398 protein-coding genes, 12 tRNA genes, 3 rRNA genes, 1 other RNA gene and 7 pseudogenes (2 of these 421 cut by a window edge) are annotated in these 454,766 nt (G+C 60.2%); 234 read left to right on the forward strand and 187 right to left on the reverse strand.

Features of this window, described 5'->3' with window-relative positions:
- The 5 genes from ACSQ17_RS18430 to ACSQ17_RS18450 all read left to right on the forward strand — a co-directional run.
- Positions 1–236, forward strand: the 3' end of a protein-coding gene (locus ACSQ17_RS18430) for a PLP-dependent aminotransferase family protein (RefSeq protein ID WP_436070020.1). It extends 1,204 nt beyond the left edge of the window; the window shows 236 of its 1,440 coding nt (coding positions 1,205–1,440); the start codon falls outside the window, past its left edge; its stop codon occupies positions 234–236.
- Positions 237–314: 78 nt separating this feature from the next.
- Positions 315–2,063 carry a vWA domain-containing protein gene (locus tag ACSQ17_RS18435; protein ID WP_436070021.1) on the forward strand — a complete coding sequence of 583 codons (1,749 nt, stop codon included), beginning with the start codon at positions 315–317 and terminating at the stop codon, positions 2,061–2,063.
- A complete protein-coding gene (locus ACSQ17_RS18440) occupies positions 2,060–2,641 on the forward strand; it encodes an RNA polymerase sigma factor (protein ID WP_436070022.1) in 582 nt (193 codons plus the stop codon). Before ACSQ17_RS18435 ends, ACSQ17_RS18440 begins: the two co-directional genes overlap by 4 nt.
- The gene (locus tag ACSQ17_RS18445) at positions 2,638–3,393 is read left to right on the forward strand and encodes a hypothetical protein (protein ID WP_436070023.1); all 756 of its coding nucleotides are present in this window, start codon (positions 2,638–2,640) and stop codon (positions 3,391–3,393) included. The genes ACSQ17_RS18440 and ACSQ17_RS18445 overlap by 4 nt, the downstream gene beginning before the upstream one ends.
- 149 nt (positions 3,394–3,542) lie before the next feature.
- Positions 3,543–4,037, forward strand: a complete 495-nt coding sequence (locus ACSQ17_RS18450) for a hypothetical protein (RefSeq protein WP_436070024.1) — start codon at positions 3,543–3,545, stop codon at positions 4,035–4,037.
- 34 nt (positions 4,038–4,071) lie between these two features.
- Here the strand turns inward: ACSQ17_RS18450 and ACSQ17_RS18455 are convergent, their stop codons facing one another.
- A complete protein-coding gene (locus ACSQ17_RS18455; protein ID WP_436070025.1) occupies positions 4,072–5,898 on the reverse strand; it encodes a long-chain-acyl-CoA synthetase in 1,827 nt (608 codons plus the stop codon).
- 180 nt (positions 5,899–6,078) lie between these two features.
- Between ACSQ17_RS18455 and ACSQ17_RS18460 the strand changes: the two genes are divergently transcribed.
- Both ACSQ17_RS18460 and ACSQ17_RS18465 read left to right on the forward strand, forming a co-directional pair.
- The gene (locus tag ACSQ17_RS18460) at positions 6,079–6,453 is read left to right on the forward strand and encodes a VOC family protein (RefSeq protein ID WP_436070026.1); all 375 of its coding nucleotides are present in this window, start codon (positions 6,079–6,081) and stop codon (positions 6,451–6,453) included.
- Between the two features lie 159 nt (positions 6,454–6,612).
- On the forward strand, positions 6,613–7,344 hold the full coding sequence (locus tag ACSQ17_RS18465; RefSeq protein WP_436070027.1) for a substrate-binding periplasmic protein: 732 nt from the start codon (positions 6,613–6,615) through the stop codon (positions 7,342–7,344).
- A gap of 5 nt (positions 7,345–7,349) precedes the next feature.
- Here the strand turns inward: ACSQ17_RS18465 and ACSQ17_RS18470 are convergent, their stop codons facing one another.
- The 7 genes from ACSQ17_RS18470 to ACSQ17_RS18500 all read right to left on the reverse strand — a co-directional run bounded on the left by ACSQ17_RS18470 (position 7,350) and on the right by ACSQ17_RS18500 (position 16,893).
- Positions 7,350–8,168, reverse strand: coding sequence for an SDR family oxidoreductase (locus ACSQ17_RS18470; protein ID WP_436070028.1), 819 nt, complete (start codon positions 8,166–8,168; stop codon positions 7,350–7,352).
- Positions 8,169–8,275: 107 nt separating this feature from the next.
- The gene (locus tag ACSQ17_RS18475; RefSeq protein ID WP_436070029.1) at positions 8,276–10,264 is read right to left on the reverse strand and encodes an acetyl/propionyl/methylcrotonyl-CoA carboxylase subunit alpha; all 1,989 of its coding nucleotides are present in this window, start codon (positions 10,262–10,264) and stop codon (positions 8,276–8,278) included.
- A 134-nt stretch (positions 10,265–10,398) separates the two neighbouring features.
- Positions 10,399–11,196 (reverse strand): enoyl-CoA hydratase/isomerase family protein, encoded by a 798-nt coding sequence (locus ACSQ17_RS18480; RefSeq protein ID WP_436070030.1) that lies wholly within the window; start codon positions 11,194–11,196, stop codon positions 10,399–10,401.
- A 111-nt stretch (positions 11,197–11,307) separates the two neighbouring features.
- Complete coding sequence (gene atuD, locus ACSQ17_RS18485) at positions 11,308–12,468, reverse strand: citronellyl-CoA dehydrogenase (protein ID WP_436070031.1); 1,161 nt, start codon at positions 12,466–12,468, stop codon at positions 11,308–11,310.
- Between the two features lie 71 nt (positions 12,469–12,539).
- Positions 12,540–14,156: a geranyl-CoA carboxylase subunit beta gene (gene atuC / locus ACSQ17_RS18490; RefSeq protein ID WP_436070032.1), complete on the reverse strand. Its 1,617-nt coding sequence runs from the start codon at positions 14,154–14,156 to the stop codon at positions 12,540–12,542.
- Between the two features lie 4 nt (positions 14,157–14,160).
- Positions 14,161–15,030 (reverse strand): SDR family oxidoreductase, encoded by an 870-nt coding sequence (locus ACSQ17_RS18495; RefSeq protein WP_436070033.1) that lies wholly within the window; start codon positions 15,028–15,030, stop codon positions 14,161–14,163.
- 42 nt (positions 15,031–15,072) lie between these two features.
- On the reverse strand, positions 15,073–16,893 hold the full coding sequence (locus tag ACSQ17_RS18500; RefSeq protein WP_436070034.1) for an acyclic terpene utilization AtuA family protein: 1,821 nt from the start codon (positions 16,891–16,893) through the stop codon (positions 15,073–15,075).
- Positions 16,894–17,108: 215 nt separating this feature from the next.
- Between ACSQ17_RS18500 and ACSQ17_RS18505 the strand changes: the two genes are divergently transcribed.
- The 3 genes from ACSQ17_RS18505 to ACSQ17_RS18515 all read left to right on the forward strand — a co-directional run bounded on the left by ACSQ17_RS18505 (position 17,109) and on the right by ACSQ17_RS18515 (position 19,516).
- Positions 17,109–17,732 (forward strand): TetR/AcrR family transcriptional regulator, encoded by a 624-nt coding sequence (locus ACSQ17_RS18505; RefSeq protein ID WP_233684381.1) that lies wholly within the window; start codon positions 17,109–17,111, stop codon positions 17,730–17,732.
- A 110-nt stretch (positions 17,733–17,842) separates the two neighbouring features.
- Positions 17,843–18,619, forward strand: a complete 777-nt coding sequence (locus ACSQ17_RS18510; protein WP_233684382.1) for a substrate-binding periplasmic protein — start codon at positions 17,843–17,845, stop codon at positions 18,617–18,619.
- Positions 18,620–18,697: 78 nt separating this feature from the next.
- Positions 18,698–19,516, forward strand: a complete 819-nt coding sequence (locus ACSQ17_RS18515; RefSeq protein WP_436070035.1) for an amino acid ABC transporter substrate-binding protein — start codon at positions 18,698–18,700, stop codon at positions 19,514–19,516.
- Here the strand turns inward: ACSQ17_RS18515 and ACSQ17_RS18520 are convergent.
- The 8 genes from ACSQ17_RS18520 to ACSQ17_RS18555 all read right to left on the reverse strand — a co-directional run bounded on the left by ACSQ17_RS18520 (position 19,467) and on the right by ACSQ17_RS18555 (position 27,568).
- Entirely contained in the window at positions 19,467–20,225 is a 759-nt protein-coding gene (locus ACSQ17_RS18520) for a CPBP family intramembrane glutamic endopeptidase (RefSeq protein WP_436070036.1), read from the reverse strand. The two genes, ACSQ17_RS18515 and ACSQ17_RS18520, sit on opposite strands and share 50 nt — an antisense overlap.
- 24 nt (positions 20,226–20,249) lie before the next feature.
- The gene (locus ACSQ17_RS18525; protein WP_233684385.1) at positions 20,250–20,417 is read right to left on the reverse strand and encodes a DUF2897 family protein; all 168 of its coding nucleotides are present in this window, start codon (positions 20,415–20,417) and stop codon (positions 20,250–20,252) included.
- 75 nt (positions 20,418–20,492) lie between these two features.
- Positions 20,493–21,839, reverse strand: coding sequence for a class II 3-deoxy-7-phosphoheptulonate synthase (locus ACSQ17_RS18530; RefSeq protein WP_233684386.1), 1,347 nt, complete (start codon positions 21,837–21,839; stop codon positions 20,493–20,495).
- Positions 21,840–22,038: 199 nt separating this feature from the next.
- The gene (locus ACSQ17_RS18535) at positions 22,039–23,793 is read right to left on the reverse strand and encodes an N-acyl-D-amino-acid deacylase family protein (RefSeq protein WP_436070037.1); all 1,755 of its coding nucleotides are present in this window, start codon (positions 23,791–23,793) and stop codon (positions 22,039–22,041) included.
- Positions 23,790–24,530: a sulfite exporter TauE/SafE family protein gene (locus ACSQ17_RS18540; protein WP_436070038.1), complete on the reverse strand. Its 741-nt coding sequence runs from the start codon at positions 24,528–24,530 to the stop codon at positions 23,790–23,792. The genes ACSQ17_RS18535 and ACSQ17_RS18540 overlap by 4 nt, the downstream gene beginning before the upstream one ends.
- Complete coding sequence (locus ACSQ17_RS18545; protein WP_436070039.1) at positions 24,530–25,312, reverse strand: SDR family NAD(P)-dependent oxidoreductase; 783 nt, start codon at positions 25,310–25,312, stop codon at positions 24,530–24,532. Before ACSQ17_RS18545 ends, ACSQ17_RS18540 begins: the two co-directional genes overlap by 1 nt.
- Positions 25,312–26,238 carry a bile acid:sodium symporter family protein gene (locus ACSQ17_RS18550; RefSeq protein ID WP_436070040.1) on the reverse strand — a complete coding sequence of 309 codons (927 nt, stop codon included), beginning with the start codon at positions 26,236–26,238 and terminating at the stop codon, positions 25,312–25,314. The genes ACSQ17_RS18545 and ACSQ17_RS18550 overlap by 1 nt, the downstream gene beginning before the upstream one ends.
- On the reverse strand, positions 26,219–27,568 hold the full coding sequence (locus tag ACSQ17_RS18555) for a flavin-containing monooxygenase (RefSeq protein ID WP_436070041.1): 1,350 nt from the start codon (positions 27,566–27,568) through the stop codon (positions 26,219–26,221). The genes ACSQ17_RS18550 and ACSQ17_RS18555 overlap by 20 nt, the downstream gene beginning before the upstream one ends.
- 162 nt (positions 27,569–27,730) lie before the next feature.
- Between ACSQ17_RS18555 and ACSQ17_RS18560 the strand changes: the two genes are divergently transcribed.
- A complete protein-coding gene (locus ACSQ17_RS18560; RefSeq protein ID WP_233684392.1) occupies positions 27,731–28,504 on the forward strand; it encodes a spermidine synthase in 774 nt (257 codons plus the stop codon).
- Between the two features lie 101 nt (positions 28,505–28,605).
- Here the strand turns inward: ACSQ17_RS18560 and ACSQ17_RS18565 are convergent, their stop codons facing one another.
- Positions 28,606–29,397 carry a crotonase/enoyl-CoA hydratase family protein gene (locus ACSQ17_RS18565; RefSeq protein WP_436070042.1) on the reverse strand — a complete coding sequence of 264 codons (792 nt, stop codon included), beginning with the start codon at positions 29,395–29,397 and terminating at the stop codon, positions 28,606–28,608.
- Between the two features lie 329 nt (positions 29,398–29,726).
- Between ACSQ17_RS18565 and ACSQ17_RS18570 the strand changes: the two genes are divergently transcribed.
- Entirely contained in the window at positions 29,727–31,445 is a 1,719-nt protein-coding gene (locus ACSQ17_RS18570) for a DEAD/DEAH box helicase (protein WP_436070043.1), read from the forward strand.
- 69 nt (positions 31,446–31,514) lie between these two features.
- On the opposite strand, the gene ACSQ17_RS18575 is transcribed toward ACSQ17_RS18570, so the two are convergent.
- Entirely contained in the window at positions 31,515–32,285 is a 771-nt protein-coding gene (locus tag ACSQ17_RS18575) for a DODA-type extradiol aromatic ring-opening family dioxygenase (protein ID WP_436070044.1), read from the reverse strand.
- Between the two features lie 169 nt (positions 32,286–32,454).
- On the opposite strand from ACSQ17_RS18575, the gene ACSQ17_RS18580 reads away from it, so the two are divergent.
- The gene (locus ACSQ17_RS18580) at positions 32,455–33,111 is read left to right on the forward strand and encodes a thiopurine S-methyltransferase (protein WP_436070045.1); all 657 of its coding nucleotides are present in this window, start codon (positions 32,455–32,457) and stop codon (positions 33,109–33,111) included.
- Positions 33,112–33,165: 54 nt separating this feature from the next.
- Here the strand turns inward: ACSQ17_RS18580 and htpX are convergent, their stop codons facing one another.
- The 3 genes from htpX to ACSQ17_RS18595 form a co-directional block, all read right to left on the reverse strand.
- Entirely contained in the window at positions 33,166–34,038 is an 873-nt protein-coding gene (htpX, locus tag ACSQ17_RS18585; RefSeq protein ID WP_233684397.1) for a protease HtpX, read from the reverse strand.
- Positions 34,039–34,172: 134 nt separating this feature from the next.
- A complete protein-coding gene (locus ACSQ17_RS18590; RefSeq protein WP_436070046.1) occupies positions 34,173–34,625 on the reverse strand; it encodes a hypothetical protein in 453 nt (150 codons plus the stop codon).
- 85 nt (positions 34,626–34,710) lie between these two features.
- Positions 34,711–35,922, reverse strand: a complete 1,212-nt coding sequence (locus tag ACSQ17_RS18595; RefSeq protein WP_233684399.1) for a pyridoxal phosphate-dependent aminotransferase — start codon at positions 35,920–35,922, stop codon at positions 34,711–34,713.
- A 246-nt stretch (positions 35,923–36,168) separates the two neighbouring features.
- On the opposite strand from ACSQ17_RS18595, the gene msrB reads away from it, so the two are divergent.
- The 3 genes from msrB (at position 36,169) to ACSQ17_RS18610 (ending at position 37,636) form a co-directional block, all read left to right on the forward strand.
- On the forward strand, positions 36,169–36,567 hold the full coding sequence (gene msrB, locus ACSQ17_RS18600) for a peptide-methionine (R)-S-oxide reductase MsrB (RefSeq protein WP_233684400.1): 399 nt from the start codon (positions 36,169–36,171) through the stop codon (positions 36,565–36,567).
- Positions 36,568–36,677: 110 nt separating this feature from the next.
- Positions 36,678–37,163: a glutathione peroxidase gene (locus tag ACSQ17_RS18605; protein ID WP_233684401.1), complete on the forward strand. Its 486-nt coding sequence runs from the start codon at positions 36,678–36,680 to the stop codon at positions 37,161–37,163.
- Positions 37,160–37,636: a MarR family winged helix-turn-helix transcriptional regulator gene (locus tag ACSQ17_RS18610; RefSeq protein ID WP_233684402.1), complete on the forward strand. Its 477-nt coding sequence runs from the start codon at positions 37,160–37,162 to the stop codon at positions 37,634–37,636. The genes ACSQ17_RS18605 and ACSQ17_RS18610 overlap by 4 nt, the downstream gene beginning before the upstream one ends.
- On the opposite strand, the gene ACSQ17_RS18615 is transcribed toward ACSQ17_RS18610, so the two are convergent.
- Positions 37,612–39,924: a response regulator gene (locus ACSQ17_RS18615; RefSeq protein WP_436070047.1), complete on the reverse strand. Its 2,313-nt coding sequence runs from the start codon at positions 39,922–39,924 to the stop codon at positions 37,612–37,614. The genes ACSQ17_RS18610 and ACSQ17_RS18615 overlap by 25 nt on opposite strands.
- A gap of 99 nt (positions 39,925–40,023) precedes the next feature.
- On the opposite strand from ACSQ17_RS18615, the gene ACSQ17_RS18620 reads away from it, so the two are divergent.
- A complete protein-coding gene (locus tag ACSQ17_RS18620; protein WP_436070048.1) occupies positions 40,024–40,917 on the forward strand; it encodes an ATP-binding protein in 894 nt (297 codons plus the stop codon).
- Positions 40,910–41,392: a GAF domain-containing protein gene (locus tag ACSQ17_RS18625; RefSeq protein ID WP_233684405.1), complete on the forward strand. Its 483-nt coding sequence runs from the start codon at positions 40,910–40,912 to the stop codon at positions 41,390–41,392. The genes ACSQ17_RS18620 and ACSQ17_RS18625 overlap by 8 nt, the downstream gene beginning before the upstream one ends.
- A gap of 72 nt (positions 41,393–41,464) precedes the next feature.
- Here ACSQ17_RS18625 and ACSQ17_RS18630 read toward each other — a convergent pair whose 3' ends face one another.
- Complete coding sequence (locus ACSQ17_RS18630; protein ID WP_436070049.1) at positions 41,465–42,235, reverse strand: hypothetical protein; 771 nt, start codon at positions 42,233–42,235, stop codon at positions 41,465–41,467.
- A 223-nt stretch (positions 42,236–42,458) separates the two neighbouring features.
- Between ACSQ17_RS18630 and ACSQ17_RS18635 the strand changes: the two genes are divergently transcribed.
- The 4 genes from ACSQ17_RS18635 to ACSQ17_RS18650 all read left to right on the forward strand — a co-directional run bounded on the left by ACSQ17_RS18635 (position 42,459) and on the right by ACSQ17_RS18650 (position 42,863).
- Positions 42,459–42,534, forward strand: a tRNA-Glu gene (locus ACSQ17_RS18635).
- A 36-nt stretch (positions 42,535–42,570) separates the two neighbouring features.
- A tRNA-Gly gene (locus ACSQ17_RS18640) sits at positions 42,571–42,646 on the forward strand.
- A 43-nt stretch (positions 42,647–42,689) separates the two neighbouring features.
- Positions 42,690–42,765, forward strand: a tRNA-Glu gene (locus tag ACSQ17_RS18645).
- 22 nt (positions 42,766–42,787) lie between these two features.
- Positions 42,788–42,863: transfer RNA gene (locus tag ACSQ17_RS18650), tRNA-Gly, on the forward strand.
- 126 nt (positions 42,864–42,989) lie between these two features.
- Here the strand turns inward: ACSQ17_RS18650 and ACSQ17_RS18655 are convergent.
- Entirely contained in the window at positions 42,990–43,400 is a 411-nt protein-coding gene (locus ACSQ17_RS18655) for a PA2817 family protein (protein ID WP_233684407.1), read from the reverse strand.
- A 64-nt stretch (positions 43,401–43,464) separates the two neighbouring features.
- Positions 43,465–45,912, reverse strand: a complete 2,448-nt coding sequence (locus ACSQ17_RS18660; RefSeq protein ID WP_436070050.1) for an acyl-CoA dehydrogenase — start codon at positions 45,910–45,912, stop codon at positions 43,465–43,467.
- Between the two features lie 152 nt (positions 45,913–46,064).
- On the opposite strand from ACSQ17_RS18660, the gene ACSQ17_RS18665 reads away from it, so the two are divergent.
- The 5 genes from ACSQ17_RS18665 to ACSQ17_RS18685 all read left to right on the forward strand — a co-directional run bounded on the left by ACSQ17_RS18665 (position 46,065) and on the right by ACSQ17_RS18685 (position 52,840).
- Entirely contained in the window at positions 46,065–46,724 is a 660-nt protein-coding gene (locus ACSQ17_RS18665) for a transglutaminase-like domain-containing protein (RefSeq protein WP_436070051.1), read from the forward strand.
- A gap of 204 nt (positions 46,725–46,928) precedes the next feature.
- A complete protein-coding gene (locus ACSQ17_RS18670; protein ID WP_436070052.1) occupies positions 46,929–47,861 on the forward strand; it encodes an ABC transporter ATP-binding protein in 933 nt (310 codons plus the stop codon).
- Between the two features lie 11 nt (positions 47,862–47,872).
- Positions 47,873–48,652, forward strand: coding sequence for an ABC transporter permease (locus tag ACSQ17_RS18675; protein ID WP_436070516.1), 780 nt, complete (start codon positions 47,873–47,875; stop codon positions 48,650–48,652).
- A 91-nt stretch (positions 48,653–48,743) separates the two neighbouring features.
- Positions 48,744–49,775 carry an efflux RND transporter periplasmic adaptor subunit gene (locus ACSQ17_RS18680; protein ID WP_436070053.1) on the forward strand — a complete coding sequence of 344 codons (1,032 nt, stop codon included), beginning with the start codon at positions 48,744–48,746 and terminating at the stop codon, positions 49,773–49,775.
- Positions 49,772–52,840, forward strand: coding sequence for an efflux RND transporter permease subunit (locus tag ACSQ17_RS18685; protein ID WP_436070054.1), 3,069 nt, complete (start codon positions 49,772–49,774; stop codon positions 52,838–52,840). The genes ACSQ17_RS18680 and ACSQ17_RS18685 overlap by 4 nt, the downstream gene beginning before the upstream one ends.
- Positions 52,841–52,936: 96 nt before the next feature.
- Here ACSQ17_RS18685 and ACSQ17_RS18690 read toward each other — a convergent pair whose 3' ends face one another.
- Positions 52,937–53,944 carry an NADP-dependent oxidoreductase gene (locus tag ACSQ17_RS18690; protein ID WP_436070055.1) on the reverse strand — a complete coding sequence of 336 codons (1,008 nt, stop codon included), beginning with the start codon at positions 53,942–53,944 and terminating at the stop codon, positions 52,937–52,939.
- Between the two features lie 224 nt (positions 53,945–54,168).
- On the opposite strand from ACSQ17_RS18690, the gene ACSQ17_RS18695 reads away from it, so the two are divergent.
- Both ACSQ17_RS18695 and ACSQ17_RS18700 read left to right on the forward strand, forming a co-directional pair.
- Entirely contained in the window at positions 54,169–54,930 is a 762-nt protein-coding gene (locus tag ACSQ17_RS18695; protein WP_436070056.1) for an SDR family oxidoreductase, read from the forward strand.
- Positions 54,931–55,083: 153 nt separating this feature from the next.
- The gene (locus ACSQ17_RS18700) at positions 55,084–55,968 is read left to right on the forward strand and encodes a bile acid:sodium symporter family protein (RefSeq protein WP_436070057.1); all 885 of its coding nucleotides are present in this window, start codon (positions 55,084–55,086) and stop codon (positions 55,966–55,968) included.
- Between the two features lie 60 nt (positions 55,969–56,028).
- On the opposite strand, the gene cysB is transcribed toward ACSQ17_RS18700, so the two are convergent.
- The 5 genes from cysB to ACSQ17_RS18725 form a co-directional block, all read right to left on the reverse strand.
- Complete coding sequence (gene cysB, locus ACSQ17_RS18705) at positions 56,029–57,003, reverse strand: HTH-type transcriptional regulator CysB (RefSeq protein ID WP_436070058.1); 975 nt, start codon at positions 57,001–57,003, stop codon at positions 56,029–56,031.
- A gap of 112 nt (positions 57,004–57,115) precedes the next feature.
- Positions 57,116–57,616, reverse strand: coding sequence for a universal stress protein (locus tag ACSQ17_RS18710; RefSeq protein WP_436070059.1), 501 nt, complete (start codon positions 57,614–57,616; stop codon positions 57,116–57,118).
- A gap of 143 nt (positions 57,617–57,759) precedes the next feature.
- Entirely contained in the window at positions 57,760–58,665 is a 906-nt protein-coding gene (locus tag ACSQ17_RS18715; RefSeq protein WP_436070060.1) for a 5'-nucleotidase, read from the reverse strand.
- 12 nt (positions 58,666–58,677) lie between these two features.
- Positions 58,678–59,622, reverse strand: coding sequence for a putative 2-dehydropantoate 2-reductase (locus tag ACSQ17_RS18720; protein ID WP_436070061.1), 945 nt, complete (start codon positions 59,620–59,622; stop codon positions 58,678–58,680).
- Positions 59,622–59,957: a thioredoxin gene (locus tag ACSQ17_RS18725; protein WP_436070062.1), complete on the reverse strand. Its 336-nt coding sequence runs from the start codon at positions 59,955–59,957 to the stop codon at positions 59,622–59,624. The genes ACSQ17_RS18720 and ACSQ17_RS18725 overlap by 1 nt, the downstream gene beginning before the upstream one ends.
- A 49-nt stretch (positions 59,958–60,006) precedes the next feature.
- Between ACSQ17_RS18725 and ACSQ17_RS18730 the strand changes: the two genes are divergently transcribed.
- Together ACSQ17_RS18730 and ACSQ17_RS18735 are read left to right on the forward strand one after the other, a co-directional pair.
- Entirely contained in the window at positions 60,007–60,426 is a 420-nt protein-coding gene (locus tag ACSQ17_RS18730; RefSeq protein WP_436070063.1) for a PilZ domain-containing protein, read from the forward strand.
- A gap of 179 nt (positions 60,427–60,605) precedes the next feature.
- Positions 60,606–61,682 (forward strand): 3-deoxy-7-phosphoheptulonate synthase, encoded by a 1,077-nt coding sequence (locus ACSQ17_RS18735; RefSeq protein ID WP_436070064.1) that lies wholly within the window; start codon positions 60,606–60,608, stop codon positions 61,680–61,682.
- Between the two features lie 168 nt (positions 61,683–61,850).
- Here the strand turns inward: ACSQ17_RS18735 and ACSQ17_RS18740 are convergent, their stop codons facing one another.
- The 3 genes from ACSQ17_RS18740 to ACSQ17_RS18750 all read right to left on the reverse strand — a co-directional run bounded on the left by ACSQ17_RS18740 (position 61,851) and on the right by ACSQ17_RS18750 (position 64,238).
- Positions 61,851–63,047, reverse strand: a complete 1,197-nt coding sequence (locus ACSQ17_RS18740) for a benzoate/H(+) symporter BenE family transporter (RefSeq protein WP_436070065.1) — start codon at positions 63,045–63,047, stop codon at positions 61,851–61,853.
- On the reverse strand, positions 63,047–63,658 hold the full coding sequence (locus ACSQ17_RS18745; RefSeq protein ID WP_436070066.1) for a LysE family translocator: 612 nt from the start codon (positions 63,656–63,658) through the stop codon (positions 63,047–63,049). Before ACSQ17_RS18745 ends, ACSQ17_RS18740 begins: the two co-directional genes overlap by 1 nt.
- A gap of 124 nt (positions 63,659–63,782) precedes the next feature.
- The gene (locus tag ACSQ17_RS18750) at positions 63,783–64,238 is read right to left on the reverse strand and encodes a MarR family winged helix-turn-helix transcriptional regulator (RefSeq protein ID WP_436070067.1); all 456 of its coding nucleotides are present in this window, start codon (positions 64,236–64,238) and stop codon (positions 63,783–63,785) included.
- A gap of 111 nt (positions 64,239–64,349) precedes the next feature.
- On the opposite strand from ACSQ17_RS18750, the gene ACSQ17_RS18755 reads away from it, so the two are divergent.
- The 5 genes from ACSQ17_RS18755 to tatA all read left to right on the forward strand — a co-directional run bounded on the left by ACSQ17_RS18755 (position 64,350) and on the right by tatA (position 70,085).
- Positions 64,350–65,507 (forward strand): PLP-dependent aminotransferase family protein, encoded by a 1,158-nt coding sequence (locus ACSQ17_RS18755; protein WP_436070068.1) that lies wholly within the window; start codon positions 64,350–64,352, stop codon positions 65,505–65,507.
- Between the two features lie 69 nt (positions 65,508–65,576).
- A complete protein-coding gene (locus ACSQ17_RS18760) occupies positions 65,577–66,179 on the forward strand; it encodes a glutathione S-transferase family protein (RefSeq protein ID WP_436070069.1) in 603 nt (200 codons plus the stop codon).
- A gap of 114 nt (positions 66,180–66,293) precedes the next feature.
- Complete coding sequence (locus ACSQ17_RS18765; protein ID WP_436070070.1) at positions 66,294–68,228, forward strand: UvrD-helicase domain-containing protein; 1,935 nt, start codon at positions 66,294–66,296, stop codon at positions 68,226–68,228.
- 138 nt (positions 68,229–68,366) lie between these two features.
- A complete protein-coding gene (locus ACSQ17_RS18770; protein ID WP_436070071.1) occupies positions 68,367–69,842 on the forward strand; it encodes an inorganic phosphate transporter in 1,476 nt (491 codons plus the stop codon).
- A gap of 30 nt (positions 69,843–69,872) precedes the next feature.
- On the forward strand, positions 69,873–70,085 hold the full coding sequence (tatA, locus tag ACSQ17_RS18775) for a twin-arginine translocase TatA/TatE family subunit (RefSeq protein ID WP_436070072.1): 213 nt from the start codon (positions 69,873–69,875) through the stop codon (positions 70,083–70,085).
- A gap of 64 nt (positions 70,086–70,149) precedes the next feature.
- On the opposite strand, the gene ACSQ17_RS18780 is transcribed toward tatA, so the two are convergent.
- Complete coding sequence (locus ACSQ17_RS18780) at positions 70,150–70,551, reverse strand: hypothetical protein (RefSeq protein ID WP_436070073.1); 402 nt, start codon at positions 70,549–70,551, stop codon at positions 70,150–70,152.
- 111 nt (positions 70,552–70,662) lie between these two features.
- Between ACSQ17_RS18780 and ACSQ17_RS18785 the strand changes: the two genes are divergently transcribed.
- The 6 genes from ACSQ17_RS18785 (at position 70,663) to ACSQ17_RS18810 (ending at position 75,287) form a co-directional block, all read left to right on the forward strand.
- Positions 70,663–71,079 (forward strand): hypothetical protein, encoded by a 417-nt coding sequence (locus ACSQ17_RS18785; protein WP_436070074.1) that lies wholly within the window; start codon positions 70,663–70,665, stop codon positions 71,077–71,079.
- Positions 71,080–71,200: 121 nt separating this feature from the next.
- A complete protein-coding gene (locus ACSQ17_RS18790) occupies positions 71,201–71,512 on the forward strand; it encodes a hypothetical protein (RefSeq protein ID WP_436070075.1) in 312 nt (103 codons plus the stop codon).
- Positions 71,499–72,911 carry a TolC family protein gene (locus tag ACSQ17_RS18795; protein ID WP_436070076.1) on the forward strand — a complete coding sequence of 471 codons (1,413 nt, stop codon included), beginning with the start codon at positions 71,499–71,501 and terminating at the stop codon, positions 72,909–72,911. The genes ACSQ17_RS18790 and ACSQ17_RS18795 overlap by 14 nt, the downstream gene beginning before the upstream one ends.
- Positions 72,912–72,926: 15 nt before the next feature.
- Positions 72,927–74,339 (forward strand): multicopper oxidase family protein, encoded by a 1,413-nt coding sequence (locus tag ACSQ17_RS18800; protein WP_436070077.1) that lies wholly within the window; start codon positions 72,927–72,929, stop codon positions 74,337–74,339.
- A gap of 101 nt (positions 74,340–74,440) precedes the next feature.
- On the forward strand, positions 74,441–74,941 hold the full coding sequence (locus tag ACSQ17_RS18805) for a cupredoxin domain-containing protein (RefSeq protein ID WP_436070078.1): 501 nt from the start codon (positions 74,441–74,443) through the stop codon (positions 74,939–74,941).
- Positions 74,942–74,966: 25 nt separating this feature from the next.
- Positions 74,967–75,287, forward strand: a complete 321-nt coding sequence (locus tag ACSQ17_RS18810; RefSeq protein ID WP_436070079.1) for a copper-binding protein — start codon at positions 74,967–74,969, stop codon at positions 75,285–75,287.
- Positions 75,288–75,323: 36 nt separating this feature from the next.
- Here the strand turns inward: ACSQ17_RS18810 and ACSQ17_RS18815 are convergent, their stop codons facing one another.
- Positions 75,324–75,695, reverse strand: a complete 372-nt coding sequence (locus ACSQ17_RS18815; RefSeq protein ID WP_436070080.1) for a glutaredoxin family protein — start codon at positions 75,693–75,695, stop codon at positions 75,324–75,326.
- 133 nt (positions 75,696–75,828) lie between these two features.
- Here ACSQ17_RS18815 and ACSQ17_RS18820 point away from each other — a divergent pair, with 133 nt between their 5' ends.
- The gene (locus ACSQ17_RS18820; RefSeq protein ID WP_436070081.1) at positions 75,829–76,065 is read left to right on the forward strand and encodes a DUF3820 family protein; all 237 of its coding nucleotides are present in this window, start codon (positions 75,829–75,831) and stop codon (positions 76,063–76,065) included.
- Between the two features lie 131 nt (positions 76,066–76,196).
- Here the strand turns inward: ACSQ17_RS18820 and ACSQ17_RS18825 are convergent, their stop codons facing one another.
- The 5 genes from ACSQ17_RS18825 to ACSQ17_RS18845 form a co-directional block, all read right to left on the reverse strand.
- Positions 76,197–77,792 (reverse strand): malate:quinone oxidoreductase, encoded by a 1,596-nt coding sequence (locus ACSQ17_RS18825; RefSeq protein ID WP_436070082.1) that lies wholly within the window; start codon positions 77,790–77,792, stop codon positions 76,197–76,199.
- Between the two features lie 285 nt (positions 77,793–78,077).
- A complete protein-coding gene (gene folE, locus ACSQ17_RS18830) occupies positions 78,078–78,626 on the reverse strand; it encodes a GTP cyclohydrolase I FolE (protein WP_436070083.1) in 549 nt (182 codons plus the stop codon).
- An 86-nt stretch (positions 78,627–78,712) separates the two neighbouring features.
- Positions 78,713–79,270 (reverse strand): Smr/MutS family protein, encoded by a 558-nt coding sequence (locus tag ACSQ17_RS18835; RefSeq protein ID WP_436070084.1) that lies wholly within the window; start codon positions 79,268–79,270, stop codon positions 78,713–78,715.
- A 379-nt stretch (positions 79,271–79,649) separates the two neighbouring features.
- On the reverse strand, positions 79,650–79,970 hold the full coding sequence (locus ACSQ17_RS18840; protein ID WP_436070085.1) for a hypothetical protein: 321 nt from the start codon (positions 79,968–79,970) through the stop codon (positions 79,650–79,652).
- Between the two features lie 118 nt (positions 79,971–80,088).
- A complete protein-coding gene (locus ACSQ17_RS18845) occupies positions 80,089–80,685 on the reverse strand; it encodes a cysteine hydrolase family protein (RefSeq protein ID WP_436070086.1) in 597 nt (198 codons plus the stop codon).
- 165 nt (positions 80,686–80,850) lie between these two features.
- Here ACSQ17_RS18845 and ACSQ17_RS18850 point away from each other — a divergent pair, with 165 nt between their 5' ends.
- Together ACSQ17_RS18850 and prmB are read left to right on the forward strand one after the other, a co-directional pair.
- Positions 80,851–80,982: a hypothetical protein gene (locus ACSQ17_RS18850; RefSeq protein ID WP_436070087.1), complete on the forward strand. Its 132-nt coding sequence runs from the start codon at positions 80,851–80,853 to the stop codon at positions 80,980–80,982.
- Positions 80,983–81,057: 75 nt separating this feature from the next.
- Positions 81,058–81,990 carry a 50S ribosomal protein L3 N(5)-glutamine methyltransferase gene (gene prmB, locus ACSQ17_RS18855; RefSeq protein ID WP_436070088.1) on the forward strand — a complete coding sequence of 311 codons (933 nt, stop codon included), beginning with the start codon at positions 81,058–81,060 and terminating at the stop codon, positions 81,988–81,990.
- On the opposite strand, the gene ACSQ17_RS18860 is transcribed toward prmB, so the two are convergent.
- Positions 81,991–85,467: a hybrid sensor histidine kinase/response regulator gene (locus ACSQ17_RS18860; protein WP_436070089.1), complete on the reverse strand. Its 3,477-nt coding sequence runs from the start codon at positions 85,465–85,467 to the stop codon at positions 81,991–81,993.
- 242 nt (positions 85,468–85,709) lie between these two features.
- Here ACSQ17_RS18860 and ACSQ17_RS18865 point away from each other — a divergent pair, with 242 nt between their 5' ends.
- Together ACSQ17_RS18865 and ACSQ17_RS18870 are read left to right on the forward strand one after the other, a co-directional pair.
- Entirely contained in the window at positions 85,710–86,279 is a 570-nt protein-coding gene (locus ACSQ17_RS18865; protein WP_436070090.1) for a GNAT family N-acetyltransferase, read from the forward strand.
- A gap of 3 nt (positions 86,280–86,282) precedes the next feature.
- On the forward strand, positions 86,283–87,188 hold the full coding sequence (locus ACSQ17_RS18870; protein WP_436070091.1) for an AraC family transcriptional regulator: 906 nt from the start codon (positions 86,283–86,285) through the stop codon (positions 87,186–87,188).
- Here the strand turns inward: ACSQ17_RS18870 and ACSQ17_RS18875 are convergent.
- Positions 87,124–87,915, reverse strand: a complete 792-nt coding sequence (locus ACSQ17_RS18875; RefSeq protein ID WP_436070092.1) for a hypothetical protein — start codon at positions 87,913–87,915, stop codon at positions 87,124–87,126. The genes ACSQ17_RS18870 and ACSQ17_RS18875 overlap by 65 nt on opposite strands.
- A 70-nt stretch (positions 87,916–87,985) precedes the next feature.
- Complete coding sequence (locus tag ACSQ17_RS18880) at positions 87,986–88,981, reverse strand: alpha/beta hydrolase (RefSeq protein ID WP_436070093.1); 996 nt, start codon at positions 88,979–88,981, stop codon at positions 87,986–87,988.
- A gap of 161 nt (positions 88,982–89,142) precedes the next feature.
- On the opposite strand from ACSQ17_RS18880, the gene aroC reads away from it, so the two are divergent.
- From aroC to ACSQ17_RS18900, 4 genes are all read left to right on the forward strand, one after another.
- Entirely contained in the window at positions 89,143–90,234 is a 1,092-nt protein-coding gene (gene aroC / locus ACSQ17_RS18885; RefSeq protein ID WP_160014554.1) for a chorismate synthase, read from the forward strand.
- Between the two features lie 58 nt (positions 90,235–90,292).
- Positions 90,293–91,444: an MFS transporter gene (locus ACSQ17_RS18890; RefSeq protein ID WP_436070094.1), complete on the forward strand. Its 1,152-nt coding sequence runs from the start codon at positions 90,293–90,295 to the stop codon at positions 91,442–91,444.
- A gap of 58 nt (positions 91,445–91,502) precedes the next feature.
- Positions 91,503–92,051, forward strand: a complete 549-nt coding sequence (locus ACSQ17_RS18895) for an acireductone dioxygenase (protein WP_436070095.1) — start codon at positions 91,503–91,505, stop codon at positions 92,049–92,051.
- A gap of 75 nt (positions 92,052–92,126) precedes the next feature.
- Positions 92,127–92,318 carry a PLDc N-terminal domain-containing protein gene (locus tag ACSQ17_RS18900; RefSeq protein WP_090247827.1) on the forward strand — a complete coding sequence of 64 codons (192 nt, stop codon included), beginning with the start codon at positions 92,127–92,129 and terminating at the stop codon, positions 92,316–92,318.
- A gap of 94 nt (positions 92,319–92,412) precedes the next feature.
- Here the strand turns inward: ACSQ17_RS18900 and ACSQ17_RS18905 are convergent, their stop codons facing one another.
- The 4 genes from ACSQ17_RS18905 to ACSQ17_RS18920 all read right to left on the reverse strand — a co-directional run bounded on the left by ACSQ17_RS18905 (position 92,413) and on the right by ACSQ17_RS18920 (position 96,458).
- Positions 92,413–92,910, reverse strand: a complete 498-nt coding sequence (locus ACSQ17_RS18905; RefSeq protein WP_436070096.1) for a methylated-DNA--[protein]-cysteine S-methyltransferase — start codon at positions 92,908–92,910, stop codon at positions 92,413–92,415.
- 6 nt (positions 92,911–92,916) lie between these two features.
- A complete protein-coding gene (locus ACSQ17_RS18910) occupies positions 92,917–93,804 on the reverse strand; it encodes a DNA-3-methyladenine glycosylase family protein (RefSeq protein ID WP_436070097.1) in 888 nt (295 codons plus the stop codon).
- 98 nt (positions 93,805–93,902) lie between these two features.
- A complete protein-coding gene (locus ACSQ17_RS18915) occupies positions 93,903–95,345 on the reverse strand; it encodes a methyl-accepting chemotaxis protein (protein WP_436070098.1) in 1,443 nt (480 codons plus the stop codon).
- 141 nt (positions 95,346–95,486) lie between these two features.
- A complete protein-coding gene (locus ACSQ17_RS18920; protein ID WP_436070517.1) occupies positions 95,487–96,458 on the reverse strand; it encodes an AraC family transcriptional regulator in 972 nt (323 codons plus the stop codon).
- A 170-nt stretch (positions 96,459–96,628) separates the two neighbouring features.
- Between ACSQ17_RS18920 and ACSQ17_RS18925 the strand changes: the two genes are divergently transcribed.
- The 8 genes from ACSQ17_RS18925 (at position 96,629) to ACSQ17_RS18960 (ending at position 104,925) form a co-directional block, all read left to right on the forward strand.
- Positions 96,629–98,104 (forward strand): flavin-containing monooxygenase, encoded by a 1,476-nt coding sequence (locus ACSQ17_RS18925; RefSeq protein WP_436070099.1) that lies wholly within the window; start codon positions 96,629–96,631, stop codon positions 98,102–98,104.
- Positions 98,088–99,017, forward strand: coding sequence for an alpha/beta hydrolase (locus ACSQ17_RS18930; protein ID WP_436070100.1), 930 nt, complete (start codon positions 98,088–98,090; stop codon positions 99,015–99,017). Before ACSQ17_RS18925 ends, ACSQ17_RS18930 begins: the two co-directional genes overlap by 17 nt.
- Positions 99,017–99,778, forward strand: coding sequence for an SDR family oxidoreductase (locus tag ACSQ17_RS18935; protein WP_436070101.1), 762 nt, complete (start codon positions 99,017–99,019; stop codon positions 99,776–99,778). Before ACSQ17_RS18930 ends, ACSQ17_RS18935 begins: the two co-directional genes overlap by 1 nt.
- A 430-nt stretch (positions 99,779–100,208) precedes the next feature.
- Positions 100,209–100,544 carry a ribonuclease E inhibitor RraB gene (locus tag ACSQ17_RS18940; protein ID WP_436070102.1) on the forward strand — a complete coding sequence of 112 codons (336 nt, stop codon included), beginning with the start codon at positions 100,209–100,211 and terminating at the stop codon, positions 100,542–100,544.
- A 254-nt stretch (positions 100,545–100,798) separates the two neighbouring features.
- The gene (locus ACSQ17_RS18945; protein WP_436070103.1) at positions 100,799–101,506 is read left to right on the forward strand and encodes a type 1 glutamine amidotransferase; all 708 of its coding nucleotides are present in this window, start codon (positions 100,799–100,801) and stop codon (positions 101,504–101,506) included.
- Positions 101,507–101,768: 262 nt separating this feature from the next.
- On the forward strand, positions 101,769–103,178 hold the full coding sequence (locus ACSQ17_RS18950) for a circularly permuted type 2 ATP-grasp protein (protein ID WP_282875581.1): 1,410 nt from the start codon (positions 101,769–101,771) through the stop codon (positions 103,176–103,178).
- Between the two features lie 2 nt (positions 103,179–103,180).
- Complete coding sequence (locus ACSQ17_RS18955) at positions 103,181–104,131, forward strand: alpha-E domain-containing protein (RefSeq protein ID WP_160084806.1); 951 nt, start codon at positions 103,181–103,183, stop codon at positions 104,129–104,131.
- Positions 104,128–104,925, forward strand: a complete 798-nt coding sequence (locus tag ACSQ17_RS18960; protein WP_436070104.1) for a transglutaminase family protein — start codon at positions 104,128–104,130, stop codon at positions 104,923–104,925. Before ACSQ17_RS18955 ends, ACSQ17_RS18960 begins: the two co-directional genes overlap by 4 nt.
- Before the next feature lie 985 nt (positions 104,926–105,910).
- Here the strand turns inward: ACSQ17_RS18960 and ACSQ17_RS18965 are convergent.
- Together ACSQ17_RS18965 and ACSQ17_RS18970 are read right to left on the reverse strand one after the other, a co-directional pair.
- The gene (locus ACSQ17_RS18965; protein ID WP_436070105.1) at positions 105,911–106,720 is read right to left on the reverse strand and encodes a c-type cytochrome; all 810 of its coding nucleotides are present in this window, start codon (positions 106,718–106,720) and stop codon (positions 105,911–105,913) included.
- On the reverse strand, positions 106,717–107,076 hold the full coding sequence (locus ACSQ17_RS18970) for a rhodanese-like domain-containing protein (protein WP_436070106.1): 360 nt from the start codon (positions 107,074–107,076) through the stop codon (positions 106,717–106,719). The genes ACSQ17_RS18965 and ACSQ17_RS18970 overlap by 4 nt, the downstream gene beginning before the upstream one ends.
- 674 nt (positions 107,077–107,750) lie before the next feature.
- Here ACSQ17_RS18970 and ACSQ17_RS18975 point away from each other — a divergent pair.
- From ACSQ17_RS18975 to ACSQ17_RS18990, 4 genes and pseudogenes are all read left to right on the forward strand, one after another.
- The gene (locus tag ACSQ17_RS18975; protein ID WP_170048917.1) at positions 107,751–108,956 is read left to right on the forward strand and encodes an acetyl-CoA C-acetyltransferase; all 1,206 of its coding nucleotides are present in this window, start codon (positions 107,751–107,753) and stop codon (positions 108,954–108,956) included.
- A 93-nt stretch (positions 108,957–109,049) separates the two neighbouring features.
- Positions 109,050–111,194, forward strand: a complete 2,145-nt coding sequence (locus tag ACSQ17_RS18980; protein WP_436070107.1) for a 3-hydroxyacyl-CoA dehydrogenase NAD-binding domain-containing protein — start codon at positions 109,050–109,052, stop codon at positions 111,192–111,194.
- A 295-nt stretch (positions 111,195–111,489) separates the two neighbouring features.
- Complete coding sequence (locus tag ACSQ17_RS18985) at positions 111,490–111,642, forward strand: hypothetical protein (protein WP_436070108.1); 153 nt, start codon at positions 111,490–111,492, stop codon at positions 111,640–111,642.
- Positions 111,643–111,657: 15 nt separating this feature from the next.
- A pseudogene (locus ACSQ17_RS18990) lies at positions 111,658–111,891 on the forward strand (lysozyme inhibitor LprI family protein); the annotation flags it as partial.
- Between the two features lie 16 nt (positions 111,892–111,907).
- Here ACSQ17_RS18990 and ptrC read toward each other — a convergent pair.
- Complete coding sequence (ptrC, locus tag ACSQ17_RS18995; protein ID WP_233684469.1) at positions 111,908–112,105, reverse strand: type III secretion system co-regulatory protein PtrC; 198 nt, start codon at positions 112,103–112,105, stop codon at positions 111,908–111,910.
- 28 nt (positions 112,106–112,133) lie between these two features.
- Positions 112,134–112,268, reverse strand: coding sequence for a hypothetical protein (locus tag ACSQ17_RS19000; protein ID WP_436070109.1), 135 nt, complete (start codon positions 112,266–112,268; stop codon positions 112,134–112,136).
- Between the two features lie 255 nt (positions 112,269–112,523).
- On the opposite strand from ACSQ17_RS19000, the gene ACSQ17_RS19005 reads away from it, so the two are divergent.
- Complete coding sequence (locus tag ACSQ17_RS19005; protein WP_436070110.1) at positions 112,524–113,252, forward strand: amidotransferase; 729 nt, start codon at positions 112,524–112,526, stop codon at positions 113,250–113,252.
- A gap of 117 nt (positions 113,253–113,369) precedes the next feature.
- Here ACSQ17_RS19005 and ACSQ17_RS19010 read toward each other — a convergent pair whose 3' ends face one another.
- From ACSQ17_RS19010 to ACSQ17_RS19035, 6 genes and pseudogenes are all read right to left on the reverse strand, one after another.
- Positions 113,370–114,341: a magnesium and cobalt transport protein CorA gene (locus ACSQ17_RS19010; RefSeq protein WP_436070111.1), complete on the reverse strand. Its 972-nt coding sequence runs from the start codon at positions 114,339–114,341 to the stop codon at positions 113,370–113,372.
- A gap of 115 nt (positions 114,342–114,456) precedes the next feature.
- The gene (locus tag ACSQ17_RS19015; protein ID WP_436070112.1) at positions 114,457–115,182 is read right to left on the reverse strand and encodes a 1-acylglycerol-3-phosphate O-acyltransferase; all 726 of its coding nucleotides are present in this window, start codon (positions 115,180–115,182) and stop codon (positions 114,457–114,459) included.
- A gap of 70 nt (positions 115,183–115,252) precedes the next feature.
- On the reverse strand, positions 115,253–116,101 hold the full coding sequence (locus ACSQ17_RS19020) for a substrate-binding periplasmic protein (protein ID WP_436070113.1): 849 nt from the start codon (positions 116,099–116,101) through the stop codon (positions 115,253–115,255).
- 62 nt (positions 116,102–116,163) lie between these two features.
- Positions 116,164–116,991 carry a methyl-accepting chemotaxis protein gene (locus tag ACSQ17_RS19025; protein WP_436070518.1) on the reverse strand — a complete coding sequence of 276 codons (828 nt, stop codon included), beginning with the start codon at positions 116,989–116,991 and terminating at the stop codon, positions 116,164–116,166.
- 30 nt (positions 116,992–117,021) lie between these two features.
- A pseudogene (locus ACSQ17_RS19030) lies at positions 117,022–118,164 on the reverse strand (cache domain-containing sensor histidine kinase); the annotation flags it as partial.
- A 52-nt stretch (positions 118,165–118,216) separates the two neighbouring features.
- The gene (locus ACSQ17_RS19035) at positions 118,217–118,906 is read right to left on the reverse strand and encodes a crotonase/enoyl-CoA hydratase family protein (RefSeq protein ID WP_436070114.1); all 690 of its coding nucleotides are present in this window, start codon (positions 118,904–118,906) and stop codon (positions 118,217–118,219) included.
- Positions 118,907–119,211: 305 nt separating this feature from the next.
- Here ACSQ17_RS19035 and ACSQ17_RS19040 point away from each other — a divergent pair.
- The 3 genes from ACSQ17_RS19040 to efp all read left to right on the forward strand — a co-directional run bounded on the left by ACSQ17_RS19040 (position 119,212) and on the right by efp (position 121,160).
- Positions 119,212–119,301: transfer RNA gene (locus ACSQ17_RS19040), tRNA-Ser, on the forward strand.
- Between the two features lie 106 nt (positions 119,302–119,407).
- Complete coding sequence (earP, locus tag ACSQ17_RS19045) at positions 119,408–120,541, forward strand: elongation factor P maturation arginine rhamnosyltransferase EarP (protein WP_436070115.1); 1,134 nt, start codon at positions 119,408–119,410, stop codon at positions 120,539–120,541.
- Positions 120,542–120,587: 46 nt separating this feature from the next.
- Positions 120,588–121,160, forward strand: a complete 573-nt coding sequence (gene efp, locus ACSQ17_RS19050) for an elongation factor P (RefSeq protein ID WP_233685777.1) — start codon at positions 120,588–120,590, stop codon at positions 121,158–121,160.
- Positions 121,161–121,230: 70 nt separating this feature from the next.
- Here efp and ACSQ17_RS19055 read toward each other — a convergent pair whose 3' ends face one another.
- Positions 121,231–122,187: a LysR family transcriptional regulator gene (locus ACSQ17_RS19055; RefSeq protein ID WP_436070116.1), complete on the reverse strand. Its 957-nt coding sequence runs from the start codon at positions 122,185–122,187 to the stop codon at positions 121,231–121,233.
- Between the two features lie 106 nt (positions 122,188–122,293).
- Between ACSQ17_RS19055 and ACSQ17_RS19060 the strand changes: the two genes are divergently transcribed.
- Positions 122,294–123,049 carry a sulfite exporter TauE/SafE family protein gene (locus ACSQ17_RS19060; RefSeq protein WP_436070117.1) on the forward strand — a complete coding sequence of 252 codons (756 nt, stop codon included), beginning with the start codon at positions 122,294–122,296 and terminating at the stop codon, positions 123,047–123,049.
- On the opposite strand, the gene ACSQ17_RS19065 is transcribed toward ACSQ17_RS19060, so the two are convergent.
- On the reverse strand, positions 123,039–123,893 hold the full coding sequence (locus ACSQ17_RS19065; protein ID WP_436070118.1) for a LysR substrate-binding domain-containing protein: 855 nt from the start codon (positions 123,891–123,893) through the stop codon (positions 123,039–123,041). The two genes, ACSQ17_RS19060 and ACSQ17_RS19065, sit on opposite strands and share 11 nt — an antisense overlap.
- A gap of 97 nt (positions 123,894–123,990) precedes the next feature.
- Between ACSQ17_RS19065 and ACSQ17_RS19070 the strand changes: the two genes are divergently transcribed.
- From ACSQ17_RS19070 to queF, 4 genes are all read left to right on the forward strand, one after another.
- Positions 123,991–124,224 carry a DUF1127 domain-containing protein gene (locus ACSQ17_RS19070; protein ID WP_436070119.1) on the forward strand — a complete coding sequence of 78 codons (234 nt, stop codon included), beginning with the start codon at positions 123,991–123,993 and terminating at the stop codon, positions 124,222–124,224.
- A 46-nt stretch (positions 124,225–124,270) separates the two neighbouring features.
- A complete protein-coding gene (locus tag ACSQ17_RS19075; protein WP_436070120.1) occupies positions 124,271–124,729 on the forward strand; it encodes a DUF3291 domain-containing protein in 459 nt (152 codons plus the stop codon).
- A 128-nt stretch (positions 124,730–124,857) separates the two neighbouring features.
- Complete coding sequence (gene pyrF / locus ACSQ17_RS19080) at positions 124,858–125,556, forward strand: orotidine-5'-phosphate decarboxylase (RefSeq protein WP_436070121.1); 699 nt, start codon at positions 124,858–124,860, stop codon at positions 125,554–125,556.
- Between the two features lie 92 nt (positions 125,557–125,648).
- Positions 125,649–126,479 (forward strand): NADPH-dependent 7-cyano-7-deazaguanine reductase QueF, encoded by an 831-nt coding sequence (queF, locus tag ACSQ17_RS19085; protein WP_436070122.1) that lies wholly within the window; start codon positions 125,649–125,651, stop codon positions 126,477–126,479.
- Positions 126,480–126,526: 47 nt separating this feature from the next.
- Here queF and ACSQ17_RS19090 read toward each other — a convergent pair whose 3' ends face one another.
- Positions 126,527–126,793 (reverse strand): DUF4404 family protein, encoded by a 267-nt coding sequence (locus tag ACSQ17_RS19090; protein WP_436070123.1) that lies wholly within the window; start codon positions 126,791–126,793, stop codon positions 126,527–126,529.
- Positions 126,794–126,935: 142 nt separating this feature from the next.
- Positions 126,936–127,646, reverse strand: a complete 711-nt coding sequence (locus tag ACSQ17_RS19095) for an HAD family phosphatase (protein ID WP_436070124.1) — start codon at positions 127,644–127,646, stop codon at positions 126,936–126,938.
- A 208-nt stretch (positions 127,647–127,854) separates the two neighbouring features.
- On the opposite strand from ACSQ17_RS19095, the gene ACSQ17_RS19100 reads away from it, so the two are divergent.
- Positions 127,855–128,556 carry an MlaA family lipoprotein gene (locus ACSQ17_RS19100; protein WP_436070125.1) on the forward strand — a complete coding sequence of 234 codons (702 nt, stop codon included), beginning with the start codon at positions 127,855–127,857 and terminating at the stop codon, positions 128,554–128,556.
- A 65-nt stretch (positions 128,557–128,621) separates the two neighbouring features.
- On the opposite strand, the gene ACSQ17_RS19105 is transcribed toward ACSQ17_RS19100, so the two are convergent.
- The gene (locus tag ACSQ17_RS19105; protein ID WP_436070126.1) at positions 128,622–128,921 is read right to left on the reverse strand and encodes a PilZ domain-containing protein; all 300 of its coding nucleotides are present in this window, start codon (positions 128,919–128,921) and stop codon (positions 128,622–128,624) included.
- Between the two features lie 216 nt (positions 128,922–129,137).
- Between ACSQ17_RS19105 and rssB the strand changes: the two genes are divergently transcribed.
- Together rssB and rssC are read left to right on the forward strand one after the other, a co-directional pair.
- A complete protein-coding gene (gene rssB / locus ACSQ17_RS19110) occupies positions 129,138–130,322 on the forward strand; it encodes a two-component system response regulator RssB (RefSeq protein ID WP_436070127.1) in 1,185 nt (394 codons plus the stop codon).
- 8 nt (positions 130,323–130,330) lie between these two features.
- Positions 130,331–130,813: an anti-sigma factor antagonist RssC gene (gene rssC / locus ACSQ17_RS19115; protein ID WP_436070519.1), complete on the forward strand. Its 483-nt coding sequence runs from the start codon at positions 130,331–130,333 to the stop codon at positions 130,811–130,813.
- Positions 130,814–130,861: 48 nt separating this feature from the next.
- On the opposite strand, the gene tal is transcribed toward rssC, so the two are convergent.
- Together tal and dusA are read right to left on the reverse strand one after the other, a co-directional pair.
- Complete coding sequence (tal, locus tag ACSQ17_RS19120; protein ID WP_436070128.1) at positions 130,862–131,788, reverse strand: transaldolase; 927 nt, start codon at positions 131,786–131,788, stop codon at positions 130,862–130,864.
- Positions 131,789–131,829: 41 nt separating this feature from the next.
- Positions 131,830–132,825 carry a tRNA dihydrouridine(20/20a) synthase DusA gene (gene dusA, locus ACSQ17_RS19125; RefSeq protein WP_436070129.1) on the reverse strand — a complete coding sequence of 332 codons (996 nt, stop codon included), beginning with the start codon at positions 132,823–132,825 and terminating at the stop codon, positions 131,830–131,832.
- 208 nt (positions 132,826–133,033) lie between these two features.
- Between dusA and ACSQ17_RS19130 the strand changes: the two genes are divergently transcribed.
- On the forward strand, positions 133,034–133,723 hold the full coding sequence (locus ACSQ17_RS19130) for a PA2778 family cysteine peptidase (RefSeq protein ID WP_436070130.1): 690 nt from the start codon (positions 133,034–133,036) through the stop codon (positions 133,721–133,723).
- A 66-nt stretch (positions 133,724–133,789) separates the two neighbouring features.
- Here the strand turns inward: ACSQ17_RS19130 and ACSQ17_RS19135 are convergent, their stop codons facing one another.
- Positions 133,790–135,073 carry an NAD(P)/FAD-dependent oxidoreductase gene (locus tag ACSQ17_RS19135; protein ID WP_436070131.1) on the reverse strand — a complete coding sequence of 428 codons (1,284 nt, stop codon included), beginning with the start codon at positions 135,071–135,073 and terminating at the stop codon, positions 133,790–133,792.
- Between the two features lie 185 nt (positions 135,074–135,258).
- On the opposite strand from ACSQ17_RS19135, the gene ACSQ17_RS19140 reads away from it, so the two are divergent.
- The 10 genes from ACSQ17_RS19140 to ACSQ17_RS19185 all read left to right on the forward strand — a co-directional run bounded on the left by ACSQ17_RS19140 (position 135,259) and on the right by ACSQ17_RS19185 (position 143,025).
- Positions 135,259–135,335 (forward strand) — tRNA-Val (locus tag ACSQ17_RS19140).
- A 241-nt stretch (positions 135,336–135,576) separates the two neighbouring features.
- Positions 135,577–137,499, forward strand: coding sequence for a threonine--tRNA ligase (gene thrS, locus ACSQ17_RS19145; RefSeq protein WP_436070132.1), 1,923 nt, complete (start codon positions 135,577–135,579; stop codon positions 137,497–137,499).
- On the forward strand, positions 137,499–138,050 hold the full coding sequence (infC, locus tag ACSQ17_RS19150; protein ID WP_436070520.1) for a translation initiation factor IF-3: 552 nt from the start codon (positions 137,499–137,501) through the stop codon (positions 138,048–138,050). Before thrS ends, infC begins: the two co-directional genes overlap by 1 nt.
- A 60-nt stretch (positions 138,051–138,110) precedes the next feature.
- On the forward strand, positions 138,111–138,305 hold the full coding sequence (gene rpmI / locus ACSQ17_RS19155) for a 50S ribosomal protein L35 (protein WP_079202156.1): 195 nt from the start codon (positions 138,111–138,113) through the stop codon (positions 138,303–138,305).
- Positions 138,306–138,330: 25 nt separating this feature from the next.
- Complete coding sequence (gene rplT, locus ACSQ17_RS19160) at positions 138,331–138,687, forward strand: 50S ribosomal protein L20 (RefSeq protein WP_090505586.1); 357 nt, start codon at positions 138,331–138,333, stop codon at positions 138,685–138,687.
- 95 nt (positions 138,688–138,782) lie between these two features.
- Entirely contained in the window at positions 138,783–139,799 is a 1,017-nt protein-coding gene (gene pheS / locus ACSQ17_RS19165) for a phenylalanine--tRNA ligase subunit alpha (RefSeq protein WP_436070133.1), read from the forward strand.
- Positions 139,800–139,844: 45 nt separating this feature from the next.
- Complete coding sequence (gene pheT / locus ACSQ17_RS19170) at positions 139,845–142,223, forward strand: phenylalanine--tRNA ligase subunit beta (RefSeq protein WP_436070134.1); 2,379 nt, start codon at positions 139,845–139,847, stop codon at positions 142,221–142,223.
- Between the two features lie 3 nt (positions 142,224–142,226).
- Complete coding sequence (gene ihfA / locus ACSQ17_RS19175) at positions 142,227–142,529, forward strand: integration host factor subunit alpha (RefSeq protein ID WP_003243414.1); 303 nt, start codon at positions 142,227–142,229, stop codon at positions 142,527–142,529.
- Positions 142,510–142,866: a MerR family transcriptional regulator gene (locus tag ACSQ17_RS19180; RefSeq protein WP_108489042.1), complete on the forward strand. Its 357-nt coding sequence runs from the start codon at positions 142,510–142,512 to the stop codon at positions 142,864–142,866. Before ihfA ends, ACSQ17_RS19180 begins: the two co-directional genes overlap by 20 nt.
- Before the next feature lie 82 nt (positions 142,867–142,948).
- Positions 142,949–143,025: transfer RNA gene (locus tag ACSQ17_RS19185), tRNA-Pro, on the forward strand.
- Between the two features lie 73 nt (positions 143,026–143,098).
- Here ACSQ17_RS19185 and ACSQ17_RS19190 read toward each other — a convergent pair.
- Positions 143,099–143,380: pseudogene (locus ACSQ17_RS19190) on the reverse strand (tyrosine-type recombinase/integrase); the annotation flags it as partial.
- Between the two features lie 554 nt (positions 143,381–143,934).
- On the opposite strand from ACSQ17_RS19190, the gene ACSQ17_RS19195 reads away from it, so the two are divergent.
- The 5 genes from ACSQ17_RS19195 (at position 143,935) to rrf (ending at position 149,103) form a co-directional block, all read left to right on the forward strand.
- A 16S ribosomal RNA gene (locus ACSQ17_RS19195) occupies positions 143,935–145,471 on the forward strand.
- Between the two features lie 65 nt (positions 145,472–145,536).
- A tRNA-Ile gene (locus ACSQ17_RS19200) sits at positions 145,537–145,613 on the forward strand.
- Between the two features lie 31 nt (positions 145,614–145,644).
- A tRNA-Ala gene (locus ACSQ17_RS19205) sits at positions 145,645–145,720 on the forward strand.
- Between the two features lie 244 nt (positions 145,721–145,964).
- Positions 145,965–148,854 (forward strand): 23S ribosomal RNA (locus tag ACSQ17_RS19210).
- 133 nt (positions 148,855–148,987) lie between these two features.
- Positions 148,988–149,103: ribosomal RNA gene (rrf, locus tag ACSQ17_RS19215) — 5S ribosomal RNA — on the forward strand.
- Together the 16S, 23S and 5S rRNA genes with 2 tRNA genes alongside form the textbook arrangement of a ribosomal RNA operon.
- Before the next feature lie 154 nt (positions 149,104–149,257).
- Here the strand turns inward: rrf and ACSQ17_RS19220 are convergent.
- On the reverse strand, positions 149,258–149,536 hold the full coding sequence (locus ACSQ17_RS19220) for an HU family DNA-binding protein (RefSeq protein WP_436070135.1): 279 nt from the start codon (positions 149,534–149,536) through the stop codon (positions 149,258–149,260).
- 159 nt (positions 149,537–149,695) lie between these two features.
- Between ACSQ17_RS19220 and ACSQ17_RS19225 the strand changes: the two are divergent.
- The 3 genes and pseudogenes from ACSQ17_RS19225 to ffs form a co-directional block, all read left to right on the forward strand.
- Positions 149,696–150,424: pseudogene (locus ACSQ17_RS19225) on the forward strand (MCP four helix bundle domain-containing protein); the annotation flags it as partial.
- Between the two features lie 201 nt (positions 150,425–150,625).
- Positions 150,626–151,330 (forward strand): methyl-accepting chemotaxis protein, encoded by a 705-nt coding sequence (locus ACSQ17_RS19230; RefSeq protein WP_436070521.1) that lies wholly within the window; start codon positions 150,626–150,628, stop codon positions 151,328–151,330.
- Between the two features lie 100 nt (positions 151,331–151,430).
- Positions 151,431–151,527: signal recognition particle sRNA small type (gene ffs, locus ACSQ17_RS19235), an RNA gene on the forward strand.
- Between the two features lie 235 nt (positions 151,528–151,762).
- On the opposite strand, the gene ACSQ17_RS19240 is transcribed toward ffs, so the two are convergent.
- Complete coding sequence (locus ACSQ17_RS19240) at positions 151,763–152,050, reverse strand: DUF3509 domain-containing protein (protein ID WP_436070136.1); 288 nt, start codon at positions 152,048–152,050, stop codon at positions 151,763–151,765.
- A gap of 69 nt (positions 152,051–152,119) precedes the next feature.
- Positions 152,120–152,341: a hypothetical protein gene (locus ACSQ17_RS19245; RefSeq protein WP_436070137.1), complete on the reverse strand. Its 222-nt coding sequence runs from the start codon at positions 152,339–152,341 to the stop codon at positions 152,120–152,122.
- A 462-nt stretch (positions 152,342–152,803) separates the two neighbouring features.
- Here ACSQ17_RS19245 and dnaX point away from each other — a divergent pair, with 462 nt between their 5' ends.
- The 4 genes from dnaX (at position 152,804) to ACSQ17_RS19265 (ending at position 157,159) form a co-directional block, all read left to right on the forward strand.
- Complete coding sequence (gene dnaX, locus ACSQ17_RS19250; RefSeq protein ID WP_436070138.1) at positions 152,804–154,873, forward strand: DNA polymerase III subunit gamma/tau; 2,070 nt, start codon at positions 152,804–152,806, stop codon at positions 154,871–154,873.
- An 18-nt stretch (positions 154,874–154,891) separates the two neighbouring features.
- Complete coding sequence (locus ACSQ17_RS19255; RefSeq protein ID WP_233685197.1) at positions 154,892–155,218, forward strand: YbaB/EbfC family nucleoid-associated protein; 327 nt, start codon at positions 154,892–154,894, stop codon at positions 155,216–155,218.
- Between the two features lie 87 nt (positions 155,219–155,305).
- The gene (recR, locus tag ACSQ17_RS19260) at positions 155,306–155,905 is read left to right on the forward strand and encodes a recombination mediator RecR (RefSeq protein ID WP_436070139.1); all 600 of its coding nucleotides are present in this window, start codon (positions 155,306–155,308) and stop codon (positions 155,903–155,905) included.
- A 105-nt stretch (positions 155,906–156,010) separates the two neighbouring features.
- Positions 156,011–157,159 (forward strand): acyl-CoA dehydrogenase family protein, encoded by a 1,149-nt coding sequence (locus tag ACSQ17_RS19265; RefSeq protein ID WP_436070140.1) that lies wholly within the window; start codon positions 156,011–156,013, stop codon positions 157,157–157,159.
- 67 nt (positions 157,160–157,226) lie between these two features.
- Here the strand turns inward: ACSQ17_RS19265 and ACSQ17_RS19270 are convergent, their stop codons facing one another.
- Together ACSQ17_RS19270 and ACSQ17_RS19275 are read right to left on the reverse strand one after the other, a co-directional pair.
- Complete coding sequence (locus ACSQ17_RS19270) at positions 157,227–157,439, reverse strand: cold-shock protein (RefSeq protein WP_069516724.1); 213 nt, start codon at positions 157,437–157,439, stop codon at positions 157,227–157,229.
- A 228-nt stretch (positions 157,440–157,667) separates the two neighbouring features.
- Complete coding sequence (locus ACSQ17_RS19275; RefSeq protein ID WP_436070141.1) at positions 157,668–158,579, reverse strand: AraC family transcriptional regulator; 912 nt, start codon at positions 158,577–158,579, stop codon at positions 157,668–157,670.
- Between the two features lie 288 nt (positions 158,580–158,867).
- Between ACSQ17_RS19275 and ACSQ17_RS19280 the strand changes: the two genes are divergently transcribed.
- Entirely contained in the window at positions 158,868–159,605 is a 738-nt protein-coding gene (locus ACSQ17_RS19280; protein ID WP_436070142.1) for an SDR family oxidoreductase, read from the forward strand.
- A gap of 25 nt (positions 159,606–159,630) precedes the next feature.
- A complete protein-coding gene (locus ACSQ17_RS19285) occupies positions 159,631–159,909 on the forward strand; it encodes a putative quinol monooxygenase (protein WP_436070143.1) in 279 nt (92 codons plus the stop codon).
- Between the two features lie 55 nt (positions 159,910–159,964).
- Here ACSQ17_RS19285 and ACSQ17_RS19290 read toward each other — a convergent pair whose 3' ends face one another.
- From ACSQ17_RS19290 to ACSQ17_RS19315, 6 genes are all read right to left on the reverse strand, one after another.
- Positions 159,965–160,981 carry an alpha/beta hydrolase gene (locus ACSQ17_RS19290; RefSeq protein ID WP_436070144.1) on the reverse strand — a complete coding sequence of 339 codons (1,017 nt, stop codon included), beginning with the start codon at positions 160,979–160,981 and terminating at the stop codon, positions 159,965–159,967.
- A gap of 60 nt (positions 160,982–161,041) precedes the next feature.
- Entirely contained in the window at positions 161,042–161,470 is a 429-nt protein-coding gene (locus ACSQ17_RS19295) for an organic hydroperoxide resistance protein (RefSeq protein ID WP_090256124.1), read from the reverse strand.
- Between the two features lie 66 nt (positions 161,471–161,536).
- A complete protein-coding gene (locus ACSQ17_RS19300) occupies positions 161,537–161,665 on the reverse strand; it encodes a hypothetical protein (RefSeq protein WP_436070145.1) in 129 nt (42 codons plus the stop codon).
- Positions 161,666–161,983: 318 nt separating this feature from the next.
- Positions 161,984–162,433: a MarR family winged helix-turn-helix transcriptional regulator gene (locus tag ACSQ17_RS19305; RefSeq protein ID WP_436070146.1), complete on the reverse strand. Its 450-nt coding sequence runs from the start codon at positions 162,431–162,433 to the stop codon at positions 161,984–161,986.
- A gap of 227 nt (positions 162,434–162,660) precedes the next feature.
- Entirely contained in the window at positions 162,661–163,545 is an 885-nt protein-coding gene (locus tag ACSQ17_RS19310; RefSeq protein WP_436070147.1) for an SDR family NAD(P)-dependent oxidoreductase, read from the reverse strand.
- Positions 163,542–165,095 carry a flavin-containing monooxygenase gene (locus ACSQ17_RS19315; RefSeq protein ID WP_436070148.1) on the reverse strand — a complete coding sequence of 518 codons (1,554 nt, stop codon included), beginning with the start codon at positions 165,093–165,095 and terminating at the stop codon, positions 163,542–163,544. Before ACSQ17_RS19315 ends, ACSQ17_RS19310 begins: the two co-directional genes overlap by 4 nt.
- A 117-nt stretch (positions 165,096–165,212) precedes the next feature.
- On the opposite strand from ACSQ17_RS19315, the gene ACSQ17_RS19320 reads away from it, so the two are divergent.
- On the forward strand, positions 165,213–165,935 hold the full coding sequence (locus ACSQ17_RS19320) for a TetR family transcriptional regulator (protein ID WP_436070149.1): 723 nt from the start codon (positions 165,213–165,215) through the stop codon (positions 165,933–165,935).
- A gap of 61 nt (positions 165,936–165,996) precedes the next feature.
- Here ACSQ17_RS19320 and ACSQ17_RS19325 read toward each other — a convergent pair whose 3' ends face one another.
- The 3 genes from ACSQ17_RS19325 to fnr form a co-directional block, all read right to left on the reverse strand.
- Entirely contained in the window at positions 165,997–166,827 is an 831-nt protein-coding gene (locus ACSQ17_RS19325; RefSeq protein WP_436070150.1) for a metal-dependent hydrolase, read from the reverse strand.
- Positions 166,828–167,083: 256 nt separating this feature from the next.
- Positions 167,084–167,632: an adenine phosphoribosyltransferase gene (locus ACSQ17_RS19330; RefSeq protein ID WP_436070151.1), complete on the reverse strand. Its 549-nt coding sequence runs from the start codon at positions 167,630–167,632 to the stop codon at positions 167,084–167,086.
- Between the two features lie 30 nt (positions 167,633–167,662).
- On the reverse strand, positions 167,663–168,397 hold the full coding sequence (fnr, locus tag ACSQ17_RS19335) for a fumarate/nitrate reduction transcriptional regulator Fnr (protein ID WP_436070152.1): 735 nt from the start codon (positions 168,395–168,397) through the stop codon (positions 167,663–167,665).
- Between the two features lie 153 nt (positions 168,398–168,550).
- On the opposite strand from fnr, the gene ACSQ17_RS19340 reads away from it, so the two are divergent.
- Positions 168,551–169,003, forward strand: a complete 453-nt coding sequence (locus tag ACSQ17_RS19340) for a hypothetical protein (RefSeq protein WP_436070153.1) — start codon at positions 168,551–168,553, stop codon at positions 169,001–169,003.
- A 41-nt stretch (positions 169,004–169,044) separates the two neighbouring features.
- Here the strand turns inward: ACSQ17_RS19340 and hemN are convergent, their stop codons facing one another.
- From hemN to ccoN (ACSQ17_RS19410), 14 genes are all read right to left on the reverse strand, one after another.
- Complete coding sequence (hemN, locus tag ACSQ17_RS19345) at positions 169,045–170,427, reverse strand: oxygen-independent coproporphyrinogen III oxidase (protein WP_436070154.1); 1,383 nt, start codon at positions 170,425–170,427, stop codon at positions 169,045–169,047.
- Between the two features lie 93 nt (positions 170,428–170,520).
- On the reverse strand, positions 170,521–171,204 hold the full coding sequence (locus ACSQ17_RS19350; protein WP_436070155.1) for a sulfite exporter TauE/SafE family protein: 684 nt from the start codon (positions 171,202–171,204) through the stop codon (positions 170,521–170,523).
- Positions 171,197–171,415, reverse strand: a complete 219-nt coding sequence (gene ccoS, locus ACSQ17_RS19355) for a cbb3-type cytochrome oxidase assembly protein CcoS (RefSeq protein WP_257779448.1) — start codon at positions 171,413–171,415, stop codon at positions 171,197–171,199. The genes ACSQ17_RS19350 and ccoS overlap by 8 nt, the downstream gene beginning before the upstream one ends.
- A gap of 91 nt (positions 171,416–171,506) precedes the next feature.
- On the reverse strand, positions 171,507–173,906 hold the full coding sequence (locus tag ACSQ17_RS19360; RefSeq protein ID WP_436070156.1) for a heavy metal translocating P-type ATPase: 2,400 nt from the start codon (positions 173,904–173,906) through the stop codon (positions 171,507–171,509).
- Between the two features lie 8 nt (positions 173,907–173,914).
- A complete protein-coding gene (locus ACSQ17_RS19365; protein WP_233685225.1) occupies positions 173,915–174,427 on the reverse strand; it encodes a FixH family protein in 513 nt (170 codons plus the stop codon).
- Positions 174,428–174,451: 24 nt separating this feature from the next.
- Complete coding sequence (gene ccoG, locus ACSQ17_RS19370) at positions 174,452–175,864, reverse strand: cytochrome c oxidase accessory protein CcoG (RefSeq protein WP_436070157.1); 1,413 nt, start codon at positions 175,862–175,864, stop codon at positions 174,452–174,454.
- Between the two features lie 137 nt (positions 175,865–176,001).
- Entirely contained in the window at positions 176,002–176,991 is a 990-nt protein-coding gene (ccoP, locus tag ACSQ17_RS19375) for a cytochrome-c oxidase, cbb3-type subunit III (RefSeq protein ID WP_436070158.1), read from the reverse strand.
- The gene (locus ACSQ17_RS19380) at positions 176,988–177,173 is read right to left on the reverse strand and encodes a cbb3-type cytochrome oxidase subunit 3 (protein ID WP_257779454.1); all 186 of its coding nucleotides are present in this window, start codon (positions 177,171–177,173) and stop codon (positions 176,988–176,990) included. The genes ccoP (ACSQ17_RS19375) and ACSQ17_RS19380 overlap by 4 nt, the downstream gene beginning before the upstream one ends.
- 6 nt (positions 177,174–177,179) lie before the next feature.
- Positions 177,180–177,788: a cytochrome-c oxidase, cbb3-type subunit II gene (gene ccoO / locus ACSQ17_RS19385; protein WP_090256144.1), complete on the reverse strand. Its 609-nt coding sequence runs from the start codon at positions 177,786–177,788 to the stop codon at positions 177,180–177,182.
- Entirely contained in the window at positions 177,788–179,230 is a 1,443-nt protein-coding gene (gene ccoN / locus ACSQ17_RS19390) for a cytochrome-c oxidase, cbb3-type subunit I (RefSeq protein ID WP_436070159.1), read from the reverse strand. The genes ccoO (ACSQ17_RS19385) and ccoN (ACSQ17_RS19390) overlap by 1 nt, the downstream gene beginning before the upstream one ends.
- A 376-nt stretch (positions 179,231–179,606) precedes the next feature.
- On the reverse strand, positions 179,607–180,545 hold the full coding sequence (gene ccoP / locus ACSQ17_RS19395) for a cytochrome-c oxidase, cbb3-type subunit III (RefSeq protein WP_436070160.1): 939 nt from the start codon (positions 180,543–180,545) through the stop codon (positions 179,607–179,609).
- Positions 180,542–180,742 (reverse strand): cbb3-type cytochrome oxidase subunit 3, encoded by a 201-nt coding sequence (locus ACSQ17_RS19400; protein WP_436070161.1) that lies wholly within the window; start codon positions 180,740–180,742, stop codon positions 180,542–180,544. Before ACSQ17_RS19400 ends, ccoP (ACSQ17_RS19395) begins: the two co-directional genes overlap by 4 nt.
- Before the next feature lie 3 nt (positions 180,743–180,745).
- Positions 180,746–181,354: a cytochrome-c oxidase, cbb3-type subunit II gene (gene ccoO, locus ACSQ17_RS19405; protein ID WP_436070162.1), complete on the reverse strand. Its 609-nt coding sequence runs from the start codon at positions 181,352–181,354 to the stop codon at positions 180,746–180,748.
- The gene (ccoN, locus tag ACSQ17_RS19410) at positions 181,354–182,793 is read right to left on the reverse strand and encodes a cytochrome-c oxidase, cbb3-type subunit I (protein ID WP_436070163.1); all 1,440 of its coding nucleotides are present in this window, start codon (positions 182,791–182,793) and stop codon (positions 181,354–181,356) included. The genes ccoO (ACSQ17_RS19405) and ccoN (ACSQ17_RS19410) overlap by 1 nt, the downstream gene beginning before the upstream one ends.
- 247 nt (positions 182,794–183,040) lie before the next feature.
- Here ccoN (ACSQ17_RS19410) and ACSQ17_RS19415 point away from each other — a divergent pair, with 247 nt between their 5' ends.
- Both ACSQ17_RS19415 and nfuA read left to right on the forward strand, forming a co-directional pair.
- Entirely contained in the window at positions 183,041–183,718 is a 678-nt protein-coding gene (locus tag ACSQ17_RS19415; protein WP_436070164.1) for an alpha/beta family hydrolase, read from the forward strand.
- A gap of 90 nt (positions 183,719–183,808) precedes the next feature.
- Positions 183,809–184,393, forward strand: coding sequence for a Fe-S biogenesis protein NfuA (gene nfuA / locus ACSQ17_RS19420; protein WP_436070165.1), 585 nt, complete (start codon positions 183,809–183,811; stop codon positions 184,391–184,393).
- A gap of 160 nt (positions 184,394–184,553) precedes the next feature.
- Here nfuA and ACSQ17_RS19425 read toward each other — a convergent pair whose 3' ends face one another.
- Positions 184,554–185,591 carry an RNA methyltransferase gene (locus ACSQ17_RS19425; protein ID WP_436070166.1) on the reverse strand — a complete coding sequence of 346 codons (1,038 nt, stop codon included), beginning with the start codon at positions 185,589–185,591 and terminating at the stop codon, positions 184,554–184,556.
- Between the two features lie 84 nt (positions 185,592–185,675).
- Positions 185,676–187,322 carry an alkaline phosphatase D family protein gene (locus ACSQ17_RS19430; protein ID WP_436070167.1) on the reverse strand — a complete coding sequence of 549 codons (1,647 nt, stop codon included), beginning with the start codon at positions 187,320–187,322 and terminating at the stop codon, positions 185,676–185,678.
- 238 nt (positions 187,323–187,560) lie between these two features.
- Between ACSQ17_RS19430 and ACSQ17_RS19435 the strand changes: the two genes are divergently transcribed.
- Positions 187,561–187,863, forward strand: a complete 303-nt coding sequence (locus ACSQ17_RS19435) for a DUF1883 domain-containing protein (RefSeq protein WP_257779465.1) — start codon at positions 187,561–187,563, stop codon at positions 187,861–187,863.
- 69 nt (positions 187,864–187,932) lie between these two features.
- Here ACSQ17_RS19435 and ACSQ17_RS19440 read toward each other — a convergent pair whose 3' ends face one another.
- Positions 187,933–188,826 (reverse strand): DMT family transporter, encoded by an 894-nt coding sequence (locus tag ACSQ17_RS19440; protein WP_436070168.1) that lies wholly within the window; start codon positions 188,824–188,826, stop codon positions 187,933–187,935.
- Between the two features lie 202 nt (positions 188,827–189,028).
- Between ACSQ17_RS19440 and aceK the strand changes: the two genes are divergently transcribed.
- The 6 genes and pseudogenes from aceK (at position 189,029) to ACSQ17_RS19470 (ending at position 195,473) form a co-directional block, all read left to right on the forward strand.
- The gene (gene aceK, locus ACSQ17_RS19445) at positions 189,029–190,759 is read left to right on the forward strand and encodes a bifunctional isocitrate dehydrogenase kinase/phosphatase (protein WP_436070169.1); all 1,731 of its coding nucleotides are present in this window, start codon (positions 189,029–189,031) and stop codon (positions 190,757–190,759) included.
- A gap of 5 nt (positions 190,760–190,764) precedes the next feature.
- Positions 190,765–192,810: a TonB-dependent receptor family protein gene (locus ACSQ17_RS19450; RefSeq protein ID WP_436070170.1), complete on the forward strand. Its 2,046-nt coding sequence runs from the start codon at positions 190,765–190,767 to the stop codon at positions 192,808–192,810.
- Between the two features lie 89 nt (positions 192,811–192,899).
- Positions 192,900–193,031 carry a PA1414 family protein gene (locus ACSQ17_RS19455; RefSeq protein ID WP_436070171.1) on the forward strand — a complete coding sequence of 44 codons (132 nt, stop codon included), beginning with the start codon at positions 192,900–192,902 and terminating at the stop codon, positions 193,029–193,031.
- A 184-nt stretch (positions 193,032–193,215) separates the two neighbouring features.
- Positions 193,216–193,497 (forward strand): annotated as a pseudogene (locus ACSQ17_RS19460) (PAS domain-containing protein); the annotation flags it as partial.
- Positions 193,498–193,812: 315 nt separating this feature from the next.
- Positions 193,813–194,781 (forward strand): annotated as a pseudogene (locus tag ACSQ17_RS19465) (methyl-accepting chemotaxis protein); the annotation flags it as partial.
- Between the two features lie 77 nt (positions 194,782–194,858).
- A complete protein-coding gene (locus ACSQ17_RS19470; protein WP_436070172.1) occupies positions 194,859–195,473 on the forward strand; it encodes a tRNA-uridine aminocarboxypropyltransferase in 615 nt (204 codons plus the stop codon).
- Between the two features lie 16 nt (positions 195,474–195,489).
- Here the strand turns inward: ACSQ17_RS19470 and ACSQ17_RS19475 are convergent, their stop codons facing one another.
- Genes ACSQ17_RS19475 through ACSQ17_RS19485 form a run of 3 tightly spaced genes read right to left on the reverse strand, consistent with a single transcriptional unit; the run spans position 195,490 to position 200,396 of the window.
- On the reverse strand, positions 195,490–196,848 hold the full coding sequence (locus ACSQ17_RS19475; protein ID WP_392539715.1) for an HlyD family type I secretion periplasmic adaptor subunit: 1,359 nt from the start codon (positions 196,846–196,848) through the stop codon (positions 195,490–195,492).
- An 8-nt stretch (positions 196,849–196,856) separates the two neighbouring features.
- Positions 196,857–199,007, reverse strand: a complete 2,151-nt coding sequence (locus tag ACSQ17_RS19480) for a type I secretion system permease/ATPase (RefSeq protein WP_392540030.1) — start codon at positions 199,005–199,007, stop codon at positions 196,857–196,859.
- Between the two features lie 33 nt (positions 199,008–199,040).
- The gene (locus ACSQ17_RS19485; RefSeq protein ID WP_233685161.1) at positions 199,041–200,396 is read right to left on the reverse strand and encodes a TolC family outer membrane protein; all 1,356 of its coding nucleotides are present in this window, start codon (positions 200,394–200,396) and stop codon (positions 199,041–199,043) included.
- 438 nt (positions 200,397–200,834) lie between these two features.
- Here ACSQ17_RS19485 and ACSQ17_RS19490 point away from each other — a divergent pair, with 438 nt between their 5' ends.
- The gene (locus ACSQ17_RS19490) at positions 200,835–212,477 is read left to right on the forward strand and encodes a retention module-containing protein (protein ID WP_436070173.1); all 11,643 of its coding nucleotides are present in this window, start codon (positions 200,835–200,837) and stop codon (positions 212,475–212,477) included.
- Positions 212,478–212,574: 97 nt separating this feature from the next.
- Here the strand turns inward: ACSQ17_RS19490 and ACSQ17_RS19495 are convergent, their stop codons facing one another.
- Positions 212,575–213,459 carry a DUF6685 family protein gene (locus tag ACSQ17_RS19495; RefSeq protein WP_436070174.1) on the reverse strand — a complete coding sequence of 295 codons (885 nt, stop codon included), beginning with the start codon at positions 213,457–213,459 and terminating at the stop codon, positions 212,575–212,577.
- A gap of 300 nt (positions 213,460–213,759) precedes the next feature.
- Between ACSQ17_RS19495 and ACSQ17_RS19500 the strand changes: the two genes are divergently transcribed.
- Both ACSQ17_RS19500 and ACSQ17_RS19505 read left to right on the forward strand, forming a co-directional pair.
- Positions 213,760–213,981 carry a DUF2835 domain-containing protein gene (locus tag ACSQ17_RS19500; protein ID WP_436070175.1) on the forward strand — a complete coding sequence of 74 codons (222 nt, stop codon included), beginning with the start codon at positions 213,760–213,762 and terminating at the stop codon, positions 213,979–213,981.
- 80 nt (positions 213,982–214,061) lie between these two features.
- Positions 214,062–215,090 carry a quinone-dependent dihydroorotate dehydrogenase gene (locus ACSQ17_RS19505; protein ID WP_436070176.1) on the forward strand — a complete coding sequence of 343 codons (1,029 nt, stop codon included), beginning with the start codon at positions 214,062–214,064 and terminating at the stop codon, positions 215,088–215,090.
- Positions 215,091–215,176: 86 nt separating this feature from the next.
- Here the strand turns inward: ACSQ17_RS19505 and rmf are convergent, their stop codons facing one another.
- Complete coding sequence (gene rmf / locus ACSQ17_RS19510; RefSeq protein WP_233685155.1) at positions 215,177–215,392, reverse strand: ribosome modulation factor; 216 nt, start codon at positions 215,390–215,392, stop codon at positions 215,177–215,179.
- A gap of 426 nt (positions 215,393–215,818) precedes the next feature.
- Here rmf and rlmKL point away from each other — a divergent pair, with 426 nt between their 5' ends.
- The gene (gene rlmKL / locus ACSQ17_RS19515) at positions 215,819–218,086 is read left to right on the forward strand and encodes a bifunctional 23S rRNA (guanine(2069)-N(7))-methyltransferase RlmK/23S rRNA (guanine(2445)-N(2))-methyltransferase RlmL (RefSeq protein ID WP_436070177.1); all 2,268 of its coding nucleotides are present in this window, start codon (positions 215,819–215,821) and stop codon (positions 218,084–218,086) included.
- A gap of 299 nt (positions 218,087–218,385) precedes the next feature.
- On the opposite strand, the gene mnmC is transcribed toward rlmKL, so the two are convergent.
- The 4 genes from mnmC to ACSQ17_RS19535 form a co-directional block, all read right to left on the reverse strand.
- Positions 218,386–220,362 carry a bifunctional tRNA (5-methylaminomethyl-2-thiouridine)(34)-methyltransferase MnmD/FAD-dependent 5-carboxymethylaminomethyl-2-thiouridine(34) oxidoreductase MnmC gene (gene mnmC / locus ACSQ17_RS19520; RefSeq protein WP_436070178.1) on the reverse strand — a complete coding sequence of 659 codons (1,977 nt, stop codon included), beginning with the start codon at positions 220,360–220,362 and terminating at the stop codon, positions 218,386–218,388.
- 11 nt (positions 220,363–220,373) lie between these two features.
- Positions 220,374–220,871 (reverse strand): transcription elongation factor GreB, encoded by a 498-nt coding sequence (gene greB, locus ACSQ17_RS19525; RefSeq protein ID WP_436070179.1) that lies wholly within the window; start codon positions 220,869–220,871, stop codon positions 220,374–220,376.
- Positions 220,872–220,951: 80 nt separating this feature from the next.
- On the reverse strand, positions 220,952–223,456 hold the full coding sequence (locus tag ACSQ17_RS19530; protein WP_436070180.1) for an ABC transporter permease: 2,505 nt from the start codon (positions 223,454–223,456) through the stop codon (positions 220,952–220,954).
- A complete protein-coding gene (locus tag ACSQ17_RS19535) occupies positions 223,456–224,139 on the reverse strand; it encodes an ABC transporter ATP-binding protein (protein WP_436070181.1) in 684 nt (227 codons plus the stop codon). The genes ACSQ17_RS19530 and ACSQ17_RS19535 overlap by 1 nt, the downstream gene beginning before the upstream one ends.
- Before the next feature lie 10 nt (positions 224,140–224,149).
- On the opposite strand from ACSQ17_RS19535, the gene ACSQ17_RS19540 reads away from it, so the two are divergent.
- The 3 genes from ACSQ17_RS19540 (at position 224,150) to ACSQ17_RS19550 (ending at position 226,127) form a co-directional block, all read left to right on the forward strand.
- A complete protein-coding gene (locus tag ACSQ17_RS19540) occupies positions 224,150–224,755 on the forward strand; it encodes an arylesterase (RefSeq protein WP_257779481.1) in 606 nt (201 codons plus the stop codon).
- A 58-nt stretch (positions 224,756–224,813) separates the two neighbouring features.
- Positions 224,814–225,095, forward strand: coding sequence for a hypothetical protein (locus tag ACSQ17_RS19545; RefSeq protein WP_436070182.1), 282 nt, complete (start codon positions 224,814–224,816; stop codon positions 225,093–225,095).
- A 75-nt stretch (positions 225,096–225,170) separates the two neighbouring features.
- Positions 225,171–226,127, forward strand: coding sequence for a L,D-transpeptidase family protein (locus ACSQ17_RS19550; protein ID WP_436070183.1), 957 nt, complete (start codon positions 225,171–225,173; stop codon positions 226,125–226,127).
- A 127-nt stretch (positions 226,128–226,254) separates the two neighbouring features.
- On the opposite strand, the gene oprI is transcribed toward ACSQ17_RS19550, so the two are convergent.
- The gene (oprI, locus tag ACSQ17_RS19555) at positions 226,255–226,506 is read right to left on the reverse strand and encodes an outer membrane lipoprotei OprI (protein WP_108488222.1); all 252 of its coding nucleotides are present in this window, start codon (positions 226,504–226,506) and stop codon (positions 226,255–226,257) included.
- Between the two features lie 507 nt (positions 226,507–227,013).
- Between oprI and ACSQ17_RS19560 the strand changes: the two genes are divergently transcribed.
- Positions 227,014–227,295 (forward strand): GNAT family N-acetyltransferase, encoded by a 282-nt coding sequence (locus ACSQ17_RS19560; protein WP_436070184.1) that lies wholly within the window; start codon positions 227,014–227,016, stop codon positions 227,293–227,295.
- Positions 227,296–227,367: 72 nt separating this feature from the next.
- Here the strand turns inward: ACSQ17_RS19560 and ACSQ17_RS19565 are convergent, their stop codons facing one another.
- On the reverse strand, positions 227,368–228,102 hold the full coding sequence (locus ACSQ17_RS19565; RefSeq protein WP_436070185.1) for a phosphoadenylyl-sulfate reductase: 735 nt from the start codon (positions 228,100–228,102) through the stop codon (positions 227,368–227,370).
- A gap of 189 nt (positions 228,103–228,291) precedes the next feature.
- Between ACSQ17_RS19565 and thrH the strand changes: the two genes are divergently transcribed.
- A complete protein-coding gene (gene thrH, locus ACSQ17_RS19570) occupies positions 228,292–228,909 on the forward strand; it encodes a bifunctional phosphoserine phosphatase/homoserine phosphotransferase ThrH (RefSeq protein WP_436070186.1) in 618 nt (205 codons plus the stop codon).
- A 227-nt stretch (positions 228,910–229,136) separates the two neighbouring features.
- Here thrH and pabB read toward each other — a convergent pair whose 3' ends face one another.
- Positions 229,137–230,486, reverse strand: coding sequence for an aminodeoxychorismate synthase component I (pabB, locus tag ACSQ17_RS19575; RefSeq protein ID WP_436070187.1), 1,350 nt, complete (start codon positions 230,484–230,486; stop codon positions 229,137–229,139).
- A 163-nt stretch (positions 230,487–230,649) separates the two neighbouring features.
- On the opposite strand from pabB, the gene ACSQ17_RS19580 reads away from it, so the two are divergent.
- The 7 genes from ACSQ17_RS19580 to ACSQ17_RS19610 all read left to right on the forward strand — a co-directional run bounded on the left by ACSQ17_RS19580 (position 230,650) and on the right by ACSQ17_RS19610 (position 241,426).
- Positions 230,650–233,364 (forward strand): LuxR C-terminal-related transcriptional regulator, encoded by a 2,715-nt coding sequence (locus ACSQ17_RS19580; protein WP_436070188.1) that lies wholly within the window; start codon positions 230,650–230,652, stop codon positions 233,362–233,364.
- A complete protein-coding gene (locus tag ACSQ17_RS19585) occupies positions 233,361–236,084 on the forward strand; it encodes a LuxR C-terminal-related transcriptional regulator (protein ID WP_436070189.1) in 2,724 nt (907 codons plus the stop codon). Before ACSQ17_RS19580 ends, ACSQ17_RS19585 begins: the two co-directional genes overlap by 4 nt.
- Before the next feature lie 243 nt (positions 236,085–236,327).
- Positions 236,328–236,762, forward strand: coding sequence for a DUF6160 family protein (locus ACSQ17_RS19590; RefSeq protein WP_436070190.1), 435 nt, complete (start codon positions 236,328–236,330; stop codon positions 236,760–236,762).
- 88 nt (positions 236,763–236,850) lie between these two features.
- Complete coding sequence (locus tag ACSQ17_RS19595) at positions 236,851–237,612, forward strand: C39 family peptidase (RefSeq protein ID WP_436070191.1); 762 nt, start codon at positions 236,851–236,853, stop codon at positions 237,610–237,612.
- A 38-nt stretch (positions 237,613–237,650) separates the two neighbouring features.
- Positions 237,651–238,655 carry a transporter gene (locus tag ACSQ17_RS19600; protein WP_436070192.1) on the forward strand — a complete coding sequence of 335 codons (1,005 nt, stop codon included), beginning with the start codon at positions 237,651–237,653 and terminating at the stop codon, positions 238,653–238,655.
- Positions 238,656–238,672: 17 nt separating this feature from the next.
- Positions 238,673–240,265 (forward strand): outer membrane protein transport protein, encoded by a 1,593-nt coding sequence (locus tag ACSQ17_RS19605; RefSeq protein WP_436070193.1) that lies wholly within the window; start codon positions 238,673–238,675, stop codon positions 240,263–240,265.
- 9 nt (positions 240,266–240,274) lie between these two features.
- Positions 240,275–241,426, forward strand: a complete 1,152-nt coding sequence (locus tag ACSQ17_RS19610; RefSeq protein WP_436070194.1) for a MalM family protein — start codon at positions 240,275–240,277, stop codon at positions 241,424–241,426.
- A 65-nt stretch (positions 241,427–241,491) separates the two neighbouring features.
- On the opposite strand, the gene ACSQ17_RS19615 is transcribed toward ACSQ17_RS19610, so the two are convergent.
- Genes ACSQ17_RS19615 through ACSQ17_RS19625 form a run of 3 tightly spaced genes read right to left on the reverse strand, consistent with a single transcriptional unit; the run spans position 241,492 to position 244,551 of the window.
- Positions 241,492–242,478, reverse strand: coding sequence for an alpha-L-glutamate ligase-like protein (locus ACSQ17_RS19615; protein WP_436070195.1), 987 nt, complete (start codon positions 242,476–242,478; stop codon positions 241,492–241,494).
- 4 nt (positions 242,479–242,482) lie between these two features.
- Entirely contained in the window at positions 242,483–244,009 is a 1,527-nt protein-coding gene (locus tag ACSQ17_RS19620) for an inactive transglutaminase family protein (protein WP_436070196.1), read from the reverse strand.
- Between the two features lie 5 nt (positions 244,010–244,014).
- On the reverse strand, positions 244,015–244,551 hold the full coding sequence (locus ACSQ17_RS19625; RefSeq protein WP_233685224.1) for an ATP-dependent zinc protease family protein: 537 nt from the start codon (positions 244,549–244,551) through the stop codon (positions 244,015–244,017).
- A gap of 301 nt (positions 244,552–244,852) precedes the next feature.
- Between ACSQ17_RS19625 and ACSQ17_RS19630 the strand changes: the two genes are divergently transcribed.
- The 5 genes from ACSQ17_RS19630 (at position 244,853) to prpF (ending at position 251,573) form a co-directional block, all read left to right on the forward strand.
- Positions 244,853–245,584, forward strand: coding sequence for a GntR family transcriptional regulator (locus tag ACSQ17_RS19630; RefSeq protein ID WP_436070197.1), 732 nt, complete (start codon positions 244,853–244,855; stop codon positions 245,582–245,584).
- On the forward strand, positions 245,581–246,465 hold the full coding sequence (gene prpB, locus ACSQ17_RS19635; protein WP_436070198.1) for a methylisocitrate lyase: 885 nt from the start codon (positions 245,581–245,583) through the stop codon (positions 246,463–246,465). Before ACSQ17_RS19630 ends, prpB begins: the two co-directional genes overlap by 4 nt.
- Before the next feature lie 31 nt (positions 246,466–246,496).
- Positions 246,497–247,657: a bifunctional 2-methylcitrate synthase/citrate synthase gene (prpC, locus tag ACSQ17_RS19640; protein WP_436070199.1), complete on the forward strand. Its 1,161-nt coding sequence runs from the start codon at positions 246,497–246,499 to the stop codon at positions 247,655–247,657.
- Positions 247,657–250,281 (forward strand): Fe/S-dependent 2-methylisocitrate dehydratase AcnD, encoded by a 2,625-nt coding sequence (gene acnD, locus ACSQ17_RS19645; protein ID WP_436070200.1) that lies wholly within the window; start codon positions 247,657–247,659, stop codon positions 250,279–250,281. Before prpC ends, acnD begins: the two co-directional genes overlap by 1 nt.
- Before the next feature lie 104 nt (positions 250,282–250,385).
- Positions 250,386–251,573: a 2-methylaconitate cis-trans isomerase PrpF gene (gene prpF / locus ACSQ17_RS19650; RefSeq protein ID WP_170049520.1), complete on the forward strand. Its 1,188-nt coding sequence runs from the start codon at positions 250,386–250,388 to the stop codon at positions 251,571–251,573.
- 66 nt (positions 251,574–251,639) lie between these two features.
- Here the strand turns inward: prpF and ppsR are convergent, their stop codons facing one another.
- The gene (gene ppsR, locus ACSQ17_RS19655; RefSeq protein WP_436070201.1) at positions 251,640–252,458 is read right to left on the reverse strand and encodes a posphoenolpyruvate synthetase regulatory kinase/phosphorylase PpsR; all 819 of its coding nucleotides are present in this window, start codon (positions 252,456–252,458) and stop codon (positions 251,640–251,642) included.
- 180 nt (positions 252,459–252,638) lie between these two features.
- Between ppsR and ppsA the strand changes: the two genes are divergently transcribed.
- The 8 genes from ppsA (at position 252,639) to ACSQ17_RS19695 (ending at position 260,598) form a co-directional block, all read left to right on the forward strand.
- On the forward strand, positions 252,639–255,014 hold the full coding sequence (ppsA, locus tag ACSQ17_RS19660) for a phosphoenolpyruvate synthase (protein ID WP_436070202.1): 2,376 nt from the start codon (positions 252,639–252,641) through the stop codon (positions 255,012–255,014).
- A gap of 63 nt (positions 255,015–255,077) precedes the next feature.
- Complete coding sequence (locus tag ACSQ17_RS19665) at positions 255,078–256,085, forward strand: alpha/beta fold hydrolase (RefSeq protein WP_436070203.1); 1,008 nt, start codon at positions 255,078–255,080, stop codon at positions 256,083–256,085.
- 135 nt (positions 256,086–256,220) lie between these two features.
- Entirely contained in the window at positions 256,221–256,709 is a 489-nt protein-coding gene (gene rraA, locus ACSQ17_RS19670; RefSeq protein WP_233685127.1) for a ribonuclease E activity regulator RraA, read from the forward strand.
- A 21-nt stretch (positions 256,710–256,730) separates the two neighbouring features.
- The gene (locus tag ACSQ17_RS19675) at positions 256,731–257,726 is read left to right on the forward strand and encodes a zinc transporter ZntB (protein ID WP_436070204.1); all 996 of its coding nucleotides are present in this window, start codon (positions 256,731–256,733) and stop codon (positions 257,724–257,726) included.
- Between the two features lie 54 nt (positions 257,727–257,780).
- Complete coding sequence (locus ACSQ17_RS19680; protein ID WP_233685125.1) at positions 257,781–258,026, forward strand: CrfX protein; 246 nt, start codon at positions 257,781–257,783, stop codon at positions 258,024–258,026.
- Between the two features lie 2 nt (positions 258,027–258,028).
- The gene (locus tag ACSQ17_RS19685) at positions 258,029–258,844 is read left to right on the forward strand and encodes a mechanosensitive ion channel family protein (RefSeq protein WP_233685124.1); all 816 of its coding nucleotides are present in this window, start codon (positions 258,029–258,031) and stop codon (positions 258,842–258,844) included.
- 87 nt (positions 258,845–258,931) lie between these two features.
- Positions 258,932–259,522 carry an RNA polymerase sigma factor SigX gene (gene sigX, locus ACSQ17_RS19690; protein WP_436070205.1) on the forward strand — a complete coding sequence of 197 codons (591 nt, stop codon included), beginning with the start codon at positions 258,932–258,934 and terminating at the stop codon, positions 259,520–259,522.
- A 107-nt stretch (positions 259,523–259,629) separates the two neighbouring features.
- Positions 259,630–260,598, forward strand: coding sequence for an OmpA family protein (locus tag ACSQ17_RS19695; RefSeq protein ID WP_436070206.1), 969 nt, complete (start codon positions 259,630–259,632; stop codon positions 260,596–260,598).
- Between the two features lie 129 nt (positions 260,599–260,727).
- Here the strand turns inward: ACSQ17_RS19695 and cobA are convergent, their stop codons facing one another.
- The 7 genes from cobA to ACSQ17_RS19730 form a co-directional block, all read right to left on the reverse strand.
- The gene (cobA, locus tag ACSQ17_RS19700) at positions 260,728–261,465 is read right to left on the reverse strand and encodes a uroporphyrinogen-III C-methyltransferase (RefSeq protein ID WP_436070207.1); all 738 of its coding nucleotides are present in this window, start codon (positions 261,463–261,465) and stop codon (positions 260,728–260,730) included.
- Positions 261,466–261,476: 11 nt separating this feature from the next.
- Positions 261,477–264,188, reverse strand: a complete 2,712-nt coding sequence (locus ACSQ17_RS19705) for a nitrate reductase (protein ID WP_436070208.1) — start codon at positions 264,186–264,188, stop codon at positions 261,477–261,479.
- 46 nt (positions 264,189–264,234) lie between these two features.
- A complete protein-coding gene (gene nirD, locus ACSQ17_RS19710; protein WP_436070209.1) occupies positions 264,235–264,564 on the reverse strand; it encodes a nitrite reductase small subunit NirD in 330 nt (109 codons plus the stop codon).
- Entirely contained in the window at positions 264,561–267,017 is a 2,457-nt protein-coding gene (gene nirB / locus ACSQ17_RS19715) for a nitrite reductase large subunit NirB (RefSeq protein WP_436070210.1), read from the reverse strand. The genes nirD and nirB overlap by 4 nt, the downstream gene beginning before the upstream one ends.
- 275 nt (positions 267,018–267,292) lie before the next feature.
- The gene (locus ACSQ17_RS19720) at positions 267,293–268,990 is read right to left on the reverse strand and encodes a protein kinase domain-containing protein (RefSeq protein ID WP_436070211.1); all 1,698 of its coding nucleotides are present in this window, start codon (positions 268,988–268,990) and stop codon (positions 267,293–267,295) included.
- A gap of 5 nt (positions 268,991–268,995) precedes the next feature.
- Positions 268,996–270,207: a nitrate/nitrite transporter gene (locus ACSQ17_RS19725; RefSeq protein ID WP_436070212.1), complete on the reverse strand. Its 1,212-nt coding sequence runs from the start codon at positions 270,205–270,207 to the stop codon at positions 268,996–268,998.
- Positions 270,208–270,928: 721 nt separating this feature from the next.
- Positions 270,929–271,378, reverse strand: a complete 450-nt coding sequence (locus ACSQ17_RS19730; protein ID WP_233685115.1) for a thioesterase family protein — start codon at positions 271,376–271,378, stop codon at positions 270,929–270,931.
- A gap of 133 nt (positions 271,379–271,511) precedes the next feature.
- Here ACSQ17_RS19730 and ACSQ17_RS19735 point away from each other — a divergent pair, with 133 nt between their 5' ends.
- Positions 271,512–272,405, forward strand: coding sequence for an alpha/beta hydrolase (locus ACSQ17_RS19735; RefSeq protein ID WP_436070213.1), 894 nt, complete (start codon positions 271,512–271,514; stop codon positions 272,403–272,405).
- 5 nt (positions 272,406–272,410) lie between these two features.
- On the opposite strand, the gene ACSQ17_RS19740 is transcribed toward ACSQ17_RS19735, so the two are convergent.
- The 4 genes from ACSQ17_RS19740 to ACSQ17_RS19755 all read right to left on the reverse strand — a co-directional run bounded on the left by ACSQ17_RS19740 (position 272,411) and on the right by ACSQ17_RS19755 (position 276,129).
- Positions 272,411–273,202 carry an ABC transporter ATP-binding protein gene (locus ACSQ17_RS19740; RefSeq protein ID WP_436070214.1) on the reverse strand — a complete coding sequence of 264 codons (792 nt, stop codon included), beginning with the start codon at positions 273,200–273,202 and terminating at the stop codon, positions 272,411–272,413.
- A 10-nt stretch (positions 273,203–273,212) separates the two neighbouring features.
- A complete protein-coding gene (gene ntrB, locus ACSQ17_RS19745; protein WP_436070215.1) occupies positions 273,213–274,064 on the reverse strand; it encodes a nitrate ABC transporter permease in 852 nt (283 codons plus the stop codon).
- A gap of 14 nt (positions 274,065–274,078) precedes the next feature.
- A complete protein-coding gene (locus ACSQ17_RS19750) occupies positions 274,079–275,362 on the reverse strand; it encodes a CmpA/NrtA family ABC transporter substrate-binding protein (protein WP_436070216.1) in 1,284 nt (427 codons plus the stop codon).
- A 449-nt stretch (positions 275,363–275,811) separates the two neighbouring features.
- Positions 275,812–276,129, reverse strand: a complete 318-nt coding sequence (locus ACSQ17_RS19755; protein WP_436070217.1) for a transcriptional regulator — start codon at positions 276,127–276,129, stop codon at positions 275,812–275,814.
- Between the two features lie 198 nt (positions 276,130–276,327).
- Between ACSQ17_RS19755 and ACSQ17_RS19760 the strand changes: the two genes are divergently transcribed.
- Positions 276,328–276,723: a hypothetical protein gene (locus ACSQ17_RS19760; RefSeq protein ID WP_436070218.1), complete on the forward strand. Its 396-nt coding sequence runs from the start codon at positions 276,328–276,330 to the stop codon at positions 276,721–276,723.
- Positions 276,724–276,784: 61 nt separating this feature from the next.
- Here the strand turns inward: ACSQ17_RS19760 and alaC are convergent, their stop codons facing one another.
- The 4 genes from alaC to acnB all read right to left on the reverse strand — a co-directional run bounded on the left by alaC (position 276,785) and on the right by acnB (position 282,796).
- Positions 276,785–278,023 carry an alanine transaminase gene (gene alaC, locus ACSQ17_RS19765; RefSeq protein WP_436070219.1) on the reverse strand — a complete coding sequence of 413 codons (1,239 nt, stop codon included), beginning with the start codon at positions 278,021–278,023 and terminating at the stop codon, positions 276,785–276,787.
- A 137-nt stretch (positions 278,024–278,160) separates the two neighbouring features.
- Positions 278,161–278,739, reverse strand: a complete 579-nt coding sequence (locus ACSQ17_RS19770; protein WP_397493223.1) for an ANTAR domain-containing response regulator — start codon at positions 278,737–278,739, stop codon at positions 278,161–278,163.
- Between the two features lies 1 nt (position 278,740).
- The gene (locus ACSQ17_RS19775) at positions 278,741–279,937 is read right to left on the reverse strand and encodes a CmpA/NrtA family ABC transporter substrate-binding protein (protein WP_436070220.1); all 1,197 of its coding nucleotides are present in this window, start codon (positions 279,935–279,937) and stop codon (positions 278,741–278,743) included.
- A gap of 249 nt (positions 279,938–280,186) precedes the next feature.
- Complete coding sequence (gene acnB, locus ACSQ17_RS19780) at positions 280,187–282,796, reverse strand: bifunctional aconitate hydratase 2/2-methylisocitrate dehydratase (protein ID WP_436070522.1); 2,610 nt, start codon at positions 282,794–282,796, stop codon at positions 280,187–280,189.
- Between the two features lie 406 nt (positions 282,797–283,202).
- Here acnB and ACSQ17_RS19785 point away from each other — a divergent pair, with 406 nt between their 5' ends.
- Positions 283,203–283,679, forward strand: coding sequence for a DUF1289 domain-containing protein (locus tag ACSQ17_RS19785; protein ID WP_436070221.1), 477 nt, complete (start codon positions 283,203–283,205; stop codon positions 283,677–283,679).
- A 57-nt stretch (positions 283,680–283,736) separates the two neighbouring features.
- On the opposite strand, the gene ACSQ17_RS19790 is transcribed toward ACSQ17_RS19785, so the two are convergent.
- Entirely contained in the window at positions 283,737–284,600 is an 864-nt protein-coding gene (locus tag ACSQ17_RS19790) for a universal stress protein (protein WP_436070222.1), read from the reverse strand.
- A 243-nt stretch (positions 284,601–284,843) separates the two neighbouring features.
- On the opposite strand from ACSQ17_RS19790, the gene ACSQ17_RS19795 reads away from it, so the two are divergent.
- Complete coding sequence (locus tag ACSQ17_RS19795) at positions 284,844–285,449, forward strand: tRNA-(ms[2]io[6]A)-hydroxylase (protein WP_436070223.1); 606 nt, start codon at positions 284,844–284,846, stop codon at positions 285,447–285,449.
- Between the two features lie 48 nt (positions 285,450–285,497).
- On the opposite strand, the gene ACSQ17_RS19800 is transcribed toward ACSQ17_RS19795, so the two are convergent.
- The 3 genes from ACSQ17_RS19800 to ACSQ17_RS19810 form a co-directional block, all read right to left on the reverse strand.
- Positions 285,498–286,832 carry an SPFH domain-containing protein gene (locus tag ACSQ17_RS19800; RefSeq protein ID WP_436070224.1) on the reverse strand — a complete coding sequence of 445 codons (1,335 nt, stop codon included), beginning with the start codon at positions 286,830–286,832 and terminating at the stop codon, positions 285,498–285,500.
- Between the two features lie 99 nt (positions 286,833–286,931).
- Positions 286,932–287,660, reverse strand: a complete 729-nt coding sequence (gene lpxH, locus ACSQ17_RS19805) for a UDP-2,3-diacylglucosamine diphosphatase (RefSeq protein WP_436070225.1) — start codon at positions 287,658–287,660, stop codon at positions 286,932–286,934.
- Positions 287,657–288,151, reverse strand: a complete 495-nt coding sequence (locus ACSQ17_RS19810) for a peptidylprolyl isomerase (protein WP_233685099.1) — start codon at positions 288,149–288,151, stop codon at positions 287,657–287,659. Before ACSQ17_RS19810 ends, lpxH begins: the two co-directional genes overlap by 4 nt.
- Before the next feature lie 163 nt (positions 288,152–288,314).
- On the opposite strand from ACSQ17_RS19810, the gene ACSQ17_RS19815 reads away from it, so the two are divergent.
- Positions 288,315–289,979 (forward strand): glutamine--tRNA ligase/YqeY domain fusion protein, encoded by a 1,665-nt coding sequence (locus ACSQ17_RS19815; protein ID WP_436070226.1) that lies wholly within the window; start codon positions 288,315–288,317, stop codon positions 289,977–289,979.
- 262 nt (positions 289,980–290,241) lie between these two features.
- Positions 290,242–291,624, forward strand: a complete 1,383-nt coding sequence (gene cysS, locus ACSQ17_RS19820) for a cysteine--tRNA ligase (RefSeq protein ID WP_436070227.1) — start codon at positions 290,242–290,244, stop codon at positions 291,622–291,624.
- 59 nt (positions 291,625–291,683) lie between these two features.
- Here the strand turns inward: cysS and ACSQ17_RS19825 are convergent, their stop codons facing one another.
- Both ACSQ17_RS19825 and folD read right to left on the reverse strand, forming a co-directional pair.
- Complete coding sequence (locus tag ACSQ17_RS19825; RefSeq protein WP_436070228.1) at positions 291,684–292,583, reverse strand: polysaccharide deacetylase family protein; 900 nt, start codon at positions 292,581–292,583, stop codon at positions 291,684–291,686.
- A gap of 182 nt (positions 292,584–292,765) precedes the next feature.
- Positions 292,766–293,620: a bifunctional methylenetetrahydrofolate dehydrogenase/methenyltetrahydrofolate cyclohydrolase FolD gene (folD, locus tag ACSQ17_RS19830; RefSeq protein WP_436070229.1), complete on the reverse strand. Its 855-nt coding sequence runs from the start codon at positions 293,618–293,620 to the stop codon at positions 292,766–292,768.
- 270 nt (positions 293,621–293,890) lie between these two features.
- On the opposite strand from folD, the gene ACSQ17_RS19835 reads away from it, so the two are divergent.
- From ACSQ17_RS19835 to ACSQ17_RS19875, 9 genes are all read left to right on the forward strand, one after another.
- Positions 293,891–293,967, forward strand: a tRNA-Arg gene (locus ACSQ17_RS19835).
- Between the two features lie 34 nt (positions 293,968–294,001).
- Positions 294,002–294,077 (forward strand) — tRNA-His (locus ACSQ17_RS19840).
- Between the two features lie 52 nt (positions 294,078–294,129).
- Positions 294,130–294,214 (forward strand) — tRNA-Leu (locus ACSQ17_RS19845).
- Between the two features lie 129 nt (positions 294,215–294,343).
- Positions 294,344–295,654, forward strand: a complete 1,311-nt coding sequence (gene tig / locus ACSQ17_RS19850) for a trigger factor (RefSeq protein WP_436070230.1) — start codon at positions 294,344–294,346, stop codon at positions 295,652–295,654.
- Positions 295,655–295,744: 90 nt separating this feature from the next.
- The gene (gene clpP / locus ACSQ17_RS19855) at positions 295,745–296,380 is read left to right on the forward strand and encodes an ATP-dependent Clp endopeptidase proteolytic subunit ClpP (RefSeq protein WP_436070231.1); all 636 of its coding nucleotides are present in this window, start codon (positions 295,745–295,747) and stop codon (positions 296,378–296,380) included.
- 113 nt (positions 296,381–296,493) lie between these two features.
- On the forward strand, positions 296,494–297,774 hold the full coding sequence (gene clpX, locus ACSQ17_RS19860) for an ATP-dependent Clp protease ATP-binding subunit ClpX (protein WP_436070232.1): 1,281 nt from the start codon (positions 296,494–296,496) through the stop codon (positions 297,772–297,774).
- A 149-nt stretch (positions 297,775–297,923) separates the two neighbouring features.
- The gene (lon, locus tag ACSQ17_RS19865; RefSeq protein WP_436070233.1) at positions 297,924–300,317 is read left to right on the forward strand and encodes an endopeptidase La; all 2,394 of its coding nucleotides are present in this window, start codon (positions 297,924–297,926) and stop codon (positions 300,315–300,317) included.
- Positions 300,318–300,454: 137 nt separating this feature from the next.
- Positions 300,455–300,727 carry a nucleoid-associated protein HU-beta gene (gene hupB / locus ACSQ17_RS19870; RefSeq protein WP_010490206.1) on the forward strand — a complete coding sequence of 91 codons (273 nt, stop codon included), beginning with the start codon at positions 300,455–300,457 and terminating at the stop codon, positions 300,725–300,727.
- Between the two features lie 222 nt (positions 300,728–300,949).
- A complete protein-coding gene (locus ACSQ17_RS19875; protein ID WP_436070234.1) occupies positions 300,950–302,827 on the forward strand; it encodes a SurA N-terminal domain-containing protein in 1,878 nt (625 codons plus the stop codon).
- A 117-nt stretch (positions 302,828–302,944) separates the two neighbouring features.
- Here ACSQ17_RS19875 and fabI read toward each other — a convergent pair whose 3' ends face one another.
- The 6 genes from fabI to ACSQ17_RS19905 are packed head-to-tail and all read right to left on the reverse strand — an operon-like array spanning position 302,945 to position 311,154.
- Positions 302,945–303,739 (reverse strand): enoyl-ACP reductase FabI, encoded by a 795-nt coding sequence (gene fabI, locus ACSQ17_RS19880; protein WP_436070235.1) that lies wholly within the window; start codon positions 303,737–303,739, stop codon positions 302,945–302,947.
- A gap of 30 nt (positions 303,740–303,769) precedes the next feature.
- A complete protein-coding gene (locus ACSQ17_RS19885) occupies positions 303,770–305,377 on the reverse strand; it encodes an ABC transporter ATP-binding protein (RefSeq protein WP_436070236.1) in 1,608 nt (535 codons plus the stop codon).
- A 1-nt stretch (position 305,378) separates the two neighbouring features.
- Entirely contained in the window at positions 305,379–306,398 is a 1,020-nt protein-coding gene (locus tag ACSQ17_RS19890; protein WP_436070237.1) for an ABC transporter permease, read from the reverse strand.
- Between the two features lies 1 nt (position 306,399).
- Positions 306,400–307,473: a microcin C ABC transporter permease YejB gene (locus ACSQ17_RS19895; protein ID WP_233685086.1), complete on the reverse strand. Its 1,074-nt coding sequence runs from the start codon at positions 307,471–307,473 to the stop codon at positions 306,400–306,402.
- 1 nt (position 307,474) lies between these two features.
- The gene (locus ACSQ17_RS19900) at positions 307,475–309,328 is read right to left on the reverse strand and encodes an extracellular solute-binding protein (protein ID WP_436070238.1); all 1,854 of its coding nucleotides are present in this window, start codon (positions 309,326–309,328) and stop codon (positions 307,475–307,477) included.
- A complete protein-coding gene (locus tag ACSQ17_RS19905; RefSeq protein WP_436070523.1) occupies positions 309,325–311,154 on the reverse strand; it encodes an extracellular solute-binding protein in 1,830 nt (609 codons plus the stop codon). Before ACSQ17_RS19905 ends, ACSQ17_RS19900 begins: the two co-directional genes overlap by 4 nt.
- Before the next feature lie 167 nt (positions 311,155–311,321).
- Between ACSQ17_RS19905 and ACSQ17_RS19910 the strand changes: the two genes are divergently transcribed.
- Positions 311,322–312,746 (forward strand): HDOD domain-containing protein, encoded by a 1,425-nt coding sequence (locus tag ACSQ17_RS19910; RefSeq protein ID WP_436070239.1) that lies wholly within the window; start codon positions 311,322–311,324, stop codon positions 312,744–312,746.
- Here ACSQ17_RS19910 and ACSQ17_RS19915 read toward each other — a convergent pair whose 3' ends face one another.
- Both ACSQ17_RS19915 and gloB read right to left on the reverse strand, forming a co-directional pair.
- Positions 312,747–314,315: a LysM peptidoglycan-binding domain-containing protein gene (locus tag ACSQ17_RS19915; protein ID WP_436070240.1), complete on the reverse strand. Its 1,569-nt coding sequence runs from the start codon at positions 314,313–314,315 to the stop codon at positions 312,747–312,749.
- 98 nt (positions 314,316–314,413) lie between these two features.
- Entirely contained in the window at positions 314,414–315,187 is a 774-nt protein-coding gene (gene gloB, locus ACSQ17_RS19920) for a hydroxyacylglutathione hydrolase (protein WP_436070241.1), read from the reverse strand.
- Positions 315,188–315,261: 74 nt separating this feature from the next.
- On the opposite strand from gloB, the gene ACSQ17_RS19925 reads away from it, so the two are divergent.
- From ACSQ17_RS19925 to nudC, 7 genes are all read left to right on the forward strand, one after another.
- Positions 315,262–316,023, forward strand: coding sequence for a class I SAM-dependent methyltransferase (locus ACSQ17_RS19925; protein ID WP_436070242.1), 762 nt, complete (start codon positions 315,262–315,264; stop codon positions 316,021–316,023).
- A gap of 35 nt (positions 316,024–316,058) precedes the next feature.
- Positions 316,059–316,511 (forward strand): ribonuclease HI, encoded by a 453-nt coding sequence (rnhA, locus tag ACSQ17_RS19930; RefSeq protein WP_436070243.1) that lies wholly within the window; start codon positions 316,059–316,061, stop codon positions 316,509–316,511.
- Positions 316,504–317,247, forward strand: a complete 744-nt coding sequence (dnaQ, locus tag ACSQ17_RS19935) for a DNA polymerase III subunit epsilon (RefSeq protein ID WP_436070244.1) — start codon at positions 316,504–316,506, stop codon at positions 317,245–317,247. Before rnhA ends, dnaQ begins: the two co-directional genes overlap by 8 nt.
- Positions 317,248–317,421: 174 nt before the next feature.
- Positions 317,422–319,680 (forward strand): Orn/Lys/Arg decarboxylase N-terminal domain-containing protein, encoded by a 2,259-nt coding sequence (locus tag ACSQ17_RS19940; protein WP_436070245.1) that lies wholly within the window; start codon positions 317,422–317,424, stop codon positions 319,678–319,680.
- 227 nt (positions 319,681–319,907) lie between these two features.
- Positions 319,908–320,720, forward strand: coding sequence for a crotonase/enoyl-CoA hydratase family protein (locus ACSQ17_RS19945; RefSeq protein WP_436070246.1), 813 nt, complete (start codon positions 319,908–319,910; stop codon positions 320,718–320,720).
- A gap of 50 nt (positions 320,721–320,770) precedes the next feature.
- Positions 320,771–322,456 (forward strand): ferrous iron transporter B, encoded by a 1,686-nt coding sequence (locus tag ACSQ17_RS19950; protein WP_436070247.1) that lies wholly within the window; start codon positions 320,771–320,773, stop codon positions 322,454–322,456.
- 2 nt (positions 322,457–322,458) lie between these two features.
- A complete protein-coding gene (nudC, locus tag ACSQ17_RS19955) occupies positions 322,459–323,289 on the forward strand; it encodes an NAD(+) diphosphatase (protein WP_436070248.1) in 831 nt (276 codons plus the stop codon).
- On the opposite strand, the gene ACSQ17_RS19960 is transcribed toward nudC, so the two are convergent.
- Positions 323,257–324,018, reverse strand: a complete 762-nt coding sequence (locus ACSQ17_RS19960) for a TSUP family transporter (RefSeq protein WP_436070524.1) — start codon at positions 324,016–324,018, stop codon at positions 323,257–323,259. The genes nudC and ACSQ17_RS19960 overlap by 33 nt on opposite strands.
- 195 nt (positions 324,019–324,213) lie before the next feature.
- Here ACSQ17_RS19960 and ACSQ17_RS19965 point away from each other — a divergent pair, with 195 nt between their 5' ends.
- Entirely contained in the window at positions 324,214–324,861 is a 648-nt protein-coding gene (locus ACSQ17_RS19965) for a hypothetical protein (protein ID WP_436070249.1), read from the forward strand.
- Between the two features lie 64 nt (positions 324,862–324,925).
- Here the strand turns inward: ACSQ17_RS19965 and fabB are convergent, their stop codons facing one another.
- The 3 genes from fabB to ACSQ17_RS19980 all read right to left on the reverse strand — a co-directional run bounded on the left by fabB (position 324,926) and on the right by ACSQ17_RS19980 (position 328,770).
- Positions 324,926–326,146 (reverse strand): beta-ketoacyl-ACP synthase I, encoded by a 1,221-nt coding sequence (gene fabB, locus ACSQ17_RS19970; RefSeq protein ID WP_436070250.1) that lies wholly within the window; start codon positions 326,144–326,146, stop codon positions 324,926–324,928.
- A gap of 12 nt (positions 326,147–326,158) precedes the next feature.
- Positions 326,159–326,674, reverse strand: a complete 516-nt coding sequence (gene fabA / locus ACSQ17_RS19975) for a 3-hydroxyacyl-[acyl-carrier-protein] dehydratase FabA (RefSeq protein ID WP_233685071.1) — start codon at positions 326,672–326,674, stop codon at positions 326,159–326,161.
- Between the two features lie 173 nt (positions 326,675–326,847).
- Positions 326,848–328,770 carry a response regulator gene (locus ACSQ17_RS19980; RefSeq protein WP_436070251.1) on the reverse strand — a complete coding sequence of 641 codons (1,923 nt, stop codon included), beginning with the start codon at positions 328,768–328,770 and terminating at the stop codon, positions 326,848–326,850.
- 274 nt (positions 328,771–329,044) lie between these two features.
- On the opposite strand from ACSQ17_RS19980, the gene ACSQ17_RS19985 reads away from it, so the two are divergent.
- From ACSQ17_RS19985 to ACSQ17_RS20065, 17 genes are all read left to right on the forward strand, one after another.
- Positions 329,045–330,067, forward strand: coding sequence for an NAD(P)H-dependent glycerol-3-phosphate dehydrogenase (locus ACSQ17_RS19985; protein WP_436070252.1), 1,023 nt, complete (start codon positions 329,045–329,047; stop codon positions 330,065–330,067).
- Between the two features lie 33 nt (positions 330,068–330,100).
- Positions 330,101–330,448, forward strand: coding sequence for a DUF4389 domain-containing protein (locus tag ACSQ17_RS19990; protein WP_436070253.1), 348 nt, complete (start codon positions 330,101–330,103; stop codon positions 330,446–330,448).
- Between the two features lie 25 nt (positions 330,449–330,473).
- Positions 330,474–330,938 (forward strand): phosphohistidine phosphatase SixA, encoded by a 465-nt coding sequence (gene sixA / locus ACSQ17_RS19995; RefSeq protein WP_436070254.1) that lies wholly within the window; start codon positions 330,474–330,476, stop codon positions 330,936–330,938.
- A 114-nt stretch (positions 330,939–331,052) separates the two neighbouring features.
- The gene (locus ACSQ17_RS20000) at positions 331,053–332,717 is read left to right on the forward strand and encodes an AMP-binding protein (protein ID WP_436070255.1); all 1,665 of its coding nucleotides are present in this window, start codon (positions 331,053–331,055) and stop codon (positions 332,715–332,717) included.
- Between the two features lie 67 nt (positions 332,718–332,784).
- Positions 332,785–333,231 carry a hotdog fold thioesterase gene (locus ACSQ17_RS20005; RefSeq protein WP_257778289.1) on the forward strand — a complete coding sequence of 149 codons (447 nt, stop codon included), beginning with the start codon at positions 332,785–332,787 and terminating at the stop codon, positions 333,229–333,231.
- 146 nt (positions 333,232–333,377) lie between these two features.
- Positions 333,378–334,187, forward strand: a complete 810-nt coding sequence (locus tag ACSQ17_RS20010) for an alpha/beta fold hydrolase (protein ID WP_436070256.1) — start codon at positions 333,378–333,380, stop codon at positions 334,185–334,187.
- Positions 334,184–335,047: an alpha/beta fold hydrolase gene (locus ACSQ17_RS20015; RefSeq protein ID WP_436070257.1), complete on the forward strand. Its 864-nt coding sequence runs from the start codon at positions 334,184–334,186 to the stop codon at positions 335,045–335,047. Before ACSQ17_RS20010 ends, ACSQ17_RS20015 begins: the two co-directional genes overlap by 4 nt.
- Before the next feature lie 52 nt (positions 335,048–335,099).
- Complete coding sequence (locus tag ACSQ17_RS20020) at positions 335,100–335,762, forward strand: glutathione S-transferase family protein (RefSeq protein ID WP_436070258.1); 663 nt, start codon at positions 335,100–335,102, stop codon at positions 335,760–335,762.
- Positions 335,759–336,571: a DUF4892 domain-containing protein gene (locus ACSQ17_RS20025; protein ID WP_436070259.1), complete on the forward strand. Its 813-nt coding sequence runs from the start codon at positions 335,759–335,761 to the stop codon at positions 336,569–336,571. The genes ACSQ17_RS20020 and ACSQ17_RS20025 overlap by 4 nt, the downstream gene beginning before the upstream one ends.
- A gap of 92 nt (positions 336,572–336,663) precedes the next feature.
- Positions 336,664–337,743 carry an AI-2E family transporter gene (locus ACSQ17_RS20030; RefSeq protein WP_436070260.1) on the forward strand — a complete coding sequence of 360 codons (1,080 nt, stop codon included), beginning with the start codon at positions 336,664–336,666 and terminating at the stop codon, positions 337,741–337,743.
- A gap of 213 nt (positions 337,744–337,956) precedes the next feature.
- Entirely contained in the window at positions 337,957–339,501 is a 1,545-nt protein-coding gene (locus ACSQ17_RS20035; protein WP_436070261.1) for a YdgA family protein, read from the forward strand.
- A gap of 208 nt (positions 339,502–339,709) precedes the next feature.
- Positions 339,710–339,799 (forward strand): K(+)-transporting ATPase subunit F, encoded by a 90-nt coding sequence (kdpF, locus tag ACSQ17_RS20040; protein WP_233685058.1) that lies wholly within the window; start codon positions 339,710–339,712, stop codon positions 339,797–339,799.
- An 8-nt stretch (positions 339,800–339,807) separates the two neighbouring features.
- The gene (gene kdpA, locus ACSQ17_RS20045) at positions 339,808–341,508 is read left to right on the forward strand and encodes a potassium-transporting ATPase subunit KdpA (RefSeq protein WP_436070262.1); all 1,701 of its coding nucleotides are present in this window, start codon (positions 339,808–339,810) and stop codon (positions 341,506–341,508) included.
- A 12-nt stretch (positions 341,509–341,520) separates the two neighbouring features.
- Positions 341,521–343,581 (forward strand): potassium-transporting ATPase subunit KdpB, encoded by a 2,061-nt coding sequence (kdpB, locus tag ACSQ17_RS20050; protein WP_436070263.1) that lies wholly within the window; start codon positions 341,521–341,523, stop codon positions 343,579–343,581.
- Positions 343,582–343,625: 44 nt separating this feature from the next.
- The gene (gene kdpC / locus ACSQ17_RS20055; RefSeq protein ID WP_436070264.1) at positions 343,626–344,192 is read left to right on the forward strand and encodes a potassium-transporting ATPase subunit KdpC; all 567 of its coding nucleotides are present in this window, start codon (positions 343,626–343,628) and stop codon (positions 344,190–344,192) included.
- A gap of 5 nt (positions 344,193–344,197) precedes the next feature.
- Entirely contained in the window at positions 344,198–346,852 is a 2,655-nt protein-coding gene (locus ACSQ17_RS20060; protein ID WP_436070265.1) for a DUF4118 domain-containing protein, read from the forward strand.
- A 10-nt stretch (positions 346,853–346,862) separates the two neighbouring features.
- A complete protein-coding gene (locus tag ACSQ17_RS20065) occupies positions 346,863–347,558 on the forward strand; it encodes a response regulator (RefSeq protein ID WP_436070266.1) in 696 nt (231 codons plus the stop codon).
- A 56-nt stretch (positions 347,559–347,614) separates the two neighbouring features.
- On the opposite strand, the gene ACSQ17_RS20070 is transcribed toward ACSQ17_RS20065, so the two are convergent.
- Complete coding sequence (locus tag ACSQ17_RS20070) at positions 347,615–348,640, reverse strand: patatin-like phospholipase family protein (RefSeq protein ID WP_436070267.1); 1,026 nt, start codon at positions 348,638–348,640, stop codon at positions 347,615–347,617.
- Positions 348,641–348,884: 244 nt separating this feature from the next.
- Here ACSQ17_RS20070 and ACSQ17_RS20075 point away from each other — a divergent pair, with 244 nt between their 5' ends.
- The 8 genes from ACSQ17_RS20075 (at position 348,885) to ACSQ17_RS20110 (ending at position 357,690) form a co-directional block, all read left to right on the forward strand.
- Positions 348,885–349,163 (forward strand): hypothetical protein, encoded by a 279-nt coding sequence (locus ACSQ17_RS20075; protein ID WP_233685051.1) that lies wholly within the window; start codon positions 348,885–348,887, stop codon positions 349,161–349,163.
- Entirely contained in the window at positions 349,163–349,771 is a 609-nt protein-coding gene (locus ACSQ17_RS20080; protein ID WP_436070268.1) for a flavin reductase family protein, read from the forward strand. Before ACSQ17_RS20075 ends, ACSQ17_RS20080 begins: the two co-directional genes overlap by 1 nt.
- A gap of 185 nt (positions 349,772–349,956) precedes the next feature.
- Positions 349,957–351,921: a HAMP domain-containing methyl-accepting chemotaxis protein gene (locus ACSQ17_RS20085; RefSeq protein ID WP_436070269.1), complete on the forward strand. Its 1,965-nt coding sequence runs from the start codon at positions 349,957–349,959 to the stop codon at positions 351,919–351,921.
- 115 nt (positions 351,922–352,036) lie between these two features.
- Positions 352,037–352,954: an AAA family ATPase gene (locus ACSQ17_RS20090; protein WP_436070270.1), complete on the forward strand. Its 918-nt coding sequence runs from the start codon at positions 352,037–352,039 to the stop codon at positions 352,952–352,954.
- Positions 352,951–353,907, forward strand: a complete 957-nt coding sequence (locus ACSQ17_RS20095) for a DUF58 domain-containing protein (RefSeq protein WP_436070271.1) — start codon at positions 352,951–352,953, stop codon at positions 353,905–353,907. Before ACSQ17_RS20090 ends, ACSQ17_RS20095 begins: the two co-directional genes overlap by 4 nt.
- On the forward strand, positions 353,904–355,898 hold the full coding sequence (locus ACSQ17_RS20100) for a transglutaminase TgpA family protein (RefSeq protein WP_436070272.1): 1,995 nt from the start codon (positions 353,904–353,906) through the stop codon (positions 355,896–355,898). The genes ACSQ17_RS20095 and ACSQ17_RS20100 overlap by 4 nt, the downstream gene beginning before the upstream one ends.
- 125 nt (positions 355,899–356,023) lie before the next feature.
- Positions 356,024–356,797 carry a CHAD domain-containing protein gene (locus ACSQ17_RS20105; protein WP_436070273.1) on the forward strand — a complete coding sequence of 258 codons (774 nt, stop codon included), beginning with the start codon at positions 356,024–356,026 and terminating at the stop codon, positions 356,795–356,797.
- A 95-nt stretch (positions 356,798–356,892) separates the two neighbouring features.
- Positions 356,893–357,690: an acyl-CoA thioesterase gene (locus ACSQ17_RS20110; protein WP_436070274.1), complete on the forward strand. Its 798-nt coding sequence runs from the start codon at positions 356,893–356,895 to the stop codon at positions 357,688–357,690.
- Positions 357,691–357,740: 50 nt separating this feature from the next.
- Here the strand turns inward: ACSQ17_RS20110 and ACSQ17_RS20115 are convergent, their stop codons facing one another.
- Together ACSQ17_RS20115 and ACSQ17_RS20120 are read right to left on the reverse strand one after the other, a co-directional pair.
- On the reverse strand, positions 357,741–359,207 hold the full coding sequence (locus tag ACSQ17_RS20115; protein ID WP_436070275.1) for a methyl-accepting chemotaxis protein: 1,467 nt from the start codon (positions 359,205–359,207) through the stop codon (positions 357,741–357,743).
- A gap of 191 nt (positions 359,208–359,398) precedes the next feature.
- Positions 359,399–360,223 (reverse strand): TatD family hydrolase, encoded by an 825-nt coding sequence (locus ACSQ17_RS20120; RefSeq protein ID WP_436070276.1) that lies wholly within the window; start codon positions 360,221–360,223, stop codon positions 359,399–359,401.
- Positions 360,224–360,460: 237 nt separating this feature from the next.
- Between ACSQ17_RS20120 and ACSQ17_RS20125 the strand changes: the two genes are divergently transcribed.
- Entirely contained in the window at positions 360,461–361,846 is a 1,386-nt protein-coding gene (locus ACSQ17_RS20125; protein WP_436070277.1) for a transglycosylase SLT domain-containing protein, read from the forward strand.
- A gap of 126 nt (positions 361,847–361,972) precedes the next feature.
- Complete coding sequence (locus ACSQ17_RS20130) at positions 361,973–362,407, forward strand: DoxX family protein (RefSeq protein WP_436070278.1); 435 nt, start codon at positions 361,973–361,975, stop codon at positions 362,405–362,407.
- A gap of 50 nt (positions 362,408–362,457) precedes the next feature.
- Here the strand turns inward: ACSQ17_RS20130 and ACSQ17_RS20135 are convergent, their stop codons facing one another.
- Complete coding sequence (locus ACSQ17_RS20135) at positions 362,458–363,477, reverse strand: lipase secretion chaperone (protein WP_436070279.1); 1,020 nt, start codon at positions 363,475–363,477, stop codon at positions 362,458–362,460.
- A gap of 75 nt (positions 363,478–363,552) precedes the next feature.
- Positions 363,553–364,497 carry a triacylglycerol lipase gene (locus ACSQ17_RS20140; protein ID WP_436070280.1) on the reverse strand — a complete coding sequence of 315 codons (945 nt, stop codon included), beginning with the start codon at positions 364,495–364,497 and terminating at the stop codon, positions 363,553–363,555.
- Between the two features lie 538 nt (positions 364,498–365,035).
- On the opposite strand from ACSQ17_RS20140, the gene ACSQ17_RS20145 reads away from it, so the two are divergent.
- The 3 genes from ACSQ17_RS20145 to ACSQ17_RS20155 all read left to right on the forward strand — a co-directional run bounded on the left by ACSQ17_RS20145 (position 365,036) and on the right by ACSQ17_RS20155 (position 368,201).
- On the forward strand, positions 365,036–365,344 hold the full coding sequence (locus tag ACSQ17_RS20145; protein WP_436070281.1) for a class I SAM-dependent methyltransferase: 309 nt from the start codon (positions 365,036–365,038) through the stop codon (positions 365,342–365,344).
- Positions 365,345–365,417: 73 nt separating this feature from the next.
- A complete protein-coding gene (pap, locus tag ACSQ17_RS20150; RefSeq protein ID WP_436070282.1) occupies positions 365,418–366,905 on the forward strand; it encodes a polyphosphate:AMP phosphotransferase in 1,488 nt (495 codons plus the stop codon).
- A gap of 111 nt (positions 366,906–367,016) precedes the next feature.
- Positions 367,017–368,201 carry a thiolase family protein gene (locus ACSQ17_RS20155; protein WP_436070283.1) on the forward strand — a complete coding sequence of 395 codons (1,185 nt, stop codon included), beginning with the start codon at positions 367,017–367,019 and terminating at the stop codon, positions 368,199–368,201.
- Positions 368,202–368,272: 71 nt separating this feature from the next.
- Here the strand turns inward: ACSQ17_RS20155 and ACSQ17_RS20160 are convergent, their stop codons facing one another.
- Complete coding sequence (locus ACSQ17_RS20160; protein WP_233685034.1) at positions 368,273–368,482, reverse strand: DUF6316 family protein; 210 nt, start codon at positions 368,480–368,482, stop codon at positions 368,273–368,275.
- Positions 368,483–368,770: 288 nt separating this feature from the next.
- Between ACSQ17_RS20160 and ACSQ17_RS20165 the strand changes: the two genes are divergently transcribed.
- Complete coding sequence (locus ACSQ17_RS20165; protein ID WP_436070284.1) at positions 368,771–369,733, forward strand: DMT family transporter; 963 nt, start codon at positions 368,771–368,773, stop codon at positions 369,731–369,733.
- A 21-nt stretch (positions 369,734–369,754) separates the two neighbouring features.
- Here the strand turns inward: ACSQ17_RS20165 and ACSQ17_RS20170 are convergent, their stop codons facing one another.
- The 3 genes from ACSQ17_RS20170 to ACSQ17_RS20180 form a co-directional block, all read right to left on the reverse strand.
- Positions 369,755–370,375: an NAD(P)H-dependent oxidoreductase gene (locus ACSQ17_RS20170; RefSeq protein WP_436070285.1), complete on the reverse strand. Its 621-nt coding sequence runs from the start codon at positions 370,373–370,375 to the stop codon at positions 369,755–369,757.
- Entirely contained in the window at positions 370,368–371,762 is a 1,395-nt protein-coding gene (locus ACSQ17_RS20175) for a class II fumarate hydratase (protein ID WP_436070286.1), read from the reverse strand. Before ACSQ17_RS20175 ends, ACSQ17_RS20170 begins: the two co-directional genes overlap by 8 nt.
- Before the next feature lie 118 nt (positions 371,763–371,880).
- Positions 371,881–372,891 carry a DUF2804 domain-containing protein gene (locus ACSQ17_RS20180; RefSeq protein WP_436070287.1) on the reverse strand — a complete coding sequence of 337 codons (1,011 nt, stop codon included), beginning with the start codon at positions 372,889–372,891 and terminating at the stop codon, positions 371,881–371,883.
- A 262-nt stretch (positions 372,892–373,153) separates the two neighbouring features.
- On the opposite strand from ACSQ17_RS20180, the gene ACSQ17_RS20185 reads away from it, so the two are divergent.
- The 11 genes and pseudogenes from ACSQ17_RS20185 (at position 373,154) to ACSQ17_RS20235 (ending at position 384,794) form a co-directional block, all read left to right on the forward strand.
- Positions 373,154–373,654: a DUF2059 domain-containing protein gene (locus tag ACSQ17_RS20185; RefSeq protein WP_436070288.1), complete on the forward strand. Its 501-nt coding sequence runs from the start codon at positions 373,154–373,156 to the stop codon at positions 373,652–373,654.
- A gap of 12 nt (positions 373,655–373,666) precedes the next feature.
- Positions 373,667–373,960, forward strand: coding sequence for a BolA family protein (locus tag ACSQ17_RS20190; protein ID WP_436070289.1), 294 nt, complete (start codon positions 373,667–373,669; stop codon positions 373,958–373,960).
- Between the two features lie 173 nt (positions 373,961–374,133).
- The gene (gene trhO, locus ACSQ17_RS20195; protein WP_436070290.1) at positions 374,134–375,072 is read left to right on the forward strand and encodes an oxygen-dependent tRNA uridine(34) hydroxylase TrhO; all 939 of its coding nucleotides are present in this window, start codon (positions 374,134–374,136) and stop codon (positions 375,070–375,072) included.
- Positions 375,073–375,074: 2 nt separating this feature from the next.
- Positions 375,075–375,707 carry a DsbA family protein gene (locus tag ACSQ17_RS20200; RefSeq protein WP_436070291.1) on the forward strand — a complete coding sequence of 211 codons (633 nt, stop codon included), beginning with the start codon at positions 375,075–375,077 and terminating at the stop codon, positions 375,705–375,707.
- Positions 375,700–377,478 carry an ABC transporter ATP-binding protein gene (locus tag ACSQ17_RS20205; RefSeq protein WP_436070292.1) on the forward strand — a complete coding sequence of 593 codons (1,779 nt, stop codon included), beginning with the start codon at positions 375,700–375,702 and terminating at the stop codon, positions 377,476–377,478. The genes ACSQ17_RS20200 and ACSQ17_RS20205 overlap by 8 nt, the downstream gene beginning before the upstream one ends.
- A gap of 296 nt (positions 377,479–377,774) precedes the next feature.
- On the forward strand, positions 377,775–378,857 hold the full coding sequence (gene hppD, locus ACSQ17_RS20210) for a 4-hydroxyphenylpyruvate dioxygenase (protein WP_436070293.1): 1,083 nt from the start codon (positions 377,775–377,777) through the stop codon (positions 378,855–378,857).
- 4 nt (positions 378,858–378,861) lie between these two features.
- Positions 378,862–380,001, forward strand: a complete 1,140-nt coding sequence (locus ACSQ17_RS20215) for a homogentisate 1,2-dioxygenase (protein WP_436070294.1) — start codon at positions 378,862–378,864, stop codon at positions 379,999–380,001.
- Positions 380,001–380,984: a fumarylacetoacetate hydrolase family protein gene (locus ACSQ17_RS20220; RefSeq protein ID WP_436070295.1), complete on the forward strand. Its 984-nt coding sequence runs from the start codon at positions 380,001–380,003 to the stop codon at positions 380,982–380,984. The genes ACSQ17_RS20215 and ACSQ17_RS20220 overlap by 1 nt, the downstream gene beginning before the upstream one ends.
- A complete protein-coding gene (maiA, locus tag ACSQ17_RS20225) occupies positions 380,974–381,633 on the forward strand; it encodes a maleylacetoacetate isomerase (protein WP_436070296.1) in 660 nt (219 codons plus the stop codon). The genes ACSQ17_RS20220 and maiA overlap by 11 nt, the downstream gene beginning before the upstream one ends.
- A 128-nt stretch (positions 381,634–381,761) precedes the next feature.
- Positions 381,762–383,175 (forward strand): annotated as a pseudogene (locus tag ACSQ17_RS20230) (amino acid permease); the annotation flags it as partial.
- A gap of 230 nt (positions 383,176–383,405) precedes the next feature.
- A complete protein-coding gene (locus ACSQ17_RS20235) occupies positions 383,406–384,794 on the forward strand; it encodes an amino acid permease (protein ID WP_436070297.1) in 1,389 nt (462 codons plus the stop codon).
- A 57-nt stretch (positions 384,795–384,851) separates the two neighbouring features.
- On the opposite strand, the gene ACSQ17_RS20240 is transcribed toward ACSQ17_RS20235, so the two are convergent.
- The 4 genes from ACSQ17_RS20240 to ccoG (ACSQ17_RS20255) all read right to left on the reverse strand — a co-directional run bounded on the left by ACSQ17_RS20240 (position 384,852) and on the right by ccoG (ACSQ17_RS20255) (position 390,612).
- Positions 384,852–386,459 (reverse strand): methyl-accepting chemotaxis protein, encoded by a 1,608-nt coding sequence (locus ACSQ17_RS20240; protein WP_436070298.1) that lies wholly within the window; start codon positions 386,457–386,459, stop codon positions 384,852–384,854.
- Between the two features lie 79 nt (positions 386,460–386,538).
- Complete coding sequence (locus ACSQ17_RS20245) at positions 386,539–387,618, reverse strand: metal-dependent hydrolase (protein WP_436070299.1); 1,080 nt, start codon at positions 387,616–387,618, stop codon at positions 386,539–386,541.
- A gap of 104 nt (positions 387,619–387,722) precedes the next feature.
- Positions 387,723–389,132 (reverse strand): GntR family transcriptional regulator MpaR, encoded by a 1,410-nt coding sequence (gene mapR / locus ACSQ17_RS20250; RefSeq protein WP_436070300.1) that lies wholly within the window; start codon positions 389,130–389,132, stop codon positions 387,723–387,725.
- Positions 389,133–389,196: 64 nt separating this feature from the next.
- A complete protein-coding gene (ccoG, locus tag ACSQ17_RS20255) occupies positions 389,197–390,612 on the reverse strand; it encodes a cytochrome c oxidase accessory protein CcoG (RefSeq protein ID WP_436070301.1) in 1,416 nt (471 codons plus the stop codon).
- Between the two features lie 381 nt (positions 390,613–390,993).
- Here ccoG (ACSQ17_RS20255) and ACSQ17_RS20260 point away from each other — a divergent pair, with 381 nt between their 5' ends.
- Complete coding sequence (locus ACSQ17_RS20260) at positions 390,994–392,163, forward strand: GGDEF domain-containing protein (protein WP_436070302.1); 1,170 nt, start codon at positions 390,994–390,996, stop codon at positions 392,161–392,163.
- A 30-nt stretch (positions 392,164–392,193) separates the two neighbouring features.
- Here ACSQ17_RS20260 and ACSQ17_RS20265 read toward each other — a convergent pair whose 3' ends face one another.
- Entirely contained in the window at positions 392,194–393,870 is a 1,677-nt protein-coding gene (locus ACSQ17_RS20265; protein WP_436070303.1) for a diguanylate cyclase domain-containing protein, read from the reverse strand.
- On the reverse strand, positions 393,867–394,853 hold the full coding sequence (locus ACSQ17_RS20270; protein WP_436070304.1) for an extracellular solute-binding protein: 987 nt from the start codon (positions 394,851–394,853) through the stop codon (positions 393,867–393,869). Before ACSQ17_RS20270 ends, ACSQ17_RS20265 begins: the two co-directional genes overlap by 4 nt.
- 443 nt (positions 394,854–395,296) lie before the next feature.
- Here ACSQ17_RS20270 and ACSQ17_RS20275 point away from each other — a divergent pair, with 443 nt between their 5' ends.
- The 7 genes from ACSQ17_RS20275 (at position 395,297) to ACSQ17_RS20305 (ending at position 400,664) form a co-directional block, all read left to right on the forward strand.
- Positions 395,297–396,967: a nitrite/sulfite reductase gene (locus ACSQ17_RS20275; protein ID WP_436070305.1), complete on the forward strand. Its 1,671-nt coding sequence runs from the start codon at positions 395,297–395,299 to the stop codon at positions 396,965–396,967.
- Complete coding sequence (locus ACSQ17_RS20280; protein WP_436070306.1) at positions 396,964–397,488, forward strand: DUF934 domain-containing protein; 525 nt, start codon at positions 396,964–396,966, stop codon at positions 397,486–397,488. Before ACSQ17_RS20275 ends, ACSQ17_RS20280 begins: the two co-directional genes overlap by 4 nt.
- A 99-nt stretch (positions 397,489–397,587) precedes the next feature.
- Positions 397,588–398,217: a LysE family translocator gene (locus tag ACSQ17_RS20285; RefSeq protein WP_436070307.1), complete on the forward strand. Its 630-nt coding sequence runs from the start codon at positions 397,588–397,590 to the stop codon at positions 398,215–398,217.
- A 16-nt stretch (positions 398,218–398,233) separates the two neighbouring features.
- The gene (gene arfB, locus ACSQ17_RS20290; RefSeq protein WP_436070308.1) at positions 398,234–398,647 is read left to right on the forward strand and encodes an alternative ribosome rescue aminoacyl-tRNA hydrolase ArfB; all 414 of its coding nucleotides are present in this window, start codon (positions 398,234–398,236) and stop codon (positions 398,645–398,647) included.
- Positions 398,648–398,734: 87 nt separating this feature from the next.
- Positions 398,735–399,619: a LysR substrate-binding domain-containing protein gene (locus ACSQ17_RS20295; protein ID WP_436070309.1), complete on the forward strand. Its 885-nt coding sequence runs from the start codon at positions 398,735–398,737 to the stop codon at positions 399,617–399,619.
- A gap of 172 nt (positions 399,620–399,791) precedes the next feature.
- On the forward strand, positions 399,792–400,211 hold the full coding sequence (locus ACSQ17_RS20300; protein WP_436070310.1) for a YciI family protein: 420 nt from the start codon (positions 399,792–399,794) through the stop codon (positions 400,209–400,211).
- Between the two features lie 33 nt (positions 400,212–400,244).
- Positions 400,245–400,664: a VOC family protein gene (locus ACSQ17_RS20305; protein ID WP_436070311.1), complete on the forward strand. Its 420-nt coding sequence runs from the start codon at positions 400,245–400,247 to the stop codon at positions 400,662–400,664.
- 97 nt (positions 400,665–400,761) lie between these two features.
- On the opposite strand, the gene ACSQ17_RS20310 is transcribed toward ACSQ17_RS20305, so the two are convergent.
- From ACSQ17_RS20310 to phhA, 3 genes are all read right to left on the reverse strand, one after another.
- Positions 400,762–401,955 (reverse strand): amino acid aminotransferase, encoded by a 1,194-nt coding sequence (locus ACSQ17_RS20310; protein WP_436070312.1) that lies wholly within the window; start codon positions 401,953–401,955, stop codon positions 400,762–400,764.
- Positions 401,952–402,308 (reverse strand): 4a-hydroxytetrahydrobiopterin dehydratase, encoded by a 357-nt coding sequence (locus tag ACSQ17_RS20315; protein WP_436070313.1) that lies wholly within the window; start codon positions 402,306–402,308, stop codon positions 401,952–401,954. Before ACSQ17_RS20315 ends, ACSQ17_RS20310 begins: the two co-directional genes overlap by 4 nt.
- 159 nt (positions 402,309–402,467) lie before the next feature.
- Positions 402,468–403,253: a phenylalanine 4-monooxygenase gene (gene phhA, locus ACSQ17_RS20320; RefSeq protein ID WP_436070314.1), complete on the reverse strand. Its 786-nt coding sequence runs from the start codon at positions 403,251–403,253 to the stop codon at positions 402,468–402,470.
- A 258-nt stretch (positions 403,254–403,511) separates the two neighbouring features.
- On the opposite strand from phhA, the gene ACSQ17_RS20325 reads away from it, so the two are divergent.
- The 11 genes from ACSQ17_RS20325 (at position 403,512) to argR (ending at position 416,339) form a co-directional block, all read left to right on the forward strand.
- Positions 403,512–405,065, forward strand: coding sequence for a sigma-54-dependent transcriptional regulator (locus ACSQ17_RS20325; protein ID WP_436070315.1), 1,554 nt, complete (start codon positions 403,512–403,514; stop codon positions 405,063–405,065).
- Positions 405,066–405,146: 81 nt separating this feature from the next.
- Positions 405,147–406,220 carry a DUF2157 domain-containing protein gene (locus ACSQ17_RS20330; RefSeq protein WP_436070316.1) on the forward strand — a complete coding sequence of 358 codons (1,074 nt, stop codon included), beginning with the start codon at positions 405,147–405,149 and terminating at the stop codon, positions 406,218–406,220.
- On the forward strand, positions 406,217–407,110 hold the full coding sequence (locus ACSQ17_RS20335; protein ID WP_436070317.1) for a DUF4824 family protein: 894 nt from the start codon (positions 406,217–406,219) through the stop codon (positions 407,108–407,110). The genes ACSQ17_RS20330 and ACSQ17_RS20335 overlap by 4 nt, the downstream gene beginning before the upstream one ends.
- A 244-nt stretch (positions 407,111–407,354) precedes the next feature.
- Positions 407,355–409,310: an acetate--CoA ligase gene (gene acs / locus ACSQ17_RS20340; RefSeq protein WP_436070318.1), complete on the forward strand. Its 1,956-nt coding sequence runs from the start codon at positions 407,355–407,357 to the stop codon at positions 409,308–409,310.
- A gap of 537 nt (positions 409,311–409,847) precedes the next feature.
- Entirely contained in the window at positions 409,848–410,627 is a 780-nt protein-coding gene (locus tag ACSQ17_RS20345) for an ABC transporter substrate-binding protein (RefSeq protein ID WP_436070319.1), read from the forward strand.
- A gap of 119 nt (positions 410,628–410,746) precedes the next feature.
- Positions 410,747–411,436 (forward strand): ABC transporter permease, encoded by a 690-nt coding sequence (locus ACSQ17_RS20350; RefSeq protein WP_436070320.1) that lies wholly within the window; start codon positions 410,747–410,749, stop codon positions 411,434–411,436.
- A gap of 16 nt (positions 411,437–411,452) precedes the next feature.
- Entirely contained in the window at positions 411,453–412,151 is a 699-nt protein-coding gene (locus ACSQ17_RS20355; RefSeq protein ID WP_436070321.1) for an ABC transporter permease, read from the forward strand.
- A gap of 10 nt (positions 412,152–412,161) precedes the next feature.
- A complete protein-coding gene (locus tag ACSQ17_RS20360) occupies positions 412,162–413,274 on the forward strand; it encodes a succinylglutamate desuccinylase/aspartoacylase family protein (protein WP_436070322.1) in 1,113 nt (370 codons plus the stop codon).
- 18 nt (positions 413,275–413,292) lie between these two features.
- Positions 413,293–414,039, forward strand: a complete 747-nt coding sequence (locus tag ACSQ17_RS20365) for an ABC transporter ATP-binding protein (RefSeq protein WP_436070323.1) — start codon at positions 413,293–413,295, stop codon at positions 414,037–414,039.
- A gap of 40 nt (positions 414,040–414,079) precedes the next feature.
- Positions 414,080–415,230 (forward strand): IS3 family transposase gene (locus tag ACSQ17_RS20370; RefSeq protein WP_436067717.1). Its coding sequence is split into 2 segments (ribosomal slippage): positions 414,080–414,323 and positions 414,323–415,230, totalling 1,152 coding nucleotides; the frame shifts between segments, so codons are not numbered across the junction.
- A gap of 128 nt (positions 415,231–415,358) precedes the next feature.
- A complete protein-coding gene (gene argR / locus ACSQ17_RS20375) occupies positions 415,359–416,339 on the forward strand; it encodes a transcriptional regulator ArgR (protein ID WP_436070324.1) in 981 nt (326 codons plus the stop codon).
- 8 nt (positions 416,340–416,347) lie between these two features.
- Here argR and ACSQ17_RS20380 read toward each other — a convergent pair whose 3' ends face one another.
- From ACSQ17_RS20380 to gcl, 6 genes are all read right to left on the reverse strand, one after another.
- Positions 416,348–417,298, reverse strand: a complete 951-nt coding sequence (locus ACSQ17_RS20380; protein WP_436070325.1) for an urea transporter — start codon at positions 417,296–417,298, stop codon at positions 416,348–416,350.
- Between the two features lie 144 nt (positions 417,299–417,442).
- Positions 417,443–418,858 carry a pyruvate kinase gene (gene pyk, locus ACSQ17_RS20385; protein ID WP_436070326.1) on the reverse strand — a complete coding sequence of 472 codons (1,416 nt, stop codon included), beginning with the start codon at positions 418,856–418,858 and terminating at the stop codon, positions 417,443–417,445.
- Positions 418,855–420,141 carry a glycerate kinase type-2 family protein gene (locus tag ACSQ17_RS20390; protein WP_436070327.1) on the reverse strand — a complete coding sequence of 429 codons (1,287 nt, stop codon included), beginning with the start codon at positions 420,139–420,141 and terminating at the stop codon, positions 418,855–418,857. Before ACSQ17_RS20390 ends, pyk begins: the two co-directional genes overlap by 4 nt.
- Positions 420,142–420,308: 167 nt before the next feature.
- Positions 420,309–421,199, reverse strand: coding sequence for a 2-hydroxy-3-oxopropionate reductase (locus ACSQ17_RS20395; protein ID WP_436070328.1), 891 nt, complete (start codon positions 421,197–421,199; stop codon positions 420,309–420,311).
- Between the two features lie 17 nt (positions 421,200–421,216).
- Positions 421,217–421,999: a hydroxypyruvate isomerase gene (gene hyi, locus ACSQ17_RS20400; protein WP_436070329.1), complete on the reverse strand. Its 783-nt coding sequence runs from the start codon at positions 421,997–421,999 to the stop codon at positions 421,217–421,219.
- Between the two features lie 147 nt (positions 422,000–422,146).
- Positions 422,147–423,922, reverse strand: coding sequence for a glyoxylate carboligase (gcl, locus tag ACSQ17_RS20405; protein ID WP_436070330.1), 1,776 nt, complete (start codon positions 423,920–423,922; stop codon positions 422,147–422,149).
- A 337-nt stretch (positions 423,923–424,259) separates the two neighbouring features.
- Between gcl and ACSQ17_RS20410 the strand changes: the two genes are divergently transcribed.
- Positions 424,260–424,700 carry a GlcG/HbpS family heme-binding protein gene (locus ACSQ17_RS20410; protein ID WP_436070331.1) on the forward strand — a complete coding sequence of 147 codons (441 nt, stop codon included), beginning with the start codon at positions 424,260–424,262 and terminating at the stop codon, positions 424,698–424,700.
- Between the two features lie 216 nt (positions 424,701–424,916).
- On the opposite strand, the gene ACSQ17_RS20415 is transcribed toward ACSQ17_RS20410, so the two are convergent.
- A complete protein-coding gene (locus tag ACSQ17_RS20415; RefSeq protein WP_436070332.1) occupies positions 424,917–425,561 on the reverse strand; it encodes a TetR/AcrR family transcriptional regulator in 645 nt (214 codons plus the stop codon).
- 216 nt (positions 425,562–425,777) lie between these two features.
- Here ACSQ17_RS20415 and moaA point away from each other — a divergent pair, with 216 nt between their 5' ends.
- Together moaA and ACSQ17_RS20425 are read left to right on the forward strand one after the other, a co-directional pair.
- Positions 425,778–426,770, forward strand: a complete 993-nt coding sequence (moaA, locus tag ACSQ17_RS20420) for a GTP 3',8-cyclase MoaA (RefSeq protein WP_436070333.1) — start codon at positions 425,778–425,780, stop codon at positions 426,768–426,770.
- 51 nt (positions 426,771–426,821) lie between these two features.
- Positions 426,822–427,643, forward strand: a complete 822-nt coding sequence (locus tag ACSQ17_RS20425; RefSeq protein ID WP_436070334.1) for a transporter substrate-binding domain-containing protein — start codon at positions 426,822–426,824, stop codon at positions 427,641–427,643.
- A gap of 215 nt (positions 427,644–427,858) precedes the next feature.
- On the opposite strand, the gene ACSQ17_RS20430 is transcribed toward ACSQ17_RS20425, so the two are convergent.
- The 6 genes from ACSQ17_RS20430 to puuE form a co-directional block, all read right to left on the reverse strand.
- Entirely contained in the window at positions 427,859–428,731 is an 873-nt protein-coding gene (locus ACSQ17_RS20430) for an outer membrane protein OmpK (protein WP_233684978.1), read from the reverse strand.
- 617 nt (positions 428,732–429,348) lie between these two features.
- Positions 429,349–430,656: a urate hydroxylase PuuD gene (locus tag ACSQ17_RS20435; protein ID WP_436070335.1), complete on the reverse strand. Its 1,308-nt coding sequence runs from the start codon at positions 430,654–430,656 to the stop codon at positions 429,349–429,351.
- Between the two features lie 49 nt (positions 430,657–430,705).
- Positions 430,706–431,209 (reverse strand): ureidoglycolate lyase, encoded by a 504-nt coding sequence (locus ACSQ17_RS20440; RefSeq protein ID WP_257778366.1) that lies wholly within the window; start codon positions 431,207–431,209, stop codon positions 430,706–430,708.
- 60 nt (positions 431,210–431,269) lie between these two features.
- Positions 431,270–432,265 (reverse strand): allantoicase, encoded by a 996-nt coding sequence (gene alc / locus ACSQ17_RS20445; protein WP_436070336.1) that lies wholly within the window; start codon positions 432,263–432,265, stop codon positions 431,270–431,272.
- A 187-nt stretch (positions 432,266–432,452) separates the two neighbouring features.
- Positions 432,453–432,968 carry a 2-oxo-4-hydroxy-4-carboxy-5-ureidoimidazoline decarboxylase gene (uraD, locus tag ACSQ17_RS20450; protein WP_160087050.1) on the reverse strand — a complete coding sequence of 172 codons (516 nt, stop codon included), beginning with the start codon at positions 432,966–432,968 and terminating at the stop codon, positions 432,453–432,455.
- Positions 432,965–433,906, reverse strand: coding sequence for an allantoinase PuuE (gene puuE, locus ACSQ17_RS20455; protein WP_436070337.1), 942 nt, complete (start codon positions 433,904–433,906; stop codon positions 432,965–432,967). Before puuE ends, uraD begins: the two co-directional genes overlap by 4 nt.
- 410 nt (positions 433,907–434,316) lie before the next feature.
- Between puuE and uraH the strand changes: the two genes are divergently transcribed.
- On the forward strand, positions 434,317–434,670 hold the full coding sequence (uraH, locus tag ACSQ17_RS20460) for a hydroxyisourate hydrolase (protein WP_436070338.1): 354 nt from the start codon (positions 434,317–434,319) through the stop codon (positions 434,668–434,670).
- Positions 434,671–434,815: 145 nt separating this feature from the next.
- Here the strand turns inward: uraH and ACSQ17_RS20465 are convergent, their stop codons facing one another.
- Together ACSQ17_RS20465 and ACSQ17_RS20470 are read right to left on the reverse strand one after the other, a co-directional pair.
- Positions 434,816–435,442 carry a LysE family translocator gene (locus ACSQ17_RS20465; protein ID WP_436070339.1) on the reverse strand — a complete coding sequence of 209 codons (627 nt, stop codon included), beginning with the start codon at positions 435,440–435,442 and terminating at the stop codon, positions 434,816–434,818.
- A gap of 68 nt (positions 435,443–435,510) precedes the next feature.
- Positions 435,511–436,860 (reverse strand): NCS2 family permease, encoded by a 1,350-nt coding sequence (locus ACSQ17_RS20470; protein WP_436070340.1) that lies wholly within the window; start codon positions 436,858–436,860, stop codon positions 435,511–435,513.
- 601 nt (positions 436,861–437,461) lie between these two features.
- Between ACSQ17_RS20470 and ACSQ17_RS20475 the strand changes: the two genes are divergently transcribed.
- On the forward strand, positions 437,462–438,220 hold the full coding sequence (locus ACSQ17_RS20475) for a GntR family transcriptional regulator (RefSeq protein WP_090253579.1): 759 nt from the start codon (positions 437,462–437,464) through the stop codon (positions 438,218–438,220).
- A 70-nt stretch (positions 438,221–438,290) separates the two neighbouring features.
- Here the strand turns inward: ACSQ17_RS20475 and guaD are convergent, their stop codons facing one another.
- From guaD to ACSQ17_RS20500, 5 genes are all read right to left on the reverse strand, one after another.
- Complete coding sequence (gene guaD, locus ACSQ17_RS20480; protein WP_436070341.1) at positions 438,291–439,595, reverse strand: guanine deaminase; 1,305 nt, start codon at positions 439,593–439,595, stop codon at positions 438,291–438,293.
- A gap of 88 nt (positions 439,596–439,683) precedes the next feature.
- On the reverse strand, positions 439,684–440,514 hold the full coding sequence (xdhC, locus tag ACSQ17_RS20485; protein ID WP_436070342.1) for a xanthine dehydrogenase accessory protein XdhC: 831 nt from the start codon (positions 440,512–440,514) through the stop codon (positions 439,684–439,686).
- A 222-nt stretch (positions 440,515–440,736) separates the two neighbouring features.
- On the reverse strand, positions 440,737–443,133 hold the full coding sequence (xdhB, locus tag ACSQ17_RS20490; RefSeq protein WP_436070343.1) for a xanthine dehydrogenase molybdopterin binding subunit: 2,397 nt from the start codon (positions 443,131–443,133) through the stop codon (positions 440,737–440,739).
- Positions 443,126–444,565 (reverse strand): xanthine dehydrogenase small subunit, encoded by a 1,440-nt coding sequence (xdhA, locus tag ACSQ17_RS20495; protein WP_436070344.1) that lies wholly within the window; start codon positions 444,563–444,565, stop codon positions 443,126–443,128. The genes xdhB and xdhA overlap by 8 nt, the downstream gene beginning before the upstream one ends.
- A 304-nt stretch (positions 444,566–444,869) precedes the next feature.
- Positions 444,870–446,009, reverse strand: a complete 1,140-nt coding sequence (locus tag ACSQ17_RS20500; RefSeq protein WP_436070345.1) for an alkane 1-monooxygenase — start codon at positions 446,007–446,009, stop codon at positions 444,870–444,872.
- Positions 446,010–446,247: 238 nt separating this feature from the next.
- Between ACSQ17_RS20500 and ACSQ17_RS20505 the strand changes: the two genes are divergently transcribed.
- The 4 genes from ACSQ17_RS20505 to ligA all read left to right on the forward strand — a co-directional run bounded on the left by ACSQ17_RS20505 (position 446,248) and on the right by ligA (position 453,840).
- Complete coding sequence (locus ACSQ17_RS20505; RefSeq protein ID WP_436070346.1) at positions 446,248–446,907, forward strand: GntR family transcriptional regulator; 660 nt, start codon at positions 446,248–446,250, stop codon at positions 446,905–446,907.
- 12 nt (positions 446,908–446,919) lie between these two features.
- On the forward strand, positions 446,920–450,408 hold the full coding sequence (smc, locus tag ACSQ17_RS20510; protein WP_436070347.1) for a chromosome segregation protein SMC: 3,489 nt from the start codon (positions 446,920–446,922) through the stop codon (positions 450,406–450,408).
- A 182-nt stretch (positions 450,409–450,590) separates the two neighbouring features.
- The gene (gene zipA, locus ACSQ17_RS20515; RefSeq protein WP_436070348.1) at positions 450,591–451,418 is read left to right on the forward strand and encodes a cell division protein ZipA; all 828 of its coding nucleotides are present in this window, start codon (positions 450,591–450,593) and stop codon (positions 451,416–451,418) included.
- Positions 451,419–451,479: 61 nt separating this feature from the next.
- Positions 451,480–453,840 (forward strand): NAD-dependent DNA ligase LigA, encoded by a 2,361-nt coding sequence (gene ligA, locus ACSQ17_RS20520; protein WP_436070349.1) that lies wholly within the window; start codon positions 451,480–451,482, stop codon positions 453,838–453,840.
- A gap of 43 nt (positions 453,841–453,883) precedes the next feature.
- Here ligA and ACSQ17_RS20525 read toward each other — a convergent pair whose 3' ends face one another.
- The gene (locus tag ACSQ17_RS20525) at positions 453,884–454,192 is read right to left on the reverse strand and encodes a TRL-like family protein (RefSeq protein ID WP_090253600.1); all 309 of its coding nucleotides are present in this window, start codon (positions 454,190–454,192) and stop codon (positions 453,884–453,886) included.
- A 230-nt stretch (positions 454,193–454,422) separates the two neighbouring features.
- A protein-coding gene (gene queD, locus ACSQ17_RS20530) for a 6-carboxytetrahydropterin synthase QueD (RefSeq protein ID WP_436070350.1) crosses the window boundary here: on the reverse strand, positions 454,423–454,766 show its 3' portion. The gene runs 13 nt beyond the window's last position; 344 of the gene's 357 nt are visible here — the last part of the coding sequence; the start codon falls outside the window, past its right edge — the gene reads right to left on this strand; the stop codon is at positions 454,423–454,425.

Consider the following 454,766-nt stretch of genomic DNA (forward strand, 5'->3'; position numbering starts at 1 on the left):
GCTTTATTCTCTGGGTCAGTTTGCCGGCACGGGTCAATACCAAGGACCTGCATATGCGCGCGTTGCAGCAGGGCATCAGCATCGCGCCGGGGTTGATCTTCAGTAATACCGAACAGTTCAACCACTGCATCCGCCTGAACTGCGGCATCCCGTGGAACCGCGAAGCTGAGCGTGCGCTGATGACCCTGGGCATGCTGGCCGGGCAACTGTGTCAGGAAGGCGCTGCAAGTTTCTAATCCGGGTTAACCCGTCTCACCCCAGGGCTGCGTCTACCTGAGCGAATGGTTTGTTCCGCTCGCTCAGGAGATACCCCTATGTCCGCTTATCCCGTATTGCTTGCCCGCCCGCTGTTTGCCGGTTTTGCCGCTGGTGTGTTGATCAGCCTCGGCGCATGCAGCGCTGCAAACCCCGAAGCGCCAACGAATGAGGCGGGTAGCCAGCCGCTTAGTGATCAGTCCCTTACGCGTGAGCGTGCCGAGCTGCATGAGCAGTTGTCCGCTGCCCCGGCTGAACTGCAACGCAAAAGCGCGCAGGCGGGCAGGGCGATGTTGCCCAGCGTGGCGTATGCGCCTATGCCGATGTCTGTGCAGGCCGATGCCTTGCCGCAGGGCTACCGTGACCAGAACCGCGAGCAGTATCAGAAACTGACAGGCAACCCCGTGCATGCCGTCGCCGAGACGCCGGTGTCGACCTTCAGCATCGATGTGGACACCGGTAGCTACGCCAATGTGCGGCGTTTCCTCAATGGTGGGCAGTTGCCGCCGCAGGATGCGGTGCGTCTGGAAGAGCTGGTCAACTACTTCCCCTATGCCTATCCACTGCCCAAGGGCGATGTGCCGTTCGGCGTGCACACCGAGCTGGCAGCCACGCCGTGGAATCCGCAAAGTCGCCTGCTGCGTATCGCCATCAAGGCTTCGGATATGCAGATAGAGCAGCTGCCGCCCGCCAACCTGGTGTTTCTGGTGGATGTCTCCGGCTCGATGGACCGCCGCGAAGGCCTGCCGATGGTGCAGGGTACGCTGAAGCTGCTGATCGAGCAGCTGCGTGCTCAGGACAAGGTATCGCTGGTGGTGTATGCCGGCTCCTCCAGCGTGGTGCTGGAACCGACTGCCGGCAGCGAGAAAGCCAAGATCCGTGCGGCCATTGATCAGCTGACTGCGGGCGGATCCACCGCTGGCGAGTCGGGCATTCAGTTGGCCTATCAGCAGGCGCAGCAGGGCTTTATCGACGGTGGCATCAACCGCATCCTGCTGGCCACCGATGGTGACTTCAATGTCGGTATCAGTGACTTCGAGACGCTCAAGCAACTGGCCGCCGACAAACGCAAGACCGGCGTATCGCTGACCACCCTGGGCTTTGGCACCGACAATTACAACGAGCAGTTGATGGAGCAGCTGGCCGATGCCGGCGATGGCAACTACGCCTATATCGACAACCTGCGCGAGGCGCGCAAGGTGCTGGTCGATCAGCTCAGCTCGACCCTGGCGACGGTGGCCAGCGATGTGAAGATTCAGGTCGAGTTCAACCCGGCCGAGGTCAGCGAGTACCGCCTGCTGGGCTATGAGAACCGCGCACTGAAACGTGAGGATTTCAGCAACGACAAGGTTGATGCCGGTGAAATCGGCGCAGGCCATACGGTAACCGCGCTGTATGAGGTGGTGCCGGCGGGCGGCAAGGGCTGGCTGGAACCGCTGCGCTATCAGGCCGCGCCGAAAACCCAGGGCAATACGGGCGAACTGGCCTGGCTGCGCATTCGCTACAAGGCCCCAGGGCAGGACGTCAGCAAGCTGCTGGAGCAGCCGATTCAAGCCGCCGATACACGTACCATCAGCCAGGCCAGTGAAGACCTGCGCTTTGCCGCAGCGGTGGCGGCCTTCGCTCAGCAGCTTAAAGGCGATACCTATACCGGGCGCTTCAGTCTGGCCGACAGCGCCGAGCTGGCACGTGCCGCCAAGGGCGATGACCGCTTCGGCCTGCGTGGCGAGTTTGTACAGCTGGTGGAACTGGCGCAGAGCCTGCAAACTGCGTCGAATCCTTCAACGACCGCACGAGTACAGCAGTGAATCGACCCCTCACGGATGACGACGCCGCCTTGTTACGGCGTTACCGCCGCGGTGATGCGGCGGCTTTTGCCGAGTTGTATGAGCGCCACCGGCTTGGCCTGTTTCGCTTTCTGCTCGGCCTGTGCGGCGATCATGCCCTGGCCGAAGAGGTGTTTCAGGACACCTGGATGAGCCTGATCCGCAGCCAGAGCGAACAGCGCGAGGCGGTGTTGTTCAAGACCTGGCTGTACCAGATCGCGCGCAACCGACTGATCGATGCCTGGCGCAAGCACGGTCGGCACCAGGTGGGGCATGCTGAGTACGATGAACAGCAGCATGCCCCGCACGACCCGCAGCTGGGACCTGAGCAACAGCTCAGCCTGAGCCGCGATCAGCAGCGTTTAGCAGCCGCCCTGGCGGATTTACCGGCCGAGCAGCGCGAAGTCTTTCTGCTGCGTGCCCATGGTGACATGGACCTGGCCGAGATCGCCGAACTGACCCAGATTCCTGCCGAAACAGTGAAAAGCCGTTTGCGCTATGCCCTGCAGAAGTTACGTCGGCTGCTGGCTGACCCGGCCGCCGAGGAGTTGTCCGTATGAACCACGATCAACATAGGCTCGATGAGCAGGAACAGCAGATGCTTGCGCATTTCCGCCAGCACAGCGGCGGCGAGCCCAGCGCGCAGCTGGATGCGCAGATTCTTGCGGCGGCCACTGCCGCCGTGCGCAGCGCTGCCGCAGAGGCGGCTCGGCCGGGTTGGGCTGCGCGCCTGTACGGCTGGCTGTTCGGTGCGGGCGGCCGGCAACGCTGGTCGGTGGCATTGGCTGGAGTCGCTTGCCTGGGCATTGGCGTAAGCCTGACCTGGCGCACGTTCGAGCAGGCGCCGGATGCCTTCGATGCTGTGCCGAGCGGCGCCCCCATGGCGCCGGCTGCGGCGAAGATGGCGCCGCAATCTGCGCCGATGCCCGCGCCGCTGGCAGAATCTGCTGTGCTGGCGGATGAGGTCGCACGCCCACGTGCGGTGCAACCCGCTCCAGTGACCCAGGGTTACAGCGCTGATGCCGCCAAGGCCGAGAAAAAACTCTCGGCGGCAGCACCTGATCAGCTGTTGCGTGAGGAGTTGGCGGCTGATGCATTGCCGCCACATGCTGCCCGTGCGCCTACTAGATCAGCGTCCGCAAATGGCGGCAGTCAAGCCGAGCAGCAGTTGCGCGGCGAGTTACAGCGGCTGTTGAAACTGCGCCGTGACGGCTGGACGGACGAGGCCGATGCCTTGTTGCTGCAACTGATGCGCGAGCACCCCGAGATGGATATCGACGCGCAGTTGCAACACTTGCAGGCGCCCGACTGAGCCGTGCCACAAATCGCCCGGTGGCCAGTGCATACGCTGCTGCCGGGGGCTTTGGTCGTGTGCGGTTACCTGCTGTACAGATTGCAGGGTTGCCAGCGGCCTGGTCAGGGGCGAGCATAGCGGTCTGTGACGCTGCCTTTGTATCTGCCATGACCATTATTCAACGTTGCGTGCTGCTGCTGACTCTGTTGTCACTGGCAGCCTGCGAGCAACCCGCCAATCCACCTACGTCCACCAAAGCACCGGCTGTGCAAGCGCAGCCCGATACTGCCACGAGCGCCAAAACGCCACCTGCACCTGTCAGCCCAGCAACCCAGGCAGAGCCGCCTGCCGCGCCCAAACCGGCGAAAAGCCCGCCGCCAGCCAAGCCAGTTGCCGCACCCGTCAAAGCCAAGCCCGCCGCGCCAGCGCCGGAGAAAAAGGTCCCGCTGGAGTTGAGCCTGCACCCTGATGTGTTCGATCCACTGCAACCGCTGGAGCCACTCAACGACCTGTCGACGCCGTTGTTACCACCGTTGTTTGTTGAGAAGACTGAGCCGGAAAGTCCCTTTCAGCTCAATGGCAAGCTGATCACCAACGAGCGTGGTGACGACTATTGGCAGTCGGTTGAAGGCGCGCAGTTGCAGTTCGAGTTCAAGCAGTAGCCGGCGACGGCCAACCGTCGCCGGGTACGGCTGGTTAGAAGCGGTAGGCCTGTTGACTGATGGCGTTGAACAGATCGTGATCCAGCGGCGTAAAGCACGGCTCGCCGGGGAGACGCACCCACAACGGCTCCTGCACACACGTCGGGTCGTAGGCGGCCTGCTTGAGGTCGGCCTTCTTGTATTTGAAGGTGCCGGTGGTTTCCACCTCGCCGAGCAGGCGGATAAACAGCGGTGCGGCGTACACCGGCAGTTCGGCATCCAGGTGCGCCGCAAGGGCGGCACCGTCCAGTTGCTGACCTTCACTCAGGCGCAGCGCGGCCATGCCACAGCGGCCATTGGTGCCAGGGATTTCCACGCCATAGACCACTGCATCTTCCACCCCCGGGAAGGCACCGAGGACGTTCTCCACCTCGGTGGTGGAGACGTTTTCACCTTTCCAGCGGAAGGTGTCACCCAGGCGGTCGACGAATTGCGCGTGCTTGCAGCCGATGTCGCGCATCAGGTCGCCGGTGTTGAACCAGGCATCGCCCTTCTTGAACACGTTACGCAGAATCGCCGCCTCGCTCTTGGCCGGGTCGGTGTAACCGTCGAACGGCCACTTGGCGTTGATTTCGCTGATCAGCAGGCCCGCTTCGCCTTTCTTGGCTTTTTCCAGAAAGCCTTTTTTGTCACGTACCGCCTGGTCGTTTTCCAGGTCGTAACGCACGATGGCATAGGTGGCGGGGGAGAAGCCCACGGTATTGTCGAAGTTGAACACGTTGGTAAAACCGATATTGCCTTCGCTGGAGGCATAGAACTCGGTGATCTGCTCGACCCCAAAGCGCGCCTTGAATTCGGCCCAGATCGACGGGCGTAGGCCGTTGCCGATCATGCAGCGCAGGCTGTTGTTCTTCTCGGCGGCTGTCTCGGGCTGGTTAAGCAGGTAGCGGCACAGCTCGCCGATGTAGCCGAAGCAGGTGGCCTGATAACGCTGCACATCCGGCCAGAAGGCGCTGGCGGAAAACTTGCGACGCAGGGCAATGGCCGCACCACCAGCCAGAGCGGCGCTCCAGCACACGGTCACGGCGTTGTTGTGGTAGCAGGGCAGGGTCAGGTAGAGCACATCTTGGTTGTTCAGGGTCAGCCCGGAATGGCCGAAGCCGCCATAGGCCTTGATCCATTTGCCGTGGCTCATGATCGAGGCCTTGGGCAGGCCGGTGGTTCCAGAGGTGTAGATCAGAAAACAGGGGTCTTTCATCTGCACCTGAGCGCTGTCCGGCGGGTTATCACTGGCTTGATTGCGTGCCAGCTGCATCAGATTGGTCCAGCCTGCTGGTGCCTGGCCAGCATCGCTGAGGCAATCCTGGTCGGCTACCCAATAGCGCGGCGTCTGCGGGTTATCGAGTTGCTCGGCCACCTCATTGAAGGCAGTGAGCAGTTCTTCACCGATCAGCATAAAACCCGGTTTGACCAGATTCAGGCTGTGCGCCAGCACCTTGCCGCGCTGAGTGGTATTGACCAGTGCACCGACTGCGCCGAGCTTGCTCAGCGCGGCGAGAGTCGCCAGCAACTCCAGGCGGTTTTCCAGCATCACCGCCACCACACTGCCATGACGCACGCCTTCGGCCTTGAAGGCCCAGGCCAGGCGGTTGGCCCAGGCGTTGAACTGGGCATAACTGAGACTGCGCGACTCATCCATCAGCGCCGGGCGCTGCGGGTGCTGCTGCGCGGCCTGTTCCAGCGCCCAGGCCAGCGACAGCTTCTTTTCACGGTTGCGGATGCCGGCGTAATACAGGCCGCGCAGCATGCGCGGTACACGCGGCAGATGCTGCGGCAAGCGAGTGAGAAAACGCAGCGGGGAAATCAGATCGGTCTGGCTCATGGCTCTCGCGCTTATGGTTGTTATGCGGGGGCGAGGCACAACTCTAGCCGCCGCCCGATCGTGCAGCCATGGCTGTGGCGCATGCCGTATAAGGCAGCTCGGCAAATAACCGCACAGGCCGTTGCCGAGCCACTCGGGCTGTGGCATTACAGGAAAGGCTGAATGCTGAAGGAGCCAGCAATGAACCTGAATCAAGTCACTGTCGCGGTCACCGATGTACCGCGCGCGATCCGCTTTTACCAGCAACTGGGGCTGCAACTGATTGTCGAGAGCCTGCCGGACTATGCGCGGTTTTGCTGCCCCGATGGCCAGGCGAGCTTTTCCCTGAGTCGAGTCGAAAAAGTGCCGGCCAGCCAGACGCTGATTTACTTCGAATGCGCTGCACTGGATCAGACCGTCGCGCGCTTGCAGGCTCAGGGCATCGCCTTCAGCATGTTACCGACTGACCAACCCTGGCTATGGCGCGAGGCCTACCTGCAGGACCCCGATGGCAATCCCCTGTGCCTCTACCATGCCGGCGTAAACCGCCTGAATCCGCCCTGGCGGCTGAGCTGAAGTGTTCGGTACGGCGATTTTATTCCCGACCGGCAAGCCACTTATGATGGCCTGCGGCTAGACTCCCCACAGCGCTCGACTCAACGGATTCTGCCCTAAGGTTTGTGCATGAGAATAACCCGCCGTTTTTCAACTGCGTCGCCTGTATTTACCCTCCTTGTGCTGCTCGTATTGGCCCCGTTGGCGAGTGCCGACAGCCTGCGCGTTGGCTACTTCGACCTGCCGCCGCATACGCCGTTGCCAGGGCAGCCCGATAGTGCAGGGACGGCGATTGCCTACTTCGGGAAAATTGCCGAGCGCATGCAACTGGATGCGGTGAGTTACCAACGCTATCCGTTGTCGCGGCTGTTGCAGATGCTGCAACGTGATCAGCTGGATATGGCGCTGATCCTGGCCAAAACCCAAGAGCGTGAGGCGGCACTGGTCTACCCGGCACAGCCCTTTGTGGTGGTGCAGCCGTTGCTGCTGGTGGCCCGCGAGCACCCTCTGCAGCGGGTGGATTCGGTCGAGCAACTGCTGCCCTTGCGCTTAGGTGCCTGGCAGGACGGCTATCGCTCGCCCATGCTGCGTGATCCGCGTTTGCAGCTGCAAACCCTGAGCAGCAGCCATGTATTGACCCAGAGTATGGAGATGATCAAGGCCGGTCGACTGGAAGCGTTCTACCACCCCGATGACCTCGCCGTGCGCTATCAGGTGCAACACCTGGGCATGCAAGACAGCATTCGCCTGCTGCCGTTACCCAAGGAGCAGATGCAGTTGTATTCGGCATTCTCTCGCGCCGCAGCCGGGCGCTACTTGCAACGCTATGAACGGGCGCAGGCCGAGGTGGCTGCGCAGCAGGGCTATGCGGCGTTCTTTAGTGAACACCTGTTACCGGCTGCTGCGCACTAGGACGGCTAGTCGATAAACAGATCGGTCATCAATTTGCCGGCTGGATCATAGCGGTACTGCTCGAAGTCTTCCTGACCTTGCTCGCGGAGGATTTCTTCGTCGATCAGCAGGCGTCCGCTGATGCTGCGTTCGCTGCTGGACAGGATGGCGTGAGCGGCATCAGCCATGATCGCCGGCAGGCGTGCGGCCTTCATCACCGCCGGGCCGCCGGCTTCGAATTCGATGGCGGCGGTGGCGATCACCGTCTTCGGCCACAGCGAGTTGACGCTGATGCCGTACTTCTTGAATTCCTCATGCATGCCCAATGTCAGCATGCTCATGCCGTATTTGGTAGTGGTGTAGGGGCCGTAGTTGGCGAACCACTTGGGGTCTAGGTTAAGCGGCGGCGACAGGCTTAGAATATGGCCGCGGCTGTCCTTGAGGTAGGGCAACGCCGCCTGGCTGCAGACCATCACCGCGCGGGTGTTGATCTGGAACATCAGGTCGAAGCGCTTGGGCTCGAGCTTTTCCACCCCCACCAGCTTGATCGCGCCGGCGTTGTTGATCAGCACATCAATGCCGCCAAAATGGTCAGCGGCCTGGGCCATGGCGGCTTTGACCGCGTTCTCGTCACGTACATCCAGTTGCAGGGCCAGGGCCTTGCCGCCTGCTTCTTCAACCTCGGCAGCCACCGAGTGGATGGTGCCCGGCAGTTTGGCGTGGGGTTCGGCGCTCTTGGCGGCTATAACGATATTGGCACCCTGAGCAGCGGCCTTGAGGGCGATTTCGCGGCCGATACCACGGCTGGCACCGGTGATAAACAGGGTTTTGCCTTGCAGTGACATAGGCGTGCTCCGTGACTTGTTATGGTTTTTTATGGAGTGGTGGGAGGGGCTTTAGCCGCGACATGCGTTCAAACCGTCGCGGCTAAAGCCCCTCCCACGAGATGCAATCAGCTTTCGCTGGCTTCGATCTCTACCAATAGCTGGCGGTTCTTCACCTGGTCGCCACGGCTGATACCCACGCGGCGCACCACGCCGTCGATGCTGGCCTTGAGTGGGTGTTCCATTTTCATCGCTTCCAGCACCACCAGCAGTTGGCCTTTACTGACTGTGGCGCCTTCCTCAACCAGTACCTCGACAATCGCGCCATCCATCGGTGCTTTCACGCTGCCTGAGCCCGCGCCGGCAGCGCTGCTGACCGGCAGATGAGTGATGTCGCTAAGTTGCAGGTTGCCGTTGTGACCGTATAGCCAGAGGTTTTCCCCGGCCAGGTGATAGGCCATGCGCTGGCGAATACCGTCCAGTTCCAGAGTGGCCCAACGGCCATCGCTGACCAGCAGTGTGAGACGGACCTGCTGCTCGCCAATCTTGGCCAACAGGCTGGGTTGCGGGCCGTCGATCAGTACTTCAAGTTCCACGGCAAATTGCTGTTCGCCCTGCTTGAGCAGAAAGCGCCAAGGCGCGCTGCCGGCGTTGCGCCAGCCGGCGAGGCCACCCTGGTGGGCGCGGGCATTGGCCGATTGCTGGAACAGCAGGGCGGCAGCGGCAGCCAGCTCGCGGGCGGCAGGCGGCTGCGGGCTCAGGCTTGGGTCGCTGGCGAAATGCTCGGCGATAAAGGCCGTAGTGGCGTTGCCGGCGGCAAACTCAGGGTGGCTAAGCAGGTTGGCGAGAAAGCGCTGGTTGCCGTTAACGCCGAGCAGTACGCAATCCTCCACCGCGCGCACCAGCTTGCGCCGCGCTTCTTCACGGGTCGCGCCATAGGCGATGACCTTGGCCAGCATCGGGTCATAGAATGGCGTGATGGCCTGGCCTTCGACCAGGCCGTGGTCGATGCGCACGCCATCGCGCAGCGCCGGTTCCCAGCGCAGGGCCGTGCCGGTTTGCGGCAGGAAGTTGTGCGCCGCGTCTTCGGCGTACAGGCGCACTTCCATGGCATGGCCGGTCAGACGGATTTCTGCCTGCTTGAGCGGCAGCGGCTGGCCGGCGGCTGCGCGGATTTGCCAGGCGACCAGGTCCTGGCCGGTGATCAATTCGGTCACCGGGTGTTCGACTTGCAGGCGGGTGTTCATTTCCAGAAAGAAGAACTCGCCGCTCTGGTCCAGCAGAAACTCCACGGTGCCGGCGCCGACATAGTTGACCGACGCCGCCGCTTTCACTGCCGCCTCGCCCATGGCCTGGCGCAGTTCAGGCGTCATCACCGGGCAGGGCGCTTCCTCGACCACTTTCTGGTGGCGGCGCTGCACCGAGCAGTCGCGCTCACCGAGATAAACGATGCTGCCGTGCTGGTCGCCAAACACCTGGATTTCCACATGGCGTGGTTGAATTACCGCACGTTCGAGAATCAGCTCGCCGCTGCCGAAGGCATTCTGCGCTTCGGACCGCGCGGTGCGGATCTGCGCCAGCAGTTCACTGGATTCGTGCACCAGGCGCATGCCACGGCCGCCGCCACCGGCGCTGGCCTTGATCATCAGCGGGTAGCCAATACGCTCGGCCTCGCGGCTCAGGGTCTCGTCATCCTGCGCGGCACCTTCGTAGCCGGGAATGCACGGTACGCCGGCTTCGAGCATGGCGATCTTCGACAGGCGCTTGCTGCCCATCAGGTGGATGGCTTCCACGGTCGGGCCGATAAACACGATGCCGGCCGCTTCACAGGCGCGGGCGAACTCGGCGTTCTCGGAGAGAAAGCCATAGCCGGGGTGGATCGCGTCGGCACCGGTTTTCTGCGCAGCCTGGATGATGTTGTCGATCACCAGATACGACTGATTGACCTGCGCCGGACCGATGCACACGGCTTCATCGGCCAGCTGCACATGGCGTGCGCCGGCATCGGCCTCGGAGTACACGGCCACGGTGCGGTAGCCGAGGTCCTGGGCGGTGCGCATCACCCGGCAGGCGATTTCCCCGCGGTTGGCGATCAGAATCTTGTTAAAGGCGGGCATCTGTGTGCTCCTGCTGGTGATGGGTATCGCTGCGCTCAACCCATCCTACGGTCATGTTGTAGGAGCCAGCTTGCTGGCGATCCCGGTGGTTGCTGATCGCGAGCAAGCTCGCTCCTACAGCCTGTGTTATCTGCTTATTGCGCCCACTTGGGCGCGCGTTTCTGTACAAAAGCCATGGTGCCTTCGATGCCTTCGCTGCCGGTTACCGCTGCGGCGAATTGCTCGGCGGCGCGGTCGAGCAGCGGGCCGAGGGCTTCGTGTTCACTGGCCAGCAGCAGGGCCTTGGTCTGCGCATTGGCTTGCGGCGCGCATTGGCGTACCTGGCTGAGCACCTGTTGCAAGCGGACATCGAGGTGCTCGCTGTCGACTTCACTAAAGTGCACCAGGCCCAGGCGCTCGGCTTCGCTGCCGTTAAAGCGGGCGGCGGTCAGGACCAGGCGGCGGGTCTGGGTCAGGCCGATGCGCTTGACCACAAAAGGCGCGATCTGCGCGGGCAGTATCCCCAAGGTGGTTTCCGGCAGGCCGAACTTGGCGTCCTGCTGGCAGATGGCAATGTCCGACACGCAGGCCAAGCCAAAACCGCCGCCCAGCACGGCGCCTTCCAGCACGGCAATCAGCACCTGCGGTGTGTTCTGCGCCTCTTCCAGCAAGCTGCCGAAGGCGCGGTTAAGGCTGCGGTAGGCGTCGCCACCGGCCGCTCTGGCACCGGCCATATCCTTGATATCGCCGCCGGCGCAGAAATGCCCGCCTGCACCACGCAGCACAATGGCGCGTACGCTCAGATCATTGCGCAGGCTTTCCAGTACGGCGCGCAGCTCCGTGACCATGGCCAGGCTCATGGCATTGCGGCTGTCCGGGCGATTGAGGGTGATGTGCAGCACGCCGGCGTCGAGGTTTAGCAGCAGGGTTTCGCAGTTCGGTAGGTCGGCCATGGCAGGCTCCTTGATGTAGGTGCAAGGGGAAGGTGGCCGTAGGGTGGGTCACGTTTTATCGACCCACCGAGCGGTGCCACGGTGGACGTAAAAGCGACGTCCACCCTACGTTCAGCCCTTCTTTTTCCCCGGCAGAATGCCCATCAGCTTGCAGATAATGCCCAGCATGATTTCGTCGGCACCACCGCCGATGCTCACCAGGCGCACATCACGGTAGGCGCGGGCCACCGGGTTTTCCCACATGTAGCCCATACCGCCCCAGTACTGCAGGCAGCTGTCGGTGACTTCACGGCCGAGGCGGCCGGCCTTGAGTTTGGCCATGGAGGCCAGGTTGGTGACGTCACGGCCACGCACGTACTGCTCGGTGGCCTGGTAGACCAGGGCGCGCAGGCACTCGATTTCTGTTTGCAACTCGGCCATGCGGAAGTGAATGACCTGGTTGTCGATCAGCGCATTACCGAAGGTTTTGCGCTCCTTGCAGTAGTCGATGGTGGCGTTGATGCAGTGCTCCAGTCCCTTGATCATGTTGGCCGCGCCGAACAGGCGCTCTTCCTGGAACTGCAGCATTTGCATCATAAAACCGGCACCTTCATGGCCGATGCGGTAGCGCTGCGGCACGCGCACGTTGTCGAAGAACACCTGGGCGGTCTCCGAGCTGCGCATGCCGAGTTTGTCCAGGTGCGGGCTGACGGTGATACCCGGGGTGTTCATCGGCACCATGATCAACGATTTGTTGACGTGCGGCTTGTCATCGCTGGTGTTGGCCAGCAGGCAGATAAAGTCAGCGGACGGCGAGTTGGTGATCCACATCTTGCTGCCGTTGATCACATAGTCGCTGCCGTCTTTCTTGGCAGTGGTTTTCAGCCCGGCCACATCCGAGCCGGCACCGACTTCGGAGACGCCGATACAGCCGACCATCTCGCCGGCAATTGCTGGTTTGAGGAATTCCTCGCGCAGCTCATCCGAGCCGAAGCGTGCCAGAGCCGGGGTGCACATATCGGTCTGCACGCCGATGGACATCGGGATACCGCCACAGATGATGGTGCCGAACTCTTCGGCAGCGACGATCGAGTAGCTGTAGTCCAGGCCCATGCCGCCGAATTTTTCCGGCTTGGAGATGCCCAGCAGGCCGAGGTCGCCGGCTTTCTTGAAAATATCGTGGATCGGGAAGCGGCCGTCCTTTTCCCATTGCTCGACGTGCGGGTTGATTTCCTTGTCGACAAAGTTACGGACCGTGCGGCGCAGCTCTTCGTGTTCTTGGGTAAAGATCATTGTTGTTCTCCTGTAGGGTGCGCCGTGCGCACCGTCAATCATGGTCGTGGTGCGCGCGGCGCACCCTACGGTTAAAAGCGTGCAACACCGAAAGCGTTGGATTTAAGTGGCCGCAGACGCGCTTCCTCGCAGATATCGAGTAGGTAGCCGAGCAGCTTGCGCGTATCGCGCGGGTCGATCAGGCCGTCGTCCCACAGGCTGGCGGTGCCGTAGAGTGCGGTGGACTGGCTGTCGAGTTTCTGCGCAGTGACTTGCTCGAGCATGTCGAGCATTTTCGGATCGGCTTCCTTGCCTTCCTTGAGGTGCTTGTCCTCGGTAACGATGCGCAGCACCTTGCCGGCCTGGGCACCGCCCATCACGGCGGTTTTGCTGTTGGGCCAGGCGAAGATAAAGCGTGGGTCGAGGCCGCGGCCGCACATGGCGTAGTTGCCGGCGCCGTAGGAGCCGCCGACGACGATGGTCAGCTTCGGCACTGTGGCGTTGGCCACGGCCTGGATCATCTTCGAGCCGTGTTTGATCACGCCCAGCTGTTCCGACTCGGTGCCGACCATAAAGCCGGTGGTGTTATGGAAGAACAGGATCGGCGTATTGCTCTGCTCGCACAGCTGGATAAATTGCGCCGCCTTAGCCGCGCCTTGTGGGGTGATCGGGCCGTTGTTGCCGATAAAGCCGCAGGGCTGGCCCTCGATCTGCAAGTGGCCGCAGACGGTCTGGTTGTCGAACTCGTTCTTGAAGTCGAGGAAGGCTGAGCCGTCGGCGATGCGGGCGATGATCTCGCGCACGTCGTAGGGCTTCTTGGCGTCGGCCGGCACCAGGCCGAGCAGTTCTTCAGCCGGGTACAGCGGCTCGCTGTAGACCTTGGCCGGACGCGCCGGCAATTGGGCATTCCACGGCAGCATGGCGAGAATTTCACGCGCCAGGCGCACGCCGTCGGCGTCATTCTCGGCCAGGTATTCGGCAGTGCCGGCGACCTGGGCGTGCATCTCCGCGCCGCCGAGTTGCTCATCAGTGGCGATTTCGCCGGTGGCAGCTTTCAGCAGCGGCGGGCCGGCGAGGAACATCTTGGCCTTGCCACGCACCACCACCACATAGTCCGACAGCCCCGGCTGGTAGGCTCCGCCGGCGGTGGAGGAACCGTGCACCACGGTGACCTGCGGCAAGCCCATGGCGGACATGCGCGCCTGGTTGGCAAAGCCGCGTGCGCCTTCGACAAAGATGTCGGCGGCATAGTTGAGGTTGGCACCGCCACTTTCGGTCAGGGCCACCACCGGCAGCTTGTTCTCGAAGGCGATCTGTTGCAGGCGCAGGGTTTTCTTTAGGCCGGTAGGGGAGATGGTGCCGCCCTTGATCGCACTGTTGCTGGCGGTGACCAGGCAGCGCACCCCAGCGATATAGCCGATGCCGGAAATGATCCCGCCGCCGGCCTGGGTACCATCCTTGTCATCGTGCAGCTTGTAGCCGGCCAGCGACGACAGTTCGAGAAACGGCGCACCGGGGTCGAGCAGCAGGTTTAGGCGTTCGCGCGGCAGCAGCTGGCCGCGCTTTTCGAATTTAGGTTTGGCCTCGGCGGCCTTGTTCAGGCAGTTCTGTTCGATCTCGCGAAAGCTGGCCACGGCTTTGAGCATGGCCTCGCGGTTGGTGGCGAACTCTTCGCCGTGTACATCAATATCGGATTGAATAATGGGCATGGCGTTACTCCTGATCCTTCAGCACATCGGGCACATATGCCCGGTGAAAGCCGTTATAGGACTCGCTGTTTTTCGCCTTGCCCAGGGTCCAGGCACGGGTGCCCTGGCTAGCGGCGCCGTCGATGCGGATGGTGTTGCCGCTGATGAAGTTGGCACCCGGCGTGAGCAGGAAGACGATGGCGGCGGCCACTTCCGATTCGCTGCCGATGCGTTGCAGCGGCACGTGATCCTTGAGGTTGCGGATCATGTTTTTCATCGATTCGGGGTAGGTGTCCATGCCGCTGGAGGCGATCCAGCCCGGTGCTACGGCGTTGACCCGCACCCCGGCGTGACCCCATTCATAGGCGGCGGTCTTGGTGAAGTTCTCCATACCGGCGCGCGCCGCACCGGAATGGCCCATGCCGGGCATGCCGCCCCACATGTCGGCGAGCATGTTGACGATGCTGCCGCCGTGTTTGCTCATGCTCTGCAGGAAGACTTCCTTGGCGATCAGAAAGCCGCCGACCAGGTTGGTGCGCACCACGGTCTCGAAGCCTTTCTGGTTGATGCCGATCAACGGCGCGGGAAACTGGCCGCCGGCATTGTTGACCAGGTGATGAATCTGCCCGCGCTCGGCAACCACGGTTTTGACCATGGCCTTGACCGCGTCTTCATCACGGATATCGCAGACCTGAAAGCTGGCGCTACCGCCGTCTTCGATGATTTCGCCACAGGTGGCTTCGAGTTTTTCCAGCTTGCGCCCGACCAGCACCACATGGGCACCCAGGTTGGCCAGCTCGTGGGCGGTGCAACGGCCGATGCCGCTGCCGCCACCAGTGACCATGATGGTCTGGCCGCTGAACAGGCCGGGTTTGAAGACTGAGTTGTAGGTCATTTTTATTGTTGTCCTGAGTGGTTCCGGTGCGCGCAGCGCACCCTACGGGGCGATGTAGGGTGCGCTGTGCGCACCGCTCAAAGTCTCGGCCAGTGCGCGGGGCACTGGTATCGGGAATTCCAGCAGCTGTTGGGCGAAGGCCTTGCCTTGTGGGTCGATACGCAAGGAGGCGACGCCGCCGCCTCCCAGGGCGTTTTCCAGCAAGAAGTTCAGACTATGGCTGCCGGGTAGATACCAACGGCTGACCTTGCCGGTTTGCCCATCTAGCGTGTGCTGCATCCATTCGGCCACGGCACCCTCGGTGAGCGCAGCGGCGATCCAGGCCAAGTACTCGGGCTTTCTGGCCATCACACCGATATTGCTGTGGTTGCCCTTGTCACCGGAGCGCGCCACCGCCAGCTTGATCAGCGGCACTGCAGTGTCGGCTTGGCCGCTCGGCAGTGGAGCAGCGATGTCGGCTGCAATCTGTGTGCGGTCCAGTAGCGCGATCTGCGGCAGTGCAACAGGTGTACGTTCGCCGTTCAGTTCCACTTCCATGGCGCAGGCGTTTTTGTTTGCCAGGAAGCTGAACAGGCGAATCACCGGGTAAACCGTAGGGCGGCCGCCGACGATGCCGGTCAGGCCCGGTGCCATGCCGGTCGCCGCCTGGGCGATCTCGCGGGAGAACAGCACCAGCGCCTCCTTCTTGGCATGGCGCACGGCGATCTTGATCACGATCTCGCGGGAGTCATTGCGCTGGCCACGTGGGCCGTAGGTGGCTTCGGAGCCGAGCAATTCGATGCTGACTTCCTTGTAAGGCCCCCAACCGCGCTCGGCGAACATTTCCTCGGTCTTGCGGATGATCGCCTGGCTGACGCGCTGGGCTTTCTTCACCGCATCAAGGCCGGCCATCAGGCAGCTGGCTGTGCAGCGGAAACCGTCCGGGTAGGTGGCGCTGACTTTGTACTGATCAGTCGGCGGCAGGCCGCGCGCGCCTTTCAGCTCCACGCGGTTGTCGCCGACCTGGCTCAGTTGCACCTGGGTGAAGTCGCAAAGCACATCGGGCAGGTAATAGGCCCGTGGATCGCCGATTTCATAAAGCATCTGTTCGCCCACGGTAAAAGGCGTGACCAAGCCGCCGGAACCTTCCGGCTTGGTCACGACAAAACTGCCGTCGGCCGCCACTTCCACCACCGGGAAGCCGATATGTTCGTAGTCCGGCACGCTTTCCCAGTCGGTGAAGTTGCCGCCGGTGCACTGCGCGCCGCATTCGATGATATGCCCGGCCAATGCGGCCTGAGCCAGCTGGTCGTAGTCGCTCCAGCTCCAGCCGAACTCATGCACCAGGGCGGCGCTGACCACGGCGCTGTCGACCACGCGACCGGTGATGACGATATCCGCATCGAGCTTCAGAGCTTCGACGATGCCCGGCGCGCCAAGGTAGGCGTTGACCGAGACGCAGAAGGGCGGCAGTGGTGCGCCGCTAAACATTTCTACGGTGCCAGCCTTGGCCAGTTCGCCGAGTTTGGGTTGCAGGTTGTCGCCATGCAGCACGGCAATTTTCAGACTGACCCCGGCCTGCTCGCAGGCGGCGGCCAGGGCGGCGGCGCAGGCGCTCGGGTTGACCCCGCCGGCGTTGCTGATCACGTGGATTTTCTTGGCGGCGATCTCACCCAGCAGCGGCGTCAGCACTTCGACAAAATCACGGGCGTAGCCGTCATCTGGCTTCTTCATCCGCGCGCCAGCCATGATCGACATGGTGACTTCGGCCAGGTAGTCGAACACCAGGTAATCCAGTTCGGTGCCCTTTACGAGCTGGGCGGCGGCGGTGCTGGTATCGCCCCAGAAGGCGGAAGCACAGCCGATGCGTACGGTTTTAGTCATTGGAAGAGTCCGCAACACAGGATTAAGGTGAACTGAAGGCTACCAAGCAAGCGCTTGGTTGAAAAGCCCTGCGGCGAATCTTTCTAACCGAAAGTGTGGCCAAGCGCTTGCTTGGGTGGCTGGCGCAGCATAAATTTCACTAATAACGACAAGCACTTGGGCAATAACGCTTAGGGCGTCAGGCGCAAGGCAAGAAAAGCTGGAGAGCATTTAGCGTGGATGATCAACAAGCGCAGGCGGTGATGCGGGACCTGGTGGCCAGTGGGCAGATCACCGATCCGGACAGCGCGCGCGGCAAATTGCTGCAAACCGCCGCACACCTGTTCCGCAGCAAGGGCTACGAGCGCACCACGGTGCGTGATCTGGCCAGTGCTGTGGGCATTCAGTCCGGCAGCATCTTTCATCACTTCAAGAGCAAGGACGAAATCCTACGTTCGGTGATGGAGGAGACGATTCGCTACAACACCGCGCTGATGCAGGCCTCCCTGGCTGATGCGACGGATTTGCGCGGTCGTGTGCTGGCGCTGATTCGCTGCGAGCTGCAATCGATCATGGGTGGCACCGGTGAGGCCATGGCCGTGTTGGTGTATGAATGGCGCTCGCTGTCGGAGCAGGGCCAGGCATTTATCCTTGAACTGCGTGACAACTATGAGCAGCTTTGGCTGCAAGTGTTGGGTGAAGCCAAGGCAGCTGGCTACATCAAGGCGGATCCGTTTATTTTGCGTCGCCTGCTGACTGGCGCGCTGAGTTGGACCACCACCTGGTTCCGTCCGGAAGGGCCGATGACCCTCGATCAGTTGGCTGAAGAGGCCCTGTCTCTGGTGATCAAAGACGCTTGAGCAAATTGAGCTACGCTTAATATGGCGTTTTGATAGTATTTTGGCGTCAAATAATTATTGATGCTGTCAGAGCGTCCTATTGCTGTATCCAGTCTGCTGAGGTCTGTCGTTTGCCCAAGCTGTTCAAGGGGCTGCTCTTCCTGTTTGCGTTGACGCTGGCCTGTACGACCCAGGCGGCCGTTGACGTGCGGGTGGGGGCCTACCATTTCCCGCCTTATGTGGTGAAACCGGAAGGTGACCGCGTGGGTGGCCTGCTGCCGGAGTTGCTGCAGGCGCTTAACCAGTCGCAGAGAGACTATCGCTTTACGCTGGTCGCAACTTCGACCATGCGCCGTTACCGTGATCTGCAGAACGGCCGCTTTGATCTGATCCTCTTCGAATCTCCCGGCTGGGGCTGGCAGGGTATTGCTCATGCAGCTCTGGATCTGCATATCAACGACGCCGAAGTCTATGTCGCCCGCCTGCAACCGGGCCGTGACGAGCACTATTTCGATAATCTGAATGGCAAGCGCATGGCCCTGTACAGCGGTTATCACTATGGCTTTGCTGATTTCAATTCGGACAAACAGGTGCTCACCCAGCAATACAATGCTGTGTTGACCTATTCCCATGACAGTAACCTGATCATGTTGCTGCGTGGCCGTGCCGATGTGGCGGTGGTAACGCGTTCTTACTTGCGCGCTTATCAGCAGCGTTACCCCGAACAAAGCAGCGCGCTGCTGGTGTCCAGGCGGGTTGATCAGGTCTATCAGCATCAGGCGCTGTTTCGGCCGCTGTCGGCCATTTCGCCGCAGGCCTTTGCGGACCTGCTTAAACAACTCAATCGCGATAAACATTTGGAACAGTTGCTGGGCAGATACCACTTGCGGGAAGTTTCCGTACCCTAAATGACTGAAAATGCTCTGTTCGGTCAGGTTCGCCTGGAGTAGGCTGCAAACAACAAAAAATAAGGACGTTGGCGTCGTATGGGGCTTTTCGGGCGAGGATTCAGGATCTGTGGCGCGGCGCTGGCGTTAGTGCTGGCGCAGTCGGCAATTGCCGCGCAGGAAGTGCGTGTGGCGGCGGTGTATTTTCCTCCTTATGTATTCAAGGCTGAACAGCATCAGGCTCGCGGGCTGTTGGCCGATTTGCTGACGGCCCTGAATCAGGCGCAGAGCCAATTCAGCTTTGTCATGGTGCCCACGTCGATCAAGCGGCGTTTTCGCGACTTTAGGCAGCAGCGCATTGATCTGGCCATTTTCGAAAATCCCGGTTGGGGCTGGCAGGATGTGCCGCACGCAGCCGTGGACATGGGCCTGGAGGACTCCGAAGTGTTTGTCGCGCGGGCTGAGCCGGGGCGCGACCAGCGCTATTTCGACACCCTCACCGGCAAACGCCTGGCGCTTTACCACGGCTATCACTATGCCTTTGCCCAGTTCAATGCCGAGCCGGGTTACCTGAGCAAAACCTTCAACGCCTCGCTGAGCCATTCCCATGAGAGCAATCTGCTGATGGTGCTGCATCAGCGTGCGGAAATTGCTTTGGTAACGCGCTCCTATATTGGCGATTTTCTCGAGCGCAATCGCCAGTTTGCCGGGCAGTTGCTGATTTCCGAGCGGGCCGATCAGCGTTATCGCCACCATGTGATCATTCGCCCAGGGGCGCCTATCAGCCCTGAGCAGTTTTCGGCGATTCTCGAAATGTTGCGGAAAAACGGCCAGTTGACGCAGATTTTTGCGCGCTACCAGGTTGCCGTCAGCCCAGGCGTAACGGGTAGCTCAATAGCAGAAGGTGCAACAGATTGACCGCACCATGCAAGGCAACGGCCAGGCTGATGCGTCCGCTGAAGTGGAAAATAAGCCCGTAACCCAGCCCCGCGACTCCGGCAACCACGGCAAACAATGGGCTGAAGGGGATGTGTACGGCAGCGAACAGTAGCGTTGTCAGGCCAATCCCAAGCCAGGCACCCAGCCAACTGACCAGGAAGCGCTGCAGTAACCCGCGAAACAGCAACTCTTCGGCCAGCACGGCCACGCCCAGATTGACCGCCAACCACAGCCACAGCTCGCTGGGCCATTTTGGCTGCCAGCCTACCAACCCCACACCGATTGCCAGTACCGGCACGGCCAGCAGGGTTAGTGCGGCTGTCAGCCAGACACGGTAGGTCAGTGGCTTGTTTGCAGGCGGCTGCCCCAGCCACCAGGCAAGCAGCGTAAGGCCTACCAGCAGCTTGTCCCAGGACAGACGCAGGGTGTAAGGCACGGCGTCGCTGCTGAGCTGCTGGGCCGGCCACAGTGGTGTGGCGCTGAAGCCGGGAACGGCGTGGGCGGCCAGGGCAATGCAGGCGCACAGCGCAAGAACCACCCACAGTGACGTGGGCAGCAGCTTGTCGGCATATAGCAGTAACGCGCTCAGAACCACACCCGCCGCCAGACCTACAAGCTGGATATAGCCCAGCGCAAAGCCCATGCCCAGGCACAGGGTTGGCAGCAGCAAACGCAGATGCAACGGCATGGCACGTCCTTGTTGTACGAGGCGTTAGCGTTCGCGGGCGTCCTTGGCTTCCTGTTCCAGCTGGCGCTGGCGGATTTTGGCCAGTTGTTCTTCGCTCAGCGGCAGCGGTTTTGCGGTGCGCAGCAGCACCATCAGGCCGCCAACGATGGAGCCCAGCACGAGCAGTATGAATAACCAGATATACCAGGTCATGGGTGCTTCCTCGGAGGGAGAGTGGTCACCATAACGCGTTGGCGGCTGATCTGTCTGATCAGCCGCCAACCGGGCTTAACGCCTTACCTGCTTGAGGGTTTCGGCGATCAGGAAGGCCAGTTCCAGCGACTGATCGGCGTTCATCCGTGGGTCGCAGTGGGTGTGGTAGCGATCCGACAGGCCGTCTTCGGTGATCGGGCGCGCGCCGCCGATGCATTCGGTGACGTTCTGCCCGGTCATCTCGATATGGATACCGCCGGCGTAGCTGCCCTCGGCCTGGTGCACCGCGAAGAACTGCTTCACCTCGGCGAGGATCTGCGCAAAGTCGCGGGTCTTGTAGCCGCTGGAGGCCTTGATGGTGTTGCCGTGCATCGGGTCGGAACTCCACAGCACCTGGCGGCCTTCACGTTGCACGGTCTGGATCAGGCGCGGCAGGCCGGCTTCAACTTTGTCCGCGCCCATGCGCACGATCAGGTTGAGGCGACCGGGATCGTTGTCCGGGTTGAGGATGTCAATCAGGCGGATAAGGTCTTCGCTGCCCATGCTCGGGCCGACTTTTACCCCGATCGGGTTACCGACACCGCGCAGGAACTCGACATGTGCGCCGTCCAGCTGACGGGTGCGGTCGCCGATCCACAGCATGTGCGCCGAGCAGTCATAGAAGTCGCCGGTAAGGCTGTCCTTGCGCACGAAGGCCTGTTCGTAATTCAGCAGCAGCGCCTCGTGGGCGGTGAAGAAGCTGGTTTCACGTACTTGCGCTGCGCCGTCCATGCCGCAGGCGCGCATGAATGCGAGGGTTTCGTCGATACGGTCGGCCAGCGCGCTGTACTTCTCGCCCAACGCCGAGTTGGCGATAAAGTCGAGGTTCCACTGGTGCACCTGGTGCAGGTCGGCGAAACCGCCCTGAGCAAAGGCGCGCAGCAGGTTCAGCGAGGCGGTGGACTGGTGGTAGGCCTGCAACAGGCGCTCCGGGTCGGGCACGCGGCTGGCGGCGTCGAAGCCGATGCCGTTGACGATATCGCCGCGGTAGGCGGGCAGGGTCACGCCGTCGATGGTTTCATCGTTGGCCGAGCGCGGCTTGGCGAACTGGCCGGCCATGCGCCCGACCTTGACCACCGGGCAGCCGGCGGCGAAGGTCATGACGATGGCCATCTGCAGCAGCACCTTGAAGGTGTCGCGGATTTTCGCCGCGCTGAACTCGGCAAAACTCTCGGCGCAATCGCCACCCTGCAGGAGAAACGCGCGACCCTGGGTGACCTCGGCAAACTGGCGGCGCAGTTCGCGGGCCTCACCGGCAAACACCAGCGGCGGATAACCGGCCAGGGTCTGCTCGACCTGGGCCAGCTGCGCGGCGTTCGGGTACTGCGGTTGTTGCTGGATCGGCTTGGCTCTCCAGCTTTCAGGGCTCCAGGGTTGCGACATTGCGGCTCTCGGCTTAAGTCAATTTAGGCGGACGGGCATGGTAACCGATAAGCCATGGCCGGCAAGCCGATAGGCGCGATAGAGCTGCTGCATGATGCCGCATGGCTCGGGTTTGCCGCTTCTCTGTCGGGGCAGCCCATGGCTGCGATGCGTTTCGTATACACGGCCCGCTCCTACAGATGGTGATCCGGCTACATTTTCAGCCTGGCGTTACATCGCGGCTCGCGAGGAAGCGACCGAAACCTTGCTGCTGGCCCAGCTCGCTGGGGAACTCGCTGCCACGGCGGTAGGCGATACGGCCGTTGATCAGGGTGGCGTCCACCGCCGCATCGTTGCGTTTGACAACGCGCTCCAGGCCGAGCACTTCCATCGACGCTTCATGCATCTCGTCCAGCTCATCGGTCAGCCCGGTCGGGTTGACGATCACCAGATCGGCGCGGTCGCCGACGCGGATATAGCCGGCATCCACGCCGATAAAGTCCGCCAGCTCGCCGCTTAGACGATGGATCGCCCGGCCGGTGTGCATAAAGGGCGTGCCGGCCAGTTCGGCATCACGCACGTATTTGAGGAAGCGCAGCGGGAAGTTGTACTGGGCGATGGAGCGCAGGTGCGCGCCGGAGTCGGCGAAGCCCGGCTGGGTCCAAGGGCTGGACAGCAGCTTGTGCATCACGGGCTCGCGCTGGTTGCCGTAGCAGGTGGTCCACTTCAGCGCTTCGCGGTACTGGCAGGCCAGCTCGAAATAGGCGTCCACCGCATCCAGGCCACGACTCTCACCGAGCTGTTTGAAGTTCTTGCCGACCAGCGAAGCGTCCGGGCATTCGGTCACCCAGCAGTCGGAGAAGTCGCGGTGCCACAGGCCCTTGGTCAGCACGGCCTTGACCTGCTTCTTGAACAGGGCGCGGAACGCCGGCTCCAGCACCTTGCTGTACAGCTCGTCGGGATCCTTGATATTGCGCAGGATCTCGCCAGCGCCGAACTCCTCGAAGGCGTTTACGTTGAGGCCTTCGAGGCGCAGGGTGAACGGTGCCGGCAGGGTCTGCCAGCGGAAGTGGCCGCGCAGCACCTTATTCGCCAACCAGCCGGAGAGGCGGGTGAAGCGGTGCAACAGCGGCTGGGATTTCAGATCCAGAGCGGTGAGCATCGAGCACTTCAGTGGCTTGCGGAACCAGCCGTGGGCCTGCCAGAGGAAGGCGAACACGTTGACCTTGGTCACTGCATTCGGCGCGCCCTGCATCACCGCGCCACGGCGACGGAGGATGGCGAACAGCCGCGAGAACTCCTTCCAGCTGGCAAAGGTCGAGGGCAGCGGGCTGGACCAGGCGCGGTCGCCGTCCATCTTGTCGAGGCGCGTGGTCATCACCGACAGGCCAATGCAGCCGGCGTCCAGTGCCTCTTCCAGTAGCTGCTCCATGCGTTGCAGCTCGGCTTCGGTCGGCGTCACCTGGCTGGTAGCTCGCTCTAGGCCCATGACTGCCACGCGCAGTTCGGAGTGGCCGAGGAAAGAGCTGACGTTCGGCCCCAGTGGCTGCTGGTCGTAGAAGGCGCGGTAGCCGGCGGCGTCGCGCCAAGTCTTCTTCTCCTGCAGGATCGGCAGCACGTACTCGCGCGGCACCGCCTCGACGCGGGTGAACAGGTCGGAGCAGTCCTCGGCATCGGCCAGCACCATGCTGATCGAGCAGGAGCCGATGGTCACGCTGGTCACACCGTGGCGCACCGACTCCTTCAGCGCAGGGGCGGCGATCACTTCGGCGTCGTAGTGCGAGTGGATTTCCAGAAAACCAGGGGTGACCCACTTACCGGCGGCGTTGAGCACCTCGGGGCAGCCGCTCTCATCCAGCGGACTGAGGCTGACCGCATCGATGCGCCCATTCTTGATGCCGATATGCCGTAGCTGGCCCGGCTGGTTGCTGCCATCGAAATACAGGCCGTTCTTGATGATCACGTCGTAATTCATAACAAGCTCCAGGGCGCTAGCAGCAGGCCGCCGGTGACCAGCAGCAACAGGTAGATGGCAATGCGGAAATGCTGTTCGTTAAAGCGCTGGTGCAGGCGCTCACCCAGCCACACGCCGATCAGCAGCAAGGGGGCATAACTGAGCACCTGTGGCAGCGCGGGCAGCAGACGGCCGTCGAGCAGGAAGGCCAGCGTCAGCAGGCTGTTGAGGCTGAACCACACCGTGACCAGGGTGGCGCGCAGACGCGCCTTGTCCAGTTGTGTGCCGGCCAGGGCAAACACCAGCAGCGGCCCGCCGGAGGCGAACAGGCCATGGCTGATGCCGGCGCACAGGCTCAGCAGGCGGCTGAACCACAGCGGCCGAACCGCCTGCGCAGAGGCGTGGCGAATGCGCCACAGCTCGCGGGCGGCAAACCACAGCACCAGTGCGCCGAACAGGCGCTTGGCCAGGGCGGCGTCAAGGAAAGGCAGCAAGGCGTAGCCGATCAGCGTGCCGACGACCATGCCGGGCAGGATCATGCCCAGCAACAGGCTGCGGTCGATCATCTGCCGGTGCCGCCAGACCAGGTAGCCGGTCATGCAGATATTCAGCGGCACCAGGATTGGCAGCAATTGCTCAATCGGCAGCAGCAGCGCGCCGAGCGACAGGGCGATCACGATGCTGCCGAAGCCGGTGATGGCTTCCAGGGTGTAGGCCAGCAGGATAAAGCCGGCCAGGGCCAGCCAGGCGATTTCCATCAGTCCATCTCCGCAGCGAAACGCGCGCTCATCTTGCGGTAGTACAACCCTGGCGCAATGCGCCACAGCAGGCTGGCCAGCCAACTGCCACGGTCGGGGAACAGGCGTTCGCGGCCCTGGCTCTGCGCCTGGAGAATCTGCCCGGCCATCCAGTCGGCGCCGCGTATCTTGCCAATGGTCGAGCGCGCATGACCGGCCGGTTTGCCGTCAGCCCCGAGGGCGTTGAGGTCGATGGGAGTGTCCAGAAAGCTTGGGTACACCAGCAGCATGCCAATGCCGTCGCGGCGGGCCTCGGCGCGCAGCACTTCGAAAAACTGACCCAGGGCGCTTTTCGCCGCGCAATAGCCGGCGCGACCGAGCACCGGCATCCAGCCGGCCATGGAACCGATGGCGATGATCTGCCCACGGCTTTGACGCAGCAGCGGCAGGGCGCTCAGGGTCAGTTCGACCGGTGCGTGATAGTCCACGGCCATGACCTGGCGAAATACCGCCGGATTGGTCTGGCAGGTGGGTGAGCGGTGGGTGATGCCGGCGTTATTGATCAGCACATCGAGGCGGCCGAAACGCTCGCGGCAGGCGTGCAGCAATTGCTGGTGCAGGGCTGGATCGGTGATATCACCGGCCAGGCCGATCACCCGGTCTGCGCCCAGCTCAGTTACCCGCGCGGCCAGGCCGCTGGCATTGATATCGGTGAGCAGCAGGCCGTAGCCCTGGGCGTGATAAAGGCGTGCAAGCGCCCAGCCGAGGCCGCTGGCGGCCCCGGTGATCAGTGCAATATGCATCAGTGGGTGCCTTCGCCGAGCGCGTCGATCTGAACGGTGGCTGGCGGGTTGCGGGACCAGTACAGGGCCAGGATCAGCCCGGACAGCAGCTGCCAGCAGCCCCAGAACGCGGCAATCAGCAGCATGCCGCCGGCCTGGGGGAAGAAGGTGAAGATCAGCGCCATGCCCAGCGCTGAGTTATGGATGCCGGTTTCCAGGGTGACCGCCCGCACATCGGCTTCCGGCAAACGCCACAGCCGAGCGCAAAAGTAGCCCAGCAGCAGGGCCATAAAGTTGAGGGTGACCACCAGCCAGAAGAACAGATGGAAATGTTCGATGAACTGCTCGAAGTTCTTGAAGAATGCACCGCCAACGAAAGCCAGCATCACCAGCAGGGAGAAGTTGCGTAGCGGTTTTTCCAGCTTGTGCGCCAGTTGCGGTTGGCGCTTGCCCAGCAACATGCCGAGCACCATAGGAAGTACCAGTACCAGCAGCACCATCAGCAGCAGCTCGACCGGATCGACGCTGATTTCCGTGAGCAATGCACGGGTGTTGGGGTTGAGGCCGGCATACAGGGCGAAGTTGAGCGGGGTGAAGATCCCCGCCGTCACGCTCGATACCGCCGTAACGCTGGCCGACACCGCAACATTGCCACGGCCCAGCCAGGTCATGATGTTGGAGAAAGTGCCGCTCGGGCAGGTGGCGACCAAGATCATGCCCAAGGCCAGGCTTGGGTCGATCGGCAGGACGATGGTCAACAGGCAGGTCGAGGCCGGCAACAGGACAAACTGCACCAGCATGCCGATCAGCGGGGCCTTGGGCGCGCGCAGGATGCGTTTGAAGTCGTCGGCGCGCAGTTCCAGCGACACGCCGAACATCATCAGCGCGATGATCGCGTTCAGGGCAATCATTGCACTTGGGGAAAACTCAAGATTGACGGCAGGCATCGTGGCTTTCCTGGGCAGTGGTTGAGGTCAGAGACGGCAGGTTTTGCCGCAGTTCAGCGATGTGCTGCTTCACACTCGCGCGGTAGCTGTTCTTGTGTACGTAATAAGCCATACGTTCCAGCTTCAGGTAGCTATAGCCACCATCCAGGCGTTGGGTGCTGCGCGCCTGTACCAGCGTGCGAAAATTCTTCGCGGCGGCGCTACCGGCCTGCTGCTGGCGAATCACCAGGGCCACCAACTCGGCCTGCTCGTCGCGGCCCTGCCAGCCCAGCCCCGAGGCCTCGACCATGCCCATCATGAACAGGTTGTCGTACTCGGGGTGGAACACGTTGAGGTACAGCTGCGGCGCGCCGACATGGCTTGGCCAGTTGAGGTGCGTGCGGTCGATAAAGGGGTAATTGAGCGTGTAGCCGGTGCCCTGCAGAATCAGGTCGTACTCGGCCTGCTCGCCATCCGTGAAGGTCACCCGTTGCCCCTCGACCTTGGCCACATCTCGACGTGCCTTGATATCGCCATGGCCGAGGTAGTGCAGAACCAGAGAGTTCATCACCGGGTGTGATTCGTAGAGTTTGTAATCCGGGTCGGGCAGGCCGTATTGCGAGGGCTTGCCGACCAGGGCGCGCACCAGCAGACCATCGAGCAGCTGCTTGAGTGGACGCGGCAGCTTGATTGCGCCGCCCAGGGTGTCGGTAGGGCGACCGAGGGTGAACTTGGGCAGGAAGTAGTAACCACGGCGTACCGAGATATCCACCGAGGTGGCGCGGTGCACGGCGTCCACGGCAATGTCGCAAGCCGAGTTGCCGCAGCCGATCACTAGTACGCGCTTGCCATCGAACACGGCTGCCGAGCGGTAGGCTCTGGAGTGCATCAGCTCGCCGGTAAATGTGCCGGGCAACGTCGGCTGATTGGGTGTGTGCAGGGTGCCGTTGGCGATCAGCACACCCTCGAAGTGCCATTCACGCTGCACGCCCTGTTGTTCACTGATCAGCTTCCAGCCGTTGTCCAGGCGCTGGATATCGACCACCCGGGTGTTGAACTGGTAATGCGCATACAGGCCAAAGTGCTCGGCGTAGTCACGAAAATAACGGCGCATTTCACTGTGGTGCGGGTAAGGGGCCACTTCGCTGCGCATCGGGAATTCAGTGAACTGGGTGGTGCCCTTGGAGGAAATCAGGTGCGCCGAGTCATACATGGTGCTGTGCGGATTATCGATATCCCACAAACCGCCGACATCGCTGTGCTGTTCGAAACCGACAAAGTCGATGCCGTGCTTGTGCAGTTGACGTGCCGTGCACAGCCCCATGGGGCCGGAACCGATAATCGCGTACATGGCAAACCTCGATAAGCGCTTTTATTGTTGTAGTCGCAGACGATGAACTCGGCGCCCCCGACTGCGGCAAATTATCGCGTGACCAGGGGAGGGTGCCTCAATGACAATTAGCGCCTTTCCCCTGGCCGAAATGGTCGGGGATGTCACGGTGGAGTGTGCGGGATGCCAGGTTTACCTCCGGTTGGGCAGATGCCGGACCCGCTGCTGATCGCCGAAGTGCATGATGCCTTCGGGGTGATTCAGGTGGTCGAGATGGGTGCCTACCGCTTTCTCGAGTTTGGCGAGGCGATCGAGCAGAGCTGCGTGTATATGCCGGATCCCAGCTGGCTGGAATACGACTACACCCGCGCCATGCTGCTCGGAGCGCTGTGCCACGAGCACCCGGAAAGCGCGCTGTTTCTCGGCCTCGGTGCTGGCAACCTGACCCAGGCCTGCCTGAAGTTTCTGCCGCTGGACGATGTCGAGGTGATCGAATTGCGCGCCGATGTGCCGCGCCTGGCCATGGAGCATATGGGCCTGACCGATGACCCGCGCCTCACCATCCGCATCGGCGATGCCCTGGAGCTGCTGGAAAGCGCCGAGAAGACCGACCTGCTGTTTGTCGACCTGTACACCGACCATGGCCCGGCGACCGGGCACCTGGCCTGGCGCTTTCTGGAAAACTGCCAGAAGCAGCTCAATCCGGGCGGTTGGCTGATCATCAACCAGTGGGCCGGCAACGACGGCAAGCCGCTTGGGGCACCACTGCTGCGCGGCCTCTACCATCGGCATTACTGGGAGTGCCCGGTGAAGGAAGGCAATGTGGTGCTGCTGGTGCCGGCGGATCTGGAGCAGGAAATCGATTTTGATGAACTGCGCCGCCGCGATGCACTGCTGGCACCGCAGTTCGGTTATTCGCTGGAGTCGTTGATTAAAGCGGTGCGTCCAGCGACCTGAGTATCAGCGGATACATCGCGGTAGGGCGCGCGCGCCGCAGCCTTAGTTAATGGGTGCGCATGGCGCACCCTACGATGCTGGGCTTGTGAGATTGGCTGGACTCAGCGCCCTTTAAAGTCACCCGGCCGACGCTCCAGCATGGCCCGCACACCTTCTTGAGCATCTTCGCTGGCCATCAAGCGGGTCACCGTTGGGTGCAGGCTGGCCGCTGCCGCAGCTGGACCTTCAACCACGGCCTGACGCGCCGACGCCAGGGTAGCCTGCACGCCCAGCGGGGCTTGCGCGGCAATACGCTCAGCCAGCCATAGGGCCTTGGGCAGCAGCTCCTCACTGGCCACTACCTGCTGGATCAGCCCCAGGCGATAGGCTTCGTGGGCGTCGAACTCATCGCCGGTGAGCAGCCAGCGCATGGCGTTGCCCCAGCCGGCGCTCTGGTGCATGCGCAGGGTCGCGCCGCCGAACGGGAAGATGCCGCGCTGCACCTCCATCTGCGCGAAGCGGGTGTTGCTGGCGCACAGGTTGATGTCCGACGCCAGCATCAGCTCGATACCGATGGTGTAGCAGTAGCCTTGGGCCGCGACTATTACCGGTTTGCTCACGCGCGGCCCGCCGAATACCCCCCAAGGGTCGCAACCCGCCTCCGGGATCTTCCACCCTGCAGCAAACTGGGCGGCCACATTGGCCAGGTCCAGGCCGGCGGTAAAGTGTTCGCCATGAGCAAATACCAGCGCCACCCGCGCCTCGCTGTCGCGTTCGAACTCACCATAGGCCAGGCACAGGTCATCGAGCATAGGCATGTCGAAAGCATTGCGTTTGCTCGCTCGGTCCAGGCCGATCAACATGATTTGGCCGCGTTTTTCACGGCTGACGCGGCCGCTGGTGCTTTGGGTCATGGCAGTGAGTCCTTGTAGGCAGGTTATGAAGGTAGACGCTGTGCTACTACAGCGTGCCATTTGCAGGCTACCAGAGGATGACGATTTGGCCTTGTCCAAGCTCTATTTGTGCAAAAACCAGCACATTGGCCAGGTTTTCCGGTATAGTGCGCGCCGGTCAATTTTTGGCCACGTTCAGGTAGTGCAAATCGCCCGAAGCTCGACTTCGGCAGCCAGTCCGCAAAGCGGGCTATCCTTGACGATTCATTTATCACCGTTTTCGCAAATCCCCGCCGACAGAGCTGCCAGGGTGACCTTTGGGTCTTACACGGCATGCGCAGCTTTGGAACATGGGTCTTTGCGGATGCACTAGAGGCAGACCCATGACCCAGGAAACCGGCGGCTTCGCCGCACTCGGACTCAACTCCAATATTCTCGCTGCACTGACCGCTGTCGGTTATGAAGAGCCGTCGCCGATTCAGGCGCAGGCCATTCCCGTGATTCTGTCCGGTCAGGACATGATCGGTCAGGCCCAGACTGGTACCGGCAAGACCGCCGCTTTCGCCCTGCCGATCCTGTCGAAGATCGACCCAGCCAAGAAAGAGCCACAGGCGCTGATTCTCGCGCCGACCCGTGAGCTGGCCCTGCAAGTGGCCACCGCCTTTGAAACCTATTCCAAGCAGATGCCTGGCCTCAACGTGGTTGCCGTTTACGGCGGCGCACCGATGGGCCCGCAGCTGAAAGCCATCCGTCAGGGTGCACAAGTCATCGTCGCTACCCCTGGTCGTCTGGTTGACCACCTGCGTCGTGACGAGAAAGTGCTGTCGACCATCCAGTACCTGGTGCTCGACGAAGCCGACGAAATGCTCAAGCTGGGCTTTATGGATGACCTCGAAGTGATCTTCGAAGCCATGCCGGCTAGCCGTCAGAGCGTGCTGTTCTCCGCGACCCTGCCGCACTCGATCCGCGCCATTGCCGAGAAGCACCTGCGCGAGCCGCAACACATCAAGATCGCTTCCAAGACTCAGACTGTGACGGCCATTGAGCAGGCGCACCTGATGGTCCACGCCGACCAGAAGCACGCCGCCGTGCTGCGTCTGCTGGAAGTCGAAGAGTTCGACGCGCTGATCGGTTTCGTGCGCACCAAGCAAGCCACCCTGGACCTGGCCGCCGCGCTGGAAGCCAAGGGCTACAAGGCTGCCGCACTGAACGGTGATATCGCGCAGAACCAGCGTGAGCGCGTTATCGACTCGCTAAAAGATGGCCGTCTGGACATCGTGATCGCCACCGACGTGGCCGCCCGTGGCCTCGACGTACCGCGCATCACCCACGTGATGAACGTGGACATGCCATATGACCCGGAATCCTATGTACACCGTATTGGCCGTACCGGCCGTGCCGGCCGTACCGGTCGTGCGCTGCTGCTGGTGACTCCGCGTGAGCGCCGCATGTTGCAGGTGATCGAGCGTGTTACCGGTCAGAAAGTTGGCGAAGTCAAACTGCCGGACGCCCAGCAAGTGCTGGATGCGCGGATCAAGAAATTGACCAACAGCCTGGCTCCGCTGGTGGCTGATGCCGAAGCCAGCCACGGTGATCTGCTTGATCGCCTGACTGCCGATATCGGTTGCAGCCCGCGCGCCCTGGCCGCGGCCCTGCTGCGCAAGGCCACCAATGGTCAGGCACTGACCCTGGCTGAAGTTCAGCGCGACCAGCCGTTGGTGCCGGGTAGCGGCAGTGGCCCGCGTGAGCGTAGCGAGCGTGGTGATCGTCCTGATCGTCCTGATCGCGAAGGCAGCCGTGAGCGTCGCGCTCCGGTGCCGCTGGCCGAAGGCCGTGCGCGTTGCCGCACCGCATTGGGCGCGCGTGACGGTATTGCTGCGAAGAACCTGCTCGGTGCCATCCTTAATGAAGGCGGCCTGGTCCGTGAAGCCATCGGTCGCATCCAAGTGCGCGAGAGCTTCAGCCTGGTCGAGCTGCCGGAAGAAGGTCTGGAGCGTCTGCTGGCCAAGCTGAAAGACACCCGTGTTGGTGGCAAGTCGCTTAAGCTGCGTCGCTATCGCGAGGATTGATCTTCGGTTGAATAAAAAGCCCCGCCAAGTGCGGGGCTTTTTTATTGCTGTTACGTGTTGGGCGTATGGCTACGTGAAGCTATAGATGTCCATGCCCAGCGCGCCAAGCGTGAAACCGCTGTGCTCGACCCTGAACTGTCCGCCAGCACCGGCGGCAAAGAACAATGGCAGCAGGTGTTCATCGCTGGGGTGGTTGCGTACGGCGTGAGGAGCCTGCCGACGGTAATCGTCGAGGGCCGCGTTATCCTGCTTGCTCAGTTTATCCACCACCCAGTCGCGAAAGGCCTGTGCCCAGGGTTCGACCTGCTCCGGCCCGGCTTGCCAGTCCAGCTCGCCGAGGTTGTGGGTGATGCTGCCGGAACCGATCAGCAGTACACCGCTCTTGCGCAAGCTTGCCAGTGCCTGGCCAACTCGGCGTTGCAGGGCAGGTCCCTGCTGGCTTGGCAGCGAGATTTGTACGACAGAAATGTCGGCCTGCGGGTACATCAGCGTCAGGGGTACCCAGGCACCGTGATCCAGCGGCCGTTCGGCGTCGAGTTGTGCTGGCAGGCCGGCTTGCGTCAATCGCTCGACAACTTCTGCTGCCAGTTGTGGCGCGCCCGGCGCAGGGTATTGCACCTGGTAGAGTTCGGCTGGAAAACCACGGAAGTCATGCAAGGTTTGTGGGGTTACCGCGCTGCCCACCCGCAAGTCGCGGCTTTCCCAGTGCGCAGACACCACCAGGATGGCGTGTGGGCGTTGTAGCTGCTGAGCCAGGCGAGCAAGGGCAGGGCCGCTGGCACCGGGCTGCAAGGCCAGCATGGGTGAGCCGTGAGAGATAAACAGGCTGGGAAGGGACATGGCAGACTCCTGAGCGATTGCCTGCATCTTCCATCAGATAAACTGCATGTAAAAGGGTAAATATCCGGGCATATTTATCGTATCTATAGATGGTTTAGGGTGGCATAAGTCCTTGGTCTTCCAGTCCCTTTGCGGCAGGATCAGCGGCTGAGTTTCTACAGGAGGTGGTATGCACGCAGAGTTCTGGCAGGCGCGATGGGCACGCAGTGAAATTGGCTTTCATCTGCCCGAGGTCAATCCTTATCTGCAGCGTTACTGGCCGGCACTGGGATTGCCTGAAGGGGCGCGGGTGCTGGTGCCGTTGTGCGGCAAAAGTCTGGATCTGGTCTGGTTGGCGGGGCAGGGTTATCAGGTGGTGGGGGTAGAGCTGGCACCGCGTGCTGTTGAGGATTTCTTCACGGAGCATGGGCTGCAACCGCAGGTCAGTGATGTCGGGGCATTTCGGCATTACCAGGTGGGCAGCCTGGAGATCTATTGCGGGGACTTCTTTGCCCTCAGCGCGCAGCAACTGGACGGTTGCACCGCTCTGTACGACCGTGCCGCGCTGATTGCACTGCCTGTCGAGATGCGTGCCTGTTATGTGACGCACCTGTCGCAGGTACTGCCGAGTGGCTGTCAGGGGCTGCTGGTGACCCTGGATTATGATCAGGACAAGATGGATGGCCCGCCTTTCGCGGTAAGCGATGCTGAGGTACAGCATCTGCTGGCGGCGAACTGGCAGTTGCAGGAACTGGAGTGCATTGATGTGTTGGGCGAGAACTGGAAGTTTCTCAAGCGCGGCCTGGAGCGCCTGGATGAGCGGGTCTACCGCTTGGGTAAGCGCTGAAATCTGCAAACAAAAAAGGCGGCCCAAGGGCCGCCTTTTGCGTGACTGCTGAACTTAGCCGCGCTGACGCAGGGCTTCGATACGCACTTCCAGCGGTGGGTGGGTCATCAGCAGGCCTGCCAGGCCATTCTTCAGGCCACCGTTGATGCCGAAAGCGGTCAGACTGCTGGGCATGTTTACCGGTACTTCCTGCTCGGCGCGCAGACGCTGCAAGGCGGCGATCATGGCACCGGTACCGGCCAGGCGGGCACCGGCTTCGTCGGCCTTGAATTCGCGCTTACGCGAGAACCACATGACGATGATGCTGGCCAGAATGCCCAGAACCAGCTCGGCAAAGATGGTTGCCACGAAATAACCGATGCCTGGGCCGTCTTCATTCTTCAGGATCACCTTGTCGACGAAGTTGCCGAAGATCCGCGCGAAGAACATCACGAAGGTGTTCACTACGCCCTGGATCAGCGCCAGGGTGACCATATCACCGTTGGCCACGTGACCAATTTCGTGGGCCAGTACGGCACGCACTTCATCAGGCGAGAAACGCTCCAGCAGGCCTTGGCTGACAGCCACCAGGGCGTCGTTCTTGTTCCAGCCAGTGGCGAAGGCGTTGGACTCGTAAGCCGGGAAAATACCCACTTCCGGCATTTTGATGCCGGCTTCGCGGGACAGTTCTTCAACTGTCTGCAGCAGCCATTGTTCGTGGCGGGTGCGCGGTTGGGTGATGATTTCGGTTTTGGTGCTCATCTTCGCCATCCACTTGGAGAGGAACAGCGAAACCAGCGAACCGGCGAAACCGAACACGGCGCAGAAAACCAGCAGGCTGCCATAGTTCTGGCCGGTAAAGCGGTCAACCCCGAGCAGTTTCAGGGTGATGCTGGCGATGATCAACACCGCAATGTTGGTGGCCAGGAACAGCATAATGCGCATCATGGTGTATTGAGACTCCTCACGGGGAACGTTCTATCAGGCTGTTGAGCCCGCTTTTGCTTGGGTTTCAACAGTTTGCTTTGATGATGACGGCTATATAAGGGCGGCACCCCAGGCACTTCAACCTGGGTACTATTTCAAACTATGTCGCTTGTGCTGTTCAGGGTGCTTTCGAAGAGCAGGCGGGTGAGGCGGGCGACGCGTTCGCCATGCTGTTGCCCCAGGGCTTCGCGTAACTGAAACGCCAGGGTGGCATGCACGCGGCGTACGCTGGGCGGCAGTGCATCGCCCTCTCGCAGGGCGTGGGGCACGCCGCGGGTCAGGCGCAGAAAGCCTTTCTCGCTGAGTACGGCTTGATCCAGGGCGTCGTAGCCGATGGTTGATTCGAAGCGGATATAGCCTTCCTCGGCCAGCCACAGCAGGGCACCCAGGCAGCTCTGGTGGCGGGGCGTGGGCAGACCGAATTCGTCGGGCTCTTCACGGCCGATCAGGTCTTCCACATACAGCGCGGTTTTGCTGGGGAACGTCTGATACAGGGCCAGCAGGCCGGCGGCTGCATCCTTGTAGAAGTCGTCGATCTGCAGGTCCATCAGAAATTACCCATCACTGAAGTAGGGAGATAAAGCTGCGTAGGGCCAACAACTAGCATTGGCCCTGGCGCATGGCGATCTCCGCTTACTGTTGGTAGGTCTTGAGGAAGTTGCCGATGCGTCCGATGGCCATTTCCAGCTCATCCACACGCGGCAGGGTGACCACGCGGAAGTGATCCGGCCACGGCCAGTTGAAGGCGGTGCCCTGAACGATCAGCAGTTTTTCCGAGAGCAGCAGATCGAGGACGAATTTCTCGTCGTTATGGATCGGGCAGACCTTCGGATCGATCTTCGGGAAGGCGTACAGCGCGCCCATCGGCTTGACGCAGCTGACGCCTGGGATGTCGTTGAGCAGCTCCCAGGTGCGGTTGCGTTGCTCCAGCAGGCGGCCGTTAGGCAGTACCAAGTCATTGATGCTCTGGTAGCCGCCGAGCGCGGTTTGGATCGCGTGCTGGCTCGGCACGTTGGCGCACAGGCGCATGTTGGCGAGGATATCCAGGCCTTCGATATAGCTCTGTGCACGATGTTTCGGCCCGGAGATCGCCACCCAGCCGGAGCGGAAGCCGGCCACACGGTAAGACTTGGACAGGCCGTTGAAGGTCAGGCACAGCACGTCCGGCGCCAGCGAGGCGGTGCAGATATGCACGGCATCATCGTAGAGAATCTTGTCGTAGATCTCGTCGGAGAACAGTACCAGGTTGTGCTGGCGCGCCAGCTCAACGATGTCCATCAGCACTTCTTTGGAGTACACCGCGCCGGTGGGGTTGTTCGGGTTGATCAGCACCAGGGCTTTGGTGTTCGGGGTGATCTTGGCCTTCATGTCGGCGATATCGGGGAACCAGCCCGCCTGCTCGTCGCACAGGTAATGCACCGGTTTACCGCCTGCCAAGGCTACGGCGGCAGTCCACAGCGGGTAATCCGGTGCCGGGATCAGCACTTCATCGCCGTTGTTAAGCAGCGCCTGCATGGCCATCACGATCAGCTCGGAGACGCCGTTGCCCAGGTAGATGTCCTCGATGCCAACGCCTTCCACCTGCTTCTGCTGGTAGTACTGCATCACTGCCTTGCGTGCGCTGAACAGGCCCTTGGAGTCGCTGTAGCCCTGCGCAGTCGGCAGGTTGCGGATCACGTCCTGGAGGATTTCCTCAGGCGCTTCGAAACCGAACGGGGCCGGGTTGCCGATGTTCAGCTTGAGGATGCGCTGGCCTTCTTCTTCCAGGCGCTTGGCGTGCTTGAGCACCGGCCCACGGATGTCGTAGCAGACGTTGGCGAGCTTGTTCGATTTGCTGAACTGCATGTAAATGATCCCGAATGGTGGAACGCCGCTGAATTACCCTGCAAAAAGCCGCGATCTGACGCGCCTTGGCAGGTTGTAACGCCGGTGACAGACTGGGGTCGAATGATACGTGGCAGCCCGACCTTGGCAAAGGTACTGGTCGGGCTTTTTTATGGCGTGCCATCCATGGCCGCCACCCTTTGGGCCGTCGCTGCGCGACGTTAAAAATCGCTCCCGGCGATTTTTTCATGTAGAGGAGACTTGCCTGTGAACAAGCTGGAAAAACCCCTGGAAGCCTGGCGTGAAGAGCTTTCCGAGGAGCAGTTTCATGTGTGTCGACTGGGCGGCACCGAGCGCGCTTTTACTGGCCAGTACCACGACAGCAAGGTGCCGGGCATTTATCACTGCGCCTGCTGTCAGGCCGAACTGTTTGATTCGGATGCCAAATTCGATTCCGGTAGCGGCTGGCCCAGCTACTTTCAGCCGGTCAGCAGTGAAGCCATCGCCAGCCTGGATGACTTCAGCCACGGCATGCACCGTATCGAAGTGAAATGCGCCAAGTGTGATGCCCATCTGGGGCACGTGTTTCCCGATGGGCCGGTGCCGACGGGGTTACGCTATTGCATCAACTCTGCGGCGCTCAAGCTGGTGCCGCGCGCCGAGTAGTCATGCCACAGGCCTGCCATCAGCAGGCCTTATTTATGAGCAATTAAATTGCATGCAATTTAATTGCTCGCTATTGTGTGCCGACTTTAACTCTTCTAGGGATGACGCACATGAGCAATGCACTCTTCGATATTCCGGTCACCACCATCAAGGGCGAGCAGAAAACCCTCGCGGATTTCGGCGGCAAGGCCGTGCTGGTGGTCAACACGGCCAGTAAGTGCGGCTTTACCCCGCAGTACAAGGGTTTGGAGAACGTCTGGCAGCAGTACAAGGACAAAGGTCTGGTGGTGCTGGGCTTCCCCTGCAATCAGTTTGGCAAGCAGGAGCCAGGTGACGAGGGGGCGATTTCCGAGTTTTGTGAGCTGAACTTCGGCGTCAGCTTCCCGCTGTTCAAGAAGGTTGATGTGAATGGCAGCGATGCCCACCCGCTGTTCGTCAACCTGAAGAAAAGTGCGCCAGGCCTGCTCGGCAGTCAGGGCATCAAGTGGAACTTCACCAAATTCCTGGTCAGTGCCGATGGCAAGGTGATCAAGCGTTTCGCCCCAACCACCAAACCTGAAGACCTGACAGCCGAGATCGAAGCGCTGCTGAAATGACCCAGGCCAGTCTGTATGCGGATGAGGAGGGGCTGCAGCTGGACAACCAGCTGTGCTTCAAGCTGTACGCCGCTTCACGGGCGGTGATCCGCGCCTACAAGCCGATGCTTGATCAGCTAGGCCTGACGTACCCGCAGTACCTGGCGATGCTGGTGTTGTGGGAATGGCAGCAACAACCGCCGGCACTGCCGACGGTCAAAGCGTTGGGCGAGAGGCTGTTGCTGGACTCCGGCACGCTGACGCCGCTGCTCAAGCGCCTGGAGTTGCAGGGGCTGTTGCAACGCAGGCGTTCGCTCAGCGACGAGCGTGAGGTGCATCTAGCGCTGACGGACGCCGGCTGTGCTCTGCGTGAACAGGTGTTGCCGTTGAAAAGCCAGCTGCTGTGTGAGCACGGTGTTGATCTGGATGCGCTTGCGGCGTTGCGCAGCCAGGTTGGCGGGCTGCTGGATCAGTTTATGGCGCTTAACCACTGATCGAGCAGTGCCGCCAGCTCATCTTTGCGGAACGGCTTGGCCAGGTAGTCGTCCATCCCGGCCGCGCGGCAACGGTCGCGCTCGTCGGCCAGGGCATTGGCTGTCAGCGCGATGATTGGCAATTTAGCGATTGCCTCTTTCTGGCGAATCCGGCGAGTGGTTTCGTAGCCGTCCATAACCGGCATGTTACAGTCCATCAGGACCAGATCGACATGCTGTGTTTCCAGCAGGCTCAGGGCCTCAGCTCCATGGTTGGCCAGCAGCACTTCGCAGCCGAGTTTGCCCAACATGCCCTTAGCCACCAGTTGATTGACCGGGTTGTCCTCAACCAGCAATACGCGCGCCTGACGGCTGCGTGGCGGTTCGCTGTGGGCCTGGCGTGGCGGGTTGTCGTCCTGGTTCAGGCTGTGGCGCAAGGCCTGCAACAGCGCCTGGCGTGACAGCGGTCGGGCCAGTTGTTCGATGGGCGCGAGGTTGTCCACCTGCTCGCTGCTGAGGAAATTGCCGTAGGCGCTGACCAGCAGGATGGGCAGGCTGGAGGTCTGCCGCCATTCCTGTAGGCGCTGCGGACAGTCACTGATCAGCAGGTCAGCGTGCAGGTCATTCAGTGGGCTGTCGGTATCCAGTTGCTGATAGTCCAGACCCCAGTTCGGCAGCAGGCTGGCCAGTTGTGCGTTGAGCCCTGAGCTGGCTGGCGTCAGACCGATGATGCGGCCGCGCAGTTGCAAAGGTTGTGGTGTGCCACCCATGCTGGGCAGGGGCAGGTCGATGCAGAAAGTACTGCCAAAGCCTTCGCGGGTTTCCAGGCTGAGCTGGCCGCGCATGGCTTCACACAGCCGGCGGGTCAGTGCCAGGCCCAGCCCAGTGCCGCCAAACTGACGGGTAATGCCGACTTCGGCCTGGGCAAAGGGGTGGAAGATACGGCTCTGCGCGTCCTCGGCGATGCCAATGCCGGTGTCGCGCACGATAATCCTGACGCCATTGGCCTGCGCGTTGACGCTGATATCGACGCGACCAAAACGGGTGAATTTCAGGGCATTGGACAGCAGGTTGCTGACAATCTGCCTGACACGGGTCGGGTCGCCCAGCAATTGGTTCGGCAGTTGTGGGTCGATCAGGCAGGTCAGTTCTACCCCAGGTACGGCATTCTGCGAGAGCAGGCTGGCGGTTTCCTCGACCATGCTGCCGAGATCGAAGGGGATGTGTTCCAGTTCGAGCTGGCCGGCTTCGAATTTCGACAGGTCGAGAATGTCGTTGAGCAACTCGACCAGCACTTTGCCGGAGTCGTGGGCAATCGACAGCTGCTGACGTTGTTCATTGTTTAGCGGCCCGTCCAGCGACAGTGCCAGCATGCCCAGCAGGCCATTGAGCGGGGTGCGGATCTCGTGGCTCATGTTGGCGAGAAACGCCGAACGTGCCTGGGCCATGTCCAGTGCGGTGCGTTTGGCCTGTTCCAGTTCACGGTTGGAGTCGAGCAGGCGGCTGTTGGCCGCTTCCAGTTGCTCGGTACGGGCTGACACCATGTCTTCCAGTTCGGCCAGGTAGCGGGTCAGGCGATCTTCGGCCTGCTGGCGCTGCTCGATTTCGTTGGCAATGCTGCTCAACTGGCGGTTGGTTACGTCGACCAGCACGCCGATCTCATCGCGTTCATGGTTGGCCGGGTAGGGCAGCTTGGCATTGTTGGGGCTGCGCAGATCACGCTCGCTGAGCGCACGGATAAAGCCGGTCAGCGGTTTGGTCAGCATGAAGTAGAACAGCACCAGCAGGATCAGCGACAGCAGCAGACTGCGGGCGAAACCGGTCAGCAGGGTCAGCAGCGAGCGTTTGAGAAAGTGACTGCCAAAGGCGTAGGTGTCCACTTCAAGGCTGAGGCGGCCCAGCGCTTCATCGGGGGAGTGGCTGACAAACAGGGCGGTTTCAAAGTGCCGGCGCTGGCCGAACATGAAGTCGCTGAGCACCCGGTAGCGACTTTCCATGGCCGGGCGGCTGACGCTGGCCAGGGTCATCTGATTGTTGTCGATGATCTGCGCGCTGATCACCGCCGGTGAGCGCAGCAGGCCCAGTACCAGTTCCTGCGCCAGTTCGGCGTCGATGTTGTAGGCGATACGCGCAGCCGGGTTGTGGCTGATTTCCATCAACGCATTGATCTCGCGGTTGATGGAGGCATCTTCGCTGGCATAATCGATGCCCACTTGAATCAAGCTGAGCGCCGTGCCGAGGATAAAGGCCACCAACACGGTCAAGCCTGCCTGTTTGAACGACAGGCGTTGGGTTAGCGCTATATCCATATGGGCTGGTAATTCTCGTGTTGAATCGCCTGCCAAGCATAGCCCAAGTGATTTACCACACGGCAGTGTCTGGGCTGCCGGAAAACTCTGGAGTGTGTCGTGGATTCGCGTTTAGGTGATTTTTTAGTGCGTGCCGATGCGTTACTGGCGCGTTTGGAGCCTTTGCTGCCGGTTTTGCGCCCGCAGATCGACTGGCAGCAGAGCCTGGCGGCACGTTGGCAGCGTGAGGGGCGCAGTGGTTTTCTGAGCCCGCTCAGGGTCAGCCTGGATATGCAGCTGAGCGATCTGATCGGGGTAGACCGCCAGCGTGCACAACTGGCGCGTAACACCCATCAGTTCATTCAGGGGTTGCCGGCCAACCATGCCTTGCTCTGGGGCGCGCGTGGTACCGGCAAATCATCGCTGGTGCGTGCGCTGCTGGCCGAGCATGCGTCAGCCGGGTTTCGCCTGATTGAAATCGAGCGCGATCACCTGGCCGATCTGCCGCGTATCGTCGAGCAATTGAGCGGCTTGCCGCAGCGTTTTGTGCTGTTCTGCGACGATTTGTCGTTCGAGGACGGCGAGGGTGATTACCGCATGTTGAAAACCGTGCTCGATGGTTCTCTGGAGCGTGCGCCTGACAATGTGCTGCTGTATGCCACCTCCAACCGCCGTCATCTGCTGCCGGAAAAACAGAGCGACAACGAGAACTGGCAGCGGGTAGATGGCGAATTGCATCCCAATGAGGCGGTGGAGGACAAGATCGCGCTGTCCGATCGTTTTGGTTTGTGGTTGTCGTTCTATCCCTTTACCCAGGAGCATTTTCTCGATGTGGTCAGGCATTGGGTGGGGGTACACGCTGCCCAGGCCGGGTTGGTCTGGCAGTGGCATGAGGAACTGGAAAAGGCTGCGATACGTTGGGCCTTGGGGCGCGGCAATCGTAATGGACGCTGCGCCTATCAATTCGCCCGTGACTGGGTGGGGCTGCAATTACTGAGTAAGGCTGATGATTGATCTACAACAACGCGGGCAAGGGCTCGATGGCTATCCATTGCTGGTGGCGCAGTTGCAGGCGCTGCTGGCCGATGAGCGGGATTTTATTGCCAACGCGGCGCAGTTTTCGGCGTTTCTGTTTCAGGAACTGAGTGACCTGAATTGGGCGGGGTTCTACCTGGCTCGTGGCGAAGAACTGGTATTGGGGCCGTTCCAGGGCAAGGTGGCGTGTGTGCGCATTCCTTTTGGTCGGGGCGTCTGCGGTGCGGCAGCGGCCAGTGGTGAAACCCAGCGGGTTGAGGATGTGCACGCCTTTGCCGGGCATATTGCCTGCGACAGTGCCTCCAATAGTGAGCTGGTGGTTCCGTTGTTCAAGCATGGACGTCTGCTCGGCGTGCTGGACCTCGACAGCCCACGGCTGGCGCGTTTCAGCGCCGAAGACCAGGCCGGCATCGAGCAGCTGGCCCAGGTATTTATCGAGCTGACGGATTGCTGAGTGCCTGAGTTGATAAGAAAAGCCCGGCGTTGCCGGGCTTTTCTTATGCAACGGGTTTGTACGTGCCTGGGTTCAGTCGTAGATGTTCTTCTTCTTCCACTCGTCATCGCCGCCGAGCGAGTCCAGGCCTGCGTCCAGCTCGCTGGTCTGGCTGCTGCTGGGTTTGCTGGTCTCCAGCACCAGGGCGTTGGCGCGGGCCAACTGCTCCTCGAACTTCTTCAGGGCGTTCTGATAGGGCGCAGGATCAGGCTGTTTGCGCAGGTATTGCACGCCGCGCTCGAACGCCAGCCGCGCCTGCCCGGGTTGGTTCTGCAGCAGGGCTTGATGGCCGAGGTTGCCAAAGAATTCGATATGTACCTGGGTCAGCATGTGGCGGACTTCTTTTACCCAGTGTTTGGCTTCGTTGGCGTTAATGGTGCCTTCCTTGGCGCAGCGGGTCAGTTGGCCGTGGAGGTTTTCCAGCTGGAAGCGTACATCCTTGGCTTTGGCTTCATTGATGATGGGCTGTGGCGGGTTGTTTACAGTGATGGCTTCGCCCTGGGCAATCAGTTTGCGCAACTCCTCAATGCGCGCCTTGAGCGCGTTATTGCCTTTGTCCAGTGGCAGCATGCGTTCGCTGAAGTGCAGTTGCAGGCGGCTCAGAAACAGCTTGAGGGCGGGTGTCATCAATTGGCCGGGCAGTGCTTCGGCGAGATCCGTGCAGCGGCGCAGGCGATCATTGAGGTCGGCCTTGATGCGCGCCTTCTCCAGTTTGTTGTTCTCGACCATATGATTGATGTAGGCAATGGCGATCAAGACGACGATGCCAGAAACAATCAATATGGTAATCACGAGTGGGGACATGGTGGAGCCTCTCGTTCACCGGTTTTTCGTCCGAGTGTAGTGCCTTAGCCTGGAGGCTGATAGAGCTGCATCACATTCGTAGCTGAAGTCGTTGATTTATAAAATTTTTTACACGGAGGTTGACGAGCCTTTAAAGGCTCCATAGAATGCGCGCCACTTCGTAGCGCAATGCCTCAGGGCAAAACGTGTAGAAGCCGGATAGAAGTTGTAGTTTCCGGGCTGCGTCCCCTTCGTCTAGTGGCCTAGGACACCGCCCTTTCACGGCGGTAACAGGGGTTCGAGTCCCCTAGGGGACGCCACTTCTTAATGAAGTGTGCTGAAAAACCAAGTTGCATGCGGGAATAGCTCAGTTGGTAGAGCACGACCTTGCCAAGGTCGGGGTCGCGAGTTCGAGTCTCGTTTCCCGCTCCAAATTCAGGTGATCTGCCTAGGCAGGTAACCGACAAGTTCCAAGGTCCCCTTCGTCTAGTGGCCTAGGACACCGCCCTTTCACGGCGGTAACAGGGGTTCGAGTCCCCTAGGGGACGCCATTTTTGTTGCACCAAGTTGTATGCGGGAATAGCTCAGTTGGTAGAGCACGACCTTGCCAAGGTCGGGGTCGCGAGTTCGAGTCTCGTTTCCCGCTCCATTTTCTTTCGATAGAAAGCAACAGAAACGCCGCTCGTTGAGCGGCGTTTTTGTATCTGCTGTTTTTACAGCATGTAAAAAAGCCCGCCGGTGATGCCGTGCGGGCTTTTTTATTTCTGGCTACGGCTTAGTGTGTGCCGCCCTGAGCTGGCATGGCCAGCAGTTGCTTTTCCTGATTCCAGTCGAAGGGCTCGTCGTTTTCTTCGGCGTAGAAGCGGCGTTCCTCGAGGGTCTGGTACATCTCGATTTCTTCGTCCGGCATAAAGTGCAGGCAGTCACCGCCGAAGAACCACAGCAGATCGCGCGGTACCAGGTGGGCGATTTGCGGGTAGCGCTGAAATATCTGGCTGATCAGATCCTGGCCCAGGTAGAGGCTGGCTTCCGGGTCGCTCGGCAGGTCGCTGAGCAGTTCGTCGTAGCGCTCCAGGTACATGGCGTGGCTGTCATCGAGAATCTGCTCGGCTTCGCCCAGGGCGACCAGGATGGTGCGCAGGTGCTGCAGCAGAGTGAGGTGATGGTCGATGTGGGTGTTGGCCATGGGGTAATCCTGTAGGGGTAAAACGGGCGCGCAAGTATAAGGCTCACGTCGCCCGCTGTCCTCGTTAGCGCACCTTGCCGGTTTCCAGCGTCAGTTCTTCCTTGGCAAAGTCGTCGACATCGATCACTACCCGGCGCGCTGCTTCGGCCTGTTGCAGGCTGTGCGCTTCTTCCGGGTTGAGAACCCCGGCAGCCAGTGCGGTATCGATCAGGCTTTGTCCTGGCAGTTCCTGTACCTGGCCAGCTTTGACGGCCTTGTGCAGTTTTTTCTGCAGGTCCTGAACGTTCCGCCGCAGGTTCATCGCATATTGCAGCGCCCCAACGGGATCCTGTTCAGCCTGTGGGCGATAGCAGCCTTCGAGCAACTCCTCCAGCGCCGGGTCACCACTGTTGCGGCCGATAATGGCGGCCACTTCGGCGTCCAGTTCATCGCTTGGACCTTTGTGACGGCGGCCCAGCGGCAATACCAGCAGACGCAGGGCGCAGCCGAGCAGTTTGCTGGGGAAGTTGCTGAGCAGCTCTTCCAACGCCTGTTCGGCCTTGCCCAGGCTTTCTTCCACGGCCCAGCGCAGCAGGGGTTGCGAATGTTCTGGGTAGCCCAGGTCGTGGTAGCGCTTGAGCGCTGCCGAAGCCAGGTACAGGTGACTCAGCACATCCCCCAGGCGCGCCGACAGGCGTTCACGGCGTTTCAGTTCGCCGCCGAGCAGCATCATGCTGGTGTCGGCAAGCAGGGCGAAAGACGCGGCCAGGCGGTTGAGCGCGCGGAAATACGGACGGCTGATACGGTCGCCCGGCACCTGACTGAAAACGCCAAAGCCGAGGCTGAGCAGCAGGCTGCTGGCGGCGTTGCTGACGGCAAAACCGATATGCTGCAGCAGCAGTTCATCGAATTCCTGCAGCGCCTGATCCTGGTCTTCGCGGCTGGCCAGGGCCATTTCCTTGAGGACATAGGGGTGGCAGCGAATCGCGCCCTGACCAAAGATCATCAGGTTGCGCGAAAGAATGTTGGCCCCCTCCACGGTGATAAAGATCGGCGCCCCTTGCCACGAGCGGGCGAGATAGTTGTTCGGCCCCATGACGATGCCTTTACCGCCGTGCACGTCCATGGCGTGGCTGATGCATTCGCGGCCACGTTCGGTCAGGTGGTATTTGAGGATGGCTGAGAGTACCGACGGCTTCTCGCCCAGGTCCACGGCGTTGGCGGTGAGGATGCGTGCGCTGTCCATCAGCCAGGCATTGCCGGCGATCCTTGCGAGGGCTTCCTGAATGCCTTCAAAAGCGGACAGCGGCACGTTGAACTGTTCGCGCACCTGGCTGTACTGGCCGGTGGTCAGGCTGGTGAATTTGGCCGCGCCGGTGCCGACGGCCGGCAGGGAGATGGAGCGGCCCACGGACAGGCAGTTCATCAGCATCATCCAGCCCTTGCCGAGCATGTCTTCGCCGCCGATCAGGTAGTCCAGCGGGATAAACACATCTTTGCCTGAATTCGGACCGTTCATAAAAGCCGCGCCGAGTGGCAGGTGGCGACGGCCGATTTCGACGCCAGGCGTGTCGGTGGGCACCAGAGCCAGGCTGATGCCGAGGTCTTCTTCTTCACCCAGCAGATGTTCAGGGTCGTAGGCCTTGAAGGCCAGGCCCAGCAGGGTGGCGACCGGGCCGAGGGTGATATAGCGTTTTTCCCAATTCAGGCGCAGGCCGATGACTTCCTCGCCTTGCCACTGGCCTTTGCAGATGATTCCGGTGTCCGGCATGGCGCCGGCGTCGGAGCCGGCCAGGGGGCCGGTGAGGGCGAAGCAGGGTATGTCTTCACCGCGGGCCAGACGTGGCAGGTAGTGGTCACGTTGCGCCTCGGTGCCGTAGTGCAGCAGCAGTTCGGCCGGGCCCAGGGAGTTGGGCACCATCACGGTGGAGGCCAGGTCGCCGGAGCGAGTGGCCAGTTTCATCGCCACCTGGGAGTGGGCATAGGCGGAAAAACCCTTGCCGCCGTATTGCTTGGGGATGATCAGGGCGAAGAAACCGTGGCGCTTGATATGCGCCCAGGCCTCTGCGGGCAGGTCCATCTGCTGGCCGATCTGCCAGTCACTGACCATGGCGCAGAGTGCTTCGGTGGGGCCGTCGATAAACGCCTGCTCTTCCTCTGTGAGCTGAGCCTTGGGGTAGGCGAGCAGGGTGTCCCAGTCCGGCCGGCCGCTGAACAGTTCGCCATCCCACCACACCGTGCCGGCTTCAATGGCGTCGCGCTCGGTAGCTGACATCGGCGGCAATACCCGTTTGAACCATGCAAACAGCGGTGTGGTAAACAGGTTGCGGCGCTGCTGCGGCAGCACCAGAGGCAGGGCCACGGCCAGCAGCAACAGCCAGAAAATGCCCATCAACCAGGCGGGGGCGTGGCTGAAGGTGCCCATCAGCATCAGAAAGCCGGCCACCAGACCAAGTGCGGGTAGGGGAGCGGTACGCCGATGTGCGAGAAAAGCCGTGCCGAGCAGTAGGGCGAGTAACCAGAGAGCGAGCATGCAGAATCCTCCATGATGACAATGCGTGTGTACGCACCATCACGAGCGTAGTCGTCATTGATGGCGACAAGAGCGGTGAGCTTGGCCGAATCGTCGTGACATTGGCCGGACTCGCGTCGTTAGACTGGTTTCTCAGTCATGGAGAAAACCCGATGCGTGAATACCTCGAGCCCGGCCGCTTCATCGATAGTGACCACCCCGCGCTGGTGGAGTTCGCAGAAAAGTTTCGCGGCGCCAGTCGAGACCCACGCGAACAGGCTGTCAGCCTGTACTACGCGGTGCGTGATGAAATTCGCTACAACCCCTACGTATTCAGCCGTGATGCCGAAACGTTGAAGGCCAGCCACGCATTGCAGGCGGGAGAGAGTTACTGCGTGCCTAAGGCCACCTTACTCGCCGCCTGCGCCCGCCATTGCGGTATCCCGGCGCGTATCGGCCTGGCCGATGTGCGCAACCATCTGGCCACCCCGCGGCTGCTGGAGATGCTGCGCAGCGAAGTGTTCGCCATGCACGGCTACACCGAGTTGTACCTTGAGGGCCGCTGGGTCAAGGCCACGCCGGCGTTCAACCTGGCGCTGTGTCGGGTATTTAAGGTCGCGCCGCTGGAATTCGATGGCCTGAGTGACAGCGTATTCCACCCGTTCAACCAGCAGGGTGAGCGGTATATGGAATACCTGCATGACCACGGTCAGTTTGCCGATGTGCCGGAGCCGCTGTTCTTCGGTCATCTGGCTACGTGTTACCCACATCTGTTTGCCGATGACGCGTTGTCGATCAGTGGCGACTTCGCCGCCGAGGCCGTACCTGGCTGATCTATCGACCGGGCTGATAAGCACCATCGGCAACTGCCGCGTTTAATCTGCGCCCGGCGCTGGTAGGCTGCTGCCCTGCTCGGGGCCGGCAGATTTCCCTAAAAGGGCTGCGGTGCAGGTGTGCCAGGCGCTAGACTTGAGCCACTTCGCGCTGTTGCTGCGTCCTTCTCGATTCCTCTTATTCAATCAGGTGTGCGCATTTTTATGAGTACCGCTCTGTCCATTCGCCAGTTGACCAAGACCTATGGCAACGGCTTCCAGGCGCTGCATGGCATCGATCTGGACGTGGCTGAAGGTGATTTCTTCGCCTTGCTCGGCTCCAACGGTGCCGGCAAATCCACCACCATCGGCATTCTTTCGACCCTGGTGACCAAGAGCAGCGGCACGGTCAATGTGTTCGGTCACGACCTGGACAAACAACCTTCGGCCCTTAAGCGCTGTCTGGGTGTGGTGCCGCAGGAGTTCAACTTCAACCAGTTCGAAAAGGCCTTCGATATCGTCGTGACCCAGGCTGGCTATTACGGTATCCCGGCAAAAATCGCCAAGGAGCGCGCCGAGCAGTACCTCAATCAGCTTGGCTTGTGGGGCAAGCACAACGTGCCGTCGCGTGAGTTGTCCGGCGGGATGAAGCGCCGCCTTATGATCGCCCGTGCGCTGGTGCATCAGCCGCGTCTGTTGATTCTCGATGAGCCGACGGCCGGGGTGGATATCGAACTGCGCCGTTCGATGTGGAGCTTTCTCACCGAACTGAATGAGCAGGGCATCACCATCATCCTCACCACCCATTACCTGGAAGAGGCTGAACAGCTGTGCCGTAACATCGGCATCATCGACCACGGGCGGATTGTCGAGAACACCAGCATGAAGGACCTGCTGAAGAAACTGCATGTGGAAACCTTCCTGCTTGACCTCAAGGACGCCCAGCTGGTCGCCCCGCAGCTGATGGGTTACCCCGCGCAACTGCTCGACGCGCACACCCTGGAAGTGCAGGTGGACAAGGCCCAAGGCATTACCGAGCTGTTCCGTCAGCTGGCCTTGCAGAAGATTGAGGTGCTCAGCTTGCGCAACAAAACCAACCGCCTGGAGGAACTGTTCGTCTCCCTGGTCGAGAAAAACCTGGCGAAGGTGGCGTTATGAGCACGGCTTATCTGAATTCCGAATTCACCGCCAACATGGTCGCGTTGCGCACCATCGTTTACCGCGAAATCCGCCGCTTTACCCGCATCTGGCCACAGACTCTGCTGCCGCCAGCGATCACCATGGTTCTGTACTTTGTGATCTTCGGCAACCTGATCGGCAGCCAAATCGGCGACATGGGTGGCTTCACTTATATGGAGTACATCGTGCCGGGGCTGATCATGATGTCGGTGATCACCAACTCTTACGGCAACGTAGTGTCGAGCTTCTTTGGCAGCAAGTTCCAGCGCTCCATCGAGGAGTTGATGGTTTCGCCGGTATCGCCGCACATCATCCTCACCGGCTATGTGATCGGTGGTGTGCTGCGCGGCCTGGCAGTGGGGCTGATCGTCACCGTGCTGTCGCTGTTCTTCACTCACCTGCAGGTGCACCACCTCGGCGTGACCGTGCTGGTGGTGCTGCTGACCGCGACCATCTTCTCCCTCGGCGGTTTTATTAACGCCGTGTATGCGCGCAACTTCGATGATATTTCGATCATCCCGACCTTTGTGCTGACGCCGTTGACCTACCTGGGCGGGGTGTTCTATTCGATCAGCCTGTTGCCGCAGTTCTGGCAAACGGTGTCGCTGGCCAACCCGGTGCTGCATATGGTCAACGCTTTCCGCTATGGCATTCTTGGCGTTTCCGACATCCGCATCGGCGTGGCCATCGCCTTTATGCTGGTCGCCACCGCTGTGCTGTATGGCGTGTGCATCCGCTTGCTGGTCAGCGGTCGGGGCATGCGCCAGTAACCGGGCAGCCAACATCGGGAAACATTTTTAACGGCTGATCTGTGCGGCTCGGCCGTTAGACTCAGCCTCTACAAAGAATTAGGGGTTGTATATGTTTGCCCGCACACCTGCTCTGCTCGGTACAGCTGTTCTGTTGTGTTCGCTCATCAGTGGACAGGTGCAGGCCAATGAAGGACCACTGGTCGAGGTGGTCAAACCCGAGCGCAGCCTGGTGCGTGATGAACTGGTGACCTTCGGTTCGCTGCGCCCCGACGAGTCGGTGATGATCCGTCCGGAAATCGCCGGGCGCGTGGCGCAACTGCATTTTCGCGAAGGCCAGCGGGTTGCCGTCGGTGAGTTGCTGGTCAGCCTGGATGATTCAATTGCCCGCGCCGAACTGGCCCAGGCACGGGCCAATCTGAACCTCGCGGAAAAGAATTTCGAACGTGCGCAGATGCTGTTCAAACGCGGTGCCAGCAACGCTCAGGCGCTGGATGAAGCCAGCGCCCAGCAACAGGCCTCGCGCGCCAGCCTGGCGTTGTCCCAGGCGCGCCTGGACAAGACGCGCATTGTCGCCCCTTATGATGGTGTGCTGGGTTTACGCGCCGTCAGCCCCGGCGATTACCTCAGCGAAGGCCAGGACATCGTCAACCTGGAGGTGCTCGATCCGCTCAAGGTGGATTTCCGCATTCCGCAGAAGGCCGTCAGCCAGATCCGCCTCAAGCAGGTCATCGAGATCAGCCTGGATGCCTACCCGGGTGAGCGCTTCAAGGGCGAGATCTTCGCCATCAACCCACGTCTGGACGAAGCCGGGCGCAGCCAGGCGATCCGCGCCAACCTCAACAACAGTGAAGGCCGCTTGAGCCCCGGGCAGTTCGTGCGCGTCTCGGTGATCCTCGCCGAGCGGCCGAATGCCCTGGTAATCCCGGAAGAAGCCATCATGCCGGTGGGTGAGCGCCTGTTGGTCAACCTAGTGGTGGCGGGCAAGGTCGAGCTGCGTGAGGTCAAGTTGGGCAAGCGTCTGGCCGGTAAGGTCGAGGTGCTGGAAGGTCTGCAGGGCGATGAAACCCTGATCAGCGCCGGTTGGCAGAAGGTTCGTGCTGACATGCCGGTGCGCACCAAGGTGGCGGAGCAGCGTTCATGACCCTGTCGGATATCTGCATCCGCCGGCCGGTATTTGCCACGGTCCTCTCGCTGATTGTGGTGCTGCTCGGTTTGATGGCTTACGACCGCCTGGCCGTACGCGAGTACCCGAATATCGATGTGCCGATTGTCACGGTCAACGTCACCTATCCCGGCGCCAGCCCGGAGATCATGGAGTCCCAGGTCGCCCAGCCGATCGAGGATGTGCTGTCGGGTATCGATGGGCTGGATTTCGTCAGCTCCATCAGCCGCTCGGAAAACACCCAGATCACCGCGCAGTTCCGCTTGGGCAGCAACTCCGATGAGGCTGCCAACGATGTGCGCGACCGTCTGGGCCGTGTGCGTGGCCTGCTGCCGGATGAAATTGCCGAGCCCATCGTGCAGAAGGTTGAGGCCGACGCCCAGCCGGTGATCTGGATTGCCTTCTACAGCGAACGCTACAGCGCCATGGAGATCACCGATGTGCTGGAGCGGGTGATCAAGGATCGCCTGCAGACCATCCCCGGTGTTTCCGAAGTGCAGATTCGCGGCGCGCGCACCTTCGCCATGCGCATCTGGCTGGACCCGGAAAAGCTCGCCGCGCATAACCTCACCGTGCAGGATGTAGAAGACGCCCTGCGCCGGCAGAACGTCGAAATTCCGGCCGGGCGTATTGAATCGCAGCAGCGCGAATTCACCGTGCTCTCGGAAACCGACATGAACACCCCGGAGCAGTTCAACCAACTGATCCTTGATGATTCACGCGGTTACCTGCTGCGCCTGGCGGATGTGGGCTATGCCGAAATCGGTGCGCAGGATGAGCGCAGCATCGTGCGTTACAAAGGCAAGCCGGCGGTGTCGATGGGTATGATCAAACAGGCCACTGCCAACCCGCTGGACATCTCCGATGGCCTGGCGGCGGCCATGCCCGACGTGCGTGCGCTGCTGCCCGATGGCATGGAAATGGCGGTGGCCAACGACAACTCGCAGTTTATTCGCGAGTCGATCGACAACGTGTTTATCACCATCTGGGAAGCGGTGGGGCTGGTCATCCTGATCATCTTCATCTTCCTGCGTTCGTTGCGCGCCACCATCATCCCGCTGGTGACCATCCCGGTGTCGCTGATCGGCGCGTTTGCCCTGATGAGCCTGATGGGTTTCACCATCAACACCCTGACCCTGCTGGCCATGGTACTGGCCATCGGTCTGGTGGTGGACGATGCCATCGTCATGTTGGAGAACATCCACCGGCATATCGAAGAAGGCATGGCCCCGGTGCAGGCGGCGCTCAAGGGCAGCCGCGAGATTGCCTTTGCGGTGATCGCCATGACCCTGACCCTGGCCGCCGTGTTTGCCCCCATCGGCTTTATGCAGGGCACCACAGGCAAGCTGTTTACCGAGTTTGCCTGGACCCTGGCCGGCGCGGTGCTGGTGTCCGGTTTTGTCGCCCTGACCCTGACGCCGATGATGTGCGCACTGCTGCTCAAGCCGCATCAAGCCGGCGAGCGGCACAACCGCGTGTACAACCTGATCGAAAACTTCCTCAACGGCCTGACCTACAGCTACAAACACCTGCTGACCAAGGCGCTGAACCTCTGGGTGCTGGTGGTCGGTCTGCTGGTACTGACCATCGTGGCCTGCGTGCTGCTGTTTGCCGGGCTCAAATCGGAGCTGGCACCCACCGAAGACACCGGTACCATCATCGGCGTGTTCAATGGCCCGGATGGCGCCACCATCAACTACACCGGGCGCTATGCCCGTGAAGTCGAGGCGGCCTACGCGAGTATCCCCGAGACCAATCGCTATATGGTGATTGCCGGCTTCCCGACGGTGGCTCAGGGCATTTCCTTTATGAAGCTGGAAGACTGGGCCGACCGTTCGCGCAGCCAGTTCGAAATTCGCAATGAGCTGCTGCCCAAGTTGCAGGACATCGCCGGCATTCGCGCCTTCCCGGTCAACCGGCCGCCCCTGGGGCAGAGCGCGCGTAACCAGCCGGTGAACTTCGTGATCCGCTCCTCCATGGAGTACAGCGAGTTGCAGAGTTATGTCGATGAGCTGCTTAACGCGCTGCGCGATTACCCGGGCCTGGAAAGCCTGGACAGTGACCTCAAGCTCAATGCGCCACAGCTCAAAGTCGCGGTCAATCGTGAGCAGGCAGTGGCGGTGGGGTCAGACGTATCGACCATCGGCCGCAGCCTGGAGAGCCTGTTCGGCAGCCGTCAGGTGACGCGCTTCAAGCAGAATGGCGAGCAATACGATGTGCTGGTGCAGTTGCAAGGCGTCGACCGCAGTAACCCGCAGGATCTCGACCGCGTGTATGTGCGTGGACGTGACGACAGCATGGTGCAGCTGTCCAACCTGATCGAGGTGCGCGAGACCGTGGCGCCGCGCGAGCTTAACCACTTCAACCAGCTGCGTGCGGTCACGGTGAGCGCCAACGTCGGCTCTGGCTACACCTTGGGTGAGGCCTTGGCGCATCTGGAGGCGACGGCGCGCACGGTGTTCCCGCCGGAGACCCAGTACGACTACACCGGCACCTCGCGGGACTTCAAGGAGTCCAGCGCCGGCATTGCGTTGATCTTTGCCCTGGCCCTGGCGTTTATCTTCCTGGTGCTGGCAGCACAGTTCGAAAGCTTTACCGACCCGCTGATCATCCTGTTCAGCGTGCCGCTGTCGATGGCCGGTGCCTTGCTGGCGCTGACGTTATTCGGCGGCACGTTGAACATCTACTCGCAGATCGGTCTGGTGACGCTGATCGGCCTGATTACCAAGCACGGCATCCTGATCGTCGAGTTTGCCAACGTGCTGCTGCGTCAGGGCCATGAACTGCGCGGTGCGGTAATTGAGGCGTCGGTGCAGCGTCTGCGGCCGATTCTGATGACCACCGGGGCGATGGTGTTGGGTTCGGTGCCGTTGGCAATTGCCACCGGAGCCGGTGCGGAGAGCCGGCAGCAGATTGGTATGGTGATTGTCGGCGGCCTGTTGGTAGGCACCTTCTTCACCCTGTTTGTGATCCCGACCCTGTACATGCTGCTGCGCCGCTGGCGGCCGATTAAACAGGACAGTGAGGAAATGGCGGTTGCGTAGGTGGCCGTAGGCTTAGCTTGGTAAGCCACCATAAGCTGTGGAAGGGTTTTAGCCGCGATATTGCAATCGTCGCGGCTAAACCCCCTCCCACAACAGTCAGTCGACCTTAAGCACCAGCTTGCCGAAGTTCTCGCCGCTGAACAGCTTGAGCAAGGTTTCCGGGAAGGTCGTCAGGCCGCTGACGATATCTTCCTTGGACTTCAGCTTGCCGCTGGCCAGCCAGCCGCCCATCTCCGCCGCCGCTTCGGCAAAGCGCGGGGCGTAGGTCATCACCACCATGCCTTCCATGCGTGCGCTGTTAACCAGCAGATTGAGGTAATTCGCTGGGCCTTTGACCGCCTGTTTGTTGTTGTACTGGCTGATCGCGCCACAGATGACCACCCGCGCCTTGAAGGCCAGGCGGGTGAGCACCGCATCGAGAATGTCGCCGCCGACGTTATCGAAATACACGTCCACCCCTTTGGGGCACTCGCGCTTGAGGCCGGCGATCACGTCTTCGTTCTTGTAGTCGATGGCGCCATCGAAGCCCAGTTCATCGATCAGGAACTTGCACTTGTCCGCACCGCCGGCAATGCCGACCACACGGCAACCCTTGAGCTTGGCGATCTGCCCGGCCACGCTGCCGACCGCGCCGGCTGCGCCGGAAATCACTACGGTTTCACCGGCTTGCGGCGCGCCGACATCAAGCAGGGCGAAGTAGGCGGTCATCCCGGTCATGCCCAGCGCCGACAGATACAGCGGCAGCGGCGCGCGCTTGGGGTCGACCTTGTAGAAACCCTTGGGCTCACCGAGGAAGTAATCCTGCACGCCCAGTGCACCATTTACATGATCACCGACGGCAAAGTCCGGGTGCTGCGAGGCGATTACTTCACCGACGCCGAGGGCGCGCATCACTTCACCGATACCGACCGGTGGGATGTAGGACTTGGCATCGTTCATCCAGCCACGCATGGCCGGGTCCAGCGACAGGTAGGCGTTTTTCACCAGAATCTGGCCAGGGCCGGGTTCACCGACGTTGGTTTCCACATAGCTGAAGGTTTCGCGGCTGGGCAGGCCGACCGGGCGTTGGGCAAGCAGGAACTGGCGGTTGAGTGGGGCGGTCATGGCAGGTACTCACTGAACGGAAAGACTGTTGATAGCCCGTGCTGGTCAGTGGGGCAAGGTTTGCCCGTGGGCCGAATGCTTATTGATCGATGTGAGTGATGTGCTGATGGGGGTGTTAATCACTCATCTGGATGGAGCTTTCACTGCCAACCTGATAGTGCTGCCGTGGTACGCAGGAGCTGATTAGACTCCGCTGAGTTTCTAATCCTTGCGAGGACATGCAGATGAGCTTTAGCTTTTCCGGCCGGGTTGCCCTGGTCACCGGTGGTGCTGCTGGTATTGGTCGTGCCACGGCACTGGCATTCGCCAACGAAGGCCTGCAGGTGGTGGTGTCCGACGTCGATGTTGCAGGTGGCGAAGCGACCGTGGCGCTGATCCGTGAAGCCGGTGGTGACGCGCTGTTCGTACGCTGCGACGTGACCCGCGATGCCGAGGTCAAGGTGCTGATGGAGCGTACGCTGGGCGCGTATGGCCGTCTGGACTATGCCTTCAACAACGCCGGCATCGAGATCGAGAAGGGCAAGCTGGCCGAAGGCAGCGAAAGCGAGTTCGATGCCATCATGGGCGTCAACGTCAAAGGTGTGTGGCTGTGCATGAAGCACCAGATCCCGCTGTTGCTGGCGCAGGGCGGCGGCGCGATCGTCAATACCGCTTCGGTTGCCGGCCTGGGCGCTGCGCCGAAGATGAGCATCTATGCCGCGTCCAAGCACGCAGTGATCGGTCTGACCAAATCGGCAGCGGTCGAGTACGCGAAGAAGAAAGTACGGGTCAACGCCGTATGCCCGGCGGTGATCGACACCGACATGTTCCGCCGCGCCTATGAAGCCGATCCGAAGAAGGGCGAGTTCGCCGCCGCCATGCACCCGGTCGGGCGCATCGGCAAGGTTGAGGAAATCGCCGCTGCCGTGCTGTACCTGTGCTGCGATAACGCAGCGTTCACCACTGGCCAGGCATTGGCGGTGGATGGCGGGGCGACTGCGATCTGACGTTCAGCAGGTTGCGATAAAAAAGGTGCCCATGTGGCACCTTTTTACATATGGGGCCTCCCAGCCTGGACGATTGGCCGCTAAAGTCACTGCGAACGCCATCACGCTCTCGCCAGAATCGTCGCGCTGTCCCGATCCCGGAGTAGAACAATAATGACTGCTGATCCGTTACTGACCCTGTTTCTCCCCATCGCCCTGGGCATCATCATGCTCGGCTTGGGTCTGTCGCTGACCCTGGCCGATTTTGCCCGGGTGGTGAAGTTCCCTAAACCGGTGCTGATCGGCCTGGCTTGCCAGCTGTTGCTGCTGCCACTGGTGTGCTTCTTTCTGGCCAAGGCGTTTGGTCTGGCCCCGGCACTGGCGGTTGGCCTGATGCTGCTGGCCGCTTCGCCAGGCGGCACCACGGCCAACCTCTACAGTCACCTGGCGCATGGTGATGTGGCGCTGAATATCACCCTGACGGCGGTCAATTCGGTGATTGCCGTGCTGACCATGCCGCTGATCGTCAATTTGTCGCTGGCCTACTTTATGGAAGGCGATCAGGCTCTGCCGCTGCAGTTCACCAAGGTGGTGCAGGTGTTTGTCATCGTCCTTGGCCCGGTGGCCATCGGCATTTGGCTGCGCAGCCGCTTCCCGGGTTTTGCCGCGCGCATGGAAAAGCCGGTGAAGATCATCTCCGCGCTATTTCTGTTGATCATCATCCTGCTGGCGGTGGTCAAGGACTGGCAGACCTTCGTCGATTACGCGCCTCTGGTGGGCGGTGCGGCGCTGGCCTTCAACCTGATCAGCCTGGCGGTGGGCTACTGGGTGCCGCGTCTGTGCAAGCTCAGCCTGCGTCAGTCGGTTGCCATCGGCATGGAAATCGGCATTCACAACGGCACCCTGGCGATTGCCTTGGCACTGAGCCCGATGCTGTTGAACAACGCGACCATGTCCATCCCGGCGGCGATCTACAGCATCATCATGTTCTTTACTGCGGCGGCCTTCGGCTGGTGGGTGAACTTCGCCCATGGCAAAGAATTGAAAGCCACTGAATAGGTATGGCCGAGCATGAAAAGCCCGTCACTTGGACGGGCTTTTTCATATCTGCTGGTTGGCTCAGTGCAGTGGCAGCTCAACGCCTTCGAACAGCTCTTCCAGCTCGACTTTGCTGTGGCACTGTACGGCCTTGGCCATGACGTCGCGGGTCAGGTGCGGGGCGAATTTCTCGATAAAGTCGCACATGAAACCGCGCAGGAAGGTGCCGCGACGGAAGCCGATCTTGGTTACGCTGGACTCGAACAGGTCGCTGGCATCCAGTACCACCAGATCCGGGTCGAGTTTAGCGTCGACCGCCATTTTGGCCACGATGCCTACGCCTAGGCCCAGGCGTACGTAAGTCTTGATCACGTCGGCGTCGGCGGCGGTGAACACCACTTTTGGCGTCAGGCCGCGATGGCTGAAGGCCTCGTCGAGTTTCGATCGGCCGGTAAAACCGAAGGTGTAGGTGACGATTTCATGCTCGGCCAGGGCTTCCAGGGTCAGCTTCGGCAGCTTGGTCAGCGGGTGGCCCTGGGGCACGATCACGCAGCGGTTCCAGCGGTAGCAGGGCATCATGATCAGGTCGTTGAACAGCTCCAGGCCTTCAGTGGCGATGGCGAAATCCACGGTGCCATCGGCGGCCATTTCGGAAATCTGTGTCGGTGTGCCCTGGTGCATGTGCAGGGCGACGTCAGGGTACTGTTTGATAAAGGCGCTGATCACCGGCGGCAGGGCGTAGCGCGCCTGGGTGTGGGTGGTGGCAATCGACAGGGTGCCTTTCTTCTCGTTGGAGAACTCCTGGGCGATCTGCTTAATGCTTTCGACTTTGCGCAGAATCTCGCCAGCGGTGTTGATGATGCGCTCGCCGGCCGGGGTGATGCGGGTCAGGTGCTTGCCGCTGCGGGCGAAAACTTCCACGCCCAATTCGTCTTCCAGCAGGCGGATCTGTTTGCTGATGCCGGGCTGCGAGGTGTAGAGGCTTTGCGCGGTGGCAGATACGTTGAGGTCGTGATGCGCGACTTCCCAGATGTAGCGCAGTTGTTGGAGCTTCATAAAAATCCCTCAAAGCAAAAAGACAGCCGTTCAGGTTGCCGGCGTTTTATATAACCATAATGATGATTAAAGCATTAAATCTAGACCAAATATCTAAAAAGACCGCCTTTATTCAAAGTTCTCCACGACTACGGTGTTGCAGCATCGGTACCAGGTACACCGGCACTTCGGAAAGCTGCACCAGGCGCGAGGCTGTCCGTCCCAGGGGAATGTCCATGTCGGTGCCGTGGCTGTGGCTACCTAGGACCAGCAGATCCACGCCGAGTTGCTGCGCTTCATCGAGTATCACCAACGGTGGATCGCCCTGAACCACGCGTACCGCCTTGATCAGATCCAGGTCGTGCACTGCTTCGCCGATCTCATCGCGAAAGCCCTCCAGCACCCGCTGTTCGATGCTGGCCATCACGGTACTCAGGCCGTTGGTGCGCAGTTCCTTGAGCCGCTCTTCATCCAGATAGGTTTGCAGCACCGACTCGGCAAACAGGCCCATGGGCTCCACCGCGTGCACCACATACAGGCTGGCATTGAAGGAGCGGGTCAACGCCAGAGCGTGTTGCAGGATGTAGGGGGCATATAGACCCAAATCAGTGGCATAGAGAATCGAGCGAATCATTCGGCCTCCTTGACTGCCTGACTGGCGGGCCTGATCTGAGCTTAGCAGCGCCATCGGCAAGTCAAAGAAACCACAGGTTTTGAGGACGAATGGTTATATAGATGTTGGGAGAAGAGGGCGCTGATGGCCCTCATGCGTAGGAATTAGAGTTGTGGCTCGTTGCTGATGCCGTGCGGTACGTGGCCGGTGGCGACGACTTCGCGGGCTTTTTCGCAGTGCCCGGCCTGGTCGTCGAAGAACACGTCGGCGCCGAAGGTTTCCAGAATCGCGGCTTTTTCCAGGCCGCCGAGGAAGAACGATTCATCCAGACGAATGTTCCATTCGCGCAGGGTGCGGATCACCCGCTCGTGGGCCGGTGCCGAGCGCGCGGTGACCAGCGCCGTGCGAATCGGGCATTGCTCTTCCGGAAACTCTTGTTGCAGGCGGTGTAGGGCGCCGAGGAACGGCTTGAATGGGCCGCCGCCCAGCAGCTCACGGGCTGACTGCCGTTCATGGCTCTGGAAGGCTTCCAAGCCGGCTTGTTGATAGACCCGCTCGGATTCATCGGAAAACAGCACGGCATCGCCGTCGAAGGCGATACGCAGCTCGTTGCTCGCTGCCCGGCGTGCGCCACCGGAAAGAATGGTCGCCGCGCCAAAACCGGCGCGCAGTGCACTGCGCACATCCTCGGCATGGGTGGAGAGAAACAGGTGGCAACCAAAGGCGGCCAGGTAAGGGTCGGGGCTGCGACCACCGACAAAGGCGGCGCGGGATATGCCCAGACCGTAGTGCTGAATCGAATTGAACGCGCGCAGGCCGGTGTCGGCGCTGTTGCGCGAGACCAGAATCACCTCGACGCGTTGCTGCTTGAGGGTGCTGTTCAGCGTCAGGAGTTTTTCCACCAGGGGAAAGGCATCACCGGGGGCGAGTATCTCGTCCTCATGCTCGATCTGGTATTGGCGATAGGCCTCGACGCCCTGGCTTTCATAAATCTGGTGGCTGTCGCGCAGATCGAACAGCGCCCGCGAGGAAATCGCCAGCACCAGTTTGTCGCCTAATCCTTTGCTCATGGTTGTGTCCTATTACGCGCGTTGTTCGAGAAAACGCAGGGTCTGATAGAGCACCTCGGTGCGCGGCATGGCGCAGCCAGCCTGGGCCGCAGCAGCTAATGGTGCGGCGTAGATGGCGTGCAGTTCCAGCGGGCGTTGCAGGGCGAAGTCGTGGTACATGCTGGGCAGGTAATCTGGCATGCGGTCGGTGGCCGTCAGCAGTTTGCCGGCAAAGCCTGCAGGCAGTTGATAGCCGCAGGCACCGGCGGCATCCACTACTTCCTGCATGATCGCTTCAATCAGTGCGCGGCTTTCGGCATTGCCCATCAGCGCTGTGGTGGCGCTGCCCAGCAGCACAGCCAGGCCGTTGTAGGGCACGTTCCACACCAGCTTCTGCCAGCGCGCCTGGTTCAGTTCGGCCATGCCGATGGAGTCCAGCCCGGCAGCCTGGAACAGTGCGCAGCCTTGTTCGAGGATCTGCTGACGGCTCTCGGCATCGCTCGCCGGGCCTGAGTGATAGCCCAGGTTGACGTTGCCCAGCGCCTGGTGTTCGACCACCCCGGGTGCGCTGCGATGCGCGCAGATGTAGCAAAGGCCGCCCAGCAGGTGCAGTGAGTCGGGCAGCAGCGGGCGCAGTTCGTCTTCCACGGCCAGACCGTTCTGCATCAGTACCACCTTGGCACCGGGGGCCGCAGCCTGACTGATCAGCGGCGCCAGTTCGGTGTTGCTGGTGGTTTTTGCACCCACCAGCAGCCAGTCGCATGGCGGCATCTCGCTGGCCGACTGATACGCCGGCACGTTATCCAGGTGCAGGCTGCCATGCACGGCACTGTTGACCTGCAGGCCCTGACTGGCGACGGCGGCGAACTCGCTGCGCAGCAGGAAGTGCACATCGAAGCCGGCACGGGCCAGCATCAGGCCATAAAAACCGCCAATCGCGCCGGAGCCGAGAATGCCAATACGGGGTGTTGCAGTCATCAGGGAAGTTCCTCTGCGGGGCGCGACAGAGCAGTGTCCAACGCCTGGGTGAGTTCGGCACTGTGCAGAAGGCTGTGCAGTGCGCCATAAAATTGGCCATCGCGTACGGCAAACAGGGCCGGCAGATGGAATACCTCATAACGTGCCACTAAACCGCCATTGTTGGCTGCATCAATCCAAGCCAGACGCTGCACAGGCAGCTGCAGTTTGCCCAGTTCACGGCGGGCCCAACGGCAACTGGCACAACCTATGCTGGTAAATATCAGCAGTGAAATACCGGGCAGGTCGAGCAGAGTGCGGTCTGCATCTAAATCAGTCAGTTCCAGCTCAATCACTATACTGCTCAATGTGGTATCAAATTGATGGCATCCGAGGTAGTCATAGATGCGTCACTTTCTGCGTCATCCCAGTGATATGCCGGTTGAATTGGTGCTGCGCAAACAGGCGTTCGTGCCCAAGCAGCGGCTCAACAATATCAGCCTCGGCGGCGTGGCTTGCAACTCCAGCCGCGCTTTTCGCCGCGGCACGGCCATCGAGTTGCGTATTCCGTTGTTTGGCGAGCATGCGCGTTATCCCGGCCTGGTGGCTTGGTGTCGCAAGCAGGAGGACAAGTACCTGGTAGGTATTGCCTTTGTTGATGAAGACACCCTGTTTCGCGCGCGTATGGTCGAGCAGGTTTGCCAGATTGAGCATTACCGTCATCAGCGTGAGCAGGAGTTGGGCTGTAGCCTGCCCGTCGAACAGGTCGCGCAGGAGTGGATCAGCCAGCACGCTACTGAGTTTTCCCGTGCCAGCCTGAATTAGCTTTTATTAGCTGGCAGCCTTCCGCCGGCGTGGCTTAAGCCGCTATGCCCATTGTCGAGCCGGGCCTTACGCGCTAAGGTTCGGCTTCCCCGCTGTGCTCATAATGCTGTGCTCCGCCACACGGGGATCGCTGGCGGCCGGCACCCGTGACCTGATGACTCTGACTGATGAATAGCACGATGGCTGATTTACCGATTGATGACCTGAACGTTGCCTCCAACGACACCCTGATCACCCCCGCACAGCTCAAGCGTGAAATCCCGCTGACCGAAGCTGCCCTGCGCACGGTTGCCAGTGGTCGTGAGGTGATCCGCAATATTCTCGATGGCAAGGATCACCGCCTGTTTGTGGTGGTAGGGCCGTGCTCGATCCACGACATCAAAGCCGCCCACGAGTATGCCGGGCGCCTCAAGGCACTGGCTGCCGAGCTGTCGGATAGTCTGTATCTGGTCATGCGGGTGTATTTCGAAAAGCCACGTACCACCGTTGGCTGGAAAGGCCTGATCAACGACCCGTTCATGGACGACTCGTTCAAGATCCAGGACGGCCTGCACATCGGTCGTCAACTGCTGCGCGACCTGGCGGAAATGGGCCTGCCGACTGCTACCGAAGCCCTGGACCCGATTTCCCCGCAATACCTGCAGGACCTGATCAGCTGGTCGGCCATCGGCGCGCGTACCACTGAATCGCAAACCCACCGCGAAATGGCTTCCGGCTTGTCCTCGGCTGTGGGCTTCAAGAACGGCACCGACGGCGGCCTGACGGTGGCGATCAACGCCCTGCAGTCGGTCTCCAGCCCGCACCGTTTCCTGGGTATCAACCAGGAAGGTGGCGTGTCCATCGTCACCACCAAGGGCAACGCCTACGGCCACGTGGTGCTGCGCGGTGGCAACGGCAAGCCGAACTACGATTCGGTGAGTGTTGCCGTTTGTGAGCAGGAACTGACAAAAGCCGGCATCCGCCCGAACATCATGGTCGATTGCAGCCACGCCAACTCCAACAAGGACCCGGCCCTGCAACCGCTGGTGATGGACAACGTGGCCAACCAGATCCTTGAAGGTAACCAGTCGATCGTCGGCCTGATGGTGGAAAGTCATCTGGGCTGGGGCAACCAGTCGATTCCCAAGGACCTCAGCCAGCTCAAGTACGGTGTGTCCATTACCGATGCTTGCATCGATTGGGAAAGCACCGAGAAAACCCTGCGCGGCATGCATGCCAAGCTCAAGGACGTGCTGCCAAAGCGTCAGCGCGGCTGATTTCTCCGGCTGTAATAAAAACGGGCTTATGCGTTGTGCATAAGCCCGTTTTTTATGAGTCTTGCATAGCGGGAGCTTTGTGGGAGGCGCTTTAGCGGCGAGCGTTGATCGCTGCTGTCGCGGCGAAAGCCCCTCCCACATGATTTCGAGCCCAGCAATACCCGTCACTCAAACGTCCTGCTTGCCCCAATTCAGAATCGCTAGCGTCAAAAGTCCTGCGACTATGCCCCAGAACGCCGAGCCCACCGTAAACAGGGTCATGCCCGAAGCCGTTACCAGGAAGGTAATCAGCGCCGCTTCGCGTTCTTTCGGCTCGCTCATGGCTTGGGTCAGACCGCCGATGATTGAGGCGAACAGCGCCAGTGCGGCGATGGACAGAATCAAGGCTTTTGGCAGCGCAGCAAACAGCGCGGCCAGGGTGGCGCCGAAGATGCCGGCAATGGCGTAGAACAAGCCGCACCAGATCGCAGCGGTGTAGCGTTTTTTCGGGTCTTCATGGGCTTCCGGGCCGGCGCAGATCGCTGCGCTGATGGCTGCCATATGGATGCCGTGGCTGCCGAACGGCGCCAGCAGGATTGACGTCAGCCCGGTGATACTCAGCAGCGGGCTGGCTGGCACGTCATAACCATTGGCGCGCAGCACGGCCATGCCGGGCAGGTTCTGCGAAGCCATGGCGACGATAAACAGCGGGATGCCGATGCTGATCGCGGCGGCTAGGGAGAAGCTCGGCGTGGTCCATTCCGGCACCGCCAGTTGCAGCTCGAAGTGCTCGAAATTGAGCAGGCCAAACACGCCGGCCAGCACGCTGCCGACGATCAAGGCAGCGAGCACGGCGTAGCGCGGTAGCAGGCGTTTGCCCAGCAGATAAGCGACCAGCATGGCCACCACCAACAGTGGCTGCTGCTCGGCGGCCACGCAGATTTCCAGGCCGATCTTGAACAGCACACCGGCTAGCAACGCGGCGGCGATGGAGGCGGGGATACGGCGCATCAGGCGATCGAAGGTGCCGGTCAGGCCGATCAGCACAATCAGCCCCGAGGCCAGGATATAAGCGCCAATTGCCTCGCTGTAAGGCACGCCGGGCAGGCTGGTGATCAGCAGGGCCGCGCCGGGGGTGGACCAGGCGATCATGATCGGCGCGCGGTAGCGCAGCGAAAGGCCGATGCAGCAGATTGCCATGCCAATCGACAGTGCCCAGATCCATGAGGAAATCTGCCCATTGGTCAGGCCGGCGGCCTGGCCGGCCTGGAACATCAGCACCAGTGAGCTGGTATAGCCGGTAAGCATGGCGATAAAACCGGCGACCACCGCTGAGGTTGAGGTGTCGGCCAGCGGCCGTAGACGGGTATTCGACAAATCGTGCATCAGAGCAGTCCAGTGTCGGCGAATATTGGGTACAGCGAGGCTACCAGCAGTACGGCCATGCTGATATTGAAGATGCGCAGGGCGCGGGCATTGCTCAGCCAGTTGCGCAGCAGGCTGCCCGCGACCGTCCACAGGCCGACGCTGGGGCAGTTGACCAGGGCGAATAAGGCTGCGATCAGCAGCACATTGACCACGAAATTTTCCTGTGGCGTGTAGGTGGTGATGGCGCCAATGGCCATGATCCAGGCTTTCGGGTTGACCCACTGAAAGGCCGCGGCCTGGAGAAAACTGAATGGTTTACCGGCGGCGTTGCTCTGGCTGTCCGGTGCGCCGGAGTTGGCAATCTTCCAGGCCAGGTAAAGCAGGTAGGCGGCGCCCAGATAGCGCAGCACGTTATAGAGCAGTGGCACTTGTTCGAACAGTTGGCCAAGGCCGAGGCCCACCGAGGCCACCAGCAGCATAAAGCCCAGGCTGATGCCGAACATATGCGGCAGGCTGCGGCGCAGGCCGAAGTTCACCCCGCTGGCGAGCAGCATCATGTTGTTCGGGCCCGGCGTTACCGAGGTGACAAAGGCGAAAGCGATAAAGGCGAGCAGCAGTTCGGTAGTCATGGCGCAGCACTCAGAGACAGTGCTGATCAGCCTAGGGGCAGATGCTCAGAGCGTCGCGGTACAGCGGTGCGGGCAATCGACGGTACAGTTCAATTGCATTAAGGAGCGGTCAGTACAGTTGTCCCTAGCCTTCGCCATGACCACTTTGGCGGCTATTGCCCAGGGTCTGGTTGACTTGCAGCCAGCCACTGACGGCAGCTTCTCCGGCTTCACTGAAAGCGCGTTGCAGCAGCTTGGCCTGTTCGCGGCGCAGCGCCTGTTCCAGTTTGGCGCCTTCGGCAGTAAAACCGAGCAGGCGTTTACGTTTGTCATCTTCGGCGGTCAGGCTGTGTACCAGGTGCATTTCCTGCAACTGGCGCAGCGGAATGTTCAGCGCCTGTTTGCTCACACCCAGGTAGCCGAGCAGTTCTTTCATGCTCAGGCCCGGGTACTTGGCGATAAAGAACAGAATGCGGTGGTGCACTCGCGACAGACCCCGGCGCGCCAGGATTTCATCAGCTTTGGCGGTAAACGCCTGGTAGCCAAAGAAGAAGGCTTCCATGGCAGCCTGCTGGGTGGTTGTGCTCTTGAGATCAAGCATTAAGGTCAAGCCTATTGACGTATCTGGGGTTGTCGTCGTAGTTTCAGGCAACCCGTTTTCGGTCAAACAGTTTGACCTATTTTTATTTGCCTTTGCTACCGGTGATATTCCATGGCCTTCTCCGAACGTGTTGCCCGCCTGAAAAGCTCCCTGATTCGCGAAATTCTTGCTGCGGCGCAGCGTCCGGAAGTGATGTCCTTTGCTGGCGGCTTGCCTGCCGAGCCGATGTTGCCGAAGGTCGAGTGGGCCGAAATGCCAGCGAGCATGGGCCAGTACGGCATGAGCGAAGGCGAGCCAGCCTTGCGTGAGGCGATTGCCGCCGAAGCCCGTGCCTTGGGGGTGCCGTGCGATGCCAGTCAGGTATTAATTGTCAGCGGTTCGCAGCAAACCCTGGATCTGGCCAGCAAGCTGTTTATCGATCCAGGTACCGAGGTGCTGCTCGAAGCGCCGACCTACCTGGCGGCGCTGCAGGCCTTTCAGCTGTTTGGTGCGGATTGCATCGCCGTGCCACAGGAAGCCGACGGCCCGCAGATCGATGCGCTGCGCCAGCGTCTGGAGAATCACAAGCCGGCTTTCGCCTACCTGATCCCGACCTTCCAGAACCCTTCGGCAGTGCGTTACAGCGAAGCCAAGCGCGACGCCGTGGCAGCGCTGCTGGATGAGTTCGGCGTGACTCTGATCGAAGACGAGCCTTATCGCGAGCTGGTGTTCGATGCTGGCAGTGCCACGCCGATTGTCAGCCGGCTGCAAAAGGCCAGCTGGATCTACACCGGCACCGTGTCGAAAACCCTGCTGCCGGGCCTGCGCGTTGGCTATCTGATTGCCACACCGGATCTGTTCCCCTACCTGTTGCGCCTTAAGCAGTCGGCGGACTTGCACACCAACCGTATTGGTCAGTGGCAGGCGTTGCAGTGGCTGGGCAGCGAGAAATACCGTGGCCATCTGGCTGAGCTACGTGATTTCTACCGCATCCGCCGCGATGCCATGCAGGCGGTGCTGGAAGAACACTTCAGCGACCTGGCCGACTGGCAGATTCCCCAGGGTGGGCTGTTCTTCTGGCTGACCCTCAAGCAGCCGCTGGATACCCGCACGCTGCTGGCTCCGGCGCTGGCGCAGAACGTGGCGTTTATGCCGGGCGAGCCGTTCTTTATCGACCCGGATGCCAACCCTGGGCATTTGCGCCTTAACTTCAGCCATGTCGCCCCGGAGCGTCTGAGCGAAGGGCTCAAGCGTCTGGCCGAGGTGATTCGTCAGGCGCAGGCACTCTAGGGCGTTGATAAACCTTTAGGCGCCAGCGTGCTGGCTCCTACCAAGAGAAAATCGGTTGAGGAGGGTGATATGTACAAGGTTTATGGCGATTACCGCTCGGGCAACTGCTACAAGGTCAAACTGATGCTGCACCTGCTGGATCAGCCCTATGAGTGGATCCCGATCGATATCCTCAAGGGCGAGACCCAGAGCGACGCCTTTCTGGCCAAGAACCCCAACGGCAAGATCCCGGTGCTGGAGCTGGAAGACGGCACCTGCCTGTGGGAATCCAATGCCATCCTCAACTTCCTCGCCGATGGCAGTGCGTTTCTGCCCACCGAGCCGCGCCTGCGCACTCAGGTGCTGCAGTGGCAGTTTTTTGAGCAGTACAGCCACGAGCCCTATGTTGCGGTGGCACGCTTTATCCAGCTTTACCAGGGCCTGCCCGAAGCGCGTCGCAGCGAGTACGAGGAGTGCCATGTGCGTGGTCACAAGGCGCTCAAGGTGATGGAGAAGCAGTTGCAGCGCACGCCCTATCTGGTTGGCGAGAATTTCTCGATTGCCGATATCGCTCTGTACGCCTACACCCATGTGGCGGATGAAGGCGGCTTCGACCTGGCCCCATATCCGGCCATCCGCACCTGGCTGGCGCGGGTTGCCAGTCACCCGCGTTATATCGGCATGCTCGACTAACAGCTGTCGGATGAGCAGAGCGGTGAGAGGCGCTGCGCGTTCTCACTGCTCAGTCGCCAGCTCTCTGTAAAAAGCACTTATCATTCAACGATCTATCGTCTAACCGGATCGCGAATGCCAACTGCTGTTCAGCGCTACAAGCGGCTGTTGTCCGCTGCACTGGCGCGTTACTTCCCCCATACAACCGCCTACCTGCGGGCCGAGCGTGACGCGGCTGCGCAGCTAAACACGCCTGTACAGCGGGCGAAAAAAGTGCCTGCCAAGAGTCAATCTGCCCGCACGAAGCCGCCGGCTAAAACGCGCCGCACAGCCAGTAAACCGCGCATTCAAGGCATTTACGGACCGGCCATGCTGACGGTCGAGGCCGCGCAAGCCCAGGCCATGCGCGAGCAGGTGGCGCGGGCGGTGACGGCGGGGTTGCTCAGTGCGCCCTCGGATGAACAGTGGGCGATGATCCTCAGCCATCACCCGCTGACGCGCATCTTTGCCGGTGCCGGTTCGGGCAAGTCCACCACGCTGGTGCTGCGGGTGGCATTTATGTTCTGTCAGCTGGGTATCAAGCCCGAGCAGCTGACGGTGATTTCCTTTACCAATGCTTCCTGCGCCGAGCTGCGCGAACAGCTGCTCAAGGTACTGGGGTTCTTTAATTACCCCTTCGATGCCACCCAGGCGCGCCAGTGTGTGCGTACATTTCACTCGGCCATGGGCAGCGTGGCCAAGAGTGCGCTGGGTAACCCGCGTTGGTTCGAACAGCTGGATGACCCGCAGGCGGTGAGTCGTGAACTGGATAACCCGCTCAGCGCCGGACGCCTGCGCCCAGCCCAGCAGCGCCTGCTCAAACAGGCTTACCAGCAATGCTATGCCGAGCAGCCGGTATTTCGTCAGCAGGTGCACAGCCTGTTGCAACTGCCGATGCCGCCGCTTGAGAGCAAGCGTCAGGCCAAGGCCTCGCTGGATCCGTACCGGCTGGCGGGCGAGTTCAGCGCTGCGCCGCTGTATGAGGCTTTTTATGCCCAGGCCGCGTTTGCCGAGAGTATCGGCATTGAGCTGTCGGCTTTGCAGCCGCAGAACGTCGATGCTGCGGCGCCAGTGCGTGGGTTTCTTGAGGCATTGCGGTTGTTCTGGCCGTACTTCGAACGCGCTTTACAGGCGCAGGGTTTGATGACGTTCAACGCGGCCTTTGCTGAGCTGACGGCGCGGCTAAATGCCGGCGGGCAAAGCGTGGCGCAAGAGCTGCTGGCACCATTTACTTACCTGTTGATCGACGAATTTCAGGACATTTCGCCGCAGATCGTCCAGTGGTTGCAGGCCGTGCAGCGCACCCTGGCCGGTCTGGGTGAAAGCGTTAGCCTGATGGCCATCGGCGATGACTGGCAGTCGATCTACGGCTGGCGCGGCAGCTCGCCGGAGCTGTTTATCGACTTCGACCGGCACTTTCCCGGCAAAGGCAAGGCCAAGCGCAGCGCCGTGCTGACCCTGGCCAACAACTACCGCTCGATTGAGCCAATTATCCGTGATGCCGAAACGCTGCTCGGCGGCGTGCAGCACAAGCAGGCCAAAGTCAGTCAGGCGATCAAAGCCACGCAGCCGGGCGGACATGGCGTGCGCTTGATTCAGCGTTTTGATAGCAAGACGCGTTTGCCGGAGCTGCTCAAACAGATCGGCGAGCAGTGCGCTTATGCCGCCGAGCGCAACAGCCGGGAGCGAAACGCGGTATTGCTGCTCAGCCGGCTTAATGAACCGCTGCAAGCCATCACTGCACAGATGGATAAGAAACTGCCGGTGAAGGCCTACACCATCCACCGCGCCAAGGGTCTGCAGGCCGAAGTGGCGATTATCCTGGATGATTGCCAACCGCCTGAGTCGCACCCGCTGCGCAATGCGCTGTACGCCTGTTCGGGCTTTTTCAGCAACAGCTATGACCAGGCCATGCAGGATGAAAGCCTGCGCCTGGCCTATGTGGCGATCACCCGTGGTGTCAGCCGGGTGTTCTGGTATTGCCAGAAAACCCAGGGCGCAACGCGCATTCTGGCCGCGCGCGGGCGTTAGCGCGCAGGTCCGGGCCGGGGCAGGGCTCTAGCCGGCAGGCCGGCGCCGATGAGTGGCATGCAAGTATCTGCTGGCGGGCTACTGCTTTTCTATGGCGCATTTGTGACAATGCGCGCCCCTAATCCAGAGTGCTCTTGCATGCTCTCGCTCTTCTCAGGCCTGGACACGTGGCTGCTTGTCAGCCTGGTACTCGCACTTACCTTTGTGCTGGCTTTTGAATTTATCAACGGTTTCCATGACACCGCTAACGCCGTGGCCACCGTGATCTACACCAAGGCGATGACGCCTAACCTGGCGGTGTTCTCCTCCGGGGTGTTCAACTTTCTGGGTGTGCTGTTGGGTGGTGTGGGCGTGGCCTATGCCATCGTCCACCTGCTGCCGGTTGAGCTGCTGATCAATGTGGATACCGGGCAGGGCCTGGCCATGGTGTTCTCACTGCTGGCCGCCGCCATTTTGTGGAACCTCGGCACCTGGTACCTGGGCATTCCGGCGTCCAGCTCGCACACCCTGATCGGTTCGATCCTGGGCGTGGGGCTGGCCAATGCGCTGCTCACTGAAATCACTGTCGCTGAAGGGGTGAACTGGCAGAAAGCGACTGATATCGGCCTGTCCCTGCTGCTTTCGCCAATCGCCGGCTTTGCCGTAGCCGGGTTGTTGCTGATTGGCCTGAAACTGTGGAAACCGCAGTCGACCATGCACACCTCGCCCGAGCAGCGTGCCGAGGAAAAAGGCAAGAAGCACCCGCCGTTCTGGAACCGTCTGGTGCTGGTGTCCTCTGCCATGGGCGTGAGCTTTGTGCACGGCTCCAACGATGGTCAGAAAGGGATTGGCCTGATCATGCTGGTGCTGATCGGCATCGTGCCCGCGCAGTTTGCCCTTGACCTCAACAGCACCACCTACGAAATCGCCCGCACCCGTGATGCGGCTGTCCACCTGGGTGAGTTCTATCAGCGCAATGCCGATTCGCTGTCGGAGTACCTGGCACTGGGCAAGAACACGCGCACCGAGCTGCCGAAGGTCTACCGCTGTGATCCGAAGCAGACTGAAGTGACCCTGGCTGCGCTGCTGAAAGCGCTGGAAGGCGTGCGTAACTACGCTGAAGTACCGGATGCGACGCGCATTGATATGCGTCGTTACCTGCTGTGTCTGGATGATGCCGCCCGCAAGGTTGGCAAACTCGACCTGTTGGACAGCCGGGAAAAGAGCGACCTGGAAAAACTGCGTAAAGACCTGACCGCCACCACGGAATACGTGCCCTTCTGGGTGGTGATTGCCGTGGCCCTGGCGCTTGGTTTGGGCACCATGGTGGGTTGGAAGCGTGTGGTGCTGACCGTCGGCGAGAAAATCGGCCGTGGCGGCATGACCTATGCTCAGGGCATGAGTGCCCAGGTGACGGCTGCCGTGGCGATCGGCTTGGCGAACATCTTCAGCCTGCCGGTGTCGACCACCCACGTGCTGTCTTCAGGGGTTGCCGGTACCATGGTTGCCAACCGCAGCGGCTTGCAGGCCGGCACGGTGCGTAACATTCTGCTGGCCTGGGCGCTGACGCTGCCCATCTCGATGACGCTGGCAGCTGGCTTGTACCTGTTGGTTAACTTCATCTTCATCAACTGAGTCGCTCGCGGAGCGCAACGGAGCAGAAAGATGGGCGTGTTTGATATCAAACATTGGTTGGTCCTGCTGGTCGTCGTAGTGCTGGTGTTCGGCACCAAACGTCTGAAAAATGCCGGGTCCGATATCGGCGAGGCGATCCGGTCGTTCCGCAAGGCCGTACGCACCGAGGACGAGGCAGTCGAGGCTACTGCACCGAAAGCTGAGCCAGCTGCCACGGCCAGTGTGGGTCAGCAACAACGCTGAGCAATACCGCGCACTTGCCTGAAACGACAACGGCCATGATCCCGCGATCATGGCCGTTGTCGTTTCAGGTGTCGCGCAATAGGTCGTTGGCGTTGAGCAGGCTGTAGGCAATTTCCGGGCGTCTCTCCAGTGCGCGACGAATGGCCGTGGGGATCGACTGGCGAGTCTTGCGGCACAGCCCTGGCAGTTCGTCGATCTGAATGGCAATACCGCGCATGCTGCGCACTTCGTTAAAACCCGGCGCGACCGCGACGCGCACGCCGAGCTGCTCGTAGATACGCCGCTGCATCTTCTCCAGATCCGCCAGGCTCTCCAGGTTTTCCAGGCGCTCAAGCAGGCGCTTTTCCTCGGCCCGAGTGAGCAGCAGAATGCGCACATCGCTGCTGCCATGCTCAAGCAGCTGTTCGCGCCCGCAGTCGCAGGCACCGGGTGGGCAGGGTTGACGCAAGGGTGGCGGGGTGATCATGGGTTCCGATCATAGCCAGCTGTGTGTGCTTTTGCCCATGCTTGGGTGTGGACAAATAGCCTGTTGGGAGGATAATCCGTTTCAACAACCGTGCTGAAGACACCCCGCACCATGCGTAAAACCCTGCGTAGCGCTCTGATCTGGATGCTGATGCTCGCCCTCCCGGCGCAGAGCATGGCGGCCATCAGCATGCAGTTATGCGCGGTTACCCAGCAGAGCGCGGCGATGGTTCAGGTTGACTCGCAGATGGCGGCCCGTCATCCGGGTGCGATGATCATGGCTGAGCCTGTTAAGGCCTCGGCCCATGGTGCGCATCACGCCAGCGACATCTCCAGCACGTCCTTATCTGCCGCCGATAACAGCCTATGCAGCCTCTGCGCCTTTTGTGTCGGCGCGGTGGCCTTGAGCACGGTGGTTGCCAGCCATTCCCCACTGCAAGCGGTCGAGCCGTCCCTGGTGCGACTGGATCAGTTTGTCGGCTTTATCGCCGAAACTCCCGAAAGACCTCCCCGCCTGTTTCTCGCCTAAGCCAAACCGTGCGTTGACGCGCTTGTGACAGTTGCTGTCCAGGCCAGCGTGACGCGTATTTAGCTATGAGTCGGTGTTCGCCTGCGCTACGCAGGCGCGCCGCTGCACGCGAGATTATTCGATGATGGGTTTTCCCTTTATCCGCAGGCAGGCGTTTACCTGCCTGGCATTGCTGGTGCTGCCTCTCGGTAGCTGGGCCGAGTCGCCCGACCCGCTGGACGTCCAGGCCGCCACGCCGGCCTTGCACTATCAATCGCCGCTCAAGGCCTATCAGGGCTTTAGCGAGCAACCGCTGCACAACTGGCGCGAGGCCAACGAACTGGTCGGCCGTATCGGCGGCTGGCGCACCTATGCCCAGGAGCCCTGGGAGTCGCCGTCCGCCGAACCGGCTGCCGAGTCTTCGGCCAAGGAACAGCACCATGGCCATCACTAAATCCCTTGGTATGACGGGCCGCGCCGGGCTGTTCACCGTCGTTGTGCTACTCGGTGGCTGCGCCAGCTTTACCCCGGATGGCGGTTTCAGTCAGGTTGAACAGGCCGGCCAGCAACTGGACAAGCAGGTGACCTGGGTGAAAAACCCGGAGCAGCGCAGCCAGGTGGCCGAGCGGGTCGCCGAGCTATTGGCCGAACCGTTGACGGTGGACGCTGCGGTGCAGGTTGCGTTGCTGAATAACCGCGACCTGCAGGCGAACTTTGACGCGCTGGGTATCAGCGAAGCCGAACGGGTGCAGGCCGGGCGTATCCCCAATCCGGGCTTTTCCTTCGGCCGTTTGGAGAAGGGCAGTGAGGTGGAGTACGAGCGCGGCCTGCATATCAATCTGGCGCGCTTGATTGCCATGCCGTTGACCTCGGGCATGGAAGCCAAGCGCTTCGAGCAGGTGCAGCGGCAGACCCGCCTGGCCCTGTTCGAGCTGGCCAGCCAGACGCGCAAGGCCTGGTACCGCGCGGTGGCGGCGCAGGAAAGCTTGGCGTATATGCAGCAGGTGATGCAGGCGGCCGAAGTATCGGCCGAGCTGGCCCGGCGGCTGGCCGCGGTGGGCAACTACAGCGCGCTGCAACGGGCTCAGGAGCAGAGCTTCTATGCCGATGCCGGGCTCAACCTGATCCGCGCCGAACAGGCCCGGGTGCAGAGCCGCGAGCAGCTGACCCGCCTGCTCGGTCTGTGGGGCGCACAGCTCGGCTTCCAGCTGCCCGATCGCCTGCCCGAATTGCCAGCTACGTCTGAGCAGTTGCCGGATATCGAGCGCCTGGCCATGACCCAGCGTCTGGATATCCAGGCCGTACGCCTGGACGCCGAGCGCCTCGCCAGCAACCTGGGGCTGAGCAAGACCACGCGCTTTATCAACGTGCTGGAGCTGGGCGTGGTGAATAACCGCTCCAACGAGGAACCGACCCAGCGCGGCTACGAGATCAGCGTCGAGTTACCGCTGTTCGACTGGAGCGGGGCCAAGGTGGCCAAAGCCGAGGCGCAGTACCGGCAGATGCTCAATCGCGCCGCCGCCACGGCAATCAACGCGCGCTCGCAGGTGCGCGAGGCCTATCTGGGTTATCAGGCGGCCCATGACCTGGCCCGGCATTACCGCGACGAGGTGCTGCCGCTGCGCGCGCGCATCGCCGAGGAAAACCTGCTGCAGTACAACGGCATGTTTATCAGCACCTTCGAGCTGCTGGCCGATGCGCGCAAGCAGATCCTCGCGGTCGAGGGCTATCTGCAGGCGCAGCGCGATTTCTGGATCGCCAAGGCCGATCTGGATATGGCCCAGCTGGGCGCGCCCAGCCTCTCGCCAATGACTACGGCCACGGCCGCCTCCGACGAGCCCGCCGGGCACTGATCAAGGATTATTCCCATGGTTTCACGACGTGATTTCTTTCTCGGCGCCAGCGCCATCGGTGCTGCCGTAGTGGCTTCGACAGTCAGCCGAGCATCTCTGGCCGGCATACCGGAGGCGGTGTCCCAGGGCAGCGCTAATACTCAGCCGCCGCTGCAACCGCAGAATGGTCGGCCCTATAACCCGGTGGTGACGCTTAACGGTTGGACCCTGCCGTGGCGTATGAACAACGGCGTCAAGGAGTTTCACCTGGTCGCCGAACCGGTGGTGCGCGAGCTTGCGCCGGGCTACAAGGCCCATCTGTGGGGCTATAACGGCCAGTCGCCGGGTCCGACCATCGAAGTGGTGGAAGGCGACCGGGTGCGCATCTTCGTCACCAACAAGTTGCCGGAACACACCAGCGTGCATTGGCACGGTCAGCGCCTGCCCAACGGCATGGACGGCGTCTCAGGGCTGACCCAGCCCTCGATTCCGGTGGGCAAGACCGTCGTCTACGAATTCGAGGCACGGCGCCCCGGCACCTTTATGTATCACCCGCACGCCGACGAGATGACCCAGATGGCCATGGGCATGATGGGCTTCTGGGTCACCCATCCCAAGGCGCACCACCCGCTGATCAGCGAAGTGGATCGGGATTTCTGCTTTCTGCTCAACGCCTACGACATCGAGCCGGGTGCCCATACGCCGAAGATCATGACCATGCTCGACTTCAACCTGTGGACCTTCAACAGCCGCATTTTCCCCGGCATTGACCCGCTGGTGGTACGGCATAACGACAGGGTGCGCCTGCGCGTGGGCAACCTGACCATGACCAACCACCCGATCCATCTGCACGGCCACGAGTTCGAGGTGACCGGCGGCGATGGTGGGCCGCGACCGTTGGCGGCGCGCTGGCCAGAGGTGACCGCTGATGTGGCGGTGGGGCAGATGCGCCAGCTGGAGTTTCTCGCCGACGAGGAGGGTGATTGGGCGCTGCACTGTCACAAGAGTCACCACACCATGAACGCCATGGGCCATGACGTGCCGACCCTGATCGGCGTCGATCACCGCGAGATGACCCGCAAGATAAGCAAGCTGATCCCCGATTATATGGTGATGGGCGAGCGCGGTATGGCTGATATGGCGGAGATGCAGATGCCGCTGCCGGACAACACCGCACCGATGATGACCGGCGACGGCCCCTTCGGCTCGGTGGAGATGGGCGGCATGTTTACCGTGCTCAAGGTGCGTAAGGAGCAAGCTCCGGGCGACTACCGCGACCCTGGCTGGTTCAAGCATCCGGCCGGCACCGTGGCCCATGAATGGACGGGTGAACTGGCCAGGCCTGAGCGCTCGAATGAGGTGGGCGGGCAGTCGATGCCGCTTAAGCAGCCCAGCAGCGAAGCGGTTGAAGTGCAGGTGCGTAAACCTGGCGGCCATGCCAGCCATTGATACGAAATGACTTGGTGGAAGGGGCTTTAGCCGCGAGCGTTGCGTGTTTCGTCGCGGCTAAAGCCCCTCCCGCGAAAAATGACGAGTGAGGAGATAAATCCATGAATCAGACAAATCGTTTGCCCTTGGTGCTGATCTTGGTTGGTTTATTGGTCAGCGGCCCCGTGCTGGCCCATAGCGAGCAGCATGTCGCGCAGCATTCGGCAGCGGTGATCAAGGAACAGAAGCCTTGGGGTATCGCCGGTGACCTTGAACAGGTCAGCCGCACCATTGAAATAGGCATGAGCGATGCGATGCGCTTTAGCCCTGACCAACTGAAGATCAGGCAGGGCGAGACCATCCGTTTTGTGCACCGCAACCAGGGCCAACTGCTGCATGAGTTCGTCCTTGGCACCAAGGCCGAGCTGGATGCGCACGCGGCGATGATGGCCAAGTTTCCTGCTATGCAGCATGACGAACCCTACATGACCCATGTCGGACCGGGGCAGAGCGGGGAAATCATCTGGACTTTCAACCGTGCCGGCGATTTCGATTTTGCCTGCCTGATCGCCGGTCACTATCAGGCCGGCATGGTTGGCCGTATTCGCGTGTTGGCCGAATAACCCCTAACCCAAAAGAGGATCGACGATGAACCATTTACTGAGCGTTATTGCCCTGAGCAGCCTGCTGGCAGGCCCCGTATTGGCTGGCCAGCACGGCGCAGCGCCGGCTGCCAGCAGCACTGTGGCCACCAGCCATGGGGAGGTGCGCAAGATCGATGCGACCAACCAGAAAATCACTCTGCGTCACGGGCCACTGGCCAATCTCGGCATGCCGCCGATGACCATGGTGTTCAAGGTGCAGGACGCCGCCCAGCTGGAGGGGCTCAAGGTGGGCGACAAGGTGAGCTTTGTCGCCGAGCAGCAGGGCGGTCAGTTTGTCGCCAGTGAGTTGCAGCCCGCGCAATAGCACGGAAGGGGCCGTATTGCGGCCCCGCTTGCCGGATCAGGCCGCAGCAAAGCGCTCGTCGAGATAGGCGATGATCGCCTTGGACTCGTACAGCCAGGTGCTCTGGCCGTTTTCTTCGATACGCAGGCACGGCACCTTGATCTTGCCGCCTTGCTGTTCCAGCTCGCTGCGCGCCTGGGCGTCGTTTTTCGCGTCGCGCAGGGCCACCGGCACGTTGAGTCTGTGCAGGGTACGGCGGGTTTTTACGCAGAATGGGCAGGCGTGGAACTGATACAGCGCCAGGTTGCTGGCGTTTTGCTCTACAGCAGCCTGAGCTTCGGGGGTGCGTTTGCGCTTGGCCGGGCGGCTGATCCAGTCGAGGAAAATGATCAACTGGCCGAGACCGATGCGCAGTGCCTTGATAATCATGCGGGGCAAACCTTGGGTCGATAAACAGGGGCGCGCAGCTTACCCGAGTTTGCTGCGATTGGCCCGGCGCTGGCCGGGGTCCCGGCCGAACGGCATAATCCGCACTCGATTGCCCAACCCTGCCGAGCCTGCAATGAAACCCGAAGACCTGTTATTGCTGGTGACCCGCGAAATGCCGTTCGGCAAATACAAAGGCCGTTTGCTTGCCGATCTGCCGGGTAACTACCTCAATTGGTTTACCCGCGAAGGTTTCCCCCAAGGTGAAATCGGCCGGCTGCTGGCACTGATGCAGGAGATCGACCACAACGGCCTGTCGGGTTTGCTCGACCCGCTACGAACCAAGCCGCGGGTGCCGTTCAAGGGGCAGTAGGTTGTTTGCGAGGCAATAAAAAACCGGCTTGTGGCCGGTTTTTTATTGCGCGCCATCCATGGCCGCAGCGTGTGTCGCGCGAGGCGACGGTAAACAGTGCTTCTGGCAATTTGCATTGCCCAACAGGCGCTTTACTGCGCCTGGCTGACCTCTGGTGTGAGGGCCAGCGGCGGCACTTCAACGAACTCCAGTTGCAGGCGTTCGCTGCTCCAGGCGCGGGTCTGGTTGGTCAGCGCCAGGTCGTCGTTCAGCTTTTGGCCGTAGGACGGGATGATTTCTTTCAGCTTGGTTTGCCACTCAGGGCTCTGCATCTTGTCCTTGAAGGTCTTCTCCAGCACCGAGAGCATGATCGGCGCGGCTGTCGAGGCCCCTGGCGAGGCACCGAGCAGGGCGGCGATGCTGCCATCGGCGGCGCTGACCACTTCGGTGCCGAACTGCAGAATGCCGCCGTGTTCGGCGTCTTTCTTGATGATCTGCACGCGCTGGCCGGCCTGGATCAGTTCCCAATCTTCTGACTTGGCATTGGGGAAGTACTCGCGCAGTGAAGCCATGCGGTCTTCCTGGCTGAGCATCAGTTGGCCCATCAGGTAGGTGCTGAGCGAGAAGTTATCGATACCGGCATGGGTCATCGGCAGGATGTTGTCGGTGGTCAGGGCGCTGAAGGTGTCGAGCAGCGAGCCGTTTTTCAGGAACTTGGTGGAGAAGGTGGCGAACGGCCCGAACAGCAGCACTTTCTTGCCATCGATCACCCGAGTGTCCAGGTGTGGTACGGACATCGGCGGCGAACCGACCGACGCCTTGCCATACACCTTGGCCTGGTGCTGGGCGACGATCTCCGGGTTGCTGGTGGCGAGGAACGAGCCGCCGACCGGGAAGCCGGCATAGCCTTCGGCTTCGCTGATGCCGGACATCTGAAGCAGTTTCAGTGCCGCACCGCCGGCACCGATAAACACGAACCTGGCGTTGATGGTTTTCTCGGCGCCGCCGTTGGCCAGATCAGCCACCCGTATGTTCCAGGTGTTGTCGGCATTGCGCTCGATACCGCGTACTTCATGCTGCAGGTTGAGGCTGACGTTGGCCTGCTGGCTCAGCGAGCCGAACAGCTGGCGGGTGATCTCACCAAAGTTGACATCGGTGCCGATCGATACACGGGTGGCGGCGAGCGTCTGCCCGGGCTCGCGGCCTTGCATCACCAGCGGTGCCCATTGCTCGATCTGCTGCGGATCTTCGGAATACTGCATGCCGCGGAACAGCGAACTGGCCTGCAGGGCGGCGTGGCGCTTCTTGAGGAACGCGACGTTGTCATCACCCCAGACGAAGCTCATGTGCGGCACGTTGTTGATAAACGAAGGCGGGTTGTTCAGCACCTTGCGTTCAACCTGGTAGGCCCAGAACTGCTTGGAAATCTCGAAGGCTTCGTTGATCGCCACCGCCTTGCTGATGTCGATGCTGCCGTCGGCCAGCTCCGGGGTGTAGTTCAGTTCGCAGAAGGCCGAGTGGCCGGTGCCGGCGTTGTTCCAGGCGTTGGAGCTTTCACTGGCCACCTGGTCGAGGCGTTCGTAGATATCAATACTCCAGCCCGGCTCCAGCTCGTTCAGGTAGGTGCCCAGGCTGGCACTCATGATGCCGCCGCCAATCAGCAGGACATCCACGGTTTTTTCCGGCTCGGGGTGCTTGGCGCAACCAAGCAGGCCCAGGCACAGCAGGGGCAAGAGGAGTTTTTTCATAAGAACGGACCATTTCAAATTGCAGTGACAGGGCTGTCCTGCGTCACATCGGGACTTGGCCGTTCGCAAGAAGCATGCCGCGCCCAGCGAGCTCGGCGCTGCGACGATCTGGCACAGGGTCGGCGGCTTATGCGCCAGTCAGTGGTGGCGTGATCTCGCCAGATTGGCGGCCATTGCTCTGGGTATATGGCGGGTTTTCGCCATGCTTCGCCGGGCGTCTGCTGCCAGGGGCTTGCGCGCATAAAAAAACCGGCCTGGGCCGGTTTCTGCTGTCGCAGGGCTTGATCAGTTATTGACCAGGCTGAGGAACTCGCTGCGGGTGGCAGCGTTTTCGCGGAACTCGCCGAGCATCACCGAGGTGACCATGGAGGAATTTTGCTTCTCCACGCCGCGCATCATCATGCACATGTGCTGGGCTTCGATCACCACAGCCACACCTAGGGCGCCGGTTACTTGCTGAATAGCCTCGGCGATTTGTCGGCTGAGGTTTTCCTGAATCTGCAGGCGCCGTGCGTACATGTCGACGATACGCGCAACCTTCGACAGGCCGAGTACCTTGCCGTTGGGGATATAAGCGACGTGGGCCTTGCCGATAAAGGGCAGCAGGTGGTGCTCGCACAACGAATACAGTTCGATGTTCTTCACCAGCACCATTTCGCTGTTATCGGAGCTGAACAGCGCGCCATTGGTGACTTCTTCCAGGTTTTGCTGGTAACCCTTGCACAGGTACTGCATGGCTTTGGCGGCGCGCTTGGGGGTGTCGAGCAGGCCTTCGCGGGACACATCCTCGCCAAGCTGGCCAAGGATCGCGGTGTAGTTTTGTTCCAGGGGCATGGACAGTCTCGTAGGTCTTTCTAAAGCGCGCAGGTTAGGCCGCGAGGATCGGGCTGGCAAGTGCACAGGCCGCCAACGGCAGGAGCTTATTCGTCGCGTCCATCCATCATGGTGCGCTTGAGCATCACGTACACCGCGCCGGTACCGCCGTGCTTGGCCAGGCAGGAGGTGAAACCGAGTACTTGCGGGTGCTGGCGCAGCCAGGTGTTGACGTGGCTTTTGATCATCGGTTTGCGACCATCCATGCGCACAGCTTTGCCATGGGTGACGCGCACGCAGCGCACTTCCAGCTTGTTGGCTTCGGCGATGAACTCCCAGAGGGTGTCGCGGGCTTTTTCCACGCTCATGCCATGCAGGTCGAGGCTGCCCTCGAAGCTGATCTGGCCCAGCTTGAGCTTGCGCATCTGGCCTTCCTGCACGCCGTTGGCCGCCCAGTACAGCGGGTCTTCGGCCCCCACGTCGATGACGAACTGATCGGACAGGCCATCGACCTTGATACTGTCCACGCGCGCCGTAGCTGCCTGGCGCAGGGTCGCCAACTGAGCTCGGTTGGCTTTTGGTTTGCCGGTGTCGGCGCGGTCATGCTTGATGGGCTTGACGCCGCGCAACTCGGCTTTAAATAGGGAAAAATCGTCGTCTTGCATTAGGGGCTGTTCCCGTTTCGTTCGCGGTCGCGCCGGAGCCTGTTTTAGCGCGAGGCAAGGCACGAGACACGAAGTTTGGTTGTTCCAAATGAGTGTCGAGAAACGCAGCATCGCGCTAAAACAGGCCCGTCCCTTCGGGTTGCGCGAAAAATCTCGCCATGCGGTGTTGGAGGACTTGGCAAGGGAACAACCATTACCTGCGTCCTCCGCAATCCCCATGGATGGGGTGAATGCCGCAAGCCCGCCGGGAGCGGGCGCGGCCTAGCCTGGCGAGATTTTGCGCAGCAACGCGATTCGCGACGAAGCGGGAACAGACCCTAGGGCCTCCGCGAAGGCCGCTAGTGTAACCAAGCTGTCGGTGTTCGTGCTGGGTTGGGCTTCAGTCGCGTTTTTTCAGCAGATGCGGGGCCATGTTCAGGTCGTTGGCGCGGCGTGCACGGCGGCGGCAGCGGCGCCAGAGCATGATGCCGACATACAGCAAAGTCAGGCCGATCACGGCGAACAGGCTGGCGGCCACCGCTGATTCGTTGAGCGGGCCGAGCACCGAGTGCTGGCCGAGCAGGGCGGCAATGCCGGCCATGCTCAGCAGAATGCCAAACGTCGCCAGCAAGGCGGCCAATGCAGCTCCCAGGCGCGTGCGCCAACTGCCAGCACTGCGCGGGCGCAGGCGGCGAGCGTCAAAACCATCGGATAGCTTCATGATGCCGATTTCCTCATGCCGATTGACTCAGTGGCTATCGGCGCTATGACCGGCCACTGCCGGTGTGGTTCAACAGTCACTGCCCAGGGTGTGATCGCGCACGCGTTTGTCCGCGGTCTCAGAGCAGCGCGCTGGCGCGTGGCACCACGGCGGCAAAGTTGTCGGCCAGGGCGATCATCTCAGCCCGGTGCATGTCTGCCGCGCTGATCACCTGGCCGTCGAGCGTCGGCAGGTCGCGGGTGGCGCACGCTGCATCGACCACGGTGCAGCGGTAACCATAGTCCTTGGTGGCGCGTACCGTGGTGCTGATGCTGGAGTGGGTCATAAAGCCGCAGACAATCAGGTCCAGCCGGCCCAGGGCCTGCAGGCGTTCATGCAGGTCGGTGCCGGTGAAGGCATTGGGCATGCGCTTCTCGACGATGATCTCGCCTGGCAGCGGTGCGGCTTGCGGCAGGTGCGCACCGCGTGGTCCGCGCGGGTCGAGCAGGCCATCGGGGATGCCCAGGTGTTTGACGTGAACGATGGCGCTGCCCAGGTCACGGGCCGCTGCGAGCAGTTTGGCGATTTCCTCCAGCGCAGCGTCCAGCCCCGGCAGTTGCAACACGCCGCTGCGGTACTCCTCTTGCGCATCGATAACCAGCAAGGTCGCATTGCTCAGGCTGGCGGGGGCATGGCCGCGGCCTGTGAGGGCGAAGAGCGTTTGTGGGGTGGACATGGCAGCAACTCCAGGCAGACAGACTCCGGCCATTGTCCGCCTGTGCGACGCTGCTGTGAACCGTTGCGCTGCTCGTTGTGTCGATGATCTTGCCTGCGCTCGTTGCAGCGCGCAGAATCGACTGCAAGCCGAGGACTGGCACGTGTAAGCAGAAGGAGTTGCGTGATGAGCCTGATCGCCTTGTTTTCCGAATATTTCTGGTTGCTCTTCGCCCTGGCGATTTCCATCGCCGTACTGCGCGAGCTGTGCATCAAGCGTGATCCACCGTCCTCCCACGAGTCACGCAGCAATCAGTAGTCGTGCACGCGCAGGGCCGCGCTGGTAGCCATGAATGGGCTAGAATGCGCGACTTTTTTCCTGCGGAGAGCTGCCGTGAGCGACGCTACAAACGCCTATCCAACCCGTCTGCGCACCATCCGTGACTACATTCGCTGGGCCGTCAGCCGCTTTCATGGCGAAGAGCTGTTTTTCGGCCACGGCACCGACAATGCCTGGGATGAAGCCCGCCAACTGGTGTTAGGAGCGCTGCACCTGCCGTATGAAATCGCCGACAGCTACCTCGACTGTCGCCTGGATGACGCCGAACACCAGTACCTGCACAACCTGCTGCAACAGCGTATCGAGGCGCGTGTGCCCACCGCCTACCTGCTCGGTGAGGCCTGGTTCTGTGGTTTACCTTTTATCGTGGATCAGCGCGTGCTGATTCCCCGCTCACCGATTGCCGAGCTGATCGAGCAGCATTTCGAGCCCTGGCTGGCGCTGGAGCCGGCGCGGATTCTCGACCTGTGCACCGGCTCGGGCTGTATCGGCATCGCCTGCGCCTATGAGTTCCCCGAGGCTGAAGTGGTGCTCGGTGATTTGTCGTTTGAGGCCCTGGAAGTGGCCAACCAGAATATCGAGCGCCATGGCCTGGAAGAGCGTGTGTACACCGTGCAGGGCGATGGCTTTGCCGGGCTGCCGGGTCAGCGTTTCGACCTGATCGTGTCCAACCCACCCTATGTGGATGCCGAAGATTTCGCCGACATGCCGGCTGAGTACCAGCATGAGCCGGAGCTGGGCCTGGCTTGCGGCGAGGATGGCCTGGACCTGGTGCGGCGCATGCTGGCCGAAGCGGCGGACCACCTGACTGAAAAGGGTGTGCTGATTGTTGAGGTGGGCAACAGCCAGGTGCACGTCGAGGCGTTGTACCCGGAAGTCGACTTCACCTGGCTGGAATTCGAGCGCGGCGGTCACGGCGTGTTCCTGCTCGCAGCTGCGCAGTGCCGCGAGCATCAGGCGCTGTTCCAGCAGCGCCTGCTGGGCTGATCAACGTAACGTCAGGTGCCGGCTGAGCAAGGCGCGTAAGGCCGCCGGTTTGACTGGCTTGCTCAGGTAATCCAGGCCGGCGGCATGTACCTGGGCGATCAGCTCGGGGCGGCCGTCGGCGCTGATCACCACGCCCGGCAGTGGCTCGGCCAGACGCGTGCGCAGCCAGGCCATCAGTTCGGTGCCGGTTTCGCCGTCATCCAGGTGAAAATCCACCAGCGCCAGGTGCGGGCGCACGTTCTCACTCAGCAGATGCTCACATTCCAGCCGGTTACGCGCCGTCCACACCTGGCATCCCCAGCGTGACAGCAGGCTGTACATGCCGGTGAGGATGCTGTCTTCATTGTCCACACAGAGCACCTGAGTGCCGGCCAGTGCCTGACCGGGCTGTTCCAGCGTGGCCACGGGTTTAGCGGCTTCAGCCTGCTGCGCCAGGGGTACGGTGACGCTGAACACGCTGCCTTTGCCCGGCCAGGAGCGCACTTCCAGCTTGTGTTCCAGTACCCGGCACAGGCCGTCGGCAATCGCCAGGCCCAGGCCCAGGCCTTTTTCGGCGCGGGTCTGGTGGCTATCCAGACGTTTGAATTCCTCGAAAATCACCTTGCGTTTGTCATCCGGGATGCCGGGGCCACGGTCCCAGACTTCCAGGCGCAACTGTTGGCCCTGGTGGCGTACCCCCAGCACCACACGGCCCTTGGCATAGCGGAAGGCGTTGGTCAGGAAGTTCTGCAGAATGCGCCGTAGCAGTTTGATATCGCTGTCGACCCGTAGCCTGCTGCCGTACAGGCGGAAATCCACGCCATGCTCGGCGGCCAGCACCCGGAACTCCGCGCCCAGGGTGTCGAACAGGCTGTTCAGCACAAATGCCTGGCGATCCGGGGTAATACGGCCGTTTTCCAGGCGCGAGATGTCTAGCAAGTCGCTGATCAGGTCTTCGGCCGAACGCAGCGAACTGTCCAGGTGACGCACCAGTTCACGGGCGTCGCTGGGCAAGGCGTCATCCTGGTGGGCGAGGGCGGCGGAGAACAGTCGCGCGGCATTCAGTGGTTGCATCAGGTCGTGGCTGACCGCCGCGAGGAAGCGGGTTTTCGACTGGTTAGCCGCTTCCGCCACGCGCTTGGCTTCGATCAGCGCCTGGTTCAACTGCGACAGCTCCTGAGTACGGGCGCTGACCCGTTGTTCCAGGCCTTCATTGGCGTCCTTCAAGGCGCGCTCGGCTTCGCGGAACTCGGTGATGTCGGTAAAACTCATGACGAAGCCGCCGCCGGGCATGGGGTTGCCGATCAGCTCGATGACCCGGCCGTTGGGGAACAGCCGCTCGGAGGTGTGCGCAGTGCCCTGGCGCATCCAGTACAGGCGTTTGCTGACATGCTCCTCGATATCGCCGCCGCCAAGCAGGCCGCGTTCGGCATTGAAACGGATCAGCTCGGCCACCGGCCGGCCGACATACACCTGGCCCTCGGGGTAGTTGAATAGCTCGATATAACGACGGTTCCAGGCCACCAGTCGCAGCGACTGGTCAACCACACTGATGCCCTGGGTGATGTTCTCGATGGCACCCTGCAACAGGGCGCGGTTGAATTGCAGCACCTCCGAGGCTTCGTCGACGATGCGCACCACGTCCTCGACATGCATCTCGCGGCCTTCGATGGCGGCCTTGACCACAGCGCGGGTCGAGGATGCCCCCAATACGCCGGCCAGCAGCCGTTCGGTGTGGGCGATCCAGTCGCTGGTGGCGGTCTGGTTGGGGTCAAAACCCTTGCCCTGACGGTAGGCAAAGCGCATGAAGCTTTGCCGCGCGCGGTCTTCACCGACAAAGCGGTTGGCCAGCAGCAACAGGTCGCCGACCTGCACTGCGAGCATGCTGCGGTTGCTCGGTTTGGTGCCCAGGTCGTGGCCGATAAAACGTCCGGCTTGCCAGTGTTCGGCCACGCGTGTGCGCGAGAACCAGGAAACCCAGGCAAACAGCAGGAAATTACCGGCCAGCGAGAGCACCACGCCGCGGGTCAGAGGGTCGACCTGGAAGCCAATCGGGCCATACAGCAGGCTGTGCAGGCCGGGGAAGATTTCCAGCGGCCAGCCCAGCCCGCGTGCCACCAGCGGTATGACCAGGGTGTAGAGCCAGATCAGCGCGCCCAAAAACAGGCCGGCAAACACGCCCTGGCGATTGGCCTGCTTCCACACCAGTGCACCGAACATCGCCGGAGCCAGCTGGCCAATAGCGGCAAAGGACACCTGGCCGATGGTGGCCAGGCTGGCGTTGGAACCGAGCAGGCGATAGCACACGTAAGCCAGCAGCAGAATCAGTACGATGCTCACTCGGCGCGCAGTGAGCATCCAGTAGCGGAATGCCTCGAACGGTCGCTCGGCGTTTTTGCGCCGCAGCAGGGCAGGCAGCAGCATGTCATTGGAGATCATGGTGGAGAGCGCCACCGACGCGACAATCACCATGCCGGTGGCTGCCGATGCGCCGCCGATAAAGGCCAGCAGTGCCAACGCCGGATGCGCCTCGGCCAGTGGCAGGCTGATGACGAAGGAATCCGGGCTGACGCCGTCGGGCAGCAGCATCTGCCCAGCCAGGGCGATGGGCACCACAAACAGCGCCGCGAGAGTCAGGTAGGCGGGGAATACCCAGCGCGCCAGACGCAGGTCCTTGGGCTCGATGTTTTCCACCACGGTGACATGAAACTGCCGGGGCAGGCAGATGATGGCGATCATCGCCAGGCCGGTCTGCATCATCATGGCTGGCCAGTTCACGGTCTCGGCCCAGAACGTATCCAGCTCGGGATTGGCCTGCGCCTTGCTGAACAGGTCGCCGAAACCGTTGTACAGGCCATAGGTGACAAAGGCACCGACGGCGAGGAAAGCCAGCAGTTTGACCAGCGACTCGAAGGCAATCGCCAGGACCATGCCACGGTGGTGCTCGGTGACATCCAGATTGCGTGTGCCGAACAATATTGTGAACAGTGCCAGGACCAGCGAAACGATCAGCGCCGTGTCCTGGGCGCTGGTGCCACTGGCGCTGGCGCCTTCGCCAATCAGCAGGTTGACCCCCAGCACGATGCCTTTGAGCTGCAGCGCGATATAGGGCAGCACGCCAACCAGGCAGACCAGCGCCACCACCACCGCCAGCGCCTGGGACTTGCCATAGCGCGCGGCAATAAAGTCGGCAATCGAGGTGATGTTCTCCTGTTTGCTGATCATCACCATCTTCTGTAGCACCCAGGGTGCGAACACCAGAATGATGATCGGCCCGAGGTAGATCGGCAGAAATGACCACAGCTGTTCCGCGGCCTGACCGACTGCGCCGAAGAATGTCCAGCTGGTGCAGTACACCGCCAGCGACAGTGAGTACACCCAGGCCCGTACGCGTGGCGGCATGGGCGTGGCGCGGCGGTCGCCATAGAAGGCAATGGCGAACAGGGTGGCCATGTAAATCAGCGCTACTGCGGCGATCAGCCCACTGGACAGGGTCATGCAAGCTCCGAAAGCAAACTATAGGGGGCGGCCGGGGTCATATCTGGCAGCGCAGCGGCTGCCCAGAGCCTAGCGCATCAGCGGCCGCGGCAGATGATGTGCGTCAGTCTCGCAGCAAAGTGGCGGTGCGTCAGGTACGACCAAGGTCGCACGGACATAGCGTCTCTTACTGTTGTGGATTGTGCACACTGATTGGCCCTGTTAGCGTGTCGCGCTTGCGACTCTGTCCGAGGAGGGACCCTATGTTCAAGCCGCAACTGATTACCCTGCAACGTGGCGGATTACGCATCGAGCCGATGGTCGATGCCGATATTCCCGCGCTGATCAGCCTGGCCGACGCCAATCGCCAGGAGCTGATCTACATGAATGGCAGCCAGCGTCTGGACTGGTATCGCCAGGGCTTGCTTGAGCAGCGTGAAGGACGAGCCTTGCCTTTTGTTATCCGCCTGGGCGACCAGTTGGTGGGCACTACTCGTTTCGGCGACTTTATGAACACCTTGCCGGCGACGGAGATCGGCTGGACTTGGCTGGATCGTAGCCAGCACGGCACGGGCCTGAATACTACGATCAAGTACCTGATGCTCCGACATGCCTTCGAGAACTGGAGCATGGTGCGGGTGCAGCTAAAGACCGCTGCCAGCAATCTGCGTGCACAGCGCGCCATCGAAAAACTCGGTGCGCAACGTGAAGGGTTGCTGCGCAATCACCGTCGCCTGGCCGATGGCCGTCTGGATGATACGGTGCTGTACAGCATCACCGATCACGATTGGCCGGCGCTCAAGCAGCAACTGGAGGCGCGTTTCGGCGGTTGAGGTATGGCCCAGGCAAGCAGCGAACAGACACATTTCTGGCAATCACCCGAGTTGGGCGGGATTGAGCTGCTGCACGCGCATTACGTCGAGCAGCGGTTTTCTCCGCATGTGCACGAAGGTTTTGTATTCACCGTAATCGAGCACGGCGCGCAGCGCTTTCGTCATCGCGGCAGTGATCATCTGGCGCCTGCGGGCAGCATGGTGCTGATCAATCCAGATGAGCTGCACACCGGCTCCAAGGCCCATGAGCAAGGCTGGCGTTACCGTGCGTTTTACCCGGATAACGCCCAGGTCTGTGGGGTGCTGGACGAGCTTGAGTTGGGGCGTCAGGGCATGCCGTCTTTTGCGTTCAGCGTGCTGCAGGACGTCCAGCTGCATCGTCAGTTTCAGGCGCTGCATCAGTTGCTTGATCAGCAGGCCTCGGCGTTGCAGCTGCAAACCGCCTGGCGTGAGGCGATCCTGCTGCTGTTTCAGCGTCATGCACGTCTGCCAGAGGGACTGGCACCGGGGCATGAGCCACTTGCCGTAAGTCGCGCCAAGGAATTGCTCAGCAGCCAGTTGGCAGCGCCGCCGTCGCTGGAGGAGTTGGCACGGGCGGTGGGCTTGTCGGCCTTTCATTTCGCCCGGGTGTTTCGCCGTGCCACCGGCTTGCCGCCGCACAGCTGGCTGATGCAGCGCCGCCTGGAGCAGGCGCGGGCGCTATTACGCAATGGTTGTGCGCCGCTGACGGTGGCCATGCAGCTGGGCTTTGCCGACCAGAGTCACCTGAGCCGGCAGTTCAAGCAGGCCTATGGCGTGGCACCAGGGCAGTACCGCCAGGCCAGTACCGCCAGGCCAGTAGCCGTTAGCGGGTGGCAATCCAGATCAGCAACCCCGCCTGAAATACACAGAATGCCACCAGGCAGGTGATGGTGAAGCGCAGGCCGCCATCTTCGCGTTTGAAAACCGCGATGCGTTCTTCCAGTTTGCGAATTTTCACGTCCTGTTCGCGCAGGCTCTGATCGGCCTGTTGCAGCATGCTGGCCGCATCCAGCAGCTCGACTATCTGCACTTTTTCCGTGTGCCAGTCGCTGTGCAGCGCGCTGACTCTCGGCGCGCCGCATTGCGCCTTGATCTGTAGCGGGTCGAGGTATTCGACGACGAAACCCTGAGCCTGCAAGCAGTGATCGCGGCGGGCACGGGCTTCCTCGGTAAAGGCATCCTTGCTGGGCAGGGGGCTGTGCTGCACTTGGTAATGAGCGAAATGCTGACGCGCCCAGGCAATCCCCTGGGCCAGCAGAAAACGTCCCAGGCCACGGTTTTCCGGCTCTACGTGCAGGCCTTTGTCCGGGCCGAAACGCACCAGGCGTTGCTCGTGATCGGCCCACACTTCGAGGATGTTCTGTTCCTTGCGTACCCGTTGTCCGGGCAGCTGCAACGTCAGGCGCAGCAGGCTGTGCTGTTTGCCCAGGCGTTCAACCCGGCCCAGCTGGATAAAGCGCAGCGGCCGTGCGCCGGTATGGCGATCGGTCGGCAAGGCGGTCAGGCGCAGCAGGCGAAAGTATTCGGGCGGCAGCTCGGCCCATGGATGGGCTTGTTCGACCACTTCCTGGGCGGTGGTGTCGATGTCGGTGTGCGGCTCTGGGCTGTCAGTCATAAGCGAAAATCCTGGGCGCGACGCCAATGGAAGCGACGCCTGGTCACTGCGCTTATCGGCCGCCGCCCGGCTAACTGGAGGCTGGCATTGTGCCGCTGCGCTGGATGAATTGGGCGATCTGCTCGCCAAGGCCTTGTGCCAACGGTAGTCGAGGATTGTCGTAGCTGGCCAGTTGCGCGGCTAAATCCACTGCGCTGATGCGCAGCATATGGTTCATGCCGGGGATGATCAGCAGCTCGGCATCGGGTTTGGCAGCCTTGAGGGCGCGGGCATCGGCGACGCTGACCTGAATGTCATGGCTGCCTTGCACAATCAGCGTCGGGATTTGCAGGCGGGCAAAGGCCTGGCCGGGGTCTTGCTGCAGCAGCGTGATCAGGTAGGGCTGCACGCTGGGGCGAAACAATACCTGCAAGGGCTTGGGCACCTGCGGCGTGAGTTGCCCGGCCAGCAGGCGGTCGAGCAGGTGATTGCTCTGGGCCAGCTGATCCGGCGGCAGGCGCGCGGCCAGTTGTTCACGCAGCAGTTGGTCGACCGGTCGGGAGCTGCCGGCAATCGCTACCAGTGCATCGGCCTGAGCCTGCTCGGCTGCCAGGCTGGCAATCAGCGCGCCTTCGCTGTGGCCGATCAGGATCAGCCGATCAAATGCCGGGTTGGCCTTGAGCTGTTGCGCCCAGCCGACGGCATCGCTGACATAGCCCGTGACGCTCAGGTCGCGTTCATCCGGCGTGGCTGCGCGGCTGGCGGCTACACCGCGCTTGTCGTAGCGCAGGCTGGCGATGCCCTGCTTGGCCAGGCTCTGGGCCAGGCGTTTGAGGCTGTCGTTATGCCCGCCTTCAGGGTTGTTGCCGTTACGGTCGGTGGGGCCGGAGCCGGCAATCAGCAGGGCAACCGCTACCGGCGAAGTGCCGCTGGGTTTGAGTAAGGTGCCATGCAGGGTGCCTTGCGCGGTCGGCAGGCGTACCGACTGTTCCACGCTGCCGTGTGTGACGACCTGTGGAGCCGCATGCAGCGGGGTTTGCAGCAGGGTGGTGCTCACCAGAAGAGGCAACAGAAGGTCTCGCAACATGGGGGACAACTGCCAGGGAGGAAACCGTTGGACGTTTATTAGCCCTGAAGGTTCGAGGATGATCTGGGCGAACGCCACGGGTATACTCGCCGCCTTCACTCAAATAGGGTCTTGCGCGCATTGGCGCGGCCCTGCGCTGATTTTCGCGGAGCGTTTTGCACATGTCCGGCAATACCTACGGCAAGCTGTTCACTGTCACCACTGCTGGCGAAAGCCATGGCCCGGCATTGGTCGCCATTGTCGATGGCTGCCCGCCAGGTCTGGAAATCAGCCTGGAAGACCTGCAGCGTGACCTCGACCGGCGCAAGCCCGGCACCAGTCGCCACACCACGCAGCGCCAGGAAGCCGACGAGGTGGAAATCCTGGCCGGGGTGTTCGAGGGCAAGACCACCGGCTGCTCGATTGGTCTGCTGATCCGCAATACCGACCAGAAGTCCAAGGACTACTCGGCGATCAAGGATTCCTTCCGCCCGGCCCACGCCGATTACACCTATCACCACAAATACGGCATCCGTGACTACCGCGGCGGTGGCCGCAGTTCGGCACGCGAGACGGCGATGCGCGTTGCCGCTGGCGCCATCGCCAAGAAGTACCTGGCCACTCAGGGTATCGTGATCCGTGGCTACATGAGCCAGCTGGGGCCGATTGAAATCCCGTTCAAAACCTGGGACAGCGTTGAGCAGAACGCCTTTTTCAGTCCCGACCCGGACAAGGTGCCGGAGCTGGAAGCCTATATGGACCAGCTGCGCCGTGATCAGGATTCGGTCGGTGCGAAAATCACTGTGGTCGCCGAAGGCGTAATGCCTGGCCTGGGTGAGCCGATCTTTGATCGCCTGGACGCTGAGCTGGCCCATGCGCTGATGAGCATCAACGCGGTCAAGGGGGTGGAAATCGGCGCAGGTTTCGCCAGTGTGGCGCAGCGCGGCACCGAACACCGTGACGAGATGACCCCTGAAGGTTTCCTCTCCAACAATGCTGGCGGCATTCTCGGTGGGCTTTCCAGTGGTCAGCCGATTGTGGCCCACCTGGCGCTCAAGCCGACGTCGAGCATCACCACGCCGGGGCGTTCGATCGATATTCACGGCAACCCGGTGGATATCATCACCAAGGGCCGTCATGACCCGTGCGTGGGCATCCGCGCCACACCGATTGCCGAGGCGATGATGGCCATCGTGCTGATGGACCATCTGCTGCGCCACCGTGCGCAGAATGCCGATGTACGGGTCAGCACGCCGGTGCTGCCACAGCTGTGATCAACACTGCTGTGCGGCCACATGCGCTCCGCAGCACGCTGCCGGGTTTGTGTTCAGCATGAGCCCGGTTTTGCCGTACTGGCGTCTGTCCGGCTTCTACTTCTTCTATTTCTCGCTGCTCGGCGCCACCGCGCCGTTCCTTGCGTTGTATTTCGATCACCTGGGATTTTCCGCTGCGCGGATTGGCGAGCTGATCGCCATTCCCATGCTGATGCGCTGCATTGCGCCAAATATCTGGGGCTGGCTGGGCGACCACACCGGTCGGCGGCTGGCCATCGTGCGCTTTGGCGCGCTGTGCACGCTGCTGTGTTTTGCCGGCATCTTTATCAGCCAGAGCTACGCCTGGCTGGCGTTGATCATGGCGCTGCATGCGTTCTTCTGGCATGCGGTATTGCCGCAGTTTGAGGTGATCACCTTCGCCCATCTGAAGGAGCAGGCGGCGCGCTACAGCCAAATCCGCCTGTGGGGCAGCATCGGCTTTATCGTTGCGGTGGTGGGGCTGGGCCAGCTGTTCGAGCTGCTCAGCCTGGATGCCTACCCCTGGGCGCTGATTTTGATCATGGGCGGCATCGTGCTGAGCAGCTGGTGGGTGCCCAATGCCCAGCCGCAGATGCGCCCCAATACTCAGGAGCAGGGCGGTTTTCTTCAGCAGCTGCGGCGGCCGGGGATTCTCGCCTTCTACCTCAGCGCCGGGCTGATGCAACTGAGCAATGGCCCGTACTACACCTTTCTCAGTTTGCACCTGGAAGCGCTGGGTTATTCGCGCGGGGTGATCGGCCAGCTGTGGGCGCTGGGGGTGCTGGCCGAGATTGTGCTGTTTATGTTTATGGCCAGGTTGCTGGCGCGCTATTCCCTGCGTACCGTGCTGCTGGCGAGTTTTCTGATTACCGCCGTGCGTTGGCTGTTGTTGGGCAATCTGGCTGGGCATCTGCCGGTGCTGCTGTTTGCGCAACTGATGCATGCCGCGACCTTTGGCAGCTTTCACGCGGCAGCCATGCATTTTGTCCAGCGCAGCTTTGCTGATCGCCAGCAGGGCCAGGGCCAGGCGTTGTACGCCGCGCTGGCGGGTGTGGGTGGTGCATTGGGGGCGCTGTACTCCGGCTACAGCTGGCACAGCTTGGGCGCCGCCTGGACCTTTGCCATCGCCAGCCTGATTGCCCTGGCTGCGGCGGCGATCACCGCAGGCTATCTGCGTAATGAGCGGCCCTGAACCCTTATCTGTTGAATTGAACCGCTGAATTGAAGCCGACTGTACGAGAGCCCTGAGCATGAGCAGCCTGACCGTCTACCACCAGTCTTCGCCCGAGCACCCGAACAAGCTGTTGACTCACGCCGAAGACATCACCAGCACCCTGGCGGCTGTTGGCGTGCAGTTCAGTCAGCTGCCGGTTCAGCAGGCGGTCACGGCCGGCACACCCGGCGATGAGTTGATGGCTGCCAGCCGCGTACAGATCGACCAGCTTATGAACGCACATGGTTATGCCAGCGCCGAGATCCTGAGCCTGTGTGATGAGCGCGGCGAGGGCAGTGAGCTGGCCCGCAGCCTACGTGCGGAGCAATGTTGTCAGCCGGCTCACCTGCATTACTACCTGGCCGGGCGTGGCCTGTTGGCGCTGCATATCGGCGAGTACGTCTACAGCCTGTTGTGCGAGAAGGGTGATCTGCTGCTGTTGCCCGCCGCTACGGCGCACTGGTTCGATGGCGGCGAGCATCCACGCTTTGCCGTACTGCGCCTGTTTGATAGCCCGCAGGTGCCCGATTTTGTGCCTGTCGCGGGTCATTTTGCTGCTGCCTTTAGCGGGCTGGACGACTGCTGATAGGTAAAGCGGCTGAACTCTTCTGCCCAGCGTCTATCCTACTTAAGCGATCCCTTCGCATAGGAGCGACACCTTATGGGTTCAATGTTCAACGGTTTACTGGGTCTGGTCATTCTGGCGCTGGATATCTGGGCGATTCTCAGCGTCATCAAAAGCAATGCTGAAACGGGCATCAAGGTGTTGTGGATCTTGCTGATCGTCTTGCTGCCGGTGATCGGTCTGATCATCTGGGCACTGCTTGGCCCGCGCGGGACGGTCAAGTTCTAGGATCTGGTACACAGGCGTCGGGTGGATGGCGTTTTATCCATCCACCAGCCACGCTGCCCGTCCCATAGCTCATGGGCGGCTGTAAGGGGCGGGTCTACAACCCCAGCAGCGCCTGTTCCGGCAATTGCGCCCCTTCCAGTTTGAGCAGCAATGCTTTGCGTGGCAGGCCGCCAGCATAACCGGTAAGGCTGCCGTCACGGCCAATCACCCGATGACAGGGAATGATGATGGCAATCGGGTTGGCGCCATTGGCGGCACCGACGGCGCGCACTGCCTTGGGTCGTGCGATCTCGGCGGCGAGGGCGCTGTAGCAGCTGGTTTGGCCAAACGGGATGGTTTGCAGCGCTTGCCAAACAGCTTGCTGAAACGCGGTGCCTTGCGGCGCCAGGCGCACTTCGAAGCGCTGCCGACGCCCGGCGAAATACTCATCCAGTTGCCGGCATACCTCATCCAGTTCATTGGCGGCGCTGCGCCAGTGCTCGCCGATCTGCCAGGGCTTGTCGTCGATATCCATCAGCAGTTGTTGCAGGCCCGTTTCGTCAGCGGCCAACAGCAGGCGACCAATTGGGCTGTCATGGTAGCGGTAGAACATCCGGCGTCATCCTTCTGAGTAGTTGTGCCACAGGTGCGCGGCGGCATAGGCACGCCACGGCCGCCATGCCTCGGCACGGGCCTTGAGTCGTTTGGCATCGATGCCTTCTGGCCCCCACACCGGCGCCTTGAGCAAGCCCAGGTCGCTGGCGGGAAATGCATCGACCTCGCCAAAGGCGCGCAGGGCAATATATTCCGCCGTCCACGGGCCGATACCGGGCAGGGCGCACAGGTGTTCGACAAAAGCCGTGTAGCCGTCCCGCAAATCCAGATGCAGATCGCCACTAGCTACCTGGGCGGCGAAGTGCTGCAAGGTCTGTACGCGCTTGCTGGGCATGCCGATGCCATCCAAATTGGCTTCGGCGATGGCTGCTGGACTGGGGAACAGCCGTTGAAGCTCTGGTGCATCGACACACTGCAGCGGCTCGCCTGCGCGAGTCACCAGACGGCCGGTGATGGTCACCGCTGCCTTGACCGTGACTTGCTGACCCACAATGGCGCGCACGGCCTGCTCGAAGGGTTCAAAAGCGGTGGGCAAACGCAAACCAGGGTTACGCGCAACCAGCGGTCCGAGCTGCGCATCGTTGGCAAAGTGCGCGCTGACCTGCTGCGGCTGGCAGTCCAGATCAAACATCTTGCGCACCCGCGCGGTAAGTGTTGCCAGGCAGGGTTGCAGGGATGGGCTGTAGTCCAGTTGCAGGGCGTGCTGATCCGCCAGCGGCTGCACGCGGAGCCAGCCGTATTGGCCATCCAGTTGCACGCTGCGTGCATAACTGTGCGGTTGCAGGTTTTCCACCCCCGCCAAAGCACGCAAAGCAAAGTGTGCATGGAACTGTTGCCACTGCCAGGGCGGCTGGTAGCTCAGTAGTAGGGTGTGGGGTGGTGATTGGCTCATGGCCGAACAATAACCGCCGTTCGGCTGGCTGTCAGTGCAGAACTGACTTTCAAACTGATGTTTACCCTCTCCCAGGTTTGGGAGAGGGTAAGTGCTAGTTAAGCGCTGGCCACGTGCTTATGCAGCTGATGCGACAGCTGTTCCAGTTGCTGGCCGAGCTGCACCAGTGACTCCTGAGCCTGCAGCAGCTCGGCGCTGGCGGCACGCTGGCGCTGGCTGGCGTCGCGTTGTGCGGCACTGTTGTCGCGTACGTGCATCAGTTGCTGGTGGGCATGGGTGAGTGCCTGGCTGTGCTGCAGGATCGACTGCGACAGGTTGTCGGTCAGCCCGGCATTGCTGCTCAGTGCACTGCTCACATCACTGACCTGGGTGGCCCCGGTGTCGATGATCTGCTGCGACTGGCCCAGCACGTTCTGTACGGTGTCGGCCGTTTCGTTGCTGCGCTGCGAAAGGTTACGCACCTCGTCGGCGACCACCGCAAAGCCGCGGCCATGATCACCCGCGCGGGCGGCTTCGATGGCCGCGTTAAGCGCCAGCAGGTTGGTTTGTTGGGCGATGGCGCTGATCATCTGCATGGATTCGGCAATGCGCTGGTTACTCTGCTGGATGGCCTGCATGCTGGCCTGGGCATCTTCCATACGTTGTGCGCAGGCATTCACCTGGCTGCTGCTGTGCTGGGTGTCCTGGCTGAGCTGCTGCATATGGCCGGTGCTGGAGGCGAGGCTGTCGAGCACTTCATGCAGGGCCAGATCCAGCTGGTGCATGGCGTCGGCCTGCTGTTGCACATCGGTGTCGATGCTCTGGCAGCGTTGGCGAATACCGCTGAGGGTCTGCTGCAACTGGCCAGCCATCTGCAACAGGTCGCTGGCGGTGTTGCGCACTTCATCGACGATGCCGCCGAGCTGATCCTGATTACGTGCGGCGCGTTGACCGAACTCGCGGGATTCATTGAGTGCCTGTTCGGCATCGGCCAGCGCCTGGTTACGCAGTTTCGCGCTGTACCACTGTGCCAGCCACACGGTCAGCACTGGCAGGATGTAGCCCGAGTAGGTGTTGACGGCGGCATCCCGTGGGCTCAGTTCGAACACCGGCAGACTGGCGCCGCTGCGTTCCAGGCGAATCAGCCAGAACACGAACAGCGCCTGCACCAGGCTCCAGACCATGGCGCTGCGGGTGCCGGCCAACAGGTAGGCGAAGACGATAATCACTGCCGGCCAGTAGATATGTGCCGAATGCAGGCCGCCCAATTGGTAGATCAGCAGCATCGAGTAACTGGCCATGCTGGCCAGCGCCATATTGGCTGCCACAGCCAGCGGCAGCATGGCACTGCGCAGTACCAGCAGCATCAGCGGCATGCCCAGCACCAGCAGCAGCGAGCCATACATCAGTGCGTCGTTGCCCAGGCGGCCCCACTTGATGCAGCTGTACAGGCCAATGACCACGCTGCACAAGCCGCTGAAGGCGAGGGTACGGGCCAACAGAATGCTGGCCTGGTCGGTCAAATCATGTGGCAGGAACTGCCCAAGGAAACCCTGTCGCATGAAAACTCCAGTCAGTAGGTTGTACAGCAGTATCGGCGCATATGGCCGCTGGCTTGAGGGTGGAAAGCGCCAATTTGGCGGATGAAATGGCAAAGTGCCAGTTATCTGCTGCGTCGCCCGACGACTTGTCAGTCGCGTTATTCAGCCCAGTGTCTGGCGGTATTGCCCAGGCGTCTGGCCTTTCCAGCGTTTGAAGGCATGCAGGAAATTCGACACCTCGCTGTAGCCCAGGCGCTCGGCAATCTCCTCCTGGCTCAGGCTGGCGATAGCCAGCAGTTCCTCGGCCAGGGCCTGACGCACTTCTTCCTGTAACTGGCGAAAGCTGCTGCCTTGCTCTTCCAGGCGACGGCGCAGGGTACGGCTGCTGATATTCAGCTCGCTGGCGATGACTTCCATATCGGCCAGCCGACCCGGTGTACTCAACAGGCGATCACGAATCTGCCCGGCCAGACCGCTGCGCACCTGACGTTTGGCCAGCAGGGCCTGGCATTGCTGTTCGCAGAGCTGAGCGCTGTGCGGATTGGCGCGGGGCAGGGGCAGATCAAGCAGGTGACGGGAAAAGCTGATGCGGTTTTCTGCGCAGGCAAACTCCGGCAGCAGGCCGAATTGCTCGATAAAGCGTGCAGTGTCAGCCGGCGCCGGCATGCTCAGTTGCACGCGATCCAGGGGCATGCGGTTGCCGGTCAGTTCGCGTTGAATCACCATCACCGCCACGGTGTCGCGCAGCAGGAGAAAGTCGCGCACCTGATCCGGCAAATGGCTACCGTCTAGCTGCAGATGCGCCTGATCGGCGTCTTCACGCAAGCTGATGCGATTAAAGGCAAAAGTCAGGTCCAGGTAGCGCAGGCCCAGGTCGGCAGCCTGGCGGAAGCTCTGACTGCTGAGCAGGGCGTAACCCCAGATGCCATAGGTGGTCAGTTGGTAACGCAGGCCGGCTTGCAGGCCGAGGTCGTCCTGTGTGGGCAGGGCTTCGATCAAGTTGCAGATCAGTTGCAGTTCCTGCGCACCTTCGATTTCACTGTGCAACTCGGCCAGTTGCAGGGGGCTGAGGCCGGTGTGGCGCAGGCACTGCTCGACACTCAAACCGTGATCGAGGCCTAACTGGGTCAGCAGTTGCGCACTGGTAATGCTGCGTCGTGGCAGTGAGTAGGGGATGGCTGGCATACCGTTATCCGCTGATTTGTCCGAAAGTCACAATCGATTGGCCGACTATGCCATAACGTGCCAGGTGGCAGGCAAGTAGCATCCTGGCATCCGCACTGTTTGCGGTTGGGGATATAACAATGCACAACACTTCCCAGAATCAGGCCGCTCCGCGCGTGCTGATTATCGGCAGCGGCTTTGGCGGCCTGGGCATGGCCATTCAGTTACAGAAGGCCGGTATCGAAGATTTCCTGCTGCTGGAAAAAGCGGCAGAAGTCGGCGGTACCTGGCGTGACAACAGCTACCCGGGGGCGGCCTGCGATGTGCCGTCGCACCTGTATTCATTCTCCTTTGAACCGAAAACCGACTGGAGCCGCACGTACGCGCCTCAGGCGGAAATCCACGGCTACATGTTGCATTGCGTGGCCAAGTACCAGCTGCGCTCGCGCATTCGTTGCAATGCCGAAGTGGCCTCGGCGGTTTTCGATGCGGCGGCAGCGTTGTGGCGGGTGACCCTGAGCACGGGTGAGGAACTCTGCGCCGAGGTGCTGATCAGCGCCTGCGGCCAGCTCAATCAGCCGGCTTATCCGACGTTACCGGGCGTCGAGCAGTTTGCCGGTGAGGTATTCCACTCGGCACGCTGGCGGCATGATCTGAACCTGACCGATAAGCGTGTGGCGGTCATCGGCACCGGCGCTTCGGCGATTCAGTTTGTCCCGCAGATTCAGCCGCAGGTGGCCGAGCTCAAGTTGTTTCAACGCTCGGCGGCCTATGTGTTGCCCAAGCCGGATCGTGCCTATCGGCCCTGGGAGCTGGCGTTGGTGCGGCGTTTGCCTTGGTTGCAGCGACTCGACCGTGGCTTCAAGTATGTGCAGCACGAGGTGCGCGGCCTGGCGTTTATCAGCATGCCGTGGCTGATGAAGCTGTTTCGCTTCAGCTTCGAGCGCCACCTCAAGCAGCATATCCGCGACCCGCAACTGCGCGCGAAGCTGCAGCCGAACTACCCTATGGGCTGCAAGCGCATCCTGATCAGCAATGACTACCTGCCAGCTCTGGCGCAGCCCAACGTGACGGTGGTCAGCGAGGCGATCAGCCGCGTCAGCGAGACGGCAATCATCACCGCCGATGGCCGCGAGCACCCGTGCGATGTGCTGATCTACGGCACCGGCTTTGCTGCCACGGATTTTCTTGCGCCGATGCAGATTCGCGGGCTCAACGGGTTGGAGCTGAACCAGGCCTGGCGCGACGGGGCCGAGGCGTACAAGGGCATTAGCGTCAGTGGTTTTCCCAACCTGTTTATCCTTTACGGTCCCAATACCAACCTGGGGCATAACTCGATCATTTACATGCTGGAAAGCCAGTTCCGCTATGTGCTGGGCTGCCTCGCGCTGCTGCGTCAGCAGGGTGGCCGTTATCTGGATGTGAAGGCCAGCGTGCAGCAGCGCTTCAACCAGCAGATTCAGGATCGCTCACATCGAACGATATGGGAGCAGGGCTGCTCAAGCTGGTACAAAACCGCCTCCGGCAAAAGCACCAATAACTGGCCGGGCTACACCTTTACCTATCGCCAGCAGACTCGCGCACCGGAGCCCGATGACTATGAATGCACCCGCTGAATTTACTGCCCCTGCCGCTGATCAGGCGCTGCTGCGCAGCGTTTTGCGTACCAGCCTGCGCCTGCTGTTTCGTGGCTTGGTGCGTCCGCCGATGCCAATTGCCGGCCAGCGTGCGGTGCTACGTCTGCTGACGGCAGTGAGCCCGACGCCACGCGGTATCACCCGCAGTGTTGGCACCCTGGGTGGGCGACCCTGTGAATGGCATAAACCGCAGGGTGGTCGCGGCACGGTGCTGTTGTACCTGCATGGCGGGGCTTATCTGATCGGCGGGCCGAATACCCACCGGGCGATCTGCTCCAACCTGGCTAAACGCGGGCAGATGGATGTGTGTGCGCTGGATTACCGGTTGTCCCCAGAGCATCAATACCCGGCGGCCCGCGAGGATGCCCTGGCTGCGTTTCAGGAGTTGATAAAACTAGGCTACAAGCCCGAGCAGATTGTGATCGGCGGCGATTCGGCCGGCGGCAATCTGAGCCTGATCACCAGCCTGCGCCTGCGTGACCAAGGGCTGCCGCAACCGGCGGCGCTGGTGTGTTTCTCCCCAGTCACCGACTTTACCGGCACCCAGCTACACGAGCCGCCCGCCGGTGACCCGCTGATCCATCGTAAGTGGGTGGAGCAGGCGCTGGCGCTGTATTGCCCGGCCGAATTGGCCCATGACGATCCCGGTTTATCGCCGCAGTTTGCTGACCTGCACGGTTTGGCTCCGCTGCTGATTCAGGTGGGTGAAGATGAAATCCTGCGTAACGACAGCCTGCGTTTTGCCGACAAGGCCAAGGCAGCCGGTGTGGATGTGCGTCTGCAGCGTTACCCGGACTTATGGCACGTGTTCCAGGCCCACGCCGGCATGCTCAAGGCGGCGGATTTTGCCCTGGCCGAAGTGGTGAGCTTTCTGCGTGAGCGAGGTTGTTGATGAACAACATTCTGATCACCGGTGCCGCTTCTGGCATCGGCGCGGCCACCGCCAGGTTGTTTCATCAGCACGGCTGGCAGGTCGGCTTGCTTGATATCAACCATCAGGCGTTGGCCAAGCTGGCAGGCGAGTTGGGTAACGTCTGGCATGCCGAACTGGATGTCACCGACCCGGCAGCGGTCAAGGTCGCCCTGGCAGACTTCTGCGCCCTGCATGGTGGTCAGTTGCGCCTGCTGTTCAACAGCGCCGGGATTTTGCAGTGTGGGAATTTCGAAGATATCGAGCTAAGCGAGCATGCGCGCATCCAGCAGATCAACGTGCTGGGCCTGCTGAACATGACTCACGCGACGTTTCCCTATCTAAAAGCCACGCCCGACGCCCAGGTGATCAATATGGGCTCGGCATCCGGGCTGTATGGCGTGCCGCATATGGCCAGTTACTCGGCCTCCAAGTTCGCTGTGCGCGGGCTGACTGAGGCGCTGGAGCTGGAATGGGCCAAGCACGGCATTCGTGTCGGTGATCTGATGCCGCCGTTTGTCAGCACGCCGATGCTCAATAATCAGCGTTTCCAGGCACCGGTGCTGGGGCGGCTGGGTGTCAATCTGGGGCCTGAGCGTGTGGCCGAGGCCGCCTGGGCGCAGGCGAGGCAGCACAAGGTTCACCGGCCGATCAGCCTGCAGTTCAAACTGCTGTACTGGTTCGGGCAAATAACCCCGGCCTGGTTGACCCGGCGCATCATGGCCTGGCTAAGCCGCGAATAAGTGCCTACTCGTAGCTCATGGCTGTCCATGAATCCTGCTGGCCTCGAAGCTCGCCGCTAAAGCGCCTCCCACAACATGGGCCTGATGCTAAACCGTGGGAGGGGCTTTAGCCGCGACACTTGAGATTCGCTGAGTTGGTTATTTCGCTGGGCAAACCGCGCGCGATAGGACTAGTCTGCAACTAACGCTTCCGGCTTGTGCGTTCTGCACAAGCCTGCGTTGACCAGCCCTGGTTTCAGGTCTGGCTTATGACACATCAAGCAGCACACCGCTTGATTCTCGGGCGGCACTGCAACCGGTGCCGCGACACCGCTGAAGCTCTGGCGGTAGCAATGGGAAAGCGTTTAACAGGTCGTAGCACTGCAGCATCGACACCCAGTTGGTTCTTTAGCGTCCTGTAAATTTGTCCATCGCCTGAGGAGGTCACTTCATGAGCACAGCCTTGCACGATGATGTCAGTAACGGGGTTTTACGGCGGATGAAGGAAGGTGGCTTCGACTTTGCCAGCTTCCACCCCATCGAGTTCTACGCCATTTTCCCGGACGAGGAGCGGGCCCGCATGGCCACCCGCAAATTTCGAGGTGAATCCTTACACGCCCTGGTGACAGAGCGTGATGACGGTGCCTGGCACCTGCAAGTCAGTAAAGTAATGTTTGCGACATACCACGGTATTGGTGACTTCGAGCATGACCTGGAGTCGGTCGTGGCGCCGCTGGGCGGCAAACTGGATGGGTGGGGTGTAACCCAGGAGGTGAGACAGCCCTGAGAACCTGTCTACGGTCTGCTGCGCGTCGGCCCTGCTGCGTTAAAAACAGGTTCGGAATGCTCATTTACAGCCGTAAACTCCGCTTCCTCGCCTGCTTTTGTCTTGCATGGCTCTAGCTCGCGAGATCGTAAACAGGTTCTGCAATCCAAACGCGGGCCGGCCATAAGCTGGCCCGTTTCATTTCTATTTGGCTACAACGTTCCCTAAGCAATCGCCCCTCGACCCCAACCTGCGCTTTGCTTCAGACTTGGCGCATGACCGACATCCTGATTTTTACCCACATTGATTACTGCCCGTCGGCCCACCTGGGCAAGGTGCTGGAGCAGGCCGGCCACGCATTTACCGTGCTGCGCGCGGATCTGGGTGAGCTGGATGGCATCGACCTCGACCGCCCCAAGGCCGTGGCAATCATGGGGGGGCCGATGAGCGTCAACGATCCGCTGCCCTGGCTGGCCACCGAAGTGACGGCGCTGCAGCATTTTATCCGCCGCGATATTCCGCTGATCGGCCACTGCCTGGGTGGCCAGCTGCTGGCCAAGGCGCTGGGCGCGGAAATCAGCCGCATGCCCTACACCGAAAGCGGCTGGCAGCCGCTGACTCGCCTCGATCAGGCGGCGCCCAGCCCCTGGTTGCAGCACTTGCCTGAACAGTTCCCGGTCTTCCAATGGCATGGCGACAGCTTTGCCATCCCCGAGGGCGCCCAGCCCTTGCTTAGCAGCCCCTGGTGCCGCAACCAGGCGTTTGCCTGGGGCGATAAAGTCCTGGCCCTGCAAGGCCACCCGGAAATGGACGAAGCCCTGGTGCGCCAGTGGCTCGGCGACTGGCATTACCTGCTGGATGACAGCCAACCCAGCCAGCAGAGCAGGGCGCAGATGCTCGACCAGTTGCCCGCCAAAGTCGCCGAACTGAACCGCGTGGCCGAAGGCTTCTATCGTCACTGGCTGCAACTGGCCGAGCTCTGATGCTCGTGTAGGGCGGATGACGCTTTACCCATCCACCAGTGGTTGCCGTGCGGTGGGTAAAAAAGCGTTATCCACCCTACGGTGCTTTGGCCAGGATGCCCGCCTTAAAATGGCGCGCCCTGCGACCTGGCGGTCATCAAGGCGCCCCGGCTTGGTGCGTTGCTCGCCTCACCAATACTCAAGTTGCTGATTTAAAACATTTTTATTGTATGGCGCGGGCCTTGCAGAGCTGTCTCCATGTCCGGGTGACAAGGAGTACGGCATGGTCCGCACCTTTTATGACGAGATGTACGACGCGAGTGGCGCTGTCCGCCCGCACTACCAAGCGTTTGCCCGCTGGTTAGCGGATACGCCGGATGAACTGCTGGCCCAGCGCCGCCGGGAAGCCGACCTGCTGTTTCACCGCGCCGGTATCACCTTCACCCTGTATGGCGACGACCAGGGCACCGAGCGGCTGATCCCGTTCGACATCATCCCGCGCAGCATCCCTGCCAGCGAATGGCGCATCGTCGAACGCGGCTGCATCCAGCGCGTGCAGGCGCTGAACATGTTCCTTGCCGACCTCTACCACGATCAGCGCATCATCAAGGCCGGCATCGTGCCCGCTGAGCAGGTGCTGGCCAACGAGGGTTACCAGATCGCCATGCAGGGCCTTAACCTGCACCGCGACCTCTACGCCCATATCGCCGGGGTCGACCTGGTGCGCGATGGCGACGGCAGCTACTACGTGCTGGAAGACAACCTGCGCACCCCGAGCGGCGTCAGCTACATGCTCGAAGACCGCAAGATGATGATGCGTCTGTTCCCCGAGCTGTTCGCCGCCCAGCGTGTGGCACCGATTGATCACTACCCGAATCTGCTGCTCGATACTCTGAAGTCCTCCAGTCCGCTGGATAACCCCAACGTTGTGGTGCTGACGCCGGGGCGCTTCAACAGCGCCTATTTCGAGCACGCCTTTCTCTCCCGCGAAATGGGTGTGGAGCTGGTCGAAGGCGCGGATCTTTTTGTGCGCGACGACAAGCTGTTTATGCGCACCACCGCCGGGGCCAAGCAGGTGGATGTGGTCTACCGCCGCCTCGACGACGCCTTCCTTGATCCATTGGCTTTCAACCCCGACTCCATGCTCGGCGTGCCCGGCCTGCTGGCCTGCTACCGCAGCGGCAACGTGGTGCTGGCCAATGCCATCGGCACCGGGGTGGCGGACGACAAATCGATCTACCCCTATGTCGACGACATGATCCGCTTCTACCTCAGCGAAGAGCCGATCCTGAAAAACGTGCCGACCTTCCAGTGCCGCAAACCGGCCGAGTTGTCCCACGTGCTGGCCAACTTGGAACAGCTGGTGGTCAAGGAAACCCAGGGCTCCGGCGGTTACGGCATGCTGGTCGGACCGGCAGCCACCAAGGCTGAGATCGAAGACTTCCGCGCCCGCCTGATTGCCCGCCCCGAGGCCTATATCGCCCAACCGACCCTGTGTCTGTCGACCTGCCCGACCTTTGTTGAGCGCGGCATCGCGCCTCGGCATATCGATCTGCGGCCGTTCGTGCTGTCCGGCAAGGAAACCCGCATCGTCCCCGGCGGCCTGACCCGCGTCGCGCTGCGCGAAGGCTCGCTGGTGGTCAACTCGTCCCAAGGTGGCGGCACCAAAGACACCTGGGTGGTGGAGGACTAACCATGCTTTCAAGAACTGCCTCTGATCTGTACTGGATGTCGCGCTACCTGGAGCGCGCGGAAAACCTCGCGCGCATGCTTGAAGTCAGCTACTCGCTGTCGCTGATGCCGCAGGACGGCCGTGGCGATGGCCTGGAAGAACTGGCTCTGCCGCTGCTGATTACCGGCACCCTGGATGATTACCTGGAGCGCCACGGCCCGCTGCACGCCGAGCGCATGCTGCACTTCTTCGCCCTTGATGCAACGAACCCCGCGAGCATCTACTGCTGCCTGCAGGCCGCGCGCAGCAACGCCCATGCCGTGCGCGGGCGGATCACTGCTGACATGTGGGAAAACATCAACGCCACCTGGCTGGAAATCCACGGCATCGCGCAGCAAGGCCTGAGTCGCTACGGCATCAGCCGTTTCTGCGAATGGGTCAAGGAGCGCTCGCACCTGTTCCGTGGCGCTACCTTCGGCACCATCATGCGCGGCGACCCGTATCGCTTTATCCGTCTGGGCACCTTTATCGAGCGCGCCGACAACACCTTGCGCCTGCTCGATGCGCGCTATGAAATGCTTGGCGAGGACATTGACGAAGTCGACGGCCGACCGGCACGTAGCTACTACCAATGGACTGCGCTGCTGCGTGCGCTGTCCTCGTTCGAGGCGTTTGCCGAGATATACCGTGGCTCGCCCGGTACGCGCAAAGTCTCCGAACTGCTGCTGCTACGTGCCGATGTACCGCGCTCGCTGCGCGCCTGCATGGACGAATTGAGCCTGATGCTCGCCAGCCTGCCTGGCGACAACGGCCGCCCGGCCCAGCGCCTGGCCGCCGAACTGGAAGCGCGGCTGCGCTATACCAGCATCGAAGAAGTACTCGACGAGGGCCTGCACGCCTGGCTCACCGATTTCATCCTGCTGGTTCGCCAGCTGGGCCAAGCCATCCAAAGCTCCTACCTGGAGGTCGCATGAGACTGTCAATCAGCCACGACACTACCTATCACTATGAAGACCAGGTGCGCACCAGCATCCAGTACCTGCGCATGACCCCGCACGACAGCGAGCGCCAGCAGGTACTCAGTTGGGAATTGACCCTGCCGCGCCCGGTGCGCGCGCAGCTCGACCCCTACGGCAATATCCTGCATGTGCTGACCATGGATGAACCGCACGAATCCATCGTTATCGGCGCCCGTGGTCAGGTGGAAATCGACGAAGCGCGCGAAGCCGAGCACGAAAGCCAGTCGGCGCTGCCGTTTCTGCGCTTTACCCGCCTGACCGAGGCCGACGAAGCCCTGCGCGAGTTTGCCAAACTGCAAAGCCGCAGCCGCCCGGACCGCAGCGGCCTGATCGACCTGATGCATGCGTTGAATGCGCATATCCGTTACCAGCCGGGCAGCACCGCCGTGGAAACCAGCGCCAGTGAAGCCTTCGCCGGCGGCAAGGGCGTCTGTCAGGATCACGCTCACGCCTTCCTGGCCTGCGCGCGCAGCCTGGGCGTTCCAGCGCGTTATGTGTCGGGTTATCTGTTTACCGACAGCGAAGACCATCTGGCCAGCCACGCCTGGGCCGAAGCCTGGTTGGATGACGCTTGGTACAGCTTTGACGTGACCAATTGCCTGGCCAAACCGGAGCGGCATTTGAAGTTGGCCGTGGGCCTGGATTATCTCGACGCCTGTCCGGTGCGTGGTATGCGACGGGGTGGTGGCATTGAGCAGATGCATGCGCAGGTGGAGGTTGCACCGCTGGTGCGGGTGCAACACCAGTAGGCGCTTAAAGTCCCTCTGCCCGCTTGCGGGAGAGGGTTGGGGAGAGGGCTTTTCAATGGCGTAGGACGCCGGTATTGAATGAAGCCTGCTTCGTAGGGTGGGTTAGTGGCGCTGATCCGAGATTGATGGTTCAGCTCGGAGATTGAGCGCCACGTAACCCACCAAGCGGTGGTCGCCGTTGCACTGTTGTGCCTGCTGGTGCTTTTAGGGATCGCTGTGCGGTTCATTTTTGGCGGCCGGCTTTAGTTCGGGTTTCGCCCCTTACGGGCGAGTCACTTTTTCCAGTCGCGGAAAAAGTAACCAAAAACGCTTGCCCCGACATCCGGCCCTGCCTGCGGCAGGGTTCGTTCACTCCATCGTTGTTCCAGGGGCCCGCCGCGAAGGGCCATCCCTGGCCCATCGCGGCTCTCGCGACATCCATGTCGCTCAACCCCCTCCACAACGATTCTGTTCACCCTCCTGAAGGGGCATTTGGCGTCGTCTGCGAGTTTTGTGGGTATTAACCAAAAGGAACAGCACATCGTTCACCACGATAATTTAATGGGTATCGCGTTGCTCAACCCATCCTACGGACAAGGGTTTTAAGCATTTCGGTTTCTAAACACATATCTCGGATGCGTGCGCAAAATCCCCGTCAGGAGGCCGAGTGGAGGTGTTGCGTAGGGGGACGAGCCGCATGGATGCGGCGAGAGGCGTAATGGGCCAGGGACGGCCCATGTACGCCGGCCCCCGGAGCAATACCGGAGCGAGGGAAACGAAGCGAAGCGCAGTAACAGCCGCAGGCTGGCCCGAAGGGTGAGCGAAGCGAATCAGTGAAGCGCAGCGAAACCCGGATGCAGGGGCGCATTCTCTTTGGTTACTTTCTCTTGTGCGAAGCAAGAGAAAGTGACTCGCCGTAAAGGCGAAAAGCGTTAGTCCAGTCGATCAAGATGTTTTGTGAAACGGCGCTAGAGGAAAAGACCTGTTGCCACCCTCCGTGAAGCCCTCAAGGCTGCACCTTCCTCCCCACCATATGCCCGAAGTACTCAACCAACTCCCCCAATTCCTTATCACTCAACACCTCAACCGCAAACCCCGGCATCTTGCCTTGTGGCCAGCGCCGCAAGCTTTGCGGGTCGCGGATATAGCGGGTTAAAAAGTCGCCACTGAAATACTCGGTCGGGTTATGCGGGATATTCAGGTCCGGGCCGAATTGCGAGTCGCCTGCGCCATTCAGGCGGTGGCAGGCCATGCAGTTCTTCTGGTATTGGGCAAAACCGGCCTGCACCGCCGGACTGGCGTCGGCCGCTGGCAGCAGTTGTGGGAAGCGCTGCGCTACCGGGGCGAGTTTGCGGATGCTGGCCAGTTGAAACGGCCATTGTTCGGGGCCGATCTGGCTGGCGGCTGGGTTTTGCCAGACCAGGTAGAACGGCCCGGCGCTGGGTTTGCCGTTGCCCAGTGCGGGCCAGGGTTGTGCTGGGTCTTCGATGGCCAGCCAGGCTTGGCTGGCGGTTTGGCTGAGTGCAGGAGCCGCAGACAGTTCGGCGGCAAAGCCGTCGCTGGCCACCAGTTGCAGGTGATCGCCTGGTTGTACACCTTCCAGCAGCACAGCCAACGGCACGGCGCGGTAGTGCATGTTGCGTTTGTAGCTGACGTCGTCGCGAATTTCGATGGTTTGCGCCTGTGGGTGGGCGAGCAGTTGGGCGCTGCTCAGGCGCTGGCTGCCGTTGCCCAGTTCCAGGGTCAGTTCGGCGGCGTGCAGGTGAGTGAAGGGTAAGAGGGCGAGCAGGGCGATAGCGAGGGTGCGTGTGTTCAATCCTGCGACTCCAGGGCCAGTTTCAGTTCGTCATAGCCGCCCGCGTTGATCAGGTTGCTGTAGCCCATGGCGCGCAGGCTTTCTTCGGCGATGCTGGAGCGGCGGCCGCTGCGGCAATACAGCACGATGGGGGTGTCCTTGTCCGGGGCAAGAGCGCTGATGCGGCTGGCGATCTGTTCATGGTCGATCTGCTCTGCACCTGGCAGTGCGCCGGCGGCGAATTCATCGGCGGTACGCACATCGATCAGCACGCTTTCCGGTGATTGCAGGGCGACAACGGCGGCGCTGAGTTCGGCTTCGCCGGCCAGCAGAGGCAGGCTGACCAGCAGGCCGAGGGTGGCAAATAGTGTGCGCATGGTGTGCTCCTTGGGGTGATTGAAATCACCCTAGCACAGGCGCTGCTTTGCACGCATTTGTAGAGGTTGCGCTGCCGCTGCCGGCTCACTCCACGGTGGCAGGCAGGGCAGGAAGTCAGGGGGTTAACTGACCAAACGGGTCAGGTTGGGAAGAATCAGAATGACGGTGGTGGCAAACACGATCATGCCTGCCTGACGCATTTTCACTGGATTGAACATGGCGGTTGGCCTTGTTGTTTTTTGCGGGTGGTCGTCGCTGTCCTGCGTAATGTGCGGATGCGACGCCACGCCTCGTGTTGATCATTCAAGCCGTCCCGGCAAAACCCGGCGACGACGCCTACAACAGCCGACCTGCGCTCTATTTGCCGGTGGCTTGATTCAACTGTAGGGGCGTGCAGCACCTGGCTATAGACGCCTTGATTACTAAGGTGCGTGGGCTAGTTGCCAGCGGTTATGACGCGGGGCCTGCAACAGGCAAGCGCCCCTTGAGCTAGACGCGCTTGTGGGCCTTCGTCCAGTGATTGACCGTTTGTCTGAGCTGAGCGGTCAATAGGCCTGAGCACTTCGGTCATTGAGACTACTTCGGCTCGGCGTATGGTAGCCCCACTCAACAAAAACAGGCGCGGGCCTCACCTGCGCCATCAGCCACCCTCCATTGGAGGTCTGAGGACGCCATGACCGAAGCATATATTTTCGATGCCGTGCGCACGCCCCGCGGCAAGGGCAAGAAGGACGGCGCGCTTTACAGCGTCAAGCCTGTCGACCTGATCGCCGGCCTGCTCAAGGCGCTGCAAGCGCGCAATAACCTGGACACCAGCCAGGTCGATGACATCGTGCTCGGCTGTGTAACGCCGGTGGGTGATCAAGGCGCGGACATTGCCAAAACGGCCGCAATGGTCGCCGATTGGGATGTCAGCGTGTCGGGCGTGCAACTCAACCGTTTCTGCGCCTCGGGCCTGGAAGCGGTGAACCTCGGTGCGATGAAGGTGCGTTCCGGTTTTGAGGACCTGGTGGTGGTTGGCGGCGTCGAGTCGATGTCGCGCATTCCCATGGGCTCCGATGGCGGCGCTTGGGTGATGGACCCGGCGACCAATATGCACACCCACTTCACTCCGCAGGGTATTGGCGCCGATCTGATCGCCACCCTTGAAGGTTTTAGCCGCACCGACGTCGACAGCTTTGCCCTGCGCTCGCAGCAAAAAGCCGCCCGCGCCAGCAAAGATGGCTCATTCAGCAAATCGCTGATTCCGGTGGCCGATCAGAACGGCATCGTGCTGCTCGACCACGACGAATTTATCCGTGGCGAATCCACCCTCGAAGGCCTGGGCAAGCTCAAGCCAAGCTTCGAGATGATGGGCCAGATGGGCTTCGACAGCACCGCGCTGCGCGTCTACAGCCATGTTGAGCAGATCAACCACGTGCACACGCCGGGCAACAGTTCCGGCATCGTCGATGGCTCTGCCCTGATGTTGATCGGCTCCGAGGCCAAAGGCAAAGAACTGGGCTTGAAGCCGCGCGCGCGCATCGTCGCCACTGCCGTGACCAGCACCGACCCGACCATCATGCTCACCGGCCCGGCGCCGGCCACCCGCAAGGCGCTGGCCAAGGCGGGGCTGAACGTCAATGACATCGACCTGTTCGAGGTCAACGAAGCATTCGCTTCGGTAGTGATGAAGTTTATGAAGGACATGGGCGTCAGCGAGGACAAGGTCAATGTCAACGGCGGTTCCATTGCCATGGGTCACCCGCTGGGTGCAACCGGTTGCGCCATTCTTGGCACCCTGATTGACGAGCTGGAGAAGCGCAAGCTGCGCTATGGCTTGGCCACCCTGTGCGTGGGTGGCGGTATGGGTATTGCCACGATTATTGAGCGTGTGTAGGAGCCAGCTTGCTGGCGATTCGTCACGACCCTGATCGCGAGCAAGCTCGCTCCTACAGGTCGGACGGCACAAGAATTTACGGGAACAAGAAAAATGACTGACGCCATCCGTTACGAAAAAGGCCAGGACAATATCGTCGTTCTGACCATGGACATGCCCGGCCAGAGCGCCAACACCATGAACGCGGTGTACCGCGAAGCCATGGGCAAGATTGTTGACCGCCTGGAGGCCGAGAAGGATTCCATTGCCGGGGTCATCCTCACCTCAGCGAAGAAAACCTTCTTCGCCGGCGGCGACCTCAATGAACTGATTAAGGTCACCAAAGCCGACGCGCCAGGCTTCTACCAGATGATCCTCAACATCAAGGGCCAACTGCGTCGCCTGGAATGCCTCGGTAAACCGGTGGTTGCTGCGATCAATGGCGCGGCCCTGGGCGGCGGCTGGGAAATTGCCCTGGCCTGCCATCACCGTATCGCCCTGAACAACTCCAGCATCCAGCTCGGTTTGCCGGAAGTGACCCTCGGCCTGCTGCCGGGCGGCGGCGGGGTGGTGCGCATGGTGCGCATCCTCGGCCTGGAAAAAGCCCTGCCGTACCTGGCCGAAGGCAAGAAGGTGCGTCCTGATGCGGCGCTCAAAGCCGGCCTGATCCATGAACTGGCCAGTGACAGCGATGACCTGCTGGCCAAGGCGCGCGCCTTTATCGCCGCCAACCCGACGGCTGTGCAGCCGTGGGATGTGAAAGGCTACAAGATTCCCGGCGGTACACCGTCCAGCCCGAATGTGGCGCAGATGCTGGCTATCGCGCCAAGCGTGCTGCGTGACAAGACCAAGGGCTGCTTCCCGGCGCCGGAGAAGATCATGTGCGCCGCCGTTGAGGGCGCGCAGGTCGACTTCGACACCGCGCAGATCATCGAAGCGCGTTACTTCACCGAGCTGACCACCGGCCAGGTGGCGAAGAACATGATTGGCACCTTCTGGTTCCAGCTCAATGAAATCAACGCCGGCGGCTCGCGCCCGCAAGGCTTCGAACCCTATGTGACCAAGAAGGTCGGCGTACTCGGTGCTGGCATGATGGGCGCCGGTATTGCCTATGTGTCGGCCGTCGCCGGTATCGAGGTGGTGCTCAAGGACATCTCCATCGAAGCGGCTGAGAAGGGCAAGAGCTACTCGGCCAAACTGCTGGAGAAAAAGGTCGGCCGTGGCCAGATGAGCGCCGAGAAACGCGATGGCATTCTGGCGCGGATCAAACCCACGGCCAGTGATGCTGATTTTGAAGGCTGCGACCTGATTATCGAAGCGGTATTCGAGGATCGTGACCTCAAGGCCAATGTCACCGCAGCGGCCGAGCGTGCAGCGCTGAGCGACGCGGTGATTGCATCCAACACCTCGACCCTGCCAATCACCGGCCTGGCCACTGCCGTGCAGAAGCAGGATAAATTTATCGGCCTGCATTTCTTCAGCCCGGTGGACAAGATGCCGTTGGTGGAAATCATCAAGGGCGAGCACACCAGCGACGAGACCCTGGCGCGTGGCTTCGACTACGTGATGCAGATCAAGAAGACCCCGATCGTGGTCAACGACAGCCGCGGCTTCTTCACCTCTCGCGTGTTCGGCACCTTCACCAATGAAGGCCTGGCCATGTTGGGTGAGGGCGTGAGCGCGGCGATGATCGAGAACGAAGCGCGCAAGGCCGGCATGCCGGTTGGCCCGCTGGCGATCAGCGATGAAGTGTCGATGAGCCTGATGAACCATATCCGTCAGCAGACCATCAAGGACCTCGCTGCCGAAGGCAAGCAGATTCCCGAGCACCCGGCCTTTGCGGTGATCGACATGATGCTCAACGAGTACAAGCGGCCGGGCAAGGCGGCAGGTGCGGGCTTCTACGATTACCCGGCGGGCGGCAAGAAGCACCTGTGGCCGGAACTCAAGGCGCGTTTCGAGAAGGGCGATGCGCAGATATCGCAGCTCGACGTGCGTGATCGCATCCTGTTTATCCAGGCCATCGAAACCGTGCGCTGCGTGGAAGAGGGCGTGCTCAAGTCGGTAGCCGATGCCAACATCGGCTCGATCATGGGCATCGGCTTTGCAGCCTGGACCGGCGGTGCGCTGCAGTTTATCAACCAGTACGGGGTGCAGGACTTCGTTGCCCGCGCCCAGTACCTGGCTGAGCAGTACGGCGAGCGCTTCCTGCCGCCGGCGCTGTTGCTGGAAAAAGCGGCGAAAAACGAAAGTTTCTAACGCCACCGCGTTAAAGCTGAGGTACTGAAAACCGGCTCACTGTGAGCCGGTTTTTTTATGGCGATACACCCGTAGCGTGCTGCCTTTGTAGCCATCGACGCCTGGCACGGTATGGCCTGGATCCGTAGGGTGCGCTGTGCGCACACGCGATTTTTCATCTGCATGGGGCATATAAATACCGGTGCGCATGGCGCACCCTACAGACGGTCCTTGGATGATTGAGTACAGAGCCTGTTTATGGCTACAGCGCTAGACTGCTGCAACGGCCACGACGGTGTGGCGTAAGGGAGGCGTTATGAGGTTCGTATCAAGCAGTGTGCTGACAATCAGTCTGGGTTTGCTGGCCACGCCGCTGTGGGCCGATGACTGCGCCAATGCCATGGATCAGTTCAGCCTCAATCAGTGCGCGGCGGCGGACTATGCCATTCAGGACAAACGCCTGAATTAGCTCTACAGCGATTACCGCAAGCGTCTGGATGATGGGCAGAAGCAGCAGCTCAAGGAGGTGCAGCTGGCCTGGATCAAGTTCCGTGATCTGGCTTGCGCGTTCGAGTCAGCGTCAGTCGAGGGCGGTTCGGCTTATCCGATGGTGCTTAACGGTTGCCTCGCGCAAAAAACCGCTGCGCGGGTCAAGGAACTGGAACAGCTGGCCATCTGTGAAGAAGGCGATCTCAGCTGGCCGGCGCCCGCGCAATAATCAGCTTGAGCGGTTTTCAGCACGCCTGGCGGCCGCAAACCAGTTGCTGGATGGCCTGACGCTCGCTCAGTTGGGTGGGCATGCGCAGGGTGGCCAGGCTGCCGTCGCCCAACGCAATGGCCAGTTCGGACTCGAAGTGGATGCCACTGCTGTCGACCGTGGCGTAGGTCACGCCGTAGACGTTCTGGTTGCTCAGTGTTTGGGCGATGCTCATGGCGATTCTCCTGAGGCTGATGGCGCTGTTATTGGCCGGTGCGCTGGGTGGCGCGCTGTTGAGTGGTCTGCACCTGTTGCGCCTGCCGAATGCTGCTGGCGCTGTGGTTGCTGTTGAAGGCTGAGGCGGCCAGCAGGCTGGCGATGGCGGAGAAACTGGTCATGGGAGTGTCCTCTTCTGGAGTGGGGCGCAGTGCCCGATGGCCAGATCATCGGCCTGTGCCGTTATCGACAGACGTGAATGGTGCTTATGGTGACTATCGAGGGCGCTGATGGTCCGCATGCCGGGTTGTTAAAACGGGCGCAGAAGCCGCGGGTAATTGGTCGGGTTGGGCCCAGAACTATTGCCATGCAAGCTGTCAGCAGGCACGCTTGCGCGCTGGAAAAACAACCCTCCTGCGCCCTAGGTAACCGCCCATATGCCGCTGCAGATCTGCATCCTGGAAACCGATGTTCTTCGCCCTGAATTGGTCGATCAATACGACAGTTATGGCCGTATGTTCGAGCAATTGTTCGCCCGTCAGCCGATTGCTGCCGAGTTCAAGGTGTACAACGTGATGGAGGGGCATTACCCGCCGGACAGCGAGCGCTACGATGCGTATCTGGTGACGGGCAGCAAGGCAGATTCCTTTGGCAGCGACGCCTGGATCCAGACGCTGAAAACCTACCTGCTGGAGCGTTATGCCCGTGGCGACAAGTTGCTGGGGGTGTGCTTCGGGCATCAGCTGTTGGCGCTGTTGCTGGGCGGCAAGGCCGAACGCGCCGTGCAAGGCTGGGGCGTGGGTATCCATCAGTACCGTATGGAGAACAAGACGGCCTGGATGAGCCCGGATCTGGAAGACCTGACGCTGCTGATCAGCCACCAGGACCAGGTGACTCAACTGCCGGAAAACGCGACCTTGCTGGCCAGCAGTGAGTTCTGCCCGATTGCCTCCTACTGCATCGGCGACCAGGTGCTGTGCTTCCAGGGCCATCCCGAGTTTGTGCATGACTACTCGCGTGCGTTGCTTGACCTGCGTCAGCAACATATCGGCGAGCCGGCCTACACCCGCGGCGTTGACAGCCTGCAGCATGATCACCAGGGCCACATGGTCGCCGAGTGGATGATGCGCTTTGTCGCCCACGGTCGCGCCGGCCTTTCCGAGTAAGCGTTGGTGGATGCAGAAAGCCCGGTCAGTGACCGGGCTTTTTTATGGCGTGCTATCCATGGCCGCCAGTCTCTGGACTACCAATTTGCGCTGTTAAAAATCGTTCCAGGCGATTTTTTATAACCAGCCGTAATGCTTGAAGCTGGCATACAGGCTGATGCAGCCGGTGGTGATGACACCGAGTACGGCGAAATAGCCGTACTGCCATGTCAGCTCGGGCATGTTCTGAAAGTTCATCCCGTAGATGCCGGCCACTGCCGTGGGGAAGGCGAGGATCGCTGCCCAGGCGGCGAACTTGCGCTGGGTAACGCTTTGCCGGGACGACTCCAGCAGCAGGCCGATCTCGATGGCGTGGTCGGCCATTTCGCGCAGGGCGGTAAGGTCTTCCAGCAGACGGTTGACGTGAATCGCCACGTCGCGGAAGTAGGGGCGCATGTTCTTGTCGATAAACGGGAAGTCCAGGCGTTGCAGTTCCTGGCAGATTTCCGCCAGCGGCCCGATATAGCGGCGCAGACGCAGCAGGTCGCGGCGCAGGCCCTGGATGCGCTCGACATCGGCCTGACTGAGCGGGTGCTTGAGCACCTGCTGCTCAACCTCCTCAAGTTCGCTGTGGTAGCTGTCCATCAGCGGGCGGTAGTTCTCGATGACGAAGCTGAGCAAGGCGTAGAGCACGAAATCTTCGCCGTGCTCAAGCAGCAGCGGGCGTGCCTCGCAGCGCTGGCGTACCTGCGAGTAGGGCGCCGACTCACCGTAGCGCGCGCTGATGATGTAGCCACTGCCGGCAAACAGCTGGGTTTCGACAAAGGTCAGCTCGCCATTGGCGCGAATGGGCGAATAGAGCACCAGAAACAGGGCATCGCCAAAGGTCTCCAACTTGGGCCGGGTGTGCCGCTGCAGGGCGTCTTCCAGCGCCAGCTCATGCAGGTCGAATTGCCGCTGCAGGTTGCTCAGCTCCTCGCTGCCGGGGTCGTGCAGGCCGATCCAGACAAAGTGGCCGGGCTTTTTCGCCCACTGCTTGCCCTCATCAAGGCTGATATTGCTGATTTTCAGCCCCTTGCTGTAAACAGCGGCGGCAACCACTCGACCCATGATGCGTCCCTTATTGGCTGGTTTCAGCACGCAGCTTAGCGGCTTCGCCGTGCTCGGTGTGAATGCCAATAAAAAGCCCAGCACGAGGGCTGGGCTTATGGGCAGCGGGTAATGCTCAGGCGCGCTGCGTCAACTGCTGATCCATGGCCTCGATGCATTGCTGCATTTGCGCGCGGCAGGTTTCGATCAGCTGAGGCAGATCCTCCTGGCTCAGGCCGGCGGTAGGGATGGCTGGCAGCGAGCGGATCATGATATCGCCGCTGTTCCAGCGGTTGAGCTGGATATGGTTGACGTAGGTGCTGACACACACCGGGATAATCGGCACACCAGCAGCAATCGCCATCTGAAAGGCGCCTTTTTTGAACGGCAACAGGCCTTTGCCCAGGTTGCGCGTGCCTTCAGGGAACACCCAAATCGAGGTGTCCTTGTGCTTAAGGGTGTCGGTGGTGGTGAGCATGGCCTGCTTGGCGCGAATCGCGTTGCCGCGGTCGAGCAGCACGTTGCCGGCCAGCCAATAGAGCTGGCCGAAGAAGGGCACCCATTTCAGGCTTTTCTTGCCGATGCTCACAGTGCGCTCGGGCACTACGCGGCCGAGCACATAGAGGTCGTAGTTGGATTGGTGGTTGGCCACGATCACGCAGGCGCGTTGATGATCACGCAGCGGTTGTACGTCGGTCTTGAGCTTCCAGCGCAGCAGCCATTGTGCCGGTACGCTGTAGAGGCGGGCGCACAGACGGCTGTTGTCGGGGTTGAACGGGCGGCAGATGCCGAGCAACAGGCCCAGGATGCCAGCGAGGATAAAGTGCACGCCCATCGCCAGCATGCGCAGAAGAAAAAGCATTTGGTACGCCCGTCATAGGAAAAAGGCGCGCAGTGTACGGGCGTGCACTGCTTTCAGCAATTGATGCCGATCAGAGGTTGTTGCCGTTTGTGTGGCCCATGCCGATGCCCGGGCGCAGGTCGAGGGCACTGTAGTGAGCGGCCAGGCGAGCGATGCTGCCATCCGCTTCAAGGTCCAGCAGTACCTGATCCAGACGCTGCATAAAATCCTGCTTATAGGGATAGGCCTGTGGGTTGAGCCGGGTATAGCCCAGGTGACCATGCTCGCTGGACAGCCTTGGTCCTTCGACCAGCCAGTCCAGCCCGGTATTGCCCAGCAGGTGTTGATCGCGCATCTGTTGCAGTTCCCAGAGGATCGACAGGCGATCGTTGATGTACACGTCGATGCGCTGACGTTTGAGTTGCAACAGATTGGTGCGGTTGTCGCTGGCGTAGCTCTGCTGCACCTGGCCTGCGGCCAGCATGCGTTTGTAATCGGGTGCGGCGATGATGTTGAAGCCCCGATTGAGGCCAATGCGCAGCCCCGCATATGCCGCCGGGAAGTCTTCGATGGCCCGTTGCTGGGCCAGTTCGCTGCGCACGAAGGCCACCACGCTTTCCTCCAGAATTGGCCGCGAGTAATCCATCCACGGCCGTTCAACGGGGCGGTAATAGGGTGGGAACAGGGCGAAAGCCGTGCCTTTCTCCAGGGCCGCCAGGCCGCGTGGCCAGGGCACTGGACGGATGCTGACGCGATAACCCGGCATGCGGGCAAAGGCTGCACGAAGAATGTCGCTGTACAGGCCCTTGGCTTCACCGTTTTCGGCATAGCTGTAGGGTGGATAACTGGCGTCACACAGTACCGTAACACTGATGGGCGTCTGTGCCAGGGCCGTACCCTGTACGGCCAGATACAGTAGCCACGCTACGAGTATGCGCATGCCCAATCTCCTTATCGGTTGGCGCTGGCTGCGCGGCGAGGCGCAGCCTGATGTATGGAAAGTCAGACCTTGAAGCGACCGAGCAAGTGATCCTGTTGGCCCACCTGATCAACCATCACCGCGCATTGGCGCACCTGTTCTTCGGCCCCTGCGGCAACCTCATGGCTGATGTCGCGAATGTTGGTGGTGTTGCGGTTGATTTCCTCGGTAGTGGCGCTTTGCTGCTCGGCGGCGGTGGCGATCTGCAGGTTCATGTCGTTGATCCGGGTGATCGCGTCACGAATGCGTCCGAGCATGTCGTTGGCGGCCCCTGCATCTTCGGCGGTCTTGCTGGCGGTGTCACGGCTTTGCTGCATGCGCGACTCGGCCTGTTTCACCCCGGATTGCAACTGGTCGATCATCTGGCGGATTTCCTGAGTCGACTGCTGGGTGCGCGAGGCCAGTGAGCGCACTTCATCGGCGACCACGGCAAAACCACGACCGGACTCCCCGGCGCGGGCGGCTTCGATGGCGGCGTTGAGGGCGAGCAGGTTGGTCTGGTCGGCAATGCTGGTGATCACCGAGAGAATCGACTCGATGTTGTGACTGAGTTTGGCCAGCTCGTTGATGGCATGGCTGGTCTCGTCCATTTCCTCGGCCAGGTTCTTGATCGCCTCGGTCGAGCGCGAGACTACACGTACGCCGTTTTCCGTTTCTTCATTGGCGGCAATGGCGGCTTGCGCGGCGGCCTGGGCATTGCGCGCGACTTCTTCGGCGGTGGAGGCCATTTCCTGCATGGCGGTGGCCAGTTGATCCAGCTCCTGCAATTGTTGTTGCAGGCGATTGGCGGCCTGGTTGGCCTCGCTGGAGGTCAGAGTGGTGCTTTCGCGTACCTGTCTGGAGCTGCCCATTACCTCGCTGATCAGGCTCTGCAGGCTTTGCAGGAAGCTATTGAACTCCTTGGAAACCAGGGCGATTTCATCGTTGCTGGTGGCGGGTAGGCGGCGGGTCAGGTCGCCTTCCCCGCTGTTCACCTCATGCAGGGAGTTGTGCAGGTGGTCGAGGGGTTTGAGCAGGCTGTTCATCAACACGCCCAGTACGATCAGGCTGATGATTACCCCCAGTACGGTGCCAATCACTGCGCGCCAGCTCAGGGCATTGGCTTCGGCCATGACAATGCTCTTGTCCAGCACCACACCGATATACCAATCCATGCCTTTGAGGTTGGGCAATGGGGTAAAGGACACCAGCAGGTCCTTGTCGGCGCCGCTGATATCCTGCAAATCCTTGCTTAGCGTTGGGCTCTGGCCGGCGAACAGCTCGCTGTAGTTCTTGCCGTTGAGGTCGGTGTTGGGGTGGGAAATGATGTTGCCGTTGCGGGTCAGTAGGAAGGCATAGCCGGCGCCGTTGAAATCCATGGTGTTGACTGCATCGGCCACGGTTTTCAGGCGGATGTCACCGCCCAGTACACCGAGGAATTCGCCAGCATTGGTGATGCGGGTAACGGCAGAAATCAGGATTTCCCCGGTGGTGGAGTCCACATAGGGTTCGGTCAGTAGCGCCTGGCTGCCGGCCTTGCCGGTGGCATACCAGGGCCGCTGACGACCGTCCCATTCCGGCGCGGGTTTCCACTCGTCAGTGTTCTTGATCGGTTTGCCATCGCTTTGCAGGGCGCCGAAGACCAGGATGAATTCATTCTTCAGCATGGGCGTGTTGACGATGCGCTGGGTTTCTTCGGGGCTGTAGTTGCTGTCAATGCTTTGTGCCATCAGATCCATCAACTTGAGTTTGGCGTTTAGCCAGTTCTCGATCTGCCGCGCCAATGCGTTACTGGACTCCTCGATGCTGGCGGCTACCTGGCTGTGCAGGGTTTCGCGAACCTGGCTGACCTGCGCCAGTGACAGCAGGCTGGTAGTAAGGAACAGGACAATGGCCGCAGCCAGGCCAACCTTGTGGGCAATCTTCATAGCACGCTCCCCGCGGCAATTTCGAATAGATCGGTGGGTGCCTCGCTCCTTGGCCTTACCTTCTAAAAGTAATACAGACTGGGGAGATTGCCCGGTTGATTGCCAGTGTTTTGCCATTAAACGCAAAAGCCCGGCACAGGGGCCGGGCTTTTGCGCTACTGGGGTTTACTTACCCCAGGTGTTGCTTGTCCAGTTCGACTGCCTGATCAAGGGCTTCGAGCAGCGCCTTACGCACTTTCAGCTTGGTGTTCTTGTGCGCGGTCATGTTGATCTTCTTCATCTGCTGGGCCACTGCCAGGGCAGTGGCATGCAGTTGTTCGGCCGGCACCACCTTGTCGAGGAAGCCTGCATCCACGGCGCTTTGCGGGTCGAACATCTCGCCATTGATCACCGAACGATGGAAGGCCGAGCGGCGCAGGCGGTCACGGGCCAGTTCGATGCCGGCGTGGTGCATGGTCATGCCGATCTGCACTTCGTTGAGGCCGATGCTGAATGCACCTTCGACGCCGATGCGGTAGTCGGACGACAGCAGAATAAAGGCACCCTTGGCTACCGCGTGGCCTGGGCAGGCAACGATGATCGGAAAGGGGTGGGCGAGCATACGGCGCGCCAAGGTCGAGCCAGCGGCAACCAGGTTGATGGCGTTCTGCGGGCCGGAAGTCATCACCTTGAGGTCATAGCCGCCGGACAGAATGCCTGGCTGGCCGGTGATGATCACGATTGCCTTGTCCTGCTCGGCGCGATCCAGGGCCGCATTGAACGCCGCAATTACGTCCGGGGAGATGGCGTTTACCTTGCCATTGTTCAGAGTCAGGGTGGCAATGCCATCGTCGAGTTGGTAGCTGATCAGGTCGCTCATGGTCGGGTTCCTTGTGCTGAAGTGCAGCAGACGTTACTCATCCGCATCGACCAGGTAAAGCACGATGGCTGACTGGCTGGTCAGCAAGGCCGGGCTGTGCGGTTATCATGGCAATCAGTCTCGGTAAATGATCGGCACTGCCGGTGCGCCATTGTCGTGGTATGCATGGCTTAATGCATACGAGCCTATTAAGGCGCGCCGCATTTGGCATAAGCACATGAATCTTTTGAAAAAAGATTTTGCCTTTGGCGGTCCGTTCGGCTAGATTAGCGCGCCTCGACAGACAGCAATGACCGTCGAGACCCGGTGAAGTGTCCGAGCGGTTGAAGGAGCACGCCTGGAAAGTGTGTATACGAGAAATCGTATCGTGGGTTCGAATCCCACCTTCACCGCCAGATTGATTGACGAAAAGCCCGACCCCGTGTCGGGCTTTTTCGTTTCTGCTGTTTGCGGCTGGCTTGGCGGCCTTTATGGTGTGTGTGGGATTTGATGGAGCGGCGCATGCGCGCAACCTGGGACATCTTCTGCAGCGTGGTTGATAACTACGGCGATATTGGCGTGACCTGGCGTCTGGCGCGGCAGTTGGTGGCCGAGCATGATCTGGCTGTGCGCTTGTGGGTGGATGATCTGGGGGCTTTTGTACGCTTGTGCCCACAGGCCGATGTGCAGGCGCTGCGGCAGGTTCAGCACGGGGTCGAGATACGCTTGTGGCGTGCTGACTGGCAGGCTGTTGAGCCGGCGGATGTGGTGATTGAGGCATTTGCCTGTGAATTGCCCGCCACTTATATCGAGGCAATGGCCAGGCGTGAGCGCAAGGTGTTGTGGCTCAACCTGGAGTACCTCAGCGCCGAAGATTGGGTGGAAGGGTGCCATGGCCTGCCTTCGTTGCAGTCTAATGGGTTGTCGAAGTTTTTCTTTTTCCCGGGGTTTACCGCTGGCAGCGGCGGCTTGCTGCGTGAGCGTGAGTTGCTGACGCAGCGGCGGGCTTTTCAGGCTGATGAGGGCGCGCGCCGGGCATTTTTGCGTGGTTTGGGTGTAGAGCCTGTGGCGGGCGCCCGGTTGGTCTCGCTGTTTGCCTATGAAAACCAGGCCTTGTCCGGTTTGCTTGAGGTGTTGGCGAGCGGGGCGCAGCAGACTCAGTTGCTGGTGCCTGAGGGGCGCATCCTGAGCAGTCTGCAGGCATGGCTGGGAGGCGCGGCATTGCAGGTCGGCGATACCGTTCAGCGCGGTCAGTTGCATGTTCAGGTGCTGCCGTTTGTGCAGCAGGATCAGTACGACCGTTTGTTGTGGAGTTGTGATTTCAATGCGGTGCGCGGTGAAGATTCCTTCGTCCGTGCGCAGTGGGCGGGTCGGCCGCTGCTCTGGCACATCTATCAGCAGGCTGATGATGTGCATCTGGAGAAGCTCGATGCATTTCTAGAGCTGTATAAGGAGGGCTTGTCGGCGGACGCGCAGGCGGCCCTGACCCGTTTTTGGCATGCCTGGAATACTGGCGGTGCGGTGGCGCAAAACTGGAATCAGCTGCTGCAGAGCTGGCCGGAGCAGCAGGAGCATGCCGAGAACTGGTGTCTAAAACAGGGCTCTCGGGCCGATCTTGCGGCGGCGCTGGTGCAGTTTTACCTAAATTGGCTATGATACGCGGCCAAGAATTCTGTCACTCCATCCAAACCCGGATATTCGTATGAAAACCGCACAAGAAATGAAGCCTAACAGCGTGGCGCTGATCGATGGGCACCCATGGCTGATCCAAAAGGCCGAATTCACCAAGTCCGGCCGTAACAGCGCCATCGTAAAGATGAAGCTGAAGAACCTGATCAACGGCTCCAAGACTGAAACCGTCTACAAAGCTGATGACAAGATGGAACCGGTTATCCTTGAGCGCAAGGAAGTGAACCTGTCCTATATCAGTGGCGACGACTACGTGTTCATGGACCCGGAGTACAACTCCTACGAACTGCGTGCCGAAGACCTGGAAAGCGTTCTGCCGTTCATCGAAGAAGGCATGAACGACGTTTGCGAAGCGGTGTTCTTCGAAGGCAAAGTGATCTCCGTTGACCTGCCGACCACCATCGTGCGTCAGCTGGCCTACACCGAAGGTTCCGCCCGTGGCGACACTTCCGGCAAGGTCATGAAGCCAGCCAAGCTGAACAACGGCACCGAAGTGAAAGTTGCTGATTTCTGCGAAATCGGTGACTGGATCGAAATCGATACCCGTACCGGCGAGTACAAATCCCGCGCTAAAGCACCGGTCTAAGACTGGCGTTACTCGCGAGAAGCAAAAGCCCGACCACGCGTCGGGCTTTTTTATGGTCGCTCGTCTGGCCTTAGCTGCGCTGCAAGCCGCTTTGCAGGGCCAGATCCCAGGGCGCTACTGGGCCGAAACGGGCTTTGAGGAACTCCAGCAGCAGGCGGCTGCGCGAGTCGGTTTCACGCTCCAGGCGCAGGGCGTAGATGCCGCTGGGTTCGGGAGCGGGCAAGCCGTTTTCGCAGAACAGTGGTAGCAGCTCGCCGCGCAGCAGGTAATCACTGATCAGCCAGGTGGGCAGGTGAGCAATGCCCAGGCCGGCGAGGGCGCTGAACAGCAGGGCTTCGGCATTATTGGCAGTCATGCGCAGGCGCTTGGGGCGGCACAGCTGCAGTTTGCCGTCCTGCTCGAAACGCCAGGCGTAGGGCGGGGCCAGGCTGTCCCAGTCAAGGCCATCATGCTCCAGCAGCTCGCTCGGGCTGCGCGGTACGCCACGGCGTGCCAGGTAGTCAGGGCTGGCACAGACGACGCGGACCATGGGCGATAGCGCGGTGGCAACCAGGCGCGTATCGGCCAGCGGGCCTATACGCAGTACCAGATCGACTTCGCCGAGGTGTGTGCCATGCAGGTCGACGAAGCTATCGATAAGACGCAGTTGTACATCCAGGCCGGGGTAGGCCACCAGAAACTCGGCGATGGCCGGTGCCAGATGACGGCGGCCGAAGGGGGCGGGTGCATCGATGCGGATCAGCCCTTCCGGCGCGCTGCTCAGTGATACCGCTTCGGCGCGGGCCAGGTGCAGTTCGGCAAGAATGCGCCGGGCCCGTTCGGCAAAGGCCAAACCGGCGGACGTGGCGCGTACGGCGTGGGTGCTGCGGCTGAACAGGTGGCTGCCCAGTGAGCGCTCCAGGGCATCGATGCGCCGGGCCACTGCTGAGGGCGTCAGCGGGTGGCGGCGAGCGGCTGCGGAGAAACTGCCGGTTTCCAGCACATCGAGAAACAAGCTGAGCTGATCGGTCAGGGTATCGGGGTTCATGGTGGGGCTCGGCTGTGCGTTAAAAGCACAGCCATTGTGCGTTGCTGTGCGTTTCGTTGCCAGTGACGAATGATTAGGCTGTGCCGCATCTTTCTGGAGGCCCCTGATGACACTGCTCAACTTTGCCTTGAACCTGCTGCTCGGACTGGCCCTCGGTACCCTGGGTGGCCTGTTTGGAATTGGCGGTGGGCTGATCGCGATTCCGGCGTTGGGTGTGTTGTTTGGCCTGGATCAACAATTGGCCCAGGGCACGGCACTGGTGATGGTGGTGCCCAATGTGTTGTTGGCGTTGTGGCGCTATCACCAGCGTAACCGCATCGATTGGCGCCACGCCCTGGCACTGGCGCTGACCAGCCTGCTGTTTGCCGTACTGGGGGCGGGCTGGGCCGTTACCCTGGATGCGGATCGCATGCGCCTGGGATTTGTGGTTTTTCTGGTGCTGTTGGCGGCCTACAACCTGTCGCGGTTGTTCAGCAAGCCGGTCATGGCCGCTGTAGGGATGCGCTATCCCTGGCCCTGGTTGACGCTGCTGGGCAGTGGCGCGGGGTTGTTGGGTGGGCTGTTTGGTGTGGGCGGTGCGGTGCTGGCAACACCGGTGCTGACCACGGTTTTCGGCACCAGTCAGGTGGTGGCGCAGGGCTTGTCCCTGGCGCTGGCGGCGCCGAGCACGGCGGTTACCTTGGCGACCTATGCCCTGCATGATCACGTTGACTGGATGCTGGGTGCTCCCCTGGCGCTGGGCGGTTTGCTCAGCATCAGTTGGGGGGTGAAGTTCGCCCACGCACTGCCTGAGCGGGTCTTGCGCGGGTTGTTTGCCGGCTTTTTGCTGCTCTGTGCTGCGCTGCTCGCACTTAAAGTCTGAAGCCTTCGACAATCTGCTCGGCCAGTGTCTCGGTAACTTGCGACTGGGTCTGGCTGTTGCGCAGCAATACGATACTGGCAGACGGCATCACCGGCAGCCCTTCGGCGGTGCCGATGATGCGCATATCCGGGGTGATCAGGCTTTGCAGCTGTGCGGTAACCGCCAGGCCGGCACTGACTACCGCCATGATCGCCGACAGGCTCGGGCTGGTGTAGGCGATGCGGTATTCACGCTCCATGGCATCCAGCGCGTTGCAGGCCCAGGAGCGGCAGAAACACTGGGCATTGAACATCGCCAGCGGCAGTGGCTCCTGCTCATGTGGGCTGAAGCCCTGCGCTACAGCCCAGACGATGCGCTCCTGGCGCAGCAGTTGGCCAATTTCGGTGCCTGGCTCGCGGGTGACGATGGTCAGGTCGAGGTCCTGGCGCTGCAACAGCTGGAACGACGGCTCGCAGTGCAGTTCCACCTGCACCAGCGGGTAGGTCTGGGCGAAGCGTGAGAGAATCCCCGGCATAAAACGCATCACATAATCGTCCGGCGTGCCGATGCGCACGGTGCCGACCATGTGTGGGGCACGCATGCTGGTCATCACTTCACTGTGTAGTTTGAGGATGCGCCGGGCATAGCCGAGCAGTAACTGGCCTTCGGCAGTCAGGCTGACCTGACGGCCGTCGCGACGGAACAGCGGCCGTTGCAGCACGTCCTCTTCCAGGCGCTTCATCTGCATGCTCACCGCCGATTGTGTACGGTTGACCATCTCGGCAGCGCGGGTAAAACCGCCATGATCAGCAATCGCGACAAAGGTGCGCAGCAGTTCGCTGTCGATGCTTGGGTAACTGGCCATTCATCAATCTCTGAGATGCACTGCATAAGAAACATTCGTTGGATTGATCATAAGCCCCGCGTGAGACTGTCGCCAACCCCACAAGGAGGGCGACGAGATGAAAGGTCAGAAAGGTTATGCGGTAGTTGCTGTCGGGCGTGCACGAGGCCTGCGGCCAGTGGCTGTGATGCGCTCAATTGGCTTGCAGCTCTACCGCTGGTGGCAGTTGGCTGAGCAGCGCCGGCGTTTGGCGATACTCGATGATGCGGCATTGAAGGATCTCGGTTTGAGCCGGGCTGATGTGATCCAGGAAAGTGAACGTCCCTTCTGGGATGATCCACTGGCGCGTTGAGTGATCCATGGTTCGTGATACCCCAGTCAGAAACAGGAGAAAAGGGATGTCCGCTTATCAGCTTGCACAGTTGAATATCGCCACGATGAAGGCGCCATTGGAGTCACCGAGCATGGCCGACTTTGTTGCCAATCTGCAGCGCATCAATGCACTGGCAGAGGCTTCGCCTGGTTATGTCTGGCGGTTGCAGGACGAAGCAGGCGATGCCACGGCATTTCGTCCGTTTGGTGAGGATGTGCTGGTGAATCTCTCGGTGTGGCGTGACGTGCAGGCGCTCAGTGATTACGTGTACACGTCCGCACATACCGAGATGCTCAAGCGCCGCCAGGAGTGGTTTAGCAAGGTCGATGCTGCGCATATGGTGCTGTGGTGGGTGCCGGCAGGGCATCTGCCATCGGTGCAGGAAGCCTTCGAGCGTCTGGAGTTGCTGCGCAAGCAGGGGGCCAGTGCGCAGGCGTTCAGTTTTCGGCAGGCGTTTGCGCCGCCGGTTGCGTGCGAGGCCTGACCCGTCGCGTCGCGCTAGTGCATGTAGTCTGCTGAGATGCAGGCTGTATAGGCAGATCACCGGAGCGGCGCATGGGCGGCGCATCCGCTACAATGCGCGCCGAATTTGTCATGCCCGAGAGCCCGCCCATGTCCGCCTGCCAGACCCCGATCATCGTTGCCCTGGATTTCCCGACCCGTGATGCCGCGCTGGCATTGGCTGATCAGCTCAATCCCGCGCTGTGCCGGGTAAAAGTGGGCAAGGAACTGTTCACCCGTTGCGGGCCGGATATCGTCAACGTGCTGGCGGGCAAAGGCTTTGAGGTGTTTCTCGACCTGAAATTCCACGATATTCCCAACACCACCGCCATGGCAGTCAAGGCTGCGGCGGAAATGGGCGTGTGGATGGTCAATGTGCACTGCTCGGGTGGCCTGCGCATGATGGCGGCCTGCCGAGAGAACCTGGACAAGCTCGCAGGTGCCAAGCCGTTGCTGATCGGTGTGACCGTGCTGACCAGCATGGAGCGTGAAGACCTGGCGGGCATCGGTCTGGATATCGAGCCTCAGGCCCAGGTGTTGCGCCTGGCTGGGTTGGCGGCGCAAGCGGGTCTAGATGGCCTGGTGTGTTCGGCGCAGGAAGCGCAGGCACTGAAATCGGCTTATCCGGCGCTGCAACTGGTGACGCCGGGGATTCGTCCGGCCGGCAGTGCTCAGGATGATCAGCGACGCATTCTGACGCCGCGCCAGGCGTTGGATGTGGGCTCGGATTATCTGGTGATCGGTCGACCAATCAGCCAGGCGGCCGATCCTGCCCAGGCCCTGGCTGCTGTGGTGGCGGAACTGGCCTGAGGCTTTGCGGCAGGCTGGTTGCGCGCTTGCCGCCTGAATCTGTTTGAGAAGTTGTATACAATCGCTGCACTTTGACTAGCCAGGTTTTCTCCATGCATCCCGCCGCCGAAGATTCGCCACTGGGCAAATCCAGCGAGTACATCGCGACCTACACCCCGTCTCTGTTATTTCCGATTCCGCGTGCGGCCAAGTGGGCTGAGCTGGGCCTGAGTGCCGAGACGCTGCCTTATCAGGGCGTGGATTTCTGGAACTGCTTTGAGCTGTCCTGGCTGTTGCCGTCGGGCAAGCCGGTGGTAGCCATGGGCGAGTTCGCCATTCCCGCTGACTCGCCGAATATCATCGAGTCGAAATCCTTCAAGCTCTACCTCAACTCGCTGAATCAGTCAGTGTTCAAAAGCGCTGATGAGCTGGTTGCGGTGTTGGTACAAGATCTTTCGGCAGCCGCGGGCAAGCCGGTTGGGGTGCGCGTGCGTAGCCTGGCTGAGGTGACGGCCGAAGGTGTGCAAGCCGCGCCAGGTACCTGCATTGATGAACTGGATGTGGCCATCAGTAACTATGAGCAGCCGCAGCCTGAGCTGCTGCGCTGTGATGCTGAGCGGGTGATCGAGGAAAGCCTGCACAGTCATCTGCTCAAATCCAACTGCCCGGTTACCGGTCAGCCGGACTGGGGCACGCTGGTGGTGCAGTATAGCGGCCTGGCGCTGGATCACGCCAGCCTGTTGGCCTATCTGGTGAGCTTCCGTCAGCATGCGGATTTTCATGAGCAGTGTGTGGAGCGGATCTTTCTCGACTTGCAGCGCTTGCTCAAACCCGAGCATCTGACGGTATACGCGCGTTACGTGCGCCGTGGTGGTCTGGATATCAACCCCTATCGCAGCACTGCAGCACTTGCGCCGGATAACCGCCGCTTGGTGCGCCAGTAATGCAAAACCCCAGCTAGCGCTGGGGTTTTCGTGAGTGGTACGTGTGTTTAGATGCCCATATTGGCAAGGCTCTGCACGATATTGCGCAGGGTACCGGCAAGGGTCGGGTGGCTGGCCTCGAAGCGTTCGACTGCCAGGTTGACCCCGTCAATCAGGGTGGCGTCGGGGGCAGCGGCGGCCTGGCGAGCCAGTTGCACTTCAATTTCCTGGGTCAGTACATACAGATCGGCCCGTTCATCTTCGCTCAGAGGCGGTTGCTCGGCCAGTTGCTCGCGCAGGTCTTGCAGTTGTTGCTGCAGGCGGCTTGCAGGCATGGAATTCTCCCTTTGGTGATCAACTGATTGACTGACCTTGCGCGAAGGCGAAAGGTTCGGCATGTCTTCAGGTTAATCCAAGCCAAGAGGCTTTGCTTGCTTTGGATCAAGCGCCAGGCGATGTGTTGCCCGGCAAGCTGCTTCAAGGTTTTTCACCTTTGTGGCGACGCAAGCTGAGATCGGCCAAGCAGGTTGGCAGGTCGCTGAGCTGATCGATCACTGAGTGCACACCCAGGCGATACAGGCTCAGCGTGGCCTGGCTGCGTAGGCGGTCACGTTCGCTTATCGACAGGCTCTGCCAGTCTGCCGGGGCCTGTCCGCAGAGTGGGCCGCTGATAGCCAGGCCGATGGTCCAGATCCCCGCATTCAGCGCTGCCTGCAGCAACTGTGGCTCGCCGCTGACCAGCACGCAGCCAGCGAACTGGTCAACTTGCAATTCCATAAGGCTGAGCCAGATGGCGTCCGGTGCCGGCCAGGGGCGATGGCTGCGATTGGGCGTGCCTGGCAGCCAATCTGGAAGTGCGCTGGCCAGGCAGATGCTGGCGTCACGTGGCAGGTCATCCAGCCAGGCGCAAGGCACGCCTTGTTGGCGGAGTTGCGCTAGCAGTGGCAAGGCGGCTTGCGTGGCTTCGGTATGCTCCTGTGCGGTTTGGCAGAGTGCCTGTTGGTAGGCTCGCCATTCATCGGGTTGCGGTTCCCGACCCAGGCAGTGGATCAGACTGAGCGGTTCCGTTATCGACGGGTAGAGTCGTTGCAGCGTGACCGGTACGCTACGGGCACCGAAATCCACCAGGCAACCGGACAGGCTGAACAAGATGGCGCTGAATGCGGGCGAGGGCGTGAGGCTGGGCATGGGCCGTCCTTGAAGATGGTCTAGTCCACGTTAGCAGCTCGGCGTTACAGGATGGTGACGGATGCGTGCAGCGTTGGCAGGGCAGGCAATTTTTCAGCTATTTGTTCATCCGCTATGCTGCCTATTTTGGCCGCCGCCGCCTTATACTGCGCCACCTGATGTGGCTGCTGAATCAAGCGGCTTGAGCGTTTTCAAGGAGCGACTGTAAATGCGTGTGACCGGTGCGAGTTGGATTGAACGATTGGGCCTGCTGGTTGCCTGTACCGGCATGCTATTGCTGCCTGTATCGGCCCAAGCCAATGAAGGCGACCCATGGCAGGGTTACAACCGCTTTATGTTCAAGGTCAACGATAACGTCGATGCCTACACCCTCAAGCCGTTGGCCAAGGGTTATCAGGCAGTGACGCCGCAATTCTTCGAGGATGGTGTGCGCAACGTGTTCCGCAACATCGGCGATGTCAGCAATCTGGCGAACAACCTGTTGCAGGGCAAACTGCATGATGCGGGTGTCGACAGCGGCCGCCTGATCTTCAACACCACCTTCGGCCTGCTGGGCTTCTTCGATGTTGGCAGCGCCATGGGCCTGCAACGCAGCGATGAAGACTTCGGGCAGACCCTGGGCGTCTGGGGCCTCAATAGCGGGCCGTACGTAGTGCTGCCGTTGATGGGCCCAAGCAGCGTGCGTGATGCATTCGGCAAAGTGCCGGATGCCATGCTGACTGCGCCCATGCACATTGATCATGTGCCCACGCGCAACGTCGTGAGTGGCGTGCAGGCGGTGGATGTGCGGGCCAGGTTGTTGTCGGCCGAGCGCCTGGTCAGTGGCGACAAGTACATCTTTGTACGCAATGCTTATCTGCAGAATCGTGAGTTCAAAGTGCGCGACGGTGAAGTCGAAGACGACTTCTGATTGCTGCATGCGAGTAATGCAAAAGGCGGCCTTGATGGCCGCCTTTTTGTTTGCCTTGAGCCAGCTCAGCTCATGGAAATGATCGCCAACCCCAATGCCTGGCGGCCATCGTCCAGGGTGGTGACGCGCACCACTTCGGCCTGAGCGTCCAGACCACGCAGTTCGTTATGCTCAGAGGAAATGTGGATGCGTACCTTGTCGCCCATCTGCACGGCGCTACCAGCTTCAAGCTGCATGCCGGTGCTGGACAGATCGAGGCACAGTGCAGGAATTTCCTGGCCGTTATGGTGCAGGGTAACCGGTGCCTCTAGCCGCATGCGGATGTAATCGCGTTTCTCACTGTAAGCACGATCATTCTGGCTCATGGGCACTTTCCTCTTGTTATGGGGGGTTGTCCTGCAGCTCTTATAACCTTGGCCGATTTGAGGTGTAAAGTCGTGTTACGACGACTGGTGCACGCTTGAATCACGTAGCGGATGGGAGTACCGTCTGCGCCGTGATGCAAGCCGAGTTCGCGCGTGCAGGCCGGCGGCCTGACGCATAAGCCAACCCACACCCGGCGCAGTTTGCCTGGATACCCCATGCACAAAACCAGTGCCACGCTGCTGATAATCGATGACGACGACGTAGTGCGTGCGAGCCTCGCCGCCTACCTGGAAGACAGTGGTTTTCAGGTGCTGCAAGCCAACAACGGTTTGCAGGGACTGGACGTCTTCCGTGCCGAGTCACCGGATCTGGTGATCTGCGATCTGCGCATGCCGCAAGTCGATGGTCTGGAGCTGATCCGTCGTATCAATGCCCTGCAGGTCGAAACCCCGGTGATTGTGGTTTCCGGCGCAGGCGTGATGAGTGATGCCGTCGAAGCCTTGCGTCTGGGCGCTGCCGACTACCTGATCAAGCCCCTGGCCGACCTTGCCGTGCTGGAGCATTCGGTGCGCCGTGCACTGGATCGTGCCAGTCTGCGTCTGGAGAACCAGCGCTACCGCGAAGAGCTGGAAACCGCCAACCGCGAACTGCAAGCCAGCCTTCATCTGTTGCAGGAGGATCAGAACGCCGGGCGCCAGGTGCAGATGAACATGCTGCCCGTGACTCCCTGGCAGGCTGATGGCCTGAACTTCGCCCACCAGATCATTCCGTCGTTGTACCTGTCCGGTGATTTTGTCGACTACTTCCGGGTCGATGACAGCCGTATTGCCTTCTATCTGGCCGATGTTTCCGGTCATGGCGCGTCTTCGGCATTTATTACGGTATTGCTGAAGTTCATGACCACGCGTTTGTTGTATGAGTCGCGCCGCGCAGGCAGCTTGCCGGATTTCAAACCTTCGGAAGTGCTCGGGCACATCAACCGCGGCCTAATCAACTGCAAGTTGGGCAAGCACGTGACTATGCTCGGCGGCGTCATCGACCAGGCCAATAACCATCTGACCTACAGCATTGGCGGTCATCTGCCATTACCGGTGCTCTACAGCGAAGGTCAGGCCCGCTATCTGGAAGGCCGTGGTTTACCGGTTGGGCTGTTTGCCGAAGCCGAATACAACGACCTGGAACTTGAGTTGCCGCAGGCGTTCAGCCTGACGCTGCTCTCCGATGGCATTCTGGATTTGCTGCCCGGTGATACCTTGAAAGACAAGGAAACCCTGTTGCCGCAGCTGGTGAGTTCCGCAGGTGGCACCCTGGATGGCTTGCGCAAGGCTTTTGGGCTGGCCAATCTGGGGGATATGCCGGATGATATTGCCTTGCTGGTGTTAAGCAGGAACCTTGCATGAACCCTGGGATAAGCCCCGGTAGAATCCAGTTTGCCGAACAAGACGGCACCTTCATCCTGAAGTTTGTTGGTGAAGTACGCCTGACGCTGTGTTCGGCACTGGATGCGACCATTGAGAAGATCTTCACCGCGCTGAATTTCTCAGCCATCGTGATTGATCTGACCGAAACCCGCAGCATCGACAGCACGACTCTTGGGCTGTTGGCCAAGCTGTCGATCCTGTCGCGGCAGAAAATCGGTCTGTTGCCGACCGTAGTGACCACCCATGCCGATATCACTCGTCTGCTGCAGTCGATGGGATTCGATCAAGTGTTCAATATCGTCGACACCCCGGTGCCGTGCCCGGATTGTCTGGATGATCTGCCGTCGCAGGATCAATCTGAAGAGCTGGTACGGGCCAAGGTGCTTGAAGCGCACCGGATTCTGATGGGCTTGAATGAGTCCAATCGTGAAGCCTTCCACGATCTGGTCAATGCCCTCGAACATCACTGATGGCGATGGCTAAACAAACGGGGCGCTCAATGAGCGCCCCGTTTGTATTCAGGCCTGGGCTGTCAGTAGCTTTTCCAGCTTTTCCTGATCGCGGGCAAACAGACGAATGCCCTCTGTGAGTTTTTCCGTGGCCATGGCATCTTCATTCATGGCCCAGCGGAACTGGCTTTCGCCGAGGTTCTGCTTGGCTTCGGCAGCTTTGCCAGGGCTGAGCAGGCGCGCCAGTGGCTGTTGATCATCGGCCAGTTGTTGCAGCAGTTCCGGGCTGATGGTCAGGCGATCGCAGCCGGCCAGTTGTTCGATCTGACCGATATTGCGGAAGCTCGCCCCCATCACCACGGTCTGATAGGCGTTGGCCTTGTAGTAGTTATAGATACGGGCGACTGACTGCACACCAGGGTCTTCGGCACCGACAAAATCACGGCCTTCGGCCTTTTTGTACCAGTCGTAGATGCGCCCGACGAAGGGCGAAATCAGAAATACCCCGGCGTCGGCGCAAGCCTGTGCTTGAGCAAAGGCGAACAGCAGGGTCAGGTTGCATTGAATGCCGGCTTTCTCCAGTTGTTCGGCAGCGCGAATACCTTCCCAGGTCGAGGCTATTTTGATCAGCACACGTTCGCGGCCGATACCGGCTTCTTCATACAGGCCGATCAGGCGTTCGGCACGGCGCAGCGTCGCCTGGGTGTCGAAAGACAAGCGTGCGTCCACTTCGGTAGAGATTCGCCCTGGAATGATCTTGAGGATTTCCCCACCAACTGCGACGGCAAAATGATCACAGGCCAGGCCGAGGTCGCTCTGGCTGGTCTTGACGGCATGCTTCAACTGCTCGCTATAGCCAGGCATGGCGGCGGCTTTCAGTAGCAGGGATGGGTTGGTAGTGGCATCAACCGGCTTTAGGCGGGCGATGGCGTCGTGGTCGCCGGTATCGGCGACCACGGTGGTGAACTGCTTGAGTTGATCCAGCTTGGAGGTCATGACACAGCCTTGTCGTTGCAGATGCAGCGACATTACCCGAGTCAGCGACCTTGCAGCAATTGCGCCGCCTGATCGAACAGCGCAAGCGGCGCGTCGGTCTTGTGAATGTCCACCGAGAGCAACTGGCGAAAGCGTCGCGCGCCCTTGAAACCCTGGCCCAGGCCGAGCATATGGCGGGTGATATGGTGCATGCTGCCGCCTTCGGCGAGGTGTGCGGCAATGTACTCGCGCATGCTTTGCATCGCCTCGAAACGGCTCAGTACGGCGCGCGAAGAGCCAAACAGCTGCTGGTCAACCTGCGCCAGCAGATAAGGGTTGTGGTAGGCCTCGCGGCCCAGCATCACGCCATCGAAGGTTTGCAGGTGCTGCTGGCAATCCTCCAGGGTCTTGATGCCGCCATTAAGAATGATTTCCAGCTCGGGGAAGTCCTGCTTGAGCTGCGCTGCGACCTCATAGCGCAGTGGCGGCACTTCGCGGTTCTCCTTGGGCGAGAGCCCTTCGAGAATGGCGATGCGCGCATGCACGGTGAAGCTGCGACAGCCAGCATCGCGCACCGTGCCCACGAAGTCGCACAGCTCGGCATAGCTGTCACGGCCGTTGATGCCAATCCGATGTTTCACCGTGACTGGGATATCCACCGCGTCCTGCATGGCTTTCACACAGTCGGCGACCAACTGCGGATGGCCCATCAAGCAGGCGCCGATCATATTGTTCTGCACCCGATCGCTGGGGCAGCCCACGTTGAGGTTGACTTCGTTATAACCCGCCGCTTGTGCCAGCTTGGCGCAGGCCGCCAGGTCAGCCGGCACGCTACCACCGAGTTGCAGAGCCAGGGGGTATTCCGCCGCGCTGTGACGGAGAAAACGTGTCGCATCGCCATGCAGGATGGCTCCGGTAGTGACCATCTCGGTGTAAAGCAGCGCGTGTTGAGACAACTGACGCAGAAAGAAGCGGCAGTGCCGATCGGTCCAATCCATCATCGGTGCAACGGAGAAGCGGCGGGACAAGCTGATGGGCGGAGCAGGGGAGTCGGGCATCGGTGTCGTTCTATTTTTCAGGGCTGTGGTGGGCCGCGTTTGGGTGTGCGGTCTGCGCTGCGAGGTGCGGCAGTTTATCAGCCTGCACGGGGTTTCGGTTTTTCTGCGCCGCTCGCTCAGTGAGCAGAGGGCGAATTTGTATGGATGGCTTGGGGCAGCGGCGCTTCATCGCTATGCTCTGCGCCACGAGTCTGCCAGTGAGTGAGCCATGTTCCAGCCTGTACGCGCCGTAAAGCTTCTCTCGATTGCCATGTTTTGTCTGCTTGGTGCCTGTGCTGGTGGGCCGCAATTGCTGCCTGAGACCAAACGTTTGCCTGAGCGCGTGGAATTGGCGGATGTGCCGTTTTTCCAGCTCAGTGATGCGCAAGGCGGGCCTTCGGCATTGGCCGCTCTGTTGAATCACTATGGTGTGATCAGCAGTCCGGGGTTGGTCGATGAGCGCATTCAGCAACTGGCCAAAGGGCAGAGTCCGCAAGCTGGGCTGGAGAAAGCCGCACGTTCATACGATCTGCTGGTTTACCCCTTGCCAGGTAATCTGGATTCCCTGTTGCAACAGGTGTCTGCTGGACATCCGGTGCTGTTGATGCAGGACCGCATGTTTGGTGGTCCCGGTTCGCAGTTCGCGATATTGGTCGGGTATGACCAGCGTGAGCGGACGCTGGTGTTGCGTTCCGGTAACAGTCGGCGCTGGTACACCAGCTTCACTCGTTTTGATGATGCCTGGAGCGAGGCGGGACGTTGGGCTGTGTTGGTTCAGCCTGCCAGCCAATTGCCTGCACAACCTGTCGAGCAGGTCTGGCTACAGGCTGCGCGCGAGTTACAACAACAAGGCCGCAACGAGGCTGCGCAGCGGGCATTGCGTGCGGCGCGTCAGGTCTGGCCGGATGCGGCGCTGTAGTGCTTATGGCTGGAGGTAAAATGTAAAACGGCACCCCAGGGTGCCGTTTTTTGTTGCGTAGGAGGATCAGATCCCCAGCTTGTCGCGCAGGGTGTAGTACCAGGCGCCCAAGGCGCTGAATGGCACTTGGAACAGCCGGCCGCCAGGGAAGGGGTAATGTGGCAGATCGGCGAACGCATCGAAACGTTCGGCCTGACCGCGCAGGGCCTCGGCCAGCACCCGGCCAGCCAGGTGGGTGTATGTCACGCCGTGGCCGCTGCAGCCTTGCGAGTAATAGATGTTGTCGCCCAGGCGACCGACTTGCGGCAGGCGCGACAGGGTCAGCAGGAAGTTGCCGGTCCAGGCGTAGTCGATCTTCACATCTTTCAACTGCGGGAAGGCTTTGAGCATCTTCGGTCGAATGATGGCCTCGATATTGGCCGGATCGCGCGCGCCGTAGACTACGCCGCCACCGAAGATCAGGCGTTTGTCGCTGGTCAGGCGGTAGTAGTCGAGCAGGTAATTGCAGTCTTCCACACAGTAGTCCTGCGGCAGCAGGCTTTTCGCCAGTTCGGCGGACAGTGGCTCGGTGGTGATCACCTGGGTGCCGCATGGCATCGACTTGGCCGACAGCTCGGGGATCAAGTTGCCCAGGTAGGCGTTGCCGGCGACGACCACGAACTTGGCTTTGATCCGGCCGTTGGGGGTGTGCACGACAGGGTTAGCGCCGCGATCAATACGGATTGCCGGGGATTGCTCATAGATCACGCCGCCCAGCGATTCGACGGCTGCCGCCTCACCCAGGGCCAGGTTGAGCGGGTGGATATGGCCGCCGCTCATGTCCAGCATGCCACCTACGTAAACGTCGCTGTCCACCACTTCGCGGATGCGCTTGGCGTCCATCAGTTCCAGCTGAGTGTGGCCGTAGCGCTCCCAGAGTTTTTTTTGTGACTCAAGATGCTTCATATGCTTGGGGGTGTTGGCCGCGAAAACGCCACCATCCTTCAAATCGCACTGGATGTTGTACTTGGCGATGCGCTCGCGAATGATCCGACCACCTTCAAAGGCCATGTCGCCCAACAGTTTGGCCTGTTTGGCGCCGACACTGCGCTCGATCACGTCGATATCGCGGCTGTAACTGTTGACGATTTGGCCGCCGTTGCGGCCAGACGCACCAAAGCCGACTTTCGCGGCTTCTACAATGCTCACTTTGAAGCCGTTTTCCAGCAGGGAGATGGCTGTCGATAGACCGGTGTAGCCAGCGCCGACGATGCACACGTCAGTCTCGACTTCACCATTCAATTCTGGGCGCGGCGGAACCGGATTGGCGGAGGCCGCGTAATAGGATTGTGGATAAGCTGTGTGCGCCATTTTGCAACCTCTGTTCTTTATTTTTTACGAATAGGCGGATGCTACCTGAGTTGAAAATGCTCTGCTAGTAGCCTGTGCGAAATATAAAACGCTACGTAGAACAGTAAAAAATTCAGTTATTCAGTCAGTTAGCGAAAAAATAGGTTGACACTTTTGTCCGCGGCCGTAGAATGCGCACCCATCGTAGGCACGTAGCTCAGTTGGTTAGAGCACCACCTTGACATGGTGGGGGTCGTTGGTTCGAGTCCAATCGTGCCTACCAGGTTTGGTAGAAAAAGGGTCGCTTAGGCGGCCCTTTTTTATTGGGTTCTTGCCAGCAGGCCTGGCTTTCTGCAAGCATCCTCGCGGTTAATCGTTGTTTCAAACCTCCAGTGACTCCGGTTCGGTTTTGGTTGGCTGAAAAGCTCCCGCCACTGTATGGCAGGTATACCGCCGAATCGCTTACTGGCTCATCCCAACCCATGTGGCCTTTGGTAGAGGTCACCACTAGGAGAGGAGGCGCCATGCCCATCATTACTCTTCCCGACGGCAGTCAGCGTTCGTTCGATCACCCGGTATCCGTACTTGAGGTGGCGCAATCCATTGGTGCTGGTCTGGCCAAAGCCACAGTAGCTGGCAAGGTTAACGGCAAGCTGGTGGATGCCTGTGACCTGATTGAAGGCGACGCCACTCTGCAGATCATTACGCCAAAAGATCAGGAAGGGCTCGAAATCATTCGCCACTCCTGTGCGCATTTGATCGGGCATGCCGTCAAGCAGCTGTTCCCGGCAGCCAAGATGGTGATCGGTCCGGTCATTGATGAAGGTTTCTACTACGACATTGCTTCTGAGCGTCCCTTCACTCTAGATGATGTGGCGGCAATCGAGCAGCGCATGCAGCAGCTGATCGAGAAGGATTACGACGTCATCAAGAAAGTGACGCCGCGCGCTGAGGTTATTGATGTATTCACCGCTCGCGGTGAGGACTACAAGCTGCGTCTGGTTGAAGACATGCCGGACGAGCAGGCCATGGGCCTGTACTACCACGAAGAATATGTCGACATGTGCCGTGGTCCGCATGTGCCGAACACGCGTTTCCTTAAAGCGTTCAAGCTGACCAAGCTGTCCGGAGCCTATTGGCGTGGCGATGCCAAGAACGAGCAATTGCAGCGCGTTTATGGCACGGCCTGGGCCGACAAGAAGCAGTTGGCGGCTTATATCCAGCGCATTGAAGAGGCCGAGAAGCGCGATCACCGCAAGATCGGTAAGCGTCTCGACCTGTTCCATACTCAGGAAGAAGCGCCGGGTATGGTGTTCTGGCACCCGAATGGCTGGACTATCTATCAAGTGCTCGAGCAGTACATGCGTGGCGTGCAGCGCGAGAATGGCTACCAGGAAGTCCGCACGCCGCAGGTAGTTGACCGCGTGCTGTGGGAGAAATCCGGGCACTGGGGTAACTACGCCGACAACATGTTCACCACTGAGTCGGAAAGCCGCGATTACGCGATCAAGCCGATGAACTGCCCGTGTCACGTGCAAATCTTTAATCAGGGGCTGAAAAGCTACCGCGAGCTGCCGCTGCGCCTTGCCGAGTTTGGCTCCTGCCATCGTAATGAGGCGTCCGGTGCGCTGCACGGCATCATGCGGGTGCGTGGTTTCACACAGGACGATGCGCACATTTTCTGCACCGAAGAGCAGGTTAAGAAAGAGGCGGCGGACTTTATCAGGCTGACCCTGCAGGTTTATTCGGACTTCGGTTTCAGCGACGTCAAGATGAAGCTGTCCACTCGCCCGGCCAAGCGCGTGGGTGATGATGCGTTCTGGGATCGTGCCGAGACGGCGCTGGCTGATGCGCTTAATGATGCGGGCTTGCCTTGGGAGTATCTGCCGGGTGAGGGTGCGTTCTACGGCCCGAAAATCGAGTTCACTCTGCTTGATTGCCTCGGTCGTGCCTGGCAGTGCGGTACCCTGCAGTACGACCCGAATATGCCGCAGCGTCTGGAGGCGAGCTACGTTTCCGAGGACAACAGCCGCAAGGTGCCGGTCATGTTGCACCGGGCGATTCTCGGTTCGTTCGAGCGTTTCATCGGTATTCTGATCGAGCACTACGAAGGTGCATTCCCGGCCTGGCTGGCACCGACTCAGGCGGTGGTGATGAATATCACCGATAAACAAGCCGATTTTGCCTTGGAAGTGGAAAAAACGCTCAACCAAAGCGGTTTTCGTGCCAAGTCTGACTTGAGGAACGAGAAAATAGGCTTTAAAATCCGCGAGCATACTTTGCTCAAGGTTCCCTATCTCTTGGTTATCGGAGATCGGGAGGTTGAGACGCAAACTGTCGCCGTGCGTACCCGTGAAGGTGCTGATCTGGGCTCGATGCCCGTCACTCAATTCGCTGAATTCCTCGCGCAGGCGGTTTCCCGGCGTGGTCGCCAAGATTTGGAGTAATCATTATTAAGCGTGAAATGAGACAAGATAAACGAGCTGCACCGAAGGCCCCGATCAACGAGAATATCTCGGCACGCGAGGTTCGGTTAATTGGCGCTGACGGCGAGCAAATTGGCATCGTCTCGATTGATGAAGCGCTTAGAATCGCCGAAGAATCCAAGCTGGATTTGGTGGAAATTTCTGCCGATGCGGTTCCACCGGTTTGCCGAGTCATGGACTACGGCAAATCAATCTTCGAAAAGAAGAAACAGATTGCTGCTGCAAAGAAAAACCAGAAGCAGATTCAGGTTAAAGAAATCAAGTTTCGTCCAGGGACGGAGGAAGGGGATTACCAGGTAAAACTACGCAACCTGGTACGTTTCCTTAGTGATGGGGACAGGGCCAAGGTATCGCTTCGATTCCGCGGCCGTGAGATGGCGCATCAGGAGCTGGGCATGGAGTTGTTGAAGCGGGTCGAAAACGACCTTGCCGAATACGGCACCGTTGAACAGCATCCAAAGATGGAAGGACGCCAGCTGATCATGGTCATCGCCCCCAAAAAGAAGAAGTAACCACCAGGGCACGGCAGGCCTTGCGGTTATGTTTATCAACTGAATGCGGAGTATCCGAACATGCCAAAGATGAAAACTAAGAGTGGTGCAGCCAAGCGTTTTCTCAAAACCGCTAATGGCTTTAAGCACAAGCACGCTTTCAAGAGCCACATCCTGACCAAGATGTCCACCAAGCGTAAGCGTCAACTGCGCGGTAGCACCATGGTGCACCCGTCTGACGTAGCAAAAGTGGCGCGCATGCTGCGCGTTCGTTAATCGGTCAAGATAGAGGAAATTACTCATGGCTCGTGTTAAGCGCGGCGTTATCGCTCGTAAGCGTCACAAAAAAATTCTGAAACTCGCTAAAGGCTACTACGGTGCGCGTTCGCGCGTGTTCCGCGTTGCCAAGCAGGCTGTGATCAAGGCAGGCCAGTACGCCTACCGCGACCGCCGTCAGCGGAAGCGCCAGTTCCGCGCTCTGTGGATCGCTCGTATCAACGCTGGTGCTCGTGTTAACGGTCTGTCCTACAGCCGTTTCATTGCCGGCCTGAAAAAAGCGTCCATCGAGATCGACCGCAAGGTTCTGGCTGATCTGGCAGTGAACGAAAAAGCGGCGTTTGCTGCGATTGTCGAGAAAGCGAAAGCCGTACTGGCTTAAGTCCCCGACAATCACCGGGCTCGCCCGGTGCTAAACGTCACCAATAGGGGAAGAGCCTTCAAGCTCTTCCCCTATTTCGTATCTGGAGTCTGTAAATGGAAAATCTGGATGTGCTGGTCTCGCAAGCGCTTGAGGCCGTTAGCCACACCGACGATGTGAATGCCCTCGAACAGCTGCGGGTTCACTATCTGGGCAAGAAAGGCGAGTTGACTCAGGTGATGAAGACCCTGGGCAACCTGTCGGCAGAAGAGCGCCCGCAAGCCGGTGCGCTGATCAATGCTGCCAAGGACAAGGTTCAGGATGCTCTGAACAGCCATAAAGACATGCTGGAACAGGCTGCGCTGAGCGCCAAGCTCGCCGCCGAAAAGATTGACGTAACTCTGCCTGGGCGTGGTCAGGCATCTGGTGGCCTGCATCCCGTCACGCGCACTTTGGAGCGTGTGGAGCAGTTCTTCACACGCATCGGCTACGGCATTGCCGAGGGGCCTGAGGTCGAAAACGACTATCACAACTTCGAAGCCCTCAATATTCCCGGCCACCACCCGGCGCGGGCGATGCATGACACCTTCTATTTCAATGCGAACATGTTGCTGCGTACTCACACCTCGCCGGTGCAGGTGCGCACCATGGAGTCGCAGCAGCCGCCGATCCGTATCGTCTGCCCCGGCCGTGTTTACCGCTGCGACTCCGATATCACCCACTCGCCAATGTTCCACCAGGTCGAAGGCCTGCTGGTCGACGAGGGTGTGAGCTTTGCTGACCTAAAAGGCACCATCGAGGAGTTCCTTCGGGTGTTCTTCGAGAAGCCGCTGGGTGTGCGTTTCCGCCCGTCCTTCTTCCCCTTCACCGAACCATCGGCTGAAGTCGATATGCAGTGTGTGATGTGCAGCGGAAAAGGCTGTCGCGTGTGCAAGCAGACCGGCTGGCTGGAAGTCATGGGCTGCGGCATGGTGCATCCGAACGTCCTGCGTATGTCTGGTATTGATCCGGAAAAATACTCCGGTTTTGCCTTCGGCATGGGCGTTGAACGCCTGGCCATGCTGCGTTATGGCGTCAACGATTTACGGCTGTTCTTCGATAACGACCTGCGGTTCCTGGCGCAATTTCGATAGCGCCTTCGCATTCCGTAATCGAATTGGTTCAGGAGAACAGACAGTATGAAATTCAGTGAACAATGGCTGCGCAGCTGGGTAAACCCTGCTGTTTCGCGTGATGAACTAGTGGCCCGCCTGTCCATGGTTGGCCTGGAAGTGGACGCAGTTACACCGGTCGCTGGCCTGTTCAGCGGTGTTGTCGTGGGTGAAATCCTTAGTGCCGAGCAGCATCCGGATGCCGACAAGTTGCGTGTGTGCCAGGTCAGTAATGGCAGCGTCAGCTTCCAGGTGGTCTGCGGCGCACCTAATGCCCGCGCCGGTATCAAGATTCCCTTCGCCATGATCGGCGCTGAGTTACCGGGTGACTTCAAGATCAAGCAGGCCAAGCTGCGTGGCGTGGAGTCCCAGGGGATGCTCTGCTCTGCCTCCGAACTGCAGATCAGTGAAGACAACAGCGGTCTTATGGAGCTGGCGACCGATGCTCCGGTCGGGCAGGACATTCGTGTATATCTGGGCTTGGACGATGCCAGTATCGAAATCGGCCTGACTCCTAATCGGGGGGATTGCCTGTCTTTGGCTGGTCTGGCTCGCGAAGTGGGTGCCATCTACGGTGCATCGGTGGCGCCAGTCTCGGTTGCTCCGGTTGCCGTAGCTCATGATGAAGTGCGTCCGGTCGAAGTGCTTGCCTCCAAGGCGTGCCCGCGTTATCTGGGTCGCGTCGTTCGTAACGTCGATCTATCCAAGCCAACGCCGCTGTGGATGGTCGAGCGCCTACGGCGTTCCGATATCCGTAGCATTGACGCCGCCGTAGATATCACCAACTACGTGATGCTTGAGCTCGGCCAGCCGATGCACGCCTTCGATCTCGCTGAGATCAATGGTGGTATCTGCGTGCGCATGGCGGAAGAGGGCGAGAAGCTGGTTCTGCTGGATGGTCAGGAGGTCAGCCTGCGTGCCGATACTCTGGTGATCGCTGACCACGATCGCGCTCTGGCCATCGCTGGCGTGATGGGCGGCGAACACAGTGGTGTGAGCGGTAAGACCGCAGACCTGTTCTTGGAAAGCGCATTCTTCGACACTATTGCAGTGGCTGGTAAGGCGCGTTCTTATGGCTTGCACACCGACTCTTCGCATCGTTTCGAGCGCGGTGTGGACTCGCAGCTGGCGCGTAATGCCATGGAGCGTGCGACTGCGCTGTTGCTGGATATTGTTGGCGGTGAAGCCGGTCCGATCATTGACGTAACCAGCGCTGCTGATCTGCCGAACGTCGCGCCAATCACCCTGCGTGCCGAGCGCATCACTCAGATGCTGGGTATGGATATGGATGGCGCAGAGGTCGAGCGTCTGCTTACCGCGCTGGGGCTGGGTGTAACTGCTCAAGGCGCAGGTCAGTGGCAGGTCAGTGTGCCGAGCCATCGCTTTGACATCAGCCTGGAAGTCGATCTGATCGAAGAGCTGGCGCGTCTGTATGGCTACAACCGCTTACCGGTTCGCTATCCGCAAGCGCGCTTGGCTCCGCAAGCCAAAGCTGAAGCTGCGGTTGAGTTGCCCGCCTTGCGTCGTCTATTGGTTGCGCGTGGTTACCAGGAAGCCATCACTTACAGCTTTATTGATCCCAAGTTGTTTGAGTTGTTCAGCCCCGGCGTTCAGCCATTGTTGCTGGCCAACCCGATTTCTGCCGACATGGCAGCCATGCGTTCTTCGCTATGGCCGGGCTTGGTTAAAGCGCTTCAGCACAACCTCAATCGCCAGCAGGCACGTGTCCGTCTGTTTGAAAGTGGCCTGCGCTTTGTTGGCCAGCTTGAAGGGTTGAAGCAAGAGCCAATGCTGGCAGGTGTTGTGTGCGGTACGCGCTTGCCGGAAGGTTGGGCGCATGTGCGTGATAGTGTCGATTTCTATGATGTAAAGGCGGATGTTGAAGCGTTGTTGGGCAGTGCCGGTGCGGGTGGCAGTTTTGCATTCGTGCCAGGCGAACATGCCGCATTGCATCCGGGGCAGACGGCTCGAATTGAGCGGGAAGGGCGCGTTATGGGCTTCTTCGGCGCCATTCATCCTGAGCTTGCCAAGGCACTGGGGTTGGATCAGCCCGTATTCATGTTTGAGCTGGTATTGAGTGAAATCACTCAAGGGTTGATGCCGAAATTCCAGGAGCTGTCCAGGTTCCCTGAAGTGCGGCGCGATCTTGCATTGCTGATTGATCGTGACGTACCTGCGCAGGATCTGCTCAGAGCCATTCGCAGCGCAGCTGGCGAGTGGTTGACTGACCTCAAGCTATTTGACGTGTATCACGGTAAAGGCATTGATCCTCATAGAAAAAGCCTTGCCGTTGGCTTGACCTGGCAGCATCCATCGCGCACTCTTAATGACGATGAGGTGAGTACCACAACGCAAAATATTCTCACCTCCCTGGAACAAAGGTTCAACGCCACGTTAAGGAAGTAGCGTATGGGGGCTCTGACGAAAGCTGAGATGGCGGAACGTCTGTATGAAGAGCTGGGCCTGAATAAACGGGAAGCCAAGGAGTTGGTGGAGTTGTTCTTTGAGGAAATCCGCCAAGCGCTGGAGCTCAACGAACAGGTCAAGCTCTCGGGGTTCGGTAATTTTGATCTGCGCGATAAGCGTCAGCGCCCCGGTCGCAATCCAAAAACAGGAGAGGAAATCCCGATCACGGCTCGCCGTGTCGTGACTTTCCGTCCAGGCCAGAAACTTAAAGCCAGGGTCGAGGCGTATGCTGGAACCAAGTCATAACGACGAACTGCCCGCGATACCCGGCAAGCGTTACTTCACCATTGGTGAAGTCAGCGAGCTGTGTGCAGTCAAACCGCATGTTTTGCGCTACTGGGAGCAAGAATTCCCACAGCTCAACCCAGTCAAGCGGCGTGGTAATAGGCGCTACTATCAGCGTCAGGATGTTCTGATGATTCGGCAGATTCGCGCGCTATTGTACGATCAGGGGTTTACCATTGGCGGGGCGCGTCAGCGCCTCTCAGGTGATGAAGCCAAAGACGACAATACGCAGTACAAGCAGCTCATCAAACAGATGATTGCCGAGCTTGAGGATGTACTGTTGGTGCTTCGCAAGTGACATCACGGAAGCAAAAAAAACTTCCACAATTCAGCAGCTTATTGTAGAGTCCTCACCGCTTCCGGTAACACGGAAGCATCGTCGGGGCGTAGCGCAGCCCGGTAGCGCACTTGCATGGGGTGCAAGGGGTCGAGTGTTCGAATCACTCCGTCCCGACCATATACCTCAATGACTTAGCCACCTCTGGGTGGCTTTGTTATTTATGGGGCCAGTGACTTTCCAAGTGACTGCCCTAAATTTGCCTCCTTTTCAGAATCGTCAGTGCCGGGGCGCGACTGTCGGTTACTGACACCTTGTTGGTCGCATCAATCAGCTGGTCTAGCTCCGCCGCAGGGTAGTGGCTGGTGATGCTTCCGTTCTTGTGGCTCAATAGGATCTTGCGATCCTCTTCGGTTACTCCCGCCGCCCTGAGCCGTCTGCCAAACGTGTGCTTGAGGTCGTGAATCCGCAGTGATCGATAACCAGGGCGGGCTGGTGTGCCGTGGCCTTTCTCCCACTTCGCAGCAGCTCTTATAGTCATTGACCTAGGGATTTCTGTCCCTATAATGCGCAGCTCTTCAGGCGTAAGCGGGTCCTTAAGCTTCTTATAAAACAAGAAGTTATATTTAAATAAGGGCTTGCAAAGCAGCGAAAGTTGCGTAGGATGCGCCACCTCTTCAGGTGGTGGTGTTTGAGTCTGAAGAGGTTCGGTCAGGTAGATCGAAAGCGGTAAAAGAGGCGGTTGACAGTGGTTTGAAACGCTGTAGAATTCGCCTCCCGCTGACGAGAAGCTAGATGTTGATCGAAGGCGCAAGTGGTTGAGATTGAAAAGAAATTTTCAAAATCACTTGACGAGGAATGAGGCTGCTGTAGAATGCGCGCCTCGGTTGAGACGAAAGACTTAACCAACCGCTCTTTAACAACTGAATCAAGCAATTCGTGTGGGTGCTTGTGAGGTAAGACTGTTAGTCGCAAGATTATCAGCATCACAAAGCAACACTCGTTAATTCGAGAGTTACCTCTCATTAAATTGAGAGTTTTGCGATTGCTGAGCCAAGTTTAGGGTTTTCTCAAAACCCAAGCAGTATTGAACTGAAGAGTTTGATCATGGCTCAGATTGAACGCTGGCGGCAGGCCTAACACATGCAAGTCGAGCGGTAGAGAGAAGCTTGCTTCTCTTGAGAGCGGCGGACGGGTGAGTAATGCCTAGGAATCTGCCTAGTGGTGGGGGATAACGTTCGGAAACGGACGCTAATACCGCATACGTCCTACGGGAGAAAGCGGGGGATCTTCGGACCTCGCGCCATTAGATGAGCCTAGGTCGGATTAGCTAGTTGGTGAGGTAATGGCTCACCAAGGCGACGATCCGTAACTGGTCTGAGAGGATGATCAGTCACACTGGAACTGAGACACGGTCCAGACTCCTACGGGAGGCAGCAGTGGGGAATATTGGACAATGGGCGAAAGCCTGATCCAGCCATGCCGCGTGTGTGAAGAAGGTCTTCGGATTGTAAAGCACTTTAAGTTGGGAGGAAGGGTAGTAACCTAATACGTTGCTACTTTGACGTTACCGACAGAATAAGCACCGGCTAACTTCGTGCCAGCAGCCGCGGTAATACGAAGGGTGCAAGCGTTAATCGGAATTACTGGGCGTAAAGCGCGCGTAGGTGGTTCAGTAAGTTGGAAGTGAAATCCCCGGGCTCAACCTGGGAACTGCTTTCAAAACTGCTGAGCTAGAGTACGGTAGAGGGTGGTGGAATTTCCTGTGTAGCGGTGAAATGCGTAGATATAGGAAGGAACACCAGTGGCGAAGGCGACCACCTGGACTGATACTGACACTGAGGTGCGAAAGCGTGGGGAGCAAACAGGATTAGATACCCTGGTAGTCCACGCCGTAAACGATGTCAACTAGCCGTTGGAATCCTTGAGATTTTAGTGGCGCAGCTAACGCATTAAGTTGACCGCCTGGGGAGTACGGCCGCAAGGTTAAAACTCAAATGAATTGACGGGGGCCCGCACAAGCGGTGGAGCATGTGGTTTAATTCGAAGCAACGCGAAGAACCTTACCTGGCCTTGACATGCTGAGAACTTTCCAGAGATGGATTGGTGCCTTCGGGAACTCAGACACAGGTGCTGCATGGCTGTCGTCAGCTCGTGTCGTGAGATGTTGGGTTAAGTCCCGTAACGAGCGCAACCCTTGTCCTTAGTTACCAGCACGTTATGGTGGGAACTCTAAGGAGACTGCCGGTGACAAACCGGAGGAAGGTGGGGATGACGTCAAGTCATCATGGCCCTTACGGCCAGGGCTACACACGTGCTACAATGGTCGGTACAAAGGGTTGCCAAGCCGCGAGGTGGAGCTAATCCCATAAAACCGATCGTAGTCCGGATCGCAGTCTGCAACTCGACTGCGTGAAGTCGGAATCGCTAGTAATCGTGAATCAGAATGTCACGGTGAATACGTTCCCGGGCCTTGTACACACCGCCCGTCACACCATGGGAGTGGGTTGCACCAGAAGTAGCTAGTCTAACCTTCGGGAGGACGGTTACCACGGTGTGATTCATGACTGGGGTGAAGTCGTAACAAGGTAGCCGTAGGGGAACCTGCGGCTGGATCACCTCCTTAATCGAAGACTTCAGCTTCTTCATAAGTCCCCACACGAATTGCTTGATTCATTGCGAAAGACGATTGGGTCTGTAGCTCAGTTGGTTAGAGCGCACCCCTGATAAGGGTGAGGTCGGCAGTTCGAATCTGCCCAGACCCACCAATTGTTGTGGGGTGAGGCCTTAGATGTAATTGGGGCCATAGCTCAGCTGGGAGAGCGCCTGCCTTGCACGCAGGAGGTCAGCGGTTCGATCCCGCTTGGCTCCACCACTTACACCCTCGTTTAGAGTTCAGAAATGAACGTTCCTGCATAGGCAGATGAATGTTGATTTCTGGTCTTTGGCCAGTAAGAAAATCGTTCTTTAAAAATTTGGGTATGTGATAGAAGTGACTGATTAATTACTTTCACTGGTAATTAATCTGGTCAAGGTAAAATTTGTAGTTCTCAATTGCAAATTTTCGGCGAATGTCGTCTTCACGTTAGAGACAGTAACCAGATTGCTTGGGGTTATATGGTCAAGTGAAGAAGCGCATACGGTGGATGCCTTGGCAGTCAGAGGCGATGAAAGACGTTGTAGCCTGCGATAAGCTCCGGGGAGTCGGCAAACAGACTTTGATCCGGAGATCTCTGAATGGGGGAACCCAGCCAGCATAAGCTGGTTATTACACACTGAATACATAGGTGTGTAAGGCGAACCAGGGGAACTGAAACATCTAAGTACCCTGAGGAATAGAAATCAACCGAGATTCCCTTAGTAGTGGCGAGCGAACGGGGACTAGCCCTTAAGTTGATTTGAGAATAGTGGAAGGCTCTGGAAAGTGCCGCCGTAGTGGGTGATAGCCCCGTACACGAAATTCTCTTATTAATGAAATCGAGTAGGACGGAGCACGAGAAACTTTGTCTGAATATGGGGGGACCATCCTCCAAGGCTAAATACTACTGACTGACCGATAGTGAACTAGTACCGTGAGGGAAAGGCGAAAAGAACCCCGGAGAGGGGAGTGAAATAGATCCTGAAACCGTATGCGTACAAGCAGTGGGAGCCCACTTGTTGGGTGACTGCGTACCTTTTGTATAATGGGTCAGCGACTTATATTCAGTGGCAAGCTTAACCGAATAGGGGAGGCGTAGCGAAAGCGAGTCTTAATAGGGCGTTTAGTCGCTGGGTATAGACCCGAAACCGGGCGATCTATCCATGGGCAGGTTGAAGGTTAGGTAACACTGACTGGAGGACCGAACCGACTACCGTTGAAAAGTTAGCGGATGACCTGTGGATCGGAGTGAAAGGCTAATCAAGCTCGGAGATAGCTGGTTCTCCTCGAAAGCTATTTAGGTAGCGCCTCGTGTATCACTGCTGGGGGTAGAGCACTGTTTCGGCTAGGGGGTCATCCCGACTTACCAAACCGATGCAAACTCCGAATACCAGCAAGTGTCAGCACGGGAGACACACGGCGGGTGCTAACGTCCGTCGTGAAAAGGGAAACAACCCAGACCGTCAGCTAAGGTCCCAAAGTTATGGTTAAGTGGGAAACGATGTGGGAAGGCTTAGACAGCTAGGAGGTTGGCTTAGAAGCAGCCACCCTTTAAAGAAAGCGTAATAGCTCACTAGTCGAGTCGGCCTGCGCGGAAGATGTAACGGGGCTCAAACCATACACCGAAGCTACGGGTTCAACGTAAGTTGAGCGGTAGAGGAGCGTTCTGTAAGCCTGTGAAGGTGAGTTGAGAAGCTTGCTGGAGGTATCAGAAGTGCGAATGCTGACATGAGTAACGACAATGGGAGTGAAAAACTCCCACGCCGAAAGACCAAGGTTTCCTGCGCAACGTTAATCGACGCAGGGTGAGTCGGCCCCTAAGGCGAGGCAGAAATGCGTAGTCGATGGGAAACGGGTTAATATTCCCGTACTTCTAATTACTGCGATGGAGGGACGGAGAAGGCTAGGCCAGCACGGCGTTGGTTGTCCGTGTTTAAGGTGGTAGGCTGATTTCTTAGGTAAATCCGGGAAATCAAGGCCGAGAACTGATGACGAGTTATCTTTTAGATGACGAAGTGGTTGATGCCATGCTTCCAGGAAAAGCTTCTAAGCTTCAGGTAATTAGGAACCGTACCCCAAACCGACACAGGTGGTTAGGTAGAGAATACCAAGGCGCTTGAGAGAACTCGGGTGAAGGAACTAGGCAAAATGGCACCGTAACTTCGGGAGAAGGTGCGCCGGTGAGGGTGAAGTATTTACTACGTAAGCCCATGCCGGTCGAAGATACCAGGCCGCTGCGACTGTTTATTAAAAACACAGCACTCTGCAAACACGAAAGTGGACGTATAGGGTGTGACGCCTGCCCGGTGCCGGAAGGTTAATTGATGGGGTTAGCTAACGCGAAGCTCTTGATCGAAGCCCCGGTAAACGGCGGCCGTAACTATAACGGTCCTAAGGTAGCGAAATTCCTTGTCGGGTAAGTTCCGACCTGCACGAATGGCGTAACGATGGCGGCGCTGTCTCCACCCGAGACTCAGTGAAATTGAAATCGCTGTGAAGATGCAGTGTATCCGCGGCTAGACGGAAAGACCCCGTGAACCTTTACTATAGCTTTGCACTGGACTTTGAGTTTGCTTGTGTAGGATAGGTGGGAGGCTTTGAAGCGTGGACGCCAGTTCGCGTGGAGCCATCCTTGAAATACCACCCTGGCAACCTTGAGGTTCTAACTCTGGTCCGTTATCCGGATCGAGGACAGTGTATGGTGGGTAGTTTGACTGGGGCGGTCTCCTCCTAAAGAGTAACGGAGGAGTACGAAGGTGCGCTCAGACCGGTCGGAAATCGGTCGTAGAGTATAAAGGCAAAAGCGCGCTTGACTGCGAGACAGACACGTCGAGCAGGTACGAAAGTAGGTCTTAGTGATCCGGTGGTTCTGTATGGAAGGGCCATCGCTCAACGGATAAAAGGTACTCCGGGGATAACAGGCTGATACCGCCCAAGAGTTCATATCGACGGCGGTGTTTGGCACCTCGATGTCGGCTCATCACATCCTGGGGCTGAAGCCGGTCCCAAGGGTATGGCTGTTCGCCATTTAAAGTGGTACGCGAGCTGGGTTTAGAACGTCGTGAGACAGTTCGGTCCCTATCTGCCGTGGACGTTTGAGATTTGAGAGGGGCTGCTCCTAGTACGAGAGGACCGGAGTGGACGAACCTCTGGTGTTCCGGTTGTCACGCCAGTGGCATTGCCGGGTAGCTATGTTCGGAAAAGATAACCGCTGAAAGCATCTAAGCGGGAAACTTGCCTCAAGATGAGATCTCACTGGAACCTTGAGTTCCCTAAAGGGCCGTCGAAGACTACGACGTTGATAGGTTGGGTGTGTAAGCGCTGTGAGGCGTTGAGCTAACCAATACTAATTGCCCGTGAGGCTTGACCATATAACACCCAAACAATTTGATGTTTGCGTGTCTCTATGAAGACTGCAACAGCCGAAAATCTGCAAGACTACAAACCAAGACATCACATACCCAATTCGGGATAGCGTCTCACGACGACATCCCAGCTGAATCGCTTGACGACCATAGAGCATTGGAACCACCTGATCCCATCCCGAACTCAGTAGTGAAACGATGCATCGCCGATGGTAGTGTGGGGTTTCCCCATGTGAGAGTAGGTCATCGTCAAGCACCTACACCAAAACCCCCGATCAGGTAACTGATCGGGGGTTTTACTTTGTGCCGCGAAAACAACGCGCGCACACGTGAACCGTTGATAGGCAATGATACGGCGTGTGGCATTGTTGGCGTTAGCGCACCCGTCGGGCACGCCAATACCCAATACTTAGTTGATTGCGTCGCTAAGTGCTTTTGCCGGAACGTATTTGACAACTTTCTTTGCAACAATCTGCAGCGTCTTACCCGTCTGTGGGTTACGGCCTGTGCGCGCTGGTCGTTCAGTGACCTTGAGTTTGCCTATGCCGGGCAGGGTGATTTCATCACCATTTTCCAGGGCGTCTGAGACTATTTCGCTGAGCTGCTCAAGGGCTGCGCGTACTGTGCTTTTCGGTGTGTCGATAGCCTCGGCAATATCGCTGATCAGTTGGTCTTTAGTGATGGCCACGGGGTGACTCCTTTGTGTGAAAGATTGGCGCCTTCGGTACTGTCAAGCGCTCTTAATCATGGGGTGTGGATTTTAACGGAAAAGGCTGAGTAACTTTTATCAGGCTTTCTTGGCGTGGTCTAAGCTCATGCTACTTGGCAATTACCTAGGAGAGCCAGCATGCTTCGCGCCTTCGCTGATTTGGGGTTCCGTTGGAAAATTGCGTTACCTATTTTTCTGTTGGCGGTATTGCTGGTGACCATGGGTTTTCTGGGGATGCGCGGTATTACCCAGGTTGCAGATTCCAGCACGAAATTAACCAATCGATTCTTGCCGGGCATCAGTCTGTTGCTGAATGCTGATCGTGATCTTTACCAGGCTTTTGTAGCAGAGCGTAGTTTGCTTGATGAGGCAGTTGGTGAGCGTGTAGCTGCGCTGACTGATGCGCATACGGAGAATCTACAGCAGGCTTATGATCGGGTGCACAAGTTTGCCGCGATGCAGCCTGGTAGCGAGGCGATGCAGTTGGTTGGTCAATTTGATGCCGGCTTTGAGCGTTGGAAAGCTACGTCTCAACAGGTGCTGAAGCTGGCGGCTAGCGACCCGCAGGCGGCCAGTGTTTTGAGTTTCACAACCAGCGAAGAGCAATTCGAGGCCATGCGCACGGCCATCGACAAACTGGGCGAAATGGATGATCAGGCCGCCAATGCTGAAGGATTGGCAGCGATCAAGTTGGGCGAAACCCTGAGTTGGCAGCAAGGTTTGATCGTTGCGATTGGGCTGGTTGTCTGCCTTGTACTGGTCGTTGGTTTTCCTATTCTGGTCACCGGGCCGTTACACAGCTTGCTCAATCGCATTGAGCAAATTGCCGATGGTGATGGAGATTTGCGGGTTCGTCTGGATGTGCTGTCTAACGATGAGCTGGGCAAGCTGAGTCATGCCTTCAATCGGTTCCTGGATAAGTTGCAGCCTTTGATAAAAGAGGTTGGCCGCGTGACCGGGGAGGTTGAAAGTTCTGCGCAGAGCCTGGCAGGCATGGCGGCAGCTAATGATCGGCTGATCAGCAGTGAGCATGCTGCCGTGGATCAGGTGAGTACAGCGGCTACAGAAATGAGCTCGGCTGTTCACGAGGTGGCGCGTAATGCGCAAAATGCAGCGGATGCTGCGCGTAGCGCGGAGGCTCAATCGCGGGAAGGTGCACAGGTGGTTGGTGCGACAATCAACTCGATTCGCCAACTGGCCCAAGAAGTAGAGAGTGCTTCGGCCACCATTCAAACGCTGGAGCAGGAAGCCGCGAATATTGGCGCGGTACTGGCGGTTATCAGGGGGATTGCTGAGCAGACCAATCTGCTGGCTCTGAACGCAGCGATCGAAGCTGCGCGTGCTGGTGAACAGGGGCGTGGATTCGCTGTCGTGGCGGATGAGGTACGGGCCCTGGCTGCTCGTACGCAGGACTCGACCAAGGACATCCAGGTCATGATCGAGCGGCTGCAGATTGGTGTGCAAAACGCAGTCAAGGCAACACACTCTGGGAGTAGCAAGGCGCGGCAGAGTGTCGAGCAGGCGGCAGGCGTGGATCAGGCGCTTACAGACACCAGTGATTCAGTGCAGCGAATCAATGATATGACGGCACAGATCGCCACTGCCTGTGAAGAGCAGAGCAGCGTGACAGAGGAAATTGCCCGCAACATCAGTGATATTCGCGACCTTTCCAATGAGGCCGCGCAGACTTCTGAGCAGAGCGCACAAGCGAGTCAGCGTCTTTCAGAGTTGTCACAGGGGTTAACCAAGTTGGTTGGTCGGTTCCGCGTCTGATAGCCGATTCAATGGGCTAAGTGGTTGAAACGGTTGTAACTTCAATTCAAGCCGGTACAATGGCGCGGCTCACTTCTAGTGAGCTGCGTTATGGTGGCCCTGCCGGTCCCCTCGCAACGATCAGCCGTGAACCCGGTCAGGCCTGGAAGGGAGCAGCCGCAGCGGTGACATTGTGTGCCGAGGTGTGGCTGGTGGGGTTGCCTCCATCTACTGGCTCGTGAATGTGCAGATTTACCTAGCACCATGCGCTAGCATCAATTTCTTCTCTCTTATCCTCTATATTCCTGAATGGCTGCGGCCAGTTTTAGCTGCTGCGCGCATATATTCTGCCGTCTACCTGAGTGCCTCTCTTGCGTGTGCGGCTCTGCTAAGCAGTATCTGATGGATAGGCAAGACCCGGCCCAGGGCGGGGTCTCTGCCTTATGCCTTATCTCAGTCGGCGTGATAGCTGAGCACACTGTCCTGCTCTTTGAGTGCTTTGCGCATATCGGCGGGGATGCTGCCGGAGCGCATGGCGAGTTCCAGTCGGATGTCTTCTAGGCTTTGTGCAAAGGCTTGCGGATCTGCACGCTGGGCGGCGCTGAGTACGCGGCTGTAGGCGGTTGTGTCACTGGCATCCAGCAGCGAGAGGATAACGCCACCATCTGGGCGCGGTGGGCTGAAGGTAGCGCGTAGCGGCGCAAACAGCTGTTCAACAAGTTCGCGGTTAAGGCTATCCATGACGATGCTCCATCCTGAGGGTGATTGATTCAGACCTCAGGATGGCGTGATGGTTCGTCTGTCTGCGCTTTAGGCGGTCAAGGATTGGCGTGCGCGCTCAATCACTTGTTGCAGATGTGCACCGCTGTACTGGCCAGGGTAAAGGCGCTGGCTATGCTGGGCGATGCCAGCATGGTTAACGATAGTGAAGCTGAAACTGCCTTTGCGAGCAGCCAGGATTCGGCAATCAAAGGGTGCAAATGCACTGGATAGGGTGCGAATGGCATCCTGAATTTGGTGTTGTGTATTCATTTTTTTGGTACTTCCTAAAACAACGTGCGCGTCATTGCGCTGAATAAAGCTCCAGGCTGTCGACTTGTTGGGTCGATTGCATGTTTGGTTTGGAGCTGGACTGCGCGCACAAGTTCCCGTTGGGGGGAATGTGTGCGGGTCGGTACTTCGGAGGCGGGCTTGAATCAGCGCTTGCGCGTGATGGCCAGATCAGTCAGCAGGTTGGGGTCATGGGCGAGAGCTGTACGGCATTGATGGGGCAATGCGCTCTTCGCCTGGAAACCAGCAAGGTGGGCCAGAAGGCCTAATTGACTTACAGCGTGGTACGAACGGCGTGCATGGTAATCGAATGATCAAATTTTCGCCAGGATAATCTGTGGTCTGGTTTACCTCCTGCCGCATGCAGGCTGAGCATCGGATGCAATTTGCCCCATGCTCCGTTAGGATTAGCCCACTTTTGCTTTCCTCTCGTGACGGGTTTCGATGAGTTATCAGGTTCTTGCACGCAAGTGGCGTCCGCGCTCGTTCAACGAAATGGTTGGTCAAACCCATGTGCTCAAGGCGCTGATCAATGCGCTTGATAGCCAACGTTTGCACCACGCCTATTTGTTCACGGGCACACGTGGCGTGGGCAAGACCACCATTGCGCGGATTATCGCCAAGTGTCTGAACTGTGAAACGGGAATCAGCTCGACCCCCTGTGGTGTGTGTTCGATCTGCCGGGAAATCGACGAAGGGCGCTTTGTCGACCTGATTGAGGTCGACGCTGCCAGTCGCACCAAGGTTGAAGACACGCGTGAGCTGCTGGACAACGTGCAGTACTCACCCAGCCGTGGACGTTTCAAGGTCTACCTGATCGACGAAGTGCACATGCTCTCCACCAGCTCGTTCAACGCGTTGCTGAAGACCCTGGAGGAGCCGCCGCCTCACGTTAAATTCCTTCTGGCCACCACAGACCCGCAGAAATTACCGGTTACTGTGCTGTCGCGCTGCTTGCAATTCTCGCTGAAGAACATGCCACCAGAGCGTGTGGTTGATCACCTGACCCATGTGCTGACGGCAGAGCAGATTCCGTTCGAGAACGATGCACTGTGGTTGCTGGGCCGTGCGGCAGACGGCTCCATGCGTGATGCCATGAGCCTCACTGACCAGGCAATTGCCTTTGGCGAAGGCAAGGTGCTTGCAGCTGATGTGCGGGCCATGCTGGGTACGTTGGACCATGGCCAGGTCTATGGTGTGCTGCACGCTTTGCTGGAGGGCGATGCTCGCAGCCTGATCGAGGCGGTGCGACACTTGGCCGAGCAGGGCCCTGACTGGAGTGGTGTGCTAGCTGAACTACTCAATGTGTTGCACCGTGTGGCTATTGCTCAGGCTTTGCCCGAGGCAGTGGACAACGGCCAGGGTGACCGTGAAAGGGTGCTGGAACTGGCGCGAGTTCTGCCCAGCGAAGATGTGCAGTTCTATTATCAGATGGGCTTGATCGGTCGCCGAGACCTGCCTCTGTCACCTGATCCACGCAGCGGCTTCGAGATGGTGCTGCTGCGCATGTTGGCGTTCCGCCCGGCGGATACCCACGATGCGCCCAGGGTGGCACTAAAGCCGCTGGGGATTAGCCAGGCCACTGCTGATCCCGCGACCAACCCAGTGGCCGGTGCGGCTATGCCAGCACCGGTCAATGTTGTTCCTACGCCAGTAGCCCCTGTTACTGTTGTTGCTACGCCGCTGCCGCCTGCCGCGGCGGCACCCGTGCAGGTGATGGATTCTCCCGAACCCGAACCCGAACCCGAACCCGACCCCGTTGCTGTTGAACCAGCGCCTGAACTATGCGTCGAGGCAGCTGCTGCGCCGGTCGTTGAGCCGGAGGTGACCGTCAGCGATCTGCCCTGGGAAGAGCCGCAAGCGACCCCGGCAATGGTTGTTGAGCCTGTTGCGGAACTTGTAGCGCCGGCGCCAGTTGTGCTGGCGGAGCCTGAGCCGGAGCGTGCTGCTGCAGTATCTGCTGCGTCTGCAGCCGAAGCTGATGATGACGAGCCGCCCCTGGGCGACTATGACTATGTCGAAATGGATGCCGAGTCATTCGAATATGACTTCGATGCCGTCGAGCCTGAGCCAATGGTCGAGCCGCAAGTGCTGCCAGCCGCACAGCCGGCCACCGGTCTGGCTGCCGATTGGCTGGAGTTATTCCCCAAGCTTGGTCTGTCGGGGATGACCGGGAGCATTGGCGCCAACTGCACGCTGATTTCTGTCGAAGGCGATAGCTGGCTGCTGCATCTGGATCCTGCCCATTCGGCGTTGTTCAACCCAACCCAGCAGCGCCGCCTGAACGATGCGCTCAACCAGTTTCATGGCCGCGAACTCAAGGTGCAGATCGAGTTACGCAAGCCTGAACAGGAAACCCCGGCGCAGGCTGCCGCACGCAAAAGGGCCAATCGCCAGCGTGAGGCCGAAGCATCGATTCACCAGGATCCAGTGATCCAACAAATGATTCAGCAGTTCGCCGCGGTTATTCGGGCGGACAGCATTGAACCCCTGGATATTTCCGTTAACCCCTGATTACCGAGGATTCGCAGCATGATGAAAGGTGGCATGGCCGGCCTGATGAAGCAGGCGCAGCAGATGCAGGAAAAGATGCAAAAGATGCAGGAAGAGTTGGCCAATGCTGAAGTCACCGGGCAATCCGGTGCCGGTCTGGTCAGCGTGGTGATGACTGGTCGGCATGACGTCAAGCGCATCAATCTGGACGACAGCCTGATGCAAGAAGACAAAGAAGTGCTGGAAGACCTGATCGCCGCTGCCGTGAACGATGCAGTGCGCAAAGTCGAGCAGAACAGCCAGGACAAGATGGCTGGCATGACCGCCGGTATGCAGCTACCGCCTGGCTTCAAAATGCCGTTCTAAAGCCTCTGTGGCCGGCCTGTTCTGTACTGTCCAGGCTGGCCGCTATGCTTCCATCCCCAATCGCCGTTGCCCTTGAGTTGCCCTGCCATGAGCTTTAGCCCGCTGATTCGTCATCTGATTGACTCGTTGCGCACCCTTCCCGGGGTTGGGCAAAAGACGGCTCAGCGGATGGCTTTGCAGCTGCTTGAGCGTGATCGACATGGCGCACTACGCCTGGCACAAGCGCTGACCCAGGCGATGGAGGGTGTCGGTCACTGCAAGCAGTGCCGTAGCCTGAGCGAAGACGAGGTGTGCCAGCTATGCCTCGATCCGCGGCGTGATGACAGCCTGCTGTGTGTGGTTGAGGGGCCCATGGATGTCTACGCAGTCGAGCACACGGGCTTTCGCGGGCGTTACTTCGTGCTCAAGGGGCATCTGTCTCCGCTTGATGGCCTGGGGCCGGAAGCCATTGGTATTCCCGAGTTGCTGGCGCGTATCGCGGCTGGTTCCTTCAGCGAAGTGATTCTGGCGACCAACCCGACTGTGGAGGGTGAGGCAACGGCTCACTATATTGCCCAGCTACTGGCCGGCAAGGGGCTGATCGCCTCGCGCATTGCCCACGGCATGCCGCTGGGCGGCGAGCTTGAGTTGGTGGATGGCGGAACCCTGGCACATTCGATTGCCGGAAGGCGGCCGATTCTGCTCTGACGCAACTTCCGGCGGCTTGATTGCCCTTACACATGGCATGATCCTCTTCTTGTAAACCAAGCAAGCGCTTGGTAATTTCCCTGAAACCTCAGTGGAAATACCCTCATGTCTGCTTTTCAGGAATATTTTGATGAGTCCCACCAGTTGGTGCGTGATTCCGTCAGGCGTTTTGTTGACCGGGAAATCCTGCCGCATATCAGTGATTGGGAAGAGGCCGAGGAGTTTCCTCGCGAGCTTTATCTCAAGGCCGGTGCCGCCGGGATTCTCGGCATCGGTTACCCGGAAGCTTTCGGCGGCAGCCATGAGGGTGATGTATTTGCCAAAGTGGCAGCCAGTGAGGAACTGATGCGTTCAGGTTCTGGTGGCCTTGTGGCTGGTCTGGGCTCTCTGGATATCGGCTTGCCGCCGGTGGTCAAGTGGGCCAAACCTGCGCTGCGTGATCGCATCGTGCCGCAGGTGCTGGCGGGCGAGAAGATCATGGCCCTGGCAGTGACCGAACCTTCTGGCGGCTCTGATGTGGCCAATCTGAAAACCCGCGCCGTGCGTGACGGCGATTATTACCGCGTGAGCGGCAGCAAGACCTTTATCACCAGCGGGGTGCGGGCGGATTACTACACCGTGGCCGTACGCACTGGTGGCGATGGCTTTGCAGGTGTCAGCCTGTTGTTGGTCGAGAAGGGCACGCCAGGTTTCACTGTCGGCCGCAAGCTGAAGAAAATGGGCTGGTGGGCGTCCGACACAGCCGAGCTGTTCTTCGATGATTGCAAGGTGCCGGTGGACAACCTGATCGGTGCGGAAAACATGGGCTTTGCCTGCATCATGGCCAACTTCCAGAGCGAGCGCCTGTCGCTGGCGATCATGGCCAACATGACGGCGCAATTGGCGCTGGAAGAATCGATGCGCTGGGCCAAGGAGCGAGAGGCGTTCGGTAAGCCCATCGGCAAGTTTCAAGTGCTCAAGCATCGCTTGGCCGAGATGGCGACCCAACTGGAGGTTTCTCGAGATTTCACCTACCGGCAGGCGGCAAAAATGGCGGCCGGCAAAAGTGTGATCAAGGAGATTTCCATGGCTAAGAACTTTGCCACGGACATTGCCGACCGACTGACCTACGATGCTGTGCAGATCATGGGGGGCATGGGTTATATGCGCGAAAGCCTGGTGGAGCGCTTGTACCGCGACAATCGTATTCTCTCGATTGGCGGTGGTTCGCGGGAGATCATGAACGAGATCATCAGCAAGCAGATGGGGCTGTAGCCCGCTTACAAATTGCAGATAAAACAAACCCCGCGAGCGCGGGGTTTGTTTTCAAGCGGACAGGGGCTTAGGCCACCTGTACCTCTTCAGCTTGCATACCTTTCTGACCGCGGGCGGCCACGTAGGTAACAGTCTGGCCTTCTTTCAGGCTTTTGAAACCGTCGCTTTGGATAGCTTTGAAGTGCACGAACAGGTCATCGCCACCGTTAGTCGGGGTAATGAAGCCGAAGCCTTTTTCATCGTTGAACCATTTGACGGTGCCAGTTTCGCGATTTGCCATGGTGTGTCTCTTAAATCGATACGAATTGCGGTGCCAGAGTGCTCATAGCACCTATGCGGTTTTGCTGATAACTACAGTTCAGCTCGACCATCATAGGCCGTTTTCACCCTGAGTGTTGGGCTTAACGTTAATTATTCATGTTTTTCTCAGGGTTAAACCCGGCGGGCCGCTATTTACCTGGGCTGTCGGGCAGTTTTTCTCTGCTCGCCGTAGCCATTGTTACGCTTTTTAGGCCGAGCTGCGCAGGCGCGCCAGGTCGCGTAGTGGTGGTGCGCCGAATAAACGGCTGTATTCGCGGCTGAACTGTGAGGGGCTTTCATAGCCCACCCGGTAGCTGGCTGAAGCGGCCTCCAGGCCCTCGCAGAGCATCAGACGCCGCGCCTCTTGCAGGCGTAGCTGCTTCTGGTATTGCAGGGGGCTGAGGGCGGTGACGGCCTTGAAACGGTGATGCAAGGTCGAGGTGCTGAGATTGACCTCGCGGGCCAGGTCTTCGATGCGCAGTGGTTTGTCGAAGTGCAGGTTCAGCCATTCAATGGCGCGGTTGATGCGCTGGCCCTGGCTGTCCGCAATGGCAATCTCGTGCAGGCGGTGGCCCTGCGGGCTGTGCAGCAGGCGGTAGAAGATCTCGCGCAGGGCCAGCGGTGCAAGCATGGCGATATCGCGTGGAGTTTCCAGCAGGCGCAGTAAGCGCAGTACGGCATCGAGCAGCGAGTTATCCAGGCGATCAAGGTAGAGCGCTCGGTGCGAACCTGGGTTGGGTACGCCGATGGGGCCGCTGTCGGCAATCAGGCTGGTAATCAGCGCTGGATCAATCTCCAGGCGCAGGCTCAGGTAGGGATGTTCGGGCGTGGCATCGGTCACCTGGCCGGTGACCGGCAGGGTAACGGAGGCCACTAGATAATTCAGTGGGTCGTAGGTGTACTGCTCGCCAGCCAGACGCACATCCTTGCGGCCCTGGGCAATGATGCACAGGCAGGGGCGATAGAGTGTTGGGATTGGCAGGCTGGGCTGGGTTGCGCAGGCCAGGTCGAGGCCCGCTATCGCGGTGCCATGCAAACCATCGCCTGGGCACTGCCGTTGGATCAAAGCCGCCAGTTCGGCCTGACGCTGGACCAGGCTGTCGTCGAGAAGAGAGGGCATTGGGCAAGGCTCCTGTGATTGTCAGCAGCGTATCCCGGTTTTTCAGGCAAGTCTGCTGTGCGCGTATCGCCTTGCAGGATCAGGCAATTATTCGCCATCAATAGGCAATCAGGCTGCTTTTGTCTTTTTTAGAACGCGCTATGCAGGTGTTGGTGATTAGTCCTTGCATAGCGGGTTTGCAGTTTTAGGCAATAATTTGCCAGGAATCGTCTAACCCTGAGTGCGCCATCTCGCTGAATCTGTTGTTGTCGCGGCAGCCTTTGCCGCTTACCCGCAGAGGATTCGGCCATGTTGAATATTCAAGACAAAGTCATTCTGATCACCGGTGCCAGCAGTGGTATTGGCGAAGCGTGTGCACGCTTATTGGCTGAGAAGGGTGCGCAGTTATTGTTGGGTGCACGACGCACCGAACGCCTGGAGCAACTGGTTGGCGAGATCCGCGCAGCGGGCGGCCATGCCGATTATCGTCGTCTGGACGTGACCAGCCAGGCGGACACCCAGGCGTTTGTCGATGCCGCCCTGGCGCAGTATGGGCGTGTCGATGTGCTGATCAACAATGCCGGGGTCATGCCGCTGTCGCGCCTGGATGTGCTGAAGGTCGATGAGTGGAACCGCATGATCGACGTGAATATTCGTGGTGTTCTGCATGGCATCGCCGCTGCACTACCGGTGATGCAGCGTCAGCACAGCGGTCAGTTCATCAACATCGCCTCCATCGGGGCTTACAGCGTGGTGCCGACCGGTGCGGTGTACTGCGCTACCAAGTACGCGGTGCGCGCCATCTCCGAGGGGCTGCGCCAGGAGGTGGGCGGCGATATTCGCGTGACACTGGTATCGCCGGGCGTGGTTGAGTCAGAGCTGGCGGAGAGTATTTCCGATGCGCCGAGCCGTGAGGCGATGAAGGCGTTCCGTCAGGTTGCCATTACCCCGGACGCGATTGCCCGCGCCATTGCCTATGCCGTCGAGCAGCCGGCGGATGTTGATGTCAGCGAGCTGATCGTGCGGCCGACTGCCAGCCCTTATTGAGGCTGTATCTCTGGAGAGCAAGCCGATGCTAAGCCATACCGCAGTTCTACATGCCAGGGCAGGACGCACCGAGCAGTTGGGGTTGTGTCTGCATGGCTTGCGTGAATCCATGCAGCCCCTTCCTGGATGCCTAGGTGTTGAGGTGCAGCAACTGCCGGATGATGCGACGCAGTGGCTGTTGCAAAGCCGCTGGCAATCGACAGCGACGTTGCAGGCATTCTTCGCCGCGCCGCTGTTGCAGCAGGTGCTCGACCAGGCTTTGCAGCAAGGCCTGCTGCAGCGCTTGCAGTGTGAGGCCACTTGAACAGCAGAACGCCCCGGCACGCTAAGCATGTCGGGGCGTTTTGTTGTAACGCAGGTTACTTGAGGTTGGCTTTCAGCGCTGCTGCGGCTTGCTGCATGGCGCTTTGCGTGCCGGGGATCTGACTGATCACGTTGAGCAAACCGAAGTCGTGGATCATGCCGTTGTAGCGCACGGCGGTGACGTTGACCCCAGCCGCATCCAGCTTGCGCGCATAGGCTTCGCCTTCATCACGCAGCACGTCGAACTCGGCGGTTTGCACCAGGGCCGGCGGCAAGCCTTTCAATTGCTCCACCGATGCCTGCAGCGGCGAGGCATAGATCTCGGCGCGCTGTTTCGGGTCGGTGGTGTAGTTATCCCAGAACCACTGCATAAGGCTCTTGCTGAGGAAGTGACCGTCGGCGAACTGGTTATAGGAGGCGTTGTTGAAGTTGGCATCGGTCACTGGCCACAGCAGCAGCTGGAACGTGATCTCCGGGGTGCCTTTGTCCTTGGCCATCAGGCTGACCACTGCGGCCATGTTGCCGCCCACACTGTTGCCGGCCACTGCCAGGCGCTTGCCGTCGACCCCGATCTGCGCGCCGTTCTGCGCCACCCACTGGGTCGCGGCGTATGCCTGGTTGATCGCGGTTGGGTACTTGGCTTCGGGTGATGGGGTGTAATCGACATACACCGCCGCCGCGCCGGAGCCCACCACCAGGTCACGGATCAGGCGTTCGTGGGTCGGGTAATCGCCCAGCACCCAGCCGCCACCGTGGAAGAACATAAAGACCGGCAGCGTACCCTCGGCATCGGCCGGGCGCACGACTTTGAGCTGGATCGACTGGCTATCAACCTGGATGGTCTTGTCGACCACCTTGATGCCCGATACATCGACCTTGACCCCGGCCTGCGCACCGACCAATACGGCGCGGGCCTCTTTCGGGCTCAGCTGTTCTAGGGGCTTGCCACCGCCTGCGGCGAGGGCATTGAGGAAACCTTGAGTATTGCGCTCCACCCCGGGGCTGCCAGCGGCAAACGCGCTGTTGACGGCAAGGGCGAGTACGGCGATCGACAAACCTTGTTTGATGTTCATGTGCGGCCTCCTGGGGCGGGCCGCTGACTGGCAGCGGCCGGGGTAGTGGGTAGTTTGGATTTAGTCGAGCAGCGTCAGGGTGACGTCGATATTGCCGCGGGTGGCGTTGGAGTACGGACAGACGATATGTGCACGCTCGATCAGGGTCTGCGCTTGCTCACGGTCCATGCCTGGCAGGCTGATGCGCAGTTCGACTTCGATGCCGAAACCGTTGGGGATTGCACCGATACCCACTACACCTTCAATCGAGGCGTCTGCTGGCATCGCCAGCTTGTCGCGGCCAGCGACGAATTTCATCGCGCCAATAAAGCAAGCCGAGTAGCCCGCAGCGAACAACTGCTCAGGGTTAGTACCCGCACCGCCTGCACCGCCGAGTTCTTTCGGGGTAGTCAGGGCGACGTCGAGTACGCCGTCGGAAGAGATGGCACGGCCGTCACGGCCGCCGGTGGCTTCTGCATAGGCACGGTAAGCAATGGTTTGAATCGACATGGTGGTGGTCCTCTAAAGTCAGTTTGGGTTGGTACGCGTTACAGGTGCTGCGGTATCTGTGGTTGATCAGCCGGCGTGGTTGATCAGCCATTCTGGGTACAGGCCTTTGCCATCTTGTTGCTGCTTCTGGCTGTGATCCGCCAGGACGGCTGCGGAGAGCGTGATGGCGACGGTGAAGGTGAGCAGGGTTTGCATAACGGTTCTCCTCAAGCTGCTGGGTTGTTTGGTTGGTCAGTAATTCGCTAATTAGCGCTAAAATTTTGTGCGCCAATCAATTCGATGGGGAGAACTCTAGCGAGCATTAATTTAGCGCGCAATATATATTTTTGGAAATTTTGCGATAAGCACTGCTGTGTTCAGGCATAAGCGAGGAGTGGCGGGCGATTGCGCGATGTTTTCGAGGGCGACGGCAGGGCGAAATTGTTGTACGGCGCGGGGGAATGATGGAGGAACGTGACGCGATTTGTGCGATGAGCTTCGCTGGAGCGGGCGACAGGTCTGTCGCCCGGGTGCTTACACGGCCTGTTGCAGGCTGCTGCGCAGGGCGACCAGCTCAGCCTTGAGGGCGCCAAGTTCAGCGGTGGATTGCTGGGTGGCGGTGAGGATGCAGCTGGGGATGCTTTTGGCCTGTTCGCGCAGGGCGCGGCCTTTCTCGGTGAGGAACAACTCAACCACGCGCTCATCGACACTGCTGCGGGTGCGTTTGAGCAGGCCTTCGGCTTCCAGGCGCTTGAGCAGCGGGGTAACCGAACCTGGATCGGTCAGCAGGCGGCTGCTGATATCACCCACGGTGATGCCATCACCTTCCCAGAGCACCATCATTGCCAGGTACTGCGGGTAGGTCAGGCCCAGCTCCTGCAGCAGCGGCTTGTAGACCTTGGTCAACAGCAGCGAGGTCGAATACAGGGCAAAGCACAACTGGTTATCGAGTAGCAGTTCGGCGCAAGGGTCTTGCGTAGTCATGGCGTTCTCCAGCGGCACAGACAAGTGCCGACAATTTATCGCGCCAACTACTGTTATGCCAATTGAATGCGCGCGGTGTTCATCCTGCCAGGCAAACGTTAGACGTTAAAAATGGCCGGGAGCCATTTTTAACGTCGCATAGTGACGGCCCGCAGGGTGGCTGCCAGGGATGGCAGGCATAAAAAAGCCCCAGACACCTGCAGTGCTGGGGCTTGTGGGCTGGCCGATTACTCCACGGCAGCCTGGGCTTTCTTGCTTGAGCCTTTCGGCGCAAATCGGGCAGCCAGGCGCATGGATGCGGTCACCAGGCGTTGATAGAACGCCGGCCATAGGCGTTGCATGCTATCCAGGGCATAGGCGTCCGGGCCTATGAGGATGCGCCGCTTGTTCGCCAGCGCCCCGTTGATGATCACCTGAGCGGCCTTCTCCGGTGTGGTGCGCAGCAACTGATCGTTGAACTGCTCGCGCGCCTTGTCGGCGTCCTGACCTGTCACGCTGCTCAGGCTGGCGTTCATCCGCGCGGTCTTGGCGATATTGGTCTTGATCCCGCCGGGGTGTACGCAGCTGGCCGATACGCCGCAGTCGGCCATATCCAGTTCCTGGCGCAGCGACTCGGTAAAACCGCGCACGGCAAACTTGCTGGCGTTATAGGCGCTCATACCCGGCTGGGAAAACAGTCCGAAAACGCTGGAGACGTTGACGATATGGCCTTGCCCGCTGGCTTTGATATGCGGCAGGAAGGCCTTGCTGCCGTGCACCACGCCCCAGAAGTTGATGTTCATGATCCACTCGTAGTCGGCATAGTCGTTGCCTTCCACGGTGCCGCCCTGGGCCACGCCGGCGTTGTTGAAGATCGCGTTGACCCGGCCGAACTCGGCCACCACCTGGTCTGCCCAGGCATGCACCGCCTCTCGATCGGCGACGTTGACCAGGGTTTCACTGACCTTGACCCCAAGCTTGCGTGCCTGGGCCGCGGTTTCCGCCAGGCCCTCGGCATTCACATCGGAGAGCGCCAGCTGGCAACCCTGGCGAGCCAAGCCGAAGGCCAGGGCGCGGCCAATACCGGAACCTGCGCCAGTGATGGCGGCTACCTTGTTTTCAAACGACTTCATGCGTTGGCCTCCTGGACAGTCAACTGGATTGCGCTGTTCTGCGCCGGGTGTGCCGCGTGCTTACGGCTGAAATGATAGGCCGCTGGGTCAAAGTTGCGCGTCAACAGGCGGAAACGCCAGGTAAAACCGGGCCATACCGTGCAGTTGCGCCCGCTGACCGGGTGCAGGTACCAGCTCTTGCAGCCGCCGGCATTCCATACGGTATTGCCCAGGCTGCCCTGCAGCTTGCCGTTGAACTGATCCTGCACCTGTTGTTTGACCTCCAGGCTCTGCAGCTGCTGCTCGCCGACCAGCTTGAGCGCGCCGAGCACGTAATGGATCTGCGACTCGATCATGTAAACCATCGAGTTATGCCCCAGGCCGGTGTTCGGGCCCATCAGGAAGAACAGGTTGGGGAAGCCGGCGGTCAGCGTACCCTTGTAGGCCTGCGGGCCTTCCGGCCAGGTGTCGAGCAGATCGACGCCATCGCGGCCGAACACCACGCCGCGTGGCAGCGGGTCGCTCGGGGTAAAACCGGTGCCGAAGATGATCGCGTCAATTTCGCGCTCCTGGCCATCCACAGTGCGGATGCTGCCGCTGCGGATTTCCGCGATGCCGTCGGTGATCAGGTCGACGTTGGGCTGGGTCAGCGCCGGGAAGTAGTCGTTGGAGATCAACACGCGCTTGCAGCCCATCAGGTAATCCGGGGTGACCTTAGCGCGCAGGACCGGATCCTTGATCTGCTTGTTGATGTACCACTTGCCGACTTTCTGCGCCACGGTCATCACCTTGGGCAGCATGGCAAAGCCGATTACCCGGCTTTCCAGCAGGGCATAGATGGCCCCGCGCCAGAGTTTCTGCAGCAGCGGGAAGCGCTTGAAGCGGTTGCGCTCGCGCTCGCTGATGGCGCGGTCCGGCTTGGGCATGATCCACGGCGCGGTGCGCTGATAGAGGTCGAGCTGGCTGACCTGCTTCTGGATCTGCGGCACGAACTGGATGGAAGACGCGCCGGTGCCGATCACAGCGATACGCTTTCCGGTAAGGTCGTAGTCATGATCCCACTGCTGTGAGTGGAAGATCTTGCCGGTGAAGTTTTCCAGGCCATTGAGCGCAGGGATCGACGGTGTCGACAGCGCGCCCATGCCGGAGACGACAAATTGCGCGGTGTAGTGGTTGCCGGCGTTGTCGCTGATGTGCCAGAACTCCTCTTGCTCGTCCCAGGCCAGGCGGGCGATTTCGGTATTCAGTAGGGTGTGGTTCTGCAGGCGGTATTTTTCCCAGCAACCCTGTAGGTAACCCTGGATTTCCGGCTGCTTGGCAAACATGCGCGTCCAGTTGGGGTTCTGCTCGAAGGAGAACGAATACAGGTGTGATTGCACATCGCAGCCGCAACCCGGGTAATTATTCACTCGCCAGGTGCCACCTACGCCGGCTTCTTTCTCGAACAGCAGGAAATCGTGCTCGCCTTCCTGCTTGAGGCGAATGGCCATGCCCAGGCCGGAGAAACCGCTGCCGATAATGGCAACCTTGCAATGGCGGGCAGAACCAGGGGGTGATACGGGCGCATTCATGGCCAAGCTCCTGTTATGTTTATATGCTTGCGTATACAGCTGTATACCAAGGTAGACAAATGTATACTCGCCAGCAAGCGTCATTCTCACGCGCCAACTTTTAGGTAGGGTTCGTTTATGCAAGCAGACTCCGCTGAGTCGATTCAGGCCGCCGAAAAGACCGCCGAGGCCCCAGGCAAGACCTTGCTGCTGGAGGCGGCGTTACGTCTTACCTCAACCAGCCGCAGCCTGAGCAACCTGGGCCTGCGTGAGCTGGCGCGCGAGGCCGGGCTGAACCCCAACACCTTTTACCGGCACTTCAAGGATGTCGATGACCTGGGCCTGACGGTGATCCGGCAGATCTCCACCCAGCTGCGCCAACCGCTGCGTGATCTGCGCCGTGAGGCCGCCGAACGAGCGGTGCAGACCAGCCGCAAGAGCCTGCCGATGTTGTTTGGTATCGACCTGCAGCGTGGGCGGCGGGTGTGCCACGAAACCGTGCAGCTGTTCTTCGATTTCGTCGCGCAAAACCCTGAAGCCTTCATCATTGGCGTGCGCGAGCTGCATGGTGCCTCTGCGGTGTTGCGCGCGGCGTTGCAGGAGGTGATGGACGACTTCGGCGCAGACATGGCCGAGGACATCATTGCCTTCAAACTGCTGCCAGACATGGTCAACCCAGCAGTGGTTTTGCAGGTGTCCAACCTGATCAGTCGTAACTTGTTTCAACTGTCGCTGGACTATATCGGCCAGCCCGAGCGGCAAGCGGCAATCTGCGCGCTGGCCGAAGAACAGATCGTCATGCTGTTTACCGGTGCCAGCGTGCTGCAGGGTCTGGGTCAGTTAAAACTGCCGGTCGACTAGGCGCTCAATTCACCAATAAAAAACCCGGCCGATGCCGGGTTTTTTATAAATAGGCTGACACTCAGTTGTTAAAGCCCAAACGCTGACGCCAGCGTTGTTCCAGTGCTTTGCTGTCGTGGTCAAAGGGGTGGAAGCCGGGGCGGTAGTAGTCGAGGTACGACGGGATCAGCTTGGTCAGAAAACCGTTGCGCGGGCCGAACAGGGTTTTCAGGCCTCTGCCCCAGCTGCGCCAGTTGAACAGTTGGCCATCCTTGCGCAGCAGGTGCAGCTGGAACCAGCCGATCACGCCGAAGAAGATCACGGTGGAGATCGCCATCATGCCGACGCGGGTGAAGTAGCCGCCATAGACCTTCTGGTACACGTCGTAGCACACGGCCTTGTGTTCGTTCTCTTCAATCGCATGCCACATCCACAGCTGATACAGCTTGGGATCGTTCATCTGGGTGGTCAGGTCTTCACGTTGCAGCAGCTGCTCGGCCATGGTCGCGGTGAAGTGTTCCAGGGCACAGGTGGCGGCCAGGCGCTGTTTCTTGGTGGTGATCTTGGTCACCCATTCCAGCAACACCTTGATGCGCAGTTCCAGCAGCTCCAGGTCGATATTGTGCTCGGCGGCGTAGTCGTTGTAGGCCGCGTGTTCCTTGGAGTGCATGGCCTCCTGGCCGATAAAGGCGCTGATGTCCTTTTTCAGTTGCGGCTCGGTGACCTGATCGCGGACGGCCCGCACGCTGTCGACGAAGAACTTCTCGCCATAAGGAAACAGCGACGAAAGGTTGTTCATGAAGTGGCTCATGAAGGGGTCGCCGGCAAACCAGAACTTCTGGCTGTCATCGAAGCTGAAGTCCATGCGGCGCACCGGAAAGCTGGCGGGTGGGGTGCTGATCTTGGCTGTCATAAAGGCGACTCCTGGGCGTATTGATCGCGGTCCGCGACCGCTCTTGTTATAGGGCTCGGGGTGACAGATGAAGCTGTCTTGGGCCGTGATTTATCTTTAGCCGAGGCGAATTTTGGCGCGAGGTCATTCCTGGCCAGGGCAGCCGGAAATGGGCCAACTTATGGATAGTTGTCGGACAGTTTGCGTGGCGCGCGCCGCTCTGGCTGGCGCATCAGCAAACGCCCGCAGAGTGCGGGCGTTGGGAGGTAAGGCAGGTTTATTGCTCGTTAAGCCCGAAGCAGGTCAAGGCGAAGGTGGGGATGCCGCTGTCCTGCAGTTTCTGCGAGCCGCCCAGTTCGGGCAAGTCGATGATCGCCGCGGCTTCGATGATGCTTGCGCCCATGCGTCGCACCAGTTGGGCGGCCGCCAGCAGGGTGCCGCCAGTGGCGATCAGGTCATCGAAAATCAGTACCTTGTCGCCATCGCAGAGGCTGTCTGCGTGCACTTCCAGTTTGGCTTCGCCGTACTCGGTCTGGTAGCCCTCGCTGAGCACGTCGGCAGGCAGTTTGCCCTGCTTGCGAAACAGGATCAGCGGTTTGTTCAGCTCGTAGGCGATGATCGAGCCGATCAGAAAACCGCGTGCGTCCATGGCGCCGATATGGCTGAAGTCGGCCTCGACGTAACGCTGGATAAAGCTGTCGGCAACCATGCGCAGGGCGCGTGGCGACTGAAACAGCGGGGTGATGTCACGAAAGATCACCCCAGGTTTGGGGAAATCCACAACCGGGCGGATCAGGGTCTTGATGCTGAATTCATCGAAGATCATAACGTGTCTGTCCTGCGCTGGGGCGTGTCATCAGTTGTCGAGGTTGCCGCCGGCCAGGGCGCACAATTCGATCGGGTCGAGGATGTGCACTTCTTTGCCTTCGGCTTCCAGCAGGCTGTTCTGCTGAAAACGCGTGAATACACGCGATACGGTTTCCACTGCAAGGCCCAAATAGTTACCGATTTCGTTGCGCGACATTGACAGGCGGAACTGGTTGGCCGAAAAGCCCCGGGCGCGGAAGCGTGCTGAGAGGTTGACCAGGAAGGTGGCGATACGTTCGTCGGCGGTCTTCTTCGAGAGCAGCAGCATCATCTGCTGATCGTCGCGGATCTCGCGGCTCATGATGCGCATCAGCTGGCGGCGCAGTTGCGGCAGTTGCACAGACAACTCGTCCAGGCGCTCGAAGGGGATTTCGCAGACCGAGGTGGTTTCCAGGGCCATGGCTGACACGGGGTAACTTTCGCTGTCCATGCCGGACAAGCCAACTAGCTCGCTGGGCAGGTGGAAACCGGTGATCTGTTCATCACCGCTGTCGCTCAGGCTGAAGGTTTTCAGTGCGCCGGAGCGTACGGCAAACACTGAATTGAAGGCATCGCCCTGGCGGAACAGGAATTCACCCTTTTTCAGTGGGCGGCCGCGTTTGACGATTTCGTCGAGCGCATCCATGTCTTCCAGGTTCAGGGACAGCGGCAGGCACAAACTCGCCAGGCTGCAATCCTTGCAGTGGGCTTGATGTGGGGTATGCAACTTGATGCTTTCGGACATCGTCGGTTCCTGGGTTAAGCACACAATATTCGTAAGGTTACAGCAGGCGGCAGGGTACAGCCAGCCAAACGCTGTTCTGACCAGGTGTTCAAGTATGTTGCTGAGCGGCCGATAACTCTGGCGATTTTAAAGAGTCTGCAAGGGAGTACGGCTATGCGCGTGGAATCGACCTCGATGATTGGTCGCTTGGGGCTGGCGCTGGAGCGAAAAAGCGCTGCCGCCGAAGGTGCCGAGCCAGATGATCAGGCGCTGCGCGATAGCCTGCGCGTCAGCTTGTCGGAACTCTGCAAGGCCCGCTCCGCGGCGGCGCAGAAGAACCAGGATATCGATGACAGCAGCTTGCCAGATGTGGTCAAGGACCTGCTCAAGCGAATCCGCGAACTCAAGGAGCAGATTGAGGCCAAGAAAGAGGAATTAAAGGCGGTCATGAGTGACCAGAGCCTTGACCCCGAAGCCAAACGCCTGAAGATCGAAACCCTGCAAGCTGAGCTGGCGTCATTGCAGGGCGCCTTGAGCAGTACCAATGCCACGCTGCTCAAGGTCATGCGTGATCAGAATCTGAGCGATCAGCAGATGCAGGAAGTGGCCGGCCTGATCCTGAAATAACCTCGGCCCACAAAGTCAGCAGGTCGTTTTTCAACAACCTGCTAGATCACTCGGGAAAAGCGCTGTCTGCTCAGCTCATTCAGGTAGCGATCAAACAGCATGCACAGTGAGCGCACCAGCAGCCGGCCGGCTGGCAGCACATCAATCCCCTGGGCGGTCAACTCAATCAGCCCGTCAGTGGCCATCTGCTGCAGTTGCGGCCAGATATCGGCAAAGTAACTGCGAAAATCGATGGCATAAGCCTGTTCGATATCGGCAAAGCGCAGCTGGAAATGACAGATCAGCTGCTGGATCACCGCGCGCCGCAGGCGGTCGTCGGGGTCGCAGTGCAGGCCGCGCAGAGTAGCCAGTTCGCTATGGTCGAGGCTGTCCTGGTATTTGCTCAGGTCGCTGTTGTTCTGGCAGTAGAGGTCACCGATCTGGCTGATCGACGACACCCCCAGACCGATCAGGTCGCAATGGCCGTGGGTGGTGTAGCCCTGGAAGTTGCGTTGCAGGCTGCCGTCTTCCTGGGCGCTGGCCAGTTCGTCGTCGGGCAGGGCGAAGTGATCCATGCCGATATAGCGGTATTCGGCGGCACTCAGTTGCTCGATGCTGGCTTGCAGCATGGCCAGCTTGTCGCCTGGGCTGGGCAGGTCGCTGGTGTTGATCCGCCGCTGCGGCATAAAACGCTCGGGCAGGTGGGCGTAGTTGAACAGCGACAGGCGATCCGGTTGCAGGGCAATCACTTCGGCGACGGTGCGGGCGAAACGTTCTGGGGTTTGCAGCGGCAGGCCGTAGATCAGGTCGATGTTCACCGAACGGAACTGCAAGGTACGCGCGGCTTCGACAATGGCGCGGGTTTCTTCCAAGGTCTGTAGGCGATTCACCGCCCGCTGCACGGCCGGGTCGAGGTCCTGCACGCCCAGGCTGACACGGTTGAAACCCAGTTCGCGGAGCAGGCCCATGGTCGACCAGTCGGCTTCGCGCGGGTCGATCTCGATGCTGTAGTCACCGCTGTCGTCATCCGGCAGATTGAAGTGCTGGCGCAGGTGTCCCATCAGGTGGCGCAGTTCATCGTGACTGAGAAAGGTCGGCGTGCCGCCGCCGAAGTGCAGTTGCTCGACCTTCTGTTTAGGGTCCAGATGACGGCTGATGATCTCCACTTCGTGTTGGAGTTTTTCCAGGTACGGCTGAGCACGTCCACGGTCTTTGGTGATCACCTTGTTGCAGGCGCAGTAGTAGCAGATGTGCGCGCAGAACGGGATGTGCACATACAGCGACAGCGGCCGCATGGCCTTGCGGCTGTCGCGCAGGGCATGCAGCAGGTCGAACTGGCTGACGCGCTCGTGGAACTGTACGGCGGTCGGGTAGGAGGTGTAGCGCGGACCGGCCTGGTCGTAGCGGCGGATCAGGCTGGTATCCCACTGGATGGCGTTGAGCATGCGGGTATTCCCGGTTTGGCTTGCAATACCGGGGAGTCTAAGAGCGCTGCGTTTGGTGTGTTTTGACCTGTATCAAGGGCACGACTGAGTCGTTTAATGCCCCATCAACCAGTGCTGGTGCGGGCCAGGCATTGTCCACAGGCCGAAGAGGATCACCAGAATACCGCCGACCATGCGTACGCCTTGTTTACGCAGCAGCGCGGTCAGGCGTTCGGCGGCCAGGCCGGTGGCCAGCAGCACTGGCAAGGTGCCGAGGCCAAAGGCCAACATCAGGGCTGCGCTGTCGACTGCATTGCCTTGGCTGGCGGCCCACAACAAGGTGCTGTAGACCAAGCCGCAGGGCAGCCAGCCCCAGAGGCTGCCGAGCACCAAGGCGCGGGGCAGGCTGGTAACCGGCATAAAGCGGCGGGTTAGCGGTTGGATATGTCGCCAAAGGCCGCGACCGAGGGCTTCGATGCGGGTCAGGCCGCTCCACCAGCCGGCCAGGTACAGTCCCATGGCAATCAGCAGTAGTGCCGCAACCACCCGTAAGCCCATCACCAGCGGGCTATTGGCCACTGCCCAGCCTGCCAGACCCAGCAGCAGGCCGGCCAGGCTGTAGCTGAGGATGCGTCCCAGGTTATAGGCCAGCAGCAACTGAAAGCGCTGCGCGCGCTGCTCGGCTGGGATGGCCAGAGTTAGCGCACCCATGAGACCGCCGCACATGCCCAGGCAGTGTCCACCGCCGAGCAGGCCGAGAATCAGCGCCGAGACCAGCAGCGGCAGCAGTTCAAGCACCGGGCTTGTCCTGGTCGGGCTGCGATTCGTCGAGTTGTTGGACCTGGCTTACGGCTGCAGTGTGCTTGGGGTCTTCGTCATCAAACAGAATACTGTGCGCCGGGCCGTCTAGGTCGTCGTACTGCCCGCTGTCCACAGCCCAGAAGAACAGCCAGATGGCAAAAGCTACCAGGGCGATGGCAACCGGGATCAGGATGTAGAGGGCGGGCATAAGGTCTCCGGGTACGGCTTGGGGTAGGGCGGATGTCGCGTTTACATCCACCGGCGCAACGTTGTGGTGGATCGGTGAAGCGTGATCCACCCTACGTGCGAGTCAGACGCAGAGCGTTGATCACCACCAGCAATGAACTCACCGACATGCCCAGCGCGGCCCATATGGGGGTAATCCAGCCGATGGCAGCGAAGGGCAGCACCAGGCCATTGTACAGGCTGGCCCAGGTGAGGTTCTCGATGATGATGCGGCGGGTTCGTTGCGCCATGTGTAGCGCCTGCACCAGGCTGCTCAGGCGGTTGGACAGCAGCACGGCGTCGGCGCTGGTTTTTGCCAGGTCGGTGGCGCTGCCCATGGCCACGCTGATGTCGGCGGCGGCCAATACCGGCACATCGTTAACCCCGTCGCCCAGCATCAGCACCCGACGGCCCTGGCTGTGCAGCTGTTTCAGCACGTCCAGCTTGGCATCCGGCGTCAGGCCGCCACGGGCGTCAGTAATGCCCAGCTGGCGCGCCACTTCACCGACCATGGGCGAGCTGTCGCCGGACAGCAGCATGATCTGCCAGCCTTTGGCCTTGGCCATGTCGATCAGTTGCGGCGCGTCGTCGCGCAGGCGGTCATTCAACACGAACCAGGCCAGTGGCCCTTGTTCATCGCCCAACAGCAGCCATTGGCCGTGCTCGCCGGCAATTGTTGGCGCGGGTTGCGCGCTCAGCGCGCAGACAAATCCGGCTTCACCGATGCGCAGCAGTCGGCTGCCAACACGTCCTTGCAGGCCGAGGCCCGGATGGCTGTCGACCGCTTCGGCGGCCTCGGGGGCCTGGCCGAAGGCGCGGGCAATCGGGTGTTCGGAGCGGTTTTCCAGCGCCGCCGCCAAAGCCAGGCAGGTGTCGGCATCCAGCTCGCGCAGAGGGTGTATGGCGCTGAGGGTCAGGCGGCCTTCGGTGAGGGTGCCGGTCTTGTCCAGCACCAGGGTGTCGATCTGATTCAGGCCTTCCAGCACGTGGCCACGGGTCAGCAACATGCCCAGTTTGTGCAGTGAGCCGGTCGCGGCCGTGAGTGCCGTGGGCGTGGCCAGGGCCAGCGCGCAGGGGCAGGTGGCGACCAGCAGGGCCAGAACAATCCAGAACGCGCGGGACGGATCGAGTTGCCACCAGACCAGGCCGACGATGACGGCCACCACCAGCACGATCAGCAGGAACCATTGCGCAACCCGGTCGGCCAGGACCGCCAGGCGCGGTTTGTCGCTCTGCGCGCGCTCCAGCAGACGAACGATGGCCGACAGCCGCGTGGCATCGCCAAGGGCCTGCACTTCAATCTGCAACGGGCCTTCGACGTTGAGGGTGCCGGCGGTCACGCTGTCGCCGATGTTGCGTGGTTGTGGCAGGTACTCGCCGGTCAGAACGGACTCATCCACGCTCGACTGACCCTGGATGATGCAACCATCGGCGGGCAGCAGGGCGCCGGGCGGCACCAGTACCTGATCGCCGACGTGCAGCTCGCTAAGCAAAATGCGTTGGCTCTGACCTGCTGCGTCCAGGCGTAGGCAGGAGGCGGGGAGCAGATTGACCAGCTGCGCCGTGGCGGCCGCCGTGCGCTCACGGGCGCGACGTTCCAGGTAACGGCCGGCGAGGAGGAACAGGGCAAACATGCCCACTGCATCGAAATACAGTTCGCCCTGGCCGGTTACCGTCGACCAGATACCGGCGATATAAGCCCCGCCGATGGCCAGGGACACTGACACATCCATGGTCAGATGGCGGGTGCGCAGGTCACGCAGTGCGCCACGGAAGAACTGGCCGCAGCAGTAGAAAACAATCGGTGTAGTGAGGAATAGGCTGACCCAGCGCAGGATCTTGTCCAGCTCGGGGCTGAGGTCGATGTTGAATTCCGGCCAGGTGGCCATGGTCGCCATCATTACCTGCATCCACAGCATGCCGGCCACGCCCAGCTCGCGCATGGCCCGACGGTTCTCACGCTGCAACTGTTCGGCGGCGGCATCGGCCTGCCAGGGGTGGGCGGCGTAGCCGATCTTGCGCAGCGCCTTGAGCAGGCTGCTGAGCGGTAACTGACTGTCCGCCCAGCGTACGTGCAGGCGATGGTTGGACAGGTTGAGGCGTGCTTCGCTGATGCCGGGCATGCCACGCAGGTGTTTCTCGATCAGCCAGCCGCAGGCGGCGCAGCTGATGCCTTCGATCAGCAGGCAGGTTTCGCTGAGTTCGCCGTCATGTTCGACAAAGGGCTGCTGTACATCGCTGCGGTCATACAGCGCCAATTCTTCAGGAAGCGCCTGGGGCAGGCTTTGCGGGTTGGCGGCGCTTTCGCTGCGGTGCTTGTAGTAGTGCTCCAGGCCACCGCTGACGATGGCTTCGGCCACTGCCTGGCAACCCGGGCAGCACATCTCGCGAGGTGCGCCCAGTACCTGGGTCTGGAATCGGCTGCCGGCCGGAACCGGCAGGCCACAGTGATAGCAGGGAGTCGGGCTGGCCATCGGTGCGCTTATTGGGCATCCCCGAGGTTAATCGTCTGTCCGCTCTGCACGTTTTCCTCTTCGAACAGACGCCAGTCCTTGCCGCCTTCCTGGCCGATCAGCTCGACAAACCGGCGGCCTTCAACCGCATCAATCATCTGCCCGCTGTAACTGCCATCGGCCTGCGGTTGCAGGATTACCCGGCGGTCGCGTTCCGGCTGGGTCGGCGAAATCAGGTTGAGCACCAGCTGCTGCGGACGGCTGTTGCCATTCAGCTGCAGGGTGGCAGTGCCGTTGTCATCGTTGAGCAGCAGGGTGGCGTGCAGCTTGAGGCGAATGGCGTGGTTTTCCCGCTCCAGCGACTGGTTGATGCCCTTGCCGACGTCGTAATAGTCATCGGAGATCAGCCCTGGCGGGTTCTTCGTGGCGATGGTCAGCAGAGTCAGCCCCTGGACTACTGAATAAGCCAGCAGGCCTATCAGGAACCAGGGCCAGAATTGCTTGTACCAGGGCTTGATGATCTCGGGGTTCTTTTCAGGCATGGGTTCAGACATGGGCTTCTCTAATCAGCGCACGCTCGGGCCGATAAAGCGGCTGGCGGCGTCGGTTTTGATACTGGGGTCATCCACTGCACGCAGGTGGAAACTGATTTCATTGGTACTGGACGGTAGTTTTTCCGGGTCGATGGACAACTCGACTGGCAGCGACAAGACCTCACCGGCGACGGCCTTGATCTCGCGCTTGCCTTCGTACACCAGGTCGTCGAGGCCATCGGCTTCGATCAGGTAGGTCACGTCGTGCTGTGCCTTGTTCATGATCTTCAGGGTGTAGACGTTCTCGATCCGGCCTTCTTCGTTTTCGCGGTAGAGCACGCGGTCCTTGAGCACATCCAGTTCCACCAGCGAACGGTCGGCGATGGCCCAGGCGAAGACGCAGAACATGGCGGTCAGCGCTACCGCGTAACCGATCAGGCGCGGGCGTACCAGATTGGTTTTCTGCCCGGACAGGTTGTGTTCGGTGGTGTAGCTGATCAGCCCTTTCGGGTAGTTCATCTTCTCCATGATGCTGTCGCAGGCGTCGATACAGGCCGCGCAGCCGATGCATTCGATCTGCAAACCGTCGCGGATATCGATGCCGGTAGGGCAGACGTGCACACACATCTTGCAGTCGATGCAGTCACCCAGACCCTGGGCTTTGTAGTCGGCGTCCTTCTTGCGCGGGCCACGGGATTCACCACGGCGCGGGTCATAGGAGACGATCAGGGTGTCCTGGTCGAACATCACGCTCTGGAAGCGCGCATAGGGGCACATGTAGATGCATACCTGCTCGCGCAGGTAGCCGGCGTTGCCATAGGTGGCGAGGGTAAAGAAACCGACCCAGAACAGCGCCCAGCCACTGGCCTCAAGGGTGAACAGCTCCGGGATCAGCTCACGGATCGGCGTGAAGTAGCCGACGAAGGTGATCGCGGTGACCAGCGACACGCCGACCCAAATGCCATGTTTGGCCAGTTTGCGCAGGAATTTCTTCGTGCTCATGGGCGTCTTGTCGAGCTTCATGCGCTGATTGCGGTCACCTTCGGTGACTTTCTCCGCCCACATGAAGACCCAGGTGAACACGCTCTGCGGACAGGTGTAGCCGCACCAGACGCGGCCAGCGAACACGGTGATAAAGAACAGGCCGAAGGCGCAGATGATCAACAAGGCCGAGAGCAGGACGAAATCCTGCGGCCAGTAGGTTGCACCGAAGATGTAGAACTTGCGCTCCGGCAGGTTCCACCAGACGGCCTGACGGCCATTCCAGTTCAACCATACGGTGCCGAAGTACAACAGAAAGAGGGCTGCACCACCGAGCATGCGCAGGTTGCGGAAGAGGCCGGTGAAGGAGCGGGTGTAGATTTTTTCGCGGTTGGCGTACAGGTCAACAACTTCGACCTTGGCCGGGGCAGGGGTGACGTCTTTAACTGGAATCTGTGCGCTCATCAGTTCGTACCACAGCGGTTGATTGGCTGCTTCAACCGATACGTGCCGGCCGAAGTCATACGGGCTCTTGCGCTATGGTACGCCTGACGATTGCTCGGCAGGTGCGACCCGCGGTCGCGCCTGCCAGAGCCGGAGAATCACTTCTCGGTTTTACCTTGCGACAGGCTGTACACGTAAGCCGCCAGCAGATGCACTTTATCGTTGCCCAGGAAATCAGCCTGGGCTGGCATCTTGCCGTTACGGCCGTAGCGCAGAGTTTGTTGCACCTGGGCAAAGCTGGAGCCGTAGAGCCAGACTTTGTCGGTCAGGTTGGGGGCGCCCATGGTCTGTTGGCCCTTACCTTCAGCGCCATGACAGACTGCACAATTGGTGGCAAAGATGTTTTGACCTGCGGCAAGGTCAACTTCGATACCTTCCGGATTCTTCAAGCCAGACAGGCTGCGCACGTAGCCGGCAACATTGCGGATGCCTTCTTCGCCGATGCTGTCTTTCCACGCTGGCATGGCTGCCTGACGGCCGCCCATGATGGTGGTCTTGATCGTTTCCGGTTCGCCACCGTACAGCCAGTCGTTGTCGGTCAGGTTGGGGAAACCGTAGGCGCCCTTGGCGTCAGAACCGTGGCAGACCGAGCAGTTGGATGCAAACAGGCGACCGCCCATTTTCAGCGCTTGCTCGTCCTGGGCCACTTGTTCAATCGGCATGGCGGCGTACTTGGCGAAGATCGGGCCGTACTGGGCATCAGCCTTGGCCATCTCTTTTTCCCACTGGTGCACGCCAGTCCAGCCGGCATTGCGCTCGGCGTCGCCGGCGATCTGCACGTTGGTGGCAAACGGCGTCTTGGCCTCGGTGTCGAGGTAGTCGTAGCCCGGCAGCAGACCTTTCCAGTTACCCAGGCCCGGGTAGAGCACCAGGTAGCCGAGGGCAAAGATGATGGTGCCGACAAACAGCATGAACCACCACTTGGGCAGCGGGTTGTCGAACTCTTCGATACCGTCGAAGGAGTGGCCGACAGTTTCTTCGGTGGTTTCTTCGCGCTGGCCCTTGCGGGTGCCGAAGATCAGCCAAGTCAGGGCGAAAATGGTGCCCAGAGACAGAATGGTTACGTACCAACTCCAGAACGTGGTCATTGGTTATTGCTCCTGGAAGATTGCTCGTCACGCTCGTTGGGTTTGGGATCGTCGGCGAAGGGCAGGTTGGCGGCCTCGTCGAAGCTGTCTTTGCGCTTGCTGCTGTAGGCCCAGAGCACCACGCCAATAAAGGCGATGAACACCACTGCTGTGCCTATGCCGCGAATAGTCCCGATATCCATCGTGCGTTACCGTTTGTTCTTGATGGAAGTGCCGAGAACCTGCAGGTACGCAACGAGAGCGTCCATTTCGGTTTTGCCTTTTACCGCGTCCTTGGCCCCAGCGATGTCTTCATCGGTGTAGGGGATACCAAAGCCACGCATGACTTCCATCTTCTTGGCAGTGTCCTTGCCGTCGAGCTTGTGCTCAACCAACCAGGGGTAGGCCGGCATCTTCGACTCAGGCACGACGTTGCGCGGGTTGTACAGGTGCGCACGTTGCCACTCATCCGAGTAACGACCACCGACGCGAGCCAGGTCCGGGCCGGTACGCTTGGAACCCCACAGGAACGGGTGATCCCAGACGCTTTCACCGGCTACCGAGTAGTGGCCGTAACGTTCGGTTTCAGCACGGAACGGACGGATCATCTGCGAGTGGCAGCCGACACAACCGTTGGCGATGTACACATCGCGGCCTTCCAGTTGCAGCGCGGTGTAAGGCTTGAGACCTTCCACCGGCTCGTTGGTGACGTCCTGGAAAAACAGCGGAACGATTTGAGTCAGGCCGCCGATGCTGACGGCCAGAACCATCAGCAACGCCATCAGGCCAATATTCTTCTCAATGATTTCGTGTTTCATCAGTGCGCTACTCCGACTGGAATCTGTGCAGCCGCTTCGTATTCAGAAGCCTTGGCGGCACGCACGGTGCGGTAGGTGTTGTACGCCATCAGCAGCATGCCGGCGACGAAGAACGCACCACCGATCATGCGCACTACGTAGCCTGGGTGGCTGGCTTCCAGCGCTTCAACGAAGGAATAGGTGAGGGTGCCGTCTTCGTTGACTGCACGCCACATCAGGCCCTGGGTGATGCCGTTGACCCACATCGAGGCGATGTACAGCACGGTGCCGATAGTGGCCAGCCAGAAGTGTGCGTTGATCAGGCCAACGCTGTGCATCTGCGGACGACCGAAGACCTTCGGCAGCAGGTGATACAGCGCGCCGATAGAAATCATCGCTACCCAGCCGAGGGCGCCGGCATGTACGTGGCCGATGGTCCAGTCGGTGTAGTGCGACAGGGCGTTGACGGTCTTGATGGCCATCATCGGGCCTTCGAAGGTCGACATGCCGTAGAACGCCAGGGAAACCACCAGGAAGCGCAGGATTGGGTCGGTGCGCAGCTTATGCCAGGCACCCGACAGGCTCATCATGCCGTTGATCATGCCGCCCCAGCTTGGCGCCAGCAGGATGATCGACATCGCCATGCCCAGGGACTGAGCCCAATCCGGCAGTGCGGTGTAGTGCAGGTGGTGCGGACCGGCCCAGATGTACAGAGTAATCAGCGCCCAGAAGTGCACGATGGACAGGCGGTAGGAGTAGATCGGACGCTCGGCCTGCTTGGGTACGAAGTAGTACATCATCCCCAGGAAGCCGGTGGTCAGGAAGAAGCCCACGGCGTTGTGGCCGTACCACCACTGGATCATCGCGTCAGTCGCACCGGCGTAGGCCGAGTAGGACTTGAACAGGCTGACCGGAACGGCCGCGCTGTTGACGATGTGCAGCATCGCGGTAACCAGGATGAAGGCACCGAAGAACCAGTTGCCGACATAGATGTGCTTGGTCTGGCGTTTGATGATGGTGCCGAAGAACACCACGGCATAAGCGATCCAGACGATGCCCAGGAGGATATCGATTGGCCACTCAAGCTCGGCGTATTCCTTGGTACCGGTGAAACCCATCGGCAGAGTGATCACTGCTGCGACGATCACGGCTTGCCAGCCCCAGAATACGAACGCGGCAAGGCCATCAGAGATCAGGCGTGCCTGGCTGGTGCGTTGCACCACGTAGAACGAGGTGGCCATCAGCGCGCAACCACCGAAGGCGAAAATCACCGCGTTGGTGTGCAGCGGACGCAGACGGCCAAAGCTCGTCCATTCCATACCCAGGTTAAGTTCAGGCCACACCAGCTGTGCGGCGATGAAAACACCCAGGCTCATGCCAATGACTCCCCAAATCACCGTCATGACGGCGAATTGGCGAACCACCTTGTAGTTATAAGCAGTCGGACTGATTGCTGTGCTCATTATGGGTTCCACGGTTAATGGATTTTTTAGGGGCAAAAATCGGCGGCAAGTATGGAGAAAGCAGGTGCTCATTGCAACGACACAAGCCGGCGCGATAAGGCTTTCAGGGCGTTTTGCAAGCATGCATGGCCACTTGTGCAGGGCATTGCCGCAAGCCATAAACGCCTAACAGGCGTAGCGCGAAAGATGGGAATCGCCTTGGAGTTATGACAGGTGGCGACTGTCGACAAGATTAGCTCAAGTCAAACATCGCGCGTGCACTTGGTCGGAAGGGTGCGACCTTGGGTCGCATGGCTGGAGCGACTGTCCAGCGCGGGGAGCGGGGTTTTGCAGTGACTGGCGAGACAGGCTCGCCAGTCAGTGTGCTGTTGCTGCCTTATTGGGCGGCGGCGTCCTGTTGTGGCTTGCTCAGGCTCAGGACATAAGCGGCGAGCAAATGCACTTTGTCGTTGCCCAGGTATTGCTCCTGCGCCGGCATCTGGCCGTTGCGGCCGTGGCGGATGGTCTGCTGCAGCTGCACCAGGCTGCTGCCGTAGATCCAGCCCGCTGGTTTGGTCAGGTCCGGTGCGCCGAGCATGGCCATGCCGGTGCCTTGCGCGCCGTGGCAGGCCTGGCAGTTGGCGGCAAAGATGGCGGCACCTTTTTCCAGGTCAACCGGCTTGTCGGCAGGCAGTGGCAAGCCGGCCAGGTCTTTGCGCACATAGGCGGCGACCTGTTGCACGCCTTCTTCACCAATCACCGCTGCCCAGGCCGGCATGGCGCCGATGCGACCATTGAGGATGCTGGTCTTGATCACATTAGGCTCGCCGCCCCAGCGCCAGTGGCTGTCGGTCAGGTTGGGGAAGCCCACCGCGCCCTTGGCGTCAGAGCCGTGGCAGACCGAGCAGTAGGTGGCGAACATGCGTCCACCCATTTTCAGCGCCTGCTCGTCTTTGGCCACCTCTTCCAGGGGCATGGCTGCATATTTGGCGAAGATCGGCCCGTAAAGCTCATCAGCCTTGTCCACCTCACGTTGCCATTGCTTGACCTGGGTCCAGCCGCCTTCGTAACCCGGCAGTACGCCTTTCCAGCTGCCCAGGCCGGGATACAGCACCAGGTAGCCAATCGAGAAAATCAGCGTGCCGAGAAACAGCATGAACCACCACTTGGGCAGCGGGTTGTCATATTCCTCGATGCCGTCGAAGGCATGGCCCATGGTCTGTTCGGTGGGGCTCTTGTGAACTTCGCCTTTGCGGGTGGCGAAAATCAGCCAGAACAGCGCGATCAGGGTGCCGACTGTCAGCAGGGTGATGTACCAGCTCCAGAACGTGCTCATGGGGTCTTGCTCCTTGGTGCAGCCAGCTTGGGTTCATCGGCAAAGGGCAGCAGGGCGGCCTGGTCAAAGGCGGCGCGGCGTTTGCCGCTGTAAGCCCAGAGGGTCACGCAGACAAACGACAGCAGAACCAGTGCCGTGCCGATGCCGCGTACTGTTCCAATATCCAGAGCGCCGAGATCAATAAGTTCGAATGACATGGCTTACCTCTTGTTCTTCACGGCAGTGCCAAGCACTTGCAGGTAGGCGACCATGGCGTCCATCTCGCTTTTGCCTTTCACGGCTGCGGTGGCACCGGCAATGTCTTCCTCGCTGTAGGGCACGCCGAGCAGGCGCAGGGCCTTCATCTTGGCTGGCGTGTCTTGGCCATTCAGGGTGCCTTCCACCAGCCAGGGGTAGGCGGGCATCTTCGACTCGGGCACCACGTTGCGCGGGTTGTAGAGGTGCGCGCGGTGCCATTCATCCGAGTAGCGGCCGCCCACGCGGGCCAGGTCCGGCCCGGTGCGTTTGGAGCCCCACAGGAAGGGGTGGTCATAGACGCTTTCTCCAGCCACCGAATAGTGGCCATAACGCTCGGTTTCCGCGCGGAAAGGACGGATCATCTGCGAGTGGCAGCCGACGCAGCCTTCACGGATATAGATGTCGCGACCTTCCAGTTGCAGCGCTGTGTAGGGCTTGAGGCCGGCCACCGGTTCATTGGTGACGTCCTGGAAGAACAGCGGAACGATCTGCGTCAGGCCGCCGATGCTCACGGCCAGCACCATCATCAGCGCCATCAGGCCGATGTTCTTTTCGAGTATTTCGTGTCTCATCAGTGGGCTCCCTCAAGCGAAAACTGCGCGGCGGCTTCCATTTCAGCGGCTTTGGTGTGACGCACGGTCTGCCAGACGTTCCAGGCCATCACCAGCATGCCGGCGAAGAAGATCGCTCCGCCGATCACCCGCACCACAAAGCCGGGGTGGCTGGCTTCCAGCGCTTCGACGAAGGAGTAGGTGAGGGTGCCGTCTTCGTTGACTGCGCGCCACATCAGGCCCTGGGCGATACCGTTGACCCACATCGAGGCGATGTAGAGCACGGTGCCGATGGTGGCGAGCCAGAAGTGCACGTTGATCAGGCTGGTGCTGTGCATCTCATCGCGGCCGAAGACTTTCGGCAGCATGTGATACAGCGAGCCGATGGACACCATGGCCACCCAGCCGAGCGCACCGGCGTGCACGTGGCCGATGGTCCAGTCGGTGTAGTGGGAGAGTGCGTTGACGGTCTTGATCGCCATCATCGGACCTTCGAAGGTCGACATGCCGTAGAACGCCAGAGATACCACCAGAAAGCGCAGGATCGGGTCGGTTCGCAGCTTATGCCAGGCACCGGAGAGGGTCATCATGCCGTTGATCATGCCGCCCCAGCTCGGTGCCAGGAGGATCAGCGACATCACCATGCCCAGGCTCTGCGCCCAGTCCGGCAGTGCGGTGTAGTGCAGGTGGTGCGGACCGGCCCAGATGTACACGGCAATCAGTGCCCAAAAGTGCACGATGGACAAGCGATAGGAATAGACCGGGCGACCGGCCTGCTTGGGCACGAAGTAATACATCATCCCCAGAAAGCCTGCCGTGAGGAAAAAGCCCACGGCGTTGTGGCCATACCACCACTGGATCATCGCGTCCGTCGCCCCGGCATAGGCCGAGTAGGACTTGGTCAGGGTGACCGGCACTTCCAGGTTGTTGACCAGGTGCAGCAGCGCCACGGTGAGAATAAAACCACCGAAGAACCAGTTGCCCACATAGATGTGGCTGACGTTACGCTTCATCACTGTGCCGAAGAACACGATGGCGTAGCTGACCCAGACAATGGTGATCAGGATGTCGATCGGCCATTCCAGTTCGGCGTATTCCTTGGAGCTGGTCCAGCCCAGCGGCAGGCTGATGGCCGCCAGAACAATCACCAGTTGCCAGCCCCAGAAGGTGAAGGCCGCCAGTTTGGGGGCGAACAGGGTGGCCTGCGAGGTGCGTTGCACCGCGTAATAGCTGGTGGCGAACAGTGCGCAACCGCCAAAGGCGAAGATCACTGCGTTGGTATGCAGCGGGCGCAGACGGCCGAAGCTGATCCACGGCAGGTTGAAGTTGAGTTCGGGCCAGGCCAGTTGCGCGGCGATAAATACGCCGAGCCCCATCCCGACAATGCCCCACACCACCGTCATGATGGCGAATTGGCGAACCACCCTGTAGTTGTAGGCGGAACTGCTGGTTGTGTTCATGTCTGGGCTTCCATCCACGGTTATAGGCAGATCATTGAAAATCAGCGGCTGAGGGCCTGTACGATCAGCACCGCAGTCCAACGGATTCTTCAAGAACCTACTTACGATCTGCTGCGCGTCGGCCCTGCTGCGTTAAAAACAGGCTCGGAATGCTCATGTACAACTCGTACACTCCGCTTCCTCGCCTGTTTTTGTCTTGCATGGCTCTAGCTCGCGAAATCGTAAGTAGGTTCTAAGCGAGGCAAGCATGAGCAAAGGGCAGGTTGCGGGTATTGACGGGGATCAATACGTGCAGGGGCAGGGTGAGGGCGCGTGGCTGTGGGATCGCCCGCTTGGTGAGACGCGCGCTACCTTGATTCTTGCCCATGGCGCCGGTGCGCCGATGGACAGCGAGTTCATGCAAACCATGGCGCAAAGCCTTGCCGTGCGCGGGATTGCTGTAGTGCGCTTCGAGTTCGCCTATATGGCGGCGCGGCGTCTGGACGGCAAGAAACGCCCGCCCAATCCACAGGCCAAACTGCTTGAGCAGTGGCGTGAGGTGTACCGTCAGGTGCGCCAACAGGTCGCAGGGCCGTTGGCGATTGGCGGCAAGTCCATGGGCGGGCGCATGGCCAGCCTGTTGGCCGATGAATTAGAGGCGGATGCGCTGGTGTGCCTGGGTTATCCCTTTTACGCCGTCGGCAAGCCGGAAAAGCAACGGGTGGCGCACCTGGCCGAGCTGCGTACACCGACCCTAATCATTCAAGGTGAGCGCGATGCCTTGGGCGATCGGCAGGCCGTGGCGGGCTACACGTTGTCTGAGGCGATCACACTGCACTGGCTGACAGCCGGCGACCATGACCTAAAGCCGTTGAAAAGCTCTGGGTTTAGCCACCCGCAGCACCTGCAGGCTGCGGCCGAGGCGATTGCGGCTTTTCTGGGCTAATAGACTCGGCTACTTGTCCTACTAAATTACTAGGACTTTGCCGGCGCGGGTGAGTGGCGTACACTGCGCCCATGTTTGCGAGGAGTTGCCATGAGCACCATTACCATTACCGACGCTGCCCACGATTATCTGGCTGATCTGCTGAGCAAGCAGAGTACCCCGGGCATCGGCATTCGCGTGTTTATCACTCAGCCGGGTACCCAGTACGCGGAAACCTGCATTGCCTACTGCAAGCCGGGCGAGCAGAAGGCCGAAGACACTGCACTGGGCCTGGCCAGCTTCACCGCCTGGATCGATGCTGTCAGCGAGCCGTTTCTGGAAGACGCCGTGGTTGACTACGCCACCGACCGCATGGGTGGTCAGCTGACCATCAAGGCTCCGAACGCCAAGGTGCCGATGGTCAACGAAGACAGTCCGATCAACGAGCGCATCAGCTACTACCTGCAAACCGAGATCAATCCGGGGCTGGCCAGCCACGGTGGTGAGGTCAGCCTGATCGATGTGGTTGACGATGGTATTGCCGTGCTGAAATTCGGCGGCGGTTGCCAGGGTTGCGGTCAGGTTGACCTGACGCTCAAGGAAGGTATCGAGAAAACCCTGCTTGAGCGCATTCCCGAGCTCAAAGGTGTACGTGACGTGACCGATCACAGCATCAAGGAAAATGCCTACTACTGATCAGTAGGCGCTCCAATAAAAATGCCCGCGCTCTGCGGGCATTTTTTATGCTGCTGGCTATTTGATAAAAAAGCCCCCCACAACAGTCGCAGTCAACGGAAGATTGGCTGTCCAACTCAGCCTGGTGGGAGGGGCTTTAGTCGCGATAAGGCCAACGAGGTCACGGCTTAGCACGGCCTTTGCGCCGCTCAAGCACCTCGGTAGCCCGTGCGCGCAGCTGCCCGCAGCCGCCATCGATATCCTGGCCGGCGCTGTTGCGCACCTTGGTCAGCACGCCACGGCTGTGCAGGTAGCGCACGATCTGCACGATGCGGTCACCATCAGGGCGCTGGAATTCATCGGCTTCCAGGCTGTTGTAGGGGATCAGGTTCATGATCGCGTACTTGCCCTTGAGCAGACGCAGGATGCCGTCCATTTCCTCCTGGCTGTCGTTGATGCCCTTGAGCAGCGTCCATTGGTACTGGATCGGGTAATCGATCTGCCGCGCGTAGGTTTCGCCCAGCGCGACCAGCTCTTCAGGATCAATACGCGGCGCGCGCGGCAGCAGGGTCTGGCGCAGCTCGGCATCGGTGGTATGCAGCGACAGCGCCAGGGCCGGCTTGATCTGCTGCTGCGGCAAACGCTCGAACACCCGTGGGTCGCCGACGGTGGAGAACACCAGGTTGCGCTGGCCGATACCGCCTTCGGTGCCGAGCAGGTTGATCGCTTCGAGCACGTTGTCGAGGTTATGCGCCGGTTCGCCCATGCCCATAAACACCACTTTCTTCACGGGGCGAAAGCGCCGCGCCAGAGCCACCTGGGCGACGATCTCGGCAGTGCTCAGCTGGCGCAGCAGGCCGCTCTTGCCGGTCATGCAGAACACGCAGCCCACCGCGCAACCGACCTGGCTGGAGACGCACAGGCCATCGCGTGGTAGCAGTACGCTTTCCACCATCTGCTTGTCGGCCAGCTCTACCAGCAGCCGCGCTGAACCATCGCCGCCGGGGTGTTCAGAACTGAGGCGCGCCAGGCCATCGAGTTCGTTGCTGATTTCGGGCAGGGCATTGCGCACCGCCAGTGGCAGAAAATTCTCGGTTTTCTGGTTGCGCGTGCCGGTGTCCAGTGGCACGCCGCGCAGCCAGGCACGGGTAATGCGCCCGATATGCATGGGTTTGGCACCGAGGTCGGTCAGGCGTTGCTGAAAGTCGTGAATATGCATGGGGCGCGCATGCTACCACCGGCGTCGGCGAAACGGCAGCCAGTGCACAACAGCCTGGCTGCCGGGCCGACCGGCGTAGTTCGGCTAGTCGAGAATCAAACGCTTGCGGATGGTCGAGCCTGCCTCTTCACCGGGCCAGCACAGGTCCACGGCCACTTCGTATTGGCCACCGGCTTGCCGGCGCACGCGCAACAGCGAGAAGTTCTTGTTGCCGGTCAGGGCAAACAGGCGTTCGCCAAACACGCCTTTGCTGCCCTTGAGCTCACCGCCCGCGCTGATGCCGAGCATGCTGGCAGCCGGTGCAGGTTTGCGCGAGATGGCGCTGGAGGTGAGCTGGTACACGCGGGCTTTGCGGTAACGCTCGTGGGTCAGGCGATAGGCGGAGGCGCAGTGCACGTCACCGCTGAGAAACACCAGCAGCTTGCCCTGGCTGTCCAGGCGGTCGAAAACGTTGCGCAGCAGCACCGCGCGTTCACTCCAGTTGCTCTTGTGGTCCCACTCATCCATGAAGTCGTCCTTGACGCTGCCCAGGTCGGCATAGTTGACCAGCGTATCGACCCAGTGCAGCAGCGGCACCGGGGTTATCACGAACAGCACGGCGCAGGCCGGGTTGTCTGCAGCGGCCTGCAGCCAGTTCTGAAAGCGGCTCATCTGCGCCTTGCCGAGCAGCAGGTAGGGATCGCCCTGTTTTTCCACATCATGGTGACCGCGCACATCCAGGGCGTAGAAGGCGGCAGGGCCATGGGCGAAGGAATAATCCCACTGGCAGTTATCCGGCTCGTCAGCGTCGTAGGCTGTCTGGGGATTGTGGCTGTGCTCGTATTCGTAATAGGCGCGGCAGGCGGCCTTCCACATCAGGTTCACCAGCATCTTGTCGACACTTGGCTGGTTTTCATTGAACAGCCGCGCGATGCGCTTGAGGCGTTCTTTTTCGGTAAACGAGCCCCAACCATCCATGATCTCGTGGTCGTCCCAGATCATGTACTGGGGGAAGCGTTCATACACCTGTTGCAGCGCCCCGACATTCCAGTACACCCGGTAGTACCAGCGGTAGATGTCCAGCAGGTACTCGTAGAGGCCAGCCTGGTCGTAGCCACGGCCCTTGCGGTAACGCTCCAGCAGAGCCGGTTTGTTGTCCTTGAGCCATTTCCAGATGTCCGGGAAGCCCAGCTTGGCATTGGTATCGACATAGATCTGGTCACCACCGCCAATCACGAAGTCGGCCTTGAGGTCGTTCAGCTGTTCGAGAAAGTTCGGCCAGGCTCCAACATCACCGCCCGCGTTGATATGGTCGTGGCAGCTGTAGAAACCAAAAACGATTTCCTCCGGATTGGCCGCCAGGGTGCGGAATTGACGAGGTGTGCCATAGCCCAGCTCGGTGCGCCGGCTGACCTCCTTGCGCTCGGTCATCACCGCATAGAAATAGCGTGTCGCTGGCTCCAGATCGGCCACGTCGAAGCAGTGGGTCAGGTTGCTGGCGTAGCTGAAGTCATGGCTCAGCACCGCGCAGGGCTGGATGGCCTGTTTTTGCAGAAAGGCGGCAATGTCGTGTTCACCCAGGCGCTTGAGGTCGCCACTGAACGGTTGTTTGGACACCACCAGGGTCCATTGGCCGGGTTCGTAGAGGCGTATCCAGATACGCGCACTGTGCGCGGTGGTGTGGCCGATGATGCTGGCGCTGTAGAGCTTGCTGGCGTAGAGCTCGTTGGCGCGTGGGTCAAGCAAGGTCATGGTGGGGCTCCTGAAGTCGAGGGAGAAGGTCAAACGCTCGACAACTGGATTCCAATAACCGTACCGGACACTGAGCGATTACTTACCTGGGCTGTATAGAGTGAAAGCCCGGCGCTGACCAGCCTGGGTGGCGCAGATTGTGTAACGGCTCGCGTCTCGACCCGGCCCCGTTGGCCGTGGATGCCCAGGCGGCATGCTATAGTCGCGGCTTTGTCGCCTACGCAGCCTGAGACAGCAGATGAAATTCATACACCAGCGCGAGCACCTCAACGAAGACGATATCGTCGTGATCGAGTGCTCGCAGACCTGCAACATTCGCCTGATGAGTGATGCCAACTTCCGCAGCTTTAAAAATGGCGGCCGGCATACCTATCACGGTGGCGCGTTCGACAGCTTCCCGGCGAAGATCACCGTGCCCAGCAGCGGCTTCTGGAATATCACCATCGACACCGTGACCCGCCGCGCCATCAGCGTGACGCGCAAGCCGACGCTCAAGCATTCGATCAAGATCATCCGCAAGTCGACCTCGCGCCTGAGTTGAGCACTGCTTGACCGGTGTTGCACAAAAAAGCCCGCCTCACTGCGGGCTTTTTTGTGCAGTTTTCCTGGTCTAGGCCGGTTTGTCGGCTGTCGGGCGAACCACCAGCCACAGGGCGACGGCGATCAGCACACCGCCATACAGGTACGCCCAGGACAGCGGCTCATCGAGCAACAAGGCGCCCCAGAGTACGCCGAAGGGCGGGATCAGGAAGGTGGTGGTGCTGGCCTTGATCGGCCCAATATCACTGAGCAGGCGGAAATACAGCACGTAGGCGAATGCCGTGCAGATAAAACCCAGACAGGCCAGCGACAGCCAGACCTCCAGCCCGCCCCAGCTGGGTGGCGCCTGCACTACCAGTGAGCCGACAAACCAGGGCAGCAGAAACAGGCTGGCACCACACAGGCTGGCAAAAGCCGTCAGGCGATTGTCCAGGCCGCCTTGCTGACCAATCCAGCGGCGGGTGAGAAAACCGGCAACGCCATAGCAGGCCGTCGCCACCAGGCAGGCGGCCGCCCCCAGCAGCAGGTTAAGGTCGAATTCCACCGGGCCGGTGCGGGTCAGCACCGCCACCCCAAACAGGCCGATGGCCACCCCGGCCGCCTTGCTCAGGGTCAGCGCCTCGGCGAAGAACAGCATGCCGATCAGCACGCCCATCATGGGCGTGGTGGCATTGAAAATCGCCGAATAGCCGGCCGGCAGTACCAGCGCGGCCATGCAATACATGGCCGAGGGTAGACCGGCGTTGATCACCCCAAGCATCAGGCAATGCTTGAGCTTGCCGCTGAAATCCCAGCGCACGCGCATCAGCAGGAGAATCACCAGCAGGCCGAGCATGCCCAGGCTGGCGCGGAAAAACGCGGTCGGCATGCTGCCCAGTACCGGCGCGACGATGCGCATGAAGAGAAAGCTGGCGCCCCAGATGGCAGCAAGCAACAGCAGACGGCTCAGGTCAGCAAGGCGCACAACAGACTCCACAACAGCGAAACAGGCCCAGCAGTGTTGCCGGGCGCGCCTGCCAAGGCAATCCGAAATACGCTTTCAAAGTACTGAATTGGCAATATTTCGTCGTAGATAAGCGCCTATCCATGCATTGCCGGCTTTTACTTGGCGCGGCCACTGGATAAGCTCGGCGGATTATCCGCATTTCTTCTGTAGGGGTTCGTTTATGCCACAGCAATGGCCGGCCAGCGCGATTGCCGCACTTATCCTCGAAGGCTTCGACGATTACCGCGAGCAGTTCCGGCAGATTACCAACGGGGCGCGGGTGCGTTTCGAACAGGCTCAGTGGCAGGAGATCCAGCAGGCATCTGCGGCCCGGATTGCCCTCTATGAAGAGTATGTTACGGCGGTCAGCGAGCGCCTGTGCAAGGCTTATGAGGCCGATGTGCTGCTGGATGTGGAGCAGTGGCCGCTGGTCAAATCGGCCTATATCGCCCAGATCGACCTGCGCTATGACGACGAACTGGCGGAAACCTGGTTCAACTCGATCTTCTGCGGCCTGTTCAGCCATGATCAGATCAACGATGGCTGCATGTTTATCCACACCACTCGTCCGTCGCTGCGGGTCAATGAGCGTGCCCCGCAAACCCGCGTGTACGAGCCCAAGGGCGATGTAGAACCGGCGCTGCGGCAGATTTTCGAAGATTTCAGTTTCGAAGTCGGCTACGAAAACCTTGAGCGTGACCTCGCGCGCCTGCTCAAGCAACTGCGCGACAGCCTGCCGGACTGGGTGTGTAAAGACCCTGATCTGCGCATTGAGCTATTCGCCTCGCGCCTGTACCGCAACAAGGGCGCCTACCTGGTGGGGCGTATCTACACCCGTGACGAGCAATGGCCGCTGGTGATCCCGTTGCTGCACCGCGAGGGGCAGGGCATTCAGATCGATGCGCTGATTACCGATGAAGCCGAGGTGTCGATCATCTTCTCCTTTACCCGCTCCTACTTCATGGTGCGGGTCGGCTATCCGGCGGAATTCGTCGGCTTCCTCAAACGCATCCTGCCGGGCAAGCACATTGCCGAGTTGTACACCTCGATCGGTTTCTACAAGCACGGCAAATCGGAGTTCTACCGCTCGCTGATCAACCACCTGGCCACCACCGACGACAAGTTCGTCATGGCCCCAGGAGTGCGCGGCATGGTGATGAGCGTATTTACCCTGCCGGGCTTCAACACCGTGTTCAAGATCATCAAGGACCGCTTCTCGCCCTCGAAGAACGTCGACCGCGCCACGGTGATCGAGAAGTACCGCCTGGTGAAAACCGTCGACCGGGTAGGGCGCATGGCCGACACCCAGGAATTTGCCGATTTCCGCTTCCCGCTGAGCAAGTTCGATCCCGAATGCCTGGCGGAATTGCTGGAAGTGGCGCCGTCCACCGTCGAGGTCAATGGTGACACAGTGCTGGTACGCCACTGCTGGACCGAACGGCGCATGACTCCGCTCAATCTGTATGTGGAAAGTGCCAGCGAAGCTCAGGTGCGCGAGGCGCTGGATGACTATGGCCTGGCGATCAAGCAGCTGGCGGCAGCCAACATCTTCCCCGGCGACATGCTGCTAAAGAACTTCGGCGTGACCCGCCACGGCCGTGTGGTGTTCTACGACTACGATGAGATCTGCTTCCTCACCGAAGCCAACTTCCGGCGTATTCCGCCACCGCGTTACCCCGAGGATGAAATGTCCTCCGAGCCCTGGTACTCGGTGGCCCCACTGGATGTGTTCCCCGAGGAGTTCCCGCCGTTTCTGTTTGCCGATATCAAGCAGCGCAAGCTGTTCAGCGAACTGCATGGCGACCTGTATGACGCCGATTACTGGAAAAGCCTGCAGGAGGCTATTCGTGCCGGCAAGGTGATCGACGTGTTCCCCTATCGGCGCAAGGACCAGGCCGACAAGGAGTATTGAGGCGCGTGCGTGTTACCTGGGCCGCCCTGACTGCCAGCTTGTGCCTGCTGGTGGAGCGCCCTGTGCTGCTGGCGGCCGAGGCTGAGGCTAATACGGTCGAACTCTCGCCGCTGCTGATTACCAGCCCGCGCAGCCATGTGCGCTGGCTGAGTACGCCAGCGGCGGTAACCGTGGTTGACGCATCGACTACTCAGGGCGAGCATTCCCTCGCCCTGGATTCGTGGCTGGCCCGCGTGCCCGGCGTGTTCAGCCTCAACCGCTACAACCTGGCCCAGGGCCTGCGTCCGGCCATTCGCGGTTTTGGCGCGCGCGGCAATTTCGGTGTGCGTGGGATTCGCGTGCTGGTCGATGGTGTGCCCCTGACCATGCCGGATGGCCAGACCGAGCTTGACGGCCTCGACCTCGGGCTGGTCGAACGCATGGAGGTGCTGCGCGGTCCCGCCTCGGTGCTGTATGGCAATGCCGCCGGCGGCGTACTGGCCATTGATACCCGCGAGCCGCCAAGCCTGCCGTTGATGCAACTGGACCTGAGTGCGGCGGGGCTGGGTTATCAGCGCCTGCGCGGCGAGTTGGGTGGCAGCGATGGCAATCTGGGTGGCCTGCTGGCTTTCAACAGCAGCCAACTGGACGGTTACCGTGAGCACAGCCGTGCGCAGACCAACAGTCTGACCGGCAAGCTGCGTTGGTATGCGCCTAACGGCCAACTGCGTTTGAACCTCAACGCCATCGACAACCGTGCCGAAGACCCTGGCGGCCTGACGGCGGCTGAGGTCAAGGCAGATCGCCGCCAGGCAGCAGCCGGCAACCTGCGCTTTGATGCCGATGAATATATCCGCCAGCAGCGCCTGGGACTGGTCTGGGATGGTTATGGCGCAGGGGCCGATCAGTACCAGTTGCGCAGCTACTTGGGGCATCGCGAGTTTGGCAACCGCCTGGGTTTTGAGCGAAATGGGCAGACCACCTTCGAACGTTATTTCACTGGCATAGGCGGGCAGTACAGCCATTACCGTGACGTGGCCGGTCTGGCGCATAAACTCAGCGCCGGTTTCGACCTGGAGGCGCAGCGCGATGAGCGGCAGCGCTACGACAACCTGTTCAGAGAGCGCGGCACGCTGCGCCAGCAGCAGGAGGAATCGGCGCTGAGCCAGGGGCTGTTTGTCGAGGATCAGATCGACCTCAGCGAGCAATGGCAGGCGACATTCGGGCTGCGCTATGACCGCGTGCGCCTGGCAGTGGATGATGCTTACCTGATCGACAACCGTGATGACTCCGGTTCACGGCGCCTGGCTGATTGGAATTACAGCAGCGGTTTGAGTTATCGCTTCAGCGCGCAGCAATCACTCTATGCACGCCTGGCCAGCTCGTTCGAAACGCCGACCATCAACGAGCTGGGTAACCCGCAAGGCGCAGGCTTCAACAGTGTCCTGCAACCGGCTCAGGCATTCAGCCGTGAACTGGGGATCAAGGGGGAGTGGCCCGCGCTGCGCTATGCCCTGGCGGTATACCGCATCGATCTGGAGGATGAGCTGGTCGCGTTCAGCTTTCAGTCTGGTCGCAATTTTTACCGTAACGCCGGGCAGTCAAGGCGCGATGGCGTGGAGTTGAGCCTCGACTGGCAGCTTGCCGATGCCTGGCGCTGGTCCCTGGCCTATGCCTACAACCGCTACCGCTTTATCGACTACCAGACCCAGACCCAGACACAGACCGAGGATTTTTCTGGCAAGCGTGTGCCGGGTATTCCGGCGCAGAGCCTGTTCAGTGAAGTGGCCTATGAGCATCAGGGTTTCTACCTGCGCCTGGGTGTCATGGCGCAGGCGCAGGTCTACGCCAATGATGGCAATACTCAGTCTGCCCCTGGGCATGCCTTGCTTAGCCTGCGGCTTGGCAAACGTCTGCAGGTTGCCGAGCAAAGCCTGGAGCCTTACCTGGGCATCGACAACCTGCTGGGGCGCGAGTACTTCGACAACCTGCGCATCAATGACGGCAACGCCCGTTACTTCGAGCCTGGCCCCGGACGCACCCTGTATGCCGGCGTGCGGGTGATGTTTTAACGGCTGTGCCAGCAGACTGCTCAGGCCTGAACTAGGCTGGAAACAGATGTGCATGCACCTGTCCGATGTTCTTGGCTGGAGGCAATGTTATGAGCGCCAAGTTGCAGACTGTCCTGCTGAACCTGTTGGTTGCCCTGGGCCTGCGCGAGCGGCCGCAGCTGCAACCAATCTCTGTGCGTAGCGACGTGCCCACGGCCCGCTCGACTGCACGTCGACACTGAGTCTTCCCTCTGAATGCAGCGGTCTGTCGCCAGGTCATACCTGACAGCAGCACGCTGTTACCTGCGAAAACTGCTCTGGATCAGTACTGTGTTTTTTAAAACAAGCATTTGCTAGCGCCTTTACCTGGCTGTGCTAGACCTACATCAGCAGTTATGTAAAAAGCTCAGACAGGGATAGCTTCAGATGCGCCAGAACCTCCCAGTAACCCAGCGGGAAAGAACGTTCCCTGAAAGCGAACGGCTGATTTCTACCACCGATCTCAACAGCATCATCACCTATTGCAACGACGCCTTTGTCGAGATCAGCGGCTTCACCCGTGAAGAGCTGATCGGCCAGCCACACAACCTGGTCCGGCATCCCGACATGCCGCCCGGTGTCTTCGCCCACATGTGGGACACCATCAAACAGGGCAAGCCCTGGATGGGCATCGTCAAGAATCGCTCAAAGAATGGCGACTTCTACTGGGTCAGCGCCTACGTTACACCTATCTATGAAAACGGCCGTATTGCCGGTTACGAGTCGGTGCGTTCACTGCCCGATGAAGCGCAGAAGCGGCGCGCTGAGAAACTCTATGCACGCCTGCGCGAAGGCAAATCACCCGTGCCCAAGCTGGAGTACTGGTTGCTGGATATCGTGCAGTCATGGCCACTGATTCTCACCGGGCTGATTATTCTTGCGTCGCACTTCGTGCTCAGTGGCCCCTGGCTCTGGGCTTTCATCTTTGCCGCGATGTTTGGCCTGGGTGCTTACCAGTCCTACGCCAAGCGCAACCTGATCCGGCAAACCCTGGCCGAGCATCCCAAGGCCTTTACTAGTTCACTGGTGGCCCTGACCTATACCGACAGCCGCGGTGCCCAGGCCTTGCTCGATATGGCCATGATCAGCGAGGACGCGCGTTTGCAGACCGCGCTGACGCGCATCGAAGATGCCGGCAACAATGTCAAGAAACATGCAACGCGCTCGGCGGATCTGTCGCGCTCCGGCGCCAAGATGCTGGATCAGCAGCGCAGTGAAACCGATCAGTCGGCGACGGCGATCAACCAGATGGCGGCCACTATCCAGGAAGTGACGCACAACGTGCAGAACACATCGCATGCCGCAGAAGAGGCCGACCGCCTGGCCAAGCAGGGCCTGCAACTGGCCAGCGGCAGCCTGGATTCGATGCAGCACATGGCGCAGGCCGTAGTCGACATCGGCCAGGCGGTGAATGACCTGGCCAACTCCACACAATCCATTGGCAGCGTGGCGGATGTGATCACCTCGATTGCCGAGCAGACCAACCTGCTGGCGCTCAACGCAGCGATTGAAGCAGCACGTGCCGGTGAACAAGGCCGTGGTTTTGCCGTGGTGGCGGATGAAGTGCGCTCGCTGGCATCGCGAACCCGTGAGTCAACCGAGCAGATTCACCAGATCATCTCGTCGCTGCGGGCCGGTGCCGAGCGGGCGGTGGTGACGGCAGGCAAGGGTGAGTCGATTTCCAGGCAGAGTGTCGAGAGCGTCGAGTCGGTGCGCACCGCCCTGGATGGCATCAGTGAGGCGGTGAGTCGTATCACCGGTATGAGCCAGCAGATGGCCTCGGCTTCCGAAGAACAGAGCCATGTCGCGGAAGATATCAGCCGGCAGATTACCCAGATCGCGCAGTTGTCCGACCGCAGCGCCGAGCAGGCGCATCAGGGCGCGCAGATTGGCCAGGAACTGGAGGACATGGCTGACTATCTGCACAGCCTGGCCGAACGCTTCAACCGTTGAATCAGGGCAACCGACCCGCGTGAAGGCGGGCCGGTTGCCCTGCGCTTGTGGCACACTGCGCGGCCGAGGAGAGCCCCATGCCACGCCCGCAATGCCCACGCTGCACCCGTCCAGTCGAACGCTGTTTGTGCGCGCTAATCCCCCATCTATCGAGCCGTACTCGGGTGCTGATCCTGCAGCACCCGAGTGAGGTGCGTCATGCGCTGAATACTGCACGGCTGGCCGCGCTGGGCCTGAGTAATGCCGAGTTGCTGGTGGGCGAAGTGTTTGACAGGTTGCCCGCGTTGTTGCAGCAGCCGGGGTACCGTGCCTGCTTGTTGTTCCCCGGCGAGCAGGCCCACGCGCTAGTGCCGTTTGCCGAGCAGAGCGGCGAACTCCCCCTGTTGCTGGTGGTGCCCGACGGCACTTGGCGCAAGGCGCGCAAACTGCTGCACCTGAACCCGCTTTTAGCTGCGTTGCCACGGGTGATGCTGGTGCCGGGGCTACAGTCGCGCTATCGCCTGCGCAAGGCGCCGATGCCGGGAGCGCTGTCGACCATTGAAGCGATTGTTGAGGCCCTCAACAGTGTTGAAGCCCCTAACCGTTTCGATGCCTTGCTTGCACCATTCGAAGCGTTGATTGATGGACAGATCGAGGCGATGGGCGAGCACACCTACCAGCGCAATCATGTTGATGCTGGGCTGTCGTCGTAGTCTGCTAGCGGCTGCCTCAGCGTTCGCGCATGGCTTCCGAACGGGCCTTGAGCACCGGTTTGAGCAGGTAGTCGAGCACGCTCTTTTCACCGGTGATGATGTCCACGGTGGCGACCATGCCGGGGATGATCAGCAGTGGATGTTCCTCACTGCCCAAATGGCTTTTGTCGGTACGTACCTGGATCAGGTAGAAGCTGTTGCCTTCTTCGTCAGTGATGGTGTCGGCACTGATCAGCTCAAGGTTGGCCTTGAGTCCGCCGTAGATGGTGTAGTCGTAGGCGGTGAATTTGACCATGGCCTTCTGCCCAGGGTGCAGGAAGGCGACATCCTGCGGCCGCACCTTGGCCTCGATCAGCAGGCTGTCATCCAGCGGAACGATTTCCAGCATGTCACTGCCAGGCTGAACCACGCCGCCAATGGTGTTGACCTTGAGTTGCTTGATGATGCCACGCACTGGTGAAACCACTGTCGTGCGACTAACTCGGTCATCAATGGCCACGCTGGTGGCGGTGATCTTCTGCAGTTCCGTGCGCACTTCATTGAGTGTTTTGAAGGCCTCTGAGCGGAAGCTAAGTTCTGATTCTTCAATCTTGCTCTTGATTTCATCCATCGCCGCTTCTGCTCTGGGGATGGCCAGGTTGGTGGCGTCCAATGAACCGCGCACTTCCACCAGGCTGCGGCGCAGGCGCAGGATTTCCACCTGGGAAATGGCGCCGGTAGCCACCAGCGGTTGTGACATGTTCAGCTCCTGCTGCAGCAGACCCATGCTGGAACGGTACTGTTGGGCTTTGGCGCGAAACTCGGCCAGTTCCTGAGTCTTCTGCCGTAGCTGTTCGCCGAGGGTGCGTTGTTCGCTTTGCAGGCGATTTTGTCGGGACTGATAGAGCGCCAGTTCATCTTCGGCCAACTGCGGTGCCTGGCGCAGAATATCCTCCGGCATATTGATCGGCCGGCCTTCGGCCTCGGCTGTCAGGCGTTCGACCCGAGCAACCAGGGCCAAACGGTCGGCTTCGGTTTCACCCCGGTTGGAGAGAAAGCGTGTGTCGTCCAGGCGCAGCAGCACGGCACCTTTCTCCACCACCTGGCCTTCGCGCACGAAAATTTCGCTGACAATGCCGCCTTCCAGGTTCTGGATAACCTGAATCTTGCTGGAGGGAATGGCCTTGCCTTCACCCGTGGTGACTTCTTCCAGTACGGCGAAGTTGGCCCAGACCAGTGCCACCAGCAGGCAACTGCTGACCACCCAGACAGTGATGCGGGTGAACCAGGGCGAGTCTTCGAGAATGGCCCCGTCGACTTCCGGCATGAACTCGGTGTCCTGTTTGCGCTGGCGCATGCTGGCGAAATAATCGCGAATCGAATGGCGTGTGGGCATGATCGTTCCTATACCGCTGCAGGGCCGACTCGACCTTTGCGTAGCGCCTCAATAACCGCTTCTTTTGGACCGTCCGCGACAATGTGGCCGTTATCCAGCACCACCAGCCGATCAACCAGGCTGAGCATGGAGGCGCGGTGAGTGATCAGCAGCATGGTTTTGCCCTGGGCCCATGTTTGCAGGCGGTTGCGCAGGATTTCCTCGCTGGTGTTGTCCATGGCGCTGGTGGGTTCATCCAGTAGCAGGATGGGCGGGTCCAGAAGCAGCGCGCGGGCCAGCAGTACGGCTTGCCGTTGCCCCCCCGAGAGCAGCTGGCCGCGCTCGCCTACCGGGCGGTCAAAGCCTTGCGGGTGTTGCCGTGCCAGGTCGACCACTCCGGTCAGTTCAGCCACTTCGAGCATGCGTGCATCGCTAACGTAACGGGCGCCGAGGGTCAGATTGTCACGCAGGCTGCCCGCGAGCAGCGGCAGGTCGTGGGCGACATAGCCGATCTGATGGCGCAGGTCGGCTACATCGAGCTGACGCAGATCGAGGTTGTCGAGCAGGATCTGCCCTTTGTCGGGGCTGTAGAAGGCCATCACCAAACGAGCCAGGGTGCTTTTGCCCGAGCCGCTGCGGCCGATGATGCCGATGCGCTCGCCAGCTGCCATGCGCAGGCTGACGCCGGCCAGGGCGGGCGTGCTTTGTCCTGGGTAACTGAAGGTGACATCGCGCACATCCAGTGCGCCATGCAGGTGGGTGCGATCCAGTGGCCGCTGTTTCGACTGGCGTTCCTGTGGCAGGGCCATCAGCGCGTCCGTGCTGGTCATGGTCAGGCGGGCTTGCTGGTAGCGGGTGATCAGCCCGGCGATCTGGCCCAGTGGCGCAAGAATACGGCTACCCAGCATGTAGCAGGCCACCAGTGCGCCGACGCTGAGCTTGCCGGCAATGATGATGTATACCCCGCAGACAATGGTGGCCATGCCGGCAAACTGTTGCAAAAACAGTGTGCCGTTGGTGGCGATAGCTGCCAGCGAGCGGGCGTGGATGTCCAGGCGGGTGAGGGCACCATGGGTTTTCTCCCACTGGTGCTGGCGCTCGCTTTCAGCGCTGCAGGCTTTCAGGGTTTCCAGGCCACCGAGTGTTTCAATCAGCAGGGCCTGACGTTGCGAGGCCAGTTGCAGGCTTTTTTCCACGGTATCGCGCAGGCGTGCCTGGATGATGAACGCGAACAGAGCGGTGATGGGGAACGCTAGCAGGGGTATGACGACCAGCCAGCCGCCGATCAACCAGATCACAGCAATCATCAGGAACGAGAAGGGCAGGTCAATCAGGCTGGTCAGGGTGACTGCGGTAAGGAACTCGCGCAGGCCCTGGAAGTCGTGAATGCTTTGGGCAAAGCCACCGATGGTGGCTGGGCGGGCTGTCATCGACATGCCGGTGATGCGCTCGAACAGGGTGGCTGAGAGCACTACATCGGTTTTCTTGCCGGCGGTGTCGAGCAGATGTGAGCGCAGGATCTTCAGCAGTAATTCAAAGCCCATACCGATCAACAGGCCGATGCTCAGCACCCACAGCGTCGAAGTCGCCTGGTTGGGCACCACGCGGTCGTAGGTCTGCATGACAAACAACGGCACCATCAGGCCGAGCAGGTTGATTAGCAGGCTGGCCAGCACGGCATCAGTGTATAGCCAGCGCGAGAGTTTCAGGGTGTCGCGAAACCATGCCTCGATGCGCGGCACCAGCGGGTTGCGAGCTTCTTCCAGCTCATGGCGCGGGCGGGCGAAAAAAGCCTGGCCGCTGTATTCCGCAGCCAGTTGTTCGCGGTTGACCCATTGCTCGCCACCGTCAGCTTCACACGGCAGGATCTGCGCCTGATTTTTCGGCCCCCATTGGCGCAGAACTGCACTGCGGCCGTTTTTCAGCAGCAGCAACACCGGCAGGTTGAGTGCGGAAATACTGGCCAGCTCGCGCTGCAGCAGGCGCCCCTGTAAACCGGCGCGGGCGGCAGCGCGTGGTAGCAACTCGGTGGTCAGGCGCTGCTCAGGTAATGGCAGGCCTGCACTCAAGCTGCCACGGCTGGCGGAACAGCCGTGGAGTTTGCAGAGAATCAACAAGCCATCCAGCAGCGGATCGTCGTGATTCAGACGCGGGTCGCTGGATGACCCCGGCCGTTCCATGGTGGTCAAGGTCTACTACTCCTTATGCCGGTTTTACTTCATTTCCGGCAGACGCGCCTCGCTCTTCACTTCAGTGAGGGCTACCGCCTCTGCCGGTACTACCACTTGCTGCTGACGCAACAAGTCACCCATCGCTGCGGTTACGCGGTACATCGAGAATTCTTCGAGAAAGCGCACCTCGCTGTAGCGGCGGTTTGCGGTGAACAGTTCGTTTTCACTGTCGAGCAGGTCGAGCAGGGTGCGTTGGCCAAGGCTGAACTGTTGTTGATAGGCCTCACGAACGCGCTGGGTGTAATCGGCATATTCGCGAGCCTTGGGGGTTTGCAGTTGCGCGTTCTCCATGGCGTTCCAGGCCAGAGAGAGGTTCTCGTTGAGTACGCGAAGGGCGTTGTTGCGGATGTCCATCGATTCGTTGATCTGGTGTGCAGTCGATTGCAGGCGTGCCTTGTCGCGCATGCCGTTGAACAGGTTGTAATTCATCACCACGGCGGCGCGCCAACCCTTGGTGTGGCCTTCGTCACCCTGGGTGTCGTTGTCAGCGTTGGTGGCCAGTTCGAGGTCTACGCGTGGGTAGAATGTCGATTTGGCGACTTCATACTGTTTCTCGGCCGCATGCACGTCTGCCTGGGCGGACTTAAGGAAGGGGTTGTTGTCGATTACCGTCTGCCGTGCTTCGCCAAGGGTGGCGGGGAGTGAGCCTTTCAGCGAGGCTGGTGAGTCCAGCTCATCGGGCATGCGGCCAACAGCGCTGAAGAAGTTGGCTTCGGCATCGGCCAGGTTGACCTGCTCGGTATAGAGGTTGTTTTCCGCCAGGGCCAGACGCGCTTCGGACTGATCAAGGTCTGCCGTGCTGCCTACGCCTTGCTGGCTGCGCAGGCTGATCTGGTCATTGATGCGTTGGTGGGCTTGCAGGTTGTTGCGGGCCAGCTCGACCATCTCGCGGCGCATCAGCAGATCCAGGTACACCTCGACCGTGCGCAGGGCCAGGCTTTCCGAGGTACCGAGCAGGCGATAGGCGCGTGAGTTGACCACGGCTTTGGTGCGCTCCACTTCATTGGGCGTGTTGAAGCCATCAAACAGCATCTGCCGCAGGCGCAGCTCGGAGGTGCCGTAGTTCAGTGTTTCAGTATTGTGGTTGCCGATGGCTCGGGTGCTTGGGCTGTCGGTATGTTCACGGCCATAGCCCACCAGCAGGTCGACGGTTGGCAGGTAGCCACCTTTAGCAATCTTGACCTCTTCATCCGATGAAAGGCGACTGTTTACCCCGGCATGAATCTCAGGGTGGTTATCCAGGGTGCTCTGGATAGCCTCCGACAAGGTGATGCCTTGTGCCTGGGTACAGAACGCGGCCAGCACGATACTGCTCCATAAAGGGTTGAGTGCGCGCATCTGGTAACTCTCCTTTTAAGATTTTCTAAATCCGTCGCCAAAAAAATGGCTTATTTGCCTGCTGGATTACTCTCAGTCTGTAACATCACAGCTAAGAACACTTTTCAGCGTAGCTAAGAAAAAATTGTTACAAGCCCTATAAGAAAAAAATCTTATGCAGACTGCGAAAACCAGCACATTGTTTTCAACCAGAAGCCGTGCATTTCGTGCTCTTCAGTGGCGTGCGCGGCTATATGAGACGGTCGGATGCAAATAGGGGCGGGATCTTTCTGGTGCGGTAGGGCGACGTAGGTCAGGGTGACAGTTTTTTGTCGTTATGGTTTTGAGTGTTACGTCGTTTCAATTTAGCCAGCTGTTCTGTTCTCTCCCTCAGGTGTGTCTTGGCCTTTTTTGACATACGTGTCGACGGTGGTCGACAGCTGTAGTGAGGATGGAATCATGGCTACTTTGATTGGTGTCGTCAGCCAAGTTATCGGCGAAGTCTATGCAGTAGCTGGCGACGGAACGCGTCGGCCACTAAGTGAAGGTGATCGGGTTTTCGCGGGCGAGCAGATCGTCACGGGGGCGTCTGGGTCGATTGCAGTGGCCATGAGCAATGGCCAGCAACTCACCCTTGGGCGCGACAGCAGCCTGAATCTCAATGAGCAAATGCTCGCAGGCAGTTCCGAGCAACAAACCCCAACCGCAGAAACGCCTCCGGCAGCGCCCAGTGATGGCGAGCTGACCGATGTTGAAAAACTGCAGGCCGCGATCGAAGCGGGCGTCGACCCAACCCTAGAAGGTGAAGCAACCGCTGCAGGTCCAGGTGCTGGTGGCGGCGGTGGTGGTGCCGGTGGTGCCGGTGGCGGTCACTCGTTCGTGTTGCTGGGTGAAACGGGCGGTGCGCTCGATCCGGTGATTGGTTTCCCAACCGAAGGTTTCAACACCGGGCCGGAGTTTCCCAATCCTGAGCCTGAGGTTGCTGACCCTATAGTCGATGAGCCTGATTTCAGCCCTGTAATAGATATCGAATATAGAGATGCTGAGGGCTCATTGGTCGCTGGTCCTGGGGTTGTGGACGAAGAGGCTTTGATTGACGGTAGTAATCCAGGTAGCACTGCCGAGCAAACCAGCGGCACGATCATTATCAACTCCCCGGATGGTATTTCCTCGCTGCAGGTTCAGGGGTTCAACGGCATTTGGGTCGATGTGACCGCTGGCGGTGTAGTGCAGGGGCAATATGGCACTTTGGCTGTTGATGCTGCTGGTAATTGGATCTACACCCTGACCAGTAACACATTGAATCACGGTAATCCGAATGCCACTGGTGCGGCCGACCAAGTAGGCGAAAGCTTCCCTGTGCGGATGTTTGACCTGGATGGCGATGTATCGCCGACCGTACAGTTGAATGTGTTGGTCAATGACGATGGTCCGACAGCTGCGCTTGAGCTAGTGAGTGAGGCTGCACCGGTTGTACATGACGAAACGGCAGGGGTGCAAGACGACACTGATTCGGCCGGCCCGTTACCTGCAGCATTTGCTGGCGTGATAGGCACCTTGATGGGCTGGTCACAAAGTGCCGGCGCAGTGGTGAGCACTGCTGGTAGCAGCTATGGCGCGGATGATGAAGGTGCGTTCAGTACTGTTATCAGTCTAAGCATCACAGGTGGCGATGGCACTGACTCGGGCCTGGAAACCACAGATGGGCAAAGTATTTTCTTGTTCAAGGAAGGTGGCCTGATTGTCGGCCGTGTAGGTGCATCGGATGGTCCGGCCGCTTTTGCCGTGAGCATTGATGCGGGAACAGGTGTGCTGAACGTTGCGCAATACCTGTCACTGCATCATCCAGATAGCCCAAATGAACACGATGAAGCAGTGAGCTTGCTGTTTGGCGGTGGCGAGCAAGAAGAGCCGATTAACCTGATCAATGCTGTGGTGACGGTAACCGACGGTGATGGTGATGTAGCGGTAAGTGATACGGTTGGAATTGGTCAGTTGATCCAGTTTGATGACGATGGCCCCACTCAGAGTGTGACAGCGCTGAGTTCCGAAGGCGTTCGTCTGCAACTGCTGATGCAAGTAGATGAAACGCAGGGTACTGACCGTGAGCTGCCTCCGGAAAGTGCGGATGGTAATACCGATGACGGTGTTGGCTACCTCGGTCGTGTGACCACCAGCGTTCCTAACGGCGGGCTGGTCAGCCTGTTCAATGCAGCGGGTGACTACGGCAGTGATGGTGCTGGCAGCGTCAATGGCGCGTTCAGCTTTGTGGGTATTCCGCTGGGCGGCTCACTGGCGACCAACCTGTCGGCGACGGTTGGTGGCGCGATCGTGCTGAAGATGGAAGGCAACAATGTGGTGGGTGTGGATGGCGGCGGTGCCGGTGATGTGGTGTTCCGCATCGAGATTGTGGGTGCGCCAGGTAATCCGCAGCTGCAGACCACCTTGTACGAAGCGATTCATCACACGGGCACGAATGCGACGTTCGATGAACAGCTGAACTTGCTGCTGAGCGAGAACGGCAGTTTGAGCCTGCAATACGAGGTCACCCGTATCGATGGTGACGGCGACACGATCAAAGATGCTGCGCAGATCACCCTGGCCAATGCCAATGGTTCGGTGTTTGGCTTCGATGACGATGGCCCCACTCAGAGTGTGACAGCGCTGAGTTCCGAAGGCGTTCGTCTGCAACTGCTGATGCAAGTAGATGAAACGCAGGGTACTGACCGTGAGCTGCCTCCGGAAAGTGCGGATGGTAATACCGATGACGGTGTTGGCTACCTCGGTCGTGTGACCACCAGCGTTCCTAACGGCGGGCTGGTCAGCCTGTTCAATGCAGCGGGTGACTACGGCAGTGATGGTGCTGGCAGCGTCAATGGCGCGTTCAGCTTTGTGGGTATTCCGCTGGGCGGCTCACTGGCGACCAACCTGTCGGCGACGGTTGGTGGCGCGATCGTGCTGAAGATGGAAGGCAACAATGTGGTGGGTGTGGATGGCGGCGGTGCCGGTGATGTGGTGTTCCGCATCGAGATTGTGGGTGCGCCAGGTAATCCGCAGCTGCAGACCACCTTGTACGAAGCGATTCATCACACGGGCACGAATGCGACGTTCGATGAACAGCTGAACTTGCTGCTGAGCGAGAACGGCAGTTTGAGCCTGCAATACGAGGTCACCCGTATCGATGGTGACGGCGACACGATCAAAGATGCTGCGCAGATCACCCTGGCCAATGCCAATGGTTCGGTGTTTGGCTTCGATGACGATGGCCCCACTCAGAGTGTGACAGCGCTGAGTTCCGAAGGCGTTCGTCTGCAACTGCTGATGCAAGTAGATGAAACGCAGGGTACTGACCGTGAGCTGCCTCCGGAAAGTGCGGATGGTAATACCGATGACGGTGTTGGCTACCTCGGTCGTGTGACCACCAGCGTTCCTAACGGCGGGCTGGTCAGCCTGTTCAATGCAGCGGGTGACTACGGCAGTGATGGTGCTGGCAGCGTCAATGGCGCGTTCAGCTTTGTGGGTATTCCGCTGGGCGGCTCACTGGCGACCAACCTGTCGGCGACGGTTGGTGGCGCGATCGTGCTGAAGATGGAAGGCAACAATGTGGTGGGTGTGGATGGCGGCGGTGCCGGTGATGTGGTGTTCCGCATCGAGATTGTGGGTGCGCCAGGTAATCCGCAGCTGCAGACCACCTTGTACGAAGCGATTCATCACACGGGCACGAATGCGACGTTCGATGAACAGCTGAACTTGCTGCTGAGCGAGAACGGCAGTTTGAGCCTGCAATACGAGGTCACCCGTATCGATGGTGACGGCGACACGATCAAAGATGCTGCGCAGATCACCCTGGCCAATGCCAATGGTTCGGTGTTTGGCTTCGATGACGATGGCCCCACTCAGAGTGTGACAGCGCTGAGTTCCGAAGGCGTTCGTCTGCAACTGCTGATGCAAGTAGATGAAACGCAGGGTACTGACCGTGAGCTGCCTCCGGAAAGTGCGGATGGTAATACCGATGACGGTGTTGGCTACCTCGGTCGTGTGACCACCAGCGTTCCTAACGGCGGGCTGGTCAGCCTGTTCAATGCAGCGGGTGACTACGGCAGTGATGGTGCTGGCAGCGTCAATGGCGCGTTCAGCTTTGTGGGTATTCCGCTGGGCGGCTCACTGGCGACCAACCTGTCGGCGACGGTTGGTGGCGCGATCGTGCTGAAGATGGAAGGCAACAATGTGGTGGGTGTGGATGGCGGCGGTGCCGGTGATGTGGTGTTCCGCATCGAGATTGTGGGTGCGCCAGGTAATCCGCAGCTGCAGACCACCTTGTACGAAGCGATTCATCACACGGGCACGAATGCGACGTTCGATGAACAGCTGAACTTGCTGCTGAGCGAGAACGGCAGTTTGAGCCTGCAATACGAGGTCACCCGTATCGATGGTGACGGCGACACGATCAAAGATGCTGCGCAGATCACCCTGGCCAATGCCAATGGTTCGGTGTTTGGCTTCGATGACGATGGCCCCACTCAGAGTGTGACAGCGCTGAGTTCCGAAGGCGTTCGTCTGCAACTGCTGATGCAAGTAGATGAAACGCAGGGTACTGACCGTGAGCTGCCTCCGGAAAGTGCGGATGGTAATACCGATGACGGTGTTGGCTACCTCGGTCGTGTGACCACCAGCGTTCCTAACGGCGGGCTGGTCAGCCTGTTCAATGCAGCGGGTGACTACGGCAGTGATGGTGCTGGCAGCGTCAATGGCGCGTTCAGCTTTGTGGGTATTCCGCTGGGCGGCTCACTGGCGACCAACCTGTCGGCGACGGTTGGTGGCGCGATCGTGCTGAAGATGGAAGGCAACAATGTGGTGGGTGTGGATGGCGGCGGTGCCGGTGATGTGGTGTTCCGCATCGAGATTGTGGGTGCGCCAGGTAATCCGCAGCTGCAGACCACCTTGTACGAAGCGATTCATCACACGGGCACGAATGCGACGTTCGATGAACAGCTGAACTTGCTGCTGAGCGAGAACGGCAGTTTGAGCCTGCAATACGAGGTCACCCGTATCGATGGTGACGGCGACACGATCAAAGATGCTGCGCAGATCACCCTGGCCAATGCCAATGGTTCGGTGTTTGGCTTCGATGACGATGGCCCCACTCAGAGTGTGACAGCGCTGAGTTCCGAAGGCGTTCGTCTGCAACTGCTGATGCAAGTAGATGAAACGCAGGGTACTGACCGTGAGCTGCCTCCGGAAAGTGCGGATGGTAATACCGATGACGGTGTTGGCTACCTCGGTCGTGTGACCACCAGCGTTCCTAACGGCGGGCTGGTCAGCCTGTTCAATGCAGCGGGTGACTACGGCAGTGATGGTGCTGGCAGCGTCAATGGCGCGTTCAGCTTTGTGGGTATTCCGCTGGGCGGCTCACTGGCGACCAACCTGTCGGCGACGGTTGGTGGCGCGATCGTGCTGAAGATGGAAGGCAACAATGTGGTGGGTGTGGATGGCGGCGGTGCCGGTGATGTGGTGTTCCGCATCGAGATTGTGGGTGCGCCAGGTAATCCGCAGCTGCAGACCACCTTGTACGAAGCGATTCATCACACGGGCACGAATGCGACGTTCGATGAACAGCTGAACTTGCTGCTGAGCGAGAACGGCAGTTTGAGCCTGCAATACGAGGTCACCCGTATCGATGGTGACGGCGACACGATCAAAGATGCTGCGCAGATCACCCTGGCCAATGCCAATGGTTCGGTGTTTGGCTTCGATGACGATGGCCCCACTCAGAGTGTGACAGCGCTGAGTTCCGAAGGCGTTCGTCTGCAACTGCTGATGCAAGTAGATGAAACGCAGGGTACTGACCGTGAGCTGCCTCCGGAAAGTGCGGATGGTAATACCGATGACGGTGTTGGCTACCTCGGTCGTGTGACCACCAGCGTTCCTAACGGCGGGCTGGTCAGCCTGTTCAATGCAGCGGGTGACTACGGCAGTGATGGTGCTGGCAGCGTCAATGGCGCGTTCAGCTTTGTGGGTATTCCGCTGGGCGGCTCACTGGCGACCAACCTGTCGGCGACGGTTGGTGGCGCGATCGTGCTGAAGATGGAAGGCAACAATGTGGTGGGTGTGGATGGCGGCGGTGCCGGTGATGTGGTGTTCCGCATCGAGATTGTGGGTGCGCCAGGTAATCCGCAGCTGCAGACCACCTTGTACGAAGCGATTCATCACACGGGCACGAATGCGACGTTCGATGAACAGCTGAACTTGCTGCTGAGCGAGAACGGCAGTTTGAGCCTGCAATACGAGGTCACCCGTATCGATGGTGACGGCGACACGATCAAAGATGCTGCGCAGATCACCCTGGCCAATGCCAATGGTTCGGTGTTTGGCTTCGATGACGATGGCCCCACTCAGAGTGTGACAGCGCTGAGTTCCGAAGGCGTTCGTCTGCAACTGCTGATGCAAGTAGATGAAACGCAGGGTACTGACCGTGAGCTGCCTCCGGAAAGTGCGGATGGTAATACCGATGACGGTGTTGGCTACCTCGGTCGTGTGACCACCAGCGTTCCTAACGGCGGGCTGGTCAGCCTGTTCAATGCAGCGGGTGACTACGGCAGTGATGGTGCTGGCAGCGTCAATGGCGCGTTCAGCTTTGTGGGTATTCCGCTGGGCGGCTCACTGGCGACCAACCTGTCGGCGACGGTTGGTGGCGCGATCGTGCTGAAGATGGAAGGCAACAATGTGGTGGGTGTGGATGGCGGCGGTGCCGGTGATGTGGTGTTCCGCATCGAGATTGTGGGTGCGCCAGGTAATCCGCAGCTGCAGACCACCTTGTACGAAGCGATTCATCACACGGGCACGAATGCGACGTTCGATGAACAGCTGAACTTGCTGCTGAGCGAGAACGGCAGTTTGAGCCTGCAATACGAGGTCACCCGTATCGATGGTGACGGCGACACGATCAAAGATGCTGCGCAGATCACCCTGGCCAATGCCAATGGTTCGGTGTTTGGCTTCGATGACGATGGCCCCACTCAGAGTGTGACAGCGCTGAGTTCCGAAGGCGTTCGTCTGCAACTGCTGATGCAAGTAGATGAAACGCAGGGTACTGACCGTGAGCTGCCTCCGGAAAGTGCGGATGGTAATACCGATGACGGTGTTGGCTACCTCGGTCGTGTGACCACCAGCGTTCCTAACGGCGGGCTGGTCAGCCTGTTCAATGCAGCGGGTGACTACGGCAGTGATGGTGCTGGCAGCGTCAATGGCGCGTTCAGCTTTGTGGGTATTCCGCTGGGCGGCTCACTGGCGACCAACCTGTCGGCGACGGTTGGTGGCGCGATCGTGCTGAAGATGGAAGGCAACAATGTGGTGGGTGTGGATGGCGGCGGTGCCGGTGATGTGGTGTTCCGCATCGAGATTGTGGGTGCGCCAGGTAATCCGCAGCTGCAGACCACCTTGTACGAAGCGATTCATCACACGGGCACGAATGCGACGTTCGATGAACAGCTGAACTTGCTGCTGAGCGAGAACGGCAGTTTGAGCCTGCAATACGAGGTCACCCGTATCGATGGTGACGGCGACACGATCAAAGATGCTGCGCAGATCACCCTGGCCAATGCCAATGGTTCGGTGTTTGGCTTCGATGACGATGGTCCGGACATCACCAACGAGATGGCAACGCTGATCCTCGACGACGAGGGCCAGAGTACGGCAGTCAATCCTGGGCCGGATGCCGCTGGTATTGTTGGTGGCCCTGGCGATGATGCTGGCGTGCTTTACGAACTTCAGGGTGATTTTGACTTCGCCGCTGGGAGCGACGGCCTCAAAACGTTCGAGATCACTGGCCTCAGCGCTAACGGCAGCCCACTGCAGGCGATCAACGTCAATACAACGACCGGCAAGGGCACGGTCGAGGCGGTTAACGTCACTTGGGCGCAAAACGGGGCGGATGCTGGTGGCACCTATACCGGTGTCGGTGCCGTCTCGGGCCATACCATCTTCACTCTGGTGATGACGGCCAGCGGTCACTACACCTTCACTCTGCTTGAGCCGCTGGCGCATCCGGCGACCCATGATGGCGACGCGCAGAATGGTGTCGAGACCGAATGGGAAGACAACCTCTCGCTGGTCTTCGGCGTCAAGATCACCGACCAGGACAATGACAGCGATACAGCGACTCTCACTATCAATGTCGACGATGACACCTTGGACGTAGCACCGGCGGCGCTTGCCGACCTTACCGGCATCAACCAGACCGTGTCGGCCGCTTTGGGTCTAGCCCCCGGGGCCGATGGTTGGCAAGGAGTCACCTTCGACTTGGCGGCACAGCCTCAGGGGCTCAAATCGGGCGGCCAAGTTATCCAGTACGAGGTTCAGGGCAACGTTCTGGTCGGATATACCGACAACATCAACGATCCTGTGTTCAAAGTGACTGTCGATCTGGCGGTCAACAGCTATAGCGTTCAGCTGCTTAAGCCGCTGGACGGTGTTGAAGGCCAACTTGTCCCGATCGGTGGTGCCACGGCATTTGGCGCTGGTCCCACTGGAAGCCAAGTGCTGACCAGTGGCTCAGGCGGTACGGGTCAGCAATTGGCGATCGTCACTGGCTGGAACGCATCCGGCATTGATACCGCCGCTTGGCAGAGCAGCACCAGCCCGCTCACCTTCTCGCAACTTGAGGTCAACGGCTCGACCTCCGGCTGGGGTGTCGGCGGCAATACCTTCAACGGTACCGAGTTCATGCGCTTCGATTTCGGCGACCAAGACTTCACCTCGCAACCTGGTGTCTCCATGCCAGAGGTGAGCTATGTCAATTTCGCTCTGACCAATTTCGGCGGCGGCGAGCACACGGTGAAATACGTCGTCCATTATTCGGACGGCTCGGCCAATGCCTTTGGCGACATCAATTTCAGCGGTGGTGTCACCACTTGGTCGTTCACGGCTCCACTCGGCAAGACCATCGACTATGTTGAGCTCTACGCCAATGGTGAAGGCGGTGGCGGTAAGGTTGACCTCAACGAGGTCAGGGTGCTGACGGATGGTACTGACCTCAACCTCGTATTCAAAGCCAACATCGCCGATGGTGATGGCGACGTCGAACAGGCCAGCCTCTCGGTTACGGTTACGACCCCTAGCGCGCCTAGCTTCGACGGTGTGGCGGTGGTGGTGGATGAGGACGGCCTCAGCGGCGGTGCCAACCCGCACCTCACTGAGGCGCAGGCGGGCGGCGACCTTGTTGGCGGCTCCGGCATCAGCGAGGCTGTCTCTAGCGGCACCGTTGCTGTCAATTGGAATGGAGACCCGGGTGATCTGACGCTCCATATCACTCAAGCCCAGCTTGACAATATCACGTTGCATTCGGGAGGCAGCCCGCTCCTTGCCAATGTGACGGGCAATGGCACGCAAAGCCTGGTGATCAAGGACAACAGCGGCAGCCCGGTGCTCGAGGTCACGATCAACAACGCAGGCCAGTACCAAGTCACGTTGAAGCAGTCGATTGAGCACATCAATGGTCAAAACGAGAACGCGACCGACCCAGTCCTGCCTGTCACAGTCAAGGCCACGAACGATGCTGGTTCGACCGGCAAGCTCTTCAGCATCACCATTGATGACGATATGCCTCTAACGCCTGCCAATGTGAATCACACAATCGTCGAGGCTTCGCTGAGAACCAATTTGCTGATCACCCTCGACATGTCCGGCAGTATGGATACTGCGGTGACTGGGTATGCCTCACGTTTGGCCGCTGCCAAGGACGCGCTGCAACAGTTGATCGCCAAGTACGATAGTTTGGGTGACGTAGCTGTCAGGTTGGTCACCTTCAGCGACAATGCCACGATCCGAGGTGAGGCTTGGATGACGGCCGATGAGGCCCTCAATCTGATTTCGGGTTTCGCCAATGACGCAGGTGATGGGGCTACCAACTACGACGCTGCTATCGCCGCAGCCCAGACGGCGTTCGCAACAACCACCGGGAAGCTGACGACGGGTACGGGTATTCAGAATGTCTCCTACTTTCTGTCTGACGGCCAACCGACGGTTTCCAACCTGTCGGGTAGTACTGGGAGTGGAGGCACGTATGACCCGGCGAATGGCGATGGCATTGATTCGATCGAGGAGGGGCTCTGGAAAGACTTCCTTAACACATACGACATCAAGTCCTATGCCTTGGGTATTGGTTCAGGGCTGAGTGCCGGCGACCAAGTTTTGCTGAATCCGATTGCTTATGATGGCACCGGAACTGGCTCCGGGCAGGAAATGGATGCCAACATGGTCAGCAACATTGCTAATCTGCCAGCAGTGCTTGTTAGCACGGTGACGCAGTCCGTCCAGGGGGATTTGGTTGGGCAGTATGGTGCTGATGGCCCGGCAGCGCTGAAGATCGTCGCCATTGAGTTCGATGATGATGGTAGTCCCGGCACGCCTAACCTGGTGTACACCAGCGCAAGTGCTGTGGGTAACGTATTGACGATCAACGTACCTGGTGCTGGCGGTACCTTGGTGGTCAACTTGGCGACAGGCCATTACGACTATACCGCTCCGGCTATTATCACGGCGGACAAGACTCTGTCCTTCAAGTACGTCATCGAGGATAGCGATGGTGATCGGGCAGCGGGGAACCTGACGATCAATCTGGACGACGTCACACCGGTCAACGATGCACCGACCGCGACCATCACCAATGACAGCTACAACGCCACTGAGGACGTTAGCCTAGTGTTGAAAGGGACTGGCCTGTCTGTTGCGGACTCTGACGCGGGCAGCGGTGTGATCAGCGTGACGCTGAGTGTTGGTCAGGGACGCTTGGTCGGTACGGCAGGCGGCAGTGGCGTTACTGTTGGTGGTACTAACACATCGGCATTGACTCTTAGCGGTACGCTCGCTCAGATCAACGCCTTCCTTGGGGCCGGTGGTACCAGTACCTTGGTCTATAACGCTATCAATGCGCCGGCGGCAACCACCATGCTGGCGCTGCTGATCAACGATAACGGCAATACCGGTGGTGGTTCGCTCACTGCAATTGACACTGCGGTGATCAATATCACCCCTGCGTCTGATCCGACCGATGCCAATGGTGATGATGTTCGCACCAATGTCGGCAATGTGTCAGTCGCGATTCCTGAGTGGGCGCTGACATGGGACGATACCGATGCAGATGGTCGGCTAGATGTTAGTGCGATTGTGGCTGGTTCGATCTCGGGTGGCACTGCAACTCACACAACGGGCACCAGCTTCTATGGCTCGGTGAACTTCAACGATAACAATGGCAACACGGGTGGAGGTAATAGCAACTCATCGTTCAGCTACACAGCAACGGACGGCTCGTCTAGCGACTCTGCGACCGTTAGCATCTTGTTGGATACCTCTGGCGCGCTGGATGGAAACAACAGCAGCAATATCCTGGTTGATGGCATCGCTGCCGCCAACTCCACCCTGAATGGTTCAGATGGCAATGACATCCTGATCGGCAATGATGGCAACGACACCCTCAACGGTGGCGATGACAATGACCTGCTGGTGGGTGGGAGTGGTAACGATGCTCTTAATGGTAATGCCGATAACGATACTGCTGGTTACTTCGATGCTGGCAGTGGTGTAACGGTCAGCCTGGCTCTGGCTGCGCAACAGGATACGATTGGGGCAGGGCTGGATACGCTCAACTCGATCGAAAACCTGATTGGCTCACGCTTTGGCGATACTTTGACTGGCAGCAGCGGCAATAACTCGCTGATCGGCCTGGAAGGTGATGACATCCTGATCGGCAATGGTGGAGCTGATTCGCTGACTGGCAGTGCGGGTGAGGATACCTTCAAGTGGTTGTCGGGTAATTCAGGAGTCACCACCATCACGGACTTCGTCCAGGGCGTTGATTCGCTGGATCTGTCCCAACTGCTGACGGGTGAGGACGATACGGCTTCCAGCCTCAGTCAATACCTCACCTTCACGTTCAGCACCGATACCACCATTACGGTGGATAGCAATGGCGCAGCAGGTGGTGGCTCTGGTCAAAGCATTGTGCTGCAGGGCATCAATCTACAAGCGGCCTACGGCGCCGCGGATGCGGCGGGTGTCATAACTTCGATGCTGGGAGACGACAGTCTCAAAGTTGATACTGTCTAACCCTTGTGGGAACGAAAAGCCCGCTGCCCTTATGGGTAGCGGGCTTTTTTATGCCTGCTTTTTTGTGCCTACGGCGCTGAGTCGAAGTCGAACGGGTTTAGCGCTGTTTTTGCAACTGCTGCAGGTGGCCCACCACATCCGGTGCACCCGCCAGGCGTAGGCCTTCGCCGAGGGCCGTGGCTTCGCTGGAGTGTTTGGGCAGCAGGAGAAATTCTGGAAAGCCGGGGCCGCGTTGCAGGGATAGGCGGGCGTAGGGCAGGCCACTATCTAGCAGCAATGCCATAAAGGGTGGGTCGCTCCAGGCTGCGTTCGGCATGGCTAGCACATGGTAGTGCCGTTGCAGTTCGCTGAGCCCTTGCTCGTTCAGGTGATAGTGACTGAGCTCGGCAGGCAGAGTGATTTCCAGTTCGCGCCGGCGGGCGTAGGCAATGGCGCAGGCAAAGGCTTCATTGTGATGTTCGGCCGCCCAGAAAATTCGCTCACCATGCCAGCTGGCTTGTCGCAGGCTGATGCATTCACCTGCGAGGAAACGCGGTAGCGCCAGGCTGATGGTTTTGACGAAATCCTTGTAGCTGATAATGCGTACGTGGCGGCAGGCCTCGCTCGCGGAGAAATCTTCAAAATTGTTGTAGTGCGCTTGTTCCGCGTTGCCACCGGATAGGCCGCCGATCATGCGCAGGTCAAATGAATCGAGTTGCTGCTCTTGCTTCTCGATGATGCGAATCAGCATGGCATGGGCTTGCGCCTTGTCTTCCTGCACAGGCCCTGACAGGGCGCTACGGGGCAGGTCTAACAAACGGTGCAGTTGTGGGCCATCTTGCCAGCTGATGCTTTCGCGAGGATTGGGTAGCGGGCTGAAGGGCAGGCGCAGTTGACTGGCACGCTCGAGTATTTGGCGTGGGCCACGACCGATAAGACCCAGCCGTTGCGCCAGGGCACCAAGGCGTGAGCTGAGGGTGGAAGGCTGCTCAGACAGACTCATGGCCAGGTACGAACTCCAAAGTCACCATTGCCAGTTTGGCAGAGCCTGCAGGGCACTGCACAGGCTTTATCAGCCGAGCCGACAGGTTTTTTATGGCCTGACATCCCTGGTGGCCACCCTTCGGGTCGTCGCTGTGCGAGGTTAGAAATACCTTCCGGTGATTTTTCATGGTCTGCCATCCAAGGGCGGACACCCCGCGGTGCGGTGCCGGCGACACGAAAAATGGCGCCTGGCCGTTTTTTACCGGGCTTGCGCGCGGTGTATGGCAAAATTGCCGCAGTCATTTGAGAAGGTGCCTCCATGCCCAATCTGGTCTTGGATATTGCGTTGTCGGCCGAGCGTATGCGCGCGGTGTATCAGGGGCGTGCCAACCGGATACTAGTGCATAGTCGTGACGGGCGACGAGTTAGCCTGCCTGCCCATCATTTCCGCCAGTTTCTGACCCATGAAGGGGTTTACGGTTCCTTTGAGCTCGAGTTCAGCGCCAGCGGCGAGTTGCTCAGCCTGCGCCGTTTAGACTGACGCCGCCGTGCGCCTCGCCTATCAGGCTAGCAGGCAGCTATAATCGCGGCCTTTGTAACTTTATCGAGCTAAGCCTGCCCATGTATACCCTGGCCCGCGAGCTGCTGTTCAAACTCTCCCCTGAAACCTCCCATGAACTGTCCATCGATCTGATCGGTGCGGGCGGTCGTCTTGGCTTGAACGGTTTGCTGACCAAGAGCCCAGCCGCTCTGCCGGTCAAGGTGATGGGGTTGGAGTTCCCCAACCCAATCGGCCTGGCAGCGGGTTTGGACAAGAACGGCGATGCCATCGATGGTTTTGCCCAACTGGGCTTTGGCTTTGTTGAAATCGGTACCGTGACGCCGCGCCCGCAGCCGGGTAATCCCAAGCCGCGCCTGTTCCGCTTGCCGGAAGCCGAGGCGATCATCAATCGTATGGGCTTCAACAACCACGGCGTTGACCACTTGCTGGCCCGTGTCCAGGCGGCCAAATACAAGGGTGTGCTGGGCATCAATATCGGCAAGAACTTCGATACTCCGGTCGAAAACGCCGTGGATGATTACCTGCTGTGCCTGGACAAGGTCTATCAGCACGCCAGTTACGTCACTGTTAACGTCAGCTCGCCCAACACCCCTGGGCTGCGCAGCCTGCAGTTTGGTGATTCGCTCAAGCAATTGCTTGAGGCCCTGCGCAAGCGTCAGGAAGACCTGGCCGCACAACATGGCAAGCGTGTGCCGCTGGCGATCAAGATCGCCCCGGACATGAGCGATGAGGAAACCGTGCAGGTTGCCAATGCGCTGGTTGAAGCGGGCATGGACGCGGTGATTGCCACCAACACCACGCTGGGCCGTGAAGGCGTGCATGGCCTGGAGTGCGCTGATGAGGCCGGTGGTCTCTCGGGTGCACCAGTGCGCGAGAAGAGTACGCATATTGTTGAGGTGCTGGCGGGTGAGCTGAAAGGTCGTCTGCCGATCATCGCCGTGGGGGGGATTACCGAGGGTAAGCACGCGGCTGAGAAAATCGCCGCCGGCGCGAGCCTGGTGCAGATCTACTCAGGCTTTATCTACAAAGGTCCGGCGCTGATCCGTGAAGCGGTGGATGCAGTCGCGGCGCTGCCACATAAGGCCTGAAACTAAAAAGGGCTCCCTAAAGGAGCCCCTGGGCTCGCGCCCGCCGCTCGGATGGAGCGCGCATGGTGAGTCGGTAGGTTCCTGAATCAGCCGACAGCGTGGAGTTCGTTGAGTCGATGAATACCGGCGGTGCCGGTCATGCCGTCCCAGTTGTCACCGCGGCCTTCGCGCCAGCCGTTCAACCAGGCTTGGCGGACAGAGGGAAGGGTGAAGGGGCAGAGTTCGCGGGATTTACCATTGATGCCGTATTGATAGCCGCGCAAAAAAGCTCTTTCTAACGGATCACGCTTAAGTCTTCTCATAGGGTGTAGCCCTCAATGTTGACTGTTATGTCCCTTAGACCTTGTAGCAAGGTCAGGCAGAAATGATCTGCCTTGCGGAGTCCGCTGCCGGCGTCGCGAGCCTCCTTGCCAGCACCGTTGCAGTGCTGGCCTAGGTAGATTTCTAACGAATGCGTGGGGGCCTGTGAATGACCGTTTCGTCATAAGGCCGTAACCTTTTTGCTGGTCAGGCCATAAGCCGCCATGACCAACGCCCGGATTTTTCGCTGTAGCGCCTATGCTGTGGGCGTATGCGTCGGGTGTGCTGGTGTTTTGCTATCGCGAATGTATTGCGATTGAGACTGTTGTTTATTCCGACGAAGGGTCGCACAGCGACACTTTGTCACTTATTTTGGCCGTGCTGATTTGTCTGCGCGCCGTTGATTGCCTTAGGCACTGGAAACTCCCATGTCGGATCGTTACGAACTCTTTCTCACCTGCCCCAAGGGCCTTGAAGGCCTGCTGCTCGAAGAAGCCAGCGCGCTTGGGCTTGAAGAGGCGCGTGAGCACACCTCGGCCATTCGTGGCATGGCTGACATGGAAACCGCCTACCGCCTGTGCCTGTGGTCGCGCCTGGCCAACCGCGTGCTGTTGGTGCTCAAGCGCTACAGCGTGCAGGATGCCCAGAGCCTTTACGAGGGTGTGTTGGAAGTCGACTGGTTTGAGCACCTGGAGTCCAGCGGCAGTCTGGCGGTTGAGTTCAGCGGCAATGGCTCGGGCATCGATAACACCCATTTCGGCGCGCTGAAGGTCAAGGATGCCATCGTCGACAAGTTGCGCCTGAAAGACGGCACGCGGCCATCGGTGGACAAACTCAACCCGGATCTGCGCGTGCACCTGCGTCTGGATCGCGGCGAGGCGATTCTGTCTATCGACCTCTCCGGCCATAGCCTGCACCAGCGCGGTTACCGCTTGCAGCAGGGTGCCGCACCACTGAAGGAAAACCTCGCAGCCGCCGTATTGATCCGCGCCGGCTGGCCACGCATCGCTGCCGAGGGCGGTGCATTGGCCGACCCGATGTGCGGTGTAGGAACCTTCCTGGTCGAGGCGGCGATGATCGCCGCCGATATCGCGCCGAATATGACCCGTGAGCAATGGGGCTTCAGCAAATGGCTGGGCCACGTGCCGGCCTTGTGGAAGAAGGTGCACGCCGAGGCCGAAGAGCGCGCCGCAGCCGGCATGGCCAAGCCACCGCTGTGGATTCGCGGCTATGAAGCCGATCCACGGCTGATCCAGCCGGCGCGTAACAACATCGAGCGCGCTGGCATGGGCGACTGGGTCAAGGTCTACCAGGGTGAAGTGGCGACCTTCGAGCCGCGTCCGGACCAGAACCAGAAAGGCCTGGTTATCTGCAACCCACCCTACGGCGAGCGCCTGGGCGATGAAGCCAGCCTGCTGTATCTCTACCAGAACCTCGGCGAGCGTCTGCGTCAGGCTTGCATGGGTTGGGAGGCGGCGGTGTTTACCGGCGCGCCAGACCTGGGCAAACGCATGGGCATCCGCAGCCATAAGCAGTACGCCTTCTGGAACGGCGCGTTGCCGTGCAAGTTGCTGCTGATCAAGGTGCAACCCGAGCAGTTCGTTACCGGTGAGCGGCGCACGCCCGAGCAGCGTGAACGCGAGCGGGAACAGGCTGAGGCCGATAAGGCGCCGCTTGTGCCGCAAGAGCGTCAGTACAACAAGAACGGCAATCCGATCAAACCCGCGCCTGCGCCGGTGGTCGAGCAGGCGCGCCTGAGTGAAGGCGGGCAGATGTTTGCCAACCGCCTGCAGAAGAACCTCAAGCAGCTGGGCAAGTGGGCGCGCAAGGAAGGCGTCGAGTGCTACCGCCTGTATGACGCCGATATGCCGGAATACTCCATGGCGGTGGATTTATACGGCGACTGGGTGCATGTGCAGGAATATGCCGCGCCCAAGTCGATTGACCCGGAGAAGGCCAAGGCACGTATGTTTGACGCTATTGCCGCGATTCCGCAGGCGCTGGGCGTCGACAAGAACAAGGTGGTGATCAAGCGCCGCGAACGCCAGAGCGGCACCAAGCAGTACCAGCGCCAGGCGACCCAGGGGCAGTTCCTCGAAGTCAGCGAGGGCGGGGTAAAGCTGCTGGTCAACCTCACCGATTACCTGGACACCGGGCTGTTCCTCGATCACCGTCCGCTGCGCCTGCGTATTCAGAAAGAGGCCGCCGGTAAACGCTTCCTCAACCTGTTCTGCTATACCGCCACGGCCACTGTGCATGCGGCCAAGGGCGGCGCGCGTAGCACCACCAGTGTCGATCTGTCGAAGACCTATTTGGACTGGGCGCGGCGTAATCTGTCGCTCAATGGCTTCTCTGACAAGAACCGCCTGGAGCAGGGTGATGTGATGGCCTGGCTGGCCGAAGACCGTGGCGAATACGAGCTGATCTTTATCGATCCGCCGACCTTCTCCAACTCCAAGCGCATGGAAGGCATCTTCGACGTGCAGCGCGACCATGTGCAGCTGCTCGACTTGGCCATGGCGCGCCTAGCCAAGGGTGGTGTGCTGTATTTCTCCAACAACTTCCGCAAGTTTGAGCTCGATGAGAGCCTGGCCGCGCGTTATCAGGTTGAAGAAATCAGCGCCTCGACCCTCGATCCGGACTTCGCCCGCAATGCAAAAATTCACCGCGCCTGGCGTTTTAGCCTGCGCGGTTGATCCTGGCGCGCACCTGTTGGCAGGCGCGCTGCACTAGGGTCTGTTGACGTTTCATCGTGAGCCGCGTTGCTGCGAAAAATCTCGCCAGGCTAGGCGGAGGACGCCGGTAATGGTGTTCCCTTGCCCTGTCCTCCAACACCGCATGGCGAGATTTTGCGCGCAACCCGAAGGGACGGGCCGGTTTTTAAGCGATGCGGCGTTACTCGATGGCTCATTTAGCTCACTAAACTTCGCATCTCGTGCCTTGCCTCGCGTAAAAACCGGCTCCGGCGCGGCCACGCATGAAACGTCAACAGACCCTAACCCTTGTTGCGGATCAGCGCACGCAAGGCAAAGCGGTTGGGATGGCAGGCCTGCGCCACATCGGCAGGCACCGGCAGCGGTTCGTCGTTGAGCCAGGCGGCGATCAGTTCGCCGGACAGTGGGGCGGTGATCAGCCCGCGTGAACCGTGCCCACTGTTGATATACAGGCCATTCAGCCAAGGGCAGGGCGTATCCGGCGCCTGGCGGGCATCCTTGCTCAGTACCGCATAGGCCTCGGCAAAGGCGGCTGCGTCGGCCAGCGGGCCGACAATCGGCAGATAGTCCGGACTGGTGCAGCGAAAGGCGGCGCGGCCTTGCAGCTGTTCGGGGTCGAGTGTCGCAGCATTCAGTGCGCCGGCAAGTTCAGGCGAAATTTCTTCCAGTAACTGCAGGTTGCTCGCGTGATCGGCGCTGTTTAGCGTCAGATCGTCACTGTTGAAGTCAAAGCTCGCACCCAGGGTGTGTTCATCCTGGCGCGGCGGGGCGACATAGCCTTCGGCGCACACCACTGTGCTGAGTGCGCGGCTGGCCGCTGTGGCCGGCAGACGGCTGATCTGCCCGCGGATGCGTTTTAGCGGCAAGCCGGCACTCTGGCTAAATCTCTTGATTTCGGCGGCGCTGGCCAGCACCACCACACTGGCGCTGGCCAGCAGCTGCTCGCCATTCCAGGCATGCCAGCTATCACCGTCGCGGCGCAGCTGCAGTGCTTCCTGATGCAGTTGCAGCTGGATATTCGGCTGCTGGCTAAGCAGTGCACACAGCGCCGGCGGATGCACCCAGCCCGCCTCGGGATAGAACAGGCCGCCGGCGGGCAGGCTTATACCTGCTTTGTCTTCGGCGGCTGATTTATCCAGCGCGCAGAGCAAGTCACTGGGAAATGCACCAGCAAGCTGCGCCTGGCGTTGCGCTTCCTTGGCGCCGAAGGCCAGTTGCAGCACGCCGCAGTTATCCCAGTCCGTGCCCTTGGGCAGCTGTTCCAGCAGCCGGCGGCTATGCCCGAAACCGCTGACAATCAGCCGCGATAGCGTGGTGCCGTGGGCCGAAAGCTTGAGGTAGAGCACGCCTTGCGGGTTGCCCGAGGCTTCCTGGGCGATGGCGGCGTGCCGCTCCAGCAGGGTGACCTGCCAGCCGCGTTGAGCCAGGCTGGCAGCTGTGGCACAACCGGCCAGGCCTGCACCGATCACCAGCGCGCTGCGGGCATCCGTAGGTTGAGGCGGGCGGGCAAACCAGGGTTTTTCTCCCGCTGTCGGCTCGCCAATAAAACTGCCCTTGAGCACTTCCCATTTCTTGCCCAAGCCCGGCACGCGCTTCATTTTGAAGCCGGCATCATTCAGCCGGCGGCGCACATAACCGGTGCTGGTAAAGGTGCCCATTGTGGTGCTGGCATGGGACAGCCTGGCCAGCTCGGCAAACAGCTCCGGCGTCCACATATCCGGGTTCTTTGCCGGGGCAAAGCCGTCGAGAAACCAGGCGTCGACGTGCGCATCCAGTTGCCCGAACAGCTCCAGCGCATCACCAATCAACAGGGTCAGAACGACGCGGCCGCCAGCCAATACCAGGCGCTGAAAGCCCGGGTGCAGCGCTACGTACTGCGCCAGCAACTGTTCGGCGTAGGGTGCCAGCTCCGGCCATAAGCCCAGCGCACGCTGCAGGTCGGCCTTGTTCAGCGGGTATTTTTCCACACTGACAAAGTGCAGGCGCGCAGTCGCCGTGGCGTGCTGGTCGAACAGCTGCCAGGCGCAAAGGAAATTCAGCCCGGTGCCGAAGCCGGTTTCTCCGATCACCAGTTGCTGATCGGCCGTCAGCGCGGCAAAGCGCTCCGGCAGCTGGTTGTTGGCGAGAAACACATAGCGGGTTTCCGCCAGGCCGTTCTCGTTGGAGAAATACACATCGGCGAACTGACTGGACAGCGGTTGGCCCTGCTCATCCCAGTCAAGGCTGGCGTGCTGGGTAGGGGCTTCTGGAGTGGGCATGTGGGGCTCGGTCAGGGGTAATCGATGGCGACGATGTACCAGGTCTTTTCGCCGGTTGGCGTCTGCACCCGCACTTCGGCGTCCAGGCTCTTGCCCACCAAGGCGCGTGCCAGGGGCGAGTCGATGCTGATCAGGTTGTTTTTCAGATCCAGCTCATCCGGGCCTACGATGCGGTAGCGCGCTTCAACCCCGTTTTCGTCTTCCAGGGTGACCCAGGCGCTGAAATAGACCTTGTCCGGGTCACTGGGGCGGCTGCTGACGACCTTGAGGTTCTCCAGGCGCTTGGTCAGAAAACGCACGCGGCTGTCGATCTCGCGCAGCATCTTCTTGCCATAGGTGTATTCGGCGTTTTCCGAGCGATCGCCCTGGGCGGCCGCCTCGCTGACGGACTGGGTAACCTGGGGGCGGCGTACGTGCCACAACTCGTGCAGCTCGGCACGCATGCGCGCCTCGCCTTCGGGGGTGATCAGGGGGGTGCCGGCGGAGCGGGGTGGGCGATAGCGACTCATAGGAACCTGTTCACGTCTGCTGCGTCTCGGCCCTGCTGCCTGGGAAGCAGGCTGCACATGGCCGAGAGGTGGCGAGTTTATCAGCCCTCGCGCAGCACCGTCAGCGGACTGATATTCAGGGCGCGGCGGGTGCCGAGAACGCCGGCTGTGCCCACCAGCAGGGCGCCAGTCAGCGGCAGCAGAAGCAGCCAGGGATGCGGCTGCCAGGCGAGGTCAAAGGCAAAGCGATAGAGCAGAAAGCTGATCAGCTCGCAGCCCAGCGCGGCCAATAGACCACTGGCTGCGCCAAGCAGACCGAATTCGGCGCGACGCGCTTTGATCAGCAGCTTGCGTTCAGCCCCCAAGGCACGCAGCAGTGCACCCTGGCGGATGCGTTCATCGAGGGTGGCTTGCAGCCCGGCGAACAGCACGGCAAGGCCTGCAGCCAGCACAAACAACAGCACGAACTCGATGGCCAGGGTGACCTGGGCGAGGATGCTGCGCAGTTGCGCCAGCAAGGCTTCAACCTGCAGCAGGGTCACGGCCGGGAAGGCGCGCGACAGCTCGACCAGTTGCTGCTCCTGCTTCGGCGGCAGGTAGAAGCTGGTCAAGTAGGTAACCGGCAGATCCTGCAGGGTGCCGGGCTGGAAGATCATGTAGAAGTTCGGCTGGAAGTTATTCCAGTCCACCTCGCGCAGGCTGCTGACCACCGCATCGCGGTTAAGGCCGCCGACGCTGAAGCTCAGGCGGTCACCGAGTTTCAGCTTCAGGCTTTCGGCCAGTTCGGACTCCACCGACACGCCTGGCAAGTCACTGCTACTGGCTTCGCTCCACCACTCTCCTGAAACGAGTGTGTTGTCTGCGGGTAGATCGGCGGCCCAGGTCAGGCTCAGGTCGCGGCGAATGGCACGCTCGCCCTGGGATTCCTTGCTGACGATTTGCCGTACAGGCTCACCGTTGATCATCACCAGACGCCCCGGCACTACCGGGAATAAGGGCGCAGGATGCGGCGACAGCTGGTTCAGGCGAGTGGCGAAGGCAACCTTGTCGGCGGGCAGGATATTCAGGGCGAAATGATTGGGTGCATTTTCCGGCAGCTGATCCTGCCAGGTGTCGAGCAGCTCGCCACGCAGCAGAGCGATCAGCGCCATGGCCAGAATGATCAGGCCAAAGGCCAGTGACTGCCCGGCAGCGGCCAGTGGATGACGGAGCAATTGGCCGAGGCCAAGCCGCCAGGGCAGTGATGCGCCGGCCAGCAAGCGACGCAGGCTTTGCAGGCCGAGCAGCAGCAGGCCTCCGAGCAACAGTGCAGTGACCAGGCCACCGCCGAGCAGGGCAAAGGTCAGCTGTAGATCGAGGCTCAAGCGCCACATGATCAGGCCCAACGCCAACAGTGCTGCGCCATACACCAGCCAGGAACTGGCCGGCACCGGCAGTAGATCACGACGCAATACTCGCAGCGGCGGCACGCGGCCCAATGCGGCCAGCGGCGGCAAGGCAAAGCCGGCGAGAGCGACCAGTCCTGTAGCCATGCCGGCCAGCGCTGGCCACAGGCTGCCAGGTGGAATCTGTGCCGGCAGCAGGTCTTGTAGCAGATTGAACAATGCCAGTTGCGCCAGCCAGCCGAGCAGTGCGCCGATCAGGCTGGCGGTGATGCCTAGCAGCGCCAGTTGCAGGCTGAACAGGCCGAGCGCCTGATTGCGTGATAATCCCAGGCAGCGCAGCAGTGCGCTGGCATCAAAACGGCGAGCGGCAAAGCGCGCCGCCGACAAGGCCACGGCAACGCCAGCAAGCAGTACGGCGGCCAGGCTAGCCAGGTTCAGATAACGTTCGGCACGGCCCAGGGCGCTGCCGACCTGACGGTTGCCGTCTTTGGCATCTTCCAGGCGCTGGTTGGGCGCGAGCGTCGGAGTGATGCTCTGGCGATACTGAGCCAAGGCATCCGCTTCGCCGCGCCACAGCTCCTGATAGCGCACGCGGCTGCCCGGTTGCACCACACCGGCGGCAGCCAGGTCATCCAGGTGCATCAGCAGGTGCGGGGTCAGGCTGTAAAAGTCACCGGCTTCATCTGGGAGAAAGGTCAGTACGCGGGTCAGGCGCAGGGTTTTGGCGCCGACCTCTACGCTGTCGCCTGGCTTGAGGTTGAGGGCGACAAACAGTCGGGCTTCGGCCCAGGCTTCCCCCGGTTGTGGACCGCCACCGGGTTGTTCAGCGTCATACAGCTCGGCGGTGCTCTTCAGTTCGCCCCGCAACGGGTAGGCGCTGTCCGCTGCCTTGACGCTGGCCAGCTGGATACCGGTATCACTGGCGACCACGCTGGAGAACTCGACCAACTTGGAATGTTGCAGCCCCAGCTGTTTACCTGTGCTGATCTGCTCAGATGCGCTGGGCGAACTACCGGTCAGGCGCAAGTCGGCGGCGAGAAATTCAGTGGCGCGCAGCAGCATGCCGTCGTTCAGGCGTGCACTGAAATAACCGATGGCTGTGCTGGCGGCGACCGCGATCAGCAGCGCAAAAAACAGCACGCGTAATTCGCCCGCGCGGGCATCGCGCAGCAACTGACGGCTGGCCAGAGAGAGCAGACGGGTAAATGGCAGTTGTTTCATCAGGGTTCCACGTGGTCGACCAGATGGCCGCCTTCCAGGCGGATCAGGCGCTGGCAGCGATGGGCCAGGCGCTCGTCATGGGTAACCAGTACCAGGGTCGCGCCGCGCTCCTGGTTCAGCTCAAACAGCAGATCGCTGATGCGTTCGCCCGTGTGACTGTCGAGGTTGCCGGTGGGCTCGTCGGCAAACAGCACAGCGGGTTCGGCGGCGAAGGCTCGGGCGATCGCCACACGTTGTTGTTCGCCACCGGAGAGCTGACGTGGGTAGTGGGTCAGACGCTGCCCTAGGCCTACGCGCTCAAGCAGGGTACGGGCGCGTTGGCGGGCATCGGCATGGCCTTCAAGCTCCAGCGGCAGCATGACGTTTTCCAGGGCGTTCAGGCTGTCGAGCAATTGGAAAGATTGAAAGACGAAACCGACGTGCTCGGCGCGCACGCGCGCACGTTGATCTTCATCGAGGCTGGCCAGGTCGTTGCCGGCCAGCACCACACTGCCGCTACTGGGCAGGTCGAGCCCGGCCAGCAAGCCGAGCAGGGTGGATTTGCCCGAGCCGGAGCTGCCAACAATCGCCAGGCTGGCACCGGAAACCAGCTCCAGCGACAGATCATGGAGTATGGTGAGTTCGCCTTCCGTGCTGGGGACCACTTTGCTAAGGTTTCGCGCGGTGAGAATACTTGAGCTCATGGAGAATCCAATGCGTACGTGGTTGATCGGTACTGCCCTGAGCCTACTGCTGTGGGGGCCGGCAGCGTTCGCGGGTACCGTACTGGTCGTCGGCGATAGTATCAGCGCGGCTTTTGGCCTGGATACCCGCCAGGGCTGGGTCGCCTTGTTGGAAAAACGCCTGGCCGAGGAGGGTTTTGACCATCAGGTGGTCAATGCTTCGATCAGTGGCGACACCAGTGCAGGCGGCGCCGCACGGCTGCCTGCGCTGCTTGCAGAGCATCAGCCAGAGCTGGTGATTATCGAGCTGGGTGGTAACGATGGCCTGCGTGGTCAGCCCCCTGCGCAATTGCAACAAAACCTTGCGGCCATGGTGCAGGCATCGCAGCAGAAAGGTGCCAAGGTGCTGCTCCTTGGCATGCAGCTACCGCCTAATTATGGGGTGCGCTATACCACGGCGTTCGCTGAGGTGTTCCCCAAAGTGGCGCAGGCGCATGATGCCGCCCTGGTGCCTTTCGTGCTGGAGGGCGTCGGTGGCGTGCCTTCGCTGATGCAGAACGATGGCATTCACCCCACGGCCGAGGCGCAGCCCAAACTCTTGGAAAACGTCTGGCCGACCCTGAAGCCTTTGCTCTGACAGGCTTTTCTGTAACGTGCCTTTCGGCTAATGTGGCGGCCCCGCACTGGAGCCCTCAATGCCGCGTCCTGCCTGGTCTTTGCACGCCTATCAACTGATCGAGCCTGACGAGCAGCTTGACCTGTTCGCTTGCCGCGAAGTGCGTGTGCACCTGCTGGCGCGACAGCTTGAATTGGGCGAGTTCGCAGACCGCACGCTTTGTGGTGGATTGTTGCCTGCACAGCCGGTGTGGCGTGATCTAGATAAGGTCATGTTGCGTGATAAACGCCTGTGTCCGGCATGCAAGACCATATTCGAGGCGCAGAAGCGCGGTGAGCGTCCGGCATTGCCGGGGCGCTGAGCTTTCCAAGCGACTGATCAATCGGTGTACAATCGCCACTCACTTTTACCAACCATTTTCGTCAGGAATTACCGGATGTTGTCGCGTGCCTTTGCCGTCACCCGCTGCCTGCCACTCGCTGCTGTCTTCGCGGTAGCGTCTGCCAATGCCCTAGAGCTGCCATTGCCACCGCCGGGTGACGATGTGGTTGGCGAGATTCGGGTAGTCAAGGCCAAGTATGAAGACACCTTCGCTGACTTGGGCGTGGCCAATGATCTGGGTTATCTGGAAATGGTTGTGGCCAATCCGGGTGTTGATCCATGGCTGCCGGGCGAAGGCACCGAGATTATCTTGCCTACCCGTTACATCCTGCCGCCGGGCCCGCGCGAGGGCATCGTGATCAACCTCGCCGAATACCGCATGTATTACTACCCGAAAGGCCGCAATGTGGTTTACACCTACCCGCTGGGTATTGGTCGTGAGGGCTGGAGTTCGCCGGTGGCCAACGCGCGTATTACCGCCAAGACGCCGAATCCGGGCTGGTCCCCGCCCAAGTCGATTCGTGAAGAACATGCTGCTGATGGTGATCCATTGCCAGCCTACGTGCCGCCAGGCCCTGACAACCCGCTGGGTCCGTACAAGATGGGCCTATCGGTACCGGGTTACCTGATTCACGGCTCGAACAAGAAGTTTGGTATTGGTATGCGCGTCAGCCATGGCTGCTTCCGTATGCTCAACCACAACGTCTTGAAGCTGGCGTCGATGGTGTCTGTGGGCACATCGGTGCGCATCATCAACGAGCCTTACAAGTTTGGTCGCAGTGGCGGCAAGGTTTATCTGGAAGCGCATGCTCCGCTGGATGATTCTGATGCAGGTGCTTCGGTTGTCGACAAGCACACTGCGGTGATCAATGCGCTGCTGAAAAACGATGCATTCGCCGATCTGCGCCTGGATTGGGAAATGCTGCGTGAGGTAGTTGCAGCCGAAGATGGCCTGCCGGTCGAGATTGCTCAGCCTGATCAGGCGGTGGTCGCCAGCGAGCCTGCTATCTAAGTATCTGCTGCATTTAACAAGACCCGCTATGCGTTATCGCTGGCGGGTTTTTTATTGCCCGCCGAATCGCAGGCAATAAAAAAGCCGACCCAGAAACTGGGTCGGCTTGTCATAGCCTTGTGAGCTATTACTTGCGGCTGGCTTTTTCCAGCATACGCAGAGCGCGCTCGTTGGCTTCGTCAGCAGTTTGCTGAGCCTTCTGAGCAGCAGCCAGAGCGTCATCAGCCTTACGGTAGGCTTCGTCGGCACGGGCTTGAGCGCGAGCAGCTGCATCTTCAGTTGCAGTCAGACGAGCTTCAGTTTCTTTGGAGATGCTGCTGCAACCGGTAGCCAGAACTGCGGCCAATGCCAGAGCAGAGAATTTCAGAACGTTGTTCATCGTGTTCCCCTTGAGGTGGAGTTTTTCCATAAAAGCAATTTCCTGATGGTAGGAAATTAGCCGGCGTACATACTACCTGTAACTTGTAGTAAGTAAACGGAGGCAAGGCAAGGCGCAAAGGTTTTTTTCTGTTTACTGCGAAATCGCCCTGTTGTTGGGCATATTTTGGTTAAAAAACAATCAGTTCTATGGTGTGTGGCAGTTCTTTGCGCAGCCTTTTCGGCTGTAATTGTTGAGTTGATTGTTGAACGCTCAAGGCAAGCAGGCGTCTCTATGTCTCCATGTACGATCAGAGGCTGTTGCAGGAGTGGTTTGGTCAATCCTCTGTGGGGGATGTTTGTGCAAGGTCGCACTTATGCCGTCTAAGTCATTGATTCACGTGACCTCAGCGGTTTTGGCCTGATAAGCTCCTGATTATTGCCTACAACTTAATAGAGGCAGGGTGTGTTGGCCCCTAGTACGGCACGAGCCAATAGCGGGTTGCGCAAGTTAGACAGAGGAGTTGCGATGAGCGAGGCGTTGTCCATTCACCATGACCTGACGGGTCATCAATTCGAAACCACAGTGGGTGGTGATCGGGCGTACCTGGCTTATATGGATCTGGGCAAGCAGACCCTGGATATCTACCGTACCTTTGTACCCAACTCGCTGCGTGGGCGCGGCATTGCCGCAGCCTTGACCGAGCATGCGCTGCAATATGCCGAGCGTCTGGGCTACACGGTCATTCCTTCGTGCTCCTATGTTGAGCGTTATATGGTGCGTCGCCAGCGGCAGTCAGGTAAGAACTGAAGAAACTTCACGCATAAAAAAGGCCAGTCAGTGACTGGCCTTTTTTATGCGTCTGAAATACCCGGGTTGTTTTCAGGTCTTGGCGATCAGGTTGCCGGCATGCAGGCCACATTCTTTTTGTGTGGCTTCCTCCCACCACCAACGGCCTTCGCGTTCGTGCTGGTTTGGCAGAACCGGACGAGTGCAGGGTTCGCAACCGATGCTGATAAAACCGCTCTCATGCAGGCTGTTGTAAGGCAGCTCAAGCATGCGGATATAGGCCCAGATTTCTTCACTGCTCATTTGTGCGAGCGGGTTAAATTTGTACAGAGTGTTCTGTGCTGTAGAAAAGGCGTTGTCGATTTCCACCACAGCCACCTGGCTGCGTGTGCCGGGGCTCTGGTCACGACGTTGGCCGGTGGCCCAGGCTTTAACCGTGGCGAGTTTGCGGCGTAGCGGGGCGGTCTTGCGAATGCCGCAGCATTCGCCGTGGCCATCCTTGTAGAAGCTGAACAGGCCCTTTTCCTTGACCATGGCCTCCAATGCAGCCGCCTCTGGTGACAGTACGTCGATACTGATGCCGTAGTGCTCGCGTACCTGATCGATAAATCGGTAGGTCTGCGGATGCAGGCGGCCGGTGTCGAGGCTGAAAACCTTGACGTTCTTGTTGAGCTTCCAGGCCATGTCGACCAGCACCACATCTTCTGCGCCGCTGAAGGACAGCCACAGCTCATCGCCAAAGTGTTCGAAGGCGAGTTTGAGAATGTCCTGGGGCGACTTGTTGGCGTAGCTCGCCGCCAGCTCGGCTGCGTCGAAGGGGTGGCTCATCGGGCTGAATTCCTAGTTATGGTGACGTCGGGCGTCTTGTGCGGCGATGGTAGCAAAAGCCGGTTATGCGGCTAAATAACCAAGTGCCGTAGTGGGGCTGTGATTTGGGTATAAGGCTCTGCGTTGCAGAGCTCTGGGGGAGTCGCTAGAGTGCCGCCTTCTCAAATAAATCCAAGCTAGGAGTGTCCTGTGGAAATCGCGTGTCTCGACCTGGAAGGCGTCTTGGTCCCGGAAATCTGGATCGCCTTCGCGGAAAAAACTGGCATCGAATCGCTGAAAGCGACCACCCGGGATATTCCGGATTATGACGTGCTGATGAAGCAGCGCTTGCGCATCCTGGATGAGCACGGCCTGAAGCTGTCCGATATTCAGGAAGTCATTGCCACGCTCAAGCCACTGAACGGGGCGGTGGAGTTTGTTGACTGGCTGCGCGAGCGTTTTCAGGTGGTGATTCTTTCCGACACCTTCTATGAGTTCTCCCAGCCGCTGATGCGTCAGCTGGGTTTCCCCACGTTGCTGTGCCACAAGCTGATCACCGATGAAACCGATCGTGTAGTGGATTACCAACTGCGCCAGAAGGACCCCAAGCGTCAGTCTGTGATTGCCTTCAAGAGCCTTTACTACCGTGTGATTGCGGCGGGCGACTCGTACAACGACACCACCATGCTCAGCGAAGCCCACGCCGGTATCCTGTTCCATGCGCCGGACAACGTGATTCGCGAGTTCCCGCAGTTTCCAGCGGTGCACACCTATGACGACCTCAAGCGCGAGTTCCTCAAGGCGTCCAACCGCCCATTGAGCCTGTAATAGGCCCGGTATTGAAAAAGCCCGCATTCGCGCTAGCCGTTGGGGAAATCTGTTGAAGGTTTCACCGAGGGCCAGGTTGCATCAGGGCTAGAAGCAAAAATCCCCAGAGAAAACATTTTCTGCTGGGGATTTCTGTTTTTTGGCTTTCAGATCAAGGTGTTGGAGATCTGCATCAACAGATTAAGCCAACGCCTTGGCATTCGCGGGCTTTTTTTTTGTCGGTGTTTTCAGGTGCAGAACTGTTCCAGTGTTTCCAGTAGCACCCTGACCTTGGTGATGGATTCCTGGTATTCAGCCGGGCCATTGGAGTCGGCGACGATGCCGCCTCCACCCCAGCAACTGATCTGTCCATCCTTGGCCAGCAGACTGCGGATGGCGATTGAACTGTCCATTTCTCCGCGCACATCCAGGTACAGCAGCGAGCCGCAGTACAGTGCGCGGCGGGTCGGCTCCAGTTCGTCGATGATCTGCATGGCACGAATCTTTGGTGCGCCAGTGATCGAGCCGCCAGGGAAGCTGCCAGCGATCAGGTCCAACGCATCCTTGTCGGCCGCCAGCTCGCCGGTTACGGCGCTGACCAGGTGATGCACGTTGGGGTAGGTCTCTAAGGCGAAGAGTTCCGGCACCCGTACCGAACCCAGGCGGCAACTGCGCCCCAGATCATTGCGCAGCAGGTCAACAATCATCAGGTTCTCTGCGCGATCCTTGCGGCTTTCCAGCAGGGCGTCGGCCTGGGCCTGATCCTGCTGCGGGTCGGTATGTCGTGGGCGGGTGCCCTTGATCGGCCGGGTTTCCACCTGGCCTGCGCTGATGCGCAGAAAGCGCTCGGGTGACAGGCTGATGATGGCGCCGCCTTGCGGCAGTGCCTGATAGCCGGAAAAAGGCGTTGGGCAGGCCTGGCGCAAGGCCTGGTAAGCCGTCCAGGGTGAGCCTTGATAGGGCGCCCGAAAACGTTGGGCGAAATTCACCTGATAGCAGTCGCCGGCCTGAATATAAGCCTGGATGCGCGCGAAGCACTGCTGGTACTCGGCTTCACTGATGTCTGACCGGAACGGTTCAAGCAACCGGAAGGCCTGGGGTGAGGGGGCTGTCGGTGTGTTGAACAGCTCGCTCAGGCGTTGCCGCTCGTTTGCAGCCAGCCTGGGGTGGAACATCAGTTGGCTGCGCTGCTGCTGGTGGTCTGTGATCAGGGCCCAGGCGTACAGGCCAAAGCGTGCATCCGCCAGGCCAAGGTCATCGACGGCCTGGGCTGGAAGCTGTTCCAGACGCCGCCCGAAGTCGTAACTCAGGTAGCCAATCAAGCCGCCGACGAACGGAAGCGGATTATCTGCCGGGGGTTGGCATGCTCCGAGGCTGGCAAGGCTCTGGCGCAGGCGTTGCAGGAAAGCGTTGGCCGTTTCGTCAGGCATCGGTGCCAGCTCTGCCAATGGCCAGGCGCTGATAAGGTCATAGCGTCCACGCTGCGCGGTCGGGCGCCCGGCATCCAGCAGCACCGCGCCGGGTGCTTGCATGACGCTGTTGAAGTAATGCGAAGGGTCTGCGTGGTAAGGCAGAGCCTGTACAAGGCAAGTAGGCATATGACAGGTTCAAGGTGCGCGGACGCCGATTGTAGAACGTCGCCAACATTCATCCTAGAGCTTGCGCGTGGGTTTACTCGGGATGCTTGGGCTCATTAGTATGGGTAGGTCCCCGGATGTTCGATGTGACTCATAAAACAATAATTACTACGGGATCAAGGCCATGGATGAAGTAATGGATCCTGCCGCTGGGAGCCTCTTGCGTGCCAAGCTGATGCCACCCCAGGCGTCAGCTGATTATCTGGTCAGACCACAGCTGGAGTCGGCCCTGTGTGTCAACCCCCATGCGCGGGTATTGCTGCTGGCCGCTCCGGCAGGCTTTGGCAAAACCAGCGCACTGGTTGCGCTGGCCCAGGCGCGGGCGCAGAGCGGTCAGGCCGTGGCCTGGCTTTCGCTTGGCCCTGGCGACGATGAACCGTCGCGTTTTCTGCTGCAACTGATCGAAGCACTGGCGGGCCTGCTGCCGGGTTTTGGCAGTGAAGCCCTGGCCTATCTGCAGAACACCATGCGGGTGCCGGTTTCCGCGGTCATGGAAAGCCTGCTGGTGGACCTGGCGCAGCTGGACACTCCACTGTTGCTGGTGCTCGATGACCTGCATCTGATTCAGGATGCCGAGCTGCTTGGCGCCCTCAACCGCCTGATCAAATTCGCCCCCGAAGGCTTTACCCTGGCCATCGGCACCCGCTCGCAACCGGCGCTTAACCTGGCCACCTTGCGCGCCAAGGACCTGCTGGTGGAGATTGGCGAGCAGGAGTTGCGCCTGAGCAAGGCGGAAACCCGCGATTACCTGCAGCGCTGTGGCCTGCAACTGGATGCGGTGGCGTTTTCTGCGCTGTACAGCCAGACCGAAGGCTGGATGGTGGGCGTGCACCTGGCCAGCCTCTGGTTGCGTCATCAGCCTCAGGCCGCGGCACAGATTGCCGATATGGGCACCGACCAGGCAGCGGTGGGCGCGTACCTGCTGCGCAGTGTGTTCGAACAGTTGCCCGCCGATAAGCAGGAGCTGTTGCTGGCCCTCGGGGTGGCGCAGCAACTCAGTGGCGACCTGGCCAATGCGCTGACTGGGCGGCATGACGGCCAGCATCTGCTGGAAGAGCTGGAGACCATGCAGCTGTTCCTCCTACCGCTGGATCGTGAGCGCCAGTGGTACCGCTTCCACAACCTGTTTGCCGAGTTTCTGCGCGGTCGCCTGAAAGAGCGTGACCCGGAACGTTTCAAACAACTGCATTTCAACGCCAGCCTGTGGTTCACCAATCACCATATGCAGAACCTGGCCATCGAACATGCCTGCCTGGCGGAAGACCCGGAAATGCTCGCGGCACTGGTCGATGGTTGCGGCCTGGAGCTTATCAACCGTGGGCAGCTCAACCTGATTTACAAATGGCGTCAGCATGTGCCGGATGAGATTGCCGAGCGCTTTCCGGTGCTGGTGCTGGCGGATGTCTGGACCCGTGCGGCTGAACTGGGTCTGGTCGAAGCCAACCGTATGCTTGATGAGCTGCTTGAGCGCTGGGGGGAGGCCAAGGTCAGCGGGCCGCTGAGCGACAAGCTGCTGGCGACCCTGGCGATCAAGTCGGTTATCGCCTTGCAGAAAGATGACTTGCAGACCTGCATTGCCCTGGCACGGCGGGTTGAAGTGCAGCTGGGCCAGCACACGGCCTTTCTTGAGGTGGCGATGCTGATTGTCGGTGCATTGGCCAATGTGATGATTGGTCAACCGGATCAGGCCAAGCGCTTGCTGGCCCTGGCGCAACAGCGCAACCACTTTCTCGAAGGGCGTTATCTGGATATGCAGTTGGCCAACGTCGAGGTGCTGCTGAGTCTGGAGCAGGGGCAAATCCGTCAGGCCGAACTGCTCTTCGCGCAATTGCGCGCGCGGGTTATCCCCTGGTTCGCCGACCGCTCCCGTGCGCTGGCGCTGCCGACCATTACCGAGGCCCTGATTGCCTACAACCAGGGTCGCCTTGATGGCATTGAAGAGCGCCTGCGCTGGGCGCTGGCCACGGTCGATGTGATCAACCCGATCGATCTCTATGCTCAGGGCATGTTGTGCATGGCCCACGTACAACGCATGCAGGACAACTCCAAGGATGCCTACGCCAGTCTGGTGCTGATGCAGAACCTCGCCGCGCGTAATCAGTCATGGCGCTTCTACGCCCAGGCGGTGGCCGATGAGGTGGTGCAGATTCTTCAGGAGCCAGCGGCTGACCGTCTCAAACGCGCCGAACAACGCCTCAAGACGGTGGACTGGCACAAGCTGGCCGAGCATTACCAGCACATGCGTTTCAACCCGGTGCTGTGGGTGCGTGGCCTGACCCGTATTCGGTTGCAGCAGGCGCGCGGGCATTACAGCGAAGCGCTGCATGAAATCACTCAGCTGCGCGGCATGCTGCTGGATAACTGGCATGGTTTGCAGCGTTTGCGTCTCGATTTGTTGGCTGCGCTGAGTTACCAGCGCCTGGGTTATCAGGAGCGTGCGCAAAGCCTGTTGGTGCAATGCCTGATCGGTGCCGAGCGCGAAGGTGTGCGCAGCCTGTTTGTCGAGGAGGGCGAAGCCATTCGCCTGTTGCTGCAGCAACTGGAGGCCGCCGAACGCCAGCCGGCGCTGCAAGGGTTTATCCGCAGCCTGCTGGCCATCTGGCCAGGTAACAGCGCACGACAATCGCTGGAAGTGCTTGAGGAAGGGCTGACCGAACGCGAGCGCGAAGTGGTCTGCCTGGCGGCTCAGGGTATGTCCAATGATGAGATCGGCCGGCAGCTGTCACTGGCGCTGGGGACGGTCAAATGGCACCTGCACAACATCTACGAAAAGCTCAAGGTGCGTAACCGCACACAAGCCATCCGCCGCGCCCGTGAACTGAGTCTTCTGGACCTATGAACAGCCAATCATCGCCCCGTCAGGGTACGTTGCCGTTACTGCGCACCAAACTGTTTCCCGCCGATTCGGCTGGGCGCCCCATGCTGGCTCGATCCGCCTTGCTTGATCGGTTGTTCGATGCCCGCCAGCAGCGGCTGATTCTGCTCAGCGCGCCAGCGGGTTTTGGCAAAAGCACGGTGCTCAGCCAGTTCCGTCTGCGCTTGCTGGAGAGCGGTGCGCGGGTGGCCTGGCTGTCCTGTGATGAGGCTGACAGTGAGCCACAACGCCTGCTGCATTATCTGATCGCGGCCATCGAGGCACAGCTGCCAGGTTTTGGGGCCAGTACTGCGCGGCTGTTGCGCGATGACTTGAGCGTGCCCAACGAGGTGCTGCTGGATTCCTTTATTGCTGATCTGAAGAAGGTGCAGGGCGATCTGTACCTGATCTTCGATGACTTCCACCGCGTGCGGCATGTCGACCTGGGGCCGTTGGTCAATTACTTCGTCAAACAGGTGCCGGCCAATGTGCGGATGATCGGCAGCACTCGCCATCAACCGCGCTTTCTGGGCGACGTGCCGGCCAATGTGCCTTGGGCGCTGTGGGTCAAGGCGGATGAGTTGCGCCTGACCCGGACGGAGACCGAGGCGTATTTTCGTGAGTTGAAGCAGATACAGCTGAGCAGTGCCGAACTGGACCTGTTACATCGGCGCACCGAAGGCTGGGTCACGGCACTGCATCTGGTGGCGTTGGCGCTGGCCCGGCAGCCTGAACGCAGTGCTTTTCTCACGAAACTGTCTGGCACCGAGCGCAATATTGCCGATTACCTGGCCGAGGACGTGCTGGATCATCTGCCTCAGGAGCAGCAGCTGTTTCTTGATCAGACTTCGGTGTTGGATGAATTCAATGCCGAGCTGTGCAATGCCCTGACGGGGCGTAGCGATGGTGCGCAGATGTTGCGTCGGTTGCAGGCCGCACAGCTGTTCATCATTGCCCTGGATGAGCAGGGTGAGTGGTTTCGTTACCACCACCTGTTCGCCGAGTTTCTTCAGGGCCGGCTTAGCCGTAATGGCGACCCCACGCATTTGCTGCATGCCGCTGCGCGCTGGTGCGAAAGCCATGAGCTGGCAGACAAGTCGGTCAAATACGCCTTGCGCGCGCGCGATTACAGTTTTGCCGCCGAATTGCTGGAGCGGCAGGGCGCCAGCCTGATTGCCAGCAATCAGGTGTACGGCATTTTGGCGGTGCTCAAGGATGTGCCAGCAGAGGTGATTTGTGAGCACCCGGTGTTCCAGATTTTCTATGCCTGGCAGCTGGCCTTCGAGCAGAAATATGCCGAGGCTGAGGCGCTGATCGAGGAGGTCAGTACACGCTTGATGCAAGGGCGTGGCAAACCGATGCACTTCGGGCTGGCAGTGTTGCTGGCGGTGGCTCAGGTGCTCAAGGCGCTGGTGTTGCTGTATCAGGACAAGCTGGAGGCTGCGCTGAAGGTTGCCCGTCATTGGCTGGCCTTGGTGCCAGATAATCAGCCAATCTTTCGCGCCAGCCTGTCGTGCATCCAGGCAGCTGCGTACGCTTTGCTTGGAGAGTTCGGTGATGCGGCCAAATCGATTGCCGTGGCGCGTGACAATCTGCAGCAGGCCGACAGTGAATACCTGCATGCGGTGGTCAGTCTGATCGAGTCATTGATCTGCAAGGAAATGGGCCAGCCAGAGCGCGGCAGGGGGCTTGCCGAGAGTGCACGCGCGCGGGTCGAGCAGGTATTTGGTAGGCGCAGTCGGGTGGGTGGGCCGTTGGCGCTGGCCTATGCCGACCTGCTTTACGAGCAGGATCGGCATGCGGCGATTCTCGCCGAGCTGCCACTGGCCACGACCTGGCGTGATGTGGCGACACCGGTTGAGTTGATCAGCCGCGGCAAACTGGTCATGGCCAAGGCGCGTTTCTTTGCCGGGGAGGGTGAGTCGGCGCTGGCGGAGCTGGATGAGTGGCTGGCCGGTTTGCACGGCCCTGGCTACGAGCGCGTCTACGCCCTGGGTATGAGCTGCAAGGTGCAGTTCCTGCTCTGGTTACGTCGGCCGAATGAGGCTGAGCGCACCTGTCTTCAGCAGCAGCGCCATCTGGCTGTACTGCCCGCGGGGCGCTATGCCGATGCGGAAACCGTACAGGCACTCTCCGAAGCGCGCCTGGCGCTGACCGAGCGGCGCGCCGACAAGGCGCAAACGGTGCTTGAGGCCAGCCTGGCCAAACAGACGGCTGAGCATCAGCGCGATCGGCGCCTACGTCTGGCCCTGTTACTTTCTGTGGCGTATTGGCGCAAAGGTAACAGCGACAAAGCCTTCGCCCTGTTTAAACAGACCCTGGAGGATGCCTGGAGCAGTGGTTACCGACGCATCTTCCTGGATGACGCGTTGTGGTTGCTACCGCTCTGGGACGCCTGGCACGCGGCTGAGCCCAAGCGCGCGGGAGCCTGGCAGGGGCTGGCTGAGCAGTTGCGTGAACAATGCCGTCGGTTGTCCATTGATCTTGAAACTTTCGATGAAAATCAAGATGTTAGCCATAGGGAGCGGGAAATCCTACGGTTTGTCGCCGCCGGGTTGTCGAATCGCGATATTGCCCAGGCGGTGCACCTGTCCGAGGCAACCATCAAATGGCACCTGCATAACCTGTTCGCCAAGCTGGGGGTGCGTAGCCGTACTCAAGCCGTATTGAAGGGCAAAAGTATGGGGTTGTTGAGCGAGGCCTGAGAAATGTTGGGGTTGGTGGCGGTAATCGGCGCTCCATCCCTTGGATGGGCTGGCAGCCAGGGCGGGCACCAGTAGCTTTAGCGTCAGGACGAGAAGCATGTTGCTTCACGATTCCAAGCCTGGCGCGATTAAGGAAGCAGTGTCAGACCTGGTAAGTGGCGTGAGCCGCTGGAGCTGAGAAGGACAGGAGTCCAGAGCAGCCTGCCGGGGACAACCCATACGTGAACTGTGGAGACAATAACAATGAAAACCCTCAAACAACTGGCTCTGGCTACCGCTGTTCTGGCTGTTCCTTTTATGGCTCAGGCTGAACTCAAAGCCATGGATGACACCGCTCTGGCAACCGTAACCGGTCAAGACGGCATCAGCATCTCCGGTAGCTTCAACGGCACCATCGGCAGCCTGGTGTACACCGATGGCGACACCGGCGGTGGTTCGCTGCGTCTGGAGACTGTTTCCTTCACAGGCTTCAACATCTCTGACTCTGCGCCGGTAAAAGTTGACGTGGTCGAGAATGGCAGCGGCACTCAGCAGCTGCAAATCAGCCTGCCGACCATTACTGGTCAATTGAGCGTTGGTGCCATCAAAGTCGGTGGCGCAAGCGCTGCCAGCATCGGCTCTCTGGCTGTGAACGACATGAACATGGCCGGCACCACCGTTAAAGTCTGGGGCCACTAAGTTCGCTTAGTTGCTGCGTGTGATGAAAAGTCTTACCGGCTTCGGCCGGTAGGGCTTTTCTCTTGATGGGCAGGAGTGCAGTGGGCGAATGATCGAGATTTTGCTGGGCAGCCTGATTGGGGTGTGGGGGTTCACCGAAGCAGTGGACACCAAACCACCTGCACCGGGTACGGTTTATATCAATCAGCACTTGTTGCCGGATGGCCCTCTGCGCGAGACCGTAACGCTTGAACCCATGAGTCAGCTGCAGTTTCGCAATGTGATTCGCCAGGCCTATGACTACAGCTGCGGTTCGGCAGCCCTGACTTCGCTGCTGGATTATTTCCTCGGGCGCAACCTGCAGGAGCGTCAGGTGATGGAGGGTTTGCTGCAGTTTGGTGAGGCCGACAAAATTGTTGAGCGGCGTGGTTTCTCCCTGCTTGATATGAAGCGCTTTGTCACGGCGCTGGGTTACAAAAGTGGTGGTTTTCGCGCGGCCTTTGCCGATCTCGATGAGCTTGAGCATCCAGCCATCGTGCCTATCGAATATGCCGGCTTTAAGCACTTTGTGGTGGTGCGCGATGTGTACAACGACCATGTGTTTGTTGCTGATCCTGCGCTGGGAAATATCAGTTTTACCCGGACACGGTTTGAGGAAATCTGGGATCAGAACGTAGTGTTCGTGATTTTTCCCAATGGTAATGAACCACCTAATGCCCTTGCCTTAACCGAGCAGGACTTGCGCATCATTGATGATCGCACCGTCAGCTTGTTGGCATTTCGTGAGTTCCCGCAAATGACCAAGTTCATCGACAACCAAGCCACAGAGCTGGGGTCGGGGGGCGACATTCGGTACATCCGACGTAAGTAATAACGCCCGGCATAACAATAATATTTGGGGGCTGTGCCATGAGAGTGTTGCGTTGTGTATGGCTGGCCATACTGGCAGGTGCTGCCAGTTCAGCGGTGTATGCCGATCCGGCGTCTGTTGATCAGGCGCGTGAGGCACTGAGTAAGCAGGAAGACGATGCGGACAGCGCCAAAGCGCTGGAGCAGGTGTTCCAGGCAGCAGAAAAAAGCTACACCCTGCTGAAAAAGGGTGAGCGAACCCTGACCTATGGTTTTGACTACTCCCTGGTGCGCGACACAGTGATCGAGACCGTGCGCACCGGTAACAATGTCTTCAGCGTGATCGGGCAGAGTGAGGCGCAACACACCTTTACCAACTCATTCACCTTTGACTACGGCGTCTGGGACAACCTGACGTTCAGTGTGCGCCTACCCATGGTGGCCAAGTACGACACTGAGCGCGATCTGAATGCATACAGCCTTGGCGATATTTCCGCCAGCCTGCGCTGGCAACCCTGGACTTCTCTGCGCGGTAAGCCGGTTACCACCCTATACGCCACCCTCGGACTGCCGACTGGTAACAGCCCTTATGACATCAACTCACAGAGCGATCTGTCTACTGGCAGTGGCACCTACAGCCTGGGTGTCGGTGCGAACCTTTCTTATGTGATCGACCCCGTGGTGCTGTTCGGTTCGCTTGGTTACACCTACAACATGCCCATTACGGGCATCGGTCAGGTGCGCGGTGGTCGCTTGCTTGAAGAGGTCGACCCCGGCTCGTCCTTCTCCTTGAGCATGGGCTTTGCCTATGCCTTGTCCTATGACGTGTCATTGGCGACCTCCTATCAGATGTCACACTCGCTGAGACCGACCTTCACCTTCGCTGACGGTGAGGCTGAAGGCAAAGGCCAGACCAGCGCCGTGATGAACTTCTCGTTGGGGTTGCGTACTTCGCCGGAGCATATCGTCAACGTCAATGCTGGCTTCGGGATGACCGAGGACTCGCCGGATGTACTGTTGGGCATCTCCATGCCTTTGGATATCAAAGGCCTGAAGGCCCAATAGACGCGAGCGAGCACTCCATGAACATGCGAATTTCGCTGCTTGCGCAGGCGATATTTTGGGCCTCTACGCTTTGTGCAGGCCTGGCCCAGGCACAACTGGCTCAGAACCTGACCATTGGCAGCCCCAAAGCCATGGCACTTGGCAATGCGGTAACGGCCGACTTTACCGGCATTGACTCCGTGCACTACAACCCGGCCGCTTTGAGCAAGCTCAAAGGGCGGCAGACAACGGTCAAGTTCATCACCGGGATGATGGATATTCGTGCTGAGTTCGATGCTCCTCCCGGTTATGGCAGCAGCTTTCTCGGTTTGAAAAATGACCCTGTAGCCAACTCATCTAGTCGGGCTGGTGCTGCCATGATGTACCTGCCAGGTGTTGGCGGTGCTACCGAGTTGCCGATGCTATTTGCTCCGCTGGCAGGGTTATCGATCAACCCTCCGGGCTCAAAACTCACTTTTGCAACCAATATGTACACGCCGCAGGCGTTGGGTTTTGCCCGTGATGATGATGATCCGGGGCGCTATCAGGGCAAGGAGTTGGTGCTCCAGCGACTGACCTATTTCTCGCCCTCGCTGGCTTATCAGGTCAACGATGAGCTGTCAGTTGGTTTGTCCATCGGCTTTTCCCATCAGGCCATGGCGCTTAACCAGGACTTTCGCGCGCCAGGTATTCTCACTGGGTTTGTTGGGGTGGCCCAGGATGCGCTATGTCTGGTGGACAACAACCCGTTTGAGATATTTCTGAATATCTGCGGCGGTGAGCTGGGACCGTTTACTGATATCGCCAATATCGATATCGATATGCAGCAGACACTTTCACCAACCTGGAACGTTGGCTTTCTCTGGGAGCCGAACGACTGGTTTGCCCTCGGCGCGGTGTATCAGAGCGAAGCCCGAATGCGCCTGAAAGGGCAGTATGTGGTTGACTATTCCGAAGGCTGGCAGGGCTTTTGGCAAGGGCTGGACGACTCGTTTATCGGTGCTGTATTCAACACCCTTACACCTGACGGGTTATTCGACAAGGAGCGCGGTAATGTGTCATTGAACATGACCTATCCCGCGCACTTTGCGACCGGCATCAAATTCAAACCGCATGACCGCTGGCAGATCAACCTGGACGTGAAGTGGACAGACTACGACGCTTGGGATCAGTTTGAGCTGGAGTTTGATCGGCAGCTGGATATCTTGACCATCGCCAGTTTGTTCTCGCCGAAAAACGCAACCTCGACCACTATCATTCTCGATCGCGGCTATGAGTCTGTATGGAGTTGGGCGATTGGTGTGGAGTATCAGGTCAATGATCGCCTGAGCCTGCGCATGGGGTATGAGCCCCGGCCATCAGCTATTCCTGCGAACAAGGCCGATATATTGGCGCCGCTGGGCGATGCCAAACTCTATGGCCTGGGCCTAGGCTACCAGTGGGACAAAGACACGGTGATTGATCTGGGTTTCAATTACCTGGTCAGCAAACAGGACATCCCCGCGCGCTCCAGCTGCAACATCAACTGTTCGACCATCGACAGTATGGTGTACAACCCCTATGCCGATCTTGATGTGAAAACCAGTGTTAAGGCCTATGTGCTGGCCTTGACCTATCGCACCACTTTCTAGGTTTCTGTTATGCGCGTGCTGTTGGTTCTGTTCGGGTTGTTGGTTTGTCTGCAAGCAAGTGCCAACGGCCGTTACCTGACCTGGGTTGATGATCAGGGTAGGGTGCATAACACCTTTGTGGGCGACCGTTATGCGGCCCATCAGCATGCGGCTGCCACTACGATCCAGCGCAGTGATCAGGCCCGTTTGCGTGACGAGGCGGGGGCTGGAAGTTGGCCGGGCAGTAAGAGTACGGGCGAAAGCAAGCGGCGTTATTTCACCTGGGTAGATGCCAGTGGCAATCTGCAGAACAGTTTTTACGCCGGCCAGCAGATTCAGGCTGGAGGCAATGAGGTGCTGCTGGGAACGGGTGAACGCTCCGGCGCCTATATCAGTTCGGATGTGCTGGAAGGGCGTGATTTTGCTCGGGATGAGCAGGATGGCCGCTACTTCACCTGGGTTGACGAGCAGGGTCGCATGCGCAACTCCAAAGTGCCGCCCAAAGGCGCCAAAGCGCCAACGCCGACCTTGCACAATGTACCGCTGACCCAGGGGCGAGAAGTGACCTTCGACGCCAAACCTCAGAGCCTTCCGGGGTTAGACGGGCAACCGACGGCGGCCATGCAGGCCCTGCTGGCAGGCACAGAGGCCAAAAGCGAAGGACGTTATCAGGCATTGCTCGAACGGTGTTGTGGGCAGTTGAACGAGGATGATTTCACCCTACTCAGCGCTGATGAACCACGCTATGAAGAGCTAAATCGTTTTTCCCCCAGCCTGGAATTCCCCATGGGCAAGAGCTACTACGCTGCCCTGAAATTGCCACGCTCGCAGTATGACTTCGGTTTGCGCATTCGCAGCTTTGCCAACAAGAAGGTGGCCTATCCCTCTTTGCTGTTCCTTGATCAGGCCAAGCAACCGACTCGCTTGGTCAGTGACGCGGTGTACCAGCTGCATGCCGAAACCTGGTACCGCTATGCCTTTATCGAGGGCACGGTGCCGGTGAGGGCGGCAGCGGGTGAGCACTATGTATTGTTATTGACCACGGATGAGGATCGCAGCCTGCAAACCCTGGATAACAAACCGTTCAAGCGTCCCTTGCAGGCCTTGGCGTTGGATGAAGCCGGCATGCAGAGCCATGCCCACAGTGATGAAGGCGCGTTTGAGCTGGCCATCGTGCGCTGAGTGAACCGAACAGCAGCCAATAAAAAGCCCGGATGATTCCGGGCTTTTTATTGCGGGTCAGGTATTCATATCTGGGCGATTGATACGTGACCGAACAGCTCTTGCGAGAAGCGCACGCGTTCCTCGGCAGTTTCCACGATGCCTTTTTGGGCGAGTTCGGCCAGACGCGCTTCGACGGCATGGGCACGATGCGTCAGGCCGCAGTCGTTGGCGATCTGGATGTTCAGGCCGGGGCGGGCGTTGAGTTCGAGAATCAACGGGCCTTTGTCCTGGTCCAGCACCATGTCGACACCGATATAGCCCAGGCCGCACAGCTCGTAGCAGCCAGCGGCGAGCTTCATAAAGCCGTCCCAGTTCGGCAGTTGCACGCCGTCCACCGCGTTGGTGGTGTCCGGGTGTTTGCTGATCTTGTTGTTCAGCCAGGTGCCGCGCAGGGTCACGCCGGTGGCCAGGTCCACACCCACGCCGATGGCACCCTGGTGCAGGTTGGCCTTGCCGCCGGATTGACGGGTCGGCAAACGCAGCATGGCCATGACCGGATAACCCATCAGCACGATGATGCGAATATCCGGCACGCCTTCATAGCTGATGCTTTTGAAGATCTGATCCGGGGTGACGCGGTATTCGATCAGTGCACGATCCCGGTGGCCGCCCAGAGAGTAGAGGCCGGTGAGGATGCTGGAGATCTGATGCTCGATCTCCTCATGACTGATGATCTTGCCCGAGACGGTTTTGTACTTGTCTTCAAAACGGTCGGCAATCACCAGAATGCCGTCACCGCCAGCGCCCTGCGCCGGCTTGACCACGAAGTCCGGGCGATCGCCAATGATCGTGCGCAGGTTGTCGATGCCTTTTTCGGTGTCGATGATGCCGTACATCTCTGGCACATCGATGCCCGCTTCGATGGCGCGCATCTTGGTGATGATCTTGTCATCCACAATCGGATACAGGTGCCGTTTGTTGTACTTCAGCACATAGTCCGCGTTACGCCGATTGATGCCCATGATGCCTTTGGCTTCAAGGGCTTTCCACGTCTTGATCAGACCGAACATGGCATTAGTCCTTGAGGAAGGCTTTGAAGCGGAACAGTTCGGTCAGGCGGTAGCCACGGTAGCGACCCATCGCCAACATAAAGCCCACCAGAATCATCAGTACGGCCGGGAAGGTGAACACGAAGTAGTTCAACTCCGGCACGCTCATCAGCAGGTGCGCCAAGGTAGCGGCGAACAAAGTACCGATGGCAACCTTGAAGGCATGGCCACCGCCGCGCTCTTCCCAGGTGATCGACAGGCGTTCGATGGTCATGGTCAGAATCACCATCGGGAACAGGGCTACCGACAGACCGCGCTCCAGGCCGAGTTTATGGCTGAAGAGGCTGATCACAGCAATCAGCACCACCACGAACGTCAGTACCACCGACAATCGCGGCAGCATCTGTAGTTTCAGGTGTTCGAGGTAGGAGCGCAGTGACAGGCCCAGTGCGGTAATCACAGTAAACAGCACGATACCGAAGCCCAGTTGGGTTTCGCGGAAGGCCAGGGCAATCAGTACTGGGGTGAAGGTACCCAGGGTTTGCAGGCCGCCGAGGTTGCGCAGGATCAGGATCACCAGCACGCCAATCGGGATCATCACCATGATCATGAAGGTTTGTTGGGTCTGCAGTGGCAGGCCGTAAAGGCTGTACTCGAGGAAGTCGGCGTCGGTGTTTTCATCCGTCAGCTTGGCCAGGCGAATGGCGTTCATCTCGCTGTTGTTCAGGCTGAAACTGACCTGTGCCTGCTTGCCACCTTCCAGGCTGACCAGGTTGTCATCACCTATCCACCAAACAAGACGATCAACTGGCAGACCCTGCTCGCCGCTTTCCGGGTTGAAGTACAGCCATTTTTCGCCGTTGAAGCTGCGCAGCCACAATTCTGGGCTCTGTTGAATTTCGGAAGCCAGGCGAATGGTGTGCACGCGCTCCATCGGCACGTGGGCGATGGACAGCAACAGTTCGATGACCTTGGCTTTGTTCGGGGTCGACGCATCGCCGCTCAGCAGCAGTTTGACGTTGTCGTCATTGCTGTTGTTGACGCGTTTGATGGTTTCGCTGATGAAGGTTTCGACGTCGGCAGAATGCTGGCGGATCGGTGCCAGAAGCGCTTCGGCCGCAATTTTCTCAACCCCCTCAACCGGGATGCTGTCACGGAAGATCGGGCCCTTGGCCTTGGCCTGCTCACCGCTGTAGCGCTTGGTCAGTACCAGGCGGTAGTACAGGGTTTGCTTGCCGCTGGCACGGCGGGCGGACCAGGTGACTTTGCGGTTGCCATCGGCGCGGTTGATGCTCACGCCGTAGTTGTTCGAGATAAAGCTCTCGTTGAGGCTAACGTAATCCTGGGCCAGCGGCGGTACAAACATCTGCAGTTTGACCGGCTCACGTGGATTGGCCTGGAATTCGACCTTGGCGTCGATGTTCCACAGGTCGTCAGTCTCATCTTCAGTCATCGGGATGCCGAGGATAAAGATCTGATAAGCCGTAATCATAACGCCCAGGCTCACGAGGAGTATGACCAGGACTTTCAGATGGAGGGTAAGAGAGCGCATGGGAATTACTCGCCAGGGTTTGCGTCAGGGGTGCAAGCAGGCTTGCCTGCTGCGTATTTAAGACTCGGGTCGACCAGGGCCGAAAAGCGCTTGAGTGCTTCTGAGCCTATCAACAACGGGTATTGGAATGCACTGCGGTCGGTCAAGTTCACTTCAATTGTGCGCAGGCTGTGACCCATGCAGACATCCATCTCGATCACCGGGCGCGCCGTGTAGGTTTTTTCTTCCTCTGGATCATAGTCGCCTGCACGCCGTTTGATCTTGCTGATCCGCGCCAGGGGGCGCTCGATCGGGCTGGTGTGGGCTTCGTCGATGGCCAGGTAGAAACGCACCCAGGTTTCCCCGTCGCGTTTGAAGCGTTTGATGTCACGGGCGCTGAGCGAGGCGGTCTTGGCGCCGGTGTCGAGTTTGGCGGCCAGCTTCAGGTCGAGGTCGAACAGGCGGACGTATTCATTAAGCCCATAGACTGTCTTCTCCGCGGCAAGGCTCAGGCCGGGGGCAAGTAGCAGGCATAGCAGCAGGAGGGCGGGCTTTAGTGTCATAAGTCCTGGCGGCATGGTGTTTATAAAGAAGAAAGCGTCCATGTGCCTGCCTGGTGGCCGGCAGGTCTGCTTCTGGAGTCTAGCAGGCACTCTGCAATTCCTCCGCGAGCGCCAAACGGGCGGCATTCTAACATGGGGTTTTTCAGTCCGGACAGGCGCTTATGGGCGTTTGTGCAAGTAAGGTCGCGTTGTTACTCGACTAAAGTCATTGCGAATATTGTCGACAGTTGTGTTGGTTTGTTTGACATGATTGCGCTTGAGGCGTAATTTTTCGGCATTGAATCAGTCTAGTGTCGACAATATGTTGGATGTCTCTGAGTCACTTGAAACGCTTCAGGAAGATTCTGAAACGCTTTCCGAGCAGGTTTTTCGGCGCATCCAGGCGGCCATCGTCAAGGGCGAGATTGCTCCGGGCAGCAAGATTTCCGAGCCGGAGTTGGCGCGAACCTATGGCATCAGCCGTGGTCCGCTGCGTGAGGCGATCCATCGCCTGGAAGGGCAGAAGTTACTGGTGCGGGTGCCGCATATCGGCGCGCGGGTGGTGTCGCTCAGCCATGCCGAGTTGATCGAGCTCTATGAAATTCGCGAATCCCTGGAAGGCATGGCCTGCCGCTTGGCTGCCGAGCGCATGACCCAGGCGGAGATTGACGAGTTACGCCAGGTGCTGAACCTGCATGAGCAGGACGCGGCCTTCAAGGCAGGCGTCGGCTACTACCAACAGGAAGGCGATTTCGATTTCCATTACCGCATCATCCAGGGCAGCGGTAACAAGACCCTGACTCAGATGCTCTGTGGCGAGCTCTATCAGTTGGTGCGCATGTACCGCCTGCAGTTCTCTGCGACGCCCAATCGGCCGCGACAGGCCTTTGCCGAACACCACCGTATTCTTGATGCCATCGCCGACCGAGACGGCGAGCTGGCCGAGTTATTGATGCGCCGCCATATCGGTGCGTCCAAACGCAATATCGAGCGCCATTTCTCCAGCAGCACGGGCGCACACACCAAGACAGCCAAACCACGAGGTGAGTCATGAGTCAGCTTTCCCCAGGCCAGCGTTTCCGTCAGGCGCTTGCCATCGAGTCGCCCTTGCAGGTAATCGGTGCGATCAATGCCAACCACGCCTTGCTGGCCAAACGCGCAGGTTTCAAGGCCATTTACCTGTCTGGTGGCGGGGTCGCGGCTGGTTCCCTCGGTTTGCCCGATCTGGGTATCAACACCCTGGATGACGTGCTCACCGACGTGCGCCGTATCACCGACGTCTGCGACCTGCCGCTGTTGGTGGATATCGATACGGGCTTTGGTCCCAGTGCCTTCAATATCGAACGCACCATCAAGAACCTGATCAAGGCCGGCGCGGCTGCCGCGCACATCGAGGATCAGGTCGGTGCCAAGCGCTGTGGCCACCGTCCGGGCAAGGAGATCGTTTCCTGCGAGGAAATGGTCGACCGCGTGCGCGCTGCCGCCGGTGCCAAGACCGATCCTGACTTCTTTCTGATTGCCCGCACCGACGCGATTCAAGCTGAGGGTGTAGACGCCGCCATCGAGCGCTGCCAGCGCTACGTGGAAGCCGGTGCCGACGGTATTTTCGCCGAGGCCGCCTATGACCTGCCGACCTACAAACGCTTCGTCGATGCGCTGAATGTGCCGGTACTGGCCAATATCACCGAATTCGGTGCCACGCCGTTGTTCAGCCGTGACGAGCTGGCTTCGGTCGGCGTGGCCATTCAGCTCTACCCGCTGTCGGCCTTCCGCGCCGCCAACAAGGCGGCAGAAAGTGTCTACACCTCGATTCGCCAGAACGGCCACCAGAAAGACGTGATCGAGCTGATGCAGACCCGTGCCGAGTTGTACGACCGCATCGGCTACCACGCCTTCGAGCAGAAACTCGACGCCCTGTTTGCCGCAAAAAAATAACAATGCATCAACCGGATTTGAGGAGATAAGCATGAGCGCAACCCCGGAAACCACACCAGGCTTCAAGCCGAAGAAATCCGTGGCCCTCTCTGGCACCGCCGCTGGCAACACCGCCCTGTGCACCGTCGGCCGTACTGGCAACGACCTGCACTACCGCGGCTATGACGTGCTGGATTTCGCCAACCGCTGCGAGTTCGAGGAAATCGCTCACCTGCTGGTCCATGGCAAGCTGCCCAACGTCGCTGAGCTGAACGCTTACAAGAGCAAACTCAAGGCCCTGCGCGGCATTCCGGCCGCCCTCAAGGCGTCACTGGAGCAACTGCCGCCATCGGCCCATCCGATGGATGTGATGCGCACCGCCGTGTCCGTGCTTGGCTGCGTGTCGCCGGAGAAGGACGACCACAATCATCCGGGCGCTCGTGACATCGCCGACAAGCTGATGGCCTCGCTGGGTTCCGCGCTGCTGTACTGGTACCACTTCAGCCACAATGGCAAGCGCATCGACGTGGAAACCGACGACGACTCAATCGGCGGCCACTTCCTGCATCTGTTGCATGGCGAGAAGCCGCGCGAGTCCTGGGTGCGCGCCATGCACACCTCGCTCAACCTGTATGCCGAGCACGAATTCAACGCCTCGACCTTCACCTCGCGGGTGATCGCCGGCACCGGTTCCGACATGTATTCCTGCATCGCCGGCGCCATCGGCGCGCTGCGCGGGCCGAAACACGGTGGCGCCAACGAAGTGGCCTTCGAGATCCAGAAGCGCTACGACAACCCGGACGAGGCCGAGGCCGATATCCGCGCCCGTGTGGAGAAGAAGGAAGTGGTGATCGGCTTCGGTCACCCGGTCTACACCGTGTCGGACCCGCGCAACAAGGTGATCAAGGAAGTGGCGCATGAGCTGTCGCTTGAACAGTCCAACACCAAGATGTACGACATCGCCGAGCGCCTGGAAACCATCATGTGGGACATCAAGAAGATGTTCCCCAACCTCGATTGGTTCAGCGCGGTCAGCTACCACATGATGGGTGTGCCCACCGCCATGTTCACTCCGCTGTTCGTCATTGCCCGCACTTCGGGTTGGTCTTCTCACGTCATCGAGCAGCGCATCGACGGCAAGATCATTCGTCCGAGCGCCAACTACACCGGCCCCGAAGACCTCAAGTTCGTGCCGCTCAAGGACCGCAAATAATGAGCAGCTCAGTCAACACTCAATACCGCAAGCCGCTCGTCGGCACCACGTTGGATTACTTCGACACCCGCGAGGCGGTCGATGCCATCGCCCCAGGCGCCTATGCCAAGCTGCCGTACACCAGCCGCGTACTGGCTGAGCAACTGGTGCGTCGTTGTGAGCCGGAAGCCCTGACCGATGCACTCAAGCAGCTGATTGAGCGCAAGCAGGAACTGGATTTCCCCTGGTATCCGGCGCGCGTGGTCTGCCACGACATCCTCGGCCAGACGGCCCTGGTCGATCTGGCCGGTTTGCGCGATGCCATCGCTGAGCAGGGCGGTGATCCGGCCAAGGTAAACCCGGTAGTGCCGACTCAGCTGATCGTCGACCACTCACTGGCTGTGGAATTCGGCGGTTTCGATCCGGATGCGTTCGAGAAGAACCGCGCGGTGGAAGAGCGCCGCAACGAAGACCGCTTCCACTTTATCGAATGGACCAAAACCGCGTTCAAAAACGTCGACGTGATCCCGGCCGGCAACGGCATCATGCACCAGATCAACCTGGAGAAAATGAGCCCGGTGATCCAGGCGCGCGGCGGCATTGCCTTCCCGGACACCTGCGTCGGCACCGACTCGCACACCCCGCATGTGGATGCCCTGGGCGTAATCGCCATCGGCGTTGGCGGCCTGGAAGCGGAAACCGTGATGCTCGGTTTGCCGTCGATGATGCGCCTGCCCGATATCGTCGGCGTCAAACTGACCGGTAAGCGCCAGCCTGGGATTACCGCCACCGATATCGTTCTGGCGCTGACCGAGTTTCTGCGCAAGGAGCGGGTGGTCGGGGCCTGGGTCGAGTTCTTCGGCGAGGGTGCGGACAGCCTGTCCATCGGCGATCGCGCGACCATCTCCAATATGTGCCCGGAATATGGCGCCACGGCGGCGATGTTCTATATCGACCAGCAGACCATCGACTACCTCAAACTCACCGGGCGTGAGCCGGAGCAGGTGGCCCTGGTTGAGCAGTACGCCAAGACCACCGGTCTGTGGGGCGATACCTTGGCCACTGCTGAATACGAGCGCGTGCTGAGCTTCGACCTGTCGACCGTGGTGCGCAACATGGCTGGCCCGAGCAACCCGCACAAGCGTCTACCGACTTCGGCACTTCACGAGCGTGGTATTGCTGACGAGGCCAAGTTGGCCGCCGGAAAGGTGGAAGAGGGCGAGGGCTTGATGCCGGATGGTGCGGTGATCATTGCTGCCATCACCAGCTGCACCAATACCTCCAACCCGCGTAACGTGGTGGCCGCCGGTTTGCTGGCGAAAAAAGCCAACGCACTGGGCCTGGTGCGCAAGCCGTGGGTCAAAACGTCGTTCGCGCCGGGTTCGAAAGTCGCCAAGCTGTATCTGGAAGAGGCTGGCCTGCTGAGCGAGCTGGAAAAACTTGGCTTCGGCATCGTCGCCTACGCCTGCACCACCTGTAACGGCATGTCCGGTGCGCTGGACCCGGTGATCCAGCAGGAAATCATCGACCGCGACCTGTACGCCACGGCGGTACTCTCCGGTAACCGCAACTTCGACGGGCGCATTCACCCGTATGCCAAGCAGGCCTTCCTCGCCTCGCCGCCGCTGGTGGTGGCCTACGCCATCGCCGGCACTGTGCGCTTCGATATCGAGCAGGATGTGCTGGGTTTTGATGCGAACGGCAAGCCGATCACCCTGAAAGATCTGTGGCCGAGCGACGAGGAGATCGACGCCATTGTCGCGGCCTCGGTGAAGCCTGAGCAGTTCAAGCAGATCTACATCCCGATGTTCGATCTGGGCGCCTTTGAAGAAGCCGAGAGCCCGCTGTACGACTGGCGTCCGCAGTCCACCTACATCCGTCGTCCGCCGTACTGGGAAGGCGCGTTGGCTGGCGAGCGCACGCTCAAGGGCATGCTCCCGCTGGCGATCCTGCCGGACAACATCACCACGGATCACCTGTCGCCCTCCAACGCCATCCTGCTGGACAGCGCTGCGGGCGAATACCTGCACAAAATGGGTTTGCCGGAAGAGGACTTCAACTCCTACGCGACTCATAGGGGGGACCATTTGACCGCGCAACGCGCTACGTTCGCCAACCCGCAACTGGTCAACGAAATGGCCGTGGTCGACGGCGCGGTGAAGAAAGGTTCGCTGGCTCGCGTCGAACCGGAAGGCAAGGTGATGCGCATGTGGGAAGCGATCGAAACCTACATGAACCGCAAGCAGAACCTGATCATCGTCGCTGGCGCCGATTACGGTCAGGGCTCGTCGCGCGATTGGGCGGCCAAGGGCGTGCGCCTGGCCGGTGTGGAAGTGATTGCCGCCGAAGGCTTCGAGCGTATCCACCGTACCAATCTGGTGGGCATGGGCGTGCTGCCGGTCGAGTTCAAGCCGGGTACCACCCGTCTGACCCTTGGCCTCGATGGCACTGAGACTTACGACATCCAGGGCGATGTATCGCCACGCTGCGACCTGACCCTGGTGGTCAATCGCCGTAATGGTGAAGTGGTCAAAGTGCCGGTGACCTGCCGTCTGGATACTGCCGCTGAAGTCCATGTGTACAAGGCGGGCGGTGTGCTGCAGCGCTTTGCTCAGGACTTCCTCGAGTCGACAGTAGCCGTTTAAACGCGATCCCGTAGGGTGCGCTGTGCGCGCCACAGGCAACGATGTTTGGGCCGGTGCGCACGGTGCACCCTACGGGTATCTCCGAATTGTTCAGGAGCGATTTCATGGCTTACGCCCCGCAAATCAAAATCCCCGCCACCTATATGCGCGGTGGCACGAGTAAGGGCGTGTTCTTCCGCCTGCAGGATCTGCCACCAAGCTGTCAGGTGCCAGGTGAGGCCCGTGACAAGCTGTTTATGCGAGTGATCGGCAGTCCCGATCCGTACAGCGCGCATATCGATGGCATGGGCGGCGCGACGTCTTCGACCTCCAAGTGCGTGATCCTGTCGAAAAGCAGTCAGCCCGATCACGATGTCGACTACCTCTACGGCCAGGTCTCCATCGACAAGGCCTTCGTCGACTGGAGCGGCAACTGCGGCAACCTGTCTACCGGTGCCGGTGCGTTTGCCATTCATGCCGGTCTGCTTGACCCTGCGCGTATCCCGGAAAACGGCGTGTGTGTGGTGCGTATCTGGCAGGCCAATATTCAGAAAACCATCATCGCCCATGTGCCGGTCAGCAATGGTCAGGTGCAGGAAACCGGCGACTTCGAGTTGGACGGGGTGACCTTCCCAGCGGCGGAAATCGTGCTGGAATTCCTTGATCCATCCGACGATGGCGAGGAAGGCGGCTCGATGTTCCCCACCGGCAATCTGGTCGACGACCTGGAAGTGCCGGGCGTCGGCACCTTCAAGGCGACCATGATCAGCGCCGGTATTCCCACCGTGTTCGTCAATGCCGAGGACATCGGCTATCAGGGCACCGAGCTGCGCGAGGCGATCAATGGCGATCCGGCACAGCTGGCGCGCTTCGAAAAGATTCGCGTGGCCGGCGCGTTGCGCATGGGCCTGATCAAGACGGCCGAAGAGGCATTGACTCGTCAGCACACGCCGAAGATCGCCTTCGTCAGTTCGCCCAAGTCCTACAAGGCTTCCAGTGGCAAAGAGATCGAGGCAGGTGAGGTGGACCTGCTGGTGCGTGCGCTGTCCATGGGCAAGCTGCACCACGCCATGATGGGTACCTGCGCGGTGGCCATCGGCACGGCGGCGGCTGTTCCGGGCACGCTGGTCAATCTTGCAGCGGGCGGTAGTGAACGTGAAGCGGTGCGCTTCGGTCATCCGTCCGGAACACTGCGGGTCGGCGCGCAGGCCAGGCAGGTTGACGGTCAGTGGACGGTGACCAAGGCCATCATGTCGCGTTCGGCGCGCATTCTGATGGAAGGCTGGGTGCGAGTGCCGGGGGATTCGTTCTGATCGGGTGATCTGGAAAAGGCTCGAAGTTGTCGGGCCTTTTCTTTATAGGTCAATGGGTTGTGCGGGTTACTTGAGGCGGCGTTCGACGCCTTTTTCCACCAGGATCTTGGCGGAGATTTCTTCCACCGAGAAATGCGTGGAATTGATGAAGTTGATGTTCTCGCGGCGGAACAGGTTTTCCACCTCGCGCACTTCAAACTCGCACTGGGCGTAGCTGGCGTAACGGCTGTTGGGCTTGCGTTCGTTGCGAATGGCGGTGAGCCGATCCGGGTCGATGGTCAGGCCGAACAGCTTGTCCTTGTAGGTCTTCAGCGCGGCTGGTAATTGCAGGCGCTCCATGTCGTCTTCGGTCAGCGGGTAATTGGCCGCGCGAATACCGTACTGCATGGCCATGTACAGGCAGGTGGGGGTTTTGCCGCAGCGCGATACGCCGACCAGGATCAGATCGGCCTTGTCGTAGTAATGGGTGCGCGCGCCATCGTCGTTGTCCAGGGCGAAGTTGACTGCCTCAATGCGCTCCATGTAGTTGGAGTTGTGGCCGATGGAGTGCGACTTGCCGACTGAGTAGGAGGAGTGCGAGGTCAGCTCTTGTTCGAGCGGGGCGAGAAAGGTCGAGAAAATATCGATCATGAAGCCTTCAGATTCAGCCAGGATGTCGCGGATGTCCTGGTTGACGATGGTGTCGAAGATGATCGGGCGAGAGCCGTCTTTCTCGGCGGCGCTGTTGATTTGTTGTACCATTGCGCGCGCTTTTTCCACACTGTCGATGTACGGCCGTGTGAGTTTGGTGAAGTCGATGGTTTCAAACTGTGCCAGCAAACTCTGGCCCAGGGTTTCGGCAGTAATGCCGGTGCCATCGGAGATGAAGAAAGCGGTTCGTTTCATTTGCGCCGTGGGCCTTAAGCTGAGGACGAATCTTGGCTATCATAGGCCCGCCTTTGCAGGGCCGATCTGGCCGGCATTGTTACTTATTTTCCAGGGCCAGGCCACAATCGAGCGGGCATGTATGCCGCCGAGCTTTCCCAGCCCCTTGAGCTTTTCCAACACCTTAGTGGAGAGATCACCTTGGTAGAGTACGTAGTTTCCCTCGATAAGCTCGGCAATCACGATGTTGAGCACGTAGGGGGCAAGAACGCCTCCCTGGGCGAGATGATCAGCAACCTGGCTGGTGCTGGTGTATCGGTGCCCGGTGGTTTCGCCACTACGGCTCAGGCCTACCGCGACTTTCTCGAGCAAAGCGGCCTTAACGCACAGATTCACGCTGCCCTCGACGCCCTTGATGTAGACGACGTCAATGCTCTGGCCAAGACCGGCGCGCAGATTCGCCAGTGGGTGATGGATGCGCCATTCCCGGCCGAGCTGGACAAGCAGATCCGTATCGCCTTTGCCGAAATGGCCGGCAGTAACGACAACATGGCCGTGGCCGTGCGTTCCTCCGCTACCGCCGAAGACCTGCCAGATGCCTCGTTTGCAGGTCAGCAGGAAACCTTCCTGAACATCCGTGGCGTGGACAACGTGATCCGCGCCGCCAAAGAGGTATTTGCCTCGCTGTTCAACGACCGCGCCATTGCCTACCGCGTGCACCAGGGCTTTGACCACAAACTGGTCGCCCTATCTGCAGGTGTGCAGCGCATGGTGCGTTCGGAAACCGGCACCGCCGGTGTGATGTTCACTCTGGATACCGAATCGGGCTTCCGCGACGTGGTGTTTATCACCGGCGCTTACGGCCTCGGCGAAACCGTGGTGCAGGGCGCGGTCAACCCTGACGAGTTCTATGTGCACAAGCAGACGCTGGAAGCCGGTCGCCCGGCCATCCTGCGCCGCAACCTGGGCAGCAAAGCCATTAAGATGATCTACGGCGACGAAGCCAAGGCCGGTAAATCGGTCAAGGTGGTGGATGTGGAGCGTGCCGAGCGTGCGCGTTTCTGCCTCAGCGATGCCGAAGTCAGCGAGCTGGCCAAGCAGGCCATGATCATCGAGAAACACTACGGTCGGCCGATGGACATCGAGTGGGCCAAAGACGGCGATGACAACAAGCTCTACATCGTCCAGGCCCGCCCGGAAACCGTGAAAAGCCGCGCCAGCGTCAATGTCATGGAGCGCTACCTGCTCAAGGAAACCGGCACCGTGCTGGTAGAAGGCCGCGCCATCGGGCAGAAGATCGGCGCCGGTAAGGTGCGGGTGATTCACGATGTATCGGAAATGGACAAGGTCCAGCCAGGTGACGTACTGGTTTCCGACATGACCGACCCGGATTGGGAGCCGGTGATGAAGCGCGCCAGCGCTATCGTCACCAACCGTGGCGGTCGTACCTGTCACGCCGCGATCATCGCTCGCGAACTGGGCATTCCTGCCGTCGTCGGTTGCGGCAACGCCACCCAGGTGCTTAAAGACGGCATGGGTGTGACGGTTTCCTGCGCCGAAGGCGACACCGGCTTTATCTTCGAAGGCGAGCTAGGTTTCGATATTCGCAAGAACTCGGTCGACGCCATGCCCGACCTGCCGTTCAAGATCATGATGAACGTCGGCAACCCGGATCGCGCCTTCGACTTCGCGCAACTGCCGAACGAAGGCGTGGGCCTGGCGCGTCTGGAATTCATCATCAACCGCATGATCGGTGTGCATCCCAAGGCGTTGCTGAACTTTGCCGGCCTGCCGCCAGAGATCAAGGACAGCGTTGAGAAGCGCATTGCCGGTTACGACGATCCGGTCAATTTCTACGTCGAGAAGCTGGTTGAGGGCATCAGCACCCTGGCCGCCGCGTTCTGGCCGAAGAAGGTCATCGTGCGTCTGTCGGACTTCAAGTCCAACGAATATGCCAACCTGATCGGCGGCAAGCTCTACGAGCCGGAAGAAGAGAACCCGATGCTCGGCTTCCGTGGCGCTTCGCGTTACATCAGCGAATCGTTCCGTGATTGCTTTGAACTGGAGTGCCGCGCACTGAAGAAAGTGCGCAACGAGATGGGCCTGACCAACGTCGAGATCATGGTGCCGTTCGTACGTACCCTCGGCGAAGCCTCGCAAGTGGTTGAGCTGCTGGCGAAGAATGGCCTGGCGCGCGGTCAGGATGGCCTCAAGGTCATCATGATGTGCGAACTACCGTCCAACGCCATTCTGGCCGAAGAGTTCCTTGAATTCTTCGATGGCTTCTCCATCGGCTCCAACGACCTGACTCAGCTGACCCTGGGGCTGGATCGTGACTCAGGCATCGTCGCCCATCTGTTCGATGAGCGTAACCCGGCGGTGAAGAAGCTGTTGAGCAATGCTATTCAGGCTTGTAACAAGGCTGGCAAGTACATCGGCATCTGCGGTCAGGGCCCATCGGACCACCCGGATCTGGCGCGCTGGCTGATGGAGCAGGGCATCGAAAGCGTGTCGTTGAACCCGGATTCGGTCCTCGATACCTGGTTCTTCCTGGCCGAAGGTCAAACATCGGTCTGATAGCGCTTTAAAATCTCTATTCAAGGGCGGGTTGATCCTGCCCTTTTTTACGCCAGAGAAAAAATGCAAAGCAGCAGTGAGCTTTTCCCCGTCGCCTTGATCAGCGCGGAGTTCCGCGGTGACCTGAGCGAGGATGTCTATCGCCTCAAACCCGGCAACAGCCCGGATAGCAGTGTCGAGTTGGCACTCACGCGTCTCGGACGGGCTGGGCATGAGCAGGAGCGCGGTGCTCCGGTGATCCTGATTCCAGGTAGTTTTTCCAATCGCCGCTTCTGGTATTCGCCCAAGTGCATTGGCCTGGGACCGTATCTGGCGCGCGCCGGTTTTGATGTGTGGATTGCCGAGATGCGCGGCCATGGCTTGTCGCCGCGCAACCGTGACTATCAGCGCAACACTGTTAGTGACTACGTACGCTATGACCTGCCGGCGATTGCCGATTTCGTCTATGAGCAGAACCCGCAAAAGGCCCATTGGCTGGGCCATTCCCTGGGTGGCATCACGCTTGCGGGCGGTTTGGGTGGGCACTATCTGGATCAGGCGAAAATTGCGTCCAGCGTGTTATTTGGCAGCCAGATCAGCCGTATCTACTGGCCGCTAAAGATTCCGCCAGTGGAGTGGGGCGGGCGTTTTCTGCTCAAGCGGTTTTCGGCCATTTCCGGCTCCCGTCTCAAGCGAGGCCCCGAGGATGAGCCGATTGGCCTGGCTGTCGAGAGCCTGCGTTGGCATGGTTTGTTTGGCCGTTTCGGTGATGCTGAGCGTGACTGGTGGGCGGGGCTGGCCGATGTGCGGGTACCGGTCATGGCAGTGGCTGCGCTGGGGGATAACCAGGACCCAGCCTGGGCCTGCGAGAAACTGCTGAAGCAGTTCGGTTCACCGCTGAGCGAATTTCTCTGTCTGGGCAAGAAGCATGGTTTCAGTGGCGATTTTGGCCATGTTGAAATGCTCGTCAGCAAAGAGGCGCAACGCGAGGTTTGGCCCCTGATCGAACAGTGGCTGCGCAAGAGCCCGCAGGTGGCTGCCGAGCTTGAACGTGCGGCGCTGGAGGGCGATAAAGGCGTTTGCGCAGAGTGAGCTTGCGGCTAGTATCGCGGCATTGTGCCGGTTGCGGCGTAAACATGAATCTGAACGGGCTGACGGCGGCATGTGTCAGTTCTGTATCGCTGTCAGTGATCGGCAGCAGCGCTTTTCCATCCAAGGAGTTTTGCCATGCACTACATCACCCCGGATCTGTGTGACGCCTACCCTGAGCTGGTTCAGGTAGTTGAGCCGATGTTCAGCAATTTTGGTGGTCGCGATTCCTTTGGTGGCGAGATTGTCACCATCAAGTGTTTCGAGGACAACTCGCTGGTTAAGGAGCAGGTCGATCAGCCGGGCAAGGGCAAGGTGCTGGTAGTAGATGGTGGTGCCTCCATGCGCCGTGCACTGCTGGGCGACATGCTTGCCGAAAAGGCCGCGAAGAACGGCTGGGAAGGCATTGTGGTGTACGGCTGTGTGCGAGACGTTGATGTGTTGGCGCAGACTGATCTGGGCATTCAGGCCCTGGCCAGTCATCCGATGAAAACCGACAAGCGTGGCATCGGTGATCTGAATGTTGCGGTGACGTTTGGTGGTGTGACCTTCCGTCCGGGTGAATTCATCTACGCCGACAACAATGGCGTGATCATTTCGCCATCTGCTCTGCAAATGCCGGAGTAAGGGGTTTTGCAGGAAACCGTCATGCGTGAGGAAGACAACGCGCAGTGGGGGCTGGTGCATGCCTTCGTCCTCAATGGTCAGGGCGGGGCACGCAGCATCACCCGCCAGGAGCTGCAGGGGCTTGAGCTGCGTGAGCAGGAAAGCCTGTGGCTGCACTGGGACCGGGGGCATCCGCATACGCACAGCTGGCTGCGCGCTGAAAGCGGGCTGAACGAGTTCGCCTGCAATCTGCTACTGGAGGAAAACACCCGGCCACGGCTGCTGGCGCTGCCCGAGCAGCAGTTGCTGCTTTTTCTGCGGGGTTTGAACCTCAATCCTGGCGCCGAACCGGAAGACATGGTGTCGGTGCGTATCTTTGCCGATGCGCAGCGTGCAATTTCTCTGCGTCTGCGGCCATTGATGGCCACCGAAGCCCTGATCGAAGACCTGCTGGCCGGGCGCGGGCCGAAAACCTCGGCAGAGCTGGTTCTGCGCCTGGCGCATTACCTGACGGACAAGATCGAACTGTTGATTGGTGAGCTCTCCGAGCAGATCGATGAGCAGGAAGAACTCGCCGATGCTGAGCAGACCAGCACGCTGGATCACACCGAGTTGCTGCAGATGCGCCGACGTGCAGCCAGCCTGCGGCGTTTTCTGGCGCCGCAGCGTGACATCTACGGACAACTGACGGCCAGTGCCCAGGCCTGGTTTGTCGGCGGCGACAGCAGCTACTGGAATGAGCTGAATAACCGCCTGACCCGTTATCTGGAAGAGCTGGAGCTCAGCCGCGAGCGCGTCAGCCTGCTGCTGGAAGCCGAAAACCGGCGCATGGATGAGCGGATGAACCGCACCATGTACCGCTTCGGCATCATCACCGGGATATTCCTGCCGATGAGCTTTCTCACCGGGCTGCTGGGGATCAACGTCGGTGGTATTCCCGGCTCGGAAAGCCCTCACGGTTTTCTGCTGGCCTGCTCGCTGATGGCCGTTGTAGCACTGGGACAGTGGCTGTTGTTTCGCCGCTTGCGCTGGATCTGATGTGACTTGCTCTGTTTATGCCTCGTCTAGCCGTCACATCCTGTGAGGTGCGCCATGCACGATCCGTTTGAAGAATCACTGCGCGATTTGCTCAAGTCACCCACCTCGAGCCACGATGATGATGCCTGCCTGCATCGCGTGCTGAAGACCGCCAATCGCCAGGTCGGCGCGGGTGACCTGTTCGCCCTGATGGGCCACTGGCTGAGTGCGCTGATGATTGCCCTGAATAACGGCTCGGCACATGTTGCCCCTGTTTCACGCCGCAAACCCTCAATTCGTTCGACTGATAAGGCTGACTGAGCATGGAATTTACTCAAGTTCTGGTTGATGCGATGGCCAGCGTGTGGACCCCGATTGCCGCCTTTATCCCGCGCCTGTTCGGTGCCATGGTGGTGGTACTGTTGGGTTTCGTGGTGGCCAAGTTCCTCGACACCCTGTTGTCGAAATTGCTCGGCAAGATCGGCCTGGATCGCCTGATGGCGGGCACTGGCCTGACCAAGTTGCTGAGCCGCGCTGGCATTCAGGTGCCGGTATCGACCCTGATCGGCAAGATCGTCTACTGGTTCGTGCTGTTGATCTTCCTGGTTACCGCTGCCGAGTCCCTGGGTCTTGAGCGGGTTTCCGCAACCCTCGATGTGCTGGCCTTGTACCTGCCGAAAGTGTTCGGTGCTGCTCTGGTGCTGCTGGCGGGTGTATTACTGGCGCAACTGGTCAGTGGCCTGGTACGCGGTGCGGCGGAAGGTGTCGGCCTGGATTACGCCAACGGTTTGGGGCGTATTGCCCAAGGCCTGGTGATCATCATCAGCATCTCGGTGGCCATCGGCCAGTTGGAGGTCAAGACTGACCTGCTCAACAACGTGATCGCCATCGTGCTGATTTCCGTGGGCCTCGCAGTGGCGCTGGCCCTGGGGCTGGGGAGCCGCGATATCGCCAGCCAGATTCTGGCGGGTATTTATGTGCGCGAGTTGTATGAAGTTGGGCAACAAGTGCAGATCGGTGCGGTCGAAGGGCAGATCGAGGAGATCGGAACGGTCAAGACCACCCTGCTGACGGAAGCGGGCGAGCTGGTTTCAGTGGCCAACCGTACTTTGCTCGAGCAGCAGGTAAGCAGCCGCTAAGGCCAATCCCTGTTATTGTATGCGGCCAATCCGCAGCCTGATTCAGGGCTGCGCTGGCTTTTGTCCTGACTGTCGGCCCGACTCGTTTTGAATAAAGCCCACTCTGCGTCTCTACGCTACGACCCCCGCGAGCTCTCGGATGAAGAGTTGGTGGCGCGTGCGCATGACGAGTTATTCCACATAACCCGTGCCTATGAAGAATTGATGCGCCGTTATCAGCGCACCTTGTTCAATGTGTGCGCGCGTTATTTGGGTAACGAGCGTGACGCTGATGATGTCTGCCAGGAAGTAATGCTCAAGGTCTTATATGGCCTGAAGAACTTTGAGGGTAAGTCGAAGTTCAAAACCTGGCTGTACAGCATTACCTATAACGAATGTATTACCCAATATCGCAAAGAGCGGCGTAAACGTCGCCTTATTGACGCCTTAAGTTTGGACCCGCTTGAAGAAGCCTCCGAAGAAAAGACGCCAAAGACCGAGGATAAGGGCGGTCTCGATCGTTGGCTGGTGCACGTCAATCCGATTGATCGGGAAATTCTGGTGCTACGTTTTGTCGCAGAGCTGGAGTTTCAGGAGATTGCCGACATCATGCACATGGGCTTGAGCGCTACGAAAATGCGCTATAAGCGAGCACTCGATCGGCTACGCGATAAATTTTCTGACAATCCCGAAACTTAGTTGGAATAAAGACGTCATAGTTAGCGGTTAATTCTGGTAGAATTGCCGGCTGAGTTGTCTTGTGTCTGTCAGACAACTTACTGACCACCAAGATAGGGATTCTCGTAATGAAATTGAAAAACACTCTAGGCGCTGTAATTGGCTCGCTGCTGGCCACCTCTTCCCTGAGCGCTCTCGCTCAAGGCCAAGGCGCTGTAGAAGTGGAGGGTTTCGCCAAGAAGGAAATCTTCGACAGCGCCCGTGACTTCAAAAACAACGGCAACCTGTTCGGCGGTAGCATTGGTTACTACCTGACTGACGACGTTGAACTGCGCCTGAGCTACGACGAAGTGCACAACGCACGTGGTGAAGATGGCCGCAACATCAAGGGTTCGAACACCGCTCTGGATGCGCTGTACCACTTCAATAACGCTGGCGACGCACTGCGTCCTTACGTTTCCGCTGGCTTCTCCGATCAGAGCATCGGTCAGTCCGGTCGTAACGGTCGCAACGGTTCCACCTTCGCCAACGTTGGTGGCGGTGCCAAGTACTACTTCACTGACAACTTCTACGCCCGTGCTGGCGTTGAAGCTCAGTACAACATCGACCAGGGCGACACCGAGTGGGCTCCAAGCGTCGGTATCGGCATGAACTTCGGTGGCGGCAGCAAGCCGGCTCCAGTCGTTGCGCCTGCTCCTGAGCCGATCCCAGAGCCAGTTGCTGCTGCTGAAGAGCCGCTGGAACTGGTGCGTGTTGAGCTGGACGTGAAGTTCGACTTCGACAAGGCTCAGGTCAAGCCAGAAAGCTATGGCGACATCAAGAACCTGGCTGACTTCATGAAGCAGTATCCGCAGACCACCACCGTGGTTGAAGGTCACACTGACTCCAAAGGCAGCGACGCCTACAACCAGAAACTGTCCGAGCGTCGCGCCAGCGCTGTTCGTGACGTCCTGGTCAACCAGTACGGCGTAGAAGCTTCCCGTGTTAACGCTGCTGGCTACGGTGAGTCCCGTCCGGTTGCTGACAACGCTACCGACGCAGGCCGTGCTGTTAACCGCCGCGTAGAAGCTGAAGTAGAAGCTCAGATCAAGCAGTAATCGATCTGGCTGCAGAGAAACCCGGCTTCGGCCGGGTTTTTTTATGCCTGTGATAGTGGTGCCAGATGCGAGGAATAAAAAAAGCCCGCGGGTAGCGGGCGAGGGGAACTTCGCAGGAGCGCGAAGCGGTTAGGCACTGATCGCAGCGAGCTGCGTATGAGGTTGTGCGGCCACGTCGCCAATCACAAGGATGGCCGGGCTTTTCAGGCGGAAGTCGTGTGCGGCTTGTTGCATGTTTGCCAGGCTGCTGCGGCATTCGCGCTGTTCAGGCAGTGAGGCGTTCTCGATCATGGCCACCGGCATGTCATTGCGCATACCTGCGGTCAGCAGGCTTTCGCGGATTTCCGGCAGCTTGGCCACGCCCATATACACCACCAGGGTGGTGCCACTCTGCGCCAAGGCACTCCAGTTCAGGCTGCTGTCGTCCTGGGTGTGGGCGGTGACCAGGGTTACGCCACGGGCGACGCCGCGCAGGGTTAGAGGAATGCCGCAATTGGTCGCACCGGCTAAACCTGCGGTAATGCCGTTGACCATTTCCACTTCTATACCATGCTGGCTCAACCAGTCAGCTTCCTCGCTGCCACGGCCGAAGATGCACGGGTCGCCACCTTTCAGGCGTACCACGCACTTGTCCTGGCGTGCATAGCGCAGCATCAGGCGATGGATAAAGGCTTGTGGCGTGGAGCGGCAACCGCCGCGTTTGCCCACCGGCATGATGCGCGCGGTTGGGCAGTGCTCCAGCACGGCCGGGTTGACCAGATCGTCGATCATCACGATGTCGGCCTGATTCAGGGCCTTGACCGCCTTGAGGGTCAGCAATTCCGGATCACCGGGGCCTGCGCCTACCAGCCAGACTTTTGCGTTCATATCGGATACCTCTAGGCGTTGACGGCGACCGGCTGGGTGGCCAGCAGGCGCTTGATTTCGGGGATGCAGGAACCGCAGCTGGTGCCGCATTTCAGCTCCCGCTTGAGGCCATTCAGGTCGAGACCGCGTTTGATGCCGGCGCACACCGCCGCTTCACTGACGTTGAGGCAGTTGCACAGGGTCTTGCTGGCAGTTTTGGTACTGGCACTGCCCGGTGGGGTCGACACCGGGGCGAGCAGCCAGCGGCGCAGATCGGCATCTGCCTGACCATCGCTCCACAGGGTTTTCAACCAGTCACGGGCGGCGGTTTCACCGGCCAGGCGGATCGCGGTAATGCGCCCATCTTCAATGCGTACGCGCTTGCCGACGGCTTTGCGTGGGTCGTCATAGGCCAGCACCGGGCCTTTATTCAGGCCCAACAAACGGTCGATCTGTGCCAGCAGTTCTGCCTCGGGTGCCACCGCGCAAGCGGCGCGGATCAGCAGAGCGGGGCGCTCGCGCCCGGTGAGGGCCAGGTTGGCGTAGGCAAACTCTTCGAACAACGGGCGCAATGCCTCGAAGCGGGCCTGCACATCGCCTTCGACCAGGGCAAAGAAACTCCAGGGCAAGTCGACCTTTTCCACTTCGATGCCGGCATGTTTCAGTTCCGGCTGTTTGGACAGCGGATCGAACGCCGGCTGGGTCAGCACGTTGGTGCCCAGGCCCTTGAGAAAACGGTTGCCCCAGTGCATGGGCATATACGCCTGGCCGCTGCGGATCGACTCGTCGGCCACTACCGGGACGATCAGGCTGCCACGGCGGCTGCGCACCTTGATCAGGTCGCCACTTTGCAGGCGACGCCGGCGCAGTTCGTCCGGATGCAGGCTGAGTAGCGCTTCCGGGGCGTGGCCGAACAGTTGCGCGGCCGAGCCAGTGCGGCTCATGCCATGCCACTGGTCACGCAGGCGGCCGGTGTTGAGGGTCAGGGAATAACGCGTCTCGCGTTTTTCCTTGGCGGCACGGAACGGCTCGGCATGAAACTGCGCGCGGCCGTTTGCCGTCGGGAACTGGCCATCGCCATACAGGCGCGCAGTACCCTGGGTAGCGCCGGCCGGAAACGGCCATTGCTGGGGGCCTTGGTTATCCAGAATCGCGTAGCTCAGCCCGGAAAGGTCGAGATCGCGTTTGGCAGTCAGGTGTTTGTACTCCTCGAACAGCGCGCTAGCGCTGTCGAAGGCGAACAGGCTGGGCAGGCCGGGGCGGAGCAGTTGTTCTAAACGGCGGGCGAAATCCGTGGTGATCGCCCAGTCCGGCCGCGCCTCGGCGGGCGCTGGCACGGCGCGGCGCACATGGGTAATGCGCCGCTCGGAGTTGGTCACGCTGCCTTCTTTTTCGCCCCAGCTGGCAGCCGGCAGCAGCAGGTCGGCGTAGTGGCAGGTCTCGGTGGTGAAGAAGGCTTCCTGCACGACGACAAAGGGGCAGGTGGCCAGGGCTTCATGCACCTTGGTCTGGTCTGGCAAGGACTGCGCCGGGTTGGTGCAGGCGATCCACAGCGCCTTGATCTGCCCGACACGCACGGCTTCGAACAGCTCGACAGCGCTCAACCCGGTGCTGTCTGGCAACGCATCGACGCCCCAATAACGGGCCACTTCGTCGCGGTGCTGGGCATTGGCGGCTTCACGGTGGCCCGGCAGCAGGTTGCTCAGGCTGCCGGTTTCGCGGCCGCCCATGGCATTCGGCTGGCCGGTGAGGGAGAACGGGCCGCTGCCGGGTTTGCCGATCTGCCCGGTGGCCAGGTGAAGGTTGATCAGCGCGCTGTTCTTGGCGCTGCCAGCGGTGGACTGGTTAAGGCCCATGCACCACAGCGAGAGAAAACTCGGTGCCTGGCCGATCAGATGGGCGCACTGTTGCAGACTTTCCACGCTGATGCCGCACAGCTCGCTGACCATCTGCGGGTTATAGGCGTGCACCAGGGTTTTCAGGGCGTCGAAGCCTTCGGTATGGGCGTCGATATAGCGGCGGTCGATCCAGCCTTCCCACATCAGGATATGCAGGATGCCGTGAAACAGGGCCACGTCGCTGCCGGGCAGGATCGCCAGGTGCAGATCGGCCAGGTCGCAGGTGTCGGTGCGCCGTGGGTCGATGACGATGACCTTCATCTGCGGGCGCTTGGCCTTGGCTTCTTCCAGGCGGCGGAACAGCACCGGATGGGCGTAGGCCATGTTGGAGCCGGCGATCAGCACGCAATCGCTCTGCTCGATGTCCTCGTAGTTGCACGGAGGCGCGTCGGCACCCAGGCTGCGCTTATAGCCCACTACTGCCGAACTCATGCACAGGCGCGAATTGCTGTCGATATTGTTGGTTCCCACCAACGCTCTCGCCAGCTTGTTAAAGGCGTAGTAATCCTCGGTCAGCAGTTGCCCGGAGATATAGAAGGCCACGCTGTCGGGGCCGTGTTCGCGGATGGTCTCGGCGAATACGTTGGCGGCGTGATCCAGGGCGCTGTCCCAGTCCGTACGCGAACGCGCCAGGGTCTTGCCCAGACGCAGTTCGGGATAGAGGGCACGGGCGTCGAGGTCGCCGGTCAGGTGCAGGCTTGCGCCCTTGCTGCAGAGTTTACCGAGGTTGGCCGGGTGGCTGGGATCGCCTGCGACGCCAAGAATCTTCTCGCCGTCGTGTTCGATCAGCACGCCGCAGCCGACACCGCAGTAGCAGCAGGTCGAAGCGGTGATTTGATTGGCCATGGCCGTTTCTCCGTGTGTAGGCGCGGATCGCTCCGCGCCTACAGGGTTATGCGCACTCGGCGGTGGCGACTTTCAGGGCCAGCATCACGCGGCCGTTTTCCACCTTGGTCTCATGCTTGTGCGCGCAGCCGACGTCCGGCGCGACTGCCACACCGCTTTCCAGCTCGATCTGCCAGTTGTGCAGCGGGCAGGCCACGCGCTTGCCGTAGATCAGCCCCTGGGACAGCGGGCCGCCCTTGTGTGGGCAGCGGTCATCGAGGGCGAATACTTCGTCGTCACTGGTGCGGAAGATCGCGATATCGCCTTTCGGGCCGCTGATGATGCGCGAACCGAGCACGTTGATTTCTTCCAGGGCGCAGATATCCAGCCAGTTCATACGGTGGCCTCCTCGACTTGCACGACGCTGATGCGGTCGAACTCTTTCTTTAGTTGCGGGGTTTCGATGCGTTCTTTCCACGGGTCCTGCTCGAACGACAGGGCGAACTGCAGGCGCGCGTTGAGTGCCTTGCGGTTGTCCTCGTTCTCCAGCACGGCCTTCTTGATGTGCTCCATGCCGACGCGCTGCATGTAGTGCACGGTGCGCTCCAGATAGAAGGCTTCCTCGCGGTACAGCTGGAGGAAGGCACCGTTGTATTCGCGCACTTCCTCGGCGGTTTTCACCTTGACGAAGAACTCGGCGACCTCGGTCTTGATCCCGCCGTTACCGCCGATGTACATCTCGAAGCCGGAGTCCACGCCGATGATGCCGACGTCCTTGATGCCGGCCTCGGCGCAGTTGCGCGGGCAGCCGGAGACCGCCAGCTTGACCTTGTGCGGCGACCACATATTGAACAGGTCGTGTTCCAGATCGATGCCCAGCTGGGTCGAGTTCTGCGTGCCGAAGCGGCAGAACTCGCTGCCGACGCAGGTCTTCACGGTGCGGATGGATTTGCCGTAGGCGTGGCCCGAGGCCATGTCCAGCTCTTTCCACACGGCCGGCAGGTCTTCCTTCTTGATGCCCAACAGGTCGATACGCTGACCGCCGGTGACCTTGACCATCGGCACGTTGTACTTGTCGGCGACGTCGGCGATGCGCCGTAGCTCGGACGGGTTGGTCACGCCGCCCCACATACGCGGAACAACGGAATACGTCCCGTCTTTCTGGATATTGGCGTGGGCGCGTTCGTTGATCAGGCGCGACTGTGGGTCGTCCTTGGCTTCGCCCGGCCAGGTGGAAATCAGGTAGTAGTTCAGCGCCGGACGGCAGGTGGCGCAGCCGTTTGGCGTGCTCCAGTGCAGCGCGGTCATGGTGTCGGCCATGCTGGTCAGGTGCTGCTCGCGGATCGCCTGGCGGATCTGCCCGTGGTTCAGCTCGCTGCAACCGCAGATGGCTTTCTCGCTTTTCGGCTTCACATCGGCGGCACCGCCGACGGTGCTGATCAGAATCTGCTCGACCAGGCCGGCGCACGAACCGCAGGAACTGGCAGCCTTGGTGTGCTTCTTCACCTCATCCACCGAGAACAGGCCGTTCTCCTGGATCGCCTTGACGATGGTGCCCTTGCACACGCCGTTACAGCCGCACACTTCCATGCTGTCGGGCATGTTGGCGGTGCTGCTCTGGCCCTGGTGGCCGACATCGCCCAGGGCGTTCTCGCCGAACATCAGGTGATCGCGGATCTCGCTGATATTGGCGTTCTCCTTGACCTGGCGGAAGTACCAGCCACCGTCGGCGGTATCGCCATACAGGCAGGCACCGACGAGGATGTCGTTCTTCACCACCAGCTTCTTGTACACGCCGCCAATGGGGTCGGAGAGGGTGATGGTCTCGGTGCCTTCGCTGCCCATAAAGTCGCCGGCGGAGAACAGGTCGATACCGGTGACCTTCAGCTTGGTCGAGGTCACCGAGCCCTGATAGCGGGCGAAGCCGAGCTGAGCCAGGTGGTTGGCGCAGACCTTGGCCTGTTCGAACAGCGGGGCGACCAGGCCGTAGGCGATGCCGCGGTGGTTGGCGCATTCGCCAATCGAATACACGCGCGGATCGTAGGTCTGCATGGTGTCGTTGACCAGGATGCCGCGGTTGCACGGAATACCGGCCTTCTCGGCCAGTTCGGTGTTGGGGCGGATACCGGCGGCCATAACCACCAGGTCGGCGGGAATCACGTCGCCACTCTTGAACTGCACGGCGCAGACACGGCCTTCGCCGTTGTCCATCAGCTCTTCGGTTTGCTCATTCAGGCGGAAGTGAATGCCGCGGGCTTCCAGCGCGCTTTGCAGCAGCTTGCCGGCGGTCTTGTCCAACTGACGCTCAAGCAACCAGTCGGACAGGTGCACCACGGTCACGTCCATGCCGCGCATCTTCAGGCCGTTGGCCGCTTCCAGACCGAGCAGGCCGCCACCGATGACCACGGCGTGGCTGTGGGTTTTGGCGGTGTCGATCATGGTCTGGGTGTCGGCCACGTCACGGTAGCCGATCACCCCGGTCAGCTTGTTGCCTGGAATCGGCAGCACGAACGGGTTGGAACCGGTAGCGATCAGCAGGCGGTCGTATTCGGCGCTGCTGCCATCATCGGCGGTAACCAGGCGCTTCTTGCGGTCGATGCTGACCACCTTGCGGTTGAGCATCAGCTGGATGTTGTTTTCCGCATACCAGTTGAGGTCGTTGAGGATGATTTCCTCAAAGGTCTGTTCACCGGCCAGCACAGGGGAAAGCAGAATACGGTTGTAGTTCGGGTGGGGTTCGGCCCCGAACACCGTAATCTCATAAAGGTCGGGGGCGAGCTTGAGCAGCTCTTCAAGGGTGCGCACACCCGCCATGCCGTTACCGATCATCACCAGCTTGAGCTTCTGCATGCCGGCCATCTCCTGAATAAAAACGCGCAAAAACAAAAAAGGCGTCCCGCTAGTCACCTAGCGAGGACGCCTTTGTCCAAGTCCCGTTCTCTCGGGAAGAGCGGCCCTCTTCGTTGAAGGCCGCGCTTTATAAATTGTGCAAGCAACAATGCAGGGCTTGTGCCAACTTGCGAAGGTGCCGGTTTTACGGGCTTTGCCAAGCCTGTGTGTTGGGCATCAGGTGTATTTACGCCCTTTTTAAAGGCGGCTTGCGCTGGTTTGGTGCGCGCTCTACCTCAGTGCATCAGGCCTATTAACAACAGCAGATTCAGCGCCAGGGAAAACAGTGCCAGGCCACGCCAGACAAGCAATGGCTCGCGCTCAAGCAATGGCCGAGGGCGGCTGCTGATGGCCTGACGTTCGCCCTGTTCAAGGTTGTGCAGCCACTCTTCGGCTGTTTCATAGCGTTGCTGCGGATCGGCATTCAGCGCTCGCGCCAGGTTGTCGTCGAGCCAACTGGGTAGATCCGGGCGGTAGCGGCTGGCCGCTGTTGGCTGGCCGAAGCGTGGGTGCTGGAAGGCTTCGATTTCGCCATAGGGGTAATGCCCGGTAAGCAACTGGTACAGCGTTACACCGGCGCTGTAGAGGTCCTGTTGTGTACTGGGTGCGGTGCCGCTGAACGCCTCCGGGGCGATATAGCTGGGTGTGCCGGGCAGCTCGCATGCTTCATCACGACTCAGACCGGGGCAGTAGGCCAGGCCGAAATCCACGACACGCAATTCGCCGTCATCACCCCACAGCAGGTTTTCCGGCTTGATGTCGCGGTGCAGGATATTGCGTCGATGCAGGATGCCCAGTGCCTTGAGCAGGCGTGGGGCGATATCCAGCCACTGCGCCAGACCAAGCGGGCCGTTCAGACGCAGATGCTCGGCAAGGCTTTGCCCGCTGTATTCGCGTTGTACGTAATACAGGTGCTGGCGCTGCGGCAGAGCATGGGCTTCGGCAAAGAAGCGCCCGGCCACGCGGCGCAGAAACCATTCTTCGAGCAGTAGCGCGGGGCCTGCTTGCGCTTCATCGCTGCGGCTGGCCGGCAGGGTTTTCAGCAGCCAGCGCCGTGCCTGGGCATCACGCACCCGGTAGACCAGCGACTGACGTGATTCGCTTAGCAGTCGCTCGACTTGCCAGCCTTCGAAAAACTGGCCTTCACGCAGCCTGGGTGGCAGTGGCCAATGCCGCAGTTGCGCGAGCGTGTCGGCCAGATCGCTTTGTGGCAGCGCATCGACGCGCAGCAGCAGGGCACTGGCATTGTCCTGGCTGCCGGCCAGGTGGGCGGCGCGAACCAGTGCGTGGCTGGCGGCCGTCAGGTCGGGTTCATCGCGCAGAATCGCCTGAATGCCGGTATCACCCAGCGTGGCCCAGACCCCGTCGCTGACCAGGGCAAAGCACTCGCCCTGGCGCAGTTCGCCGTCCAGATAGTCCATCACCAGGTGCTGATCCAGACCCATGGCGCGTTTGAGCACATGCTGCATACCCGGCTGCTCCCACACATGGTCTTCACTGAGCCGTTCAAGCCGCCCTGCAAACCAGCGGTAGGCGCGGCAATCGCCAATGTGCGCGAGGGTAAAGCGCCGACCACGCAGGATCAGCGCGCTGAGGGTGGTGAGCAGTGGTTGCCCGCCGCCATTGGCCTGCAACCAGCGGTTATGCGCCACCAGGATGCGTTCGAGCGACTGGGCAACGGCCCAGGTTTCCGGCGTCGAGTAGTAGTCCAGGGCCAGTGCCTGCAAGGTTGCGCGGGCCGCCAGGCCTCCATCGGCACACTGGCTGACGCCATCGGCTAGGGCAAACAGATAACCCTTGCTGGCCGCCAGCGCCGGTGCCGGGGTAACCACACGCAGGGCATCCTGGTTTTCACTGCGTGGGCCGGTGGCGCTGGCTTCACCGAAGCTCAGTTGCAGGGTTGCCGGTAGTGGCGCTGGCAGGGGCTGCGTCATCGGGCTTACACCCGCGCGGCGGTAACGGCGGCGCTGCCCCAGGTGGTGCGCCAGCGGCTTTTCACGCTGAGCAGGCCGAACCAGGCCAGAACGCCGAGGCTGGCGAACAGCCACAGGCCCAACTGGTAATCACCGGTCTGCTGCTTGATGGTGCCCAGGCCTGCGGCCAGGAGAAAGCCGCCAATCCCGCCAGCCATGCCGATCAGCCCGGTCATCACACCGATTTCCTTGCGAAAACGCTGCGGTACCAGTTGGAACAGCGCGCCATTACCAGCACCGAGGCCAAGCATGGCGGTGACGAACAAGGTTAGTGCGGCAGTGGAACTGCCGAGGTTGAAACCCACAGCGGCGATGCTCAGCGAGGCCAGGGTGTACATCATCAGCAGTGAGCGAATACCACCGATACGGTCGGCCAGTGCACCGCCCAGTGGGCGCATCAGGCTGCCGGCGCAGACGCAGGCGGCGGTGTAGTAGCCGGCCGTGACCGGGTTGAGGCCGTACTGGTCGTTGAAGTAACCGGGTAGGGCGCTGGCCAGGCCGATAAAGCCACCGAAGGTCACGCTGTAGAAGAACATAAACCACCAGCTGTCGCGGTCACCCAAGGCTTTCAGGTAGTCGGCCAGGGCTTTGGGTTTGGGCCGCTCGGGCGCATTTTTTGCCAGCAGGGCGAAGACCAGCAGAGCGCCCAGCAGCGGGATCAGCGCCCAGCCGAAGACGTTTTGCCAGCCGAACAGCGCGGCCAGGCCGGGGGCGAACAAGGCGGCCAGCACGGTACCGGAGTTGCCCGCACCGGCAATGCCCATAGCCTTGCCCTGGTGCTGCGGCGGGTACCACTGCGAGGCCAGCGGCAGGGCCACGGCAAAAGCTGCGCCGGCAAAGCCGAGGAACAGGCCTAGCAGCAGGGCTTGCTCATAACTGCTGATGCCGATTTGCCAGGCGCAGAACAACGCCACGATCACGATCACCTGGCCAATCAGGCCGGCGGTTTTCGGCGACAGGCGATCAGCCAGCAGGCCCATGACGAAGCGCAGTACGGCACCAGCGAGAATCGGTGTGGCGACCATCAGGCCGCGTTGTTGTGCCGTCAGGTCCAGGTCGCTGGCAATCTGCACAGCCAGTGGGCCGAGCACATACCAGACCATGAAACTCAGGTCGAAGTAGAGGAAGGCGGCAAACAGCGTCGGGGTATGGCCGGATTTCCAGAAACTCGTATTCATCGCAAACCTCGTTCAGCAGATAAGGGTCCCGGCCGGGTGCAGCTCGCCATGATCGTGGGCATGGCGGCTGCAACCCGCCGGGGAGGTGGTGCACTTGTGGTGCGCCACCCTGGGGCCGAAGCCTCAGTCGGGTTGAGAGAGTTACCAGCGCAAACCCTGGATCGCAGGGCAGGTGCCCGCCCCAAACGCTGGGGTGTAAAACGCAAAACGCCGCATACACCGAATGCCCTTGGGCGTGGTGGATGCGACGTCTTTGTCGTTTGTTAAGCAGCCGCCATTGGCTACCTGTAACAGGAGCTAAGCAAGAACTGCGCCAAGGCTGCAGGCCGCGTTACATGCGGGTTACTGCTGATGTGTGTGCTGCAAAAGGAGGCGTTGCGCAAGGTTGTCGCCCTCGGATGGGGCGCAGAGTCTATGCCCGGTGCGGCAACCAGGTGTCGAAGAGGCAGGCCGAGTGGCCTTGATGAGTTGCAGTCGCAGCGTGTCAGTGGCTGCTGCGGGCTGCCTTGGCTGTGGCATCTAGTGCCGCAACACTTAATGCCTGGGTGGGTAATGGAAGTGTCAGTAGGGCCAGAGCGAGTAGGTTGCTCAACAGCCCGGCGTGGCGGACATGGCTGCGCGTGGTTGGCATAGCGATTCCCCTGCTTTTGTTGTTCTGCCTAAGGCGTAGCAGAGGATGTGCCAGCTGTCACGTTGAGGACTGGTTAATTGTTGATCAGCCTTACGGCTGATCCAACCAGTTGACCTTGCTGAAGGTGGCGCTGAAAGCCGCCGGCATCGGCACCACCTTGCCCAGTTTGTAGTTGAAGAAGACAAAACCCGACTTGGCCATGGCCACCAGGCTGCCATCAGCCGGGCGTGTGATACGGAAGGTGATGTCGCCGCCGTATTTGTTGAAATCCATCACGCCGACCTCGAACAGCAACTGGTCACGGGCATGGGCTTCGGCACGGTAGGTGGTGGCCAGGTCGGTGACGATGATGCCAGTGCCGTCTTCCTGGGTTTCGACAATGCCGAACTCGAACAGAAAGCGCGCCCGCGCTTCGGAGATCATCGAAATCATCGAATCATTGCCCAGATGATTGGCGGCATTGATGTCGGTCACCCGCACTGTCAGGTGGGTGCTGTAGCAGAATTGGTCTTCGGGGAATTCAAGGGTCAGGCGGGCCATGCCAGCATCCGGTCGTCAGCGAAAGGTGGCGAATGTTAACCCTGTTCGCATCTGTCGGGCAGACGCTGATGCAGGTCACGGGCAAAACGGCGATGATCTGCCAATCATCCAGATGGCATGGGGCAGGTCAGGCATGAGACTCGGACGATTGAGCAGCGGCGTGCTGCTGATGCTGTTGTGGGGGGTGGATGTGCATGCGCAGGGGCTGCGCGATGTCCTGAGTGATCGGCGTAGTGCCAGGAGCGCCACGCAACTCGGCGCAGAGCTGCTGGCCGATCTGCCGTATGGCACGCACGCGCGTCAGCGTCTGGATGTTTACCGTCCACTGCAGGCCAGGTCGGCACCGATTCTGCTGATGGTGCACGGCGGCGCCTGGAGCAAGGGCGACAAACGCATGGGCCGGGTGGTGGACAACAAGCTGGCGCGCTGGCTACCCCAGGGGTATCTGTTTGTCTCGGTGAACTACCGCTTGTTGCCCGACGCCAAGCCTTTGCAGCAGGTTGAGGACATTGCCCAGGCGCTGAGTTATGTGCAGCAGCACGCGCCGCAGTGGGGAGGGGACCCGCAGCGGGTGGTATTGCTGGGGCATTCGGCCGGTGCGCATCTGGTCAGTTTGCTGAGTGCCGATGGCGCCATTGCCAAGCGGCATGCCGTGCAGCCCTGGCTCGGCACGGTGGCGCTGGACAGCGCGGCCTTTGATGTCGACAGCATCATGCGCGGCAAACATTACCGCTTTTACGACCAGGCATTTGGCGCGGAGCCCAAGTACTGGCGTGCTGCCTCGCCGTATTGGCGTTTACAGCCGGTCGGTGTGCCGCTGCTGGCGGTGTGCTCCAGCAAACGCGAGGAAGCCTGTCGTCAGGCCGCAGCCTTCGCTGAGCATGGCAAGCAGATGGGGCGAGTGGTGCAGGTGTTGCCGCAAGCGCTGTCGCACGGCGCAATCAATCAGCAGCTCGGTGAGCCCGGGCCTTACACCGACGCGGTTGAAACCTTTTTCAAACACGTCGGTGTTACCCCGAAACCCTGAGTGCTTTAAGCCGCCGGGCGCTGCTGGCGCTGGTAGAGGAACTCCAGCACTGCACTGCGGTAGGCGTGGTAGTGCGGGTCATTGGCCAGGGCCAGGCGATCGCGCGGGCGCGCCAGCTCGACCTTGACGATATCGCCGATGGTTGCCGCCGGGCCGTTGGTCATCATCACGATGCGATCCGACAACAGCACAGCCTCGTCGACATCATGGGTGACCATCACCACGGTGCTCTGGGTTTCGCCGACGATGCGCAGCAGCTCGTCCTGCAGGTGCGCACGGGTCAGGGCGTCCAGCGCGCCGAAGGGCTCGTCCATTAGCAGCACCTTGGGTTGCATGGCCAGGGCGCGGGCGATGCCGACGCGCTGTTTCATGCCGCCGGAGATTTCATTGGGGTGCTTGTAGGTGGCGTGACTCAGGCCGACCATGGCCAGCGCCGCTTCGGTGCGTTCCTTGAGCTGGGCCTTGCTCTCCTTGCCGGCGAAGACCTTTTCCACCGCCAGGTAGACGTTGCCGAAGCAGGTCATCCAGGGCAGCAGGCTGTGGTTCTGAAATACCACACCGCGTTCCGGGCCGGGGCCGTCGATCTCACGGCCGTTGCAGATCAGCCCGCCCTCGCTGGCGTCCAACAGGCCGGCGATCAGGTTGAGTACGGTGGATTTGCCGCAGCCGGAGTGGCCGATCAGCGAGACGAACTCGCCCTTGGCGATGCTCAGGTTGACGTTTTCCAGGGCCTGGAAGCGGCCTTTCTTGGTATCGAAGTGTTTGCTGACGTTAGTCAGTTCGACGAACTTGTCCATGGCAGTCTCCTTAGCTCGCATAGTCGAAGCGCTTGGCCAGCAGCAACAGCAGTTGCTCCAGGACTAGGCCGACCAGGCCGACGATGATGATGGCGATGAGGATGTGTTCGACGTTGAGGTTGTTCCACTCGTCCCACACCCAGAAACCCAGGCCAGTACCGCCGGTGAGCATTTCCGCGGCGACAATCACCAGCCAGGCCACGCCGATGGCCAGGCGGATGCCCGTCATCAGGTGCGGCAGCACGGCGGGGAACAGGATGCGCGTGAGCACCTTGAACTCCGACAGCTTGAGCACCCGCGCCACGTTCAAATAGTCCTGTGGCACGCTGGCCACCCCGGCGGCGGTGTTGAGGATGATCGGCCAGATCGAGCTGATAAAAATTACCCAGATCGACGCCGGGCCTGCGGCCTCGAATACCAGCAGACCAATCGGCAACCAGGCCAGCGGCGATACCGGGCGCAGCAGGCTGATGATCGGCGAGAGCATGCCGGCGAGAAAGGTAAAGCGGCCGATGGCAAAGCCCAGTGGAATGCCGATCAGCGCCGCCAAACCAAAGCCGATACCGACCCGGCCCAGCGAATGCAGGATGTTCCAGCCGATGCCCATGTCGTTCGGGCCGTTGTCATAGAAGGGGTCAGCGAACAGCTCCAGAGCCGACAGCCAGGTGCTCAGCGGACCAGGCAGGCCCTCGCTCTTGGTCGCAATCAGTGCCCACACGCCGATAAACAGCACGATGCCTAACACGGGTGGGACAAGTGCCCTGAGCAGGTTATGCAGCACCTCCTTGCCAGCTAGGCTCAGGCGTGTGGCTGCTGTGCTGGGAAGCGCCTGGGGAAGTGGGGTTTTCAACGGTGCATTCATCATGGCGCTCCCTATCAGGCTTTGATCGCGAACGAATTGGCATAGGCCGCTGGGTCCGCGCCATTCCAGACGCTGCCGTCGATCAGCGTACTGCTGCGCAGCGAGCTGGCCGGCACAGGAATGTTCAGCGCACTGGCGGCTTCCTTGAATAACCCAACCTGGTTGACCCCGGCGGCGATGGCAGCGTAGTTCGGGTCTTCCTTGATCAGCCCCCAGCGTTTGAACTGGGTCATAAACCACATGCCATCGGAGTGATAGGGGAAGTTGACTGCGCCGTCCTTGTGGAAGGCCATCGCGTGGTCGTCCTTCCAGCTGTTGCCCAAGCCGTCTTCGTAGTGGCTGAGGAAGCGTGGTTCGATGACTTTCACCGGTGCGTTGACGTAGGCCTTGCCGGCAATCAGCTTGGCCGTGCTCTTGCGGTTTTCTTCGCTGGTTTCGATAAACCGGCTGGCATCCAGCACCGCCATGATCAGCGCACGGGCGGTGTTGGGGTATTGCTCGATAAAGGCGCGGCTGGTGCCGAGGACCTTTTCCGGGTGGTCCGGCCAGATCTGCTGAGTGGTCACGGCGGTAAAACCGATCTTGTCGGCAATCGCCCGTGCGCCCCAGGGTTCGCCGACGCAGAAACCGTCCATATTGCCGACCCGCATATTGGCCACCATCTGTGGCGGCGGCACGACGATGGTTTTCACATCGCTCATGGGGTTGATGCCCTGGCTGGCCAGCCAGTAATACAGCCACATGGCGTGGGTGCCGGTGGGGAAGGTCTGGGCGAAGGTCAGCGGGTTGCCGCCTTTTTTCACGTGTTCGGCCAACTGCGCGCCGTTGGTCACGCCGGCTTCTTTAAGTTGCTTGGAGAGGGTGATGGCCTGGCCGTTGTGGTTAAGCCCCATCAGCACCGCCATGTCCTTCTGCGGCCCGGCGATACCCAACTGGGCGCCGTACATCATGCCGTACAACACGTGGGCGGCATCCAGCTCGCCGGTATTGAGTTTGTCGCGCACCCCGGCCCAGGAAGCCTCCTTGCTCGGGGTGATTGTCAGGCCGTATTTCTCGGCAAAGCCCTGGGTGGCGGCGACCACCACCGACGCGCAATCGGTGAGTGGGATAAAACCGACTTTCAGCGCGGCCTTCTCCGGTGCATCAGAACCGGCTGCCCAGGCCACGCTGCGCAGCGAAGCGGGTGCGCTCAGGCCCAGCGCGGTCACACCGCCGACTGTGCCGGCGACGGCGATTGAGGTTTTCAGAAAGTCACGGCGGCTATGCAGGCTTGGGTTCTTCGAATCACGATCAGTCATGTTTGTTTGTCCTTCTCTGGCCGAAAAAACGGCTGAAACAAAAACGGCGTACGCCAGGCCACCTCGATTGAAGTGACCTGACGGACGCCGTTGTCCGTGATCCGCGGCTCACCGCCGTTGGTGGGCTGCGCAGGAATCTTGTGGGGATATTTGCAAGTGGCTTGCCAGATTTACCGAAGGGAGCGGGTGAATAAGCGCCTGGCTGCCCTGAGGCAGGCTCGAATGAGTCTCAGGTTGGGCGGCCTAAGTTTTATAAATCATGGAGTTATGCATGAAATTGAATGCGGGATAGCACAGTAAATAGTCGCCGTGGCAGCGTCTTGTACCGCGACCGAATAACACGCTGCCCAGGTTTACTGGGCCAATGCTGTGCATGGCTGAGCGGCTGCCGGGCGCTTTTGCTTCGACTTGGTGCCGGGCGCACCCAGACGCGATAACAGCTCAGCGCTTCAACGTGACAGGGATTTGCCCTGGGTTTCCTCGACAAATTCCCTGAGCCAGCGCAGCACTTCAACTGCCTCCCAGCGTGATGGGTCGAACATGGCGTAGGCCAAGCCCTGATAGCCGACCACATCCAGTTGGCGGTGATAGCCGGCGCGCTGCAACAAGGCCTCGATCTCGGCAAAGCAGGTGTTGAAGTGCACCCGGGAAAACGGCGTTTTGCCCTCGGTGACGATACCTTCGAGCTGCAATTCATTGACGGTGGCCCGGACTTTTTCCAGGGGCATACGGTTCACACTGTGTTTCAGCTGCATTACGTCGAGCATCGAGGTACTCCTGTTAATGCCGTGCGCGGACCCGTTTGTCGGGCTGCACGCGTGGCTGGATGGCCTAACCAAGGGTAATCGAAAAATACTGTACAAATAAACAGTATTCGATAATAGTAAGCCCAAGCCTTCACCAATCAATCGCGCCATCTGCCCATAAAGCCAATGGCCACAGGCACTGCAGAGGAGTCACTGACAATGCAACAGATGCTGATGACAATTGTGCTGTTGAGTCTTTTAACCGGTTGCGCACAACCGCAGCTGGAGCAACCCAGAGCCAATGGCACGTACCTGGTGATCGAAAATAGCCAGGCCTGGGCCGTGTTGGTGTCTGACGGCAAGCGCGTGGAAGAGCAGGGCACGGTGGTGGATGTGATCAAACTGCCCAGCAAAGAGTCGAGCGTGGCGGCCAGCTATGTGATCGAAACGGCCAACTGTGGTCGCGTGCAATGGTTGAGCGAACGCTCGGATGCCGCCGACGGCATGACCACGCTGATGTCGTTGCACAGCAACAATCAGCAGTTGGGGCAAAGCGGCTGTGTAATCGCCGAAGGACTTAGTCGTGTATGGACGGTGCTGGACTATTCGAGCTGATACAGCTCGAGCATCAACAGCGATGGGCTAGCCAGCGCGGCTAACCCACCTTTGGCCTCGCTTAGGGCGTGGGCTTGGCAGGTTTACTGGCTGCAGGCGCATCAAGCAAACCGTCGGCGCGGAACATCGCCTTGATCCCGCGAATGGCCTGACGCGTACGATCCTGATTCTCGATCAGAGCAAAGCGCACATGGTCATCGCCGTAATCACCAAAACCGATGCCAGGGGAGACGCAGACCTTGGCCTCCAGTAGCAGCTTCTTAGCAAACTCCAGCGAGCCTAAGTGGGCGTAAAGCTCTGGAATCTTTGCCCAGATGTACATCGAGGCCTTGGGGTTCTCTACCATCCAGCCAATTTCATGCAGGCCTTTGACGATGACATTGCGGCGCTGGCGGTATTGCTCCGCGATATCGCGCACGCATTGCTGATCACCTTCCAGCGCGGCAATCGCGGCGACCTGCAGCGGGGTGAAGGTGCCGTAGTCGTGGTAACTCTTGATCCGCGCCAGGGCGCTGACCAGCTCCGGGTTGCCGACCATAAAGCCGATGCGCCAGCCGGCCATGTTGTAGCTCTTGGACAGGGTGAAAAACTCCACGGCAATGTCCTTGGCGCCAGGCACCTGCATGATCGACGGGGCTTTCCAGCCGTCGTAGACGATGTCGGCGTAGGCCAGATCGTGGATCACCAGTACGTCGTACTGCTTGGCCAGGGCCACCACACGTTCGAAAAAGTCCAGCTCCACGCACTGCGCGGTGGGGTTGGAGGGGAAGCCGAGGATCATCATTTTCGGCTTGGGGATCGACTCGCGAATCGCCCGCTCCAGCTCGGCGAAGAAGTCCACGCCAGGCACCAGTGGCACGGAGCGCACCTGGGCGCCGGCGATCACCGCGCCGTAGATATGAATCGGGTAGCTGGGGTTGGGCACTAGCACGGTGTCGCCGTGGTCCAGGGTGGCCAGCATCAGGTGCGCCAGGCCTTCCTTGGAGCCGATGGTGACAATGGCTTCGCTTTCCGGATCGATCTCGACCTCGTAGCGGTCCTTGTACCAGCGCGAGATGGCGCGGCGCAGGCGTGGAATACCGCGTGAGGTGGAGTAGCCATGGGTGTCTTCACGCTGGGCAACCTGCACCAGTTTTTCGACGATATGCGGCGGCGTGGCACCGTCCGGGTTGCCCATGCTGAAGTCGATGATGTCTTCGCCACGGCGACGCGCGGCCATCTTCAGTTCAGCGGTGATGTTGAAAACGTAGGGGGGGAGTCGATCAATGCGCGCAAAGCGGCGCGAAGCTTGGTCAGCCATGCTTTCCTCGGAGACGTAAGCGCCCGGAACCGTCCGAGCGACGTTGGCCAGTGTGCTGGCCAGGCGCGAAGATAAGCGCCGCGCGGCCTGTCTGTCCAGCACAGTCAGGCTTCAGCACGGCATAACAGTGGCCGGATTCAGCTGCCGAGCATGTCGTGCATGGCGATGATCTGTTCGGCTACCTGTGCCAGCTTCTGTTGCCTGCTCATGGCCTGGCGGCGCATCAGGGTGTAGGCCTGTTCCTCATCGCAGCTTTTCATCTTCATCAGCAGACCCTTGGCCAGTTCGATGCGTTTGCGTTCGGCCAGTTGGGCGTCGCGTGCCTGCAATTGTGCGCGCAGGGCCTGGTCGCTCTCGAAGCGGGCCATGGCCACATCCAGAATCGGCTGCAGGCGCTGGGCGTGAATGCCTTCGACGATGTAGGCGCTGACGCCACTTTGAATCGCCTGGCGCATCACGCCGGGGTCATGCTCGTCGGTGAACATGACGATGGGTCGCGGCTGGTCGCGGCTGACCAGCACTACTTGCTCCATCACATCGCGGCTGGGCGATTCGGTGTCGATCAGGATTACGTCGGGGCGCACGGCTTCGACGCGCTCAGGCAGGTCGATGGTCAGGCCGGATTCGTCGATGACCTCGAAGCCGGCTTCGGTCAATGCCGTTTTCAGGCGGCCGACTTTCTTCGCCGTGTCGTTGATCAGCAGAATACGCAGCATCTCAGCAGCTCTCCTGCAGTTCGCCAGCCGGTGCGTCAACCCGGGCGTGCAGGGCAAAACTGCGGGCATAGCCGGCCGGGTCGCTGCCGTCCCAGGTCGGGCCGTCGAGCAACTGGCTGCTGCGCATGGGCGCTGGTACGGCAATGCCGAGTGCGCTGGCGGCCTGCTGGTAGAGCTCAAGCTGCTGCACCTGACGGGCGATGGCTAGATAGTCCGGGTCGTCACGCAGCAGGCCCCAGCGGCGGAATTGGGTCATAAACCACATGGCGTCTGACAGGTAGGGCATGTTCACCGCGCCCTGGCCATGGAAGCGCAGTGGATGAGCATCCAGCCAGGCATGGCCGAGACCGTCCTGATAGTGGCCGAGAAAGCGCGGTTGAATGGCCGACAGCGGGGCGTCCACATAGTCCTGACCGCTGAGCAACTGGGCGGTGCTGCGGCGGTTTTCCTCGCTTTCATCAATAAAACGGCTGGCCTCCAGCACCGCCATCACCAGGGCACGGGCGCTGTTGGGGTGCTGACGGACAAAGGCACGGGTACAGCCCAGTACCTTTTCCGGGTGGTCGGGCCAGATCGCCTGGATAGTGGTCAGGGTGCAGCCGAGGTTTTCTTCCACGGCCTTGGCGGTCCAGGGTTCGCCGACACAGAAACCGTCGATGCGCTGGGCCTTGAGGTGTTCAATCATCTGTGGCGGCGGCACCACCACGCTGTCGACGTCACGCAGCGGATGAATACCCTGGCTGGCGAGCCAGTAATACAGCCACATGGCATGGGTGCCGGTGGGAAAGGTCTGGGCGAAGGTCAGGCGTGCTGCATGTTGGTGCACATGCTGGCTGAGTGCCTCGCCGCTGGTCACGCCGACGGCTTGTAGCGGCTGCGACAGGTTGATGCTCTGGCCGTTCTGGTTCAGCCCCATGAGCACGGCCATGTCGGTGGCGGGTGCGCCACCCAGGCCCAGCTGTACGCCATAGATCAGGCCGTAGAGGCTGTGTGCCGCGTCCAGCTCACCACTCAACAGCTTGTCGCGCAGTCCAGCCCAGGAGCTCTGCCGCTGCAGGTTGAGGGTCAGGCCATGCTTCTCGGCAAAGCCCTGGGTGGCGGCGACAATCACTGATGCCGAATCACTCAGGGCCATGAAACCGATATTCAGTACCAGCTTTTCCGGTGCGTCACTGCGGCTGATCTCGTGCTCATTCATGGTGCTTTTCCTGTACCCACACAAAAAGGTGCCGTGCCACTCGCTGCGACCGACTGCACGAGGGCTACGACACCAGTGTCTTGATTGAGCCCGTCCGCCGTTGGAAAGGCTTGGGGTATGTAAAGCAATGCATGTGCCAGGCAGCGGTTATGTATTTATGTTCGCTGTGCGGGCTATTGGTTTTAGCGGGTAGGGCGGTAGAAAGAAAAAAACCCGCACAAGACGGGTTTTTTTCATTTCAGCTAACGCTTAGACCTGAACAGCAGGGATCTGGGCGTTTGCTGCTGCTTCGCGGAACTCAGCAATCTGATCGAAGCTCAGGTAGCGGTAAACGTCGGCAGCCATGCTGTCGATGTTCTTCGCGTAGGCCATGTACTCTTCGACCGTCGGCAGCTTGCCGAGAATCGAGGCGACTGCTGCCAGTTCGGCAGAAGCCAGGTACACGTTGGCGCCGTCACCCAGGCGGTTCGGGAAGTTACGGGTCGAGGTCGAAACGACAGTCGAGTTCGGCTCAACACGTGCCTGGTTACCCATGCACAGCGAGCAGCCCGGCATTTCCATGCGAGCGCCAGCCTTGCCGTAGATGCCGTAGTAGCCTTCTTCGGTCAGTTGGTGAGCGTCCATCTTGGTCGGCGGCGACAGCCACAGACGTGTTGGCAGCTGACCTTTGACCTGATCCAGCAGCTTGCCGGCAGCGCGGAAGTGACCAATGTTGGTCATGCACGAACCGATAAACACTTCGTCGATCTTCTCGCCCTGAACGGTCGACAGCAGACGCGCGTCGTCCGGGTCGTTCGGTGCGCAGAGCACCGGCTCGTTGATGTCGGCCAGGTCGATTTCGATGATTTCGGCGTACTCGGCGTCCTTGTCGGCTTCCATCAGCTTCGGATTGGCCAGCCAGGCTTCCATCGCTTGAGCGCGACGTTCCATGGTACGGGCATCGCCGTAGCCTTCGCTGATCATCCAGCGCAGCAGGGTGATGTTGGAACGCAGGTACTCGGCAATCGCCTTTTCCGGCAGCTTGATGGTGCAACCGGCAGCGGAACGCTCGGCAGAGGCGTCGGACAGCTCGAACGCTTGCTCAACGGTCAGCTCGTCCAGGCCTTCGATCTCGAGGATGCGGCCGGAGAAGATGTTCTTCTTGCCTTTCTTCTCGACGGTCAGCAGGCCTTTCTGGATGGCCACGTAAGGGATGGCATGCACCAGGTCACGCAGGGTGATGCCCGGTTGCAGTTTGCCCTTGAAGCGCACCAGTACCGACTCCGGCATGTCCAGCGGCATAACGCCGGTGGCGGCGGCGAAGGCCACTAGGCCAGAACCGGCCGGGAAGCTGATGCCGATCGGGAAGCGGGTGTGCGAGTCGCCACCGGTGCCGACGGTGTCAGGCAGCAGCATGCGGTTCAGCCAGCTGTGGATGATGCCGTCGCCAGGACGCAGGGACACGCCGCCACGGGTGCGGATGAAATCCGGCAGGGTGTGGTGGGTGGTCACGTCGATCGGCTTCGGATAAGCCGCGGTGTGGCAGAAGGACTGCATCACCAGGTCAGCGGAGAAGCCCAGGCACGCCAGGTCTTTCAGCTCGTCGCGGGTCATCGGGCCAGTGGTGTCCTGGGAACCGACGGTGGTCATCTTCGGTTCGCAGTAGGTGCCTGGACGCACGCCTTTGCCTTCCGGCAGGCCGCACGCCTTGCCAACCATCTTCTGCGCCAGGGTGAAACCCTTGGTGCTGGCAGCGGGTGGCTCTGGCAGTTTGAACAGATCGGTTGGGCCCAGGCCCAGCTCGGCACGGGCTTTCTCGGTCAGACCGCGACCAATGATCAGTGGGATACGGCCGCCAGCGCGAACTTCGTCGAGCAGTACCGGGGTCTTCATTTCGAAGGTGGCCAGGACTTCATCGGTGCCGTGCTTGGTGACTTTGCCCGCGTGCGGGTAGAGGTCGATGACGTCGCCCATGTTCAGCTTGGATACGTCGAACTCGATTGGCAGAGCGCCGGCGTCTTCCATGGTGTTGTAGAAGATCGGAGCGATCTTGCTGCCGAAGCAGAAACCACCTGCGCGCTTGTTCGGCACGTAAGGGATGTCGTCGCCGAAGAACCACAGCACCGAGTTGGTGGCCGATTTACGCGAGGAGCCGGTACCGACCACGTCACCGACATAGGCGATTGGGAAGCCTTGGCCGCGCATTTCTTCGATCTGCTTCATCGGGCCGATGGAGCCTTGTACGTCCGGCACGATGCCGTCACGGGCCATTTTCAGCATGGCCAGGGCGTGCAGCGGGATGTCCGGGCGCGACCAGGCGTCTGGAGCCGGCGACAGGTCGTCGGTGTTGGTTTCGCCAGTGACCTTGAAGACGCGCAGGCTGATCTTGTCGGCCAGGGTCGGACGGTTCTTGAACCACTCGCCGTCAGCCCAGGATTGCAGAACGCCTTTGGCGTGAACGTTGCCGTTCTTGGCTTTTTCAGCGACGTCGTGGAAGGCGTCGAACATCAGCAGGGTGTGCTTCAGTTGCTCGGCAGTCACGGCAGCCAGTTCGCTGTCATCCAGCAGGCTGACCAATGTGGCGATGTTGTAACCGCCTTGCATGGTGCCCAGCAGCTCAACAGCGTGTTGCTTGCTGATCAGTGGGGAAGTGGCTTCGCCTTTGGCAATGGCAGAGAGGAAACCGGCCTTGACGTAGGCGGCTTCGTCGACGCCTGGCGGCACGCGGTTGGTGATCAGGTCGAGCAGAAAGGCTTCTTCGCCAGTCGGCGGGTTTTTCAGCAGCTCGATCAGGCCTGCGGTTTGTTCGGCGTTCAGCGGCTGGGGCACGATACCCTGAGCGGCACGCTCTGCTACATGTTTGCGATAGGCTTCAAGCACAGTTATTACCCTCATCAGTGGTCCCAAAGGGTTGTCCGGGACGCGATCCAGAAAACACCGAACCAGGCGCTTCATGGCTTTATGGGCCGCTCAGCCGAGGTTTCGCTGCTTTCTTGCAGAAGCTGTTTTCAAAGTTTTACGCCGGCAGGACGGGCTGGATGAGGGCTGGTGCGGACGCTTGAAGGGTGGCTCAAGGGTCGGCACCAACATCGAACCTGCAGGATTGACTGTGCTCGTGACGCTTTGAAAACAGCTTCCAACGGATGTTGCTGCCTCTAAAAGGCCGGCCGATTCTACTGGAAAGCTTTCATAAAGTTAAGCCAAAGGCCCCGCTTATCTGGGGGTGATCTGCCTTAGACAAAGGGCTAAGATGCCAGCCTGTTCTGCCAGCCCCGTACCCGCCGTTATGTCCAATCAGCGTATCAAAACCCCTTGTGTCGGCCTGTGCTCCACTGTTTACGGTGATTTGGTCTGCCGTGGCTGCAAGCGCTTTCACCATGAGGTCACGCACTGGAACGGCTATAACGACGACGAAAAGCATGCGGTCTGGATGCGTTTGGAAGTGTTGCTGGTGCAGGTCATGGCCGCCAAGGTCGAGGTTTTCGATGCGCAACGTTTGCGCGCGCAGCTGGAGCAGCGGCAGATTCGCTTTGTAGCGCAGCAGTCGCCGTATTGCTGGGCCTATCAGCTGATTGCTCGCGGCGCACGGGTGATCAGCCAGTTGGAAGCCTACGGCATGGTGCTGTTGCCGGAGTTTCGTGACTGGGCATTGCCGGAGTTGCGCGATGCCATTGACCGTGAATTTTTTCTGCTTTCCGAAGCACATTACGAGCGCTATATCGCCCCGCACTTTCTCCGTGAAGGCCTGCAAGCGCGGACATGAGCCGCTGATTAAGACGAAAAAGCCGCCAATGGGCGGCTTTTTCGTGGCTAGGCGACCTTAGCGCTGGGCGACCAGGTCCTCCAGGTGGGCAATGATGTCATCTGGCTTGAGCACCAGGATGTCGCTTTCCAGTGAGTCGAGAATCACCTCGGCCGTGTTGCCGATCAGTGCGCCGGACAGCCCGGTGCGTGCCACGGTACCAATCACGGTCACGCCCGCGTTGAGTTCGTGGGCGGTGTGTGGGATCAGTACGTCGGCAGGGCCTTCGGCGACATGCAGACGCTCATCGCTGATCTCGTACTCGGCCTGGAAGGCTTTGCACTGCTCGCGGTAGCGCGCTTCGATGGTTTCGCGCAGCTGGAAGGTCGGGTCGGCAGCCGAAAGCATGGGCGCCGGGTGCGCGCTGATCACATGCAGTTCGGCTTTGGCCAGTGCAGCGATGTCGAAACCATGGCTGACGATGCTGGTGTGCAAAGTGCGGTGTTCGCCATCGGCATTGCCAACATCGACTGCCGCCAGAATCACGCTGCCAGCCCAGGATTTGTCGGTTTTCACCATCAATACCGGGGCCGGGCAGTAACGCAGCAGTTTCCAGTCATCCGGCGTCAGCAGGGCTTTTTTCAGCGGGTTGTCGGGGAAGTGCTGCTTGATCACCAGGCCACAGCCCTCGGCCTGCTGCACGTTGATGATGGTCTGGTGCGGGTTGTCGTGCCAGGCCTGTTGACCGGAGGTACTGAACCCTTCGCTATTGAGCAGGCCGGTGAGGTCGCGCAGATAACTGCTGTGGTCACTCTTCTTGTCGCACACCAGCAGGTGCAGATGCGACTGGGTTACCCCGGCAATCAGCTTGGCACGTTTCAGCGCCAAGTCTTCAGCATGATTGGGCTCCATTACCACCAGGATGCTGCGTATAGCTTGCATGATCATCTCCATGTGCAATCAGTTGAACTGTTTATCACTATAGATCGCAGCCAGTTGCTCTGTGCTTGATCAGTGTCAATCGAGTGGCTGTTGGCGCGCTCATTCGTATAATGACCGCCTGTTAGCCGCACCACTCAAGCCCGCTCATTTTTGTGAATTTATGTATCTGCTAGCCGAAATCAACGAATTGCTGCGCTGTTTTGCCCTTCAGGTCCGGCTGTGTCCGGTAATGGGTGTGCCGTCATGAACCTGCCGGAGATTCACGAATTTCTTGGTTGCCGTACGCCGGATGCCTGGATCAGCGCGGCACTGGCTGACCAGCAAACGCTGCTGATCGATCACAAGAACTGCGAGTTCAAAGCCGCCAGCACTGCACTGAGCCTGATGGCCAAGTACAGCACCTATGTCGACTTGCTCAACGTCATGTCGCGCCTGGCCCGTGAAGAGCTGGTGCACCATGAACAGGTGCTGCGCATCATGAAACGCCGCAAGATTGGCCTGCGCCCGGTGTCGGCGGCGCGCTACGCCTCGGGCTTACGCAAGGTGGTGCGTACCCATGAGCCGCACAAGCTGGTGGATACCCTGGTGGTCGGTGCGTTTATCGAGGCGCGCAGCTGTGAGCGCTTCGAGGCCCTGGTGCCGCATCTGGATGAAGAACTGGGCAAGTTCTACTTCGGCTTGCTGAAAAGCGAAGCACGGCATTTTCAGAATTATCTGAAGCTGGCTTATCAGTACGGCGATGCCCGTGATGTTGATCAGGCCATCGAGCGGGTGAGGGCGGCGGAGCGCGAGTTGATCGAGTCGCCGGATACCGAATTTCGCTTTCATAGCGGCGTGCCGCCGCGCTAAAGCAAAAAGCGCCCCGCGGGGCGCTTTTTTGTGACGGCAGTTAGGGTGTTACTGCTGCACTTTCAGGTCCAGTGACAGGTCGCGCGCGGCCTTGGTCGCCAGAACGCCCATCAGTTGGCTGATTTCATCCTGGCGACTGCTGGCTGCCGTGCCGGTACCGCCCATCATCACGCTCGGTACGGGCGCCTGAGCGGCGGCTTCAGCCCAGACCTTGTTGATTGCGATCAATGCATCGAGCTTGGGTTGCAGCGCGCCGTCCGCCTTGATCACCGCTTCGCGGGCGTGGGCTTCCGCGTCAGCGGTGATCTTGGTGGCGTCGGCGGTGATAGCTGCCTTGTCGCGCAGCAATTCGGCGGTTTGTTTCTCGATTTCGGCGCGGCCTTTTTCCCGCTCTGCGTTGATGATCGCCAGTTGTTTCTCGGTTTCCGCCTGGGTGGTGCGTTCGATCTGGTCGCGCAGGGTTTCCTGGCGGCGCGCTTCGACTTCCTTTTCACCGCGTGCGGTGACCAGCAGCTTCTCTTCCTCTTCCTTCAGGCGGTTTTGCCGGGCTACGGCCAGTTCAGCCAGAGCCTGTTGGACCTTGACCATGCGCTGCTTGTACTGCGGGTTAGGGTCGACGTTGGTGATGCGGGCTTCAACCACTTCCACGCCGTATTTGCGGAACTGCTGCTGTTTACGCACCGGAATGCCTTTGCTGTCCATAACCTTCTCGGTGACGAACTGGCTGACGTTGTTGTCGCCGAACACACCCTGCTCAGTACCGGCCTGCAGGATTGCGGTTTGAGTGGGCTGGTGGCCGCGCGGGCCGCGCACTTCCTTGCGTTTGATCAGGTACAGGCCGTCATTGAGCTGGTTTTCAAACTCGGCAGCGAATTCGCTGCGTGCGCCGGCATAGAAGTCGTCGGCGCTCATCAGCGAAGCCGTGGCCTGTAAGGTTTCTTTAATGGCCGGCACCAGGGCCGTTTTGATGAAATTTTCCGGGTTGCGGTATTCCTGGGCGATTTTCAGGAATTGCTCGCCAGCAGGCAGGCGGAAGCGCGCCGAGGACTCGACCTTGGCGTCAACGTTGCCGAGAAACACGATGGGGAAGGCTTCAATGGTCGCGCCGAGCGAGTCATTGTCACTGCTGTCGTCGATGGCCAGGGCCTCGGTGAGTACAGATTGCACGCTGAGGGCCTTTTTCCAGGCGGTGGCGCGGCCGAACCATTTGGTGGCGTAACCGACATCATCGACGACCTTTTCCTCGCCGAAGATGGTGCGCACGTGAGTGGCGAAGCCGGCTTCGTTATAGAAGAACACGCTATTGAAGGTGACAAAGCCCACGGCGAGCAGCGCGGCGGGGGCAATGGCGTATTTGAAGATGTGTTCCTTGCTGATCAGCATGATCGGTCCCTGATGGCGTTTTGAGGCCGCCGATGCTGATGATCGGCGAATCGTCCGTCAAGGGGGCGCGCTCAGCACTTTGTGCGCGCCGTCAAGGTTTCACACAGGCGGCAGATCGAAGGGACTCTGTTGCAGGCCGAGATGGTCAGCCTGCAAGGCCCAGCCGTGTTTGTCCCAGTCGCCGAGGACGATGCGTTGCGCCGCCTGGCCGTTGACCTGCAGGTTGTGGGTGGCCGGTCGATGGGTATGGCCATGGATTAGCGTTTGCACGCCGTAAGTGGCCATGATCCGTGGCACTTCGTCCGGGGTGACGTCGACAATCTCGCTGGCTTTCATCCGCGTCTGCGTGCGGCTTTCATTGCGCAGTTTGCGCGCTAGTTTTTGCCGGGTGCGCAGCGGCAGATTACGCAAAATAAACAGTGAAATCGGGTTGCGCAGCCAGCGCCGCAGCTTCATGTAGCCCACATCCTGGGTGCACAGGCTGTCGCCGTGCATCAACAGCACGCGTTGGCCATTCAGTTCTATCACGCTGGGGTCGGGGAGCAGGGTGCAGCCTGCTTCTCGGCAGAAGGCTTTGCCGAGTAGAAAGTCGCGATTGCCGTGCATCAGGTAGATGCGTGTGCCTTGCTCGCTGAGGCGACGCAGGGCCTGGGCAATCGAACGTTGAAAGGGGGTAATGGCGTCATCGCCGATCCATACTTCGAAGAAGTCACCCAGGATGTACAGCGCCTGGGCCTGAACCGCGCGGGTTTCCAGAAAATGCAGAAACGCCCGGCTGATATCCGGGCGCTCCTGTTCAAGATGCAGATCGGAGATCAGCAGTATCACTCAACGATCTCGGCGCGCTCGATGATCACGTCATCAACCGGTACATCCTGGTGGCCGGATTTGCTGGTGGTGGCGACGCCTTTGATGGCGTTGACCACGTCCATGCCTTCAACCACTTCACCGAACACCGCATAACCCCAGCCCTGCACGGTAGGTGCGCTGTGGTTAAGGAAGCTGTTGTCGGAAACGTTGATAAAGAACTGCGCGGAGGCCGAATGCGGCTCCATGGTGCGGGCCATGGCCACGGTGCCGATCTTGTTGGCGACGCCGTTGTTGGCTTCGTTCTTGATCGGAGCGCGGGTGGTTTTCTGCTTCATGCCCGGCTCGAAACCGCCGCCCTGGATCATGAAGTTGCTGATCACGCGGTGGAAAACGGTGTTGTCGTAGTGACCTTCTTTAACGTACTGCTTGAAGTTGGCCACGGTTTCCGGGGCTTTGTCTTCAAACAGGTTGAGGGTGATAACGCCGTGGTTGGTGTGCAGCTTGATCATGAAGGTAATCGCTCTGTCGATAAAACCGTGAGCCGCTGAATTTCCAGCAAAGGGCATTGCAGCGGTTCTTGGGCCTGTCAGGGGGTTGACAGCTTCGGCTATGATAAGCGCTTTGTTTTAGTCGGCCTACCCTGTGCCGCGCACCTGCACGATCAAGGACCCCATGAGCAAGCCAGAAACCGTCGCCGCCGCTAACTTCCTCCGCCCCATCGTCCAGGCTGATCTGGATGCCGGCAAGCACGCGAAGATCATTACCCGTTTTCCGCCGGAGCCCAATGGCTACCTGCACATCGGTCACGCCAAGTCGATTTGCCTGAACTTCGGCCTGGCCAAGGAGTTTGGTGGCGAGTGCAACCTGCGCTTTGATGACACCAACCCGGCCAAGGAAGACCAGGAATACATCGACGCGATCAAGAGCGACGTGCAGTGGCTGGGTTTTCAGTGGGCGGGCGAGGAGCGTTATGCCTCCAACTATTTTGACCAGCTGCATGCCTGGGCCATCGAGCTGATCAAGGCGGGAAAGGCCTTCGTCTGCGACTTGAACGCGGAAGAAATGCGTGCCTACCGTGGCAACCTGACCGAGCCGGGCAAGAACAGCCCGTTCCGTGAGCGCAGCGTCGAGGAGAACCTTGATCTGTTCTCCCGTATGAAGGCCGGTGAGTTCCCGGATGGTGCCCGTTCGCTGCGTGCGAAAATCGACATGGCATCGCCGAACATCAACCTGCGCGACCCGATCCTCTATCGCATTCGCCACGCCCATCACCACCAGACCGGTGACAAGTGGTGCATCTACCCGAGCTATGACTTCACCCACGGCCAGTCGGATGCCATCGAAGGCATCACTCACTCGATCTGCACCCTGGAGTTCGAAGACCACCGTCCGCTGTACGAGTGGTTCCTGGCACAACTGCCAGTGCCGGCGCAGCCGCGTCAGTACGAATTCGCCCGGCTGAACCTGAATTACACCATCACCAGCAAGCGCAAGCTCAAGCAACTGGTTGACGAGAAGCACGTCAATGGCTGGGATGACCCGCGCATGTCGACCCTGTCGGGCTTCCGCCGTCGCGGCTACACCCCGGCGTCTATCCGCGTCTTCTGCGACATGATTGGCGTCAACCGTGCTGGCGGCGTGGTGGACATTGGCATGCTGGAATTCGCCATTCGTGATGACTTGGATGCCAATGCCGCGCGTGCCATGTGCGTGCTCAAGCCGCTGAAAGTGGTGATCACCAACTACCCGGAAGGGCAGAAAGAGAACCTGGAGCTGGCGCGCCATCCCAAGCAGGACATGGGCGTGCGCGTACTGCCGTTCAGCCGTGAAATCTATATCGATGCCAGCGACTTCGAAGAAATCCCGCCAGCCGGTTTCAAACGCCTGATTCCAGGCGGCGAAGTGCGTCTGCGTGGCAGCTACGTGATTCGCGCCGATGAGGCGATCAAGGATACCGACGGCAATATCGTCGAGCTGCGCTGCTCCTACGACGAAAACACCCTGGGCAAGAACCCCGAAGGCCGCAAGGTCAAGGGCGTGATTCACTGGGTGCCGGCGGCCGAGAGCGTTGAGTGCGAAGTGCGTCTGTATGACCGTCTGTTCCGCTCCGCCAATCCTGAGAAGGACGAAGAGGGCGGCAGCTTCCTCGACAACATCAACCCGGAGTCGCTGGTGGTGCTCAAGGGCTGTCGTGCCGAGCCATCGCTGTCCGACGCTGCGCCGGAAGAACGTTTCCAGTTCGAGCGTGAAGGCTATTTCTGTGCCGATATCAAGGACAGCAAGCCGGGCGCTCCCGTCTTCAACCGGACTGTGACGCTGCGCGATTCCTGGGCCTAAGAGCCAGCCTCGGATCTGCTGCGCGTCAGCGATACGGCGTTAAAAATGGCCTCGGCAAGCCGCTTGCGGCTAACGCGCTTCAGCGCGACCCGAAGGGCGAGGAAAACGAGTAATGCTCATTTACAGCTAGTAAACTCCGCTTCCTCGGCCATTTTTGCCTTGTCTCGCTCTAGCTCGCGAGATCCGAAACAGGCTCTATTGCTCAGATGCTCTGATTAGAACCGGGCTGGTACGCCGGCCCGTGGTTTTTCAAGGAACCCCAATGCTCTCGATCTACAACACGCTGACCAAAAGCAAAGATGTCTTTAAACCGCTGGTGAGTAACCAGGTGCGCATGTACGTGTGCGGCATGACGGTTTACGACTTCTGTCATATCGGTCATGCGCGGGTGATGGTGGCGTTCGATGTGGTGACGCGCTGGCTGCGCCATCGTGGCTATGACGTGACCTACGTACGCAATATCACCGACATCGACGACAAGATCATCAAGCGCGCCAATGAGAACGGCGAGCCGTTTGAAGTGTTGGTCGAGCGCATGATTGCGGCCATGCACGAAGACGAGGCGCGTCTGAGTGTGCTGCGTCCGGATCAGGAGCCGCGTGCCACCGGGTATATCGCCGGCATGCATCGGATGATCCAGACCCTGATCGACAAGGGTTATGCCTATGCACCGGGCAATGGTGACGTGTACTACCGCGTTACCAAATTCGAAACCTACGGCAAGTTGTCACGCCGCAAGATCGATGAACTGAAGATCGGCGCGCGCATTGAAGTGGATGAGATCAAAGAAGATCCGCTGGATTTCGTCCTGTGGAAGGGCGTCAAGCCAGGTGAGCCGAGCTGGGCGTCGCCGTGGGGCGCTGGTCGTCCGGGCTGGCATATCGAGTGCTCGGTGATGTCCACCTGCTGCCTGGGCGAAACCTTCGATATCCACGGCGGCGGCCCGGATCTGGTGTTCCCGCACCATGAGAACGAGATCGCGCAGAGCGAGGCGGCCACTGGCAAGCTCTACGCCAATGCCTGGATGCACGCCGGCGCGGTGCGGGTGGACGGCGAGAAGATGTCCAAGAGTCTGGGCAACTTCTTCACCATTCGCGAGGTGCTGGAGAAGTACCATCCGGAAGTGGTGCGCTACCTGCTGGTATCCAGCCATTACCGCAGCCCGATCAACTATTCCGAAGACAGCCTGCGCGAAGCCAAGGGTGCGCTGGAGCGTTTCTACAATGCGCTCAAGGGCCTGCCTGATGCTGCACCCGCTGGTGGTGAGGCCTTTGTGGAGCGCTTTGCGGCGGCTATGGATGATGACTTCAACTCACCAGAAGCCTGCGCCGTGTTGTTTGAGCTGGCGCGTGAGATCAACCGTCTGCGCGAAAGCGATGTACAGGCTGCTGCCGCTCTGGCTGCGCGCTTGAAGGAATTGGCTGGTGTGCTTGGCGTGTTGCAGCTGGAGCCGGAAGCCTTTCTGCAGGCTGGCGCTGCTGGCAAGGTTGATGCGGCCGAGGTTGAGGCGTTGATCGCTGCGCGTCTGCAGGCTCGTGCCGAGAAGAACTGGGGCGAGTCTGACCGTATTCGCGATCAGCTCACCGCCATGGGCGTTGTGTTGGAAGATGGCAAAGGTGCGACCACCTGGCGCCTGGCTGACTAGTTTCGTTGTTGCACAAAAAAGGCCGCTTTCGAGCGGCCTTTTTTATTGCATGCGGCTGGCTAGTTCCAAAGCCAGTTCCATAGGCCCGGCAGGCGGGCGTACTGCTGTGGATCGCCGAGGGCGCGCCTTAATGCAGCACGTTGCAGGGTGTCGCGCTGACCGTAGAACGGTTGTATATCGGTGGCCAGGCCGACATCTTCGGCCACATCCATCAGTATTTGCAGGTACTCCTGCATATGCCGCGCGGTGTAGGGATTGGGGTCGTGGAAGGTCACCACCACCGGGATCACCCCGTCGACTGCCGGTAGGGCGCCGACGTTGATCTGTTGCGCGGCTTGCGCCAGCTGATCACGCAGATTACTGCGCCGACGCAGGCTGCCATTGATGCCCCAGATCTTGCCGTCATTGGCGCTCAAATCGGTTAGCAGAATGTGCAGGTCGTGTGTCTGATAGGCGGCAAAGGTGCGCTCGTCATAGTTCCAGAAGGGTGGCCGCACCAGACGTGGTGCGGTGTTGCTGACGGCCTGAAGGTCAGCTACTCCATCGCTCAATGATTGTTCCAGCGCCTCTGGGCTGAGGAAGCGGTGGTTGGCGTGGCCGGGTGTTGCGGTGTGCAGACCCAGTAGATGTCCCTCGCGTTGCTGGCGGCGCAGCAAGGCCTGACCCTGAGTGCTGCCGCCTGCCGTGGGTGCGCGTGTCTGGACAAAGAACAGTGCCTTGATACCGGGTTGGATCGGGTTGTCGGCCAGGGTGTCGAGTATCTGGGCGGTTGGATTGTGGGTGCTGCTGGCGCTGGGGCCATCATCGAAACTCAGCAGAAAGCGTATGGGTTCAATATCTGCTCGCGGTGCTGGTGCGGGTGCGCTGCTGCAACCGCTCAGCAGCACTATCGACAGCAATAGGCCGCTAAGGCGCGATGCCTGGGCGGCGGCAGCTGCGGAGTGCGTTGGCTTGCGCATCAGATAATGGCCTGTGACAGAAATGGCGGATCGCGCCGAGTCGCGCGCATATGGTCAGGTGGTAGGGCTTCGACACCGCACAGGGTGCATAAGTCCATAGGCTGGGAGTTATCGAGGTGTCCAGCGGGGTTAAAAACGGCACCTATATAAGAAGTGCCGTTGTTCTGGTGTGCTCTGTTAAATCAGGTGTGCAGGTGTTCGGCGGCGTGCAGGGTGTTTTCCAGCAGGCAGGCACGGGTCATCGGGCCAACGCCGCCTGGTACCGGGGTAATCCAGCCTGCACGGGGCAGGGCGGTTTCATACACCACATCACCGATCAGTTTGCCGTCGGCCTGACGGTTGATGCCAACGTCGATGACGGTAGCGCCGGGTTTGATCCACTCGCCCTGAACCAGGCCAGGCTTGCCCGCGGCCACCACAACGATGTCGGCTTGGCCAACATGCATAGGCAGGTCTTTGGTGAAACGGTGGGTCACGGTAACGGTGCAGCCAGCCAGCAGCAGTTCCATGGCCATCGGGCGGCCGACAATGTTCGAGGCGCCAACCACCACCGCGTGCATGCCATAAAGGTCTGCGCCGGTGCTTTGCAGCAGGGTCATGATGCCTTTCGGGGTGCAGGGGCGCAGCAATGGCATGCGCTGGGCCAGGCGGCCGATGTTGTAGGGGTGGAAACCGTCGACATCTTTATCCGGGCGGATGCGCTCCAGTAATAAGGAAGCATCAAGATGTTCCGGCAGCGGTAGCTGTACCAGAATGCCGTCAATGCTGGCGTCGTCATTCAGGCGATCAATCAACGCCATCAGCTCGGCCTGGCTGGTAGTGGCAGGCAGATCATAAGCTTGCGAGAGGAAACCGACTTCTTCGCAGTCTTTGCGTTTGTGCGAAACGTAGACTTGGGACGCAGGGTCGCTACCGACGAGAATTACAGCCAGTCCGGGTGCGCGCAGGCCTTGCTGGCGTCGTTCGGCGACACGTTGGGCGATCTGCTGGCGCAGGCTGGCGGCAATTGCTTTGCCATCGATCAGTTGTGCGGTCATTGCGCTTGGTTAACCATAAAGAAAGGATGGAAAAAGGACGCGCATTCTCGCATGACCGTGCTGTCGGGCAAAGGCAGATGCCAGGGTTTTCGCGTAACTCCTTTAAATGGCTGAATTTTTTTAACTTTTCTTGTTGACGACCTGAAACCACCTCTATAACATTCGCCCCGCTTGTCGAGCACAGCAAGTCGCTGGGTAAGACGGCTAAGGTTTAAGTTAAACGCTTTTTCCAGAGCCGAAAGCTTTAAGTCTGCACTAGCAGATGGATAAGCGCCCGTAGCTCAGCTGGATAGAGCATCCGCCTTCTAAGCGGATGGTCGCAGGTTCGAGTCCTGCCGGGTGCGCCATTTGGCGGTCTTGGCTCAAGCAAAATGCAATATGGTGGGCGTAGCTCAGTTGGTAGAGCACAGGATTGTGACTCCTGTTGTCGTGGGTTCGATCCCCATCGTCCACCCCATATTCCAAAACGCCAGGTTAATTCCTGGCGTTTTTGTATAAAGGCTTTACCCGCGGACGTGGTGGAATTGGTAGACACACTGGATTTAGGTTCCAGCGCCGCAAGGCGTGAGAGTTCGAGTCTCTCCGTCCGCACCATCTTTTAGAACTCCCTCCCGTTTGCCGCCTGCATCTAGGGTGACTTCTGCAAATTGACCCTCTAGAATGCATGCCCTTGATTCGGGGCCGGTAAACGGCCGGCTTATGTCTGTGCAACGAGGATTATCCATGCAAGTTTCTGTTGAAAGTACTTCTGCGCTCGAGCGCCGTATGACCGTAGGCGTCTCTGTTGAGCGCATCGAGACTGAAGTCAACAAGCGTCTGCAGCAGACTGCCCGTCGTGCCAAGGTTCCTGGTTTCCGTCCTGGCAAAGTGCCAATGAGCGTGATTCGTCAGCGTTACGAAGATTCCGCGCGCCAGGAAGCGTTGGGCGATCTGATCCAATCCACCTTCTACGAAGCCGTTGTTGAGCAGAAACTCAATCCAGCTGGCGCTCCGGCCGTTGAGCCGAAGTCCTTCGAGAAGGGCAAGGATCTGGAATACGTTGCGACCTTCGAAGTATTCCCGGAGTTCACCGTTGCCGGCTTCGACTCCATCGCTGTTGAGCGTCTGCAGGCTGATGTGGTTGATGCTGATGTCGACAACATGCTGGACATTCTGCGCAAGCAGAACACCCGTTTCGAGTCCGTTGAGCGTGCTGCCGAGAATGGCGATCAACTGAACATCGATTTCGTTGGCAAGATCGACGGCGAAGCCTTTGCTGGTGGTTCGGCTAAAGGTACTCAGCTGGTTCTCGGTTCCGGCCGCATGATCCCAGGCTTTGAAGACGCCCTGGTGGGTGCCAAAGCGGGCGAAGAGCGCGTGATCAACCCGACTTTCCCGGCTGACTACCAGAACCTCGACCTGGCAGGCAAAACTGCCGAGTTCACCGTTACCGTCAACAGCATCTCGGCACCTCAGCTGCCAGAGCTGAACGACGACTTCTTCGCCCTGTTCGGCGTAAAAGAAGGCGGCCTGGAAGGCTTCCGCGCCGAAGTGCGCAAGAACATGGAGCGCGAGCTGCGCCAGGCCATCAAGTCCAAGATCAAGAATCAGGTAATGGACGGCCTGCTGGCTGCCAACCCGATTGAAGTGCCGAAGGCGCTGATCAGCAACGAAGTGAACCGTCTGCGCGTCCAGGCCGTTCAGCAGTTCGGTGGCAACCTCAAGCCTGAGCAGCTGCCAGCTGAGCTGTTCGAAGAGCAAGCCAAGCGCCGTGTTGTGCTGGGTCTGGTTGTAGCTGAAGTGGTCAAACAGTGCGAACTGAAGCCGGATGACGCCCGCGTTCGCGAAATGATTCAGGAAATGGCTTCGGCTTACCAAGAGCCTGAGCAGGTTGTGGCCTGGTACTACAAAAACGACCAGCAAATGAACGAAGTGCGTTCGGTTGTACTGGAAGAGCAAGTTGTAGATACTGTTTTGCAGAAGGCCAACGTGACCGATAAAGCGGTCTCGTACGAAGAAGCTGTCAAGCCGGTAGAAGCACCACAAGCCGCCTGATTTCTTTACCTCGTTCGAACACGCCATAAGCCAGCCTCCGCGCTGGCTTATGCGTATTTGTGACATGACTATTTAGGGAGCGAGTGCAGCATGTCCCGCAATCCTTTTATGCAACAAATGCCTGAAATCTATGCCGCTGGCGGCTTAGTACCTATGGTTGTCGAGCAATCGGCTCGCGGTGAGCGTGCCTACGACATCTATTCGCGTCTGCTCAAAGAGCGCGTGATCTTTCTGGTTGGTCCTGTAGAGGACTACATGGCCAATCTGATCTGTGCGCAACTGCTGTTCCTTGAAGCGGAAAATCCGGACAAGGACATCCATCTTTACATCAACTCCCCGGGCGGTTCGGTGACGGCGGGTATGTCGATCTACGACACCATGCAATTCATCAAGCCTAATGTGTCCACCACCTGTATTGGCCAGGCATGCAGCATGGGCGCATTCCTGCTGACCGCCGGTGCTGAGGGCAAGCGCTACTGCCTGCCGAACTCGCGTGTGATGATTCACCAGCCGCTGGGTGGTTTCCAGGGGCAAGCGTCGGACATCGAAATCCACGCCAAGGAAATCCTCTTTATCCGCGCGCGTCTCAACACGCTGATGGCCAAGCACAGTGGGCGTACCCTGGAAGAAATCGAGCGTGATACCAACCGCGATAACTTCATGAGCGCCGAAGCGGCTCGTGAATACGGGTTGATCGACGAAGTGATTGAAAAACGCCCCGCTTAATATAAGCAGCTCAAAAACAGGGCAGGTCGGCTTAGCCGGTCTCCGGCGGGCTTGAAAAAGTCCGCATAAGCCTTCATCTTGTGTTGCAAGCATATCGGATTTGGATCGAACGAATGACTGACACCCGCAACGGCGAGGACAACGGCAAGTTGCTTTATTGCTCCTTCTGCGGCAAAAGCCAGCATGAAGTACGCAAATTAATTGCCGGCCCCTCGGTCTTTATCTGCGACGAGTGCGTCGACCTGTGCAACGACATCATCCGTGAGGAGGTGCAGGAAGCCCAGGCCGAGAGCAGTGCGCATAAATTGCCTGCTCCCAAGGAAATCAGCACCATCCTCGATCAATACGTGATCGGCCAGGAGCGTGCGAAGAAGGTGCTGGCGGTAGCGGTGTACAACCACTACAAGCGCCTCAATCAACGCGACAAGAAAGATGATGTCGAGCTGGGTAAGAGCAATATCCTGCTGATCGGTCCAACTGGCTCGGGTAAAACCCTGCTGGCAGAAACCCTGGCGCGCTTGCTCAACGTACCTTTCACCATCGCCGACGCTACCACGCTGACCGAAGCCGGTTATGTGGGCGAGGACGTCGAGAACATCATTCAGAAGCTGCTGCAGAAGTGTGATTACGATGTGGAAAAAGCCCAGATGGGCATCGTCTACATCGACGAAATCGACAAGATTTCGCGCAAGTCGGATAACCCGTCGATTACCCGCGACGTATCGGGTGAGGGCGTGCAGCAGGCATTGCTCAAGCTGATCGAAGGCACCGTTGCCTCGGTGCCGCCGCAGGGTGGTCGCAAGCATCCGCAGCAGGAATTCCTGCAGGTTGATACGCGCAATATCCTGTTTATTTGCGGTGGTGCGTTCTCCGGTCTGGAAAAAGTCATCCAGGGTCGTTCGACTAAGGGTGGTATCGGTTTCAGTGCCGAAGTACGTAGCAAGGAAGAGGGCAAGAAGGTTGGCGAGTCACTTCGCGCCGTCGAGCCGGATGATCTGGTCAAGTTTGGTCTGATCCCTGAGTTCGTTGGCCGTTTGCCGGTTATCGCCACGCTGGATGAACTCGACGAAGCGGCACTGGTGCAGATCCTGACCGAGCCGAAAAACGCCCTGACCAAGCAATATGGCAAGCTGTTCGAGATGGAAGGCGTTGAGCTGGAGTTCCGTCCAGATGCACTGAAGTCGGTTGCCCGCAAAGCGCTCGAGCGTAAAACCGGTGCTCGTGGTTTGCGTTCGATTCTCGAGGGTATCCTGCTTGATACCATGTACGAGATTCCGTCGCAGACTGATGTCAGCAAGGTGGTCATCGATGAAAGTGTGATCGATGGTGCGTCCAAGCCGTTGCTTATTTATGAGAACAACGAGCTGCCTGCCAAGGCTGCGCCAGACGCTTGATCGCGTTGTAACATGTTGAAAGCAAGGGGCCTGCGGGCCCCTTTTCTTTTCCTGTTGCAGCGCTTGTTTTTTGTTGGGGCTGCCCCCATCTTAGGGCTAAGGGTCATCCCATCTGTTTACGGCCGTAAGGCCGCCGTAGAGCCGAAATCATGAAGACAACCATCGAATTGCCTCTCCTGCCGTTGCGCGATGTTGTGGTCTATCCGCATATGGTCATCCCGCTGTTCGTCGGGCGTGAAAAATCTATTGAGGCCCTTGAGGCTGCAATGACAGGCGAGAAGCAGATTCTGTTGCTGGCCCAGAAGAACCCCGCTGACGATGATCCGAGCGAGGATGGTCTCTACCGCGTGGGTACCGTCGCCACGGTGTTACAACTGCTGAAACTGCCCGATGGCACGGTCAAGGTGCTGGTTGAGGGCGAGCAGCGCGGAGAGATTGAGCGCTTTATCGAAGTCGACGGCCATTGCCGTGCGGAAGTGCAGCTGATTGATGAGGTGGACGCTGCCGAGCGTGAGGCCGAAGTGTTCATCCGCAGCCTGCTGAGTCAGTTCGAGCAGTATGTGCAGCTGGGTAAGAAGGTTCCGGCCGAGGTGCTGGCTTCGCTCAATGGCATCGATGAGCCAGGTCGCCTGGTCGATACCATGGCAGCGCACATGGTGCTGAAAATCGAGCAGAAGCAGGAAATTCTGGAAATTACCGACCTGGCTGCCCGGGTTGAGCATGTGCTGGCACTGCTGGACGCCGAGATTGATCTGTTGCAGGTCGAGAAGCGCATCCGTGGGCGGGTCAAGAAGCAGATGGAGCGCAGTCAGCGCGAGTACTACCTGAATGAGCAGATGAAGGCCATTCAGAAAGAGCTTGGCGATAGCGAGGAAGGCCATAACGAACTCGATGAACTGAAAAAGCGTATCGAGAGCGCTGGGTTGACCGCCGAAGCGCACACCAAGGCCAATGCTGAGTTGAATAAGCTCAAGCAGATGTCGCCGATGTCGGCTGAGGCCACGGTGGTGCGTTCCTATATCGATTGGCTGGTCAATGTGCCGTGGAAAGCGCAGAGCAAGGTGCGCCTTGATCTGGCACGGGCGGAAAGCATTCTGGATGCAGACCACTATGGCCTGGAAGAGGTCAAGGAGCGCATCCTTGAATACCTCGCCGTGCAAAAACGGGTGAAAAAACTCAAAGGTCCGGTGCTGTGTCTGGTCGGGCCGCCTGGTGTGGGTAAAACCTCGCTGGCCGAGTCGATTGCCAGCGCCACCAATCGCAAATTTGTGCGCATGGCGCTCGGCGGTGTGCGTGATGAGGCGGAAATTCGCGGTCATCGCCGCACCTATATTGGTTCCATGCCGGGTCGTTTGATACAAAAAATGACCAAAGTTGGTGTGCGCAACCCACTGTTCCTGCTCGATGAAATCGACAAGATGGGTCAGGACATGCGTGGTGATCCTGCGTCCGCGCTGCTCGAGGTGCTGGATCCGGAGCAGAACCACAACTTCAACGATCATTATCTGGAGGTCGACTACGACCTGTCTGATGTGATGTTCCTCTGTACCGCGAACTCGATGAACATTCCGGGCCCCCTGCTGGATCGGATGGAAGTGATTCGTTTGCCGGGTTACACCGAGGCGGAGAAGATCAACATCGCGATCAAGTACCTGGCGCCCAAGCAGGTTCAGGCCAATGGTTTGAAGAAGACCGAGTTGGCCTTCGAAGAAGCGGCCATCCGCGACATCATTCGTTACTACACCCGCGAGGCTGGAGTGCGGGGTCTTGAGCGGCAGATTGCCAAGGTATGTCGTAAGGCTGTCAAGGAGCACGCCGCCGAGAAGCGCTTCCAGGTTACGGTCACTGCTGATTCGCTTGAGCATTTCCTGGGGGTGCGCAAGCACCGCTATGGTCTGGCCGAGCAGCAGGATCAGATCGGTCAGGTAACCGGTCTGGCCTGGACCCAGGTTGGTGGTGAACTGCTGACCATCGAAGCCGTGGTGGTGCCGGGTAAAGGTCAGTTGATCAAAACCGGCTCGTTGGGCGATGTGATGCTGGAGTCGATCACGGCCGCGCAGACAGTTGTGCGCAGTCGGGCCAAGAGCTTGGGCGTGCCTGTGGACTTCTACGAGAAGCAGGATATCCATATTCACATGCCGGAAGGGGCAACACCCAAAGATGGTCCCAGTGCAGGCGTTGGCATGTGTACGGCGCTGGTTTCAGCATTGACGCAGATCCCGGTGCGCGCAGATGTGGCCATGACCGGGGAAATCACCCTGCGTGGTCAGGTATTGGCCATCGGTGGTCTGAAGGAAAAACTCCTGGCCGCACACCGTGGTGGAATCAAGACTGTGATCATTCCGGAAGAGAATGTGCGCGACTTGAAAGAGATTCCGGAGAATATTAAGCAAGACCTGCAGATTAAACCGGTTAAATGGATTGACGAGGTCCTGCAAATTGCGCTGCAATACGCCCCGGAGCCCTTGCCTGATGCGGCTCCCATGGTTGCAAAGGATGAAAAACGCGAGACTGATTCCAAGGAGCGAATTAGCACGCATTAGCCGGAGGGCTTTCTTGACACATTTTTAGAGCCCTTGTTATAAAGCGGCTCTTATCGTGTCAGCAGGCTCTCCAGCACCAGCTTCGCTTACATTTAAAAGCAAGAAATAAACTCAACAGAAATTAAGGGGACTTAAGAGTGAACAAGTCGGAACTGATCGATGCCATCGCCGCATCTGCTGATATCCCAAAAGCTGTTGCCGGCCGTGCGCTGGACGCAGTCATTGAATCCGTTACTGGCGCTCTGAAGGCTGGTGACTCCGTAGTACTGGTTGGATTCGGCACTTTCGCTGTTAAAGAGCGTGCTGCTCGCACTGGCCGTAACCCGCAAACTGGTAACCCGATCAGCATCGCTGCTGCCAAGATTCCAGGCTTCAAAGCCGGTAAAGCTCTGAAAGACGCTGTCAACTAAGCCTCTTTCTGGGTTTGCCCAGCAGATCAGTCGAATGGCTGATCTGTCAGCGGGGCGGGTTGTTCAGCCAGACCAATTGGGTTGAACATAACGAATTGCAGGTTTGGGTTCGATCCGCTTCGCCAGTTACGAGAAGGCGCATCCACTGATGCGCCTTTCTTCTATCCGGATTTTACCCACGCTGCACGGCTGCTTTTTTTGTACAGCCGTTCTGGGGGAAGCATGCTGCAGAATATCAGGGACAATTCACAGGGTTGGATTGCCAAAACCATCATCGGTCTGATCGTTGCGCTGATGGCGCTGACCGGTGTCGATGCCATTTTTACTGGCACCAGTAATAGCCAAAATGCCGCTGAAGTGAATGGTGAGAAGATTACTTCCGCTGAACTCAGCCAGGCTGTGGAAATGCAGCGTCGGCAGTTGCTGCAGCAGTTGGGGCGTGATTTCGATGCATCCCTGCTGGACGAAAAGCTGCTGCGTGAGGCAGCCCTGAACGGTCTGATCGAGCGCACCTTGCTGCTTGATAGTGCCAAGGATGCCAAGTTCGCGTTCTCGCAGCAGGCGCTGGATCAGGTGATTCTGAAAACGCCGGAGTTTCTTGTAGACGGCCAGTTCAATGCTGAGCGTTTCGACCAGGTGATTCGTCAGCTCGGCTACAGCCGCTTGCAGTTCCGCCAGATGCTTGAGGAGGAAATGCTCATCGGTCAGCTGCGCGCTGGTCTAGCCAACAGCGGTTTTGTTACCGATGCCCAAGTACAGGTTTTTGCCGCACTGGAAAAGCAGACCCGTGACTTCGCCACGCTGACGCTCAAGGCTGATCTGGATGCCGTCACGCTCAGCGACGACGACATCAAGGCCTACTACGACGCTCAGGCCAGCGAGTTCATGAGTCCTGAGCAGGTTGTACTGGAATACGTCGAGCTGAAGAAGGATGCCTTCTTCGATCAAGTGGAAGTCACCGATGAGGCGCTACAAAGCGCTTATCAGAGTGAAATTGCCAGCCTTGCCGAACAGCGTCGTGCTGCCCATATTCTGGTTGAGGTTAACGACAAGCTGAATGACGAGCAGGCCAAGGCCAAGCTGGTCGAGGTGCAGAAGCGCTTGGAGCAGGGTGAAGATTTCGCCGCCTTGGCCAAGGAGTTTTCCGATGACTCAGGTTCGGCCGGCGACGGCGGTGACTTGGGCTTTGCTGGCCCTGGCGTGTATGACCCCGCTTTCGAAGAAGCACTCTATGCGCTCAGTGAAAATGCTGTATCGGCACCCGTGCGCAGCGAGTTTGGCTGGCACCTGATCAAGCTGCTCGGCGTGCAGGCTCCAGAAGTACCGAGCTTCGCCAGCCTGGAAGAGAAGCTACAGCGCGACCTCAAGACCCGCCAGGTTGAGCAGCGTTTTGTCGAAGTCACCAAGACGCTTGAGGATTCCGCATTTGAGGCTTCCGATCTGAGTCAGCCGGCGCAGGAGCTGGGTTTACAGGTCAAGACCACTGAGCCATTTGGTCGTCAGGGTGGTAGCGAAGGTGTATCTGCTAACCGTCAGGTTATTCAGGCTGCCTTCAGTGAGGAAGTGCTGGAAGACGGCAGCAACAGCAGTGTGATCGAGTTGGATCCGAACACTGTGGTGGTGGTGCGCGTCAAAGAACACAACAAGCCGAAGCAGCTGCCGCTGGAGCAGGTTGCCGACAGCATCCGTGCCCAGTTGACCAAGGTGCGTGCAAGCGAGGCGGTCAAAGCCAAAGGCGAGGAGCAGCTGGCTGCTCTGCGTGAAGGCCAGACACCGGTTAGTCAGGCCGATGCCAAGCAGGGTTGGACGGTTGTCGAAGCGGCCACCCGCAGTCAGGAAGGTGTTGAGCCTGCTGTACTGCAAGCGCTATTCCGCATGCCCAAGCCTGAAGCGGCTGACAAGCCGAGCTTTGCGGGTATCAGTCTGGGTAATGGTGATTTCGTGATCATCCGCCTCAATGGCGTGAGCCAACCGGAACAGGTGCTGTCGGAAGAAGACAAAGCCATGTACGGCCGCTTCCTGGCTTCGCGGGCTGGTCAGCAGGACTTTGCTGCGTTCCGTAAGCAACTGGAAGAGAAGGCGGATATCGAGCGCTTCTGATCGATACCGCTGAATACAAAAAAGGCCGCTTCTTCAAGCGGCCTTTTTTATGTCTGCCATCCTTGGCAGCGAACTGTGTACGACGCAGGAAGATGCTGATCTCCCCGCGCAGCAGGCTTACTCTTCCATGGCACCCATCGCGGTGGTGTTGAAGCCGCCGTCGACGTACATGATCTCGCCGCTGACGCCTGAAGCCAGATCCGAGCAGAGGAAGGCACCGGCGTTGCCAACTTCTTCGATGGTCACGTTGCGGCGCAGTGGGGTCTGCTTCTCGTTGGCGGCGAGCATCTTGCGGAAGCTCTTGATGCCGGAGGCCGCCAGGGTGCGTATCGGGCCGGCAGAGATGGCGTTGACGCGGGTGCCTTCTGGGCCGAGGCTGCCGGCCAGGTAACGTACACCGGCTTCCAGGCTGGCCTTGGCCATGCCCATGACATTGTAGTTAGGCATGGTGCGCTCGGCGCCCAGGTAGGAGAGGGTGAGCAGGCTGCCGTTGCGGCCTTTCATCAGTTCGCGACCGGCCTTGGCCAGTGCTACAAAGCTGTAGGCGCTGATGTCGTGGGCGATGCGGAAGCCTTCGCGGGTGGTGACGTCGGTGAAGTCGCCGTCCAGTTGATCGCCTGGGGCGAAGCCTACGGAGTGAACGATACAGTCCAGGCCATCCCACTTCTTGCTCAGGGCTTCGAAGACGGCGGCGATCTCGTCGTCATTGGCCACATCGCACGGGAAGCACAGGTCAGCGCTTGAGCCCCAGTCAGCGGCGAAACCTTCAACCCGGCCTTTGAGCTTTTCGTTCTGGTAGGTGAAGGCCAGTTCGGCACCTTCACGGTGCATGGCTGCTGCGATACCGGAGGCGATGGACAGTTTGCTGGCGACGCCAACGATCAGTACGCGCTTGCCGCTTAGAAAACCCATGGGTGTAGTTCCTCTTCCTGTCTACAAGAATTAGCCAGCTGGGGCCATAAAGGCTGCTTCCAGCAACTGCTGTGTATAGATGTCCTGTGGCGCGGCAAAGACACGTGCCGCCGATCCCTGTTCGACCACCTTGCCCTGTTTGACCACCATCACCTGATGGCTCAGGGCTCTTACGACGGCCAGGTCGTGGCTGATAAACAGGTAGGTCAGGTTGTATTTGGCTTGCAGCGAGCGCAGCAGTTCGACCACCTGGCGTTGCACAGTGCGGTCGAGGGCCGAGGTTGGCTCATCCAGCAGGATCAATGCAGGCTTGAGCACCAGGGCGCGGGCGATGGCGATGCGTTGGCGCTGGCCGCCGGAAAACTCGTGCGGGTAGCGGTGACGGGTTTCTGGATCCAGGCCCACTTCCACCAGTGCGTCGATAATCGCCTGTTCCTGTTCGGCTTCGCTGCCCATGCGGTGGATCTGCAGGCCTTCGCCAATGATCTGGCCCACTGACATACGTGGGCTGAGGCTGCCAAAAGGGTCTTGAAAAACCACCTGCATCTGTCGGCGCAGTGGGCGCACGTCATGCTGCGAGAGCTGGTCGATGGCCTGGCCCTGGAAGCGGATACCGCCCTGGCTGCCGAGCAGACGCAGAATCGCCAGGCCGAGGGTGGATTTGCCTGAGCCGCTTTCACCGACAATACCCAGGGTATGCCCCTGGGGCAGGCTGAAATTGATGCCGTCCACCGCTTTGACATGGTCGACCGTGCGGCGCAGCAAGCCTTTCTTGATCGGGAACCAGACGCGCAGGTTGTCGATTTCCAGCATGGGTTTGCCAGGCGGCTGATCGACCGGGCCGCCCGTTGGCTCGGCGCCGAGCAGTTCACGGGTATAAGGGTGTTGTGGGTCTTTAAACAGTGTTTCGCAGGCCGCTTGTTCGACGATATGCCCGCGTTGCATGACGCACACCCGGTGGGCAATGCGTCGCACCAGGTTGAGGTCGTGGCTGATCAGCAGGATGGCCATGCCCAGGCGCGCCTGCAGGTCCTTGAGCAGCTCAAGAATCTTCAACTGCACGGTGACGTCCAGCGCTGTGGTCGGTTCGTCGGCAATCAGCAGCTCTGGCTCATTGGCCAGGGCCATGGCGATCACCACGCGCTGACGCTGGCCGCCCGAGAGCTCGTGCGGATAGGCCTTGAGGCGTTTGTGTGGCTCGGGGATGCCGACCAGCTCCAGCAGCTCCAAGGTACGCGCTGTGGCAGCCTTGCCGCGCAGGCCTTTGTGCAGGGCCAGCACTTCGTTGATCTGCTTCTCGATGCTGTGCAGCGGGTTCAGCGAGGTCATGGGCTCCTGAAAGACCATGGCGATGCGGTTGCCACGAATGCCACGTAGCTTGTTCTCGCTCAGCTTGAGCAGATCCTGCCCGGCGTAGTGAATGCTGCCGCTGGGGTGTTGCGCCAGCGGGTAGGGCAGCAGGCGCAGGATGGAGTGCGCAGTGACCGATTTGCCCGAGCCGCTTTCGCCAACCAGGGCGAGGGTTTCGCCACGCTTGATATCAAAGCTGACGTTTTCCAGCACACGCTGCCTGAGGCTGCCGGTGACGAACTCGACCGCCAGGTCGCGGACTTCGATGAGGGTGTTGGAGTCGGTCATCTTATTTCCTCGGGTCGAAGGCATCGCGTGCCGCTTCGCCGATAAACACCAGCAGGCTGAGCATCAGGGCCAGTACGGCGAAGGCGCTGATACCCAACCAGGGCGCTTGCAGGTTGGATTTGCCCTGGGCCACCAGTTCGCCCAGCGACGGTGCGCCAGGTGGCAAGCCGAAGCCGAGGAAATCCAGCGCGGTGAGGGTGCCGATCGCGCCGGTGAGAATGAACGGCATAAAGGTCATGGTGGAAATCATCGCGTTGGGCAGGATATGGCGGAACATGATTGAGCCGTTCTGCATGCCCAGTGCACGGGCTGCACGCACGTATTCCAGGTTGCGCCCACGCAGAAACTCTGCACGCACCACATCCACTAGGCTCATCCAGGAGAACAGCAGCATGATGCCCAGCAGCCACCAGAAGTTCGGCTGCACGAAGCTGGCGAGGATGATCAGCAGATAGAGCACCGGCAGGCCCGACCAGATCTCCAGAAAGCGCTGCCCGGCCAGGTCGACCCAGCCGCCATAGAAGCCTTGCAGGGCGCCGGCAAACACGCCGATCACCGAACTGGCCAGGGTCAGGATCAAGGCAAACAACACGGAAATGCGGAAGCCGTAAATCACCCGTGCCAGTACATCGCGGCCCTGGTCATCGGTACCCAGCAGGTTCTCCGCCGAAGGTGGAGCCGGGGCGGGCACCTGCAGGTCGTAGTTGATGCTGGAGTAGCTGTAACGGATCGGCGGCCAGATCATCCAACCGTCCTTCTCCTTGATCAGCTCCTGGATGTAGGGGCTCTTGTAGTTGGCCTGCAGCGGGAACTCGCCGCCGAAAGTGGTTTCCGGGTAGCGCTTGAATACCGGGAAATACAGTTCGTTGTCGTAGCCCACCACCAGCGGTTTGTCGTTGGCGATCAACTCGGCACCGAGGGTGACGAAGAACAGGGCGAGAAATATCCATAGCGACCACCAGCCACGTTTGTGCGCCTTGAACAGCTGAAAGCGGCGTTGGTTGATTGGGGACAGTTTCATCTCAACCCTCCCGGCTTTCGAAGTCGATACGCGGATCGACCAGGGTGTAGGTAATGTCGCCGATCAATTTCACCACCAGGCCGAGCAACGTGAAGATAAACAGGGTGCCGAACACCACTGGGTAATCGCGGTTTATCGCGGCCTCGAAACTCATCAGGCCGAGGCCGTCGAGGGAGAAGATCACTTCGATCAGCAGGGAACCGGTAAAGAAAATGCCGATAAAGGCTGCCGGGAAGCCAGCGATGATGATCAGCATGGCGTTACGGAACACGTGGCCGTAGAGCACGCGGTTATTGCTCAGGCCTTTGGCCCTGGCAGTGATCACGTACTGCTTGTTGATCTCATCAAGAAAGCTGTTTTTGGTCAGCAGCGTCAGGGTGGCGAAGTTGCCGATCACCAGGGCGGTGACGGGCAGCGCCAGGTGCCAGAAATAGTCGAGCAGCTTGCCGGTAAAACTCAGCTCGTCGAAGTTGTTCGAGGTCAGCCCGCGCAGCGGGAACCAATCCCAGTAGCTGCCGCCGGCGAACAGTACGATCAGCAGGATGGCGAAGAGGAAGGCGGGGATGGCGTAGCCGATGATGATCGCTGAGCTGGTCCAGACGTCGAAGGCGCTGCCGTGGCGTGTGGCCTTGGCAATGCCCAGCGGGATCGACACTAGGTACATGATCAGCGTGCTCCACAGCCCCAGCGAGATCGACACTGGCATCTTCTCGATGATCAGGTCGATGACTTCGGCATCGCGAAAGAAGCTCGAACCAAAATCCAGTTGTGCATAGCTCTTGAGCATCAGCCAGAAGCGTTCCGGGGCGGATTTGTCGAAGCCGTACATGCGCTCGATTTCCGCCACCAGCTCAGGGTCCAGGCCTTGAGCGCCGCGATAGTTGGAACCGGCTACCGACACTTCGGCACCGCCGCCGGCAATCCGGCTGGTGGCACCATCGAAGCCTTCCAGTTTGGCGATCATCTGTTCGACCGGGCCACCGGGGGCGGCCTGGATGATGATGAAGTTGATCAGCAGAATGCCGAACAGCGTGGGAATGATCAGCAGCAGTCGACGAAAGATATACGCCAGCATGTTATGGCTCCACGCCTGTGCTGTTGTGTGCAGCGGCTTCGTCTGCCGCTGCTTCCGGTGATTTTGTTCGGGCCCACCAGGTGTGCAGGCCTATGTCGTATTTCGGGCTGACCTTGGGGTGCTCAAAGCGGTTCCAGTAGGCCACGCGCCAGGTCTTGATATGCCAGTTGGGCACCACGTAATGGCCCCACAGCAGCACGCGGTCGAGGGCGCGGGTGTGGGTGATCAGGCTCTGGCGTGAGTCGGCATTGATCAGGCCTTCGACCAGCTTATCCACGGCCGGGTCTTTCAAACCAATAAAGTTACGGCTGCCGGGGTTGTCGGCGCTGCTGGAGTGCCAGTATTCGCGTTGCTCGTTGCCCGGTGAGTTGGACTGGCCGAAACCCCCGACAATCAGATCGAAGTCACGTGAGCGCAGGCGGTTGACGTATTGGGATACATCGACACGGCGGATCACCAGTTCGATACCCAGGTCGGCCAGGTTGCGCTTGAACGGCAAGAGAATGCGTTCGAACTCGGTCTGGGCCAGGAGGAATTCGAAGCTTACCGGCTTGCCTGTGCTGTCGAGCATCTTGTCGCCATCAATGCGCCAGCCGGCTTCCTGAAGCAGCTGATAGGCACGGCGCTGCTGCTCGCGAATGATGCCGCTGCCGTCGGTGACGGAGGGCTGATATTCATCGGTAAATACCTGCGGCGGAATCTGCGCACGCAAGGGCTCCAGCAGCTTCAGTTCGTCTGCGGAGGGCAGACCGCTTGCGGCCAGTTCGGAATTGTCGAAGTAGCTGTGGGTGCGTGTGTAGGCCCCGTTGAACAGCTGGCGATTGGCCCACTCGAAATCGAACAGCAGGCCCAGTGCTTCACGCACCCGACGGTCGCTGAACAGCGCGCGGCGGGTGTTGAAGATAAAGCCCTGCATGCCAGTCGGGTTGTGGTTGGTGATCTCTTCCTTGATCAATTGGCCATTGGCCACGGCCGGCACGTTGTAGGCGGTGGCCCAGTTCTTTGCGCTGATTTCCAACCAGTAATCGAACTGCCCGGCCTTGAGTGCTTCGAGGGCGACGGTGTTGTCGCGGTAGTAGTCGATTTGCAGGGTGTCGAAGTTGTAAAAACCGCGATTGACCGGCAGGTCTTTGCCCCACCAGTCCTTGACCCGCTCGTAGCGTATCGAGCGACCGGCCTGCACATTCGCCACTTTATAAGGGCCGCTACCCAGTGGCACATCGAGGTTACCTTTGCTGAAGTCGCGTTCAGCCCACCAGTGTTTTGGCAGCACTGGCAATTGCCCGACGATCAGCGGCAGCTCACGGTTACCGGCCTGCTTGAAGACAAAACGCACGCGCTGCGGGGTTTCGATTTCAACTCGGTCGACATCGGCGTAGTAACCGCGGTACATCGGTGCGCCTTTACTCATCAGGGTGTCGAAGGTGAATTTGACGTCCTCGGCGGTGACCGGCTGGCCATCATGAAAGCGCGCTTCGGGGCGCAGATAGAAACGTACCCAGGCGTTATCCGGGGCTTTTTCGATTTTTTCCGCGAGCAGGCCGTATTCAGTAAAGGGCTCGTCCAGGCCATGGCGGGTCAGGGTGTCGTAGATCATCCCGATGTCATCGGCGGGTACGCCCTTGTTGATAAAGGGATTGAGGCTGTCGAAGCTGCCAAATGCTGCCTGGCGCAGGGTTCCGCCTTTGGGCGCATCCGGGTTGACGTACTCGAAGTGTTTGAAGTTCGCCGGGTATTTCGGCGGCTCGTCATACAGGGTCTGTGCGTGCTTGGGGCCGGCCAGGGCCAGGCTGGCAACACCAAGCAGAGCAAGGCTGCTGAAGCGGATAATCAGGGCGCGCACTGCATGGGTCATTCAGCGTTCTCCATGGATTTCAGCCACCAGGTGCGCAGGCCCAGGGTGTAGGGCGGCGTGGTGACGAAGGCAAATCGGTTACGGTAAGCCAGGCGGTGGTAATCGATATACCAGTTCGGGATGCTGTAGTGCTGCCACAACAGTACCCGGTCAAGGGCGCGGGTGGCAGCCACCTGCTCGTCACGGGTCTGTGCCGACAGCAGTTTCTCGATCAAGGCATCGACCACCGGGTGAGCAACCCCTGCATAGTTCCTGCCGCCTTTGACCTTGGCTTGCGAGGAGTGGAAATACAGCGACTGTTCCAAGCCGGGGCTCAGGGTCTGCGGCAGGGTGACCAGAATCATGTCGAAATCGTACTGGTCGAGGCGCTGTTTGTACTGGGCGCGGTCAACTGTGCGCAGTCTGGCTTGAATACCAATGCTGGCCAGGTTCTCGGTAAAGGGCTGGAGAATGCGCTCAAGGTTCGGGTTGACCAGCAGGATCTCGAATATCAGGGGCTTGCCCTGACTGTTCAACAGGCGTTGGCCGGAGGGTTTCCAGCCCGCATCGGCGAGTAGACCCAGGGCGCGGCGCAAGGTTTCCCGTGGGATGCCGCGGCCATCGGTTTGCGGCACGCTGAAGGGCTCACTGAACAGGCGTGCCTGCAACTGCTTGCGGTAGGGCGACAACAGCAGCCACTCGGCACCTTCCGGTTTACCGCTGGCGGCGAATTCGCTGTTGGGGTAGTAACTCTGGGCGCGGGTGTAGGAACTGTTGAACAGCGCGCGATTGGCCCATTCGAAGTCGAACATCAGGCCCAGTGCTTCGCGTACTTGGCGGTCAGCAAACACTTCCCGGCGGGTGTTCATAAACAGCGCCTGGGTCTGAGTGGGTATCTTGTGCGGAATTTCGGCACGGATCACTTCTCCACGGCTGAATGCCGGGAAGCGATAGCCGTTGGCCCAGTTTTTCGCCTGTTGTTCGATGTATATATCGAACTCGCCAGCCTTGAAGGCCTCGAAGGCCACATGGCTGTCGCGGTAGAACTCCACATCGACCCGGTCGAAATTGTATTTGCCACGGTTGACCGGCAGCTTGGCGCCCCACCAGTCCTTGACCCGCTCAAAGCGCAGGCTGCGTCCGGGGCTGACCTGGGTAATGCGGTAGGGGCCGCTGCCCAGTGGCGGTTCATAGGTGGTGGCCTTGAAGTCGCGATCCTTCCAGTAATGCTGCGGCAGCACCGGCAGTTCGCCCAGGCGCAGAATCAGCAGCGAGTTGCCGGCGCGCTTGAGCACAAAGCGGATGCTGTGGCGGTTGAGGATATCGACCCGTTTTACTTCCTGCAGGTTAGTGCGGTACTGCGGGTGACCTTCCTTGAGCAGCAGGCGGTAGGAGAAGGCCACGTCATAGGCGGTGATCGGCTTGCCATCGTGGAAGCGGGCTTCGGGACGCAGGTTGTAAACCACCCAGCTGCGGTCATCGCTGTATTCCACGGACTCAGCGATTAGGCCATAGCTGGAAGCCGGTTCGTCACCTGAGGGGTCGTAGGCACCGGTGCCGACCATCAGCGGCGCGTTCAGCTCGTTGACGCCGTATTGCAGAAAGTTGGCGGTGCTGATCGGGCTGCTGCCCTTGAAGGTGTAAGGGTTGAGTGTGTCGAACGTGCCGTTGGCCATCATCCGCAGCGTGCCGCCTTTGGGCGCTTCCGGGTTGACCCAGGCGAAATGGGTAAAGCTGGCGGGGTACTTCAGCTCGCCAAACTGGGCGTAACCGTGACTTTTATACAGGGTCGCCCAGGCAGATGAGCTGATGGCCAGGCAGAGGAACAGCGAGAGGAGGGGACGTATCAAGTGAAATATCCGATCCGTGGCGTCGTGTGGGCTGCTGGTCAGGCACATTAACAGCTTGTATCGGCTGGAAAAAGGGTCGCTTCGACGGCTGCCGATGGCGGCACTTTGACTACACTCAAGCTATCCACTGCGAGGGCATCATTTTGGTTACAGCTTGCCATGGTTTGCAGTCATGGATTGATCGCTTCAACCAAGCCGAATTACCCGCCCTGGCTGCGGTGGTGCAGGATTTGCACCGTCTGACCCTGGGGCACACGTCCTCGGTCCAGCAACTGGCCGATGTGCTGCTACGTGATGCCGCCCTGACCAGCAAGGTGCTGCGCATTGGTAACAGCGTGTATTACAACCCGTCCCAGGAACCTATCCGCACCATCTCCCGGGCCATTGTGCTGATCGGTTTCGACAATGTGCGGCAGATCGGTCTGTCGGTGAGCCTGATCGACGGCCTGTTGGCCCGCAGCTCCCGTGAGCAGCTCGCTGAGTTGCTTGCGCAGTCCTTTCATGCCGCCGTACAGGCGCGCAACATCGCCGGTTATGTGCTCTCGCGAAGCGATGAGGAGGTGTTTATCGCCGCCTTGCTGCATAACGTTGGTGAGCTGGCGTTCTGGGGCTGCGCCGGGGAAACGGCGGATGAACTGGCCAGTGCCCTGGCGCAGCCAGGTGTCAATGCCGACGATGTGGTGATGGATCTGCTCGGCACCAGTTTTCGGCAGATGAGCCTGGCCCTGGTGAAGAGCTGGAACCTCGGCGACACCGTGAGTCTGGCGCTGCAGGCGAGCAGCCAGAATGATCCGGCCGTCAAAGCCGTGACGCTTGGCGCGAAGATCAGCCAGGCGGCGCTTGAAGGCTGGGACTCAGCCACCATGGAAAGCCTGGTCGGGCAACTGGCCAGTTTTATCGGGGTGACGCCGCAGGAAGCCATGCAGCAGGTGCTGGCCAGTGCCGAGGAAACGGTAAAGATGGCGGCCACGTTCGGCGCCAGTCAGTTGTGCAAGCTGATTCCCAATACCGATCCGGAGCAGATTCGCCTGCAACAGGAGCAGCGCAAGGCGCGCTTGCTCCAGCCCAACCTGCTGATCTTGCAGCAAGCCTTGCAGGACCTTGGGCTGATGGTTTCAAAGCGTGCCGACCTGGGGCTGGTGCTCGACACCCTGTTCAAGGGTTTGCACCAGGGCGCTGGGCTTGAGCGCATCATGCTGGTGGTGTTGGCCGATGGGCAAAGCTGTTTTCGCTGCAAGCGGGTGATCGGCGAGGGCACCGCCGGGTGGGCGCATGACTTTATCCTGCCGGTTGAGCAAACCGCGCAGCCACATATATTCAGCTATGCCCTGCGCAATAAGGAGGCGCTATGGATGGGGGTGCCGGCCAGCTACAACCTCAATGAACTGGTCACCCAGCCGATTCGTCAGCGCCTGGGACAGGGCATGTTCTTTATTGCGCCACTGTTGGCGGGAACCCGGGAAATTGGCTTGCTGTATGCCGACAGTCGGGTGTCCGGGCGGGCGCTGAAGCATGAGCAGTTTGTCGCCTTTCAGCGCTTTACCCAACTGACCGGGCGTTGCCTGGAGGCAATGAGCAAGCGTGGCTGATCAGTTGACGCTGTACAGGGTGATGGTCTGGCCGGGCTTGAGGGCCTTGCCGGCTTTCGGGTTCCAGTTCTGCAGGCTTTTCATCGGCACTTTGAAGCGCTTGGCAATCAGGTACAGCGAGTCGCCCTGACGCACCTTGTAGTAGGTTGCACTTTGCCGTGGTGCGCCGCCGCTGCCGCCTGAGGCCACTTGGCCGGCCTGCATGCTCAGTACCTGGCCGACACGCAGGCTACTGCCTGACAGCTTGTTCCAACGCTGCACATCTTTGACTGCAACCTTGTGGTTCTTGGCGATCTGCCAGAGGTTGTCGCCGTTTTTTACCCGGTAGGTACGTACGGGCTGACTCTGCGCCACGCTGCGCTGAAACAGCGGTTCACGTGGTGTTACACCGGGCTGAGTGGGGATGCTCAGCACCTGGCCGATGCGCAGGTTGTTGCTGGAGAGTTTGTTGATGTCGCGCAGGGTGTTTACCGTCAACTGATGCCGGTTGGCGATGCTGTGCAGGCTGTCGCCTGAGCGCACGCGGTACTGCTGCCAGTTCACCAGCTCCTGGGGTTTCATCAGCGACAGGTTGGCGGTCAGCAGCTCAGCCTTGTCGGTCGGTACCAGCAGGTGCTGCGGGCCGTCGAGGGTAATGCCTTTTTTGAACGCCGGGTTGAGCAGGTACAGCTCGTCTTCATCCAGATCGGCCATCGCGGCGACGCGGGCCAGATCCATTCGCTGCTTGAACTCGACCTTCTCGAAGTAGGGCTCGTTGGCGATGGGACTGAGGCTGACGCCATAGGCCTGCGGGGTCATGATCACCTGAGACAGAGCCAGCAGCTTGGGCACGTAGTTCTGTGTTTCGGTCGGCAGTGAAAGGTTCCAGTAGTCGGTCGGCAGGCCGAGCTTCTGGTTGCGCTCGATGGCCCGGCTAACCCGTCCTTCGCCGGCGTTGTAGGCGGCCAGAGCAAGCAGCCAGTCACCGTTGAACATTTCCTTGAGGCGCGTCAGATAGCTGATGGCGGCATCGGTGGAGGCCATCACATCCCGGCGGCCGTCGTACCAGTTGGTCTGGCGCAGGTTGAAGTTGCGCCCGGTGGACGGAATGAACTGCCACAGCCCTACGGCATCAGCCGGCGAGTAGGCCAGCGGGTTGTAGGAGCTTTCAATCATCGGCAACAGGGCCAGCTCCATCGGCATATTGCGCTGTTCCAGGCGCTCGACGATGAAGTGGATATAAGGGCTGCTGCGTTCGCCGGCTTTTTCGACAAAGGACGGGTTGCCGACGAACCACAAGCGTTGCTGTTCGATGCGCGGATTGAGGGTGATGGTGTCCTGCAACTGATAGCCGTTGCGTACCCGTTCCCAGATATCTTTCGGTTCATCCGGCGCGGTGGCGACATGGCTGTTGAGCCACTCGGGCTCCTGTTCCAGGCCGACGGCACGGTCGGTGTCACGGCCACTGTCGGGGCGGTACTGGTTGCTGGTCTGACAACCGGCCAGGGTTACACACATGATCACCACAAGCGTCTGAGCGCTTTGTGCCAATGCCTTTAAATTCAAGGTCTTGCGTGGTGATAGAGGCATTGGCGGCGGTGTACGTCCCGGCGAAAAGGTCGGGCGATTCTAGGAACCAGCCTGCCCCTGGTCAAGTTTTAACCAGTCTTTTGTGTGGTTGTCGTGGTTTAGAAATGATCCTTCCAGGCGCGCAATGCGGCGAACACCTGCGTGGGCGAACGGCTGGCCGGGCCATCGCGTTCGGCAATCATGGCGCTGACTGCCGGTTCGCTGCTGCGCAGGAACGGGTTGGTGGCACGTTCCAGAGCAATAGAGGATGGCAGGCTGATCTGTCCAGCCTCGCGCCATTGCCCCACTTGTTCCAGGCGCTGCTTGATCTGCTGGTTATCCGGTTCAACAGCGGCGGCAAAGCGCAGGTTGCTCAGGGTGTACTCATGGGTGCAGAACACCTGAGTCTGTTCGGGGAGCGCTGCCAGGCGGCTGAGTGACTGGTGCATCTGCTCGGGGCTGCCCTCGAATAGCCGGCCACAACCACCGGCGAATAACGTGTCGCCACAGAACAGCCAGTGCTGCTCGGCCTGGATATAAGCGATATGTCCCAGGGTGTGCCCGGGGACGGCATAGACGCTGAAGCGCTGGCCGAGGACATCGATCTGGTCACCGTCGTGCAACGCCAGATCACGGCCAGGGATCTTCTCGTTGGCCGGGCCCAGCACCCGTGCGCCGGTGGCGGCTTTGAGACGCTCGATCCCGCCCACATGGTCGAAGTGGTGGTGGGTGATCAGAATGTCGCTCAACTGCCAGCCGGGGTTGGCCGCCAGCCAGGCTTCGACCGGAGCGGCATCACCCGGGTCGACAACCGCGCAGTGGCGCCGCTCAGGGTCTTGCAGCAGCCATATATAGTTGTCGGAGAATGCAGGCAGTGCGTCGATTTTTATCATCGTTCGGTCGCTAAGCAGGGCACAAAGGTGCATCTTAGGGGGCATTAACGGTGCTGGCTACGTAGGTAATGCTTATGTCCGATCACCCTTTTGCCCATGCCGACAGTGAATGGCTCGACCTGATTGGCGCGGCCCGCACCTGGTTGGCCGGGCCGCTCGGGCAGTTGCTGCTGGAGCAGGAACGGCAGTTGCTGGAAGAAGAGTTGGCGCGTTTCTTTGGCGGTTACCTGGTGCATTACGGGCCAGCCGCCGATACGCCGCCGGATGCCCGGCAGATCCAGCGCAGTGTGCGCCTGGGCGCGCCATTCAAGGGCGTGGAAATCGTCTGTGAAGAGCAGTCCTGGCCACTCACCGAACATGCTGCCGATGTGGTGGTGTTGCAGCATGGCCTGGACTTCAGCCTGTCGCCTCACGGTTTGCTGCGTGAAGCCGCGCGCAGCGTGCGTCCGGGTGGCCATCTGCTGATTGTCGGGGTCAACCCGCTCAGCACCTGGGGCATGCGTCACCTTTTTAGCCGCGACGCCTTGCATCAGGCTCGCTGCATCGCGCCCAGTCGGGTTTGCGACTGGTTGCACCTACTGGGTTTCGCGCTGGAGAAACGCCGCTTCGGGTGCTATCGTCCGCCGCTTTCTGCGCCGGCCTGGCAGGCGCGCCTGGCTGCGCTGGAGCGCATTGGGGCGAGTTGGCAGCTACCCGGTGGCGGTTTTTATGTGCTGGTGGCGCGTAAATTGGTGGTGGGTTTACGGCCATTGCGTCAGCCCAACCGGCAACCGGTGGGCAAGTTACTGCCGATGCCGGTGGCCAAGGTCAGTCGGCGTGAAACGCCGCAGAAATAGCATTGGCTGATAATTGAGCGAGAGATTGCAGATACATGAGTGAACAGGTCGAGATCTACACCGACGGTGCCTGCAAGGGCAATCCTGGCGTGGGTGGCTGGGGTGCCTTGCTGGTTTGCCGAGGCGTAGAAAAGGAGCTGTGGGGTGGCGAGCCCAACACGACCAATAACCGCATGGAACTGATGGCGGCGATCTGTGCCCTGATTGCCCTGACGCGTCCCTGTTCGGTGCGTTTGATCACCGACTCGCAATATGTAATGAAAGGCATCCAGGAATGGATGCCGAACTGGAAAAAACGCGGTTGGAAGACTGCCGCCAAGGAACCGGTGAAAAACGCCGACTTGTGGCAGGCGCTGGACGAACAGGTCAATCGCCATGATGTCACCTGGCAATGGGTGCGTGGCCATACCGGGCACCCCGGTAACGAGCGGGCTGATCAGTTGGCCAATCGCGGTGTTGACGAAGTGAGAGGGCAGAAGCATGCGTAGTGTGGTGCTGGATACTGAAACCACCGGTATGCCGGTAACCGATGGTCACCGGATCATCGAGATCGGTTGCGTTGAGCTGATGGGGCGACGCCTGACCGGGCGTCACTTTCATGTCTACCTGCAGCCGGATCGTGAGATCGACGAAGGCGCGATTGCGGTTCACGGCATCACCAACGAGTTCGTCAAGGACAAGCCACGTTTCAAGGATGTGGCCGATGAGTTCTTTGAATTCATCAAGGGTGCGCAGCTGATCATCCACAATGCGGCGTTCGACGTTGGCTTTATCAATAACGAATTCGCCCTGATCAAGCAGGACGAACGCGCCGACATCAGCGAGCACTGCTCGATTCTCGACACCCTGATGATGGCCCGCGAGCGCCACCCGGGGCAGCGCAACAACCTTGATGCACTGTGCAAACGCTATGGCGTTGATAACTCCGGTCGTGACCTGCACGGCGCCTTGCTCGACGCCGAGATTCTCGCCGACGTCTACCTGACCATGACCGGCGGGCAGACCAACCTGTCTCTGGCCGGTGACGGGTCGGAAGGCGACAGCAATGGTCGTCAGCAGCCCAGCGCGATTCGCCGTTTACCCGCTGATCGGGCCCTGACACGGGTGATCCGGGCCAATGGCGAAGAACTCGACGCTCACTTGGCGCGTCTGGCCATCATCGAGAAATCGGCAGGTGCACCACCGCTTTGGGTGCAGCTGGAGCAGCCCAAGGCCGAGGCCTGATCGGCGTATGGCGGTTGCCGTTGGCCAATCGGTGAACGGCAAGCGCGACGGCTGAGTTATCCACTCGCGACCTTTTCGTACAGCGTCACGCAGAGGGGGTTCCGCCCAGCGGGGCCAGCCTCTACCCTGAAGTGATAGGCAGGCTATGACCTGCCATTCTTCAGGGACGCCACAATGTATAAAGACCTCAAGTTCCCCGTCCTGATCGTGCACCGCGACATCAAGGCTGATACCGTGGCCGGTGACCGGGTGCGTGCTATCGCCCAAGAGCTGGAGCAGGACGGCTTCAGTATTCTTTCCACCGCCAGCTCCGCCGAGGGGCGCATCGTGGCCTCCACCCACCACGGCCTGGCCTGCATTCTGGTGGCCGCCGAAGGCGCGGGGGAGAACAAGACCCTGTTGCAGGACATGGTCGAGCTGATTCGCATCGCCCGCCGTCGTGCACCGCAGTTGCCGATTTTCGCCTTGGGCGAGCAGGTGACCATCGAGAACGCGCCGGCCGAGGCCATGGTCGATCTCAACCAGCTGCGCGGCATCCTTTATCTGTTCGAAGACACTGTGCCGTTCCTCGCCCGTCAGGTAGCCCGCGCTGCGCGCAATTATCTGGATTGCCTGTTACCGCCATTCTTCAAGGCGCTGGTACAGCACACTGCGCAGTCCAACTATTCCTGGCACACGCCCGGCCATGGTGGCGGCGTGGCCTATCGTAAAAGCCCGGTGGGTCAGGCGTTTCACCAGTTTTTCGGTGAGAACACCCTGCGTTCTGATCTCTCAGTATCAGTGCCGGAGCTGGGTTCGCTGCTCGATCACACCGGCCCGCTGGCCGAGGCCGAAGCACGCGCGGCGCGCAATTTCGGCGCGGATCACACCTATTTCGTGATCAACGGCACCTCGACGGCGAACAAGATCGTCTGGCACAGCATGGTTGGCCGCGATGATCTGGTGCTGGTGGACCGTAACTGCCACAAGTCGATCCTGCATTCGATCATCATGACTGGCGCGATTCCGCTGTACCTGTGCCCGGAGCGTAATGAACTGGGCATCATCGGGCCGATTCCGCTGAGTGAGTTCAGCCGTGAATCGATTCAGGCCAAGATCGATGCCAGCCCGCTGGCCAGGGGTCGTGTGCCGAGCAGCAGCGGGGCAATGGTCAAGCTGGTGGTGGTGACCAACTCGACCTACGACGGCCTGTGCTACAACGCCGAGCTGATCAAGCAGACCCTGGGCAACAGCGTCGAGGTGCTGCACTTCGACGAGGCCTGGTACGCCTATGCGGCCTTTCATGAGTTTTATCGCGGACGTTACGGGATGGGCACGGCGTGTAGCGCAGACACGCCGCTGGTGTTTACCACCCACTCGACCCACAAGCTGCTGGCAGCGTTCAGCCAGGCCTCGATGATTCATGTGCAGGATGGCGGCAAGCGTCAGCTGGATCGGGATCGCTTCAACGAAGCCTTTATGATGCACATCTCCACCTCGCCGCAGTACGGCATCATCGCCTCACTGGATGTGGCTTCGGCAATGATGGAGGGGCCGGCCGGGCGCTCACTGATTCAGGAAACCTTCGACGAGGCCCTAAGCTTTCGCCGTGCTCTGGCCAATCTGCGGCAGAACCTCAGTGCCGATGACTGGTGGTTCAGCATCTGGCAGCCGCCGCAGGCCGAAGGCACCGATGATGTAGCGACGCCTGACTGGCTGTTGCAACCGCAAGCCGATTGGCACGGCTTTGGCGATGTTGCCGAAGACTACGTGCTGCTCGATCCGATCAAGGTCACCCTGGTGACGCCGGGATTAACCGCCGACGGCAAGCTGGATGAGCGTGGCATTCCGGCGGCCGTGGTCAGCAAATTTCTCTGGGAGCGCGGCCTGGTGGTGGAGAAGACCGGCCTGTATTCCTTCCTGGTGCTGTTCTCCATGGGCATCACCAAGGGCAAGTGGAGCACGCTGCTGACCGAGTTGCTGGAGTTCAAGCGCAGCTATGACGCCAACTTGCCGTTAAGCGATGTATTGCCGTCTATCGCCCAGGCTGGCAAGGCGTTTTATCAGGACATGGGGCTGCGTGACCTGTGTGATGCGCTGCATGCCTGCTACCGCGAAAACGCCACGGCCAAGGCGCTCAAGCGTATGTACACGGTGCTGCCGGAGGTGGCGATCAAGCCCGCCGATGCTTACAACCAGCTGGTGCGTGGCGAAGTTGAGGCGGTACCGATCGAGCAGTTGGAAGGGCGCATCGCGGCCGTGATGCTGGTGCCATACCCGCCAGGTATTCCATTGATCATGCCGGGCGAGCGGTTTACCGCGCAGACCCGCTCGATCATCGATTACCTGGCGTTTGCCCGCACCTTCGACCGTAGCTTCCCGGGTTTCGATGCTGATGTGCACGGTCTGCAGCGCGAGGATGGGCTGTATACCGTCGACTGCATCAAAGTCTGATCCTGGTCGGTTCGCCGTGTTGTGCGGCGGGCCGGCCTTGCTGTGCTGCTTACCTCAATAGATCAAGCGCTTATCGCAGATAGATAAAAATTGAGCTTAACTTTAATGGCGTGCCCTGCGTCACAGTGGCCAGCATCGACATTTGTCGGTTGGTTGTTATAGTTGCTCGATTTTTAGCATAAGAATATTTCCATCTTGCGCTTGCGCCCCTGCTGAGGATGACTGCCGTGTCCGACTACAAAGCCTTTAATGTCGTGTTGGCAGATAAGGTTGCCCATGTGGTGATCAACCGCCCGGTAAAGGTCAATGCGATGAACGCCGACTTCTGGCGCGAGATCATCGATATTTTCCGCTGGATCGATGACACCGATGAAGTGCGTGCGGTGGTGATCTCCGGTGCTGGCAAACACTTTTCCTCGGGCATCGACCTGATGATGCTGGCTTCGGTCGGCAGCCAGCTGGGGCCGGATGTTGGGCGCAACGCGCAAAAGCTGCGGCGCAAGATTCTCGAGCTGCAAGCCTCCTTCAACGCCGTGGACAATTGCAGCAAGCCGGTGCTGGCAGCCATTCAGGGTTATTGCCTGGGCGGTGCGATCGATCTGGTCTCGGCCTGCGACATGCGTTATTCGACGGTCGATGCGCAGTTTTCCATCAAGGAAATCGACATCGGCATGGCCGCCGACGTGGGCACCCTGCAACGCCTGCCCCGCATCATCGGCGACGGCATGATGCGCGAACTGGCTTTTACCGGGCGCACCATCAACGGCGAAGAGGCGCGCAATATTGGCCTGGTCAACCGCACCTATGCTGACGCTGATGCCTTGCTGGATGGTGTGATGGGTATCGCTCGCGAGATCGCCAGCAAGTCGCCAGTGGCCATCCGCGGTACCAAGGAAATGATTCGCTACATGCGCGACCACCGCGTTGATGATGGCCTCGAATACATCGCCACCTGGAACGCCGCCATGTTGCAATCTGCTGACCTGCGTGTGGCCATGACGGCGCACATGAGCAAGCAGAAACCGGAGTTCGCTGACTGATGCTGTCCTTCCACCTGTTTTCATCACTGACGCGGGAGGCGCAATAGCTCATGGTATCTGGAGCCACGTCGCTTAATCTGGTGCGCGATGAATTGTTCACCACCATGGAAGAGGCTGAGTTGAGCCTTGAACAATTCATTGCCGATCGCAACAACGGCAGCCTGCTGCAGCAGGCGGTGGAAAGCCTGCATCAGGTGCGCGGCACACTGAATCTGATCGAACTGGCGGGTGCCGAACTGCTGGCGCAGGAAGTGTTGGATCAGGCCACCGATATTCCCGCCGGTGCAGGTGAAGAGCGCGACGTTCAGCTGTCAGCCTTGAGCAATGCCTTGCACGTGCTACGCCGTTACCTGGAAAACGTCGAAGCGCATCGCCAGGAAATGCCGGAGCTGCTGCTGCCGGCCATCAATGATTTGCGCCAGGCCGGCGGTCAGCCAGCTTTGCCGGAAAGCTTTTTCTTCAGCGTACGCCTCGACCATGCCCGGCCACGTAGCGCTCCCGCTTCGGTTGATGGTGCTGCGCGCGAGAGTGAAGGGCGGCGCTTGCGCCACATGTATCAGGTCGGTCTGCTTGGTTTTATCCGTGAGCAGAATCCGCAAGCCAGTCTCAAGTTGATGGGGCGAGCCTTGACCCGTCTCGACAGTCTGTTCGCCAATGAGCCACGTGGCCGTCTGTGCTGGGTGGGCGCCGCAGCGGTTGAAGCGCAGGTGGACGGCCAGTTGCTGCCACGCAAGTCGCGCAAACAGCTCTTCTCGCGCATTGATCGTGAGCTCAAGCAGATGCTGGTAAACGGCCAATACGAAGCGCCGCGCAACCTGCTCAAGGAACTGCTCTATCTGGTGGCCTTGGCGGATACCCGTGGTCCACAGGCAGCGGCGCTGAGTGAAGTGTTTGGGCTGATGCCGCTGCCGTTCACCGATCACCTGCTCGAAGAGGAATACCAGCGTCTGGCAGGGCCTGGTAAAGCGGTCATGCGTTCGCTGAGTTCGGCGATTCGCGAAGAGCTGGCTAGCGTCAAGGACATGCTCGACCTGATCGAGCGCGGTACCTTGCAGACCGAGAGCCTCAACAGTCTGCATGCCTTGCTCGGTAAGCTGAGCAAGACCTTGGGCATGGTGGGTCTGAGTTCTGCCGGTAACTCCCTCAATGCTCAGCTGCAAACCGTTGCCAGCTGGAGCGAGGACAGCGCGCCACAGCCACAGCCGCAGGAGCTGCACAAGCTGGCCGATGCGGTGCTGTATGTCGAAGGCATGGTCGCCAGTCTCGAGCGCGGTGAGCGCCGCGATGCCCGGCCAGCCCAGGTGCAGCCAGGGGATGAGGCGGAGTCCTTCGCCCTGCATCAGCTCAATGAAGCGCGCATTGTTGTGGTCGATGAGGCCCAGGCCGGTCTGGCGCTGGCCAAGCGGGCCATCACCGCGTACCTGGAGTCAGGTGGTGAGCGTATGCACCTGTCCAATGTGCCGTTCAGCCTGCAGGCCGTTCGCGGTGGTTTGTGGTTCCTCGGTCAGGAGCGCGCCGCCATGTTGGTAGGGGCCTGTGCGGACTATATCCAGCAGCAAATGTTCGATGCGCCGCAGATGCCGTCCGAGCAGATGCTGGAAACCCTGGCCGATGCCCTGAGCAGCCTTGAGTATTACCTGGAAGCCGGTGCGGTGATGCGCCCGGAAACCCAGCCGAGCGTGCTTGACCTTGCCGCCGAGAGCGTGCGCGCGCTGGGCATGCCGCTGGAGGCTTGAGCATGTCTGTCTGGCAACCGCAGGTACTCGACTGTCAGCAGCCTGGAGGCTGGGCGCTGGTGCATTGTCGGCAGCATTTCCTGACGGACAGCAACGGTGTGCTGTTTCCGCGTGAATGGCTGAAGAAACAGGACTTGCCGGTGGTTGCCGAGCATGGCCTGGGTTATTTCAAAGGGGATGCGGTCTACCTGCTTGAGCTGTCGCAACCGCAAGATATGCCCGGTTGTTTCTGGCAAGGCCTGCGCCAGTTCATGCTGCAAGGCGATGACGATGAGACCTTCCGCTTGCTCAGTTACGCCGCGCAAACCGCCACTTGGGCGGCTGGGCACCGTTTCTGTGGCGGCTGTGGCGCGGCGATGCAGCAAGTGCCCGGTGAGCGGGCCATGCGTTGTGCAGCCTGCGAGCAGCAGCATTATCCGCGCTTGTCGCCGAGCATGATCGTACTGGTCACGCGTGGTGACGAGATTCTGCTTGCCCGTTCGCCACGCTTCGTGACGGGGGTGTACAGCACTCTTGCGGGGTTCGTCGAACCGAGCGAATCGGTGGAGCACTGCGTGGCGCGTGAGGTGCGCGAAGAGGTTGGGCTAGAAATCTGCAACCTGCATTACCTGGGCAGTCAAGGCTGGCCATTTCCGCATTCGCTGATGCTGGGATTCCATGCCGAATATGCGTCGGGCGATATCGTCATGCAAGCGGACGAAATCGAGGATGCGCGCTGGTTCAGCGTCCATGATCTGCCGCCACTGCCGGCGTCACGCTCGATTGCTCGGTATTTGATCGACGTCTATGTCGCGCGCCGTCTAGGTCAGCCCGAACCAGTGCTGCCAGGCTAGGCGCGCTGTCAGCGCCAGCACCATCAGAATAAACACCGGGCGGATAAACTTCGAACCGCCCTTGATCGCTGTACGCGCGCCCAGAAATGCCCCGACCATCAGTGCCAGGCCCATGCAGATACCCAGCAGCCAGGCGACCTGGCCGCTGATGATGAAGATGCTCAAGGCGCATGCGTTGCTGACAAAGTTCATGCTGCGCGCCACGCCGCTGGCCCTGACCAGATCAAGCGGGTAGAGCAGCAGGCTGCTGACCGTCCAGAAAGCACCGGTCCCAGGGCCGACCACGCCATCATAAAATCCCAGCGTCAGCCCCTGCGGCCACTGACGGCCCCGCGCGATTGCGGCATCGGTTGTTGTCGGCGCTGTGGGCGCTTTGCTAAACAACAGGTACAGACCGCAAGCGAATACCACTATGGGCAAGAACTGGTTGAGCCACTCCGAGGGCAGCCAGTGCGCCAGTATCGCGCCTAGCAGTGCGCCCACGGCTGTGGCGATCAGGGCGTTACGCCATTGGTTAGGGTTGAACAGTTTGCGTCGGTAAAAGGTGTAACTGGCCGTCGCCGAACCAAAGGTGGCGCAGAGTTTATTGGTGCCCAGGGCCAGATGGGGTGGCAGGCCTGCCGTGAGCAGCGCTGGAATGGTCAGCAAGCCGCCGCCGCCGGCAATCGCATCGATAAAGCCCGCCGTAAAGGCCACCAGGGCGAGAATCGCCAAGGTCGACAATTCCATGCCGAAATCAAACGGGAAAGCCATGAGCAGTTACCGGAAGAGGTCTGACTACGGCGTAGTGCCGGTTTATCGCCGGCAGGTGCCAGAGAAAGCGGCAAAATACGCGCTGTGTCTAATTGTGCGTGACTTCGGCTGTTCGCCAGTCAGGTAGCTGCGCATAATGCCGGCAATTCACGGCATAAGGAATGCAGGGCAATGCAATACGGCGGACTGGCTTGGGTAATGGCATTGCTGGCGCTACTGGCGGCTTTTGTGGCTGTACGTATTCTGTTCAATCGGCAGTGGTTTCTCGGTTGGTTGCGCGGCACTTGCGGCCTGGCCTTTGTTGCGCTGGCGACGTTGATCGGTGTGCTGGCCTATGACCTGCATAGCTACGCACCGATTGTCGCGGGCAAGCCACTGGCGACCCTGAGCTTCAAAGCCGATGGCCCGTTGTATCGGGTGAGTGTGCTTGAGGGGGCTCAGGAGCGCACGCTGACCATGGAGGGCGATCTCTGGCAGCTGGATGCCCGTTTTCTCCAATGGAAGGGGCTGGCTGCGTTGATTGGTTTGCAGCCGGGCTATCGCCTGGAAAAACTCTCCGGGCGTTTTCTCTCCATCGAGCAGCAGAGCCTGGCGCAGCATACCCGTGTCGAACTGGCACGCAGCCCTTACGGTATCGACCTGTGGCGTTGGCTGCGACTAGGGCAGCATGATCTGTTTATTTTCGATCCACAGGCCCGCCGGGTGAACTACCTGCCGCTGGCCGACGAGGCGGTCTACAGCATCAACCTGACGCCGGCCGGTCTGCTGGCTGAACCGATGAATCAGGCAGCCAAGCAGGCGCTTAAAGACTGGCAGTAAACTCACCGCCATAAAAAAGGCCACCGTTACGGTGGCCTTTTTTGTACAGCAAAGAGCAGTGCTGTTATTTGCCTGCCCAGCGCTTGAGCACCAGGGTGGCGTTGGTGCCACCGAAGCCGAAGCTGTTGCTCATCACGGTGTCGAGCTTGGCGTTCTCGACGGTGGTGAGCTGGATTGGCAGGTCTGCCACTTCCGGATCGACTTCATCGATGTTGGCCGAAGCCGCGATGAAGTTGCCTTCCATCATCAGCATGCAGTAGATCGCTTCCTGCACGCCGGCAGCGCCCAGGCTGTGACCGGACAGGCTCTTGGTCGAGCTAATGGCCGGAGCCTTGTCGCCGAACACGGCGCGCACGCCTTTGATTTCCGCAACGTCACCAACCGGGGTGGAAGTGCCGTGGGTGTTGAGGTAATCGATCGGGGTATCGACAGTGGACAGCGCCAGCTGCATGCAGCGGATCGCGCCTTCGCCGCTCGGGGCGACCATGTCGTAACCGTCGGAAGTGGCACCGTAACCGACGATTTCCGCGTAAATCTTGGCACCGCGAGCCAGTGCGTGCTCCAGCTCCTCGACCACGACCATGCCGCCGCCACCGGCGATGACGAAACCGTCACGCTTGGCATCGTAGGCGCGGGAGGCCTTTTCCGGGGTTTCGTTGTACTGGGTGGAGAGGGCACCCATGGCGTCAAACAGGCAGCTCTGGCTCCAGTGCTCTTCTTCACCGCCGCCGGCGAAGACTACGTCCTGTTTGCCCAGTTGGATCTGCTCCATGGCCTGACCGATGCAATGTGCGCTGGTGGCGCAGGCCGAGGAGATGGAGAAGTTGACGCCCTTGATCTTGAACGGGGTCGCCAGACAGGCCGAAACGGTGCTGCCCATGGTGCGGGTCACGCGGTACGGGCCAATACGCTTGACGCCTTTCTCGCGCAGGGTGTCGATGGCTTCCATCTGGTTGACCGTGGAGGCGCCGCCGGAACCGGCGATCAGACCGGTGCGCGGGTTGGAAACCTGTTCTTCAGTCAGGCCAGAGTCTTTGATCGCTTGATCCATCGACAGGTAGGCATAGGCCGCAGCGTCGCCCATAAAGCGAAACAGCTTGCGGTCGATCAGTTCTTCCAGGTTCAGATTGACCGAACCGGAGACCTGGCTGCGCAAGCCCATTTCGGCGTATGACGGGTTGAAGCGAATGCCTGACTTGCCAGCACGCAGGCTGGCGGAGACGGTGTCTTTATCATTGCCCAGGCAGGAAACGATACCCAGGCCGGTGATCACGACGCGACGCATGCGGAGAGTCCTTTAGAAATTGTCGGTAGAGGTGAACAGGCCAACTCGCAGGCCTTCGGCGCTGTAAATCTCGCGGCCATCGACGCTGACGGTGCCATCGGCGATAGCCAGAACCAGGGAGCGGGCAATGGTGCGTTTGATCTGGATGTTATAGGTGACTTTCTTGGCGGTCGGCAGAACCTGGCCGAAGAACTTAACTTCACCGCTGCCCAGGGCGCGGCCACGGCCGGGGTTGCCCTGCCAGCCGAGGTGAAAGCCGACCAGCTGCCACATGGCATCCAGGCCCAGGCAGCCTGGCATCACCGGGTCGCCTTCGAAGTGGCAGGCAAAAAACCACAGATCAGGAGTGATATCGAGCTCGGCGACTATTTCGCCCTTGCCGTACTTGCCGCCGGTGTCGCTGATGTGGGTGATGCGATCGATCATCAGCATGTTCGGCGCGGGCAGTTGCGCATTACCTGGGCCGAATAGTTCGCCGCGACCGCAAGCGAGCAGTTCTTCCCGGGTGAAGGCGTTTTGTTTGGTCATGCGAGCTCCTCAATATGTCCCATGCGCCAAGGCTGGGCGAATCGTCCTGGCTGGCGACGCAGCCTCTGCGCCTGCCAACAGCCTAGTCATAGACTGTTGCGTTGTGGTGAAAGTCACAGCCTTGTGAGTACAGTTGTACTCCGCTCTTGCTGGGCTGTCATAGATCCATGGCTCTAGCCTGCAGCAGTTGGGCCTTCTTGACTACCCGTCGAAGGTCGAGGGGGTAGCCAGCGTTGCAGAATTTGCTGCAGATCGGCACGTTTGAACGGTTTTGCCAGGTAATCGTTCATCCCAGCCTGCAGACAGGCTTCGCGATCGCCCTGTAGGGCGTTGGCGGTCAGGGCGATGATCGGCAGGTCGGCGCAGTCTGGCAGGCGACGGATCTGCCGGGTGGCTTCGTAGCCATCCATGATTGGCAGGCGGCAGTCCATCAGAATCGCTGCGTAATCTTGTTGGGTAACCTGATGCACGGCCTGGGCGCCATCGCCGACCAGGCTGACCTGATAGCCCAGGCTGCGCAGCATGGCCTCGATCACAGTTTGGTTGACCGGGTTGTCTTCGACCAGCAGTACCGGCTGACCCTGGCCACTCTGAGCTGGCGTCAGATGCTCGTGGGGCTCTTCGGCGGCCTGCAGGGTAAACGGCAGGGGGATTTCCAGGGTGAATACCGAGCCCTGGCCTTCCTGGCTGACGGCACGCAGGGTGCCGCCCATGCGTTCAGCGAGAGTGCGTGCTATGGGCAGGCCCAGCCCGGTGCCGCCGTAACGTCTTGAAATAGAAGTGTCGGCCTGCTGGAAGGCATCGAACATATGTTCCAACCGCTGCGGTGAAATACCGATGCCACTGTCGTGCACTGCGCAGCTGAACCACAGCACCTGGTTATCCAGCGCCTGCCAACTGGCGTGCACGCGGATGCTGCCGTTTTCGGTGAATTTCAGGGCGTTGCCGATCAGATTGACCAGAATCTGCCGGATGCGAGTCGGGTCGCCCTGCATCTGCAGCTGCTCCAGACCGCTTTGCAGTTCCAGTTGCAGTTGCAAGCCACGTTGTTGGGCGCTGTGCTGGAACACCTGAATCGAGCTGTGCAGCAGGTCCAGCAGGCTGAACGGAATACGCTCCAGCTCCAGCGCACCGCGTTCGATACGCGAGAAGTCGAGAATATCGTTGATCACCTTGAGCAGGTGTTCGGTGGATTCAGTGGCCAGCGCGGCGTATTCCGCCTGTTCCTCGGTCATTTCCGTGGTTTCCAACAGCTGCAGCATGCCCAGCACGCCATTCATCGGCGTGCGCAGCTCGTGGCTCATCATTGCCAAGAAATCGGACTTGGCGCGGTTGGCCAACTCTGATTGCTCGCGCGCCTGAATCAGTAGGGTCATGGCGCGCTGCTGTTCTTCGCTGGCGCTGGCCAGGCCGTGGGCCAGGTTATTGATGTGCCGTGCCAGGGCTTGCAGTTCGCCTTCGCCGACCTCAGGCAGGGTGGTTTGGTAGTTGCCGGCTTGAATGGCGCTGACGGCCTGGCCCATGGCACTGAGGGGTTGAGACAGGTGGCGGGCCAGGCGGCGGGCGAGAATAAAGGTCAGGGCTAGGGCAAACAGGGCGAGCAGGGTGGCCTTGAAGAGGATTTCCTGCTGGCGGGTGTTGAAGGCATCGTTGGACATACCGACTACGACATAGCCCAGGTAGGCATCTGCGCTGGGCTGTTCGGTGGGGTTGCCGAGAGCAATGCTGGGACGCTGGATCGGGGCCTGGAAAACTTCAACCTGGCTACTGGCGTGGCCGCTGCCAGGGGCTTGCTCGACATAGACAAGAATCTTGCCGGTGCGGTCGCGCACTTCGAGAAAGCGCACATGCGGGGTTTCCAGCGTCGCCTGTAACAATGCGTCGAGCACGCCGACGTTGCCGGAAATCACGCCATAGGTGCTGGCTGGTGCCAGTTGGTTGGCAATCAGCTGGCCGTAGTGGTTGAGTTCCTGGCGCAGGTCCTGCAAGCGGGCAAAGGTGAAAAAACCGGTGAGCAGCAGGGTCAGTAACAGGGCGGGGCCGACGCTGATCAACTGTGTACGGGTATGGATATTCCAGCCACGGCGCAGGATCATCGCCACGCTCCGCAGTTACACAGGCGCTGGAGGGTTTTTGGCTGCCGGCTTGAGGGCCTTTGGCTGACATGCTGTCGATTTGCAGCAGCAGGATGGGGCAGGGTTTGGGGGCTGTCGATCACGCCACAACCTTGTTTGCGTCTGAAAGTCTGCATGTTAACCGAGCTGGGACGCTTTGCCAGTGCCGACAAGCCTGCTAAAAACTGGCTGGGCGGTGGTAGCGCCGTATAATGCGAGCGACTCGCTATTTTCAATGGTTTATCACGGATGCGTTATGACTGATCAGCACCCCATTGCTGTGCTTGGCGGCGGTAGCTTCGGCACGGCGATTGCCAATCTGCTGGCTGAGAATGGCCAGCATGTTCTGCACTGGATGCGTGACCCAGAGCAGGCTCAGGCAATTCGACTGACCCGCGAGAACCCGCGCTACCTGAAAGGCATCAAGATTCACCCTGGTGTTGAGCCGGTAACCGACCTGGGCGCAACCCTGAGCGCTTGCCATCTGATTTTCGTTGCCTTGCCCTCCAGTGCGCTACGTCAGGCGTTGCAGCCGGTGGCTGAGCAACTCAGTGGCAAGCTGCTGGTGAGCACTACCAAGGGGATCGAGGCGCAGAGTTTTCTGCTGATGAGCCAGATTCTCGAAGACATCGCCCCGCAGGCACGCATCGGCGTACTGTCCGGGCCGAACCTGGCGCGTGAGGTGGCTGAACATGCGTTGACTGCTTCGGTGATTGCCAGTGAGGACGAAGACCTGTGTCAGCAGGTACAGGCCGCGCTGCACGGGCGCACCTTCCGCGTTTACGCCAGTGGTGATCGCTTTGGGGTCGAACTGGGCGGTGCATTGAAGAACGTCTACGCGATCATCGCCGGTATGGCGGCGGCCATGGGCATGGGCGAAAACACCAAGAGCATGCTGATCACTCGTGCACTGGCGGAAATGACCCGGTTTGCCGTCAAGCTGGGTGCCAACCCCATGACCTTTCTCGGGCTGGCGGGGGTCGGCGATCTGATCGTCACCTGCTCGTCGGCGAAAAGCCGCAACTATCAGGTTGGCTTTGCCCTGGGTGAAGGTTTGAGCCTGGAAGAGGCGGTAGCCCGCTTGGGCGAAGTGGCGGAAGGGGTGAACACCATCAAGGTGCTGAAGTCCAAGGCGGAGGAGTTGCAGGTCTACATGCCCCTGGTGGCGGGTCTGCATGCCATTCTCTTTGAGGGGCGTACGTTGGACCAGGTGATTGGCGCCCTGATGCGCGGTGAACCGAAGACCGACGTCGACTTTATTCCCATCAGCGGTTTCTGAGTTGCAACATTTAAGACCTTTAAGGAGATGAACATGAGTGAAGGCAATCAGGGTGTTGAGCGTGAGTCGATTCTGCTGCGCATTCTTTGGATGGTGATTTTCGCCATCGTTTGGCAATTGGCAGAAATTCTGCTGGGTGCCGTGGTGCTGTTGCAGTTGGGTTATCGCCTGTTTTATGGGGCGCCGAATGCCGGTCTGCTGGGATTTGGTGACAGCCTGAGCCAGTACCTGGCGCAGATCGGTCGCTTCGGCACCTTCAATAGCGATGACAAACCATGGCCGTTCGCCGATTGGCCAACTGCGCAAGCCCCGCAGGGTGAAACACCGCACAGCATTCCCCCAGCGGCCCATCCGGTGCGTGACGAAGAACCAAAGCTATGAGCTGTCAGGCGGGGAGGCGCGGACGGTGAAGTTGTGGCTATTGCGCCACGGTGAAGCCGAACCGGTCGCCCGCCGTGATGCCGAGCGTAACTTGACTGCCCGTGGTCGGCAGCAGGTGCGCGAGGTTGCCGAGCACTTGCAGGGCCGGCCGTTGCAGGCGGTGTTGGTGAGCCCCTATGTGCGTGCCCAGCAGACCGCCGATCTGCTTTGCGAGGCGCTAGGGTTTACCGGGCAACGGCTCACCGCGTCCTGGCTGACGCCGGAAAGCGAACTGCGCCAGACCCTGCGTGAGCTGGCTGGCTTTGCTCACGATGAACTGCTGCTGGTGACCCATCAACCGCTGGTGGGAAGCCTGGCCGGACTGTTGATTCACGGTCACCGCCAACAACCGCTGCCGATGAATACCGCCAGTCTGGCGTTGCTGGAAGGCGAGGAGCTGCTGGCTGGGCTGATGGAGTTGTCGCTTTACCAGCATCCAGCTCAGCGCTGACGCCTTACTACACACCGAAACATTTCTCCTCTTGCGGGCTGTCTTTGTGCATGGAATAGTCCAACCAAGCAATTGCTTGGTTGGCTCCACAAAAACAACAAAGGAGGAAGCCCTGTGGCTGATGCAATCCGTTTGCCGCTTGAGGTGTTTTATGAGCGTGAGGCTCGGCACCCGAATAAACGCTACATGGTGCAGCCGCTGTCGGGCGGTCAGCTGCAGGAACTGAGCTGGGCCGAGGTGGGCGAACAGGCCCGTCGTGCGGCCAACTGGCTGCGCAGCCGCGAACTGCCGCAAGGCAGCCGCATTGCAATCATTTCCAAGAACTGTGCGCACTGGATTGTCACCGACCTAGCGATCTGGATGGCCGGACACGTCTCGGTGCCGCTGTATCCCAACCTCACCGCCGAGTCGGTCGGCCAGGTGCTGCGCCATTCTGAAGCGGCACTGGTATTTGTCGGCAAACTGGATGATTGGCCGTCCATGCTGGCCGGTGTACCTGAGGGTGTGCCCACCGTCGGTCTGCCGCTGCGCCCGCAGGGCGAGTTCAGCTTTACCTGGGATGGTTTGCAGGCCTGTACGCCGATTCAGGACAACCCCAAGCCAGCTGCTGATCAACTGGCCACCATCATCTATACCTCTGGCACCACCGGCACGCCGAAAGGCGTGATGCACCACTTCAGCAACTTCGGTTTTGCTGCCAGTCATGCCACTGAACTGTTTGGTGTGGGCGAAAATGACCGGGTGCTGTCTTACCTGCCGTTGTGTCACGTGGCCGAACGCATGTTTGTCGAGTTGGCGTCGATCTACGCCGGGCAGACGATCTTCTTTGCCGAGAGCCTGGACACCTTCCTGGAAGACCTCAAGCGCGCGCGGCCAACGGTGATGTTTGGCGTGCCACGGATCTGGACCAAGTTCCAGATGGGCGTCTACAGCAAGATGTCGGCCGAGAAACTGGATTTCCTGCTCAAGCTGCCGATCATCGGCCGCATCATCGGCAAGAAGGTATTGGTCGGCCTGGGCCTGGATGCCGTGCGCTACGCCCTGTCTGGCGCGGCGCCGGTGCCTGAAGCGCTGCTCAACTGGTACAAACGCCTGGGGTTGGATGTGCTGGAGGTGTACGGCATGACTGAGAACTGCGGTTACTCGCACGTATGCCGGCCAGGCAAGTTCAAGCAGGGCTGGATCGGCCAGAACAGCCCAGGCGTCGAGGTGCGTATCGCCGAGGATGGTGAGGTGCAGGTACGCAGTGGCGCGACTATGCAGGGCTACTACAAAGACCCGGAAAAGACTGCAGAAACCATCACCAGTGATGGCTTCCTCCGTACCGGTGACAAAGGCGAGCAGGATGCCGAGGGCAATCTGCGCCTGACCGGGCGGATCAAGGAAATCTTCAAGACCAGCAAGGGCAAGTACGTCGCCCCGGCACCGATCGAGAACCTGCTCGGTGAGCACTCGCGCATTGAGCAGGTGTGTGTGGTTGGCGACGGCATGCCGCAGCCCATGGCGCTTTGCGTGCTGTCCGATGTGGGGCGCAGCGAAGCCAGCAGTGGTCGTGGCGAGTTGGAGAACAGCCTGAAAAAACTGCTGGAAGAGGTCAATCAGAGTCTCGACAAGCATGAGCGGCTGCAACGCCTGGTGCTGGTCAAGGAAGTCTGGGCGGTGGATAACGGCTTCCTCACCCCGACCCTGAAGATCAAGCGCGCGGTGGTGGAAGGTACCTACAGCGAACGCTTCGGCGAGTGGACCGAACGCAGTGAAGCGGTGCTCTGGCACGAGTGATCAGGTGTGTGGCCGGCATGCAGCATGCCGGCCACGTTCTGACTGAATCGACCCTAAAGGACTGACTATGGCCCTCTGGCAGCAAACCCCGAACCTGGCTCAGCTCAATGGCTTTCTGAAGAACACCATTGGTGAGCAACTGGATATCCGTTTCGACGCCTTCGATGACGAGTCGCTGACCGCCAGCATGGTGGTCGATGCGCGCACCCATCAACCCTATGGCCTGCTGCATGGCGGCGCCTCCGTGGTGCTGGCAGAAACCCTGGGCTCTACCGCCAGCCACCTGTGCATCGACAGCAGCAAGTTCTACTGCGTCGGCCTGGAAGTGAACGCTAACCACCTGCGTGGTCTGCGCAGTGGACGGGTTACGGCAGTGGCGCGGCCGGTGCACCTGGGGCGGACCACCCACGTCTGGGATATCCGTCTGAGTGGCGAGGATGGCAAGGCCAGCTGCATCTCCCGGCTGACCATGGCCATTGTGCCGCTGGGGGAGAGTGGTCCAGCGTTGCGTTAATCCGTAGAACCCGCCACTGCCGCTCCGGCTGGCGGGCCTCCCATCAGCTTTGGCTACAGTGCCGTCATTCACTGGCCGTTTTGTCATTGCTGCATCGGCGGGGCTGCCGGACAATCATTGGCAACTTCCCAGATAAGCCCGTCGCCATGACCCAATCCGTATTCTTTGCCCATGCCAACGGCTTTCCCTCGGCCACCTACGGCAAGCTGTTTGCCGCGCTGGCGCCTGACTATTTAGTGCAGCATCTGGAACAGCATGGCCATGACCCGCGTTTCCCGGTGAACGATAACTGGAGCAACCTGGTCGATGAGCTGATTCACCACCTCGAATCCAACCCGCAACCGGTATGGGGCGTTGGCCATTCCCTGGGTGGCGTACTGCATTACCACGCCGCGTTGCTGCGCCCCGAGCTTTACCGTGGGGTGGTGATGCTTGATTCACCGGTGCTGACCCTGGCGGACAAAATGGTGATTCGCGCGGCCAAACGATTTGGCTTTATCGACCGCATCACTCCGGCCGGGCGCACCCTGGGCCGACGTGAAGAGTTTGTCGACCTGGCCGAGGCGCGTGGCTATTTTGCCGGCAAGGGGCTGTTCCGTCGCTTTGATCCAGATTGCCTGGATGCCTATGTGCAGCACGGCCTGCAAGCGACGGGCAACAACCTGCGCCTGCGTTTTGATCCGGCCACGGAAATCAGCATCTACCGCAGCGTGCCGCACACCAGCCCAGGGCGGCCGCAGCAGTTGAAGGTGCCGCTGGCCATGGTGCGTGGTCGGCACAGCCGAGTGGTCATGCCGCATCACGCCCATCTGGTGCGGCGCGTACCGAAAGGTGAGTACCTGACATTGCCGGGTGGGCATATGTTTCCCCTGGAACGGCCGCAAGACACTGCCGAGCTGCTGAAAAAGCTGTTCCAGCGCTGGGCCGGACAACCGGCAAGTGAGCAACGCGCATGAGCCTGTCATTCGAAGAAGTCCGCCTGCGCCTGCCGCATATCGAACTGGCTGCCCATCTGTATGGCCCAGACGACGGCGTGCCGGTGATAGCCCTGCACGGCTGGCTGGACAACGCTGCCAGCTTCGCCCGCCTGGCGCCGTTGTTGCCGGGGTTGCGGATTGTGGCGCTGGATTTCGCCGGGCACGGTCATTCTGATCATCGTCCACCAGGGGGTAGCTACGCCATCTGGGACTATGCCCACGATGTGCTGCAGGTTGCCGAACAGTTCGGTTGGCAGCGGTTTTCCCTGCTCGGGCACTCCATGGGCGCGATTGTGTCGGTGCTGTTGGCCGGCGCGATGCCGGAGCGAATTGTGCGACTGGCGCTGATTGATGGGCTGATTCCCTACACCGGTGAAGCTGACACGGCGCCGCAGAAACTCGGCGAAGCGCTCAAGGCGCAGTTGGCATTGGCCGGCAAGAGCAAACCGGTGTACGCCGAGTTCGACCGGGCGGTGCAAGCGCGTATGCGTGGGGTAGGGGCGGTCAGCCGTGAAGCTGCAGAATTACTGGCTCAGCGTGGCCTGATGCCGGTGCCCGGTGGTTATACCTGGCGCACCGATAGCCGCCTGACCCTGCCATCACCGCTGCGCCTGACCCAGGCCCATGCACTGGCGTTTGTGCGCAGCCTGCAATGCCCGGCCACGTTGGTGATGGCGCAGCAGGGCATGCTGCTGGCGCAGCCAAGCATCACCCAGCTGGTGGCTGATCTGCCCATTGATGTGGTGCAACTCCCCGGCGGCCATCACCTGCACCTGGATGACGATAGCGGCGCGGGCTTGGTAGCAGACTGTTTCAAAGCATTCCTGGCTGCGCCTTGACTTGCTGAAGGCAACTGGGGAAAGGTGTGGTCGGATAGCCACGGAGATACACATGATCGACCTGTATACCGCCGCCACCCCCAACGGCCATAAAGTGTCCATCGCACTGGAAGAGTTGCAGCTGCCCTATAACGTACGGGCACTGAGTTTTGACAAGCAGGAACAGAAGCGCGCCGACTTTCTCAAGATCAACCCCAATGGTCGTATCCCGGCAATTGTCGACCGGGCAAACGACGATTTCGCCGTGTTCGAGTCCGGCGCCATTCTGCTGTACCTCGCCGAGAAAACCGGCCAGTTGCTGCCCAGTGATGTCAAAGGCCGCTCGCGGGTGACCCAGTGGCTGATGTTCCAAATGGGTGGAATCGGTCCGATGCAAGGTCAGGCCAACGTGTTTTTCCGCTATTTCCCGGAAAAACTGCAGGGGCCGATCGACCGTTATCAGCACGAAACCCGCCGTCTCTATGAAGTGCTCGACAGTCGCTTGAGCGAGGCGCAGTACCTGGCTGACGATTACAGCATCGCTGACATAGCCACCTACCCCTGGGTGCGCATCCACGACTGGGCTGGTGTATCCGTCGACGGCCTTGAACATCTACAGCGCTGGATGGCTGAGCTGGCTGCACGTCCTGCGGTGCAGCGCGGATTGCTGGTGCCACAGCGCGAAGCTGATGGTGAAAAAGTTGTCAAAGCCGCCCAAGCGATGTTGATCAAATGAGCGGCGTTAATCGTTACAGCGTCGGTTTGAGCCTGCTGCTGGTTAGTGCCGTGGTTTGCGCTGATGTTCCGGGCAGCCAGGACCTTGACGTTCTGCCGCGCTTCGCCAACAGCAAGATTGTCAGTTTCAAGAACTTCGCCGAGCAGGAGCGCATCTACCCGCAGGGAGCGATTCGTCGCATCAGTGGCACCTTGCGCTATGAGCGTGAAGTAACGGCCCAGGGCCCGCTGAGCGCCGTGACCTATGAGCTGCCACGCACCCACTCGGCCAATGAAGCCTTCGCCAATGCCCGTGAAGCCTTGCAGGCGCAGGATGCGCAGTTGCTTTACTGGTGTGTGGGCCGTGAGTGCGGCTCCAGTAGCCTGTGGGCCAATGCGGTATTCGACAACGCCACCCTGACCGGTTCGGATGATCAGCAGAGCTATGCCTTGCTGCGATTGGCCGCGCCACGCCAGGACAGCCTGCTGGCGCTGTACAGCATCACCCGTGGCAACAAGCGCGCCTATCTGCATGCCGAACTGCTGGCGGCCAATGCGCCGTTGCCCGAGGTATTGCCGACACCGGCCACCCTGCAGCGTCAGCTCAAGGGCAGCGGTGAACTGCGCATCAGTCAGCAGGTCGAACCCAGCGCGGTCTGGGTCGAACTGTTGGCACGCACGCTCAAACTCGACAGCACACTGCGCATCAGCATCAGTGGCGCTCAGGCCGAAGCCTGGCGCGAAGCCCTGATTGAACAGCGGGTGCGCGCCAGTCGGCTGGAGCTGGGTGAGCCTGATGTCAGCGGCGTGCAACTCAACGTGCTGCGCTAAGCACCCATTTGCCGGTAACCTTGCCGTACTTCACTGTTTCGGCTCTGCCCCCTGTGGCAGAGCCTTTTTGCGTTTTGCTGGGAGCTGTTTGAATGGCCAATAACGATCGCCTGCTGGTGCAGATTCTGCTGCTGGCCTTGCTGGGCGCCAGCCTATGGGTATTGGCACCGTTCTGGTCGGCACTCTTCTGGGCGGCGGTGCTGTCGTTTGCCAGTTGGCCGGTGATGCGTGTGCTGACCCGGCTGCTCGGCGGCCGTCAGGCGACAGCGGCCGGGGTGCTGACCCTGGTGTGGACTCTGTTGGTGGCAGTGCCGCTGGTGATGCTTGGGTTGAACCTGGCCGACCACATCAAGGACCTGACCGGTTTGCTCAAGGATTTTCAGGTGGACGGCTTGCCGCCGGCACCGACCTGGTTTGCCGAGGTGCCGCTGATTGGGGAAAACCTGCTGGATTTCTGGCAGACCATCGACCAGCAGGGCGCCGCACTGTTCGCCACGGTGCAGCCGTATCTGGGGCAGGTCGGCAACTGGTTGCTGGCACGCAGTGCGCGGATTGGCGGCGGTATGGTCGAACTGGCCCTGAGCCTGGTGCTGGTGTTCTTCTTCTACCGCGATGGCCCGCGTCTGGCGGCTTTTGCCGAGAGCCTGCTGGAGCGCTTGATCGGTGATCGCGCCGAGCATTACCTGGAGCTGGTCGCCGGCACCGTGCAACGGGTGGTCAACGGGGTGATCGGGACCGCAGCGGCGCAAGCCATTCTGGCCTGGATCGGCTTTACCATCGCCGGGGTACCGGGTGCGCTGATACTGGGCATTCTGACCTTCGGTTTCAGCCTGATCATGGTGCCGCCGCTGATCTGGGGTCCCGCCGTGGCCTGGCTGTTCTGGCAGGGCGAAGTCGGCATGGGCATCTTCCTGCTGGTCTGGGGCTTCTTCGTGATCAGCGGCGTTGACAACATCCTCAAACCGTACCTGATCAGCCGTGGCGGCAATCTGCCGCTGATCGTGGTGCTGCTCGGGGTCTTCGGCGGCATCCTGGCGTTTGGCTTTATGGGCCTGTTCCTCGGTCCAACCTTGTTGGCCGTGGCCTATAGCCTGCTGAGTGACTGGGTCGGAGCACCGCTTGGCCAGCCGGTAGCGCAACAGCCCGAGAACCGCGACACACCACACAGCTGAAGCCAACTGCTGACAACCCGCTGAGTTGTTCGAGCGGGTTGGCATTTTCAGTGGGTTTCCTACGCTGTCCGCTTGGTCGTCGCCAAGCCGGGTGGTAGCCTTGCCGCGCTTTGCAGCGGCCATTGGCGGCTGCACCTCAAGCCATATGCCGCGTCCTTGGCGCTGTCTGTGGCAACAGGGAAGACCCTTAACCACGCAACGGATATACCCCCCATGAAGAAAATTCTAGGCAGCGCCATCGGCGTTATTGTCGCCCTTGGCGCATTGAGTACAGCCGGTGCCTGGTACACCGGCCAGCAGCTGCCCGAGGTGCTGGATACCTCGATCAAGCAGGCCAACGAGGATATGGCCAAGACCCTGCCAGCCATCGGTTTCAGCGCCACCGTCGAGTTGCTGTCGCTGGACCGTCAGCTGTTCAGCAGCGACGCGCGCTACCGTGTTGAAGTGGTGGGCAGCTTGGACGGTGAAGCAGCGACCAACGTCGAATGGATCATCACCGACCGTATCGAGCATGGGCCGTTCCCGCTGTCGCGCCTTAAAGCATTCAAATTGCTGCCCGTTATGGCCACCAGTAATTACGCCCTGGAGCGCAGCCCGGCGCTGGACAAGTGGTTCGCTGCCAGCCAGGACGGTGCGCCGCTGCAAGGTCAGGTCAGCCTCGGTTATGACCGCTCCATGCAAGGCAACCTGCGCCTGCAACCCCTGCAGATGGACCTGGATGAGCAGACGCGCATCGACTTCAGTGGCCTGAATGTCGACTTCGACACCACCGCCGATGCCGAGCAGATTGCCGCCAGTGGCTTGATGGACAGTTTCAAGGTCAGCGCCAAACTGGCCAGCGATGAAAACCTGCGCATCGAGTTCAAGGGCATGAGCCTGAACAGCAATACCCGCAAAGGTGCCAGTGATTTCTACCTGGGGCAGAACGAGATGCGCCTGCAACTGATCGAGTTGCAGGTTGGCGAGAATGCCCCGGTGCTGCTCAAGGATTTCGTCCAGCGTGATGAAACCAGTGAAGCCAACCAGCAGCTTTCGGCGCGCTACAGCTATGACGTCGGCATGATCAGCTACCAGGGCACCGATATCGGTTCTTCGCAGATGTACTGGAGCGTGAAGAACCTCGATGCCGCCGCGCTGCAATCGATGATTGAACTCTACGGCACGTTGCTCAAGGACGGTAAGGTCGACAGCGAAACCGGCATGCCGCAGCTGACTGACGCGCAAACCGAGCAATTCAAGACTGATCTGGAAAAGCTGCTGGCTGGCAAACCGGGCCTGGCCCTGGAAAAACTGGCATTCAAGACCGCCAATGGCGAAAGCAGTTTCAGCTTCGGTCTGGATCTCGACAAGCCGGTGTCCTTCGACCTGCCGGCGCCTGAACTGGCCAAGCAACTGATCGCCCAACTGGATGCCAAACTGCTGGTGTCCAAGGCGATGATTGCCGATGTGATTGGTGTGCAGGCCACTCTGGCCGGAGAAACCGACAAGGAAGCGATTGCCCAGCAGGCTGCGATGGTCGGTGAAATGGCCAGTGGCATGGCGGTGGCCAGTGAATTGGCCACGGTCGAAGGCCAGAACATTATCTCCAACCTGCACTACGCCAACGATCAGGTGACCTTCAATGGCAAGCAGATGACCGTGGAGCAGTTCGTCGCGCTGGCCATGAGCAGCGGCGGCGGTTTGGCGGGTATGGGCAATGAAGCGCCAGCTGAGGACATGCAGCTCGAAGAAAGCCAGGACGAAAGCCCCATTCAGTAACGTTTTCAGCGCTATGCCTGTGGCGTAGCGGGTGTGGTGTAGACGGCCAGATGACCTTTAAAACAGGGTATCTGGCCGTTTTTCTGTCCGCTGTGCACGATCTTTACGCTTTCTTTATGCAGGGCAGCATCGCCCGCACTCGTTCCTTTACGCCCTGTCTGTCGACAATTTGCTCCAAGCGGTAGTTACCGCAACAAGGAGCAAACACATGAGCATTCTCGACGGGGTGTCCCTGGGCCTGGCCCTGGGACTTTTCATCTATCTGCTGGTTGCGCTGCTGCGCGCCGATCGGGCGTAGAGGCGCATATGCACAGTTACGATTTCATTTTGATCCTGGCGTTCTTCGTCCTGGTTCTGCTGCCGGCGCCCTTTATCGGGCGTTACCTGTACCGCGTGATGGAAGGCGAAAAAACCTGGCTCAGCCCGGTGCTGCAGCCGGTCGAGCGGCTGTGTTACCGGCTTGCCGGTGTCGATAGCAACCGCGAGCAGGACTGGAAAAGCTACAGCCTGGCGTTGCTGGCCTTCACCCTGATCAGCTTGCTGACGCTGTTTAGCATTCTGATGTTGCAAGGCAGTCTGCCGCTCAACCCGCAAGAGTTGCCGGGGCTGGAGTGGACGCTGGCGTTCAACACCGCCGTGAGTTTCGTCACCAATACCAACTGGCAGGCGTATAGCGGCGAAGCGCAGATGAGCTACTTCAGCCAGATGGTCGGCCTGGGCGTGCAGAATTTCGTCAGCCCGGCAGTTGGCCTGGCCGTGCTGGTGGTGTTCTGCCGCGGCATCGCGCGGCGGTCGAGCAACAGCGTCGGCAACTTCTGGGTCGATCTGACCCGCGCTACGCTCTATGGTCTGCTGCCGTTCTGCCTGGTTCTGGCGCTGTTGCTGGTGTGGCAGGGCGTGCCACAAACCTTCCTCGAATACGTAACGGTGCACACCATCGGCGGTGCTGATCAGGTTGTACCGCTCGGCCCGGCAGCCAGCCAGATTGCCATCAAGCAGCTGGGCACCAACGGCGGCGGCTTCTTTGGCGTCAACTCGGCGCATCCGTTCGAGAACCCCACGGCCTGGAGCAACCTGTTCGAGGTGGCCTCGATCATCCTGATTCCGGCGGCGTTGCTGTTCACCTTCGGTCACTACGTCAAGGACCTGCGCCAGAGCCGCGCGCTGCTGGCGACCATGCTGATTCTGTTCAGCATCGGCCTGGGTGTGACCCTGTATGCCGAATACCAGCCCAACCCGGCGCTGGCCGCATTGCCAATCGAGCAGAGCGGTTCGCTGGAGGGCAAGGAGGCGCGCTTCGGCACCACGGCCTCGGCGCTGTGGGCGGTGACCACCACGGCCGCCTCGAATGGCTCGGTGAACGCCATGCATGACAGCTTCAGTGCGTTGGGCGGCATGGTGCCGATGTTCAACATGATGCTCGGCGAAGTGATCTTTGGCGGTGTAGGCGCAGGGCTGTACGGCATGCTGCTGTTCGTGCTGATCGCCGTGTTCCTCGCCGGCCTGATGATCGGTCGCACTCCGGAATACCTCGGCAAGAAGCTGGAAGCCCGTGAAGTGCGGCTGCTGGTGGCGACCCTGCTGGTGATGCCGGTTGGCGTGCTGGTACTTGGCGCGCTGGCGGCCAGCCTGCCGGGCCCGGCTGCTTCGGTGAGCAATCCCGGTGCGCACGGTTTTAGCCAGATTCTCTACAACTACACCTCCGGCGCGGCCAACAACGGTTCGGCGTTCGGCGGCTTCGGTGCCATTACGCCATACCACAACCTGATGATTGGTCTGGCCATGCTTATCGGGCGCTTCGGCTACATCCTGCCGATCCTGGCGATTGCCGGCAGCCTGGCGGCGAAGAAGCGTGCACCGCTGGGCAACAACAGCTTCCCGACCCACGGCCCGCTGTTTGTCACCCTGCTGACCCTGACCATTGTGCTGGTCGGCGGCCTGACCTTCCTGCCGGCACTGGCCTTGGGCCCGATTGCCGAGCACATGACCATGTTTCAGGGCTTCTAAGGGAGAACCATGATGAATGCCCGTACCCAAGTAAAAAGCCCGGCGCTGAACAGCACCCCGCAACACCCGAAAACCTCCCTTGCGGCGTTGTGGAAACCCGCGCTGCGCCAGGCTTTCGTCAAGCTTGATCCACGTCAGCTGCTGCGCTCACCGGTGATGCTGGTGGTTGAGCTGACGGCTGTGGTGACCACCGTGCTGTGCTTTATCCCCAACCCACAAGTCTCTACCGGCCTGGCCTTGCAGATCGCTCTTTGGCTGTGGTTTACCGTGCTGTTTGCCAACTTTGCCGAGGCACTGGCCGAAGGCCGTGGCAAGGCCCGCGCCGACAGCCTCAAGGCCGGCAGCCAGGGGCTGAATGCGCGGCGCCAGAAAGGTCAGCAGTTCGAAACCGTGGCGGCCAGCAGCCTGCGCCGGGGCGATATCGTGCGGGTTGAGGCTGGTGAGCTGATCCCCGGCGACGGCGAGGTGATCGAAGGAATTGCGGCGGTCAACGAAGCGGCGATAACCGGTGAGTCTGCGCCGGTGATCCGTGAGTCTGGCGGGGACCGTTCGGCGGTGACCGGCAACACTCGGGTGGTCTCCGACTGGTTGCTGGTCAAGATCACCAGCAATCCTGGCGAGTCAACCCTGGATCGAATGATCGCCCTGGTCGAAGGCGCTAAACGGCAGAAGACACCCAACGAAGTGGCGCTGGATATTCTGCTGATCGGCCTGACGTTGATCTTCCTGCTGGTGGTCGCGACGCTGCAGCCGTTTGCTCGCTATGCGGGCGGTGACCTGCCGCTGGTGTACCTGGTGGCGCTGCTGGTGACGCTGATTCCCACCACCATCGGCGGCCTGCTCTCGGCCATCGGTATCGCTGGTATGGACCGTCTGGTGCGCCTGAATGTGATCGCCAAGTCCGGTCGTGCAGTGGAAGCGGCGGGGGACGTACACGTACTGTTGCTCGACAAGACCGGCACCATCACCTTCGGCAACCGTCGCTGCAGCGCGCTGTACAAAGCGCCGGGTGTCTCTGGCAAGCAGCTCAGCGATGCCGCTTTGCTGGCGTCGCTGGCGGACGACACCGCCGAAGGCAAGTCGATTGTCGAATACCTGCGTGCCTTGAGCACCCTGGTGGAGCCTGAGCGCAGTGCGATCAAGTCGATTGCCTTCAGCGCTGAAACGCGTCTGTCCGGCGCCGACTACAACGGTCACAGCTACCGCAAGGGCGCGGTGGATGCGGTGCTGCTTTATCTGGGCATCGAACGCAGCGACGTACCGCCGGTATTGGCGCGTGAAATCGAAAAAATCGCCCAGAGCGGCGGTACGCCCTTGCTGGTGGCCGGCGACGGGCAGTTGCTCGGCGCTATTCACCTCAAGGACGTGGTCAAGCCGGGTATTCGTGAGCGTTTCGCCGAGCTGCGCGCCATGGGCATCCGCACCGTGATGGTGACCGGCGACAACCCGCTGACCGCTGCGGCGATTGCCGCTGAAGCGGGGGTTGATGACCTGATCGCCGAAGCCACGCCGGAGAAGAAACTGCAACGCATCCGCTCCGAGCAGGCCGAAGGCAAGATGGTCGCCATGTGCGGCGACGGTGCCAACGACGCCCCGGCGCTGGCCCAGGCCGACGTTGGCCTGGCCATGAACGACGGCACCCAGGCTGCGCGAGAGGCGGCCAACCTGGTCGACCTGGACAGCGATCCGACCAAGCTGCTCGACGTGGTGCAGGTGGGCAAGGAGCTGCTGGTGACCCGTGGTGCGCTGACCACCTTCTCGGTGGCCAACGACGTGGCCAAGTACTTCGCCATCCTGCCGGCGCTGTTCGCCGGCATCTACCCACAGCTTGGCGCGCTCAACCTGATGCAGTTGCACAGCCCGCAGAGCGCCATCCTCTCTGCCATTGTGTTCAACGCGCTGATTATCGTCGCGTTGATTCCGCTGGCCCTGCGCGGGGTGCGCGTACAGGCCGCCGATGCGGCCAGCTTGCTAAGACGCAACCTGCTGATCTACGGCCTGGGCGGCCTGCTGGCGCCCTTTGTTGGGATCAAGTTGATTGATCTGCTGTTGGTGGCCTTAGGCCTTGTTTAAGCAACCGTGGGGTGGCTATCCACCTCACAAACTGGAGAAGCATCATGTTTAAGCAAATCCGCCCAGCCATTAGCGTGCTGGCGTTTATGACCCTGGTCACCGGTGTGGTCTACCCGCTGACCGTCACCGGTGTTGCGCAGCTGGCGTTCCCCGCGCAGGCCAATGGCAGTTTGCTGCGCAGTCAACACGGCGAAGTAGTCGGTAGCGCCTTGCTGGCGCAACCCTTCGAAGGGCCGCAGTGGTTTCAGCCACGCCTTTCAGCCGCTGGCTACGCCACCGTAGCCAGTGGTGCGAGTAACCTGGCGCCGAGCAACCCGGCGTTGGCCGAGCGTATCGCTGCCGATGCGCAGCGCTTGCAGGCTGAAGGTCAGGGTGCAGTGCCCATGCAACTGGTGACCACCTCCGGCAGCGGCCTTGATCCGCATCTGTCACCCGATGCTGCCCGGTATCAGGTCGCGCGGGTTGCTGCGGCCCGTGGTATTCCATCAAGCCGTTTAGAGCGCCTGATCGAGCAACATGTTCAAAGCCCGTTGGTGGGGCCGCCAGTGGTCAATGTGCTGGCGCTGAATCTAGCGCTGGCTGACAATTCGCCTCCTGCCAAAGCTGAGTAACTTGCATGAGTGATGCTGTACGTGCCGATGCCTTACTCAATGAGCTGTCGCCCAGTGGGCGCGGTCGGTTAAAGGTCTTTCTCGGTGCTGCTCCCGGCGTAGGCAAGACCTACGCCATGTTGCAGGCGGCGCAGGCGCAATTGCGCCAGGGCGTCGACCTGCGCGTGGGTGTGGTCGAGACCCACGGCCGTGCGGAAACCGAGGCCATGCTCACCGGCTTGCCGCAACAGCCGCAGCGGCGCCTGGAATACCGTGGCGTGACGCTGAGCGAGATGGACCTCGACGGCATCCTGGCCAAGCCGCCAAAGCTGCTGCTGGTCGATGAGCTGGCCCACAGCAATGCTCCCGGCAGCCGTCACAGCAAACGCTGGCAGGATGTGCAGGAGCTGCTGGATGCCGGCATCGACGTCTACACCACGGTCAACGTGCAACACCTCGAAGCGTTGAATGATCAGGTGCGCGACATCACCGGCGTGCAGGTGCGTGAAACCTTGCCGGACTGGGTGCTGCAGGAAGCCGACGAAATTCTGCTGATCGACCTGCCGCCGCGTGAGCTGCTGGAGCGCCTGCGCGAGGGCAAGGTCTACGTGCCGGAGCAGGCACGTGCGGCCATCGATGCGTTTTTCAGCCAGACCAACCTCACCGCCCTGCGTGAGTTGGCCATGCAGACTGCCGCGGCGCGGGTCGATGCTGACCTTAGTCAACGCTACCGCCAGCAAGGCCAGCAGGCACCGGCAGTGCGTGGCCGCTTGCTGGTCGGTATCGATGGTGATGAGCAGGCCGAGCGCCTGGTGCGGCATGCCTGCCGGGTGGCTGAGCGGCGCCATCTGCCCTGGTCGGTGGTGTATGTGGACACGGCGGGGGAGCGCGATGAGGTTCGCCTGGGTTATCTGCAAGGTGCCCAGCAATTGGCTGAGCGCCTGGGTGGCGAGGTGGTGCTGCTGCGCGGCAGTTCGGTCGCCGATACCCTGGTTGAACATGCCCGTGAACGGCGTGCCAGCCTGATTCTGGTGGGGCGTAGCCGGCAGCGCTTGCGGCGTCGCTGGCGCGTTGGTCGAGGTTTGGCTGAGCGCCTGCTAAGCCTGGGCCAAGGGCTGGAAATCAGTGTGCTGGACACTGAGCTGGAGCGTGCACCGGCGCGTTTGCATGTGCGACAGCCACTGTCATGGCGTGATTATCTGTTGGCGCCTTTGGCCACGCTGTTGGCTGCCGCCGTAGCATTGTGTCTGGCACAGCTTATCGAGTTGCCAAACATCTCCCTGGTCTTTCTGGCGGCAGTGCTGATGGTGGCTGTGCGCAGCAGCCTGGGGCCGGCGCTGCTGTGCGCCGGATTGTCGTTCCTGGCCTACAACCTGCTGTTTATTGAGCCACTGCTCTCGATGAAGATCGACCGACATCAGGATGTGCTGACCTTATTGTTCTTTCTGCTGATGGCCGGCCTCACCGGTAACCTGGCCAGCCACCAACGCCGGCAATTGCAGGCCTTGCGTGAGACGCAGCACGAAACCCGCGCGTTGCTGGAACTGTCCCGCAAGCTCACTGCTGCCACCGACCGTCAGGCTGTGCTGGTTGCTGCTGTGCAGCAACTGGGGCTTTGGCAGGATCTAGACATTGGCCTGCTGTCGCGCAGCCGGGATGGCGTGTGGAAAGTCGAGGCGGGCGTACAGCGCTTGCTCACCGACCAGGAGCGGGCCGCAGCGGACTGGTCATGGCAGCACGATCAGCCGGCCGGGCTGGGTACCGGCACTTTGCCGGACGGGCGTTGGTGGTGGCTGCCGTTGTCAGGCGAGGCGGGGCCGTTATTGTTGCTCGGCGTCAGCCCCAAGGACGGCAGGGCCCTGCCAGCCGAACGCCGTCGACTGCTTACGGCATTGGGGCAGCCCTTGGCTCAGGCGCTGGAACGTGCGCAGTTGGCCGAAGACCTGGAGGCCGCGCGTCTGCATGGGCAGACCGAGGAACTGCGTAGCGCGCTGTTGGCCTCGGTGTCCCATGATCTGCGCACGCCACTGACCGCCATGCGCGGCTCGATCGACAGCCTGTTGGCGCTGGGTGAGCAGATTCCCCTGAGTGATCGCCGCGAGCTGCTGGAAGGCACGCGCGATGAAGCCGAACGCCTTGATCGCTATATCCAGAACTTGCTGGACATGACCCGCCTGGGCCACGGCGGCCTCAAACTGGCGCGTGACTGGGTGGCCCCAGCGGATATTGTCGCCAGCGCGCTGCAACGCCTGCGTCCGGTGCTGGCACCGTTGCACCTGCAGTTACAGGTGCCACAGCAACTGCCATTGCTCTATGTGCATGCGGCGTTGATCGAACAGGCGCTGGTTAATGTGCTGGAGAACGCCGCACGCTTTTCGCCAGCGCATGGGTATCTTGCGGTAGATGTTGAAGCGGATGCCACTGAACTGCGCTTTAGTGTCAGTGACCAGGGGCCGGGTATTCCCGAGCATGAACGCAGCAAGATCTTTGACATGTTCTACACCGCTGCCCGTGGTGATCGCGGTGGCCAGGGCACCGGCCTGGGCCTGGCGATCTGCCAGGGCATGCTCGGTGCGCATGGCGGCCGGGTGACGGTGGGTGAGGGCTTGGACGGCCTGGGCGCGAGCCTGGTATTGCACCTGCCGTTACACACTCAGCCGCAAATGGAAGAAGAACAGTGATGGATAGCCGATGAGCCAAAGCCCCGCAACCATTCTGGTTATCGATGATGAAGCGCAGATCCGCAAATTTCTGCGAATCAGCCTGACAGCACAGGGTTACAAAGTGCTGGAAGGTGCTACGGGGCAGGAAGGCCTGGCCCAGGCCGCACTGTGTAAGCCGGATCTGGTGGTGCTCGACCTCGGCCTGCCGGATATGGATGGCCAACAGATCCTGCGCGAGCTGCGTGCCTGGTCACAGGTGCCGGTACTGGTGCTGTCGGTGCGTGCCAGCGAAGGTGAAAAAGTCTTGGCGCTGGATGGCGGCGCCAATGACTACGTGACCAAGCCGTTTGGCATTCAGGAGTTTCTCGCCCGCGTGCGCGTGCTGTTGCGCTTGGGTGGTGGTGTCGAGCAGGCCAGCGCGGCGGTCAGCAGTGGCCCGCTCCAGGTGGATTTCGCCTATCGACGGGTCAGCCTGGATGGCGTCGAGGTCAGCCTGACCCGTAAGGAATATGCGGTGCTGGCACAACTGGCCAAGCATATCGGCCGAGTGGTGACCCAGCAGCAACTGCTCAAGGACATCTGGGGCCCGACCCACGGCGAGGACAGCCACTACCTGCGCGTCGTGGTCGGCCATTTACGGCAGAAGCTTGATGACGACCCCACCGCGCCGCGTTTTATCGTCACCGAAGCTGGAGTTGGCTATCGCCTACGCGATTGCGCCTAGGTCCTGTAGCTCGTCTGCAATGCAGCAGGGCTGGTGCGTAGCCGGTCGTAAAGGCTCTAGTTGTCACCGCGTTCATACTTGTCCAGCGTATCGCTGGCGATCTGCCGGCCGAGCATGATCAGCTCTGGCGCCTTGTAGAACTCGAAGAAGCGGCACACGCGCTTGGGCACGTTGATCAGAATGTCCGGCGGGTAGCCGGCGATCTTGTACTGCGCCAATGAGGTTTGCATCACCTCGAAACTCTGGTTGATCAACTCCAGCAGTGAGGCCGGGCCGCTGAGGTCGGCGACCCGTGAGCCGCTGGCGGATTTCGGGGCCGCCGCTTTGTCCAGGTTGCCACGGGCATTCTGCTGCCAGGGGTTGATCGCTTCAGGCTGCACGGCATGACTGTGGTCTTCCAGCAGAAGCAGGGCGTCGTCCTCGCCTTGTTTGCGTTTGAACGAGGGCAGGCGCGAACCGAGGGAACTCATCAGCAGGTCGAAGCGCCCCTTGAGTGCAGGGGTGCGTTCGATCACCGGCAGCTCGTAGTGCTGCTGATTGGTCGAGTTGAGGTTGACTGCGATGATCAGGTCGCAGTGGCTGGATACCACCGGCACGATGGGCAGCGGGTTGAGCAGGCCGCCATCGACCAGCATGCGTTTGCCTTGCACCACCGGGGTGAACAGGCTGGGAATCGCCGCCGAGGCGCGCATGGCCTGGTGCAGGCAGCCCTCCTGGAACCAGATTTCCTGCTGGTTGGTCAGGTCGGTGGCCACGGCGGTGAAGGGTATCGGCAGCTCTTCAATATTGATCTCACCGACTATTTCGCGAATCTTGCCGAAGACCTTCTCACCGCGAATCGCGCCCAGACGAAAGCTCACATCGAGCAGACGCAGTACATCCAGATAATCCAGGCTCTGCGTCCATTCACGGTATTCGTCAAGTTTGCCGGCGGCGTAGATGCCGCCAACCACTGCGCCCATGGAACAGCCAGCGATACAGGCGATTTCATAGCCACGGGCTTCCAGTTCCTCAATCACGCCGATGTGTGCATAACCACGCGCACCACCGGAGCCCAGTACCAGCGCAATGCGCTTGCTCATCCTGATACCCCCATCACTATTCATAGCGCGAACATACGCGCCGCGCGGTGCGCCGCCAAGGCGCGATTTGCTAGTATCCAGCGCATTCGGTCCTGCGCGTTGTGGCGCCTTAGAGCGTCTGGATGGGGGTTGGCACTTTTCCCCGGTCTGCGCGTCTTACTGGCTGTATTGATGCATCGTGCTGATTGCCGACGATGCACCAGATGTTGAGTCATTTGTCTGTCTATCTTGCAGGAGTTACCTGATGAAACTGTGGATCGTGTTGCCCATGTTGCTGCTGGTACTCAGCGGCTGTGCGGGTAAAACTGCCTATCGCAACACCTGCGCCAACCAGCTGGATGCCGCCTGGCGCGAGCTGGACCTGGCCAAGGCCGAGGGTTTCGCCGGTACGGTGAGTTACTCCAAGGCGCTGTCGCTGCTCACAGCGGCGAAAACCCAGCAGCAGTTCGAGGGCTACAAGGGTTGTACGGCGAAGTCCGAGCGCGCCCGTTTCTATATTCGTGAGTCGCGAGCAGGTCGCTGATGCAACTGGATTTCAAGGCCCTCGCGCCGCTTGAACGCTACCGCTGGTTGGCGTCGACCATTACCCCGCGGCCGATTGCCTGGGTTTCCACGCAATCGGCTGAGGGCGTCAGCAACCTGGCGCCGTTCAGCTTCTTTCAGGTGATCAGTGATGACCCGCCAACCTTGATGGTCAACGTCAATCACCGCGCCGATGGCAGCCTGAAGGACACCCTGCTGAATGTGCAGGCCAACGGCGAGTTGGTGATTCAACTGGTGTCCTTTGCCCAGGCCGAGGCGATGAATGCCAGTGCGGCGGTGGTGCCGTATGGCATCAGCGAGTTTGAACAGTGCGGCATCCCCAGCCAGCCTTCGCAGCAGGTTGCGGTGCCACGGGTCGCCGGTGCGGCTGTGGCCTTTGAATGTCGGGTGGCGCAGGTCCAGGCCTACCCAGCGGATAAGCCCAATTGCCATCTGATTTTCGCCGAGGTGCTGTTGGCGCATATCGACGATGCGGTGCTGGACGAACGGGGCCGTATCGATGCACACAAGCTCGATCTGGTTGGGCGGCTGGGCGGCATGGCCTACACCCGCACCCGCGACACCTTCGAGATGCAACGCCCCAGTTAGCTCTGATCGTGGCCGGCACCTGCGGGCGTCGGTCAAGCGCTATCAAGCGAAAAACGACCTCTGTTTAGCTGTTAGCACCACGTGCCGGTCTGCTGGCTTGTCGCCAGCACGGCTGTGCTCCTATGTTGCCAACTTTGAATGCAGGCAGCGCCGGGCTGCCTTGTGGTCATTCGGCAGGGGGAGCTATGTGGACTGTGGTGCAGCGGCAGGTCGCCAGTTTCAGCACGGCAAGCAAGCTGGCCTCGGGTTTTGGCATTGTGCTGGCGTTCACGGCGCTGGTGGCGGCCACTGGGTTTCTGGCGTTGCGCGATGTCAGTGCGCGCTCGGCGCTGCTGGAACGCATGAGCGCGATCAATAGCCAGGTCATGCAGATCCGCCGCAGCGAGCAGGATTTCGTCCTAAGTGGCGATAAGCAGCACGCCACCCGGCTGTACGAACAGGCACAGCAGATTGTCGACGCCAGTGCTGCGCTACAGGCGCTGTTGCCGGAGGCTGAACGGGCTGGGTTGGATCAGGTGGCCGAGGCTATGACGGCCTATCGCTCAGCGTTCAATCGTTATGTCGAGCAGAGCGACAATATGCGTCTGTCGCTGGAAGCCTCGACCTGGCTGGTGGTCAGCGCGTCCAACAGCCTCGATCTGCTCAAGGACGGTCTGGCTGAAGACGGCGTCGATTTGCTCAAAAGCAGCCAGGGCCAGCAGGGCGGTGAGTCCCTGATGCAGGCGGGGCAGATCAGTCAGGTACATCAGCTGCTGTTGCGCGCCCTGGATCAGGCGCGCGTGTTGCTGGAGCAGAGTCGCAGCAGTGGCGAGGCGATTCCTACCCGCATTCAGGAAGCCGTTGATGCGCAGGCGTTGGCCGGTGAATTGCGTGATGCCATGGCCGACCCCGGTTATGCCGCGGTGCTGGCCGAGGTGATCGGCAACGTCAATTCCTTCAATGATCGGCTGGGTGAATACACCGGGTTGCTGCAGCAGCAAAAGCGCGAGTACCAGAATCTGGTGGAGCAGGCCGGGCGTATCCTCAATCTTGTTGATCAGGCCTATGCCCGGCAGAAAGACGGCTTACACGGGCAACTCCAGAGCAGCACCTGGCTGATTGTGGTGGCCACGGCGCTGGCGCTGTTGATCGGTCTGCTGGCGACGCTGACCATCACCGTGCTGATCGTGCGCCCGCTGAAGCAGGTAATCGAGCAGGCACGCAGCATTGCCGAGGGGGATCTCAGCGTGCAGATCGAGGTACAGCGCGGTGATGAGGTCGGTCAGCTGCAAACGGCCATGCAGACCATGTCGCGTAACCTGCGGCAGATGGTCGGCCGGTTGCAAGGTGGTGTGCAGCAGATTTCTGCCGCCGCGCAATCACTCTCGGCCAGTACCGAGCAAACGCGTCAAGGCGTCAATGGACAGAAGGTCGAGACTGATCAGGTCGCCACCGCCATGAGTGAAATGACGGCCACCGTGCACGATGTGGCGCGCAATGCCGAGGCGGCAGCGGCCTCCACCGAGCAGGCCGATCGCCGGGTCAGCAGCGGGGTGGCTGTGGTGCAGCAGACCATTGGCCGGATTAATCAATTGGCGAATGCCATGCAGACCACTACCCAGAGCATCGAGCGGCTCAGTCAGGACACCCAGCGTATCGACGCGGTGCTGGATGTGATCAAGAGTGTGGCCGAGCAGACCAACCTGCTAGCGCTGAATGCCGCCATCGAAGCTGCAAGGGCCGGCGAGCAGGGCCGGGGTTTTGCTGTGGTAGCCGACGAGGTACGTGCCCTTGCGCGGCGTACTCAGCAGTCCACGGCGGAAATCGAAGGGCTGATCACCACCCTGCGCGAGGGTACTCGTCGTTCGGTAGAAGACATGCGCCAGAGCGGTTCGCTGGTGACTCAGACGGTGGCGGATGCCAGTCAGACCGAGGGCGCTCTGGCGGAAATCGCTGCAGCAGTCAGCCAGATCTTCGAGATGAACCAACAGATTGCGGCTGCTGCGGAACAGCAAACGGCGGTGGCTGAGGAAATCAGCCGCAGCGTGACCTCGATTCGCGACATTGCTGATCAGTCCGCGCTGGCCATGGATGACTCGGCTAACTCCAGCAGCCAGTTGGCGGGTCTGGGCCGCGAGCTACAGGGTATGGCAGCAGATTTTCGTCTGTGAGTACCTGCGATGTGCGTCGCAGCTGAGGCAAAAGATTCGTGAGCAAAGGTAACTTTGCTCTTTGCCGGCCCCGTGCTGCCCAGTAGCATCGATTCACTTGCATAAGGAGTGAGCGATGCGCACGAAATTAGATGCCTGTCTGGACTCGATCAATCAGGTGGTTCTGGGCAAGGAGGCGCAGGTTCGTCTGGCCATGACCTGCCTGTTGGCGCGCGGCCACCTGCTGATTGAGGACTTGCCCGGCATGGGTAAAACCACCCTCAGCCATGCCCTGGCCAAGGTGTTGGGCCTGAGTTTCCAGCGTATTCAGTTCACCTCTGATCTCTTGCCGGGTGACATCCTCGGCACCTCGGTGTTCGACAAGGACACCGGGCAATTCATCTTTCATCCGGGGCCGATTTTTGCCGAGCTGGTGCTGGCCGATGAGATCAACCGTGCCACGCCGAAAAGCCAGAGCGCGCTGCTCGAAGCCATGGAGGAAGGCCAGGTGACCATTGAGGGCGCGACCCGGCCACTGCCCGAACCCTTCTTCGTGATTGCCACGCAGAACCCGGTAAGCCAGGGCGGTACCTTTGCGTTGCCCGAGTCGCAGCTTGACCGTTTTCTGATGCGCCTGTCCCTGGGCTATCCCGGCAAGGCGGCGGAAAAATCCCTGTTGCTCGGTGACTCGCGGCGTTCGCTGTTGCCGACCCTGCCCGCGCTGTTGGATCACACCGAGCTGGCGCTGGTGCAGGCGGAAATCCCCAAGGTGCGTGCCAGTGACGCGCTGATCGACTATGTGTTGCGTCTGGTCGATGCCACACGCACCCAGCCGCAGTTCGCTTGGGGCTTGTCACCACGGGCCAGCCTGGCGCTGCTGGCGGCTGCGCGGGCCTGGGCCTTCCTCGCCGGGCGTGATTACGTGATTCCGGAAGATGTGCAAGCCGTGCTGCCCTCGGTGGTTGGCCATCGCCTGCGCGAGCGTGCCGACCCAGCGGGGCATGGCGCGGGCAGCCTGGTGCAGTGGTTGTTGCGTGAGGTGCCGGCGCTTTGATCGCCCAGCTCAGACCGCGCTGGAACCGCTGGCTGGCGCGGCGCATTCCGGCTGCGGCCAGCGTGCGACTGAACCAGCGGCGGATTTTTATCATCCCCAGTCGGGTCGGTGCGGCTTTTATGCTGGCGCTGCTGTTGATGCTGCTGGCGGCGATCAACTACCAGAACAGCCTGGCCTATGGCCTGACCTTCCTACTGGCCTCGGTGTTTATCGTGGCCATCCTGCACACCTACCGCAACCTGGCTGGGCTGATCCTCAAGGCCGGCACTGCGCCGGCGGTATTTGTCGGTGAGCCCGCCAGTTTTCGCGTGCGCCTGGAAAGCAGCCAGCGACCCCATCAGGCCGTCAGTCTGGGTTGGCCACCGCCCGATTTGCAGACGCTGGATGTGCCGGCGCAGGGTGTGAGCGAATCTCAGCTAAACCTGCCGGCGCTGCAGCGCGGCTGGCTGCGGCCTGGTCGCCTGCGAGTCGAGAGCCGTTTTCCGCTGGGGATTCTGGTGGCCTGGAGCTGGGTCGATCTGGATCAGCAGGTGCTGGTCTACCCGCGGCCTTTGCCGGGTGATTTGCCGCTGTCCGCGGGTGCCAGTGAGGATCAGGAAGAGGAGGGTAGCCGGCCCCATGGTCAGGGTGTAGATGATTATCAGGGGCTGAAGGCCTACCAGCCGGGCGACTCCAAACGCCGCTTGCACTGGAAAGCCTATTCCCGGGGCCAGGGCCTGCTGGTCAAGGATTTTGCCTCGATCAGCGGGCGTGATCTGTACCTGGATTTCGACGCCTTGGCCGGTGATGTGGAAACGCGCCTGTCGCTGCTCTGCCACTGGGTATTGCAGTTATCCGAGCGGCAGCAGCCGTTTGCCCTGAGCCTGCCGGGCCAGGTATTGGACGCTGACAGTGGCGAGCTGCACCGCGATGCCTGCCTGCGTGCCCTGGCGCTGTTCGGGCGTGCGCCATGAGCCGGGTTACCACGATTCCGCGCATCAGCCTGACGTGGTTGTTAGTGGCGCAGGTGCTGGTGATCATTCCCCATCTGACGCATTTACCGTTGTGGATTATTGGCCTGTGGCTGGGCAGCGCAGCCTGGCGCATCCAGATTTTCCGCATGCGCGCGCGTTACCCGAATGCCTGGGCCAAGGGCGGGTTGATGCTGGCTGCGGCTGTTGGAGTGTTTCTTTCTCGTGGCAGCCTAATTGGCCTGGATGCCGGAGTGGTGCTGCTGGTTGCGGCTTTTGTATTGAAACTGCTGGAAATGCGTACGCGGCGTGATGCCCTGGTGCTGGTGTTTCTGGGCTTCTTTGTGGTGGTCACCGCCTACCTGTTCGATGACAGCATGCTGATGGCTTTTTACAGCCTGTTGCCGGTGACAGCACTGCTGGCCGCGCTGATCGGGTTGCAGCAGAGCAGCCTGGCCGAGCAACCCTGGCCGACCGCACGCCTGGCCGGCGGGCTGCTCTTACAGGCGTTGCCGGTGATGTTGTTGCTGTTTGTATTCTTCCCGCGCATGGGGCCGCTGTGGTCTTTGCCGGTGCCGAATGACAAGGCCACGACTGGGCTATCGGACAGCATGGCCCCGGCGGATATCGCCGATCTGAGCCGCTCTGCCGCGCTGGCTTTTCGCGCCAGTTTCGAGGGCGTAACGCCGCCGCGCAGTGAGCTGTATTGGCGTGCACTGACTCTGGATCGTTTCGATGGGCGGCGTTGGTCACAGTCCGACTACGCCGAGTTCGCTCCGGGCGCGCAGTGGCTCAAGCGAGGTGAGGCGCTGAGCTACAGCATCGTCATGCAGCCCAGTTCACAGCGTTGGTTGTTTGCCCTGGATGTGGCGCAAACCTCGCTGGAGCAGACCCGGCAGATGAGCGATTTCCGCCTGCAACGCCGTCAGCCGGTGGACCGCTCGCTGATCTATCAGGTCACCTCCTGGCCCGAGGCGCAGCGTGAGCCGCAGCCGCCCCAGGAGGCCCTGCGCCGTGCCTTGCAGTTGCCCGATCAGGGCGAACCGCGCAGCCGTGCCTGGGCTGCTCAGCTCAAACGTGAACATGCACAGCCCGAACAGCTGGTGCAGGCGCTGCTCAGCCACTTCAACCGTGAACCCTTTGCTTACACCCTGACCCCGCCGACCTTAGGGGTGAACAATATCGACGATTTTCTGTTCGAGACCCGCAGCGGCTTTTGCGCCCACTATGCCGGGGCCATGACCTATGTGCTGCGCGCTGCCGGCATTCCTGCGCGGGTGGTAGCGGGTTATCAGGGGGGGGAATACAACCCAGCGGGCAATTACGTGCAGGTGCGTCAGTTCGATGCCCATGCCTGGGTCGAATACTGGCAAGCGGGGAAAGGCTGGGTCAGTGTTGATCCGACCTTTCAGGTGGCCCCCGAGCGAGTTGAAATGGGTTTGGAAGAAGCTCTGGCCGGGGAGCAGAGCTTTCTTGAGGATTCGCCTTTTTCGCCGCTGCGTTATCGCAACCTCAGCTGGCTGAATGAGCTACGGCTGGCCTGGGACAACATCAACTACGGCTGGCAACGCTGGGTGTTGGGCTATCAGAGCCAGCAGCAGTTGGAGTTTCTCCAGCGCTGGCTGGGGCGGGTGGATGCACAGTCGCTGGTGCTCGGCTTGGTGGGCGGCGGTGGCCTGTTGCTGGGTTTGCTGGCGCTTTGGCTGTTCAAGCCCTGGCAGCGCGAGCGTGATGTGCAACAGCGTCTGTTCCGTCGTTTTGAAACCTTGCTGGCGCGTCATGGTGTGCCGCGCAAGCCTGGCGAAGGGCCGCGCGATTATGCGGCGCGTGCTGCGCAACAGTTACCCGAGCAGGCCCTGGCAATTGCCGCGTTTGCCTCTGCGTTTGAGGCGCAGCGCTATGCCGGGCAGGCGTTGGTACCGGCTCAATTGCGCATGCACCTGCATGTACTGCGCAAGGCCTTGCCTTGGCGTTTTACCCGTCTGGAGCCCTAGCGCCGGCTTGTTTGGTGGTCGCGTGTCTGCTGCGGTTTTTGCGGTGGCAATACACGCGACCATTGGCCACTTGTAGGCATCGGGGATGCGCATAAGCTGAGGGGCAATTTCACAGGAGTGATGTGATGCATGGCTTAAGCGAAAAGGTCCAAGGGCATGTGCTGCGCATTCAGGTGCGCCTGTTTGCCTGCCGCGAGCGATTGCTGGCAGGTACTGACGGTGAGGCCCTGCATGATCTGCGCATTGCCTTGCGCCAACTGCGCAGCCTGTTAAGGCCGCTTACCGCGATTCCTGCCTGTGCGGATCTGCAACAGCGGGCGGCAGAGCTGGGGCGCCTGAGTGGCCCGCTGCGCGACCTTGAGGTGCTGCAGGAGCATTTGCGCCAGCAGGGGCTTATCAGCGTTGCCCAGGCCCGCAGGCCATTGCTGCAGCAGGGCTATGCGCACCTGCTGGACAGCGCCGCACTGCGGCAGCTGCTCAGCGCTCTTGACCTCTGGCCGCAGCAGTGGCGGGAGGCTGCCGACAGCGGGCAGCAGGGCGGTTTACAGAAACTGATCAGAAAGCGCTTGCGCAAGGATCGCCAGCGGCTGAGCCAGGCCCTGCTTGATCCTGCCCATGATCGCCACCGTTTGCGCTTGCTGGTCAAGCGGCTGCGCTACGCCAATGAGGCTTACCCGCAGTTGAGTGGCTTGCCTGAGTCGGCTGCCGCCGCGCTCAAACAGGCGCAGTCAGCATTGGGTGATTGGCATGATCACTGGCAGTGGCTGTTGCGGGCTGAGGCCGAACGCGACCTGCAGCCCTGTGTAACCGCCTGGCGGATGGCCATGCAGCAGGCAGAACAGCAGGCTGACCAGGCCTTGCAGGTGCTGGCCATGGAGTTTGTGTCTTCTTCGGGATGAATTGGCAGAAAGGTCGTTAGTTTGGCATAAATGCCGTTCCATTAGCCGCAGGCTTTGCCCTAAGATCACCGGCATCTTGGGTGTGTGAGGTGGTTATGGGTTTTTCTGAATTGCTTCAGGCTGTGCGTGACAATCCGCAGGCCGTGTCGATCCCGGCGCAGTGGGGGCAGGGTCGCGCCAGTTTTGGTGGCCTGGTGGCTGCGCTGGTGTATGAAGCGATGCGTGCCCAGGTGCCGAGTGGGCGACCGCCGCGCTCCCTGGCTATCACGTTTGTTGGCCCGGCGGCGCCGGATGTGCCGGTGCGCTTTGAGGTGGAAGTGCTGCGTGAAGGCAAGGCGGTCAGTCAGGTGCTCGGCCGTGCGGTGCAGGATGGCCAGGTGGTGACCATCGTCCAGGGCAGCTTCGGCGCTGGGCGTGAGTCGCGCATCGCGGTCGCGGCTGAGCCAGCCCCGCAAGCCAAGGCAGTGGAAGCCTGCCAGGAGTTGCCGTATATCCCCAATGTCACCCCTGAATTCACCCGCCACCTGGCCATGCGCTGGGCCTTCGGCGGCATGCCGTTCAGCGGCAATCCATCGCGGGATATGGGCGGTTGGGTGCGTCTGCGTGATCAGGAAACGGTCGAAGCGGTCAACGAGGCCCATCTGCTGGCCTTGGTCGATGCCTGGCCACCCGCCGTGTTGCCGCACCTGAGTGCGCCGGCGCCCGGCAGTACGCTGACCTGGACCATCGAGTTCGTGCAGCCTATGACTGCGCTGACAACGCAGGACTGGTGCCTGTATCGCGCGCATATCGAGCATGCCCGTGATGGCTACGGCCATGTGGCAGCGGCGATGTGGACAGCCGGTGGTGAGCTGTTGGCCATCAGCCGGCAGACGGTAGCCGTGTTTGGTTAAACGCCGGTTGTTGCCGTTGCAGAGAGCAACGGCAACAACCGTTTGGCCCTCTACAGCTTAAGCTGGCGGATGGCTTTGTTCAGTTCGCCGGCCAGGCTGGCCAGGTTGGCACTGGTCTGCGCCGATTCGCCGGTCTGCCCGACGGTCTGCTCGGTGACATCGCGGATGCGGATCACGGCGCGGTTCATCTCTTCAGCGACTTGGCTTTGCTGTTCGGCCGCCACGGCGATCTGTGTGTTGCTTTCACGCATATGCGCTACGGATTCGGTGATGGCGACCAGCGCCTGACCGGCTTCATCCGCCTGCTTGACGCATTCATCTGCCTTGATCGAGCTGTCTTGCATAAAGTCCACGGCATCACGGGTGCCACTTTGCAGGGTATTGATCATCTGGGTGATGAGGTCGGTTGAGTCCTGCACGCGCTTGGCCAGGTTGCGTACTTCGTCAGCCACTACGGCAAAACCTCGGCCCATTTCACCGGCGCGGGCGGCTTCAATCGCTGCGTTAAGGGCGAGCAGGTTGGTCTGTTCGGCGATCCCATGAATTTCGCTGACCACGCCGCCGATTTTCTGGCTGTCGGCGGCCAGTTGCTCGATCATCTGCGCGGTCTGTTGCACGCCACTGGACAGCCCGGAGATCGACAGGGCTACGCGGTTGACCACCTGCTGGCCGCTGCGGGCCAGTTGCTCAGCGTTCTTCGACTGATCGCGGGTATCGGCAGTGTGTTCGGCAATATGGTGCACCGTGGCGGACATCTCGTTGATCGCGGTGGCCGCCTGTTCGGTTTCACTCTGCTGATCGAGCATGCCCTGGCGTACGTTACGCATGCTGCCGGCCATGCGCTCGGCACCTTCATCCAGCTGCGCGGCCGATTGCGCGACGATGCCAACGACACGCTGGTAACCAGCCTGCATGGCATTGAAGGCGCTGGCCATCTGGCCCACCTCATCGCGGCTGTTGAGGGGAACGCGAGCGCTCAGATCGCCGCTTTTCTCCACTTGCAGCATCACGTCCTTGAGGGTGTTGAGGTGGCTGAGCAGGAAACGGATCAGCAGCTGCGAGGCTGTCAGAAGCAGCAGCATCAACAGGGCAACCACCAGCGCATAGCTGGGCGCGCGGTCAAAGAATATCTCCACCTGGCTGGGTGCCTTCGCGGTGACGGCCAGACGCTGACCATCCTGGCGGGTGATCACCTCTGCGCCGATCAGCCCACCGCTACCATTGAGTTCGATCCAGCCACGTGTATTGGCCAGGGCACTGCCCTGGTTATCCGGCAGGCGTGGCGTTTGCCCGTTGGCAAAACTCAGCAGGTTGTCGCCACTGGGCAAGGCCTGCTCTGCCGGCCACTGACTGAGCAGGCGGGCCTGCTGCTGGGCGGCGAGTTTGGCTGCGTCGTGACGCGCCTGATGCTCCAGATTGATGGCGTAGAGCACCAGCAGCAGGGTGGTGAAGAAGGCTACGGCGTTGACGGCCCAGAATTTGTACTTCAGGGAAAGATCGCTAATCCAGTGACTCATGCACATCTCTTCCTTGCGGAGGTGGGTTGGCCATTGCCGGTTGGCTCGGGCTTATCGAGGCATATCGATAAGCCTGTTATCGGCGCAAAGCGCTTCGGGTTTAGGCACAAGGCAGCAAACCCTTAGGCAAAGTGCCATCAGTATCAAGCAACGCCAACCAAGCGCATTGATCCTCATCAATATGCCTTGAGTCAGACCAATGCTTGAACACCCTCCAGATGGGGCAGGTTGAAGAACGCCTGTGCCGCCGCGCTGGTGTGGGCGGCCAGTATCTGCTCGGTTTCCCCACGGTGCAGGGCCACCTCGCGCAGCACTTCCACAAGAAAGGCCGGCTCGTTGCGACCGCTCTTCGGTTTTGGGCGCAGGCTGCGTGGCAGCAGGAAGGGTGCGTCACTTTCCAGCATCAGGCGGCCGCGTGGAATTTCCCTGACCAGCGGATGCAAGTGACTGCCGCGCCGCTCATCGCAGATCCAGCCGGTGATGCCGATATGCAAGTCCAGATCCAGGTAGCTGAACAGCGCACGCTTCTCCCCGGTAAAACAATGCACCACGGCGGCCGGCAGCTGATCCCGGTAGTGGCGCAGGATCGCCAGCAGGCGCTCGTCGGCATCGCGCTCATGCAGAAACACCGGCAACTGCAGCTCCACGGCCAGGGCCAGTTGCTGTTCCAGTACTTGCTCCTGCTGCGGCCTGGGGGAAAAGTCACGGTTGAAATCCAGGCCACACTCACCCACAGCGCGGACTCTGGCGTCACCCAGCAGGGCCTTGAGTTCGGCATAGCTGTCACTGTTCCAACTGCTGGCGTCGTGAGGGTGAATGCCAGCGGTACTGAACAAATGGGTGCCGCCGTCATCCAACTGCCGGCACAGCGCCAGGGCATGACGGCTTTCGTCGAGGTTGGTGCCGGTCAGCAGCATCTGCTGCACACCTGCCGCATAGGCACGGGTGAGGAGTGCTTCGCGTTGTTCGGCAAAGCTTGGGTGGGTCAGATTGACGCCGATGTCGATGAGTTGCATGGTGCTACCTGCTGAATTGACCGGGCAGCATAGCAGAGCTTTTTTATCGATTTAAAAAGCTAACCAATACATATATTTAGATCGTATACGTGATGTTGTATGTAATAACTGGCTGGCGTCCATGGGTGGGCTGTGCGAACCTCCGCGCCCCGCGCGAGCGGTCAGTTGTATGCCGCCCGGCAGGTTTGTCCGGGGTTGCTGGATTGATCTGTCGGCCATTTTTGTCCTGGAGCCTTGATGCTGCGAGTGCTACTCACCTGCTGCCTATTGCTGCTGTCCTGCACAGCGGTGGCGCGTGTGGCTGGCCCGCTGGAAATCGAGCAACCCAAGGCTGCCCGTGACCTGGCGAGCATTCGCAGCAGCGGTGAGTTGCGTGTGCTGGTCAATCAGAGTCGTAACAGCTCGGGCGAAGTCAAAGGTCAGAGTATCGGCGTCGAATACCACCGCCTGCGGGCCTTCGAGCAGTACCTCAATCGCAACGCGCGCGATGGCCGCAGCCTCAAGCTGAAACTTATTCCACGGGCCAAGGACCAGTTACTGGCCGCTCTGCAGCGCGGTGAAGGGGATCTGGTCGCTCCCGGTGAACTGCTTAATATGCCGCGTGGCAGCAAGCTCAGCGCCAGTGCTGCAATTCGCCAGGATGTGCCGCTGATCATCGTTGCCCGCCAGGGTAATCGGCGTTACCAGAACCTTGAGCAACTTTCCGGACGCAGCCTGGCGCTGCCCGCTGGCAGCGTGGCCGGCGAGGCGATTCGGTTGCTCAATCAGAAGCTGATCGACAGCAAGCGTTCGCCGATCATCATCGAATGGGTCGATCCGACCCTGGCCGTCGAAGATGTACTGGAGATGGTCCAGGCCGGGATCTTCAGTGTGACGGCTGTCGAGCAGCCGATTGCCGAGCGTTGGGCCAAAGTGATGCCCAAGCTGCGTCTCGATCGTCATCTGCAATTGTCCAAGGACGGCGACATGCGCTGGTATGTGCGGCGTGATACGCCAATGCTTGGCGCCAGCATCGACCGCTTTCTCAAGGGCTATCACGACCCGGCGGATCTGGACGCGGTGTTCCAGCGGGTGTACCGGCGCCTGTACAAGGTGCATTACCCGCTTGGGCGCACTGAGCGCCAGCGCCTGGAGAAAGTCCGCCCAGTCTTGCAGCGCTACGCCTCTCAGCATGATTTTGATTGGCTGGCGCTGGCCGCGCTGGCCTTCAAGGAATCCACCCTCAATCCGGCGGCCCGTGGTGCCAGTGGCGCCACGGGGCTGATGCAGATCACCCCGGCGGCGGCGCGCAGTGTGGGCGTGAGCAATATCAGCGTGCTGGACAACAACGTGCAGGCCAGCGCCAAGTACCTGGCGATGATTCGCCGCAACTACTTCAACAGCCCGCAGCTCAATGAGCGTGAACGCATGGCTTTTATCCTGGCCGGCTATAACCTGGGCCCGCAACGGGTACAGGGCTTGCGGGCAGAAGCGCGCCGGCGTGGTCTGAACCCCAATCAGTGGTTCTTTCAGGTGGAGCGGGTGGCGATGGAGCAGATGGGCATGGGTGTAGTCAGCTATGTGAATAGCGTGAATAAGTACTACCTTGCTTATGACCGTGAGCGCTATCTGCTGGAACCTTAGCGCGCAGGTCGAGAGTGCTTATTTATTAATTTATTCGATATTTTATAGCGATTTTATCCGCTTTAAATATTGGATAATTGGTTTAATCTTCACTCCATCAACTCCCCACAACAAGGACTGCTGCACATGAACGCTCTGATCAAATCTGTTGTTGCAACTCAAGCAGGCTACGGCCTGACCATCCTGCGTATCATCGCCGGCATCACCTTTGCCGCCCACGGTGCACAAAAACTGTTTGGCTGGTTTGGTGGTTACGGCCTGGAAGGTGTTGGCCAGTGGATGGAAAGCATTGGCCTGGCACCGGGTTATCTGCTGGCGCTGATGGCTGGTAGCGCCGAGTTCTTTGGCGGTATTGCCCTGATCATCGGCTTGCTGGCACGTCCGGCGGCGGCAGTCCTGGCAGTGACTATGGTGGTGGCAATTGCCACGGTGCACCTGGCCAACGGTTTCTTCATGAGCAACAACGGTTATGAGTTTGCCCTGGCTCTGCTGGCCATCAGCATCGCGGTGCTGATCGAAGGTGCTGGCAAGCTGTCGCTGGACAAGCGCATCGCTGGCTGATCTACCTGTGCAGTAAACAAAAAGCCCACTTCGGTGGGCTTTTTTGCATCTCAGGATTGCGGCTTTTCCTGTGCCGCTAGCTGCTCGGCCGCTTCCAGACGCAGGCGTTCGCGTTCGTCGAAGTTTTCCGTGGCCAGTTGAGCAATCGCCGCGCGCTTGTCACCGGCGCTCATGCCGGTGTTGTTCTCGATTGCGGCCTTGTCGACGCGGTACTGGGCGATACGTTTCTTCCAAGTCTGCCGCTGCTGGTCCAGCACTTCGAGGCGCTGGGTGGCTTCAGCGCCGACCAGTTGCTGGCGCAGCTGGCGGATCTGCTCCGGTTTGGCGCCGGACGCCTGCAATTGCGCAGTCTGCTGGCGCAGCTCGTTCTGCAGTTGCGGCAACACGGCATCCTGCATCTCGGCGGGCAGGCTGTTGCGCAGCTGGTCGATGGCGGCAGCCTTGCCGGCATCGTCCAGCTGGCTGTCGTGCAGGATCGCCAGGCGTTGTAGGGTGAACTGGTTATAGGCTTGTTCGCGGGCGAAAAAAGCCTGCTGCGTTTCACTGTCGAAGATCCGCGCGCGCAGGGCCTGTACCGCCGCCTCGCGTTGACGCAGGGCATCCAGGTTGGCCATCTGCGGCAGGTCACGTTCGAGCAGGACCAACTCGCGTTTGTAATCGAGGTATTGATTGAGCAGAACCAGCGCCTGTTCGCGAGCATTGGCCGGCAGTTGTGCGGCGATATAGGCACGCAGCCGATCCACGCTGGCGCGCAGTGGTTCTTCGCCCACGGCGGCAAGGAAGTAATCGAAGATCCGCCGTATGTCTTCGCTGATCAGCAGGTTACCGTCGGCATCCAGACGAAAGATGCCGTCTACGCTGGTGCCACTGAAGGAAGCCGGCAGGCTTTTGAGCGGTTCGACCACCTTGCTCGCGGTGACCTGGGGCGCGCTGCTGGGCGCTTGCACGGGTTGTGTGGTTGCGGTGGGATTGTCGTTGAGTGGCGTGGCGATATCCGCAGGTTGCAGGTACAGCGCCAGAGCCAGGCAGCCGGCGAACAGCAGTGGGGACAGCAGCAGAAGTTTTTTCACGGGCACTCTTCAGGTAATGGCAAGCGGGGTGCTGCGCAGATGCGCCAGGGGCTGCGTGAGCCCCTGGCGAACCTGTTATAGACCGTCGTTTTTCAGACGGTTGGCATGCTGGCGATAGACCGTGACCGGGTCGGTTTCGAACAGGCTGGTCAGCCCCAGGGTCTGGTTGACCTCATCAAGGTGGTTCATCCGGTAGTCATCGCGGATCACTTTGCCCATGCGCGAACTGCAGCGGCCGACCAGGCCGTCGTTGGCTTCACCCTTGAAGGTCAGGGCGGTGGCGCCGAGCAGCAGATCGCTGGGGTCGATGATGTTGGTCACCGGACTGGTGCCACTCCAGGAGTAGTAGCGCACACCATTCACGCTGTAGGCACCTTCACCGCAAGCGGTGGTGGGAATGCCCTGCGGGAACTTGGCGTTGAACCGCGCAGCGCCTTGGCTGTTGAGCGACTCCAGGGAGCCGAGGGCATTCTGCGGGCTGGTGCTGGAGCTGCCGGAGAGGAAGTTGATCAGCGTGCCGAGGCCGTTGACGATGCCCGCCAACAGGGTTTCACCGGCCGAGCCTGGTGGAACCTGACGGATAAAGTCGGCTGTGGCCGAACCCTTGTGCGGTGCACCGACGCTGGTGGCCGAGGCAATCAGGCTCGGTTTGACGGCTGCAACGTAGCGGATGGTCGGGCCACCATGGCTGTGGCCGATCAGGTTGACCTTGGGCTTGCCACTGATGGCGACGATTTCTTCCACTTGGGCCAGCAGCTCTTCGCCGCGGGCTTCCGAGGTATTCAGTTGGCTGACTTCGGTGACATACACGCTGGCGCCGTCGCGGCGCAGTGCAGCAGGGATGCCGTACCAGTAGTCGACACCCAGGATGCTGTCGAAGCCGAGCATGCCGTGGGCCAGTACCACTGGGTACTTGGTCTGGGTATAGCCAGAGGAGCCGAACCAGAAGGCGTGGGTGTTGCCAGAGGCCAGCAAGCCGGCGCCCAGGCAGAGGGCGAGCAGGGTTTTATTGTTGTTCATTGGTGCTCTCGCTAGGGTTTATCGGGCAGTTCAAGGCAGTCCATGCAGCCAAAACGCCCATCCCGTGGCGCGTACTTCAGCCCCAAGGCAATGGCAGAAAGCATGCCAGGCTCGCACAAAGCACGCGCAAGGCTCTGCCACGGGCCTTGCGCCGGATCTGTTGCATACCTGCCGCCGGTAGGTTGCTGCGCGGTTGTTACGGGCTGAAACGGCAGCGCCTTGCTGGCAGGCCCCAAATGCCGGGTTGAGATGGCACGGCATGTCCGCTTATTCAGCTTCAGGCAGGCTGTTTATCGACGCGGCCAATCGAAGGTTGGGGTGGTGGTTGGGCGCGCCGCTGCCTTGAAGTTTTGCGCGTGCTTCTCTAGGATGCCGACCCATGCGCCGATTTAAACAGCTACTTGCGGGGCGCCGGGTTACCTGCTGATTGCAGCGCCCTGAGAAGCACTCTTCGGAGGCTTTGAAATTCCGCTAAAGCGCTGGTTCGGTGTCGCCTCTCACCGCTGCCCAGCGGACTCAATGAGGCGGAGACATATCGATGCACTGTCCCCAACCGCTTATTCGCCTGGCCCCGATCACATCCGGGCTGACTCTGCGCAATCCAAAAATCCTGCTCGGCGGCAGCCACCAGCCGACTCTGCTGCGCTACCTCGATGGCTGGCCCAAACGCTGGGCAGGGCCACGGACTTTTCTGATCAACTTCGTGCACGATGGTGAGTCGCTGACGCGATTTGCCAGCAACCACTTCGATATGGCGGTGATCCAGGCACCAACGGCCGAACAGTTGGAGGAAACCGTGCGTCAGCTGACGCGGGTGGCCAGGCAAGGGCTGATCACCCGGCGCTGATTGAGCCCTGTAATGCTTGGCCAAAGCCCCTGTCGATCCGCTAGGCTCCTCGTATACCGTCAGGGAGTGGGCCATGTTCGAATCCGCCGAGATCGGCCGCAGCATCGATAAAGAAACCTATGAGGCTGAGGCTCCAGCACTGCGTGAAGCACTGCTGGAAGCGCAGTACGAGTTGCAGCAGCAGGGGCGTTTTGCCGTGATCATCCTGATCAACGGCATCGAAGGTGCCGGTAAGGGCGAGACGGTCAAGCTGCTCAACGAGTGGATGGATGCGCGGCTGATTCAGGTCAACACCTTTGATCAGCAAACCGATGAAGAACTGGCGCGGCCGCCGGCCTGGCGCTACTGGCGGCAATTGCCGCCCAAGGGGCGCATCGGCATCTTCTTCGGTAACTGGTACAGCCAGATGTTGCAGGGGCGGGTGCATGGCCGGATCAAGAACGCCGTGCTCGATCAGGCCATCGACACCACCTTGGGGCTGGAGCGCATGCTCTGCGATGAAGGTACGCTGATCTTCAAGTTCTGGTTTCACCTCTCCAAGCAGCAGATGAAGGCGCGCCTCAAGGCCCTGCGCGACGACCCGCTTCACAGCTGGCGGATCAGCCCGCTGGATTGGCAGCAGTCGAAGACCTACGACAAGTTTGTGCGCGTCGGTGAGCGCGTGCTGCGCCGCACCAGCCGCGATTACGCGCCCTGGTACGTGGTGGAAGGCGTGGATGAGTATTACCGCAGCCTGACCGTCGGACGCATTCTGCTTGATGGGCTGCAAGCCGCGCTGAAGGCCAAGGCTCGCCCCGTCCCCCATCCCCATGCTGCGCCGCTGACTTCCAGCCTGGATCAACGCGGACTGATCGACAGCCTGGACATGACCCAGGCGTTGGACAAGGACAGCTACAACGAGCAACTGGTGGTTGAGCAGGCACGGCTGTCCAGCCTGATGCGTGACAAACGCATGCGTCGTCATTCGTTGATTGCAGTATTCGAAGGCAATGACGCGGCAGGCAAGGGTGGGGCGATTCGCCGGGTGATCGGTGCACTTGATCCACGTCAGTACCGCATCGTCCCGGTTGCCGCGCCGACCGAGGAAGAGCGTGCGCAGCCTTACCTGTGGCGCTTCTGGCGACATATCCCGCCGCGCGGCAAGTTCACCGTATTCGATCGTTCCTGGTATGGCCGTGTACTGGTGGAGCGGGTCGAGGGCTTTTGCAGCACCGGCGACTGGCTGCGTGCCTATGGCGAGATCAATGATTTTGAAGAGCAACTCAGCGAGGCCGGCGTAGTGCTGGTGAAGTTCTGGTTGTCGATTGATCAGCAGACCCAGTTGGAGCGTTTCAAGGCCCGCGAACAGATCCCCTTTAAACGCTTCAAGATCACCGAAGAAGACTGGCGTAACCGTGAAAAATGGCCGCTGTACCGCGATGCGGTAGGCGATATGGTCGACCGTACCAGCACCGAGATTGCCCCGTGGACGCTGGTGGAGGCCAATGACAAGCGTTTTGCCCGGATCAAGGTGCTGCGCACTATCAATGAGGCCCTGGAAGCCGCATTCGCCAAAAACTGAACACGGGCCGCAGGATAGTTGCGCATACGGCTGATGAATGATCATCGCCGATAGAGATTATCTGGCTTTATTCTCGGGCTATCTTCAATCCCAATAGCAATGAGGTGCGGCATGCGTGAAGTGGTGATCGTTGACAGCGTACGAACTGGTCTGGCCAAGTCCTTCCGTGGCAAGTTCAATCTGACCCGTCCAGACGACATGGCGGCCCATTGCGTTAATGCTCTGCTGGCGCGCACCGGTATCGACCCGGCACTGGTAGATGATTGCATCGTCGGGGCCGGCTCCAATGAAGGCGCCCAGGGCATGAACATCGGCCGCAACGTGGCTGTATTGTCCGGACTGGGCACCAACGTCGCGGGTATGACCCTCAACCGTTTCTGCTCCTCGGGCCTGCAGGCCATTGCGATTGCCGCTAACCAGGTGGCGTCGGGCTGCAGCGATGTAATCGTGGCGGGCGGTGTCGAGTCGATCACCATGACCCTGAAAAGCATGAACACGCAGAACCTGTTCAACCCGCTACTGCAGAAAGACCTGCCGGGTATCTACTACCCGATGGGTCAGACCGCCGAGATCGTTGCGCGGCGTTACAACGTCAGCCGCGAAGCCCAGGATGCTTACGCCCTGCAGAGCCAGCAGCGCACCGCACGGGCGCAGGCCGAAGGCTTGTTTGACGATGAAATCGTACCGATGAACGTCAAGTATCAGGTGGAAGACAAGGCTACGGGCGAGAAGCGCATCGTTGACGGCGTGGTCGCCCATGACGACTGCAACCGTGCTGACACCACCCTGGAAAGCCTGGCTGCGCTCAAGCCGGTGTTTGCCGATGACGGGTCGGTCACCGCCGGCAACGCGTCGCAGCTGTCTGACGGAGCCTCGATGACCCTGGTGATGAGCCTGGAAAAAGCCATCGAGCTGGGCCTCAAGCCGCTGGCCTTCTTCCGTGGTTTTGTTGCCGCTGGCTGTGAGCCGGATGAAATGGGTATTGGCCCGGTGTTCTCGGTGCCCAAGCTGCTCAAGGCCAAAGGTCTGAGCATTGCCGACATCGACTTGTGGGAGCTGAACGAAGCCTTTGCTTCGCAGTGCCTGTATGCCCGTGACCGCCTGGAAATCGACAACGAAAAGTACAACGTCAACGGCGGTTCGATTTCCATCGGCCACCCGTTCGGCATGACCGGCTCGCGCCAAGTCGGCCATCTGGTGCGTGAGTTGCAGCGACGCAAGCTGCGTTACGGCATTGTCACCATGTGCGTAGGCGGCGGTATGGGTGCAACCGGGCTGTTTGAAGCGGTGCGCTGATCAGGCCGTAAAATTGCTGAGCAATAAAAAACCGCGATCCGTCGCGGTTTTTTATTGCCTGCTGTATGGGTTTAGAAGGCGCGGCTTTCGATGATTTCGTTGGCTTGGATCATCCGGCGGATGTAGAAGGCGATCTCGCGTTCGGCATCCGTTCGGTTGAAGTAGGGGCCTTCCAGCGTGCCCTCGCGGGTGGAGAAGAAGTACTGGCCGTTGACCGCGCTGACGCGTTCACTGCGGTAATGGGTGCCAGGGCTGTGATCGATAGTGCGTTGACCGAACATAGTTGAACCTCCCGCAAAATGAGCTGCTGAAAGTCAGTCTAAACGGCGTTTTTCTGGCTGTTGAATTTAACGACAAATGGTCGTTTTTAGCGAAATTCGGCCTCTTTTTCCTGGTTTTCGTATTTATTGGCGTCAATTAGCTGGCTTGATGCTGTCTGGCTATCAGTACAGTTGCACGGCATAGCGCTGCCTGGCTGTGGCTGTGTCGGTTCCGGGAAGCGGCCTAGAATGCCTGTTTGCGGCTGCAACCCATCAGGTGAGGGGGCAGCGCTGGGTTTAGAGGCGTTTATGCATATTTCTTCAGGTCGCTGGCTCTACGGTTTGTTTCTCGCGCTGCTGACAGCGGTGTTGTGGGGCGTGCTGCCGATCAAGCTCAAGGAAGTGCTGCAGGTGATGGACCCGGTTACGGTGACCTGGTTTCGTCTGCTGGTGTCCGGCTCCATCCTGCTGGCCTATCTGGCGGCCAGTAAGCGCTTGCCGGCGTTTCGCCCATTGGGCAAGAAGGGCGCCTGGCTGTTGCTACTGGCGATTGCCGGGTTGACGGCCAACTACGTGCTGTACCTGGTCGGGCTCAATCTGCTCAGCCCCGGCACGACGCAACTGGTGATCCAGGTGGCGCCGATTCTATTGTTGATCAGCAGCATCTTTATCTTCCGTGAGCGTTTCAGCCTCGGCCAGGGGCTGGGTTTACTGGTGCTGCTGATCGGTTTTGCGCTGTTTTTCAATCAGCGTCTGGATGAGCTGCTGACCTCGCTGACGGCCTACACCACTGGGGTGTTGATCGTGCTACTGGCCGCTTTTGTCTGGGCCTTTTATGGCTTGGCACAGAAACAGCTGCTGACAGTGTGGAATTCGCTGCAGGTGATGATGGTGATCTACCTGGCCTGCGCCTTGTTGCTGACACCCTGGGCACATCCGCAGCAGGCGTTCGAACTGAGCCCGCTGCAAGGCTGGCTGCTGTTTGCCTGCTGCCTGAATACCCTGGTGGCCTATGGCGCGTTTGCCGAGGCGTTGGCGCACTGGGAGGCTTCGCGGGTCAGCGCGGCATTGGCGATCACGCCGCTGGTGACCTTCGCTTCGGTGGCCTTGGCCGCCACCTGGTGGCCGGACCATGTGCAGCCCGAGCAGATCAACTGGCTGGCCTATGGTGGTGCGGTGCTGGTCGTGCTGGGTTCGGCGCTGACGGCATTGGGATCGTCGCTGTTGGCCGGCTGGCGCGCCCGCAAGGCGCGCTTGATCGCACAGGTTTAAGTCGTTGTGACTGAGCAGGTATCAGGCGCGTAGGCCCAGCGTTTCGGCACGTTTTAGCCAGCTCTGGCGCTGCTCTTCGGAGGAGGGGCGCACGGGGGCGAATTCGGCCAGGCGGCGGGTCTTGATGCCACTGAAACCGAGGATGGTACGGGTCATCTGCCGATGCCCGGGCGCGCCGTAGATCCAGCGGAAGTACCAGGGCGGGGTGTCCATGGTCACCAGCAGATCAGCGGTGCGTCCGCTCAGCAGCTTGTCCCAGAGTTGCGAGCGATTGCGGTATTTGAAGGCGAAACCGGGCAGAAAGGTGCGGTCGAAGAAGCCCTTGAGCAGGGCAGGAATACCACCCCACCAGACTGGATAGACGAATACCAGGTGTTCGGCCCAGTGAATCTGCCGCTGAGCTTCCAGCAGGTCGGGTTCAAGTTGCTGGCTCTGCTCGTAGCCATCACGCAGCACCGGATCAAAGCTCATTTCACCCAGTTTCAACTGGCGTACGACGTGGCCTTTGCTGCGCGCGCCTTGGGCATAGGCTTCACCGAGGGCATGGCAGAAGCTGCTGCCCTTGGGGGTGCCGAGAATCATCAGGATGCGTTTGCCGTCGCCTTCCAGTGGCGTTGCCCCACTCTTTGCCGTTTCACTCATATTGACCCGCCTCCAGCATGTTTTCAGGACGCACCCAGGCGTCGAATTCTTCGTTGTTCAGGTAGCCCAGCTGCAGCGCCGCTTCGCGCAGGGTGGTGCCATCCTGATAGGCCTGCTTGGCGATCTGCGCGGCCTTGTCGTAACCGATATGCGGATTCAGCGCAGTCACCAGCATCAAGCCCCGCTCCAGGTGTTCGGCCATTTTTCCTGCGTCGGGTTGCAGGCCCGCGACGCAGTGCTGCTGGAAGTTATGGCAGCCGTCGGCGAGCAAGCGTATCGACTGCAACAGGTTATGAATGATCACCGGTTTGAACACGTTAAGTTGCAGATGGCCCTGGCTCGCGGCAAAGGCAATCGTGCTGTCGTTGCCCAGCACCTGACAGGCCAGCATCGACAATGCCTCGCATTGAGTCGGGTTGACCTTGCCCGGCATGATCGAGCTGCCTGGCTCATTGGCCGGCAAACGCACCTCGGCAAAGCCGGCGCGCGGCCCGGAACCCAGCAAACGCAGATCGTTAGCCAGTTTCATAAGGGCCACTGCCAGGGTTTTCAAGGCGCCGGACAGCGCCACCAAGGGTTCATGGCCGGCCAGTGCGGCAAACTTGTTCGGTGCGCTGACCAGTGGCAGACCGCTCAGGGCGGCCAGCTCGGCGGCCATGGCCTCGGCGAAGCCCTGTGGCGAATTCAGCCCGGTGCCTACCGCTGTGCCGCCCTGGGCCAGTTCGCAAACAGCTGGCAAAGCGGCCTGGATGGCGCGCTCGGCGTAGCTCAATTGCGCGACAAAGGCTGACAGCTCCTGACCAAACGTCATCGGTGTGGCGTCCATCATATGGGTACGCCCGGTCTTGACCAGCCGCGTGTGCCGCTCAGCCTGTTCCTGCAAGCCCTCGCGCAGCTCGCGCAGGGCGGGTAGCAACTGCTGGTGTACAGCCTGCACGGTGGCGATGTGCATGGCCGTGGGGAAGCTGTCGTTGGAGCTTTGCGCGCGATTGACGTGGTCGTTGGGGTGCACCGGGGTCTTGCCGCCGCGGCCGTTGCCCGCCAACTCGTTGGCCCGTCCGGCAATCACTTCGTTGACGTTCATATTGCTTTGCGTACCGCTGCCGGTCTGCCACACCACTAACGGAAACTGCTCGTCATGCTGACCCGCCAGCACCTCATTGGCCGCTTGCTCGATCAGCCGGGCCAGATCAGGCGGCAGCGCTCCGATACGTTGATTGACCCGCGCAGCGGCTTTCTTGATCAGTGCCAGGGCATGCACCACTGACAAGGGCATACGTTCCTGGCCGATGGCGAAGTTGATCAGTGAGCGCTGGGTCTGGGCGCCCCAGTAGGCGTCATCAGGGACGTCGATCGGGCCCAGGCTGTCGGTCTCAATGCGGCTCATGGCGGCTCTCCTGATAGCTGCGGGCGCAGCAGATGGCTTACCAGGCAAGCAGTAACTCGCCTGGGCGTATGTGAGCTTAGGTCGCGATGTGGCTACAGAGGTTCAACTTGAGGCGTAACTACCAACGCGCGTGGGTTTCGCCGAGCCAGCCGAGGGCATTGTTGACCGGCACGCGTTCGCCTTCCGGGCCACGCAAAACTCCATCGAAATGCCCAAACCACTGCTGCGTGTCTGCAAAGAACGGCCCAAGCCGGCGGTAGGCGCGGTGACGCTGACGCGGGGTGAAGGTCAATTGCACGGCATCATCCGGGCTGCGCAGTTGCCAGGGCGCCAGTGGGTTGTGCGGTGCCTGGGTGATGGTGATGGGGCTGTCCAGGTGTTGCAGCTCGCCGCCAAACCACAGGGTGTTTTCTGAGAGGCCGCTGTAGTCGGTCCAGCCGGCGCCGAAGTTGCCGGCGATGCCGCCGGGCGCGGCAAAGGCGGCGCGGGTCCAATGGCTGTTGAGTGGCCAGATGCCACGGCCGAAATCCAGCGAGGCAAAGCTTTGCCCGGCTACGCAGCTGTATTGCTGTTTGCCCAGTTGCACGCTGCCGCTACATGGCAGACCCAACTGGCGGCTGGTGGCATGGAAGCTCTGCGGGCCGAGCGGGGCAACCAGATTGACTGAGTCCAGGTGCGCTGGGCGTTGAATATCCAGTGCAACTTGCAGCGGCTGCCCGCCAATATCTGGGGCATGGATGGTGATGCGGGTGCGTCCGGTGTGCTCTGCCACGCGCAGCTGCAGGTGCGGGTGATTGAACTCGTGGCTGGCCTGCGGCAGGTCGGGCAGGTTGCAACCGCGAGCGAACAGGCGGTACTGGCTGTAGGCAACGGCCTGGCCGGTTTGCAGGTCAAGAAAGTAGGCGGCGGCATAGCCCAGGTAGTCGAGGTCGGCCTGGGTGAAAGAGAGCATCCATTGCGGGGTGGTGATACACCAGTGGTTCCAGCGCTTGCGCCGACCAAAGTGGCCAGGGATGGCGCAATCGACCATGGGCCTGGGTGACCAGCCGATCGCTTGCGGGTTGAGTTGACCGCGACTGTCGCACAGCGCGATGGCAGCGAAAGGCTCTGGATGAGTGAAACTGTTCATCAAGCACGTCCATGTGTGTGCAGGGGCCTCGCTGGGTGGGCGTCGGCACGCTGAAACAGAAATGAGTACCGCATGAGCATGCACAGGCGTGCTTCTGCTCGGCAATTGCTGGCATTTTGACCTTTAAGCAGGCTGTGCGCCAGTGCACAGTTGTAGCGCGATTTGCTGGGTGTGGCGCGCACGCTTGAGTCGCAGCCGTGCTTGAGCACAAAATGCCGCCAAGTGAGTCAAACACGACTCTTTCTCTGTTCAGGAGTAGTACATGTCACGTTTACCTGCCTTTTGCGCTGCCCTAATACTGACGTGCGGTAGTGCTCAGGTGCTCGCCGATGCCAAGAGCCATGCGGCTGATGCCGAGCGCTTCCTGCTGCTGGCCCGTGCCGACAAACTGGCTGTACCGGTGTATGCCCAGGTGCAGCAGATGTTTGCCCAGCGTTTTGCCGAGAGCAATGCCCCGCAGACTGAGAAGGCGGTGCTGGAAACCTATCAGGCCCAGGCCAACACGGCGCTGGAGCAGGCTGTGGGTTGGGACAAGCTCAAACCGGATATGGTCAAGCTCTACACCAGCAACTTCAACGAACAGGAAATGAAAGAGCTGATCCGCTTCTACGAATCTCCGCTGGGCAAGAAAGTCCTGGAAAAGATGCCGACGCTGACCGCGCAATCGGCCCAACTGACTCAGGGCAAGCTGGAAGCGGCAGTGCCCAAGGTCAACCAGTTGCTGGCAGAAATGACTGCCAAGCTGACCCCGAAAAAGCCCTGAGTGACAGTCGCCATGGCCAAGATCGATCTACTGCGGGCCGCCCTGGCGAGCCTGAAAACCCAGCACCTCGATGTACTGGATGAAAGCCATATGCATAGCCGGGGCCTTGAAACCCATTACAAGGCGGTGATCGTCAGTGAGTTGTTCGTCGGTCTGAATGCGGTCAAACGCCATCAGAAGGCCTATGCCGCAGTCGGTGAACTGATGGGCCAGATCCACGCCCTGGCGCTGCATACCTACACACCGGATGAGTGGGCGCAACAGGGCGTGGCTCCGGCGTCGCCGACCTGCAAGGGCGGCCACTGAGAACCGGCTTAAAGCCGGCTGTGCGTCGGCTCTGAGGCAATTCGCCTCTACACGGGATGTTGGAACGACAGTAAACTGCCGCCTCCGCCGGCTCTAGGTGAACAACCTGAGCCGGCGTATTTTTTTGTATCCCGGTCCGCCCTTTACGTGGGCGACTACTGAAGGACATGCATATGACTGACAAGATCGTTGTCGCCGCGCTGTATAAATTCGTTTCCCTGCCTGACTTCCATGAGCTGCGTGAGCCGCTGCTGCAATGCATGCTGGATAACGGGGTGAAAGGCACCCTGCTGCTGGCAGAAGAGGGCATCAACGGCACCGTTTCCGGCTCACGCGCCGCTATCGACGGTCTGATGGCCTGGTTTGATCTCGATCCGCGCCTGGCCGACATCGACCACAAGGAATCCTACTGCGACGAGCAGCCGTTCTATCGCACCAAGGTCAAGCTGAAGAAGGAAATCGTCACCCTAGGCGTGCCCGGCGTCGATCCGAACCAGAAGGTCGGCACCTACGTTGAGCCCAAGGACTGGAACGCATTGATCAGTGATCCCGAAGTACTGCTGATCGATACGCGCAACGACTACGAAGTGTCGATTGGCACCTTCGAGGGCGCGGTTGATCCCAAGACCAAGTCGTTCCGCGAGTTTCCCGACTACATCAAGGCGCACTTCGACCCGGCCAAACACAAGAAGGTCGCGATGTTCTGCACCGGCGGCATCCGTTGCGAAAAGGCCTCCAGCTATATGCTCGGCGAGGGTTTCGAGGAGGTTTTCCACCTCAAGGGCGGCATCCTCAAGTACCTCGAAGAAGTGCCGCAGGAGCAGAGCAAATGGCAGGGCGACTGCTTCGTCTTCGACAACCGGGTGACCGTGCGCCATGACCTGAGCGAAGGTGACTACGACCAGTGCCACGCCTGCCGCACGCCGGTGTCGGTGGCAGATCGTCAGTCCGAGTTCTACACCCCAGGCGTCAGTTGCCCGCATTGCTGGGACTCGCTGCCGGAGAAAACCCGCGCCGGTGCCCGTGAGCGCCAACGGCAGATTGAACTGGCTAAAGAACGCAATCAGCCGCACCCGCTGGGCTACAACCCCCGACAAAACCGCGAGGTTTAAGCATGCACGCACGCCTGCTCTATGTGATGGACCCGATGTGTTCATGGTGCTGGGGTTTTGCCCCGGTGCTGGAGTCCCTCGCTGAGCAGGCCGCTGCGGCTGGCGTCGGTTTGGAGTTGGTGCTCGGCGGCTTGCGCCGCGATGGTGTGGCCATCGATGCCGCCGCGCGGGTGCGCTATCTGGGTTATTGGCAGGCGGTCAATGCCAGCACTGGGCAGTTGTTCAACTTCAATGCCGGTTTGCCTGAGGGGTTGGTCTACGACACCGAGCCTGCTTGTCGCGCTTTGGTGACTGCACGCAGCCTGGCACCTGAACTGACCTGGCCGCTGGCCCAATTGATTCAGCGGGCGTTCTACACCGAAGGGGTGGATGTCACCCGCGCCAGTGTGCTGGTGGAGTTGGCTGAACGCGCCGGGATTCCACGCATCGTGTTTGCCGAAGCCTTCGACAGCGCCGCGCAACGCGCCGCCACCTCCGCCGATTTCAGCTGGACGCAGGACCTGGGTATTGCCGGCTTTCCCACGCTGCTCGCTGAACGAAACGGCCAACTGGCGCTGCTGACCAACGGCTATCAACCCCTTGAAGTGCTGCAGCCCTTGCTGACTCGCTGGCTGGAGCGGGTTGCCCATGCCTGACCGGTTGAGCTGGGCCGAGATTCGGCGGCTGGCCCTGCAGCACAAGAAGGCGCTGATCTGGGCCAACCTGGTTGCCGTACTGGCCACCCTGTGCAGCGTGCCGATCCCGCTGCTGCTGCCGTTGCTGGTCGACGAAGTGCTGCTCAACGACGGTGACGCCGCGCTCAAGGTGATGGACAACTTCCTGCCCGCGCACTGGGAAACTGCCGCCGGCTATATCGGCCTGATGCTGGTGCTGACCCTGTTTCTGCGCGGCGGTGCGCTGATCTTCAACGTGCTGCAGGCGCGGCTGTTCGCCCGCCTGTCGAAAGACATTGTCTACCGCATCCGTATTCGCCTGATCGAACGGCTCAAGCGAATTTCCCTTGGCGAATACGAAAGCCTCGGCGGCGGCACCGTAACCACACACCTGGTCACCGACCTGGACACCCTGGACAAGTTTGTTGGCGAGACCCTCAGCCGCTTTCTGGTGGCCATGCTCACGCTGGCGGGCACCTCGGCGATCCTGATCTGGATGCACTGGCAGCTGGCGTTGCTGATCCTGCTGTTCAACCCGCTGGTGATCTACGCCACGGTGCAGCTGGGCAAACGCGTCAAACACCTGAAGAAGCTGGAAAACGACAGCACTTCGCGCTTTACCCAGGCGCTGACCGAAACCCTTGAAGCGATACAGGAAATCCGCGCCGGCAACCGCCAGGGCTTCTTCCTTGGTCGTCTTGGTGGCCGCGCCAAGGAAGTGCGCGACTACGCCGTCGCTTCGCAGTGGAAAACCGATGCCTCGAACCGCGCCAGTGGCCTGCTGTTCCAGTTCGGTATCGACGTGTTCCGCGCCGCGGCGATGCTCACCGTGCTGTTCTCTGACCTGTCGATCGGCCAGATGCTCGCGGTGTTCAGTTACCTGTGGTTTATGATCGGCCCGGTCGAGCAGCTGCTCAGCCTGCAATACGCCTATTACGCCGCCGGCGGCGCGTTGAGCCGAATCAACGAGCTGCTGGCGCGCCAGGACGAGCCGCAATACCCCGGTCGCGTCGATCCGTTCAAAGGCCGCGACACCGTGGGCATCGAAGTCAGTGGGCTGACCTTCGCCTACAACGATGAGCCGGTGCTCAACCAGCTCAACCTGAGCATCGCCCCCGGCGAGAAAGTCGCCATAGTCGGCGCCAGCGGTGGCGGCAAAAGCACCCTGGTGCAGTTGCTGCTCGGCCTCTACACGCCACAGGCCGGCACCATCCGCTTCGGCGGCAGCAGCCAGGAAGAGATTGGCCTGGAAGGCGTGCGTGAGCATGTGGCGGTGGTGCTGCAGCATCCGGCGCTGTTTAACGACACGGTGCGCGCCAACCTGTGCATGGGCCGCGAACGCAGCGACGAAGCTTGTTGGCAGGCTTTGCAGATCGCCCAACTGGCCGACACCATCCACGCCTTGCCGCAAGGCCTGGACAGCATCGTCGGCCGCTCCGGCGTGCGTTTGTCGGGCGGCCAGCGTCAGCGCCTGGCGATTGCCCGCATGGTGCTGGCCGAGCCCAAGGTGGTGATTCTCGATGAGGCCACCTCGGCCCTTGACGCCGCCACCGAGTACGCCCTGCACCAGGCGCTCAATCAATTCCTCCATGGCCGCACCACGCTGATCATCGCCCACCGCCTGAGTGCGGTTAAGCAGGCAGGTCGGGTGCTGGTATTCGACGGCGGCAGCATCGCCGAAGACGGCGGCCACCAGCAGCTGATCGCCGAAGGCGGGCTCTACGCCAAGCTATATGGGCATTTACAGCACTAGCAGGCGTTAACCCAGGCGTTTTGCTATAGATTTCAACCAGGCCTGAGCTTCTGTGATCTTGCCCCTGGCAGTTAAATCGACCGCTTTGTAAATTTATCGTTACGCATGCTAGGCGCTTGCAGTCCGCAAACACGCTGTTTTTCTGGGTGTATTGAAAACTTGCCGAAAGCCTGGGCGATAAGCCCGGCAGGGCGTTCTGGGCTGGCTTGTGAGCAGGGCTGCGCTCGGTTGTTATGAGATCAATCCGCGCCGTTGCATGCCGCAGCGGTTGATCAGAACAACAACCAGGAGGCGCAATGAACGCCGTGAACAAGATCCAGCAGCACAACCCCATCGGCACTGACGGCTTCGAGTTCGTTGAATACACCGCGCCTACCCCGGAAGGCATCCAGCAGCTGCGTGAGTTGTTCACCGCTATGGGCTTTACCGAAACCGCCAAGCACCGCTCGAAAGAGGTCTGGCTGTTCCAGCAGAACGACATCAACTTCGTGCTCAACGGCAGCCCCACCGGGCATGTGCGCGAGTTCGGCCTCAAGCACGGCCCGAGTGCCTGCGCCATGGCCTTCCGTGTGCAGAACGCCGCCCAGGCGGCCGCCTATGTGCAATCCCAGGGTGCCAAACTGGTCGGCAGCCACGCCAACTTCGGTGAGCTGAATATTCCCTGCGTCGAGGGCATCGGTGGTTCGCTGCTGTATCTGGTCGACCGTTACGGCGACAAGAGCATCTACGACGTCGACTTCGAGTACATCGAAGGCCGTAGCGCCAATGACAACTCGGTCGGCCTGAAAGAGCTGGACCACCTGACCCACAACGTCAAACGCGGGCAGATGGATGTGTGGTCGGGCTTCTACGAGCGCATCGCCAACTTCCGCGAGATCCGCTACTTCGATATCGAAGGCAAGCTCACCGGGCTGCTGTCGCGCGCCATGACCGCACCGTGCGGCAAGATCCGCATCCCGATCAATGAGTCGGCGGACGACAAGTCGCAGATCGAGGAATTTATCCGCGAGTACCAGGGTGAAGGCATCCAGCATATTGCCCTGAGTACCGAGGACATCTACGCCACCGTGCGCCAGCTGCGTGCCAATGGCGTGGATTTCATGGCCACCCCTGGCACCTATTACGACAAGGTCGATACCCGCGTGGCCGGGCATGGCGAACCGACCGATGTGCTGCGTGAGCTGAGCATCCTGATCGATGGCGCCCCCGGCGATGACGGCATTCTGCTGCAGATTTTCACCAACACGGTGATTGGCCCGATCTTCTTCGAGATCATCCAGCGCAAGGGTAACCAGGGCTTTGGCGAGGGCAATTTCAAGGCGCTGTTCGAGTCCATCGAGGAAGACCAGATCAAGCGCGGCGTAATCTCCGAGGAGTGATGCCATGAGCCGACACTGGATCAGTTTCCCCCTGCGTGAAGGCGAGTGTTCGCGTCAGGCGCACTGCGACTTCCCCGAAGGCACCTACGAGCGCGAGATGGGCCGTGAGGGCTTTTTCGGCCCCACGGCGCACCTGCACCACAAGCATCCGCCCACCGGCTGGATCGATTGGCAGGGGCCGCTGCGCCCGCACGCGTTTAACTTCAACAACATCGGCAGCGAGCGTGATTGCCCGCTGGCCGCACCGCTGACCCTGCACAACAGCGATATAAAGCTGCGCGTGTGGAAAACCCATGGCGCCATGCGCCATCTGGTGCGCAACGCCGATGGTGATGATCTGCTGTTTATCCATGAGGGAGCAGGTGAGTTCTACTGCGATTTCGGCCACCTGAGCTACCGCGACGGCGACTATCTGCTGATCCCCCGCGGCACCGCCTGGCGCATCGAGGCCCTTGAATCGACCTTTATGCTGCTGATCGAGAGTACTGACGGCGCCTATCAGCTGCCGGACAAGGGCCTGCTCGGCCCGCAAGCGATCTTCGACCCGGCGGTGCTCGATCATCCGAAACTGGATGACGCCTTCAAGGCCCAGCAGGATGAGAACACCTGGCAGATCAGGATCAAGCGGCGCAACCAGATCAGTACCGTGACCTATCCGTACAACCCGCTGGATGTGGTCGGCTGGCATGGCGACAACACCGTGGTGCGCCTCAACTGGCGCGATATCCGCCCGCTGATGAGCCACCGCTATCACCTGCCGCCGTCGGCGCACACCACCTTTGTAGCAAATGGTTTTGTGATCTGCACCTTTACCCCACGCCCGGTGGAAAGCGACCCCGGCGCGCTGAAAGTGCCGTTCTATCACAACAACGACGACTACGACGAAGTGCTGTTCTACCACCGAGGCAACTTCTTCAGCCGCGACAATATCGAGCAGGGCATGGTCACCCTACACCCGTGCGGCTTCCCCCACGGCCCGCACCCCAAGGCGCTGAAAAAGGCGCAGGTCGATCCGGCCACCTTTATCGATGAGGTGGCGGTGATGATCGACACCCGCCGCGCCCTGGAAGTCGGCGAAGCCGCCGCCGGCGTGGATGTTCCCGAATATGTGAATTCCTGGCGTGCGCCGGGCAAGGAATCCTGATGAAACTCGCATCACTGAATCATGGCCGCGACGGCTCGCTCGTCGTGGTATCCCGTGACTTGTCTCGCGCAGTCAAGGTGCCGACGATTGCCGCCACCCTGCAGGCCGCGCTGGATAACTGGGCCGCGACCAAACCCAAGCTGGAAGCGGTGTACCAGCGTTTGAACGATGGTCTGGAAGAGGGCGCGTTTGCCTTCGAACAGGCGGCCTGCCACAGCCCACTGCCGCGCGCCTACCACTGGGCCGACGGCAGTGCCTACGTCAATCATGTGGAGCTGGTGCGCAAGGCCCGTGGTGCCGAGATGCCGGAAAGCTTCTGGCATGACCCGCTGATGTATCAAGGTGGTTCTGAAAGCTTTATCCCGCCGCACAGCCCGATCCAGATGGCCGACGAGGCCTGGGGCATCGACCTGGAAGCCGAGATCGCGGTGATTACCGATGACGTGCCGATGGGTGCCAGCGCCGCCGAGGCCGCCGGGCATATCCAACTGCTGATGCTGGTCAACGATGTGTCGCTGCGCAACCTGATCCCCGGCGAGCTGGCCAAGGGTTTTGGCTTCTACCAGAGCAAACCGTCTTCGAGCTTTTCGCCGGTGGCGATTACCCCGGATGAACTGGGCGATACCTGGCAGGGCGGCAAGGTGCACCGACCTCTGGTTTCGCATATCAACGGCGCGCTGTTCGGCCAGCCGGATGCCGGCGTGGATATGACCTTCAACTTCCCGACCCTGGTCGCCCACGCCGCCAAGACTCGCCCGCTGGGCAGCGGCACCATCATTGGTTCTGGCACCGTGTCGAACTACGACCGCAGCGCCGGCTCCAGCTGCCTGGCAGAGAAGCGCATGCTGGAAATCATCGAGAGCGGCGAGGCGAAAACCCCGTTCCTCAAGTTCGGTGATCGGGTGCGTATCGAGATGTTCGACGCCGCCGGCCATAGCCTGTTCGGTGCTATCGATCAGGCGGTAGAGCGTTATGAGCACTGATTTGACGCTCTACGGTTACTGGCGCTCCAGCGCGGCCTACCGGGTGCGCATCGCGCTGAACCTCAAGGGCCTGGCGTACCAGCAAGTGCCGGTGCACCTAGTCAAGGACGGCGGCCAGCAGCACAGCGCCGAGTATCAGGCGCTCAATCCGCAAGAGCTGCTGCCACTGCTGGTCGATGATAATAACGGCGGGGTGCGTATCGCCCAGTCGCTGGCCATTCTCGAATACCTCGATGAGGTGTTTGCCGTGCCGGCGCTGCTGCCCAGTGAGCCGGCCAAGCGCGCCCAGGTGCGGGCCCTGGCCCTGCACATTGCCTGTGACCTGCACCCGCTGAACAACCTGCGCGTCTTGCAGTACCTGACCGGCGAACTGGGGGTGAGCGAGGCGGCCAAGGACGCCTGGTACCGGCACTGGTTGCACAAGGGGCTGGCCGCCGTCGAAGCGGGGCTGGTGGTATTCGATGGCTGTTTGTCGCTGGGCGAACGCCCCGGCTACCTGGAAGCCTGTTTGATCCCGCAGCTGTATAATGCGCGCCGTTTTAACTGTGACCTCGATGCGTACCCACGCATTCTCGCCATGGCGGCGCGTTGTGAAACCCTCGAAGCCTTTGCGCAAGCGGCTCCGGAGGTGCAACCCGACGCCCAGTAACAACCCTGCGTGTCCTTGCGCTGGGTTGCTCAGGCGAAACCCGGCTGATCAAGCCTTGCCAACTCCGCCGCGCCACAAGCGCTGCGGGTCCTATCCCGTCACAGATAAAAACAAAAGGTGACGTTTACATGCAGCATGACACTTCCCCCTCGGGTAGCCTCAAGCGCGGCCTGAAGAATCGCCACATTCAGTTGATCGCCCTCGGCGGTGCCATCGGCACGGGCCTGTTCCTCGGTTCGGCTGGGGTGCTCAAGTCCGCCGGGCCGTCGATGATTCTCGGCTACGCCATCTGCGGCTTTATTGCCTTTCTGATCATGCGCCAGCTCGGCGAGATGATCGTCGAGGAGCCGGTTGCCGGTTCCTTCAGCCACTTCGCGCATAAATACTGGGGCGGTTTTGCCGGCTTTCTGTCGGGATGGAACTGCTGGGTGCTGTATATCCTGGTGGGCATGAGCGAGCTGACGGCGGTCGGCAAGTACATCCATTTCTGGTGGCCGGAAGTGCCGACCTGGGCCACGGCGGCGGTGTTCTTCCTGGTGGTCAACGCGATCAACCTGGCCAACGTCAAACTGTTCGGCGAGGCCGAGTTCTGGTTCGCCATGATCAAGGTGGTGGCCATCGTCGGCATGATCGCGCTCGGTTGCTGGCTGCTGTTCAGCGGCTCCGGCGGCGAGCAGGCGACGGTCGCCAACCTGTGGAGCCACGGCGGCTTCTTCCCCAACGGGATCGGCGGCTTGGTGATGGCCATGGCCTTTATCATGTTCAGCTTCGGCGGCCTGGAAATGCTCGGCTTCACCGCCGCAGAGGCCGAAAAGCCCAAGCAGGTGATCCCCAAGGCGATCAACCAGGTGATCTGGCGCATCCTGATTTTCTACGTCGGCGCGCTGATCGTGCTGCTGTCGCTGAGCCCCTGGGATGCGTTGCTGCACAGCATCAGCAGTGCGGGCGATCCCTACAGCGGCAGCCCCTTCGTCAAGGTGTTCGCCCTGATTGGCAGCGATACCGCAGCGCATATTCTCAATTTTGTGGTGCTGACTGCCGCGCTGTCGGTCTACAACAGCGGCACCTACTGCAACGGCCGCATGCTGGTGGGCCTGGCCGAGCAGGGCGATGCGCCCAAGGCACTGGCCAGGATCGACAAACGCGGCGTACCGGTGCGTGCCCTAATCGTTTCGGCGTTGGTGACCGGGTTGGCGGTGCTGGTCAACTACCTGATGCCGAAGAATGCCCTGGAGCTGCTGATGTCGCTGGTGGTAGCGGCGTTGGTGATCAACTGGGCGATGATCAGCTACTCGCACCTGAAATTCCGTCGCCATCTGGATGGGCAGGGCGCACGCAGCAGCTTCCGCGCCTTCTGGTTCCCTTACGGCAACTACCTGTGCCTGGCCTTCGTGCTGTTTATCCTCGGCGTGATGCTGCTGATTCCGGGCATCCAGGTGTCGGTGTACGCCATTCCGGTGTGGCTGCTGCTGATGTGGGGCTGCTACCGCCTGAAACTGGCCAAGTCGGCCGCAACCTCAGGCAACGTCGCCGGTTACGAGGCGGGCTAAGCGTCGGTCGCCCAACTGGCCGCGCAATTGCCGGGCTGTATATACTGCCCGGCGTTCCGTGACCCGATGCCTGCGCGCATCCACGCTTGCCCTGGCCAATAGCCTTCGACCATTCCGCTGGATCACAAGTCCTGCGGGTTCGTTCCCGTCACGGAACTGACCGACAGGTGACCGCATGCCACGTATTCGTCCTTCCCTCCGCCTGCCTGGGGGGGTGTGCTGATGTCTGAACAGCTGCACACCGGCCCGCTCAAGCGCGGCCTGAAAAATCGCCATATCCAGCTGATCGCCCTCGGTGGCGCAATCGGCACCGGCCTGTTCCTCGGTTCGGCCGGGGTGCTGCAAAGCGCCGGGCCGTCGATGATTCTCGGCTATGCGATTGGCGGCTTTATTGCCTTTCTGATCATGCGCCAACTTGGCGAGATGATCGTCGAAGAGCCGGTGGCCGGCTCCTTCAGCCACTTCGCCCACAGCTACTGGGGCCCGTATGCGGGTTTTCTGTCCGGCTGGAACTACTGGGTACTCTATGTGCTGGTCGGCATGGCCGAACTGACGGCGGTGGGCAAGTACGTGCAGTACTGGTATCCAGACATTCCCACCTGGGCCACGGCGGCGGCGTTTTTCGTGCTGATCAACGCAATCAATCTGGTTAACGTGAAAACCTTCGGTGAAACCGAGTTCTGGTTTGCCATCATCAAGGTGGTGGCGATCATCGGCATGATCCTGCTCGGCCTGTACCTGTTGTTCAGTGGCGCGGGTGGCGAACAGGCGAGCGTCACTAACCTGTGGAGCCATGGCGGGTTCTTCCCCAATGGCATCAGCGGGCTGGTGATGATGATGGCGATCATCATGTTCAGCTTTGGCGGCCTGGAGTTGGTCGGTATTACCGCTGCCGAGGCCGATCAGCCGAAGACGGTGATCCCCAAGGCCATCAATCAGGTGGTCTACCGCATCCTGATCTTCTATATCGGCGCGCTCACCGTACTGCTCTCGCTGTACCCATGGGACAGCCTGGTGCAGACCCTCACCGCTGGCGGCGATGCCTATGGCAGCAGCCCGTTCGTGCAGATCTTCTCGCTGATCGGCAGCGACACCGCCGCGCATATCCTCAACTTCGTGGTGCTCACCGCCGCGCTGTCGGTCTACAACAGCGGCGTGTACTGCAACAGCCGCATGCTCTACGGCCTGGCCGAGCAGGGTGATGCACCGAAGGCGCTGATGAAGGTCAACAACCGTGGCGTGCCGGTGCTGGCCATCGGCGTGTCGGCGGCGGTGACGCTGCTCTGCGTAGTGGTCAACTACCTGGCGCCGAAATCGGCGTTGGAGTTGCTGATGTCGCTGGTGGTGGCCTCGCTGGTGATCAACTGGGCGATGATCAGCCTGACCCATATCAAGTTCCGCAAAGCCATGCAGGGCCAGGGCGTGGAGCCGAGCTTCAAGGCCTTCTGGTACCCCGTCAGCAACTACATCTGCCTGGCCTTTGTGGTGTTTATCCTCGGCGTCATGCTGATGATTCCGGGCATTCAGGTGTCGGTGTACGCCATACCGTTCTGGGTACTGTTTATCTGGGTTTGTTATCGCCTCAAGCAGGTGAGCAACCCCCAGCGGTAGGCTGTGCACGTAAGAAAAAACCCGGTGTAAACCGGGTTTTTTCTTATCTGGCGGTGCCTATGTCTGAAACTGCAGCACGGCGCTCTGCATGCTGCGCGCCACACGGTCGAGGCTTTGTGCGGCAGCGGCCAGTTCGTTGACTGTGCGGCTGTTCTGCTGTGACATCTGGGCGATGTGTTCCACGCGCAAGGCCACCTCGTTGCTGGCTTTGCTCTGTTCGTTGATGGTCTGGGAAATTTCTTCCACCACTTCAGCCGCGCGGTGCGCACCGCCACGAATCTCATTGATCGACTCGCCGGCCTGGCGAGCCAGCGATACGCCATCGTTCACTCGGGTAACCCCGGTTTGCATGCTGTTGACTGCCTGAACCGTGCTGTTGCGAATGCGTTCGATCATCCCAGTAATTTCCTGGGTCGATTGCGCCGTGCGCGCCGCCAGGTTACGCACCTCATCGGCCACCACGGCAAAGCCGCGGCCGGCTTCACCAGCGCGCGCTGCTTCGATGGCCGCATTCAGGGCGAGCAGGTTGGTCTGTTCGGCGATGCTCTTGATCACCTGAATGATCGAATGGATTTCCTCGGACGACTCGCCCAGCGCGGTGATGGTGGCGCTGGATTCGTTGACTGCCTCGGCGATGCGGTTCATGCCATCGACTACGCCCATAATCACCTGGCCGCCGCTGCTGGCCAGTGTTTCGGAGTGCGAGGAGATTTCCTGGGCATTGCGTGCGTGCCCGGCGATCTGGCTGATGTTCTGGATCATCTGCTCCATGGCGCAGGCCATGCTGGTGGCGCTCTGCGATTCCTCCTGGGTGCTGTGCACAATGCTTTGTGACGCGCCAGTGAGGTTGCGCGCAGTCTGTTGCAGGTGCTCGCCTTCGGCACGGATGCCCTCGATCATCTGCCGCAGGTTGCCCTGCATGTCCGCCAGGGCCTGTTGCAGTTGCCCGGCTTCGTCGTTGCTGTCGATGTTGATGGTGTTGCGCAGGTTGCCTTGAGCAATGGCACGGGCCACGCCGATGATTGTTTCCAGCGGACGCAGCACGGCCTTCATCAGTTGGGTGGTGAGCAGGCAAAGCAGGCAGCAGACCACAAAGATCCCGCCAATCAGCAGCCAGGCGGCTTGTTTGACCGCAGCCTCGCTGTCGCTACGAGTTTTCGCTGAGTGCGCTTCGATCAGGCCGCTGAGCGCTTCGTTCTTCTCTTCCAGTTCGGCGAAGCTGGCGTCGAAGGCGGGCATTTGTTGCCGCGCTGCTGGCGGGTCTTTCAGTGCCAGGTTGACGATGCCTTCAGCCTGCTGGATGTAGGCGGCCAGGGCCGGCTGTGACTGGCTTATGGCTTGGCGGATGGCCTCGCTGAGCGGCAGCTTGGCGTTGTCATTGAGGGTGCGGGTAAACCACTCGCTGTGTTCGCGCAGGTCACTGCGTACCTGGGTGGCAGCACTGCTGTCGGCTGGATCGATATAAAAGGCGGCGAGCACGTCGGCGCGCAGGGCGTCGTGCATCATGTCGCCTTCAAGATGATTGCGCAGGGCGCTGACGCTCAGCTGGTTTTCATTCAGCGCACTGGCCAGACGCGTTTGCCCCCAGAAGCCGATGCTGCCCAACAGGGTGGCAGCCAACACACTGATAGCCCCGCAAGCGATCATTTTCTGGCGGATATTCATGGGCAACACTCCAACGAAGCAAGGTTGGAGTTCAGCCTAGCTCATGCTGCGTACGTCTGTGATCCGCCGCCAGACGGCGTTATTGCCCGCCACTACTGGCCAGCGGCGTTCTACGCAGTTCGTTGGCCCAGGCCAGCAAGGGCACTTGAACCTCCGGCTGCCAGATGCGTGACCACAGCAGTTGCAGGCGCGACAGGTCACCGCGTTCCACTGGCAGTCGTTCAATCTGCTCAATGGGCTGCCATTGGCCGTCGCGCCAGGTTGCGAAGGCAAAGCGGAACGGGTGGAAACCGGTCATGCCCAGGCGGATATCGGTGACCACCAGTTGCTCGCCGAGTTGGTCGTAGCGCAGCACGCCATTGGTAAACCAGGCCAGCCGCGCATGTGCCGAGGAGTCGGCCAGCGCTGCAGCCAGGTGGGTGCCACGGGGAATGCGCGCCAGTTGTGGCGGTGCGTCGTCAAACCAGCTGACCAGCGCCTCGTGGTAATCCTCACCATCGAGCACGATTACCCGCCAGAGCAGGCTGTTGAAGGGGGTAGGGGTGCTGAAGAGCTGCTGCGCTTCGATGCCCTGATGGGCCAGTTCGGCTTCCACACGCTGTTCGGCCATGTATTTGCCGCCCAGGGTAAAACCCAGGTACAGCGAAGACAGCAGCAAGGCCACGGCGGGGGCCTTGGCGGCTTTGCTCTGCACACTTTGGTCGCGCAGGCCGTAGAGCAGGCCCAGGGCCACGGCAATGCACAGCGGTACGGTATACAGCGGGTCGATGATAAAGATACTCGACCAGGCAGTGGGAATCGGCGTCAGCGGCCAGAGCAGCTGGGTGCCATAGCTGGTGAAGCTATCGAGCAATGGGTGGGTAATCAGTACCAGCCATAGCGTGAGGAACTGGCGCTGGGCACTGTAGCCTGGGTTGTGCCGGAAGCGTCGAGTCAGCCAGGTCAGGAGCAGCGCCAGGCCGGTCAGAACAAACAGGGAGTGGCTGAAGCCACGGTGGTAGGTCATGTCCGCCACCGCGTCGCCGTAATCGATGACCACATCCAGATCGGGCAGGGTGCCAAGCATGGCACCGTACAGTAGCGCCTTGCGCCCCTGCCAACGGCCGAGCAGTGCGCCTTGAATACTGGCACCAAGTACCGCCTGGGTTATCGAGTCCATGACTGATCTCTGAATTGAACAGGCGGCTAAATTAGCCGAGCGACTGGCCGTTTGCTTCGAAAAATATCGAATAAAGATTTCAGCAGCTTGAGCTGAGCAAAGCCCTAAAAAGAAGAAAGGATCCGCCCCAGCATGGCCATGGCTTGCTCACTTTGTGCATCCCAGGGGTGACCATAGTTCAGTCGCGCGCAATTTCCGAAGCGTCTGGTCGCGGAGAAGATCGGCCCCGGTGCAAGGCTGATGCCTTGGGCTAGAGCCAGTTGGAACAGGCGCAAGGCATCGACCTGCTCGGGGAACTCGAACCAGAGGAAATAACCACCACTGGGGCGGGTGACCTTGGTGCTGGCGGGAAAATGCCGCGCCGCCGAAGCGAGCATTGAGGCCTGCTGCGCCTCCAGGGCATGGCGCAGTTTGCGCAGATGGCGATCAAAGCCGCCGTGTTGCAGATAATCGGCCAGGGCGGCCTGGGCCGGTACCGAGGGTGAGATGGTGGTCATCAGCTTGAGCCGGCTGATTTGCTCGGCATAGCGTCCGCCGGCCACCCAGCCAACCCGGTAACCGGGGGCCAGGCACTTGGAGAACGAGCCGCAGTGCATTACCAGGCCGTCGCGGTCGAAGCTCTTTACCGGCTTGGGTGGCTGGCTGCCGAAATACAACTCGGCGTACACGTCGTCTTCAATCAGTGGCACCTGATGGTGTTGCAGCAGTTCATACAGCGCGCGCTTCTTGTCATCACTCATGCTAGCGCCAAGCGGGTTTTGCAGGCTGCTCATAAACCAACAGGCCTTGATTGGCAGGCTGGCTAGGCGCTCGCTCAGCACGTCCAGATCGATGCCTTCACGCGGGTTGACCGGAATTTCCACAGCCTTGAGCTGTAAGCGCTCCAGCACCTGCAAGCAGGCGTAGAAGGCCGGCGCCTCGATGGCCACCAGATCCCCAGGTTGGGTCACCGTTTGCAGGCACAGATTGAGCGCTTCCATGGCCCCACTGGTGATCACCAGCTCCTCGACGGGCAGCATCACCCCGCTGACCATATAGCGCAGGGCAATCTGCCGGCGTAGGTTGGGGTTGCCCTCGGTCATGTCGGCAATCACCGCCTGCGGCTGCATATCGCGCAGGCTGTGCGCCATGGAGCGCGCCAGGCGCTGCAAAGGAAACAGCTGCGGGCTGGGAAAGGCTGAGCCGAATGGCACGGTGCTGGGGTCTTTCAGTGAGGCGAGGACCGAGAACACCAGCTCGCTGACATCCACCTCGGTGGTTTGCGTCGGTTGCTGACTGGTTTCCGGCTCGGCCAGCGAGCGCCGCGCCAGTTCGCGGACAAAGTAGCCGGAGCGCGCGCGAGCCTGGATCAGGCCACGGTCTTCCAGCAGGTAGTAAGCCTGGAACACCGTGGATGGGCTGACTCCATAGGTGCGGCTGGCATGGCGCACGGAGGGCACTTTTTCGCCAGGGGCGAGCATGCCGGTGCGGATCAGTTCGGCAATCTGGTCGGCGAATTTCTCGTAGCGTTTCATCGTGTCCGTCGGTACGCGCTGCAGATTCGCGCACTCTACGGGGAGTTGCCTGGCCATGCGACTGTCAGCGTCCGCGCGGCGACAGAAAAACGCTCTGGGTGTGCGCCTGCTCGCGGCTATCGACCAGGTTATGGATCGCAAAATGTACGGGCAGGGTGCTGGCCGCGGCCTGATCACTCTCCAGCACCACGGTCACTGGTACATCGAGAATTTCCCCTGGGTTGAGCTGCAACTGCTGCGGCGCGTCCAGGCGCAGGCTGGGGCTGTCGAGCAAGCTCAGGGCATAACGCTGCGGCTGTTGGGTCTTGTTGATCACTTTGAGCAGGTAGGTGTTCTCGATCTGCCCCAGCTGGTTTTCGCGGAACATGCTGCGGTCCTTGGCCGAGTCGATGGACAGCATCGATCGCTCGCTCAAGGCCCAGAAAAAGGCGGCGAGCATCAACACTAGGGCAATTCCATAGCCGACCAGGCGCGGCCGTAGCCAGTGGGTTTTGCCGCCTTGCAGTTCACGCTCGGAGTGATAGCCGACCAGGCCTCGGGCATAGCCCATCTTGTCCATGACCGAATCGCAGGCATCGATGCAGGCGCCGCAGCTGATGCAGTCGATTTGCAGGCCATCACGGATATCGATCCCGGTGGGGCAGACCTGGACACACATAGTGCAGTCGATGCAATCGCCCAGGCCTTCGGCTTTATGGTCGCTGTCCTTTCTGCGCGGGCCACGGCCTTCGCCGCGCTTGGCGTCGTAGGCCACCAGCAGGGTGTCATCGTCGAACATCGCACTCTGAAAGCGCGAATACGGGCACATGTGTACGCAGACTTTTTCACGCAGCCAGCCAGCATTGAGGTAGGTGGCGGCCATAAAGAACAGCACCCAGACCAGCGTGCCGGCATCCAGTTGCAGGCGCAGCAGGTCGCTGGCCAGTGGGCGGATCGGTGTGAAATAACCAATAAAGGTCAGCGCGGTGAGCAGGCTTACGCCCAGCCAGATCGCATGCTTGGCACTGCGCCGTGCCAGCTTGTTCAGCGACCAGGGCGCAGCATCGAGCTTGACCCGCTGATTGCGCTCGCCCTCGGTGACTTTCTCCGCCCACATAAACACCCAAGTCCATACGCTCTGCGGACAGGTGTAGCCGCACCACACCCGCCCAGCCACCACGGTGATGGTGAACAGGCCAAAGGCGGCAATGATCAGCAGCGCCGAGAGCAGGGTGAAATCCTGCGGCCAGAAGGTCGCACCGAAGATGTAGTAGCGGTGCTCGGCCAGGTTCCACAGCACGGCCTGGCGCCCATCCCAATCCAGCCAGGCGGTGCCAAAGAAGATCAGAAACAACAAGCCCGCACCGTAGAGGCGCAGATTACGAAAGCGGCCGCTGAAACTGCGGGTGTGAATCGGCCCGCCAGCCTGGGATGGCGTGAGGCGGATTGGCTGGCGCGGGTCGATGGTTTCAATGATCTGCGCGGGGATACGTTCGCTCATTACGGGCCTCGTCGGGCTTTATCAGGCGAGGCGCATGATGCGAGCGCAGCTGTTTGGATAACAGACTCAGGTTTTCAAATAAAAAGCGGATCAGATGCTGGGGAGAAATAAAGGATACAAGCCACTCTCAGTGGTTTTCGGTACAGAGCTGGTATGGTCTTTGAGCGTGCACCGACTGAACGGCTACGTGACTGACACAGTAAGTCGCTATAAAGCAGCAGGCGGAGGTGCCAAAGCCATTGTGGCTATGGCGAGCACCAGCAGTAGTGTTAAATAACCATACCGAATACGGCAGCACCGAGGGCTTGCGGTAAGTGTACGCCTTGGCCATTGCCTCCATGCTCTGCTGCTATTGCGATCTCTCTTATTTACGCGAATTTTATGATCACCACTGTCATCATCGGCATGCTCTGCGTGCACCTACTGTGTTTCTGCGTGATGTTCCTGCTGATCAGCACCCGGCTGAATGGCAAGAAGATGGGCATGGAGGTGTTGGCACTCGGCAATCTTCTGCTGGGGCTCGCTTATATTCTGCAATTGCTCGACGGCCCTACGGATTGGGGGGTTATGAGTGTCGCCAGCCATACGCTGACGCTCAGCGCTCCTGTTGCTTATGTCCTCGGGGCCATGCGCTTTTTTGATCGCCCAACCCCGGTAGTACGACCACTGCTCGCACTGGCTGCTACCTACACCGTGTTGCAGATACTGGTGCAGTCGTTGCTCGGGAGCGAGGCCCGTCATGCGATGTTGGCGGGTTTGTGCGCCTTGCTCTTTCTGGGCATGACAGTGGCAGTGCTTTATGGCCGGCGAACGTTTGCCAGTGACCTGAGTGTTGAAATGCTCGTATTTGCCGTGCTGATCGGCGGCATCTGCCTTCTGAACGCTGCGAAGTTCGTGCTGATTGTTGAGGGCGGTATGGCGGCGCTCGATATGAGCAGCAGCTTCCAGAAGGTTTTCTATATCTACATGTCGTTCCTGGCGACCGTGCTACCCCCTTGCGCGGTCTGGTTGGTGTTGCGCCGCCTTACGGATGAACTGCGCAGCCTGGCTGCACATGATCCGCTCACCAGGCTGCTGAATCGGCGTGGGCTGATGGATGCACTGGAGGCACATTTCCGCTCCCGCACGGCCGCGCCTGCGTACCTGCTGATCGTGGATATCGACCACTTCAAACGTATCAATGACACCCATGGCCACAACGTCGGCGATCTCGTTCTGTGCCGCGTTGCCGAAGTCCTCAAGGCCACCGCCCGCCAGGGTGATCTGGTTTGCAGGCTGGGCGGCGAGGAGTTCGTGATTATCGCTCTGGATACCGATAGCGTTGGTGTTATGCAACTGGCAGAACGCACACGGGCGGCGATTGAACGCAGCGAAGTACCAGGCACCAGCAAAAGCCAGTTGATCCGCTGCACAGCAACCATCGGCGTTTCGGATCACTTCACCAGCGCACAGGCGTTCGACGAGTTTTTGCAACAGGCAGATGCCGCCCTTTACCGGGGCAAGACCGCAGGGCGCAACCGGGTTGAGTTGGGGCTGGGGCAGCAGGTATAGCGCGAATAACAGCTGAGCCGACGATGCTGCTTACGTGACGTGGCTGCTGGTGACAGTATTGCGACCACTGCGTTTGGAGTTGTACATGGCGCGGTCGGCATTTTGCAGCAGCGTTTGCGCATCGCTGCCATCTTGCGGGTACAGGCTGATGCCGAGGCTGGCCCTTACCTGTAAATCTTTACCGTCGATCAACAGACGATTTTGCAGCAGCGACAGTAGTTTTTGAGCAATTGCCATCAGGGTCGCTCGGCTTTCCACCTCGTCAAACAGTATGACGAACTCGTCACCGCCAAGGCGGGCCACGGTGTCGCCACTGCGGGTCACCGAGACCAGCAGATGCGCCACATTGCTCAGCACTTCGTCACCTGCAGCGTGCCCATGGTTGTCGTTGATTTCCTTGAAGTGATCAAGGTCGACATAGAGCAGCCCCAATAACTTACCGCTGCGCTCTGCATTGCTGATGGCATGTTCTAAACGATCAAAAAACAAGCGGCGATTGGGTAGCCCGGTCAATGGGTCGTTATGCGCCATGCGTTGCAGTTCTTGCTGGTTGGTGTTGAGTTCGATGATCTGGGCGAGGATTTTTTCCTGCATGGCGCGGATATCCCGGGCCAGCTTGCCGAGCTCGTCTCCTCGTTCGGTGGGTAGGGGCTGGAGGCTGAGGTCTTGGCTGAAGTGGGCGATTGCCAGGCCGATTTGATTGAGCGGCCGAATCATTTGTCGCGCAAGCCAAAGGGACAGGATCAGGGTGATCAGGCCGAGCGCGGCGATGATCTGGATCAGGCGCTGATCGAGCGCTTGCGATGCTTGCAGGATATGTTTTTCGGGCACTGCCAGCCCGAGGAGCAAATGATTGCTTTCGGCTTCGATGCTGATGGTCGTGAAGGCTGCAAGCCGTGTGGGCTGTTTACGCTTGGCGGGCAGGACGCCAAGCATGCTGCTGCTTTTACCGCTGAGCAGGGCAAGAATCTCTGGCAGCTGCGCTTGCAGCATGGCGACTGAACCTTGATCTTGGGACTGGTTGCGCTCTGGGTTGAGGAGTAATTCGCCTTGGCTGTTGGCGAGAAATAGCTGGTAGTAGTCCGGTAGTTCACGCTTTAGACGGCTGAATAGCGCTTTGACGTCGATGCTCAGCACGATCACCCCCACTGCGCGTGGCTCGTTCGCCCAAATGGGGCTGGCGATGTGCAGCGTCAGGGCTTTTTCGGGATCAAGGCGCGAAGGGGCGATTTCAGAAAAGAACTGTTGGCCGGGCAATAATTTCAGGGTTTTGAATACATAGGGAAGGTGGCCTTTTTCTTGTAAGGCACTGCTGGCAACGATGCCCTGACGGTCAACATTGATGCGTTCCAGCCCATAGTTTTTTGCTTCGATCAGGCGAATCCGTTGGTACTCGGGGTGAGCATTGAGCATGGAGCTAAACAGCGTGGCTAACTCCGCGATCTCCTTACTGTTATTGGGTACGTCTTGCAGTACTTCAACCGGCTGTGACTGGGCGCTCAGCACCTTAAGGTCGCTGGCAAAACTCTCCAGGCTGATCTGCAGGTTGCGTCCCAGTACTTGATTGGCCAGCAGCAGGTCGCGTTTGGCCGCAGCAATCAATATTTGCTTGCTGCTGCTGAGCGAGTAGTAACTGGCAAACCCACCCAGCAGCAGACCGAACATACAGAGTAGGACGGTGAGTTTGTTACCCAGGCGCAATTTCAAGGCAGCACCAGATTTTCCGGGCGATCACCGGCGAGTATGGATTTCCAGAGCTTGGCGCGGATCTCGGCGTCTGTTACCGGCTCCAGCCAAATCAGGTTCAGGGGATCACTGGAGGTTTGCAGGGTGCGCAGCGTGTTTTCCAGGCCCTGGCGCTCGGTCAGGGCACCGCTGACTTGTGGCTCCAGGCTGTAATTGATCCATTGTTCAGCCAGTTCACGGTTGGGGGTGATGCGGGTAATGGCCCAGCAATCGAGCCAGGCGAGTGCGCCTTCCTGGGGAATGACGTAACCCACATCGGCGCCCGCATCTTGCAATAACTTGAGTTGCTGACGACCGTAGTTGGCGTACATCAAGGCAATGGGGTTTTGCATAAAGAGGCTGACCGACTCTTCTGGCAGGCTGTAAAAACTCAGCACGTTGCGCCGCAAGGCAATCAGTTTGTTGACGGCGGCGGGCATGTCTTCGTTGGGGATGGCGAAGGGCGGTTTGGCCAGGGTTTGTCGGGCCAGGGAGAAGTTATGGCTGCTGCCATCATAGGCCAGTACTTGGCCCTGCCATTGCGGATCCCACAGGCTGCTGATTGAAGTCGGTGGGCGACTCATCATTTTGCGGTTATAGATCAAGCCCATCTCGCCATACACATAGGGCACCCCGTAAGCCTGCCCATCATGCATCAAACCTGGAATGTCATTGAGCTGGCGGAATTGTTGGAGCTGGCGGCTACGCTGGGTCAAGTTCGATAAGCGCAGGGGTTGCAGCAACTGTTGCTGCACGAAGTAGCTGATTTCTGAGGTATTGGCTGCAATCACATCGTAATCTTGGCCGCCGTCCTTGCCTAACTTCAGCCGCAATTCGTCATCGTTGCCGACAAGGGTAACTTCCACATCGGCGTCATACCGTTCGGCGAAGGCGTCAACTAAGTCGGCATCGGCATAGCCGGGCCAGGCCAGCACCCGCAGCAGCGGTTTGGCCTGTAATGGCAAGCAAAATAGGGTTAACAGGACCAAGGTCAGGAGCGAACGGAGTGGCATAGCAATGACCTCTGTTTTTTCACAGTTTAGGTTACTCGCAGCCTTGTGCAGAAGCGCCTTTCGCCTGTTTAGCGGGGTGATTTTTCCAGTCAGATCAATTGGCTGATCGTGTACGGCTAATGCATTTCACTTCGTATTATGCTTTTCGATAGGGCACCGCGCGGCTGTCCAAGCCTGTGCCGTCGTTTCCCGCACCGATGTTGCAATAATAATGTTCTCCAGACATCGCGAGCGGACGTTGCGTTGATTTTGGATTCGCGGATAAACGTTGCTCGATAGCCCCAAGCAGCAGTTCACCAGACCATCTGCTCCGTATTTTTCAGCATGATCTGCGGCTGTTTCGATATCAGCGCCACGCGCATAGTTATTGCCATCGATAACAGCCGAGAGCGCCGATGTACCAGTACGATGAATATGACCACGCGCTGGTGCGTGAGCGGGTGGCGCAGTTTCGCGATCAGGTCGAGCGGCGCCTCAGGGGTGAGCTGAGTGAGGAGGAGTTTCTGCCGCTGCGCCTGCAAAACGGCCTGTATATGCAGAAACATGCCTACATGCTGCGGGTGGCGATTCCCTACGGCACGCTGTCGGCGCAGCAGATGCGTGCCTTGGCGCATATCGCCCGGCGTTACGACCGGGGTTACGGGCACTTCACCACCCGGCAGAACATTCAATTCAACTGGATCGAACTGGAACAGGTGCCGGACATTCTCGAACACCTGGCCGGTGTGGAAATGCACGCCATTCAGACGTCCGGCAACTGCGTGCGCAATATCACCACCGAGGCGTTCGCCGGGGTCGCTGCCGATGAGCTGCTCGATCCACGACCACTGGCAGAAATCCTCCGGCAGTGGTCGACGATCAACCCGGAATTTCTCTACTTGCCGCGCAAGTTCAAGATTGCCCTGTGCGCCGCCGAGGAAGATCGCGCGGCGGTGATGATGCATGACATTGGTTTGTACGTTTATCGCGACGAGCAGGGCGACATGTTGCTGCGGGTGATGGTCGGTGGCGGCCTGGGGCGTACACCGATCCTCAGTCAGCAGATTCGCGAGGCGCTGCCGTGGCGGCATCTACTGTCGTATGTCGAGGCCATCCTGCGCGTTTACAACCGCCACGGCCGCCGCGACAACAAGTACAAGGCGCGCATCAAGATTCTGGTCAAGGCCCTGGGCATCGAGGCGTTCGCCCGCGAGGTCGAGCAAGAGTGGCAGCACATCAAAGACGGCCCGGCCGAGCTGACCGAGGCGGAATATCAGCGTGTCGCCGATGCCTTTATCGCGCCGCCCTACGAGCGCCTGCCGGATGTTGACCTGGGGTTTGGCACGGCTCTGGCGCAGGACGCCGAATTCGCCCGCTGGGTGGCGCGCAATACACTGGCGCATAAGGTGCCGGGATATAGCGCAGTGGTGCTGTCGACCAAACCTGGGGCCAGCGCGCCGCCTGGCGATGTTACCGCTGAGCAGATGGAAGCGGTGGCCGAACTCGCCGAACGCTTTGGCTTCGCCGAAATCCGTATCGCCCACGAGCAGAACCTGGTCTTGCCGGATATTCGCAAGCGCGACCTGTATGCCCTGTGGCAGGCGGCCTGCGCGTCTGGGCTGGCGACAGCCAACGTTGGCTTGCTGACCGATGTGATCGCCTGCCCAGGCGGGGATTTCTGTTCCCTGGCCAATGCCAAGTCGATTCCGATTGCCCAGGCAATTCAGCAGCGTTTCGATGACCTTGATTACCTGCATGACCTGGGCGATATCAGCCTGAATATTTCCGGCTGTATGAACGCCTGCGGCCATCACCACATTGGCAATATCGGCATTCTCGGTGTCGATAAGAACGGCAGTGAGTGGTACCAGGTGACCATTGGCGGTGCTCAGGGCAAGACCAGTGCACTGGGCAAGGTGATCGGTCCGTCATTCAGCGCGGCGGAGATTCCCCAGGTGATCGAGGGCCTGGTGCAAACCTTTACGGACTACCGCGAAGCCGAAGAGCGGTTTGTCGATACGGTGCAGCGTATCGGTCTGGAGCCGTTCAAGGAGCAGGTCTATCGCAAGCAACAGGTGCCCGCATGAACAACCTGATCAAGCTGGTCAACGGCGCGCCGAGTATCGTCGACAACGATCCATGGAACCTGCTGGTGGATAACACGGAGCCGCGACCCGCTGGCCCGCTGATCCTGCCCTTGCGCATGTGGTTGGAACGACAGGACGATGCAACCCAGCGCGGCGAACGCTTCAGTCTGGACGGCATCTGCCTGGCACCGGATGATGAAGTGGCTAGCGTAGAGCCTTATCTGGCGGTAGTACCGCTGATTGCCATCGACTTTCCCAGTTTCCGTGATGGACGTGGTTACAGTCAGGCGTATCTGCTGCGCACCCGGCTTGGCTGGCGTGGCGAATTGCGCGCGGTGGGCGATGTGCTGCGTGATCAGCTCAGCCATATGCGCCAGTGCGGCTTTGACGCCTTCGCTGTGCGTGAGGACAAGTCGGTTGAGGATGCGCTCAAGGGTTTGGCGGGGATGAGCGTGTTGTATGGACGTTCAGCCATTGAACCCCGGCCGTTGTTCCGTCGCCGCAGCGGAGGGCCAGGGTGACGTTGTGAGCTTACCGCTGGGTGTTTGTTGACCGCCGCACGAGCGGGCCCCTAAAGTGCTGGGCCTTGTTTGGCGTCGGTTGCCTGGAGATTTCGCCCAATGGTTGATCTGCCACTGACTCTGGCTTTTATCGCCGCCGCTTCACTGCTTACGATCACGCCGGGTGTGGACACCGCTATCGTGTTGCGCGCCGTGGCGGTGGACGGGCGCCGCCCAGCGCTAATGGCGGCTGCGGGTATCGCGATAGGTTGCCTGATCTGGGGCGCGGCAGTCTCTCTCGGGTTGGGTGCGTTGCTGCACGCATCCGAGCGAGCCTACACGGTCGTCAAGTTTGTCGGGGCCGTTTACCTGATCTGGCTGGGGTGCAGGTTGCTGTTCAAACCACGCGACACGTTCGATTCCGCTGCCGACAATGTTGCGCCGCTACACAGCCATGATGCGTTCTGGCGTGGCCTGCTGACCAACCTGCTCAACCCTAAGGTCGGGGTGTTCTATGTGACCTTCCTTCCGCAGTTTGTCCCGCTGGGTGCCAGCGTGGCCGGTTATTCGTTTTTCCTTGCGTGCCTGCATGTGATGCTGACGCTGGCCTGGTTCGCAGTGCTGATCGCGGCCACGATTCCCCTGAGCCGGTTTCTGCGACGGCCCGCATTGATAAAGGTGCTGGACCGAATAACCGGGAGCGTTCTTGTCGCTTTCGGGATCAAGCTGGGGAGCTCGACTGCACCATGAGCGCTGTCGCCTGACCATGCTGGTTATCTCCAACAGCGTTCATCTGCCCGACGATGAAATCGAACTGACCGCCATCCGCGCCCAAGGTGCGGGCGGGCAGAACGTCAACAAGGTCTCCAGTGCGGTGCACCTGCGCTTTGACAGCCAGGCGTCGAGCTTGCCGCCGTTCTACAAAGAACGGCTGCTGGCGCTGCGCGACAGCCGCATCACTGCGGGTGGGGTGGTGATTATCAAAGCGCAGCAGTACCGCACTCAGGAGCAGAACCGGAGCGATGCCCTGGAACGTTTGGCCGAGTTGATTCGCAGCGCCGCTAAAACCGAGAAAGCCCGCCGCCCGACCAAGCCGACCCTGGGCTCGAAAAAGCGCCGCCTGGAAGGCAAGAGCATTCGCGGCACGATCAAGGCAGGCCGCGGCAAGGTGGATTTTTAGTTGGCTGTTTAGGTGTGCCGCGTTAAAACTGATTTTCGTGAGTGTAGGTAGGGTTTTCAGGTCGGCATATTTGACTAAGATGCACGAATGAAAACGACCCTCGATGAATTGCTGGCCTTTGTCAGCGTGGTGGACAGCGGCTCGATCAGCGCCGCCGCCGAGCAACTGACGCAGACGGCTTCCGGTGTCAGCCGCGCGCTCAGCCGGCTGGAAGAAAAGCTCGATGTCACCTTGTTGCGCCGTACCACGCGGCGGTTGGAACTGACCGAAGAGGGCCAGGCTTTTCTCGTTCAGGCGCGCAAGATTCTCGATGCGGTGGAAAGCGCCGAAGAGCAGATGAGGGTGCGCCGGCAGAAACCTGCCGGGCGTTTGCGGGTCAATGCTGCTGCGCCGTTTATGTTGCACGTGGTTGTGCCGCTGGTGGCGGGGTTTCGGGCGCAATACCCGGAGATTGAGCTGGAACTGCACAGCAGCGACCAGATTATCGATCTGCTGGAACAGCGCACCGATGTGGCCATTCGTATTGGCCCGCTACGTGATTCCACCCTGCATGCACGCCCGCTGGGCAGCAATAGCCTGCGCGTACTGGCCAGTCCGGCCTATCTCAAGAGCCATGGCATGCCGAAAAGCGTTGAGGCGCTGAGTGGGCATAGTCTGCTCGGTTTTACCCAACCCGAGAGCCTTAACCAGTGGCCACTGCGCCATGCCCTGGGTGACACCTACAGCATCACCCCGAGCCTTAGCGCCTCCAGCGGCGAAACCTTGCGTCAGCTGGCGTTGAGCGGCGCCGGGATCGTTTGTCTGGCGGACTTTATGACCGCTGCCGACCGCGCCCGTGGTGACCTGGTGCAACTGCTGGCGCGCGATACCGTCGAGGTGCGGCAGCCGATTCATGCGGTGTATTACCGCAACACTGCCTTGGCCTCGCGCATCACCTGCTTTCTTGACTACTTGAGTGCACAGCTGACCTAGCCTGCAGAAGCGCTGTGCAGATTATCGAAAAGATTTCTTGCGAGCCTGTCGATTCCTGTAATTGCCGTTCGACTAACGTACAGAACCCAGCTTTGGGTTTGCGGTCTGCCCTTACACACCCTGGCAAATCTGTAAGGGCAGACGAGTCAACCAATCACGTGAGGACAAGCGCATGCGGTTTATGGTGATAGTCAAGGCAACTGCAGATTCCGAAGCCGGCTTTATGCCCAGAGAGGAGCTGCTGACGGCGATGGGGCGTTACAACGAAGAGTTGGTTGCAGCAGGCGTGATGCTCGCCGGCGAAGGCCTGCAGCCGAGCAGCAAAGGCGCACGAGTAAGGTTCTCCGGCAGCCAGCGCAGTGTTACGGATGGGCCGTTTATTGAAACCAAGGAGCTGATTGCCGGCTTCTGGATTTTTCAGGTGGCGTCTTTGGCGGAGTGCATCGAGTGGGTCAAGCGTTGCCCCAACCCGATGCCAGGCGATAGCGAAATTGAGATTCGGCAGATTTTCGAGGCCGAGGACTTTGGCGATGAATTCACCCCCGAGCTGCGTGAGCAGGAAGAGCGCCTGCGCGCCCAGCTTGAATCGTAGAACCATCACAACCCCGTACTAAGGAGAGTGCTCATGAAGATCCATGCCTATTTGACCTTCGATGGCCAGTGTGAAGCGGCCTTCATCCACTATGCCGACTGCCTGGGCGGTAGCCTGGAGCTGATGCGCATGGGCGAAAGCCCGGAAGCGGCCAATGTGCCAGAGGCGTTTCACGACCGCGTGATGCACGTTTGCCTGACCGTGGGTGACCAGTTGCTGATGGCCTCTGACACCTTCCCCGGTATGCCGTATGAGGGCATCAAGGGCTGTTCGATTTCCCTGCAGGTGAGCAATGTGCCAGAGGCCGAACGCCTCTACGAGGCGCTGTCAGCGGGCGGTTCGGTGCAGATGGAATTGCAACAGACGTTCTGGGCCACACGCTTTGCCATGTTCACCGACCGCTTCGGCGTGGGCTGGATGATCAACTGCACAGTGGATGCGCAGATGGGCTAAGGGCTGTTGCGCTGGCTCTTGAAGGATGCGGCCCAGCGCTGGGCCGCATTGATCGGCCTGCCGTAAGCGGGCCGCTGACTCTGCTCTTGCTCGCTGTTCAGCCACACACGCGGGCGATGGCGCTGGCCAGCTGACCCAGGCGCTCGGCGTCGAGCCCGGCCATATTGGCCCGGCCTGAGCCAACCATATACACGCTGAATTCATCACGCAGACGCTGCACCTGCACGGGCGAGAGCCCGGTGTAGGAGAACATGCCGCGCTGCAGCGCAATATGGGCAAAGCGCTGATTCAGCCCGTAAGGCTGCAACGCCTCGACCAGACCGGCGCGCAGGCTGGCGATGCGCTGGCGCATGGCTTCCACTTCATCCATCCACAGCTGTTTTAGCGTGCTGTCCGCCAGAATGGTCGCGACCACGGCTGCACCGTGAGCGGGCGGGGTGGACCACAGGTTGCGGGCGATAAAGGCCAGCTGGCTGCGTACATCCAGCAGCTTCTCGGCAGTGGCGGCGCAAACAATCAGTGCGCCGGTACGCTCGCGGTACAGACCGAAGTTCTTCGAGCAGGAGCTGGTGATCAGCAGCTCGGGTAATTCGGCGGCAAACAGGCGTACGGCAAAGGCGTCCTGCTCCAGGCCGTCGCCAAAACCCTGGTAGGCAAAGTCGATCAGCGGCAGCAGTTCGCGGGCTTTGACCACCTCCAGCACGCGCTTCCAGTCACGCAGGGTGAGGTCGAAACCGGTCGGGTTGTGGCAGCAGGCGTGCAGCAGCACCACGTCGCCTTTGGGCACGTGGGCTAGGGCGGCAATCATCGCCTCGACATTCAGCTGGTTGTCAGCGCCAACATAGGGGTAATGGCCAGCGCGCAGGCCAGCAGCCGCAAAGATGCTTTCATGGATCGGCCAGGTCGGGTCGCTCAGCCAGATACCCCGGCCCGGCAGGCAGTGGGCAATAAAGTCGGCGCATAGGCGCAGCGCACCGGTACCGCCAGGCGTCTGGGTGGCAGCGGCGCGCTCGGCCAGCAGCGGGCTGTCCACACCTAACACCAGCTGGCTGAGCAGGCTGCCAAACAGCGCATCGCCATGGCCGCCGATATAGCTCTTGGTTGTTTCGCTTTCCACCAGCCGCTGTTCGGCGAGCTTTACCGCCTGGGGAATCGGCGTCAGGCCCTGAGCGTCCTTGTACACACCCACGCCGAGGTCGAGCTTGGCCGGGTTACGGTCGGCGCGATAAGCGTCCATCAAACCGAGAATCGGGTCGCCCGGTACGCGGCTGATGCTGTGGAAATGGCTCACTTGCGGCCCTCGGCGCTGGCGGCCAGTACATCGGTGCGCGCGGCCATGATGAAGTCGTTACGGTGCAGGCCGCGCATTTCATGGCTCCACCAGGTCACGGTGACCTTGCCCCACTCGGTAAGCAGCGCGGGGTGGTGACCGACTTCTTCGGCAATCGCACCGACGGCGTTGGTGAATGCCAGGGCATGGCGGAAGGTGCGGAACAGGTAGACCCGCTCCAGCTCCATATGGTCGCCGCGCACTTCGATATTCCAGTCCGGGATTTCGCGGATCAATTCGGCCAGCTCTTCATCGCTGACTTTCGGCGCATCGGCGCGGCAGGCTTCACATTGGGCTTGGGCAAGGGCGGTCATGTCGGGTTCCTCTGGGGTTCGTGGGCAGAGCATAGAAGGTTAGGGGGCTTGCGGATCAGTTCCCTCTCCCGCTTGCGGGATAGGGTTAGGGAGAGGGTGCCGTTTGGTTCGACCCTCTCCCCAGCCCCTCTCCTATAAATGGGAGAGGGGAGCCAAAACCTACGCCGCTTTCGGTGGAAACTTCGGCGCGTGCAGCCCCAGCTGCATGGCCTGGTGCACCATGGCCATGATGTCCTCGTGGGCCAGTTCGAACAGGCGCTTGAGTTCGGGCAGGACGAAATACAGCGGTTGCAGGATATCGATGCGATATGGCGTGCGCATCGCCTCAACCGGGTCGAAGGCCAGGTGCTGTGGCGTATCGGACAGGCAGTAGAGGGTTTCCTTCGGCGAAGAGAGGATGCCGCCGCCGTAAATGCGTTGCCCCTGGCTGGTGTCGAGCAGGCCGAACTCGATGGTCAGCCAGTACAGCCGGGCCAGGTACACGCGCTCTTCCTTAGTGGCAGCCAGGCCGAGCTTGCCGTAGGTGTGGGTGAATTCGGCGAACCAGGGGTTGGTCAGCAGTGGGCAGTGGCCAAAGATCTCGTGGAAAATGTCCGGCTCCTGCAGGTAGTCCAGTTCCTCGGGCGTGCGGATAAAGGTGGCCACCGGGAATTGCTTGCTGGCCAGCAGCTCGAAGAAGGTCTGGAAGGGAATCAGCGCCGGCACCCGCGCCACACGCCAGCCGGTGGTGGCGGCAAGCACCTGATTGATCTCGCCGAGCTGCGGAATGCGTTCATGAGGCAGGCCAAGCTGCTCGATGCCGTCCAGGTATTCCTGGCAGGCGCGGCCTTCGATCACCTTCAACTGGCGGGTGATCAGGGTGTTCCACACCTGATGCTCGGCCTCCGGGTAATGGATAAAGCCATTGTCATCCGGTTCGCGCGCCTGGTATTGCGTGCTCTTCATCGCTGCCTCCTGCTGGGGCTTTGTTGTTTTATTGGACTCAGGAATACGCCAGGCCGTGCGGTTATGCAGCCCATGGCTGAGTCTGATGCGGGAGGAAAGGTCGGTTATTTCGTAAAGAAATGGTTACGTACGTGGCGATGTGGCGAAGTATCGTCTTGCTGCTGCGCTAGGCTGTCACATATTCTTGACGAATAATCCACCGCACGCGTCGATTTTTCCGCGTTGCGGCCTAACAAGAAGCCTGATCAGAGCCCTGCCATGCGTATCAAAGTCCACTGCCAGAACCGAATTGGCATCCTGCGCGACATCCTCAATCTGCTGGTCGAATACGGCATCAACGTCGCCCGTGGTGAAGTCGGTGGCGAGCAGGGTAATGCCATCTACCTGCACTGCCCGAACCTGATCAACCTGCAATTCCAGTCGCTGCGGCCCAAATTCGAGGCGATTTCCGGGGTGTTCGGGGTCAAGCGTGTCGGCCTGATGCCCAGCGAGCGCCGCCATCTGGAGCTGAATGCGCTGCTCGGCGCGCTGGATTTCCCGGTGTTGTCGATCGATATGGGCGGCAGCATCGTGGCCGCCAACCGTAGCGCCGCACAGCTGTTGGGCGTGCGGGTGGATGAGGTGCCGGGCATTCCGCTGTCGCGCTACGCCGAGGATTTCGACCTGCCGGAGCTGGTGCGCGCCAACAAGTCACGGATCAACGGCTTGCGGGTGAAAGTGAAGGGCGATGTGTTTCTTGCCGACATCGCGCCGCTGCAAACCGAGCATGACGAAAGCGATGCCATGGCCGGTGCGGTGTTGACCCTGCACCGCGCTGACCGTGTGGGTGAGCGCATCTACAACGTGCGCAAGCAGGAGCTGCGCGGCTTCGATTCGATCTTCCAGAGCTCCAAGGTGATGGCTGCGGTGGTGCGCGAGGCGCGGCGTATGGCCCCGCTGGACGCGCCGCTGTTGATCGAAGGCGAAACCGGCACCGGCAAGGAGCTGCTGGCGCGCGCCTGCCACCTGGCCAGCCCGCGCGGGCAGTCGCCGTTTATGGCGCTGAACTGCGCCGGCCTGCCGGAATCCATGGCCGAGACCGAGCTGTTCGGCTACGGCCCCGGTGCTTTCGAGGGCGCGCGGCCGGAAGGCAAACTCGGTCTGCTGGAACTGACCGCAGGCGGTACGCTGTTTCTCGATGGCGTCGGCGAGATGAGCCCGCGCCTGCAAGCCAAGCTGCTGCGTTTTCTGCAGGACGGCTGCTTCCGCCGGGTGGGCAGTGATGAAGAGGTCTATCTGGACGTGCGGGTGATCTGCGCCACCCAGGTGGATCTATCCGAGCTGTGCGCCAAGGGCGAGTTCCGTCAGGATTTGTATCACCGCCTCAACGTGCTCAGCCTGCATATCCCGCCGCTGCGTGAATGCCTGGACGGCCTGCCGCCGTTGGTGGAGCACTTTCTTGATCAGGCCAGCCGGCAGATCGGCTGCCCGCTGCCCAAACTGGCGCCGCAGGTGCTGGACAAACTCAGCCATTACCACTGGCCGGGCAATGTCCGTCAGCTGGAGAACGTACTGTTCCAGGCTGTTTCGCTGTGCGATGGCGGCACGGTCAAAGGTGAACATATACGCCTGCCGGATTACGGTGCGCCGCAGCCGCTGGGCGAGTTCTCGGTGGAGGGCGGCTTGGACGATATTCTCGGACGCTTTGAGAAAGCCGTGTTGGAGCGCTTGTTCCACGATCACCCGAGCAGTCGTCAGTTGGGTAAACGCCTGGGCGTGTCGCACACCACCATCGCCAACAAGCTGCGGCAGCATGGGCTGGGTAAGGAGTAGGGCGCGAGCCTCGAAGGCCGTAGGGTTTAGCGCTAGAGTGTGCTGAGTCGCCCACACCAGGGTGCTGCCGCAAGGATTGCCATGCCGAATATAAACCGCAGTGATGCCCAACAACGCGCCGATGATATCGGTGTGTTCAACCGTGAGTTGGCGCGCCTGGAGGCTGAGCAGGTACTGAGCCTGAGCGATGCCCAGCGCAGTAACTTGCATGCTTATCAGCAGCAGCTGTTGAGCAGCTATCTGAACGCTTTTGATATCGATCACAACACCCAGGCTCGGCAATTGTCGCTGGGTATGCGCATTGCCTCGTTCCTAGGCGCGTTGGCGTTGGCGGCCAGCGTGTTCTTTCTGTTCTACCAGTTCTGGGGGTTGTTCGGCACCGGGAGCCAGGTGGCGATTCTGCTGAGTGCGAGTCTCGCCTCATTCGGTTTGACGCTATGGGTGCAGCGCCGCGACAGCTCGGGCTATTTCAGCAAGCTGGCGGCGCTGGTGGCCTTTACCTGTTTCGTGCTGAACATCGTCATGCTTGGGCAGATCTTCAATATCACCCCATCGAACAATGCCTTGCTGCCCTGGGCGCTTTACGCATTGTTGCTGGCCTATGCCTGTGGTGCGCGGCTGCTGCTGGCGGCAGGGCTCAGTTGCCTGTTGGCGTTTGTGGCGACGCGAATTGGCAGTTGGGACGGCATCTACTGGCTGGGGTTTGCCCAGCGTCCGGAGAACTTCATTCCAGCGGCGCTGCTGATCTTCGTGCTGCCGCTGCTGCTTGATCAGCGCCGCTTCGATGGCTTTGCCGTGATCTATCGGGTATTTGGTTTGCTCGGGGTATTTCTGCCGGTACTGGTGCTGGCGTACTGGGGCGCGGCCAGTTACCTGGATTGGCCGGAAGAGGTGATCGAGACGGTTTACCAGTCGGCCGGCTTTATCCTGGCGGCGTTGATGATCTGGCTGGGTGTGCGTCGTGACTGGACGGATGTGGTGAACACCGGGCTGAGCTTTTTTGTGATCTTCCTCTACACCAAGCTGTTCGACTGGTGGTGGGACAGCATGCCCAAGTACCTGTTCTTCTTGGTGCTGGGCCTGAGCGCGGTGCTTATTTTGCAGGTGCTACGGCGCTTGCGCAGTCGCCATGGACTACTGGGAGGTTGGCAATGAAACGGTCGCGTTACCTGATTGCCGGCCTGCTGCTGATTGGCCTGGTCAATGCCATCGTGTTGTTGGGCGCGGCATGGAATCGCCAGGAACCCGCAGAAAGCAGCCTGCGACTGAGCGAGCGCGAGTTGGGCAATACCTACGCCTATTGGCGCAAGGACAACAGCAGCCTGGCGCTGCGTCTGGATTACCGCTGGCCCAGTCGCGACAGCGAAAACACCTACCTGTCGATCAGCGCCGAGAAAATGGCCGAGCTGGGGTTTGCCTTGCCTGGCGAGCTGAACGATGAAGGCGCACGCCGTTATCGCCGACAACTGGACCGTGATGCATTGCTGGTGCTGGAGCTGGATGGCCCGGCCTATCAGCGCGAAGTGGCCCGGGCTCAGGCAGCCCATGCCGAGGCCGTGCGTTTGGCCAGATCCGTACCCGACAGCCAGGAGCTGCGCGAGGCGGCGGAGTATGCCGGCAAAATGCTTGAGCAAGAACAGCAGCGCGCCAGTCGCTTGCTGGTGGTGGACGTCGGGCTCGATCAGCAGGCGCTGCGCGCGCGTTATCCGGATCGTCAGCGCTATGCCATCGTGCGCGCGATTGTCGAGGCACAGGCCAGCAGCACGGTCACGCCATGGACGGGCGAGGGCGACGACCCGCGTCCGCAAGCACAGCGCTGGGTCTGGCAGTTCGGCGGTTCGGCCGAAACCCCCGGCCTGCAGAGCCTCAATCTGCCGCGGCGTTGGCATGCGACCTTTGCCAACCTGAAGGAATACGACGAGCAAACGGATCAGGGGCATGCCAAACGCTTTAACGCCGAACTGGCCTTTGGCCGGCGTCTGGAGCCCTGGTTCGTCGAACTGACGGCACGCGAGCAGGGGCTGCCTACGACCAAGGTGCAATAGCTCGCAGTGTGTAACCGGGGGAGACTGCAGGTGTTCCAATCCTGCGTGATTTGGATGCAAGCGTTTCTCCATTCCTCCCCCGGAATGATTTGGGTGGCGACCTCTCGGGTCGCCTTTTTTTTGCCCGCGAAAACCCCTAAGACTATCGTCGCAGAGCGTTAAGACCATGGTCGAATGGCCCTCCGGTAGGGGGCTGGCTACAAAATGGCACATAGAACAACAACTACCCACCGAGGTGTTTCTGATGAGTGCTGCGTCCTTGTATCCCGTGCGCCCGGAGGTGGCGGCCCAGTCCCTGACTGATGAGGCAACCTATAAAGCCATGTACCAGCAGTCGGTGATCAACCCCGACGGTTTTTGGCGTGAGCAGGCCAAGCGCATCGATTGGATCAAGCCGTTCACCAAGGTCAAACAGACCTCCTTTGACGATCACCACGTTGATATCAAGTGGTTCGCCGATGGCACCCTGAATGTTTCCTACAACTGCCTGGATCGTCACCTGGAAACCCGTGGCGATCAGGTGGCGATCATTTGGGAAGGCGACGACCCATCCGAGCACCAGGAAATCACCTACCGCCAGTTGCACGAGCAGGTGTGCAAGTTCGCTAACGCCCTGCGTGGCCAGGATGTGCACCGTGGTGACGTGGTGACTATCTACATGCCGATGATCCCGCAGGCGGTGGTGGCGATGCTCGCCTGTACCCGCATTGGTGCGATCCATTCGGTGGTGTTTGGTGGTTTCTCCCCGGAAGCCCTGGCCGGGCGCATCATCGACTGCCAGTCCAAGGTGGTGATTACCGCTGATGAAGGCCTGCGCGGCGGCAAGAAAACTCCTCTGAAAGCCAACGTTGATGACGCGCTGACCAACCCGGAAACCAGCAGCGTGCAGAAGGTTATCGTGTGCAAGCGCACCGCCAGCCCGATCAAGTGGAACCAGCACCGCGACATCTGGTACGAAGACCTGATGGCCGTAGCCTCCAGCCACTGCGCACCGAAGGAAATGGGCGCGGAGGAAGCGCTGTTTATTCTCTACACCTCGGGCTCCACCGGTAAGCCGAAAGGCGTGCAGCACACCACCGGCGGTTACCTGGTGTATGCCGCGCTGACCCATGAACGCGTGTTCGACTACAAGCCGGGCGATGTCTACTGGTGCACCGCCGACGTGGGTTGGGTTACCGGCCACAGCTATATCGTCTACGGCCCGCTGGCCAATGGCGCGACCACGCTGCTGTTTGAAGGCATCCCCAACTACCCGGACATTACCCGCGTGTCGAAGATTGTCGACAAGCACAAGGTTAACATCCTCTACACCGCACCGACCGCGATCCGCGCCATGATGGCGCAGGGTGATGCGGCGGTGGCCGGTGCCGATGGTTCCAGCCTGCGCCTGCTTGGCTCGGTTGGTGAACCGATCAACCCGGAAGCCTGGAACTGGTACTACAAAACCGTCGGCCAGGAGCGTTGCCCGATCGTTGACACCTGGTGGCAAACCGAAACCGGCGGCATCCTGATCAGCCCGCTGCCAGGTGCTACTGCGCTCAAGCCGGGTTCGGCGACCCGTCCGTTCTTTGGTGTGCAGCCAGCGCTGGTGGACAACCTGGGCAACCTGATCGAGGGTGCGGCCGAGGGCAATCTGGTGATCATCGATTCCTGGCCTGGGCAGGCACGTACCCTGTACGGCGACCACGACCGTTTCGTTGATACCTACTTCAAGACCTTCAAGGGCATGTACTTCACCGGTGACGGTGCGCGCCGCGACGAAGACGGCTACTACTGGATCACGGGTCGGGTTGACGACGTGCTCAACGTGTCCGGGCACCGCATGGGCACCGCGGAAATCGAAAGCGCCATGGTCGCTCACCCGAAAGTCGCCGAAGCTGCCGTGGTTGGCGTGCCGCACGACATCAAAGGCCAGGGCATTTATGTCTACGTCACCTTGAATGGCGGCGAGCAGCCATCCGAGCAATTGCGCCAGGAGTTGAAAAACTGGGTGCGCAAGGAAATCGGTCCAATTGCCTCACCGGACGTGATTCAGTGGGCCCCAGGCCTGCCGAAAACCCGCTCGGGCAAGATCATGCGCCGTATCCTGCGCAAGATCGCAACCGCCGAATACGATTCACTCGGCGACATCTCTACGCTGGCCGATCCTGGCGTGGTGCAGCACCTTATCGACACTCACCGCGACATGCAGGCTGCCTGACTTCGGTTGAAACGCCTGTAAACAACGCCCTGTCTCGGCCACAAGCCGGGCAGGGCGTTGTGCGTTGTAGGCTGTTATCGATTTTCATCTGGGTAGTCGGCTGTCACCTGGGCGTAACAGGGCGCACTTTTGTGGGGTGTGCGGGAACGTTTTGCGTCAAAATGGAGCAGCAATTTATCCGTGCTGAAAAATAAAACCACCGAATAAAGCCCGTAATCAGTGGGCTTTTTGAGTTTGGGCGCGTTAATTGCTTTATTAACTGGTTAATTGTCTTTTCTGTCCCTGCATTTTTTTCAGGGGCTGTCAATATCCTCGCTGCACCCGTCCGGGCCTTTTGTAATTACTTGTCGCATTGAAGAAATATCGACTTTCGAGCTGTCGCTAGAATGCCGCTCACCCGGCTGGGGCCGTCCGGTGTCTGCGCAGCGCGCAGCTTGGCGGTGACTCACTACAATTCATAAACGGCTGGATGCGCTGCAACTCTCGCTGCCATTGTCCAATTCACGTTGGGCCATACCCATTCGAAGGAGTCACAAGATGAAGAAGATTGCACTTCTCGGCGCACTGGCGCTGTACATGCTGTCGCCGCTGGCCATGGCCGACGATGCCAAGCCTCTGCGCATCGGTATTGAAGCAGCTTACCCGCCGTTTGCTTTCAAAACTCCAGAAGGTGCCATTAGCGGTTTTGACTACGACATCGGCGTCGCCCTGTGCGAAGAGATGAAAGTTGAATGCAAGTGGATCGAGCAGGAGTTCGACGGCCTGATCCCGGCACTGAAAGTGCGCAAGTTTGATGCCGTGCTGTCGTCCATGTCGATTACTGACGATCGCAAGAAGTCCGTAGATTTCACCGGTAAGTACTACGCCACTCCGGCCAAGCTGGCGATGAAAGCCGGTACCGAGATGAAAGACCCTGCGGTAGATCTCAAAGGCAAGAAGATTGGCGTGCAGCGCTCCTCTGTTTACGACCGTTTTGCCACGGATGTATTTGCGGCGGCAGGTGCCGAGATCGTGCGTTACAGCTCGCAGAACGAAATCTTCCTCGATCTGAACTCTGGCCGCCTGGATGCCACCCTGGCTGACTCGGTGAATATCGACGACGGCTTCCTGAAAACTGACGCCGGTAAAGGCTTTGCGTTTGTTGGCCCGGATTTCACCGACGTCAAATACTTCGGCGAAGGTCAGGGCATTGCCGTGCGCAAGGGCGACAAGGCACTGGCTGACAAGATCAGCGCTGCCATTCTGGCCATCCGTGCCAACGGCAAGTACAAGGAAGTGCAGGACAAGTACTTTGACTTCAACGTCTACGGCGACTGATTGAGTTCGCTCGGTCGTCTTCACTGAAAGTGGCGTAAACCCGCCTTTATTTGAGGTTTACGCCACTTTTTCGTTGTACTCCCAGGCGCCGCCCGGCGTTTGCATGAGGTATTCAGAGCATGCTCAACGGCTACGGCTCGACCATTTTAGAGGGTGCCTGGCTCACCCTGATTCTGGCGCTGACGTCGATGGCGGTTGCCATCGTGTTGGGTTTGCTGGGTGCAGCGTTTCGCCTGTCGCCCATCAAGTGGCTGGCGCTACTGGGGGAAACCTACGCCACGGTGATTCGCGGTATTCCTGACTTGGTGCTGATCCTGCTGATCTTTTACGGCGGTCAGAACTTGGTGAACCATCTGGCACCGATGCTTGGTTACGACGACTACATCGAAATAAACCCGTTTATTGCCGGCGTTTTCACCATGGGCTTTATCTTTGGTGCTTACCTGTCGGAGACCTTCCGTGGGGCCTTTATGGCCATTCCCAAAGGTCAGGCCGAAGCCGGTGCCGCGTACGGCATGAGTGGCATGCAGGTGTTCTTCCGCATTCTGGTGCCGCAGATGATTCGCTTCGCCATTCCTGGTTTCACCAACAACTGGCTGGTGTTGACCAAGGCCACCGCACTGATCTCCGTGGTCGGCCTGCAAGACATGATGTTCAAGGCGAAAAGTGCCGCCGATGCCACCCGCGAGCCCTTCACCTTCTACCTGGCGGTTGCGGCCTTGTATCTGGTGCTGACCAGCGTGTCGCTGCTGGCTTTGCGTTACCTGGAAAAACGTTACTCGGTCGGCATTAAAGCCGCTGATCTGTAAGCGGGGGAGCGCAGCGATGATTTTTGACTACAACGTAATCTTGGAAAACCTGCCGCTGTACTTGGGCGGTGTACTGGTCACCCTGAAAATTCTGCTGATTTCCCTGGTATGTGGTCTGGCTGTGGCCATTCCCCTGGGGCTGATGCGTGTTTCAAAATCGGCCTGGGTTAATTTCCCGGCTTGGCTCTACACCTATGTGATTCGCGGCACCCCGATGCTGGTGCAGTTGTTTCTCATCTATTACGGCTTGGCCCAGTTCGAGGCGATACGTGAGAGTTTCCTCTGGCCATATTTCTCCAGCGCGACCTTCTGTGCCTGCCTGGCGTTTGCCATCAACACCAGTGCTTACAGCGCAGAGATTCTCGCGGGCAGCCTGAAGGCCACGCCGCATGGTGAGATTGAAGCGGCGAAAGCCATGGGCATGTCGCGTTTTAAGCTGTACCGCCGGATTCTCCTGCCGTCGGCGCTGCGCCGCGCACTGCCGCAGTACAGCAACGAAGTAATCATGATGCTGCATACCACCTCGCTAGCCTCGATCGTCACCCTGATCGACATCACTGGCGCGGCACGCACTGTCTTCTCGCAGTATTACCTGCCGTTTGAGGCGTTTATCACCGCCGGTCTGTTCTACCTGTGCCTGACCTTTATCCTTGTCCGTCTGTTCAAGTTGGCCGAGCGCCGCTGGTTGGCCTACCTGGCACCGCGCAAAGCCTGAGGAGCAGAGCATGCAGCGTATCGATCATCCATTGCCCTGGGGCTGCCCCGGCACTGAACGCCGCTTGAGCGTGTTCCGTTTCGGCCATGGCCCGTGCAAGGCCTATATCCAGGCCTCGTTGCATGCCGATGAGCTGCCGGGGATGCGCGTGGCGGTGGAGCTCAAGCGCCGCCTGCGTGAGCTGGAAGCCCAGGGGCGACTGACCGGGGTGATCGAACTGGTGCCGGTGGCCAACCCGATTGGTCTGGGACAGATGTTCCAGGCCAGCCATCAGGGCCGTTTCGAACTGGGCAGCGGGAAGAACTTCAATCGCGACTTCCCTGACCTGGCTGCCGCCATTGCGCCAGCGTTACACGGTTGCCTGGGGCAGGACGGGCCGAGCAATGTGCGGATGATTCGCACGGCCATGCTCGCTGCGCTGGAGGCCTTGCCTCCCGCATGCTCAGAGCTGCAAGGTCTACAGCGCCTGTTACTGAAACATGCCTGCGATGCCGATGTGGTGCTCGACCTGCACTGTGATTTCGATGCTGCCGTGCATCTGTACCTGCTGCCACAGCAATGGCCACAGCTGCGCACCCTGGCCGCCCGTTTGCAGGCCGGTGCTGCGCTGACCGTCGAGGACTCTGGCGGCAATTCCTTTGATGAGGCATGCGCTTTGCCCTGGGTCAATCTGGCCCGACAGTTTCCTCAGGCGGTGGTGCCAATGGCCAGCCTGGCGGTGACCGTCGAGCTGGGCGGCATGGCCGATACCGGTAAGCGTGAGGCCGAGGCCAGCGCCGAAAGCATTCTGGCGTTCCTTGCCGAACAGGGCCTGATCGCCGGTGACTGGTCGGCCGCACCCGCTGAAAGCTGCGAGGCCACGCCCTTTGCCGGTGCGCAGTATGTGTATGCGCCACATGCCGGGGTGGTGAGTTTTCTGCAACCGGTGGGCGCGCGGGTTAAGGCCGGTGATCCCTTGTTCGAGGTGATCGATCCATTGGACGATCGCCACACCACCGTCTGCGCTGCCACAGACGGTGTGCTCTATGCGCGCGAACGGTTGCGTTTTGCCCAGCCCGGTTTGTGGCTGGCCAAGGTGGCCGGTCGTACCCCTATTCGCCAGGGTCGCTTGCTCAGCGACTGATTCAAGAGAGTGGAAACCATGTACAAACTTGAAGTTCAGGATCTGCACAAGCGCTACGGCAGCCATGAAGTATTGAAGGGCGTGTCGCTGGCCGCCAAGGCCGGCGATGTGATCAGCATCATTGGCTCCAGTGGCTCGGGCAAGAGTACCTTCCTGCGTTGCATCAACCTGCTGGAACAGCCACACAGCGGCAAGATTCTTCTCAACAACGAAGAGCTGAAATTAGTCGCCAACAAGGACGGTGGCCTAAAAGCCGCTGATCCCAAGCAGCTGCAGCGCATGCGTTCGCGCCTGTCCATGGTGTTCCAGCACTTCAACCTTTGGTCGCACATGAGCGCCCTGGAAAACGTCATGGAAGCCCCGGTGCACGTGCTCGGCATGAGCAAGAAGGACGCCCTCGAAAAAGCCGAGCACTACCTGAACAAGGTCGGTGTGGCGCATCGCAAAGACGCCTATCCCGCGCACATGAGTGGTGGTGAGCAGCAGCGTGTGGCGATTGCCCGCGCCTTGGCGATGGAGCCTGAGGTGATGCTGTTCGACGAGCCGACGTCGGCCCTTGACCCGGAATTGGTTGGCGAAGTTCTCAAGGTAATGCAGGACTTAGCCCAGGAAGGCCGTACCATGGTGGTGGTGACTCACGAAATGGGCTTTGCCCGCGAAGTGTCCAACCAGTTGGTGTTCCTTCACAAAGGCGTGGTGGAAGAGCGCGGTTGCCCGCGTGAGGTGTTGGCCAATCCACAATCTGAATCGCCCCTAGTTTCGTAGACACCTCCAGGCCTCATAATGCGGCCCATTAGGAGGTGCCATGAGTAACCCGCGTTATCCCGAAGAATTCAAAATCGAAGCAGTCAAGCAGGTGACCGAACGGGGTCTGCCGGTGGCTGAGGTAGCTGCTCGCTTGGGCATGTCGACACACAGTCTGTATGCCTGGGTGAAGCGCTACAGCAAGCCCCAAAAGCAGCGGGCACAAGAAGACGATCAACACGCTGAGTTACGTCGCCTGCGTGCTGAACTCAAGCGCGTGACCGAAGAGCGAGACATCCTAAAAAAGGCCGCCGCGTACTTTGCCAAGGAGTGCGGCTGAAGTACGCCTTCATCAGTCAGCTATCCGCAGACTATTCGGTTCGCCGTCTGTGCCTGACCCTGAAAGTACATGCCAGCGGTTACTACGCCTGGCTGTCTGAGCCGAAGTCGGCACGAGCTAAGGATGATCAGCGTCTGCTGGGTTTGATCAAGCACTCCTGGTTAGAAAGCGGTGGCGTCTATGGTTACCGCAAAATCCATGACGACCTGCGTGAGCTGGGAGAACAGTGCGGCAGGCATCGCGTTGCTCGATTAATGCGCCAGGAAGGACTGCGCTCGCAGACAGGGTATCGGCGTCGACCGGGCCGTTATGGTGGTAAGCCTCCAGTGGCCTCTCCGAATCATCTTGAGCGTCGATTCAATGTCACCGAACCCAACAAGGTCTGGGTTACGGACATAACCTACATCCGCACCTATGAGGGCTGGTTGTATTTGGCGGTGGTGCTCGACCTGTTTTCGCGGCAGGTAATTGGCTGGTCAATGAAGCCGCAGATGACCAGCGACCTGGCTATTGATGCATTGCTGATGGCGGTTTGGCGGCGTAAGCCCAAGCTGGAAGTAATGATTCACTCAGATCAGGGTAGCCAGTTCAGCAGCGGCGACTGGCAGAGTTTCCTGAAAGCCAACAACTTGCTTGGCAGCATGAGCCGACGTGGCAACTGCCATGACAATGCGGTAGCGGAAAGCTTTTTCCAGCTGCTGAAACGGGAGCGGGTCAGGCGAAAGATCTATAGCACTAGGCAGGATGCTCGCGCTGATGTGTTCGACTACATCGAGATGTTTTACAACCCAAAACGCCGACATGGTTTCAACAACCAGCTGTCACCGGTAGAGTTTGAGAAGCGACATTTACTGAGCCTGGAAAGTGTCTAGGAAATCCGGGGCGATTCAATCCGAGCGTTTGCAGCAGTTCCTCTCGGGCAGTCTCAAATAACCAGTGGCAACTGCTGTAGCCATTTCTGCTATGCCCATAATTGCCAACTGAGCCTAAACTGCCCCTCATGAACTCCCACCGAATTGGCTTTCTGCTTTGGCCCTCCACCAAGCCGTTGACCCTGGCCTTGGCCGAAGAAGCGCTGCGTGTCGCTCAGCGCGTCCACCCCGAGGTGGTCTACGAGCTGGTGTTTCTGCAGGCTGAAGCGCCCCTTGCAGGGGCCTGGCAACTGCCGGGTGAGTCTTGGGTGGGCAAGCTTGAAGGTTGCCAGAAGCTTTTCCTGCTGGCGGATGAGCCGCCTGGGCCGATACCGGTGGCGTTATCCGCAGCGCTCAAACACGTGGTACGCGGCGGCTGTGTGGTCGGGGCGATCGCCGCTGGCGTCTATCCCCTGGCGCAACTGGGGCTGCTTGATGGTTACCGCGCGTCGGTGCACTGGCGTTGGCAGGATGATTTCAGTGAGCGCTTCCCCAAGGTAATTGCCACCAGCCACTTGTTTGACTGGGACCGTGATCGCTTGAGTGCCTGTGGTGGCTTGGCGGTCCTCGACTTACTGCTGGCCTTGTTGGCCCGCGACCATGGCGCTGAGCTGGCGGGCGCGGTGTCGGAAGAGTTAGTGGTTGAGCGTATCCGCGAAGGCGGCGAGCGCCAGCGCATTCCGCTGCAGAACCGTCTGGGCTCCAGCCACCCCAAGCTGACCCAGGCCGTGCTGCTGATGGAAGCCAATATCGAAGAGCCGCTGACCACCGATGAAATCGCCCAGCACGTGTGCGTGTCACGCCGTCAGCTGGAACGTATTTTCAAGCAGTACCTCAACCGCGTACCCAGCCAGTACTACCTGGAATTGCGCCTGAACAAAGCGCGCCAGTTGCTGATGCAGACCAGCAAATCGATCATCCAGATCGGCCTGTCCTGCGGTTTCTCCTCCGGACCACACTTCTCCAGCGCCTACCGCAACTTCTTCGGCGCCACGCCGCGTGAAGACCGTAACCAGCGCCGCAGCAACAGCCCATTCGAGCTGACCTCAACGCCCATCGAACGCGGCTGAGTTTCCTTTCAGGGCATTCGTTCTCGACGCGCTGTGTCCTTGCCGCTGGGCGGCAGTGGCGAACAGTCTGCTGCGGCTTTGCGCAGCAGACGTTGCGTGGCACTGACCAGCCAGCAGGTGAGGATAAATGGCATGGTCAGCGCCGGTAGGCCAAGAGCGCTGAAACCCGGTTGCAGCACCAGCGCCAGGGCGATGCCCAGAGCCGGCAGCCAAGGGCGGCGATGCACCTGGCTGAGCGCGATAGCCGCCAGGGCGGCGTTATAGCCATACAGGCCAGTGAGAGCGCTTTGCTGCGGCAGCCCTTGATACAGCGCCAGCGCCAAGCCGCCCGTGGAGCCGAGCAATGCCCAGCAAGCGGCGCGTCGGTCCGCCAGAAGCAGACCCAGCAACAGACAGACACCGGCTAATGGTTGATCGAGAAAAATCACCTGGCCCAAGCCGCGCGCCATGGCAATCAGGCTGGCCCACCAGTCCAGTGGTTGCGTGTCACTGGCTACGGCCTGCGCCAGCTCAAGCTGCAGAACAGGTGCCTGCCACAGCAGCAGCCAGCTCAGGCCGACAAAGGGAAAGGTGAAGGCAGGCAGCCACTGACGCTCGCGTATGCACCGCATCCATACGCTCAGTAGCAGGCTAGAGGTCCCGGAAGTGACGATGATCAGCAGCGGCAACAGCGCTGACCAGGCGAACTGCAGGCTGATCAGCATGCCCAGCAGTACGCCGTTATAGCCGTACAACCCGAGTTCGATGTCGGCTTTGGCATAACCGCGACGCTGCGCCGTCAGGGTGCTGCTGAGACAACCCAATAATGCACCGCCAAGCAATTGCGGTGCACTGATGGCAATCGCCAGGAGCACCAGCAGGCCGCAGCCAGAGTGGGCTTGCAGAAAAATCTGACTGAAGCCGTTGAGCAGGGTGCGAAAGCCCTGCAAGGCGTGGGTGGGAAGCGGTAATGGCGACATACAGAGCAACCTGAGTAAACAATCACCGGGGTCGGGAATAAAAAGAGGCACCCACCGCGGGAACAGTGAGTGCCTTCAAACTGGCAAAGCCAGCGTGGGAGTGGTGCGCTGCGGCGGTGCTGGAGCCTGTCGCAGCGCTTTTGATCAATGCAGGATTTCAATCCGCAGGCTGTTGGTGCTGCCGGGTTGGCCAAATGGCTCGCCTGCCGTAATCACCACGGTGTCACCGGTGTTCGCCAGCCCAGCCGAGCGGGCGGTTTCCAGGGCGGTGCGGGTGACTTCCTCGACCTTGTTCAGGCGTGCATTGACCACCGAATATACCCCCCAGGCCACACTCAGGCGGCGAGCGGTGTCGAGGTTCGGGGTCAGGCTGAGGATCGGCGCTTTTGGCCGCTCGCGTGAAGCGCGCAGGCTGGAGTTGCCCGACTCGGTGTAGTTCACCAGCGCAGCCACTGGCAGGATGCTGCTGATGCGGCGGATGGCGCAGCTGATCGCATCCGAGGCGGTGGCTTCGGCCTGCGGGCGGCTGACATCCAGCTGCGCCTGGAAGTCCGGGCCGTTCTCCACCTGGCGGATGATCTTGCTCATCATCTGCACGGCTTCCTGCGGGTAGTCACCGGAAGCGGTTTCCGCCGACAGCATCACCGCATCGGCACCTTCGGCCACGGCATTGGCCACGTCGGTAACCTCGGCGCGGGTTGGTGCCGGGGAGAAGCGCATGGATTCGAGCATCTGCGTAGCCACCACCACCGGCCGGCCGAGCTGGCGGCAGGTGCGGATGATGTCTTTCTGAATGCGCGGCACATTTTCCGCCGGCACTTCCACACCCAGGTCGCCACGGGCGACCATGATCGCGTCGCACAGGCGGGCGATTTCTTCCAGGTGAATCACCGCCGATGGTTTCTCGATCTTGGCCATCAGCGCGGCCTTGCCCTGAATCAACTCGCGGGCTTCGATGATGTCTTCCGGGCGCTGCACGAACGACAGCGCCACCCAGTCCACGCCCAGCTCCAGGCCGAAACTCAGGTCGCGGCGATCCTTCTCGGTCAGCGGGCTGAGTTGCAGCACGGCCTCTGGCACGTTGACGCCCTTGCGGTCGGACAGCTCGCCACCGGCGATCACTTCAGTAATCACTGCATCGCTGTGCTTGGCGGTGACCTGCAAGCGCAGGCGGCCATCGTCGAGCAGCAGGCTCATGCCCGGTTGCAGCGCTTCGATGATTTCCGGGTGCGGAAGGTTGACCCGGTTGACGTCGCCCGGGGTACTGTCCAGATCCAGACGCAGGGTCTGGCCGCGTTGCAGGATGACTTTGCCCTCGGCAAAACGGCCGACGCGCAGCTTCGGCCCTTGCAGGTCCATCAGGATGCCAATCGGAGTGTTCAGCTGTTTTTCGACTTCACGCACCCAGTTGTAACGCTCGGCGTGGTCGGCGTGCTCGCCGTGGCTGAAGTTGAGGCGGAACAGGTTGACCCCGTTTTCCACCAGTTGGCGGATGTCGTCGATGGTTTTGATCGCTGGGCCAAGGGTGGCGAGGATCTTTACTTTCTTGTCGGCGTTCATTGGGCAGAATCCTCAAGGATGAAAATGGCGCGAAAATCGTTGACGTTGGTACGCGTCGGTCCGGTGACGATCAATTGATCGAGAGCGGCGAAGTAGCCATAGCCGTTGTTGTTATCCAGTTCATCGCTGCTGCTCAGGCCCAGGGCGTGGGCGCGGGCATAGCTGTCGGGGGTCATGATGGCCCCGGCGTTGTCTTCTGAACCGTCAATGCCATCGGTGTCGCCAGCCAGGGCGTAGATGCCAGCCAGACCCTTGAGGCTGTCGGTGAGGCTCAGGAGAAATTCGGCATTGCGCCCGCCACGGCCATTGCCGCGCACGGTCACGGTGGTTTCACCGCCGGAGAGAATCACGCAGGGCGCCTTGATCGGCTGGCCATGCAGGCGCACCTGTTTGGCAATGCCGGCATGCACCTTGGCCACTTCCCGCGATTCGCCCTCCAGATCACCGAGGATGAGCACCGGGAGGCCTGCTGCACGGGCTTTGGCCGCTGCGGCGTCGAGGGATTGCTGCGGGCGGGCGATCAGCTGGAAGTGGCTGCGGGCCAGGCACGGGTCGCCCGGTTTGACGGTTTCCGAGGCAGGATTGAGCAGCCAGGCACGCACGTTGGCCGGAATCTCTATCTGATAGCGGGTGAGAATCGCCAGGGCTTCGGCCGAGGTGGTCGGGTCGGCCACGGTCGGGCCTGAGGCGATCACCGTGGCTTCATCGCCCGGAACATCGGAAATCGCGTAGGTGTAGACGCTGGCCGGCCAGCTGGCTTTGGCCAGGCGACCGCCTTTGATGGCGGAAAGGTGCTTGCGCACACAGTTCATTTCGCCAATCGACGCGCCGGACTTGAGCAGCGCCTTGTTGATCGCCTGTTTGTCTTTCAGGCTGATGCCGGCAGCGGGCAGGGCGAGCAGGGAAGAACCACCGCCGGAGAGCAGGAAGATCACCCGGTCGGATTCGCTGAGGTTGCTGACCAGCTCCAACACGCGGCGCGCCACGCGCTCACCGGCGTCGTCCGGCACCGGGTGCGCCGCTTCGACCACTTCGATTCTTTGGCAGTTGGCGCCGTGCTCGTAACGGGTAACCACCAGGCCGGAGACTTCGCCTTGCCATTCCTGCTCAATCACTTCGGCCATTGCCGCGGCGGCTTTGCCAGCGCCGATCACGATAACGCGGCCGCTGCGATATTCCGGCAGGTAGTCAGCCAGAACCTGGCGCGGGTGGGCGGCGTCGATGGCGCTGGCGAACAGTTCGCGCAGCAAGGACGTTGGATTGAAAGACGGATCGATAGACATGGTGATCTCTCTTGGTCTGGATCAACTTCGATTCTAGTGTGCAGCGCCCTGTGCCAAGACGCTGCGCACTAGAATCGACCCACCCGGCAGGCAGGCCGTGACACCGCCTGCCGGACAGATCGAAAGGGTTGTTTCAGTGCGGCTGACCCCGCCCTGAAACCTGTTACTTACTCACCACGGATGTTGAAGTTGGCCATGTGTTCCAGGCCTTTGATCAACGCCGAGTGGTCCCAGTTGCTGCCACCGATGGCTGCACAGGTGCTGAACACTTGCTGGGCGTTGGCGGTGTTGGGCAGGTTGAGGCCCAGTTCGCGCGCGCCGGCCAGGGCCAGATTGAGGTCCTTCTGGTGCAGGCTGATACGGAAGCCTGGGTCGAAGGTGCCCTTGATCATGCGCTCACCGTGCACTTCAAGGATCTTCGAGCCGGCGAAACCGCCCATCAGCGCTTCACGCACCTTGGCAGGATCAGCACCGTTTTTCGCGGCGAACAGCAGGGCTTCAGCCACAGCCTGGATGTTCAATGCAACGATGATCTGGTTGGCGACCTTGGCAGTCTGGCCGTCACCGTTACCGCCGACGCGAGTAATGTTCTTGCCCATGGCCTGGAACAGCGGCAGCGCGCGTTCGAAGGCATTCGGGCAACCGCCGACCATGATCGACAGGGTGGCGGCCTTGGCACCGACTTCACCGCCGGATACCGGGGCGTCGAGGTAGGCCGCGCCAGTGGCTTTGATTTTCTCGGCGAACTGCTTGGTGGCGGTCGGCGAGATCGAGCTCATGTCGATCACCACTTTGCCAGCGCCCACGCCTGCGGCTACGCCGTCGGCGCGGAACAGCACGTCTTCAACCTGTGGGGTGTCCGGCACCATGATGATGATAAATTCGGCTTCCTGCGCCACTTCGCGCGGGTTGGCCAGGCCGATGCCGTTGTTGCCCAGCAAGTCAGCCGGAGCCTTGTCGAAGTGCTCGGAGAAGAACAGGGTGTGCCCGGTATTTTGCAGGTTCTGCGCCATAGGCTTGCCCATGATGCCGGTGCCGATAAATCCGATTTTTGCCATGAGAAATATCCTCTGATTCAGATTGCGTTGTGTGCTTTCATCCAGCCGAGGCCGGCTGCGGTGGTGGTGGCCGGCTTGTATTCACAGCCGATCCAGCCCTGGTAGCCAATGCGGTCCAGGTGCTCGAAGAGGAAGCGGTAGTTGATCTCGCCAGTGCCCGGCTCGTTGCGGCCCGGGTTGTCGGCCAATTGCACATGGTTGATCACGGCAAGGTTGGCCTCGACGGTACGCGCCAGGTCACCTTCCATGATTTGCATGTGGTAGATGTCGTATTGCAGGAACAGGTTGGGACTTGCGACCTTGTCGCGAATGGCCAGCGCCTGCTTCGTGGTGTTCAGGTAGAAGCCTGGGATATCGCGGGTGTTGATCATTTCCATGACCAGCTTGATGCCAGCGGCTTGCAGTTTTTCGGCGGCAAACTTCAGGTTGTCGACAAAGGTCTGCTCGACGGTGGCGCAATCCAGACCTTGCGGGCGGATACCGGCCAGGCAGTTGATCTGCGTGTTGCCGAGTACCTTGGCGTAGGCGATGGCCTTGTCTACGCCGGCGCGAAATTCTTCAACGCGGTCGGGGTGGCAGGCGATACCACGCTCACCCTTTGCCCAATCGCCAGCCGGCAGGTTGAACAGCACCTGCTCCAGGCGGTTGCTATCCAGACGCGCCTTGATCACCTCAGCCGGAAAATCATAGGGGAACAGGTATTCGACACCGCTGAAGCCGGCAGCTGCAGCAGCATCGAAACGCTCCAGGAAGTCCACTTCGGTGAACAGCATGGACAGGTTGGCAGCAAAACGAGGCATGTGGCGCTCCTATTTTCGTAGCCCGGATGCAATCCGGGGGTTGTAGTCTTTCCCGGATTACATCCGGGCTACGTCATCGAGGTAGGGTGCGCCGTGCGCACCAACGGTACGCTTCGGTATGGCGGTGCGCGTGGCGCACCCTACGGATCAATCGAGCAGCGAGATGGCAGTCGGGGCATCGACGCCGCGCTCGGCCAGTTCTTCGAACTCGTTGACGGCGTTGATTTCGGTACCCATGGAGATGTTGGTGACACGCTCCAGGATAATTTCCACCACCACCGGTACGCGGTGCTCGGCCATCAGGCGCTTGGCTTCGGCAAAGGCGTTTTGCAGTTCGTTCGGGTCGAACACGCGGATGGCCTTACAGCCCAGGCCTTCCACCACGGCAACGTGGTCAACGCCGTAACCGTTGATTTCCGGCGCGTTGATGTTCTCGAACGCCAGCTGTACGCAGTAGTCGATCTCAAAGCCGCGCTGCGCCTGACGGATCAGACCCAGGTAGGAGTTGTTCACCAGCACGTGGATGTACGGCAGGTTGAACTGCGCGCCCACCGCCAGCTCTTCGATCATGAACTGGAAGTCGTAGTCGCCAGACAGCGCCACAACCTTGCGGGTCGGGTCGGCCTTGACCACACCCAGCGCTGCCGGAATGGTCCAGCCCAGCGGGCCGGCCTGGCCACAGTTGATCCAGTGACGCGGCTTGTAGACGTGGAGGAACTGCGCGCCGGCGATCTGCGACAGACCGATGGTGGTGACGTAGCAGGTGTCCTTGCCGAACGCTTCGTTCATCTCTTCGTACACGCGCTGCGGCTTGGCTGGCACGTTGTCGAAGTGGGTCTTGCGCTGCAGGGTGCGCTTGCGCTCACGGCAGCTATCCAGCCAGGCGCTGCGATCTTTCAGCTTGCCAGCAGCTTTCCACTCGCGGGCCACTTCCAGGAAGGCGTCCAGCGCCGAACCAGCATCGGAAACGATGCCCAGGTCCGGGTTGAATACACGGCCAATCTGCGTCGGTTCGATGTCGACGTGGATGAACTTGCGGCCTTCGGTGTAGACATCAACCGAACCGGTGTGGCGGTTGGCCCAGCGGTTACCGATACCGAACACCAGGTCGGAAGCCAGCAGGGTGGCGTTGCCGTAACGGTGCGAAGTCTGCAGGCCGACCATGCCGACCATCAGCTTATGGTCATCCGGGATCACGCCCCAACCCATCAGGGTCGGTACCACCGGCACGCCGGTCAGTTCGGCGAACTCCACCAGTTTGTCGGCGGCGTCGGCATTGAAGATACCGCCACCGGCGACCAGCAGCGGACGCTCGGCTTCGTTGAGCATGGCGATGGCTTTTTCTGCCTGCACGCGGTTGGTCGACGGTTTAGCCAGTGGCAGCGGCTCGTAGGCGTCGATGTCGAATTCAATTTCGGCCATCTGCACGTCGAACGGCAGGTCGATCAGCACCGGGCCAGGACGACCGCTGCGCATTTCATAGAAGGCCTTCTGGAAGGCGCGCGGCACTTGGCCCGGCTCCATCACGGTGGTGGCCCACTTGGTCACCGGCTTGACGATGCTGGTGATGTCAACGGCCTGGAAGTCTTCCTTGTGCATACGGGCACGCGGCGCTTGACCGGTGATGCACAGAATTGGAATGGAGTCGGCGCTGGCCGAGTACAGGCCGGTGACCATGTCAGTGCCAGCAGGGCCGGAGGTGCCGATGCACACACCGATGTTGCCGGCATTGGTGCGGGTATAACCCTCAGCCATGTGCGAGGCACCTTCGACGTGGCGAGCCAGGACGTGGTCGATACCACCGACTTTTTTCAGTGCAGCGTACAGGGGGTTGATGGCGGCGCCGGGGATGCCGAACGCAGTGTCAACGCCTTCGCGGCGCATCACCAGTACGGCGGCCTCGATTGCTCTCATTTTGGCCATTGTCTTGTGCCTCGTTTGTTATCAGATTGTATACAAAACAGCTGGCTTGGATTCTATTCATGGCCTGACCTTCTGGTCAACACGTTTTCTCGCCAAGCCGCTGCCTGGCAAAAAATCTTTTAAAACAAGCGTTTTAGCTGGGGTGCTTGATCTGATGCGGAAATAGATGCGTATAACTGTATACAAATGCTATTTGTATTGTATTCGACTATTGAGTTTTTTGTTTCTGGTGGGATAGTGGTGGCGAGCTTTGGATTGCCCGGCAGCTGTCAGTCACCCTGTAGACGCTGTGGTGCCGGGTGTTTCGTAGGATTTATAAAATCGAGGAAGACCCAACATGAGTACGTTGAATCTGCAAATCGCCACCACCATCAGTAACCGCGCCCTGGCGGTCGGCCGGGAAATTTCCGCCGCACCGCTGACCGTGGCCGTACTGGATGTCGGTGGGCACCTGATCAGCCTGCAGCGTGAAGACGGGGCCAGCCTGCTGCGCCCGCAAATCGCCATTGGCAAGGCCTGGGGGGCGCTTGCGTTGGGCAAGGGCTCGCGCCTGATCGCCGCCGACGCGCAGCAGCGCCCGGCGTTTATCGGTGCGGTGAACAACCTGGCCGATGGTCAGCTGGTGCCGGCACCCGGTGGTGTGCTGATTCGTGATGAGCACGGTGAAGTGATCGGCGCAGTCGGCATCACTGGCGATACCTCGGATATCGATGAGCAGTGCGCGGTCAGTGCGGTCGAGTCGGTGGGCCTCAAGCCAGATGCAGGTATCGCTGCCTGATAATTTGTGGAAGGGGCTTTCGGCTCGGGCATCCTGCTTCGCTCTACCTCCTGCATCCATGCAGTCGTAGCCGCGACTGAAGTAACTAAAAGCTCGCCGCTAAAGCGCCTCCCACAGGTCTGCTGTATGTGGAACAGCAATAAAAAACGGTGGATACCTTGAGGGGGGCCACCGTTTTTTATGCGCGTTTAACCAAGGGTCTGGGGAGCAATCGGCTTACGCGTTAGTGACCTGCTCGGACGGGCTGGGCTGGGTTTCGTCGATTTCGCAGCCTTTGATCACCAGGCGGATGATGGTCTGCGCGGCGGCTTCGTAGTCGGCTTCGTCCAGGCTGGCCTTGCCGGTGACGGTGGATATCTGCCAGTCGAAGTCGGCGTAGGTCTGGGTCGCGGCCCAGATGCTGAACAGCAGGTGGTGCGGGTCAACCTTGGCCATCAGTCCTTGGTCGATCCAGCCCTGGATGCAGGAGATGTTGTGTTTGGCCTGGGCGTTCAGTTGCGCAGTCTGATCAGCAGACAGGTGCGGCGCGCCGTGCATGATCTCGCTGGCGAATACCTTGGAGGCGGAGGGCAGTTCGCGGGAAATGCGGATTTTCGAACGGATATAGCCGCGCAGCACATCAGCGGGTTTACCGGGCTGATTGAACGGTGCAGAGGCTTCCAGCAGCGGTTCGATGATGCTTTCCAGCACTTCGCGGTAGAGGTTTTCTTTCGACTTGAAGTAGTAGTAGACGTTGGGCTTGGGCACCCCGGCCTTGGCGGCGATATCGCTGGTCTTGCTGGCGGCAAAGCCCTTGTCGGCAAACTCCTCACTGGCTGCGCGCAAAATCAGCTCTTTGTTACGCTCGCGAATACTGGTCATAAGCCTCGTTGCTTCTGTCTATCGCCCGGCGTTGGGCAGCGCGAGGGATGGTAGCACCGGCTTTGTACGGCGCTCAAGGCATGCAGGCTGGGCCTTGCAGGGCTATCTGACCTGTGAGTCAAGTTGTTGTATACAAAATCATGATTTTCTGTTTTTATCTTGCTATCTGCATTCATAACAAGAAGTCTCGGCTCGTTGAGCTTCAGGAGACATGCCGTGAGCAATCAGCTGGTTGACCCCTTCGGTCGGCGCATCACCTACCTGCGGTTATCGGTTACCGATCGCTGCGACTTCCGCTGCACGTATTGCATGAGTGAGGACATGGTGTTCGCCCCGCGCGAGCAGATCCTCAGCCTGGAAGAGCTGTATAGCGTGGCCGATGCCTTTATCGGTCTTGGGGTCAAACGCATCCGCATTACCGGTGGTGAGCCACTGGTGCGCAAGAACCTGCTGAGCCTGCTGACTCGCCTGGGTCAGCGCGCAGAGTTGGAAGACCTGGCCATCACCACCAATGGCTCGCAACTGGCCGAGCTGGCACCGCAACTGCGCGCAGCTGGGGTCAAACGCCTGAATGTCAGCCTCGACTCATTGCAGCGCGAGCGCTTTGCCGCCTTTACCCGGCGCGACAAGCTCGACCAGGTGCTGGAAGGCATCGAGGTGGCACGTACGGCGGGTTTTCGCAAAATCAAACTCAACGCCGTGGTGCAGAAAGACCGTAACGATGACGAAGTGCTCGATCTGGTCGAGTTCGCTATGGCGCGTGGCCTGGACATCAGCTTTATCGAAGAAATGCCCCTGGGCAGTATTTCCAGCCACCAGCGCGAGCAGACCTTCTGTTCCAGTGATGACGTGCGTGCGCGCATCGAGCAGCGTTATGCCCTGGTGCGCAGCAGCAAGCTGACCGGCGGCCCCTCGCGCTACTGGCAAGTGGTCGGCAGCGACACCCAGGTCGGCTTTATCTCCCCCCACAGCCACAACTTCTGCGGTGACTGCAACCGCGTACGGGTCACTGCTGAGGGCAAGTTGGTGCTGTGTCTGGGGCATGAAAATGCTCTGGATCTCAAGGGCCTGATGCGTGCCCATCCCGGCGACAGCCAGCGCCTGCGCGAAGCCTTGCTCAATGCCCTGCAACTGAAGCCTGAACGTCACCACTTCGAGAGCGATAGCCAGGTGCAGGTGGTGCGCTTTATGAGCATGACCGGCGGCTAGCGCTGCCTTTCTTCACTCCCAATCCACATCACACTTAACAGGAGGTTTGCTGTGAAGCCTTTGCACGTCTGCAGTTTGTTCGCCGTAATCTGTTCCACCGCCGTCCAGGCTGAAAGCTATGTGATCGGTGTCGAGAAACTGGCCTTCGCCCCGCATTACAGCATTGACGCGCAGGGCCAGTACCAGGGGTTTGCCCGTGATCTGTTTGACCTGTTTGCCCAGAAAAGCGGGGTGGAGCTGAGTTACAAGGTGCTGCCGGTCGAGCAGTTGCTGCCTGCGCTGCTCAATGGTCAGGTAGACCTGAAGTACCCGGACAGCGACACCTGGGCGCAGACACAGAAGGCTGGTAAGCCACTGATCTACAGCCAGGCTGTGGTCGACTATGTTGATGGCGTGCTGGTGGCGCCGCAGCTTCTGGGTCAGCCAATTGAGCAGGTTAAACTTCTGGCCATGGTCAATGGCTGGACCCCTTGGGGCTATCAGGAGCGGATCGATGCCGGGCAGATCGATCTGACCTACAGCGATGACCTGCGCCAGATGATTCGCCAGGCGTTGAAGAAAGATACCGACGGTGCCTATTTCAACGTGGTGGTGGCCACCCATTACTTGGACAACATCCGTGCTCGGCCTGGTGCCCTGGTATTTGACCCAACGCTGCCGCACAACCGTGGCAGCTTTAAGCTTTCAACCCTCAAGCACACCGCCTTGATGCAGCGCTTTGACCGTTTTCTGGTCGAGCAGAAGAGCGAAATTGCCGCGCTGAAAGAACAGTACAAAGTCGAGGCCAATCTGGATCCCGAGCGTATCGGCCTGGAGCAATGGAAGCTGGATTTCCTGGAGCGGAAAAAGCTCAAGGAAGCGCAGACGCAGTGATGTGATGAACCTACAAAAGCCGCTCCATTGAGCGGCTTTTTTCTGCGCATAACAGTGCCATGGGGGGAGGTGCGGATCATGTCCACGAAAAGGTGATCGCGGCCACGGGGCGCCTCTACAGGCTGCGCGGTGAAAATAAAAAAGGGATGGCATCGCTGCCATCCCCTTGGATTGCAGAGGCCGCCTACCCGGCGATCCGCATCAAGCCCATCGGCTTAGAAGTGGTACTTGACCAGCGCTTGTACCGCGGTCTGATCGAAACCATCGGTGGAGCCGTCGATTGGTTTGACGCCGTACTTGTTGTGCCACATGTTCAGCTCGGTACCGACATACAGCTTGCGCTCTTCGCCGAACAGCGCCTTGCCCGCATCCCACTTGATCTGGATCGAGGAGCCAACGGAGGTCTGGGTGCCAGCGTCCTTGGACGGTGCGCGCCAGTCCACATAACCGTCGATCACAAAGCTCTGGTCGCCAATGGCGAAGGGGTAGGCGCCGGCCACGGTCAGCTGGGTGGTGTAGCCGTTACCCTTGTCGCTGGCCTTGAAGTCATGGTCGAAGAAGATGTGGTTGTTGATCTTCACGCGGTACAGGTTGGTCTGCAGGAAAGCGAAACCCGGTGCGTCCCAGTCCAGGCCGATACCGTAGAGGTAGTTTTCGGTGCCTGGACCGCCGTTGCCTTTCTCATAGGTGAAGGCGGCTTTGACGTCTTTGATCGGACCTACAGAGAGGTCCTGGCCGGTCAGCCAGCTGAGGCTCACGCGCGGCGAGAACTCCATGTAGTAGAAGCTGCTTTTCTCTTTGACCTTGAGGTTGCCGAAGTTGCTGCCACGCGCCTGGCTGTTGTCTGCGTCGATGTAGTCGAGGAAGAAGAAAGTATCGCCCCAGGTCCAGCCGCTGGCGTTTTCCAGGGTGAAGGTGCTCTGTGAACGCTGTTCTTCGGCGTTGTTGTTCAGGCGCTGGAAGTTGCTGCCGTAGAGGTAGGACAGGCTGGTGTCTTGCCAGAGGAAGGCGCCTTCGGCGCAGGCGTGTTGTGCCGACAGTAGCGCGGTGGCGAGGGCAATCGAGTGAGGCAGGTGCTTCAGTTTCATCACGTTTTCCTTATTGTGGACTTACAAGGTGGCGCGTCTGTGCGGCGGGGCGCAGAAGCATACAGTGGATCATTCAGGGCGATGGCAAGCCCGTTGCTCTGGCCAGGCGCATGCGTGCGATACACGACGCATGGGTGCAGAGGGGCGTTGCGGTGTGTGTTTGGGTGTGGCCGGTAGGCTGTGCAATCGGTGCACAGGGCGGGCATGGGCCGGCAGCGATATTACGCGCAAGCGTAATCCAGGCGTAGCTGGGGTGTGGAAGCTGCGAGTCGTGGACATGTCATAGCCTGCCAGTTGTTGTTCTTGGTCGTGGGCTTACACGAGGCTTCACGGGGCCTCTAGCTGATCAGGCAGGAAGTTGTCCGGCGAGTCAGAATGAGTCAACTATAACAATTTGTTTACATCGTTTAAAACAATTTATTTTAATATTGTGCACAAAAATATACCGCCAGTCAGATTGCTTGCAGGCCTCGTCAATCGTGGTCTACAGCGTTTCTGATAAGGGGTTTCAAGCTGGGAAGATGGACGGCGGGGACGGGTGTTACGGCGGCAGGAAAGCAGCGAGGAAGGGGGGCTGGCAAAGGCAAGCCGCACCCGTAGGTGCGGCCTGATACGGCTTAGTTGAGTTGCGCGCCCTGGTCGATCCACGAGCCGATCAGCTCGCGCTCTTCCTGGGTCATCTGGGTGATGTTGCCCAGCGGCATGATCTGCGAAGCAACGCTTTGCGCATGGATCTTCGCGGCCTGGGCCTTGATCTGCTCAGGCGTATCGAGGATGAACCCGGCCGGTGGCGCAGTGAACATCGGGCTGCTCGGGGTCGCCGAGTGGCACACGCTGCAGCGCTGCTGAATCACGCTGCTGACCTTGGCAAATTCAACACCCGCTGCTGCTGGGGCAGTGGCGGCAGGCTCTGTTGGTTTGCTGGGCTGTTCGGCGGCCTTGGCCACTTCCGGGTGACCGCTGACGCCAGTGGCCGGCACCGGTGCGTACTGGATCACCGCCGCTTGTGGTGCCTCGGGTGCCGCGGTTTTCAGGCTCGGGCCGCTGACGTAGGCCAGGCAGATCATGCCCAGGGCTGCGGCAGGCAGGGTCCAAACGTACTTGCTGCTGTCATGGCGGGTGTTGAAGTAGTGGCGAACCAGTACCGCCAGCATCGCGATGCCCGCCAGGATCAGCCAGTTGTATTGACTGCCGTAGGTGCTCGGGAAGTGGTTGCTGATCATGATGAACAGCACCGGCAGGGTGAAGTAGTTGTTGTGGCGCGAACGCAGCAGGCCTTTGGCTGGCAGGGTCGGGTCTGGCGTGGTGTTGTCTTCGATGGCCTTCACCAGCGCGCGCTGGGCCGGCATGATGGTGAAGAACACGTTGCCGACCATGATGGTGCCGATGATTGCGCCGACATGGATATAGGCGGCGCGGCCGCTGAAGATCTGGCTGAAGCCGTAGGCGGCAGCGATGATCAGTACGAACAGCACGGCACCGAGCAGGGCCGGGCGTTTGCCTAGGGGCGAATCGCAGAGGAAGTGGTAGGCCACATAGCCCGCGATCATCGAGCCGAAGCCGATGACGATGGCCATTTCCGGGGCCAGATCAACGCCGGGCTTGACCAGGTACAGGCTCGGGTTGAGGTAGTAGACCACCAGCATCAGGGCGATACCCGACAGCCAGGTGAAATAGGCTTCCCATTTGAACCAGTGCAGGTTCTCCGGCATTTTCGGCGGAGCCAGCTTGTACTTTTCCAGGTGGTATATACCGCCGCCGTGGATCGCCCAGAGGTCGCCGGAGAGGCCTTCACGGGGATTGCTGCGGTTGAGGTTGTTTTCCAGCCAGACGAAATAGAAGGATGCGCCGATCCAGGCAATGCCGGTGATCATATGGATCCAGCGGATACCCAGGTTCAGCCATTCAGTAAAATGCGCTTCCACAATCAGTACCTCTTTCCCAGTGCCGGCACGCCGGTCCTCTGGGCTTCTCTTATTGGTGGGGGGCGAGGAGCAGCAGCTCGTCGTCGGTAAAGAAATGCTCATCGCAGTTGTTGCCAGAACCGCTGCGATCAACCACCAGGAAGTCATCCCGCTTTTCGATCGTCAGCACCGGGTGGTGCCAGACGCCGCGATGGTAATTAATGCCCTGCCTGCCATTGCTGCGGAAGGCGCGGACCAACTCTGATTCAGGTGCATCGCCAACTGGCGCGACCACGATCAGAAAGGGGTTGCCGAGCAGTGGAATAAACGCCTGACTGCCCTGCGGATGGCGCTCCAGCATGCGAATGGTCAGCGGCATATCCAGCGCCTCGGCACTGAAAATGCTGATGATCGCCTTATCCTCTGGCTGTGCGGTCTCGACCGTGGCCAGTTTGTGATAACGGCGAGTGGAGCCATTGTTGATCATGAAGTACTCGCTGCCGTCGGTTTCGATAACGTCACCAAAGGGGGCGAAGGCTTCTTTGCTCAGCGGCTCGATGATCAATGTGCGCATGTTGGTCTTCTTGTTCGTTTGTTTATGCCCCTCTCCCAATGGGAGAGGGGTTTCATTGGCTTACTTGGCGACTTTGCCGAACAGGCGCAGGCGGCTGATACCACCGTCCGGGAACACGTTCACCCGTACGTGGGTGATCGGGCCCAGTGCCTTGATCTGCTCGCTGAACTCGTGCTCGGCGTGCATCTGCAGCTTCTGGCTCGGCAGCAGTTCACGCCAGAACAGGCTCTGGGTTTCGATCTGGCTGTCGGTACCGCCTTTGACGAAGGCACCCTGGATCGAGCAGCTGTCCGGGTAGTTGCCTTTGAAGTGCAGGGTGTCGACGACGATGCGCTCGATCTCGCCCGGATGGCCGAGGGCGACAATCACCCAGTCGTTACCTGGGGTACGGCGACGTGCAGTTTCCCAGCCGTCGCCCATGTTGATGCCACGGCCCGGGTTGAGGATGTTGCTCATGCGGCCGAAGTGTTCGTCCGAGCAGGCCAGGGCGCGACCGCCATTCAGTGCAGAAGCCAGGTCAACTTCTTCGTTGTCACCTACGTTCGACCAGTCGCGGAACGGTACGCCGTAGACGCGCAGACGGGCGACGCCGCCGTCTGGGTAGATGTTGAAGCGCAGGTGGGTGAAGGCCTGAGCATTGGCGATTTCATGGTAGTGGTGGCTATTGCCTTGCAGCTCGACTGCGGCCAGCACTTCGGTCCATTGGGTGGCATCGGTCGGGTCGCCTTCAGCGACAAAGCAGCCTTCCAGGGATGCCGACGGCGGGAAGTTACCGGTGAAGAAGCTGGTGTCGATGTCCACACCCTTGATCGAGCCCGGTACGCCCAGGCGGATCACCGCGCTGTCGTAACCTTCGAAGCGCTTGCGGCGCGACTCCCAGCCATCCATCCACTTGCCGTTATCATCGAACACGCCCTCCTTCCATACGGCCGGGGTCGGCTGGAACAGACGGTTAACGTCGGCGAACCAGTCGTCGGTGACCGAGATGGCCTTGGTGCCCAGGCGTGCGTCGGCGAGGTTGACGTATTTCTCAAAGGGTACGGCGTAAGCTTTCATGAAATGTCTGCCTTAGATGATGGCGTTGGGGGAGGACGGTGTGCTTGAAGCGTGTTCAACGTCTGCTGCGCGTCGGCCCTGCTGCGTTAAAAACAGTCTCGAAATGCTCATTTACACCAGTAAACTCCGCTTTCTCGCCTGTTTTTGCCTTGCATTGCTCTAGCTCGCGAGACGTTGAGCTCTTTTTTCAAAGCTGCTGCAAGCGGAACAGCGCGATCTTGTTGATCTCGGCCAGGGCACAGGCGAATTCCTGCTCCGGGGAGTTGTGAATCCGCTCCTCGAAGGCCGCCAGGATCTGGTGCCGATTGCTGCCTTTCACCGCCATGATGAAGGGGAAGCCGAACTTGGCCTTGTAGGCATCGTTCAGTTCGGTAAAGCGGGCGAACTCTTCTGCGGTGCATTCATGAATGCCCGCACCGGCCTGCTCCGACGTCGAAGAGGCGGTTAACTCACCACGAACGGCTGCCTTGCCGGCCAGATCCGGGTGAGCATTGATCAGCGCCAGCTGTGCAGCGTGGCTGGCACTGAGCAACAGGTCGGCCATGCGCTGATGCAGGCCGTTGATTTCGTTGATGCTGTCGTCCTGGCCCAGGTCAAAGGCCTTTTCGGCGACCCAGGGCGAGTGCTCGTAGATGTCGGCGAAGACTTTTACGAAGTCTTCGCGGCTCAGACGGGACGGGGTCAGGGTTTGAAAACGGCTCATTTCGAGCTCTCCTTGGATGGCTCTTGCAGCGGATGGGTCGCGTGCCAGTGTTTGGCGATGTCGACGCGGCGGGCGCACCAGACTTTTTCGTGGCTTTGCACGTATTCGAGAAATTTTGCCAGTGAGGCCAGACGCGCCGGGCGGCCGAGCAGGCGGCAGTGCATGCCGATCGAAAGCATCTTTGGCGCGCCGGCCACGCCTTCGGCGTAGAGCACATCGAAGGCGTCTTTCAGGTACTCGAAGAAGTCATCCCCCTTGTTGAAGCCCTGCACCTGGGTGAAGCGCATGTCATTGGTGTCCAGGGTGTAGGGGATCACTAGGTGCGGCTTGGCCGCGGTGCTGGCGGGATCCCAGTAGGGCAGGTCGTCGTCGTAGGTGTCGCTGTCATACAGGAAGCCACCTTCTTCACGCACCAGGCGGCGGGTGTTCGGCCCGAGGCGGCCGGTGTACCAGCCCACTGGGCGCTCGCCGGTCAGTTCGGTGAGGATGCGGATGGCTTCGAGCATATGCTCGCGCTCTTCGGCTTCGCTCATGTTCTGGTAGTCGATCCAGCGGTAGCCGTGGCTGCATATCTCGTGACCGGCGGCGACCATCGCCTTGATCGCATCCGGGTGACGCTGTGCAGCCATGGCCACGGCAAAGATGGTCAGTGGGATGTTGTGTTTCTGGAACAGGTTGAGCAAACGCCAGACACCGGCACGGCTGCCATACTCGTAGAGCGATTCCATGCACAGGTTACGCTGGCCTTGCAGCGGTTGTGCCGCGACCATTTCGGAGAGAAACGCCTCGGACTCCTTGTCGCCGTGGAGGATGTTGCGTTCGCCACCTTCTTCATAGTTGAGAACAAACGACAGGGCGATGCGCGCATCATTCGGCCAGTGCGGGTGGGGCGGGTTGTTGGCGTAACCGATCAGGTCGCGTGGATAGTCAGCGCTCACTGCAGTCTTCCTTCTTGCTGTTGTGGCGGTCATAAGGCAAGTGTTAGCACGTTGCACGACCGTGATGGGTCAATTGTATACAAAGTGATTTGTGTTTTGTAAATCGAAAATTCACTTATTTTGCGAAAAAGTGCGTTGAAAACGAATTTGTCCAAGCTGTCAGGAGTTTTCCGTTAAAACCAGAGCTGGCAAGCGCTTGTCCATGATTTAGGTTTGCCTGTGCTTGGCTATTAACGCAAAAAATAGCAAATTATTGTGTACAATTATTGGTGTAAATGTCTTATTCTCTGGCTCAGATGCTCTGCTGGGCAGTCGTTATGGCGGCTGCTCTGACTGCTCTGGCGAATTTCAATAAAAGTAGAGGAGGTGCGGCGTCTGTGCTGGCTGGTTCACGCAGATGCCCATACGCAATGGGACGATTGACTACACACGTACTGGATGCTGCCCACGGTTGCCCTGGCAGCGAGCTGAAGATCGAACTGTATCGCGTTGAAGGGGCTCAGCTTGAGCTGCTGAACAGCGTTCTCACCAACCACGATGGCCGCTGCGATGCGCCAGTGCTGCAGGGTGATGAATACCGCAGCGGCGTGTACCAGCTGCACTTCCATGCTGGTGATTATTACCGTGCGCGCGGCGTGAAACTGCCTGAGCAGGCCTTCCTGGATGTGGTGGTTCTGCGCTTTGGTATCGATGCCGGCCAGGAGCATTACCACGTGCCCCTGCTGATTTCCCCTTACAGCTACTCCACCTACCGCGGTAGCTGAAACCGAATGCTTGTCACCCTCTGACTCCATTCAAGAGTCATTAGCCCGCCCACACTGCGGGCTTTTTTTTGCCTGCAATCTGAGTAGCTGAGTGGGGGGGGGCGCGAAGCCCAGGGCTGTGGGCCTCGCGAGTTCAGCAATAACGTTAGCGGCTAAGCAGTGAGGCAGCGCCGGCACCGCCAAACAGCGCAGCACTGATACGGTTGAACCACACCTGGCCTTTGCCTGAGCGCAGGTAGCGCGCTGCACCCTGAGCGCTCATGCCGTAGAACAGCTTGCAGCACAGGTCGAGCACCGCCCAGGTGGCAATCATCACCAGCAACTGGCCCAGCATGGGGCGTTCGGCGCTGATGAACTGCGGCAGGAAGGCGGCGAAGAACAGGATGTCCTTGGGGTTGCTTGCGCCCAGGCCGAAGGCTTTCCAGAACATGCTGCGAAAACTTGGGTTGACCGGCTGCTCTTCAGCCGTCACAGGCTTGGCCGCTTTGCGTGACTCCTGCCAGCTCTGCCAGGCGAGGTAGAACAGGTACAGCGCGCCGACAATCTTCAGCAAGCTGAACAGCTGTTCCGAGGCCAGCAGCAGTGCGCCAAGGCCAAGGGCTGAAGCACTCAACAGGCAGATCGAGGCTGACACGCCACCGATAAAGGCCGGAGCCGAGCGGCGCAGGCCGTAATTGAGGCTGTTGCTGACCATCAGCAGTGACAGCGGGCCAGGGATCAGGATCACCACCAGTGCAGCGCTTGCGAACAACAGCCAGGTTTCCAGACTCATTACCGATTCTCCAGATGTACGAAAGCCCCAGCGCACTACGCCGGGGCTCGTGTGTTAACGCGCCAACCTTACAGGAAGACGAACTTGGCCAGGCAAATGGCCGCCAGTGCGTAAAGACTGACGGTGATTTCTTTGTGGCGGCCGGTGAACAGTTTCAATGCCACGAAGGTGATAAAGCCCAGTGCCAGACCATCGGTGACCGAGAAGGTCAGCGGCATCATCACCACGGTGATGATCGCCGGGATGGTGTTGGTGTGGTCTTCCCAATCGATGTGCGCCATGCCGCTCATCATCAGCATGGCGACATAGATCAGGGCGCCAGCGGTTGCGTAGGCGGGGATCATCCCAGCCAGCGGAGCAAAGAACATCGCAGCAATAAACAGTACACCGACAGTCACTGCGGTAAGCCCGGTACGGCCACCGACGGCGACACCTGCCGCACTTTCCACGTAGCTGGTCACGGGTGGGCAACCAACCAGGGCACCCAGGGCGCTGGAGGTACTGTCGGCCTTCATCGCCTTGCTGAGGTTTTCGATATGACCGTTTTCATCCACCAGCTTGGCGCGCTGCGCTACACCCATCAGGGTGCCGGCGGTGTCGAACATGTGCACAAAGAGGAAAGCCAGAATCACGCTGATCATGCCGACTTCGAAGGCACCGGCAACGTCCATTGCCAGCCAGGTCGGAGCCAGGCTTGGTGGCATGGAGAACAGGCCGCCGTACTCGACCATACCCAGCCCCCAGCCAGCCAGGGTGACGGCGAGGATGCTGATGAGGATGCCGCCAAATACGCGGTGGTATTCAAGGATGGCAATCATCAGGAAGCAGATGGCCGCGAGCAGAGGGCCTGCTGTGGTCAGATCGCCCAGTTTGATCAGGGTCGCCGGGCTGGCTACCACGATACCGGCGGTTTTCAGGCCGATCAGGCCGAGGAACAAACCGACCCCCGCGCCCATGGCAAAACGTAGGCTGCTGGGAATGCTGTTAAGCAGCCATTCGCGGATTCGCGAGAAGGTCAGGATCATAAACAGCACGCCAGACAGGAATACGGCGCCAAGCGCGGTTTCCCAGCTGTAGCCCATTTCGCCAACCACGGTGTAGGTAAAGAAGGCGTTCAGGCCCATGCCCGGTGCCAGGCCGACTGGCCAGTTGGCGTACAGCCCCATCAGGAAGCAACCCACTGCCGCGGCCAGGCAGGTAGCCACGAAGGCTGCCCCGTGGTCGATGCCGGCGTCAGCCATGATGTTGGGGTTGACGAAGATGATGTAGGCCATGGTGATAAAGGTAGTCAGACCTGCGGCCAGCTCGGTCTTGATGGTGGTGCGGTGCTGGGTGAGCTTGAACAGGCGTTCAATCAGGCCAGTTCCCGGCGGCGTCACTGCGTAGGGTGCGTGTTGTTCTTGTTTGGCGCTTTCCACAGGGGTACTCCTCATCTTTTGTTGTGTGCCACCCAGAGCCTGTGCTGCGCGCTGCTCGACTCTTGAGGTAGGTGGTGTGTTTGGGCTTGCTGGCGTGTTAGCTGACTTACTGGTCAAGAAATCACACTGAGGCCGATTATGATGTTGTATACAAAAAAAGCAAATAATGTTTCTGGTTAAAATCCGGGATGTACTCGGTTTTTTAATCTATGCAAAACAGATGATTTACTGAGGGCGCCAAGACGGGTTCCTGATAAAACGCGGAAGGTGTCAGCAAACGCTTGTGCTGCGTGGCTTTGCGTCTTATCGCGGAGCAGTTGTAAAGCGATTTAAAAGCTGCTTTCTACAAAGCCGATACGGCTCTCACCTCGCAGCATTTTTTCTGCTGCGCGAGTGGCACGGTGGATCACGTCTTAAAAAGACCTGCTCATGCACATTTGCCAGGTGGTTATGCTGTGATGGCGGTGTACGCACTGATCACATTGTGTACAATGCAAAGGCTTTTTATTTGTGACTTTTCACTGACTTACCTTGCCAACCAGTGGGTAACTCACAGTAGAGTTGCATCAGCAACCGCCGAATCCAGATCACGCGAGCCACAATGAACGAACAATTGCAGCCCCTAAAGAAGCAGACGCGCGAAGGCAAAAGCACTCGCAGCGGGACTCAGGACGATGTCGTTTATGCCCATATCTTTGATGCCATTCTTGAACAGCGTCTGGCTCCTGGCACCAAGCTCAGTGAAGAGGCGCTCGGTGAAATCTTCGGCGTCAGCCGCACTATCATTCGGCGCGCCTTATCGCGTCTGGCCCATGAAGGCGTGGTGCTGCTGCGCCCGAACCGTGGCGCGGTGGTGGCCAGCCCGGGGGCAGAAGAAGCCCGGCAGATCTTCTATGTGCGCCGCATGATCGAACGGGCGATTACTGAGCTGGCCTGCAAGAACGCCAAGCCAGAGCAGATCGCCGCGCTGCGCCAGATGGTGATCGATGAGCGTGACTGTTTTGCCCGTGGCGATCGTGGCATGGGCATTCGCCTGTCCGGTGAGTTCCACCTGAAGCTTGCAGAGGCGGCCGGTAACCTGACCCTGCTGGGCTTTCTGCGCAGCCTGATTTCGCAGACCTCGTTGATCATCGCCCTGTACGAAAGCAACAGCCGCACGCATTGCTCGGATGCCGAGCACGATCAGGTGATCGACGCCATCGAGGCCGGTAACGTTGAGGTGGCCGTGGACCTGATGATGCGCCATATGGACAGCGTCGATGCCAAGCTCAATCTGGACGGTGAAACCGCCTCCGATGACTTGCACGCGGTGTTCTCGCACCTGTTGCCAGGTAGCAAGAAGAAAGCCGCAAGCCGCTGATTGACGATACCGACCCAAGTAAAAAGCCCGCTCAGTGAGCGGGCTTTTTCGTTGCTGGGGTTTGTGCGCGTCAATCGCGGCGATGCACCGACTGGCCGGCAGCAAAGGTTTCCTTCACCGCGCGGTCATCGCCGAGCATGGTCAGGGCGAAGAGTTTTTCGTCCAGGGTCTTGGCCTGCTGCATGCGGTAGCTGATCAGCGGTGTGGCGTTGTAGTCGAGCACCACGAAGTCGGCGTCTTTGCCGCTTTCGAAGTTGCCCAGCTTGTCGTCCAGGTACAGTGCATTGGCCCCGCCTAGGGTCGCCAGGTACAGCGACTTGAACGGATCGAGCTTCTTGCCTTGCAGCTGCATGACCTTGTAGGCCTCGTTCAGCGATTGAAGCTGACTGAAGCTGGTGCCCGCGCCGACATCGGTGCCCAGGCCGACGCGCACGCCGTGCTCTTCGAGCTTCTTGAGGTCGAACAGGCCGCTGCCGAGGAACAGGTTGGATGTCGGGCAGAAGGCCACGGCCGAGCCGGTTTCGGCCAGGCGTTTGCACTCGTCGTCGCACAGGTGCACGCCGTGGGCGAATACCGAACGTGCGCCGATCAGTTTGTAGTGGTCGTACACATCCAGGTAGCCCTTGCGCTCGGGGAACAGCGCCTTGACCCATTCGATTTCCTTGCGGTTCTCGGACAGGTGGGTGTGCATGTACAGGTCCGGGTATTCGCTCAGCAGCTGGCCGGCCAGGGTCAGCTGCTCCGGGGTGCTGGTCGGGGCGAAGCGTGGGGTCACCGCGTAATGCAGGCGGCCCTTACCGTGCCAGCGCTCGATCAGCTCCTTGCTGTCGGCGTAGCCGGATTCCGCAGTGTCAGTCAGGTAATCCGGGGCGTTGCGATCCATCAGCACCTTGCCGGCGATCATGCGCAGGTTCAGTGCTTGGGCAGCTTCGAAGAAGGCGTCTACCGATTGCTTGTGCACGGTGCCGAATACCAGGGCGGTGGTGGTGCCGTTGCGCAGCAGCTCTTTCAGGAAGATACCGGCCACGTCGGCAGCGTGGGCCTTGTCGGCGAACTGCTGCTCGGTGGGGAAGGTGTAGGTGTTCAGCCAATCCAGCAGCTGTTCGCCGTAGGAAGCGATCATCCCGGTTTGCGGGTAGTGGATGTGGGTGTCGATAAAGCCGGGGGTGATTAGGGCATCGCGGTATTCGGTGATGTCCACGCCTTTGAGGGTGGGTAGCAGGTCGGCGGCATGGCCAACTTTGGCCACTTGGCCGTTCTCGACGACCAGCACACCGTCTTCAAAATACTCATAGGAGTGCTCAACGCCCACCACGGCAGGGTCGGCAAGGCTATGCAGGATGGCGGCTCGGTAGGCTTTGACGGTGGTGCTCATCGTGTGAATCTCATCAGTAGAGTGCGCCATGCGCACCTGGGAATGGGTGATGGGTGCGCACAGCGCACCCTACGAGTTAAGGTTCGGATCAGGATCGGCGTGAGGCCGGTAACAGCCTGGCCACACTGGATTCGCCTTTCTTCACCTCCTGACCGAAGGTTGCGTTGTAGGTGGCGATCACTTCGCCGGCGATGGACACGGCAATTTCCACCGGTAGTTTGCCTTTCACTTCAGACAAGCCCATCGGGCAGCGCATACGCGCCATCACATCCTCGGTGAAGCCGCGATCACGCAGGCGGTGTTCGAATTTGGTGCGTTTGGTCTGCGAGCCGATCAGGCCGTAATAAGTGAAGTCATTGCGTTTGAGGATTTCTGCCGTCAGCTCGAGGTCGAGCTGGTGATTGTGGGTCATGACGATAAAGTAGCTGCCGGCGGGCATGCGTTCGATCTCGTCGATCACCTCTTCATTGACCACTTTTTCCACTCCGGCGGGGATCTGCGCCGGGAATTCGTTTTCCCGCGAGTCGATCCAGCGCACCTTGCAAGGCAGGCTGGCAAGCAGCGGCACCAGGGCACGGCCGACGTGGCCGGCACCGAATACGGCGATCTGCGCCTGCGGCTGGCCCATAGGCTCGAACAGCAGCACAGTGGCGCCGCCGCAGCATTGACCAAGGCTGGCACCGAGGCTGAACCGCTCCAGGCGGGTGTCCTGACTGCGGCTTTGCAGCATTTCGCGGGCCAGCTCCATCGCCTTGAATTCCAGATGACCGCCACCGATGGTTTCGAAAATGCGGTCAGTGGTGACCACCATTTTTGAGCCGGCATTGCGCGGGGTTGAGCCGCGCTCTTCGATGATGGTCACCAGCACGCAGGGTTCACCGCGTTGCTGCAGGTCGGCGAGGGCGCTGATCCAGCTCATTTGCTCAGCCTCCAGGAAGGCGTGGTCTGTCCGGGGCGCGGCAAGCGCCAGTTGCTCGGCGATGGGGCGAGAATCGGCACCGGTGCCGGGCGAGCGGGTGGATTATTCGGTTCGGTGTGTTTTGTCATTGTTGTACACCTGTTGTTCCTGTATTCGTGGGCGGAGCTTCAGCGGCGACCGTCGCGGCTAAAGCCCTTCCCACGCCCCGTAGGGTGCTTGGCGTTACGCCGGTTCTACCTCTGCGGCGGCGGCCGACTTGGCGTTCCGCTGCAGCTTCTTCATTTGTTCCACGCCCCAGAGTACGCGCTCAGGGGTGGCCGGGGCATCGATCTGCGGTTGTACGCGGTAATCTGCCAGGCTGGCCACGGCGTCCTTGATCGCACACCACACGGCGATGCCGAGCATAAAGGGCGGCTCGCCGACGGCTTTGGAGTGGAACACGGTGTCTTCCGGGTTTTTGCGGTTTTCCACCAGGTTGACGCGCAGGTCCAGCGGCATATCGGCGATGGCCGGGATCTTGTAGCTGGCCGGGCCGTTGGTCATCAGCTTGCCCTTGCCGTTCCACACCAGCTCTTCCATGGTCAGCCAGCCCATGCCCTGAACGAAGGCACCTTCTACCTGACCGATATCGATGACTGGGTTCAGCGAGGCGCCGACGTCATGCAGGATGTCGGTGCGCAGCATTTTGTACTCACCGGTCAGGGTATCGACTATCACCTCAGAGCAGGCGGCGCCGTAGGCAAAGTAGTAGAACGGCCGGCCGGCGGCCTTGTCGCGGTCATAGAAGATCTTCGGCGTGCGGTAGAACCCGGTGGAAGACAGCGACACCTGGCCGAAGTAGGCCTTCTGGATCACTTCCTCGAAGCTCAGGAACAGATCGCGTACGCGCACCTGGCTGTTGCGGAATTCAACGTCTTCCGGGGTGACCTTGTATTCGCGCACCAGAAAATCAACCAGGCGCTGCTTGAGGGTTTCGGCGGCGTTCTGCGCGGCCTTACCGTTCAAGTCGGCACCGCTGGAGGCGGCGGTCGGCGAGGTATTGGGCACCTTGTCGGTGTTGGTCGCAGTGATCTGGATGCGCGAGATATCCACCTGCAGCACTTCGGCGACGATCTGCGCGACCTTGGTGTTGAGGCCCTGGCCCATCTCGGTGCCGCCGTGGTTCAGGTGGATCGAACCGTCGGTGTAGATGTGGATCAACGCGCCAGCCTGATTGAGGAAGGTGGCGGTAAAGCTGATGCCGAATTTTACCGGAGTCAGCGCCAGGCCTTTCTTCAATACTGGGCTCTTGGCATTGAACGCGCGGATTTCTTCGCGGCGCTTGGCGTAGTCACTGCTGGCTTCCAGCTCGGCGGTCATCTCGTGGATAACGTTGTGCTCGACGGTCTGGTGGTAGTGGGTGACGTTGCGCTCGGTCTTGCCGTAGTAGTTGGTCTTGCGCACTTCCAGCGGGTCTTTGCCGAGGCTGCGCGCGACCGCGTCCATGATCTCCTCGATGGCGACCATGCCCTGCGGGCCGCCGAAGCCGCGGTAGGCGGTGTTCGACGCAGTATTGGTCTTGCAGCGGTGACCGTTGATGGTGGCGTTGCCGAGGAAGTAGGCGTTGTCGGAGTGGAACATTGCGCGGTCAACAATCGAACCGGACAGGTCGGGCGAGTAGCCGCAGTTGCCGGCCAGTTCGATCTCGATACCGTGCAGCAGGCCGTTGTCGTCGAAGCCGACGTCGTATTCGACGTAGAACGGATGGCGCTTGCCGGTGATCTGCATGTCCTCGACACGCGGCAGGCGCATCTTGGTCGGCCGGCCGGTGAGGTGGGCGATTACCGCACACAGGCACGCCGGGCCTGCGGCCTGGGTTTCCTTGCCGCCGAAACCGCCGCCCATGCGGCGCATGTCGATGACGATCTTGTGCATCGGTACGCCCAGCACTTCAGCGGCCAGCTTCTGCACTTCGGTGGCGTTCTGTGTCGAGGTGTAGATGATCATGCCGCCGTCTTCGGTGGGCATGACCGAGGAAATCTGGGTTTCCAGGTAGAAGTGTTCCTGGCCGCCGATATGCAGGCTGCCTTGCAGGCGGCGTGGCGCGGTGGCCAGTTCGGCGGCGGAGTTACCAATCTTGTGCTGATGGCTGTCGAGCACGAAATGCTTTTTGCGCAGCGCATCGACCACGTCCAGCACCGGTTCGAGGTCTTCGTACTCGATGATCGCGGCCATGGCCGCCTTGCGTGCGGTTTCCAGGCTGTCGGCACCGACGGCCAGTACCACCTGGCCGACGTATTCGACCTTGCCATCGGCCAGCAGCGGATCACCGGCAACCACCGGGCCGATATCCAGCTGGCCAGGTACGTCATCCTTGGTGATGGCAATGGCCACGCCGGGAATGGCGTAGCAGGGGCTGGTGTCGATACTGACGATGCGCGCATGGGCGCGGTCGCTCATGCGGGCATAGACGTGCAGCTGATTGGGGAATTCCAGGCGGTCGTCGACATAGATGGCTTCGCCGGAGACGTGTTTGTCCGCGCTTTCATGTTTGACGCTCTTGCCGACGCCAGTGGTGATGTCGGCGCGGAACAATTCGGCCAGTTCGGCTTGGGTTTTGTGCTGGATGTGGTTAGACATAGGCGGTCACCCGGGTTTCGACTTCGGGAGCTTGCAGCTCGAGGAAGAATTTACGCAGCAGATTCTGTGCGGTGAGCAGGCGGTATTCCTTGCTGGCGCGGAAATCGCTGAGCGGGGTGAAATCTTCGGCCAATGCGGCGCAGGCGCGTTCAATCACGCCCGGATACCAGGCCGAGCCTTGCAGCGCGGCTTCACAGGCTGCAGCGCGTTTCGGGATGGCGGCCATGCCACCGAAGGCGATGCGTGCGCTTTGCACCACGCCATCTTCGACCACCAGATTGAAGGCGGCGCAAACGGCAGAGATATCGTCGTCCAGGCGCTTGGACACCTTGTAGGCGCGGAACGCCTGGCTGGCCTGGTGACGCGGCACGATGATCTTCTCGATAAATTCGGCTTCCTGACGGGCAGTTACCTTGTAGTCGAGGAAGTAATCTTCAAGTGGCAGGGTGCGGCTGCTGTTGCCTTTGCGCAGGACGATCTGTGCGCCGAGGGCGATCAGCAGCGGCGGGGCGTCACCAATCGGTGAGGCGTTGCCGATGTTGCCGCCCAGGGTGCCCTGGTTGCGAATCTGTAAGGAGGCGAAGCGGTGCAGCAGCTCGCCGAAGTCCGGGTAATCCTGGGACAGGGCAGCGTAGCAATCGGAGAGAGCAGTGGCCGCGCCGATCTCGATGCTGTCAGCGGTGACTTCAATGCGCTTCATCGACTCGATATGGCCGACGTAGATCATCACCGGCAGTTCACGGTGGAACTGGGTGACTTCCAGGGCCAGGTCGGTGCCGCCGGCGAGCAGGCGAGCTTCGGGGTTGGCCGCGTAGATATCGGCAAGATCAGCGACAGTCAGCGGCAATAGGCAGCGTTTGTCGCCACTGTTGAGTTCGGCGGTTTCACGCGGAGCGATGGCTTTCAGCTGGGCGACGGTTTGTGCTTCGGCAGCATCAAACTGGTCTGGCTGTTTCTGGCAGCAGGCCTGTTCGGCGGCATCGATAATCGGACGGTAGCCGGTGCAGCGGCACAGGTTGCCAGCCAGGGCTTCCATGGTGTCAGCCTTGTCAAAGCCGTTGCTGTTCTTCTGCAGGGCGAACAGCGACATGACAAAACCAGGGGTGCAGAAGCCGCATTGCGAACCGTGGCAGTCGACCATGGCCTGTTGCACGCTGTGCAGTTGGCCTTTGTGCTTGAGGTCTTCAACGGTAATCAGTTGTTTGCCATGCAGGCTGGAAACGAAGGTCAGGCAGGAGTTGAGGGTGCGATAACGCACGCGCTCACCGTCCAACTCACCGACCACCACGGTGCATGCACCGCAGTCACCAGAGGCGCAGCCTTCTTTGGTTCCGGATTTGCCAAGATGCTCACGCAGGTAATTGAGCACGGTGACGTTTGGGTCGAGGGCATGCTCAGTACGCAGCTCCCGGTTGAGTAAAAACTGGATCAAGGACGACCTCCAGGCACTTTTATTGTTCTCGTATCAGGCTCTGTTGAAACGGCTGCGTTGGGCAACGCAGCGTTTCCACACGGCTTGGCATGAGGCCAATCTAGAGTTTTCTGACTTTTGGGTCAATAAATATTTGACTCTTTGGTCAGGCGATTGTCATACGATTCAGTTATGAGCGAAAAAGCTTCGCAGCTCAGCTAAACGCTAGCTGCTTTTGTGCCAAGCCAGGTGCTGCAGAAAAACGTAGGCGAGAAAAAACGCCAAGGGTGAGAGCCCTTGGCGTTTTTTGTTTCGGTAACTGCGTTTAGGAATGGGTCAGCTGTGAATCAGTCAATTGGTGCTCTTCGCCGGCGTAGTAGGCGCGTACTCGCGGATCCATTACTGCGCGCCACAGTGGCGGGAACAGTGCCAGGACGATCATCCCGGCATAGCCATTGGGCAGTTGCGGGCTGTCTTCGAAGTGACGCAGTACCTGATAGCGGCGTTTGGCGTAAGCGTGATGGTCGGAGTGGCGCTGTAGATGAAAGAGAAAGAGGTTGGTCAGTAGGAAATTGCTGTTCCATGAGTGCGTTGGATTGGTGCGCTCATAGCGGCCGTTGTCCAGCTTGCGCCGATGCAAACCGTAATGTTCCACGTAGTTGACGATTTCCAGCAGGGTAAAGGCGACCAGCGACTGGGCAATAAAGAACAGTGCACCGAGCCAGCCGAAGGCCAGGCTGAAGCCGAGCAGGAACAGCGCACTGATGGCGTACCAGGCAATCAGCTCGTTGCGCCAGTGCAGGGCGGGTAGATTTTTACGTTTCAGGCGTTCGGCTTCCAGTTTCCAGGCATTCAGGAAGTTGTGTTTGTAGGCGTGTGGCAGAAAGGCGTAGAGGCTCTGGCCATAGCGCGAGGAGCTGGCGTCTTCCGGGGTCGATACATGCACATGGTGACCGCGCACGTGCTCGATCTTGAAACCGCCGTAGCACACGGCTGCGAGTAGCAGGCCGCCTGCGTTCTGCTCCAGTTGCGGGTCCTTATGGATGAACTCATGAGCCACGGTAATGCCGATCGCCCCGGTGACGGTGCCAACCGACAGCACCCAGCCCAATTGGCCAACCCAGCTCCAGGCTTCATGGTTGACAAAGACCCAGCCAGCCCAGCCAAGCATGCCCAGCAACGCGGGCACGGTGACCAAACTGAGCAGGCGGTAGTAACCCTGCTGTTCCATTTGCGGTACTTGCACAGCCTCATCCGGGTTGGCCGGGTCGCGGCCGATGATGAAATCCAGCAGCGGGATCACGCCGAACACCACGATCACCACCAGCCAGGGCCAGGCGTTGGCATAGTGGCTGTCCAGCGACCAGTAATAGCTCAGGGGGATTCCCAATACCGGGATCAACCAGAACCAGTAGCCGATGCTTTTGATGGCAAGCATCCAGTTTGAGGGCAGGCGTTCGAACATGGTGGCTCCGTACTTGTTATTGTTGGAATGGGGTGCTGGTAGGATTGTAGGACAATCTGTTTTTGTGACCATCCCCCATCAGCCCACCTTTTGGTTTGAAAGCAGGGCACAGGCAGCCTTGGCCCGGTAACACCCTGTGTTACACTCGCGCCCTGCGTTGCAGGGCCCAAGTCAAGCCAGGCGTGGGTTTGAGCCCCTTGTTTGCCCCCAATAGGTCAGATAGAGCCTAAGGATCATCATGACGTTCAAGGCACCGGATAGCCTCGCTGAGCAGATCGCCCACCATCTTGCCGAACGCATCATTCGTGGTGAGTTGAAGGCGCGTGAGCGGATTCAGGAACAGAAAGTCACCCAGGCCCTGAACGTCAGCCGTGGCTCGGTGCGCGAGGCATTGCTGATTCTGGAGCGCCGCCACCTGATCGTGATCCCGCCACGCCGTGGTGCGCAGGTCGCAGAATTGACGCCGCACAACGTCAAGAGCCTCTATGCCCTGGTCATGGAGCTGTACATCCTGCTGGGCAAGGCCGTGGCAGACAGTTGGCAGGTCGAGGCTGATCTAGCGCCATTTCTGGCGATACAGCAGCGCCTGCAGGACAGCCTGCTGCGTGAAGACATCGACGGCTTTGTCGAAAGCAGTTTCGACATCATGCGTGCCGCTTTCCCGTTCTCCAATAATCCCTATTTGCAGGAAACCGTAGAGAACCTGTTGCCAGCCATCAGCCGCACCTATCACCTCGCGCTGGAACGACGCAAAGGCGAGATGGGCCAGTTCCTCAATACCTTTGCCGCCTTGCTGCAGGCGATCATCGCCCGCGACCACCATGCCATCCGTGAGGTACTGCTGGGGTACGGCGAGCACAATTGCCAGTTGGTGCTGGCTGCACTGGCTGAAGCCTAAGGAAGACGGTTCATGCGGCTCAAGTGCATCAAGCTGGCCGGCTTCAAGTCGTTCGTCGACCCGACCACGGTAACCTTCCCCAGTAATATGGCGGCAGTGGTCGGGCCTAACGGTTGCGGCAAGTCGAACATCATCGACGCCGTGCGCTGGGTAATGGGCGAGAGTTCGGCGAAGAACCTGCGTGGCGAGTCGATGACCGACGTCATCTTTAACGGCTCGAATACCCGCAAACCGGTGACCCAAGCCTCCATCGAGCTGATCTTCGACAACTCTGACGGCACCCTGACCGGCGAATACGCGGGCTATAACGAAATTTCGATCCGCCGCCGGGTGACCCGCGACAGCCAGAACACCTATTTCCTCAACGGCACCAAGTGCCGTCGCCGCGACATCACCGACATCTTCCTCGGCACCGGCCTGGGCCCGCGCAGTTACTCAATCATCGAGCAGGGCATGATCAGCAAACTGATCGAAGCCAAGCCGGAAGACCTGCGCAACTTTATCGAGGAAGCCGCCGGCATCTCCAAGTACAAGGAGCGCCGCCGCGAAACCGAGAACCGCATCCGCCGCACCCATGAAAACCTGGCGCGCCTGACGGACTTGCGTGAAGAACTGGAACGCCAGCTCGACCGCCTGCACCGTCAGGCCCAGTCGGCAGAGAAATATCAGGAATACAAGGCTGAAGAGCGCCAGCTCAAGGCCCAGCTCATGGCTCTGCGTTGGCAGGCGCTGAACGAGCAGGTGGGCAGCCGCGAGGCAGTGATCAGCAACCAGGAAATCAGCTTCGAAGCGTTGGTGGCCGAGCAGCGCAATGCCGATGCCTGCATCGAACGGCTGCGCGATGGTCATCACGAGCTGAGTGAGCGATTCAACCTGGTGCAGGGACGTTTCTACTCGGTGGGTGGCGATATTGCCCGCATAGAGCAGAGCATCCAGCACGGCCAGCAGCGTCTGCGTCAGTTGCAGGACGATCTCAACGAAGCCGAACGCGCGCGCCTGGAAACCGAATCGCATCTGGGCCACGACCGCACGTTACTGGCGACCCTGGGCGAAGAGTTGGAAATGCTGCTGCCCGAGCAGGAGTTAACGGCCGCTGCCGCCGAAGAGTCCGCGGCGGGGTTGGAAGAGTCCGAAGCAGCCATGCAAGGCTGGCAGGAGCAGTGGGACGGTTTCAACCAGCGCAGCGCTGAACCGCGTCGTCAGGCCGAGGTGCAGCAATCACGCATTCAGCAGCTGGAACAGAGCCTGGAGCGCTTGGCCGAACGTCAGCGCCGTCTGAGCGATGAGCTGCAGCAATTAGCGGCTGACCCGGAAGATGCCGCGATTATCGAGCTGAGCGAGCAGATTGCTGCGGGTGAAATCAGTCTTGAAGATCTGCAACTTGAGGAAGAGCAACAAGCCGAACGTTTGCAGCAACTGCGCAATGACCTGCAGCAGGGCAGTCAGGCCCAGCAGCAGGCGCAAGGTGAGTTGCAACGTCTAAATGGCCGTTTAGCCTCGTTGGAAGCGCTGCAGCAAGCGGCGCTAGATCCTGGCAAGGGTGCTGGCGACTGGCTACGCGAGCAGCAGCTGAACGAACGTCCACGTCTGGCCGAAGGCCTGCGCGTTGAAGTTGGCTGGGAACTGGCGGTGGAAACCGTGCTGGGCGCCGATCTTCAGGCCGTGTTGCTGGATGATTTCCAAGGCCTGGATTTTGCCGGCTTAACCCAGGGCGACCTGCGCCTGGCCAGTCCGAACAAGGGTGGCGCGCGGGTGGCGGGTAGTTTGCTGGATAAGGTCGAAGCCAGCGTCGATCTGGCGCCTTGGCTGGGCAAGGTCAAACCGGTACAGAGCCTGGATGAAGCACTGGCTGCACGCTCGAGCCTGGCCGAAGGCGAAAGCCTGATCAGTCGTGATGGTTACTGGGTCGGTCGGCACTTTTTGCGGGTGCGCCGCGCCAGTGAAGCGGAAAGCGGTGTACTGGCCCGCGGTCAGGAAATCGAACGGCTGACGCTGGAGCGCGATGAGCGTGACGCGGCGTTGGCCGTACTGGATGAGCGCTTGGCCCACCTGCGCGAAAACCAGCGTGCTCAGGAAGAACAGCGTGAGCAGCAGCGCCGTTTGGCGCAGGACCTGGCCCGTCGTCTTGGTGAGCTGAAGGCGCAGCTGTCTGCCGGGCAGGCCAAGGTCGAGCAACTGCTGCTGCGCCGTGCCCGTCTGGACAGTGAGCTGCTGGAGCTGGCCGAGCAACGCGACATTGAACACGAGCAGCTGGGCGAGTCGCGTCTGCAACTGCAAGACGCCCTGGATGCCATGGCGACCGACAACGAACAGCGTGAAAACCTGCTGGCTCGCCGCGACAGCCTGCGTGAGCGTCTCGACCGTGTGCGCCAGGAAGCCCGCCAGCACAAGGACCACGCTCATCAACTGGCGGTGCGCCTGGGCTCGCTGAAAGCCCAGCATGACTCCACCCGCCAGGCTCTGGAGCGCCTGGAGCTACAGGCCGAGCGCCTGCACGAGAAGCGCGAGCAGCTCAACCTCAACCTGGAGGAGGGCGAGGCACCGCTGGAAGAGCTGCGTATGAAGCTCGAAGAGCAGCTCGACAAGCGCATGGCAGTCGAGGATGAGTTGAAGTTGGCGCGTCTGGCCCTGGAAGATGCCGACCGCGAACTGCGCGACGCAGAAAAGCGTCGTACCCAGGCCGAACAGCAGGCGCAGTTGTTGCGTGGCCAGCTGGAACAGCAACGCATGGATTGGCAATCGCTGACCGTACGGCGTAAGGCCCTGCAGGATCAGCTGCTGGAAGACAATTACGACCTGCATGGCGTACTGGCGACCTTGCCGACCGAGGCCAGCGAGAAAGCCTGGGAAGAAGAGCTGGAACGTCTGGCTGCACGCATCCAGCGCCTGGGGCCGATCAACCTGGCGGCGATCGACGAATACCAGCAGCAATCCGAACGTAAGCGTTACCTGGATGCGCAGAACGCTGATCTGGTCGAAGCGCTGGAAACCCTGGAAAACGTCATCCGTAAGATCGACAAGGAAACTCGCAACCGCTTCAAGGAAACCTTCGACCAGATCAACGGTGGCTTGCAGGCGCTCTTCCCGAAAGTCTTCGGCGGCGGCAACGCCTATCTGGAGCTGACCGGCGAAGACCTGCTGGATACCGGCGTAACCATCATGGCGCGCCCGCCTGGCAAGAAGAACAGCACCATCCATTTGCTCTCCGGTGGCGAGAAGGCACTGACCGCTCTGGCTCTGGTGTTTGCCATCTTCAAACTCAATCCGGCACCGTTCTGCATGCTCGATGAAGTGGATGCGCCGCTGGATGATGCCAACGTTGGACGTTATGCCCGGCTGGTAAAAGAAATGTCGGAAACCGTGCAATTCATCTATATCACCCACAACAAGATCGCCATGGAAATGGCTGATCAACTGATGGGCGTAACCATGCATGAGCCGGGATGTTCCCGATTGGTTGCAGTTGATGTGGAAGAAGCGCTGGCCTTGGTTGAATCCTGATGCGCGAGGCGGTGTAAAGTTATCTTTCGTCGTGCTAGCTTAATGCGCATTGTTATTAGGCGTGCCGCTATTAAATCAGGGAAAGGCCTGACAGAACATAGGCTTGGCGTCACGTAAAAGAATTAGCAAAATGGCCGGGAAGGCCTTTTTCATCACATTTTTATTAGGGGTTAAGGTATTTCATGGAATTCGGTCTGCGCGAGTGGCTGATTGTCATCGGCATTATTGTGATTGCCGGCATCCTGTTTGATGGCTGGCGGCGGATGCGTGGTGGCAAGGGTAAACTCAAGTTCAAACTTGACCGCAGTTTTGCCAACTTGCCGGATGACGACAGTGATCCGGATCTACTCAGCCCGCCCCGTGTTGTTGACCGCAGTCATGAGCCGGCTTTTGATGAAGAAGATCTGCCATCGCTGAGCGCCCGCGAACTTAATCGCCGTCGCGCCGGCGAACCACAACAGGGCGACCTTAACCTGGGGCTGGAAGAGCCGGTACCAACCTTGCTCAACCCGGTGGACGACGAACCCGTCAGCAAGCCCGCCAGCCAGAGCAAGGACAACCAGAAGGAATTGCCCCCGGTTGAAGAAGTGCTGGTGATCAACGTGATTGCGCGCAGTGAGGAGGGCTTCAAAGGCCCGGCACTGTTACAGAACATTCTGGAAAGCGGCCTGCGTTTTGGTGAGATGGATATCTTCCACCGTCACGAAAGCATGGCTGGCAATGGTGAAGTGCTGTTCTCCATGGCCAACGCATTGAAGCCCGGCACCTTTGATCTCGACGATATCGAAGGTTTCAGCACCCGTGCGGTGAGTTTCTTCCTCGGCCTGCCAGGTCCGCGTCATCCCAAGCAAGCGTTTGATGTAATGGTGGCGGCAGCGCGCAAACTGGCCCATGAACTCAACGGCGAGTTGAAAGATGACCAGCGCAGCGTGATGACTGCACAAACGATTGAGCATTATCGCCAGCGCATTGTGGAATATGAGCGCAAGCAACTGACCAATAAGCGCTGAGTTAACCCATGAAATACCAAGAGCAGCCAAGGCTGCTCTTTTCGTTTGAGAGAACACCGCAATGTCCGAAGCCTCAATTGCTGCCCAGCGTATAGAGCAACTGCGTGCCGAACTGGATGGCCATAATTACCGCTATTACGTACTCGATGAGCCAAGTGTTCCCGATGCCGAGTACGACCGTCTGTTTCGTGAATTGCAGGCGCTGGAAGCTGAACACCCGCAACTGGTGACGGCTGAATCACCGACCCAGCGCGTTGGTGGTGAGACGCTGGCGGCCTTTGGTGAAGTGCGCCATGAAGTGCCCATGCTCAGCCTGGGCAACGCCTTTGAGGAGGAGGACCTGCTGGCCTTCGACCGTAGCGTGCAGAGTGGCCTCGGGCTTGCGGGCGACCTGTTTGGTGGTGGTGTTGAGGTCGAATACAGCTGCGAACCCAAGCTCGACGGCCTGGCCGTCAGCCTGCGCTACGAGAATGGCCAATTGGTGCGTGGCGCGACCCGGGGTGACGGTAGCACCGGTGAGGACATCAGCAGCAACGTGCGCACCATTCGCAACGTGCCGCTCAAGCTGCAAGGCGAAGGTTGGCCGCAGGTGCTGGAGGTGCGCGGCGAAGTGTTTATGCCCAAGTCCGGCTTTGAGGAACTTAACGCGCGTCAGGCCGAGAGCGGCGGCAAGACCTTCGCCAATCCGCGCAATGCGGCAGCCGGCAGCCTGCGTCAGCTCGACCCGAAAATCACTGCCAGCCGTCCGCTGGAGTTCTGCTGCTACGGCGTTGGCCAGGTCAGTGGCGAGTTGCCGGCGACTCAGGTGGGCATGCTGGAGCAGCTCAAGGCCTGGGGCATTCCCATCAGCCGTGAACTGAAGCTGGCTAAAGGCGTACAGGCCTGCCTCGACTATTACCGCGATATTGGCGAGCGCCGTATGGGCCTGCCCTATGACATTGATGGCGTGGTGTTCAAGGTCAACACCATCGAGGACCAACAGCAGCTGGGGTTTCGCGCACGCACGCCGCACTGGGCGATCGCTCACAAATTTCCGGCGCAGGAAGAGCTGACCGAACTGCTGGATGTCGAGTTCCAGGTTGGCCGTACCGGCGCGGTCACGCCAGTCGCGCGGCTCAAGCCCGTCAAGGTGGCCGGCGTGATGGTGGCCAATGCCACACTGCACAACATGGATGAGGTGGCGCGTCTGGGCGTGAAAATCGGCGATACGGTGATCGTGCGCCGCGCCGGTGATGTGATCCCGCAGGTCATGGCCGTGGTGCCCGAGCGCCGTCCTGCCGATGCCCGTGACGTGCAGATTCCGGAAAACTGCCCGGTGTGTGGCTCCCACGTTGAACGCACCCAATTGGTCAAACGCAGCAAAGGCAAGGAAACCTTCAGTGAAGGCTCGGTGTACCGCTGCGTCGGGCGTCTGGCCTGTGCGGCCCAGCTCAAGCAGGCAATCATTCACTTTGTTTCACGCCGGGCCATGGATATCGAAGGCCTGGGTGACAAGACCATTGAGCAGTTGGTCGATGAGCAACTGATCGCCTCACCGGCCGATCTGTACAAACTGAAATATGACCAGATCATCAATCTGGAAGGCTTTGCCGAGGTGTCCAGCAACAAGTTGCTGCAGGCCATCGAGGACAGTAAGCGGCCGACTCTGGCGCGCTTTATCTACGCTCTGGGCATTCCCGATGTAGGTGAGGAAACCGCCAAGGTACTGGCCCGTGCACTGGCGTCTTTGGCGCGTGTGCAGCAGGCGCTGCCGGAGGTGCTGACCTATCTGCCGGATGTCGGTCTGGAAGTGGCGCATGAGATTCACAGCTTCTTCGCCGATGAGCATAACCAGCAGGTGATCAGTGCTTTATTGGGCGAGTGTGGCCTTGAGCTGCAGGAGCAAGGCGAGCTGAGTGCCGAGTTCAGTGCCAGCGCCACCCTGGCCGGGATGCTCGACAAATTGAATATCCCCTCTGTAGGGCCGGGCGGGGCACAGAAACTGGCCGACAGGTTTGTCACGCTGGACGCGGTATTGGCGGCGGACTGGCTGGATATGCGCCAGACCCTGGCAGAGAAGCAGGCCAACGCGGTGCGTGAGTTTTTCGCGGTCACGGCCAATGCCGAGCGTGCCCGAGCCATCGAAGCGCAGCTGCGGGATTTTGGCATGCACTGGCACTGCGAGAAGAAGGTTATCGAGGGTTTGCCTCTGGCAGGACAGACCTGGGTGCTGACCGGTACGCTGGAAGTGATGAGCCGCGATGTGGCCAAGGAAAAGCTGGAAAGCCTGGGGGCCAAGGTGGCGGGTTCGGTATCAGCCAAGACCAGTTGCGTAGTCGCGGGGCCGGGGGCAGGCTCGAAGTTGGCGAAAGCCAGTGAGCTGGGCGTGAGAGTGATTGACGAGGCGCAGTTTCTGTCAGCCTTGGCGGGCTTCGGCCTCTGACTTCAAACGGCCCCCGAGCGTTGCCTGGGGGCCGTCAGGCAACTTAGTTACCGGTTACGTTCACGCAGGTTTCGCCGAAGAACGGGTAGAAGCCTTTGGTGTGGTAATCAGCGGTAGCGATAGTGCCGATGTTGCCATTGGCCTTGGCGGCAGCAATGGAGGCGTCGCCTTTGTTGATCAGACCGATGATGGTGGTGGCGCAAGCGGTACCGGTTTTGTTGCCGGAAGCGGTGGTCGCAGTGATCGGACCTTTGACGTCGGTGATCAGGCCAACGCTGACTGGCGACAGGCCAGAGGCGCAACCGCTAAGCAGGGTAACCAGGCCGGCAGCCAGAGCAATTTTCTTCAACATGGGTGTATTCCTTTTTGCTTATCCGTAAGAAGCCTTACCCATCCAGGTAAAGCGCTTGAACACCCTAAAACAGCATCAAGGCAATAACAACCTCGCGTGCTGTTTTTCAAACCGGTTTCAAATTTGTGAAATCTTTCTGTGGCTTTTCTACGCAGGGCTGTTCTCGGTGGTTATTGCAGCCTCGGTATGGCAACGAAGGCAACTGAGGTAAGCACCGCCAGACCAATTGGTTAGTCGCCGCGGTATTCGCAACCGCTGGTGCAGGTTTCATGGATGCGAATACGCGACAGCTCAGGCAGCAGTGGTTTGAGTTGCTGCCAGATCCACTTGGCCAGCACTTCACTGGTGGGGTTTTCCAGGCCGCTGATGTCGTTCAGGTAGTTATGGTCGAGTTGCTCGTAGATCGGCTTGAAAATGGCCTTGATCTCGGAGAAGTCGCGAATCCAGCCGGTATAGGGGTCCACTTCGCCCTCGATATACACCGCCACCTTGAAGGAGTGGCCGTGCAGGCGCCCACATTTGTGGCCTTGCGGGACGTGAGGCAGGCGGTGCGCTGCCTCGAACATAAATTCTT

The organism is Pseudomonas sp. LjRoot71 (genome assembly GCF_964253255.1).
Taxonomy (GTDB): Bacteria; Pseudomonadota; Gammaproteobacteria; order Pseudomonadales; family Pseudomonadaceae; genus Aquipseudomonas.

Excerpts from the sequence above, each read along its gene's own strand:
- ACSQ17_RS19885 (WP_436070236.1), bottom strand. The coding sequence starts at position 305,377 with ATGACCGACTCCAACACCCTCATCGAAGTCCGCGACCTGGCGGTCGAG.
- aceK (WP_436070169.1), top strand. The coding sequence starts at position 189,029 with ATGCCACAGCAATGGCCGGCCAGCGCGATTGCCGCACTTATCCTCGAA.
- cysS (WP_436070227.1), top strand. The coding sequence starts at position 290,242 with ATGCTCTCGATCTACAACACGCTGACCAAAAGCAAAGATGTCTTTAAA.
- ACSQ17_RS19985 (WP_436070252.1), top strand. The coding sequence starts at position 329,045 with ATGACTGATCAGCACCCCATTGCTGTGCTTGGCGGCGGTAGCTTCGGC.
- ACSQ17_RS19785 (WP_436070221.1), top strand. The coding sequence starts at position 283,203 with ATGTCCAATCAGCGTATCAAAACCCCTTGTGTCGGCCTGTGCTCCACT.
- hemN (WP_436070154.1), bottom strand. The coding sequence starts at position 170,427 with ATGCTCAACGCCATCCAGTGGGATACCAGCCTGATCCGCCGCTACGAC.
- ACSQ17_RS19090 (WP_436070123.1), bottom strand. The coding sequence starts at position 126,793 with ATGCCTGCAAGCCGCCTGCAGCAACAACTGCAAGACCTGCGCGAGCAA.
- ACSQ17_RS20065 (WP_436070266.1), top strand. The coding sequence starts at position 346,863 with ATGAGCCAAAGCCCCGCAACCATTCTGGTTATCGATGATGAAGCGCAG.
- ACSQ17_RS18785 (WP_436070074.1), top strand. The coding sequence starts at position 70,663 with ATGCGTAAAACCCTGCGTAGCGCTCTGATCTGGATGCTGATGCTCGCC.
- ACSQ17_RS18615 (WP_436070047.1), bottom strand. The coding sequence starts at position 39,924 with ATGGATATAGCGCTAACCCAACGCCTGTCGTTCAAACAGGCAGGCTTG.
- ACSQ17_RS19490 (WP_436070173.1), top strand. The coding sequence starts at position 200,835 with ATGGCTACTTTGATTGGTGTCGTCAGCCAAGTTATCGGCGAAGTCTAT.
- ACSQ17_RS19680 (WP_233685125.1), top strand. The coding sequence starts at position 257,781 with ATGCACGATCCGTTTGAAGAATCACTGCGCGATTTGCTCAAGTCACCC.
- alc (WP_436070336.1), bottom strand. The coding sequence starts at position 432,265 with ATGAAAGCTTACGCCGTACCCTTTGAGAAATACGTCAACCTCGCCGAC.
- ACSQ17_RS18545 (WP_436070039.1), bottom strand. The coding sequence starts at position 25,312 with ATGCATATTGCACTGATCACCGGGGCCGCCAGCGGCCTCGGCTGGGCG.
- ACSQ17_RS19310 (WP_436070147.1), bottom strand. The coding sequence starts at position 163,545 with ATGAAGTCGTTTGAAAACAAGGTAGCCGCCATCACTGGCGCAGGTTCC.
- tatA (WP_436070072.1), top strand. The coding sequence starts at position 69,873 with ATGGGCGTGTTTGATATCAAACATTGGTTGGTCCTGCTGGTCGTCGTA.
- ACSQ17_RS18840 (WP_436070085.1), bottom strand. The coding sequence starts at position 79,970 with ATGAAGCTATCCGATGGTTTTGACGCTCGCCGCCTGCGCCCGCGCAGT.
- ACSQ17_RS20180 (WP_436070287.1), bottom strand. The coding sequence starts at position 372,891 with ATGAACAGTTTCACTCATCCAGAGCCTTTCGCTGCCATCGCGCTGTGC.
- ACSQ17_RS18475 (WP_436070029.1), bottom strand. The coding sequence starts at position 10,264 with ATGCCCGCCTTTAACAAGATTCTGATCGCCAACCGCGGGGAAATCGCC.
- ACSQ17_RS19590 (WP_436070190.1), top strand. The coding sequence starts at position 236,328 with ATGAAAACCCTCAAACAACTGGCTCTGGCTACCGCTGTTCTGGCTGTT.
- ACSQ17_RS18680 (WP_436070053.1), top strand. The coding sequence starts at position 48,744 with ATGTTTGCCCGCACACCTGCTCTGCTCGGTACAGCTGTTCTGTTGTGT.
- ACSQ17_RS20280 (WP_436070306.1), top strand. The coding sequence starts at position 396,964 with ATGAACAACCTGATCAAGCTGGTCAACGGCGCGCCGAGTATCGTCGAC.
- ACSQ17_RS20120 (WP_436070276.1), bottom strand. The coding sequence starts at position 360,223 with ATGCAACTCATCGACATCGGCGTCAATCTGACCCACCCAAGCTTTGCC.
- ACSQ17_RS18780 (WP_436070073.1), bottom strand. The coding sequence starts at position 70,551 with ATGATCACCCCGCCACCCTTGCGTCAACCCTGCCCACCCGGTGCCTGC.
- ACSQ17_RS19025 (WP_436070518.1), bottom strand. The coding sequence starts at position 116,991 with ATGGGCAGCTCCAGACAGGTACGCGAAAGCACCACTCTGACCTCCAGC.
- ACSQ17_RS19320 (WP_436070149.1), top strand. The coding sequence starts at position 165,213 with ATGCAAGCAGACTCCGCTGAGTCGATTCAGGCCGCCGAAAAGACCGCC.
- ACSQ17_RS20010 (WP_436070256.1), top strand. The coding sequence starts at position 333,378 with ATGACCCAATCCGTATTCTTTGCCCATGCCAACGGCTTTCCCTCGGCC.
- ACSQ17_RS19070 (WP_436070119.1), top strand. The coding sequence starts at position 123,991 with ATGAAAGGTCAGAAAGGTTATGCGGTAGTTGCTGTCGGGCGTGCACGA.
- ACSQ17_RS19295 (WP_090256124.1), bottom strand. The coding sequence starts at position 161,470 with ATGTCGATTCAAACCATTGCTTACCGTGCCTATGCAGAAGCCACCGGC.
- ACSQ17_RS20415 (WP_436070332.1), bottom strand. The coding sequence starts at position 425,561 with ATGACCAGTATTCGCGAGCGTAACAAAGAGCTGATTTTGCGCGCAGCC.
- ACSQ17_RS18535 (WP_436070037.1), bottom strand. The coding sequence starts at position 23,793 with ATGAATTACGACGTGATCATCAAGAACGGCCTGTATTTCGATGGCAGC.
- ACSQ17_RS19915 (WP_436070240.1), bottom strand. The coding sequence starts at position 314,315 with ATGCCTCTATCACCACGCAAGACCTTGAATTTAAAGGCATTGGCACAA.
- ACSQ17_RS19565 (WP_436070185.1), bottom strand. The coding sequence starts at position 228,102 with ATGAGCCACCCCTTCGACGCAGCCGAGCTGGCGGCGAGCTACGCCAAC.
- lon (WP_436070233.1), top strand. The coding sequence starts at position 297,924 with ATGAAGACAACCATCGAATTGCCTCTCCTGCCGTTGCGCGATGTTGTG.
- ACSQ17_RS19625 (WP_233685224.1), bottom strand. The coding sequence starts at position 244,551 with ATGACACTAAAGCCCGCCCTCCTGCTGCTATGCCTGCTACTTGCCCCC.
- prpF (WP_170049520.1), top strand. The coding sequence starts at position 250,386 with ATGGCTTACGCCCCGCAAATCAAAATCCCCGCCACCTATATGCGCGGT.
- ACSQ17_RS19600 (WP_436070192.1), top strand. The coding sequence starts at position 237,651 with ATGAGAGTGTTGCGTTGTGTATGGCTGGCCATACTGGCAGGTGCTGCC.
- ACSQ17_RS18805 (WP_436070078.1), top strand. The coding sequence starts at position 74,441 with ATGAATCAGACAAATCGTTTGCCCTTGGTGCTGATCTTGGTTGGTTTA.
- ACSQ17_RS20235 (WP_436070297.1), top strand. The coding sequence starts at position 383,406 with ATGTCTGAACAGCTGCACACCGGCCCGCTCAAGCGCGGCCTGAAAAAT.
- tal (WP_436070128.1), bottom strand. The coding sequence starts at position 131,788 with ATGACCTCCAAGCTGGATCAACTCAAGCAGTTCACCACCGTGGTCGCC.
- ACSQ17_RS20175 (WP_436070286.1), bottom strand. The coding sequence starts at position 371,762 with ATGAGCCGCATTGAGACCGACAGCCTGGGCCCGATCGACGTCCCTGAT.
- ACSQ17_RS19245 (WP_436070137.1), bottom strand. The coding sequence starts at position 152,341 with ATGAATACACAACACCAAATTCAGGATGCCATTCGCACCCTATCCAGT.
- ACSQ17_RS20075 (WP_233685051.1), top strand. The coding sequence starts at position 348,885 with ATGAAACTGTGGATCGTGTTGCCCATGTTGCTGCTGGTACTCAGCGGC.
- ACSQ17_RS19240 (WP_436070136.1), bottom strand. The coding sequence starts at position 152,050 with ATGGATAGCCTTAACCGCGAACTTGTTGAACAGCTGTTTGCGCCGCTA.
- ACSQ17_RS18975 (WP_170048917.1), top strand. The coding sequence starts at position 107,751 with ATGACCGAAGCATATATTTTCGATGCCGTGCGCACGCCCCGCGGCAAG.
- ACSQ17_RS19105 (WP_436070126.1), bottom strand. The coding sequence starts at position 128,921 with ATGAGCCAGAATGATCGTGCTTACAGTGAGAAACGCGATTACATCCGC.
- ACSQ17_RS18850 (WP_436070087.1), top strand. The coding sequence starts at position 80,851 with ATGAGCCTGATCGCCTTGTTTTCCGAATATTTCTGGTTGCTCTTCGCC.
- ACSQ17_RS18820 (WP_436070081.1), top strand. The coding sequence starts at position 75,829 with ATGAAACCCGAAGACCTGTTATTGCTGGTGACCCGCGAAATGCCGTTC.
- ACSQ17_RS20020 (WP_436070258.1), top strand. The coding sequence starts at position 335,100 with ATGATCGACCTGTATACCGCCGCCACCCCCAACGGCCATAAAGTGTCC.
- aroC (WP_160014554.1), top strand. The coding sequence starts at position 89,143 with ATGTCCGGCAATACCTACGGCAAGCTGTTCACTGTCACCACTGCTGGC.
- nfuA (WP_436070165.1), top strand. The coding sequence starts at position 183,809 with ATGAGCACCATTACCATTACCGACGCTGCCCACGATTATCTGGCTGAT.
- ACSQ17_RS20080 (WP_436070268.1), top strand. The coding sequence starts at position 349,163 with ATGCAACTGGATTTCAAGGCCCTCGCGCCGCTTGAACGCTACCGCTGG.
- ccoG (WP_436070301.1), bottom strand. The coding sequence starts at position 390,612 with ATGAGCGAACGTATCCCCGCGCAGATCATTGAAACCATCGACCCGCGC.
- ACSQ17_RS20185 (WP_436070288.1), top strand. The coding sequence starts at position 373,154 with ATGTCACGTTTACCTGCCTTTTGCGCTGCCCTAATACTGACGTGCGGT.
- ACSQ17_RS20295 (WP_436070309.1), top strand. The coding sequence starts at position 398,735 with ATGAAAACGACCCTCGATGAATTGCTGGCCTTTGTCAGCGTGGTGGAC.
- guaD (WP_436070341.1), bottom strand. The coding sequence starts at position 439,595 with ATGAGCACCACCGTCAAAGCCTACCGAGCCGCCATCCTGCATAGCCTT.
- ccoG (WP_436070157.1), bottom strand. The coding sequence starts at position 175,864 with ATGAGCGCACAGATTCCAGTTAAAGACGTCACCCCTGCCCCGGCCAAG.
- pyk (WP_436070326.1), bottom strand. The coding sequence starts at position 418,858 with ATGAACGCCGACAAGAAAGTAAAGATCCTCGCCACCCTTGGCCCAGCG.
- ACSQ17_RS20170 (WP_436070285.1), bottom strand. The coding sequence starts at position 370,375 with ATGAGTGAAACGGCAAAGAGTGGGGCAACGCCACTGGAAGGCGACGGC.
- ACSQ17_RS18655 (WP_233684407.1), bottom strand. The coding sequence starts at position 43,400 with ATGGCCAACACCCACATCGACCATCACCTCACTCTGCTGCAGCACCTG.
- ACSQ17_RS18580 (WP_436070045.1), top strand. The coding sequence starts at position 32,455 with ATGCACGCAGAGTTCTGGCAGGCGCGATGGGCACGCAGTGAAATTGGC.
- ACSQ17_RS19270 (WP_069516724.1), bottom strand. The coding sequence starts at position 157,439 with ATGGCAAATCGCGAAACTGGCACCGTCAAATGGTTCAACGATGAAAAA.
- atuC (WP_436070032.1), bottom strand. The coding sequence starts at position 14,156 with ATGCCCATTATTCAATCCGATATTGATGTACACGGCGAAGAGTTCGCC.
- ACSQ17_RS20110 (WP_436070274.1), top strand. The coding sequence starts at position 356,893 with ATGGGTTTTTCTGAATTGCTTCAGGCTGTGCGTGACAATCCGCAGGCC.
- ACSQ17_RS19900 (WP_436070238.1), bottom strand. The coding sequence starts at position 309,328 with ATGACCCATGCAGTGCGCGCCCTGATTATCCGCTTCAGCAGCCTTGCT.
- ACSQ17_RS20500 (WP_436070345.1), bottom strand. The coding sequence starts at position 446,009 with ATGTTCGAACGCCTGCCCTCAAACTGGATGCTTGCCATCAAAAGCATC.
- fabI (WP_436070235.1), bottom strand. The coding sequence starts at position 303,739 with ATGGGTTTTCTAAGCGGCAAGCGCGTACTGATCGTTGGCGTCGCCAGC.
- clpX (WP_436070232.1), top strand. The coding sequence starts at position 296,494 with ATGACTGACACCCGCAACGGCGAGGACAACGGCAAGTTGCTTTATTGC.
- ccoP (WP_436070158.1), bottom strand. The coding sequence starts at position 176,991 with ATGACCACGTTCTGGAGTTGGTACGTAACCATTCTGTCTCTGGGCACC.
- ACSQ17_RS20015 (WP_436070257.1), top strand. The coding sequence starts at position 334,184 with ATGAGCCTGTCATTCGAAGAAGTCCGCCTGCGCCTGCCGCATATCGAA.
- hppD (WP_436070293.1), top strand. The coding sequence starts at position 377,775 with ATGAACGCCGTGAACAAGATCCAGCAGCACAACCCCATCGGCACTGAC.
- ACSQ17_RS18750 (WP_436070067.1), bottom strand. The coding sequence starts at position 64,238 with ATGCTTGATCTCAAGAGCACAACCACCCAGCAGGCTGCCATGGAAGCC.
- ACSQ17_RS19135 (WP_436070131.1), bottom strand. The coding sequence starts at position 135,073 with ATGGCGCACACAGCTTATCCACAATCCTATTACGCGGCCTCCGCCAAT.
- ACSQ17_RS19990 (WP_436070253.1), top strand. The coding sequence starts at position 330,101 with ATGAGTGAAGGCAATCAGGGTGTTGAGCGTGAGTCGATTCTGCTGCGC.
- ACSQ17_RS18560 (WP_233684392.1), top strand. The coding sequence starts at position 27,731 with ATGCCAGGTTTACCTCCGGTTGGGCAGATGCCGGACCCGCTGCTGATC.
- nirD (WP_436070209.1), bottom strand. The coding sequence starts at position 264,564 with ATGAACTGGCTGGATATCTGCGCCCTGGAAGAAATCAACGTGCTCGGT.
- ACSQ17_RS18790 (WP_436070075.1), top strand. The coding sequence starts at position 71,201 with ATGATGGGTTTTCCCTTTATCCGCAGGCAGGCGTTTACCTGCCTGGCA.
- ACSQ17_RS19365 (WP_233685225.1), bottom strand. The coding sequence starts at position 174,427 with ATGCCTGAAAAGAACCCCGAGATCATCAAGCCCTGGTACAAGCAATTC.
- ACSQ17_RS18670 (WP_436070052.1), top strand. The coding sequence starts at position 46,929 with ATGAGTACCGCTCTGTCCATTCGCCAGTTGACCAAGACCTATGGCAAC.
- fabA (WP_233685071.1), bottom strand. The coding sequence starts at position 326,674 with ATGACCAAACAAAACGCCTTCACCCGGGAAGAACTGCTCGCTTGCGGT.
- ACSQ17_RS19675 (WP_436070204.1), top strand. The coding sequence starts at position 256,731 with ATGCGTGAGGAAGACAACGCGCAGTGGGGGCTGGTGCATGCCTTCGTC.
- ACSQ17_RS19330 (WP_436070151.1), bottom strand. The coding sequence starts at position 167,632 with ATGATCTTCGATGAATTCAGCATCAAGACCCTGATCCGCCCGGTTGTG.
- acs (WP_436070318.1), top strand. The coding sequence starts at position 407,355 with ATGAGTGCTGCGTCCTTGTATCCCGTGCGCCCGGAGGTGGCGGCCCAG.
- ACSQ17_RS19265 (WP_436070140.1), top strand. The coding sequence starts at position 156,011 with ATGTCTGCTTTTCAGGAATATTTTGATGAGTCCCACCAGTTGGTGCGT.
- ACSQ17_RS19810 (WP_233685099.1), bottom strand. The coding sequence starts at position 288,151 with ATGATCAAGCTGCACACCAACCACGGCGTTATCACCCTCAACCTGTTT.
- queF (WP_436070122.1), top strand. The coding sequence starts at position 125,649 with ATGCATCCCGCCGCCGAAGATTCGCCACTGGGCAAATCCAGCGAGTAC.
- cysB (WP_436070058.1), bottom strand. The coding sequence starts at position 57,003 with ATGAAGCTCCAACAACTGCGCTACATCTGGGAAGTCGCGCATCACGAC.
- ACSQ17_RS18735 (WP_436070064.1), top strand. The coding sequence starts at position 60,606 with ATGGCTGATTTACCGATTGATGACCTGAACGTTGCCTCCAACGACACC.
- ntrB (WP_436070215.1), bottom strand. The coding sequence starts at position 274,064 with ATGAATGCACCGTTGAAAACCCCACTTCCCCAGGCGCTTCCCAGCACA.
- ACSQ17_RS18710 (WP_436070059.1), bottom strand. The coding sequence starts at position 57,616 with ATGATTCGCTCGATTCTCTATGCCACTGATTTGGGTCTATATGCCCCC.
- ACSQ17_RS20220 (WP_436070295.1), top strand. The coding sequence starts at position 380,001 with ATGAAACTCGCATCACTGAATCATGGCCGCGACGGCTCGCTCGTCGTG.
- ACSQ17_RS18450 (WP_436070024.1), top strand. The coding sequence starts at position 3,543 with ATGACCATTATTCAACGTTGCGTGCTGCTGCTGACTCTGTTGTCACTG.
- ACSQ17_RS19665 (WP_436070203.1), top strand. The coding sequence starts at position 255,078 with ATGCAAAGCAGCAGTGAGCTTTTCCCCGTCGCCTTGATCAGCGCGGAG.
- ACSQ17_RS19815 (WP_436070226.1), top strand. The coding sequence starts at position 288,315 with ATGAGCAAGCCAGAAACCGTCGCCGCCGCTAACTTCCTCCGCCCCATC.
- ACSQ17_RS19695 (WP_436070206.1), top strand. The coding sequence starts at position 259,630 with ATGAAATTGAAAAACACTCTAGGCGCTGTAATTGGCTCGCTGCTGGCC.
- gloB (WP_436070241.1), bottom strand. The coding sequence starts at position 315,187 with ATGATAAAAATCGACGCACTGCCTGCATTCTCCGACAACTATATATGG.
- ccoN (WP_436070159.1), bottom strand. The coding sequence starts at position 179,230 with ATGAGCACAGCAATCAGTCCGACTGCTTATAACTACAAGGTGGTTCGC.
- ACSQ17_RS18435 (WP_436070021.1), top strand. The coding sequence starts at position 315 with ATGTCCGCTTATCCCGTATTGCTTGCCCGCCCGCTGTTTGCCGGTTTT.
- dnaQ (WP_436070244.1), top strand. The coding sequence starts at position 316,504 with ATGCGTAGTGTGGTGCTGGATACTGAAACCACCGGTATGCCGGTAACC.
- ACSQ17_RS18480 (WP_436070030.1), bottom strand. The coding sequence starts at position 11,196 with ATGGCCGACCTACCGAACTGCGAAACCCTGCTGCTAAACCTCGACGCC.
- ACSQ17_RS20070 (WP_436070267.1), bottom strand. The coding sequence starts at position 348,640 with ATGAGCAAGCGCATTGCGCTGGTACTGGGCTCCGGTGGTGCGCGTGGT.
- xdhC (WP_436070342.1), bottom strand. The coding sequence starts at position 440,514 with ATGAGCTGGATCAGCGCCCTCGCCGACCTGCAGCAACGCGGTGAACCC.
- clpP (WP_436070231.1), top strand. The coding sequence starts at position 295,745 with ATGTCCCGCAATCCTTTTATGCAACAAATGCCTGAAATCTATGCCGCT.
- ACSQ17_RS18945 (WP_436070103.1), top strand. The coding sequence starts at position 100,799 with ATGACCGACATCCTGATTTTTACCCACATTGATTACTGCCCGTCGGCC.
- ACSQ17_RS18605 (WP_233684401.1), top strand. The coding sequence starts at position 36,678 with ATGAGCAATGCACTCTTCGATATTCCGGTCACCACCATCAAGGGCGAG.
- ACSQ17_RS20315 (WP_436070313.1), bottom strand. The coding sequence starts at position 402,308 with ATGACCGCCCTTGCCCAAGCCCAATGTGAAGCCTGCCGCGCCGATGCG.
- ACSQ17_RS19100 (WP_436070125.1), top strand. The coding sequence starts at position 127,855 with ATGCGTGTGACCGGTGCGAGTTGGATTGAACGATTGGGCCTGCTGGTT.
- ACSQ17_RS19425 (WP_436070166.1), bottom strand. The coding sequence starts at position 185,591 with ATGCATATTCACGACTTTCAGCAACGCCTGACCGACCTCGGTGCCAAA.
- ACSQ17_RS18610 (WP_233684402.1), top strand. The coding sequence starts at position 37,160 with ATGACCCAGGCCAGTCTGTATGCGGATGAGGAGGGGCTGCAGCTGGAC.
- ppsR (WP_436070201.1), bottom strand. The coding sequence starts at position 252,458 with ATGAAACGAACCGCTTTCTTCATCTCCGATGGCACCGGCATTACTGCC.
- ACSQ17_RS20155 (WP_436070283.1), top strand. The coding sequence starts at position 367,017 with ATGCGTGAAGTGGTGATCGTTGACAGCGTACGAACTGGTCTGGCCAAG.
- ccoO (WP_436070162.1), bottom strand. The coding sequence starts at position 181,354 with ATGAGACACGAAATACTCGAAAAGAACATCGGCCTGATGGCGCTGATG.
- folD (WP_436070229.1), bottom strand. The coding sequence starts at position 293,620 with ATGACCGCACAACTGATCGATGGCAAAGCAATTGCCGCCAGCCTGCGC.
- rssB (WP_436070127.1), top strand. The coding sequence starts at position 129,138 with ATGCACAAAACCAGTGCCACGCTGCTGATAATCGATGACGACGACGTA.
- greB (WP_436070179.1), bottom strand. The coding sequence starts at position 220,871 with ATGAGTCGCTATCGCCCACCCCGCTCCGCCGGCACCCCCCTGATCACC.
- kdpA (WP_436070262.1), top strand. The coding sequence starts at position 339,808 with ATGCACAGTTACGATTTCATTTTGATCCTGGCGTTCTTCGTCCTGGTT.
- ACSQ17_RS20115 (WP_436070275.1), bottom strand. The coding sequence starts at position 359,207 with ATGAGTCACTGGATTAGCGATCTTTCCCTGAAGTACAAATTCTGGGCC.
- ACSQ17_RS20060 (WP_436070265.1), top strand. The coding sequence starts at position 344,198 with ATGAGTGATGCTGTACGTGCCGATGCCTTACTCAATGAGCTGTCGCCC.
- trhO (WP_436070290.1), top strand. The coding sequence starts at position 374,134 with ATGACTGACAAGATCGTTGTCGCCGCGCTGTATAAATTCGTTTCCCTG.
- maiA (WP_436070296.1), top strand. The coding sequence starts at position 380,974 with ATGAGCACTGATTTGACGCTCTACGGTTACTGGCGCTCCAGCGCGGCC.
- ACSQ17_RS20275 (WP_436070305.1), top strand. The coding sequence starts at position 395,297 with ATGTACCAGTACGATGAATATGACCACGCGCTGGTGCGTGAGCGGGTG.
- ACSQ17_RS18745 (WP_436070066.1), bottom strand. The coding sequence starts at position 63,658 with ATGACTACCGAACTGCTGCTCGCCTTTATCGCTTTCGCCTTTGTCACC.
- ACSQ17_RS19180 (WP_108489042.1), top strand. The coding sequence starts at position 142,510 with ATGCTGGAACCAAGTCATAACGACGAACTGCCCGCGATACCCGGCAAG.
- ACSQ17_RS20465 (WP_436070339.1), bottom strand. The coding sequence starts at position 435,442 with ATGAGTCTGGAAACCTGGCTGTTGTTCGCAAGCGCTGCACTGGTGGTG.
- ACSQ17_RS18525 (WP_233684385.1), bottom strand. The coding sequence starts at position 20,417 with ATGACCTGGTATATCTGGTTATTCATACTGCTCGTGCTGGGCTCCATC.
- ACSQ17_RS20325 (WP_436070315.1), top strand. The coding sequence starts at position 403,512 with ATGCGTATCAAAGTCCACTGCCAGAACCGAATTGGCATCCTGCGCGAC.
- prpB (WP_436070198.1), top strand. The coding sequence starts at position 245,581 with ATGAGTCAGCTTTCCCCAGGCCAGCGTTTCCGTCAGGCGCTTGCCATC.
- ACSQ17_RS19615 (WP_436070195.1), bottom strand. The coding sequence starts at position 242,478 with ATGTTCGGTCTGATCAAGACGTGGAAAGCCCTTGAAGCCAAAGGCATC.
- ACSQ17_RS20190 (WP_436070289.1), top strand. The coding sequence starts at position 373,667 with ATGGCCAAGATCGATCTACTGCGGGCCGCCCTGGCGAGCCTGAAAACC.
- ccoP (WP_436070160.1), bottom strand. The coding sequence starts at position 180,545 with ATGAGCACGTTCTGGAGCTGGTACATCACCCTGCTGACAGTCGGCACC.
- ACSQ17_RS19620 (WP_436070196.1), bottom strand. The coding sequence starts at position 244,009 with ATGCGCTCTCTTACCCTCCATCTGAAAGTCCTGGTCATACTCCTCGTG.
- pheS (WP_436070133.1), top strand. The coding sequence starts at position 138,783 with ATGGAAAATCTGGATGTGCTGGTCTCGCAAGCGCTTGAGGCCGTTAGC.
- ACSQ17_RS19705 (WP_436070208.1), bottom strand. The coding sequence starts at position 264,188 with ATGGCCAATCAAATCACCGCTTCGACCTGCTGCTACTGCGGTGTCGGC.
- ACSQ17_RS18765 (WP_436070070.1), top strand. The coding sequence starts at position 66,294 with ATGCCAACTGCTGTTCAGCGCTACAAGCGGCTGTTGTCCGCTGCACTG.
- ACSQ17_RS19075 (WP_436070120.1), top strand. The coding sequence starts at position 124,271 with ATGTCCGCTTATCAGCTTGCACAGTTGAATATCGCCACGATGAAGGCG.
- ACSQ17_RS20305 (WP_436070311.1), top strand. The coding sequence starts at position 400,245 with ATGAAGATCCATGCCTATTTGACCTTCGATGGCCAGTGTGAAGCGGCC.
- atuD (WP_436070031.1), bottom strand. The coding sequence starts at position 12,468 with ATGATCTTTACCCAAGAACACGAAGAGCTGCGCCGCACGGTCCGTAAC.
- fnr (WP_436070152.1), bottom strand. The coding sequence starts at position 168,397 with ATGTCCGAAAGCATCAAGTTGCATACCCCACATCAAGCCCACTGCAAG.
- ACSQ17_RS18625 (WP_233684405.1), top strand. The coding sequence starts at position 40,910 with ATGATTGATCTACAACAACGCGGGCAAGGGCTCGATGGCTATCCATTG.
- fabB (WP_436070250.1), bottom strand. The coding sequence starts at position 326,146 with ATGCGTCGCGTCGTGATCACCGGCCTGGGTATCGTTTCCTGCCTGGGC.
- ACSQ17_RS18910 (WP_436070097.1), bottom strand. The coding sequence starts at position 93,804 with ATGAGCCAATCACCACCCCACACCCTACTACTGAGCTACCAGCCGCCC.
- ACSQ17_RS18890 (WP_436070094.1), top strand. The coding sequence starts at position 90,293 with ATGAGCCCGGTTTTGCCGTACTGGCGTCTGTCCGGCTTCTACTTCTTC.
- mnmC (WP_436070178.1), bottom strand. The coding sequence starts at position 220,362 with ATGCCCACTCCAGAAGCCCCTACCCAGCACGCCAGCCTTGACTGGGAT.
- kdpF (WP_233685058.1), top strand. The coding sequence starts at position 339,710 with ATGAGCATTCTCGACGGGGTGTCCCTGGGCCTGGCCCTGGGACTTTTC.
- ACSQ17_RS19800 (WP_436070224.1), bottom strand. The coding sequence starts at position 286,832 with ATGCTGATCAGCAAGGAACACATCTTCAAATACGCCATTGCCCCCGCC.
- ACSQ17_RS20440 (WP_257778366.1), bottom strand. The coding sequence starts at position 431,209 with ATGCGCACATTGATCATCGAGCCGCTGAGCAAAGAAGCCTTCGCCCCC.
- ACSQ17_RS20355 (WP_436070321.1), top strand. The coding sequence starts at position 411,453 with ATGATTTTTGACTACAACGTAATCTTGGAAAACCTGCCGCTGTACTTG.
- ACSQ17_RS20085 (WP_436070269.1), top strand. The coding sequence starts at position 349,957 with ATGTGGACTGTGGTGCAGCGGCAGGTCGCCAGTTTCAGCACGGCAAGC.
- ACSQ17_RS18575 (WP_436070044.1), bottom strand. The coding sequence starts at position 32,285 with ATGTCCCTTCCCAGCCTGTTTATCTCTCACGGCTCACCCATGCTGGCC.
- ACSQ17_RS18815 (WP_436070080.1), bottom strand. The coding sequence starts at position 75,695 with ATGATTATCAAGGCACTGCGCATCGGTCTCGGCCAGTTGATCATTTTC.
- ACSQ17_RS18755 (WP_436070068.1), top strand. The coding sequence starts at position 64,350 with ATGGCCTTCTCCGAACGTGTTGCCCGCCTGAAAAGCTCCCTGATTCGC.
- ACSQ17_RS18895 (WP_436070095.1), top strand. The coding sequence starts at position 91,503 with ATGAGCAGCCTGACCGTCTACCACCAGTCTTCGCCCGAGCACCCGAAC.
- ACSQ17_RS19130 (WP_436070130.1), top strand. The coding sequence starts at position 133,034 with ATGTTCCAGCCTGTACGCGCCGTAAAGCTTCTCTCGATTGCCATGTTT.
- ACSQ17_RS19610 (WP_436070194.1), top strand. The coding sequence starts at position 240,275 with ATGCGCGTGCTGTTGGTTCTGTTCGGGTTGTTGGTTTGTCTGCAAGCA.
- ACSQ17_RS18760 (WP_436070069.1), top strand. The coding sequence starts at position 65,577 with ATGTACAAGGTTTATGGCGATTACCGCTCGGGCAACTGCTACAAGGTC.
- gcl (WP_436070330.1), bottom strand. The coding sequence starts at position 423,922 with ATGGCCAAAATGAGAGCAATCGAGGCCGCCGTACTGGTGATGCGCCGC.
- ACSQ17_RS20140 (WP_436070280.1), bottom strand. The coding sequence starts at position 364,497 with ATGAACAACAATAAAACCCTGCTCGCCCTCTGCCTGGGCGCCGGCTTG.
- ACSQ17_RS19630 (WP_436070197.1), top strand. The coding sequence starts at position 244,853 with ATGTTGGATGTCTCTGAGTCACTTGAAACGCTTCAGGAAGATTCTGAA.
- ACSQ17_RS18870 (WP_436070091.1), top strand. The coding sequence starts at position 86,283 with ATGGCCCAGGCAAGCAGCGAACAGACACATTTCTGGCAATCACCCGAG.
- pabB (WP_436070187.1), bottom strand. The coding sequence starts at position 230,486 with ATGCCTACTTGCCTTGTACAGGCTCTGCCTTACCACGCAGACCCTTCG.
- ACSQ17_RS18940 (WP_436070102.1), top strand. The coding sequence starts at position 100,209 with ATGAGCACAGCCTTGCACGATGATGTCAGTAACGGGGTTTTACGGCGG.
- uraH (WP_436070338.1), top strand. The coding sequence starts at position 434,317 with ATGGGACGATTGACTACACACGTACTGGATGCTGCCCACGGTTGCCCT.
- ACSQ17_RS18930 (WP_436070100.1), top strand. The coding sequence starts at position 98,088 with ATGAATGCACCCGCTGAATTTACTGCCCCTGCCGCTGATCAGGCGCTG.
- rnhA (WP_436070243.1), top strand. The coding sequence starts at position 316,059 with ATGAGTGAACAGGTCGAGATCTACACCGACGGTGCCTGCAAGGGCAAT.
- ACSQ17_RS20360 (WP_436070322.1), top strand. The coding sequence starts at position 412,162 with ATGCAGCGTATCGATCATCCATTGCCCTGGGGCTGCCCCGGCACTGAA.
- ACSQ17_RS19770 (WP_397493223.1), bottom strand. The coding sequence starts at position 278,739 with ATGCTGCGTATTCTGCTGATCAACGACACGGCGAAGAAAGTCGGCCGC.
- ACSQ17_RS19825 (WP_436070228.1), bottom strand. The coding sequence starts at position 292,583 with ATGCGCAAGCCAACGCACTCCGCAGCTGCCGCCGCCCAGGCATCGCGC.
- ACSQ17_RS20105 (WP_436070273.1), top strand. The coding sequence starts at position 356,024 with ATGCATGGCTTAAGCGAAAAGGTCCAAGGGCATGTGCTGCGCATTCAG.
- ACSQ17_RS18935 (WP_436070101.1), top strand. The coding sequence starts at position 99,017 with ATGAACAACATTCTGATCACCGGTGCCGCTTCTGGCATCGGCGCGGCC.
- ACSQ17_RS19895 (WP_233685086.1), bottom strand. The coding sequence starts at position 307,473 with ATGCTGGCGTATATCTTTCGTCGACTGCTGCTGATCATTCCCACGCTG.
- thrS (WP_436070132.1), top strand. The coding sequence starts at position 135,577 with ATGCCCATCATTACTCTTCCCGACGGCAGTCAGCGTTCGTTCGATCAC.
- ACSQ17_RS18550 (WP_436070040.1), bottom strand. The coding sequence starts at position 26,238 with ATGCCTGCCGTCAATCTTGAGTTTTCCCCAAGTGCAATGATTGCCCTG.
- ACSQ17_RS20410 (WP_436070331.1), top strand. The coding sequence starts at position 424,260 with ATGAGTACGTTGAATCTGCAAATCGCCACCACCATCAGTAACCGCGCC.
- ACSQ17_RS18520 (WP_436070036.1), bottom strand. The coding sequence starts at position 20,225 with ATGCCGTTGCATCTGCGTTTGCTGCTGCCAACCCTGTGCCTGGGCATG.
- ACSQ17_RS19065 (WP_436070118.1), bottom strand. The coding sequence starts at position 123,893 with ATGGCCAGTTACCCAAGCATCGACAGCGAACTGCTGCGCACCTTTGTC.
- ACSQ17_RS19285 (WP_436070143.1), top strand. The coding sequence starts at position 159,631 with ATGCTAAGCCATACCGCAGTTCTACATGCCAGGGCAGGACGCACCGAG.
- ACSQ17_RS19280 (WP_436070142.1), top strand. The coding sequence starts at position 158,868 with ATGTTGAATATTCAAGACAAAGTCATTCTGATCACCGGTGCCAGCAGT.
- ACSQ17_RS18500 (WP_436070034.1), bottom strand. The coding sequence starts at position 16,893 with ATGACTAAAACCGTACGCATCGGCTGTGCTTCCGCCTTCTGGGGCGAT.
- phhA (WP_436070314.1), bottom strand. The coding sequence starts at position 403,253 with ATGAAGAGCACGCAATACCAGGCGCGCGAACCGGATGACAATGGCTTT.
- ACSQ17_RS19415 (WP_436070164.1), top strand. The coding sequence starts at position 183,041 with ATGAGCAAAGGGCAGGTTGCGGGTATTGACGGGGATCAATACGTGCAG.
- ACSQ17_RS18595 (WP_233684399.1), bottom strand. The coding sequence starts at position 35,922 with ATGCAGTTCAGCAAATCGAACAAGCTCGCCAACGTCTGCTACGACATC.
- ACSQ17_RS19060 (WP_436070117.1), top strand. The coding sequence starts at position 122,294 with ATGACACTGCTCAACTTTGCCTTGAACCTGCTGCTCGGACTGGCCCTC.
- ACSQ17_RS19360 (WP_436070156.1), bottom strand. The coding sequence starts at position 173,906 with ATGGCCAGCCCGACTCCCTGCTATCACTGTGGCCTGCCGGTTCCGGCC.
- ACSQ17_RS18720 (WP_436070061.1), bottom strand. The coding sequence starts at position 59,622 with ATGACTGCAACACCCCGTATTGGCATTCTCGGCTCCGGCGCGATTGGC.
- pheT (WP_436070134.1), top strand. The coding sequence starts at position 139,845 with ATGAAATTCAGTGAACAATGGCTGCGCAGCTGGGTAAACCCTGCTGTT.
- ACSQ17_RS19730 (WP_233685115.1), bottom strand. The coding sequence starts at position 271,378 with ATGGCCCGCCTGACCCTTGAATTCCCCGAAGACCAATTCTGCTACAGC.
- prpC (WP_436070199.1), top strand. The coding sequence starts at position 246,497 with ATGAGCGCAACCCCGGAAACCACACCAGGCTTCAAGCCGAAGAAATCC.
- ACSQ17_RS19960 (WP_436070524.1), bottom strand. The coding sequence starts at position 324,018 with ATGGAATTGTCGACCTTGGCGATTCTCGCCCTGGTGGCCTTTACGGCG.
- ACSQ17_RS19315 (WP_436070148.1), bottom strand. The coding sequence starts at position 165,095 with ATGAATGCGCCCGTATCACCCCCTGGTTCTGCCCGCCATTGCAAGGTT.
- ACSQ17_RS19790 (WP_436070222.1), bottom strand. The coding sequence starts at position 284,600 with ATGCAAGCTATACGCAGCATCCTGGTGGTAATGGAGCCCAATCATGCT.
- ACSQ17_RS20260 (WP_436070302.1), top strand. The coding sequence starts at position 390,994 with ATGATCACCACTGTCATCATCGGCATGCTCTGCGTGCACCTACTGTGT.
- ACSQ17_RS19550 (WP_436070183.1), top strand. The coding sequence starts at position 225,171 with ATGTTGTCGCGTGCCTTTGCCGTCACCCGCTGCCTGCCACTCGCTGCT.
- ACSQ17_RS20100 (WP_436070272.1), top strand. The coding sequence starts at position 353,904 with ATGAGCCGGGTTACCACGATTCCGCGCATCAGCCTGACGTGGTTGTTA.
- ACSQ17_RS18800 (WP_436070077.1), top strand. The coding sequence starts at position 72,927 with ATGGTTTCACGACGTGATTTCTTTCTCGGCGCCAGCGCCATCGGTGCT.
- hyi (WP_436070329.1), bottom strand. The coding sequence starts at position 421,999 with ATGCCTCGTTTTGCTGCCAACCTGTCCATGCTGTTCACCGAAGTGGAC.
- acnD (WP_436070200.1), top strand. The coding sequence starts at position 247,657 with ATGAGCAGCTCAGTCAACACTCAATACCGCAAGCCGCTCGTCGGCACC.
- ACSQ17_RS19940 (WP_436070245.1), top strand. The coding sequence starts at position 317,422 with ATGTATAAAGACCTCAAGTTCCCCGTCCTGATCGTGCACCGCGACATC.
- xdhB (WP_436070343.1), bottom strand. The coding sequence starts at position 443,133 with ATGTCTAACCACATCCAGCACAAAACCCAAGCCGAACTGGCCGAATTG.
- ACSQ17_RS19560 (WP_436070184.1), top strand. The coding sequence starts at position 227,014 with ATGAGCGAGGCGTTGTCCATTCACCATGACCTGACGGGTCATCAATTC.
- rmf (WP_233685155.1), bottom strand. The coding sequence starts at position 215,392 with ATGAGAAGACTTAAGCGTGATCCGTTAGAAAGAGCTTTTTTGCGCGGC.
- ACSQ17_RS18555 (WP_436070041.1), bottom strand. The coding sequence starts at position 27,568 with ATGTACGCGATTATCGGTTCCGGCCCCATGGGGCTGTGCACGGCACGT.
- pap (WP_436070282.1), top strand. The coding sequence starts at position 365,418 with ATGTTCGAATCCGCCGAGATCGGCCGCAGCATCGATAAAGAAACCTAT.
- ACSQ17_RS19230 (WP_436070521.1), top strand. The coding sequence starts at position 150,626 with ATGAGCTCGGCTGTTCACGAGGTGGCGCGTAATGCGCAAAATGCAGCG.
- ACSQ17_RS20365 (WP_436070323.1), top strand. The coding sequence starts at position 413,293 with ATGTACAAACTTGAAGTTCAGGATCTGCACAAGCGCTACGGCAGCCAT.
- ACSQ17_RS20025 (WP_436070259.1), top strand. The coding sequence starts at position 335,759 with ATGAGCGGCGTTAATCGTTACAGCGTCGGTTTGAGCCTGCTGCTGGTT.
- ACSQ17_RS19290 (WP_436070144.1), bottom strand. The coding sequence starts at position 160,981 with ATGAACATCAAACAAGGTTTGTCGATCGCCGTACTCGCCCTTGCCGTC.
- ACSQ17_RS18695 (WP_436070056.1), top strand. The coding sequence starts at position 54,169 with ATGAGCTTTAGCTTTTCCGGCCGGGTTGCCCTGGTCACCGGTGGTGCT.
- ACSQ17_RS18980 (WP_436070107.1), top strand. The coding sequence starts at position 109,050 with ATGACTGACGCCATCCGTTACGAAAAAGGCCAGGACAATATCGTCGTT.
- ACSQ17_RS19470 (WP_436070172.1), top strand. The coding sequence starts at position 194,859 with ATGCCACGCCCGCAATGCCCACGCTGCACCCGTCCAGTCGAACGCTGT.
- ACSQ17_RS20505 (WP_436070346.1), top strand. The coding sequence starts at position 446,248 with ATGACGTTCAAGGCACCGGATAGCCTCGCTGAGCAGATCGCCCACCAT.
- nudC (WP_436070248.1), top strand. The coding sequence starts at position 322,459 with ATGTCTGTCTGGCAACCGCAGGTACTCGACTGTCAGCAGCCTGGAGGC.
- ACSQ17_RS18715 (WP_436070060.1), bottom strand. The coding sequence starts at position 58,665 with ATGAGCAAAGGATTAGGCGACAAACTGGTGCTGGCGATTTCCTCGCGG.
- ACSQ17_RS19000 (WP_436070109.1), bottom strand. The coding sequence starts at position 112,268 with ATGACCAGTTTCTCCGCCATCGCCAGCCTGCTGGCCGCCTCAGCCTTC.
- ACSQ17_RS19530 (WP_436070180.1), bottom strand. The coding sequence starts at position 223,456 with ATGAAACAACTGCCATTTACCCGTCTGCTCTCTCTGGCCAGCCGTCAG.
- ACSQ17_RS19535 (WP_436070181.1), bottom strand. The coding sequence starts at position 224,139 with ATGAGCTCAAGTATTCTCACCGCGCGAAACCTTAGCAAAGTGGTCCCC.
- ACSQ17_RS19475 (WP_392539715.1), bottom strand. The coding sequence starts at position 196,848 with ATGCCCACACGCCATTCGATTCGCGATTATTTCGCCAGCATGCGCCAG.
- ACSQ17_RS18590 (WP_436070046.1), bottom strand. The coding sequence starts at position 34,625 with ATGGACCTGCAGATCGACGACTTCTACAAGGATGCAGCCGCCGGCCTG.
- ACSQ17_RS18925 (WP_436070099.1), top strand. The coding sequence starts at position 96,629 with ATGCACAACACTTCCCAGAATCAGGCCGCTCCGCGCGTGCTGATTATC.
- ACSQ17_RS20475 (WP_090253579.1), top strand. The coding sequence starts at position 437,462 with ATGAACGAACAATTGCAGCCCCTAAAGAAGCAGACGCGCGAAGGCAAA.
- ACSQ17_RS20215 (WP_436070294.1), top strand. The coding sequence starts at position 378,862 with ATGAGCCGACACTGGATCAGTTTCCCCCTGCGTGAAGGCGAGTGTTCG.
- ACSQ17_RS19300 (WP_436070145.1), bottom strand. The coding sequence starts at position 161,665 with ATGCAAACCCTGCTCACCTTCACCGTCGCCATCACGCTCTCCGCAGCC.
- ACSQ17_RS20240 (WP_436070298.1), bottom strand. The coding sequence starts at position 386,459 with ATGAATATCCGCCAGAAAATGATCGCTTGCGGGGCTATCAGTGTGTTG.
- ACSQ17_RS20285 (WP_436070307.1), top strand. The coding sequence starts at position 397,588 with ATGGTTGATCTGCCACTGACTCTGGCTTTTATCGCCGCCGCTTCACTG.
- ACSQ17_RS20205 (WP_436070292.1), top strand. The coding sequence starts at position 375,700 with ATGCCTGACCGGTTGAGCTGGGCCGAGATTCGGCGGCTGGCCCTGCAG.
- ACSQ17_RS20245 (WP_436070299.1), bottom strand. The coding sequence starts at position 387,618 with ATGGACTCGATAACCCAGGCGGTACTTGGTGCCAGTATTCAAGGCGCA.
- ccoN (WP_436070163.1), bottom strand. The coding sequence starts at position 182,793 with ATGAACACAACCAGCAGTTCCGCCTACAACTACAGGGTGGTTCGCCAA.
- pyrF (WP_436070121.1), top strand. The coding sequence starts at position 124,858 with ATGTCCGCCTGCCAGACCCCGATCATCGTTGCCCTGGATTTCCCGACC.
- kdpB (WP_436070263.1), top strand. The coding sequence starts at position 341,521 with ATGAATGCCCGTACCCAAGTAAAAAGCCCGGCGCTGAACAGCACCCCG.
- ACSQ17_RS20350 (WP_436070320.1), top strand. The coding sequence starts at position 410,747 with ATGCTCAACGGCTACGGCTCGACCATTTTAGAGGGTGCCTGGCTCACC.
- ACSQ17_RS19720 (WP_436070211.1), bottom strand. The coding sequence starts at position 268,990 with ATGACGCAGCCCCTGCCAGCGCCACTACCGGCAACCCTGCAACTGAGC.
- smc (WP_436070347.1), top strand. The coding sequence starts at position 446,920 with ATGCGGCTCAAGTGCATCAAGCTGGCCGGCTTCAAGTCGTTCGTCGAC.
- ACSQ17_RS20200 (WP_436070291.1), top strand. The coding sequence starts at position 375,075 with ATGCACGCACGCCTGCTCTATGTGATGGACCCGATGTGTTCATGGTGC.
- ACSQ17_RS18665 (WP_436070051.1), top strand. The coding sequence starts at position 46,065 with ATGCGTGAATACCTCGAGCCCGGCCGCTTCATCGATAGTGACCACCCC.
- argR (WP_436070324.1), top strand. The coding sequence starts at position 415,359 with ATGAACTCCCACCGAATTGGCTTTCTGCTTTGGCCCTCCACCAAGCCG.
- folE (WP_436070083.1), bottom strand. The coding sequence starts at position 78,626 with ATGCCCCTGGAACAAAACTACACCGCGATCCTTGGCCAGCTTGGCGAG.
- ACSQ17_RS20160 (WP_233685034.1), bottom strand. The coding sequence starts at position 368,482 with ATGTTCGGTCAACGCACTATCGATCACAGCCCTGGCACCCATTACCGC.
- ACSQ17_RS20380 (WP_436070325.1), bottom strand. The coding sequence starts at position 417,298 with ATGTCGCCATTACCGCTTCCCACCCACGCCTTGCAGGGCTTTCGCACC.
- ACSQ17_RS20035 (WP_436070261.1), top strand. The coding sequence starts at position 337,957 with ATGAAGAAAATTCTAGGCAGCGCCATCGGCGTTATTGTCGCCCTTGGC.
- ACSQ17_RS19005 (WP_436070110.1), top strand. The coding sequence starts at position 112,524 with ATGCCGCTGCAGATCTGCATCCTGGAAACCGATGTTCTTCGCCCTGAA.
- ACSQ17_RS20345 (WP_436070319.1), top strand. The coding sequence starts at position 409,848 with ATGAAGAAGATTGCACTTCTCGGCGCACTGGCGCTGTACATGCTGTCG.
- ACSQ17_RS18530 (WP_233684386.1), bottom strand. The coding sequence starts at position 21,839 with ATGTCGCAACCCTGGAGCCCTGAAAGCTGGAGAGCCAAGCCGATCCAG.
- ACSQ17_RS19055 (WP_436070116.1), bottom strand. The coding sequence starts at position 122,187 with ATGAACCCCGATACCCTGACCGATCAGCTCAGCTTGTTTCTCGATGTG.
- ACSQ17_RS18770 (WP_436070071.1), top strand. The coding sequence starts at position 68,367 with ATGCTCTCGCTCTTCTCAGGCCTGGACACGTGGCTGCTTGTCAGCCTG.
- ACSQ17_RS18985 (WP_436070108.1), top strand. The coding sequence starts at position 111,490 with ATGAGGTTCGTATCAAGCAGTGTGCTGACAATCAGTCTGGGTTTGCTG.
- ACSQ17_RS18915 (WP_436070098.1), bottom strand. The coding sequence starts at position 95,345 with ATGCGACAGGGTTTCCTTGGGCAGTTCCTGCCACATGATTTGACCGAC.
- tig (WP_436070230.1), top strand. The coding sequence starts at position 294,344 with ATGCAAGTTTCTGTTGAAAGTACTTCTGCGCTCGAGCGCCGTATGACC.
- ACSQ17_RS19725 (WP_436070212.1), bottom strand. The coding sequence starts at position 270,207 with ATGAATACGAGTTTCTGGAAATCCGGCCATACCCCGACGCTGTTTGCC.
- ligA (WP_436070349.1), top strand. The coding sequence starts at position 451,480 with ATGTCCGAAGCCTCAATTGCTGCCCAGCGTATAGAGCAACTGCGTGCC.
- ACSQ17_RS19595 (WP_436070191.1), top strand. The coding sequence starts at position 236,851 with ATGATCGAGATTTTGCTGGGCAGCCTGATTGGGGTGTGGGGGTTCACC.
- ACSQ17_RS19750 (WP_436070216.1), bottom strand. The coding sequence starts at position 275,362 with ATGACTGATCGTGATTCGAAGAACCCAAGCCTGCATAGCCGCCGTGAC.
- ACSQ17_RS19035 (WP_436070114.1), bottom strand. The coding sequence starts at position 118,906 with ATGAGCGACCTGATCAGCTACCAACTCGACGATGGCATTGCCACCCTG.
- ACSQ17_RS19965 (WP_436070249.1), top strand. The coding sequence starts at position 324,214 with ATGCAATACGGCGGACTGGCTTGGGTAATGGCATTGCTGGCGCTACTG.
- ACSQ17_RS19095 (WP_436070124.1), bottom strand. The coding sequence starts at position 127,646 with ATGCCCAGCCTCACGCCCTCGCCCGCATTCAGCGCCATCTTGTTCAGC.
- ACSQ17_RS19740 (WP_436070214.1), bottom strand. The coding sequence starts at position 273,202 with ATGGACAAGTTCGTCGAACTGACTAACGTCAGCAAACACTTCGATACC.
- ACSQ17_RS18865 (WP_436070090.1), top strand. The coding sequence starts at position 85,710 with ATGTTCAAGCCGCAACTGATTACCCTGCAACGTGGCGGATTACGCATC.
- ACSQ17_RS19495 (WP_436070174.1), bottom strand. The coding sequence starts at position 213,459 with ATGAGTCTGTCTGAGCAGCCTTCCACCCTCAGCTCACGCCTTGGTGCC.
- zipA (WP_436070348.1), top strand. The coding sequence starts at position 450,591 with ATGGAATTCGGTCTGCGCGAGTGGCTGATTGTCATCGGCATTATTGTG.
- ACSQ17_RS20125 (WP_436070277.1), top strand. The coding sequence starts at position 360,461 with ATGCTGCGAGTGCTACTCACCTGCTGCCTATTGCTGCTGTCCTGCACA.
- ACSQ17_RS19500 (WP_436070175.1), top strand. The coding sequence starts at position 213,760 with ATGCCCAATCTGGTCTTGGATATTGCGTTGTCGGCCGAGCGTATGCGC.
- ACSQ17_RS18455 (WP_436070025.1), bottom strand. The coding sequence starts at position 5,898 with ATGAGCCAGACCGATCTGATTTCCCCGCTGCGTTTTCTCACTCGCTTG.
- ACSQ17_RS18905 (WP_436070096.1), bottom strand. The coding sequence starts at position 92,910 with ATGTTCTACCGCTACCATGACAGCCCAATTGGTCGCCTGCTGTTGGCC.
- ihfA (WP_003243414.1), top strand. The coding sequence starts at position 142,227 with ATGGGGGCTCTGACGAAAGCTGAGATGGCGGAACGTCTGTATGAAGAG.
- ACSQ17_RS19275 (WP_436070141.1), bottom strand. The coding sequence starts at position 158,579 with ATGCCCTCTCTTCTCGACGACAGCCTGGTCCAGCGTCAGGCCGAACTG.
- ptrC (WP_233684469.1), bottom strand. The coding sequence starts at position 112,105 with ATGAGCATCGCCCAAACACTGAGCAACCAGAACGTCTACGGCGTGACC.
- ACSQ17_RS18795 (WP_436070076.1), top strand. The coding sequence starts at position 71,499 with ATGGCCATCACTAAATCCCTTGGTATGACGGGCCGCGCCGGGCTGTTC.
- ACSQ17_RS19015 (WP_436070112.1), bottom strand. The coding sequence starts at position 115,182 with ATGCTTTTTCTTCTGCGCATGCTGGCGATGGGCGTGCACTTTATCCTC.
- ACSQ17_RS18660 (WP_436070050.1), bottom strand. The coding sequence starts at position 45,912 with ATGCTCGCTCTCTGGTTACTCGCCCTACTGCTCGGCACGGCTTTTCTC.
- ACSQ17_RS18970 (WP_436070106.1), bottom strand. The coding sequence starts at position 107,076 with ATGCGCACACTATTTGCCACCCTCGGCCTGCTGGTCAGCCTGCCTCTG.
- ACSQ17_RS19305 (WP_436070146.1), bottom strand. The coding sequence starts at position 162,433 with ATGACTACGCAAGACCCTTGCGCCGAACTGCTACTCGATAACCAGTTG.
- ACSQ17_RS18875 (WP_436070092.1), bottom strand. The coding sequence starts at position 87,915 with ATGACTGACAGCCCAGAGCCGCACACCGACATCGACACCACCGCCCAG.
- ACSQ17_RS18950 (WP_282875581.1), top strand. The coding sequence starts at position 101,769 with ATGGTCCGCACCTTTTATGACGAGATGTACGACGCGAGTGGCGCTGTC.
- ACSQ17_RS18955 (WP_160084806.1), top strand. The coding sequence starts at position 103,181 with ATGCTTTCAAGAACTGCCTCTGATCTGTACTGGATGTCGCGCTACCTG.
- ACSQ17_RS19580 (WP_436070188.1), top strand. The coding sequence starts at position 230,650 with ATGGATGAAGTAATGGATCCTGCCGCTGGGAGCCTCTTGCGTGCCAAG.
- ACSQ17_RS18690 (WP_436070055.1), bottom strand. The coding sequence starts at position 53,944 with ATGACCGCCCCACTCAACCGCCAGTTCCTGCTTGCCCAACGCCCGGTC.
- ACSQ17_RS19485 (WP_233685161.1), bottom strand. The coding sequence starts at position 200,396 with ATGCGCGCACTCAACCCTTTATGGAGCAGTATCGTGCTGGCCGCGTTC.
- ACSQ17_RS19435 (WP_257779465.1), top strand. The coding sequence starts at position 187,561 with ATGAAATTCATACACCAGCGCGAGCACCTCAACGAAGACGATATCGTC.
- ACSQ17_RS18565 (WP_436070042.1), bottom strand. The coding sequence starts at position 29,397 with ATGACCCAAAGCACCAGCGGCCGCGTCAGCCGTGAAAAACGCGGCCAA.
- ACSQ17_RS18630 (WP_436070049.1), bottom strand. The coding sequence starts at position 42,235 with ATGTCCCCACTCGTGATTACCATATTGATTGTTTCTGGCATCGTCGTC.
- nirB (WP_436070210.1), bottom strand. The coding sequence starts at position 267,017 with ATGCAGAAGCTCAAGCTGGTGATGATCGGTAACGGCATGGCGGGTGTG.
- ACSQ17_RS18685 (WP_436070054.1), top strand. The coding sequence starts at position 49,772 with ATGACCCTGTCGGATATCTGCATCCGCCGGCCGGTATTTGCCACGGTC.
- uraD (WP_160087050.1), bottom strand. The coding sequence starts at position 432,968 with ATGAGCCGTTTTCAAACCCTGACCCCGTCCCGTCTGAGCCGCGAAGAC.
- ACSQ17_RS19400 (WP_436070161.1), bottom strand. The coding sequence starts at position 180,742 with ATGTCATTCGAACTTATTGATCTCGGCGCTCTGGATATTGGAACAGTA.
- ACSQ17_RS19755 (WP_436070217.1), bottom strand. The coding sequence starts at position 276,129 with ATGCTCGACGTAATGCAGCTGAAACACAGTGTGAACCGTATGCCCCTG.
- ACSQ17_RS19795 (WP_436070223.1), top strand. The coding sequence starts at position 284,844 with ATGAACCTGCCGGAGATTCACGAATTTCTTGGTTGCCGTACGCCGGAT.
- ACSQ17_RS19505 (WP_436070176.1), top strand. The coding sequence starts at position 214,062 with ATGTATACCCTGGCCCGCGAGCTGCTGTTCAAACTCTCCCCTGAAACC.
- ACSQ17_RS20145 (WP_436070281.1), top strand. The coding sequence starts at position 365,036 with ATGCACTGTCCCCAACCGCTTATTCGCCTGGCCCCGATCACATCCGGG.
- ACSQ17_RS19950 (WP_436070247.1), top strand. The coding sequence starts at position 320,771 with ATGGTATCTGGAGCCACGTCGCTTAATCTGGTGCGCGATGAATTGTTC.
- ACSQ17_RS18445 (WP_436070023.1), top strand. The coding sequence starts at position 2,638 with ATGAACCACGATCAACATAGGCTCGATGAGCAGGAACAGCAGATGCTT.
- ACSQ17_RS19735 (WP_436070213.1), top strand. The coding sequence starts at position 271,512 with ATGAGACTCGGACGATTGAGCAGCGGCGTGCTGCTGATGCTGTTGTGG.
- ACSQ17_RS19325 (WP_436070150.1), bottom strand. The coding sequence starts at position 166,827 with ATGACAGCCAAGATCAGCACCCCACCCGCCAGCTTTCCGGTGCGCCGC.
- oprI (WP_108488222.1), bottom strand. The coding sequence starts at position 226,506 with ATGAACAACGTTCTGAAATTCTCTGCTCTGGCATTGGCCGCAGTTCTG.
- ACSQ17_RS20395 (WP_436070328.1), bottom strand. The coding sequence starts at position 421,199 with ATGGCAAAAATCGGATTTATCGGCACCGGCATCATGGGCAAGCCTATG.
- ACSQ17_RS18515 (WP_436070035.1), top strand. The coding sequence starts at position 18,698 with ATGGGGCTTTTCGGGCGAGGATTCAGGATCTGTGGCGCGGCGCTGGCG.
- alaC (WP_436070219.1), bottom strand. The coding sequence starts at position 278,023 with ATGGCTGACCAAGCTTCGCGCCGCTTTGCGCGCATTGATCGACTCCCC.
- ACSQ17_RS19545 (WP_436070182.1), top strand. The coding sequence starts at position 224,814 with ATGCCGCGTCCTGCCTGGTCTTTGCACGCCTATCAACTGATCGAGCCT.
- htpX (WP_233684397.1), bottom strand. The coding sequence starts at position 34,038 with ATGATGCGCATTATGCTGTTCCTGGCCACCAACATTGCGGTGTTGATC.
- arfB (WP_436070308.1), top strand. The coding sequence starts at position 398,234 with ATGCTGGTTATCTCCAACAGCGTTCATCTGCCCGACGATGAAATCGAA.
- ACSQ17_RS20005 (WP_257778289.1), top strand. The coding sequence starts at position 332,785 with ATGGCCCTCTGGCAGCAAACCCCGAACCTGGCTCAGCTCAATGGCTTT.
- ACSQ17_RS18860 (WP_436070089.1), bottom strand. The coding sequence starts at position 85,467 with ATGACCCTGTCCAGTGGGCTGATCGCCGCAGTAGCGCTGATTTACATG.
- ACSQ17_RS18740 (WP_436070065.1), bottom strand. The coding sequence starts at position 63,047 with ATGCACGATTTGTCGAATACCCGTCTACGGCCGCTGGCCGACACCTCA.
- ACSQ17_RS20335 (WP_436070317.1), top strand. The coding sequence starts at position 406,217 with ATGAAACGGTCGCGTTACCTGATTGCCGGCCTGCTGCTGATTGGCCTG.
- dnaX (WP_436070138.1), top strand. The coding sequence starts at position 152,804 with ATGAGTTATCAGGTTCTTGCACGCAAGTGGCGTCCGCGCTCGTTCAAC.
- cobA (WP_436070207.1), bottom strand. The coding sequence starts at position 261,465 with ATGAACGCAAAAGTCTGGCTGGTAGGCGCAGGCCCCGGTGATCCGGAA.
- rpmI (WP_079202156.1), top strand. The coding sequence starts at position 138,111 with ATGCCAAAGATGAAAACTAAGAGTGGTGCAGCCAAGCGTTTTCTCAAA.
- ACSQ17_RS19455 (WP_436070171.1), top strand. The coding sequence starts at position 192,900 with ATGAGCGCCAAGTTGCAGACTGTCCTGCTGAACCTGTTGGTTGCCCTG.
- ACSQ17_RS19585 (WP_436070189.1), top strand. The coding sequence starts at position 233,361 with ATGAACAGCCAATCATCGCCCCGTCAGGGTACGTTGCCGTTACTGCGC.
- rplT (WP_090505586.1), top strand. The coding sequence starts at position 138,331 with ATGGCTCGTGTTAAGCGCGGCGTTATCGCTCGTAAGCGTCACAAAAAA.
- ACSQ17_RS20390 (WP_436070327.1), bottom strand. The coding sequence starts at position 420,141 with ATGTCTATCGATCCGTCTTTCAATCCAACGTCCTTGCTGCGCGAACTG.
- ACSQ17_RS18880 (WP_436070093.1), bottom strand. The coding sequence starts at position 88,981 with ATGTTGCGAGACCTTCTGTTGCCTCTTCTGGTGAGCACCACCCTGCTG.
- ACSQ17_RS19925 (WP_436070242.1), top strand. The coding sequence starts at position 315,262 with ATGTCCGATCACCCTTTTGCCCATGCCGACAGTGAATGGCTCGACCTG.
- ACSQ17_RS19430 (WP_436070167.1), bottom strand. The coding sequence starts at position 187,322 with ATGACCTTGCTTGACCCACGCGCCAACGAGCTCTACGCCAGCAAGCTC.
- ACSQ17_RS20165 (WP_436070284.1), top strand. The coding sequence starts at position 368,771 with ATGCATATTTCTTCAGGTCGCTGGCTCTACGGTTTGTTTCTCGCGCTG.
- ACSQ17_RS20330 (WP_436070316.1), top strand. The coding sequence starts at position 405,147 with ATGCCGAATATAAACCGCAGTGATGCCCAACAACGCGCCGATGATATC.
- recR (WP_436070139.1), top strand. The coding sequence starts at position 155,306 with ATGAGCTTTAGCCCGCTGATTCGTCATCTGATTGACTCGTTGCGCACC.
- mapR (WP_436070300.1), bottom strand. The coding sequence starts at position 389,132 with ATGAAACGCTACGAGAAATTCGCCGACCAGATTGCCGAACTGATCCGC.
- ACSQ17_RS18900 (WP_090247827.1), top strand. The coding sequence starts at position 92,127 with ATGGGTTCAATGTTCAACGGTTTACTGGGTCTGGTCATTCTGGCGCTG.
- ACSQ17_RS18460 (WP_436070026.1), top strand. The coding sequence starts at position 6,079 with ATGAACCTGAATCAAGTCACTGTCGCGGTCACCGATGTACCGCGCGCG.
- ccoO (WP_090256144.1), bottom strand. The coding sequence starts at position 177,788 with ATGAAACACGAAATCATTGAGAAGAATATTGGCCTGATGGCGTTGCTG.
- ACSQ17_RS19380 (WP_257779454.1), bottom strand. The coding sequence starts at position 177,173 with ATGGATATCGGGACTATTCGCGGCATAGGCACAGCAGTGGTGTTCATC.
- kdpC (WP_436070264.1), top strand. The coding sequence starts at position 343,626 with ATGTTTAAGCAAATCCGCCCAGCCATTAGCGTGCTGGCGTTTATGACC.
- ACSQ17_RS20430 (WP_233684978.1), bottom strand. The coding sequence starts at position 428,731 with ATGAAACTGAAGCACCTGCCTCACTCGATTGCCCTCGCCACCGCGCTA.
- ACSQ17_RS19255 (WP_233685197.1), top strand. The coding sequence starts at position 154,892 with ATGATGAAAGGTGGCATGGCCGGCCTGATGAAGCAGGCGCAGCAGATG.
- ACSQ17_RS19685 (WP_233685124.1), top strand. The coding sequence starts at position 258,029 with ATGGAATTTACTCAAGTTCTGGTTGATGCGATGGCCAGCGTGTGGACC.
- ACSQ17_RS19890 (WP_436070237.1), bottom strand. The coding sequence starts at position 306,398 with ATGAAACTGTCCCCAATCAACCAACGCCGCTTTCAGCTGTTCAAGGCG.
- ACSQ17_RS20300 (WP_436070310.1), top strand. The coding sequence starts at position 399,792 with ATGCGGTTTATGGTGATAGTCAAGGCAACTGCAGATTCCGAAGCCGGC.
- ACSQ17_RS19760 (WP_436070218.1), top strand. The coding sequence starts at position 276,328 with ATGCAACAGATGCTGATGACAATTGTGCTGTTGAGTCTTTTAACCGGT.
- ACSQ17_RS18470 (WP_436070028.1), bottom strand. The coding sequence starts at position 8,168 with ATGTCACTGCAAGGCAAAACCCTGTTTATCACCGGTGCCAGCCGTGGT.
- ACSQ17_RS19980 (WP_436070251.1), bottom strand. The coding sequence starts at position 328,770 with ATGATCCTGCGCCGTGGCTGGAATATCCATACCCGTACACAGTTGATC.
- ACSQ17_RS18495 (WP_436070033.1), bottom strand. The coding sequence starts at position 15,030 with ATGACCTACAACTCAGTCTTCAAACCCGGCCTGTTCAGCGGCCAGACC.
- ACSQ17_RS20130 (WP_436070278.1), top strand. The coding sequence starts at position 361,973 with ATGAACGCTCTGATCAAATCTGTTGTTGCAACTCAAGCAGGCTACGGC.
- ACSQ17_RS18825 (WP_436070082.1), bottom strand. The coding sequence starts at position 77,792 with ATGAAAAAACTCCTCTTGCCCCTGCTGTGCCTGGGCCTGCTTGGTTGC.
- ACSQ17_RS19480 (WP_392540030.1), bottom strand. The coding sequence starts at position 199,007 with ATGGAACGGCCGGGGTCATCCAGCGACCCGCGTCTGAATCACGACGAT.
- ACSQ17_RS18570 (WP_436070043.1), top strand. The coding sequence starts at position 29,727 with ATGGGTCTTTGCGGATGCACTAGAGGCAGACCCATGACCCAGGAAACC.
- ACSQ17_RS20030 (WP_436070260.1), top strand. The coding sequence starts at position 336,664 with ATGGCCAATAACGATCGCCTGCTGGTGCAGATTCTGCTGCTGGCCTTG.
- ACSQ17_RS18960 (WP_436070104.1), top strand. The coding sequence starts at position 104,128 with ATGAGACTGTCAATCAGCCACGACACTACCTATCACTATGAAGACCAG.
- ACSQ17_RS18540 (WP_436070038.1), bottom strand. The coding sequence starts at position 24,530 with ATGGAAATCGCCTGGCTGGCCCTGGCCGGCTTTATCCTGCTGGCCTAC.
- efp (WP_233685777.1), top strand. The coding sequence starts at position 120,588 with ATGAAAACCGCACAAGAAATGAAGCCTAACAGCGTGGCGCTGATCGAT.
- ACSQ17_RS19340 (WP_436070153.1), top strand. The coding sequence starts at position 168,551 with ATGCGCGTGGAATCGACCTCGATGATTGGTCGCTTGGGGCTGGCGCTG.
- ACSQ17_RS19540 (WP_257779481.1), top strand. The coding sequence starts at position 224,150 with ATGCGTACGTGGTTGATCGGTACTGCCCTGAGCCTACTGCTGTGGGGG.
- ACSQ17_RS20525 (WP_090253600.1), bottom strand. The coding sequence starts at position 454,192 with ATGTTGAAGAAAATTGCTCTGGCTGCCGGCCTGGTTACCCTGCTTAGC.
- ccoS (WP_257779448.1), bottom strand. The coding sequence starts at position 171,415 with ATGCCCGCCCTCTACATCCTGATCCCGGTTGCCATCGCCCTGGTAGCT.
- rlmKL (WP_436070177.1), top strand. The coding sequence starts at position 215,819 with ATGTCGGATCGTTACGAACTCTTTCTCACCTGCCCCAAGGGCCTTGAA.
- ACSQ17_RS18810 (WP_436070079.1), top strand. The coding sequence starts at position 74,967 with ATGAACCATTTACTGAGCGTTATTGCCCTGAGCAGCCTGCTGGCAGGC.
- ACSQ17_RS19605 (WP_436070193.1), top strand. The coding sequence starts at position 238,673 with ATGAACATGCGAATTTCGCTGCTTGCGCAGGCGATATTTTGGGCCTCT.
- ACSQ17_RS19775 (WP_436070220.1), bottom strand. The coding sequence starts at position 279,937 with ATGAATGAGCACGAGATCAGCCGCAGTGACGCACCGGAAAAGCTGGTA.
- ACSQ17_RS20090 (WP_436070270.1), top strand. The coding sequence starts at position 352,037 with ATGCGCACGAAATTAGATGCCTGTCTGGACTCGATCAATCAGGTGGTT.
- ACSQ17_RS19010 (WP_436070111.1), bottom strand. The coding sequence starts at position 114,341 with ATGGGTCGAGTGGTTGCCGCCGCTGTTTACAGCAAGGGGCTGAAAATC.
- ACSQ17_RS18700 (WP_436070057.1), top strand. The coding sequence starts at position 55,084 with ATGACTGCTGATCCGTTACTGACCCTGTTTCTCCCCATCGCCCTGGGC.
- ACSQ17_RS18730 (WP_436070063.1), top strand. The coding sequence starts at position 60,007 with ATGCGTCACTTTCTGCGTCATCCCAGTGATATGCCGGTTGAATTGGTG.
- ACSQ17_RS18845 (WP_436070086.1), bottom strand. The coding sequence starts at position 80,685 with ATGTCCACCCCACAAACGCTCTTCGCCCTCACAGGCCGCGGCCATGCC.
- ACSQ17_RS18835 (WP_436070084.1), bottom strand. The coding sequence starts at position 79,270 with ATGCAAGACGACGATTTTTCCCTATTTAAAGCCGAGTTGCGCGGCGTC.
- ACSQ17_RS19875 (WP_436070234.1), top strand. The coding sequence starts at position 300,950 with ATGCTGCAGAATATCAGGGACAATTCACAGGGTTGGATTGCCAAAACC.
- rraA (WP_233685127.1), top strand. The coding sequence starts at position 256,221 with ATGCACTACATCACCCCGGATCTGTGTGACGCCTACCCTGAGCTGGTT.
- ACSQ17_RS19020 (WP_436070113.1), bottom strand. The coding sequence starts at position 116,101 with ATGCGCATACTCGTAGCGTGGCTACTGTATCTGGCCGTACAGGGTACG.
- earP (WP_436070115.1), top strand. The coding sequence starts at position 119,408 with ATGCGCGCAACCTGGGACATCTTCTGCAGCGTGGTTGATAACTACGGC.
- dusA (WP_436070129.1), bottom strand. The coding sequence starts at position 132,825 with ATGCCCGACTCCCCTGCTCCGCCCATCAGCTTGTCCCGCCGCTTCTCC.